This is a genomic window from Streptomyces paludis (assembly GCF_003344965.1).
Lineage (GTDB): Bacteria > Actinomycetota > Actinomycetes > Streptomycetales > Streptomycetaceae > Streptomyces > Streptomyces paludis.
On sequence record NZ_CP031194.1, the window covers coordinates 6,022,995 to 6,484,367 of the forward strand.

General features: G+C 70.9%; 395 protein-coding genes, 12 pseudogenes and 3 riboswitches (1 of these 410 cut by a window edge). Of the genes and pseudogenes, 213 read left to right on the top strand and 194 right to left on the bottom strand.

Annotated features, from left to right (window positions below):
• Positions 1–239: 239 nt before the first annotated feature.
• The 6 genes from miaA (at position 240) to hflX (ending at position 8,252) form a co-directional block, all read left to right on the top strand.
• Positions 240–1,178, top strand: a complete 939-nt coding sequence (gene miaA, locus DVK44_RS26630) for a tRNA (adenosine(37)-N6)-dimethylallyltransferase MiaA (RefSeq protein ID WP_114662656.1) — start codon at positions 240–242, stop codon at positions 1,176–1,178.
• Between the two features lie 125 nt (positions 1,179–1,303).
• The gene (locus tag DVK44_RS26635; protein ID WP_114662658.1) at positions 1,304–1,741 is read left to right on the top strand and encodes a hypothetical protein; all 438 of its coding nucleotides are present in this window, start codon (positions 1,304–1,306) and stop codon (positions 1,739–1,741) included.
• Between the two features lie 82 nt (positions 1,742–1,823).
• Positions 1,824–2,720, top strand: coding sequence for a diaminopimelate epimerase (gene dapF, locus DVK44_RS26640; RefSeq protein WP_114662660.1), 897 nt, complete (start codon positions 1,824–1,826; stop codon positions 2,718–2,720).
• Positions 2,721–2,860: 140 nt separating this feature from the next.
• The gene (locus DVK44_RS26645) at positions 2,861–4,936 is read left to right on the top strand and encodes a RelA/SpoT family protein (protein WP_114662662.1); all 2,076 of its coding nucleotides are present in this window, start codon (positions 2,861–2,863) and stop codon (positions 4,934–4,936) included.
• Positions 4,937–5,112: 176 nt separating this feature from the next.
• Positions 5,113–6,570: a M1 family metallopeptidase gene (locus DVK44_RS26650; RefSeq protein ID WP_114662664.1), complete on the top strand. Its 1,458-nt coding sequence runs from the start codon at positions 5,113–5,115 to the stop codon at positions 6,568–6,570.
• A 191-nt stretch (positions 6,571–6,761) separates the two neighbouring features.
• On the top strand, positions 6,762–8,252 hold the full coding sequence (gene hflX, locus DVK44_RS26655) for a GTPase HflX (protein WP_114662666.1): 1,491 nt from the start codon (positions 6,762–6,764) through the stop codon (positions 8,250–8,252).
• 165 nt (positions 8,253–8,417) lie between these two features.
• Here the strand turns inward: hflX and DVK44_RS26660 are convergent, their stop codons facing one another.
• A complete protein-coding gene (locus DVK44_RS26660) occupies positions 8,418–9,641 on the bottom strand; it encodes a trypsin-like serine peptidase (protein ID WP_114662668.1) in 1,224 nt (407 codons plus the stop codon).
• Between the two features lie 296 nt (positions 9,642–9,937).
• On the opposite strand from DVK44_RS26660, the gene DVK44_RS26665 reads away from it, so the two are divergent.
• From DVK44_RS26665 to DVK44_RS26685, 5 genes are all read left to right on the top strand, one after another.
• Positions 9,938–11,302 (top strand): diaminobutyrate--2-oxoglutarate transaminase family protein, encoded by a 1,365-nt coding sequence (locus DVK44_RS26665; protein WP_114662670.1) that lies wholly within the window; start codon positions 9,938–9,940, stop codon positions 11,300–11,302.
• Between the two features lie 29 nt (positions 11,303–11,331).
• Positions 11,332–13,194 carry an IucA/IucC family protein gene (locus DVK44_RS26670; protein WP_181957536.1) on the top strand — a complete coding sequence of 621 codons (1,863 nt, stop codon included), beginning with the start codon at positions 11,332–11,334 and terminating at the stop codon, positions 13,192–13,194.
• Between the two features lie 41 nt (positions 13,195–13,235).
• On the top strand, positions 13,236–13,997 hold the full coding sequence (locus DVK44_RS26675; RefSeq protein WP_114662672.1) for a GNAT family N-acetyltransferase: 762 nt from the start codon (positions 13,236–13,238) through the stop codon (positions 13,995–13,997).
• A gap of 104 nt (positions 13,998–14,101) precedes the next feature.
• Complete coding sequence (locus DVK44_RS26680; RefSeq protein WP_408055361.1) at positions 14,102–15,964, top strand: IucA/IucC family protein; 1,863 nt, start codon at positions 14,102–14,104, stop codon at positions 15,962–15,964.
• 38 nt (positions 15,965–16,002) lie between these two features.
• Complete coding sequence (locus tag DVK44_RS26685; RefSeq protein WP_114662676.1) at positions 16,003–17,973, top strand: ATP-dependent DNA helicase; 1,971 nt, start codon at positions 16,003–16,005, stop codon at positions 17,971–17,973.
• A 95-nt stretch (positions 17,974–18,068) separates the two neighbouring features.
• Here the strand turns inward: DVK44_RS26685 and lexA are convergent, their stop codons facing one another.
• Positions 18,069–18,854 (bottom strand): transcriptional repressor LexA, encoded by a 786-nt coding sequence (gene lexA, locus DVK44_RS26690; protein WP_114662677.1) that lies wholly within the window; start codon positions 18,852–18,854, stop codon positions 18,069–18,071.
• Between the two features lie 523 nt (positions 18,855–19,377).
• On the opposite strand from lexA, the gene nrdR reads away from it, so the two are divergent.
• On the top strand, positions 19,378–19,887 hold the full coding sequence (gene nrdR / locus DVK44_RS26695) for a transcriptional regulator NrdR (RefSeq protein ID WP_114662679.1): 510 nt from the start codon (positions 19,378–19,380) through the stop codon (positions 19,885–19,887).
• A 146-nt stretch (positions 19,888–20,033) separates the two neighbouring features.
• Positions 20,034–22,916, top strand: coding sequence for a vitamin B12-dependent ribonucleotide reductase (locus DVK44_RS26700; protein WP_114662681.1), 2,883 nt, complete (start codon positions 20,034–20,036; stop codon positions 22,914–22,916).
• Between the two features lie 130 nt (positions 22,917–23,046).
• Here DVK44_RS26700 and DVK44_RS26705 read toward each other — a convergent pair whose 3' ends face one another.
• A complete protein-coding gene (locus tag DVK44_RS26705; RefSeq protein WP_114662691.1) occupies positions 23,047–23,568 on the bottom strand; it encodes a TerD family protein in 522 nt (173 codons plus the stop codon).
• Between the two features lie 207 nt (positions 23,569–23,775).
• Here DVK44_RS26705 and DVK44_RS26710 point away from each other — a divergent pair, with 207 nt between their 5' ends.
• From DVK44_RS26710 to DVK44_RS26730, 5 genes are all read left to right on the top strand, one after another.
• Positions 23,776–24,381, top strand: coding sequence for a YdbC family protein (locus DVK44_RS26710; RefSeq protein ID WP_114665454.1), 606 nt, complete (start codon positions 23,776–23,778; stop codon positions 24,379–24,381).
• 107 nt (positions 24,382–24,488) lie between these two features.
• Positions 24,489–25,148, top strand: coding sequence for a histidine phosphatase family protein (locus DVK44_RS26715; RefSeq protein WP_114662693.1), 660 nt, complete (start codon positions 24,489–24,491; stop codon positions 25,146–25,148).
• Between the two features lie 71 nt (positions 25,149–25,219).
• Positions 25,220–26,146 (top strand): ADP-ribosylglycohydrolase family protein, encoded by a 927-nt coding sequence (locus DVK44_RS26720; RefSeq protein ID WP_114662695.1) that lies wholly within the window; start codon positions 25,220–25,222, stop codon positions 26,144–26,146.
• Between the two features lie 158 nt (positions 26,147–26,304).
• Positions 26,305–27,015 (top strand): ribonuclease HII, encoded by a 711-nt coding sequence (locus DVK44_RS26725; protein ID WP_114662697.1) that lies wholly within the window; start codon positions 26,305–26,307, stop codon positions 27,013–27,015.
• A 140-nt stretch (positions 27,016–27,155) separates the two neighbouring features.
• Complete coding sequence (locus DVK44_RS26730; protein WP_114662699.1) at positions 27,156–27,800, top strand: hypothetical protein; 645 nt, start codon at positions 27,156–27,158, stop codon at positions 27,798–27,800.
• Between the two features lie 102 nt (positions 27,801–27,902).
• On the opposite strand, the gene DVK44_RS26735 is transcribed toward DVK44_RS26730, so the two are convergent.
• Complete coding sequence (locus tag DVK44_RS26735) at positions 27,903–28,532, bottom strand: hypothetical protein (protein ID WP_114662701.1); 630 nt, start codon at positions 28,530–28,532, stop codon at positions 27,903–27,905.
• Positions 28,533–28,748: 216 nt separating this feature from the next.
• Positions 28,749–30,920: a RecQ family ATP-dependent DNA helicase gene (locus DVK44_RS26740; protein WP_114662703.1), complete on the bottom strand. Its 2,172-nt coding sequence runs from the start codon at positions 30,918–30,920 to the stop codon at positions 28,749–28,751.
• A gap of 111 nt (positions 30,921–31,031) precedes the next feature.
• Between DVK44_RS26740 and DVK44_RS26745 the strand changes: the two genes are divergently transcribed.
• The 6 genes from DVK44_RS26745 (at position 31,032) to DVK44_RS26770 (ending at position 39,193) form a co-directional block, all read left to right on the top strand.
• On the top strand, positions 31,032–32,363 hold the full coding sequence (locus DVK44_RS26745; protein ID WP_114662705.1) for a DUF4192 domain-containing protein: 1,332 nt from the start codon (positions 31,032–31,034) through the stop codon (positions 32,361–32,363).
• 189 nt (positions 32,364–32,552) lie between these two features.
• Positions 32,553–33,317, top strand: coding sequence for an NUDIX hydrolase (locus tag DVK44_RS26750; RefSeq protein WP_114662706.1), 765 nt, complete (start codon positions 32,553–32,555; stop codon positions 33,315–33,317).
• A 170-nt stretch (positions 33,318–33,487) separates the two neighbouring features.
• The gene (locus tag DVK44_RS26755) at positions 33,488–35,251 is read left to right on the top strand and encodes an ATP-binding cassette domain-containing protein (RefSeq protein WP_114662708.1); all 1,764 of its coding nucleotides are present in this window, start codon (positions 33,488–33,490) and stop codon (positions 35,249–35,251) included.
• 160 nt (positions 35,252–35,411) lie between these two features.
• Positions 35,412–36,299, top strand: a complete 888-nt coding sequence (locus tag DVK44_RS26760) for a FadR/GntR family transcriptional regulator (RefSeq protein WP_181957537.1) — start codon at positions 35,412–35,414, stop codon at positions 36,297–36,299.
• A gap of 347 nt (positions 36,300–36,646) precedes the next feature.
• On the top strand, positions 36,647–38,188 hold the full coding sequence (locus tag DVK44_RS26765) for an RNA polymerase sigma factor (RefSeq protein WP_114665455.1): 1,542 nt from the start codon (positions 36,647–36,649) through the stop codon (positions 38,186–38,188).
• A 156-nt stretch (positions 38,189–38,344) separates the two neighbouring features.
• Positions 38,345–39,193: a S1 family serine peptidase gene (locus DVK44_RS26770; RefSeq protein ID WP_114662712.1), complete on the top strand. Its 849-nt coding sequence runs from the start codon at positions 38,345–38,347 to the stop codon at positions 39,191–39,193.
• 150 nt (positions 39,194–39,343) lie between these two features.
• Here the strand turns inward: DVK44_RS26770 and DVK44_RS26775 are convergent, their stop codons facing one another.
• Entirely contained in the window at positions 39,344–39,574 is a 231-nt protein-coding gene (locus tag DVK44_RS26775) for a DUF7455 domain-containing protein (RefSeq protein WP_114662714.1), read from the bottom strand.
• Positions 39,575–40,037: 463 nt separating this feature from the next.
• Between DVK44_RS26775 and DVK44_RS26780 the strand changes: the two genes are divergently transcribed.
• From DVK44_RS26780 to DVK44_RS26805, 6 genes are all read left to right on the top strand, one after another.
• The gene (locus DVK44_RS26780; RefSeq protein ID WP_114662716.1) at positions 40,038–42,164 is read left to right on the top strand and encodes a DNA gyrase/topoisomerase IV subunit B; all 2,127 of its coding nucleotides are present in this window, start codon (positions 40,038–40,040) and stop codon (positions 42,162–42,164) included.
• Between the two features lie 139 nt (positions 42,165–42,303).
• Positions 42,304–42,831, top strand: coding sequence for a DUF1453 family protein (locus DVK44_RS26785; RefSeq protein ID WP_114662718.1), 528 nt, complete (start codon positions 42,304–42,306; stop codon positions 42,829–42,831).
• Positions 42,828–44,030 (top strand): sensor histidine kinase, encoded by a 1,203-nt coding sequence (locus DVK44_RS26790; protein ID WP_114662720.1) that lies wholly within the window; start codon positions 42,828–42,830, stop codon positions 44,028–44,030. Before DVK44_RS26785 ends, DVK44_RS26790 begins: the two co-directional genes overlap by 4 nt.
• On the top strand, positions 44,027–44,695 hold the full coding sequence (locus tag DVK44_RS26795) for a response regulator (protein ID WP_114662722.1): 669 nt from the start codon (positions 44,027–44,029) through the stop codon (positions 44,693–44,695). The genes DVK44_RS26790 and DVK44_RS26795 overlap by 4 nt, the downstream gene beginning before the upstream one ends.
• A 97-nt stretch (positions 44,696–44,792) precedes the next feature.
• The gene (locus tag DVK44_RS26800; RefSeq protein ID WP_114662724.1) at positions 44,793–45,371 is read left to right on the top strand and encodes a DUF485 domain-containing protein; all 579 of its coding nucleotides are present in this window, start codon (positions 44,793–44,795) and stop codon (positions 45,369–45,371) included.
• Positions 45,368–46,960, top strand: coding sequence for a solute symporter family protein (locus tag DVK44_RS26805; protein ID WP_114662726.1), 1,593 nt, complete (start codon positions 45,368–45,370; stop codon positions 46,958–46,960). Before DVK44_RS26800 ends, DVK44_RS26805 begins: the two co-directional genes overlap by 4 nt.
• 30 nt (positions 46,961–46,990) lie before the next feature.
• Here the strand turns inward: DVK44_RS26805 and DVK44_RS26810 are convergent, their stop codons facing one another.
• The 3 genes from DVK44_RS26810 to DVK44_RS26820 form a co-directional block, all read right to left on the bottom strand.
• On the bottom strand, positions 46,991–47,668 hold the full coding sequence (locus DVK44_RS26810) for a response regulator (protein WP_114662728.1): 678 nt from the start codon (positions 47,666–47,668) through the stop codon (positions 46,991–46,993).
• Positions 47,665–49,311 (bottom strand): ATP-binding protein, encoded by a 1,647-nt coding sequence (locus tag DVK44_RS26815; protein ID WP_228447682.1) that lies wholly within the window; start codon positions 49,309–49,311, stop codon positions 47,665–47,667. The genes DVK44_RS26810 and DVK44_RS26815 overlap by 4 nt, the downstream gene beginning before the upstream one ends.
• Positions 49,312–49,514: 203 nt before the next feature.
• Positions 49,515–50,777: a citrate synthase gene (locus DVK44_RS26820; protein WP_114665456.1), complete on the bottom strand. Its 1,263-nt coding sequence runs from the start codon at positions 50,775–50,777 to the stop codon at positions 49,515–49,517.
• A gap of 86 nt (positions 50,778–50,863) precedes the next feature.
• Between DVK44_RS26820 and DVK44_RS26825 the strand changes: the two genes are divergently transcribed.
• Complete coding sequence (locus tag DVK44_RS26825) at positions 50,864–52,060, top strand: citrate synthase/methylcitrate synthase (protein ID WP_114662732.1); 1,197 nt, start codon at positions 50,864–50,866, stop codon at positions 52,058–52,060.
• A 44-nt stretch (positions 52,061–52,104) separates the two neighbouring features.
• Positions 52,105–53,262: a CobW family GTP-binding protein gene (locus tag DVK44_RS26830; protein ID WP_114662734.1), complete on the top strand. Its 1,158-nt coding sequence runs from the start codon at positions 52,105–52,107 to the stop codon at positions 53,260–53,262.
• Positions 53,263–53,339: 77 nt separating this feature from the next.
• Here DVK44_RS26830 and DVK44_RS26835 read toward each other — a convergent pair whose 3' ends face one another.
• Positions 53,340–55,790 (bottom strand): DNA gyrase/topoisomerase IV subunit A, encoded by a 2,451-nt coding sequence (locus tag DVK44_RS26835; protein ID WP_114662736.1) that lies wholly within the window; start codon positions 55,788–55,790, stop codon positions 53,340–53,342.
• A gap of 214 nt (positions 55,791–56,004) precedes the next feature.
• Here DVK44_RS26835 and DVK44_RS26840 point away from each other — a divergent pair, with 214 nt between their 5' ends.
• The 4 genes from DVK44_RS26840 (at position 56,005) to DVK44_RS26855 (ending at position 60,870) form a co-directional block, all read left to right on the top strand.
• Positions 56,005–57,384 (top strand): M16 family metallopeptidase, encoded by a 1,380-nt coding sequence (locus DVK44_RS26840; protein WP_114662738.1) that lies wholly within the window; start codon positions 56,005–56,007, stop codon positions 57,382–57,384.
• A 17-nt stretch (positions 57,385–57,401) separates the two neighbouring features.
• The gene (locus DVK44_RS26845; RefSeq protein WP_114665457.1) at positions 57,402–58,784 is read left to right on the top strand and encodes a M16 family metallopeptidase; all 1,383 of its coding nucleotides are present in this window, start codon (positions 57,402–57,404) and stop codon (positions 58,782–58,784) included.
• A gap of 197 nt (positions 58,785–58,981) precedes the next feature.
• Positions 58,982–59,154, top strand: a riboswitch (cyclic di-AMP (ydaO/yuaA leader).
• A gap of 13 nt (positions 59,155–59,167) precedes the next feature.
• Positions 59,168–59,953 (top strand): M23 family metallopeptidase, encoded by a 786-nt coding sequence (locus DVK44_RS26850; RefSeq protein WP_114662740.1) that lies wholly within the window; start codon positions 59,168–59,170, stop codon positions 59,951–59,953.
• A gap of 227 nt (positions 59,954–60,180) precedes the next feature.
• Positions 60,181–60,870: a GntR family transcriptional regulator gene (locus DVK44_RS26855; protein WP_114662742.1), complete on the top strand. Its 690-nt coding sequence runs from the start codon at positions 60,181–60,183 to the stop codon at positions 60,868–60,870.
• Positions 60,871–61,034: 164 nt separating this feature from the next.
• Here the strand turns inward: DVK44_RS26855 and DVK44_RS26860 are convergent, their stop codons facing one another.
• Together DVK44_RS26860 and DVK44_RS26865 are read right to left on the bottom strand one after the other, a co-directional pair.
• Complete coding sequence (locus DVK44_RS26860) at positions 61,035–62,255, bottom strand: S8 family peptidase (protein ID WP_114662744.1); 1,221 nt, start codon at positions 62,253–62,255, stop codon at positions 61,035–61,037.
• A gap of 357 nt (positions 62,256–62,612) precedes the next feature.
• Positions 62,613–62,894, bottom strand: a complete 282-nt coding sequence (locus tag DVK44_RS26865) for an HPr family phosphocarrier protein (protein ID WP_114665458.1) — start codon at positions 62,892–62,894, stop codon at positions 62,613–62,615.
• 114 nt (positions 62,895–63,008) lie between these two features.
• Between DVK44_RS26865 and DVK44_RS26870 the strand changes: the two genes are divergently transcribed.
• The 4 genes from DVK44_RS26870 to DVK44_RS26885 all read left to right on the top strand — a co-directional run bounded on the left by DVK44_RS26870 (position 63,009) and on the right by DVK44_RS26885 (position 68,597).
• Positions 63,009–65,978 carry a bifunctional acetate--CoA ligase family protein/GNAT family N-acetyltransferase gene (locus DVK44_RS26870; RefSeq protein WP_114662746.1) on the top strand — a complete coding sequence of 990 codons (2,970 nt, stop codon included), beginning with the start codon at positions 63,009–63,011 and terminating at the stop codon, positions 65,976–65,978.
• 120 nt (positions 65,979–66,098) lie between these two features.
• Positions 66,099–66,695: a DUF5998 family protein gene (locus tag DVK44_RS26875; protein ID WP_114621663.1), complete on the top strand. Its 597-nt coding sequence runs from the start codon at positions 66,099–66,101 to the stop codon at positions 66,693–66,695.
• Positions 66,695–67,891, top strand: a complete 1,197-nt coding sequence (locus tag DVK44_RS26880) for an alkaline phosphatase family protein (RefSeq protein WP_114662748.1) — start codon at positions 66,695–66,697, stop codon at positions 67,889–67,891. The genes DVK44_RS26875 and DVK44_RS26880 overlap by 1 nt, the downstream gene beginning before the upstream one ends.
• Before the next feature lie 55 nt (positions 67,892–67,946).
• Positions 67,947–68,597, top strand: coding sequence for a thymidine kinase (locus DVK44_RS26885; protein WP_114662750.1), 651 nt, complete (start codon positions 67,947–67,949; stop codon positions 68,595–68,597).
• A 57-nt stretch (positions 68,598–68,654) separates the two neighbouring features.
• Here DVK44_RS26885 and DVK44_RS26890 read toward each other — a convergent pair whose 3' ends face one another.
• Positions 68,655–69,434, bottom strand: coding sequence for a VOC family protein (locus DVK44_RS26890; protein ID WP_114662752.1), 780 nt, complete (start codon positions 69,432–69,434; stop codon positions 68,655–68,657).
• A 259-nt stretch (positions 69,435–69,693) separates the two neighbouring features.
• Between DVK44_RS26890 and DVK44_RS26895 the strand changes: the two genes are divergently transcribed.
• Positions 69,694–70,527: a sulfurtransferase gene (locus tag DVK44_RS26895; RefSeq protein ID WP_114662754.1), complete on the top strand. Its 834-nt coding sequence runs from the start codon at positions 69,694–69,696 to the stop codon at positions 70,525–70,527.
• A gap of 203 nt (positions 70,528–70,730) precedes the next feature.
• On the opposite strand, the gene sepH is transcribed toward DVK44_RS26895, so the two are convergent.
• Entirely contained in the window at positions 70,731–71,801 is a 1,071-nt protein-coding gene (gene sepH, locus DVK44_RS26900) for a septation protein SepH (RefSeq protein WP_181957538.1), read from the bottom strand.
• A gap of 452 nt (positions 71,802–72,253) precedes the next feature.
• Here sepH and DVK44_RS26905 point away from each other — a divergent pair, with 452 nt between their 5' ends.
• Positions 72,254–73,045: a hypothetical protein gene (locus DVK44_RS26905; RefSeq protein ID WP_228447381.1), complete on the top strand. Its 792-nt coding sequence runs from the start codon at positions 72,254–72,256 to the stop codon at positions 73,043–73,045.
• A gap of 13 nt (positions 73,046–73,058) precedes the next feature.
• Here DVK44_RS26905 and DVK44_RS26910 read toward each other — a convergent pair whose 3' ends face one another.
• Together DVK44_RS26910 and DVK44_RS26915 are read right to left on the bottom strand one after the other, a co-directional pair.
• Positions 73,059–74,384 carry a D-arabinono-1,4-lactone oxidase gene (locus DVK44_RS26910; protein WP_114662758.1) on the bottom strand — a complete coding sequence of 442 codons (1,326 nt, stop codon included), beginning with the start codon at positions 74,382–74,384 and terminating at the stop codon, positions 73,059–73,061.
• Positions 74,338–75,591: an MFS transporter gene (locus tag DVK44_RS26915; RefSeq protein WP_114662760.1), complete on the bottom strand. Its 1,254-nt coding sequence runs from the start codon at positions 75,589–75,591 to the stop codon at positions 74,338–74,340. Before DVK44_RS26915 ends, DVK44_RS26910 begins: the two co-directional genes overlap by 47 nt.
• Positions 75,592–75,738: 147 nt before the next feature.
• Here DVK44_RS26915 and DVK44_RS26920 point away from each other — a divergent pair, with 147 nt between their 5' ends.
• Positions 75,739–76,866, top strand: a complete 1,128-nt coding sequence (locus tag DVK44_RS26920) for a ferrochelatase (protein WP_114662762.1) — start codon at positions 75,739–75,741, stop codon at positions 76,864–76,866.
• Positions 76,867–76,877: 11 nt separating this feature from the next.
• Positions 76,878–77,681, top strand: coding sequence for an inositol monophosphatase family protein (locus DVK44_RS26925; protein WP_114662764.1), 804 nt, complete (start codon positions 76,878–76,880; stop codon positions 77,679–77,681).
• 162 nt (positions 77,682–77,843) lie between these two features.
• On the opposite strand, the gene DVK44_RS36820 is transcribed toward DVK44_RS26925, so the two are convergent.
• Complete coding sequence (locus DVK44_RS36820) at positions 77,844–78,020, bottom strand: hypothetical protein (protein WP_181957539.1); 177 nt, start codon at positions 78,018–78,020, stop codon at positions 77,844–77,846.
• 333 nt (positions 78,021–78,353) lie between these two features.
• Between DVK44_RS36820 and DVK44_RS26930 the strand changes: the two genes are divergently transcribed.
• From DVK44_RS26930 to DVK44_RS26945, 4 genes are all read left to right on the top strand, one after another.
• Positions 78,354–79,007 (top strand): response regulator transcription factor, encoded by a 654-nt coding sequence (locus DVK44_RS26930; protein ID WP_114662766.1) that lies wholly within the window; start codon positions 78,354–78,356, stop codon positions 79,005–79,007.
• 5 nt (positions 79,008–79,012) lie between these two features.
• Positions 79,013–80,245 (top strand): sensor histidine kinase, encoded by a 1,233-nt coding sequence (locus tag DVK44_RS26935; protein WP_114665459.1) that lies wholly within the window; start codon positions 79,013–79,015, stop codon positions 80,243–80,245.
• A gap of 406 nt (positions 80,246–80,651) precedes the next feature.
• On the top strand, positions 80,652–80,948 hold the full coding sequence (locus tag DVK44_RS26940; RefSeq protein ID WP_114662768.1) for a DUF4193 domain-containing protein: 297 nt from the start codon (positions 80,652–80,654) through the stop codon (positions 80,946–80,948).
• Positions 80,949–80,961: 13 nt separating this feature from the next.
• Positions 80,962–81,888, top strand: a complete 927-nt coding sequence (locus DVK44_RS26945; RefSeq protein WP_114662770.1) for a hypothetical protein — start codon at positions 80,962–80,964, stop codon at positions 81,886–81,888.
• 19 nt (positions 81,889–81,907) lie between these two features.
• Here the strand turns inward: DVK44_RS26945 and DVK44_RS26950 are convergent, their stop codons facing one another.
• The gene (locus DVK44_RS26950) at positions 81,908–82,402 is read right to left on the bottom strand and encodes a DUF3093 domain-containing protein (protein ID WP_114662772.1); all 495 of its coding nucleotides are present in this window, start codon (positions 82,400–82,402) and stop codon (positions 81,908–81,910) included.
• 287 nt (positions 82,403–82,689) lie between these two features.
• On the opposite strand from DVK44_RS26950, the gene DVK44_RS26955 reads away from it, so the two are divergent.
• The 11 genes from DVK44_RS26955 (at position 82,690) to DVK44_RS27005 (ending at position 94,204) form a co-directional block, all read left to right on the top strand.
• Positions 82,690–83,253 (top strand): PaaI family thioesterase, encoded by a 564-nt coding sequence (locus DVK44_RS26955; protein ID WP_114665460.1) that lies wholly within the window; start codon positions 82,690–82,692, stop codon positions 83,251–83,253.
• Complete coding sequence (gene dut, locus DVK44_RS26960; RefSeq protein ID WP_114662774.1) at positions 83,250–83,777, top strand: dUTP diphosphatase; 528 nt, start codon at positions 83,250–83,252, stop codon at positions 83,775–83,777. Before DVK44_RS26955 ends, dut begins: the two co-directional genes overlap by 4 nt.
• A gap of 1 nt (position 83,778) precedes the next feature.
• Positions 83,779–84,561 carry a DUF3710 domain-containing protein gene (locus tag DVK44_RS26965; protein WP_114662776.1) on the top strand — a complete coding sequence of 261 codons (783 nt, stop codon included), beginning with the start codon at positions 83,779–83,781 and terminating at the stop codon, positions 84,559–84,561.
• A 312-nt stretch (positions 84,562–84,873) separates the two neighbouring features.
• Positions 84,874–84,963, top strand: coding sequence for a K(+)-transporting ATPase subunit F (gene kdpF / locus DVK44_RS26970; protein WP_037727062.1), 90 nt, complete (start codon positions 84,874–84,876; stop codon positions 84,961–84,963).
• 1 nt (position 84,964) lies between these two features.
• The gene (gene kdpA, locus DVK44_RS26975) at positions 84,965–86,629 is read left to right on the top strand and encodes a potassium-transporting ATPase subunit KdpA (RefSeq protein ID WP_114662778.1); all 1,665 of its coding nucleotides are present in this window, start codon (positions 84,965–84,967) and stop codon (positions 86,627–86,629) included.
• Complete coding sequence (kdpB, locus tag DVK44_RS26980) at positions 86,626–88,725, top strand: potassium-transporting ATPase subunit KdpB (RefSeq protein ID WP_114662780.1); 2,100 nt, start codon at positions 86,626–86,628, stop codon at positions 88,723–88,725. The genes kdpA and kdpB overlap by 4 nt, the downstream gene beginning before the upstream one ends.
• A 41-nt stretch (positions 88,726–88,766) precedes the next feature.
• Positions 88,767–89,435 carry a K(+)-transporting ATPase subunit C gene (kdpC, locus tag DVK44_RS26985; protein ID WP_114662782.1) on the top strand — a complete coding sequence of 223 codons (669 nt, stop codon included), beginning with the start codon at positions 88,767–88,769 and terminating at the stop codon, positions 89,433–89,435.
• 171 nt (positions 89,436–89,606) lie between these two features.
• Positions 89,607–92,168 carry a sensor histidine kinase gene (locus DVK44_RS26990; RefSeq protein WP_114662784.1) on the top strand — a complete coding sequence of 854 codons (2,562 nt, stop codon included), beginning with the start codon at positions 89,607–89,609 and terminating at the stop codon, positions 92,166–92,168.
• A 25-nt stretch (positions 92,169–92,193) separates the two neighbouring features.
• Positions 92,194–92,883 (top strand): response regulator, encoded by a 690-nt coding sequence (locus tag DVK44_RS26995; RefSeq protein WP_114662786.1) that lies wholly within the window; start codon positions 92,194–92,196, stop codon positions 92,881–92,883.
• 130 nt (positions 92,884–93,013) lie between these two features.
• The gene (locus DVK44_RS27000) at positions 93,014–93,364 is read left to right on the top strand and encodes an OB-fold nucleic acid binding domain-containing protein (protein WP_329821516.1); all 351 of its coding nucleotides are present in this window, start codon (positions 93,014–93,016) and stop codon (positions 93,362–93,364) included.
• Positions 93,365–93,367: 3 nt separating this feature from the next.
• On the top strand, positions 93,368–94,204 hold the full coding sequence (locus tag DVK44_RS27005; RefSeq protein ID WP_408055362.1) for a DUF3159 domain-containing protein: 837 nt from the start codon (positions 93,368–93,370) through the stop codon (positions 94,202–94,204).
• Positions 94,205–94,335: 131 nt separating this feature from the next.
• On the opposite strand, the gene DVK44_RS27010 is transcribed toward DVK44_RS27005, so the two are convergent.
• Complete coding sequence (locus DVK44_RS27010; RefSeq protein WP_114662792.1) at positions 94,336–95,010, bottom strand: potassium channel family protein; 675 nt, start codon at positions 95,008–95,010, stop codon at positions 94,336–94,338.
• Complete coding sequence (locus DVK44_RS27015; RefSeq protein ID WP_114662794.1) at positions 95,010–95,678, bottom strand: potassium channel family protein; 669 nt, start codon at positions 95,676–95,678, stop codon at positions 95,010–95,012. The genes DVK44_RS27010 and DVK44_RS27015 overlap by 1 nt, the downstream gene beginning before the upstream one ends.
• 213 nt (positions 95,679–95,891) lie before the next feature.
• On the opposite strand from DVK44_RS27015, the gene DVK44_RS27020 reads away from it, so the two are divergent.
• Positions 95,892–98,024, top strand: coding sequence for an APC family permease (locus DVK44_RS27020; protein ID WP_114662796.1), 2,133 nt, complete (start codon positions 95,892–95,894; stop codon positions 98,022–98,024).
• Positions 98,025–98,187: 163 nt separating this feature from the next.
• A complete protein-coding gene (locus tag DVK44_RS27025) occupies positions 98,188–99,522 on the top strand; it encodes a class I SAM-dependent RNA methyltransferase (RefSeq protein WP_114662798.1) in 1,335 nt (444 codons plus the stop codon).
• Between the two features lie 937 nt (positions 99,523–100,459).
• Here the strand turns inward: DVK44_RS27025 and DVK44_RS27030 are convergent.
• Positions 100,460–105,883 carry a sacsin N-terminal ATP-binding-like domain-containing protein gene (locus tag DVK44_RS27030; protein ID WP_114662800.1) on the bottom strand — a complete coding sequence of 1,808 codons (5,424 nt, stop codon included), beginning with the start codon at positions 105,881–105,883 and terminating at the stop codon, positions 100,460–100,462.
• Between the two features lie 23 nt (positions 105,884–105,906).
• Between DVK44_RS27030 and DVK44_RS37335 the strand changes: the two genes are divergently transcribed.
• The 7 genes from DVK44_RS37335 to DVK44_RS36515 all read left to right on the top strand — a co-directional run bounded on the left by DVK44_RS37335 (position 105,907) and on the right by DVK44_RS36515 (position 111,826).
• Complete coding sequence (locus tag DVK44_RS37335; RefSeq protein WP_228447382.1) at positions 105,907–106,167, top strand: hypothetical protein; 261 nt, start codon at positions 105,907–105,909, stop codon at positions 106,165–106,167.
• 204 nt (positions 106,168–106,371) lie between these two features.
• Positions 106,372–106,713 (top strand): tyrosine-type recombinase/integrase, encoded by a 342-nt coding sequence (locus DVK44_RS37340; RefSeq protein ID WP_456243365.1) that lies wholly within the window; start codon positions 106,372–106,374, stop codon positions 106,711–106,713.
• A gap of 65 nt (positions 106,714–106,778) precedes the next feature.
• On the top strand, positions 106,779–107,882 hold the full coding sequence (locus DVK44_RS27040) for a tyrosine-type recombinase/integrase (RefSeq protein WP_114662801.1): 1,104 nt from the start codon (positions 106,779–106,781) through the stop codon (positions 107,880–107,882).
• Between the two features lie 14 nt (positions 107,883–107,896).
• Entirely contained in the window at positions 107,897–108,244 is a 348-nt protein-coding gene (locus DVK44_RS27045; protein ID WP_114662803.1) for a helix-turn-helix domain-containing protein, read from the top strand.
• Positions 108,241–110,655, top strand: a complete 2,415-nt coding sequence (locus DVK44_RS27050) for a site-specific integrase (RefSeq protein ID WP_114662805.1) — start codon at positions 108,241–108,243, stop codon at positions 110,653–110,655. The genes DVK44_RS27045 and DVK44_RS27050 overlap by 4 nt, the downstream gene beginning before the upstream one ends.
• The gene (locus DVK44_RS27055) at positions 110,652–111,305 is read left to right on the top strand and encodes a hypothetical protein (RefSeq protein WP_114662807.1); all 654 of its coding nucleotides are present in this window, start codon (positions 110,652–110,654) and stop codon (positions 111,303–111,305) included. The genes DVK44_RS27050 and DVK44_RS27055 overlap by 4 nt, the downstream gene beginning before the upstream one ends.
• On the top strand, positions 111,293–111,826 hold the full coding sequence (locus DVK44_RS36515) for a hypothetical protein (protein WP_162794056.1): 534 nt from the start codon (positions 111,293–111,295) through the stop codon (positions 111,824–111,826). Before DVK44_RS27055 ends, DVK44_RS36515 begins: the two co-directional genes overlap by 13 nt.
• Positions 111,827–111,977: 151 nt before the next feature.
• Here the strand turns inward: DVK44_RS36515 and DVK44_RS27070 are convergent, their stop codons facing one another.
• Positions 111,978–112,601: an NAD(P)-dependent oxidoreductase gene (locus DVK44_RS27070; protein ID WP_114662813.1), complete on the bottom strand. Its 624-nt coding sequence runs from the start codon at positions 112,599–112,601 to the stop codon at positions 111,978–111,980.
• Positions 112,602–112,702: 101 nt separating this feature from the next.
• On the opposite strand from DVK44_RS27070, the gene DVK44_RS27075 reads away from it, so the two are divergent.
• The 5 genes from DVK44_RS27075 to DVK44_RS27105 all read left to right on the top strand — a co-directional run bounded on the left by DVK44_RS27075 (position 112,703) and on the right by DVK44_RS27105 (position 117,099).
• Positions 112,703–113,089: a winged helix-turn-helix transcriptional regulator gene (locus DVK44_RS27075; protein WP_114662815.1), complete on the top strand. Its 387-nt coding sequence runs from the start codon at positions 112,703–112,705 to the stop codon at positions 113,087–113,089.
• Between the two features lie 149 nt (positions 113,090–113,238).
• A complete protein-coding gene (locus tag DVK44_RS27080; RefSeq protein ID WP_114662817.1) occupies positions 113,239–113,460 on the top strand; it encodes a hypothetical protein in 222 nt (73 codons plus the stop codon).
• A 72-nt stretch (positions 113,461–113,532) separates the two neighbouring features.
• Positions 113,533–114,372: a BRCT domain-containing protein gene (locus DVK44_RS27085; protein ID WP_228447383.1), complete on the top strand. Its 840-nt coding sequence runs from the start codon at positions 113,533–113,535 to the stop codon at positions 114,370–114,372.
• A gap of 183 nt (positions 114,373–114,555) precedes the next feature.
• Entirely contained in the window at positions 114,556–115,161 is a 606-nt protein-coding gene (locus DVK44_RS27090) for a hypothetical protein (protein WP_114662819.1), read from the top strand.
• Between the two features lie 654 nt (positions 115,162–115,815).
• Positions 115,816–117,099, top strand: a complete 1,284-nt coding sequence (locus tag DVK44_RS27105) for an IS701 family transposase (RefSeq protein ID WP_456243361.1) — start codon at positions 115,816–115,818, stop codon at positions 117,097–117,099.
• Between the two features lie 54 nt (positions 117,100–117,153).
• Here DVK44_RS27105 and DVK44_RS27110 read toward each other — a convergent pair.
• The 7 genes and pseudogenes from DVK44_RS27110 to DVK44_RS27145 form a co-directional block, all read right to left on the bottom strand.
• Positions 117,154–117,534, bottom strand: a pseudogene (locus DVK44_RS27110) (transposase); the annotation flags it as partial.
• Positions 117,535–117,720: 186 nt separating this feature from the next.
• Entirely contained in the window at positions 117,721–117,969 is a 249-nt protein-coding gene (locus DVK44_RS27115; RefSeq protein ID WP_162794058.1) for an integrase core domain-containing protein, read from the bottom strand.
• 68 nt (positions 117,970–118,037) lie between these two features.
• On the bottom strand, positions 118,038–118,424 hold the full coding sequence (locus tag DVK44_RS27120; protein ID WP_114662823.1) for a transposase: 387 nt from the start codon (positions 118,422–118,424) through the stop codon (positions 118,038–118,040).
• A gap of 477 nt (positions 118,425–118,901) precedes the next feature.
• Entirely contained in the window at positions 118,902–120,377 is a 1,476-nt protein-coding gene (locus DVK44_RS27130) for a tetratricopeptide repeat protein (RefSeq protein ID WP_162794060.1), read from the bottom strand.
• Positions 120,374–121,330 carry a hypothetical protein gene (locus DVK44_RS36825; protein WP_181957542.1) on the bottom strand — a complete coding sequence of 319 codons (957 nt, stop codon included), beginning with the start codon at positions 121,328–121,330 and terminating at the stop codon, positions 120,374–120,376. The genes DVK44_RS27130 and DVK44_RS36825 overlap by 4 nt, the downstream gene beginning before the upstream one ends.
• A gap of 235 nt (positions 121,331–121,565) precedes the next feature.
• Positions 121,566–123,191 carry an outer membrane protein assembly factor BamB family protein gene (locus DVK44_RS27140; protein ID WP_114662827.1) on the bottom strand — a complete coding sequence of 542 codons (1,626 nt, stop codon included), beginning with the start codon at positions 123,189–123,191 and terminating at the stop codon, positions 121,566–121,568.
• Positions 123,192–123,673: 482 nt separating this feature from the next.
• A pseudogene (locus DVK44_RS27145) lies at positions 123,674–124,189 on the bottom strand (transposase family protein); the annotation flags it as partial.
• A gap of 382 nt (positions 124,190–124,571) precedes the next feature.
• Between DVK44_RS27145 and DVK44_RS27150 the strand changes: the two are divergent.
• Complete coding sequence (locus DVK44_RS27150) at positions 124,572–125,462, top strand: DUF5655 domain-containing protein (RefSeq protein ID WP_114662829.1); 891 nt, start codon at positions 124,572–124,574, stop codon at positions 125,460–125,462.
• Positions 125,463–125,640: 178 nt separating this feature from the next.
• On the opposite strand, the gene DVK44_RS27155 is transcribed toward DVK44_RS27150, so the two are convergent.
• The 28 genes from DVK44_RS27155 to DVK44_RS27290 form a co-directional block, all read right to left on the bottom strand.
• Positions 125,641–127,008: a DUF317 domain-containing protein gene (locus DVK44_RS27155; RefSeq protein WP_114662831.1), complete on the bottom strand. Its 1,368-nt coding sequence runs from the start codon at positions 127,006–127,008 to the stop codon at positions 125,641–125,643.
• Positions 127,009–127,072: 64 nt separating this feature from the next.
• Positions 127,073–128,191, bottom strand: coding sequence for a DnaB-like helicase N-terminal domain-containing protein (locus DVK44_RS27160; RefSeq protein ID WP_114662833.1), 1,119 nt, complete (start codon positions 128,189–128,191; stop codon positions 127,073–127,075).
• Complete coding sequence (locus tag DVK44_RS27165) at positions 128,191–129,462, bottom strand: DNA cytosine methyltransferase (RefSeq protein ID WP_114662835.1); 1,272 nt, start codon at positions 129,460–129,462, stop codon at positions 128,191–128,193. The genes DVK44_RS27160 and DVK44_RS27165 overlap by 1 nt, the downstream gene beginning before the upstream one ends.
• Entirely contained in the window at positions 129,459–130,322 is an 864-nt protein-coding gene (locus tag DVK44_RS27170) for an adenine nucleotide alpha hydrolase family protein (RefSeq protein ID WP_181957543.1), read from the bottom strand. Before DVK44_RS27170 ends, DVK44_RS27165 begins: the two co-directional genes overlap by 4 nt.
• A gap of 575 nt (positions 130,323–130,897) precedes the next feature.
• Positions 130,898–131,437, bottom strand: coding sequence for a hypothetical protein (locus DVK44_RS27175; protein WP_162794062.1), 540 nt, complete (start codon positions 131,435–131,437; stop codon positions 130,898–130,900).
• A 794-nt stretch (positions 131,438–132,231) separates the two neighbouring features.
• The gene (locus tag DVK44_RS27180) at positions 132,232–133,038 is read right to left on the bottom strand and encodes a hypothetical protein (protein WP_228447385.1); all 807 of its coding nucleotides are present in this window, start codon (positions 133,036–133,038) and stop codon (positions 132,232–132,234) included.
• Between the two features lie 106 nt (positions 133,039–133,144).
• Complete coding sequence (locus DVK44_RS27185) at positions 133,145–134,941, bottom strand: type IV secretory system conjugative DNA transfer family protein (RefSeq protein WP_114662839.1); 1,797 nt, start codon at positions 134,939–134,941, stop codon at positions 133,145–133,147.
• Positions 134,942–134,983: 42 nt separating this feature from the next.
• Positions 134,984–135,739 carry a DUF317 domain-containing protein gene (locus DVK44_RS27190; RefSeq protein WP_331461637.1) on the bottom strand — a complete coding sequence of 252 codons (756 nt, stop codon included), beginning with the start codon at positions 135,737–135,739 and terminating at the stop codon, positions 134,984–134,986.
• A 5-nt stretch (positions 135,740–135,744) separates the two neighbouring features.
• On the bottom strand, positions 135,745–136,296 hold the full coding sequence (locus DVK44_RS27195; RefSeq protein ID WP_114662841.1) for a hypothetical protein: 552 nt from the start codon (positions 136,294–136,296) through the stop codon (positions 135,745–135,747).
• An 85-nt stretch (positions 136,297–136,381) separates the two neighbouring features.
• On the bottom strand, positions 136,382–137,209 hold the full coding sequence (locus tag DVK44_RS27200; protein WP_114662843.1) for a DUF317 domain-containing protein: 828 nt from the start codon (positions 137,207–137,209) through the stop codon (positions 136,382–136,384).
• Entirely contained in the window at positions 137,206–137,613 is a 408-nt protein-coding gene (locus tag DVK44_RS27205; RefSeq protein ID WP_228447386.1) for a hypothetical protein, read from the bottom strand. Before DVK44_RS27205 ends, DVK44_RS27200 begins: the two co-directional genes overlap by 4 nt.
• On the bottom strand, positions 137,610–137,963 hold the full coding sequence (locus tag DVK44_RS27210; protein ID WP_114662847.1) for a hypothetical protein: 354 nt from the start codon (positions 137,961–137,963) through the stop codon (positions 137,610–137,612). Before DVK44_RS27210 ends, DVK44_RS27205 begins: the two co-directional genes overlap by 4 nt.
• 236 nt (positions 137,964–138,199) lie before the next feature.
• Entirely contained in the window at positions 138,200–138,433 is a 234-nt protein-coding gene (locus DVK44_RS27215; RefSeq protein WP_228447387.1) for a hypothetical protein, read from the bottom strand.
• Positions 138,424–138,771, bottom strand: coding sequence for a hypothetical protein (locus DVK44_RS27220; RefSeq protein ID WP_114662849.1), 348 nt, complete (start codon positions 138,769–138,771; stop codon positions 138,424–138,426). Before DVK44_RS27220 ends, DVK44_RS27215 begins: the two co-directional genes overlap by 10 nt.
• 26 nt (positions 138,772–138,797) lie before the next feature.
• Positions 138,798–139,592, bottom strand: coding sequence for a DUF317 domain-containing protein (locus DVK44_RS27225; RefSeq protein ID WP_114665467.1), 795 nt, complete (start codon positions 139,590–139,592; stop codon positions 138,798–138,800).
• Complete coding sequence (locus DVK44_RS27230; protein ID WP_114662851.1) at positions 139,589–139,972, bottom strand: hypothetical protein; 384 nt, start codon at positions 139,970–139,972, stop codon at positions 139,589–139,591. Before DVK44_RS27230 ends, DVK44_RS27225 begins: the two co-directional genes overlap by 4 nt.
• A 22-nt stretch (positions 139,973–139,994) precedes the next feature.
• Positions 139,995–140,129 carry a hypothetical protein gene (locus tag DVK44_RS37725; protein WP_269439630.1) on the bottom strand — a complete coding sequence of 45 codons (135 nt, stop codon included), beginning with the start codon at positions 140,127–140,129 and terminating at the stop codon, positions 139,995–139,997.
• A gap of 119 nt (positions 140,130–140,248) precedes the next feature.
• On the bottom strand, positions 140,249–140,656 hold the full coding sequence (locus DVK44_RS27235; protein ID WP_114662853.1) for a hypothetical protein: 408 nt from the start codon (positions 140,654–140,656) through the stop codon (positions 140,249–140,251).
• Between the two features lie 15 nt (positions 140,657–140,671).
• Positions 140,672–141,067: a hypothetical protein gene (locus DVK44_RS27240; RefSeq protein ID WP_228447388.1), complete on the bottom strand. Its 396-nt coding sequence runs from the start codon at positions 141,065–141,067 to the stop codon at positions 140,672–140,674.
• Positions 141,068–141,144: 77 nt separating this feature from the next.
• A complete protein-coding gene (locus DVK44_RS27245; RefSeq protein ID WP_114662855.1) occupies positions 141,145–141,903 on the bottom strand; it encodes a hypothetical protein in 759 nt (252 codons plus the stop codon).
• A 289-nt stretch (positions 141,904–142,192) separates the two neighbouring features.
• Complete coding sequence (locus tag DVK44_RS27255) at positions 142,193–142,618, bottom strand: hypothetical protein (RefSeq protein ID WP_114662856.1); 426 nt, start codon at positions 142,616–142,618, stop codon at positions 142,193–142,195.
• Between the two features lie 99 nt (positions 142,619–142,717).
• Positions 142,718–143,167: a hypothetical protein gene (locus DVK44_RS27260; RefSeq protein ID WP_228447389.1), complete on the bottom strand. Its 450-nt coding sequence runs from the start codon at positions 143,165–143,167 to the stop codon at positions 142,718–142,720.
• A gap of 249 nt (positions 143,168–143,416) precedes the next feature.
• A complete protein-coding gene (locus DVK44_RS27265; RefSeq protein WP_114662860.1) occupies positions 143,417–145,213 on the bottom strand; it encodes a hypothetical protein in 1,797 nt (598 codons plus the stop codon).
• Positions 145,210–146,352, bottom strand: a complete 1,143-nt coding sequence (locus DVK44_RS27270; protein WP_162794284.1) for an AAA family ATPase — start codon at positions 146,350–146,352, stop codon at positions 145,210–145,212. The genes DVK44_RS27265 and DVK44_RS27270 overlap by 4 nt, the downstream gene beginning before the upstream one ends.
• Before the next feature lie 193 nt (positions 146,353–146,545).
• Positions 146,546–146,770, bottom strand: coding sequence for a hypothetical protein (locus tag DVK44_RS27275; RefSeq protein WP_114662864.1), 225 nt, complete (start codon positions 146,768–146,770; stop codon positions 146,546–146,548).
• Between the two features lie 272 nt (positions 146,771–147,042).
• Complete coding sequence (locus tag DVK44_RS27280) at positions 147,043–148,230, bottom strand: hypothetical protein (RefSeq protein ID WP_114662866.1); 1,188 nt, start codon at positions 148,228–148,230, stop codon at positions 147,043–147,045.
• Positions 148,227–148,688 (bottom strand): hypothetical protein, encoded by a 462-nt coding sequence (locus tag DVK44_RS27285; protein ID WP_114662867.1) that lies wholly within the window; start codon positions 148,686–148,688, stop codon positions 148,227–148,229. Before DVK44_RS27285 ends, DVK44_RS27280 begins: the two co-directional genes overlap by 4 nt.
• 167 nt (positions 148,689–148,855) lie before the next feature.
• The gene (locus DVK44_RS27290) at positions 148,856–149,791 is read right to left on the bottom strand and encodes a hypothetical protein (protein ID WP_114662869.1); all 936 of its coding nucleotides are present in this window, start codon (positions 149,789–149,791) and stop codon (positions 148,856–148,858) included.
• 121 nt (positions 149,792–149,912) lie between these two features.
• On the opposite strand from DVK44_RS27290, the gene DVK44_RS27295 reads away from it, so the two are divergent.
• The 3 genes from DVK44_RS27295 (at position 149,913) to DVK44_RS27305 (ending at position 151,550) form a co-directional block, all read left to right on the top strand.
• Positions 149,913–150,125: a hypothetical protein gene (locus tag DVK44_RS27295; RefSeq protein ID WP_114662871.1), complete on the top strand. Its 213-nt coding sequence runs from the start codon at positions 149,913–149,915 to the stop codon at positions 150,123–150,125.
• A gap of 851 nt (positions 150,126–150,976) precedes the next feature.
• Positions 150,977–151,213, top strand: a complete 237-nt coding sequence (locus tag DVK44_RS36520; RefSeq protein WP_162794064.1) for a hypothetical protein — start codon at positions 150,977–150,979, stop codon at positions 151,211–151,213.
• 10 nt (positions 151,214–151,223) lie between these two features.
• Positions 151,224–151,550, top strand: a complete 327-nt coding sequence (locus DVK44_RS27305; protein ID WP_114662873.1) for a hypothetical protein — start codon at positions 151,224–151,226, stop codon at positions 151,548–151,550.
• A gap of 71 nt (positions 151,551–151,621) precedes the next feature.
• Here the strand turns inward: DVK44_RS27305 and DVK44_RS27310 are convergent, their stop codons facing one another.
• The 7 genes from DVK44_RS27310 to DVK44_RS27340 form a co-directional block, all read right to left on the bottom strand.
• On the bottom strand, positions 151,622–153,136 hold the full coding sequence (locus tag DVK44_RS27310) for a VirB4 family type IV secretion system protein (protein ID WP_114662875.1): 1,515 nt from the start codon (positions 153,134–153,136) through the stop codon (positions 151,622–151,624).
• A gap of 28 nt (positions 153,137–153,164) precedes the next feature.
• Complete coding sequence (locus DVK44_RS27315) at positions 153,165–153,626, bottom strand: DUF6238 family protein (protein ID WP_114662877.1); 462 nt, start codon at positions 153,624–153,626, stop codon at positions 153,165–153,167.
• Positions 153,627–153,734: 108 nt separating this feature from the next.
• Positions 153,735–155,207 (bottom strand): SCO6880 family protein, encoded by a 1,473-nt coding sequence (locus DVK44_RS27320; RefSeq protein ID WP_162794066.1) that lies wholly within the window; start codon positions 155,205–155,207, stop codon positions 153,735–153,737.
• A gap of 82 nt (positions 155,208–155,289) precedes the next feature.
• On the bottom strand, positions 155,290–156,678 hold the full coding sequence (locus DVK44_RS27325; protein ID WP_114662879.1) for an SCO6881 family protein: 1,389 nt from the start codon (positions 156,676–156,678) through the stop codon (positions 155,290–155,292).
• A 32-nt stretch (positions 156,679–156,710) separates the two neighbouring features.
• Entirely contained in the window at positions 156,711–157,403 is a 693-nt protein-coding gene (locus DVK44_RS27330; RefSeq protein ID WP_114662881.1) for a hypothetical protein, read from the bottom strand.
• Entirely contained in the window at positions 157,403–157,717 is a 315-nt protein-coding gene (locus tag DVK44_RS27335; protein WP_114662886.1) for a DUF6112 family protein, read from the bottom strand. Before DVK44_RS27335 ends, DVK44_RS27330 begins: the two co-directional genes overlap by 1 nt.
• A gap of 297 nt (positions 157,718–158,014) precedes the next feature.
• Positions 158,015–159,133 carry a C40 family peptidase gene (locus DVK44_RS27340; RefSeq protein ID WP_114662888.1) on the bottom strand — a complete coding sequence of 373 codons (1,119 nt, stop codon included), beginning with the start codon at positions 159,131–159,133 and terminating at the stop codon, positions 158,015–158,017.
• A gap of 511 nt (positions 159,134–159,644) precedes the next feature.
• Here DVK44_RS27340 and DVK44_RS27345 point away from each other — a divergent pair.
• The 16 genes and pseudogenes from DVK44_RS27345 to DVK44_RS27420 all read left to right on the top strand — a co-directional run bounded on the left by DVK44_RS27345 (position 159,645) and on the right by DVK44_RS27420 (position 171,790).
• Positions 159,645–160,400 carry a DNA-methyltransferase gene (locus DVK44_RS27345; RefSeq protein WP_114662890.1) on the top strand — a complete coding sequence of 252 codons (756 nt, stop codon included), beginning with the start codon at positions 159,645–159,647 and terminating at the stop codon, positions 160,398–160,400.
• Between the two features lie 240 nt (positions 160,401–160,640).
• A complete protein-coding gene (locus DVK44_RS27350) occupies positions 160,641–161,192 on the top strand; it encodes a DUF4913 domain-containing protein (protein ID WP_162794289.1) in 552 nt (183 codons plus the stop codon).
• A complete protein-coding gene (locus tag DVK44_RS27355; protein WP_114662894.1) occupies positions 161,189–161,674 on the top strand; it encodes a hypothetical protein in 486 nt (161 codons plus the stop codon). Before DVK44_RS27350 ends, DVK44_RS27355 begins: the two co-directional genes overlap by 4 nt.
• A gap of 77 nt (positions 161,675–161,751) precedes the next feature.
• Entirely contained in the window at positions 161,752–162,501 is a 750-nt protein-coding gene (locus DVK44_RS27360; RefSeq protein WP_114665469.1) for a hypothetical protein, read from the top strand.
• A gap of 180 nt (positions 162,502–162,681) precedes the next feature.
• Complete coding sequence (locus tag DVK44_RS27365) at positions 162,682–162,975, top strand: SH3 domain-containing protein (protein ID WP_114665470.1); 294 nt, start codon at positions 162,682–162,684, stop codon at positions 162,973–162,975.
• A 97-nt stretch (positions 162,976–163,072) separates the two neighbouring features.
• The gene (locus DVK44_RS27370) at positions 163,073–163,561 is read left to right on the top strand and encodes a hypothetical protein (RefSeq protein WP_114662896.1); all 489 of its coding nucleotides are present in this window, start codon (positions 163,073–163,075) and stop codon (positions 163,559–163,561) included.
• Positions 163,558–164,004: a hypothetical protein gene (locus DVK44_RS27375; RefSeq protein WP_114662898.1), complete on the top strand. Its 447-nt coding sequence runs from the start codon at positions 163,558–163,560 to the stop codon at positions 164,002–164,004. The genes DVK44_RS27370 and DVK44_RS27375 overlap by 4 nt, the downstream gene beginning before the upstream one ends.
• Before the next feature lie 10 nt (positions 164,005–164,014).
• The gene (locus DVK44_RS27380; RefSeq protein ID WP_162794068.1) at positions 164,015–164,428 is read left to right on the top strand and encodes a hypothetical protein; all 414 of its coding nucleotides are present in this window, start codon (positions 164,015–164,017) and stop codon (positions 164,426–164,428) included.
• A gap of 41 nt (positions 164,429–164,469) precedes the next feature.
• Positions 164,470–165,312, top strand: coding sequence for a winged helix-turn-helix transcriptional regulator (locus DVK44_RS27385; RefSeq protein ID WP_114662903.1), 843 nt, complete (start codon positions 164,470–164,472; stop codon positions 165,310–165,312).
• Positions 165,309–165,821, top strand: coding sequence for a regulator (locus tag DVK44_RS27390; protein WP_114662904.1), 513 nt, complete (start codon positions 165,309–165,311; stop codon positions 165,819–165,821). Before DVK44_RS27385 ends, DVK44_RS27390 begins: the two co-directional genes overlap by 4 nt.
• A gap of 44 nt (positions 165,822–165,865) precedes the next feature.
• Positions 165,866–167,053 carry an MFS transporter gene (locus tag DVK44_RS27395; protein ID WP_408055363.1) on the top strand — a complete coding sequence of 396 codons (1,188 nt, stop codon included), beginning with the start codon at positions 165,866–165,868 and terminating at the stop codon, positions 167,051–167,053.
• A gap of 203 nt (positions 167,054–167,256) precedes the next feature.
• The gene (locus DVK44_RS27400) at positions 167,257–168,486 is read left to right on the top strand and encodes an ATP-grasp domain-containing protein (RefSeq protein ID WP_228447390.1); all 1,230 of its coding nucleotides are present in this window, start codon (positions 167,257–167,259) and stop codon (positions 168,484–168,486) included.
• Complete coding sequence (locus tag DVK44_RS27405; protein WP_114662907.1) at positions 168,483–169,355, top strand: DUF317 domain-containing protein; 873 nt, start codon at positions 168,483–168,485, stop codon at positions 169,353–169,355. The genes DVK44_RS27400 and DVK44_RS27405 overlap by 4 nt, the downstream gene beginning before the upstream one ends.
• Before the next feature lie 29 nt (positions 169,356–169,384).
• A pseudogene (locus DVK44_RS27410) lies at positions 169,385–169,869 on the top strand (hypothetical protein).
• 117 nt (positions 169,870–169,986) lie between these two features.
• Positions 169,987–170,733 carry a DUF317 domain-containing protein gene (locus DVK44_RS27415; protein ID WP_228447684.1) on the top strand — a complete coding sequence of 249 codons (747 nt, stop codon included), beginning with the start codon at positions 169,987–169,989 and terminating at the stop codon, positions 170,731–170,733.
• A gap of 34 nt (positions 170,734–170,767) precedes the next feature.
• A pseudogene (locus DVK44_RS27420) lies at positions 170,768–171,790 on the top strand (SpaA isopeptide-forming pilin-related protein).
• 420 nt (positions 171,791–172,210) lie between these two features.
• On the opposite strand, the gene DVK44_RS27425 reads toward DVK44_RS27420, so the two are convergent.
• The gene (locus tag DVK44_RS27425) at positions 172,211–173,605 is read right to left on the bottom strand and encodes an FAD-dependent oxidoreductase (protein ID WP_114662909.1); all 1,395 of its coding nucleotides are present in this window, start codon (positions 173,603–173,605) and stop codon (positions 172,211–172,213) included.
• A 163-nt stretch (positions 173,606–173,768) separates the two neighbouring features.
• The gene (gene arsB / locus DVK44_RS27430) at positions 173,769–174,884 is read right to left on the bottom strand and encodes an ACR3 family arsenite efflux transporter (protein WP_114665472.1); all 1,116 of its coding nucleotides are present in this window, start codon (positions 174,882–174,884) and stop codon (positions 173,769–173,771) included.
• Positions 174,885–174,982: 98 nt separating this feature from the next.
• Here arsB and DVK44_RS27435 point away from each other — a divergent pair, with 98 nt between their 5' ends.
• Together DVK44_RS27435 and DVK44_RS37355 are read left to right on the top strand one after the other, a co-directional pair.
• Positions 174,983–175,393, top strand: a complete 411-nt coding sequence (locus DVK44_RS27435; protein WP_408055364.1) for an arsenate reductase ArsC — start codon at positions 174,983–174,985, stop codon at positions 175,391–175,393.
• Positions 175,394–175,605: 212 nt separating this feature from the next.
• Complete coding sequence (locus DVK44_RS37355; RefSeq protein ID WP_228447724.1) at positions 175,606–176,082, top strand: transposase family protein; 477 nt, start codon at positions 175,606–175,608, stop codon at positions 176,080–176,082.
• On the opposite strand, the pseudogene DVK44_RS27445 reads toward DVK44_RS37355, so the two are convergent.
• Positions 175,996–176,284 (bottom strand): annotated as a pseudogene (locus DVK44_RS27445) (GNAT family N-acetyltransferase); the annotation flags it as partial. The gene DVK44_RS37355 and the pseudogene DVK44_RS27445 overlap by 87 nt on opposite strands.
• Before the next feature lie 286 nt (positions 176,285–176,570).
• Between DVK44_RS27445 and DVK44_RS27450 the strand changes: the two are divergent.
• The 3 genes from DVK44_RS27450 to DVK44_RS27460 are packed head-to-tail and all read left to right on the top strand — an operon-like array spanning position 176,571 to position 179,905.
• Entirely contained in the window at positions 176,571–177,413 is an 843-nt protein-coding gene (locus DVK44_RS27450; protein WP_228447391.1) for a phosphate ABC transporter substrate-binding protein, read from the top strand.
• Positions 177,414–177,416: 3 nt separating this feature from the next.
• On the top strand, positions 177,417–179,228 hold the full coding sequence (pstC, locus tag DVK44_RS27455; protein WP_114662913.1) for a phosphate ABC transporter permease subunit PstC: 1,812 nt from the start codon (positions 177,417–177,419) through the stop codon (positions 179,226–179,228).
• On the top strand, positions 179,216–179,905 hold the full coding sequence (locus tag DVK44_RS27460) for a phosphate ABC transporter ATP-binding protein (protein WP_162794070.1): 690 nt from the start codon (positions 179,216–179,218) through the stop codon (positions 179,903–179,905). Before pstC ends, DVK44_RS27460 begins: the two co-directional genes overlap by 13 nt.
• 59 nt (positions 179,906–179,964) lie before the next feature.
• Here DVK44_RS27460 and DVK44_RS27465 read toward each other — a convergent pair whose 3' ends face one another.
• The 4 genes from DVK44_RS27465 to DVK44_RS27480 all read right to left on the bottom strand — a co-directional run bounded on the left by DVK44_RS27465 (position 179,965) and on the right by DVK44_RS27480 (position 183,583).
• Positions 179,965–180,276, bottom strand: coding sequence for an ArsR/SmtB family transcription factor (locus DVK44_RS27465; protein WP_114662914.1), 312 nt, complete (start codon positions 180,274–180,276; stop codon positions 179,965–179,967).
• Between the two features lie 41 nt (positions 180,277–180,317).
• Positions 180,318–182,033, bottom strand: a complete 1,716-nt coding sequence (locus DVK44_RS27470) for a copper resistance CopC/CopD family protein (protein WP_162794072.1) — start codon at positions 182,031–182,033, stop codon at positions 180,318–180,320.
• A gap of 13 nt (positions 182,034–182,046) precedes the next feature.
• Positions 182,047–182,775, bottom strand: a complete 729-nt coding sequence (locus tag DVK44_RS27475) for a YcnI family copper-binding membrane protein (protein WP_114662919.1) — start codon at positions 182,773–182,775, stop codon at positions 182,047–182,049.
• A 115-nt stretch (positions 182,776–182,890) separates the two neighbouring features.
• On the bottom strand, positions 182,891–183,583 hold the full coding sequence (locus tag DVK44_RS27480; protein ID WP_114662923.1) for a hypothetical protein: 693 nt from the start codon (positions 183,581–183,583) through the stop codon (positions 182,891–182,893).
• A 179-nt stretch (positions 183,584–183,762) separates the two neighbouring features.
• On the opposite strand from DVK44_RS27480, the gene DVK44_RS27485 reads away from it, so the two are divergent.
• Together DVK44_RS27485 and DVK44_RS27490 are read left to right on the top strand one after the other, a co-directional pair.
• Positions 183,763–186,276, top strand: a complete 2,514-nt coding sequence (locus DVK44_RS27485) for a molybdopterin-containing oxidoreductase family protein (protein ID WP_114662926.1) — start codon at positions 183,763–183,765, stop codon at positions 186,274–186,276.
• Positions 186,277–186,537: 261 nt separating this feature from the next.
• Complete coding sequence (locus DVK44_RS27490; RefSeq protein WP_228447392.1) at positions 186,538–186,819, top strand: ArsR/SmtB family transcription factor; 282 nt, start codon at positions 186,538–186,540, stop codon at positions 186,817–186,819.
• Between the two features lie 18 nt (positions 186,820–186,837).
• On the opposite strand, the gene DVK44_RS27495 is transcribed toward DVK44_RS27490, so the two are convergent.
• Positions 186,838–187,917, bottom strand: a complete 1,080-nt coding sequence (locus DVK44_RS27495; RefSeq protein WP_114662928.1) for a helix-turn-helix transcriptional regulator — start codon at positions 187,915–187,917, stop codon at positions 186,838–186,840.
• Between the two features lie 214 nt (positions 187,918–188,131).
• Here DVK44_RS27495 and aroA point away from each other — a divergent pair, with 214 nt between their 5' ends.
• The 18 genes from aroA (at position 188,132) to DVK44_RS27585 (ending at position 208,071) form a co-directional block, all read left to right on the top strand.
• Positions 188,132–189,457, top strand: a complete 1,326-nt coding sequence (aroA, locus tag DVK44_RS27500; protein ID WP_114662931.1) for a 3-phosphoshikimate 1-carboxyvinyltransferase — start codon at positions 188,132–188,134, stop codon at positions 189,455–189,457.
• Positions 189,454–190,971 carry a 2,3-bisphosphoglycerate-independent phosphoglycerate mutase gene (gpmI, locus tag DVK44_RS27505; RefSeq protein WP_114662934.1) on the top strand — a complete coding sequence of 506 codons (1,518 nt, stop codon included), beginning with the start codon at positions 189,454–189,456 and terminating at the stop codon, positions 190,969–190,971. Before aroA ends, gpmI begins: the two co-directional genes overlap by 4 nt.
• Before the next feature lie 66 nt (positions 190,972–191,037).
• Positions 191,038–191,754, top strand: coding sequence for a CTP synthase C-terminal region-related (seleno)protein (locus DVK44_RS27510; protein ID WP_114662937.1), 717 nt, complete (start codon positions 191,038–191,040; stop codon positions 191,752–191,754).
• 90 nt (positions 191,755–191,844) lie between these two features.
• Positions 191,845–192,051 (top strand): hypothetical protein, encoded by a 207-nt coding sequence (locus DVK44_RS27515; RefSeq protein WP_114662939.1) that lies wholly within the window; start codon positions 191,845–191,847, stop codon positions 192,049–192,051.
• 16 nt (positions 192,052–192,067) lie between these two features.
• Complete coding sequence (locus tag DVK44_RS27520) at positions 192,068–193,294, top strand: M28 family metallopeptidase (protein WP_228447393.1); 1,227 nt, start codon at positions 192,068–192,070, stop codon at positions 193,292–193,294.
• A gap of 35 nt (positions 193,295–193,329) precedes the next feature.
• Positions 193,330–193,683: a carboxymuconolactone decarboxylase family protein gene (locus DVK44_RS27525; protein WP_114662943.1), complete on the top strand. Its 354-nt coding sequence runs from the start codon at positions 193,330–193,332 to the stop codon at positions 193,681–193,683.
• Between the two features lie 51 nt (positions 193,684–193,734).
• Positions 193,735–195,012, top strand: a complete 1,278-nt coding sequence (locus DVK44_RS27530; RefSeq protein ID WP_114662945.1) for an ATP-grasp domain-containing protein — start codon at positions 193,735–193,737, stop codon at positions 195,010–195,012.
• 10 nt (positions 195,013–195,022) lie between these two features.
• Positions 195,023–196,150: a GNAT family N-acetyltransferase gene (locus tag DVK44_RS27535; RefSeq protein ID WP_114662947.1), complete on the top strand. Its 1,128-nt coding sequence runs from the start codon at positions 195,023–195,025 to the stop codon at positions 196,148–196,150.
• Positions 196,150–197,319, top strand: a complete 1,170-nt coding sequence (locus tag DVK44_RS27540; protein ID WP_228447394.1) for an ATP-grasp domain-containing protein — start codon at positions 196,150–196,152, stop codon at positions 197,317–197,319. The genes DVK44_RS27535 and DVK44_RS27540 overlap by 1 nt, the downstream gene beginning before the upstream one ends.
• An 11-nt stretch (positions 197,320–197,330) precedes the next feature.
• Entirely contained in the window at positions 197,331–198,578 is a 1,248-nt protein-coding gene (locus DVK44_RS27545; protein WP_114662951.1) for an ATP-grasp domain-containing protein, read from the top strand.
• A 285-nt stretch (positions 198,579–198,863) separates the two neighbouring features.
• Positions 198,864–200,555: an ABC transporter ATP-binding protein gene (locus DVK44_RS27550; RefSeq protein WP_114662953.1), complete on the top strand. Its 1,692-nt coding sequence runs from the start codon at positions 198,864–198,866 to the stop codon at positions 200,553–200,555.
• Positions 200,552–202,471 carry an ABC transporter ATP-binding protein gene (locus tag DVK44_RS27555; protein WP_114662955.1) on the top strand — a complete coding sequence of 640 codons (1,920 nt, stop codon included), beginning with the start codon at positions 200,552–200,554 and terminating at the stop codon, positions 202,469–202,471. The genes DVK44_RS27550 and DVK44_RS27555 overlap by 4 nt, the downstream gene beginning before the upstream one ends.
• The gene (locus DVK44_RS27560) at positions 202,464–202,700 is read left to right on the top strand and encodes a hypothetical protein (RefSeq protein ID WP_228447395.1); all 237 of its coding nucleotides are present in this window, start codon (positions 202,464–202,466) and stop codon (positions 202,698–202,700) included. The genes DVK44_RS27555 and DVK44_RS27560 overlap by 8 nt, the downstream gene beginning before the upstream one ends.
• 32 nt (positions 202,701–202,732) lie before the next feature.
• Positions 202,733–203,260, top strand: a complete 528-nt coding sequence (locus DVK44_RS27565; protein WP_114662957.1) for a FixH family protein — start codon at positions 202,733–202,735, stop codon at positions 203,258–203,260.
• Positions 203,261–203,263: 3 nt separating this feature from the next.
• Positions 203,264–204,460, top strand: a complete 1,197-nt coding sequence (locus tag DVK44_RS27570; protein ID WP_114662959.1) for a pyridoxal phosphate-dependent aminotransferase — start codon at positions 203,264–203,266, stop codon at positions 204,458–204,460.
• Positions 204,453–204,674, top strand: coding sequence for a heavy-metal-associated domain-containing protein (locus DVK44_RS27575; protein ID WP_114662961.1), 222 nt, complete (start codon positions 204,453–204,455; stop codon positions 204,672–204,674). Before DVK44_RS27570 ends, DVK44_RS27575 begins: the two co-directional genes overlap by 8 nt.
• Before the next feature lie 125 nt (positions 204,675–204,799).
• Positions 204,800–207,139 carry a heavy metal translocating P-type ATPase gene (locus DVK44_RS27580; RefSeq protein WP_114662963.1) on the top strand — a complete coding sequence of 780 codons (2,340 nt, stop codon included), beginning with the start codon at positions 204,800–204,802 and terminating at the stop codon, positions 207,137–207,139.
• Positions 207,136–208,071 (top strand): GNAT family N-acetyltransferase, encoded by a 936-nt coding sequence (locus tag DVK44_RS27585; protein WP_114662964.1) that lies wholly within the window; start codon positions 207,136–207,138, stop codon positions 208,069–208,071. The genes DVK44_RS27580 and DVK44_RS27585 overlap by 4 nt, the downstream gene beginning before the upstream one ends.
• Positions 208,072–208,150: 79 nt before the next feature.
• Here DVK44_RS27585 and DVK44_RS27590 read toward each other — a convergent pair whose 3' ends face one another.
• On the bottom strand, positions 208,151–208,528 hold the full coding sequence (locus DVK44_RS27590; RefSeq protein WP_114662966.1) for an ArsR/SmtB family transcription factor: 378 nt from the start codon (positions 208,526–208,528) through the stop codon (positions 208,151–208,153).
• Between the two features lie 324 nt (positions 208,529–208,852).
• Between DVK44_RS27590 and DVK44_RS27595 the strand changes: the two genes are divergently transcribed.
• From DVK44_RS27595 to DVK44_RS27605, 3 genes are all read left to right on the top strand, one after another.
• Entirely contained in the window at positions 208,853–209,206 is a 354-nt protein-coding gene (locus DVK44_RS27595) for a DUF317 domain-containing protein (protein ID WP_114662968.1), read from the top strand.
• Positions 209,207–209,305: 99 nt separating this feature from the next.
• Positions 209,306–209,596: a hypothetical protein gene (locus tag DVK44_RS27600; RefSeq protein WP_114662969.1), complete on the top strand. Its 291-nt coding sequence runs from the start codon at positions 209,306–209,308 to the stop codon at positions 209,594–209,596.
• 15 nt (positions 209,597–209,611) lie between these two features.
• The gene (locus tag DVK44_RS27605) at positions 209,612–210,424 is read left to right on the top strand and encodes a DUF317 domain-containing protein (protein ID WP_114662979.1); all 813 of its coding nucleotides are present in this window, start codon (positions 209,612–209,614) and stop codon (positions 210,422–210,424) included.
• Positions 210,425–210,665: 241 nt separating this feature from the next.
• Here DVK44_RS27605 and DVK44_RS27610 read toward each other — a convergent pair whose 3' ends face one another.
• From DVK44_RS27610 to DVK44_RS27650, 9 genes are all read right to left on the bottom strand, one after another.
• A complete protein-coding gene (locus DVK44_RS27610; protein ID WP_114662980.1) occupies positions 210,666–211,340 on the bottom strand; it encodes a hypothetical protein in 675 nt (224 codons plus the stop codon).
• A 79-nt stretch (positions 211,341–211,419) separates the two neighbouring features.
• On the bottom strand, positions 211,420–211,863 hold the full coding sequence (locus tag DVK44_RS27615; RefSeq protein WP_114662982.1) for a hypothetical protein: 444 nt from the start codon (positions 211,861–211,863) through the stop codon (positions 211,420–211,422).
• A 121-nt stretch (positions 211,864–211,984) separates the two neighbouring features.
• Positions 211,985–213,727 (bottom strand): relaxase/mobilization nuclease domain-containing protein, encoded by a 1,743-nt coding sequence (locus tag DVK44_RS27620; RefSeq protein ID WP_114662984.1) that lies wholly within the window; start codon positions 213,725–213,727, stop codon positions 211,985–211,987.
• A complete protein-coding gene (locus DVK44_RS37360; RefSeq protein ID WP_228447396.1) occupies positions 213,724–214,350 on the bottom strand; it encodes a hypothetical protein in 627 nt (208 codons plus the stop codon). The genes DVK44_RS27620 and DVK44_RS37360 overlap by 4 nt, the downstream gene beginning before the upstream one ends.
• A 240-nt stretch (positions 214,351–214,590) precedes the next feature.
• Entirely contained in the window at positions 214,591–214,782 is a 192-nt protein-coding gene (locus tag DVK44_RS27630; RefSeq protein ID WP_114662986.1) for a hypothetical protein, read from the bottom strand.
• Positions 214,782–216,353 carry a hypothetical protein gene (locus tag DVK44_RS27635; RefSeq protein ID WP_114662988.1) on the bottom strand — a complete coding sequence of 524 codons (1,572 nt, stop codon included), beginning with the start codon at positions 216,351–216,353 and terminating at the stop codon, positions 214,782–214,784. Before DVK44_RS27635 ends, DVK44_RS27630 begins: the two co-directional genes overlap by 1 nt.
• Positions 216,350–216,991 (bottom strand): WhiB family transcriptional regulator, encoded by a 642-nt coding sequence (locus DVK44_RS27640; protein WP_114662990.1) that lies wholly within the window; start codon positions 216,989–216,991, stop codon positions 216,350–216,352. The genes DVK44_RS27635 and DVK44_RS27640 overlap by 4 nt, the downstream gene beginning before the upstream one ends.
• 157 nt (positions 216,992–217,148) lie before the next feature.
• A complete protein-coding gene (locus DVK44_RS27645) occupies positions 217,149–217,877 on the bottom strand; it encodes a zinc finger domain-containing protein (RefSeq protein WP_114662991.1) in 729 nt (242 codons plus the stop codon).
• A 2-nt stretch (positions 217,878–217,879) separates the two neighbouring features.
• Positions 217,880–218,764 carry a helix-turn-helix domain-containing protein gene (locus tag DVK44_RS27650; protein ID WP_114662992.1) on the bottom strand — a complete coding sequence of 295 codons (885 nt, stop codon included), beginning with the start codon at positions 218,762–218,764 and terminating at the stop codon, positions 217,880–217,882.
• Positions 218,765–220,416: 1,652 nt separating this feature from the next.
• Between DVK44_RS27650 and DVK44_RS27655 the strand changes: the two genes are divergently transcribed.
• Positions 220,417–221,796 (top strand): helix-turn-helix transcriptional regulator, encoded by a 1,380-nt coding sequence (locus tag DVK44_RS27655; RefSeq protein ID WP_114662993.1) that lies wholly within the window; start codon positions 220,417–220,419, stop codon positions 221,794–221,796.
• Positions 221,797–221,914: 118 nt separating this feature from the next.
• Positions 221,915–222,325, top strand: a complete 411-nt coding sequence (locus DVK44_RS27660) for an acyl-CoA thioesterase (RefSeq protein WP_114662994.1) — start codon at positions 221,915–221,917, stop codon at positions 222,323–222,325.
• Positions 222,326–222,594: 269 nt separating this feature from the next.
• Here DVK44_RS27660 and DVK44_RS27665 read toward each other — a convergent pair whose 3' ends face one another.
• Complete coding sequence (locus DVK44_RS27665) at positions 222,595–223,347, bottom strand: SDR family NAD(P)-dependent oxidoreductase (protein ID WP_114662996.1); 753 nt, start codon at positions 223,345–223,347, stop codon at positions 222,595–222,597.
• 122 nt (positions 223,348–223,469) lie between these two features.
• Here DVK44_RS27665 and DVK44_RS27670 point away from each other — a divergent pair, with 122 nt between their 5' ends.
• Together DVK44_RS27670 and DVK44_RS27675 are read left to right on the top strand one after the other, a co-directional pair.
• Positions 223,470–224,423, top strand: coding sequence for an AraC family transcriptional regulator (locus tag DVK44_RS27670; protein WP_114662998.1), 954 nt, complete (start codon positions 223,470–223,472; stop codon positions 224,421–224,423).
• A 304-nt stretch (positions 224,424–224,727) separates the two neighbouring features.
• Positions 224,728–225,288, top strand: a complete 561-nt coding sequence (locus tag DVK44_RS27675) for an NUDIX hydrolase (RefSeq protein WP_114663000.1) — start codon at positions 224,728–224,730, stop codon at positions 225,286–225,288.
• A gap of 89 nt (positions 225,289–225,377) precedes the next feature.
• Here the strand turns inward: DVK44_RS27675 and DVK44_RS27680 are convergent, their stop codons facing one another.
• The 13 genes and pseudogenes from DVK44_RS27680 to DVK44_RS27740 all read right to left on the bottom strand — a co-directional run bounded on the left by DVK44_RS27680 (position 225,378) and on the right by DVK44_RS27740 (position 235,746).
• Entirely contained in the window at positions 225,378–226,214 is an 837-nt protein-coding gene (locus DVK44_RS27680) for a class I SAM-dependent methyltransferase (RefSeq protein ID WP_114665478.1), read from the bottom strand.
• Between the two features lie 140 nt (positions 226,215–226,354).
• Positions 226,355–226,996: pseudogene (locus DVK44_RS27685) on the bottom strand (mycothiol-dependent nitroreductase Rv2466c family protein); the annotation flags it as partial.
• A 57-nt stretch (positions 226,997–227,053) separates the two neighbouring features.
• Positions 227,054–227,716, bottom strand: a complete 663-nt coding sequence (locus DVK44_RS27690) for a 3'-5' exonuclease (protein ID WP_114663002.1) — start codon at positions 227,714–227,716, stop codon at positions 227,054–227,056.
• 96 nt (positions 227,717–227,812) lie between these two features.
• Positions 227,813–228,778: a phosphoribosylaminoimidazolesuccinocarboxamide synthase gene (locus tag DVK44_RS27695; protein ID WP_114665479.1), complete on the bottom strand. Its 966-nt coding sequence runs from the start codon at positions 228,776–228,778 to the stop codon at positions 227,813–227,815.
• A 30-nt stretch (positions 228,779–228,808) separates the two neighbouring features.
• Positions 228,809–229,606, bottom strand: a complete 798-nt coding sequence (locus tag DVK44_RS27700) for an HAD family hydrolase (RefSeq protein WP_228447397.1) — start codon at positions 229,604–229,606, stop codon at positions 228,809–228,811.
• Complete coding sequence (locus tag DVK44_RS27705) at positions 229,603–230,358, bottom strand: nucleoside/nucleotide kinase family protein (RefSeq protein ID WP_228447398.1); 756 nt, start codon at positions 230,356–230,358, stop codon at positions 229,603–229,605. The genes DVK44_RS27700 and DVK44_RS27705 overlap by 4 nt, the downstream gene beginning before the upstream one ends.
• Before the next feature lie 80 nt (positions 230,359–230,438).
• The gene (locus tag DVK44_RS27710; protein WP_114663006.1) at positions 230,439–231,545 is read right to left on the bottom strand and encodes a DegT/DnrJ/EryC1/StrS family aminotransferase; all 1,107 of its coding nucleotides are present in this window, start codon (positions 231,543–231,545) and stop codon (positions 230,439–230,441) included.
• A complete protein-coding gene (locus DVK44_RS27715) occupies positions 231,542–232,579 on the bottom strand; it encodes a radical SAM protein (protein ID WP_114663008.1) in 1,038 nt (345 codons plus the stop codon). Before DVK44_RS27715 ends, DVK44_RS27710 begins: the two co-directional genes overlap by 4 nt.
• Entirely contained in the window at positions 232,569–233,348 is a 780-nt protein-coding gene (locus DVK44_RS27720) for a thymidylate kinase (protein WP_228447399.1), read from the bottom strand. Before DVK44_RS27720 ends, DVK44_RS27715 begins: the two co-directional genes overlap by 11 nt.
• Positions 233,338–233,865 (bottom strand): phosphoribosyltransferase, encoded by a 528-nt coding sequence (locus DVK44_RS27725; protein ID WP_114663010.1) that lies wholly within the window; start codon positions 233,863–233,865, stop codon positions 233,338–233,340. The genes DVK44_RS27720 and DVK44_RS27725 overlap by 11 nt, the downstream gene beginning before the upstream one ends.
• Before the next feature lie 50 nt (positions 233,866–233,915).
• On the bottom strand, positions 233,916–234,542 hold the full coding sequence (gene folE, locus DVK44_RS27730) for a GTP cyclohydrolase I (RefSeq protein ID WP_114663012.1): 627 nt from the start codon (positions 234,540–234,542) through the stop codon (positions 233,916–233,918).
• A gap of 50 nt (positions 234,543–234,592) precedes the next feature.
• Positions 234,593–235,339 (bottom strand): 7-carboxy-7-deazaguanine synthase QueE, encoded by a 747-nt coding sequence (locus DVK44_RS27735; RefSeq protein ID WP_114663014.1) that lies wholly within the window; start codon positions 235,337–235,339, stop codon positions 234,593–234,595.
• Positions 235,336–235,746 carry a 6-pyruvoyl trahydropterin synthase family protein gene (locus DVK44_RS27740; protein ID WP_114663016.1) on the bottom strand — a complete coding sequence of 137 codons (411 nt, stop codon included), beginning with the start codon at positions 235,744–235,746 and terminating at the stop codon, positions 235,336–235,338. The genes DVK44_RS27735 and DVK44_RS27740 overlap by 4 nt, the downstream gene beginning before the upstream one ends.
• Positions 235,747–235,962: 216 nt before the next feature.
• On the opposite strand from DVK44_RS27740, the gene DVK44_RS27745 reads away from it, so the two are divergent.
• Positions 235,963–237,363 carry a tetratricopeptide repeat protein gene (locus DVK44_RS27745; protein WP_228447400.1) on the top strand — a complete coding sequence of 467 codons (1,401 nt, stop codon included), beginning with the start codon at positions 235,963–235,965 and terminating at the stop codon, positions 237,361–237,363.
• Between the two features lie 196 nt (positions 237,364–237,559).
• Here the strand turns inward: DVK44_RS27745 and DVK44_RS27750 are convergent, their stop codons facing one another.
• From DVK44_RS27750 to DVK44_RS27800, 11 genes and pseudogenes are all read right to left on the bottom strand, one after another.
• Complete coding sequence (locus DVK44_RS27750) at positions 237,560–238,189, bottom strand: helix-turn-helix transcriptional regulator (protein WP_114663018.1); 630 nt, start codon at positions 238,187–238,189, stop codon at positions 237,560–237,562.
• Positions 238,190–238,209: 20 nt separating this feature from the next.
• Positions 238,210–239,445, bottom strand: coding sequence for a DUF6624 domain-containing protein (locus DVK44_RS37835; protein WP_331461638.1), 1,236 nt, complete (start codon positions 239,443–239,445; stop codon positions 238,210–238,212).
• Positions 239,442–239,966: a LuxR C-terminal-related transcriptional regulator gene (locus tag DVK44_RS37365; protein ID WP_228447686.1), complete on the bottom strand. Its 525-nt coding sequence runs from the start codon at positions 239,964–239,966 to the stop codon at positions 239,442–239,444. The genes DVK44_RS37835 and DVK44_RS37365 overlap by 4 nt, the downstream gene beginning before the upstream one ends.
• Positions 239,952–241,184, bottom strand: a pseudogene (locus DVK44_RS27765) (cytochrome P450 family protein); the annotation flags it as partial. The gene DVK44_RS37365 and the pseudogene DVK44_RS27765, both read right to left, overlap by 15 nt.
• Positions 241,185–241,195: 11 nt before the next feature.
• Complete coding sequence (locus DVK44_RS27770; protein ID WP_114663022.1) at positions 241,196–242,410, bottom strand: cytochrome P450; 1,215 nt, start codon at positions 242,408–242,410, stop codon at positions 241,196–241,198.
• The gene (locus DVK44_RS27775) at positions 242,407–243,027 is read right to left on the bottom strand and encodes a GTP-binding protein (RefSeq protein WP_162794077.1); all 621 of its coding nucleotides are present in this window, start codon (positions 243,025–243,027) and stop codon (positions 242,407–242,409) included. Before DVK44_RS27775 ends, DVK44_RS27770 begins: the two co-directional genes overlap by 4 nt.
• Complete coding sequence (locus DVK44_RS27780; RefSeq protein ID WP_181957546.1) at positions 243,005–243,358, bottom strand: DUF742 domain-containing protein; 354 nt, start codon at positions 243,356–243,358, stop codon at positions 243,005–243,007. Before DVK44_RS27780 ends, DVK44_RS27775 begins: the two co-directional genes overlap by 23 nt.
• Positions 243,355–243,783: a roadblock/LC7 domain-containing protein gene (locus tag DVK44_RS27785; protein WP_114663024.1), complete on the bottom strand. Its 429-nt coding sequence runs from the start codon at positions 243,781–243,783 to the stop codon at positions 243,355–243,357. The genes DVK44_RS27780 and DVK44_RS27785 overlap by 4 nt, the downstream gene beginning before the upstream one ends.
• 2 nt (positions 243,784–243,785) lie before the next feature.
• Complete coding sequence (locus tag DVK44_RS27790; protein ID WP_228447401.1) at positions 243,786–245,126, bottom strand: ATP-binding protein; 1,341 nt, start codon at positions 245,124–245,126, stop codon at positions 243,786–243,788.
• Entirely contained in the window at positions 245,123–247,027 is a 1,905-nt protein-coding gene (locus DVK44_RS27795; protein ID WP_114663026.1) for a glycoside hydrolase family 15 protein, read from the bottom strand. The genes DVK44_RS27790 and DVK44_RS27795 overlap by 4 nt, the downstream gene beginning before the upstream one ends.
• An 87-nt stretch (positions 247,028–247,114) precedes the next feature.
• A complete protein-coding gene (locus tag DVK44_RS27800; RefSeq protein WP_228447402.1) occupies positions 247,115–247,702 on the bottom strand; it encodes a DUF6624 domain-containing protein in 588 nt (195 codons plus the stop codon).
• A 350-nt stretch (positions 247,703–248,052) separates the two neighbouring features.
• On the opposite strand from DVK44_RS27800, the gene DVK44_RS37985 reads away from it, so the two are divergent.
• Positions 248,053–249,546: a helix-turn-helix transcriptional regulator gene (locus tag DVK44_RS37985; RefSeq protein WP_114663028.1), complete on the top strand. Its 1,494-nt coding sequence runs from the start codon at positions 248,053–248,055 to the stop codon at positions 249,544–249,546.
• On the top strand, positions 249,543–250,247 hold the full coding sequence (locus tag DVK44_RS27810; protein ID WP_114663030.1) for an HAD family hydrolase: 705 nt from the start codon (positions 249,543–249,545) through the stop codon (positions 250,245–250,247). Before DVK44_RS37985 ends, DVK44_RS27810 begins: the two co-directional genes overlap by 4 nt.
• Positions 250,248–250,279: 32 nt before the next feature.
• Here the strand turns inward: DVK44_RS27810 and DVK44_RS37380 are convergent.
• Positions 250,280–250,660 (bottom strand): annotated as a pseudogene (locus DVK44_RS37380) (tyrosine-type recombinase/integrase); the annotation flags it as partial.
• 137 nt (positions 250,661–250,797) lie between these two features.
• A pseudogene (locus DVK44_RS27820) lies at positions 250,798–251,139 on the bottom strand (transposase); the annotation flags it as partial.
• Between the two features lies 1 nt (position 251,140).
• Between DVK44_RS27820 and DVK44_RS27825 the strand changes: the two are divergent.
• Positions 251,141–251,533: pseudogene (locus DVK44_RS27825) on the top strand (transcriptional regulator); the annotation flags it as partial.
• 56 nt (positions 251,534–251,589) lie between these two features.
• Here the strand turns inward: DVK44_RS27825 and cutA are convergent.
• Positions 251,590–251,916, bottom strand: a complete 327-nt coding sequence (cutA, locus tag DVK44_RS27830; RefSeq protein ID WP_114663032.1) for a divalent-cation tolerance protein CutA — start codon at positions 251,914–251,916, stop codon at positions 251,590–251,592.
• Between the two features lie 1,014 nt (positions 251,917–252,930).
• On the opposite strand from cutA, the gene DVK44_RS27835 reads away from it, so the two are divergent.
• From DVK44_RS27835 to DVK44_RS27860, 6 genes are all read left to right on the top strand, one after another.
• On the top strand, positions 252,931–253,137 hold the full coding sequence (locus tag DVK44_RS27835) for a helix-turn-helix domain-containing protein (protein ID WP_114663034.1): 207 nt from the start codon (positions 252,931–252,933) through the stop codon (positions 253,135–253,137).
• A gap of 67 nt (positions 253,138–253,204) precedes the next feature.
• Positions 253,205–254,293: a tyrosine-type recombinase/integrase gene (locus tag DVK44_RS27840; RefSeq protein WP_114663036.1), complete on the top strand. Its 1,089-nt coding sequence runs from the start codon at positions 253,205–253,207 to the stop codon at positions 254,291–254,293.
• Between the two features lie 509 nt (positions 254,294–254,802).
• Positions 254,803–256,638: a hypothetical protein gene (locus tag DVK44_RS27845; protein ID WP_114663038.1), complete on the top strand. Its 1,836-nt coding sequence runs from the start codon at positions 254,803–254,805 to the stop codon at positions 256,636–256,638.
• A 1,401-nt stretch (positions 256,639–258,039) separates the two neighbouring features.
• Positions 258,040–261,738 carry an AAA domain-containing protein gene (locus DVK44_RS27850; protein WP_114663040.1) on the top strand — a complete coding sequence of 1,233 codons (3,699 nt, stop codon included), beginning with the start codon at positions 258,040–258,042 and terminating at the stop codon, positions 261,736–261,738.
• Positions 261,735–265,028, top strand: coding sequence for a phospholipase D-like domain-containing protein (locus DVK44_RS27855; RefSeq protein ID WP_114663042.1), 3,294 nt, complete (start codon positions 261,735–261,737; stop codon positions 265,026–265,028). Before DVK44_RS27850 ends, DVK44_RS27855 begins: the two co-directional genes overlap by 4 nt.
• Positions 265,025–267,502, top strand: coding sequence for a sensor histidine kinase (locus tag DVK44_RS27860; protein ID WP_114663044.1), 2,478 nt, complete (start codon positions 265,025–265,027; stop codon positions 267,500–267,502). Before DVK44_RS27855 ends, DVK44_RS27860 begins: the two co-directional genes overlap by 4 nt.
• A 12-nt stretch (positions 267,503–267,514) precedes the next feature.
• Here DVK44_RS27860 and DVK44_RS27865 read toward each other — a convergent pair whose 3' ends face one another.
• Positions 267,515–268,678 (bottom strand): hypothetical protein, encoded by a 1,164-nt coding sequence (locus tag DVK44_RS27865; protein WP_162794079.1) that lies wholly within the window; start codon positions 268,676–268,678, stop codon positions 267,515–267,517.
• 228 nt (positions 268,679–268,906) lie between these two features.
• Here DVK44_RS27865 and DVK44_RS27870 point away from each other — a divergent pair, with 228 nt between their 5' ends.
• Positions 268,907–270,175, top strand: coding sequence for a S1 RNA-binding domain-containing protein (locus tag DVK44_RS27870; protein WP_162794081.1), 1,269 nt, complete (start codon positions 268,907–268,909; stop codon positions 270,173–270,175).
• A gap of 192 nt (positions 270,176–270,367) precedes the next feature.
• Here the strand turns inward: DVK44_RS27870 and DVK44_RS27875 are convergent.
• The 3 genes and pseudogenes from DVK44_RS27875 to DVK44_RS27885 form a co-directional block, all read right to left on the bottom strand.
• Positions 270,368–270,983, bottom strand: a pseudogene (locus DVK44_RS27875) (nucleotidyl transferase AbiEii/AbiGii toxin family protein).
• Complete coding sequence (locus DVK44_RS27880) at positions 270,922–271,905, bottom strand: IS481 family transposase (protein WP_114663057.1); 984 nt, start codon at positions 271,903–271,905, stop codon at positions 270,922–270,924. Before DVK44_RS27880 ends, DVK44_RS27875 begins: the two are co-directional and overlap by 62 nt.
• A 243-nt stretch (positions 271,906–272,148) precedes the next feature.
• A complete protein-coding gene (locus tag DVK44_RS27885) occupies positions 272,149–272,781 on the bottom strand; it encodes an MBL fold metallo-hydrolase (RefSeq protein ID WP_114660505.1) in 633 nt (210 codons plus the stop codon).
• Positions 272,782–272,986: 205 nt separating this feature from the next.
• Here DVK44_RS27885 and DVK44_RS27890 point away from each other — a divergent pair, with 205 nt between their 5' ends.
• Positions 272,987–273,376: a winged helix-turn-helix transcriptional regulator gene (locus DVK44_RS27890; RefSeq protein WP_114660504.1), complete on the top strand. Its 390-nt coding sequence runs from the start codon at positions 272,987–272,989 to the stop codon at positions 273,374–273,376.
• Between the two features lie 126 nt (positions 273,377–273,502).
• On the opposite strand, the gene DVK44_RS27895 is transcribed toward DVK44_RS27890, so the two are convergent.
• From DVK44_RS27895 to tdh, 4 genes are all read right to left on the bottom strand, one after another.
• Complete coding sequence (locus tag DVK44_RS27895) at positions 273,503–273,895, bottom strand: hypothetical protein (RefSeq protein ID WP_114663059.1); 393 nt, start codon at positions 273,893–273,895, stop codon at positions 273,503–273,505.
• Between the two features lie 351 nt (positions 273,896–274,246).
• The gene (locus tag DVK44_RS27900) at positions 274,247–275,161 is read right to left on the bottom strand and encodes a LysR family transcriptional regulator (protein ID WP_114663061.1); all 915 of its coding nucleotides are present in this window, start codon (positions 275,159–275,161) and stop codon (positions 274,247–274,249) included.
• Between the two features lie 38 nt (positions 275,162–275,199).
• Entirely contained in the window at positions 275,200–276,396 is a 1,197-nt protein-coding gene (locus DVK44_RS27905) for a glycine C-acetyltransferase (protein ID WP_114663062.1), read from the bottom strand.
• 73 nt (positions 276,397–276,469) lie between these two features.
• On the bottom strand, positions 276,470–277,498 hold the full coding sequence (tdh, locus tag DVK44_RS27910) for an L-threonine 3-dehydrogenase (protein ID WP_114665488.1): 1,029 nt from the start codon (positions 277,496–277,498) through the stop codon (positions 276,470–276,472).
• A 480-nt stretch (positions 277,499–277,978) separates the two neighbouring features.
• On the opposite strand from tdh, the gene DVK44_RS27915 reads away from it, so the two are divergent.
• A complete protein-coding gene (locus DVK44_RS27915) occupies positions 277,979–278,869 on the top strand; it encodes an SDR family NAD(P)-dependent oxidoreductase (RefSeq protein ID WP_162794083.1) in 891 nt (296 codons plus the stop codon).
• Here the strand turns inward: DVK44_RS27915 and DVK44_RS27920 are convergent.
• Positions 278,836–279,981: an alpha/beta hydrolase gene (locus tag DVK44_RS27920; RefSeq protein WP_114663066.1), complete on the bottom strand. Its 1,146-nt coding sequence runs from the start codon at positions 279,979–279,981 to the stop codon at positions 278,836–278,838. The genes DVK44_RS27915 and DVK44_RS27920 overlap by 34 nt on opposite strands.
• 404 nt (positions 279,982–280,385) lie before the next feature.
• On the opposite strand from DVK44_RS27920, the gene DVK44_RS27925 reads away from it, so the two are divergent.
• From DVK44_RS27925 to DVK44_RS27940, 4 genes are all read left to right on the top strand, one after another.
• Positions 280,386–280,790 (top strand): hypothetical protein, encoded by a 405-nt coding sequence (locus DVK44_RS27925; RefSeq protein ID WP_228447403.1) that lies wholly within the window; start codon positions 280,386–280,388, stop codon positions 280,788–280,790.
• An 8-nt stretch (positions 280,791–280,798) separates the two neighbouring features.
• Positions 280,799–281,965, top strand: a complete 1,167-nt coding sequence (locus DVK44_RS27930) for a sensor histidine kinase (protein ID WP_228447404.1) — start codon at positions 280,799–280,801, stop codon at positions 281,963–281,965.
• On the top strand, positions 281,962–282,627 hold the full coding sequence (locus DVK44_RS27935) for a response regulator (protein WP_114663068.1): 666 nt from the start codon (positions 281,962–281,964) through the stop codon (positions 282,625–282,627). Before DVK44_RS27930 ends, DVK44_RS27935 begins: the two co-directional genes overlap by 4 nt.
• A 106-nt stretch (positions 282,628–282,733) precedes the next feature.
• A complete protein-coding gene (locus DVK44_RS27940; protein WP_114663070.1) occupies positions 282,734–283,384 on the top strand; it encodes a DUF2306 domain-containing protein in 651 nt (216 codons plus the stop codon).
• Between the two features lie 24 nt (positions 283,385–283,408).
• On the opposite strand, the gene DVK44_RS27945 is transcribed toward DVK44_RS27940, so the two are convergent.
• The 3 genes from DVK44_RS27945 to speB are packed head-to-tail and all read right to left on the bottom strand — an operon-like array spanning position 283,409 to position 286,372.
• Positions 283,409–283,867 carry a nuclear transport factor 2 family protein gene (locus DVK44_RS27945; RefSeq protein ID WP_228447405.1) on the bottom strand — a complete coding sequence of 153 codons (459 nt, stop codon included), beginning with the start codon at positions 283,865–283,867 and terminating at the stop codon, positions 283,409–283,411.
• Positions 283,864–285,390, bottom strand: coding sequence for a purine-cytosine permease family protein (locus DVK44_RS27950; protein WP_114663072.1), 1,527 nt, complete (start codon positions 285,388–285,390; stop codon positions 283,864–283,866). Before DVK44_RS27950 ends, DVK44_RS27945 begins: the two co-directional genes overlap by 4 nt.
• 34 nt (positions 285,391–285,424) lie before the next feature.
• A complete protein-coding gene (gene speB, locus DVK44_RS27955) occupies positions 285,425–286,372 on the bottom strand; it encodes an agmatinase (RefSeq protein ID WP_114663074.1) in 948 nt (315 codons plus the stop codon).
• Positions 286,373–286,508: 136 nt separating this feature from the next.
• On the opposite strand from speB, the gene DVK44_RS27960 reads away from it, so the two are divergent.
• On the top strand, positions 286,509–287,981 hold the full coding sequence (locus DVK44_RS27960; protein ID WP_114663075.1) for a PucR family transcriptional regulator: 1,473 nt from the start codon (positions 286,509–286,511) through the stop codon (positions 287,979–287,981).
• A gap of 40 nt (positions 287,982–288,021) precedes the next feature.
• Here DVK44_RS27960 and DVK44_RS27965 read toward each other — a convergent pair whose 3' ends face one another.
• The 5 genes from DVK44_RS27965 to DVK44_RS27985 are packed head-to-tail and all read right to left on the bottom strand — an operon-like array spanning position 288,022 to position 292,732.
• Positions 288,022–289,338: an NtaA/DmoA family FMN-dependent monooxygenase gene (locus tag DVK44_RS27965; RefSeq protein ID WP_114663076.1), complete on the bottom strand. Its 1,317-nt coding sequence runs from the start codon at positions 289,336–289,338 to the stop codon at positions 288,022–288,024.
• Positions 289,335–290,012: an amino acid ABC transporter permease gene (locus tag DVK44_RS27970; RefSeq protein ID WP_114663077.1), complete on the bottom strand. Its 678-nt coding sequence runs from the start codon at positions 290,010–290,012 to the stop codon at positions 289,335–289,337. Before DVK44_RS27970 ends, DVK44_RS27965 begins: the two co-directional genes overlap by 4 nt.
• A complete protein-coding gene (locus tag DVK44_RS27975; protein WP_114663078.1) occupies positions 290,009–290,647 on the bottom strand; it encodes an amino acid ABC transporter permease in 639 nt (212 codons plus the stop codon). The genes DVK44_RS27970 and DVK44_RS27975 overlap by 4 nt, the downstream gene beginning before the upstream one ends.
• A gap of 2 nt (positions 290,648–290,649) precedes the next feature.
• Positions 290,650–291,474, bottom strand: coding sequence for an amino acid ABC transporter ATP-binding protein (locus tag DVK44_RS27980; RefSeq protein ID WP_114663079.1), 825 nt, complete (start codon positions 291,472–291,474; stop codon positions 290,650–290,652).
• Position 291,475: 1 nt separating this feature from the next.
• Complete coding sequence (locus tag DVK44_RS27985; RefSeq protein ID WP_228447406.1) at positions 291,476–292,732, bottom strand: M20 family metallo-hydrolase; 1,257 nt, start codon at positions 292,730–292,732, stop codon at positions 291,476–291,478.
• A 241-nt stretch (positions 292,733–292,973) separates the two neighbouring features.
• Between DVK44_RS27985 and DVK44_RS27990 the strand changes: the two genes are divergently transcribed.
• Positions 292,974–293,789, top strand: coding sequence for an ABC transporter substrate-binding protein (locus DVK44_RS27990; protein ID WP_162794085.1), 816 nt, complete (start codon positions 292,974–292,976; stop codon positions 293,787–293,789).
• Positions 293,786–294,577: a maleate cis-trans isomerase family protein gene (locus DVK44_RS27995; RefSeq protein ID WP_114663081.1), complete on the top strand. Its 792-nt coding sequence runs from the start codon at positions 293,786–293,788 to the stop codon at positions 294,575–294,577. Before DVK44_RS27990 ends, DVK44_RS27995 begins: the two co-directional genes overlap by 4 nt.
• Before the next feature lie 44 nt (positions 294,578–294,621).
• On the opposite strand, the gene DVK44_RS28000 is transcribed toward DVK44_RS27995, so the two are convergent.
• From DVK44_RS28000 to metE, 3 genes are all read right to left on the bottom strand, one after another.
• Positions 294,622–295,785: a PucR family transcriptional regulator gene (locus DVK44_RS28000; RefSeq protein ID WP_114663082.1), complete on the bottom strand. Its 1,164-nt coding sequence runs from the start codon at positions 295,783–295,785 to the stop codon at positions 294,622–294,624.
• Positions 295,786–295,903: 118 nt separating this feature from the next.
• On the bottom strand, positions 295,904–296,020 hold the full coding sequence (locus DVK44_RS37990) for a putative leader peptide (protein WP_408055365.1): 117 nt from the start codon (positions 296,018–296,020) through the stop codon (positions 295,904–295,906).
• Between the two features lie 76 nt (positions 296,021–296,096).
• A complete protein-coding gene (gene metE / locus DVK44_RS28005; protein WP_114663083.1) occupies positions 296,097–298,412 on the bottom strand; it encodes a 5-methyltetrahydropteroyltriglutamate--homocysteine S-methyltransferase in 2,316 nt (771 codons plus the stop codon).
• A gap of 166 nt (positions 298,413–298,578) precedes the next feature.
• Positions 298,579–298,803: riboswitch (cobalamin riboswitch) on the bottom strand.
• Between the two features lie 497 nt (positions 298,804–299,300).
• Here metE and DVK44_RS28010 point away from each other — a divergent pair.
• On the top strand, positions 299,301–300,839 hold the full coding sequence (locus DVK44_RS28010; RefSeq protein ID WP_114663084.1) for an MFS transporter: 1,539 nt from the start codon (positions 299,301–299,303) through the stop codon (positions 300,837–300,839).
• 95 nt (positions 300,840–300,934) lie between these two features.
• Here DVK44_RS28010 and DVK44_RS28015 read toward each other — a convergent pair whose 3' ends face one another.
• Complete coding sequence (locus DVK44_RS28015) at positions 300,935–302,293, bottom strand: aminotransferase class I/II-fold pyridoxal phosphate-dependent enzyme (protein WP_114663085.1); 1,359 nt, start codon at positions 302,291–302,293, stop codon at positions 300,935–300,937.
• 93 nt (positions 302,294–302,386) lie between these two features.
• Entirely contained in the window at positions 302,387–302,758 is a 372-nt protein-coding gene (locus tag DVK44_RS28020) for a hypothetical protein (protein WP_114663086.1), read from the bottom strand.
• A 177-nt stretch (positions 302,759–302,935) separates the two neighbouring features.
• Between DVK44_RS28020 and DVK44_RS28025 the strand changes: the two genes are divergently transcribed.
• Positions 302,936–303,280 (top strand): ArsR/SmtB family transcription factor, encoded by a 345-nt coding sequence (locus DVK44_RS28025; protein ID WP_114665493.1) that lies wholly within the window; start codon positions 302,936–302,938, stop codon positions 303,278–303,280.
• Between the two features lie 99 nt (positions 303,281–303,379).
• Here the strand turns inward: DVK44_RS28025 and DVK44_RS28030 are convergent, their stop codons facing one another.
• Positions 303,380–303,802: an ArsR/SmtB family transcription factor gene (locus tag DVK44_RS28030; RefSeq protein ID WP_114663087.1), complete on the bottom strand. Its 423-nt coding sequence runs from the start codon at positions 303,800–303,802 to the stop codon at positions 303,380–303,382.
• Between the two features lie 338 nt (positions 303,803–304,140).
• Between DVK44_RS28030 and DVK44_RS37385 the strand changes: the two genes are divergently transcribed.
• Both DVK44_RS37385 and DVK44_RS28040 read left to right on the top strand, forming a co-directional pair.
• Positions 304,141–304,518, top strand: a complete 378-nt coding sequence (locus DVK44_RS37385) for a hypothetical protein (protein ID WP_228447407.1) — start codon at positions 304,141–304,143, stop codon at positions 304,516–304,518.
• Positions 304,519–305,037: 519 nt separating this feature from the next.
• Positions 305,038–305,198: riboswitch (cyclic di-AMP (ydaO/yuaA leader) on the top strand.
• A gap of 4 nt (positions 305,199–305,202) precedes the next feature.
• Positions 305,203–305,997 (top strand): transglycosylase SLT domain-containing protein, encoded by a 795-nt coding sequence (locus DVK44_RS28040; RefSeq protein ID WP_114663088.1) that lies wholly within the window; start codon positions 305,203–305,205, stop codon positions 305,995–305,997.
• A 78-nt stretch (positions 305,998–306,075) separates the two neighbouring features.
• Here the strand turns inward: DVK44_RS28040 and DVK44_RS28045 are convergent, their stop codons facing one another.
• The 9 genes from DVK44_RS28045 to iolC form a co-directional block, all read right to left on the bottom strand.
• Positions 306,076–307,773 carry a cytochrome c biogenesis protein DipZ gene (locus DVK44_RS28045; RefSeq protein ID WP_114663089.1) on the bottom strand — a complete coding sequence of 566 codons (1,698 nt, stop codon included), beginning with the start codon at positions 307,771–307,773 and terminating at the stop codon, positions 306,076–306,078.
• A 247-nt stretch (positions 307,774–308,020) separates the two neighbouring features.
• Positions 308,021–308,887 (bottom strand): sugar phosphate isomerase/epimerase family protein, encoded by an 867-nt coding sequence (locus DVK44_RS28050; RefSeq protein WP_114663090.1) that lies wholly within the window; start codon positions 308,885–308,887, stop codon positions 308,021–308,023.
• Entirely contained in the window at positions 308,884–309,906 is a 1,023-nt protein-coding gene (locus DVK44_RS28055) for a Gfo/Idh/MocA family protein (RefSeq protein ID WP_114663091.1), read from the bottom strand. Before DVK44_RS28055 ends, DVK44_RS28050 begins: the two co-directional genes overlap by 4 nt.
• Positions 309,907–309,931: 25 nt before the next feature.
• On the bottom strand, positions 309,932–310,918 hold the full coding sequence (locus DVK44_RS28060; RefSeq protein ID WP_114663093.1) for a TIM barrel protein: 987 nt from the start codon (positions 310,916–310,918) through the stop codon (positions 309,932–309,934).
• 72 nt (positions 310,919–310,990) lie between these two features.
• Positions 310,991–312,487: a CoA-acylating methylmalonate-semialdehyde dehydrogenase gene (locus DVK44_RS28065; protein WP_114663094.1), complete on the bottom strand. Its 1,497-nt coding sequence runs from the start codon at positions 312,485–312,487 to the stop codon at positions 310,991–310,993.
• A 69-nt stretch (positions 312,488–312,556) separates the two neighbouring features.
• Positions 312,557–314,434, bottom strand: coding sequence for a 3D-(3,5/4)-trihydroxycyclohexane-1,2-dione acylhydrolase (decyclizing) (gene iolD / locus DVK44_RS28070; RefSeq protein WP_114663096.1), 1,878 nt, complete (start codon positions 314,432–314,434; stop codon positions 312,557–312,559).
• Complete coding sequence (gene iolB / locus DVK44_RS28075) at positions 314,434–315,384, bottom strand: 5-deoxy-glucuronate isomerase (RefSeq protein WP_408055366.1); 951 nt, start codon at positions 315,382–315,384, stop codon at positions 314,434–314,436. The genes iolD and iolB overlap by 1 nt, the downstream gene beginning before the upstream one ends.
• 14 nt (positions 315,385–315,398) lie before the next feature.
• Positions 315,399–316,268 carry a Cgl0159 family (beta/alpha)8-fold protein gene (locus tag DVK44_RS28080; RefSeq protein WP_114663100.1) on the bottom strand — a complete coding sequence of 290 codons (870 nt, stop codon included), beginning with the start codon at positions 316,266–316,268 and terminating at the stop codon, positions 315,399–315,401.
• Entirely contained in the window at positions 316,261–317,229 is a 969-nt protein-coding gene (iolC, locus tag DVK44_RS28085) for a 5-dehydro-2-deoxygluconokinase (RefSeq protein ID WP_114663102.1), read from the bottom strand. The genes DVK44_RS28080 and iolC overlap by 8 nt, the downstream gene beginning before the upstream one ends.
• 189 nt (positions 317,230–317,418) lie before the next feature.
• On the opposite strand from iolC, the gene DVK44_RS28090 reads away from it, so the two are divergent.
• The gene (locus tag DVK44_RS28090; RefSeq protein WP_114665494.1) at positions 317,419–318,408 is read left to right on the top strand and encodes a LacI family DNA-binding transcriptional regulator; all 990 of its coding nucleotides are present in this window, start codon (positions 317,419–317,421) and stop codon (positions 318,406–318,408) included.
• On the opposite strand, the gene DVK44_RS28095 is transcribed toward DVK44_RS28090, so the two are convergent.
• A complete protein-coding gene (locus DVK44_RS28095) occupies positions 318,405–319,094 on the bottom strand; it encodes a ScbR family autoregulator-binding transcription factor (protein ID WP_228447408.1) in 690 nt (229 codons plus the stop codon). The genes DVK44_RS28090 and DVK44_RS28095 overlap by 4 nt on opposite strands.
• A gap of 104 nt (positions 319,095–319,198) precedes the next feature.
• On the opposite strand from DVK44_RS28095, the gene DVK44_RS28100 reads away from it, so the two are divergent.
• The 4 genes from DVK44_RS28100 (at position 319,199) to DVK44_RS28115 (ending at position 322,883) form a co-directional block, all read left to right on the top strand.
• Positions 319,199–320,212: a ScbA/BarX family gamma-butyrolactone biosynthesis protein gene (locus DVK44_RS28100; protein WP_114663104.1), complete on the top strand. Its 1,014-nt coding sequence runs from the start codon at positions 319,199–319,201 to the stop codon at positions 320,210–320,212.
• A gap of 183 nt (positions 320,213–320,395) precedes the next feature.
• Positions 320,396–321,121, top strand: coding sequence for an HAD family hydrolase (locus tag DVK44_RS28105; RefSeq protein ID WP_114663106.1), 726 nt, complete (start codon positions 320,396–320,398; stop codon positions 321,119–321,121).
• Between the two features lie 40 nt (positions 321,122–321,161).
• Positions 321,162–321,590: a hypothetical protein gene (locus DVK44_RS28110; protein WP_114663108.1), complete on the top strand. Its 429-nt coding sequence runs from the start codon at positions 321,162–321,164 to the stop codon at positions 321,588–321,590.
• Positions 321,591–321,704: 114 nt separating this feature from the next.
• The gene (locus DVK44_RS28115) at positions 321,705–322,883 is read left to right on the top strand and encodes a DUF5954 family protein (RefSeq protein ID WP_114663109.1); all 1,179 of its coding nucleotides are present in this window, start codon (positions 321,705–321,707) and stop codon (positions 322,881–322,883) included.
• A gap of 19 nt (positions 322,884–322,902) precedes the next feature.
• Here DVK44_RS28115 and DVK44_RS28120 read toward each other — a convergent pair whose 3' ends face one another.
• The 5 genes from DVK44_RS28120 to DVK44_RS28140 form a co-directional block, all read right to left on the bottom strand.
• Positions 322,903–323,766 (bottom strand): endo alpha-1,4 polygalactosaminidase, encoded by an 864-nt coding sequence (locus tag DVK44_RS28120; RefSeq protein WP_228447409.1) that lies wholly within the window; start codon positions 323,764–323,766, stop codon positions 322,903–322,905.
• 91 nt (positions 323,767–323,857) lie between these two features.
• Positions 323,858–324,838 carry a carbohydrate ABC transporter permease gene (locus DVK44_RS28125; RefSeq protein WP_114663111.1) on the bottom strand — a complete coding sequence of 327 codons (981 nt, stop codon included), beginning with the start codon at positions 324,836–324,838 and terminating at the stop codon, positions 323,858–323,860.
• Entirely contained in the window at positions 324,835–325,986 is a 1,152-nt protein-coding gene (locus DVK44_RS28130; protein WP_114663113.1) for a carbohydrate ABC transporter permease, read from the bottom strand. Before DVK44_RS28130 ends, DVK44_RS28125 begins: the two co-directional genes overlap by 4 nt.
• A 5-nt stretch (positions 325,987–325,991) precedes the next feature.
• On the bottom strand, positions 325,992–327,236 hold the full coding sequence (locus DVK44_RS28135) for a sugar ABC transporter substrate-binding protein (protein ID WP_114665497.1): 1,245 nt from the start codon (positions 327,234–327,236) through the stop codon (positions 325,992–325,994).
• Between the two features lie 142 nt (positions 327,237–327,378).
• A complete protein-coding gene (locus tag DVK44_RS28140; RefSeq protein ID WP_114663115.1) occupies positions 327,379–328,431 on the bottom strand; it encodes a LacI family DNA-binding transcriptional regulator in 1,053 nt (350 codons plus the stop codon).
• A 212-nt stretch (positions 328,432–328,643) separates the two neighbouring features.
• On the opposite strand from DVK44_RS28140, the gene DVK44_RS28145 reads away from it, so the two are divergent.
• The 9 genes from DVK44_RS28145 to argF all read left to right on the top strand — a co-directional run bounded on the left by DVK44_RS28145 (position 328,644) and on the right by argF (position 340,283).
• On the top strand, positions 328,644–330,770 hold the full coding sequence (locus DVK44_RS28145; RefSeq protein WP_114663117.1) for an amylo-alpha-1,6-glucosidase: 2,127 nt from the start codon (positions 328,644–328,646) through the stop codon (positions 330,768–330,770).
• Between the two features lie 120 nt (positions 330,771–330,890).
• On the top strand, positions 330,891–331,286 hold the full coding sequence (locus tag DVK44_RS28150; protein WP_114663119.1) for a cell division protein SepF: 396 nt from the start codon (positions 330,891–330,893) through the stop codon (positions 331,284–331,286).
• Positions 331,287–331,358: 72 nt separating this feature from the next.
• Complete coding sequence (locus tag DVK44_RS28155; RefSeq protein WP_114663121.1) at positions 331,359–331,742, top strand: nucleotide pyrophosphohydrolase; 384 nt, start codon at positions 331,359–331,361, stop codon at positions 331,740–331,742.
• Positions 331,743–331,869: 127 nt separating this feature from the next.
• A complete protein-coding gene (locus tag DVK44_RS28160) occupies positions 331,870–332,385 on the top strand; it encodes a DUF6099 family protein (protein ID WP_114663123.1) in 516 nt (171 codons plus the stop codon).
• 98 nt (positions 332,386–332,483) lie between these two features.
• Positions 332,484–333,407: an LLM class F420-dependent oxidoreductase gene (locus tag DVK44_RS28165; protein ID WP_114663125.1), complete on the top strand. Its 924-nt coding sequence runs from the start codon at positions 332,484–332,486 to the stop codon at positions 333,405–333,407.
• 194 nt (positions 333,408–333,601) lie between these two features.
• On the top strand, positions 333,602–335,239 hold the full coding sequence (locus tag DVK44_RS28170) for a 3' terminal RNA ribose 2'-O-methyltransferase Hen1 (protein ID WP_114663127.1): 1,638 nt from the start codon (positions 333,602–333,604) through the stop codon (positions 335,237–335,239).
• Positions 335,236–337,806: a polynucleotide kinase-phosphatase gene (locus DVK44_RS28175; protein ID WP_114663129.1), complete on the top strand. Its 2,571-nt coding sequence runs from the start codon at positions 335,236–335,238 to the stop codon at positions 337,804–337,806. Before DVK44_RS28170 ends, DVK44_RS28175 begins: the two co-directional genes overlap by 4 nt.
• 81 nt (positions 337,807–337,887) lie before the next feature.
• On the top strand, positions 337,888–339,132 hold the full coding sequence (locus DVK44_RS28180) for an arginine deiminase (RefSeq protein WP_114663131.1): 1,245 nt from the start codon (positions 337,888–337,890) through the stop codon (positions 339,130–339,132).
• A 137-nt stretch (positions 339,133–339,269) separates the two neighbouring features.
• Positions 339,270–340,283 (top strand): ornithine carbamoyltransferase, encoded by a 1,014-nt coding sequence (gene argF, locus DVK44_RS28185; RefSeq protein WP_114663133.1) that lies wholly within the window; start codon positions 339,270–339,272, stop codon positions 340,281–340,283.
• Between the two features lie 31 nt (positions 340,284–340,314).
• On the opposite strand, the gene DVK44_RS28190 is transcribed toward argF, so the two are convergent.
• The 3 genes from DVK44_RS28190 to DVK44_RS28200 all read right to left on the bottom strand — a co-directional run bounded on the left by DVK44_RS28190 (position 340,315) and on the right by DVK44_RS28200 (position 344,434).
• Positions 340,315–340,725: an ATP-binding protein gene (locus DVK44_RS28190; protein ID WP_114663135.1), complete on the bottom strand. Its 411-nt coding sequence runs from the start codon at positions 340,723–340,725 to the stop codon at positions 340,315–340,317.
• 249 nt (positions 340,726–340,974) lie between these two features.
• Positions 340,975–342,642 (bottom strand): hypothetical protein, encoded by a 1,668-nt coding sequence (locus tag DVK44_RS36525; RefSeq protein ID WP_162794086.1) that lies wholly within the window; start codon positions 342,640–342,642, stop codon positions 340,975–340,977.
• Positions 342,643–342,814: 172 nt separating this feature from the next.
• Positions 342,815–344,434: a hypothetical protein gene (locus DVK44_RS28200; RefSeq protein ID WP_114663137.1), complete on the bottom strand. Its 1,620-nt coding sequence runs from the start codon at positions 344,432–344,434 to the stop codon at positions 342,815–342,817.
• Between the two features lie 465 nt (positions 344,435–344,899).
• On the opposite strand from DVK44_RS28200, the gene DVK44_RS28205 reads away from it, so the two are divergent.
• A complete protein-coding gene (locus DVK44_RS28205; RefSeq protein WP_114665498.1) occupies positions 344,900–348,241 on the top strand; it encodes a S8 family peptidase in 3,342 nt (1,113 codons plus the stop codon).
• A 139-nt stretch (positions 348,242–348,380) separates the two neighbouring features.
• On the opposite strand, the gene DVK44_RS28210 is transcribed toward DVK44_RS28205, so the two are convergent.
• Positions 348,381–349,256: a helix-turn-helix domain-containing protein gene (locus DVK44_RS28210; RefSeq protein WP_114663139.1), complete on the bottom strand. Its 876-nt coding sequence runs from the start codon at positions 349,254–349,256 to the stop codon at positions 348,381–348,383.
• 220 nt (positions 349,257–349,476) lie between these two features.
• Between DVK44_RS28210 and DVK44_RS28215 the strand changes: the two genes are divergently transcribed.
• Positions 349,477–350,514 carry an alcohol dehydrogenase catalytic domain-containing protein gene (locus DVK44_RS28215; protein WP_114663140.1) on the top strand — a complete coding sequence of 346 codons (1,038 nt, stop codon included), beginning with the start codon at positions 349,477–349,479 and terminating at the stop codon, positions 350,512–350,514.
• A gap of 76 nt (positions 350,515–350,590) precedes the next feature.
• On the opposite strand, the gene DVK44_RS28220 is transcribed toward DVK44_RS28215, so the two are convergent.
• Positions 350,591–351,514 (bottom strand): LLM class F420-dependent oxidoreductase, encoded by a 924-nt coding sequence (locus tag DVK44_RS28220; protein ID WP_114663142.1) that lies wholly within the window; start codon positions 351,512–351,514, stop codon positions 350,591–350,593.
• 161 nt (positions 351,515–351,675) lie between these two features.
• Positions 351,676–352,176, bottom strand: coding sequence for a MarR family winged helix-turn-helix transcriptional regulator (locus tag DVK44_RS28225; RefSeq protein WP_228447410.1), 501 nt, complete (start codon positions 352,174–352,176; stop codon positions 351,676–351,678).
• Between the two features lie 157 nt (positions 352,177–352,333).
• Between DVK44_RS28225 and DVK44_RS28230 the strand changes: the two genes are divergently transcribed.
• Positions 352,334–353,800, top strand: a complete 1,467-nt coding sequence (locus DVK44_RS28230; protein WP_114665500.1) for an MFS transporter — start codon at positions 352,334–352,336, stop codon at positions 353,798–353,800.
• Here the strand turns inward: DVK44_RS28230 and DVK44_RS28235 are convergent.
• The 4 genes from DVK44_RS28235 to DVK44_RS28250 all read right to left on the bottom strand — a co-directional run bounded on the left by DVK44_RS28235 (position 353,795) and on the right by DVK44_RS28250 (position 358,126).
• Positions 353,795–354,304, bottom strand: a complete 510-nt coding sequence (locus DVK44_RS28235) for a flavin reductase family protein (protein ID WP_114663144.1) — start codon at positions 354,302–354,304, stop codon at positions 353,795–353,797. The two genes, DVK44_RS28230 and DVK44_RS28235, sit on opposite strands and share 6 nt — an antisense overlap.
• Positions 354,305–354,371: 67 nt before the next feature.
• Positions 354,372–355,403 carry an aldo/keto reductase gene (locus DVK44_RS28240; RefSeq protein ID WP_114663146.1) on the bottom strand — a complete coding sequence of 344 codons (1,032 nt, stop codon included), beginning with the start codon at positions 355,401–355,403 and terminating at the stop codon, positions 354,372–354,374.
• A gap of 411 nt (positions 355,404–355,814) precedes the next feature.
• The gene (locus DVK44_RS28245) at positions 355,815–356,891 is read right to left on the bottom strand and encodes an LLM class flavin-dependent oxidoreductase (RefSeq protein ID WP_114665501.1); all 1,077 of its coding nucleotides are present in this window, start codon (positions 356,889–356,891) and stop codon (positions 355,815–355,817) included.
• Between the two features lie 77 nt (positions 356,892–356,968).
• Positions 356,969–358,126 carry an acyl-CoA dehydrogenase family protein gene (locus DVK44_RS28250; RefSeq protein ID WP_114663148.1) on the bottom strand — a complete coding sequence of 386 codons (1,158 nt, stop codon included), beginning with the start codon at positions 358,124–358,126 and terminating at the stop codon, positions 356,969–356,971.
• Positions 358,127–358,802: 676 nt separating this feature from the next.
• On the opposite strand from DVK44_RS28250, the gene DVK44_RS28255 reads away from it, so the two are divergent.
• The 11 genes from DVK44_RS28255 to DVK44_RS28305 all read left to right on the top strand — a co-directional run bounded on the left by DVK44_RS28255 (position 358,803) and on the right by DVK44_RS28305 (position 371,838).
• Complete coding sequence (locus DVK44_RS28255; protein ID WP_114663149.1) at positions 358,803–360,062, top strand: LLM class flavin-dependent oxidoreductase; 1,260 nt, start codon at positions 358,803–358,805, stop codon at positions 360,060–360,062.
• 61 nt (positions 360,063–360,123) lie between these two features.
• Entirely contained in the window at positions 360,124–361,056 is a 933-nt protein-coding gene (locus tag DVK44_RS28260) for an LLM class flavin-dependent oxidoreductase (protein WP_114663162.1), read from the top strand.
• Complete coding sequence (locus DVK44_RS28265; RefSeq protein WP_114663172.1) at positions 361,053–362,342, top strand: acyl-CoA dehydrogenase family protein; 1,290 nt, start codon at positions 361,053–361,055, stop codon at positions 362,340–362,342. The genes DVK44_RS28260 and DVK44_RS28265 overlap by 4 nt, the downstream gene beginning before the upstream one ends.
• Before the next feature lie 94 nt (positions 362,343–362,436).
• Positions 362,437–363,474 (top strand): aldo/keto reductase, encoded by a 1,038-nt coding sequence (locus DVK44_RS28270; RefSeq protein WP_114663174.1) that lies wholly within the window; start codon positions 362,437–362,439, stop codon positions 363,472–363,474.
• Positions 363,475–363,538: 64 nt separating this feature from the next.
• Positions 363,539–364,630 (top strand): LLM class flavin-dependent oxidoreductase, encoded by a 1,092-nt coding sequence (locus tag DVK44_RS28275; protein WP_228447411.1) that lies wholly within the window; start codon positions 363,539–363,541, stop codon positions 364,628–364,630.
• Positions 364,627–365,970 carry an NtaA/DmoA family FMN-dependent monooxygenase gene (locus tag DVK44_RS28280; protein WP_114663179.1) on the top strand — a complete coding sequence of 448 codons (1,344 nt, stop codon included), beginning with the start codon at positions 364,627–364,629 and terminating at the stop codon, positions 365,968–365,970. Before DVK44_RS28275 ends, DVK44_RS28280 begins: the two co-directional genes overlap by 4 nt.
• Before the next feature lie 65 nt (positions 365,971–366,035).
• Positions 366,036–367,751: an ABC transporter substrate-binding protein gene (locus DVK44_RS28285; protein ID WP_114663182.1), complete on the top strand. Its 1,716-nt coding sequence runs from the start codon at positions 366,036–366,038 to the stop codon at positions 367,749–367,751.
• A gap of 70 nt (positions 367,752–367,821) precedes the next feature.
• Complete coding sequence (locus DVK44_RS28290) at positions 367,822–368,781, top strand: ABC transporter permease (protein WP_114663185.1); 960 nt, start codon at positions 367,822–367,824, stop codon at positions 368,779–368,781.
• A gap of 11 nt (positions 368,782–368,792) precedes the next feature.
• Positions 368,793–369,695, top strand: coding sequence for an ABC transporter permease (locus DVK44_RS28295; RefSeq protein ID WP_114663188.1), 903 nt, complete (start codon positions 368,793–368,795; stop codon positions 369,693–369,695).
• Entirely contained in the window at positions 369,692–371,365 is a 1,674-nt protein-coding gene (locus DVK44_RS28300; protein WP_114663191.1) for a dipeptide ABC transporter ATP-binding protein, read from the top strand. The genes DVK44_RS28295 and DVK44_RS28300 overlap by 4 nt, the downstream gene beginning before the upstream one ends.
• A gap of 131 nt (positions 371,366–371,496) precedes the next feature.
• The gene (locus DVK44_RS28305) at positions 371,497–371,838 is read left to right on the top strand and encodes a response regulator transcription factor (RefSeq protein ID WP_181957547.1); all 342 of its coding nucleotides are present in this window, start codon (positions 371,497–371,499) and stop codon (positions 371,836–371,838) included.
• A gap of 59 nt (positions 371,839–371,897) precedes the next feature.
• On the opposite strand, the gene DVK44_RS28310 is transcribed toward DVK44_RS28305, so the two are convergent.
• On the bottom strand, positions 371,898–373,427 hold the full coding sequence (locus DVK44_RS28310) for a helix-turn-helix domain-containing protein (protein ID WP_114663194.1): 1,530 nt from the start codon (positions 373,425–373,427) through the stop codon (positions 371,898–371,900).
• A 454-nt stretch (positions 373,428–373,881) separates the two neighbouring features.
• Here DVK44_RS28310 and acnA point away from each other — a divergent pair, with 454 nt between their 5' ends.
• Positions 373,882–376,596: an aconitate hydratase AcnA gene (gene acnA / locus DVK44_RS28315; RefSeq protein WP_114663197.1), complete on the top strand. Its 2,715-nt coding sequence runs from the start codon at positions 373,882–373,884 to the stop codon at positions 376,594–376,596.
• A gap of 86 nt (positions 376,597–376,682) precedes the next feature.
• Here the strand turns inward: acnA and DVK44_RS28320 are convergent, their stop codons facing one another.
• Both DVK44_RS28320 and DVK44_RS28325 read right to left on the bottom strand, forming a co-directional pair.
• The gene (locus DVK44_RS28320; protein WP_114663200.1) at positions 376,683–377,600 is read right to left on the bottom strand and encodes an SAM-dependent methyltransferase; all 918 of its coding nucleotides are present in this window, start codon (positions 377,598–377,600) and stop codon (positions 376,683–376,685) included.
• Between the two features lie 156 nt (positions 377,601–377,756).
• Positions 377,757–381,626, bottom strand: coding sequence for a GH92 family glycosyl hydrolase (locus DVK44_RS28325; RefSeq protein WP_114663203.1), 3,870 nt, complete (start codon positions 381,624–381,626; stop codon positions 377,757–377,759).
• Between the two features lie 458 nt (positions 381,627–382,084).
• Here DVK44_RS28325 and ngcE point away from each other — a divergent pair, with 458 nt between their 5' ends.
• The 9 genes from ngcE to DVK44_RS28375 all read left to right on the top strand — a co-directional run bounded on the left by ngcE (position 382,085) and on the right by DVK44_RS28375 (position 394,465).
• Positions 382,085–383,533 (top strand): N-acetylglucosamine/diacetylchitobiose ABC transporter substrate-binding protein, encoded by a 1,449-nt coding sequence (ngcE, locus tag DVK44_RS28335; protein WP_114663209.1) that lies wholly within the window; start codon positions 382,085–382,087, stop codon positions 383,531–383,533.
• 154 nt (positions 383,534–383,687) lie between these two features.
• Positions 383,688–384,611, top strand: a complete 924-nt coding sequence (locus tag DVK44_RS28340; RefSeq protein WP_114663210.1) for a carbohydrate ABC transporter permease — start codon at positions 383,688–383,690, stop codon at positions 384,609–384,611.
• Complete coding sequence (locus tag DVK44_RS28345; protein ID WP_114663212.1) at positions 384,611–385,558, top strand: carbohydrate ABC transporter permease; 948 nt, start codon at positions 384,611–384,613, stop codon at positions 385,556–385,558. The genes DVK44_RS28340 and DVK44_RS28345 overlap by 1 nt, the downstream gene beginning before the upstream one ends.
• A gap of 226 nt (positions 385,559–385,784) precedes the next feature.
• A complete protein-coding gene (locus tag DVK44_RS28350; RefSeq protein ID WP_114663214.1) occupies positions 385,785–386,984 on the top strand; it encodes an ROK family transcriptional regulator in 1,200 nt (399 codons plus the stop codon).
• Between the two features lie 133 nt (positions 386,985–387,117).
• Positions 387,118–388,230, top strand: a complete 1,113-nt coding sequence (locus tag DVK44_RS28355) for an ABC transporter substrate-binding protein (protein WP_181957677.1) — start codon at positions 387,118–387,120, stop codon at positions 388,228–388,230.
• A 244-nt stretch (positions 388,231–388,474) separates the two neighbouring features.
• On the top strand, positions 388,475–389,263 hold the full coding sequence (locus DVK44_RS28360) for an ATP-binding cassette domain-containing protein (RefSeq protein WP_114663216.1): 789 nt from the start codon (positions 388,475–388,477) through the stop codon (positions 389,261–389,263).
• On the top strand, positions 389,260–390,597 hold the full coding sequence (locus tag DVK44_RS28365; RefSeq protein ID WP_114663218.1) for a sugar ABC transporter permease: 1,338 nt from the start codon (positions 389,260–389,262) through the stop codon (positions 390,595–390,597). Before DVK44_RS28360 ends, DVK44_RS28365 begins: the two co-directional genes overlap by 4 nt.
• Positions 390,598–390,906: 309 nt before the next feature.
• Positions 390,907–392,814 carry a 1-deoxy-D-xylulose-5-phosphate synthase gene (gene dxs, locus DVK44_RS28370; RefSeq protein ID WP_114663227.1) on the top strand — a complete coding sequence of 636 codons (1,908 nt, stop codon included), beginning with the start codon at positions 390,907–390,909 and terminating at the stop codon, positions 392,812–392,814.
• Positions 392,815–392,968: 154 nt separating this feature from the next.
• Complete coding sequence (locus tag DVK44_RS28375; protein WP_114663229.1) at positions 392,969–394,465, top strand: amino acid permease; 1,497 nt, start codon at positions 392,969–392,971, stop codon at positions 394,463–394,465.
• 36 nt (positions 394,466–394,501) lie between these two features.
• Here DVK44_RS28375 and DVK44_RS28380 read toward each other — a convergent pair whose 3' ends face one another.
• Positions 394,502–394,879, bottom strand: a complete 378-nt coding sequence (locus tag DVK44_RS28380) for an NTP pyrophosphohydrolase (RefSeq protein WP_181957678.1) — start codon at positions 394,877–394,879, stop codon at positions 394,502–394,504.
• 94 nt (positions 394,880–394,973) lie between these two features.
• On the opposite strand from DVK44_RS28380, the gene DVK44_RS28385 reads away from it, so the two are divergent.
• Positions 394,974–396,029, top strand: a complete 1,056-nt coding sequence (locus DVK44_RS28385) for a hypothetical protein (protein ID WP_114663231.1) — start codon at positions 394,974–394,976, stop codon at positions 396,027–396,029.
• 114 nt (positions 396,030–396,143) lie between these two features.
• On the opposite strand, the gene DVK44_RS28390 is transcribed toward DVK44_RS28385, so the two are convergent.
• The 5 genes from DVK44_RS28390 to DVK44_RS28410 all read right to left on the bottom strand — a co-directional run bounded on the left by DVK44_RS28390 (position 396,144) and on the right by DVK44_RS28410 (position 402,679).
• Complete coding sequence (locus DVK44_RS28390; RefSeq protein WP_114663233.1) at positions 396,144–398,270, bottom strand: 3-hydroxyacyl-CoA dehydrogenase NAD-binding domain-containing protein; 2,127 nt, start codon at positions 398,268–398,270, stop codon at positions 396,144–396,146.
• On the bottom strand, positions 398,267–399,487 hold the full coding sequence (locus DVK44_RS28395; protein ID WP_114663235.1) for a thiolase family protein: 1,221 nt from the start codon (positions 399,485–399,487) through the stop codon (positions 398,267–398,269). Before DVK44_RS28395 ends, DVK44_RS28390 begins: the two co-directional genes overlap by 4 nt.
• Before the next feature lie 185 nt (positions 399,488–399,672).
• Positions 399,673–400,968, bottom strand: coding sequence for a ribonuclease D (locus DVK44_RS28400; protein WP_114663237.1), 1,296 nt, complete (start codon positions 400,966–400,968; stop codon positions 399,673–399,675).
• 76 nt (positions 400,969–401,044) lie between these two features.
• A complete protein-coding gene (locus DVK44_RS28405) occupies positions 401,045–401,704 on the bottom strand; it encodes a helix-turn-helix transcriptional regulator (protein WP_030350743.1) in 660 nt (219 codons plus the stop codon).
• A gap of 258 nt (positions 401,705–401,962) precedes the next feature.
• The gene (locus DVK44_RS28410) at positions 401,963–402,679 is read right to left on the bottom strand and encodes a DUF3000 domain-containing protein (protein WP_114663246.1); all 717 of its coding nucleotides are present in this window, start codon (positions 402,677–402,679) and stop codon (positions 401,963–401,965) included.
• A 91-nt stretch (positions 402,680–402,770) separates the two neighbouring features.
• On the opposite strand from DVK44_RS28410, the gene hemE reads away from it, so the two are divergent.
• Positions 402,771–403,835: a uroporphyrinogen decarboxylase gene (gene hemE, locus DVK44_RS28415; RefSeq protein ID WP_114663248.1), complete on the top strand. Its 1,065-nt coding sequence runs from the start codon at positions 402,771–402,773 to the stop codon at positions 403,833–403,835.
• Positions 403,836–403,857: 22 nt separating this feature from the next.
• On the opposite strand, the gene DVK44_RS28420 is transcribed toward hemE, so the two are convergent.
• Together DVK44_RS28420 and DVK44_RS28425 are read right to left on the bottom strand one after the other, a co-directional pair.
• On the bottom strand, positions 403,858–405,237 hold the full coding sequence (locus tag DVK44_RS28420; protein ID WP_114663250.1) for an FAD-dependent oxidoreductase: 1,380 nt from the start codon (positions 405,235–405,237) through the stop codon (positions 403,858–403,860).
• Between the two features lie 76 nt (positions 405,238–405,313).
• The gene (locus DVK44_RS28425) at positions 405,314–406,279 is read right to left on the bottom strand and encodes a DUF4349 domain-containing protein (protein WP_114663252.1); all 966 of its coding nucleotides are present in this window, start codon (positions 406,277–406,279) and stop codon (positions 405,314–405,316) included.
• A 145-nt stretch (positions 406,280–406,424) separates the two neighbouring features.
• On the opposite strand from DVK44_RS28425, the gene hemG reads away from it, so the two are divergent.
• The 3 genes from hemG to DVK44_RS28440 all read left to right on the top strand — a co-directional run bounded on the left by hemG (position 406,425) and on the right by DVK44_RS28440 (position 410,505).
• Positions 406,425–407,882: a protoporphyrinogen oxidase gene (gene hemG, locus DVK44_RS28430; protein WP_114663254.1), complete on the top strand. Its 1,458-nt coding sequence runs from the start codon at positions 406,425–406,427 to the stop codon at positions 407,880–407,882.
• A gap of 4 nt (positions 407,883–407,886) precedes the next feature.
• Positions 407,887–408,603, top strand: coding sequence for a hydrogen peroxide-dependent heme synthase (hemQ, locus tag DVK44_RS28435; protein ID WP_114663255.1), 717 nt, complete (start codon positions 407,887–407,889; stop codon positions 408,601–408,603).
• Between the two features lie 369 nt (positions 408,604–408,972).
• Positions 408,973–410,505 (top strand): glycosyltransferase family 39 protein, encoded by a 1,533-nt coding sequence (locus DVK44_RS28440; protein WP_114663266.1) that lies wholly within the window; start codon positions 408,973–408,975, stop codon positions 410,503–410,505.
• Here the strand turns inward: DVK44_RS28440 and aztD are convergent.
• From aztD to aztB, 4 genes and pseudogenes are all read right to left on the bottom strand, one after another.
• Positions 410,489–411,706: a zinc metallochaperone AztD gene (aztD, locus tag DVK44_RS28445; RefSeq protein ID WP_114665504.1), complete on the bottom strand. Its 1,218-nt coding sequence runs from the start codon at positions 411,704–411,706 to the stop codon at positions 410,489–410,491. The genes DVK44_RS28440 and aztD overlap by 17 nt on opposite strands.
• An 89-nt stretch (positions 411,707–411,795) precedes the next feature.
• Positions 411,796–412,782, bottom strand: a complete 987-nt coding sequence (gene aztC, locus DVK44_RS28450; RefSeq protein WP_114663268.1) for a zinc ABC transporter substrate-binding protein AztC — start codon at positions 412,780–412,782, stop codon at positions 411,796–411,798.
• Positions 412,779–414,017 (bottom strand): annotated as a pseudogene (locus tag DVK44_RS28455) (hypothetical protein). Before DVK44_RS28455 ends, aztC begins: the two are co-directional and overlap by 4 nt.
• On the bottom strand, positions 414,014–414,916 hold the full coding sequence (aztB, locus tag DVK44_RS28460; protein WP_114663270.1) for a zinc ABC transporter permease AztB: 903 nt from the start codon (positions 414,914–414,916) through the stop codon (positions 414,014–414,016). The pseudogene DVK44_RS28455 and the gene aztB overlap by 4 nt, the downstream one beginning before the upstream one ends.
• A gap of 15 nt (positions 414,917–414,931) precedes the next feature.
• Here aztB and aztA point away from each other — a divergent pair, with 15 nt between their 5' ends.
• Positions 414,932–415,678 (top strand): zinc ABC transporter ATP-binding protein AztA, encoded by a 747-nt coding sequence (gene aztA, locus DVK44_RS28465; RefSeq protein WP_114663272.1) that lies wholly within the window; start codon positions 414,932–414,934, stop codon positions 415,676–415,678.
• A 15-nt stretch (positions 415,679–415,693) separates the two neighbouring features.
• On the opposite strand, the gene DVK44_RS28470 is transcribed toward aztA, so the two are convergent.
• The 4 genes from DVK44_RS28470 to DVK44_RS28485 form a co-directional block, all read right to left on the bottom strand.
• Entirely contained in the window at positions 415,694–417,358 is a 1,665-nt protein-coding gene (locus DVK44_RS28470) for an alpha/beta hydrolase (RefSeq protein ID WP_114663274.1), read from the bottom strand.
• Between the two features lie 191 nt (positions 417,359–417,549).
• Positions 417,550–418,512 carry a TIGR04222 domain-containing membrane protein gene (locus tag DVK44_RS28475; RefSeq protein WP_114663276.1) on the bottom strand — a complete coding sequence of 321 codons (963 nt, stop codon included), beginning with the start codon at positions 418,510–418,512 and terminating at the stop codon, positions 417,550–417,552.
• 7 nt (positions 418,513–418,519) lie between these two features.
• On the bottom strand, positions 418,520–419,869 hold the full coding sequence (locus tag DVK44_RS28480; protein WP_114663278.1) for a DUF692 domain-containing protein: 1,350 nt from the start codon (positions 419,867–419,869) through the stop codon (positions 418,520–418,522).
• Between the two features lie 186 nt (positions 419,870–420,055).
• The gene (locus tag DVK44_RS28485; RefSeq protein ID WP_114663280.1) at positions 420,056–420,850 is read right to left on the bottom strand and encodes a DUF4142 domain-containing protein; all 795 of its coding nucleotides are present in this window, start codon (positions 420,848–420,850) and stop codon (positions 420,056–420,058) included.
• 373 nt (positions 420,851–421,223) lie between these two features.
• On the opposite strand from DVK44_RS28485, the gene DVK44_RS28490 reads away from it, so the two are divergent.
• The 3 genes from DVK44_RS28490 (at position 421,224) to DVK44_RS28500 (ending at position 424,080) form a co-directional block, all read left to right on the top strand.
• The gene (locus DVK44_RS28490; RefSeq protein ID WP_114663281.1) at positions 421,224–421,580 is read left to right on the top strand and encodes an ArsR/SmtB family transcription factor; all 357 of its coding nucleotides are present in this window, start codon (positions 421,224–421,226) and stop codon (positions 421,578–421,580) included.
• Positions 421,577–421,837 (top strand): hypothetical protein, encoded by a 261-nt coding sequence (locus tag DVK44_RS28495; RefSeq protein WP_114663283.1) that lies wholly within the window; start codon positions 421,577–421,579, stop codon positions 421,835–421,837. The genes DVK44_RS28490 and DVK44_RS28495 overlap by 4 nt, the downstream gene beginning before the upstream one ends.
• A 122-nt stretch (positions 421,838–421,959) precedes the next feature.
• Positions 421,960–424,080 carry an MMPL family transporter gene (locus DVK44_RS28500; protein ID WP_114663285.1) on the top strand — a complete coding sequence of 707 codons (2,121 nt, stop codon included), beginning with the start codon at positions 421,960–421,962 and terminating at the stop codon, positions 424,078–424,080.
• Between the two features lie 119 nt (positions 424,081–424,199).
• On the opposite strand, the gene DVK44_RS28505 is transcribed toward DVK44_RS28500, so the two are convergent.
• The gene (locus DVK44_RS28505; protein WP_114663287.1) at positions 424,200–425,678 is read right to left on the bottom strand and encodes an MFS transporter; all 1,479 of its coding nucleotides are present in this window, start codon (positions 425,676–425,678) and stop codon (positions 424,200–424,202) included.
• A 118-nt stretch (positions 425,679–425,796) separates the two neighbouring features.
• On the opposite strand from DVK44_RS28505, the gene DVK44_RS28510 reads away from it, so the two are divergent.
• Complete coding sequence (locus DVK44_RS28510) at positions 425,797–426,336, top strand: MarR family winged helix-turn-helix transcriptional regulator (protein WP_114663296.1); 540 nt, start codon at positions 425,797–425,799, stop codon at positions 426,334–426,336.
• Between the two features lie 39 nt (positions 426,337–426,375).
• Here DVK44_RS28510 and DVK44_RS28515 read toward each other — a convergent pair whose 3' ends face one another.
• Positions 426,376–427,161 carry an aminoacyl-tRNA hydrolase gene (locus DVK44_RS28515; protein ID WP_114663298.1) on the bottom strand — a complete coding sequence of 262 codons (786 nt, stop codon included), beginning with the start codon at positions 427,159–427,161 and terminating at the stop codon, positions 426,376–426,378.
• A 67-nt stretch (positions 427,162–427,228) separates the two neighbouring features.
• Here DVK44_RS28515 and DVK44_RS28520 point away from each other — a divergent pair, with 67 nt between their 5' ends.
• The 3 genes from DVK44_RS28520 to DVK44_RS36830 are packed head-to-tail and all read left to right on the top strand — an operon-like array spanning position 427,229 to position 429,086.
• The gene (locus tag DVK44_RS28520) at positions 427,229–428,215 is read left to right on the top strand and encodes an ATP-binding cassette domain-containing protein (protein ID WP_114663300.1); all 987 of its coding nucleotides are present in this window, start codon (positions 427,229–427,231) and stop codon (positions 428,213–428,215) included.
• Positions 428,216–428,229: 14 nt separating this feature from the next.
• Complete coding sequence (locus DVK44_RS28525; protein ID WP_114665505.1) at positions 428,230–428,898, top strand: ABC transporter; 669 nt, start codon at positions 428,230–428,232, stop codon at positions 428,896–428,898.
• Positions 428,899–428,933: 35 nt separating this feature from the next.
• Positions 428,934–429,086 carry a hypothetical protein gene (locus tag DVK44_RS36830; RefSeq protein WP_181957549.1) on the top strand — a complete coding sequence of 51 codons (153 nt, stop codon included), beginning with the start codon at positions 428,934–428,936 and terminating at the stop codon, positions 429,084–429,086.
• Positions 429,087–429,111: 25 nt separating this feature from the next.
• On the opposite strand, the gene DVK44_RS28535 is transcribed toward DVK44_RS36830, so the two are convergent.
• The gene (locus tag DVK44_RS28535) at positions 429,112–429,984 is read right to left on the bottom strand and encodes a polysaccharide deacetylase family protein (protein WP_114663304.1); all 873 of its coding nucleotides are present in this window, start codon (positions 429,982–429,984) and stop codon (positions 429,112–429,114) included.
• Between the two features lie 77 nt (positions 429,985–430,061).
• Positions 430,062–430,904: a PPK2 family polyphosphate kinase gene (locus DVK44_RS28540; protein ID WP_228447688.1), complete on the bottom strand. Its 843-nt coding sequence runs from the start codon at positions 430,902–430,904 to the stop codon at positions 430,062–430,064.
• A gap of 133 nt (positions 430,905–431,037) precedes the next feature.
• Between DVK44_RS28540 and DVK44_RS28545 the strand changes: the two genes are divergently transcribed.
• Positions 431,038–431,259, top strand: a complete 222-nt coding sequence (locus DVK44_RS28545) for a hypothetical protein (protein WP_114663308.1) — start codon at positions 431,038–431,040, stop codon at positions 431,257–431,259.
• Here DVK44_RS28545 and DVK44_RS28550 read toward each other — a convergent pair.
• From DVK44_RS28550 to zapE, 3 genes are all read right to left on the bottom strand, one after another.
• Complete coding sequence (locus DVK44_RS28550; RefSeq protein ID WP_114663310.1) at positions 431,214–432,581, bottom strand: alkaline phosphatase PhoX; 1,368 nt, start codon at positions 432,579–432,581, stop codon at positions 431,214–431,216. The genes DVK44_RS28545 and DVK44_RS28550 overlap by 46 nt on opposite strands.
• A 250-nt stretch (positions 432,582–432,831) precedes the next feature.
• Positions 432,832–433,257 (bottom strand): OsmC family protein, encoded by a 426-nt coding sequence (locus tag DVK44_RS28555; protein WP_114663311.1) that lies wholly within the window; start codon positions 433,255–433,257, stop codon positions 432,832–432,834.
• A gap of 145 nt (positions 433,258–433,402) precedes the next feature.
• Positions 433,403–434,506, bottom strand: a complete 1,104-nt coding sequence (zapE, locus tag DVK44_RS28560) for a cell division protein ZapE (RefSeq protein WP_181957550.1) — start codon at positions 434,504–434,506, stop codon at positions 433,403–433,405.
• A gap of 37 nt (positions 434,507–434,543) precedes the next feature.
• Between zapE and DVK44_RS28565 the strand changes: the two genes are divergently transcribed.
• The 4 genes from DVK44_RS28565 to msrB all read left to right on the top strand — a co-directional run bounded on the left by DVK44_RS28565 (position 434,544) and on the right by msrB (position 437,967).
• The gene (locus tag DVK44_RS28565) at positions 434,544–435,431 is read left to right on the top strand and encodes a pyrimidine reductase family protein (protein WP_114663315.1); all 888 of its coding nucleotides are present in this window, start codon (positions 434,544–434,546) and stop codon (positions 435,429–435,431) included.
• 130 nt (positions 435,432–435,561) lie between these two features.
• Entirely contained in the window at positions 435,562–436,032 is a 471-nt protein-coding gene (locus DVK44_RS28570) for an indole-3-glycerol phosphate synthase (protein ID WP_114663317.1), read from the top strand.
• A gap of 58 nt (positions 436,033–436,090) precedes the next feature.
• Positions 436,091–437,494, top strand: coding sequence for a UDP-N-acetylmuramate--L-alanine ligase (gene murC / locus DVK44_RS28575; protein WP_114663319.1), 1,404 nt, complete (start codon positions 436,091–436,093; stop codon positions 437,492–437,494).
• A gap of 65 nt (positions 437,495–437,559) precedes the next feature.
• Positions 437,560–437,967, top strand: coding sequence for a peptide-methionine (R)-S-oxide reductase MsrB (msrB, locus tag DVK44_RS28580; protein WP_114663321.1), 408 nt, complete (start codon positions 437,560–437,562; stop codon positions 437,965–437,967).
• A 115-nt stretch (positions 437,968–438,082) separates the two neighbouring features.
• Here msrB and DVK44_RS28585 read toward each other — a convergent pair whose 3' ends face one another.
• Both DVK44_RS28585 and DVK44_RS28590 read right to left on the bottom strand, forming a co-directional pair.
• Positions 438,083–440,683 (bottom strand): GTPase-associated protein 1-related protein, encoded by a 2,601-nt coding sequence (locus DVK44_RS28585; protein ID WP_114663323.1) that lies wholly within the window; start codon positions 440,681–440,683, stop codon positions 438,083–438,085.
• Between the two features lie 124 nt (positions 440,684–440,807).
• Positions 440,808–441,239 (bottom strand): VOC family protein, encoded by a 432-nt coding sequence (locus DVK44_RS28590; protein WP_114663325.1) that lies wholly within the window; start codon positions 441,237–441,239, stop codon positions 440,808–440,810.
• Positions 441,240–441,317: 78 nt separating this feature from the next.
• Between DVK44_RS28590 and DVK44_RS28595 the strand changes: the two genes are divergently transcribed.
• On the top strand, positions 441,318–441,998 hold the full coding sequence (locus DVK44_RS28595; RefSeq protein WP_114665506.1) for a nucleoside/nucleotide kinase family protein: 681 nt from the start codon (positions 441,318–441,320) through the stop codon (positions 441,996–441,998).
• Positions 441,999–442,096: 98 nt separating this feature from the next.
• Complete coding sequence (locus DVK44_RS28600) at positions 442,097–443,047, top strand: hypothetical protein (RefSeq protein ID WP_114663327.1); 951 nt, start codon at positions 442,097–442,099, stop codon at positions 443,045–443,047.
• Positions 443,048–443,705: 658 nt separating this feature from the next.
• On the opposite strand, the gene DVK44_RS28605 is transcribed toward DVK44_RS28600, so the two are convergent.
• Positions 443,706–444,722 carry an aldo/keto reductase gene (locus DVK44_RS28605; RefSeq protein WP_114663329.1) on the bottom strand — a complete coding sequence of 339 codons (1,017 nt, stop codon included), beginning with the start codon at positions 444,720–444,722 and terminating at the stop codon, positions 443,706–443,708.
• Positions 444,723–444,797: 75 nt separating this feature from the next.
• Entirely contained in the window at positions 444,798–446,615 is a 1,818-nt protein-coding gene (gene treZ, locus DVK44_RS28610; protein ID WP_114663331.1) for a malto-oligosyltrehalose trehalohydrolase, read from the bottom strand.
• A gap of 149 nt (positions 446,616–446,764) precedes the next feature.
• Here treZ and DVK44_RS28615 point away from each other — a divergent pair, with 149 nt between their 5' ends.
• Entirely contained in the window at positions 446,765–447,313 is a 549-nt protein-coding gene (locus tag DVK44_RS28615; protein WP_114663333.1) for a DUF1707 and FHA domain-containing protein, read from the top strand.
• A gap of 146 nt (positions 447,314–447,459) precedes the next feature.
• Here DVK44_RS28615 and DVK44_RS28620 read toward each other — a convergent pair whose 3' ends face one another.
• The 4 genes from DVK44_RS28620 to glgX all read right to left on the bottom strand — a co-directional run bounded on the left by DVK44_RS28620 (position 447,460) and on the right by glgX (position 454,234).
• A complete protein-coding gene (locus tag DVK44_RS28620; RefSeq protein WP_114665507.1) occupies positions 447,460–448,527 on the bottom strand; it encodes a lytic polysaccharide monooxygenase in 1,068 nt (355 codons plus the stop codon).
• A 265-nt stretch (positions 448,528–448,792) separates the two neighbouring features.
• Complete coding sequence (gene treY, locus DVK44_RS28625) at positions 448,793–451,150, bottom strand: malto-oligosyltrehalose synthase (protein ID WP_114663335.1); 2,358 nt, start codon at positions 451,148–451,150, stop codon at positions 448,793–448,795.
• Positions 451,151–451,221: 71 nt separating this feature from the next.
• Positions 451,222–452,022: a GNAT family N-acetyltransferase gene (locus tag DVK44_RS28630; protein ID WP_114663337.1), complete on the bottom strand. Its 801-nt coding sequence runs from the start codon at positions 452,020–452,022 to the stop codon at positions 451,222–451,224.
• Positions 452,023–452,104: 82 nt separating this feature from the next.
• On the bottom strand, positions 452,105–454,234 hold the full coding sequence (gene glgX, locus DVK44_RS28635) for a glycogen debranching protein GlgX (protein WP_114663339.1): 2,130 nt from the start codon (positions 454,232–454,234) through the stop codon (positions 452,105–452,107).
• 398 nt (positions 454,235–454,632) lie between these two features.
• Between glgX and DVK44_RS28640 the strand changes: the two genes are divergently transcribed.
• The gene (locus DVK44_RS28640; RefSeq protein ID WP_114663340.1) at positions 454,633–455,865 is read left to right on the top strand and encodes an SAV2148 family HEPN domain-containing protein; all 1,233 of its coding nucleotides are present in this window, start codon (positions 454,633–454,635) and stop codon (positions 455,863–455,865) included.
• A 101-nt stretch (positions 455,866–455,966) separates the two neighbouring features.
• Positions 455,967–456,701 (top strand): 3'-5' exonuclease, encoded by a 735-nt coding sequence (locus DVK44_RS28645; RefSeq protein ID WP_114663342.1) that lies wholly within the window; start codon positions 455,967–455,969, stop codon positions 456,699–456,701.
• A 73-nt stretch (positions 456,702–456,774) separates the two neighbouring features.
• Here the strand turns inward: DVK44_RS28645 and DVK44_RS28650 are convergent, their stop codons facing one another.
• On the bottom strand, positions 456,775–457,644 hold the full coding sequence (locus tag DVK44_RS28650; RefSeq protein WP_114663344.1) for a phosphotransferase enzyme family protein: 870 nt from the start codon (positions 457,642–457,644) through the stop codon (positions 456,775–456,777).
• A 124-nt stretch (positions 457,645–457,768) separates the two neighbouring features.
• Between DVK44_RS28650 and DVK44_RS28655 the strand changes: the two genes are divergently transcribed.
• Together DVK44_RS28655 and DVK44_RS28660 are read left to right on the top strand one after the other, a co-directional pair.
• Positions 457,769–458,995, top strand: coding sequence for a macrolide family glycosyltransferase (locus tag DVK44_RS28655; RefSeq protein WP_114663345.1), 1,227 nt, complete (start codon positions 457,769–457,771; stop codon positions 458,993–458,995).
• Entirely contained in the window at positions 458,992–459,576 is a 585-nt protein-coding gene (locus DVK44_RS28660; protein WP_114663347.1) for a DUF1697 domain-containing protein, read from the top strand. The genes DVK44_RS28655 and DVK44_RS28660 overlap by 4 nt, the downstream gene beginning before the upstream one ends.
• Before the next feature lie 56 nt (positions 459,577–459,632).
• Here the strand turns inward: DVK44_RS28660 and DVK44_RS28665 are convergent, their stop codons facing one another.
• Positions 459,633–460,442 (bottom strand): ABC transporter ATP-binding protein, encoded by an 810-nt coding sequence (locus tag DVK44_RS28665; RefSeq protein WP_114663349.1) that lies wholly within the window; start codon positions 460,440–460,442, stop codon positions 459,633–459,635.
• A 215-nt stretch (positions 460,443–460,657) separates the two neighbouring features.
• On the opposite strand from DVK44_RS28665, the gene DVK44_RS28670 reads away from it, so the two are divergent.
• Positions 460,658–461,373 carry the 5' portion of a ketopantoate reductase family protein gene (locus DVK44_RS28670; protein WP_114663351.1) on the top strand. It continues 283 nt past the right edge of the window, so the window shows 716 of its 999 coding nt (coding positions 1–716); the start codon lies at positions 460,658–460,660; the stop codon falls past the right edge of the window.

The window sequence follows — 461,373 nt, forward strand, 5'->3', positions numbered from 1 at the left end:
TTCCCTCGGAGGAAAACAACAGCCTACGTGTGGGTGAAGTCCGACAAAACACCCATATGTACTTCTGAGCGTACTCGCGGGACGGAAAGAGCGCGCTGTCACCGGCCGGCTGTCACCCTCCCGGCCTCCCGGAGCCTCGTCACCGGCGACGACCGCGACGTGCGCCCGGCGCGCATCCGACGCGCGCCCGGCGCGCGAAACGATGAGGCAGGAGGCCGCGAGTTTGCGAGACTGTGGCAGTGAGAAGCGCAGCTACCCCACCGCGGGTCATCGCCGTCGTCGGGCCCACCGCGGCCGGCAAATCAGATCTGGGCGTTCACCTCGCCCGGCAACTCGGCGGTGAGGTCGTTAATGCCGACTCCATGCAGCTCTACCGGGGGATGGATATCGGGACCGCCAAGTTGACGACCGAGGAGCGGGCCGGGGTGCCCCACCACCTCCTGGACATCTGGGAGGTCACCGAGGCCGCCAGCGTCGCGGAGTACCAGAAACGGGCACGCGCCGAGATCGACCGGCTGCTCGCCGAGGGCCGTACCCCCGTCCTGGTGGGCGGGTCCGGGCTGTACGTACGCGGCGCCATCGACGCGCTCGACTTCCCCGGCACCGACCCCGAGGTGCGCGCCCGGCTGGAGGCGGAGCTGACCCTGCGCGGCTCCGGCGCCCTGCACGCCCGGCTGTCCGCGGCGGACCCCCCGGCGGGCCGCGCGATCCTCCCCAGCAACGGCCGCCGGATCGTCCGCGCGCTGGAGGTGATCGAGATCACCGGCAAGCCCTTCACCGCCAATCTCCCCGGCCACGACGCGGTGTACGACACGGTGCAGATCGGTGTCGATGTCGCGCGCCCCGAACTGGACGAGCGGATCGCCCGCCGGGTCGACCGGATGTGGGACGAGGGACTGGTCGACGAAGTGCGCGCCCTGGAGGCGCGCGGGCTGCGTGAGGGCCGTACCGCCGCCCGCGCCCTCGGCTACCAGCAGGTACTGGCGGCGCTCGCCGGGGAGTGCACCGACGAGGAGGCGCGCGCCGAGACCGTACGTGCCACCAAACGCTTCGCGCGCCGTCAGGATTCATGGTTTCGCCGGGACTCGCGGGTGCACTGGCTGGGTGGCGGAACCGAGCACCGGGAGGAACTCCCGGAGCGGGCGCTGGCGTTGGTCGAACGAGCGGTTACAGCCTGATCACGTGATGGCATCGGGACGCTCAGGGCGTCCTTGCGGCGCTCCGCGGCGTGCCATCATCGAGCATCGGTCGACCATCGGGCATCGATCGAGCACTGGAGTCCGACTTGGGAGGGCGCGTGGCGATGGAGGCCGGCCCTCGTGACAGAGAACCGACGGCACCGGGGACACCGGAAGCACCACCGGGGCTGAGCCCTGACGGGCCGGAAGAAGAGACCGTGACCCCCGAGGTCGAGGTCGAACTCCGGCCGCAGCGCCGGATGCGGATCTGGCAGCTCGCCCCGATCGTGGCACTGGCCGCCATGGGTTCGCTGATGTTCGCCTTCCCCCTCGCCTTCGGCACCGGGGACGGCGGCGCGGTCGTCGCCATGCTGGGGCTGCTCATCAGCTGCTGCGCGGCCGGCTGGGGCATGACGGCCGCCCGCCGGGTCGGCCACACCTGGCCGGGACTGCCGTCCCGGTCCTCCGGCGAGCGCCCCGACTGGCGCGTCATCGCGCTGTACGTGACCGTCGCCGCGGCCTTGGTGGCCCTCGCGGTCTGGCGCGTCGCCCGGCTGCGCTGAGAGACCGGACGGGGCCGCTTCGCCCGGGCGCGCGCGGCGCCGCCCGGCGCCCGTACGGGCACTGTCGGTGGGTGCTCGTACGATGGTTCCCGTGAGCACCTCGCAGACCGCGCCGATCGCCTTCCTCAAGGGTCACGGGACCGAGAACGACTTCGTGATCGTCCCCGACCCGGACAACGACCTCGACCTGCCCCCGCGCGCCGTGGCCGCCCTCTGCGACCGCAGGGCCGGTATCGGCGGTGACGGGCTGCTGCACGTCGTCCGCTCGGCGGCCCACCCCGAGGCACGCGCCGTGGCCGGCGAGGCGGAGTGGTTCATGGACTACCGGAACGCGGACGGCTCGGTCGCCGAGATGTGCGGCAACGGCGTCCGGGTCTTCGCCCGGTACCTCCGGCGGGCCGGCCATGTGACGGCGGGCGACCTCGCCGTCGCGACCCGCGGCGGGGTGAAGCGGGTGCACATCCCCAAGGACGAGGACGGCGACATCACCGTCCACATGGGGCGCGCGGCGCTCCCCGACACAGAGGTGACCGTCTCCGTCGGCGACCGCTCCTGGCCCGCCCGCAACGTCAACATGGGCAATCCGCACGCGGTCGCGTTCGTCGCGGACCTGGCGGACGCCGGAGACCTGCGCACCGAGCCGGCCGTCACCCCCGCCGCCGTCTACCCCCACGGGGTGAACGCCGAATTCGTCGTGGACCGGGGCCCGCGCCATGTCGCCATGCGGGTCCACGAGCGCGGCTCGGGCGAGACCCGCTCCTGCGGTACGGGCGCCTGCGCCGTCGCCGTGGCCGCCGCCCGCAGGGACGGCACCGACCCCGCGGTGACCGGATCCCCCGTCACCTACACCGTCGACCTCCCCGGCGGACGGCTCGTCATCACCGAACACCCGGACGGTTCCGTCGAGATGACCGGCCCGGCCATCATCGTCGCCGAAGGACACTTCGACCCGGCCCGGCTCGAAACGGCCTTCGCATAGCGCCTCGCTCGAATGGGTGATCCGTTTCACGCCGGGCGAGAGCGGTACGTCCGGGCGCGGCGGGGTCGATAGCATCAAGCACCGGCCCGGAGGGCGTTCCCGCTCATCCACCGCCGGTCGATGCTGCCGGAGGCGCCCCCATGAGTGCAGAGGCCACCACCCCTGGTGCCCACAGCCGTCGACGCGGCCTTCCCAGGATCGACCTCCGCAGACTGGGCCGGGCCGCACTGCTCGGCCCGCCCTCCCGGGACCGGCTGCCGGACGCCATGGGCCATGTCGCCGACGCCCACCGCGCGCACCACCCGGACGCCGACCTCACCGTGCTGCGCCGGGCGTACGTCCTCGCGGAGGCGTCGCACCGGGGGCAGTTCCGCAAGAGCGGCGAGCCGTACATCACGCACCCGCTCGCCGTGACCCTGATCCTCGCCGAACTGGGCGCCGAGACCACGACCCTGACGGCCTCTCTCCTCCACGACACCGTGGAGGACACGGAGGTGACGCTCGACCAGGTCCGGACGGAGTTCGGCGCCGAGGTCTGCTATCTGGTCGACGGTGTGACCAAACTGGAGAAGGTCGACTACGGCGCCGCGGCCGAGCCCGAGACCTTCCGGAAGATGCTCGTCGCCACCGGCAACGATGTCCGGGTCATGTCCATCAAACTCGCGGACCGGCTGCACAACATGCGCACCCTCGGTGTGATGCGTCCCGAGAAACAGGTCCGCATCGCCAAGGTCACCCGCGATGTCCTGATCCCGCTCGCCGAACGCCTCGGCGTCCAGGCGCTCAAGACCGAGCTGGAGGATCTCGTCTTCGCGATCCTCCACCCCGAGGAGTACGCGCACACCCGCGCCCTCATCGCGGACAACGCCACCGCCGGAGACGCCCTCGCGGCCATCTCCGAGGACGTCAGGCGCGTGCTGCGCGAGGCGGGCATCGCGGCGGAAGTACTGGTCCGGCCGCGGCACTTCGTCTCCGTGCACCGGTCAGGACGCAAACGCGGCGAACTGCGCGGCACCGACTTCGGCCGGCTGCTGGTGCTCGTCGCGGAGGACGCCGACTGCTACGCCGTCCTCGGTGAGCTGCACACCTGCTTCACCCCGGTGATCTCCGAGTTCAAGGACTTCATCGCCGCGCCCAAGTTCAACCTGTACCAGTCGCTGCACACGGCTGTCGCGGGCCCCGACGGCGCCGTCGCCGAAGTCCTCATCCGTACGCACCAGATGCACAAGGTCGCCGAGGCCGGTGTGGTGGCGCTCGGCAATCCGTACGCCTCCGCCGACGGCGCCGAGCCGCAGGACGGCGAACGCGCGGACCCCACCCGGCCGGGATGGCTCTCCCGCCTCCTGGAGTGGCAGCAGTCCGCCACCGACCCCGACACCTTCTGGACCACACTGCGGGCGGATCTGGCCCAGGACACCGAGATCACCGTCTTCCGCGCCGAGGGCGGCATGCTCGGGCTGCCCGTCGGAGCCAGCTGCGTGGACGCCGCGTACGCGCAGCACGGCGAGACCGCGCACGGCTGTGTCGGCGCGCGCGTCAACGGCCGGCTGGCGCCCCTGAGCACCGTCCTGCGGGACGGCGACACCGTCCAGCTCCTGCTGGACCGGGACACCGCCTCGGGGCCCTCGCCCGAGTGGCTCGACCACGCCCGTACCCCCGCCGCGCGGATCGCGATCACCGGCTGGCTCGCCGCGCACCCGGCGAGCGAGGGCCTGCCCGCCGCCGCGCCCCGTACGCCCGTCCCGGTCAGCGCCGACCGGCGGGCCGGCGCCAACGCGGTGGTGGACCTGCCGGGGGCGACCGTACGGCTGGCCGGGTGCTGTACCCCCGTACCGCCCGACGCGGTCACCGGCTTCTCCGTACGCGGCGGGGTGGTCACCGTCCACCGGCGCGAGTGCCGCGCCGTGGCGCGGATGCGCGCCCTCGACCGCACCCCGCTCGCGGTGAGCTGGGGCGACGAGCCGGAGTGCCGGGTCACGCTGTACGCCGAGTCCTTCGGCCGGCCCCGGCTGCTCGCCGACCTCACCGAGGCCATCGCGACGGCGGGCGCCGCCATCGTCGCGGCCACCGTGGAGCCGCCCAGCGAGCAGCGCGTACGGCACACGTACACGCTCGAACTCCCCGACGCGGCCGGGCTGCCCGGCCTGATGCGGGCGATGCGCGATGTGCCGGGTGTGTACGACGTGAGCCGCGCCCAGCATCCGGCGACCGCCTGAGCGGGCGGGGCGGGACTGGGCCGGGCCGGTGCGCGGTGCCGCTGGGGCGCCGGTGGCGTTCGTCAACCGCGCGCACCCCGGCATCCGGCGGCGGGCACGGCGCTGACCTGCCCCTTTCGGGTGTGCGCGGCGCGCGCCGTCGCGATGTGCCCGGCGGGCGCTGGTAGCGATGGCACATGCTGCTCACCTCCCGCCGGCCGCGTGCCGTCCTGCTGGCCGTCGCCTCGGCCACTCTGGTCGCCGCGACCCTGCCTCCGCCCGGGCCGCTCGGCATCGGCGATCCGCTCTTCCCCTACCTGGGCAACCCCGGCTACGACGTCCTCACGTACGACCTCGACTTCACCTACGGCGGCGACAACACCAAGCCGCTGGACGCCATCACCAAGATCGACGCCCGGGCCACCGAGCGCCTGGACCGGATCAATCTCGACTTCACCCACGGGGAGGTCCGCTCGGTCGAGGTCAACGGCTCAGCGGCGGAGTTCGTCACGGCCGAGGAGGACCTCGTGGTCACTCCGGCGAGGCCCGTCGGCACCGGCGCGCGGATCCGGATCACCGTCCACCACACCAGCGACCCGAGCGGCCCGGGCGGGGGCTGGCTGCGGACCGCCGACGGACTGGCGATGGCCAATCAGGCGGACGCCGCCCACCGGGTCTTCCCGGGCAACGACCACCCCGCCGACAAGGCGTACTTCACCTTCCGCGTCACCGCCCCGGCCGGACTCACCGTCGTCGCCAACGGTCTTCCCGAAGGGAAGACGCGGAAGGGCGCGAACACCACCTGGGTCTACCGCACCAGCCACCCCATGGCCACGGAGCTGGCCCAGGTCTCCATCGGCGACTCGGCCGTGATCCACCGCGAAGGACCGGACGGACTGCCCGTACGGGACGTGGTGCCGGCGGCCGACCGCGAGCTGCTGGAGCCCTGGCTGCGCAAGACCCCGGACCAGCTGCGCTGGATGGAGCGGCAGGTGGGCCCGTACCCCTTCGAGACCTACGGCGTGCTGATCGCCGGCGCCGACACCGGGTTCGAGCTGGAGACCCAGACGCTCTCGCTCTTCGAACGCGCCCTGTTCACCCGCCCCGAGTACCCGGAGTGGTACGTCGACGCGGTCATGGTCCACGAGCTGGCCCACCAGTGGTTCGGCAACAGCGTCTCGCCGCACCGGTGGTCCGATCTCTGGCTCAACGAGGGCCACGCCACCTGGTACGAGGCGCGGTACGCGGCGGAGCACGCCGGAAAGCCGCTGGCCGACCGGATGCGCAGCGCCTACACCCGCTCCGACGGATGGCGCGCGGCCGGCGGGCCCCCGGCGGCCCCCGAGCCGCCGACCGCGGGCCGGCAGATCAGCCTCTTCCGGCCGGTGGTGTACGACGGCAGCGCCCTGATCCTCTACGCCCTGCGGCAGGAGATCGGCGACGCCGCCTTCCAGCGGCTGGAGCGCGACTGGGTCCGGGACCACCGGGACGCCACGGCGACCACGGCGGACTTTGTCGCGCTGGCCTCCGAGGCCGCCGGACGCGATCTCCGGGACTTCCTCGGGCCGTGGCTGTACGGGAAGAAGACCCCGCCGATGCCCGGCCACCCGGACTGGCGCAGCACGCCGCCCGCCGAGCGGACGGTCGCGCGGTGACGGGAACGGGTCGCGTGGTGTGCGGGCGTGCGGTGACGGGTACGCCGCCTGTTCTCAGGGGGAAACCCGGGTGACGGCGGAGCCGGAATCGTGCCACCATCGACGAGTCGGCGAGGCGGCCGGGAATCATTCCCGATCGTCACGCGTTGTGACGGGTGTACCGGACTTCTCTCTTTCGACGTAAGGATCCAATGACCTCCTCTTCATCCCCTTCCCAGGCCGCGCAGAACCCCGCGGACGCTCGCACGGACAGCCTTCGGGCCGATGCCCTGATGGAAGAGGACGTCGCCTGGAGCCACGAGATCGACGGAGAGCGGGACGGCGATCAGCTCGACCGCTCCGACCGTGCCGCACTGCGCCGCGTGGCGGGCCTCTCCACCGAGCTGGAGGACGTCACCGAGGTCGAGTACCGGCAGCTCCGTCTGGAGCGCGTGGTCCTCGTCGGCGTCTGGACCTCCGGGACCGTGCAGGACGCGGAGAACTCCCTCGCCGAGCTGGCGGCGCTCGCCGAGACCGCGGGCGCCATGGTGCTCGACGGAGTCGTGCAGCGGCGCGACAAGCCCGACCCGGCCACCTACATCGGCTCCGGCAAGGCGCAGGAGCTGGCGGAGCTGGTGCTGGAGAGCGGCGCGGACACGGTGGTCTGCGACGGCGAGCTGAGCCCCGGCCAGCTGATCCACCTTGAGGACGTCGTCAAGGTCAAGGTGGTCGACCGTACGGCCCTGATCCTCGACATCTTCGCCCAGCACGCCAAGTCCCGTGAGGGCAAGGCGCAGGTCGCGCTGGCCCAGATGCAGTACATGCTGCCGAGGCTGCGCGGCTGGGGCCAGTCGCTCTCCCGGCAGATGGGTGGCGGCGGCGGTGGCGGTATGGCCACCCGCGGCCCCGGTGAGACCAAGATCGAGACGGACCGGCGACGGATCCGCGAGAAGATGGCGAAGATGCGCCGGGAGATCGCGGAGATGAAGACCGGCCGCGAGATCAAGCGGCAGGAGCGCCGGCGCAACAAGGTGCCGTCGGTCGCGATCGCCGGATACACCAACGCGGGCAAGTCATCCCTGCTCAACCGGCTGACCGGCGCGGGCGTCCTGGTGGAGAACGCGCTGTTCGCCACCCTCGACCCGACCGTGCGTCGGGCCGAGACCCCCAGCGGCCGGATCTACACCCTGGCGGACACGGTCGGCTTTGTCCGTCATCTGCCGCACCACCTGGTCGAGGCGTTCCGCTCCACGATGGAGGAGGTCGGTGACTCCGATCTCATCGTGCATGTGGTGGACGGCTCGCACCCCGTGCCGGAGGAGCAGCTGGCCGCCGTGCGCGAGGTGATCCGCGAGGTGGGCGCGGTCGACGTGCGCGAGATCGTGGTCATCAACAAGGCGGACGCCGCCGATCCGCTGGTCCTCCAGCGGCTGCTGCGCGCGGAGCGGTACGCGATCGCGGTCTCGGCGCGTACGGGCCAGGGCATCGCCGAGCTGCTCGCGCTGATCGACGAGGAGCTGCCGCGCCCCGAGGTCGAGGTCGAGGTGCTCCTGCCGTACACGCACGGCGGGCTGGTCTCGCGGGTGCACGCCGAGGGCGAGGTGCTCTCGGAGGACCACACCCCGGAGGGCACGGTGCTCAAGGCGCGGGTCCACGAGGAGCTGGCCGCCGCGCTGGCCCCGTATGTGCCGGTGGCCGGCTGACACCGGTCGCGCTCCAGCGGTTCGTTCGCGTCCCGGTAGGTTCGCGCGTACGGAACGGAAGAACGGCGAAGGCCCGCCCCCCCCTCGCGAGGGGGGGGCGGGCCTTCGCCGTGCCGGTCTCCGGTCTCCGCCACGCCGCCCGTGCGGGACGGCGTGGCGTGCGTGTCACTGGTTAGCGAACTTCTTGCTGACTCCGTCGTACACGCCCTTGGCCACATCCCCGAGGCGCGGTCCGGCCAGCCAGCCCGCGGTGACCGGGCCGATCGAGGTGTTGGAGATCAGCGCGGGCTTGCCGTCCTGGCCGGCCGCCACCCAGCCGCCGCCCGACGCGCCGCCGGTCATCGTGCAGCCGATGCGGTACATCGTCGGGTCGTCGGCGTTCAGCGAGAAACGGCCCGGCCTGTCCTCGCAGCGGAAGAGCTTCTGGCCGTCGTACGGGGCGGCCGCCGGATAGCCGGTCGCCGTCAGGCTCGTGATGTTCGCCGTGGCCGGTGCGTTGAAGTCGACCGGCAGGGCCGAACCGACCGTCTCCTCCAGCGACTTGCCCGTACCGCCCTTCTCCGGGGTGACATGGATCACCGCGAAGTCGTACGGCGCGCCCTGACCGCCCGTCGCGGCGCCCTCGGCGATCCACTGCGCGGAGGTCTGCGCCCAGTCGGCCCACCACACGCCCTCCGGAGCGATCTGCTCCTTACTGGCCTTGTCGAGATCCGCCGTCGCCAGGGCATTGTCGTTGTAGGCGGGGACGAAGGCCAGATTGCGGTACCAGCCGCCGCTCTTGCCCGCGTGGACGCAGTGGCCCGCGGTCCACACCATGTTGGACTTGCCGGGGTGGGCCGGGTCCTGCACGACCGTCGCCGAGCAGACCATCGAGCCGTCGGGGCCGTCGAAGAACAGCTTGCCGGACTCGGGCGCGTTCCGCGCGTACGTCGCGGTCACCGCCTGCGCGGTGACGGCCTTCGGCTCCGGGTCCGTGACACCCTCGTCACCCGAGATGTCCTGCTCGTTCACCGGGTTCTCCGGCGGCTTCTCCGCCTCCCGCATCCGGTCCGGGTCCCAGAGGTCCTCGATGATGGGATTGACGTAATCCCTGGCCTCCCGCAGCCACTTGTCCTTGTCCCAGTTCTTCCACTCGCCGCCCCGCCACTTGTCCATGTCGATCCCATGGTCCTTGAGCCGGTCCTTGAGATCGTCGGGAATGGTGATCACGCCGGCGCTGCTGGAGGGGGACGCAGCCGCCGCGTCGGCGTCGGAATCGTCGCCGGCCCCGCAGCCCGTCGCCGTGAGCACGAGGGCCGCGGCTATCGAGACGCCGGCCAGAACGGGGGAGGTTCTGGGCCGCGCGCTCCTCTCGCGGCGTGCGGCGCGGGTCGGACGTATGGGTCGCATCGGCGTAATCCCCCTGGGACTTCGGAACATTTCGGAACAACGGGACTGTGGGCGCACCGGGCCGTGGTGCCGGCGCCGACGCGCGGTCCCCCACTATGCCGGTGCCGAGGGGGACGGCGCACGCCAGGGCCGCGGTTCCGCGCCACAAGGAACCGCGGCTGGGCCGTGATCCCGCGCCCGCGCCGTCGTTGGGTAAAGGGAGGGGACGACGGGCGGCGGGCCGCCCGTCGAACATCCGGTGAGCGGGCGCCGTACTGACAGGCGACCGAACCGTGACAACGGGAGGACCGACAGCCGTGGCCGTGACCGAACCACCTCCGGCAGCGCCGACCGTCGCCCATGAGGGAATCCTCCGGCGCCAGTCCCTGCGCGAATCGGCCGCCCGCACCTATGCGAGAGCGCTGCCCATCGTGCCGGTCCGGGCGCGGGGGCTGACGATCGAGGGCGCCGACGGCAGACGCTATCTGGACTGCCTCTCGGGCGCGGGCACCCTGGCGCTTGGACACAACCACCCGGTGGTGCTGGAGGCGATCAGAAAAGTCCTCGACTCGGGCGCCCCGCTCCACGACCTCGACCTGGCCACCCCCGTCAAGGACGCCTTCACCACCGAGCTGTTCGCCACACTGCCACCGCGCTTCGCCCGCGACGCCCGCGTGCGGTTCTGCGGACCGGCGGGCACCGACGCGGTCGAGGCCGCCCTCGAACTCGTCCGCACCGCCACCGGCCGCGACGGACTCCTCTCCTTCACCGGCGCCCATCACGGCACGACCGCGGGGGCGCTCGCCGTCCCGGGCGGCGCCGAGGACGCACGGGTGATCCGGCTCCCGTACCCGTACGACTACCGCTGCCCCTTCGGCACCGGCGGGGAGCGCGGCGCCGAACTCGCCGCCCGCTGGACCGAGGACCTGCTCGACGACCCCGGGAGCGGACTGCCAGCCCCCGGCGGGATGATCCTCGAACCGGTGCAGGGCGAGGGCGGGGTGATCCCCGCCCCCGACGCCTGGCTGCGCAGGATGCGCGAGATCACGGCGGCCCGGTCCATCCCGCTCATCGCCGACGAGGTACAGACGGGGGTCGGTCGCACCGGCACCTTCTGGGCCGTGGAGCACAGCGGGATCACCCCCGATGTCATGGTGATGTCCAAGGCGATCGGCGGCTCCCTTCCGCTGGCCGTGATCGTGTACCGCGCGGACCTCGACACCGGGCGGCCCGGCGCCCGCACGGGCACCTTCCGGGGCAACCAGCTCGCCATGGCCGCCGGCGCGGCCACCCTCGCCCACGTACGGGAGAACCGGCTCGCCGACCGTGCCGCCATCCTCGGCGCCCGCATGCTCGGCCAACTGCGGGGCCTCGCCGCCGACCACCCCTGTGTCGGAGACGTACGAGGTCGTGGTCTGATGATCGGTGTGGAACTCGTCGCCCCGGCGGCAGGTGACCCTGCCCCGCCGGACCCCGCGCTCGCGGCAGCTGTCCAGCAGGAGTGTCTGAGCCGTGGGCTCATCGTCGAACTCGGCGGGCCCCAGGCGGCCGTGGTCCGGCTGCTTCCCCCTCTCACTCTCACCGACGAACAGGCCGTCGCCGTACTCGACCGGTTCGCCGACGCCCTGTCCGCCGCCGAGCGCACCGCGCTCCGCCGGAATTACTCCGGCCTGTCCTCCTGACCCCGGACACCCTCACAAGGAAGCCCTCCGTGAATTCCACTCCCTCACCTGATGTGCCCGAGACCGACGTCCGTGCCACCGCCGAGGAGGCGACGGTGCCACGGCAAGCGGCGGGCGGCGGCCCAGGCGAACTCCCCGCCCCCGCGGCCGACATGGACAGCGCGTCCGCCGCGGCCGACCCACTCGACCACCCCGAGCCGCAGCAGGCGGCCGACGCCGCGGCCGTCGAGAACCTGCTGCGCTGCTGGGTCCGTGAGAACAACCTGCCGCGCCCGCCGGGCGAGGTGCTGAGAATCCCGCTCGACGCCAGTGGCACCGCGCTCCTGGCCCCCGTCCGCTACTGGTCGGCGACGGGCTGGCACCGCTTCGGCATGCCGCACCTGGAAGGCGCCCCACAGGACGCCCCGGCCGCCGAGGCCGTCACGGTAGCGGCCCTCCTCGGCCGGGAATCCGGCCGCCACCAGGGCGCCGACCTGGTCGGCCGGGTCGCCAACTCGCTCTCCCAAACCGCCGACTTCATCACCGACCGCCGGGCCGCCCCGGCCGCCGACGACAACGCGGACCTTTTTCTCACCGCCGAGCAGTCACTCCTCCTGGGGCATCCCCTCCATCCCACTCCCAAGAGCCGCGAGGGACTCTCCGAAGCCGAAGCCCACCGCTACTCGCCCGAGTCGCGCGGCTCGTTCCCGCTGCACTGGATGGCCGTCGACCGCTCCGTGCTCGCCACCGACTCCGCCTGGACCGAGCAGGGCCGCGTCCTGCCCGCCGAACAGCTCACGGCCCGGTTCCTCGGCGACCACCCCCTTCCCGGGAACACCGTCGCGCTGCCCCTCCACCCCTGGCAGGCACGCGAACTGAGACACCGTCCGGCCGTCACCCAACTCCTCGACGCCGGCCTCCTGCACGACCTGGGCCCGCACGGAGCCCCCTGGCACCCCACCTCCTCCATCCGGACGGTGCACCGGTCCGGTGTGCCCGCCATGCTCAAGCTCTCCCTGGGCGTACGCATCACCAACTCCCGCCGCGAGAACCTCCGTAAGGAACTCCACCGGGGCGTCGAGGTCCACCGGCTGCTGCGCGCCGGACTCGCCAAGGAGTGGCAGGCCGCCCACCCCGGCTTCGACATCGTCCGCGACCCCGCCTGGATCGCCGTCGACACCCCGGACGGCGAACCGGTGACCGGACTCGACGTGATGCTCCGTCACAACCCGTTCGGCCCCGGTGACGACGCCGTCTGTGTCGCCGGACTGACCGCGCCGCGGCCCTATCCCGGCCGGACCGGCATGTACACCCGGCTGGCGGCGACCGTCTCCGCACTCGCCGCCCGCACCGGCCGGTCCGTGCCCGCCGTGGCCGCGGAGTGGTTCCTGCGCTATCTCGACCAGGTCGTCCGCCCGGTGCTCTGGCTCGACGGCACGGCCGGGATCGCCCTGGAGGCCCACCAGCAGAACACCCTGGTGATCCTGGACGAGGCGGGCTGGCCCGTCGGCGGCCGCTACCGCGACAACCAGGGCTACTACTTCCGTGAATCCCACCGCCCTTCGCTGGAACGCCGGCTCCCCGGCATCGGATCGGTCAGCGACACCTTCGTCTCGGACAAGGTCACCGACGAACGCTTCGCCTACTACCTCGGCATCAACAACGTCCTCGGTCTGATCGGCGCCTTCGGCGCGCAGGGGCTCGCCGACGAACGCGTACTCATCGCGGCCTTCCGGCAGTTCCTCTCCGGCGCGACAGGACTCGGCTCCCCGCTGCCGGCCCAGCTCCTGGAGAGCCCCACCCTGCGCTGCAAGGCCAATCTGCTGACCCGGCTGCACGGCCTCGACGAACTCGTCGGCCCCGTGGACACCCAGTCCGTCTACGTCACCATCACCAACCCCCTTCGCGAGTGAACGCGTCCGACCGACCGAACCGCCGAGAGGAGAGCGCCGTCATGGCCGCCGCCGACGTGAGCCCCGGCTCCGGGACCGGCTTCGGAACCCGCCCCGGAACCGGATCCGTCCCGCCCGTCGGCGGCGGCGCCGAGGACACCCTCGACCTACGGCTGTCCGGAGAACTCCTCGCCCTGTTCGGAGAGAGCGATCCCATGACCGCGACCCGGCCCGCCGACGACACGTCGGCCGGCGATCTGCTGGACACCCCCGCGGACTGGGGGCCGGCCACCACCGCGGCCGGTGTGTTCCACCTCGTACCCGTACGGCTTCCACGGGACCTGGAGCTGATCAGCCGCTGGATGAACGACCCGGCGGTGGCCGCCTTCTGGGAACTGGCCGGACCCGAAGGCGTCACGGAAGCCCATCTGCGCACCCAGCTCGACGGCGACGGACGCAGCGTCCCCTTCCTCGGCGTCCTGGACGGAGTCCCGATGAGCTACTGGGAGCTGTACCGCGCCGACCTCGACCCGCTCGCCCGCCACTACCCCGCCCGCCCCCACGACACCGGGATCCATCTGCTGCTCGGCGGCGTCGCCGACCGTGGCCGTGGCGTGGGAACCGCCCTCCTCAGAGCGGTCGGTGATCTGGTCCTCGACCACCGTCCCCGCTGCGCGCGGGTCATCGCCGAACCCGATCTGCGCAACACCCCCTCCGTCTCGGCCTTTCTCAGCGCCGGCTTCCGCTTCTCCGCCGAGATCGATCTTCCGGACAAGCGAGCCGCCCTCATGGTCCGCGACCGCGCCTTCCGTGAACTGATGTGACCATCGGCTGTCCCCCTTTCCCGCCCTTCCCCGTGCCATCCGTCCTGCCCACCGCGCGTTCTACACTCACCCGCCACCCATCGGTTTCCACCCGAGGAGTCCCCGTGTCAACGTCCCCTGCCACTCATGACTCCGCCGGTCCCGCCGGCCACATATCCACCGCCCGCCCCGCGGACCCGTCGGTACTGTTCTCCCCACCCGAGCTGAACGCCCAAGCCTGGAGCCGGGCAAGTCGGCTACTTCTCGCCAAAATGATTGGGGAGTTCGCATATGAGGAAGTAGTCGAGCCGGCCGCGCTCCCCGGGGCCCCCGAGGGCGGCTACTTCCTCGCGCTCGACGCCGGCGAGACGCTCACCTTCCGCGCCGTACGGGGCTCCTACGGCAGCTGGCGCGTCGACCCCGATTCGATGGAGTGCCAGGGCCGGCCCTTCACGGACCCCCTGCGCTTCCTCCTGATGGCCCGCGGACTGCTCGCGCTCGACGGCGGAACCCTCGGCCATCTCGTACGGGAACTCACCACCACGCTCGCGGCCGACGCCAAGCTCGCCCACACGGCCCTCACCGCGGCGGCCCTCGCGGACCTCGACTACGCGGAACTCGAAGGACACCAGACCGGCCACCCCTGGATCGTCCTGAACAAGGGCAGGGTCGGCTTCGCCGCCACCGACACGGACCGCTGGGCTCCCGAGGCCCGTACCCCGGCCACCCTCCCGTGGATCGCGGCCAGCACCTCGCTCGCCACCTACCGGGGCGTCGCCGCGCTCGACACCCCCGAACTGCTCTACGCCCTCGAACTCGACGATCCCGTGCGCGAGCGCTTCGACGCCGTACTCCGCGACAGGGGCCTCGACCCCGCCGGCTATCTCTATCTCCCCGTACACCCCTGGCAGTGGGACGAGGTCCTGGTCCAGCTCTACGCCCCGGCGATAGCCGAGGGAGCGATCGTCCCGCTCCCGACCGACGGCGACACCCGGCTGCCCCAGCAGTCGATCCGTACCTTCCTGAACATCCAGCGGCCCGACCGGCACACGGTCAAACTGCCGCTGTCGATCCTCAACACGCTCGTCTGGCGCGGACTGCCGACCGAGCGCACCCTGGCCGCCCCCGCCGTCACCGCGTGGATGCACGGGATCCGCGATGCCGACCCCTTCCTCCGCGACGAATGCGGGGTGATCCTGCTGGGCGAAGTCGCCTCCGTGACCGTCGAGCATCCTCTCTACGATCAACTCCCGGAAGTCCCGTACCAGTACAAGGAACTGCTCGGAGCCATCTGGCGCGAGCCCCTCCAGACCCGGCTGGCACCCGGCGAACGCGCCCGCACCCTCGCCTCCCTCATCCATACGGATCCGCACGGACGGGCGTTCACCGCCGAACTGGCCGAGCGCTCCGGGCTCCCCGCCGCTGAGTGGCTCCAGCGGCTCTTCGCGGCGCTCCTGCCGCCCCTCCTGCACTTCCTCTACCGGTACGGGACGGTCTTCTCCCCGCACGGCGAGAACGCCATCGTGGTCTTCGACTCCCAGGACGTACCGGTACGGCTGGCGATCAAGGACTTCGTCGACGATGTGAACATCAGTGCGCGGCCCCTGCCGGAGCACGACAGCATGCCCGCCGATGTGCGGGACATCCTCCTCACCGAGGAGCCCGTGTTCCTCACACAATTCATCCATTCAGGGCTCTTCGTCGGTGTCTTCCGCTATCTGGGGCCGCTGTGCCAGGAGCAGCTGGGCGTTCCGGAGGACGACTTCTGGTCGCTCGTCCGGGCGGAGATCGTGCGCTACCACGCCCGGTTCCCGGAGCTGAAGGAGCGCTTCGAGACATTCGACCTGCTCACGCCCCGTATCGCCCGCCTCTGCCTGAACCGGAACCGGCTGCATCTCGACGGCTACCGGGACCGCTCGGAGCGCCCGCACGCCGCCGTGCACGGCACCGTCCCGAACCCGCTCGCCGTCCGGCGCCCGGGCGAGTGACCTCCGTTGTCAGTGCCGCCCCGTAGGGTGGTCGGGCTATGACGAAGCCAACACTCAACGAGCTACTCCACGCCGCCGTCACCTCGGTCGGCGGCGTGGAACGGCCAGGCCAGGTCACCATGGCCGAGGCCGTCGCCGAAGCCATCGACGCCCCGTCCCATCTGCTCGTCCAGGCGGGCACCGGCACCGGGAAGTCCCTGGGCTATCTGGTGCCCGCCCTGGCCCACGGCGAGCGGGTCGTGGTGGCCACGGCGACCCTCGCGCTCCAGCGCCAGCTGGTGGAGCGCGACCTGCCGCGTACGGTCGACGCGCTCCACCCGCTGCTGCGCCGGCGGCCCGATTTCGCCATGCTCAAGGGGCGGTCGAACTATCTCTGTCTGCACCGGTTGCGCGAAGGGGTGCCGCAGGACGAGGAGGAGGGGCTCTTCGACCAGTTCGAGGCGGCGGCGCCCTCCAGCAGACTGGGCCAGGACCTGCTGCGGATGCGGGACTGGGCGGACGAGACGGAGACGGGCGACCGGGACGACCTGACGCCCGGGGTCTCGGACCGTGCCTGGTCCCAGGTGTCCGTGTCGTCCCGGGAGTGCCTGGGCGCGACGAAGTGCGCGTACGGTGCCGAGTGCTTCGCCGAGATGGCGCGCGAGCGGGCGAAGCTCGCGGAGGTCGTGGTCACCAACCACGCGCTCCTCGCGATCGACGCGATCGAGGGCGCTCCGGTCCTGCCGCAACACGAGGTGCTGATTGTCGACGAGGCCCATGAGCTGGTCTCGCGGGTCACCGGCGTCGCGACGGGAGAGCTGAGCCCCGGGCAGGTGCAGCGCGCCGTGCGCCGCTCGGCGAAGCTGATCGACGAGAAGACGGCCGACGCGCTCCAGACGGCCGCCGAGTCGTTCGAGCGCGTCATGGAGCTGGCCCTGCCGGGACGGCTCGAGGAGATTCCCGAAGATCTCGGCTACGCGCTGATGGCCCTGCGTGACGCGGCGCGTACGGTGATCTCGGCGCTCGGCTCGACGCGGGACAAGTCCGTGCAGGACGAGGACGTCGTCCGCAAGCAGGCGCTCGCCTCGGTGGAGTCCATCCACGGAGTCGCGGAGCGCATCGCCAACGGCTCCGAGTGGGATGTCGTCTGGTACGAGCGGCACGACCGGTTCGGCGCCTCGCTGCGGGTGGCGCCGCTCTCCGTGTCGGGGCTTCTGCGGGAGAAGCTGTTCACGGACCGCTCCGTCGTCCTGACCTCGGCCACCCTGAAGCTCGGCGGTGACTTCAACGGGGTGGGTGCCTCTCTCGGTCTGGCGCCGGAGGGCACCGTGGGGGAGGACATCCCGCAGTGGAAGGGCATCGACGTCGGCTCCCCCTTCGACTACCGCAAGCAGGGGATTCTCTATGTCGCCCGCCATCTGGCCACGCCGGGCCGGGAGGGCTCGCGCGGCGACATGATGGATGAGCTGGCGGAGCTGGTGGAGGCGGCCGGAGGGCGTACGCTCGGGCTCTTCTCCTCCATGCGGGCCGCACAGGCCGCGGCGGAGGAGCTGCGCGGGCGGCTCGAATCCCCGATTCTGCTCCAGGGCGAGGAGACGCTCGGTGAACTGATCAAGGCGTTCGCCGCGGACCCCAAGACCTGTCTCTTCGGCACGCTGTCGCTGTGGCAGGGCGTCGATGTGCCGGGGCCGAGTTCTCAGCTGGTCGTGATGGACCGGATTCCATTTCCGCGCCCCGACGATCCGCTGATGAGCGCACGCCAGAAGGCGGTGGAGGAGGCGGGCGGCAATGGATTCATGTCGGTGGCCGCGACGCATGCCGCGCTGCTGATGGCGCAGGGCGCCGGACGGCTGGTCCGGGCGAGCGGGGACCGGGGGGTGGTGGCCGTGCTCGATCCGCGGCTGGCCAATGCGCGGTACGGCAGCTTCCTGCGCGCCTCACTGCCGGATTTCTGGTATACGACGGACCGCAATACCGTACGGCGGTCCCTTGCCGCGATCGATGCGACGGCGGTGGCCGAGGGACGGTAGGCGAAAGGGCCGGGCGCCCGGCCCTGCGCGCGGAGTTGCGGTACACGAGCGTCCTGCGTGTACCGCAACTGGGAACGGAGTGTGGACGAGCGGGGTCAGACCCGCCGGAGGACGGCCACCACCTTGCCGAGGATGGTCGCGTCATCGCCGGGAATCGGCTGGTACGACGCGTTGTGCGGGAGGAGCCAGACATGGCCCTCCTCGCGCCGGAAGCGCTTGACGGTCGCCTCCCCGTCCAGCATGGCGGCGACGATGTCACCGTTCTCCGCGACGGGCTGGCGGCGGACCGTCACCCAGTCGCCGTCACAGATCGCCGCCTCGATCATGGAGTCGCCCACGACCTTCAGGACGAACAGCTCTCCGTCGCCCACCAGTTGGCGGGGGAGCGGGAACACATCCTCGACGGACTCTTCCGCGAGGATCGGCCCTCCGGCGGCGATCCGGCCGACGAGCGGGACATACGACGCGGCCGGCTTGCCGGTCGTGTCCGTCTGCTGGGTGCTCGGCTGGTCCGAGCCCCGGACCTCGTACGCCCTCGGGCGGTGCGGGTCGCGGCGCAGGAAGCCCTTGCGCTCCAGGGCCATCAGCTGGTGGGCCACGGACGAGGTGCTGGAGAGGCCCACGGCCTGGCCGATCTCCCGCATCGAGGGCGGGTAGCCGCGCCGTTGTACGGAATCGCGGATGACCTCGATGACCCTCCGCTGCCGGTCCGTGAGACCGGAGCTGTCCGCCCTGATCCCTGGAGGCCGGCCGGGCAGCGAGCGGGTGGGCTTGGAGCCCTCCGGATTCATGATTGCGTCATTCATGGCATGCACCGGCTCGAATCGGCTCTGGGAGCGGTCCTGGGCAGTGATGGTGGCACTGTCTGCGGTGGTGGTCACGTCGGCCCCTCTCGAAATGTTCTCCCTAGCTGGACAACGGTAGTAGCTTTCGAAAGGTTGCGCCAAACACACGTTCGAGTGAAAAATCGAAGACTGCCTACTTTGAGTATCCGACTGGGTGTATAGGACGCTCATTCGGTGGTTCCGCAGGGCCTTCGCCCGGTGTTTCCGCGGGCTTTCGCCGCCACGCCGCCGGCCACGCGGTGTGACGGTGGGGCGGTGTGTTCGACGAGCGGGCCCAGTCTTCCACCGGGTGGCCCGGCAGCGGCGGCGCCGCGCCCTTCCCGTACTCTCGGGGCCGGTCGCCGAAGCGTCCGGCCGCTGCCCCGACACGCGACACGCGCTGGGTCCTGGTTTGCGGTGAAACCCCAGATCTAGTGGTTGGATTGTCGCAACCACCCAGAGGTTGTGGTCCCCGTGCGAGGACGGGCGGGACATCGCCTATGCTGGGGAACGCTTCGAGGGGCTCTTTCCGGGCCCTGACGGGTCTATTTCGCCGCGCTGTGAAGAAGGGTTGGTAATCGTGCACTGTCCCTTCTGCAGGCACCCCGACAGTCGTGTGGTCGACAGCCGCACCACCGACGACGGGACGTCCATCCGGCGCCGCCGTCAGTGCCCCGACTGCTCCCGTCGTTTCACGACGGTCGAGACCGCCTCACTCATGGTGATCAAGCGCAGCGGTGTGACCGAGCCCTTCAGCCGCACCAAGGTCATCTCCGGCGTGCGCAAGGCGTGCCAGGGGCGGCCGGTCACCGAGGACGCCCTCGCCAAGCTCGGCCAGCGGGTCGAGGAGGCGGTGCGCGCCACCGGGAGCGCCGAGCTGACCACCCACGACGTGGGGCTGGCCATACTCGGCCCGTTGCAGGAGCTGGACCTCGTCGCGTACCTGCGCTTCGCGTCCGTGTACCGGGCGTTCAACTCGCTCGAAGACTTCGAGGCCGCCATCGCCGAACTGCGCGAGCGGCCCCATTCCGAGGAATGCGGCGTCGACGGGGCCAGCGAGGTCCCCGTACCCGCCACCGCCGCGGACTGACCGGCCGGCTCGATCCTGGCCGCTCCGCGGTGACGACAGACCTGTCCCGGGTGTGCTCCCTGCATGCCCGAGGCACCAGACAACAGCCCGTGCCACGGGAAGAACATGGCACTTCAGGGCGTTTTTGTACGTACATGGGAGGCGGCATGACAGAGACGGCGAGCGGCCCGGCACGAGGTACCCGCGCCAAGGGGACCAAGAGCGCCAAGGGGTTGCGCATCGAGCGGATCCACACGACCCCCGGCGTGCATCCGTACGACGAGGTCGTCTGGGAACGCCGTGACGTCGTCATGACCAATTGGCGCGACGGCTCGGTCAATTTCGAGCAGCGTGGCGTCGAGTTCCCCGACTTCTGGTCGCTGAACGCGGTCAACATCGTCACCAGCAAGTATTTCCGCGGGGCCGTCGGCACCCCGCAGCGCGAGACCGGGCTGAAGCAGCTGATCGACCGGATCGTGAAGACGTACCGCAAGGCCGGTGAGGACCACCAGTACTTCACCTCGCCCGCCGACGCCGAGATCTTCGAGCACGAGCTGGCCTACGCCCTCCTGCACCAGATCTTCAGCTTCAACTCGCCGGTCTGGTTCAACGTCGGCACGCCCCAGCCGCAGCAGGTCTCGGCGTGCTTCATCCTGTCGGTCGACGACTCCATGGACTCGATCCTCGACTGGTACAAGGAAGAGGGGATGATCTTCAAGGGGGGCTCGGGCGCCGGTCTGAACCTCTCCCGGATCCGCTCCTCCAAGGAGCTGCTCTCCTCCGGAGGCAACGCCTCGGGCCCCGTCTCCTTCATGCGCGGCGCCGACGCCTCCGCCGGAACCATCAAGTCGGGCGGCGCCACGCGCCGGGCGGCCAAGATGGTCATCCTCGACGTCGACCACCCCGACATCGAGGACTTCATCGAGACCAAGGTGAAGGAGGAGGAGAAGATCCGCGCCCTGCGCGACGCGGGCTTCGACATGGACCTGGGCGGCGACGACATCACGTCCGTCCAGTACCAGAACGCCAACAACTCGGTCCGGGTGAACGACGAGTTCATGAAGGCCGTCGAGGCCGGCGGCAAGTTCGGGCTCCGGGCCCGGATGACCGGCGACGTCATCGAAGAGGTCGAGGCGAAGACCCTCTTCCGCAAGATGGCCGAGGCCGCCTGGGCCTGCGCCGACCCGGGTATCCAGTACGACGACACGATCAACCGCTGGCACACCTGCCCCGAGTCCGGCCGGATCAACGGCTCGAACCCGTGCAGCGAGTACATGCACCTGGACAACACCTCGTGCAACCTTGCCTCGCTGAACCTGATGAAGTTCCTCAAGGACGACGGCAAGGGCAACCAGTCCTTCGAGTCCGAGCGCTTCGCCAAGGTCGTCGAGCTGGTCATCACCGCGATGGACATCTCCATCTGCTTCGCGGACTTCCCGACGCAGAAGATCGGCGAGAACACCCGCGCCTTCCGCCAGCTCGGCATCGGCTACGCCAACCTCGGCGCCCTGCTGATGGCCACGGGCCACGCGTACGACTCCGAGGGCGGCCGCGCGCTGGCCGGCGCCATCACCTCGCTGATGACGGGCACCTCCTACCGGCGCTCCGCCGAGCTGGCCGCGGTCGTCGGCGCGTACGACGGCTACGCCCGCAACGCCGAGCCGCACAAGCGCGTCATGAAGCAGCACTCCGACGCCAACGCCGCGGCCGTCCACGTGGACGACCTCGACGGTCCGGTCTGGGCCGCCGCCACCGAGGCATGGCAGGACGTGCTGCGCCTCGGCGAGAAGAACGGCTTCCGCAACGCCCAGGCGTCGGTCATCGCCCCGACCGGCACCATCGGTCTCGCGATGTCCTGCGACACCACCGGTCTTGAGCCCGACCTCGCGCTGGTCAAGTTCAAGAAGCTGGTCGGCGGCGGTTCGATGCAGATCGTCAACGGCACCGTTCCGCAGGCGCTGCGCCGCCTCGGCTACCAGCCCGAGCAGATCGAGGCGATCGTCGCCCACATCGCCGAGAACGGTGTGGTCGTCGACGCGCCCGGTCTGAAGACCGAGCACTACGAGGTCTTCGACTGCGCGATGGGCGAGCGCTCCATCTCCGCCATGGGACATGTCCGCATGATGGCGGCCATCCAGCCGTGGATCAGCGGCGCGCTCTCCAAGACGGTGAACCTCCCGGAGACCGCCACCGTCGAGGACGTCGAAGAGGTCTACTTCGAGGCGTGGAAGATGGGCGTCAAGGCGCTCGCGATCTACCGCGACAACTGCAAGGTCGGCCAGCCCCTCTCCGCCAAGAAGAAGGAGGAGGAGAAGGTCACCGAGAAGGCCGAGGACACCATCCGCCAGGCGGTGGAGAAGGTCATCGAGTACCGCCCGGTCCGCAAGCGTCTGCCCAAGGGCCGGCCCGGTCTCACCACCTCCTTCACGGTCGGTGGCGCCGAGGGGTACATGACAGCCAATTCCTACCCCGACGACGGTCTCGGTGAGGTCTTCCTCAAGATGTCCAAGCAGGGTTCGACCCTCGCCGGGATGATGGACGCCTTCTCGATCGCCGTCTCGGTCGGTCTTCAGTACGGCGTTCCGCTGGAGACGTACGTCTCGAAGTTCACGAACATGCGCTTCGAGCCGGCCGGTATGACGGACGACCCGGACGTACGGATGGCGCAGTCGATCGTTGACTACATCTTCCGCCGTCTCGCACTGGACTTCCTGCCCTTCGAGACCCGCTCGGCCCTCGGTATCCACTCGGCCGAGGAGCGGCAGCGCCACCTGGACACCGGTTCGTACGAGCCGTCCCTGGACGAGGGCGGGCTCGACTCGGGAAGCCTGACCCTGGCCCAGCCGGTCGCGCAGGCACCGGAGCCGGCGGCGCCCAAGGCGGCGGCCGTGCCGGCGCCGAAGGTGGCGCACACCTCGGCCGAACTGGTCGAGATGCAGCTGGGCATCAGCGCCGACGCGCCGCTCTGCTTCTCCTGCGGCACCAAGATGCAGCGGGCGGGATCCTGCTACATCTGCGAGGGCTGTGGCTCCACCAGCGGGTGCAGCTGATCCGATGATCCGTACGCGGCCTGTTCGGCCGCGTACGGGGACGCGCTGAGAGGGGCGGTGGGCCGGTCGGTCCGCCGCCCCTCCGGTGTCCGTACGGGCGCCGGGCCGGTACGCCGGGGTGGTGGCGGGGTCAGGCGCCCATGCGCGCGCCGAAGGACTGCGGGTCGGTGTCGGTGAAGCCACGGACGGACGGGCGGAAGCGCCAGGAGCCCGAGGGTTCGCGGGTGAACTCGGCGACCGTGGCGGCGGTGGCGTCGGCGAGTCCCGTTAAGTCGTGCTCGGCCAGCTCCGTGTATCCCTCCATGATCCGGACCGCGGGGTTGGCGATCTCGCCGAACGTCCGGTGGCCGTCGTGCTGCTGAATGGCCACGCCGACCACCACGCGGACATAGCCGGCGCCCAGCCGGTCCAGCTCCAGCGTCATCTCCTCGTCGTCGCCGAAGCCCTGGCCGGTGCGGCTCTGCCGGTCCAGGGTGATCGTCCCGTCGGGGGAGCGGCTGGCGAAGTGGACCAGATAGGCGGGCACCGTGGGGGCGTCGGACGTGAAGGTCGCCGCCACGATGTCGAGATCGTGCGGAGGACCGCCCCTGGGGCTCGGGTCCCATTTGAGCGCGACCTCGACCTTGGACACTCCCCTGTTGAGACTGCTCACCAGTCTTCCCCCTCCGTCGGACCGTCGGACCCAAGGCTAGACCGGGGGTACGACAACGCGTGGGGCGATCTGTCCAGTTGACGCCAGCTTGGCCGGTACTCGCCGCGCGCGGGCGGCGTACGCCGCGTACGGCCGCTCCGTATCGCATCGGTATCGCCTCCCCCGGGAGAGTGACGGGTGCCACGTCCCGCGCCGTACGATGGCGCCGTGCTGGTCAAGTGGATTCGCTGCACCGTGGTCGACCGTCGAGGTTTTGAACGCGGACAGCGGAAATGGGCGGGGTTGCTCGGTGAGCCGGGGTTCCGGGGACAGAGCGGGGGATGGAGCAGGGCGAGGCCGGGCGTGGTCCATGTGTTCGCGTTCTGGGAGAGCCGCGCCTTCTACGACTCGTTCATGGCGCGCTCGCACGACCGGCTGGCCGCCTCACAGGTCGGGACGTTCAAGGACAGCCAGGTCAAGCTCTTCGACTACCGCTTCGATGTGAAGACGGGTTTCGAGCCGCGGTTCACCGACGCGGATGTGGTCCGGGTCGCGCACTGCAAGGTCCACGAGGACCGGGTGGAGCACTTCGCGCTGATGCAGGAGAAGGTCTGGAACCCCGCGATGGCCGGATCGCCCGGCATGGTGCGCGGAGTGTTCGGTGAGGCGCCCGGCCATGAGTTCATCGTGCTCTCGATGTGGCAGTCGGCCGCGGAACACGGAAAGTACCGGGCCGAGCGCGTCGAGCGGCTGACCCTGCGCGCGCAGACGGCCTCGGACGTGGCGGCGCTGGCGGGGGACGTCGTCGACCTCGAAGCCTCCTGGACGGTGTGACCGTACGGTTTCCGGCCATGTCCGTCTGTCCCGTTGCTGCGCCGAATGGCCGGTAAATAGCGGTAGCCGGTCGTACGATCGGATCCGGCCCGATCTAGGGTCGGGGCATGGCCCGACCGCGACGCATCGTCCTTGTCCGGCACGGCGAGTCGGAGGGCAACGCGGACGACACCGTGTACGAGAGGGAGCCGGACCATGCCCTGGCGCTCACCGGAACCGGCCGCAGACAGGCCGAGGAGACCGGGGCGCGGCTGCGTGAGCTGTTCGGCGGGGAGCGGATCAACGTCTTCGTCTCCCCGTACCGCCGAACCCATCAGACGCTGCACGCGTTCGGCCTCGACCCGGGACAGGTGCGGATACGGGAGGAGCCCCGGCTGCGCGAGCAGGACTGGGGGAACTGGCAGGACCGGGACGATGTCCGCCTCCAGAAGGCGTACCGGGACGCGTACGGGCACTTCTTCTACCGCTTCGCGCAGGGCGAGTCCGGCGCGGATGTGTACGACCGCGTCAGCGCGTTCCTGGAATCGCTTCACCGCAGTTTCGACGCGCCGGACTCGCCGGAGAACGTACTGCTGGTGACCCACGGGCTGACCATGCGGCTGTTCTGCATGCGCTGGTTCCACTGGTCGGTGGCCGAATTCGAGTCACTGTCGAACCCGGGCAACGCGGAGACCAGGATCCTGCTGCGGGGAGCGGACGGCAGCTACACCCTGGACCGGCCTTTCGAGCGCTGGCGCCTCCCCGAGCCGTACGGCCGTACCGGATGACGCCGTACGGGACAGAGCCGCACCGCACAGAGCCGCGCCGATGGGGCCGCACCGGATAGAATGAGTGTGCGATGACCGTTGATTCCGTGCCCGGCCGGAGCCCCGGCCCGCGCTTCGAGCGCGCTCTCGCCAGCCTGCGGGGGCTGGCCGTGGGAGACGCCCTGGGCTCCCAGTTCTTCGTACCGTCCAACTATCCACTGCTGAAGCGGCGCGAGCTGCCGCCGGGCGACTGGCAGTGGACCGATGACACCGAGATGGGCGCGTCGGTCCTGGCGGTGCTGGCCGCGCACGGCCGTATCGATCAGGACGCGCTCGCGCACTCGTTCGCCGTGCGCCATGATTTCGACCGGGGATACGGTCCGGCCGTCAATCGGATGCTCCGGCTCATCCGGGAGGGGGGCGACTGGCGTGAACTCGCCGCCGGCCTCTTCGGCGGACAGGGCTCCTGGGGCAACGGCGCCGCGATGCGGATCGCGCCGCTCGGCGCCTGGTACGCGGACGACCCGGAACAGGCCACGCACCAGGCCGAGATCTCCGCGTACACCACCCACCAGCACCGCGAGGCCGTGGCCGGCGCGATGGCGGTCGCCGCCGCCGCTGCCCTGGCGGCCTCCCCGGCGGGGCCGCCCTCGCCCGGGGCGCTGCTCGACGGGGTCGTCGCGCTGGTGCCGCGCAGCGCGGTCGGCGCGGGGCTGCGCCGGGCCCGCGACATGCTGGACTACGCGGACGCCGGCACGGTCGCCGCGGTCCTCGGCAACGGCCGGCGCACCAGCGCCCACGACACCGTCCCCTTCGCCCTGTGGTCGGCCGCCCGCGCGCTCGACGACTACGAGCGGGGCTTCTGGACCACCGCCCAGGCGGGCGGGGACACCGACACGACCTGCGCGATCGCCGGGGGAGTGATCGCCGCGGGGCGCGCGGGGGCGCCGCCGGAGCACTGGTGGGCGCGAACGGAAGCGCTGCCCGCGTGGCTGCCCTCCGCGGCCTCCGACCGCTGAGCCGGATCCGGCCACCGCGGACAGGCCCGGGGGCACGGCCAGTTGGGCCCGGAGCGCCGCTCGCGGGCCGCCTGCGGCGCCCCCGGTCCCGCTCCGCGCGGGCCGGACGGTACCCGGTCTGTCGCAGCCGGTCCGGGCGGCGTAACCTGACTAGTGCCATGCCGTACGAAGCACCCACGCACACCGTCGAGCGCTCGCTGCGCGCCACCACCGACGCCAGGATCATCGCGGGCGTCGACGAGGTCGGACGCGGCGCGTGGGCCGGACCCGTCACGGTGTGCGCGGCCGTCACGGGACTGCGCAGACCGCCCGCCGGTCTCACCGACTCCAAGCTGATCAGCCCCAAACGCCGTACGGAGCTGGCCGGCGAGCTGGAGTCGTGGGTCACCTCGTACGCCCTCGGGGACTCCTCCCCGGAGGAGATCGACGCCCTCGGGATGACCGCGGCGCTCAGGCTCGCCGCCGTACGCGCCCTGGAGGCGCTGCCGGTACGGCCCGACGCGGTGATCCTCGACGGCAAGCACGACTATCTCGGAGGACCCTGGAAGGTGCGTACGGTCATCAAGGGCGACCAGTCCTGCGTCTCGGTGGCGGCCGCCTCGGTGCTCGCCAAGGTGCGCAGGGACGCCATGATGGCCGAACTGGGCGCGGAGTCCGAGCAGTACGCGCCCTTCGCCTTCGACGCCAACGCCGGCTACCCCTCGCCCGTGCACAGGGCGGCGCTGGAGGAGCGGGGTCCGACGGCGCACCACCGGCTCTCGTGGTCCTATCTCGACGCGCTGCCCCGATGGCGGCACCTCAAGAAGGTCCGGGTCTCCCCGGAGGCCGCAGCCATGGAAAGCGGGGGCCAACTCGGCTTCGACTTCTGAACGTCCGGCGCTCCGGGCCGCACCGCGGTCCGGAATGTTCGGTGCTCTTCTCACCCATGTGCCCTTCCGGCAGTGGGTATGGGTACGAATGTGCCCACCCGCCGATGCGTTTAGCACCGGTGTTTGATAGACATCCAGTCATGCCTCTCATCCCTCAGGAGCCTCAGATTCACGAGAGAGCCCAGGGTCCCAGCGCCGCGCCGGCCACCGGCCGTACCGCGCCGACCCCTCGTCCCGTACCCGGTCCGCGTCCCGTTCCCGGGCCGCGCTCCGCCGCGACGCCGCGTCCCGGACGTCCGGGTCCCCGTCCCGCGAGGCCCGCGCCGCCGGCGCAGCGCTCGCAGCCCGCCGGCCAGCCCGAGGCGCCCGGCACTTCCACCCCCAACTCCCCTTCCGTACCCCGGATCCAGCTCGTTCCGGCGCCGGTCGCGGGCGCGCTCGACGCCGCGGAAGAGGCGGTCGACCTGCTGCTCGACTCCGGTCGCGCGCCGGGCGACATCCTCGTGCTCACCACCGGCGAACAGCACCCGTGGGCCACCCACGAGCTGTCCTTCGGCGAAGCCGCGTACTGGGCCCAGCACGACGCGCGCGAAGACGTGTTCTTCGCCGACGCCGCCGCTGTCACCCGGGCGCGCCCCCGGCCCGTCGTGGTCGTCGTGGCGAACGGCGGTGGCGACGAGGCCGTCGCCCGGGTGCTGCCCCTGGCCCGGGAGCGGGCCGCCGCCCTGCTGATCGTGTGCGGCGACTCCGCGAAGATCAACCCCCTGCTCGGCGCGGGCGTCTGAGCCGTACGACATCGGGTGCGCCTCCGGTCGGGCGGAAGCGCACGTCGTACGGCCCGGTCGTGACCCGGCTGCCCGCTCCGGGGGCGGCCGGGCCGCCGTGCGTCAGCGTGCGGCCGTACGCCGGAGCGCTTCCATGGCTCCACCGCCGCCGCGCGGTGGTGCGGACGCGGGCTCGGCGGCGGTCTCCGCGAGAGCGGCGGGCGGCGACTCGGAGCTGGGCCGACGGCCGCCCCGGCCCTCGCCCAGCACCTGCCAGCCGCCGCGCGTCAGCGTGATGTACGCCCCGCAGCGCAGCCCGTGCAGGGTGCAGGCGTCCCGCAGCCCCCAGAGCCACGCCCCGTCCTCCTCCGTCCAGCGCGCGTCGCCCTCGCGGCAGTAGAGCAGCACGGCGGTGCGGACCGGCGTGCGACGGCGCAGATCGTGCGGAATGACACGGCGCAGATGGGCCAGGAGCGCGTTCCGGAACTCCCAGCCGTCCACCGGGACGGCACGGGGCACGAACGACGCGCTGGCGGCGAGCCGTTCCTCATGGTCGAGCACGGCCACGACAGCGGTCCCCGGCAGGGGCCGGTGCCGGCTGTGCAGGCCGCTGACGACCTCGCGGGGATCCCCGAGCAGCGGAATTCCCGCCGCCGCCCACTCGGCGGGTTCGAGCATCCTGGCGAGGCGGCTGACGGAAACGGCCGGGTTGTTCATGGAACCGGCTGCGGACGGAGCGAATCCGAAGGTCACGTTCCTCCCTTCGCATACGCGCCCACACTGCGGGCAGGGGCGGGTGGGCACGCGCCGCGGCACAGCCCTGGCGGATCGCGAACGGGCCGTGCGGGGGCAGTTCCAATTCTCACCGGCGCGGGGGCGCGCGGCAACGAGCAATTGGCGCCGCCGACCGGAATGCGGAGAAATGACGGCCATATCCCTGCCGTGATCCACCGCGAGCGGCCTGTCCGGTCAGGTCTGAACGGCGAGGACCAGCGGGAACACCCCCTGCGCACCGGCCCGGAGCAGCAGCCGCGCGGCCACCGCGAGCGTCCAGCCGGTGTCCGAGAGATCGTCGACGAGCAGGACGGGGCCGCCGGCGGACACCAGGGCGGCGGCCAGCTCGGGCGGCACCGCCAGCGTTTGGTGCAGCGCCCGGACCCGCTGCGCGCTGTTCGTACGGGAGGCTGCACCGTCGGCCGCGTCCGGCGTGGACGTGACCGTCCCGAGCAGGGGCATCCGGCCGGCCTCCGCGATACGGCTGCCGAGCGATCCGACGAGTCGGGGCCTGCCGTGCGAGGCGACGGTCACCACCCCGACGGGCCGGGGCGGCGCGTCGGGCGCGCCGGAGGCCCAACCGCCCGGCCCCTTCGCCCAGTCGGCGAGCACGCTCACCACCGCGCCCACCACCTCGTCGGACACCGGGCCGTCCGGGGCCCGCGGCGCGAGCAGCGGACGGAGCCGGTTGCCCCAGCCGATGTCGGACAGCCGGCCCAGCGCGCGCCCCGCGAAGGACTGCTCGCCCGGTGGAATACGGCCCTTGAGGTCCACGCCGACCGCCGCCAGCCCGGTCGGCCACATCTTCCGGGGCTCCACCTCGACCCCCGGCCTGCCCAGCTCGCCGCGCGCCGCGTCCAGGGCCGCGCCGGTCACCTTGTCCTCGAACCGCGCCCCCGCGCAGTTGTCGCACCGCCCGCAGGCGGTGGCCTCCTCGTCGTCCAGCTGCCGGCGCAGGAACTCCATCCGGCAGCCGGTCCCCGACGCGTAGTCCCGCATGGCCTGCTGCTCGGCCCCGCGCTGCCGCGACACCCAGGCGTACCGCTCGGTGTCGTACACCCAGGGCTCTCCCGTCGCCGTCCAGCCGCCCTTCATCCGCCGCACCGCGCCGTCCACGTCCAGCACCTTGAGCATCGTCTCCAGCCGGGTGCGCCGCAGCTCCACCAGCGGCTCCAGCGCGGGCAGCGACAGCGGCCGGTCGGAGCGTCCCAGGACATCGAGGGTGCGGCGCACCAGCTCCTCCGGAGGGAAGGCGACCGAGGCGAAGTACTGCCAGATCGCCTCGTCCTCCTTGCCGGGCAGCAGCAGCACCTCGGCGTGCGCCACCCCGCGGCCGGCCCGGCCCACCTGCTGGTAGTAGGCGATGGGCGAGGACGGCGAGCCGAGATGGACCACGAATCCGAGGTCGGGCTTGTCGAAGCCCATGCCGAGCGCGGAAGTCGCGACCAGTGCCTTGACCCGGTTGGCCAGCAGATCCTCCTCCGCCTGCTGGCGCTCCGCGTTCTCCGTACGGCCCGTGTACGAGGCGACGGTGTGCCCGCACTGACGCAGGAACGCGGTGACCTCCTCGGCGGCCGCCACCGTGAGGGTGTAGATGATTCCCGACCCGGGCAGCTCGCTCAGATGGTCGGCCAGCCAGGCCAGCCGGTGCGCCGCGTCCGGCAGCCGGAGCACATGCAGACTGAGGCTCTCCCGGTCCAGCGGCCCGCGCAGCACCAGCGCGTCCGTCCCCGCGCCCGTCCCCAGCTGCTCGGCTACATCGGCCGTCACCCGGGAGTTCGCCGTGGCCGTCGTGGCGAGGACCGGCACTCCGGACGGCAGCTCCGCGAGCATGGTCCGCAGCCGCCGGTAGTCGGGCCGGAAATCGTGGCCCCAGTCGGAGATGCAGTGCGCCTCGTCCACCACCAGCAGACCGGTCGCCGCGGCGAGCCGGGGCAGCACCTGGTCGCGGAAGTCCGGATTGTTCAGCCGTTCGGGGCTGACCAGCAGAACATCGACCTCGCCGCCGGCCACCTCCGCCTGGATGGTGTCCCACTCCTCCGCGTTCGACGAATTGATCGTCCTGGCCCGGATCCCGGCCCGTGCGGCGGCCTCCACCTGATTGCGCATCAGCGCGAGCAGCGGGGAGACGATCACGGTCGGACCCGCGCCGGCCGCCCGCAGCAGGGATGTCGCGACGAAGTAGACCGCCGACTTCCCCCAGCCGGTGCGCTGGACGACCAGCGCCCGGCGCTTGTCGGCGACGAGCGCCTCGATGGCCCGCCACTGGTCCTCACGCAGCCGGGCGGTGCCGTCGGCACTCCCGACGAGGCGGGCGAGTACGGAGTCGGCCGAGGCCCGGAGAGCTGCGCGGTCTGGGTTGGTCATGCCCCCATGCAACCCGATGGCCCGGACAAACCGCGAATGCGTGCGACACCCTGTGGATAACTTTATCCACAGGGGTCGCGGGATACGGCCGTCCCGCGAGACCGTCGAGCCATGAACACGCACAAGCACCACGAACCGACCGGATCCGCCGACGAGCAGCGCATCACCCTGCGCAGCCCCTCCGAACTCGCGGACGCCCTGCCGTACGTGCTCGGCTTCCACCCCGACGACTCGGTCGTCATGGTCGCGCTCCACGGCGAGCGGGGACGCTTCGGCGGGCGGCTCAGGCTCGGCATCCCGCGCTCGCCGCAGGAGTGGCCGCCGGTGGCCGAGCAGCTCGCCGACTGCCTGATCGACGGCAGCGAGCGGCGCGGCTCCCGGCCCGACGGCGTGGTCGCCTTTCTCTGCCAGGACCCGGCGGAGGGGGAGACCGGCCGGCAGGTGATGGAGCGCCTCCGCCCTTTCGCGCAGCGGCTGCGGACCGCCTGCGGACGTCTCGACGTGCCCGTGCACGAGGTGCTCTGCATCTCCGGCGGGCGCTTCTGGTCCTACTGCTGCCCCGACACCCGCTGCTGCCCGCCCGAGGGCACCGGGCTGGCTCTGCCGGGCACCTCGGTGATGGCCGCGGCCGCCACCTACGCGGGGGTCCAGGTCCGGGGATCGCTGCGCGAGATGGAGGCCCGTCTGGAACCCTGGCGCACCCCGGCCGCCGAGGAACAGGAACGCGCGCTCGACGACGCGGGCACCGCGCTCGTCCCCAGGATCCTGACCGGCGGGAGCCGGGAGAAGGTCGGCGCGGAGACCCTGAAGCTGGCCCGGGACCTGAGGGACAGGCTGGCCCGGGCGGAGCGGCCCCGGGGCGCGGCGCCCGCCCGGCAGGACGCCGAGGACGACCGGCTGATCGGCAACGAGGAGGCGGCGGCCGTGATTCTCGGCCTCCAGGACCGGGAGACCCGGGACCGTGCCGCCGAGTGGATGGAAGGCGCGGAGGCCGCGCCCGCGCTGCGGCTCTGGCGCGCGCTCTCCCGGCGCTGCGTCGGCTCGTACGCCGAACACGCGGCGGCCCCGCTGGCCCTGGCGGGCTGGGTCGCCTGGTCCACCGGCGACGAGCCCGGCGCCCGGGTCGCCCTCGGGCTCGCCCTGCGGCTCGACCCGAAGTATGTCTTCGCCCAACTCCTGCACCAGGCGTGCAACGAGGGGCTGGACCCGGAGGCGCTGCGCCACTGTCTGCGGGAGGAACGCGTCAGCCGCGGGCCGGCCGGCACCCGCGGGCCCGGCGGGCGGGCCGGGCGGGCAGGACGCGTGGTGGGGCGTCCGGCCGCGGGGACGCGGCGGCCGAAGTCCCCGCGGGTCCTGCCGCGGACAGGACCCCGGGCCGGTGCGCGGACGGGCCGGGACCGCGCGGGACGGAGCGGACAGCGCGGAAGCAGGACCGGGCGATGACCGCCGGGGCGAGCGGGCGGGCCGCACCGGCGGACACCCCGGCGGCGCATCCGTACGGACCCGGGCGCGGTCCCGGGTCCGGGCCCGGGTGACGGGCCCCGGAGAGGCGGGTGTGCGGATGGCCGAGAAGCACCGGACGAGGTTGCGCGAAGGAGTGTTTATCGTCAGGGAGACGACTATGATCGGCGCATGCCCCCCTACGACCCGTCGGCCTTTCCTGCGTTCGCTGTCACCGTCGATCTGGTCGTGCTCACCGTGCGCCGCCACGCGCTCTGCGCGCTGGTCGTGCGGCGCGGAGAGCCGCCCTTCCAGGGCCGGTGGGCACTGCCCGGCGGATTCGTCCGGGGTGACGAGGACCTCGCCGCGGCGGCGGCGCGTGAGCTGTCCGAGGAGACCGGGCTCTGCGCGCACGACCCGGTGTCCCCGGCGCCGGGGAACGCGGCCCATCTCGAACAGCTCGCCACCTACGGGGACCCCGGGCGGGACCCCAGGATGCGGGTGGTCAGCGTCGCCCATCTGGCGCTGTCCCCCGACCTTCCGGCGCCCCGGGCCGGGGGAGACGCCAACAGCGCGCGCTGGGCCCCGGTCGACGCCCTGCTCGGCCAGGAGGGCGGGTTCGCCCGGGAGGACGAGCAGCCCGCACCGCTCGCCTTCGACCACGCGCGGATCCTGGCGGACGGAGTGGAGCGCGCCCGGTCCAAAATCGAATACTCCTCGCTGGCCACGGCGTTCTGCCCGTCCGAGTTCACCGTCGGCGAGCTGCGCCGGGTGTACGAGGCGGTGTGGGGGGTGGCGCTCGACCCCCGTAACTTCCACCGCAAGGTGACGGGCACACCGGGCTTCCTGGTCCCGTCGGGCGGCACCACCACCCGGCAGGGCGGCCGGCCCGCCCAGTTGTTCCGGGCCGGCGGGGCGACCGTGCTCAACCCGCCGATGCTGCGCCCCGAGGTCTGAGCCCCGAAGTCCCGGGGCCCGGCCGGGGCTTCGGGGTCCGGGGGCGCCGGATCGGGGCGCGGGCCGGACACCCGGCGCATGCCCTACGTCGCAAGTCGGACATATAGCGTTATCTTGCTGGGGTATCCGCTCCGCAGCCGAGCGGTCTCACCTCTTCCGCGAGAGAAGCGATGCTCCAGGCCATCGGACTGACCAGTGCCCCCCGTCGAGACCTCACCCCCGCCGTGGACGATCTGACCTTCGAGGCCCCGCCGGGCTCCGTCACCGCGCTGCTCGGTGCCCCCGGAGCCGGAAAGACCACGGCGCTCCGGCTGATGCTCGCACTCGAACCGGGGCGCGGCGTCACCTACTTCCGGGGCAGGCCGCTCCACCGCATCGGCCACCCGGCCCGGGAGATCGGGGTGCTCCTCGGCGATGTGCCGGGTCATCCCGCGCGTACCGCCAGGGGGCAGCTCAGGATGGTCTGCGCCGCCGCGGGCGTGCCCGCCTCGCGCGCCGACGAACTCCTCGACGTCGTCGGTCTCGGCGCGCTGCGCGACGAGCGTCTCGGCTCGCTCTCGCTCGGCATGGACCGCAGGCTCGGGCTCGCCTCCGCGCTGCTGGGCGACCCGCACACCCTGCTGCTGGACGCGCCCTCGGCGGGTCTCTCGCCCCGCGAGAACAGCTGGCTGCACGGACTGCTGCGCGCCCACGCGGGACACGGCGGCACCGTGCTCTACACCACCAGCGACCCCAAGGAGGCGGCCAGGACCGCCGACCGGGTCGTCACCGTCGACGGGGGCCGGCTCGTCGCCGACCAGGACGCGGCCTCCTTCGCCCGCACCCGGCTGCGGCCCCGGGTCGCCGTCACGACGCCGCACGCCGCACGCCTGGCGGACGCGCTCAACCGCGAGGCCCGCGCGGGCCGGCGCTCCGTCGAGGTGGTCGCGGAGGAGGGCGCGGGCAGTCTGCTCACCGTCTACGGCAGCAGCTGCCCGGAGGTCGGCGAGACCGCGTTCCGGCACGGCGTGCTGGTCCATCGGCTCGCCGACGAGATCGGCGACACCGGGCCCGTCGCCGCCCCTTCCGCCATGCCCGCACCCGCTGCCGCCGGTGCTCCCGCCGTCCCCCGTCCCGTCGGCGGCGGGACGGTTTCGCTGCCGCCCTTGTCCGCGCGTCCGGTCCGCAGCCCGCTCCGGCCGGTGCGCTACGAACTCCGCCGTATGTGCGGGGTGCGGTCCGCGCCGCTGATCGCCGCCGCCGTCCTCGTCGCGTCCGTCGCCCTAGCCGTACCCCTCGCCCGGACCGGAGGCACCCCGCTGCCCGGGCTGCTGGCGGCCTGGCCCGCGCTCCTGCCGCTGCCCCCCGCGGCCCTCGGCGCCGGACTGCTCGGCGCGCTCTCCTTCGGCGACGAGTACCGCTACCCGGCGCTCGCCGGGGCGCGCGGCACCGTGCCGCGTCGCCTCGGCCTGCTGGTCGCCAAGCTCGCCGTGACGGGGGTCGCGGCCCTGCTGCTCGCCGCCCTGTCGGTGGTGGCCGACGCCGGGGCGCTGCGGCTCGTGTACGGCGCCGCCGCCGTGCCCGTACCCGGCAACTGGCCCGTACTGAGCGCCGGTTGGGCCGGGCTGGCCGTCGGCTGCGCCTGGGCGGGGCTGCTGGGCGCCGGGATCTTCCGCGTCACCATCGCCGGAATGGCCGCCGTCGTCGCCGTACCGACCCTGGTCGGTCCCCTCGTACAGAAGGCGCTCACCGGACCGTCCGTGCGTTCGGTCGTCGGACTCCCGGGCAGGCTGCGGGAGCTGGCCTGGCCCGCGTGGCCGCACCGGATCGACCACTGGCTGACGGCCGCGGCCGGACTCGTCGCCCAGCCGGTCGCGGCGGCGCTCGCGCTGTCGCTGTCCGTCCTGCTCTGCGCGTATCTGCTCACCGGCCTTCGCCGGAGGGCCCGTTGGTGACCGCCGGGCGACCGGACGGTACGGAGGTGTCCGCAACTACCCCGATAACGCCCGCTTCTTTCCGATAAGGCGTCAATCGAGGGGTGGGTGCCGATCACCCTTTCGTGTGCTTTTCACCAAAGACCTCAAGGCTCGTGGAATCAGCGCCGACAAAGGATGCGTGAGTACCCTTGCGCACACCATGATGACCGCCGCCCGCTCCGTCGAGTCCGGCCTCGCCGACCCGGGCGGAATCGACCGCTACCCCTATGCGGAGGCGCCCGGCGCCGACCGCGTGCCCGCCCCTGTCTGGGACGGCGCCGACACCGATCTGGGCCGGGTGGGACGCCGTACGGCGAGCAGCCGCGGACGCGGGCTGCACGGCCAACTCGTCCAGCAGCTGGGGCAGATGATCGTCTCCGGCGACCTGGGCGCCGACCGGCCGCTCGTACCGGAGGAGATCGGACAGCGTTTCGAGGTCTCCCGCACGGTGGTGCGGGAGTCGCTGCGCGTCCTTGAGGCCAAGGGGCTCGTGAGCGCCAGGCCCAATGTCGGCACCCGGGTCCGGCCCGTCAGTGACTGGAATCTGCTCGACCCGGACATCATCGAATGGCGCGCCTTCGGACCGCAGCGCGACGACCAGCGCCGCGAGCTGAGCGAGCTGCGCTGGACGATCGAGCCCCTCGCCGCGCGGCTGGCGGCCGGCCACGGCAGGGCGGACGTCCAGCAGCGGCTCGTCGACATGGTCGGGATCATGGGGCACGCCCTCGCCCAGGGCGACGCGATCACCTTCTCGCGGGCGGACGCCGAATACCACTCCCTGCTGATCCAGCTCGCCGGCAACCGGATGCTCGAACACCTCTCGGGCATCGTCTCGGCCGCCCTTCAGGTCTCCGGCGGCCCGATCGCCGGATGCGACCGCCCGACCGAGGCGTCGCTCGGCCACCATGTGCGGATCTCGGACGCGCTGGGCGCGGGCGACGGGGCCGCCGCGGAGTCGGCCATGCGTCAGTTGCTGACCGTCCAGCCGGAAGTGGAGCGCGTCGTTCCGGCGCCGCGCGAGCACTGAGCGCCTCCGCCCCGGGCCGGGGCGGGGCGTACGGGGAGGTACGCATCGTGTGTCGCCGGATCCCGGGGGTCCGGCGATGCGATCGTGATGCCTTACATCCCGCTTCTGGTCGCTTGTCGCAAATGGGGTGTGACTCGGGCCACGCGGATTGGGCGTAACACTCCTGGAGACAGTGCGATGACCTAAGAGGTGACAGCCGAGGAAGGAATACGCCCGCCACATGTGGCGCTGTATTCAGCTCCGAGGTCCAGCCCGCGCCGTCGGCACATCCCCAGCCGACGGTCGTCGGCTCCGGCCCGATCATGGGCGGGGCCGGAAGCCGTTTCCATCGTTCCGAGAGGTTGTTCGTGTCGGCCAGCACATCCCGTACCCTCCCGCCGGAGATCGCCGAGTCCGTGTCTGTGATGGCGCTCATCGAGCGAGGAAAGGCTGATGGGCAGATCGCCGGCGATGACGTGCGTCGCGCCTTCGAGGCCGACCAGATTCCGCCAACCCAGTGGAAGAACGTTCTGCGCAGCCTCAACCAGATCCTCGAGGAAGAGGGTGTGACGCTGATGGTCAGTGCCGCGGAGTCGCCGAAGCGCACCCGCAAGAGCGTCGCAGCGAAGAGCCCGGTCAAGCGCACCGCCACCAAGACCGTCGCGGCCAAGACGACCACGACGAGGACCGTCGCGGCCGCCACCACCGCCTCGGCCGCCGAGACCGCGGAGGCCGGCGACGCCGCGCCCCCCGCCAAGAAGGCCGCCGCGAAGAAGACCGTGGCCAAGAAGGCGACGGTCAAGAAGACCGCGGCCAAGAAGACCACAGCGAAGAAGACCACCGGCAAGAAGGACGCCGACGAGGTCGACGGCGAAGAGCCGACCGAGGAGCTCCAGGCCGGCAAGGGCGAGGAGGAGGAGACCGAGGGCGAGAACAAGGGCTTCGTCCTCTCCGACGACGACGAGGACGACGCGCCCGCTCAGCAGGTCGCCGTCGCCGGTGCCACCGCCGACCCGGTCAAGGACTACCTCAAGCAGATCGGCAAGGTCCCGCTCCTCAACGCGGAGCAGGAGGTCGAGCTGGCCAAGCGCATCGAGGCCGGTCTCTTCGCCGAGGACAAGCTCGCCAACTCCGACAAGCTGGCCCCCAAGCTCAAACGCGAGCTGGAGATCATCGCCGAGGACGGCCGGCGCGCCAAGAACCACCTGCTGGAGGCCAACCTCCGGCTCGTGGTCTCGCTGGCCAAGCGCTACACGGGCCGCGGCATGCTCTTCCTGGACCTGATCCAGGAGGGCAACCTCGGTCTGATCCGCGCGGTCGAGAAGTTCGACTACACCAAGGGCTACAAGTTCTCCACGTACGCCACCTGGTGGATCCGGCAGGCGATCACCCGCGCCATGGCCGACCAGGCCCGCACCATCCGTATCCCGGTGCACATGGTCGAGGTCATCAACAAGCTCGCCCGTGTGCAGCGCCAGATGCTCCAGGACCTGGGCCGCGAGCCCACCCCGGAGGAGCTGGCCAAGGAACTCGACATGACCCCCGAGAAGGTCATCGAGGTCCAGAAGTACGGCCGCGAGCCGATCTCGCTGCACACTCCGCTCGGTGAGGACGGGGACAGCGAGTTCGGTGACCTCATCGAGGACTCCGAGGCGGTCGTCCCGGCCGACGCCGTGAGCTTCACGCTCCTCCAGGAGCAGCTGCACTCGGTGCTCGACACGCTGTCCGAGCGTGAGGCGGGCGTGGTCTCCATGCGCTTCGGTCTCACCGACGGCCAGCCCAAGACGCTGGACGAGATCGGCAAGGTCTACGGAGTGACGCGCGAGCGCATTCGTCAGATCGAGTCGAAGACCATGTCGAAGCTGCGCCACCCGTCGCGGTCCCAGGTGCTGCGCGACTACCTGGACTGATCACTCCTGGACTGATCGAGGGGGGCGCGCGAAGCGCTCGCCGAAGACCCGGACGCCTCCTGGCTCCGGGTCTTCGCGTTGCGCGCCGGGGTGCGGGACGCGACCGGTTGAATGACTCTGGGTAGGTCATTGCCCACCGGAGAGTCAGGAGCCCGAATGCGTCGTTCCCTTGCCCGAGTGCTGTCCGCGGGGGTGGTCATGGCCGCGGCGGGTGCCGCGCTGCCGCTCGCCACCGCCGGACCGGCTGCCGCCGATCGGGTGGTGATCGGCGGCCGGCCGGTGAAGGCGGCCGACAGCCCCTGGGTCGTGGCCGTGTCGAGCCGTGAGCGGTTCGGCACCTCGCGGGCGGGCCAGTTCTGCGGAGGCGTGGTGGTGGCGCCGACGAAAGTGCTCACCGCGGCCCACTGCATGGGCGTGGACGCCCTCGGGGTACGCCCGGAGGAGATGCGGGACCTGAGGGTCATCGCGGGCCGCGAGCGGCTGCGTGGCAGTGGCGGGCGGGAGGTGGCGGTCCGCTCCGTCTTCGTCGATCCGGCGTACGAGCCGGGGCGCGGCGGGCCGGATCTGGCGGTGCTCACCCTGGCCGGACCGCTGCCCGAGACATACGCGATCCAGCCCGCGGAGCCCGGTGATCCGGCCGCGGCGCCCGGCACGGCGGCGGCCGTCTACGGCTGGGGCGACACCTCGGGGGACGGCGACTATGCCACGGTGCTGCGCTCCGCGTCCGTCACGGTGCTGCCGGACGCGAACTGTGAGCGGGCGTATCCGGGCGGTGTCGGGGACCGCTATGAATCGGCCACCATGCTCTGCGCGGGCGATACGGCGGGCGGGCACGACGCGTGCCAGGGGGACAGCGGTGGGCCGCTGGTGGCCCAGGGGCGGCTCATCGGGCTGGTGTCCTGGGGGAGCGGCTGCGGGCGGGCCGACAGTCCGGGTGTCTACACCCGTGTGACCACGGGGGCGCGGCCGATCGCCGACGCGGTCGGGGCGCGCGTACCGAGGTGAGCGCGCCCGGAGCGTGGCTCCGGAGCGGGGCCGCTCCGGGTGCGGGCCGGGGCCCGCGATGACGAGAACGGGCGGCCACCCCGCGGTGCGGGGTTGGTCGCCCGTCGGTCGGTACAGGACCGGCCCTTGGCTCGTCGTGGATGCGAGGTGTCAGCGTTCCTCTTCACCGCCGCCGGCCGGTACGGCCGTCAGTCGGTCGGTCTCATCCTGTATTTCCGCGGCGATCTTCTTGAGTTCCGGCTCGAACTTGCGACCGTGGTGGGCGCAGAAGAGCAGTTCGCCACCGCTGGACAGGAGGACGCGCAGATATGCCTGGGCGCCGCACCGGTCGCAGCGGTCAGCCGCGGTCAGCGGGCTCGCGGGGGTCAGAACAGTAGTCACGTCGCCTCTTCTCTAGCTCGACGAGCTGTCGTACCAGGGTCAACATCCAACCAGGCCGAAAACGTTCCCGCTCGCGGCTTTTCCTCGAAACTTTCTTCCGTGGTGGCCGGGTGATGACGGTTGGCGGCGAATGGGCCGTATTGCTCCGCTGGGCTTCGCGCTACGGGTTTCGCATTTTGACGTCGCTTGCGTTGCTTGTTCGGGGGTGCCCTCGTCCGGCTGGCTTGCCGTTTGTTGATGAGGACGTGCCCGGAGCCTAAATGGTTCATGCCTGGAAGGGAACGTGATGTGTGCTTCACTCCAACGAAGGATCGAACACCTATGCGACGTTGGACTAGCATAAGAAGGCGACGAGGGTGGCGTGACAACGGCTCTACCAGGCATCTGTACCCTCTGACCGGTGACAGACGCCGGGCCTTTACCCCACGGGGCCACATCTCAAATTCAGCGAGGAGCGAACCGCGTGACCGCCGATACGTCCGTGCCGTCCACAGCGCTGCTGACAGCAGACCGTGACGGCTCCAACTACACCGCGCGGCACCTGCTCGTCCTTGAGGGGCTCGAAGCGGTCCGCAAGCGCCCCGGAATGTACATCGGCTCGACCGACAGTCGCGGCCTGATGCACTGCCTCTGGGAAATCATCGACAACTCCGTCGACGAGGCCCTGGGCGGCTACTGCGACCACATCGACGTCACCCTCCACGAGGACGGCTCCGTCGAGGTCAAGGACAACGGCCGGGGCATCCCCGTCGACGTCGAGCCCAAGACGGGTCTCTCCGGCGTCGAGGTCGTGATGACCAAGCTGCACGCCGGCGGAAAGTTCGGCGGCGGCTCGTACGCCGCGTCGGGCGGTCTGCACGGCGTGGGCGCCTCCGTGGTCAACGCGCTCTCCGCCCGGCTGGACGTCGAGGTGGACCGCAACAGCTCCACCCACGCCATCAGCTTCCGGCGCGGTGTGCCCGGAATGTTCACCGAGCAGGGCCCCGACAGCCCCTTCGACCCGGCGAACGGACTGCGCAAGGCCAAGCGCGTGCCCAAGACCCGCACCGGCACCCGGGTGCGCTACTGGGCCGACCGGCAGATCTTCCTCAAGGACGCCAGGCTCTCCCTGGAGACGCTCCACCAGCGCGCCCGCCAGACCGCCTTCCTGGTCCCCGGACTGACCATCGTCGTCAGGGACCAGCGCGCGGCCGGCGAGAACGAGAGCGGCGGCGCGGCCGAGGAGACCTTCCGCTTCGACGGCGGCATCAGCGAGTTCTGCGAGTACCTGGCGCAGGACAAGGCCGTCTGCGACGTGCTGCGGCTGACCGGCCAGGGCACCTTCAAGGAGACCGTGCCGGTCCTCGACGACCGGGGGCACATGACGCCCACCGAGGTCACCCGCGAGCTGGGCGTCGATGTCGCCCTGCGCTGGGGCACCGGGTACGAGACCGCGGTCAAGTCGTTCGTGAACATCATCGCCACCCCCAAGGGCGGCACCCATGTGAGCGGATTCGAGCGGTCCCTGACCAGAACGGTCAACGAGGTGCTGCGCTCGGCCAAGATGCTGCGCGTCGCCGAGGACGACATCGTCAAGGACGACGCCCTGGAAGGGCTCACCGCCGTGGTCACGGTACGGCTCGCCGAGCCGCAGTTCGAGGGCCAGACCAAGGAAGTCCTCGGCACGTCGGCGGCCAACCGGATCGTCTCCAACGTCATCGCCAAGGAACTCAAGGCGTTCCTGACCTCGACGAAGCGCGATGCCAAGGCGCAGGCCCGCGCCGTGCTGGAGAAGGCCGTCGCGGCCGCCCGTACCCGGATCGCGGCCCGCCAGCACAAGGACGCGCAGCGCAGGAAGACGGCGCTGGAGACCTCCTCGCTGCCCGCCAAGCTCGCCGACTGCCGCAGCGACGACGTGGAGCGCAGCGAACTGTTCATCGTGGAGGGCGACTCCGCGCTCGGCACGGCCAAGCTCGCCCGGAACAGCGAGTTCCAGGCCCTGCTGCCCATCCGCGGCAAGATCCTCAACGTCCAGAAGTCGTCCGTGACGGACATGCTCAAGAACGCCGAGTGCGGCGCGATCATCCAGGTCATAGGGGCCGGTTCCGGCCGGACGTTCGATCTCGACGCGGCCCGTTACGGCAAGATCGTGCTCCTGGTCGACGCCGATGTGGACGGCGCGCACATCCGCTGTCTGCTGCTGACGCTCTTCCAGCGCTACATGCGGCCCATGGTCGCGGCGGGCCGGGTCTTCGCGGCCGTACCGCCGCTGCACCGGATCGAGCTGGTGCAGCCCAAGAAGGGCCAGGACAAGTACGTGTACACGTACTCGGACAACGAGCTGCGCCAGACCCTGCTCCAGTTCCAGCGCAAGAACGTCCGCTTCAAGGACTCCATCCAGCGCTACAAGGGCCTGGGCGAGATGGACGCCGACCAGCTCGCGGAGACCACCATGGACCCGCGCTTCCGCACGCTGCGGCGGATCAACATCGGGGACCTGGAGTCGTCCGAGCAGGTCTTCGACCTGCTGATGGGCAACGAGGTGGCGCCGCGCAAGGAGTTCATCACCAGCTCGGCGGCGACGCTCGACCGCTCGCGCATCGACGCCTGAGACCGCTTCTTGCGACACGGCCTCCACCCATGGGTGGAGGCCGTTGTTCCACCCCCGGTCAACCCCCGCGCCGATGCTCTGACCTGGGTCTTCTCCGTAACGTCGAAGTCGTCGAACTTCTCGTTCCCGGAGGCTTCCCATGTCACTCGTCAACCTGCTGACGATCGTCGCCGTCGTCGCGTGGGTCGTGACCCGTCAGCTCAAGGCCCAGCAGATCACGGCCGACGGCCGGAAGTGGCTGGTGCTGCCCGTCGTCCTGGCGGTCTTCGCCCTGCGCGAGCCCCGGCTCCTCGACCCGCACCACCCGGCGCTCGCCGCGCTGCTGATCGGCGTCGAGCTGCTGGTGGGGGCGCTCATGGGGCTGGGCTGGGCCTGGACCAGCCGGGTCTGGGCGGGCCAGGACGGCACGACGGTGTGGTCCAAGGGCACGAAGGCGACCGCGGCGGTCTGGGGCGTGGGTATCGCGGTCCGGCTCGGGCTGCTGGGCGTCGGCGCGCTGCTCGGCGTCCACCAGGGCAGCGGGGCCCTGCTGCTCGCCTTCGCCGCCACCCTGCTGGTCCGCGGCGGTGTGCTGGTGTGGCGGGCGCGCGGCGTCCGGCTCCCGGCCGGCCCGCGCGCGTCGTACGGTGACCAGGTGGCCGCCTCGCCGTGGAAGGACCGTGTGTGACGCCCCAGCCCTGGACGAACTGGCCCTCGCGGGAGGCCCTCTTCCGCGTGGGTCTGACCGACGCCAGAAGGCGGCTGGGCCGTCTCGTACGGCTGCTGGTCTGCGGCGCGCTGCTGTGGTCGACTTTCAGCCAGCGGCATGTCTCCGGCTGGGGCGTCGTCGCCGCCGCGGCCGGGGTCCTCGCGGTCGGCGTCTGCGCCTGGGCGTTCTACCGCACCACGCTGAGCCACCGGCTGTGGGCCTCGGTGGCGCTGCTCGTCCTGCTGCTGGGCGCGGCCTTCGGGGCGGACCGGGCGGGGTTCGGGACCGCCGCCGTCGTGCTGTGGTGCGCTTGCACAGTCACCTGTATCCAGCGGCTGCCGCTGTTCGTCGCGCTGCCCACCGCGCTCATCGCGTTCGCCGGGTACACGGTCATGACCGGCGACGACCTGCTGTCCGCGCTGATCACCACGGCGGGGCTCTGCCTCGGCGGCTATGTCCTGCGGCTGGACGCCGACTCGCGCAGCACCGCCCACCGGCTGCTGGCGCAGGAGCGCGCCGCCCGCGCGGCCGAGACGCAGTCCGCCGCGCTCGCGGAGCGGGCCAGGATCGCCCGGGACATCCATGACGTGCTGGCCCACAGCCTCTCCGCGCAGCTCGTCCATCTGGAGGCGGCCCGGCTGCGGATCGAGCGGGAGCCGCACGGCCCGTTCCGCGACCAGATCCTGGAGCGGGTCGTCGCGGCGCGCTCCATGGCGCGCGAAGGGCTCGCCGAGACCCGCCAGGCGCTCTCCGCGCTGCGCGGCGAGATGGCGCCCCTTGAGGACTTCCTCCGCGAAGCGGCCGCCGTGGACGGCGCGGAGGTGGCGGTCGACGGGGTGCCGCGCCCGCTGCCCGCCGAGGTCTCGCAGACCGTGCGCCGGGTCGCGCAGGAGGCGCTCACCAACGTACGGAAGCACGCCCCCGGCGCCCGGGTGTGGATCCGGCTCGCGTACGGCGCGGACGAGGTCACCCTGGTCGTACGGGACTCCGGCGGCCGTGCGACCGGACCGGCCGGTCTGCCGGGCTCCGGCTCCGGGTACGGTCTGCTGGGAATGCGGGAGCGCGCCGAACTGCTCGGCGGCGCTCTGGAGGCGGGCCCGGCGACGGCAGGGGCCGGGGACGGTCCCGGGGGCTCCGGCGAGAAAGGTTTCAGCGTGCGGCTGCGAGTGCCCGTATGACGGCCCGGGTGGTCGTGGCCGACGACCAGGCGGTGGTGCGCGAGGGCATCGTGATGCTGCTCGGCCTGCTGCCGGGCATCGAGGTGGTCGGCGCGGCCGGGGACGGCGAGGAGGCCGTCGCGCTGGTGGCCGGACTCGCGCCCGATGTCGTCCTGATGGACCTGCGGATGCCCCGCTGCGACGGTGTGGAGGCCACCCGGCGGATCCGCCGTGACCATCCGGGCACCCAGGTCGTCGTGCTCACGACCTACGCCGATGACGACTCGCTCTTTGCCGCCCTCCAGGCCGGGGCGCGCGGCTATCTCACCAAGGACGCCCAGGGCGAGGAGATCGTCCGGGCCATCGAGGACGTGATGGCCGGTCAGGCGGGGCTCGCCCCCGCCGTCCAGCGCAGACTGCTGGAACGGGTCACCGCCCCGCCCGGCCGGACCGCCCCCGCCGAACTGCCCGACGGGCTCACCGCGCGGGAGGCCGAGGTGCTCTCCCTGGTCGCCGAGGGGCTCTCGAACAAGGAGATCGCACAGCAGCTGCACATCGGGGCGGCCACGGTGAAGACCCACATCAACAACCTCTTCGCCAAGACCGGGGTACGCGACCGCGCGCAGGCCGTCCGCTACGCCTATCAGCGCGGCCTGATCCCACCACCTGGGACATCTATCACCTGAAGAGGTGAAATCGGTGGCGAAGAGGAGCCAAGGCTCCACCCCCGCCGCTTTCCTTGCAACGCGGCCGGAACGGTTCGCTGACAAGGAGAGTTGACCGGTGGAGAAGCAGGAAGGGCGCGCCGCCTCAGCGGTGCGGCTCGACGACCCGTGGTATGACGCACTGGCCTCGGACTGGGGCGAACCGGACGGTACGGGCGGTACGGGCGGCGGTACGGGCGCGCCCCTGGCGGCCGGAGGCGCCGGTACGGGCACGGGCACCGGCACCGGCACCGGCGCCCCGAGCGCCTCGGACATCTACCGGGAGGTCCAGCGCAGCGCCGCCTTCCAGGAGGTACGCGGCCGGTACCGCAGGTTCGTCGTCCCCGCCTCGCTCGCCTTCCTCACCTGGTACCTCGCGTATGTCGTGGCCGCGACGACCGCGCCCGGGCTGATGGCGAGACCGGTGGCGGGCGCGGTGAACGTGGCGATGCTGGCCGGTCTCGGTCAGTTCCTCTCCACCTTTCTGCTGACCTGGGCCTACGTACGCCATGCCCGGCTGCACCGGGACCGCGCGGCGCTGGAACTGCGCTGGGCCGTGTTCGACCAGGAGCGCACAAATCAGGACCGTACGCAGCGGGAGCGCACGCACCAGGACCGTACGCACCACGACCGGACCTCTGGGGAGGCCGGCCGATGAGGGGCGACCACCAGACCCTGGCGCTGGTGCTCTTCAGCGCGTTCATCGCGGTCACCCTGGCCATCACCACCTGGGTGAGCCGCAACCGGCACGGCTCCGCCGAGGAGTTCTACGCCGGCGGCCGGCTGTTCTCGCCCATGGAGAACGGCTTCGCGATAGCCGGTGACTACATGTCCGCGGCCTCCTTCCTCGGCATCTCGGGCGTGATCGCCCTCTTCGGCTACGACGGCATGCTCTACTCCGTCGGATTCCTCGTCGCCTGGCTGGTCGTCCTGCTCCTCGTCGCCGAACTCGTCCGCAACTGCGGCCGTTTCACCCTCGCCGACGTGATCGCGGCCAGGATGCGCGAACGCCCCGTCCGGATCGCCGCCGGTACCTCCTCGGTCACCGTCTCCGTGCTCTATCTGGTGGCCCAGATGGTCGGCGCGGGCACGCTGGTGGCGCTGCTGCTCGGCTCCACGAGCGCGGCGGCCCGCGCCTGGACCGTGATCGGCGTGGGCGCGCTGATGGTCGTGTATGTCTCGTTCGGCGGAATGCGCGCCACGACCTGGATCCAGATCGTCAAGGCCGTCCTGCTGATGGCCGGGACGCTCACCCTGACCGCCATGGTCCTGATCCGGTTCCACGGCGACCTCAACGCGCTGCTCAACAGCGCCGTCGCGCACAGCGGCCACGGGCGGGAGTTCCTCGCGCCCGGGCTGAAGTACGGCGGCGGCTGGACCGCGCGCCTCGACTTCATCAGCCTCGGACTGGCCCTGGTCCTGGGCACGGCCGGACTGCCGCACATCCTCTCGCGCTTCTACACCGTGCCCACCGCGCGGGCCGCCCGCCGCTCGGTCGTCTGGTCCATCGGGCTCATCGGCGGCTTCTACCTGATGACGATCGTGCTCGGCTTCGGCGCGGCGGCGCTGGTGGGCTCCGACGCCGTACGCGCCTCCAACCCGGCCGGGAACACCGCCCTGCCGCTGCTCGCCCTCGAACTCGGCGGCGGCGCGGGCTCGACCGGCGGCACGGTGCTGTTCGCGGTGGTCGCGGCGATCGCCTTCGCCACCATCCTCGCCGTCGTCGCGGGCATCACGCTCGCCTCCTCGGCCTCCGTCGCCCACGATCTGTACGCCTCCCTGCGCCGCGCCGGCGGCCGGCCGCGCGGGGAGGTCGCCGTGGCGCGGGTGGCGGCGGCCGGGATCGGCGCGGTCGCCATCGGGCTGAGCCTGCTCGCCCAGGAGCTGAACGTCGCCTTCCTGGTGGGGCTCGCCTTCGCGGTCGCCGCCTCCGCGAACCTGCCCGTCCTGCTCTACTCACTGTTCTGGCGGAACTTCACCACGCGCGGCGCCGTCTGGTCCGTGTACGGCGGGCTGATCCCGGCCGTCCTGCTGGTGATCGTCTCGCCCGTGGTCTCCGGAAGCCCCGAGGCGCTCTTCCCCGGGCTCGACTTCCATGTCTTCCCGCTCCAGAACCCGGGGCTGGTCTCCGTCCCGCTGGGCTTCCTGGCGGGCTGGATCGGCACCGTCACCTCGGGGGAGCCGCCGGACGAGGCCAGGCACGCCGAGACCGAGGTCCGCTCGCTGACGGGCGCCGGGGCGGTCTGAGGCGCCGACGGACGCACCGTACGCGCGGATTCAGGCGCTCGCCGTCCACGCGTAGCGGTGCTCCGGGCGGCCCGTCCCGCCGTACCGGAGCGTGAGGCGCACCCGTCCCGACCGCTCCAGCAGTTTGAGATAGCGCTGTACGGTCTGCCGGCTCATCCCCGCGTGCTCCGCGATCTCCCGTGCCGAGAGCGGCCCGTCGGAGCCCTTCATCACCTGGCGGATCACCGCGGCGGTCGCGGCGGAGTGCCCCTTGGGCAGGGCGGGGGCGCTCGCGGCGGACAGCGCCCCGAACATCCGGTCCACCTCGGCCTGTTCGGTGTCGCCGCCGCGCTCCACGGTGCGCCGCAGCGCCGCGTACGCCTCCAGCTTGGCGCGGAAACCGGCGAAGTCGAACGGCTTGATCAGGTACTGGAGCGCGCCCTGGCGCATCGCCGCCTGGACGGTGGCGACATCGCGCGCCGCCGTCACCATGATCACATCGGTCTGATGGCCGAGCCGCCGCAGCTCCCGTACCACCGCGACCCCGTTCCCGTCGGGCAGCCGGTGGTCCAGGAGGACGAGATCGACGGAGTGCCCGGAGATCCGGGCGAGGGCCTCGGCCGCCGAGTGGGCCTGGGCGACCACCCGGAAGCCCGCCACCTTGGCCACATAGGCGGTGTGCACGCGCGCCACCCTGATGTCGTCGTCCACGACCAGTACGTCGATCACCGTGTCTCCCTCGCGGTGGCCGCCGGTTCCGGTGCCGGATCCGGTCGCTGTCCCGGTCCGCGCTCCGGTTCGGGACGCGGTGCCGGTTCCCGTTCGGCCGGGGTGTCCGGGCCGGTCAGCGCGTCCGGGAGGACGACGGTGAACCGCGCCCCGCCGTCCGCCGACTCCGCGGCCCGCGCGCTGCCGCCCTGCCGCTCGGCCAGTCTGCGCACCAGGGCGAGCCCCAGACCGCGCCGGCCGTGGGCCGGTGGCTCCTTGGTCGACCAGCCCTCCGAGAAGACCAGTTCCCGCCGGTCCGCCGGGACGCCTGGGCCGCTGTCGCAGACCACCAGCACGACCGTACGGCCTTCGGCGCGCAGCTCCACCTCGATCCGAGGGTCCGCCGAACCGGCCGCCGCGTCCAGGGCGTTGTCCACCAGATTGCCCACCACCGTGACCAGCCCCTGCGGATCCACCAGCCGGTCGGGCAGCAGCGTGTCCGGTGTCAGCCGCAGGGAGACCCCGCGCTCGGCGGCGACGGTGGCCTTCCCGACCAGCAGCGCGGCGGGCAGCGGATCGTGGATCCGCTCGGTGATCTGCTCCGCGGTGCTCCGGTGCACCCCGACGACCTCGGTGACGAACTCCGCGGCCTCCTCGTGCAGTTCCAGCTCCAGCAGCCCGAGCAGGGTGTGCATGTGGTTCGCGTGCTCGTGGTCCTGGGCCCGCAGGGCGTCGATCAGCCCGCGGGTCGCGTCCAGCTCCCGGCCCAGCCGCTCCAGCTCGGTGCGGTCGCGCAGGGTGATGACGGCGCCGCCGTCGTCGGTCGGCATCCGGTTGGCGACCAGGACCCGGCTGCCGCGTACGGCGAGCAGGTCGTCGCCGCGTACCCGCCCGGCGAGCACCTCGGTGGTACGGCCCGCGCCGAGCACCTCGTCGAGCGGCCGTCCGGCGGCATCGGGACCGAGCCCCAGCAGCCGCTGCGCCTCGTCGTTCATCAGCCGGATCCGGCCGCCGCCGTCCAGCGCGACCACGCCTTCGCGCAGGCTGTGCAGCATGGCCTCGCGCTCGGTGAGCAGCGCGGAGATGTCGGAGAACGCCAGGTCATGGGTCTGCCGCTGAAGGCGCCGGGAGATCAGATACGCGGCGAGGGCGCCGACGGCGAGCGCGCCGCCCGCGTACGCGAGCATCCCGGGGATGGCGGCCAGCAGCCGCTCGTGGACGCTGTCGTACGCGATACCGACCGAGACGGCGCCGACGATCGCGCCCGTACCGTCGCGCAGCGGGACCTTTCCGCGGGCGGAGCGGCCGAGGGTGCCGCTGTCCAGCTCCATCACATGGGCGCCGGCGAGCGCCTCGCTGGGGTCCGTGGAGACGACCCGGCCTATCTCGTGGCGGTCGGTGTGCGACCAGCGCACCCCGCGCCGGTCCATGACGACGACGTACTCGGCGCCGCTGGCCGTCCTGATCCGCTCGGCCTCGGCCTGTACGGGACCGTCCGCCGTCGGCCGGGAGGACAGGAGGTCGGCGGCGACCCGGGTGGACGCGGTCGTCTCGGCGATCGCCAGGGCGCGGCGCATGGCCTGGTCGTCCAGCTCGTTGCTGAGCGGCGCGAGGAAGAGTCCGGTGGCCAGGACGGTGACGCCCGCCGCGATGGCGATCTGCATCAGCAGCACCTGGGAGAAGACCCGGCGGGGCCGGCGGAACAGCCGCCCGCCGGCCGGTGGTCCGGCGCGCCCGGCCGGCTTTGTGGGGGGCCCGGCCGGGCCGGCCGCGGTGCTCGATCCGGCGTTCATGCGTACGAACGGTAGAGGGACCGCCGCCCATTTTCGAAATCTCCGGTCGGCCGGGGGCCGGGGCCGGCCGCCCGTCATGGCAGCTCCTGGGGCGGCCGGGGGCCGCTGTACTGCCCGGTCGGACGCATCCGCAGCGGCTTCTCGCCGTACTCCTCCAGCGCGTGCGCGATCCAGCCCGCCGAGCGGCCGACGGCGAAGACCGTCTCGCCCGCCTCCGGCGGCATCCCGGCGGTCACCGACAGCACCGCGAGCGCCAGATCGACGTTCGCGTGCAGCTTCACATGGCGGGCGGTGGTCTCCGCCACCTCGCGCGCGGCCGTCAGCACCGGCCCGGCGCCGGGCAGTTGGTCCAGTACGGCGAAGAGCGCCTCGGCGCGCGGGTCCGGGCCCGGGTAGAGCCGGTGCCCCAGCCCGGGCACCCGGCGGCCGGCGCGCAGATGGTCCGCCACCACGGCCGCCGCGCTGCCCCGCTCCAGCACCTCGGCGAGCATCCGGTGGGCCGGCCCGCTGGCCCCGCCGTGCAGCGGGCCGTCCAGCGCGCCGAGACCGGCCGAGACCACGGCGTACGGATGGGCGCGGGCCGAGGCGGCGACCCGTACGGCGAGGGTTGAGGCCGCCAGATCGTGGTCGATCAGCAGGGACAGCGCCATGTCCAGCGCGCGTACGCCCGACTCGCCGGGCTGCCGCGCCGACAGCCGGGACCACAGCCGCGCGGCCAGCCGGCCGTCCACCGGCTGGGGGCGGCCCGCCGCGGGGAGCGCGTCGACCAGGGTGGGGATGAGGGCGCGGGCGGTGGACAGCACGGCGTCCCGGGAGAGGTCGAAGCGCAGCGGATCGGCGACCGCCGCCGCGACCGCCGCCACCCGGAGCCGGTCCGTCGGGCCGCTGTGCGCGGGCAGCGCCGCGACCGCGTGCCGGGCGGCGGCGAGCGCCTCGGCGGGGGCGGTGAGCCGGATGCCCGGCTCCAGGGTGCCCGTCCAGAGCCAGTCGGCGATCTCCTCGTAGCGCAGGCGCCGGGCCAGCTCGGTCGCGTCCACACCCCGGTAGTAGTAGCGGCCGGCCTCGATCAGGGTGATGCCGGTCCTGATCCGCTGGAGGCCGTCGGCGCCCGCCGGGGACTCCCGGCCGCTCCTGCGGGCCAGGGCCTCGACCGCGGCGGCGTCGAAGGTGCTGCCGCGGCCGGCGGGGTCGCGGCGGGCGGTGAGCCGGCCCCGGCTGACGTACGCGTACACCGTCTCGGGCTTGACCCCGAGCCGCGCGGCGGCCTCCCGGGTGGTGAGCCGCGCCGGCTCGGCGGTCTGTTCCCCCGGGGGTCCTGCGACCGGTCCTTCGTCCATGGCCACACCGTACATGTATTGATTCAATCAATGTTGACAGTGATCCAGTCAAGGATGGACAGTCGAATCACGTCCAAGGAGGAAACATGCCGACCACGCCGACCACGCCGACTGTGCCGACCAACAAGGCCAACGGGACCGACGAGCCCCTCGCCGTGCCGCGCGGCCTCGCGGGCGTCGTCGTCACCGACACCGCGCTCGGCGACGTCCGGGGCCGCGAGGGCTTCTACCACTACCGCCAGTACTCCGCCGTGGAACTGGCGCGGACCCGCACCTTCGAGGACGTCTGGCATCTGATGTTCTACGGGGAGCTGCCGGACGCGGCCGGCCGGGCCGCCTTCACCGCGCGCACCGCCGCCCTGCGCCGGCTGCCCGAGGAGGTCGCCGCCGCGCTCCCCGTCATCGCCCGGGCATCGGCGCGATCCGGTCCGCTCGCCGGGCTGCGGACCGCGCTCTCCCTCTTCGGCGCCTCGGCCGGACTGCGTCCGCTGTACGACCTCGGCCCGGACGACCGCCTCGACGACGCGCTCGCCGCCTGCGCCGTCGTCCCCACGCTGCTGACCGCGCTCCACCGGCTGGGCCGGGGACTGGCGCCGGTCGAGCCGCGCGACGATCTGCCGTACGCGGCCAACTACCTCTACATGCTCACCGGCGAGGAGCCCGACCGGGCGCGGGCCCGGGCCGTCGAGCGCTATCTCGTCTCCACCGTCGACCACGGTTTCAACGCCTCCACCTTCACCGCCCGGGTGATCACCTCCACCGGGGCCGATCTGGCCGCCTGCCTGGTCGGCGCGGTCGGCGCGCTCTCGGGACCGCTGCACGGCGGGGCGCCGAGCCGGGCCCTCGACACCCTGGACGCCATCGGCACCGCCGACCGTATCGACCCCTGGATCCGGGAGCGCGTCCTCGCGGGCGACCGGATCATGGGCTTCGGACACCCCGTCTACCGCACCGAGGATCCCCGCTCCCGCATGCTGCGCGGGATCGCCGAGGAGTTCGGCGGACCGCTGACCGCCTTCGCCGTCCAGGTCGAGGCACGCGTTGAGGCGATACTCGCCGAACTGAAGCCCGGCCGCGAGCTGCACACCAACGTGGAGTTCTACGCCGGAGTGGTCATGGAGCTGTGCGGACTGCCCCGTGAGATGTTCACCCCGACCTTCGCCGCGGCCCGGGTGGTCGGCTGGAGCGCCAATATCCTGGAGCAGGCGGCGGATTCGAAGATCATCCGCCCGGCGGCCCGCTATGCCGGACCGCCCCCGCCGCAGCCGGTGCCGGCTGTCTGAGCGCGGGACACGGACGGCGTCGGCACGGCACGGAGGCGGCACTTGTGAGCGCGAAACGGATCCCGGTGGTGGTTCTGACGGGATTTCTGGGGTCGGGCAAGACCACCCTGCTCAACCATCTGCTGCGGCACCGGGCGGGCAACCGGATCGCCGTCGTCGTCAACGACTTCGGCGCCATCGAGATCGACGCCATGACGGTCGCGGGCCAGGTCGGCTCGACGGTCTCGCTCGGCAACGGCTGTCTGTGCTGCGCGGTCGACGCGAGCGAACTCGACGGCTATCTGGAGCGGCTCACCCGGCCGTCCGCCCGGATCGACATCATCGTGATCGAGGCCAGCGGACTGGCCGAGCCCCAGGAACTCGTCCGGATGATCCTCAACGGCGACAACCCGCACACCGTGTACGGCGGGCTGGTCGAGGTCGTCGACGCCGCCGAGTTCGAGGCCACCCGGGCGCGCCATCCGGAGCTGGACCGCCATCTGGCCCTCGCCGATCTCGTGGTCCTCAACAAGGCCGACCGGGTCGCGGACCCCGACCGCCGGCGGCTGCTGGCCACCGTCGCCGAGCTGAGCCCGGGGACGCCGGTGGTCTCCGCCTCGTACGGACGGGTCGACCCGGAGCTGCTCTTCGACCCGGCCGTCCGCCCGGACGAGGACGAGAAGGCGCGCCAGCTCTCCTTCGAGGACCTGGAGGAGCGGTACGGAGAGGAGGAGCACGGCGAGGGGGAGCACGGCGCGCACGACGGGCATCTCCACGCGGCCTACGAGACCGTCTCGTTCACCGCGGACACCCCGATGAGCCCGCGGCGGCTGATGGCGTTCCTCGACTCCCGGCCCGCCGGGCTCTACCGGATCAAGGGATTCGTCGGCTTCGGCGCCGCCGACCCGGCCCACCGCTACGCCGTGCACGCGGTCGGCCGCTCGCTGCGCTTCCACCCCGAGCCCTGGCCGCGCGGCGGGGCGCGGAGCACCCAGCTGGTGCTGATCGGCTCGGGCATCGACGGCGACGCCCTGCTCAAGGAGCTGGCGGACTGCCGGGAGACGGAGCCGGGGGAGGCCGCCCCGGACGACCGGAGCATGTGGGGCGTCCTGCGGTATGTACCCGGCGACGGCGACGCCGAGGGCGGCGGATCCGGCCTCGTAACGCAGACCGGGCCCGGACCCGAAGGCCCGGACCCGGATCCCGAGACGGACTGGCCGTGACGGGCTGGTGCGACGGACTGGCCGTGACGGGGGCTCCGCCGGCCACGCGGTGGCAGTGACCGGCGGAGCCCCGCAGGTCAGAGCGCCGGACCCGCCAGCACGTCGACCTCCGGCGCGAACGGGGTACCCGAGCCGTCCCGGCGCGGGTCGGGCTCCGGCAGCTCGACCGGAGCGCCGTTCTTCTGCGCGGCGCGTGCCGGACTCGCCCCCGCCCAGGCCAGGACCAGCATGTCCTCGCCCTTCAGGAAGCGCTGGCAGCGCACCCCGCCGGTCGCCCGGCCCTTGCGCGGATACTGGTCGAACGGGGTGAGCTTCGCCGTCCGTACGGAGTCGTCCAGCGTGCCGTGCGAGCCGGTGACCGTGAAGACCACCGCGTCCCGCGCCGGGTCCACGGCGGTGAAGGAGATCACCTCGGCCCCGTCGGTCAGCTTGATGCCCGCCATCCCGCCGGCCGGCCGGCCCTGCGGCCGTACCTGCGCGGCCTGGTAGCGCAGCAGCTGGGCGTCGGAGGTGATGAAGACCAGATCCTCCTCGCCCGTCCGCAGCTCGACGCCGCCGACGATCCGGTCGCCCTCCTTGAGGGAGATGACCTCCAGCTCGTCCTTGTTGGACGGATAGTCCGGCACCACCCGTTTGACGACACCCTGGAGTGTGCCCAGGGCGAGCCCGGGGGACGACTCGTCCAGGGTCGTCAGACAGATCACCCGCTCGTCGCCCTCCAGCGCGAGGAACTCCGTCACCGCGGCGCCGCCCGAGAGGTTGGGCGCCGCCACCGTGTCCGGCAGCTGCGGGAGGTCGATCACCGAGATCCGCAGCAGCCGGCCCGTCGAGGTGACCGCGCCGATGTCGCCGCGGGCCGTCGCGGGGACGACGGACACGATCACGTCGTGCTTCACCCGTCTGCCGTCCTCGCCCTCCAGCGCCTCGCCGTTGACCGTACGGGCCAGCAGACCCGTGGAGGACAGCAGCACCTGGCACGGGTCGTCCGCGACCTCCAGCGGCACCGCCGCCACGGCGGAACCGGCGGACTCCAGCAGCACCGTACGGCGCGGGGTGGAGAACTTCTTGGACACCGCGGCCAGTTCGGCGGAGACCAGCTTGCGCAGCTCGGCGTCCGACTCCAGGATCCCGGTCAGCTCGTCGATCTCGCCGTTGAGGCGGTCGCGCTCGCCCTCCAGCTCCATCCGGTCGAACCGGGTGAGCCGGCGCAGCGGGGTGTCCAGGATGTACTGCGTCTGGATGTCGCTCAGCGAGAAGTGCTCGATCAGCCGCTCCTTGGCCTGCGCCGAGTTGTCGCTCGACCTGATCAGCCGGATGACCTCGTCGATGTCGATGAGCGCGACGAGCAGCCCCTCGACCAGATGCAGCCGGTCCCGCCGCTTGGTCCTGCGGAACTCGCTGCGCCGGCGCACCACCTCGAAGCGGTGGTCGAGATAGACCTCCAGCAGCTCCTTGAGGCCCAGCGTCAGCGGCTGGCCGTCCACCAGCGCCACATTGTTGATGCCGAAGGTCTCCTCCATCGGCGTCAGCTTGTAGAGCTGCTCCAGCACGGCCTCGGGCACGAAGCCGTTCTTGATCTCGATGACCAGGCGCAGGCCGTGCGCGCGGTCGGTGAGGTCCTTGACGTCCGCGATGCCCTGGAGCTTCTTGGCGGAGACCAGGTCCTTGATCTTGGCGATCACCTTCTCCGGGCCGACCGTGAAGGGCAGCTCCGTGACGACCAGGCCCTTGCGGCGCGGGGAGACGTCCTCCACCGTCGCGGTGGCCCGGATCCGGAAGGTGCCCCGGCCCTTCTCGTACGCGTCCTTGATGCCGGTGAGCCCGACGATCCGGCCGCCGGTCGGCAGATCGGGCCCCGGCACGAAACGCATCAGCGTCTCCAGGTCGGAGCCCGGGTGCTTGATCAGATGGCGCGCGGCGGCCACGACCTCGCCGAGATTGTGCGGCGGCATGTTCGTGGCCATGCCCACGGCGATCCCGGAGGCGCCGTTGACGAGGAGGTTCGGATACGCGGCCGGAAGTGTGACCGGTTCCCGCTCCTGGCCGTCGTAATTCGGCTGGAAATCGACCGTGTCCTCGTCGATCGACTCCGTCATCAGTGACGTGGCGTCAGCCATCCGGCACTCGGTGTACCGCATGGCGGCCGGCGGGTCGTCATTGCCGAGCGAGCCGAAGTTGCCATGGCCGTCGACGAGCGGCAGCCGCATCGAGAACGGCTGTGCCATCCGGACCAGGGCGTCGTAGATCGACGCGTCCCCGTGCGGGTGAAGTTTGCCCATGACCTCACCGACGACGCGGGCGCACTTCACATAGCCGCGGTCGGGGCGCAGGCCCATCTCGTTCATCTGGTACACGATCCGGCGGTGCACCGGCTTCAAACCGTCCCGGGCGTCGGGCAGGGCCCGGGAGTAGATCACCGAGTAGGCGTATTCGAGGAAGGAGCCCTGCATTTCATCGACCACGTCGATGTCGAGAATCTTCTCCTCGAAGTCCTCCGGCGGCGGGGTCTTCGTGCTGCGGCGGGCCATCTCGGCTGCGGCTCCTTCACAGGTTCTGTACGGCAACTTCTGGAACTGACGCGGACCATTGTGGACCGCGCCACTGACAACGCCGACCTCGACCCGTCGTTGGGCGGGTGGCGGGCGCCCCGGCGGGGGAGCGTCGACCGGGGAACTTGGCCAGGTCTCCGCACGCTTGCATACAGTGGCAGGACTTCTCCGTATCGCGATCGAAGGGACGTACATGCCCATGGGTCACACGGCCACAGCGCAGGCCGGTTCCGGCGGCCTGACAGCTACTGAGCACCGCCTGGCCAACGGCCTGCGCGTGGTGCTCTCCGAGGACCACTTGACCCCGGTCGCCGCGGTCTGCCTCTGGTACGACGTCGGCTCGCGCCACGAGGTCAAGGGTCTTACGGGCCTCGCCCACCTCTTCGAGCACCTGATGTTCCAGGGTTCGAAGCAGGTGGCGGGGAATGGCCACTTCGAGCTGGTGCAGGGGGCCGGCGGCTCCCTGAACGGCACCACCAGCTTCGAGCGCACGAACTACTTCGAGACCATGCCCACCCACCAGCTGGAACTGGCGCTCTGGCTGGAAGCCGACCGGATGGGCTCGCTGCTCGCCGCGCTCGACGAAGAGTCCATGGAGAACCAGCGGGACGTCGTCAAGAACGAGCGCCGCCAGCGGTACGACAATGTGCCATACGGTACGGCCTTCGAACGGCTGACCGCACTCTCCTACCCCGAGGGCCATCCCTACCACCACACGCCGATCGGCTCCATGGCCGACCTGGACGCCGCGACACTGGAGGACGCCCGCGCGTTCTTCCGTACCAACTACGCGCCGAACAACGCCGTGCTCTCGGTCGTCGGCGACATCGACCCCGAGCAGACGCTCGCCTGGATCGAGAAGTACTTCGGGTCCATCCCGTCCCACGACGGCAAGCAGCCGCCGCGCGACGGCTCCCTGCCCGACACCATCGGCCGCGAGCTGCGCGAGGAGATCCGCGAGGAGGTCCCGGCGCGCGCGCTGATGGCCGCCTACCGGCTGCCGCACGACGGCACCCGCGAGTGCGACGCCGCCGATCTGGCGCTCACCGTGCTCGGCGGCGGCGAGTCCTCCCGGCTCCACAACCGGCTGGTACGGCGCGACCGCACCGCGGTCGCCGCCGGCTTCGGACTGCTGCGGCTGGCCGGCGCCCCCTCCCTCGGCTGGCTGGACGTGAAGACGTCCGGCGGCGTCGAAGTGCCCGCCATCGAGGCGGCGGTCGACGAGGAGCTGGCCCGGCTCGCCGCCGACGGCCCGACCGACGAGGAGATGGAGCGGGCCCAGGCCCAGCTGGAGCGCGAGTGGCTGGACCGGCTCGGTACGGTCTCGGGCCGCGCCGACGAACTGTGCCGCTTCGCCGTGCTCTTCGGCGACCCGCAGCTGGCCCTCTCCGCCGTCACGCGCGTCCTGGACATCACCGCCGAGGAGGTACGGGCGGTCGCCGCCGCGCGGCTGCGCCCCGACAACCGGGCGGTGCTGGTGTACGAGCCGCTCACGGCGGAGGACGCCGACACCACCGGGGACGCCGGGGACGAGCAGGCCGGGACCGACGAGCAGGAAGGGGCGGACCAGTGAGCGACGCCATTGTCACCATGGACTTCCATCCGCGGCCGACCGCCGGCGAGGCCCGGCCCTGGGCCTTCCCCGCCCCCGGGCGCGGCACCCTCGGCAACGGTCTGACCGTGCTGCGCTGCGACCGCCCCGGCCAGCAGGTGGTGGCCGTCGAGATCAACCTCGACGCCCCGCTCGACGCCGAGCCCGAAGGGCTCGACGGCGTCGCCACCATCATGGCGCGGGCGCTCTCCGAGGGCACCGACAAGCACTCCGCCGAGGAGTTCGCCGCCGAGCTGGAGCGCTGCGGCGCCACCCTCGACGCGTACGCCGACCACCCCGGCATCCGGGTCTCCCTGGAGGTCCCGGTCTCCCGGCTGCCCAAGGCGCTCGGCCTGCTCGCCGAGGCACTGCGCGCCCCCGCGTTCAGCGACAGCGAGATCGAACGGCTCGTCGGCAACCGGCTCGACGAGATCCCGCACGAGACCGCCAACCCGGGCCGCCGGGCCGCCAAGCAGCTCTCCAAGGAGCTGTTCCCGGCCACCCTGCGCATGTCCCGGCCGCGCCAGGGCACCGAGAAGACGGTGGAGCGCATCGACGCGGCCGGCGTCCGCGCCTTCTACGAGGCGCATGTACGCCCGGCCACGGCCACCGCCGTCATCGTCGGCGACCTCACCGGCGTCGACCTGGACGAGATCCTCGCCGACACCCTCGGCGCCTGGACCGGGAACACGGCCGCGCCCCGGCCCGTACCGCCCGTGACCGCGGACGACACGGGCCGCGTGGTCATCGTCGACCGGCCCGGCGCCGTCCAGACCCAGCTGCTGATCGGCCGTATCGGCGCCGACCGGCACGACCCGGTCTGGGCCGCGCAGGTGCTCGGCACGTACTGCCTGGGCGGCACGCTCACCTCCCGGCTGGACCGGGTGCTGCGCGAGGAGAAGGGCTACACCTACGGTGTACGGGCCTACGGCCAGGTGCTGCGCTCCTCGGCGCCCGACGCCCCGGGCGGCCCGGCCGGCGCCTCGATGCTCGCCATCAGCGGCTCCGTGGACACCGCCTCCACCGGCCCGGCGCTGGCCGACCTCTGGACGGTGCTGCGCACGCTCGCGGCCGAGGGGCTGACCGACGCCGAGCGCGATGTCGCCGTACAGAACCTGGTGGGCGTCGCCCCGCTGAAGTACGAGACGGCCGCCTCCGTCGCGGGCACCCTCGCCGACCAGGTCGAGCAGTTCCTGCCGGACGACTTCCAGGCGCGGCTGTACGCGCGGCTGGCCGAGACCGGCACCGTCGAGGCGACGGCCGCGGTCGTCAACGCCTTCCCGGTGGACCGGCTCGTGACCGTGCTGGTCGGGGACGCGGCGCAGATCAAGGAGCCCGTCGAGGCGCTCGGTATCGGCGAAGTGACCGTGGTCACCGGCTGATCCGGCCGTCCGTACAGGGCAGGGAACCCCGGCGACATCGGTCGCCGGGGTTCTCCGTTCTGTCCCTGTTTTCCGTGGAAACATGCCGTCTGCCCCTGTGGGGAACGCGACAAAACAGCCTGTCTGTTTGGCGCGGGAAAGCCCAGCGGCTTAGCGTCGGTCCGGCTGTTCGCCCGTTGCGCCGCACCCGTGGCATCGGACAGTCATCGCCGAGTCCCCGTCAGGCGCGAGCCCGAGGGAGCCGGGGACCCACAGTCCCTGGGGTGAATCGGACCGCCTTCACGCGCAGTCGCGCCGTGTGGAGGGGCCCGTAGGAGACCTTCCTGCTCCGAACCCGTCAGCTAACCCGGTAGGCGAGAAGGAAGGAAAGGACCCGTCACCCCATGGCGTTCACCCGTACCGCCGGGAAGCACCGCGCCCGGAGGCGCCCGACCCGCCGGGGCGCGAACGCCGCGGGCGTCGCGACCCTCACCGCGACCGGTGTCATCGGCACCCTCGCCGCCTCCCCGGCACTCGCCTCGGGCGCCGGTGCCGAGGCCGCCTCGCAGACCGGCTTCAACCGGGTCGCCGACCTCGGGGACGCCCTCGCCGCCGTGGTCGACGACCAGGCCCACGCCCAGCGTTACGCCGCCGACCGGGCGGCCAGGATCAAGGCCGAGGCCGTCGCGCGGGCGGAGGCCGAGCGGCTGGCCGAGGCCCGCGTCAAGGAGATACGCGCCACCCGGGAGCGCGCCGCGCGCGCCGCCGAGCGCACCCTCCTCAACACCTTCCAACTCCCCGTCGCGGGCTCGTACATCACCACCGGATACCGGGCCGGCGGCTCCCTCTGGTCCTCCGGCAGCCACTCGGGCGTCGACTTCCGCGCCGCGTCCGGCACCCCGGTGGTGGCCGTCGGCGCCGCGACCGTCGTCGAGGCGGGCTGGGGCGGCTCGTACGGCAACAACGTCGTGCTGCGGATGAGCGACGGCACGTACACCCAGTACGGCCACCTCTCCTCGATCGAGGTCTCGGTGGGCCAGAGCCTCGCCCCCGGGCAGCGCCTCGGCCTCTCCGGCGCCAGTGGCAACGCCACCGGACCGCATCTCCACTTCGAGGCGCGGACCGGTCCGGATTACGGCTCCGACATGGACCCCGTCGCGTACCTCCGCGCGCACGGCGTGAACGTCTGACGCGCCCCCTGCCGTACCCCTGACGCGCCCCGGGCCCACCCCCGCCGGCTCACGCTCCTCGCGCGCGCCCCCTCGCTCCGTAACCGCTCCGCCGTCCGACCTGCCCGTTGGCCAAAAGATATCCATGGATTTCGGGCACCCTTCGGAAATTCTCGTTGATTGCAATAGAGTCACGGAACAGGCGTCAATCGGCTGCGTTTCGCGCGGATTAAGGCGGAGGTTCGGACATGCGCATTCCCGCGCACTCGGTATGCACGGCGATTCGCGACGACATCGTCTCCGGTCTGTTCGAGCGGGGCGGCCGGCTCACCGAGGAACACCTGGCGCGGCGCTACGGCGTCTCCCGGGTCCCGGTGCGCGAGGCCCTGCGCACGCTGGAGTCGGAGGGCTTCGTCACCACGCGCCGCCATGTCGGCGCGTGTGTGGCCGAGCCCACGGAGCAGGAGGCGGCCGACCTGCTGGAGGTACGGCTGATGCTGGAGCCGCTCGGCGCAGCGCGGGCCGCCCAGCGCCGTACCGATGCCCATCTCAAGGTCCTCCGCGGCCTGGTCAGACTGGGTCAGGAGCGGGCCCGCCGGGGTCAGGGCGAGGATCTGCGCTCGCTCGGCGCGTGGTTCCACGAGACGCTCACCCAGGCGTCCGGAAGCCCGGCGCTCACCTCGCTGCTCACCCAGCTCCGGCACAAGATCGCCTGGATGTACGTGGTCGAGCAGCCCGCCAGCCCCGTGGAGTCCTGGGCCGAGCACGGCGCGATCGTGGACGCGGTGGCGCGCGGGGACGCGGAGCGGGCGCGGGCCCTGACGAGCCTGCACGCGGAGCGGACCGCGGCGGTGCACCGGCTGCGCCGGCCGGAGCGCGGCCGGGAAAAGGTGAGGGCTTCGCAACATGCCGTAAACATCGCGAGCGTCCGTAATTAACAATCGCGCCGTATACAAAGAGATGAATTGGGTGAGGGGTCTTTCTCTGCTGCTCGGGTGAATAAAAGAAGCCGTGGCCCACTGAATTCAGTGGACCACGGCTCTGTCGTGCGGTCGTGCCGGTCATTCGGTCACGCGGGTCGTGCGGTCATGCCGTCACGCTGTCAGGGAATGAGGCGCAGGAGCAGGTTGGGCGATCCGGTGCCGACGTTGGTGAGGACGTTGGGCGTGCCCCCGCTCACCAGCGCGCTGAGGACCGTCGCCGGGCTGGCGGTCGGGCGGCTGGAGAGGTAGACCGCCGCCGCGCCCGCGACGTGCGGTGCGGCCATGGACGTACCGGAGAGGGTGGCGGTGGCCGTGTCGCTGGTGTAGTAGCCCGCGATGATGGACGAGCCGGGCGCGAAGATGTTCACGGCCGGGCCGTAGTTGGAGTAGCTGGGCCTGGCGTCCGCGCTGGTGGTGGCGCCCACCGTGATCGCGGTGGCGACCCGTGCCGGGGAGCGGGTGGAGGCCAGGGTGGACTCGTTGCCCGCCGCCACCGCGTAGCTCACGCCGGAGGCGATGGAGGCGGCCACGGCGTTGTCGAGCGTGGTGCTGGCGCCGCCGCCGAGGGACATGTTGGCGACGGCCGGCTTGACGGCGTTGTTGGTGACCCAGTTGACGCCGGCGATGACCCCGGCGGTGGTGCCGCCGCCGGTGCTGTCGAGCACCTTGACCGCGACGACCCTGGCCGCCTTGGCCACACCGTAGGTGGAGCCGGCGACGGTGCTGGCGACGTGCGTGCCGTGGCCCTGGTCGTCGTTGGCGGCGCTGCCGCCGGTGAACGAGTTGTAGCCGTACGAGGCCCGGCCGCCGAACTGCGCGTGCGTGATGCGTACGCCGGTGTCGATGACGTACGCGGTCACCCCGGAGCCCGCCGAGTCCGGGTAGGTGAACGTGCCGTTCAGCGGGAGATTCGTCTGGTCGATCCGGTCCAGGCCCCAGGGGGCGTTGGTCTGGGTCGCGTCGATGCTGACCTTCTGGTCCTGCTCGACCAGCGCGACCGCCGGGTCGGCGGCCAGCCGCTTGGCCTGGGTCTCGGTGAGCTTGGCCGCGTAGCCGTTGAGCGCGCCGTCGAAGGTACGGGCGACCTTGCCGCCGTACTCGGAGACAAGGCCCTTGCCCGCCGCGGAGGACGCCGAGAAGCCGGCCGCCTTCTTGAGCGTGACGATGTAGCTGCCCTTGACCGCGGTGGGGGACCCGGCGTGAAGGATCTTTCCTTCGGCCGGTGCGGCGTGGGCGGGCAGTGCGGCACCGGTGCCGAGCAGCGCGGCGGTGGCGGTCGCGGCGATCAACGTCACGAATCTGCGCCGGGTGGAGCGGCTGGTGTCACGGATCACTGTCATCGCGAGGGGTTCCTCCTCGGTGAGGTGGCGCGCGGCAAGGTGGGGTGCGCGCCGATGGGGGGAAGTGCACGTGTTCGCACGGGTAACCGGAAGTGTCATGTCCACCTCCGGAACAGTTAAAGAATGCAGCAACTACCCGTGTAGAACAAGGGAGTTGGCGTCTTGTCATATCCCTGACATGAACAGGAAATGGAGACTCCGCATACCGGTGGTCACAGAAGGCGGGGAAAACCGCACGGGCCCCAGGCGTGTCCGGGCCCGCGGGGGCGGAACACGCCGGCGCAAAACACCGCTCCCGCACCGCCAGGACCGGCGGATACGGGAGCGGGTGGAGGGGAGTGGGGGTGGCCGGTCGGATCAGACCGTCTCGGGCAGCTCGTCCAGGCCCTCGGCGACCAGCTTCGCCAGCCGGTCCAGCGCCACATCGGCGCCCTCGGCGTCGGAGGCGAGCACGATCTCCTCGCCGCCCTGCGCGCCCAGACCGAGCACCGCGAGCATCGAGGCGGCGTTGACCGCGTTGCCGTCGGCCTTCGCGATCGTCACGGGAGCGCCGGCGGCCGTGACGGCGCGGACGAAGATGGAAGCGGGACGGGCGTGCAGGCCCTCGGCCCAGCCGACGTTGACGCGGCGCTCAGCCATGGTGTTGCCCTTCAAGTCAAAAAGTCCTAAAACCGGTGTCCGCTCCACACTCTCATGTGCGACGACGCCTCCTCCCGCCGACCCCGGGGCGCGCCCCCGCCGTAGGATCTGTTCATGGAGCCACCGGCCGACCACGCGTACCCCGCCCACTGGGAAGCGGACGTGGTGCTCCGCGACGGGGCCACCGCCCGCATCCGGCCCATCACCACCGCCGACGCGGAGCGGCTGGTCAGCTTCTACGGGCGGGTCTCCGACGAGTCGAAGTACTACCGCTTCTTCGCCCCCTACCCGCACCTCTCCGCCAAGGACGTGCACCGCTTCACCCACCACGACTACGTGGACCGGGTGGGGCTCGCGGTGACCGTGGGCGGCGAGTTCATCGCGACCGTACGGTACGACCGCATCGACGCCCGGGGGCTGCCCGCGTCCGCGCCCGCCGACGAGGCGGAGGTCGCCTTCCTCGTCCAGGACGCGCACCAGGGGCGCGGAGTCGCCTCCACCCTGCTGGAGCACCTCGCCGCGGTCGCCCGGGAGCGCGGGATCCGCCGTTTCGCGGCCGATGTGCTGCCCGCCAACAGCAAGATGATCAAGGTTTTCCGGGACGCCGGCTACACCCAGAAGCGGAGCTTCGAGGACGGCTCCGTACGGCTCAGCCTCGACCTCGAACCCACGGCCGAGTCGCTGGCCGTGCAGCGCGGGCGCGAGCAGCGCGCGGAGGCGCGGTCGGTGCAGCGGCTCCTCGCGCCGGGCTCCGTCGCCGTCGTCGGCACCGGCCGCGCGCCGGGCGGGGCGGGCCGTACGGTGCTGCGCGGGCTGACCGGCGCGGGCTTCACCGGCCGGGTGTACGCGGTCAACCGGGCGTTCGCCGAGGACCTGCGGGAGATCGACGGCGTCCCCGCCTTCCGCTCGGTCGCCGCGATCGGCGAACCCGTCGACCTCGCGGTCCTCGCCGTCCCCGCGGAGCGCGTCCCGGAGGCCGTCGACGACTGCGGACGCCAAGGCGTCCTGGGCGTGGTTGTCCTCTCCGCCGGCTACGCGGAGAGCGGCCCGGAGGGCAGGGCGCGCCAGCGCGAACTGGTCCGGCGGGCCCGCTCGTACGGGATGCGCATCATCGGCCCCAACGCGTTCGGGATCATGAACACGGCCGACACCGTCCGGCTCAACGCCTCCCTCGCGCCCGAGCTGCCCGGCCGCGGCCGGATCGGCCTGTTCGCGCAGTCCGGCGCGATCGGTATCGCCCTGCTGTCGGGGCTGCGCCGGCGCGGCGCGGGCCTGTCGTCCTTCGTCTCGGCGGGCAACCGCGCGGACGTCTCGGGCAACGACATCCTCCAGTACTGGTACGAGGACCCGGACACCGATGTCGTCCTGCTCTACCTCGAATCCATCGGCAACCCCCGCAAGTTCACCCGGCTGGCCCGGCGTACGGCGGCGGTCAAGCCGGTCGTGGCCGTCAAGGGCGCGCGCCACAGCGGCAGCGAGCCGCCGGGGCACGCGGTCCCGGCCACCCGGATCCCGGACGCCACGGTCTCGGCGCTGCTGCGCCAGGCCGGGGTGATCCGCGTCGACACGGTGACCGAGCTGGTCGACGCGGGGCTGCTGCTCGCCTCCCAGCCCCTCCCGGCGGGCCCGCGCGTCGCCATCCTCGGCAACTCGGAGTCGCTCGGCCTCCTCACGTACGACGCCTGCCTCACGGAGGGCCTGCGCCCCCTGCCACCCCGCGACCTCACCACCTCCGCGACCCCGGCCGACTTCGGCACGGCCCTGGCGACCTCGCTCGCGGACCCGTCGTGCGACGCGGTGATCGTGACGGCCATCCCGTACGTCGGAGGAGAGGACCCGACGCCGGCCGGGCCGGCCCCCGAGGCCGCGGGTCCGGGGGTATCGGCGCAAGCGCCCGGGCAGGGGCTCGGTGCCGCTCTTGCCGCCGCGCTCCGTGAGGCCGCTGCGTACGGGCCGGTGAAGCCGGTCGCGGTGGTTCATGTGGAGATCGACGGTCTGGCCGAAGCGCTCGCGGCGGTCGCGAACGGTCGCCGCCGTACGGGCACCCGGTCCGGCGACGGCGAAGGCGAAGGCGAAGGCGTCGGCGGCGCGTCCGGCGTCGGACCGGGCACCGCCGCCGGGACGACCGCCGGGCCGAGCGCGGACGCCGCCGGGGCAGCCGGCGGACCCGGGCGGCCGACGGCGGCGCCTTCCGCCGCTCACGCCGCCCACGCCATCCCCGCCTACCCCGCCGCCGAGCGGGCCGTCCGGGCGATGGCCGAGGCCGTCTCGTACGCGCAGTGGCGGCGGCAGGCGGCGGAGCCCGGGACCGTACCGGAGTTCCTCGACGACGCGATCGACGAGCACGCCGCCGCCGCGCTGATCGGCCGGCTGCTCGGCCGGGCGGCCGGTCCGCACGGGCTGACCCTCGCCCCGGCGGACGCGGGCGAACTGCTCGGCCACTACGGGATCTCCGTACGCCCCGTCCTGCCCGCGCCGACGGCCGACGAGGCCGCGGTGGCCGCCGCCCGGATCGGCTACCCCGTCGCGCTGAAGACGACCGCGCCGCATCTGCGGCACCGCGCCGACCTCGGCGGCGTCCGGCTGGACCTCGCCGACGAGGCGCAACTGCGCCTCGCGTACCGCGAGCTGACCGGCGCCCTCGGCGCCCCCGCCGAACTGCGGCCCGTCGTGCAGACGATGGCCCCGCGCGGCGTCGACACCGTCGTACGGGCCGCCATCGACCCGGCGGCCGGCGCCGTCCTGTCGTTCGGGCTGGCCGGGGCGCCGTCCGAGCTGCTCGGGGACCTGGCGCACCGGCTCGTCCCCGTCACCGACCGCGACGCGGCCGAGGCGATCCGGTCCATCAGGACGGCCCCGCTCCTCTTCGGCTGGCGCGGCTCCGCGCCGGTCGACACCCCCGCCCTGGAGGAGCTGCTGCTGCGGGTCTCCCGGCTGGTGGACGACCATCCCGAGGTCGTCTCCGTCACGCTGGAGCCCGTGGTCGTCGCCGTCTACGGGCTCTCGGTGCTCGGCGCGAGCGTCCGTCTCGCGCCGCCGCCCGCGCGCGACGACCTCGGTCCGCGCAGGCTGCCGAGCTACTGACGCCCGAAGGCGGCCCGTGCCCGGCCCGTGCCCTGGCCGTGCTTCAGCCCGCACCCCGCCCCGCACCCCGCCCCGCACGGGCGTGACCGGCAGCCATCCAGCCACCGTAGGATGGCTCCCATGGCGAAGACCGGTACGACGACCCAGGGGCTGCGCACGGCGATCGAGCGCAGCGGCTACTACCCGGCTCTCGTGGCCGAGGCGGTGGAGGCCGCTGTCGGCGGCGAGCCGATCACGTCGTACGTGGTGCACCAGGAGACCACCTTCGACGCCAACGAGGTACGCCGGCATGTCACCGTCCTCGTGCTGACGGCCCACCGCTTCATCGTCAGCCACACCGACGAGCAGGCCGCCGACTCCAGCTCCCCGACCCCCTACGCCACCACCTCCACCGAATCGGTCAAGATCGATCGGATCTCGTCGGTCGTGGTCAGCCGCGTGGTCGCCAACCCCGAGTCGTACAAGCCCGGCACCCTGCCGCGCGAGGTCGTGCTGACCATCGGGTGGGGCGCCGTCTCCCGGATCGATCTGGAGCCGGCCGCCTGCGGCGACCCCAACTGCGAGGCCGACCACGGCTACACCGGCAGCTCCACCGCCGACGATCTGAGCCTGCGGGTCAGCGAGGCCGGTGACGGCCCGGACACCGTCCGCCAGGCGCTCGCCTTCGCACAGGCGCTGTCCGAGGCCACCGCCGCCACCGCGGCGGCCGGCCGCTGATGGCCGCGCAGCCCCTCTGGCAGGACCCCGTCCCGCTCGACCTCACCACCGCCCCCCTCCCCGAGTACGGCAGCGGTTCGCTCGCCGATGTGCTGCCCACCCTCGCGGCCGGTCAGGGCGTACCGGATCTGACCGCGAGCATTACGGAACTAACGCCCGCCGACCGGAACTGCGTCTTTCTGATCGACGGTCTCGGCTGGGAGCAGATCAAGGCCCACCCGGCCGAGGCGCCGTATCTGACCTCGCTGCTCGGTACGTCGCGCGGCAACACCGGCCGTCCGCTCACCGCGGGCTTCCCCGCCACCACCGCGACCTCGCTCGCCTCGGTCGGTACGGGGCTGCCCCCGGCTCAGCATGGACTGCCCGGCTACACCGTCCGCGACCCCGCGACCGACGCGCTGATGAACCAGCTGCGCTGGCAGCCCTGGACCGACCCGCACATCTGGCAGCCGTATCCGACCGTCTTCCAGCTCGCCGAGGCGGCGGGCGTGCACACCGCCCAGGTGTCGGCGCCGGCCTTCCAGCACACCCCGCTCACCAAGATCGCGCTCAGCGGCGGCACCTTCTTCGGCCGGCTCTCCGGCGAGGAGCGGATGGACCTGGCCGCCGAGCAACTCGGCGCGGGGGACCGGGCGCTGGTCTACACGTACTACAGCGAGGTCGACGGCAAGGGCCACCGCTTCGGCGTCGACTCCGACGCCTGGCGCGGCCAGCTGATGTACGTCGACCGGCTCGTCCAGCGCCTCGCCGAGCAGCTGCCGCCGCGCAGCGCCCTCTACGTCACCGCCGACCACGGCATGATCGACATCCCCTTCGACGAGGAGTCGCGTATCGACTTCGACGAGGACTGGGAGCTGCGGGCCGGTGTCGCCCTGCTCGGCGGCGAGGGCCGGGCCCGGCACATCTACGCCGTACCCGGCGCCGCGAGCGACGTCCTCACCGTCTGGCGCGAGGTGCTCGGCGACCGGTTCTGGGTGGCGAGCCGCGACGAGGCGCTCGCCGCGGGCTGGTTCGGCCCGCCCGGCACGATGGACGAGCGGGTGTACGGGCGGATCGGGGACGTGGTCGCCGCGGCCCACGACGACGTGGTCGTCACCGCCTCCGTACGGGAGCCGCACGAGTCCGCGATGGTCGGGATGCACGGCTCGATGACCCCCGTCGAGCAGCTCGTTCCGCTGCTGGAAGTACGCTCGTAACCCGCCGCGTCCCTCCCGTTCGGCGATCACCCACCTGAAAGGCCCTCACTCCGTCATGCCAGAACTGGTGTTCTTCTCCGGAACCATGGACTGCGGAAAGAGCACCCTGGCGCTACAGATCGGGCACAACCGGTCGGCACGGGGGCTCCAGGGAGTGATCTTCACCCGGGACGACCGGGCGGGCGAGGGCAAGCTCTCCTCCCGGCTGGGGCTGGTCACGAACGCGGTCGAGGCGCACGAGGGCATGGACGTCTACGCCCATCTCGTGGGCGTCCTCTCCGAGGGAGGCAGGGTGGACTACGTCATCGTGGACGAGGCGCAGTTCCTGTCGCCCGACCAGATCGACCAGCTCGCCCGGGTCGTCGACGACCTGAACCTGGACGTGTTCGCCTTCGGCATCACGACCGACTTCCGTACGAAGCTGTTCCCCGGCTCCCAGCGGCTCATCGAACTGGCCGACCGGATAGAGACGCTCCAGGTCGAGGCGTTGTGCTGGTGCGGCGCGCGGGCCACGCACAACGCCCGTACGGTGGACGGCGTCATGGTCGTGGAGGGCTCCCAGGTCGTGGTGGGGGATGTGAACCAGTCGTCGGCCGAGGTGGGGTACGAGGTGCTGTGCCGGCGCCATCACCGGCGCGAGATGACGGCCGCGGCGGCGCGCGCCGCGGCCCTCTCCCCGGACGTCCTCCCGGTCTCGGCCGGCTGACCTGACCGGGGAGCCGGCCCCGGGCGCCGGGTCCGGTTCGGACCACCCGATTCGGGCTCAGACCACCGGGTCCGACTGGACGATCGTGAAGACCGCGCCCTCCGGGTCAGCGACCGTCGCGAGCCGGCCCGTCGCGCCCTCGCGCGGCCGGCGGATCACCTGCCCGCCCAGCTCCGTCACCAGCCGCGCCGCCGCGTCCGCGTCCGCCACCTCGAAGTGCGTCATCCAGTGCGCGCCGCGGTCCCGGTCGAGCGCCCGGCCCAGGCCGTGCAGCGAGGCGACGGGACGCCCCTCCAGCCGCAGCGTCAGAAAGTCGAAGTCGGCGGAGACCGTCGCCTCCACGTCGTAGCCGAAGAGCGCCTCGTAGAACTTGCCGACCGCGGAGGTCTCGCGGGTGATCAGCTCGTTCCAGACGGGTGTGCCGTGCGCGCCGGCCACCGCCGTCCCGGTGTGCGCGGCCGCCTGCCAGATCCCGAAGACCGCGCCCGCCGGGTCCGCGGCTATGGCCATCCGGCCCGCCTCGGCCGCGTCCAGCGGGCCGACTCCGACCGTACCGCCGCAGCTTCGGATCGTCTCCGCCGTCTTGTCGGCGTCGTCCGTCGCCAGATAGGTCATCCAGGCGATCGGGAGATGACGGTCGGGCGGCAGCTGGCCGATCCCGGCGATCTCCCGGCCGTCGAGCAGCCCGCGGACATACGGTCCGAGCTGCTGCGGCCCGGGTGTGAACTCCCAGCCGAACAGCGCGTGGTAGAACTCCTCGGTCGCGGTGAGGCCGTGCACCATCAGACTCACCCAGCAGGGTGTGCCGGGCGTACGCCGGATCGCAGCCTCGGTCATCGTCACTCTCTCCTCGGACCTTCGCAGCGGGCGGAAGTGGTCAGGAAACGCGCGGGAACGCTCGGAAACGCTCGGGAACGCGTGGGCGACGGTGGTGCGACGGTCGCGACAACGGTCCGTGACGCCCGAGCAGATGCTCGCACCCGCCGCCGTCCGGCGCTCCGGGGCCGCGCCGCTCTTGGCGGGATCTCGATCCGCTGTTTACCGTCCGTTTCTCCGCGGTCACCCGGGCAGCGGGCGGTACGAGAGGATGACGTCCATGACAGTCATCATCACCTCAGCCGAACTCTCCGGCGAGTCGGCCGGCCCCCGCCCGCCCGTACTCCTCGACGTCCGCTGGCGCCTGGGCGGTCCTTCGGGCCGGCCCGAGTATCTGGCGGGCCATCTGCCGGGCGCCGTCTACATCGACCTCGACACGGAGCTGGCGGGCCCGCCCGGCACCGGCGGCCGGCACCCGCTGCCCGAGGTGGCCGCCTTCGGCGCGGTGATGCGCCGGGCCGGGGTGTCCCGGGACACCCCGGTGGTCGTGTACGACGGCGGCCAGGGCTGGGCCGCGGCCCGCGCCTGGTGGCTGCTGCGCTGGACCGGCCACCCGGACGTCCGCGTCCTGGACGGCGGTCTCGCGGCCTGGACCGGTCCGCTCACCACCGAGGTACCGGCCCCGGCCGAGGGCGACTTCGCCCCGGCGCCCGGCGCGCTGCCCCTGCTCGACGCGGACGGCGCGGCGGCCCTGGCCCGGGACGGCCTGCTGCTGGACGCGCGCGCCGCCGAGCGCTACCGCGGCGACGTCGAACCGATCGACCGCGTCGGCGGCCACATCCCGGGCGCGGTGTCCGCGCCCACCACGGAGAACGTGGCCGAAAACTCCGTCTTCCTCCCCGCCGAGACGCTCGCCGCCCGCTTCAAGGCGCTGGGCGCCACCCCCGACACCCCCGGCGGCGTGGGCGTGTACTGCGGCTCCGGAGTCTCCGGGGCCCACGAGGTGCTCGCCCTGGAGATCGCGGGCATCCCGGCGGCGCTGTACGCGGGCTCCTGGTCCGAGTGGTCGGCGGACGAGTCCCGCCCGGTGGCCACCGGCCCCGACCCGCTCTGACCGCGCCGGAGCACGGGTAGCACAACAGGCCGAGGGGCCCGTACGCCGATGCGGTGAGTACGGGCCCCTCGGATTACGTACGTAAGTACGTGCTGATTCCGTGGAGATGGTGGGGACGCGCGGTGAGCGGACCGGCCTGGGGAGCGACAGGCGGACCGGGCGGGCCCGTCGGGCCGGCTGCCGGGCCGCCCGTCGGGCCTCCGTCAGTCCTGCTTCTTCCGGCGTGTGCCGAACACGATCTCGTCCCAGCTGGGCACCGCCGCCCGCCGTCCCGGCCGTACGCCGTCCGCTTCCGCCTGGCGGTCCGTCGTGCCGGTGAGCCGGTCGCGGTGACCGGCCACCGAACGCGGCATCAGCACGTCCGCGTACGCGGAACCGGCGCCCGCCGACGCGGCCGGGGCCACCGGCTCCTCGTCGATGTCCGGATCCTCGTCCTCCTCCACGTCCGCCGGCTCGGCCGACGGACGCTCGGGCACGACCATGTCGCCGCGGAAGCTCGGCACCGCCTCCAGCAGGCTGGTCAGCGAGTCCCGCTCGTTCGGCTCCTCGGGGTCGCCGGCCCCGGGCCGGTCCATCGGCCGGTCGAGGCCGCGGTCCATGCCCCGGTCGCGCGGCAGCCGCGCGATCCTCGGCACGAACGGGAAGCTCGGCTCCTTCGCGGTGACCGTGTCGTCCGTGTCGCCGATCAGCGCGCGCGCCTCGTCGTCGACGGCCTGCACGAGCCGCCGGGGCGGGTCGTACGTCCAGCTCGCCGAGTGCGGCTCACCCGCGACCAGATAGACGAGCAGCACCTCCCAGGTGCCGTCGTCGCGGCGCCAGGAGTCCCACTGGACGGTCTCCTTGTCGGCACCGCGCAGCGTCAGCCGCTCCTGCACGGCCTCGCCGAGCTGGGGTCCGGTGTTCTCGCCCGGCCGGCGCACGGCGGTCTTCCTGGCCCGCTCGGCCATGAAGGCGCGTTCGGCGAGGACCGGTCCCTCGAAGCGGCGGACCCGGTCCACCGGGATACCGGCGTGCTGGGCCACCTCCTCCGCCGAGGCACCGGCTCGTATCCGCGCCTGGATGTCGCGGGGCCTGAGGTGGCTCTCCACCTCGATCTCGATCTGACCGAGCCTGGCCCGGTCATTGCGCACGGCCGCGCGCAGCCGCTCGTCGATCGGAAGTGTGTATTCCGTGCTGTCGGCAGCCTTGAGCACCAGTCGTGTGCCGTCGTTCGAGACGGCCACGACACGCAGTTCGGGCATGGGAACCTCCCGGGTGGTGCCTGCCGACGTCACGTGCGTCGCTGCTTCCGCTAGTCGAGTGTGGCCTGCCCGGGTGCAGCCTGCCACAACCTTTCCTGCTGCCCGGCGTGTCGGGCATGTGCCCTGGAACGCCGATGACACGGTTACCTATTTGCGACGCAGGGTGACAATACCCGTCACTCTGTGCAGCAGGCGCCCGTGCGGTGCCGCGGCGCCGCCGGATCGAGTGCCACCTTCGGCCCCTTTCCGTTGTCCCGGACCCCCGTCAGGGAGTCCGGCCCCAGGGCTCGCCACAGTACTCCATTCGGGCCATGTGGGTGGACCGCCGCGCCGTCGAAGTTCTCCGCGGGCTGGGGAGTTGAACCGCGGGGACAAGTTCCGGCGGGTGTCCTGATTCACAGAATCCCCGAAAACGGAACTATCGGTTTCGCCCAGTTGTCTCTTCTTGGTGCACGGTGGGACAGATGGGCGAACAGGGACAGTGGATGGATCAGGAACAGACCGAGGAGAAGAAGCGGAAGATCGAGCTGAGCGTGCCCCAGGTCGCGGGGAGCGCGCTCGCCGCGGTCGCCGCGGCGGTGCTGGCCTCCCGGCTCGGCGTGTACGGCACGATCATCGGGGCCGGAGTGGTGAGCGTGGTCGCCACCTGCGGCGGATCGGTCTTCTCGCATCTGTTCCGGCGCACCGGTGAGCAGCTCAAGGTCGTCACGGAGCAGGCTGTACGGACCGGCGGGCGCCAGGTGCCCGTGGAGCCGGAGCCGGAGCGGGCGGACGGGTTCGGCCCGGCCACCACGCACCGCACGCGCGCCCGGGGCCGGCGGCGGCCGGTGATCGCGGCCGGCGTGGTCTTCCTGGTCGCGATGCTCGGGATCACCGGTTTCGAGCTGATCTCCGGTCAGAACCTGGACGGCGGTACGGGGACGACCGTCGGATACGCCGTCAGCGGCGGACACGGCCGCGCCACCCCGGCCACGACCCCCGCGACCTCCACGGTCCCCACGAGTCCCCAGAGCCCCTCGGCCCCCGCCTCGACGGACACCGGCACCGCCGGCACCGGGGACACCTCGGCCTCCCCGTCCACGTCGCCGTCCCCGTCCGCCACCGCGTCCGACTCCGCCGGCTCCTCCGACGGCTCCGGCTCGTCCGGTACGACACCGACGCCGGCCCCCTCCGGCAGCGCCGACCCGACCGGCACGGCCGGCTCAGGGGCCGGCGACACCGGCGGCGCCTCCGACGCGACCGGTGCTTCCGGCACCACGGGCACCACCGGCGGCTAGCCGGGCCGGGCCGTCAGTCCCCGAGCACGCGCCGCAGGTAGTCGTTGCCGAACAGCCGGTCCGGGTCCAGCCGGTCCCGCAGCGCCGTGAACTCACCGAAGCGCGGATACGCCTCGGCCAGATAGGCCGCGTCCCTGGTGTGGATCTTCCCCCAGTGCGGCCGGCCGCCGTGCGCGGTCATGATCCGCTCCACCGCCGTGAAGTACGAGCGGTGCGGCGTCCCCCGGTACAGATGCACCGCGATGTACGCGGTCTCCCGGCCCGAGGCGGTGGAGAGCGCGATGTCGTCGGCGGGGGCCGTACGGATCTCCGCCGGGAAGCTGATCTTCAGCGGGGAGCGCTCGACCATCGCCTTCACCTCGCGCAGCGCGCCGACCACGGCCTCCCGGGGCAGCGCGTACTCCATCTCCACGAACCGCACCCGGCGCGGCGAGGTGAAGACCTTGTGCGGGATGTCCGTGTACGTACGGGCCGAGAGCGCCCGGCTGGCGACCCTGGCCAGCGCCGGGATGGTCGCGGGCACCGCCCGGCCCAGCGAACAGGCCACCTGGAAGGCGCCGTTGGAGAGCAGCTCGTCCTCGATCCAGCCGCCGATCCGGCCGGGCGGCGCCGCGGGACCCGCGCTGCGGTTGTTGCGCTTGGTGTTGCAGTTGCCGGTGTGGGGGAACCAGTAGAACTCGAAGTGCTCGTTCTCGGCGACATGCTGGTCGAACTCGGCCATGACCCGGTCGAAGGCCATCGGTTCCTCGCGGGCGGTCAGCAGGAAGACCGGCTCCACCGCGAAGGTGATCGCGGTCACCACCCCGAGCGCGCCGAGCCCGATCCTGGCGGCGGCGAAGACATCCGGATTCTCCTCCGCCGAGCAGCGCAGCACCGAGCCGTCCGCCGTGACCAGCTCCAGGGCGCGGATCTGGGCGGCGATGGAGGCCGAGTCACGGCCCGTGCCGTGCGTGCCGGTGGAGGTCGCGCCCGCCACGGTCTGCTCAGTGATGTCGCCCATGTTGGTGAGCGAAAGACCCTCTCTGGCCAGCGCCGCGTTCAGCCGTTTGAGCGGGGTGCCGGCCGCCACCGTGACCGTGCCGGCGGCCCGGTCGATCCGCTCGATGCCGGTCAGCAGATCGGGCCGTATCAGCACCCCGTCGGTCGCGGCGGTCGAGGTGAAGGAGTGGCCCGTGCCGACCGCCTTCACCCGCAGCCCGTCCTCGGCCGCCGCGCGGACCGCCGCCGCCACCTCCGCCACGGAGGCGGGGGAGACCGTGCGCGCCGGTTCGGCGGTGACGGTCCCCGCCCAGTTACGCCACGTGTTCCTGGTCGTCGTGCCTGTCCGGATCCCGGTCATCCGCCCCGCGCCCTCCCCGAATCGGTACCGGCCCGCGCAGCCGGCGATACCCCAGGAACGCCACCACGGCCGCGACCGCACCCGCCGCGACGGGCACCGCGTACCCCGCCCGCGCCCCGGCCGCGTCCACCACCCAGCCGGCGGCCGACGAGCCGAGCGCCACGCCGACCGCGAGCCCGGTACTGGTCCAGGTCATGCCCTCGGTCAGCTTGGTGCGGGGTACGTGCGCTTCGACGAGGGCCATGGTGGTCACCATCGTGGGTGCGATGGCGAGGCCCGCGACAAAGAGCGCCACGGCCAAGAACGGCAGGTTCCCGGCCAGTTGGAGGGGGATCATACTCACGGACATCGCGCAGACACCCAGCAGCCACCGCAGGGCGGCCGGGCCGGCGGGACGCAGCAGGCCGAACACCGCGCCCGCCAGACAGGAACCGAGCGCGTAGACCGCCAGCACCAGGCTCGCCGCCGCCTTGTGGCCCCGCTCCTCGGCGAAGGCGACCGTCACCACTTCGACCGCGCCGAAGATCGCCCCGGTCGCCACGAACGTCACCACCAGCACCCGCAGCCCGGGGGAGCGCAGCGCGGAGTCGCCGGTGTGCCGCTCACGCGGCTCCGGTACGGGCTCGGTGGCCCGCTGCGCCGTCAGCCACCCGACCCCGGCCAGCAGGAACACGGCCGCCAGCAGCGGGCCCGCGGCCGGGAACCAGGCCGTCGACAGACCGATGGAGAGGATCGGGCCGACGATGAAGCACAGCTCGTCGACGATCGACTCCCAGGAGTACGCGGTGTGCAGCGCGCTCGGGGAGTCCCGGTGGATCGCCGCCCAGCGCGCCCGCACCATCGCGCCCACGCTCGGCATGCCGCCCGCGCCCGCCGCGAAGACGAAGAGCGTCCAGTCGGGCGCGCCGAGCTGGGCGCAGAGCAGCAGCCCCATGACGGACGCGACCGAGGCGAGCGTCGCCGGGCGCAGCACCCGGGCCTGGCCGTGCCGGTCGACGAGCCGGGAGATCTGCGGGCCGAGCACGGCGGCCGACAGCGCGAGCGCCGCGGTGACCGCCCCGGCGAGCCCGTACCGCCCGGTGAGCTGGGAGATCATCGTGACGACGCCGATGCCCACCATCGCCAGGGGCAGCCGGCCGAGCAGGCCGGCGGTGGTGAATCCCCGGGTGCCGGGGGTCGCGAAGAGCGCACGGTAGGAACTGGACAACGGACGCTCCGGTAAGGAATCAGCAGAATCGGGACAGCTTACGTTCGCGGTCAGGAGGGGCGAAAACCGTTTTCCGCCGCCCCCCGGAGGGGCCGCCGGCCGCGGGGCCGCCGTCCGGCGGATCGCGGCGGATGGCAGGATCGCCCCATGCCCGAACAGCTCGCCCATGCCCCCTACGACGCCCTGCTCCTGCTCTCCTTCGGGGGCCCCGAGGGACCGGACGACGTCGTCCCGTTCCTTCGGAACGTGACCCGGGGCCGCGGCATCCCCGAGGAGCGGCTCAAGGAAGTGGGGCAGCACTACTTCCTCTTCGGCGGGGTCAGCCCGATCAACGAGCAGAACCGCGCCCTGCTGGACGCGCTGCGCAAGGACCTCGCCGAGCACGGCGTGGAGCTGCCGGTCTACTGGGGCAACCGCAACTGGGCCCCGTATCTGACCGACACCCTGCGGGAGATGGCCGCGGACGGCCGGCGCCGGATCGCGGTCCTCGCGACCAGCGCCTACGCCTCGTACTCCGGCTGCCGCCAGTACCGGGAGGATCTCGCGGGCGCGCTCGCCGCCCTCGCCGAGGAGGGCGTCGAACCGCCCCGCGTCGACAAGCTGCGCCACTACTTCAACCACCCCGGCTTCATCGAGCCCATGGCCGAGGGCGTGCTCGCCTCGCTCGCCGAGCTGCCCGAGGACGTACGGGCCGGGGCGCACCTCGCCTTCACCACGCACTCCATCCCGGACGCGGCGGCCGACACCTCGGGCCCGGCCGGGGACCACGGCGACGGCGGCGCCTATGTGGCCCAGCACCTCGACGTGGCCCGGGTGATCGTGGACCGGGTCACCGCGGAGACCGGTGTCGAGCACCCCTGGCGCCTCGTCTACCAGTCGCGCAGCGGCGCCCCGCACATCCCCTGGCTGGAGCCGGACATCTGCGACCACCTGGAGGAGCTGCACGGCGCGGGCGTGCCCGCCGTCGTCATGGCCCCCATCGGCTTCGTCTCCGACCACATGGAGGTCCTGTACGACCTCGACACCGAGGCCACCGCCAAGGCCGCCGAGCTGGGGCTGCCCGTACGCCGCTCGGCGACGGTCGGGGCGGACCCGCGCTTCGCCGCGGCCGTACGCGATCTCCTCCTGGAGCGCGCGGCGGCCGAACGGGGCCGGCCGGTGGACCGCTGCGCCCTGGGCGCGCTCGGCCCGAGCCACGACCTCTGCCCGGCCGGCTGCTGCCCGGCCCGTGCCCCCAAGCCCGCCGCCGCGGGCGCGGACAGCCCGTACGCCTGAAGGAGCCCGCCGTGACCGACGAGACCCCGCCCGCCGAACTGCTCGCCCTCGCCCTGGAGGCGGCGCGCCGGGCCGGCGCCCTGCTGCGCGACGGCCGGCCCGAGGACCTCGCGGTGGCCGCCACGAAGTCCAGCCCGATCGACGTGGTCACCGAGATGGACATCGCCGCCGAGAAGCTGATCACCGGGTTTCTCGCCGAGCACCGGCCGGAGGACGGATTCCTCGGTGAGGAGGGCGCGGGCTCGGCGGGGACCAGCGGGGTCCGCTGGATCATCGACCCGCTGGACGGCACGGTCAACTACCTCTACGGGCTGCCCACCTGGGCCGTCTCCATCGCCGCCGAGCGCGACGGCGAGACCGTGGCCGGCGTCGTCGCGGCGCCGATGCGCGGCGAGACCTTCCGGGCGGTGCGCGGCGGGGGCGCCTTCCTCGGCGACCGCCGGATCACGGCCCGTCCGGCGGCCCCGCTGGAGCGCGCGCTGGTCTCCACCGGCTTCAACTACGTCACCTCCGTCCGCGGCCACCAGGCGGACATCGTCCAGCGGCTGATCCCGCGCCTCCGGGACATCCGGCGCGGCGGTTCCGCGGCCATCGACCTGTGCGATGTCGCGGCGGGCCGGCTGGACGGCTACTACGAGCGCGGGCTGCACCCCTGGGACCTCGCCGCGGGCGACCTCATCGCCCGTGAGGCGGGCGCGCTGACCGGCGGACGTCCAGGTGGTCCCCCGGGCTACGAACTCGCCGTAGCGGCCCCTCCAGGGGTCTTCGAGCCCCTTCAGGCGCTGCTGGAGGAGTACGGCGCCTGGCACGACTGACCGGTCACGCGGGAAGGCGCGCGGAATTTCAGACAAGGGAAAAGGGGCTCCGGTGCCGTCCCCTCGGCGCCGGGGCCCCTCTCCATGGGTTTTTCGGGCTGTTCAGGTTGCTCGTTCAGCGGGTGGTGCGGCTCTGTACGTGGACTGGCTGGGGCTGTCGGGTCAGGCGCCGTTGGCGGCGCCCACCTCCACACCGTGCTCGGCGGCGAGCCGACGCAGGTCCTCCAGCTCTTCCTGTTCGACATCCGCGAGGAAGTCGTCGCCCGTCTCGCGGGCATGGGTCAGATCGGTCTCCGTGGCCTTTATGCGCTGCAGAAGCCCGGCGGTGAACGCGTCCATTGCGCCCCCTCGTCGTGGGTCAGTGGCACGGGGCTGTGCCGACGGCGGGAAGATCACGGTCCCTCTGTCACTGGAAGACAGCTACCTGAGGGCAGATAAAGGTGTGGCATGCCACAAACAGGGCGTGATCTCGGGTGTGAAGTCGTCTTCCCCAGGGTCCGTCCCCGAGAAACCTCACGGCCTCGACGAAATCCCTCCCCCGCTCGATGTCGCAGGTCACCCGGCATGGTCTTACCGCCGGTTTATGGCCGACAAGGGCAGGATGGGCCCGCACAAACACAGCTACCGCCTGCCCTGATCACGGGTGACGGGCCCAGAGGAAGGAAGAACGACGTGCGCGTACTCGTCGTCGAGGACGAGCAGCTGCTCGCCGATGCGGTGGCCACCGGACTGCGCCGGGAGGCCATGGCCGTGGACGTCGTGTACGACGGAGGGGCCGCGCTGGAGCGCGTCGGGGTCAACGACTACGACGTGGTGGTGCTGGACCGTGACCTCCCGGTCGTCCACGGGGACGACGTCTGCCGGCGGATCGTCGAGCTGGGCATGGCCACCAGGGTCCTGATGCTCACCGCGTCCGGCGATGTCAGCGACCGGGTCGAGGGACTGGAGCTGGGCGCGGACGACTATCTGCCCAAGCCCTTCGCCTTCAGTGAGCTGACCGCCCGGGTCCGGGCGCTCGGCCGCCGTACGACGGTGCCGCTGCCGCCCGTCCTGGAGCGCTCGGGGATCAAGCTCGACCCCAACCGGCGCGAGGTGTTCCGGGACGGCAAGGAGATCCAGCTCGCGCCCAAGGAGTTCGCCGTCCTGGAGGTCCTGATGCGCAGCGAGGGCGCCGTCGTCTCGGCCGAACAGCTGCTGGAGAAGGCGTGGGACGAGAACACCGACCCGTTCACCAACGTGGTCCGGGTGACGGTCATGACGCTGCGCCGCAAGCTCGGTGAGCCGCCGGTCATCGTGACCGTACCCGGCTCCGGCTACCGGATCTGATGCCCGTGGCCACCATCCCGCCGCCCCCCGCCGCACCCCCGAAGCCCACCTGGGACCCCCGGCGCCCCGAGCAGAGCATGCCCTGGGTGCGGCCGACCATCCGGATACGGCTGACGCTGCTGTACGGCGGGATGTTCCTGATCGCAGGCATCCTGCTGCTCTCGATCATCTATCTGCTGGCCGCGCAGGCCCTGCACGTGGGCAGCGAGCTGCCGTTCAAGATCGTCAGCGGCAAGGTGAGCAGCGATGTCTGCAACTTCCCCGACTCGGCGCAGCCCGCGGACTTCAACATCGCGATGAACGCGTGCGTGAACCACCAGCGCCAGCAGGCGCTGGACGATCTGCTCAGCCGCTCGCTGCTGGCGCTCGTGGGGCTGAGCGTCATCGCGTTCGCCTTCGGCTACGCCATGGCGGGCCGGGTGCTCTCGCCGCTCGGCCGGATCACCCGTACGGCCCGCCGGGTGGTCGGCACCGACCTGGCGCGCCGGATCGAGCTGGACGGCCCGGACGACGAGCTGAAGGAGCTGGCGGACACCTTCGACGAGATGCTGGAGCGGCTGGAGCGGGCCTTCACCGCGCAGCAGCGGTTCGTGGCGAACGCCTCGCACGAGCTGCGCACCCCGCTGGCGATCAACCGCACCCTGCTGGAGGTCCATCTCTCCGACCCGGGGGCCCCGATGGAGCTTCAGCAGCTCGGCAAGACCCTGCTGGCCACCAACGAGCGCAGCGAGCAGCTGGTGGAAGGGCTGCTGCTGCTCGCCCGCAGCGACAACCAGCTCGTGGAGCGCAAACCGGTCGACCTCGCCGAGGTGGCCACGCGCGCGGTGGACCAGGCCCTCTCCGAGGCGGAGGCCAAGGGGGTGGAGATCCGCGGGGAGCGGGTGCCGGCGGTGGTCCAGGGCAACGGTGTCCTGCTGGAGCGGATCGCCCTGAACCTGGTCCAGAACGCCGTCCGGTACAACATCCCCGAAGGGGGATGGGTGGAGGTCGTCACCGAGTCCCCGCCGGGCCAGGCGGTCCTGGTGGTGTCGAACACGGGTCCCGTCGTTCCCGCGTACGAGATCGACAACCTCTTCGAGCCGTTCCGGCGGCTGCGTACGGAGCGGACGGGCAGCGACAAGGGGGTGGGCCTCGGCCTTTCGATCGCCCGCTCCGTGGCGCGCGCCCACGGTGGCCGGATCTTCGCGGAACCCAGGGAAGGCGGCGGGCTCATGATGCGGGTCACTCTCCCGGTCTGAGAGACTGCGTGGAGTGATGAAGGGCGCCGGATTACTTTGTTCGCTTTGCGCGGAATTGCAGGGACCGGTTCCCGGTGGAAACGTGTGTGATCGATCACAGAGGCGAATTCCCGCCTATCGACTCTGTGTTATCAAGCCTTCAACGGAAAGCCGGTAAAGTCCGGGTTTCCAGGGCGCGGGATCACGGGAAGTACACGGGGTGGCGGCCGTGAAGCGCGACCTGAGGACCGTGTACGGTCCCCTTCGCCACCCGCAAGCCGATCACTCCTCGTGAGACCGGTTGGGTGTCGATTGAGTAACAGACCTTGATGTGAGGCAAAATCTCCGCCTCAGGTCGGGCACAAGTCCGGCCTCTCACGCGTTACCTGCGCTGAGACACCACAGACACCCAGAGGGGGAGAGCGACATGGCAACGGATTACGACACCCCACGCAAGACCGACGACGACGTCGATTCGGACAGCCTTGAGGAACTGAAGGCCCGCCGGAACGACAAGTCGACTTCAGCGGTCGACGTCGACGAGTTCGAGCAGGCCGAGGGCCTGGAACTGCCCGGCGCGGATCTCTCCAACGAGGAGCTGTCCGTCCGGGTCCTGCCGCGGCAGGCCGACGAGTTCACCTGCATGAGCTGCTTCCTCGTGCACCACCGCTCCCAGCTGGCCAGGGAGAAGAACGGGCAGCCCATCTGCCGAGACTGCGACTGAGGTCGGGCCGGCCGTGGCAGGCGATACACCGTCCCGGAAACGGCGCTTCCGGCGCAAGACGTCACCGGAGGCGTATCAGGGCGGCACGGGTCCGGCGGAAGGCGTCCAGCCGCCCGCCGACGGCTCCGCCGCCCTGCTGCCCCAGCACGGCTCGGACGCGGACGAGGACGAGCGGGGCCTTCCGGCCTCGCTCGAAGCCGGCCAGGACGACCACGACGGCCCCGTGACCGGGGGCCGGCGCCTGGACAGCGTCCGACGGGGCGTGCGCAAGGGCGGTGAGGGCGCCAAGGCGGCCCTCGGCCTGATCGCCGACCGGATCATCGACCTCGCGCCGCGGATCCCGGTCCGCGATCTGGCCACCCTGCGCGCGCAGTTTCCGGGACTCGGCCCCGAGGAGCTGGCCGACAAGCTGGTCGCGGGCGCCGCGAACAGCAGCTCCACCGTCGGCGCGGGCATCGGCGCGGCCGCGATGATGCCCGTACCGCCCGCGATGCCCGCCGAGCTGGCGGCCGAGATCACCGCCGTCGCCGCCGTCGAGCTGAAGCTCATCGCCGAGCTGCACGAGGTCTACGGACTGCGGCCCCCCGGCACGCTCCGGGAGCGCAGCGTCGGCTATCTGATGTCCTGGACGCACGAGCGCGGCGTCGACATCACCAAACCCTCGACCTTCAACGGCGCGCTCAGCGGCCCCATGAAGCGCGAGCTGCGCCACCAGATCACCAAGCGCATGGTCCGCACCCTGCCGAACCTGGTCCCGTTCATGATCGGCGCGGCCGTCGGCGCGATGATGAACCGGCGGGACACCAAGAAGGTCGCCGAGCACGTCCGCAAGGACCTGCGCAAGCGCCAGGTCCCCTGGGACGCCCTGCCGGCCCTGCCGCCGCTGGAGCGGACCGGGGAGCTGCCTCCCGGACTGCCCAGGGAACTGGGCGGCGGCTGACCGGCGCCCCCTCCCCGCGTCAGGCGCCCGTGCCGGTACCGGAGCCCGTGCCGGACGAGCTGATCCGTACGGCGTTCAGCGCCGCCAGCAGCGCCCGCGGGTCACGCGTCGAGAGATAGAGATACGGAGTCGGGTCCTCCGGGTCCGTGACCACCACCCGCAGCGCCGTCGGCACATAGCTGCGCAGCAGCATGAAGGCGCGCGGATCGGCCTTGTGCAGCCGCCAGGCGATCGCCTCCTCGCCCTCCAGCACCTCGGCCTCCCCGAGCGCCGCCACCGGGATCCGGGCGTCGCCCGCGACCAGGGAGTCCGCCACCACCCGGATTCGCGCCGAACCGTACGAGCTGACCCCGGCGGCGGCCAGGGCGCCCGCCCCGATCAGCCCGCCGAGCAGCGGCAGCGGCCCCAGCGGCAGCAGCATCAGCCCCCCCGAGAGGGAGATCAGGGCGGCGATGCCCCACCAGGTGCGGGGCGCGGTCAGACGTTCGTCGTAGCGTGCGACGGAAGGCTCCATGGCGCCAAGCTTGGCATGGTGCGGTGGGCGGGCGACCGCGCGGGTAAGGTCTGCGCCTGTGAGTAAGAGGCCGCGCGAATAGGTGGGGTGGATGAAGGAGCGGGTGTGGGTGCGTGCAGGTGCAAGGCGGAGGATTGAGTCAACGCGGAGCGTTGGTGAGTGACGACAACGCAGCAGATGTGCGTGCCCACGCCCGCGACGCCGCCCCACCTATTCGCGCGGCCTCTCACGTGCCGTCCCCGGAGAGCGCCGCGGGGCCCGACCCCGAGCCTTCCGCCGCCGGGCCCCTGACACCGCCGCCCGGCGCCGTACCTCCCGTACGCCATCCCGAGGCGCCCGCGCCCGGTGAGCCGCTCGGCACGCACTACGAACACTGTTTCGGCTGCGGCGGGGCGCAGCCGCACGGGCTCCAGCTGTCGGCCCGCGCCGGCGCGGGGGTGACCATCACCGCCGAGTTCACCGTCCGGGAGGCCCACCAGGGCGCCCCCGGGCTGGCACACGGCGGGGTGCTGGCCACCGCGCTCGACGAGACGCTCGGCTCGCTGCACTGGCTGCTGCGGGTGATCGCCGTGACCGGACGGCTCCAGACCGAGTTCCTCCGGCCCGTCCCCGTCGGCACGCTGCTGTATCTGGAGGCCGAGGTCACCGCCGTGCACCGGCGCAAGATCTACTGCTCCGCCACCGGCCGGCTCGGCGGTCCCGACGGGCCCGTCGCCGTCCGCGCCGACGCCCTTTTCATCGAGGTCAAGGTCGATCACTTCATCGACAACGGCCGTCCCGAGGAGATCCGGGCGGCGATGGCCGACCCGGACCAGGTCAAGCGCGCCCGCGCGTTCGAGGTGAACCCATGACCGACGCCCCCCGCCGGAGCCCGCTCGACGTGCTGATCCGCCGGATCGACCCCGAGGCGCCCCTCCCGTCGTACGGGCATCCCGGCGACGCCGGAGCGGATCTGGTGACCACGGAGGCCGCCGAGCTGGCCCCGGGCGAGCGCGCCGTCCTGCCCACGGGGATCTCCATCGCGCTGCCCGACGGGTACGCGGCCTTCGTGCACCCGCGCTCCGGGCTCGCCGCCCGCTGCGGAGTCGCCCTCGTGAATGCCCCCGGGACCGTGGATGCCGGGTACCGTGGAGAGATCAAAGTGATCGTGGTCAATCTGGACCCCCGCGAGAGCGTGCGGTTCGAGCGGTACGACCGGATTGCCCAACTGGTCGTCCAGCAGGTCGAGAAGGTCCGCTTCCACGAGGTGGCGGAGCTTCCCGCCTCCGCGCGGGACCAGGGGGGCTTCGGGTCCACCGGCGGCCATGCCGCCGTGGGCGGGGTACAGGGTGGGAATCGATACGCTTCGGTCGTAACCGACCGGGAAGGACAGTGACGTGTTCGGACGTCGCAAGAAGAGTGGTTCCGCCGAGGACGCGGCGGACGCAACGGGCGAGACCGAGCAGGTCGACGCCGCTGCCGCCGATGACGGCGACGCCGGCGAGCCGGGGGACGCGCCCCGCCGGGCGAACCTTCCGCCGGCGCCGCGCCCCGACGGTCCCTGGGACATCTCCGAGGTCTCCAAGCCCGACGAGGGCCGCGTCGACCTCGGGGGCATCTTCGTCCCCGGCGTCGACGGCATGGAGCTGCGGGTGGAGGTCGCCGGTGACGCGATCGTCGCCGCGACGGTCGTCGTGCGCGACAGCGCCGTACAGCTCCAGGCGTTCGCCGCTCCCAAGCGCGAGGGCATCTGGGGCGAGGTCCGCGAGGAGATCGCCACCGGCATCACCCAGCAGGGCGGCATCATCGACGAGGTCGAGGGCCCGCTCGGCTGGGAGCTGCGCGCGCAGGTCCCCGTACAGCTGCCGGACGGCACCGGCGGCGTACAGCTGGTGCGCTTCATCGGGGTCGACGGACCGCGCTGGTTCCTGCGCGGGGTGATCTCCGGGCAGGGCGCGGTGCAGCCCGAGGCCGCCGGTCTGCTGGAGCAGATCTTCCGGGACACCGTGGTCGTGCGCGGGGAGGGCCCGATGGCGCCCCGTGACCCGATCGTCCTCAAGCTCCCGGACGACGCCCAGATGGTCGCCGAGGGCGTCCAGCAGGACGAGCAGGAGGGTTCCCGCTTCTCCGGCGGCATGGGCCAGCTCCAGCGCGGACCGGAGATCACCGAGGTGCGCTGACCGCGCCCGCGTATGTGTGCGAAGCCGGTGGGCGGCACTCCCCGTGAGGGGGGTGCCGCCCACCGGCTTTTCCCGTTTTTCCGCAGGTCACACCGGTCCTGGCGGCGGGCGTAGGAAATGCGTCAAGCGGATGCCCCGGAGAGTATGAGACCCGTCAAGGCCGCCGGAATCCACCCCATCACGGGCTTTTCTTGCCGAGGCAGGTCTTCCGCACTCATATCAGGAGCACCCGATGGCCGACGCGGCCTTCGTCGTCACCACACTCGCGGTCTTCGCGCTGGTGGCCCTCATCGCCAGGGGGGTGACGAAGCTGTGACCGCCGAGAACATCGTCGGCCTCGTCGTGGCCGTCGCCCTGCTGGGCTATCTCGTCCTCGCGCTCCTCTTCCCCGAGAGGTTCTGAGATGGGCCCCGTCCTCTCGGGCGTGCTCCAGCTGCTCGCGCTGACCGTCGCGCTGGGCCTGGCGTACCGTCCGCTCGGCGACCACCTGGCCGGTGTCTACGCCTCGCCCCGGCATCTCCGGGCGGAGAAGTGGATCTACCGGGCCATCGGCGCCCGCCCCGAGACCGAGATGCGCTGGCCCGCGTACCTCCGCGCGCTGCTCGGCTTCTCGCTGGTGAGCGTCCTCTTCCTGTACGCGCTCCAGCGGGCGCAGGGCGTGCTGCCCGGCTCGCTCGGCTTCGCCCCGATCCCGCCGGGCCAGGCGTTCAACACGGCCGCCTCCTTCGTCTCCAACACCAACTGGCAGTCGTACGCGGGCGAGCAGGCCATGGGGCCGCTCCTCCAGACCGGCGGGCTCGCCGTGCAGAACTTCCTCTCGGCCGCCGTCGGGATGGCCGTCGCCGTGGCCCTCGTACGGGGCTTCGCCCGGTCCCGTACCGGCGAACTGGGCAACTTCTGGGCGGATCTGGTGCGCGGCACGGTCCGGGTCCTGCTGCCGCTCTCCGTCGTCGGCGCGCTCGTCCTCGTCGCGTGCGGCGTCATCCAGAACTTCGCCGGCGTCCATGAGGTCGGGCAGTTCACGGGCGGCTTCCAGCAGTGGAGCGGCGGCGCCGTCGCCTCGCAGGAGGCCATCAAGGAGCTGGGCACCAACGGCGGCGGCTACTACAACGCCAACTCCGCCCACCCCTTCGAGAACCCCGGCCCGCTCTCGAACCTCTTCGAGGTCTTCCTCATCCTGCTCGTCCCGACCGCGCTGACCCGCACCTTCGGCAGGATGGTGGGCAGCGTCCGGCAGGGGTACGCGCTCCTCGCCGCGATGGCGGCCATCTGGCTCGGCTTCACCGCGCTGATGACGTGGGCGGAGTTCCACCACGGCGGTCCGGCGTTCGACGTCGCGGGCGGGGCCATGGAGGGCAAGGAGACCCGCTTCGGGATCGCCGGCTCGACGCTCTTCGACGCCGCCTCCACCCTGACCTCGACCGGCGCGGTCAACTCCGCGCTCTCCTCGTACACCGGGCTGGGCGGCGGGATCGCGCTGCTGGGCATCCAGCTCGGCGAGATCGCGCCCGGCGGGGTCGGCTCCGGGCTCTACGGCATGCTGATCATGGCGGTCGTCGCGGTCTTCCTCGCCGGGCTGATGGTCGGCCGTACACCCGAGTACCTGGGCAAGAAGATCGGCACCCGCGAGATCAAGCTCGCCGCGTGCTACCTGCTCGTCACCCCGGCGCTGGTGCTCGGCTTCACCGCCGTGGCCCTGGCACTGCCCACACCGGACCACTCCCTCGCCAACCCGGGGCCGCACGGTTTCACCGAGATCCTGTATGCGTACTCCTCGGGCGCCAACAACAACGGCTCCGCCTTCGCGGGCCTCGACGCGAACACCCCGTGGTTCAACACCACCCTCGGTCTGGTCATGCTGCTGGGCCGCTTCGTCCCCATGGTGTTCGTCCTCGCGCTGGCCGGCTCGCTGGCCGGGCAGCGGCCCGTACCGGAGAGCGCGGGGACGCTCCGTACCCACCAACCGCTCTTCGCCGGAGTGCTGATCGCGACCGTCCTGATCGTCTCCGGACTCACCTACTTCCCGGCCCTGGCGCTGGGCCCACTGGCCGAGGGGCTGGCGTCATGACGACACGGACCGGGAAATCCGGCGGAACTGCACGGACCGCGAAAGCCGGCGGACGGACCGGCGGGGGACTCTTCACCCCCGCGCAGCTGGTCGCGGCCCTCCCCGACGCCCTGCGGAAGCTCGACCCCCGGGTGATGATCAAGGCGCCCGTGATGTTCGTGGTCCTCGTCGGATCCGTCCTCAGCACGGTCTTCGCCGCACTCGATCCCGGCGACTGGTTCGGCTGGGCCGTCGCCGGATGGCTCTGGCTCACCACCGTCTTCGCCAACCTCGCCGAGGCGGTCGCCGAGGGCCGGGGCAAGGCGCAGGCCGACACCCTGCGCCGGACCAGGACCGGTACGGTCGCGCGCCGGATCACCGGCGGGACCGAGGAGCCGGTCCCCGGTACGGAGCTGCGCGTGGGCGACCTGGTCGTCTGCGAGGCGGGCGACATCATCCCCGGCGACGGAGATGTGGCCGAGGGCGTGGCCTCCGTCGACGAATCGGCCATCACCGGCGAATCGGCGCCCGTCGTCCGGGAGTCGGGCGGCGACCGCTCGGCCGTCACCGGCGGTACGAAGGTCCTCTCCGACCGGATCGTCGTCAGGATCACCACCCGCCCCGGCGAGACCTTCATCGACCGTATGATCGCGCTGGTCGAGGGCGCGGCCCGGCAGAAGACGCCCAACGAGATCGCGCTCAACATCCTGCTCGCGTCCCTCACCGTCATCTTCCTGCTCGCCGTGGTCACCCTCCAGCCGTTCGCCGGGTACGCGGGCCGCCCGCAGACGGTGATCGTGCTGATCGCCCTGCTGGTCTGTCTGATCCCGACCACCATCGGCGCCCTGCTCTCCGCGATCGGCATCGCCGGTATGGACCGGCTGGTCCAGCGCAATGTCCTCGCCATGTCGGGGCGCGCCGTCGAGGCCGCGGGCGATGTGTCGACCCTGCTGCTCGACAAGACCGGCACCATCACCCTCGGCAACCGGCAGGCCGCCGAGTTCCTCCCGGTCGGGGGCGTGACCGAGGCCGAACTGGCCGACGCGGCCCAGCTCTCCTCGCTCGCCGACGAGACCCCCGAGGGCCGCTCCGTCGTCGTCCTCGCCAAGGAGCGGTACGGACTGCGCGAGCGCCACCGGGGCGAGCTGGCCGCGGCCGACTGGGTCGCCTTCACCGCGCAGACCCGGATGTCGGGCGTCGACATCGCGGAGGAGGGCGCCCGCCGCCGGATCCGCAAGGGCGCGGCCGGTTCGGTCGCCGCCTGGGTGGCCGAGCGCGGCGGGGGGACCTCCCCGGACGCCGGCCGGCTCACCGACGCCATCGCGCAGGCGGGCGGCACCCCTCTGCTGGTCGCCGTCGAGGACGACCGGGGCGCCCGGGTGCTGGGCGTCGTCCACCTCAAGGACGTGGTCAAGGACGGTATGCGGGAGCGGTTCGACGAGCTGCGCCGGATGGGCATCAGGACCGTCATGATCACCGGCGACAACCCGCTGACCGCCAAGGCGATCGCGGAGGAGGCCGGTGTGGACGACTTCCTCGCCGAGGCCACCCCCGAGGACAAGATGGCCCTGATCAGGGGCGAACAGGCGGGCGGCAAGCTGGTCGCGATGACCGGCGACGGGACGAACGACGCCCCGGCGCTGGCCCAGGCGGACGTCGGGGTGGCCATGAACACCGGCACCTCGGCGGCCAAGGAGGCCGGGAACATGGTCGACCTGGACTCCGACCCGACCAAGCTCATCGAGATCGTCGGCATCGGCAAGCAACTGCTCATCACCAGGGGTGCGCTGACGACCTTCTCCGTCGCGAACGATGTCGCGAAGTACTTCGCGATCATCCCCGCCATGTTCGCCGTCGTGTACCCGGGTCTCGACCGGCTCAACATCATGCGGCTCTCCTCGCCGGAGTCCGCGATCCTCTCCGCGGTCGTCTTCAACGCGCTGATCATCGTGGCGCTCGTCCCCCTCGCCCTGCGCGGGGTGCGCTACCGGCCGATGAGCGCCGACCGGATGCTCCGGCGGAATCTCGGGGTGTACGGCCTCGGCGGTCTGATCGCCCCCTTCCTCGGCATCAAGCTCATCGATCTGCTCCTCTCCCTCATCCCCGGCATCGGGTGAACGGTGTGTCCGCTGTGTCTCCTCTGTCCTCCCTGTCCGCCATGAACCGCCCGGCGGGCAACACCGCCCGGATCCTCGGTGCCGCTCTGCGTGCCCTCCTCGTCCTCACCGTCCTGTGCGGGGTGCTCTATCCGCTGGCCGTCACCGGCCTGGCCCAGGGGCTCTTCCCCCATCGGGCGAACGGCTCCGAGGCCAGCGAGTCCGGCCGGGTCATCGGCTCGTCGCTCATCGGCCAGCGCTACGACCGGCCGTCCGAGCCGGGGCGCGCGGCGGAGCCCGATCTCGGCTGGTTCCAGCCGCGCCCCTCCGGCGGCCTCTCCGGCAACACCCTCAACACCCAGTACCGGCTGCTCGTCTCCGGGGCGACGAACCTCGCCGGGGACAACGCCAGGCTGATCGCGTCGGTGGAGGCGGCCAGGGCGGCCGTCGTCAGGGACAACTCCGTCCCGGGCCATCCGGTCAGGCCCCCCGATGTGCCCCCCGACGCGGTCACCTCCTCGGGCTCGGGGCTCGACCCGGACATCTCGCCCGCGTACGCCCGGCTCCAGGTCCGCCGGGTCGCGGAACGCCGTCACCTCCCCGTAGGGGAGGTGACGAAGCTGGTCGAGCGGCACACCCAGGGGCGGGTGCTCGGCTTCGTGGGGGAGCCGCGGGTCAATGTGCTCGCGCTCAACTCGGCGCTGCGCGAACTGGTGGGGCGCCGGCCCTAGGCCCGTACGAACGCACCTCTGCCGTCACGTACTGCCGTCATCGCGCCATCAGAATCCCGTCAAGACCGGGCCGGAAGTCCACCGGCGTCCCGTTTGTCGCCCTTCCCGGCTGTAGTTTCGGGACAAGTCGACGCGTCGGGCGCGGTGGCTCTTCTGGAAGACAATGGAGCCATGGGACGCGGCAAGCTTCGGATCTACCTGGGCGCGGCACCGGGCGTCGGCAAGACCTACGCCATGCTCTCGGAGGCGCACCGCCGCCTGGAGCGCGGCACGGACTGCGTCGTCGGCTTCGTCGAGCACCACGACCGGCCCCGTACGGAGACGATGCTGCACGGCCTGGAGCAGATCCCCCGGCGCGAGCTGGAGTACCGGGGGGCCCGCCTCACCGAGATGGACGTCGACGCCGTACTGGAACGCCGCCCCGCCGTCGCCCTGGTGGACGAGCTGGCCCACACCAACGTGCCGGGCTCCCGCAACGCCAAGCGCTGGCAGGACGTGGAGGAGCTGCTCAAGGCCGGTATCGAGGTCGTCTCCACCGTCAACATCCAGCACCTGGAGTCACTCGGCGATGTCGTCGAGTCGATAACGGGCGTACGGCAGCGGGAGACCGTCCCCGACGAGATGGTCCGGCGCGCCGACCAGATCGAGCTGGTCGACATGTCGCCCCAGGCGCTGCGCCGCCGGATGGCGCACGGCAACGTCTACAAGCCCGACAAGGTCGACGCCGCGCTCTCGCACTACTTCCGCCCCGGCAACCTGACCGCGCTGCGCGAGCTGGCGCTGCTCTGGGTCGCGGACCGGGTGGACGAGTACCTCCAGCAGTACCGCGGCGAGCACAACATCCGCACCACCTGGCAGGCCCGGGAGCGGATAGTCGTCGGCCTCACCGGCGGCCCCGAGGGGCGTACGCTCATCCGCCGCGCCGCCAGGATGGCCGCCAAGGGCTCCGGCAGCGAGATCCTCGCCGTCTACATAGCCAGGAGCGACGGTCTCACGGCCGCCTCGCCCAAGGAGATCGCGGTCCAGCGGAAGCTGGTCGAGGACCTGGGCGGCACCTTCCACCATGTCATCGGCGACGACATCCCGTCCGCGCTGCTGGAGTTCGCGCGCGGGGTCAACGCCACCCAGATCGTGCTGGGTTCCAGCCGGCGCAAGACCTGGCAGTACATCTTCGGCCCCGGCGTCGGCGTCACCGTCGCCCGAGAGTCGGGGCCCGACCTCGACGTCCACATCGTCACCCACGAGGAGGCCGCCAAGGGGCGCGGGCTGCCGGTGGCGCGCGGGGTCAGGCTGGGCCGCTCGCGGATCATCTCGGGGTGGCTGGCGGGGGTCGTCGCGCCCGTACTGCTGTCGCTGGTGCTGGCGGAGCTGCACAACACCCTGGGGCTGGCCAACGACGTCCTGCTCTTCCTCTTCCTGACCGTGCTCGCCGCGCTGCTCGGCGGGCTGCGGCCGGCGCTGGCCTCGGCCGCCGTCGGCTCGCTGCTGCTCAACTTCTACTTCACCCCGCCGACGCACACCCTGACCGTCCAGGACCCCAGGAACCTGGTCGCCATCGTCATCTTCTTCGCGGTGGCCGTCTCCGTGGCGTCCGTGGTCGATCTGGCGGCCCGCCGTACCCACCAGGCGTCCCGGCTGCGCGCCGAGTCCGAGATCCTCTCCTTCCTGGCGGGCAGCGTGCTGCGCGGCGAGACCGCGCTGGACGCGCTGCTGGAGCGGGTGCGGGAGACCTTCGCGATGGAGTCGGTGGCGCTGCTGGAGCGGGTGAGCGAGGTCGACCCGTGGACCTGCGCGGGCAGTGTCGGGCCGCAGCCCGTCGACCGGCCCGAGGCCGCCGACGTGGACATGCCGGTCGGGGACCACATGGCGCTGGCGCTCTCCGGCCGGGTGCTGCCCGCCGAGGACCGCCGGGTGCTCGCCGCCTTCGCCGCCCAGGCCGCCGTCGTCCTCGACCGGCAGCGGCTGGTCGGCGAGGCGGAGCAGGCCAGGGCGCTCGCCGAGGGCAACCGCATCCGTACCGCCCTGCTCGCGGCCGTCAGCCACGATCTGCGGACCCCGCTGGCCGGCATCAAGGCCGCGGTCACCTCGCTCCGCTCCGACGACGTCGAGTGGTCCGAGGAGGACCGGGCCGAGCTGCTCGAAGGCATCGAGCACGGCGCCGACCGCCTCGACCACCTGGTGGGCAATCTGCTCGACATGTCCCGGCTCCAGACCGGCACCGTCGCCCCGCTGATGCGCGAGATCGACCTCGACGAGGTGGTGCCGATGGCGCTCGGCGGCGTACCGGAGCAGAGCGTGGAGCTGGACATCCCCGAGTCGCTGCCCATGGTGGCGGTCGACCCGGGGCTGCTGGAGCGCGCGGTCGCCAACATCGTCGAGAACGCCGTCAAGTACAGCCCCGGCGGCCGGCCCGTCACCGTCGCCGCGAGCGCGCTCGGCGCCCGGGTGGAGGTACGGGTCGTGGACCGCGGCCCCGGCGTGCCCGACGAGGCCAAGGACCGGATCTTTGAACCGTTCCAGCGCCACGGAGACGCGCCGCGCGGCGCGGGCGTCGGCCTCGGGCTCGCGGTCGCGCGCGGCTTCGTGGACGCGATGGGCGGCACGCTCGCCGCCGAGGACACCCCCGGCGGCGGGCTGACCATGGTGCTCAACCTCCGGGCGGCCTCAGGACGCGCGCCGGCCGGTGCCGGGACAGGCCCCGGCCCCGAATCATCCGCCCGGGTCAGCCCATGACCGGGGCAGCAGAAAGGCGGACCCTATGACCCGGGTGCTCGTGGTCGACGACGAGCCACAGATCGTACGCGCCCTCGTGATCAACCTGCGGGCGCGGAAGTACGAGGTGGAGGCGGCCTCCGACGGGGCGAGCGCGCTGGAGCTGGCGGCCACCCGCCACCCCGATGTCGTCGTCCTCGACCTCGGCCTGCCGGACATGGACGGCGTCGAGGTCATCAAGGGCCTGCGCGGCTGGACCCGGGTCCCCATCCTGGTGCTCTCCGCCCGGCACACCTCGGACGAGAAGGTCGAGGCGCTGGACGCGGGCGCCGACGACTACGTCACCAAGCCGTTCGGCATGGACGAGCTGCTGGCCAGGCTGCGCGCGGCGGTCCGGCGGGCCGAGCCGGTCGGCGGGGACGGCGACGAGAGCGCGGCGCTGGTCGAGACCGAGGGGTTCACCGTCGATCTCGCCGCCAAGAAGGTCCACCGCGCGGGCCGGGACGTACGCCTCACCCCCACCGAGTGGCACCTGCTGGAGGTGCTCGTACGGAACACCGGGCGCCTGGTCAGTCAGAAACAGCTCCTCCAGGAGGTCTGGGGGCCCTCGTACGGCACCGAGACCAACTATCTGCGGGTCTACATGGCACAGCTCAGGCGGAAGCTGGAGACGGATCCCTCGCACCCCCGCCACTTCGTCACCGAACCGGGGATGGGATACCGCTTCGAGCGCTGACGCGGCCGTATCAGCGGTATGACCGGGCCGGGGGCGGACCGGCGGGCTCCGTACCCCGGTACGGGCGCCTCCGTACCCCGGTACGCTCATGGGTATGAGTGCTGAGAAGCCGACCGGCCGCCTCCGCCGGATGCTCGACCGGCTGTCCAGCTCCCAGGAGGATCTGGAGTCGGAGGAGCTGCGGGAGGACGCCCAGGCGTCGGGCTGCACCCGTATCTCGGAGTGCGACGACCGCCAGATAGTCCGGGTGGCTGGTACGTTGCGGACGGTCACCCTGCGTCCACGGGCCGGAGTGCCCGCGCTGGAGGCGGAGCTGTTCGACGGCACCGCGCCGCTGGACGTGGTGTGGCTGGGCCGGCGCTCCATCGTGGGCATAGAGCCGGGCCGCAAGCTGATCGCCTCCGGCCGGATCTCCCTGAGCCACGGCCGGCGGGTGCTGTTCAATCCCAAATACGAACTCCGACCGCTCGGACAGGAGTAGCCGGTGACGTCACCCGACGAGCCCGCCGCCTCAACAGATTCCACCGCCCCCCGTACCCCGGGCGCGCCGACCTCGGAGAGTGACGTGAAAGCCGTCACCGAGGCGGCGCTCTTCGAGGCGTTCGGCGGTGTGCGCGGCATGGTGGAGACAGTCCTGCCGGGGCTGCTCTTCGTCACGATCTTCACGGTCAACAAGGACCTGCACACCTCGGCGATCGCCGCCCTGGCCGTCTCGCTGCTGCTGGTCGTGGTGCGGCTGATCCGCCGCGACACCGTCAAGCACGCGTTCAGCGGGGTCTTCGGCGTCGCCTTCGGTGTCGTCTTCGCGATGATGACCGGCAACGCCAAGGACTTCTACCTCCCGGGCATGCTCTACACGCTGGGGCTGGCGCTCGCCTACATCATCACCACCCTGGCGGGCGTGCCGCTGATCGGGCTGATCCTCGGCCCGGTCTTCAAGGAGAACCTCTCCTGGCGCACCCGTAACCCGGGCCGCAAGAAGGCGTACGCCAAGGCCAGTTGGGCCTGGGGGCTGATCCTGCTCGCCAAGTGCGCGATCCTCTTCCCGCTGTACTGGTGGGCGGACACCGCGCAGTTCGGCTGGGTGCTGATCGCGCTGAAGATCCCACCCTTCCTGCTCGCGGTCTATCTGACCTGGGTCTTCCTGGCGAAGGCGCCCCCGCCGATCGATGTCTTCGCGGAGATGGAGGCGGAGGAGCGGGCCGAGGAGCAGGCCGAGAAGGACCGCCTGGCGGCGGCAGCCGCGACGGCCGGGACGGGGACGGATCCCGGCACCGGCACCGGCAACGGGACCGGGGAGCGCGCGCGGCACCGGCGTTAGGCCGCCGGCGTGTGACACGTACAGCACGGTACGTACAGAACGGGACAGCCCGTCCGGGAGGTGATCGCCTCCGCCGGACGGGCTGTCCCGTTCTCCCGTTCTGCGCGTACCCGGTTTCCGTACGTACCCGGTCAGGGGGTCTCGGGGTGCCGGACCGACAGCAGGTCCTCCAACTGCTCCTCGCGCGCCTGCGCCGCCACGAAGAGCAGCTCGTCGCCCGCCTCCAGGGTCTCCTCCGGATGCGGCGTCAGCACCCGCGTCCCCCGGATGATGGTGACCAGGGACGTGTCCTCCGGCCAGGACACATCACCGACCTGAGTACCGGTCACGGCCGACTCCGGAGGCAGCGTCAGCTCCACCAGGTTGGCGTCGCCGTGGCTGAAGCGCAGCAGCCGTACGAGATCACCGACGCTCACCGCCTCCTCGACCAGCGCCGACATCAGCCGCGGTGTGGAGACCGCGACATCGACGCCCCATGACTCGTTGAACAGCCACTCGTTCTTGGGGTTGTTGACCCGGGCGACCACGCGCGGCACGCCGTACTCCGTCTTCGCGAGCAGCGAGACGACCAGATTGACCTTGTCGTCGCCCGTCGCGGCGATCACGACATTGCAGCGCTGGAGCGCCGCCTCGTCCAGCGACGTGATCTCGCAGGCGTCGGCGAGCAGCCACTCCGCGAGCGGCACCCGCTCGACCGAGATGGCGCTCGGCGCCTTGTCGATCAAGAGGATCTCGTGCCCGTTCTCCAGCAGCTCACCCGCGATGGAACGGCCCACCGCGCCGGCTCCGGCAATCGCGACGCGCATCAGTTCCCGCCTCCGTCCGGGCCCTCGGCGAAGGCCGCCTCGACCTTCCCGATGTCGTCCGTACGCATCATCACGTGGACGAGATCGCCCTCCTGAAGGACCGTCTGGGAGGTCGGCAGCATCGCCTCGCCCAGCCGGGTGAGAAACGCGACACGGACGCCGGTCTCCTCCTGGAGCCTGCTGATCTTGTGGCCGATCCAGCTCTCCGACGTGTGCACCTCGGCGAGCTGCACCCCGCCGCTGGGGTCGCGCCACAGCGGCTCGGCGCCGGACGGCAGCAGCCGGCGCATCATCTGGTCGGCGGTCCAGCGGACCGTGGCCACGGTCGGGATGCCGAGGCGCTGATAGACCTCGGCGCGCTTCGGGTCGTAGATCCGCGCCGCGACGTTCTCTATGCCGAACATCTCGCGGGCCACCCTGGCGGCGATGATGTTCGAGTTGTCGCCGCTGCTCACCGCGGCGAACGCGCCGGCGTCCTCGATCCCCGCCTCGCGCAGGGTGTCCTGGTCGAAGCCGACCCCGCTGACCCGGCGACCGCCGAACCCCGAGCCGAGCCGGCGGAACGCGGTGGGGTCCTGGTCGATGACGGCGACGGTGTGTCCCTGTTGTTCCAGGTTCTGCGCGAGCGCGGCACCGACCCGGCCGCAGCCCATGATGACGATGTGCACGTCGCTACCCCGCAGTCCTGGTCGCCTCGATGACCTGCGAAAACACCCTGTTCACTCTTCTTTCTCGACCTGCCGGGTACCCAGCGGGATGCCACGTACGGCAGCCCTTCGGAACGAGCTTAAGCCGCGCCGCTCACGATGCCGTCATCCCCGTCCGCACGGGATGGGGTGGTGGGCGCACACGTGGTCGTTCGAACGCATACGATCCCTTCCGTGTCCAAACTGACCGACGTGCCCAAACGCATCCTGATCGGGCGGGCGCTGCGTAGCGACAGGCTCGGGGAGACCCTTCTTCCCAAACGCATCGCGCTGCCCGTCTTCGCCTCCGACCCGCTCTCCTCGGTGGCGTACGCGCCGGGCGAGGTCCTGCTCGTGCTCTCCATCGCGGGTGTGTCGGCGTACCACTTCAGCCCGTGGATCGCGCTGGCCGTCGTCGTCCTGATGTTCACCGTCGTCGCGTCGTACCGGCAGAACGTGCACGCCTATCCGAGCGGCGGCGGCGACTACGAGGTGGCGACCACCAACCTCGGGCCGAAGGCCGGGCTGACCGTCGCCAGCGCGCTGCTCGTCGACTACGTGCTGACCGTGGCCGTGTCGATCTCCTCCGGGGTGGAGAACCTCGGCTCGGCGATCCCGTTCGTCGTGGAGCACAAGGTCCTCGTCGCCATCGGGATCATCGTGCTGCTCACGCTGATGAATCTGCGCGGCGTACGGGAGTCGGGCAAGCTCTTCGCGATCCCCACGTATGTGTTCGTCGGCGGCGTCTTCGTCATGATCGCCTGGGGCGCCTTCCGCGGGCTGGTGCTCGGTGACTCCATGCGGGCCCCGACCGCCGACTACCAGATCAAGCCGGAGCACCAGGGGCTGGCCGGCTTCGCCCTCGTCTTCCTGCTGCTGCGGGCGTTCTCCTCCGGCTGCGCCGCGCTGACCGGGGTCGAGGCGATCAGCAACGGGGTGCCGGCCTTCCGCAAGCCCAAGAGCAAGAACGCGGCGTCGACGCTCGCGCTGATGGGCGTGCTCGCCGTCACCATGTTCTGCGGCATCATCGGGCTGGCCATGGCCACCGATGTGAAGATGGCCGAGAACCCGGGCACGGATCTGATCCACAACGGCGCGCCGGTCGGCGCGGACTATGTCCAGAACCCGGTGATCTCCCAGGTCGCCGCCGCAGTCTTCGGCAGCGGGACGTTCTTCTTCGTCCTTCTCGCCGCCGCCACCGCGCTCGTCCTCTTCCTGGCCGCGAACACCGCGTACAACGGCTTCCCGCTGCTCGGCTCGATCCTCGCGCAGGACCGCTATCTGCCGCGCCAGCTCCACACGCGCGGCGACCGGCTCGCCTTCTCCAACGGCATCGTCCTGCTCGCCGGGGCCGCCGCGCTGCTGGTCGGGGTGTACGGGGCGGACTCCACGCGGCTGATCCAGCTCTACATCGTCGGTGTCTTCGTCTCCTTCACGCTCAGCCAGACCGGCATGGTCCGGCACTGGAACCGCCATCTGCGGACCGAGCGCAACGCCGCCAAGCGCCGTCACATGGTGCGCTCCCGGGCGATCAACACCTTCGGCGCGTTCTTCACCGGGCTGGTGCTGATCGTCGTCCTCGCCACCAAGTTCACCCACGGCGCGTGGGTCGCGCTGCTCGGCATGGTGATCTTCTACGGCACGATGACCGCGATCCGCCGGCACTACGACCGGGTCGCCGCCGAGATCGCGGCGGCCGAGGGCCCCTCCGACGACGCGGTCCGGCCGTCCCGCGTGCACTCCATCGTCCTCGTCTCGAAGGTCCACAAGCCCACGCTGCGCGCGCTGGGTTACGCGAAACTCATGCGCTCGGACACCCTGGAGGCGCTCTCCATCAATGTGGACGCGGCGGAGACGAAGGCGCTCAAGGAGGAGTGGGAGCGGCGGGGCATCAATGTGCCGCTGAAGATCCTCGACTCGCCGTACCGCGAGATCACCCGACCGGTGATCGAGTACGTACGGGGGCTGCGCAGCGAGAATCCGCGCGACGCGATCAGCGTCTACATCCCGGAGTACGTGGTCGGCCGCTGGTACGAGCATCTGCTGCACAACCAGAGCGCCCTGCGGCTGAAGGGCCGGCTGCTCTTCACCCCGGGTGTCATGGTCACCTCCGTGCCGTACCAGCTGGAGTCGTCCGAGCTGGCGAAGCAGCGCGCGAAGCGGCGCTCGGTGTACCAGGCGCCGGGGGCGGTACGGCGCGGTCTGGTGGACGGCGGCCGTCCGGCGGGCGGCGGCCGTACGGGCGGTGGTGCGGGCGGCACGGCGGGCGGTGGCGCGGGCGGCACGGGCGGCACGGCGCGGCCCAAGAAGCCGGCCGACGGGGAGTGAGGGCACGCGTGGCGGGCGGGGCGCCGGCGCGCACGTAGACTGGTGGGCTGCTGCGGTCCGGCGGCGCGGTACGGGTCGCGGGCCACACTCCCCGCGAGAGCCCCGCCGCACCTCCGCACCGCTCTCGCCCCCGCCTTCCCTTGATTCTTGGAGCATCCCCCTCATGTCGACACCGACACCATCGCAGGCTTCGCTGATCGGGGAGGAGTACGAGGTCGAGGTGGGCCCCGTGGCACACGGCGGTCACTGCGTCGCCCGTACCGACGACGGCCGGGTGCTCTTCGTACGGCACGCGCTGCCCGGTGAGAAGGTCCTCGCCCGGGTGACGGAGGGCGAGGCGGACTCCCGCTACCTCCGCGCCGACGCGGTCAAGGTCATCGACGCGTCCAAGGACCGCGTCGAGGCGCCGTGCCCGTACGCGGGCCCCGGCCGGTGCGGCGGCTGCGACTGGCAGCACGCCAAGCCCGGCGCGCAGCGGCGCCTCAAGGGCGAGGTGATCACCGAACAGCTCCAGCGGCTCGCGGGTCTCACCCCGGAGGAGGCGGGCTGGGACGGTACGGTCATGCCCGCCCCCGGCGACAAGCTGCCCGCGGGCGAGGTGCCCGCGTGGCGCTCGCGCGTGCAGTACGCGGTCGACGAGAACGGCCGCGCCGGGCTGCGCAGGCACCGCTCGCACGAGGTCGAGCCGGTCGACCACTGCATGATCGCCGCGGAGGGCGTCAGCGAGCTGGGCATCGAGCGGCGCGAGTGGCCGCAGATCGCCTCCGTCGAGGCAATCGCGGCGTCGGGCTCGGGCGACCGGCAGGTCATCCTCACCCCGCGCGAGGGCGGCCGGCTGCCGCTGGTCGAACTGGACAAGCCGGTCTCCGTACTGCGCGTCGCGGAGCAGGACGGGGGAGTGCACCGGGTCCACGGCCGCGCCTTCGTCCGCGAGCGCGCCGACGGCCGTACGTACCGCGTCGGCATGGGCGGCTTCTGGCAGGTCCACCCGAGCGCGCCCCAGCTGCTGGTCGAGGCCGTCATGCAGGGCCTGATGCCGCGCAAGGGCGAGACCGCGCTCGACCTGTACTGCGGAGTCGGCCTCTTCGCGGGCGCGATCGCGGAGCGCGTCGGCGACACCGGCGCGGTGCTCGGCATCGAGTCCGGCAAGCGCGCCGTCGAGGACGCCCGCCACAACCTCCAGGCGCTGCCCCGGGTCCGTATCGAACAGGGCAAGGTCGACCAGGTCCTGCCGCGCACCCGCATCACCGAGACCGACCTGATCGTCCTCGACCCCCCGCGCGCCGGCGCCGGCAAGCAGACCGTCAAACACCTCACCACCCTGGGCGCCCGCCGCATCGCCTACGTCGCCTGCGACCCGGCGGCCCTCGCCCGCGACCTGGCCTACTTCCGCGAGGGCGGCTACAAGCCCCGCACCCTGCGGGCCTTCGACCTCTTCCCGATGACGCACCACGTGGAGTGCGTTGCCATCCTTGAACCGGTCGCAAAGGGCGCCTGACCTGCGGTTCCGTGCGTGCGCATTATGTGCGGTGTGGGCGTTACGGGCGATATCTTGACGCTGAAATGACGCTCGTGACGCTCATTTGACGCTCGTTCTGATGGGGCATCAGGTGAACTGTTGGGCAGGCCAGGCCCCGCCGGGTGGCGTATATCGATGGGGTGCCGAGGGTAGGCGGCGTTCTGCGCGGAGCTGCTGGTTCCTGATGATCACTTGTGCCGCAGCCTGGACGCCGGGGGATTGGCGGTCGGCTTATGTCTTGCGTGATCGAGGGTTGTTAGGGGGTCAGTCGGAGTGGCAGGGAAGCGCTTGTGGAGGTCTCCGGGGACGGCCTCTACCACCTGAGGGGTTGACGCCGGCTAAAGGGGGCGACCAGACGGCATCCGGCGGACATGCTGGGCGCAGGCGTAGCTCCGTGCCCTACGCCGAACGGCCGGTCGCTCGTGCGCGACGAGTCAAGGCGACCGAGTTGGTCGAACGGCATCTCATCGAGGGGCAGGTCCCTGTCGCCGATGACGACCAGCGCCCCGAGTGGCGGAAGGTCATCGACTATGCGAAGCGGCACGGACTAGAACCTCCCGGCAAACGCATCCAGAAGGTCCGCTTCCGGGCAAGTGGGTGGAAACTATACCTCGCAGAGGGATCGCACCCCAACTCGCGGAGCCGGAAGCCGGCGGGTGACGCCTCGGTGGTTCCGGTTCCCGCGCGGCTTACTTCTCCTCATTCGATCGTCGCCGCGCTCAGAGACATGGAGGAGCGGCTCGTGATGCCTAGGCCCGTGATCCGCCGATCGCTGATGATCACCGCACGCGTCGAGCTCCCCACCACCCGACCATGATCAACCATCCAGGCTCGACGTCTCACCGCCAACCGTGCACGAGCTCGTTGAACTTGACGTTCACCCCGACTCATCTCGCGCTGGAGTTGAGCGTCAAGGTCACAGCAAGTACGAGAAGCGCAGTGCCCCGCCCTCCTCGCGGTAGCGGCCCCGGCCGCGCTTTCCGTAGGGGTTGGGGATCATCTGGATGGCCATCTTGTGAGGGGTGAGGGCGTGGGTGACCACCAGGAGGCGCCAGCGGTCGTTGCCCGCGTGCTGGCGGGCCGCGCGGACCTCGCTTTCTCCCAGCTCGAAGCGGCCGCCTTCGCCCCCGGTCGCCTTCACCTCGTACAGGTAGGGCCGGCTGCCGGAGCCGACCCGGAAGTCGAAGCCGAGGCCGTCGTCGCCGGACGGGCCGGGGAAGGCTTTGCGGCGGTTGCCAGACACCCAGCTGGTCTCGTCCATGCGGTCCGGGTAGCACGCACACAGCCACTGGTACGCGTACCACTCGCCCACGTAGCCGATGGCCTCCCGCTGGGCCGTGGTCAGCCCGCTGTCCGTGCCGCCCCCGTACCGCCGCCCGCGCGTGTGACTGCTGGCCTGGGTGCGCCCGGTCTGGGGACGGGGGTCTGTGAAGCGGAGCGGCCCGGCGGCGGTGATGCCCGGCGCCGAGCCGCTCTGCAGTACCCGGTCGAGTTCGCGGGTGAGGGCGGTGAAGTCGCCTGAGTGCACGTCGAAGTCGCGGCCGCCAACGGAGATCGACCGCCGTTTGCGCTCCCGTTCGCGGCGCTCGTGTCCCGCCGCGTTGCGCACCCGGTCCAGGTCGCCCTCGGACAGCCCGTGCCGTTCGGGATCCGTCGCCATCGCCATCCCGTCGGGCCACTGGCCGAGGGCCGCAAGCCAGCCGACGACGTCGGTGGGGGACAGGGGTCGGAAGTCCAGCGCGCCCGCGGCTTCCAGCCGCGCGGTGACCTCCTCGGCGGGCTCGACTCCGGTCAGGGCCGTGGGCAACGGGTGTCCGGCAGCCCTGACCAGGACTGCGAGGTCGGCGGCCAGGCCGGTGATCGTACGGAGGTTCGCGCCGCGTACCTGGTCAGGGGCGGGCAGGCGGTCGCCCGACCGGGGCAACGGCACCGAGCGGCCCAGGCGCAGCGCCAGCTGCTCCTCCACGTGCGCCTCCAGGCTCCCCGTGTCGGCCATGTCCACGGTGTACGTCCATGCCTCCGGCGCGGTGATCCAGTCCAGGGCCCGGACCGAGGGCCAGTCGGGCATCGGACGGCGCGCGTCAAAGCCCTCCAGCACCGCCCAGCGCAGCCGGTTGACGAGCTCCTTCTTGCGCAGGTCCAGGTAGGTGCGGAGCGCCTCCTCGTGCTCGTCGGCGTGGCTGATCGGTTCCAGGGGCGGGTTCATCGCGCGCAGGGTGTCGTTCAGCTCGGCGAATCCGATGCCCAGGTCGCGCCGCAGTTCGTCCGTACCGCGGGCCGCGCGGGCCCTGGCGATGAACTCGGAGACGGGGACCGGGAGCTCGGCGGCGTACTCCTCGAGGTGAGCCTGGAACTCCCGGGTGTCGCCGGGCGGCGGCAGGAACAGAGAGTTCGCGGCCTCCGTGCCGAGCAGGTGGACGAGGAAAGGCCGGCAGCGCTCTAGGACCACGCCGATGGCCCCGTCGATCCGGCGACTCGTCTCCTCGACCTGGTGGACCGTGACTTCCAGGGCGTCGGCGAGCTCCTCCTGGCCCGGGTCGCGCAGGTCAGCGTGGCGGGAGGCGAGCTGGTGGGCGGCGAGGCGCAGCCGGTCGCCGAACTCGCGCCGTCCCAGCAGCTCGGCGAGCGCCACCACGATGCGGGTGGTCTCGGGCCAGCTCGGCTCGCCTGCCGGGGCGAGGACGAGCGGATGCTTCGGATCGGGCAGCGGCAGCACCCCGCCGAGGCGGCCCGGCAACGTCACGGGCCGGCCGTCGAGCTCGATGTCCCAGGAGCGGTAGCGGTGCAGACATACGCTCCGGACCAGGGACGTCAGCTCGCTCAGCTCGGCCTCGCTCGCCCGGGGGCCGCGCGCCAGGTGGTCGCAGAGGACGCCCACGGCCAGCGTGAGCCAGGGCAGCTGCTGGACCAGTGGCTCTCCCATGGCCGCGGGGTTAACCCGTGCGCCGTCCACGGTCACCGTGAACAGCAGGTCGTCGGTGTGCCGGACGGTGGCGGGGTGGTCGGCCGCCAGCAGCTCGGCGGCCTCCGCCGAGACACCGGGAAGGGTGAGCAGGGGGCGCGCCATCTCCCGTATAAGCAGGGCCGTCAGGCCGTCGCGTTCACCGCTGACGTAGAGCACGGTCCCGGCATCACCATCGCCATCGCTATCCCCGCCGTCCAGGGCGGACAGCGGAACGCTGATCAGCCTGTCCTCGGACTCAGCGAGCAGACTGGCGCCCGCGGGCAGTGCGGGACGGGCCCGCCGTACGAGGTGCCTCCACGCGCGTTCGTTGGCGCGCTGCGCGGCGGGCCGGTCCTCGGCCCCCAGCGCGCCCTCCGCCGCGAGCGGTCCCAGCGCGGCGATGAGACGTTCACTGTCCCGGGGGTCGTCCCAGGTCGGCAGCCGCATCTCCCGCAGACGGTCGCCTGCCTTGCCGCGCTCCAGGAGGTGGCGCAGCCGATGGTCGACGGTCGGCGCGTACGAGGGCTCCTCCTCCAGCCCGGGCGGGCAGTGCCAGGCGTCGGCCGGCCGGACGAACCGGGCGGCCCGGTCGCGGCCCCGCACTGGGAGCCACGGCTGCTCTCGGACGAAGGCGCCGAGCGGGGTCGTGACCCGTTCTGTGTCCGGGGAGTTCTGGCTGCCGGCACTGGTCCAGACACTGGCGAACCTCTCGTCGTTCCAGTTGGCCAGGCCGTGCAGGACAAGCCGTGCGTACGCCAGCCGGGCCTCCTGGCCGAGGCGTTCAACGACGTCCTGGCCGGGGAGCTGCCAGGCGGGGGTTCCCCGGTACGGTGTCCGGGGGTAGTAGACACCGGGCCAGTGGACGTACGGCTCCCACTGCTCCTGCACCTCGGCAGACACCTTCGCCATGCGGACCAGCTGCCGATCGCTGAGCTCCCGGCCTTGGTCCACCCGGCTCAAGGCGTCGGAGGAACTGACCGGGACCAGCCCGTCGGCCACCCCGGCCTCCCGCAGGAACGCCCGCCACTCCGCAGCGGTGGTCTCGTCGCCCCGCTTGTCGAACTCCTCGGGCCCGGCGAGGAGGCGGCCGGCGATCGCCTTAAGGCTCTTCGACACGTCCTGCCCGCCGGCGACCACCGCTGCCAGGTCCTCACCGACGGACGCGCGGCCCCAGCCTCGGCCGAAGACGGCGCCGCTCGCCCTGATCAGTCGGCCGTCCGCCGACGGTACGTACAGTCCAAGCGAGGAGATCTCCGTCCCGCCCAGCGAACGCCGCGGCTGCCACAGCCGGAAGACGAACCGCAGAGTCTGTAGCCGTAGCCGGAGATCGGTGCTCGCGCTGAGCGCCTGCCGTACGTGGTCCAGCAGGCCCCTCGTGTCGTACGGCCGGACGAGTCCCTCCTGCTCGAGGAAGGCGCGGGCGGCCCGCCCGCGCGTACGCTCGCCGCGGTCCTTCCAGACCAGCCCCGGGTGCAGGGAGAACAACCGCTTGCCGAGCAGGGCGGGGACGGACGGGGCCTCGCTCTGGTTCGCCTCCGTACGCACCGGCTGGAAGAACGCCTCGCGGCGGGCACCCTGACCGCTCGGCTTGCCCTGTGTACGGGTACTTGTGCCCGTACCCGCCCTGTCGAGGGGACGGTTGGTGTGCCGCCGTGTGCAGTCCTCCGCGAGCAGCAACTGCCTGCCGTGCAGGACGTGCCCGTCGTCCTCGAAGAGGGCGGCCAGGTCCTCGTACAGCGCGCTCCACTGCTCCGGGGACTCACCGGACCGGGGGAGAGGAAGGCCCCCGACGATCCGTTCCACGTACTCGGCGAGGAGCTCCGGGCCAGGCTCCCACGGGCACGCGAGGGCCTTGCACAGGGTGGCCAGCCGTTTCAGCCGGTCGCCGCCGATCTCGGGGTCCGCCACCACGACCCCGGCCTCGTACGCACGGTGTGCCGTGAGGACGGCCAGGTCGAGGTCCGGCCACAGGACCGCTCCCCGGGGCGGGGCCCAGCCCGCCTCCGGCGGGGCGCCGTCCGCGGCGAGAACGGGCACGAGCGGTACGTCGGCGAGTTCGCTACCGTGCACGCGCAGAGCGGCCGCGCGCAGCCGCCCCGCAGAGCCCTTCTCACTCTCCCAGCTCACCAGGTCCACGGCGAGCTGCCCCATCGACGGCTCGGGCACGGTACGCAGTACCGCGGCGGCCGCCAGACAGGTCTCGGCGACCGCGTCGAGCAGCAGCACGTTGAGGGGGTTGTCGGAGGGAAGCCCGGTGCGGTCGAACTTGGTGAAGAACGGGGCGTTCACGTGCCCCGGGAACGGCGCGGCCTGGTCCTCGCCCATCGGCAGGAAGGTGTAGATCTGCCCGCGTCGCGGTCGGCGCGGGGCGGGCAGCGGGAGCGCGACCTCGACGACGGCGGACCGCTTCCACTCCTGCCACGTGTCGTCGAGGAGCCCGGAACCCACGGCCTTGGCGAGCGTGCTGTTCAGCCGTTCCTTCTCCACGGTGCCCCGGGCTACGAGAAAGGTGCCGGACGGCCCCAGGTCCACGGTCGCGCAGGAGACGGGGAATCCGTGCCCGGCGCCGTCCTGCTCCACATCGAAGCGCTCCTCGGAGCGGGTCAGCTCGTACCGCTCGTGCGCCTCTTGGCGGTCGCCCGACTCGCCATCGGCAGCCCGCCGTTCCAGCGTCAGGCCAGCGAGCCGGTCGAGGAACAGCATCACGGGTACCTTCGCCCCGGCGAGCTCGCGCATCCGCAGCCGGACCTCGGCCCGGGCGGCCTTGCTCAGCAAGGGCAGCCGGACGATGGTTACGTACCCCTGAGCGGCGAGCTGCCGGCAGGTCGCGGGCACATCGTCCAGCGGCAGGGGCGCCTGGAGCGGCGGATACTTGGCGGCCACCTCGTGGGCGTTGTCCTCACCGGCGAGGAACTCCTCCACGTCGACCTTCTGCGCGAAGCGGAAGCAGTACCCGTCCAATTCCGGGCCGAGCGGGCTGTCGGGGTCTGCGCTGTAGATCTCGGGCGCGTCGCTGATCAGCAAGATGCTGCGGAACCCGACGCCCTTGTTCCCGATGCCCTCACCGACCTCCTTCGAGCTCTGCGCGAGCTCGCAGACCCGCTCGACGTTCCGCCAGGTGAAGGGCGTGCCGCCGTTGGCGACGTACAACGTCCCCCACTCGCCCTCCGCCTCGTCCAGCAGGACGTGGACCCGTCCGTCGCGGCGGTCCCTCGGATGCGCGTCGTAGCCGTTCTGCAGCAACTCGAAGAGCGAGCGGCCGGCGTACTCCCGCGCGCTCGTGTACGACACGGCGTTCACCTGCCGTGCCATGCGCAGGACTTGCTCCGACCGGGCCCCCTCCAGCACGGACCAGCCGTACTCCCGCAGCTGCTCGGCCCGGGCGTTCCTCGCCATGGTTCTCCCCTCACCTCAGCGTGATGAGGACGGTAACCCGCCGCACTGACATCGGGGGGCGCGAGGACCACCGTGTGGAGCGCTGCTCGGAGCTGAGCTTGACGTTTAGGTCCGCCGTCGAACGGGGCAGGATCTGGGCCGAGGACCCGAACACCGGAAAACGCCGCGATCTGGGACTCGAGGACGAGAGAGCCTTCTGGACCTGGGCCGTAGTCGAGGTCCTGCGGGCCACCGGCATCCGCATCGAGGAACTGCTGGAACTCAGCCACCACAGCCTGGTCTAATACCGGCTGCCCACCACCGGTGAACTTGTCCCCCTCCTTCAGATCGTCCCGTCCAAGACGGACACCGAGCGGCTGCTGCTGGTCAGCCCCGAGCTCGCCGACGTCCTCAGCGCGATCATCTGCCGAGCCCGGGAGGCCACCGGCGCCGTTCCCCTGGTCCGCTCCTACGACCGCCGCGAACGCGCGTGGCAGGAGCCGGCCCCGCTGTTATTCCAACGACGCATCCGGGGTGAGGACGGCGCGTTCACTGATGAAACCGTTCGCACCATGCTCGACGAGGCCCTCACCGACACGGGCCTGACCGACGTCACCGAGGCCCCGCTTCGCTACACACCGCACGACTTTCGCTGGCTGTTCATCACCGATGCGATCCTCAACGGGCTGCCGCCGCAGATTGCCCAGGTGATCGCTGGCCACCAGGACATCAACGTCACTCTCGGTTACAAAAACCCTCGGGAATTGCATCTGACGGGCGTGAAACCGCAGGTCGCGTGGTCACAGCGGGAAGCTGAAGGACTCCGGGGCCCCTACGAACTGGCGTCCTGAACAGGGGTGTTGCCGAGATGATCCCTTCTGATGCATGATCTGCTCTCCAGAAGGGATGGCCGGGAGTGGTGCATCAGCAGAAGGCGGCCCTGGCCGGGTCCGCCCGTATGGAGGTCGTCTCCGGCGTGGCCCAACTGCGCCCTGAGGACGCGATGTTCGACGCGATGCTGCGGGGCTGGCGGGCTCAGCAGAAATCGCGAGGGCTGAAGGACGAGACGATCGACCCGAGGGAACGGCTGATCCGCCGGTTCCTTGAGTTCGCGAACGAGTACCCGTGGCAGTGGACGCCGGCCCACCTGGACGAGTGGTCGGCAGCGCTGACGAGCGAGAAGCATCTGGCGCCGTCCACGATCCGCAGCTATCAGGGCACTGTCCGGCTGTTCACCGAGCTCCTCATCGACGCCCGGTACGGCTGGGCCCTGGCATGCGAAGAAGCCTTCGGCACCTATCCGGTGGCGATCTGTCACGAGTGGAATACCCTCCCTCACCTGCAGGATTACGAAGGCAACCCGGAGGCGAGGCCGTTCACCAGGGAAGAGCTGCAGCGTTTCCTCGACTATGCCGACGACCAGGTCGCACGCGCCGTGAAGTCGAAACGCAAGGGAGCCCTCGCCGCCTACCGGGACGCCACGCTGTTCAAGGTCATCTACGGGTGGGGGCTTCGGCGAACCGAGACGTCCAAGCTCGATGTGGTCGACTTCGGGCGGAACCCGCAGGCCCGGCAGTTCGGCCGGTACGGCACGCTCAACGTTCGTTACGGCAAGGCGAAGAAGGGCCAGCCGCCACGGCGCCGGAACGTGCTGTCGGTGATGGACTGGGCCGTCGAGGCGGTCGCCGACTACGTCGAGAATGTCCGCCCGCGCTTCGGGTTCCCCGATCAGCCTGCTCTGTGGATCACCGAGCGCGGGGGCCGCCTGCAGCCCGGATCGATCAACGACCGCTTCGAGGCATATCGGGATGCCCTGGGGCTGCACAAAGAGTTGACCCCGCACGGACTTCGCCATTCGTACGTCACGCATCTGACCGAGGACGGGGTGGACCGGCGGTTCATCCAGCAGCAGGTCGGCCACGAGTGCGACAGCTCCCTGGCTATCTACACGCACGTCAGCGACGACTTCATGAACACTGCCCTGAGCAAGGCCCTGGTCCCGGCGTTCGCCGGCGTCTGACGAGGAAGGACCCGATGATGGCCGCCAAGCTCGACTACCACTGGCACCTACGCAAGGTCATGGCGGACCGCGGGATGTTCTCCACCACCGACCTCCTACCGCCGCTGAAGGAACGCGGCATCACGCTGTCCACGAGCCAGGTCTACCGGCTCGTCGTCGAGCGACCGGAGCGACTCAGCCTGAAGATCCTCATGGCCCTGCTGGACATCCTGGACTGCACGATGGACGACCTCATCGAGCCGATCGCCACGGCCGGGGCGGCGAAGAAGCCCAAGAAGGCCGCCACGGGCGGGACCTCCGTCTCCGAAGGCGTCGGGGAACTACGGCCAAGGCGAGCCCGGATCAACGGAGTTGACCGATGACAGCGATCGCCGAGGAGGTCCTCGCCGATCCGGTCGGCCTGATCGTGCGCCTGGTCGGAAAGGTCGAGAAACACCTGGACGCCGACCGCATCCGCGGCATCGTCTGCACGCTCGTACGCACCCGAGCCGGCCGCCGCAACCTCGCCCAGGCCCTGCACGACAACCCCTCGCTGCTGCGGACCGGCAAGCCGCCCGCTCCGTTCCGCGTCGCCAGGCTGCTGATGGCCCTGCACGAAGCGGGCGCCCAGAACACTGCCCTGCCCCACTGCGGCGAGTGCGGACGCCCCCGCCCCTACGTCGGCAGCCGCTCGGGCGGACGATGGGGATGCTCACCCTGCTTCGACACACCCGCCGTCTGCGCGGGCTGCCACCAGCAGCGGCGAGTCGTCAGCCGCGACCGCCACGGTCAGCCCCGATGCGCCAAGTGCCCCGACACCGACGGTGATCCACTCAAGGAACTCACCCAGCTGATCACCGACCTCGACTCCGCACTCGACGCGGACACCATCCGGACCGCTCTCGAGCGGGCCACGAAGCGGCCCGCCGGGCAGCGACGACTGGCCTGGGCCGTGATCGAACGTCCAGAGCTGCTGACCAGCGCCGGGCACGAGGCCCCCACTCCGGCGGTGCTGCGGTTCATCGGCGAACTCGCCGTCGGCGGCGCCACGAAGGTCCTCAAACCCGCGTGTCCGCGCTGCCACGGAGTGAAGGCTCTGTCGAAACTCCTGGACGACCAGCGGATCTGCCGGGCCTGCTTCGCCAAGCACGCGGCCGTCCCCTGCGCACGCTGCGGCGCCGTCCGCGAACCCGCCACTCGCGATGCTGCCGGTCAGCCGCTGTGTCCCAACTGCCTGATCCGCGACCCCATCAACTTGGAAGTCTGCGTCGGCTGCGGTCGTCGCCAGCCGGTCGCGGTCCGGCTCGCCGACGGCGTCCGCTGCCCCAGCTGCCGGCCGAAGGAGATCAGGCAGTGCGGACACTGCGGCCGCACCGCCCCTTGCGAACTCTCCCGGGCCACCGGACAGCCCTGGTGCGACCGCTGCCAGCAGCGATGGGTGACCTGCAGCGGCTGTGGCACCGTCGCCCAGGCCCGCGGCGGCACCTGGGAAAAACCATCGTGCGCGCAGTGCACCAACCCCGACCCCGGCTTCTGGGGCCGCTGCCCCGTCTGCACCACCACCTGGCAGCTCAGCCCCCGTCCCTGCCAGCGATGCGCCCTCGACCGGAAGATCCGCGACCTCCTCGGCGACAGCACCGGGACCATCGGGCCCGAACTCGCACCCTTCCATGCGGCATTGACGAGCGCCGAACGTCCTGACGTCGCCTGGGCCTGGATCTCCCGCGAGAAGGCCCGGGACCTGCTGGAACGCATAGGGCGCGACGAACGCCCCGTCACCCACGAGGTCCTCGACAAACTCCCCGCGGGCAAGGTGCTGGCCCACCTTCGCAGCGTCCTCGTCGCCACGGGCACCCTGCCACCGCGCGACGAACGGCTCGTCGCCCTGGATACATGGATCACCGAAACGGTCCATGCTCACACGGACCTGGCAAAACGCCGGATTCTGCACGGCTACGCGGTCTGGCACCACTTGCGCCGGCTCCGCCGCCGCATCGGCGACCAGCACACCACCCAGCTCCAGGACATGAACGTGCGCTGCCACGTCACCGCGGCCGACAACTTCCTCACCTGGCTCGCCACCGAAGGACTCACCCTGGGCACCTGCACACAGGCCGACCTCGAACGCTGGATGACGGACCCCGCCTTCACCTACCGCGACGAGACCGGCCACTTCGTCCGCTGGTCCGTACAGCACCGCCATGCTCACACCCTGACCTACGGCACCGTCCGCTGGATCGGCCCACAGGGCACCATAGACAGCGAGACACGCTGGGCCGACGCACGCCGCCTCCTCAATGACGACACACTGCCCACCGCGGACCGCATCGCCGGACTACTACTGATCCTCTACGCACAGAAGATCGCCACCATCAGCCAGCTCACCGTCGACGACGTCGACATCACCGGCGAGACCGTTGCGATCTCCTTCGGAACCTCGCCCGTCATCCTCCCAACGCCACTGGCCGCCCTGGTCCGCGAGCTCGTCGCGACCCGACGCGGCAAGGCCAAGATCGGCAGCCCGGACAACGTCCCCTGGCTCTTCCCCGGCGGACAGCCCGGCCGTCCCCTCAGCGACAGCCAGATCGGCCTGCGACTACACAAGATCGGCATTCGGCCCCAACGGGACCGATCCACCGCCCTGTTCACCCTCGCCGCCGAACTCCCCGCCGCGATCCTCGCCCGGATGCTCGGCATCCACATCCAAGTCGCCGTCCAGTGGCAGAAGGCATCAGCCGGGGACTGGGCCGGATACGCCGCAGATGTCAGCCAACGTGTCTCGGAGAACCAATGAGACTGCCCGTCATCATCCACCACGCACGCCTCGGGGCAACGGAGTTCAAGGTCATCCGCCCTGCCCAGCCACTGCCCCACGCAGTACTCATCGATCACGACCGGCACCTGGACGCCTACCTTGATCAGGACGCCGCACGCCGGATTGGCGGCCTATGGCGACTCTCCGCCACGTCACCACGCGCGCTGATCCACCTGCCGATGCGCGGCAACCAGCCCCCCTCCCGCGAACTGCCGGAGGACGCGACGCGCCAGCTCGATCTCGTGCTGCTACATCACTCGCTGCAGTTCGCGCCGGCACGCTGGAAAGAGATCCGCAGCCGCCTCGGCCCAGGCCGTCCTCGGACCGTGACGCTGCCCGACTCAGGACTCGAAAGCGATGCCGTGGTCGACCACGAGGCACGGCACTACCAGGAGAACCGGGACCTGTTTCACCAGCACCTCCATGCCGAGACCCTGTTCATGACCGGCAGTGCCAAGGTGTTCAGGGAGACCGCCCGGCACTTCCTCGACGTCGCTCGCAACGGGCCCGGCTACGTCCCCATCCATCCGAACTACCCGTACTTCTGCACAGAGCTCCACTCCAACGACGGCATCCTCGGCGACGCGCGAGAGATCCACATCGAGTACTGCAACGAATGGACCTCATGATCCAACAGGCACAGGGGGAGGCATTCAGGCAGTTCCAATACCCGACTCCACCATTAGCGGTCTACCCTGCCGAGACGATCGAGGCCCACCGGGCGTTCATCGCCCGTCGGCGGGCCTCCCGTCCCGGCGAGGAGTACCGGATCCCGACAGAGGAGGAGTGGGACGCCTTCCTCGCCCACTTCGAGAAGCGGAAGGTGTCCATCGGCACCTGTGCACGCGCCTTCGGATCCCCCTGCATCCATGAGCACGCTTGTGTCAGATGCTCACTCCTCCGGCCGGATCCGGCCCAACAGGCACGGCTCGTCGACATCCGTGACAACCTGATCGCCCGCATCGCCGAGGCCGAACGCGAAGGCTGGCTCGGCGAGGTCGAGGGGCTCAAGGTCAGCCTCACCGGAGCTGAGGAGAAACTCGCCCAGCTTGACCGGCGCCCCTCCGGCCCCAGCGTCGTTGATCTTGGTCTTCCTGTGATCATCAACCCCAACTCCCCCCATCAGCCCTGTTCATCGGAAGCGGAATGACGCCCGCGTCGGAGCAAGTAGCTCGCCCGCCTTCTTGGGGATCTAAGCCCCACGGAATTCGACGCGCGAGTCGGCGACGTCGCTCAACCGCAAGCGTGATCGCTCGACTGGAGCGGCACCCCACGCCCCGGGCCGTCGTGGACTACGCGTGTCACGCCTCCCGCACGCTGACGGCGGCCCGGTGATGGCGGGGCGCCTCGATCTCGTCGACCAGTGCGATCGCCAGGTCCGCGTACGTGATCCGGCTGGCCGGGTCGCTGTGCTCGGCGATCCGGTAGCTGCCAGTGCGCGTGCCCTCATGGTCGAAGTCGCCCGCCGGGGCCACGTACGCCCAGTCCAGATCGCACCTCCGCAGCTCGTCGAGGCCCGCGGCGTGGCCGAGGGAGAAGGAGCGGTACTCGTTCGGGTAGCCGGGCTCGTCCATCAGGGGAGCGCCGGACGCACCAGGCATGACCGATGCGAGCCCGACCACCACGAGGCGGTGCACGCCCGCGTTGGCCAGGCCGGTGGCCAGGGCACGCGACGACGAGGTGAAGAACTCGTGTGGTGGCACGGACAGGTCCGCGGCGGCACTGATGGCAGCGCCATGCGCGGCAGCCGCATGCTCGATGCTCGCCGTGTCCGTGACGTCGCCCGCCTCGACCCGCACGTCGGTCAAGTCGCTGTGGCCCGCAGGGTCGCGCACCACGGCGGTGACCTGGTGTCCGCGACGGTGCGCCTCCGCGACGGCCTGCCTCCCGGCCCGGCCGCCGGCACCGAAGACCACAATGTTCACAACGTACCGCCTCTCACCAGTGCCGGAGCCCGTGCCCCGGCCAGTTCTCCGACGCTATCGAGAGCCCCGGTTACCACTGGGATACCGGCTAGGGTGAGACCATGAGGGAACCGCTGCCCGCCGACATGTTCGACGAACTGTGCCCGTCCTCGCTCAATCCGATCCGATTCGGCGACAAGTGGGCAGCGCTCATCATCCGCTGCCTCGAGCACGGGCCGCGCCGGTTCTCCGAGCTGCGCGTGCCGCTGAGCCGCGTCACCCCCAAGGTCCTGACCCAGTCGCTGCGGTCCCTCGAACGAGATGGTTTGGTCAGGCGCACCGTCTACGCCGAGGCCACCCCGCATGTTGAGTACGAACTGACGCCGCTGGGCCGCAGCATGCTCCAACCGATAGTGGTCGCTTGCGCCTGGACGGAGAAACACTGGGACGAACTGCTTGGTGCCCGGGAGTCGTACGACCAAGCCACCCGCCTTGACCACGCCGGATGACGAGGCGACCGGTGGTCCTGCGCTGCAAAAGGATCAGACTTCACGGACCGCGGCTTGCGGTTGCTCCCGCGAGTGCGATCGCTGAACAGGCCGAGCTGGATCCGCAATCTCAGACTGATTAGTTCAGAGAAGCCTGCGTCCGCTGCCCGATGCTCTGGCCTGACCCCGCCCAGCGTGACCGTCTCGTCGAGATCCGCGACAACCTCGTCGCCCGCACCGCCGAGGTCGAACGCGAAGGGTGGCTTGGCGAGATGGAAGGGCTGCAAGTCAGCCTCGCCGGAGCGAAGGAGAAGCTCACCCAACTCGAACGGCGGCCATCCCGCGTCGTCGTCGACCTCGGCATTCCCGTCAGCAGGACCCTATCCTCATGACGGCCGCCCGAGGCCCGCACACCTTGGTGCCGCCATGCGGCAAGATACGGCGAGGACATAGAGGGGGGTCTCATGGACGGCAAACTCTGCGATGGCTGGGTTCACTCGCTCAATGGTCAGACACTCTGTTTCACGGGCAAAGTGCTCATCGATGGCGAATGGACCGTCCGAAAGGACTGTGAGGAGATAGCCCAACAGCTCGGCGCAAGCTGGAAGTCGGACTTCTCTCGCAAGATCACAGTCTTCGTACATGGCGATCTCGCCAGCCAGGCTGTGACCGACCCGCACCGCGAGTACAGCAAGAAGCTCGTGCGCGCCGCATGGGAACGCGACCGCGGATACCACGTATGCGTCGTGGACGGGGATGGCTTCGCTGACCTGATCGACGGACATCCCGCGCGCTGCCGAGAGCTGCAACGGGCGCACGGCATCGACGACCACGTCCTTGTCCTTCCTCAGACTGGAGACGGGATCTTGGGCGGTCCGCTTCAGCAACACAGAGTCGGTCGCCACGAGCCTGGTGCACTGGCGCTCGACCTTGCACACCTCGACAAGGGCACGGAAGCACACGAGTCCACTATCGCGGCACTCATCGAGCACCTGGCACGCCAGCACGTCGAACTCCGCGGACACGCTCGCAATGCTCCCCGCTTCGACGCGGGCTGGTCACGCGGCGACGATGTCTTTATCGCCGAGGTCAAGAGTTTGACTGGCGCAAGCGAAGACCAGCAGATTCGACTAGGGATCGGACAGGTCCTCGACTATGCCCACCAACTTCAACTGGCGAGGACATGCGGTCGAGTGCGCCCCGTCCTGGTATTGGAGAAACAGCCGACCGACCCCAGGTGGACGTTACTCGCGGAGACCAGCGGGATTCTACTCACGTGGGCCCCCGACTTCGCTGGGTGCTGAAGTCCCGCACGACAAACCTGTCCGAGGTCACTTGCAGTGCCAAATCAGCTGCAACAGCAGGAGATCCGCGGCACGTGGACTTTGATCGTTCTCCTGTCGCATCAACCCCGCAAGCGGTACGTTCTATGTGCCCGAAGCACATCACCGGGCAATCTCGCCATACGCGGAGGTGGATTACAGATCATGAGACTCGTGGACGATCTCACTCTGGAGCGCGGCACCTCCCTGCAGGAGAAGCCGGGTACGACTTGCACTGGGGTCCCAGCGAAGGGCCCGGCCGTTGAGTGGGAACTACGCCTTCCCGGCCGCCCGTTGTTGACAGTGCACGACACCCGCTGGGACAACGGCGAACGAGATCTCGTGCTCTACCAGCCCACGGTCGTCCCCGAAATCCCCGCGGCGCTATCCAACCTGCACAACCGGCTGCGCGTCGGCATCGCTCGCGCGCCGGGAAATACAACCACCCTGCGCATCATGGCCTTCCCAGCCTGGGTGGACGGAGAACGCCCCAGGATCAAGAAGTCCCTCACCACAGCTCAGCTGGCAGCCAAGTACGGTCTCCAGCAGTTGCGTGACCTGACCGCGCGTCCGGGCGTTGCTCTGCACTCGGCGGGCGGCCGTGTCGACGTTCCAGGGTGCGACGTGGATGATCCGCAGGACGAGATACACATCCAGCACGCCTTGTCCTTCCCAGCCGAGGACGATGAGACACCCGTGATCGCCTTCACCCACCTACGCGTGGTGCCCGTTCTCCGCCATGTCGGCTGGCTTTCCATGGTCGCCGTGTAACACACGGCGCTGGACGTCAGGCGCGTACGTCGCCTGCCTGCGCAGCGACCATGAGACGCACAGCGCCTGACAATGAGGGGGTACCCGTGAGTGATCACCGACCGAGCCAGCGCGTCAGTCTGGAGAAAGCGATCCGCGCGCTTCGCGGCCTATGGGACACCCAGCGCGCGCATACCACACTGCGCGACGCCGGTCATGAGCCAGAGGAAAAGCACACGCGGCAGATTCTCCGCGATCTCGCGAGCAGCGGCCTACTGGTCAAGGTGCAGGACCGGCCGGTCCTATACCGCACAGAGCCTATGAACGAGTGAGGCAGGCCCTCACGCGGCACGGGGCCCGAAGGGCATGAGGTTGGTGCACTGGACCGTACCGCCCAGTTCAGAGAAGGTGTGATCAATCAGGGCCTGTACTACATGGCCTGGCTCACCGCGCACAGCAGCGCCTTCGACAGCCTGGCCCGCGACCGGCTCGGGGTACCAGCCGCGGCCCAGGTCCTGTGGAGCGCACCTAGTACTCCAGTCTGGTTTCGCGATCTTGTGGCGTACCCGGTTGGGAACAGGTACGGCCACCGCGTGATCATCGGTTGGTGTGTGGACAAACGAAGATCGTGCGGTGGCCGCGGGCCATAGCGTAGACCCTGCCCGCTGGCGGGAAATGTTCGACCGGGCCATGGCCCGGATCGCGGGCCGCTTTGGCCGAGTTGAGCCGAGGGCGAGTGCCCGCGCCTGTCTCCTCGGGCTGCTGTCGCAAGCAGAGCGGAAGAACTGCTGGCAGCTGGCCGAGCAAGCCGGACACATCCGGCCGGGGCCCATGCAACGGCTGTTGCGCTACGCCCGCTGGGACGCCGATGCCGTCCGCGACGATGTCCGCACTTACGCCGTCGATCACCTCGGCAGCAACGGCGGTGTGCTGATCGTGGACGGGACCGGCTTCGTGAAGAAGGGCCGGGCTTCGGCGGGCGTCCAGCGGCAGTACACCGGCACCGCCGGGCGCATCGAGAACTCCCAGGTCGGTGTCTTCCTCGCTTACGCCACCAGCAGGGGACGGGCATTGATCGACCGCCGGCTCTACCTGCCGGGGCAGTCCTGGTGCTCCGACCCCGAGCGCCGCCGGGCGGCCGGGATACCCGAGACGGTGCAGTTCGCGACCAAACCCCGCCCGGCCTGGGAGATGATCGCCGCCGCGCTGGACGCCGTCGTGCAGGCACCGTGGGTGACCGGTGACGAAGCCTACGGCCAGGACCCGCAGCTGCGCGCCGCCCTGGAGACACGCGGGACCGGCTACGTTCTCGCGGTCGCCTGCTCGACGCGGGTGCGGATCAACCAGGGCCGAACCCCCGTCCGCGCTGACACCGTCGCCGACCGACTGCCCGCCACCGCCTGGCAGCGGCACAGCGCAGGCCCTGGCGCGAAGGGCCCGCGCTACTACGACTGGGCCTGGATCCACATCGGCACCGACAACCACCGCCACCTGCTCGTCCGCCGCAACCGCACCAGCGGTGAACTGGCCTTCTACCTGTGCTGGTCACCCACCTCGGTCAGCCTTGCGGAACTCGTCCGCGTCGCTGGCGTCCGCTGGAGCGTCGAGGAGTGCTTCCAGGCCGCGAAGAGCCAGGTCGGACTCGACCACTACCAGGTCAGGCACTGGACCTCATGGCACCGGCACATCACACTCGCCATGCTCGCTCTGGTCTTCCTGGCCGCCGTCGCCGCCGACGCGGCACCGAAGCGGCCCACCCATCCGCACCGCCCAGCCCGCAGCAGCGAACCGATCCCCTTGACCGTCCCGGAGATCCGCCACCTGCTCACCACCGTCCTCGGCCCACCGGCCGTGACCGCAGCCAGGATGCTGCACTGGTCAATCTGGCGCAGACGCCACCAGGCAACAGCCCGGCTCAGCCACTACCGACGACGAGCCGCCGACGAGACCGGCGGATAGCTCACGAAACCGCACTGGAGTACTAGTATCCCGAGTCTCGGAAGCGCTGCATAACTAGGACTTGGGGCTCGGCAAGCGGTTGAGGTAGCCGGCGAGACGTTCGAAGATCTCGTCGGCGGACTTGGTCCAGGTGAACGGCTTGGGGTCTTCGTTCCAGTGGGCGATCCAGTCGCGGATGTCTTTCTCCAGCGCCTGGACGTTCTTGTGGACTCCGCGTCGTATCTGCTTGTCCGTCAGCAGGCCGAACCACCGCTCGACTTGGTTGAGCCAGGAGGAACTGGTGGGCGTGAAGTGCATGTGGAACCGCGGGTGCGCGAGCAGCCACTTCTGGATGACGGGGGTCTTGTGGGTGGCGTAGTTGTCACAGATCAGGTGGACGTCGAACTCGGCAGGCACTTCCTTGTCCAGCTTGGCGAGGAACTTCTTGAATGAGGTGATCCCCGTGGTGTGGACACACCTGACAATGGATCTTGTTGATCCTGGAAGGTGTAGATCTCTGTGGCACGGCCCTCGAAGTACAGTGCGGAGTTCCGGTCCGACGCGATCGCGTTGTGGCAGGCTTCGGCCGGAAGGCGGACGTGAAGTTCCCCCCCCCCCCCCCGCGAAGTGGACAGCGGGTGTTTACGCTGCCGGGACGAGGTTCTGCCTGAGCAAGGATCTCGTTTCGAGGGGAGTGACGTACCCGTAGTCGGGGTGCCGACGGAGCTGGCTGCGGTTGTACTCGACCTCGACGTAGCGGAAAACGTCGGCCCGGGCGGCCTCGCGGGTCTCCCGCATGATCGTCCCGATCTCCGCTTTCAGGATGGCGAACCAGCTTTCCGCGGCGGCATTATCGTAACAAGAGCCGACGCGCCCCATCGACTGCCTCATGCGCAACTTACTTATTTCGCTGCGGAATTCGTCACTCGTGTACTGATTCTCCTTGTCCGGCCCCTCGCCTACGGGGTCGCTTTGTCTCTTTGCCGCAGCCCCTTTTCCTCCCCCACGGCCTTCTCCAGATCCTCAAGGAGTTCCGGGTCGACCACCATGCCCGCCGCGTGGTGATGCGCGCGGGCGACGGTCGAGTCCACGCTGACCAGGCTGAGGTCGACGTCATCGCGGGCCGCCGCCTCGGCGATCATCGCGTCCATGAGGACCTGGAAGACCCCGTCACGCGCCCACATCCGGAACCGGTCGTAGATCGTCGACCAGGAGCCGTAGCTCTCCGGCACATCCCGCCAGGGACAGCCGGTACGGAACCGCCACATCACCGCGTTGAAGTAGCTGCGCAGGTCAGGGATCGGCCCAAACGCGCCCAGCGGCAGGTGCGGCTCGATCAATCCCACTCGGCATCAGTCAGATCACCACGAGTCACGCGACCGGTCTACCGCATCCAGCACCCTCCTGAAGCCGGAATGGCCGATCCCGTGATCTCAATCCAGAACACGCCCTAGCCCGGCCGGTCATCCGGTGGATTTCGACCTTGTGCCGCAGTTCCAGAAACATGAAGTACGTGCTCAGTGACTGTGACCGGCCCAGCCAGATGCCGCTGGGCGAGTGCCGCAGTACCTTCCCGAAAGAACGCTTCAGGAATCCCGAAGTCGCTTAGCCCGACAGAGCACACGAAGGAGAAAGAAGCCCCTGGCCACCAGCCCGGAGACTCGGTGTGGCTCAAGAGGACTCGCGGGATGTCGCACAGCCGTACCGCGACAGCAGCCCGATGGAAGAGCGAGAAACCACCGTGCCCCCTCCCACCGGTCTGCGGCGACCCCCTGGGTTGCCTTGCCCGTTCATCCGTGGCTGGCTGAGCGCTGAGCTCAGTGTCACGGGCCGGGCCGGGACGTGCGCGTGTGGCGGAACGCGGCTGACCGCCAAGCGGGGATCAGCTCATGAGACTCGCTCATGGGATCGGGGTGGTGCATCTCCCGATGGTGGACCTCGTCCTCCCGTTCCCCGTAGAGCATCGTGATGTTGACTCTGAGGTTCTCGTAGCCGGGGCGGAACGAGACTCCCGCGCTCGCGTGAAAGAGGTCAGAGTTGAAAATCACCGCACGGTTGGCCCGGTACGGAATGTTCATGGCGCGCGAGTGCTGTCGCTGGAGGAAGGGCTTGATGACGTCTGTGCGTCCGTTGTATGTGTCGAAGTCCCAGCTGAGCGGGGCATCGACGTCGTAGACCACCAGTCCGCCGGACTCAGGATCGAGATTGGCCTCGTCGGGAGTGATCCAGAAGTTGACGTTGACTGCCGCGAAGTCGGCATGGGTGGTCGCGTCCGCAGGCAGCTCGGGCCCGCACTTGAAACCCCACAGCTGCCGCAGCGGGTAGCGGTAGCCGATCATCCGCGGCAGCGCCTCCCGCAGCTCCTCGCCGATCTGCAGCAGTAGCGGGCAGTTGAACCCATCCTGGAAGAAGGCTCCAAGCCGGCCATGGGCGTACCGGCTGCCGGACCAGATCGTCGACTCCAGACAGAACTTCCGAAGCCCGTCCAATGCGGCCGGGGAGAGGAAGTTGTCGACGTAGACGACGCCGGGCGGTGTGTCCAGGTACATGCGCTCGACGGCATCCCGGTCCCACTTGTCTGAGAGTGCCCGCGTGACACGGGGAGTCTCGCGGGTGTGCAAAAGCCGGTTGTACGCGTGGCCGATGGCGCGGCTTTCGTTGCTGTCCAGCTCCTGCCGAGCTTCGGGGCCACGCGGCATCAGACGGTCGATCAAATCCTCGTACGCATCGATCACGGGTTCAATCTCTGTCCCCAGCACGCCCTGGCGCCGCAGGTACCTGAACTGATCGGCATCGTGGCGCAGTTTGGGAATACTGGGTGGGTACGACGGCGACGGGTCCACGTGCCCAGGCGGGTTGAGGCCCTCGCCCCAGCGAAGTCGTGCAGTCATCGCGGCGTACTGGCCCGCCAGCGTCAGGTCGCGCGCCTTGAGCGCATTGTTCACCAAGCCCTGGATCCAAGCGAGGCCGTCGTCGCCTTGGTTCAGCTCAGCTCTGAAGAGCGGCAACGCCTCTTCGTCACGGCCCAGTCGGAGCAGCAGCTTTGCCAGATTACGGCGGGCCAGGCGAAGCTCCTTGTCCCGGCTAAGGGCTTGGCGGTACAGGGACTCAGCGGACGTCAGGTCGCCGAGTCGCTGTCGTGTCCACCCCAAGTTGTTGTAAGCCATGGCGCACTCGGGATCGAGCGTGATCGCCTGGCTGAAGCATTGCTCGGCGTCGGTGAACTGCCCCGCTCGGGAAAGCCGATGACCAAATTCGAGCAGTCGTGAGGTACCGAGCGGCGTGGGCTTCACGTTCACTGGTGTCGTCCCAGGGCGCCGGCCTCTTGAAGGCTGGTGGCGTATTGCGCGATGGCGTCGAGGGTCACCATCACGTAGCTGGGACCGAACTGGCCGAACCGCTCGCCAGTGCCAGCGTGACCTGTGCCTGGATCGGTATGCGTAAAAGGACTCCGGGTAAACGGGTCTGTGCCCGTCCCAGTACCGGTTCCCGTTTGGGTGATGAACGTGCTCCAAGTGATAGCGGTCAGCGTGCCTGTGCCGGTTCCACCGTCTCCCGTCCCGGTTCCAGTACCCGTCCCGGTTCCACCGTCTCCCGTCCCGGTTCCAGTACCCGTCCCGGTTCCACCGTCTCCCGTCCCGGTTCCAGTACCCGTCCCGGTTCCACCGTCTCCCGTCCCGGTTCCAGTACCCGTCCCGGTTCCACCGTCTCCCGTCCCGGTTCCAGTACCCGTCCCGGTTCCACCGTCTCCCGTCCCGGTTCCAGTACCCGTCCCGGTTCCACCGTCTCCCGTCCCGGTTCCAGTACCCGTCCCGGTTCCACCGTCTCCCGTGCCAGCCGTGACGGTTCCCGTGCCGTCGCTCGTGCCGGTGAGCATGATGTCGCCCGCGCCGATGTCACCAAGTGCCCCGAGGTTGAAGATGAAGTGCATAAGGTCTTCATCGAGTACGGCGACACTTCGCTCCGGAGCCGAAGCCCGGACGAGTGCGAGCACCACGTCCTTCCCACCGTACTTGACGACTGCGTCCGAGAATTCCTTGACGAACTCCTCCCCTGATGGCACATCACCGCTCTGTCTCAGGGCATACCCGTGGAGCCACGACCGTAGATCGCGATTTGCGACCACCGAGTACAGCAACTGATTGCTGACCGACGCCTGCTCAGGTTCCACTCGTGTGCCGTAGACATATTCCGAGAGGACTTCCGTCGGCCCGGTGACGAACTGCTCCCGCAGCAGAAAGTCGGTCGACATTGCCCGGAACAGTGCATCGGCTCGGCGGACAGTACCCGCGCGCCGCAGGGTCTGGGATTCGCTCCCGGTCATCCGTATACCTCCAGAGACGTTAAGGCGTACGGTAACCGTTTGACGACTCTCTGTATGTACTCCGTTACGGGGATCCCGGTGCGAGAGACGGTCCCGCTGCCTCCGGCCGGCCAGGTGCTGGACGAACGTCAGTCAGCGGACTCTGACAGTTCTGGAACGCTGGTCATGGTTTCTGCGGACGCGGGTGGAGGGCGTACACGTGTCCGTCGGCCGAGGATACGATTACGCAGTCGCCGGTCAGAGCGGTCGCGCCCGACATGACCGCGCCGCCGGTGCGGAACAGGCCAATGGGGCGACCAGTTGGTGAGATGAACCGCACGGAACCGTCGCTGCAGCCCACCGCGATCGTCCCGTCCGCGAGCCGGCTGATCGCCCCGCGCGCCCACGGTCCGACGGGGGCCACCCAGGCCAGACGTCCGGATCGGCGCTCTACCGCGAAGAGGTGCCCGTCCCCGGCGACGTAGACGTTGCCGTCGGCGACCAGAGGCGCGGTGTAAAGGCACCGTCCGAGCCTGCGCCGCCATCGGATGGCGCCATCTGCCACGTCCAGGGTTGTGAGAACACCGTCGAAGTCGGCGCAGTAGCAGGTGCCCGTGTCGTCGACAACGAGGTCGGCCTTGACCGGCGCGTCGAGCGCCCGACGCCAGTAGGGCTGTTGCTCGTCGCCCATGGGGAAGGCAGTGACTGTCCCGGAATTGTCTGAGGCCAGGACGGCCTTGGTGGTGACCACCGCAGGCCGGGCGTGGGCGTACCCGGAGAGGGGCCGGCGCCACGACACGGTGCCGTCGGAGGAACATACGCGCAGCAGGGCACCCGCGTGGGGCATCTGTGTAACGGGGACGACGATGTGTCCGGTCCCGTCGTCCGCCAGGCCCGCGCCGATGCGCTCAGCGCACAGGGTCGCCCATCGTAGACGCCCGGTGCTGCGTTCGACGCAGCGCAGCACGCCGTCGTCGCTGCCGATGACGATGCCGTGCGGGGTGAACAGAGGTGTGCAGTGTGTGGGCGAAGGCGCGTCCGGGTCGCCGAGCGGCACCCGCCAGCGGAGGCATCCGGAGAGATCGACGGCGTGCAGCTGCCCCCGGTTCGATCCGAAGATGACGAGGTCCCCGTCACGCGCCGGGCGCGAGAACGGGACATCGTCGCCGCCGTTGACGCCCCCGAGCCGCCATCGCACCTGCGGGGCGGCGACCTCTTCCCCGCTCTCCGCGATCCCCAGCTCGCTGAGCGTGAACAGGTACCGCCGTGGCACGTCGTCGTGAGCACGATCGTCCCGGGCGATGCTGTCGAACCTGACCAGCGTGACGACGACGACGGGCCGCAGGCCATGCTGCGAGACGGTCTCGACGACCCAGCCCGCGGTGGCCCCGCTGCTTTCGAGGTCGTCCACGACGGCGACGGCGGATCCGGGAGGCGGCAGGGGACCTTCCAGCTGTCTGCGTCTGCCGTACGCCTTCGGGCGCTCACGCACGAGGATCCCGTCGAGGAGGTCCCCACGCCGTGTCGACTCCAGCACGAGCGCCCCCACCAACGGCGCTCCGGACATGCCTGTACCGACGACTGCCTGCGGGCGGAACGGGGCCAGTAGTTCGTACAGCAGTCGGCTCACGGCGGGCAGCAGATCGGCTGCCAAAGCGACCTCACGGCAGTCGAGGATCCAGCCGAAGAGCCGTCCGTCCGTCCGCCACCCCTCGCCGGGATGGAAAGCGCGGTTGATCAGGGCGGCACGGACCGCGCTCAGGTCCTGCTCGGCCTGGCGGAGGCGCGGCGCGGTGTTGTCCGTGCTCACTGGCGGTGTACCAGATGCTTGCGGAAGGCATGGGGCCACCACACCGGATCCTGCCCGGCTCCGTCCGGAACACCTGTGGTCAAGCCGACGGTCCGTGTAGCGAGTTGCGGGAAGTGCCGGTCGCCCTCCCGGGCACAGAACAGGAAGGTGATGTTGATCCGGCGGTTCGTGCCGCCGGAAGCGCAACCCGCCGGATCACATCCGTTTAGCAGAGGACTGCTTGACGCGAGGGTCAGGTCATGACGATGGCATCCCATGGCATTTTCCCCTCACGGATGTAACTCGTTTCCCTGGCGGAGAGGCCCGCCGGGCTCGCCAGAGGCATTGGGTGTGCGATGCGATGCGAGATGGCTCTCGTCCAGTAGAACTCTCGGAGGAGCCCGACGCATCTTGGCCGGTCGTAGCGCAGCCGGAGCAGGACTGCGGAGGGATCCACGTTGAGGGCTCCCGTCAGGCCACCAGGGCGTCCGCGTCCGTGAGCTGCGGTGCCGGCGTTTGAGTGCGAAGTCGTCGACGCCGAGTACGCGTGGGACGCGCAGCGGTGTCACCACCTGGCGCATGAGCATGCGCAGCGCGGTCGAGCGGGAGATCGCGCAGGCCAGAACGCGGCTGAGGCGGGCGCCCGCCCGGCCCGCTAACTCCTTGACCACGGAGTTCAGTTGGTTGGTCAGGCGGTTGGTGCGGCGCTGGTAGCGCTCCACGATGCCGGGAACCTGCTCGCGGAACGTCTGCCGCGGGCAGTCGAGAACCGGGCACACCAGGCGGCGGACCCGCACCGAGACGACGATCCGCCGTCCGTCCACCGGCACGTCCGCGAGCACCCGCCCATGAAATCCGTGCACCCGCGCTGTTCGAGTCCCGCACGCGGGGCACGGCACCGGATCGTCCCGGGTCCGCGCCGAAACCCGGATGACCTCGCCCTCGCCCGCCACCCCCTCGATGACCAGGGCCGACAACCCTGAAAACACCACCGCCACAAGCTCATTGACATCGCGCACACCATGCCAACGACAACCCTCACCCTTCGTTACCACCGATTACGGGCCAGAGCCTGATTCATGACACTCCCCACGGCCGCCGACACCGGGTTCCCCGCGCGGGGCGAAAGGGGTTTCTGAGCTGCGTGGTGCTGGGATAGAGCCCCTGTGCTGGGATGGTGCTGGCAGATCTGCCCCCTCGTCACCTGTCATCACCCATGCTCACCCCTACCGTGCTGGGATGCCGTTAACGCTTCCGTGCTGGTTCGCAGGCCGAACTCCGAAGAGGAGGAAGAGGGCGCCGCCGAGTGGCCTTCACATCATTTTCACGGCTCCGAAGGCCCAGGCGGAAACAAATCCGCACCTGCCCGGCGTTGTTGATCTCCGGATCGAGGAGGGGGAGGTGTCGGGTCTGAAGTTGTTCCATACGACGAAAAGCGGTGTGACCGAGGTTCTGCCGCGTCTTGCTGAGGTTGAGGCGGATGTGCAGGGCCTTGTTGAGGCGCACATGGAGACGCTGCTGGGCGTCCGATTTCTGGCGAGTGAGTACGGCACGGGGCCGGTGCATGGGGGCCGGATCGATTCGCTCGGACTGGACGAGAATGGATCGCCGGTCATCGTCGAGTACAAGCGTGGTGTTGACGCCGGGGTCATCAATCAGGGCCTGTTCTACCTGGCGTGGTTGATGGACCATCGCGCCGAGTTCGAGCACCTGGTCCGAGACCGGCTCGGGGTGACGGCCGTGTCTCAGGTCCTGTGGAGTGGCCCGCGTCTGATCTGCATCGCCGGCGACTTCACCCACTACGACGTGCATGCCGTGCGTGAGCACCGGCGGTCGATCGATCTGGTTCGCTACCGGCTCTTCGGCAGCGACCTGCTCGGTCTGGAGACTGTGGCCTCCGTGAGCGGTGGCACGCAGGTGGCCTGCCGGACGCGCCGCAAGGTGGTTGCCCCGGAGGCGGCCGACGTTCAGGTCGTGGCGATGATGGAGTTGGCGGGGGCGGTTGACGAGGTTTTGCTCGGGCTCGGGGATGGTGTGAACCGGGTGGAGCGCAAGACCTACCGGGCGTATCAGCGGTTGCGGAACTTCGCGTGTCTGTGTCCGCCTCAGCGGAGCAAGCTGCTGGTCTATCTGAAGGTTGACCCGAAGGACGTTGACCTTGTTCCGGGTTTCACCCGGGATGTGTCCGGTCTTGGGCACCACGGGACGGGGGATTTGGAGGTGCGGCTCCGTACGCCGAGGGATGTGGAGCGGGCGCGGGATTTGTTCCGGGCGAGCTACGCGGCGGCGTGATGGGATGCTGCTGCCCGCTTCCTGGCGGGGCGCGTTTCGTGGCGTAGGCGCGGTCGTGGGTGGGTGCCTTTCGTCGTGGGGGCGGTGGGCGGCGGTGGACTGTCCATGGTGCGCGGGATCGCCGGTTTGGCCAACCGGCGATCCCGCGCTGTGTTGCCCGGCTGGTGTGTGCCGGTGATCAGCGTGAACGGCTGGAGGCTGGGCTGGCTGCGACGGCCGGAGCGGCCGGCGTACTGGTAGCGCAACGGGACCTGTGCTCGCGGCCCGACTGTGCCTGGCGCGTGCCGGTCCCGTGGGCGAGGGTTTCGGAGAGGTCGGCCAGCAGTGAACTCGGGGTGTGCGGGGACGCGGTGATGGCCCAGGTGGGGCGGTCGATACCGGGTCCGGCCCACACGGTCCAGGTGGCCAGATTCTGATTCGGGTGCTGTGCGGTGAAGGCGTCGAACTGGACGCCTGAGTCTCCGTTGGGGGATGTCCAGCGGATCCATCGCCCGTTGACGGTGTGTTTCCATCCGGCGTCGGAGAGCGGCTGGGTGGCCGCGGTGACCATTTTCTCGTCCATCGGGGAGCCGGTGGCCGTGTCCCGGCCGTCGCTGTCGGCGAGGTGGGTCAGCAGCTGCTGCAGTATGGGGGCTGGGGTTGTGCCTGTCGCGGTGAGGACCCAGATGCGGTCGGAGACGGGTGTCTCGTAGGCGGCTACGGTCCACGCGGTGTCGTGGGCGGGGGTTTCGTGGACGCGTTCGATGCGCAGGGTCTGCGACTCGTGGATGGCGTGGGTTGTCTCGTCCGACCAGGTCCGCCATTTCTCGAACTCGCTGTGTGCGTCGAAGAAGGCGCTGAGAAGTGCGTCGTGGTCGCCGGCGTCGGCCAGGTGGACGGGGACTGTCTCCGGGTCCGCGCGGGAGTCTTCGGATAGGCCGGCGGTCACGTCGAAGACAGTGCGGGCTTCGATGGCGGCGCGTTCGGTGTCGGTCAGGGGCGCCGGGCCGGGGCGCATCTTGGCCGAGTGGACCTTCTCGAAGACGAGCAGGGCCCGCGCGGGCGAATCGAAGGTGCCGGCGACATGGCGCAGGTGGTCCTCGCCGTACAGGTGGACGGACTTGCCACCCGCGCCGAGGTAAGTGCCGACGGCGACGGTGGTGTGGCCGTCGTGGGCGTGGGCGTGGATGAGGAGCCGGCCGTGGCGGATGTCGTCGTGGATCTTCTGCGCCTGGTTGGAGACCTCGCGGATTTCGCTGCGGGTGCACCACGGCATCGGGTAGTTGGGCCAGGCCCATTCCTCGTCCATCGCTTTCCGGAGCCGAGGGGTGATCTCGACGATAATGCCTTCGGCGATCAGATGTTTGGCTGCGTCCTCGGCCCAGTAGGGCTCCTCGTGATCGATGCGGGCCAGGACCAGGACGTTGGTGGCGGTGACGGTCCAGTCGGCTGCTTCCAGAGCCGTGAGGGCGACGTGGGCGTGGGTGCCGGTCAGGACGGCGGTCACGGCGCTGGCATGGGTGGGGTGGGTGTGGAGGCGGACGTGGGCGTCGATGGCGGGAGTCATGTGGGGGTCTCGTCTCTTCTGCCTGTGGCCGGGCCTTCGGGCCCGGCCACCGAGGTACGCGGGGCTACCGGGTTGCTCGTGTGGACCGGGCGGTGTGCGCAGGCGTGGTGGTCGGTGGGCCGGCGCGGCTGGTGGGTGCCGGCCGTCGCCGCTGTGGCGGGGCGGTTTTGGTGGCGTGCTGCCAGCGGGTGCGGACGGCGCTGATGTCGGCGAGGGCGCGGCGGGCGCCGACGACGAGCTGGAACGGGGTGTTCGCCGGGTCGCCGGCATACGCCTCGATACGTCGGCCGGTGCGCTCGGCCGTGGTCAGGAGGGACCGCCGCAGGGCGCACTCGCCCCAGTGCTCGACGGAACCGGCCGGTTCGGCCAGCAGACGGAGGACTTCGCCCGGTTCGCTGCCGCCGTCCAGCACGCCGCGCTGCTGCGCCTCCCACAGGACGGTGACGGGGTCGATGGGTTCGCGGCGCCGGGCCAGGGCGGTCAGGCACTGCCACAGGCCGGCGTGCAGAGGCAGGGTGAGGTCGCCGGGGAGCAGCCACCGGACGGAATCGATGTCGGCGGGGTAGGCCGTAGCGGTGGCGAGCAGTAGCTGCTCCTCCTCGACGGCCTCCGTGTGGTCGGGCGCACCGGGCGGCGGCGGTGCCGTGGTACGGGGCAGCATGCCTGCGCGAGGCGGGAATCGGACCGCGATGTCGTCCACAACGGCGGCGAGTGCGTCGGTTTCGGCGAGCACCGTCTGTACGGGGTGCGGGAGGGAAGCATCGTGGACGGTCTGGACGAGGCGTCCGGTGGCCGTCAGGAGGCGGCGCCGGGCGTGTTCGGCTTCGACCATCCGGGCGTAGGCCGGTGCGTGGCTGGGCCAGGGGCAGACCTGGACGAGGGCATGCAGGTAGGAGGCGGTCAGGCCGCGCGCCTGCCTCCGTCCTGTGGCGAGGACGCGGTCGAGCCACTCGGTGTTCTTCGCGTGCTCGGCGGGGTCGGGCGGCGGCACGGTGCTGATCGCGGTGTACAGGGCGGTGTGGGTGGCGGTGGAGAAGGAGTCGGCGGTGATGCCGGTGATGTCGCTGAGGCGGTGCGGATTGAGGAGGAGGGCGCCGAGGAGGGCCTGTTCGAGGTGGAACACAGGCGGGGGCAGTGCGATGGCGTCGAGGTCGTTTTCGTCGGGTTCGGGGGAGTGGGGCATCAGGCGGCGAGGGTGAAGTCGTTGGGGTTGAGGGTGACGCCGAGGTGCGGGGCGAGGAGGTGGCCGGCGAGCAGCGGGGGTACGGCGTTGCCGATCTGGGAGAACTGCTGGCCTTTGTTTCCGGCCCAGGGGTAGTCGGCGGGGAAGGTCTGCAGGAGGCCGGCTTCGCGGGCGGTGATCCGGATCGGCTCCGGCGCCGGCGGAGTGCCGCTGCCGTCGGTCTGAGACGAGGTCGGGGTGGCGACCCAGGTGCATTCGTTCGCCCGGTGCCCGAAGAACAGCGTGCCTGCCGGCTCGGACAGCGGACGGACGGTGGCGTTCGCCTGGTTGTTGCTGCGCAAGGACCAGGACCAGCGATGGGCCTCGTCGGCGACAGCTGGGTCTGGAGCGTCGGCGGCCCGGGTCTCGCATGCGCCGTGCCGGGCCGTCCGCCCAGGGCCTTCGCGGGGGGACTGCCGGATTACTTCGTCAGCTCGGGGCGTCCAAGTGCCGCGCTCCCGGGCGTTGGCGAGTGCCCGGCGCGAGCCGGACGGGAACGGTTCGGGGCCGCCTCCCGGCCCGCCGCCGGCGCAGACGGTGGGGACGGGGCGGTCGGTGGCGCCCCAGCCCAGGGCCTGAGCCATGCTGACCCAGCGGGCGCGGCCCGGTCCGAACAGGGACTGCGGTTCGGCGACCCGGGCATGGGTCGGCGGGGGAGGTTCGGCGACCCGCACGCGGGAGGCGAGGAGGATCGCCCGCCTCCGCGTCTGGGGTATCCCGTAGTCGGCGGCCTGGATGATCCCGGTCCAGACGGAGAACCCCCAGCTCCGCAGGATGGCCGCGTACTGCCTCCACAGCGGCAGGACATCGGGGACTTCCTCCATCGCGATCCACTCCGGTTCGCCGACCGTGTTCAGGGCGTGGAGGTAGCGCATCGGCTCGGCGGCCAGCAGGGAGCGTCCGTCCCGGCACGCGGTGAGGAGTCCCGCGCGGGTGTCGCGTCCGGCGGCGAGGTCGGCGACCGCCTGGTGGACCAGCGGCTGGTCGACCAGCCCCAGGCGCTTGCCGGCCATCGACCACGCCTGGCACGGAGGACTCGCCAGCAGCCCCGTCGTACGGCCGAGCCACGGCCACGTCGGATACACCGCCACATCCGTCCGCACCGTCAACTGCCCGGCCCGTACGCGGGTTTGGCAGGCCCAGGCATCCCACTCCAGACCGACATCGCGGACCCCGAGCACGTTCAGAGCATGGCTCCAGCCGCCGGGACCGGCGAAGAGGTCGAGTATCACGTGGCCAGCCCGAAGCCGTCCCGCGTCAGCCCGTCCGCATTGCCGCGGCACGCCCAGGGAGAACAGCCGTCCGCGACGCCGTTTTCCAACTCATCGGCTTCGTCTGCCTCGGCGCGCAGTGCTGCGCGTTCTGAGGCGGTGACGTGGTCGATCGGCGCCTGGCTCAGCGGGACGCGGGAGCGGTGCAGGAATGCCTCGCCGAGCAGTCGGTTGCCTGCCGCGTTGGCGCGGGCGTTTCCCTGCCGGATGGCCGCGTCGAATTCGACGACGTCTGCCCACTCGGACGGGGACGTGTCTCTGATGTGTCGCCACTGGGCGTTTCCGTGGAACGGGCATCCCAGGCAGCTCGATTTCGGCGTATCGGCCAGCCCGAGCGAGGTCAGGTACCGAAGGCAGTCGGACCTGTTCCAGGACAGGTCCAGAAGAGGATGTCGGTTGCGCATATACATGACGTCGGCGTCCTTGGCGCGGTGGAATTCATCGGTGGAGATTCCCACCCACTGCTCGACGAACACTCCCTTGGGGATGCGCAAAGGGTGGGGGTAGCCGAGCAGCTCGCGAACCTTCTGTTTTATCGGCTTTATCTTGTATTCGCCGGTGCACTGACGTCGGGTCATGCCGGGTCGCCCGTCCTTGTTGAGGATATGGAGGGGCATGGATGCGAACCGGTGATCTGGGTTCAGAGCGTCGTCGCGAATGTTGCCGGAGGACACGCGCAGAACTGGAATTCCGGCGGGTTTGGCTATTTCCTCTTCCATGCGGTCAAGGTGCGCGTAGACCGCTTCGGGCTCCCATCCAGTGTCGGCGAAAATTGCGAAGTCGACCTTCGGCAAGACGCCTTCGGCTGACAGGGCGAGCAAGGTGCTGGATTGAACTCCCGCGCCAAGAGAAAGGGCACGGAATCGCGGCAGATCTGAAATGGTGTTTCCTGGAGGTCGGGAGATGGGGGTGGAACCCTCAATGCGGCTGACGCGTCAGCGGTTGACGGGGGATCAGCCACTGCGGAATATGGTGTGAGGGAGGACGAGGCTGCCGGCGGCCAGCACGCGGGTAAGCACTGAGGCGAGCGGCCGGGCCAGGCGCTTGGGGCCCGTGGCGGCTGACGGGGTTATGAGTAGGTCATGACGGTGGTGGGCCACAGGGCAGCGGCGTGCTCGATAGCGCGGAGGGCGCGGTCGAGGATGTCACCGGGGCGCAGGGGCGCGCTGGTAGGCAGCCTGGATGACGGGTCCGTGAGGGCGCGTCATGGTGGGTGCTGTCGCCCTCGAACAGAGGCGGGTACCTGCTCGCGCGTCTGGTCGAGGTGACGCGGCTCGGCGGTTGGCAGGTGCAGTCAGGCGGGGACGAACATGCCGAGCGTGCAACAGGATTGCGCGAGGGGTATGCCGGGGCGCCGGGGACCGGGGCGCTGTGGCTGGGCTGTTTCGCTGGGGGATCAGCGGTGGCGTCCGGTCGTTGGAGTCAGGGGTGGCGCGGGGGCGGCGGTGCTTGGGCCGTGATGGCGGTACGCGTTGGGCGCGGTATCCACTCCGGGCGGGTTGCTGAACGCGGAAGCTACGCGGTCGAGGGTCTGGGCGATCTGCTGGGCCTGACCGTGGGCGTCATGGAGTTGCTTGGCGATGTCGTCGGGGTACCGGTTCCATTGGGCTCGGTACTGGTAGCGCTGGATGATCTCGGCGGCATTACGCAGCTGTTCGGCGACCTGCCGCAGGAGTGCGGTCTGCTGCTCGGGGGCAGTCGCGGTGTGTGCGGTTTGCAAGAGCGCGTCCAGGGCGGCGGGCAGCGTCTTGTTGTCCGTGGGGAGGCCGTAGAGAGTGGCGTGCAGCGCTTGGGCGAACACCGTAACCGGCCCGCCCCGGCTGCGGGCGCGGTACTCGACTGGGGCTTGTCGGCGGGCGCCGAAGCTGACGGTCACGTCACGGGGAGCGGCACCGGGGTGGAGCTGATCGGCGAGGGCGCGGGCGAGAGTATGCACGGTCGGGGTGTCGGAGGGCGTGGTAACTCCCATTCGGACGGCGGTGATGATGTTTACGAGGGTGGTCAGCGGGTGCGGCGATGGTCGGACGGTGCGGGCGGTGAGCCGGTGGCGGTGGTTGAGGGGCGGCGGCGGCAGGTATGTCGATCGGTGGGGGATGCCGAGGCTGACGCGGGCGCCGAGACCGTGGGTGTATGTGCGCGTCTCGGCAGCCGTGACAACCGGCGGGTAGTCCGTGCTCGTCCAGCCCGTCCTGTGGACGGTAGGGCGAGGCCGTTGGCCGCGGGAATGAAGCTGTTCTGCTTCAGGAGGGAACGGGCGGCGGCGTTCTCGGCGGTCACGGCATTGGTGCCGTCACCGAACTGGAAGCGAAGGTCCGGGTCGGCCACTGGATGATCGGGGCTCCAGCGCGTCGTCCAGGAACGGCCGATGAGGTCGTGGGTGCGGGCGGACAAGCCCGCAGAAGGCGACTCCGGCGTGTTCGTGCGCGTCCTGCGCGGTGCCCGTTGGCAGCGCGTGGAGACTGCGACCGAGGTGTTTTCGGGCAGGGGAGCCGGCCTCGGTCAGTAGCCGGTCGGTGCTGCGGGTGCGGCGGTTGAGGACGACGGAGGTGTGACCGTCGTCGGTGGATCCGGAACACATCGGGGCTGTCCGGAAGAGCCACGGTGTCCAAGGATTTCGGTGGCGGCCGGCTGGGCGGGGTGTTGGCACGAGAGGCTTTCGGAGCCGTTAGTGGCAGGGTCGGCCGGGATCGCGTGTGTATTGGCGGGGCAGCGTGGGGAGGGAGATGTGGGTCAACGGGTCGCTGCGTGTGCCGTGGTCGGGCGGCTTGCGGGACGGGTGGTGGTGGATACAGAGGGCCGTGGCCGGCCGAAGGTGGCGGCCAGGCCGCGGCATCCGTCGGTGGTGAGGTGGACCCGCTCGTCCGCGAGCCAGAGTGGGCATGGCTCGCGGGTCACCAGGCCGCGGGACTCCAGGGAGCGGATTGTGCTGATGGAGACGCGGGTGTTGTCCCTGCGGACGAGCGGCTTGTCGTCGGTGACGGTCACCTCGCCCTGTGCGACGGAGCGCAGCACGGCGTTCTGAGCGGGGGACAGTGGGAGCGGCTGGGGCAATGGGTGCACGCCCCGGCGGCGTTCGGTGACGTACAACTCGGCGGTGGTCAGGGCGTCCTGGGCGCCCAGGACGGTCAGGTTTCGTACGAGGGTGACGCGGCTGTCGGCCTCGTCCAGGGCTTGCTGGTAGGTCAGGAGGGTCAGAAGCCGGCCCTCGTCCTGGACGGGGATTCCGGCGTGGGTGTCGTCGAGGAGATCCACGGCGCCCAGGAGAAGATCGGTCGCGTCGGCGGTCAGGTGGGCGAACTGTCGCACCCGCGCGTACACGGCGCGGATCGCTGGACTGTGGTATATCGGCTCGGCGTTGAGGAGATCCACGATGTGCAGCGCCGAATCGGCGAGGTGCTGGGCGAAGGCCGCCTGGTGGGTGAGGTCGGTCGCGGCGTTGGAGCCGGTTGGCCGGGTTCGGGTCAGGGCGTCGTTGTGCCGGGTGAAGTCGCAGGCCAGGAGCAGGAGGTGCTCGGCCGGCGCGGTCGGGCTGTTCATCGCGGGTGGAGGGTTCCCTTCAGCGGCGGGTGGTGGCGGCGCCGGGCGCGTACGAAGTCATTCGCCTCACGTGAGCGGACCGGCACCAAGTGCAGCCGGGCGCCGCTCACGCGGCCTTCCGGAAGTCGGTCCGCGTTGGCGTGTGCTTTGCGACGGCGCGGGCGGTGATCGCCTTTGACGCGCGGGCGGATGCTGCGGACAGTTCCTCCGCTCCGGGTTCCAGGTACCACGGTCGGAGGTCGAGCATGGCGGCTCTCATGCCGGTGGCGAAGCAGAGTGCGGTGCCCTTGGGGAGGGCGCGGATCGCGTCGGCGGGCAGGATCCGCTCCTGTCGCATGCTGACCGAGGTCGACTTGCCGGACTCCGAGTGTGACGTGGAGGTCGTCTCGACGTCGTGGTCGCCGATCAGACGGGACAGTTTGTCCGCGAAGTCGGGGTCGTCGATGCCGCTGCCGATCACCTTGACGGTCGATGCGGACCAGAGGGCGTCCATGCCCGCGTCCGACCAGACTTTCTGGCCCTGGCGGTAGGACTGCAGGATCGTGATCGGGATGATGCCTCGGCTGCCGAGGTGCGAGTACAGGTCCGGAAGGTCCGAGATTTTGCAGACGTTGGCGGCTTCGTCGAGGATCGCGAGCATCGGTGGGTCGAGGCGTCCGCCGGTGCGTTCGGCCTGCGCGGTCGCGGCTCGCATCACGGAGTCCGCGCACGCGGCGATCAGCGCCGAGGCGCCGCCTCCGCCGTCCTTGCTCAGGAGGAAGAGGGTGTCGGTGGAGGTGACGAACTCCGCCGGTTTGAACTCGCGTACGTCCTTCTGCGGGGTGACCCAGGCGGAGATTTCGGTGTTCAGCAGGGCGGCGGCGTACTGGCGGGCCGTCTCGTAGATGCCGTCCCTTGTTTCGGGCGGGCCTTCGACGGTGCCCTTGAGCTGGGCGGCGACGGCGGCGAAGCCGTGGTCGCGCAGGATGTCCAGCGGGGTGCGGTCGGCCGGGAAGGCCAGCCAGCTCATGACGTCGGTGATCGCGCGCTCGTCGAGGGCCGCGGCGAGGAACAGTTGCGACAGGATGTTGGATCCGGCTTTGGACCAGAAGTCGCCCTGCTGGGACGCGTCGACGCTCGCGGCGAGGAAGTGTCCGGCCAGTCTTCCGGCGCCGTCGAGGGTCTTGGCGTCGGCGAGAGGGTTCCACCACATTTCGCGGGCGGTGTGCGCGATCTGCTGCGGGTCCATCGACCACACCTGCCCTACCCGGGCGCGGGCGTCGTAGGTGGCGGTGAAGGCGTCACCGGCGGCCTTGTTCGAGGTCAGGAGGACCGGCCCGGGTGCGGCGAGGATCGAGGGGATCGCCAGCGACGTCGTTTTGCCGGAGCGTGGCGCCATGATCGCGACAGCCACGTCCTCGTAACCCATGCGGACTTCGTGCCTGGTGCCCTGCAGATTGCCGAGCAGGATGCCGGTGTCCTGGGCATCGATACGTTTGGCGTCCTTCAGGCTCGGGCGCAGCGAGCGGGCCTTCGCGGTGACGGCCTTGGACATCAGCGGCGCGATGTCCTTCGACTTGGCCATGCCGTCGATGCGTTTCCTGCGTCCGCCGCCGCCGTCCTTGTGCCGCTTGTACAGCGCGGCGCTGATGGCGGCGAGGGCGAGCAGTACGGCGGCCGGCAGGATGCGTGTGCCGAGCAGGCGGGACGTTTCGCCGAGGTGGGGCCACAGCTGATCGGGGTGGAGCAGGGCCTGTACGGGCTGGTAGGAGGTGCTGGTTCCGGCGTCGGTGGCCCAGGCGGTGAGGTTGCCGCCCAGCCAGGCCAAGTTGGCCAGGGGTACGGCGATGGCGAGGACGATGCCCAGGACGCGGAAGGCTATGTCGTAGCCGTCGCTGTTCGAGCTGGTGGAGGGCTGGGGCAAGGGCAGTTCCAGGTACGTCGGGGGGCCGTCCGGAGCGGCGGGTCAGCGGGGTCGGCGCGGTGTGGCCGCGTGGGGCGGGGGTACGGCAGCGGGTGGTGCGGGGTGTCGCGCGGCGAGGAGGGTGGTGCGTCGTTCCAGGGCGAAGGCGATGTGCGCGGCGGGCACGCGGTGGGTGCTCACACTCATGTGGTCACGGGCGAGGCCCGGGATCTTGCTCGGGTCGCGGGTGACGGGGGTCTGGTTGGCGAGGGAGCGTGTCACGGCCGTGACCAGGTGGGCCGGGGTACTGCCGGTGAAGTGGGCCCGCCAGATCGGCGGGTGTTCGGTCACGCCAATCTCGATGAGCCACAGGTCGCTGTCGGCGGTTCCGAGGCGCTCGACGCGTGCAGTGCCGTCGGGTGAGACGAGACCCTCGGTGTCGCGCGCGGTGTTCCATTCGGCTTTGTGCAGAGGGGCGTAGGGGTCGGCTGCCGGGGTGGCTGGTCCTGCGGGATCGGTGAGGGCATCGGTGAACGCGGCGATGATCTCGACGGGTGTACGGGCGCCGAAGGTGGCGGCCCAGCCGCGCTGGTCCGCGTCACGCGCGTGCAGGATGATCCACCACGGATCGTCCGGGTCAGGGGCGATGCGTAGCTGTGTCAGCTGGTCGGGGCTGGTGAGCAGGACACGGGGCATCAGCGGGTCGTGTCCGTAGCTCCAGCCGCAGGCGCGGTGGAGGGGGACGGTGATCCAGCCGGGGTCGCCGCCGCCGGCCAGGTGGCGCGGAGCGACAAACGCCTGCTCAACGGTTACGGGCACCTCCGTCACCACCGGGCCGAACAGGTGTGGAGGACGGCCTCGGGCACCGGAGTCACCGTGGCGGGGACAGAAGGACCGCTCCGGTGGTTCTGCGCCGACGTGTTGACCTCGATGAGCGCCTGGCCGTGGATGGCCCACCGGCCGAGGAAGCGCCGGCCTTCCGCACGGCTCTCGGCGAGCGGTCCGTCGTACGCCTCGGTCCCGGGCGCGGCGTCCTTCGGCTGCACGTCGCGCAGCGCCCGCCGTGCCTCGGCGCCCGCGTACAGCTCATCTGCGCTGGTCCGCGGCTCACGAGCCTGCCGGGCGAATCGCTGTGTCAGGTCCGAGGCAGGCGGGCGGACGAGCGGCTGCTCCGCGACGTTCAGCTCCGGGGTGGGTCGGCTCTGCCGACGACTGTAGGCGCCGTTGTCGAACGGTCGGAACGTCTCAGAGGCGCTGTGCTTATCGGAGTAGGCGGTCCAAGCGGTCAGAATCTGCTTGCTTTCCCGCAGATGGAGGGCGAGTTGGTTCAGGGACAGCCGGTGTATGTCGCCGGCGGGTGGGGTGGAAATGGGCAAAGGGGAAGACTCCGAAGTATTCGCGGGCCCGGTGTGTCAGCACGGGGTGGATATGGAGTGCCGGGCCGGGATTTGCCCGGCCTTGCTATCGGCTCCGTGCGGCGGTTCTGGGTGGGTCTGTGGCCGGGGCCGGAGCGCTGCGCGTGCCCGGTGTTGCGGAGCGGCGGGCTTTGCGGGCGGCGGCGTGTGCGCCCTTGAGGCGGGCTTCGTGGGTGTCGGCGAGTTCCTTGCCCTGGGGGCCGCGCTGCATCTGGGTGACGAGGTGCGCGTGCGGGACGTCGTACAGGGCGCGCTGGACGGGCTCCGGGCTGGCCAGGGCGGTGGTGAACGCCGCGATGAGGTGCGTGGGCATGCGGTCGTCGAGGTACGCATGCCAGATCAGGGCCCGTGTGGCTCCGTAGTCGTGCCTGGCTTCTGCGGTCCAGTAGAAGTGTTCTCCCGGCTCGATGCTCCGGCGGCGCAGACTCATGATGCCGTCGGGGTGGGTGGCACTCTCGTTGCCGCGTGCGTCGCGCTCGTAGGTCCAGCCCGCCGCGGTAAGGGGCGGCCATATCTCCGGAGTGGTCTCCGGCACGGGTGCGAGCAGGGCGTCGGTGAGGGCGGCGAGGATCTCCACGGGCGTGTGGGCACCGAACTCCGTGGACCAGCGCCGCTGTTCGTCATCGCTACGGATCCGCCACCATGCTTTGTAGGGCTCGGGTTCGGGTTCCAGGACCACGGTGTGGCGGTAGTCGGGGCTGGCCAGCACGACCTGGGGATAGTTCTGGTCGGAGTGGTTCTTCCAGCCGGCGGCCCGCAGCGTCTCGGTGATACGGCGGGGATCTCCTCGCCCGGCCAGGTGCCGGGGGCTGGTCTCGAACCAGATGGTGTGGTGCGGCTCGGCCGCGCGCGTGGAGATAAACGGGTGGATCACGACCTGACCGCCGAGCGGAACTCGGCCAGGTCCACGCAAGGGAAGGGGAGCCCGCCGAGGCGGTGAACATCCCAGTGCAAGGTGTGGCAGTCGGTGACTTCCGGGGCTGCGGCCCGGAGCCGGGCGATGATGTGGCGGATCTCGACGGGCCACGGAGTCAGAGCGTGCTCCTCGACGAGGTGTGCGGCGTTGCGCAGGATGGCGCCGAGCATCATGGGCAGGCCGTATTCCTCGTCCAGCACCTGGGCCAGGAGCGGCTGGGCGTTCCCCGCGACCGCCGGATCGCGCAGATAGCAGCCGAGCTGGTCGAGAATGTCCAGCGCCGTTCCGATCTCGTCGTGGCTCGGCGGCACAGCACGCGGTGGGGCCGGCGAGAGCCGGGGGGATTCCTTCGGGTGGCTCATCGTGCCGACGGCTCCTCGGCAGTCTGCGGGAAATGGCGACTCAGTCGCTGTACGTCCCAGTGCAGGATGTGCCAGTCCGTGGCCTCCTGAGCGGCTGTGCGCAGCCCGTCGATGATCTGGCGTACCTCGTCGTCCGCAGGATGGCCGGTCTGCTGGGAGATGAGGCGGGCCGCCTCGCGCAGGATGTCGCCGAGCAGGAGGGGAACCCCGGTGTCCTCATCGAGGAGCGGCGCGAGGAGCGGCAGCGCGTCGGCGAGAGGCGGGTTGGCGCGCAGATAGCGCTTGACCTGCTCCAGAGTGTCCGTGGCCCGGGCGACCTGGTACGGGCTGGGGGCGGTGGGGTTGGGCATCAACGTCCTTGTACGGAGAAAGGGAAGTGGTACGGGCGCCAAGGGTGCTCAGCGGCGCTTTCTTCGGTGCTTCGGCCCTGGGCGTGAGGGTTTGCCGATCGACATCGTTGGGGGTTTGGTGTGTTGGGCTTCTGCGCGGTGCTGCTCGTGACGTCGGCGAGGGCCTCGGCGGGTACGAGTTCGCCGAACTCGGCTTACCAGCCTCGCCCGTTGGCGGCGGGCTCGGCCCGCAGTCGCTACGACGCCGAGGTGCCGGACTGCGGGGCGGACTGGAGACGGTGGCGAAGGTCGGGGCTGCGCGTGACGATCTCGGCCAAAGGGTCGGAGACGTCGCTCCATCCGGCGGCGGTCAGGCCGTGGGTGACGTGGCGTGTGTCTCCGGGGCCGGCGAGGTGGCGGGGCTGGTGTCGAACGGTCTCCCCGGCGTGTTTGTCGGCGAAGGAGGCGGGCTGCCGTTCGCTCAGCGGCATCCCGGCTCGCTCGCGGCGGCGCTGCTGTACAGGTCGCGGAGGTCGTCCAGGATGTAGTGGAGCGTGTGCTGGTCGGTCTGCTCCCACGCGGCTGTGCGCAGCTCGGTGATCAGAGGCTTGGCCTGTGAGTTGCGCGGTGTGTCCGAGTGGTCCTGTACGGCGCGGGCGAGGGCGCGCAGGATGTCGGCGAGCTGGACGGGCAGGCCCGTGTACTCGTCGAGGAGGGGCTCGACGAGGGCCAGGGCTTCGACGGGGTCGGGGCTCTCACGGAGGTAGTGGGCGAGGTCCGACAGTGTTTCGGTCAGGGTGCGGATGGTGTCCGGGTGGGGTCCGGGCATCGGGCTCCTTTGGAACGGGGCGGCGGTCAGCGACGGGTCCGGGGGCCGCCGGCCGGGGTGTAGGGGCGGGCGCTGGTGCGCGGCCGGGCGCTGCTGCGGGCCCAGGTGGCGGTGCGGGCGGCTGTGATCCGGGCCTGCTGCCACGCACTGAGCTGGGAGGGATGGACGGAGACCGACCAGGTACGGATCTGGGCGCTCAGCGGTACGTATCCGCGCGGGCGCATCACGGGATCGGCGTCGGCGAGTTCCGTCGAGAAGGCTTGCATCAGGTACATCGGCGTGGTGGGAGTGAAGTTGGCCGTCCAGCCGTTTCCCTGCTCGTCCCGCGCTCCGGCCCACCACATCGCCGAGCCGTCGGCGCCCTGGTGGTACTGCATCCACGCGGTGCCGTCGGGGCTGGTGGCCATGTAGTGCTTGCCCTCGAAACGGGTGGGCCAGTTCTGCTCCTCGAACGGGGCCCAGACGCTGGGGGCGTGTGCGGAGCGGGGACGGGTGAGGGCATCGGTCAGACCGGCGACGATCTCCACAGGGGTCTGCCGGCCCAGATGCGCCGACCACTCGCCGTTGAGGCCGTCGGCTTTGCCGTGGATGGTCCACCCGCCGGGAAGGACATAGGGGTCGTAGGCGACGCGGACGGTGCGGTCCGGGCTCTCCATGAACAGGGGGCCGCCCGACGTGGACTTGTCCCGCCAGCCCGAGGCGCGCAGGAACTCCGAGATGTGCCGGACGTCGCCGCCGCCGGCCAGGGCACGGGGTTGGACGAGGTAGTGCTGCTCGGCCTGCTCGCCCGGGTCCCAGCCCTGCCACTGGGTCTTCTTCAGCGGTGCCGCCGGGTGACGAGTGGTGCGGGTGTCGGGGGTTTCGCCGCCGTGGTGGTGGGCTGAGTGCTGACGTGCACGAGGGTGTCCTTGTGTTCGTCCAGGTCGAGGCTGATGTCGTGCAGTGTGTTCGCGGCCCGGCCCAGAGCGAGCCACACCTCCGCGGGGAGAACTCCTCGCTCTGCCTGGTCCTTGGCGAACACGCTTCCGGTGGCGACGAGGTGGGTGACGCCGCCGAGGACTCCGGTGTCCGGGTCGAGAACGTGAGCGATGACCTGCGCCGCCTGGCGCGGGGGAAGCTGAGAGAGCTGGTCAGCGAGCTGGCCGAGCTGGCGAGTGATCTCGTCGGCCAGTCTCATTGGATAGAGGACGGGGTGGGACATGCTCCTCCGGGACGGTGGACGGTCAGTGGTGGTGGCGCTGCCCGGTGCGATGCGTTTCGGCGGAGACGGCCTCTGGGCGGGCGCCGGCCGGAGTGGAGGTGCGGTCGGGTCCGGTCGGGATACAGGCGCGCAGATAGCGGCGGAACAGGGCGGTCACGAGTCGGGGCTTGAGCCGGTTGCTGATCGGTGGGGGTGTGCGGGCTGCTATGGGTTTCTCCGGGGATCGGGCGTGTGCGGTGGGCGGCCCCGGCGTGGTGCCGGGGCCGCCCGGGCGCCTTACGGGGTGCGGCGGGCCGGTGCGGGACGTGAGGGGGAGCTGACCGGGGCCGGCTGCTGCGCGGCAGGGCGGGCCGCACGGGTGCGGATGTCCTGCACGGCCTGCCGGTAGGCGGCTTCGTCGAAGACATCGGGAGTGCAGTTGACCTCGTAACCGGCCAGGAGCAGGGCGGGGATGGCGCGGGTCACCAGGCGCTTCTGCTCATTGGCATCAAGATGCGCGGGCACGGTGTGCCAGACGTAGACCGGCCCGCCTGTGGCGTGTTCGTGGCGTTCCAGGCCGAGCTGCTCCAGCAGGACATGAAGCTCTGCGGGGGCGCCGGCCGGGGTGTCCGCGTGGATGGTGGTTGTCAGGGCCTTGACGTAGATCTCGACGTCCGTGCCGTAGTCGTCGTCCAAGTTGGCCATGTAGTTCTCTCCGGTTCAACGGTGCCGGGATACCGGGGGATGGACGCGGCCTGGTGGCGGTGCGGTGGCCGACCGCTGCGCAGGATGTGCAGCGTGGTCGCGGGCGTGGAGGATCACGCGGGCGGCCTCGCTCATGGATCTCGTGGTGTCCCCGAGCCGTGCGATCGGCTCGGATTCCTCGCCGAGCGCGGCCCCTTGTAGGTCACTGGAAGTGGTCCAGGCACGGACGACGGCTTCTCTGACGGGAGGCAGCAGCCCGTGGATGGCCGCGACCTCGGTCAGGACCTCGGCCACCGCACTGCTGGTTTCGGCTGCAGTGCCCTGCTCGGCGAGCCGGTCGAGGTAGCGCAGGGCCGCCTCACGTTGTCCGGCGTGGCAGCTGGAGGACTTCCGCCGCCTTCTCGATGCCACCGATGGCGACGATCAGAGCGGTGCGGGCGTCTTGGTGATGGTGACGTACTCCAGCACGTAGAAGTCGGGCTCCTGCTTCACCGGGACCTGGTGGCCACCGTACGGTTGCCGACCGCGACCGGTGGTATGGAAGCCGGGGCGGAGGTGGGCGCGGTCCGGCTTGCGGGGTGCTGGAGCGCCGTACCGATGCCGAGCGCGTCGAGTTGTGGGCCGATCTCGCGCAGGGCGCGGGCCTGGGCCTGGGTGTCGTTGCCGTTGAGGCGGTAAATGCCGCTCTGCGGATCCTGGACGAAGCCGTGGGCCACGAGGACAGCGCTCGCACGGTCGTCGGCGGGGGCGGCGGCGACGTAGCCGTCCTGCTGCCAGGTCAGGACGACCCGGTCCGGCTGGGAGGGCTGGATGCCGCCCAGAGCGTTGTGGCGGACCTGGGCGAGCGCGCTGTCGTAGCGGGCGAGCAGGTCGCCGGCGACCTGCTCGGCGCTCAGGAACGGATCGTCGGCCAGGGCGATGCCGTTGGGCTCAGGAACAGCGCGGTACGCCTCGTCGGGCAGGGCACGCGGGGCGACCGCGGCGATGAGGAAGCCGTCGCGTTCGTCTCGCCGGTCCAGAAGGACGAGCTGCGCGCCGTCCGGGCGGCTGAGGACGGCTGCCTGCTGGAGCGGGTGCTCGGCGAGGGAGGCGGCGACCAGGTCCAGATCCCAGATGCGGTCGGTGAGTTCGGCGAGATCGGCCTTGGCGTCGGCCGGTACGTGGGAGCTGGTCCAGGTGTCGGGGAGTTCACCGGCGAGGACGTCGGCGTAGGAGGCGAGGTGTTCGGAGGTGTTGTGGTCGTGCATGGTGTCCTTGGGCGGGGTAAGTATCGGTGGCGGAGTCCGGCGGCAGGTGACTGGCCGGACGGGCGGCGGTGGCGAGACGGCGATCGGCGTCGGTGAGGCCGCGGGGCCCGGTGATAGATCTCGTGGGCGTGGACGACGGCGACGAAGCCAGCGCGCTGGAGGACGCTGTGGGCCTCGGCATCACCGTCGCGGGCGAGGAGTTCGTCGGAATGCGGGCTGCGGGCAGATGTCCAGGAGACGGCCGGAACGGGGCAACGAGACGTCTACCTGCCGTGGAGGCGGAGGGGGATTACCGTCCGTTCCGGATATCGGCGATGTGCACGAGCTGGCCCAGGGCGGTGATGGTGTACCAGCCGCAGTCGATCAGTTCGTCGCGATCGGCGAACCGGGCAAGGAGGGCATCCTCCATGGCACGCAGGTGGATCAGGCATTCCAGGCAGCGGCGCGAGAGGTGTACGAGGTAGCGGGGATGGGCGGTGACGTAGGACTGGGCGCCGCCGGTCGCGTCACGCAGCCGCCAGCCGTCCTCGTCGGTCGCGGTGTGCCAGGACGGGGCGACGACGCGCATCGCGTCTCCCCACAGTTCCCCGTCGGCTACGCCCTTCAGGACGACGACGGTGTCACCGGCCTGGAAGTGGGAGTGTGTGATGTCCCGGTTGGGGGTGAGCGGGTCGGGTGTCGGCGCGAACGCCGCAGTGGGCGGGGGCTTGGACATGCGGTTCCTTCCACGCGAGGCTGGCGGGGTGGGAGGAACAATGGTCCGGAAGAACGCCGGTTTGGCTAACCGGCGTTTCGCGGCTATGTTCCGCCGCGATCAGCGGAACGGGTTCTCTGTCCCGCGGTCCGCCTCGGTGGCTGCGTCGAGGAGTTCGGGCACGTCGGTGCCCTCTGCATCGCGTTGGTCGATCCACCACCCCGCGCGGGTGATGTCGCGGGCCTTTTCCTCCAGCTCCGCCCAGTCCGCCTCGTCCCAGCTCCCCTCCAGGACGAGCGCGGTGTGCGCGGCGGTCATCAGCTGATGGCGGGAGCGTTCGCCCCAGTCCAGGGCCTTCTTCGGGCCCTCCAACCGCGGCATGTCGAACTGCTTCGCCCACGCGAGGACAGCCTCCCGCTCGGCGGCGCGCTTGGCCGCGAGCCACTCTTCCTTCGGCGCGGGGTCGGCGTCGCGTGCCGCCTTCCAGCAGTCGGTGCAGTCTTTCGTCGCGAGCCAGCGGGCGAACCCGGCCCGCTTGTCGGCCGGACGACCGGACAGGTCATGAACCACTTGGTGGGAGCATGCGTGTTCCACGGTCCACTGCGTACGGACTCCCGGGGAATTCCGTTTGATGGGCGTTGGGTTCGAGGTCGGGCTGCTGGTCTGGGGCTTCAAATAGCGTGCCTTTCGTTGGTGGTTGGGGTGGTGGCCTGCGTCGTTGCGGAGGGTGGTGCATTCAGATGCACGATTCGTGCGGCGGGTGGAGGTGGTCTGGAGTGCTTGGCGGTGGTCTCGGGGACTTCCGTCTTCTGTCTCGTCTCAGCGTGTCCTGCGGATGGCGTTTGTGGCCGCTGTGGCGATGGCGGCGGGAGCGCTGGAGGGCTGGGTCAGGTGCAGCATGGTGGTCCCTGGCAAGTGGTGGGATTTGGCGGTGAGGGTGAGCTGGAGTACGGCGCAGCCGGCGGTGGTGAGCTGCTTGACGCGGGTGACGGCTTGAGTGGTTTCGTCGGTGGTGTAGATGGCGTCGGTGACGATCACGAGGAGGCGGCCGGTGCCGGGGCGGCTGAGTTCGAGGCCGTGGTCGAGTGCGTCGATGGCATTGGCGAGGTTGTGACTGCTGCCGTTGGCGCTGAACGCTGTCACGCGCTGTGGTGCTCGGTGGGTGGGTCGGGTCAAGGCGGTCAGGTGTGTGTCGTAGGCGATGGTGGCGGTGAGGGAGTCGGGGTCGGTGAGGGCTGCTGCGCGGGCCACGATCCAGGCGGCGGAGGCGACGGGTGCGCAGGCGGCCCGCATGGAGCTGGAGACGTCGACGGCGATGCCCACGCGCAGCGGTGGGGTGGGGGTATTGCGGCGGCGGGTGTGGGTGAACGGTTCCGCGGTGGGGACTGACCCGGCGGCGCGCTGGGCGTCGCGGGCGAGGGCGGCGCGCATGTTGAGGCGGCCGGGTGGGGTGGGGCTGGTGGTTCGTTCCTCGGTCCGTTCGCGGTAGGCGGCGGCGCGCAGGGCGCGGCTCAGGCGCGCGGCGGCGCTCTGTTCGGCGGTGGTGGGTTTGCGGGTGCCGGTGACCGGGTTGCGGTAGGGGGCGGGTGTGCCGTCGGGGGTGACGGTGGTGTTACGGGTGTTGAAGACCGACTTGGCGGTGGCGGCGGCTTTGCGTCGCTGGCCGGCCCGCTGGGCGCGGTTCTGTGCCTGTGCCTTGGACTGCGCGGCGATGGCGTTGGTCGCTGCGGCCTGTGCTGCGAGGTCGGCGGTGTCGGTGGCGGCCGTGCTGTCCATGACGACATTCACGGCGCCGGACAGCAGATCGGTGAGGTTCTCCGGTACGGGCAGGGCGGGGGCCGCGGCGTCCAGAGCGTCGCACCATTGTTGAGCGTGCGCGAGCATGGACGTGGCGTCGTCGTCGGCGCACCGGTGGGATGCGGTCCAGATGCGGGTGAGGGTGGCCAGCAGGTCTGCGCCCAGCACCTTTTCGCACAGATCGGCGACGGCCCGGGTCTCGCCGGCGTCCAGGATGCCGACGTCACGGCGGCCGAGGACCAGGGCCGCCGCGGCGGCGGCGTGCTCGATGCCCTTCAGGGTGGGGTGGGCGATGTCGGGCATGACCAGGGTTCGGGCACTGGTACGCAGGTACGTGCGGTCCGTGGGCCGCCGGTTCAGGTGTGCGCCCTCGACACGACTCTCCTCCAGCAGGAGCGCGGCCTCGACGACACGGGGGTCCGCTCCGGCAGGCGCCGTCCAGACGGAGTGGGCCGCGTGCGCGGCCTCGTGGACGAACACTCCCCAGGCAGCGGGATACCGCTCCTCGTCGCCCACGACCCGCGGACGGATCTCGTGGGGCTGGAGCGGGGCGAACAGGCGGGCGTCGAATTCGACCTCGCCCAGCGTGGGGAAATAGGCGGCCGGTGCGCCGCTGCGTGTGCCGGGGCGGCAGGTGACGAGGAGGTCTGGGCGGCCGGAGAGGGCGACCAGCCGGTCGCCGAGTTCGGCTCCCACGCGCAGCCACAAGTGCGGGGAGGAACGGGGTTGCGCGGGCGGGGCGCCGTCGTCGTCCCAGCGCGCGAGGCCGTCGTCGTCCCGGGTGGTGGCGGGGGACTGGACGTGGTGGTGGGCGTTCATCGCGCGTAGCCCCGGTGTGCGGAGCCGGTGCTGCCCGGGGACTGCCGGACGGTCGAGGCGGGGAGCTGCTTGCCGAGGGTGAGGGGCGCGATCTTCTTGACGCCGGCAGCCTTGATGACGGCGGCGGCGACGGCGTCGCGATCCTCCACGGGAGCGATGCCGACGAGGTTCGCGAGCGCGGCGTTGGTGCCGAGGACGGCCTCGGTCTTCTGGTAGCTGAGCAGTTCCCGCAGTTGGGGGGCCCAGCCCAGCTCGCCGAGTTCGACCTGGTGGGCGAGGTGCCGGGCGACCCGGACCACCCGGGCATCGACCCTCAAAGCCAGGGCGAGGTCATAGTCCGTACCGACCTGGATCTGCACGCTGAACCGGGACGACAGCGCCTCCGTCAACACCGCCCCGTGAACGCCGGGATTGTGGCCCGCCACCACATAGAAGCCCGGCTCGGCCTTGACGGTCTCGCCCTTGTGTGCCTTGACCTGGATCTGCCTGCGCCCGTCCATCGCGGGATACAGCGCCGCCAACACCTTCGGCGAGATCAAGGTGGCATCGTCGATCAGCAGGGCACGGCCCTCGGTCATCGCGGTGACCAGCGGACCGCACTGGAAAACGTAACCTCCGCTGTCAGCCTGCGTGTACTCGCCGATCAAGTCGCCGACCGTGGTGTCGCCGTCACCGGCGACGGTCAGCAGGTCCCCGAACGCCGCCTCCACCAGCGACGTCTTGCCGGTGCCCGGAGGACCGTAGAGCAGCACCGGCACGTCGGCATCGCGCAGACGGTTCAACGCCTCGACGTCGGGCAGATCGGCCAGCTCCCGGGGATGGTAGAGCTGACCCCCCGCGCGGCGGATCGGGCCGGTCTGCCTCGGCGTGGCTGCGGCGGTAATGGTCGTGCGGGCCGTGGCCGCCTGGACGCGCGGAGCGTGGGTGCCCGGAGGGCTGATCACAGCGGTCCGCGCCGCTGCGGCGGTCTTCGCGTTCGCACGGAACTCCGGCTGTCCGCTTCCGCCTTGGTCGGCCTCGCCGCGCCGCACCAGAGTGAGGGCGGCGTTACGGACGGCGCCGTGGGAGTGGCCCAGCTGCCGGGCCATGCCCCCGATGGTGAGCGTATCCGCCGGCCGGTCGGCCAGCAGTCGGGCCACCTTGGCCCGTAGTTCGCCGCCCTTGGTGCGCGCTGGACTGGTAGACGTTCCGGGTGTGGTCACAACGAAGGTCCTTCAACAGGTGCAGGTGCGGGCGGGGTTGGTGATGCGTGGGAGAGGCTGGCCGCTCTCGGAGGGATCACGGACTGTGCCGGCATCGGCGACCGGGCCAACTGGTGCGTACCGTCGGCGCTCACCGGCCGACCGAGGGCTCGGTGGTCCAGGTGCAGGGGATGGCCGGCGACGAGCAGCTCGCTGGCTGCCGAGCAGGCCCGTGCCTCTGCTCCGTACCGGGTTCCGTCGCCCGGCAGGCGCAGACGGGCGTCTCTTCGAAGCCGTCCTGGAGCAGGATCCGCCGGGCGGCGGCGTTGTAGCCGGTGGTCGTGATCTCCCCGGTGATGGCGTGCCGGATCGTCATGAACGGCTCCGCTGGAGTTTCGGGCACGGCGGATTTCCTATCGGTGGTGGCGGGAAGTGGTGGGGTGTTGGGCGAAGGTGAGGAGGGCCCGGAGCTTTTAGCGCATCAACGGTGCGTGACTGGACCACGAACGATGGGCAATGACTGCCGACATGCTCCAGGGCGGGCCTCACCGCCCCGCAGCTACCTGACTCGCCTTTCCATACGTTCCGACAGCCGGGTGTTAAACAGCGGCGGCTTCGCTGCGCGCAGGGCTTCTTGGCGAACGACACTCAGCGATGACGGGCGGGTACGCCGGCGCGCGGCGGCGGCGCGGGTGGTGAGGTGTCCACGGCAGGGCGCGGGCGGACGTGCAGCTCGGGGGTGCGGTGCGGGGGCAGGACGGCGACCGTCGCGCCGAGGTCCTCGGCCGCCTCCTCGACTTCGCGGGTGAGGAACTCGATCTGCCGGCCCAGCACCGAGAGGCGGGCCGCGATCCGGCGCCCTTGCACGGTCTCCAGGGCATTGGCGAACTGGCTGCTCGTTTCCAGGAGTTCCTGGAGACGGACCATCGGACCCGCTCCGTATCCGCGCTGGGTGGCACTGAGGAGCGCGTTGGCCGCGTCACCCGCGTGCTGGGCCTCGACGACGTCCCGGACGAGTTCCTGCAGCGAGACCTCGGGGGCGGGCTCGGGCCGGTTGAACCCTGAGACATCGGCGCGCAGCACACCGGCCGGGACCGGGGTCGGCAGTGCCTGCCCGGCCTCGTATTCGTGGGCGTAGTGCCCGATCACCTGCCAGCCCGGCGCGTCCGTGTCGCCTCGCAGCGCGACCAGCATCGAGTCGTCTTCGACCAAGCGGGCCAGGGTGATCGGCCGTCCGTCGGCGGCATACCACGACTCGGTCAGCTCCAGCTCGCCGCGCTTCTGCGCGGCCTGGGCCAGCTCCGTCCACATCTGCTGTTCCTCTTCGGTCAGCGGGGCCTTGTGGTGCTGGCCGGCGCTCTGGTCGGCGAGGTTGCCGAAGATGAGGCTGCAATCAGCCCATGCGGTGACGTACGGCCACAGGGCGGCGTGCTGCGCGCGTTCGGCTGCGGAGCCGGGGACGGCCGGCCGGTCGAGGATCCGGCGGATTTCGGCGGCGGAGTCGCCCAGGGCGTCCAGCACAGCCCGCCACCCGTCCAAGTGCCGGGCAGGCGGCAGTTCGCCGAGCGCGCGACGGGCGGCACTGAGCAGCGCATCGGTGTGCGGGGCAAGGTAGGCGGCGTACGCCTTCACCGCTGCCTCGCCGCGGCGGGCTTGTGCGGCTGCCGCGGCGTCTGCGTGGACGGTGCGGCCGTAGCGGTCGCGTGTCATGTCGAGCGCGACTTCGGTCTCGCGGTCGATGACCGCCATCCGCAGTCGGAAGTCGCGGGCCCTGTTGGCGAGTTCGGAGGACACCGGCAGGAGGCCGTCGGAGGCCGGGTTACTGGCGGGCGTCACCGGGACTGCCCGCCGCCCGAGGCCGTCAGGTGGACGGTCGGTGCGTAGGCCGGCTTCGGCGGGATCGGCCGCGCGGCTGGCGCAGAGGCGGTAGGGGGTGTGATGCGACGCTGAGTCGTTCGGCCGGCGGCGGCCCGGGCGAGTCGGCTGCGGCGCTCCAGGAGTCCGTTGGGCCGGACCGGTCGGGGTGGGCCGGCGGAGACGGCAGGGTCGAGCCGGATGTCGGCCCGCACAGTGTAGCCGTGACGGCGCAGGTCGTGGACGGCCTGGCGGGTCCGGCGGGGGCCGTCTCGCTCGGGCTCGCTGAGACGGTACAGCCCGGGCTCTCCGGGGACGGGTTCGAACTGCTCACGTTCCAGGTACCAACGGGCCAGATGCGCGGGCATGGAGGAGGTGAAGGAGGCGACGAAGCCGTGGGTGTCGTGGTCGCCGAAGGCGAAGTGGGCGCCGGGTTGCAAGGGGGCGGGATTCTCCTCACATGGTCGGGGTGGAGCGGTCAGTGACCGCGGCGCGCGGGACGGGCCGCCGTGAGCGGCGGGAGGCCGCGGTGACGGGGCGGGCGGCGTGCTGCGCGAAGCCCGGATGGCGGGCGGGTGGGTGAGGACTTGATCGACGTGTGGCGGCGTCAGCGCGTGTGCCGCGGCTGTGCCGGCGAGGGGATCCGCGGGGGAAGGGACGGCGGACGGCCCTGGGTGGACGTGGTTCGCGGCGCGGGGGCGAGCGGGGTCAGCGCCCGCATCCGGTCCTCGACCACGTGCAGGACCTCACCGAGGTTGCGGATCTCGGCGGCGGCGTCGGCGAGGTCGTAGGACAGGTCGAAGCCGTCGTCCTCCTCGGCTTCCTTGGCCTTCTCCCCGGCCGCCTCGAAGAACTCGCCGAGCTGCGTCAGCAGGCCGTCGGTGGGCTCCAGGATCTGGTGCAGCAGGGCAGCGGCATCCCCATGTGACTCGGTTCCATTGATCCGCTCGGTCAGAGCGCGTAGAGCGTCGCCGTGGACGTAGGCGGGGGCGCCGTCGTTTGCTGTGTTGGAGACTTCAGGGGCCTCGGGCGGGTGGCGCGTCGGCGTAGCCGGAAGCGGATGCGGGGTCCTGGTGGACGAGACGGGATGCGGCAGCAGCAGCCCGAGCTGGGTGAGGTGGTGGTCGATCGCCTCGACCAGGGGCGAGGCGCTGCCGCCGTGGTGGGCTTCGGGCCGCTGAGCAGCAGCGGGGGCATCGGAAGGAGCTGAGTCGTAGAGAACCTCGAACAGCGACTGGTCGTCGGGGTGCTCATGAGTCACGATCCAGCCCTCGGGGTCGCCCGGCGGACGGTCGGAGGACGGCTCCTGCGGCGGGCTGATGATCAGGTAACTGTCGTCGGGGAGCGACACGCTCACGACGTAGGCGCTGAGGCCGAACCCAATGTCGCACTCCAGCCCGCGCTCTCGCAGTGGCGTGGTGATGTGCGCGTGGCGTCGCCACAACTCCTGCCACCACGGAGTGTCCACGTTGCGGTGATCAGGCAGCGGTGCGAGCGGAGCCGGCCGGGGGGTGCCTGGGGTGCTCTCCTCGTCAGCGGCCACGGCTCCTCCCACGGGTGGCCGGTGACCGACGCGGTGGCGATATCCGGGGAGCGGGGGCGGCTTCAAGGTTCGGCAACGGACGCGAGCCGAGTTCGCGCTCGTTGTCGGTGGATATGAGGTCGTGTTCCATCTGGGCTTCGTGCTCGGCGACCTGCGCCATGAGGTTCTCGTGCTCGGCCTGGTACTGCTGGTGTTCGGCCCAGTCGGCGTCGCTGAAATGGGTGGGGCGGTTCAGGGAACTCCTTGGGATGATGGTGTCGGTTCTTCGAGGCGGGTTAACGGTGGCGACCGCTTGGCCTGGGCGGCGGAAGTGCCGGGCTTTCTCGAGGTGTGAGCGTCGCAAGGAAGCGGTGGCAGTCGAGGTGGTCGTCCAGTTCCTCGGCCGCGTCGCGGAGGGATTCCGATGCGCGTCGCAGACAGGTGCTGGCTGTGGCGTGGTCGATGACCATGCTGTTCCTGTGGTGATGCCGGTCAGTTGCGTTGGTGGACCGGAGCAGAGCGAGAGTTTTTTCGCGGTCTCGGCGAGGTGCGGTGCTGCACGGTTCGACATAGTGGCCGTCGCGGTGAGGTGCGCGAGGACGGTACTGCCGACGCGGGTGCTGCTGTACGGGCTCCGGGCGAAATCAGCAGTCAGCCGGAGGACGCTGTGGGAGAGGTCCTGTGCTCCGTGAGCGTGCTGGAGCAGCGCGGTGCAGGAGGGCGCTGTCGGCACATGTCCGCTCTGGTCCAGCAGCTCCCACTGCTGAATGGAATTGACCAGTTTGGCTCTGTACCGCCGTGGTCTCGTTTGTGACGGTCGAGGCCACTTGGTTCGAAACCTGAGTGACGGGAGAACCTCTTAGAACAGAAGGAGTGAGTTTCCTTCGGGAAAACCTGGTGCGAGCAGGGGAATCAGCGTCCCCGTCCTGACGGTGGTGCAGGCGGGGTGATTTCTGTAGCTGGATGGAGGCGCCTGCCTACGGCGCGGGCGCCGTACCCCCGGTCTGGAAGTGCTTCACCCTGGGCTGTGAACTGCATGAGCACGAACTCGGTGTGGGTACCTCCGCCGGGGGTTGGGCGAGCAGATTCCCAGCGCTTGAAGACCCCCTCACGTTCCCGCAGTTGCCCATCAGGGGCGGTGAGCGTGGTGCATGCGATCGTCACCCACTCGCCTGTGTGAGGCTCCTCCTGTGGAGGATGTCCGCCGTGCCCGATGTGTGCGGCGATGTGTTTTTCGAAGGTGCCGATGTCCTCGGCGGTGAGGTTGCGGTGATCAATGTAAGAGAAAGTCATATCTGGCGTACCTGCTCTGTGGAAATTGTTCATGCGCTGGGTGGAAGTGCTCGTGAAGCCACAGGGGGGATTTGTTTACGAGAAACTGGTTTTCGTGAACAAATCCACAGTAGATTGACGTTGGCGGACAGATGGAGTGATACCTGGTGAGGGCGGGGCCATGACTGGCAGCACAAGACTCGAACGGCGCGTCCGGCGCGACTTTCCTGAACCCGGCTCGGCGCCGGAGATCTTGCGCATCCTCGATGCGCTCCCGGACGCTGCTGGCTATGCCAACGAGGAATTGCGCAGTGAGCGCATGCGTGCCGCGATCGTTCTGTTCGCCGGGGGCGACATCACGAAGTTTCGCCAGGCCGTCGAGCTGGCGAAGCTGGACTGGCGTGACCTGCTTGTCGCGGGAGAACTCGCCGACGCCGATTGGGCCATCCGTCTTGACGCTGAGCTTGGTCCCGAGGACCGCGGTCCCCGAACCCACGACTTCGCATAGAATCATCAACCCGCCTCAAAAGGGCGGAGCGGCAGCAACGGGGCTTCAGTTTTTGTGAACTTGGCGCTTTTTCAGTGCATGCGAGCATCGGTGTCGAAGAGTGCCAGCTCGTAGCCGTGCAGGAGGTGCTGCACGATGAAGCTTCGCCCCGCGACTTTCCAGAGACCCCTGCCGCGATTGAGGTGCGCGATGGCGTCCATCTCGACGGAGGTCAGGCCGAGCAGGGAAGCCGCGGCGCCGAGTTGGTCGGTCTCCTGGCGGTAGATGATGCGCGTGCTGCAGTCGGCGAGGAGTCCTTCCGCCAGGGCGCGCCCCTGTGATCCGGCGTCGCCGGCGGTGAGCAGGTCGGACAGCCGGTGGATCACCATGAGGTTGGCGATGCCGAGGCCCCGGCTGAGCTTCCACTGGGCCTGCATCCGCTGGAGCAGTCCGACGTGCCGCATCAGCCTCCATGCCTCGTCGTAGACGATCCAGCGCCGGCCGCCGTTCGGGTCGGAGAGGGCGGACTCCATCCAGGCGGAGGCGCAGGTCATCGCCAGGACGAGGGCGGTGTCGTCGCCGGAGCCGCCGAGGCGGGACAGGTCGATGGTGAGCATCGGTGCGGTCGGGGCGAATGCGACGGTGGAGGGGGCGTCGAACATGCCGGCCAAGTCGCCGTGGACGAGGCGGCGCATGGCGTGGGCCAGGTCGCGGGCGGCGTCGCCGAGTTGGCCCGACATCATCCCGGCGGCTTCGTCGAGAGAGCCGGGGTTGTTGAGGGTGGCGGCGACGTCGCCGAGGAGCGGGGTGCGGCCGGTGGCGGCGGCTCGGGTGACGACGGCGTCCAGGGCGACGTCCAGGGCGGTGTGTTCCATGGGCATCAGGTCCCGGCCCAGGACCGTACGGGCCAGCGAGCCGAGCAGGAGCAGGCGCCTTTTACGGATCTCGCCGACCCAGTCGGCCTCGGAGATGCTCTCGGGGCGCGGGGCCGCGTCCAGGGGGTTCAAACGTCCGGGCAGTCCGGGGCCGAGGGCGACACAGTGGCCGCCGAGGGCGTCCGCCACCGGCGTCCACTCGCCTTTCGGATCGCACGGCACGTAGACGCGGTAGCCGAAGGCCACCGACCGCAAGGCGAAGCTCTTGGCGAGCGCGCTCTTGCCCTGGCCGATCACCCCGGCGAGCAGGAGGTTCGGGTTGGTGAATCCCTCGACCTTGCCGTACAGAGCGAACGGATCGAAAACGAATGAGGCTTCTGCGTGGACGTCGCGCCCGATGTAGATGCCCTCAGCGCCGAGTCCGCCTTCGGCCAGGAACGGATACGCTCCGGCGGCCACGGCCGTCGTCATACGGTGTGCGGGCAGCTTCAGCCGGTTCCCACGCGCCGAAGTGGGCCCGGGGCGTCCACTTGGTGGGTAGAGCGGGGCGGGCATCTCGTGCTCGGTGGACGGGCTCTCGGGCTGGTGGGTGTCGGCTTCTGCGCGGGCCTTGGCGGCGGCCTCGGCGAGCTGGCGACGGGCGGCCTTGCGGCCGGCACGGTCGGTGCCGTGGGGGGTGAAGATCGGGCTGGCGGAGGCGCGGCGGGCACGCCGGGCGGGCCGGTGTGTCATCGGTGGCCCTCGATTCTGCGGGTGGTACTCATCGCACGCAGGCCGTGGTGCGCGGGCGAAGGTCGGTGGGGGTGGCCTTGCGCCGGACGACGTGGCCGGCGGCGAGGTGGCGCTGGCAGATCGTCAGCACGGGTGGCCCCTCGGGCAGCCGCTCCGGATGGCAGGTGCTCGTCTCAACTTCTGCTTCAGCGTGGGCGGGCAGCAGGTGGAAGGCGGAGTGGACCTCGCTGGTGGCTTGCCAGAGGAGTGTGTGCGCGGTGGAGAGGTGACGGCCGGCGGCGGGGTGCGGCGGACGGGTGTTTTCGGCGAGGCGGTCCAGGAGATGGAGCAGGGCGGCGAGGTGGGCGTGCAACACGTCAAGGTGCAGGCGGTCAGCCGGTCGGGGCGGGTTCGTGCCCGGCGGCGCAAGGGCCCGGGTGTGGTGGCGGACTCCGGCGCTCGCGGCGCGGAGGTAGGGGTGTGCGTCGCTGGGAGGCGTGCGGGAGGTCAAAGGCGGTGATCCTTCCTGCCGGGAGGCAGGGGCGGCGACGGGCGCGGTCCGTCGTGGATGAGCGAAGAGCAGCGGGTCAGGGTGTTGGCCGGTGAGGACGTACGGGGTTCACAGGGCGGTCCGGGCCAGGGGGAGCGAGCTGAGGGCGAAGGCGTCCGGCTGCTGGTAGTTGAGCCGCCGAAGGTCAACGCCCGCAGTGACGGCGTGGGTCTCGATCTGTGCGCAGGCGGCGTCCAGAAGTGCGTCGGTTTCGGCGGTGACAGTGACCAGGCCGGTCAGGGCCACGTCCGCGTGCCCGGCGATGAGCTGACGTTCACGTGTCTTGACGTCCGCGTACTCGACGGAGTCCTCCTCGCTGTCGACCTGCCCGCGGCGGGCGCGCTCGTTGGCGTCGGCGATGATCGCGGCCTTCTTCCGCTGGACATCGCGCAGCGCCGACTCGAGCCCCCGCGGCACGTAGATAAGGGAGAGGCTGCGACGCACGCCGGCCGTGAACATCATCCCGTGCAGGAACCCGGCCGAGGTTTCGGTGCGCGGCCAGTTCTCTACCCAGTACGTCGCATGCCGGGCGCTGTCGGTGGTGAGGCGGTCGTACTCCTCGAACTGGACGACGGGCCCGGCAGCAGCGGGGTCGGCCTCGGCGCGGCCGGTCTCGGACCACTGCTGGAGAGCGGCGAGTGCCCCCGGGTCGTAGGCGGTGCGGACAACGGCGGCGATCTCCCGAGCGGTCAGCCACCCGGTGACCTGGAGTCCGGCGTTGCGGGCGGCCTGGGCGATGGACGCGGTGGTCTGTTCCATGACGGTGAACGCCCCGGTCAGCCCTCCGCCGGCCTGGCCGATGAGGCGCTTGGCGGCCTTGAGGTCGAGGGAGATGGCGAGGTAGGTCTCGTGCGGTGCGGCTGCGGGTCCGGCGGAGGCGACCAGTTCGGAGTAGATCTCTCCGGCGACCGGCGTCTGGGGCTGCCCGTTCTGGGCCCAGTGGCGGGTAAGGGTGTCGCCGCTGTCGGGGACGGTGCGCTCCAGCACCTGCACGGTGGCGACGTGTCCGGTACGGGCGATGCCGGCCAGCGCCCGTCCCCAGCTGGACACGTTGTGATTCTGGGCGGCGGGGTCGAGGAGGGCGAAGGCACGGCTGGTGACGCGGGCGATGGCGGTCAGGGTCTGCCGGTGCGGATCGTGTACGGCCGCAGCCTGGTTGACGGAGTCGCCCGGGGTGACCACCTTGAGGGAGGCGGCGGCTCCGGGCAGGTGGAGGACGCCGTCCTGACGGGGCCGGGTGACGGGCCGGGCGAGCCAGAGCCTCTGGGCGGTGTGCCGGCGCTGTGCGTAGCGGGCGACGATCGGCGCCCAGTCGATCAGGGAGCGACCGTGCCGGCGGATCGCGACGAGCGTACCGGACACGGCCCAGAGCGGGGCCAGGGCAACAACGCCGAGCAGCCCGGCGGAGATCACTGTCATGAGCAGCAGCGCCAGCGTGCTGGAGACGAGGAGGAGTTGGGGGACGGAGAAGCCGAGGAGGATGCCGCGGCGGGACCGGTGCGGGAATTTCACCGTGACCGGGGCGACGGAGAGATCAGTCAAAGGGGCGGGTCCTGGAGACGCGGGTGGAACCCGGAGGCGGGACGCGGCGTGCGCATCCCGCCCCCGGGAGTCGGGCAGGGGATCAGAGGCCGGGCGCGGGCGGCGGCCCTGAGGCCGACCCACTCGACCCGGCGTTCTGCGAGCCGGAGAGCGGCGGTGCTCCCTGCGGCGGTGGGGACGAGACCGGCACGGTGGACTGCCATCCGCCGCCCTGGCCGGACGCGGCGCTCACGCCGGAACCACCCGGCCCTGGGCTACCGCCCACCTCACCGCCCGTGTCGCCGGACACGCTCGTCGGCGGGGTCTGGACGGCCTTCTCCAGAACGGACTTGACGGCGTTCCCCCCGGGCGAGACGCCGGTGCCGCCGCCCTGCGAGTCTTCCTTGCCGCCCGCGCCCGCGCCCGCGCCCCCGCCCGCGCCGGTCGGGTTGGCGGCGATGCTGCCGGGGAAGCCGCTTCCACCGGCGGGGCCTTGTGGGGCGGTGCCCGCCGCGGCTGCCGCGCCGCCGGTTCCGGCGGTGGCTGCCGCGGCTGCTCTGCGGGCGGCCTTCTCGGCGTGAGCCCTGGCGATCTGCGCTCCGGCACCGCCGGAGCGGTGGATGGACTCGCCGTCGGTGCCCTCGGCCGCCCAGTGCACGAACTTGAAGACCGCGTACGGGCACAGCAGCACCAGGACCATGATGACGATGCCGGACATGACATCGGCGAGGGCTCCGGTGCCGTCCGTGGCCTCGGTCTCGCCCATCGCGGCGATGCCGAGTACGAAGATCACGGTCATCAGCAGCTTGCTGACGACGAGGGTCGCGGTGGCTTCGATCCAGCCCTTGCGCCAGCGGCGAGCGACTTCCCAGCCGCCACCGGCTGAGGCGAAGATCGCCAGGGTGACCATGACCAGAATGCCTACTTTTCTGACCATCATGACGCACCAGTAGAGGAAGGCGCCGATGGCCGCGCCGAGACCGGCGACGACCGGGACGAGCCATCCCATCGCGGTCAGTGCGCCGATCTGGTTGACCTTCACGATGCGGCGTACGGCGGACTCGATGTTGAGGTTCGCGGTCTTGAAGAGCCCGTCGGAGATGGCGTCGACCACCTCGACGGCGACCGTCGTCAGGGCGATGGCGCAGAAAGCGAACAGGACACCGGACATGGTGCCGGTGAGTGCCTGTGTAAGGGCTTGTCCGTCGCGTCTGACGGCGGCTCGGACCAACTGCGCGCAGAACGTGGCGACGAGAATGACCAGGCCCAGCGGCAGTAGCATCTCGTAGTTGTCGCGGAACCACGTAGCGTTGAGGTCGACCTGGGTGGTGGTATTGACGGCCTTGGCTGCCAGGTCGGCGGCGGCTGCCGCCAGTTCACCTGCGGATTTCGCCATCCAGTCGCCGACGGCCTTGCCGGGGTTCGTGGCGAAGTCGACCGCGTCGCCGACGGAGCACAGCTTGTCTGCCAGGGGAAAATCACAGAAGCCCACGGAGTACTCCTCCTTTCGCGTTCAGGCGCGGGTCACTGGGTGACGCTCGGAGCGATGGCGGCCAGGGAACAGTCGTGGTTCGGGCGGCACTGCACGGCGAGGGTCTCGGCGCGCGCCTCGGCTCCCCCTCCGCCCTTCGTCCAGGCGATCTGCTGCTTGCCGTTGACGGTGACGACGTAGATGTATGCCTGGGTGATCGCGGACGGGTCGTCGGCGAGCGCCTGTTTGAACGCGGAGGGATAGTGGCCCTCGGTGACGCTGGCGGTGGCGTACTGGTCCTGGTCGGCCATCCGCGACCACAGCAGCGGATCGGGTACCTGGCCGGAGACCGAGGCCCAGTCGGAGTAGGCGGTCTCGCTGGTCATCCACGCCCGCATGCCGGCGAGTTGCTGGTCGCGGCCGGTGTCACGGGTGTCGTAGGACCACAGCATCTGGGCCGCGGCCTTGGCATAGGCGACCGGCTCGGCGATCTGCGGGGGCGCGGGCACCGCCCCGGATCCTGTGGCGGGTTTCGGGGCGGCCTCGGAGGAGGAAGGGCTGTCCGCCGGGGGCGCGGTGGCGACTTCAGGGCTTTGAGGGCTGTTCCCGTTACCGCTCAGCCAGGCGACGGTGGCGGCGATGGCGACCAGGACGGCGACGATCAGAGCGACGATCGCGATGCGCTTGTTGTTCGACCAGCCGACGGCGCAGAAGGGCAGTGGGAGGGAGGGGAGTCGTTTCCGCATCAATGGACCTGAGACCCGAGGGCCGAGAAGAACGCGACGATTCCGTTCGCGGCACCCAGCCCGAGGGCGGCGCCCGCGGCAACGACCGCGCCCTTCTTGCCGTTTGCTTCGGACTGGTGGCCGCCGCTGTGGTGGCCCCAGGCCCACACGCCGAGCGAGACCGCGAGGGCACCGACGACGGCGATGATCCCGAACAGGTTGATGCTGTTGACGACGTTCTTCAGTACGGCCAGGCCAGGCAGGCCCCCACCCTTGGGCGATATGCCTGGGTCGTAGGCGAGTTGGATGACGCGGTCAGCGAGAGGGACGGACATGAGTGTGACGGGCTCCTTGCATACGCGGGCCAGGCGAGGGCCCACAAAAGAGGGGGAGGTACAGGGGGAGGTGTGTTCGCGGCGCGGAAGTGGCCCGCTGCTGCGGGCTGCCCAGAGTGGTGCCCGGGGGAGCGATCAGCCGATTTGCCGACGTTGGTACGGAAGAGGAGACCTGCGGCAGAGATGCCGGCGTGTCCGCTTCTGACCAGGGGGAGCCCGCCTATCAGGGCAGGACTCCTGGCGATGCCGCGGCCGACCTCAGTCGGACAACGACGATGTGAATCGGAACCGGCACGGTCAGAGAACGCGGCGGGCAGCGAGGATCGTCCAGTCCTTGATCGGGGTGATCCGGACGGGTTTGGTGGTGCGGGGCGCCTCGATCACGAGGCCCTCCCCCATGTACATGCCGACGTGCTCGGGCCGGGCGGCGGTACCGCGGCTGAAGATCAGATCACCGGGCTTGAGTTGAGCGGGGGAGACGGCCTTGCCCTCGTTCACCTGCGTGTACGTGGTACGGGTGAGGGTGACGCCGGCGTGGGCGTACGCCTGCTGCATCAGCGAGCTGCAGTCGCAGCGGCCCATGGGGTCGGGGCCGTGCGCGTTCGTGCAGGAGCCGCCCCACTGGTAGAGCGTGCCGAGCTGGTGCATGGCCCACTCGATGGCCTTGCGCGCCTTAGGATCGGCGTTCTTGGGGATCGCGTAGCCCTTTGGGACGCTCCCCTCGGGGATGCGGCCGAAGCCGGAACCGTCCTGGCCCGGCGCGCAGCCGGTCGTACCGGTCGGCGGATTTTTGCCCTGGTCGGCGTCCTTGTCTCTGCCCGGGAAGGTCTTGGCGATGGCGCCCTGTAGCGCCGTTGCGAGGTTCTCCCACTGCGCGTACGCGTCCGGCAGGCCGGATTTCTGCACGGCTTGGGCGGCCTGGGTGACGGGCATCTGCTGCCAGCCGTTCACCTTGAGCAAGTGCTTGTAGAACTGCTCGGAGGCGTAGACGGGGTCACGGATCTGCTGGGCGCTGCCCCATCCCTGAGAGGGACGCTGCTGGAACAGGCCGAGGCTGTCCCTGTCGCCGTAGTTGAGATTGCGCAGCCGGCTCTCCTGTATTGCCGTGGCGAGCGCGATGATCTGACCCTTCGTGGGGACGTCGAGGGATAGGCCGGCGGCCACGATTGTCTGTGCGTTGGGGACCTGCTCGGCGGGCAGGTCCAGGCCCTCGACGTGGACGTCCCTGCCGGACGCCCCGTTGAGGATCTTGCTGACCTGCTCGGCGATTTCGTCGGTGTCGATGTCGTTCAGACAGTTGCTGAAGGAGCCGCCGCTCTGCACGGCGTCGGCGGCGGAGGCCAGCATCATGCCGGTGCCGGCGATCAGAATCGGGGAGAGAAAGACGACGCCGATACCGGCGGCGAGCGCCTTCAAGCGGAGCGGACCACTCGGCGGCCAGCGTTTCCGGGCATGGGTGGGTAGCGAGACATCATGAGCGTGTCCTTCGGGGTGCGGTGTCCGGCGTGCCGCGTGCGCGAGCGGATCGGAAGGGCGCGGCGGCCGGGGTGGGCGATCGGGGCGGACCGGTGCGGGCGAGTTGCCGCTCGCCCTGCGTGGCCCGACCGTGAGCTAGGTGCGCGGGGGCAGGGGATACCTCCGTGGGGCGAGGCGGGAAGTAGCCAGCGGCGGTGTGCGCCGGGCGGTTCAAAAACAGTAGGCGCGGATCGGCGGTTGACCAAAAAGTCGGCGTGAGGTAGCGGAATCCGGCACCCCGGGGGAGTGCTTCTTGGTCGTCGGCGGATTCGCCTCTACAGTTTTTGGGATTCCTCCTCGCGCTCCTTGATCTGTGGCCCTGGGCTTCTGCATGCCCACGTCCGGCCCGCGAGGACTTCTGCGCGAGGCGGCTGTTCCGCCCGTGTTCCCGCACCCGAATAGGGGTTCCTCTTTGCCTTTTTCCCTTCACCACGGCGACGCCCTCAGCGTTCTCGCCGGCCTTCCGGACGGCTGCGTCGACTCCGTCATCACCGACCCGCCATACAACTCGGGCGGTCGGACCGCGAAGGAGCGTACGACCCGCTCCGCGAAGCAGAAGTACACCTCTGCGGATTCCAAGAACGGCCTTGCCGACTTTACCGGCGAGAACATGGACCAGAGGTCCTATTCGTTCTGGCTGACGCAGATCATGACTGAGGCGCACCGTCTGACGAAGAGTGGCGGTACCGCGCTGCTGTTCACCGACTGGCGCCAGCTGCCCACCACAACGGATGCGATTCAGGCGGCCGGCTGGCTGTGGCGCGGTGTGCTGGCCTGGCACAAGCCGCAGGCCCGGCCGCAGAAGGGCCGGTTCACCCAGAACTGTGAGTTCATCGTCTGGGCCAGCAAGGGGGCGATCGACGGCTCCCGGAACCCGGTCTATCTGCCCGGACTTTACTCGGCCTCGCAGCCCTCGGGGGCGAAGCGCCAGCACATCACGCAGAAGCCCGTCGAGGTGATGCGCGAGCTGGTCAAGATCAGCCCCGATGGCGGCACGGTGCTCGACTTCTGTGCCGGTTCCGGCTCCACGGGCGTAGCCGCCCTGCTGGAAGGCCGGGGCTTCATCGGTGTGGAGAAGACCGAGCATTATGCGTCGATCGCCGCTGACCGGCTCACCGAAACGATCCGCGAGACCCTGACGCGAGACGACGTGATTCTCACCGCTTGAGCCGCTGGCGCACTGCCCGTCAAAGCGGACGGATCCCCAGTCGGCAATCCGGCGAAGTGACTTGTCGCTACCCGGCCGCTCCGCGCGCCGCCACTTTCGCCCTTCTCTGATTTCGTGTCTCGTAGGAGTCTCAGCTTTTCCATGCCCGAATACACAAAACCTTCTGACGATGGCAAGTTGGAGCCGGTACGTATTCCCGATCCACAGCTGGAGGGAATCGAGGCGAGCGTACGGCGGCTCATGGAGCAGTCGGCGCAACAGGCACAGCAACTGGACCACCTTGCGTCCTCCCCGGAGCCGAGCGGATCGCCGTTCGCCGCGTTCGGCATGCCGGGACTCGGCGGGCCGCCCGCCGCCGCTCCACCGGAACCCCGGCCGATCCTGGAACTCGAAGGGGAAGAAAGGGAGGACGAACTCGACGCCTTGGCGGACTGGATCGACGACTTCTTCCTCCCGGTGTACGGGGCGGAGGTCACCACCGCGGCGCCCTGGTGCCTGCGGTGGCAGGAGCACGACGATGTCGTGGCCTGGCTCCACGCCCTGTGGCTCGCGTACCAGCAGCACAAGGATCCCGAAGCTGGATTGAGTGGCCTGTTCGTGTGGCACCGGGACTTCCTCACCCACGCCGTTGCCGCGATCCGCGCACCGGGCGGGCCGCTGTCGGCCTGCATGACCTCTCCCGACCGGCCCGCACACCGTCTTCTGTCCGGTCCGCCGCCCTCCATCCGTACGGAGACGGCGGCCACGGCGGAAACCGCCGGGTCCGCCGGGCCTGACGAGCAGACGTCATGACCGCGGGAGGGGGACAGCCCGCCTTTGGCCTCAGCTTCGACCCCCGCGCCTTGACCGACCTCCTTGAGGCCCCCGGCGATATCCGCGACCTCACCCTCGCCTACCTGCAGGAAGTCGTGAACGCACAACGCTTCGGGCTACGCCTCGACGGTGACCTGGAGGGATTCCGAAAGCTCTTCGTGGATTCACGCAAGGACTGGCGCCTCGTCTACGGCGTCCGCCCGGCGCCCGCGGAGTCCGCGCACCAGAAGGAGATCCACGTCGTCGCGGTCCGGCCGCGTGCGGGCAACGACGTCTACGACGAGGTCGGCCGCCGCCTGGGCATGACCCGTCGGCCGCTGAGCGCCCGGACCCACGCGGCCCGGTCGCATTCCCCGCAGCTGGCTGTCCGCACTTCCGCGTCCCGGCCTGGTCCACCGTCCACGGCACTGCCGGCTCCACCCGGTCCCACGCAGACCTCCGTGCACCGTCCCACCCGCTGAACCATGGAGCGTCACTGATGCCCCCTCCGCGCCGGCACCGGTCCGGCGCGCGCTCTCCCGGCTCCACCGAAAGGATCTTGTTGCCTCCCACCGATCCGGCGCCGGCCCGGAAGTTTATCCCCCAAGTCAACTTCGAACTCGACGACTTCGATGCCAACGAGGAGAAGTGCCTCGACTTCTACCGCCAGGTCGCCGTCCGCGAGGACATGCTCGTCCCCCTCGCAGAACACCACACCCCCCACGGCGCGCACAGCTACTACGTCCTCTTCGACCGCACCGCCATCTACGGGCACCCGGGCATGCCGCAATACGTCGCCGTTCACCTGAAGCGGGACCGGGAAAAAGCGACGTTCGACTTCGAACAGGCCCTGCTGCCACTTCCCGCGATGGCGCAGTCCTGGCTCATCCACCGCGGCTGCCCACATGACGCCATCAGCCTCGACCCGGAGCTGGGGCCACCACCGGCGGACGAGGCCACGCGAGCGCTGGAGCGTCGCCTTGCGGGCGACGGCGACCACCACGCCATGGGCCGCTCCTACACCGCCGACGACCCGGACGACATGGTCACCGTGGTAGCCCTGCGCGCCTTGGACGAGGGAGCCCCCAGCCCGTTCCGCGTCCTGGTCGAGGAAGTCGACACCGACGCGTGGACACACACCCTGCGCGAGGGCGGCTTCGACACGGTGGACGAGGCCCTGCAGTGGTGCGACGACCGGCTTACCGGCCAGGCCGGTCCTCTCCCACCGGTCCGCCCGGCAGCAGCAGTCGGCCGCCCGACCAGTGTGGCGAAAGCCGCTGCTCCGCGCCCGGCCGGCCGTACGCGCTGAGCGCCAGGGCCGATGCGGGCTGTGGAACATAGCCGACGATCGCCGGTTGGCCAAACCGGCGATTCCCCGGACTCTTATACAGCCGCCGGGACAACTCCCGCGGCTCCATTCCACGCGATTTCCATGCCTCACGGAGGTTTCTTCCGCATGCGTTCCACCCGAATTGCCATCTCCGCGGTGATGCTCGGCGCGCTCGCGCTGCCGGTGCTGTCCGCCACCACCGCCGGCGCGGCCCCCGCGAGCAACTGCTCGTCCCTGCCGCCGCTGCCGTACGAGGTGCATGCCAAGGCCGTGACCATCCGGTCCAAGGCCAGTGTGAAGTCGACCGCGCTCGGCGTGCTCTACAGGAGCCACAAATTCAGCGTGGCCAAGAAGAGCGGCAACTGGCTCTACATCACGGACAAGTCGACCGGCGTCAAGGGCTGGGTGTCCGGCACGTACGTCTATCGCGACGTCCGTATGTGCCTGGACTGACAGGAATTCAGCAGATACCCGTTGTTCGGCTGAGCGGCCCGGTACGGCCCCTTGTATCTCCCCAGCAATCGGCCTTTCCAGAACAGGAGTTTCCCCTTTGTCCGACGGCATATCCGATGGCGCTGAGGATGTCGTGGGCGTGCTCACCGAACGGATCGAAGCGCGTTTCGCCATGGGCATGGAGCAGTTGAAGGCCGAGGTCGCCGCCGCGCCGACCGCGAATCCCGACGCGACCGACGTCGTCAAGTGGCACGGCCTCCTCGTCGAGGCCCAGTCCGTGCTCGACAGCGCGGAGGACGACCTCCTCGCCGCGCTGGAAACCCCGCCCGGCGAGGCCGACGACCCGACGGCCGGCCTCGCCCACCGCGTGAACACGGCCGTCACCGCACGCGACGGCCGGGCCCTGGTCGTGCGGTGGCTCCTCGACCCGGACGCTCCGGGCAAGAAGGACCTCGCTGCCGAGCGGCTCGCCCGCCTTCGGCCCCGAACCGGGCCTGCGGTACAGACCAGCGCTCCGCACCGTCCCGCCGGCACACCCGCGCCGACGCCGACGGCGGCGCGGCGGGCGAGAAGGGCCGCCCGATGAGCCGGACCAAAGCCAGCACCATGGACGTCGACCTGCAGAAGGTCTTCGGGAAACCGGTCCCCGAGCTGTACGAGGCGGCGGTAGGCCGTGACGCCTCGCCTGCCCTCATCCGTGCCCTGGAACTTCGCTCCTTCCTCGCCTTGACCGAAGAGCAGGTCGCCGACGTCCGCGACCGCGTGCACGCGGACATGGACCCGGACCGTGACATGGGCGAGCTGTCTGCGGACAAGCTCCGCTTCGACGCTCAGTGGCTGAAGGCGGCGCTCGACGCCCGCGACGGCTACCGCACAGCCCTCGGCCAACTGCTGCTCACCATGCCTCCACCCGACCAGCGGCAGGATCGCCCCCTTCGGCAGGGGCAGCTGAGAGTCACCGCAGCCCTGCCCCCGTCCCCCGCCCCGGTACCCCAGCGTGCCGGGGCGGCCCGGGCCCGCCGACCCTGAAAGCCCGCGCTTGCCTCACCCCACGTCCACCGAGATAGCCCGACAGATCGAGGACTTGTACGGCGCGCCGCTCGCCGACCTCGAAGTCCACGCCCAGGACCAGCCGCCCGGCATGCTTTCCGCCCTGCTCGGCATGCACGACGGCCTGGTCCTCGCCGAGCGCAGCATCGACTTCCACCGCGACCACCTCGCCCGGCTCATCCACCCCGAGCGGCAGATCGGCCGGCACGAGGTCTCCCACCTTCTCGACGGCTCCCGCCGGATCGCCGAAGCGGTCGCAGTCCGCGACACCCAGGCCAAATCGGCCTTGGCCGTTCTGCAGAGCCTTGCCCGCGTCCCCACCCCGGCGCCGTCCCCGCCGACTCCCTCGCCGCCCGTTCCCGCTCTGCCCCTTCCGGCGCAGAGCACGGCGCACAGCCGCTGACGCGCAGGCGATTTCCCTTACCCACCCAGGAGTTCCTCCCCTTGGCCATCACCGCTCTGCCCCCTGACACCGACGCCGACATCGCCCGGGTCACCGAGGCCCTCGCCATGATCACCCCGCGATGGAACGTGCGGATCCTGCTGGCACTCTCCGGCCCGCCCGTGCGATACAACGAGCTGGCGGCCAAGGTGTCCTGGCTGCAGAACGGCCAACTCCACCCCAAACTCAAGACACTGTGCGACACCGGCCTTGTCGAGCGCACCGAACACACCCCACGGCACGTGACCTACGGCCAAACCGGGCGTGGCGCCGCCCTGCTGCCGATCCTGCCGGTGATCGTCACCTGGGCCGAGGCACATCTGGAGAAGCCGGCCCGCCCGCTGCCCACGATCGAGCAGATCGAAGACACCCTCACTCTGCTCACCCGGCGGCACGCCGCCGCCATTCTGTGGGTGCTGAAGTCCCGCAAGGAGGCCGGCGGGAGGGCCCTGGCCCGGATCGTGATGCCCAGCAGCGACGGGACCAACGTCTACCCGCCGCTGCGGCAGCTCGTGACCGACGGACTGGTCGATACCGAGGGCACCGGCCGGCCCTACCGGCTGTCCGCGGCGGGCGAGGGCCTGGGACCCGTGCTCGGCGCCCTGTCCGCGTGGTCCGCCGGGCAGCCCCTCAACCAGGCGGCCCACCACCCGGTCTGGGGGCAACCGCCCGCAAAGCCCGAGCCGGGGCTGTGGGTCAGCAGCCAGTCCCGGCCCGCACCCGCAGCGGTCCCTCCAACGCGGCCCGGTGATTCCGTTCCGGCCTGGCACAACCGCGACCTCTTCTCCCACGCCACGCCCGCCCGCCCCAAGACGCCCGTCCCGGCCGGAGGCCCGCGCCGATGACCACCCGTTTCACCACGGCCGAAGTACGCAACGCGACCGAGCTGCTCGCGTCACGCTCCTTGATCCGCCTAATCACCGAGATCGACGACAACGGAGCGATACCGCCACAACGGCTGACCGCCACCTTTACCGACCTCTCCTCACACCAACTGCGCCGCGCCACCGAAACAGCCCGCACCCACGGCCTCGTACGGAACACACCCGGCACCGGCCTGGAACTCACCCACGCCGGATCGGAGCTGGCCGACCTGTACGACGCGACCGCCCGCTGGTCCCGACGCCACGCCTACCCGGCACCGGTCTGCGAGTTCAGCAACCGCGTCCGCCACGTCCTCGGGCTGCTGACACCCTCGCTCGCGGCGGAGAGCACCGACATCCCCGCACGGCTGTCCACCACGCGCCTATCCAGCGTCGAGGCCGAGGCAGATCTGGCCCATCCCCGTGCCCTCCTGCTCCACTGGCTGGCCGGGAATCCGCAGCTCGTATCCGAGCCCGTCCCGGGCACGTGAGCATCGCGGTTGCTCCCCGGCACGCACGTCATACCGCCGGGCTGATGGGCAGCATCTACCTGCCGCGCACGGCGGACGCCCTCGCGTTCGCGATGTCCACCTACGGCATCCCGCTGCTGGTCCTGGCCACCACCCACTCCGCTGCGCTTACGGGCACCGCGTTCGTCCTGGAGTGGGTACCGAGACTGGCGGCGTTCGGGTGGGCCGGATCGCTCGTCGACCGGCGAGGGGCGGCCATCGTCTTCCATCTCGCCTCACTGGGACGCGCGCTGGCCCTCGCCGCCGGCGCTGTCCTTCTCCACCTCCACCCATCCGGCACCGTGGCGAGCGTGACCGTCATGACGCTCGCGGCGGCCACCGGAGTGCTCACCGAGTTCAGTTACGTCGCGGCCGAGACCGCGGGCGCCGCCGCCGGCCGCCGGGCAGGCGTACGGGCTCACTGCGTCCAGGCCGCCCTGCTCGGCATCGACCAGACCGCGAGGCTGGCCGGCCCCGCGCTCACCGGACTGCTCCTGCTCGCCGGGCCACCGCCGACACTCGCCGTAACCACCCTGCTCTCCCTGCTCGCCGCGCTGCTCGCTCTGCGCACCCCACCCTCGCCCGTCGTCCCGGCCCGCGCACCCAAAGAGAGGCCCGGCGCAGGGCTCCTCACCGGGTGGCGCAGCATCCGCTCCCTTCCCGCGCTCGGCTGGCTCATCACCGGGCTGGCCCTCTCCAACCTCGCCACCGGGCTGCTCCAAGCAGCCGGCCCGGTGATCGTCGTCCAGCACTTCGGACAGTCCACCACCGCTGTCGGCCTGGTCTGGTCCGCAGCCGCCGGAGCGACACTCCTCAGTGCCACGCTCTGCCGGTTCGCCCTTGACCACCTGGGCCTGTGGCCGGTCGGCGCCACCTGCGCGGCCCTCGCCTCGCTCGCCTGTTTCGCCGTCGCCCAAGCCCCCGACTACCTGCCCTACCTCGTTCTGGTCGCCATCCTCATGGCGGCCGACGGCGGCATGACCGTCGTCCTGCGCACCCTGCGCTCCCGCCTAATCCCCCAGGAGAAATTCGGCACCACCCTGTCGACGACCATCCTCATCCTCCTGCTGCCCTTCCCCGTCGCCGGCGTGCTCACCGCACTCACCCCGCCCGACGCGCTGAGCCACGTCATCACCGCCTGCGCCGCCCTGCAGGCCCTCGGCCTGCTCTACGCCTTCACCCGCCTGCGCACCGATCCCACCCTGCGCACCTGACTCCGGCGCGCACCCCGCCGCCGTCCCCGGTCCGAACTATGCGCGCGGTCGCACCATCACTGTTGGCGGAGCAATTCCACGCCTTCGACGGGCACAACCCGCACGCCTACCGCGCGCTGGAACGCCTCGCTGCCCGACCCCGAGCCGCCTGAGACACCCTGCCGACCTCGTCCTGCCGTCCACAGATACGGAGTTCCCCCTTCTTGTCCGCCCGTCCTCTCATAGCCGTCGTTTCCCCCGGCGACGAGATCTATCGCGGCTACTGCCTTGAGCAGGTGGCCGCCACGTACGACATCGTCCTGCTGACCGACGTCGAGCCGTCGTGGGAGACGCCGTTCATCGTCGACCACGCCGTCGTCGACCTGACCGACCCCGTAGCTCTGCTCGCCGGCGGCCGGGCCCTGGCCGAGCGCCACGACCTCGCCGGTGTGGTCACATGGGACGAGTGGCACCTCGTCCCCACCGCCCTCCTTGCCCACGCGCTCGGTCTGGCCTCCCCGTCCGTCGAAGCGATACGGGCCTGCCGCAACAAGTCCGTCGCGCGTACCCTCTTCGCCCGCCACGGCGTACCGTCGGCCGCCTCAATGAAGGCGCGGACCCTGCTGGAGGCCGGCCTTGCGACGATGACGCTGGGCTACCCCGCCGTCATCAAGCCCGCCGCCTTCGCCGGCAGCATCGGCGTGATCCGCGTCGACCAGCCCGAAGAACTGCCCACCGCGTTCGCGTTCGCCTCGGCCGGCGCGCACCGCAGCCGCGAGGACACCAGCGTCCTGGTCGAGGAATACCTCGACGGACCGGAAGTCTCCGTCGAGTGCGTCACCCACCACGGCGCGACCACCGCCGTCGCCGTGACCCGCAAGCACCTGGGCCGCGCACCGTACTTCGACGAGACCGGACACACCGTCGATGCCACCGACCCGCTCCTGGCCCAGATCGCTCCGGCAGCCACTGCTGCGGTCAAGGCCCTGGGAATCACCGACGGCGTGCAGCACGTCGAACTGCGCCTCGTCGGTGGCAGGCCCCGGCTGATCGAGGTCAACGCACGCATCGGCGGCGACATGATCGGCCACCTCGTACGCCTCGCCACCGGCATCGACCTGCCGAAGGCCGCCGCCGACCTCGCCTGCGGCCGAGCACCCGACCTCGCCCCGACCCGCAGCGGGGCCGCCGGCATCCGCATGCTCTACCCGGACGCCTCCGGCACCCTCACCGCACGGCACGTCAACCAGCCGTTCGCCGCCCACACCCCCTGGCTGCGGCAGGTTCAGTGGATCCGAGAGATCGGCGACCGGCTCCTCCTGCCCCCCGAAGGCGATCTGTTCACCGCCCGCGTCGGCTTCTGCATCGTCACCGGCCGCGACACCGCCGAGGTCGACGAACGTCTCAACACGGCCGCCGACGAAATCACCGTGACCACCCAGGCAGCCCGATGAACGCCCAGCCCGACCCCCGCCACGACATCGACGGAGACGTCCACGTTTCCCCGAGCTACCTCGCCTCCACCACCGGGACCGGCGACCCCGCCCTTGCCCCACTCCTCGCCCTCGGCTGGAACCTTCAGTGCGACGAGGACCCCAACGTATACGTGAGCGCTCCCGACCGGCGCGTACGCCTGGGCTACCTGCCCGAAGGCGAAGACGACGGGCTCTGGCGCATCAACGCCTACACGGACTCATTCGGCCCGCCGGCATGGGGAGTCTGTTTCAACGCCCGCGTCCCCAGCGAGTTCGTGACCGCGTTCACCACCGCCCTCGCCGCAGCGTACGAGCAGGGGCCTGATGTCTATCTCGCCAGGCCAGTCCCAGGGCAGGGCGAGCGCGACCCGTTCCTCCCCCTCGTGCCTCTCCTGAAGCAGGGGTGGGAATTCGACCGCCCGCGCCGGGGCGTCTTCGCGGCCCAGGCACCGGACGGGCTCGCCGGCTTGGAGTTCGCCACCGGGGACCTCGATCCGGCAGCCGAGCTGACGACGCGTGACGCCCGCTGGCAGCTATGGGCGGGCAAGTCCGTCGACCGGCCCGTCTGGTACGCCACCGCCAGCACCGGCACCCCCATCGCCCTGCTCACGGCCGTCACCCAGCGCGTTGCTGATCCGGCTCCACTGCCCCGGTGGCGACAGGACACCGTCAGCTACATCAAGGGCATGGCCCAGCTCACCCCGATCCCTCCGCCAAGCCCGCCGACCCCCACCCCGCTCGACGTGCAGCGGGCCGTCGCGTCCCGCCGCCCGGCCGGGCTCCCCGCTGTCAGCGTCCCGCGCTGGAGCACCACCAGCCGACCGGCCCTGCCCAGCCCACGCCGGTAGGACCAGCCCGACCTCGACCGGAGAGTCTCTTGTCCCTGCGGGCCGCCGAGTTCTTCACCGAAATGTGCCTCCCCTTCCACGCTCACACCGTCGTGGGCAACACCTACTTCGCCGTCCCCCTGGCGAACCGCTGCGGCTCCGGATCGATCTCACCGGCACCATCCACGCCGACACCTACGGAGGGCTGCGGGTGGCGGCCGTTCACCCAGAACGCGGCGAGATCGACGCGGTGGCGCTCGGCTTCGTGGATCACGGAACTTTCCACCGCCGCGACGAAGCTGCCAACACCCGTCCGAACACGAAGCAGTACGGCACCTTCAGCAATCACCACCGTCCCGGCCGAACCCCGTGGGACGGAGCCGTCACCACCGGACTGCGCGACGCCATCGAGCAGTACACCGCCGTCTGGTTCCCCGGAGCCTGGGCCCAGGCCGCGCCCAGGCGTACGGCCGGCCGCACCCCGCGAAGCACTCCCGCCCCGCCAGCCACCCCCGCCGGAGCCCGCACCCGCTGAGCCCTCGTACCGATCCCCGCGCACCGCAGTTCCGCGCAACCTTCCCGGCAGGAGTCCCTCCTCACATTGCCCGACCCGCGCCCCGACCCCTTCAAGGACCTCGACCCTGCCCAGACCGTGAAGGTCCTCCCACGTCACCTCGCCGGCCCCGGCCACACGGACCCTCAGACGATCTGGCCTTTCCCGTTCGACCAGGACTGGACGCTGCACCAGCCTGGCGAAGGAGCCGCCTACGCCACCAGCCCATGCCTTCGGCTGTGGACCCGCTTCCTCCCAAACAGCGGCACACGAGGCAAGGGGATGTGGACCATCGGCGCGAACCGCGCCCCGTTCGGCGAGACAGCCTGGCGAATCACCTTCGACGCCACAACGCCCGCCGAACTCCTGCACGACGTCCACACCGAGTTGCTCGACCTTTACCTCGAAGACCGCCACAGCGACCGGGACCACCTCTTCGAGGACGCAACAGCCCCGCACGAGGTGTACACGCCGCTCCTCGCCCGCGGCTGGAGCCACAGCATCAAAACCGACGGCACGCTGACCTTCCACGCACCGGAGGGCGAGGGCACCGTACGACACCGGTACGCCACCACCGGTTCCGACGGTCCGACCTGGCGGGCCTGGGCCGGCGACTCGCGCGAGCCGCTGTGGCAGGCCCGCTTCTCCTCCGGCGTACCCACCACACTCGCAGCGGCCCTCACCGCCTCGCTGGTCTCGAACGAGCCGCTGCACCGCGCCGTCGAGGACATCCCCTTCCTTACTCGCCACCACCTCTACGTCGCACCCGCTGCGGCCAAGCAGCCGCTTACCAATTCGGCGCCTGCTCTGCCGCCCGCGACGCGCGCCGTCGGCCGCACTCGCTGACCTTCTCCCTTCTGATCAAGGAATCCTCTCTCTCGTGCACGCACGTCTCGTCCGATCCGTCGCCATCGCCGTCGCGGCGGCCGGCCCCCTCACCTGGGCGCCGGCCGCGAGCGCCCAGACCCCCGAACCGACACCCTCCGCCGCCCCGGCCGAGACACCAGCCCCGGACACGGGCAGCGTCGAGATCACCACGAAGGACACCGCCGGGGACGTCCTCCCCGGCGCCACGTTCCTGCTGCTCGACTCCGCTGGCCAAGAAGCCGGACGAGGGAAGACCGACGCACAGGGGAAGCTGAGCTTTGCCGACCTCGCCCCCGGGGTCTACCGGCTCAAGGAGACGGCCTCCGGCAGCCCGCTCCACGAAGTCGCCGCCGACTAGGACGTCATCGTCACCCCGGGCGCGACCACGCGACTGACCATCACCGACCCGTTCAAGGTTGCCAAGGTCCTCCTGCAGGCCAAAGACGACAAGAACGGGAAGCTCCTGCCCGGCGCGACCGTGAACTTCGGGACCGGCACCACAACGCTCCTCACCCTGACCACCGGAACCAACGGCACGGCCTCCGGGGAACTGTCGGTGTCGAGCCGGAAGACGCAGTTCTGGGCCAAGGAGATCAAGGCCCCCGCCGGCTACGACCTCTACAAGCCGACCAAGACGTTCACCGCAAACCCCGGCGCCCCGGTCACCGTGACCGTCACCAACGCCAAGACCGCCACCGCCCCGAAGCCCGACTCCTCGGACGCGCCGACGTATAGGCCAAGCCGTAACCCGTCCACCCCCGCGGATAAGCCGGGCAGCGGCACAGGAGGGGCCAAGCCCTCACCACAGGGCACAACCGACACGCCGACTGCCGACTCGCCCTCCGCCGCCGCGACCCCGGTCCGCGCCGTCACACCGACGGCCCCCGCAGGCTCCCTCGCCCACACCGGAGCCGACGCCACACCGTGGCTGATCGGCGGCGCCGTAGCGTTGATCGCCGCAGGCGGAGGCGCATTCGCCCTTGCGCGCCGCACCCGCCCGGACAAGGCCACCGACGACGGCAACACCGGGAACTGACCTCACCTGCCTGACGGCGCAAGCCCCTGGAGTTCACAGGACTCCAGGGGCTTCGTCGTAAGCGAATTCGGTATGGGCGAGTGTCCTGGTGTAGCGATGGTCTTACTCAATAGGCCCGAAAGATCGTGGCCAGAAGCTGCTCTGCCCGCGCCCTGACCTGCCGTTCAGGGTGCGACAACGCTACTGCGGATAGCACGTGCCGTCCGGGTATCCGTCCGGGTATCGGTCGGCCTTCCCGATATGGGGATGCTCGGCTCGTGCTGGTGGGGCCAACGGTGCGCGTGCCGGACCGAGGCGCGTGACGGCTGAGCGCGGTGATGCGGGGCAGTGCTGGTGGCGGTGGGTGAGCGGCCCGGCGCGGAACTGCACTTGAGGGGGCGGGTGGTGCTGCAAATGGGGGGCTGACGCCGATTGGGAACGTCAGTTACTGACCGTCGTGGCTTCGGCGGAGTTCGTGACGAGGCCCGGTGCTGTCGTGCTGAGCTGTACCACTTCCGGTTGCGACGCGGTGCAGCAGCTTCCGGTGTCGGCCGGGGCCGCGCCGAGGTCATCGAAGAGTCCGGCCCCGCCGCAGACTCCGGTCTCGGGGAGCGTGAGTTCCACGCGGTCGGCGGCTTCGACGTCGCCCGCCAAGGCCGCGACGACGGAGCGGACCTGCTCGTAGCCGGTCATGGCGAGGAAGGTCGGTGCGCGGCCGTAGGACTTCATGCCGACGAGATAGATCCCGGGCTCCGGGTGGGAGAGTTCGCGGTGGCCGTGCGGATAGACGGTTCCGCAGGAGTGTTGGTTGGGGTCGATCAGCGGGGCCAGGGCGGCCGGGGCCTGGATCCGCTCGTCCAGGCTGAGGCGGAGTTCGTCGAGGAAGGCGAGGTCGGGGCGGAAGCCGGTCAGCACGATGACCTCGTCGACCGGGTCCAGACGGCGACCGTCCTCGCCGACGAGCACGACGCCGCCTTCGGGAGTGCGCTCGATCGCCTCCGTACGGAACCCGGTGACCGCCTCCGCGTGCCCCCTGTCGACGGCGGCCTTCGCAGCCAGCCCCAGCGCACCGCGCTCGGGGAGCTGGTCCGCCTCCCCGCCTCCGAAGGTGGAGCCCGAGATGGTCCGGCGCAGGATCCATACGCTCTTCGTGCCCGCGCCGTCGCCGGATCCGGCCAGCCGGGCCAGCTGGGCGAGTGCGGTGAAGGCGGAGGCCCCGGAGCCGATGACGGCGGTGCGACGGCCCGCGTACCGGGCGCGGACGGCCGGGGAGCCGAGGTCGGGTACGCGGTAGGCGATTCGGTCGGCGGCGGCCTTCTCACCGAGCGCCGGCAGACCGGAGGCACCGGCCGGGCTCGGCGTACCCCAGGTGCCGGAGGCATCGATGACGGCGCGCGCCGTCACCCGGTCCTCGCGGCCGTCGGCGTGGGTGAAGTGCACGACGAACGGCTGCCGGTCCCGGTCGGCGTCCACGATCCGGTCGCGCCCGGCGCGCGAGACGCCGGTGACCCGGGTGCCGAGGTGGACCCGGTCGCCCAGTACGTCGGCCAAGGGCTTGAGGTACTGCTCGGCCCAGTCCCCGCCCGAGGGGTACGCCGTCGGGTCGGGCCGGGTCCAGCCGGTGGGGGCCAGGAGCTTCTCGGCGGCCGGGTCCAGGATCTCTCCCCAGGGCGAGAACAGGCGTACGTGCGCCCATTCCCGTACGGTGCTGCCAGCGGCGGATCCGGCTTCCAGGACGAGGGGGACGAGGCCACGCTCGACGAGGTGGGCCGCTGCGGCGAGACCGGTCGGGCCTGCCCCGATCACGACGACCGGAAGATGCGCGGTGGTGGTCATGGCGTGATGCCCTCCGTGGAAAGGCGGCAGATCCGGCCGCTGGTTCGATGTTTCTCTATGTTTGCAGCCTGCCACTTGTTTAGGGGGTGGTCAACATAGATGGATGTCGAATTAATGGTCGAAGGGCACCTGCTCCCCACGGATCAGGTGCCCTGGGGGTGCGTCAGCCGGGTGCGGCCGGTGTCGGGTTGGGCGTCGGCGCGAAGGTGGTGCGCAGCCTGAGGGCGACGTGGACCAGGCAGATCAGTACGGGCACTTCGATGAGCGGGCCGATGACTCCGGAGAGCGCTTGCCCGGAGGTGACGCCGAACGTCGCGATCGCCACGGCGATGGCCAGCTCGAAGTTGTTGCCGGCGGCGGTGAATGCGAGCGTGGTGGTGCGGTCGTACGGGAGGCCGAGGCCCTTGCCGAGGAAGAAGCTCCCGAAGAACATGAGGGCGAAGTAGAGCAGGAGCGGCAGGGCGATCCGTGCGACGGCGAGCGGCTCCGAGGTGATCGTCCTTCCCTGGAGCGCGAAGAGGACGACGATCGTGAACAGCAGTCCGTACAGCGCCCACGGCCCGATCCGGGGCAGGAGCTTCGTCTCGTAGTCCGCTCGGCCCATCTTCCGCTCGCCGATGAAACGGGTGAGGAACCCCGCCAGTAGGGGGATGCCGAGGAACACGAGCACGTTCAGCGCGACATGCCCGACGGGCACGTCCAGGCCCTGGCCGTCGCCGAGGTTCAGCCACCGGGGCAGTAGGTCCAGGTAGAGCCAGCCGAGCAGGCCGAACGCCAGTACCTGGAAGAGGGAGTTGAGGGCGACAAGTACGGCCGCCGCCTCGCGGTCGCCGCAGGCCAGGTCGTTCCAGATCATCACCATGGCGATGCAGCGGGCCAGGCCGACGATGATCAGGCCGGTGCGGTATTCCGGCAGGTCCGGCAGGAAGAACCACGCGAGGGCGAACATCAACGCCGGGCCCGCGACCCAGTTGGCGACCAGTGAGGAGATCAGCAGGCGGCGGTCGCCGGTCACCTGGTCGAGCCGGTCGTAGCGGACCTTCGCCAGGACCGGATACATCATGACCAGCAGACCGAGCGCGATGGGCAGGGAGATGCCGCCGATCTCGGTCTTCGCGAGCGCGTCGTCCATGCCGGGGACGAGTCGCCCCAGGCCCAGGCCGACGGCCATCGCGATGAGGATCCACGCCGCGAGGTAGCGGTCGAGGGTGGAGAGCTTCCGGGCCACCGGCCCGGCCCCGGAGGGGGTGGCGCTTGCATCAGGATCGACTGAGGTCAGCATGTGCTGATATTCTCACATCATCTTCTGCTGACACCAGTGAAGAGTGAACTGTCGCGGGCCGGTGGGCCGCGGCTCTGCAAGAGAGAATGATGATCGTGGCCGAGGTCTCCGGTAAGCCGTCCGTCCTGTTCGTCTGCGTCCACAACGCGGGCCGCTCCCAGATGGCCGCCGCCTGGCTGGCGCACCTGGCCGAGGGTCGGGTCGAGGTCCGCTCGGCGGGCTCGGACCCCGGCGCTGCCGTGAATCCCGCCGCCGTCGAGGTGATGGCCGAGGTCGGCATCGACATCTCCGCCGAGAGCCCAAAGGCCCTCACGGCTGACGCGGTCCGTGAGGCCGACGTCTGCATCACGATGGGGTGCGGTGACGCCTGCCCCGTCTTCCCTGGCAAGCGCTATCTCGACTGGAAGGTCGCCGACCCGTCCGGCCTGGGCCCGGAGGCCGTGCGCGCGGTCCGTGACGAGATCAGGGCCCTGGTCGAAGGTTTGCTGGAGGAGATCGCGCCGTAGGTGCGCCTTGCCGGTTTTAAGGGTGAACCTCAAGCGAATGAAATGTGAACAGCGTTACACCAACGAGTAGTTGATGATCGGCATTGCCTAGAAGGTCAAGTTGGGGGCGATGATCGACCTGGTGACCAGGTCGTTGGCGCTGTGGTGCTGCGGCCGTCGACGAAGGTGGCCGAGGCCTCCTCTCTCCTGGCCCGGAGCGTCACCCTGAGGCGATGCGTCCTGGCTGGTCGCATGCCCTTCGGGTGTCGAGATCGGTGATGCCGCACCGGCGGCTGTTGGCTTTGGATGAGCGACTGGAACATGCGACTGCGCGGCCGGTGATCGTGCCGGACGCGATTGTCTGCGACCATGACAAGGTCTTCATCTCGAACAACTTCCGTGCCTTGTGCCGCTATTTGGACATGAGTCTCCAGCCGACGTGCAAGGCGTCGCCTTTCGAGAAGGGTGGGATCGAGAAAGCGCCGGGTTCGGTGGCGGCGCTGTTCGCGCACGCCGAACGAGAAGTACGTGATGCTGCTGGAGTCGTGCGGCTATGGATTACGTCGAGTTGCTGCCCGCTCTGGCAGGCGATCAACTCCTACGGCATCCGGATCAGCCACCGCACCTACGACGGCAGGGGGCTGACCCCCGTTGCGCCGATCGAGCGTGATCGTGCCGATCATCGCTCCGTTGGGATTAATCACAAATAGGCCAGGTTGCCGACCGGGCAGTTCAGGCACCGAGCGTTCAAGCTCGTCACGGGAGCCGGCGGCCACCGAGATAGGTGCGCACCTCCGGCGAGGCGAACAGTTCGATGAACGTCGCACGATCCCGAACCTCAGACTCGCGGAGCACCAGCCGTTCGGTCCTGGTCGGGGCAGGTGGCCAGGCGACGGGCGCTAACTCAGTCATGGTGGGAAACCTGTTGCACGCAGATGAGCATGATCCGAAAGAGAAGGCCCAGGCCAGAGATCTGCTCAAGGCCCTGCCATTCAACATGGTCGCCGCAGGTCGGCGCCCGCCTGCCGACTGCTTCATTGTCTAAGGACAGCACACCTGCTTAGACTCCCCTCAAATCAGAGGCGCTCCTGGGGGGAACCGCATGTCGCGTGCAGCGCAGTTGTGTTCGGTCGTTGAGGGTCAAGGCAAGGCGGCGCGGGGGAGGTTAGCCCCGCCGCGGCGGGGTCTCGGGTATCTCGTGTCGGGAGCGCTGCTGGCCGGTCTGGCGACGGCGTGCGCCGACGGTCAGTCGAGTGCCGCTGGAGGCGGGCTCAGGGCGAGCGGCTCGACGACCGTCGCCCCAGTCGCCGCCGATGCCGCGGAGGCGCTCAAAGCGCAGGGGATGAACATCACCATCGCGACCCAGGGGGGATCCGCCGGCGGCATCTCCCAGCTCGCGGCAGGGCAGATCGACATCGCGCTCAGCTCGAAGCCGATCGCCGACGCGGACCGTACGGCCCACCCCAAGGTCGACTTCGTCGCCACGCAGATCGGTTCGGACGCCGTCGGGGTAATCGTGACGCAGCCGGTCGCCGACGCCGGCGTCAAGAACCTCACGGTCGATCAGGTCCGGGACCTCTTCGAGGGCAAGATCACCAACTGGTCCCAGCTCGGCGGTCCGAAGCTTGGCGTCTTCGTCTACGACAAGGAGCCCGGACGCGGTACGCGCGAGGTGCTCGACAAGTACATCTACGGGGACGAGAAGGCGCCGCCGCCGCCGGACACGGACAACTTCGCGATTGTCGGCGGCAATCTGGAGACCCGCAACAAGCTGGAGTCCACCCCCGGGGCGGTCGGTCCGCTCTCCACGGGGTTCGTCGAAGGGCGGGAGAAGCTCGCGGTGGTGACGCTGGACGGCATCGCCGCCAGCCCCGAGAACATCGCCTCCGGCAAGTACCCGATGAACAGGCCGCTTTACCTGATCACGAACGGCGAACCCACCGGAGACGCAAAGAAGTTCATCGACTACCTGCTCTCCGACAAGGGGCAGGTCCTGCTGGAGCCGCACGGATACCTGTCGCTCGAGCAGATCGGAAAGTGATCGGTGACGCTCACGCAGGAGAAGCGGCCGGCGGTCGAACCCGACGCCGATCCGCGTCCACGTCGATCGGTCTGGGTGTGGGGGTGGCTCTTCACGGGAGCCTTCTCCGTCCTGGCCGTACTGCTGGCGCTCCTCGGTTACCTCGGTGAAGGGGTCGCGGGGGGTCACGTCGACTGGGTCGAGCTGCTGACCGAGTCCTCGTGGAACCCCGCCGGCTCGGTTTTCGGCGGCCTGGCGATGATCTACGGATCGGCCGTCGTCTGTGTCATCGCGCTTGTCCTCGCCGTCCCCGTCGGGTGGGGAGCGGCCGTCGCGCTCTCGGAATACCTGCCCGGGAGGGCGGCCCGCGCTCTGCGCATGAGCGTGGAGCTGCTGGCCGCCGTGCCCTCGATCGTCTACGGGCTGATCGGCATTCTCCTCGTCCGGCCTTTCGTCGGGGCCATCGCGGACGTGCCGGGTGGGGACAGTCTCCTCGCCGCCGGGATCGTTCTGGCTGTCATGATCATGCCTACGATCGTGGCGGTGAGCGTGGACTCGCTGGCCGCGGTCCCCGACCGGGACCGGGAAGCGGCCTTCTCGCTGGGGCTGACCCGCCGCGAGGTCATCCGCTCGGTCGTCCTGCCGAAGGCGCGGCCCGGCATGCGGGCGGCCGTCCTGCTCGGCCTCGCCCGGGCACTGGGCGAGGCGATCGCCGTCTTCCTGGTGGTGGGAAGGGCCGATGGACGGCTCCCCGGTACGTTCGACCAGCTGCTCAACTCGCTGGTGCGCCCAGGCCAGACGCTGACCACCAAGCTGGCCGGCCCGGAGCCCGTGCTGGCCGGCACCTCGGGGACCTACTTCGCCTCGCTGTGCGGCCTCGGGCTCGTCCTGCTGACCCTGGTGGCCGTGGCGACCGTGTGGGGGAACCGCGGAGCGTCCCGGACGGCCGGCGCAGGGCGGTTCCGCGGGCGGCAGTCGGCCGGACTCGGCCGCGTCCAGCTCGACCGGTTCGTCGCCGCCGTACGGCTGACCGCGCTGGCGCTCCCCGGACTCCTCCTGCTGGGCATGCTCGTCGTGCTGGCGACGCGCGGCAGCGCCGCCTTCCAGCCTTCGTTCTGGTTCACCTCCGCCACCGGCGCGGCCGGAGGCGGTGTGCGCGACCAGATCCTCGGCACGCTCCTGTTGGTCGTCACCTGCGGACTCATCGCTCTCCCTCTCGGATTCGGTGCCGGAATCCTGCTCGGAGTCCACGCCTCCGCCCGTACCGTACGGGTGCTGCAGACCCTGACGGTCGTCGTGGGAGGGACGCCGACCATCCTCCTGGGTCTGGCCGGATTCGTGATCTTCTGCAGCGCGATGGGGTGGGGACGGTCCTGGCTGGCCGGCGCCATCGTGCTGGTTCCGGTGGTCGTGCCGATGGTGGCGCTGCCCACCTGCGCCCGGGTCAGGAGCCTGTCGCCGGAGATGACCGAGAGCGCGCTTGCCCTCGGACTCACGCGGGCCCAGTTCATCCGGTCTGTCGTGGTCCCGTACGCCTGGCCCGCCACGCTCACCGGACTCCTGCTGGGGCTGGCGCGCGCGGCGGGGGAGACAGCGCCGTTGCTCTTCACCGCCACGGTCTTCTTCGGTGCGCCCGCGTTCCCCGGCGGCATCGTGGAATCGCCGGTCCAGGCTCTCCCCACGCACATCTTCACCCTGTCCCAGGACTCCGGCGATCCCCAGGCCGTCGCGCAGGCGTGGGGGAGCGCCATGGTCCTGGTGCTGATCACGGCCGTACTGCTGAGCCTGGCGGTCGCGCTGCGCAACCGTTTCGAAGGAGAGCGATGGACCACGTAATCACCGTGCGGGACCTCCGGGTACGGGACCGGGCCAAGACCCTGGTCGGACCGGTTTCCTTCGAGGTGGCACATGGCTCGACCACCGGCCTGTGCGGACCGTCCGGCGCCGGCAAGTCCACGGTGCTGCGCGCCCTGGTCGACCTTCTTCCGGCCGGGCTCGCCCGGGACGGGCAGGTGGAAGTGGCCGGGCGCCCGGTCATGCCCCGTAAGGGCGACGCGGACCTGCGGGCGAAGGTGGTCCTGGTGCCGCAGACACCGATCGTCTTCGGCGGCAGCATCCTCGACAACGCGCTGTTCGGCCTGCGCCACGTCATGCGGGCACCCCGCGAGGCCCTGCGCGCTCGTGCGGAGCAGGCGCTGAAGGAGTCGGGCCTGTGGAGGGAGGTCCGCGACCGGCTGGACTCTCCCGCCCAGACGCTCTCCGCCGGGCAGCGCCAACGGCTCTGCCTGGCACGGGCGCTGGCCCTGGAGCCGACCGCGCTCCTGCTCGATGAGCCCACGAGCGCCCTGGATGAGCGGAGCCGGGACACGGTGGAGGAGTCGGTGGCCGCGCTGCGCGGGCGCCGCACCGTGCTGCTCGTCTCGCACGACCCGGCGCAGGTCGACCGGCTCTGCGACCGTACGGTACGGCTCGAACTTCCCGGCGCCGATGCCTTGGTCGCTCTGCCCTCCTGACCGCTCCGGCTCCCTGTCCCGTGTGGCGTGTCGACCGCCGCACGGGACAGGGAGCCGCCTCAGCAGGGTCGTGTACGGCCGGAGGCCGCGGTCTCTTCGGCCAGGGAGGACAGCCGGGCCAGCTCACCGGCCGTCCCGGACAAGGCCTCCGGCCTGAGGCGGTAGTACGTCCACCTCCCGCAGGGCTCCGTCTCCACGACTCCTGCCTCCCGAAGCACCTTCAGATGATTGGAGAGATTCGTTTGCCGGGCGCCGGTCTCCTCCACCAGGTGGGTCGTGCACAGGGCTTCCTGGGCGAGCAGGGTGACGATCCGCAGCCGCAGGGGATCCGCGAGTGCCCGCAAGATGTCATTGTCCACTGACGTCACCATGTACTGATGTTCTCATGCCGGGCCGCGCCCGGTCCACTGGTTCACGGGATCTCGAACGACTCCTTCACAGTGGCCTGATCGAACTCCGAGGTCCGTACGGTCAGGGAGAGATCCCAGACGCCCGCCACCAGCAGCTGGAACCCGGAGACGGTCCAATGCCCCTCGGAGACTCGCTCGACCGGGACGGTCAGAGGCCCGATCGATCCCGTACGGGAGGTCAGCGAGGCCTGGACCGCGGGTGCGTCCAGGAGATCTCCGTCCGGTCCGGTCGACGTCACATGTATGGCGTTTGGGCCGCGGCGGCCCGGATCGACCACGATGTCGGCGGAGCCCCGGCCCTCGGGCCCTCCCGTGTCGAATTCCGGCCGGAGGGAGACCGCGGCGGGTGCTCCCGTGCTTGCGCCCGCGGCCGGATCCTGCGCCCGTGCCGGCTGGGTGGAGACCAGGACCGTGGTGGCCGCGATCACGCACAACCCGACGACCGCCTCGGCGCCCACCCAGCGGCGCAGGGCCCGCAACGCCGCGCGGTCCCCGCGGCCCCGCGTCCAGGCGAGCCGCCTCGTCCAGCGGCGCGACATCAGCGCCAGGCCGAGCAGGAGCCCGACACCCGCCGCCTTGAGCAGGAGCAGTTGGCCGAAACGGGTGTCCACGAGAGCGGAGGGCGTGCCGACCTGACGCCAGGACTGGTACAGGCCGGTCACCGCGAGTACACACACATTGATGAAAGCGACCCGGGAGAACCGGACGATGGCCTCGGGCGGGACGCCGTCGCCCGCGAGGGCCAGCGCCCGGGCCAGGACGAGCAGCCCGCCCACCCAGGCCCCGGCGGCGAGGAGATGGATGGCGTCGACAGGCATCGAGAGGTACGGCAGTGGCCCGGTCGACGCGTGCTCGGCGCTGGCCCAGGTCCAGGCCAGAGCCATCCCGGCGACGGCCGCTCCGGCGAGCACACCCTTGAGGGGCGGCTGCCGGCCGTGGAACGCCCGCCTCACCCGGTTCCGGTACCGCCACAGCACGGCGCAGCAGGCCAGCAGGGCCAGTCTCATGACCAGGAGCGCGCCGGGTTTCGACGTTACGGTCCCGGCCAGCCGTGACATGTCGACGACGTCCGCCAGGCGCCCCGACCCGACGTACGCGCCGCGCAGCAGGAGAAGGGCGAGTGTGCATGCGCAGAGCAGGGCCCAAGCGGCTGCCGTCGACCGCCGGACCGTGGGAAGGGACTCGCCGCGTGGCTTGCACAGCAGGAGCAGCAGGGCGCCACCAGTCATGATCATCATGCCGGTGTATGCACCGAACCGCGCGGCTGTGTACGAGTGACCGACCCACCCGGCGTCCGGGTCACGCACGGTCGGCATGGCTGGTGCGGCCGACGGCTCGCCCACGGAGAAGGTGAACGCCCCTGCTACGGGGTGGCTGTCGGCGGACTCGACCTGATAGGTCACGGTGTACGTGCCCCGGGCCTCGGGGCCGGAGAGCCCGACGGCGTAGGTGCCGCCGCCCTTCGCGGTGGGCCGGCCGTAGTCCACCCGGCGGCCCGACGGGTCGAGCACCCTGATGCCGTCCCCGGAGGCCGACACGGACTCGCTGAAGACCAGCTCCACATGGGAGGGAGGCTCGGCGACCACCGCTCCCCGGGCCGGTGCGGTATCGGTGAGCACGGCGTGCGCGGCGGCCGGAACCGAGCCTCCGAGCAGCAGGCCGACGCCCGCGACGAGGGCAAGGGCCCACAGACGGAGACGGGGAGCGGTGATCGTCATGAGGTGCCGCCTGTCAGGCGCCGGTGCGCCGGCGGCTGGTGAACAGGGCCGCGGCGATGCCGAGGGCCCCGAGGAGCAGACCGGTGATTCCGAGCCAACGGGCCGTGGTGTCGGTGCCGGCCGCATCGGCCTTCTTCGTGCCCGAGTTCTGAGCCGCTGCCGTCGGCGCGGCCTCGCGTGAGGGCTCGGCCGCGCCATGGTCGTCATCCGCCGCCGACAACGCCAGTACGGGGGCGGGGTGTTCGGCCTCCTGGCCCTCCTCGGGCACGTCGATCCAACGTACGACCTCCTTATTGCTGTAGGTCTGCACCGACTTGAGGACGAGCTGATCGGCGTCTTCGGGGAGTCGTCCCACGGAGAGCGGGAACTTCTGGAAGTACCCGGGCTCGATGCCCTTGCCGGTGGCCGTCCAGGACACCTTGGACACGGCTTCGGTGATCTTCCTTCCGTGGACCGCCAGTGGCTTGTCGAGCGGCGACTTTGTGACCTCGATCTCCCAGCCGGGAACGGGCTGGGGCATGACGGACGACAGCGGGTGCTCGGTGGGCAGGGACATCTCGACCTTCACGGTCGAGGCGTCGTCCCGCTCATTGGGGACCTTCACGTTCACCGTGGCGTAGCCGCCCTTGGCGGCCGTGCCTTCGGGCTGTACGGACACATGGGCGAAGGCGGGTGCGGTGACGGTCATGAGGCCGATGGCCGTGGTGGCGACGAGGGTGCACAGGCGTGCGGAAGTACGCATGGTCGGATCGCTCCGGGGTGAGGTGCGCGCGCCGGTCCCCGCAGCGGCGGGGCGGCGGGCAGGACAGGGGGAGGTGGCGCTGTCCCGTACCGGGCACGGCGGTGTGAAGGGCCGGTCAACCGGGTGCGGGGAGTCCGCCGGGAGGGCCGCGCCGCGTCACCTCATGAGCCGTCATGGCGACGCGGCCGAGGGCCCGGGTGCGTCGGCGGGGGAGCGGGAAGGCGTGTTCCGGCCCCTGGGGCAGCGAGCACTGCCCCAGACAGGGGCGGCGGCGCAGGGCCAGTACCGCTCGGCGCAGCGCCCCGATCACCAGTGACCGCCGGTGCGCGGAGAGCTGTTCCGCGGCGAGCTCGCCCCGGTGCAGCAGCCAGGCGAGCGCCGCCGCCGCGAGGAGATGGCCGCACAGCATGGGTAGCGTCGACAGGGGCATCGCGGTCGGGTGGGGCGCCGCCGCGTGGCCGTGGGTCGCGTCCGCCAGGGCGTGGGCCGCCGGTGCCGTGAGCGCGGCGAACAGCAGGTGCAGTACGGCCTGGAGGAGGGCCAGCGCCGTCGTGCCCAGCGCCACGGACGGCCGGCGCCCCGTCAGCGGGTGGACGACGGCCAGCGCCACCGCACCCCCGACCGCCAGCACGGTGAGAGGGAGGGCGGTGCCGGTAGCCAGGGCGTGCGCGCAACCGGCCGTCAGGGCACCGGTGGTGGCGAGTCCGAGAGCACGGGCCGAGCGTCGGCGGCGCGAGGTGCCGCGCCCGGACGGACCCGGCCGGGCGGAGGTGCCGACAGGGGGCCCGGCGCAGACGCACTGGCCCATGTCCACCTCCTTGTTCGCGTGCGCACAACCGACGTAGGGCGTCGGGGCATGGAGACGGGGGCGTCACGCGTCCCTGGATCGTCACGCCACTGTAACCACTTGATTAGATGAATATCTAGACAGTGTCGGTTCGTCGCCCCTAGGCTCTCGACGCCTCACACACCTCAGGGGGAGCGGACGTGACGAACAGCAACACCCCAGTCAGCAGGCGAAAGTTAGTTCAAGGCGCCGCGCTCACCAGTGCGGCGCTGATGGTGGGCACGTCGCCGGCCGACGCGGCGGGTGAGTCCACGGCCACCGCGCCCGCCCCCACGGCCGATGGGGCGGAGTCGCTGAACTTCACCGAGGGTTCGGCGGCCATGGAACCCGACCGGACCGTGACCAGCGCCTGCCAGTTCTGCAACGCGAACTGCTCGCTCTTGGTCGACGTGCGGGCCGACCGCGTCATCGCCGTACGGAGCGGCGCCGACGACCCCGTACAGAACGGCAACATCTGTGTGAAGGCCCCGATGATGGCGGAGTTGGTGCACAACCCGCTGCGCCTGACCCATCCGCTGATCCGCACCGGCGGCCGCAAGGGCTCCAAGGACTCCACCTTCCGCCGAGCCACCTGGGACGAGGCGCTCGACGTCATCGCCCGGCAGCTCCTCGCCCTTCGAGACAAGGGCGAGGCCGCGTCCGTCGCCAACCGCACCACTGGTCGGCTGCCCCGTGGCACCGGCTCCCTCGTGGCCCGGCTCTTCGCCCTGCTGGGCAGCCCGAACAACACGGACGTCGGGCCCGTGTGCAACGACGCCGGGGGAAACGCCCTCAGGGCGACCTTCGGCCTGGGCAACTTCACCAACGGTTACGGAACCGACGGCGCCACCGGGAAGGACGACCTGGGCTCGGCCGACTACTACCTCTTCCTCGGCACCAACCAGGCCGAGACCCACCCCGTCACCTTCGACTACCTGCTGCGCGGCCGCGCGCGGACGGGCGCCCGTCTGGTAGTGGTCGACCCCCGGCGGACCGCGACCGCCGCGGTCGCCGATGACTGGATCGCGCCCAAACCCCACACCGATCTCGCGCTCGCCCTGGGGATCCTCCACCACATCCTCGACCAAGGCCTCCACGATCGGGAGTTCGTCACACGGTGGGTACTCGGATTCGACGAACTCAAGGCGCACATGGCGGCGTCCGGCTATACCCCGGAGTGGGCAGCCGCCGTCACCGATGTCCCCGCCGCGACCATCCGCCGTACCGCCCGCGACTACGCCCGCGCCCGATCCGCGGCGCTCTTCTGCAACGCCGGGATCTCCCACCAGCTCGGGGCCTTCGACACCTATCGCGTCCTCACCTTCCTGGCGGCCGTGACCGGGAACATCGGCAAGCTCGGCGCCGGCTGCAACTTCATGCACAACACCTGGCCCGGAGACCTCCACCTGCCGGCGCTGACCGTACGGACCCCCGACCCCGGCCAGGCCCTCCCTGTCGGCCCGGACTACTTCGCCCAGTCCGTACTGACCGGCCGGCCCTACCGTCTGAAGGCCCTCATCACCCAGGGCAACCCGCTCATCTCCTCCGCCAACACGGAGAAGGTCCAGGAGGCCTACCGGCGGCTCGACTTCTACGTCTACACCGGCCTGTTCATGGAGGAGGCCGCGTACTACGCGGACGTCGTCCTGCCCGTCAGCTCCCCGCTGGAGTACGACGGGGTCTACATGCGGCGCGACGACCGGGCGATCCGCTGGCAGCACGCCGCCGTACCACGTTGCGGCGAGTCCAGGCCGGACTGGGAGATCTGGATCGACCTCGCCCACGCCCTGGGCCGCAACGACCGGCGCAAAGGTTCGGCGTACTGGACCGACGCGTTCCCGCGCGCCTGGAAGGACTACTCCGTCCTGTGGGCCGAGTTCGTCCGGAACACCCCGGGGATGGGCGGGATGACGGAGCGGCGCATGCGCGGGCGGACCGAACCGCTGCGCTGGCCCTGTCCCACACCGAGCCACCCCGGCGTCAGCGCTCTCTACCAGGACCATCCCTCCTGGTACGCGGCGGCGGTGTCGCTCGGCGGCGCGCCGGGGCGGAGGTTCCTCACCCCCAGCGGCAAGATCGAGATCTTCACGTCGGCGCTCGACCAGAGCCTCGCCGTGGCCGGCCACCGGGCCCTTCCCGACTTCTACACCCACCCCGAGGTGACGGGCGCGCACCCGACGATCGCGTACGAGAAGCGGTTCGTCACCAGTCCGGTCAACCCGCAGGCCCTCACCCACCCGGTGAGGCTGGGGGTGCGGGGCGACGGCGCGGTGCACCGCGCCTATCCGCTGATGGGGATGACGGGCCGCCCCGGGGTGGCCCACTTCGCCACGGTCACCCACTGGACGCCCACCGGCGCACGGCTCAACGGGATCCGCTTCCTGCAGATCCACCCGGCCACCGCCCGGCGGCTGGGCATCGACGACCGGGACGAGGTCGTCGTGGAGAGCCCGCGCGGCCGGGTCACGGCCACCGCGCTGTACTGGCCGGGCATCCGCGAGGACACCGTGTTCATCCCGAACACCTTCGGCCCCGCCCAGCATCTCGCCGAGGAGCTCGGCGGCACCCGGTACGAAGCCGTGAACGCCCTCGTCGATGACCAGTACTACGACAACCTCTCCGGCCAGCAGGCCTACAAGTGCTTCGCCTGCCGGGTCACCAAGCGACCCTCCTGAACTCCGCGACCAGCCCGGTGGGCCCCTGTGCACGCATCCACCCCACCGGGCATCCCCGGCCCCGCCTCCACCTACCCGCTCTGCCGGAGGCGGGGCTCCCTCCGCCAGCGCACCGGCTGCGGACCGCCGCTCCGCAAGCTCCTTGCAGAATAATTAGACCGCTGTGAAACTGGAGGCGTGTCAAGCCCGGACGTAGTTTCCCCAGAGCCCTGCTGCCCGCCCGTCACCGCCGCTTCGCTGGACGCCGAGCGGGCCTCCGACATGGCCAAGATGTTCAAGGCGCTGGGCGACTCGATCAGGCTGCGGCTGTTCTCCATGATCGCTTCCGCCGCCGGGGAGGAGGCCTGCGTCTGTGATCTGACCGGCTCCTTCGATCTCTCCGCGCCGACGATCTCGTACCACCTCAAGATCCTGCGGGAGGCCGGGCTCGTCACCTCCGAGCGCCGCGGCACCTGGGTCTACTACCGCGCCCGGCGCGACCGGCTGAGCCTGCTGTCCGGCCTTCTCGCGGTGGAGCCGGTTCCCGAGACCTGCGGCGTCTGAGCCCGCGCTGCCCGGCCCTCAGAGGGGCGAGACTGCGCGCAGTGCCCCCGGTGCCGGGGCGGCCGTCGCTGACGGCTCGGGCTGCTGGGACGGGAGGACCCGGTCGCCGGTGCAGGCGCACGGCTGCAGCCAGCCGCGGTCGACGGCGTTGGCCCCCGCCTCGAACCTGCTGCGAGCGTCCAGGCGTTCCATCAGGTCCGCGATCATGCGGCGGGCGGTGCGCAGACCCACGCCGAGCTTCTTGCGTACGGCGTCGTCGGTCAGCCCCTGGCTCATCAGACGGAGAATCTCCTTCTCCATGGGGGTGGGCTGGTCCTGTGCACCGCGGCTCTGTGAGTCCAGCGGCCGCATGGTCTCGCAGAGCCGCTCGAAGAGCGCCACCAGGCCCGCTAGGAACCCCGCCCCGCTCACCTGGACGGCTCCCGCCGCAGGATTCCGGGGGTCTATCGGTACAAGAGCGGTGGCGCGGTCGTAGACGACAAGCCACATCGGCAGGGTTGGTACCGTTCCCACCCGTCCGCCGTCCCGCGCCAGCCAGCGGGCGTAGCCGAGGGCTGCGCGATCGTTGTAGACGCTCTCCAGATGGATGTTCCAGACGGAGAGACCGCGCTCCAGCATGTGTTGGTCGAGCGGGCGCCGGGCGAGCAGTGCTTCCTCCCCGACGGTCTCCGCGGGCAGCAGGGACATGCACCCGGCCGTCGCCCGGCCGGCCAGGCGCTCCATCCGGGCCAGCACCGCGGCCTGCGACTCCAGCCGCTCCCAGCCGGAGTGCGACGTCGAGGGCTGGGCGACCTCGTACTCCTCGGCCAGCCGGTCGGCCGCCTCCTTGATGTCGGCGAACTCCTGCTGCTTGCTCATGATTTCGGCCTGCCGCTGCTGGAGCACGGTCCGCAGGGCCAGAGAGGGTTTCGCCGGGACCAGGGTTCCCGAGAGAGGGCGGAGCAGGGAGAGTCCCAGCAGCCGGTCCACACTGCGCTGGACGGCGTCGCGAGGCGCGTCCAGCCCGCCCAGCACATCCTCGGAGGTGCAGCCCGGACGGCCGAGCGCGAAGCGGTAGACCGCGTGTGTGAGTTCGTCGAGTCCCAGCGGTTGCGACATCCGTCCCCCGAGATGTGCTGCTGTTTCGAACGTCTTGAAGTTAGCACGTACAGAAGTGAGTTGGGCGATCGAAATCGGTCGACGGCCGGTGCTCGACAGGTAGTTGCCGGGCAGCTTGCTGCCTCCCCGGGAACTTTCTCCGCCGTGGCACAACCCCTCATGCTCTACCCGATTGCTACTGGCAATTCGATGTCAACGACCCTGGGGAGACGCGTTGAGTCCTGTCGAGACCGATCCGAGACTGAAGGCCGAGAGCGTCACGATCAGGCCGCTGAGCACCTTCCGGGAAACCGTTCAGGTCCTCGGCTCCAAGAGCTACTCCAACCGCTACCTCGCCCTGGCCGCGCTCTCCGGCGAGCCGACCGTCATCGAGGGCGCCCTCGTCTGCGACGACACCACGTACCTCGCCGACGCGCTGACCCGGTTCGGCCACGTCGACGTCGACGTCGACGCGGCCGGGGAGCGCATCACCGTCACACCGACCGGCCGTCCCATGCGCGCCCCCGAGGAGGACGTGTACGTCGGCGCGGCCGGCACCCCGATCCGGATCCTCATCGCGATGGCCGGGCACGCCGAGGGCGCCACCGTCCTCACCGGAACCGCCCGGATGCAGGAGCGGCCGATGGGCTCCCTGCTCGACGCGCTGCCGGGCCTCGGAGTCCTGGCGGAAGCCTTACGGGGCAACGGCAGCCCGCCCGTCCGGGTCACCGGACCGAGCTTCCGGGGCGGCTCGACGCGCATCAGCGGGGCCGTCAGCTCGCAGTTCACCTCCAGCCTGCTGATCAACGCCACGCGCGCCGAGCAGGACACCGAGATCCACATCGTCGACGAGTTGGTCTCCAAGCCGTACGTCGACATGACGGTGGCCGCCCTCGCGGAGATGGGTGTGAAGGTCGAGCGGGACGGCTACAGACGGTTCGCCGTCGCCGCGGGCCAGAAGTTGCGCGGCGGTACGGTCCGGGTGGAGCCCGATGCCTCCGGCATGTCCTACTTCCTCGCCGCCGCCGCGGTCCTCGGCGGCACCGTCACCATTCCCGGCATCGGCGCGGGATCGCACCAGGGGGACGTCGGTCTGGTCGCCGCCCTGACCCGGATGGGATGCACGGCGGACGTCACCGACGACTCCATCACCCTGACCGGAGGTGACCTGCGCGGGATCGACATCGACATGGAGACGATGCCGGACGTGGTGCCGACACTCGCCGTCGTCGCGGCCTTCGCCGAAGGCACCACCCACATCAGCAACATTGCCAGCCTGCGGATCAAGGAGTGCGACCGGATCACCGCCGTCGCCACCGAGCTGCGGAAGATGGGCGTCGCCGTCGAGGAGCACGCCGACGCGCTGACCATCACCGGCGGTACGCCCCACGACGCCGTCATCGACACCTACGACGACCACCGGATCGCCATGTGCTTCGCCGTCGCAGGGCTCCGTACGCCAGGGGTAGTGATCAAGGACCCGGGATGTGTCGCGAAGTCCTTCCCGACCTTCTGGAAGAAGCTGGACACCCTCGCCGGCCCGACCACCAGCACCCTGTGAGCGCCGTACGACCGGGCATCCTGCTGGTCCTGGACGGATGGGGGCACGCGGAGCCCGGCGAGGGCAACGCTCTCGCCGCGGCCGACACCCCCTGCCTCGACCGGCTGCTCGCCACTCCGGCCGCCGTCCTCGCGGAGGCGTCGGGGAGCGCCGTCGGCCTGCTGCCCGGCACGGTCGGCAACTCCGAGATCGGCCACATCGTCATCGGGGCGGGACGGCCCGTTCCCTACGACAGCGTGCTGGTGGAGGAGCGGATCAACGACGGCACTCTGCGGTCGCACGAGACCCTGGGCGCCGCGCTCACGGGCCTCGCGGCCACCGGCGGTTCGCTCCATCTGATCGGTCTGGCCTCCGACGGCATGATCCACGCCAACGTGCACCACCTGCGTGAACTCCTGCGCATCGCCGCCCTGTTCGCCGTTCCCGAAGTGCGGATCCACGCGATCACCGACGGCCGGGACGTGGCGGACGGCACCGCCGCCCACCACCTCGCCACCGTCGAGGGATACGCCGCCGAAGCAGGCGTCGGGAGCATTGCCACGGTCATCGGCCGCGGATATGCCCTGGACAAGAGCGGTGATCTCGAGCTGACCGAACGGGCCGCCCGCGCCATCACCGACGGCGCGGGCCACCCGGTCGGCAAGCCGGAGGAGGCCCTCGCGACGAGCGGACGCGGGGACGAGTGGGTGGAGCCCGGCGTCGTCACCGGCGGTGACGGGCAGCCGCTCGGCCCGGTCCGGGACGGTGACGTCGTCCTCTTCACCAACTTCCGCAGCGACCGCATCCAGCAGCTCGCCGACCGTCTGTACGGCGAACTCGCGGGCCGGGGCGTCACCTTCCTCAGCCTGGCCCAGTACGACACCGAAGCGCCCATCCCCGCCCTGGTCCACCGGGCCGATGCCGGGGGAGGGCTGGCCGACCGGCTCGCGGAGTGCGGGGTGCGGTCGGTGCGCATCGCGGAGGCCGAGAAGTTCGAGCACGTGACGTACTACCTCAACGGCCGGAAGGCGGACCCGGCGCCGCTGGAGGAACACATCAGGATCTCCGCCGACGCGCCGCCGGACTACCGGACCGCGCCGGAGATGAGCATCGGCCGGGTCACCGAGGCCGTCGGTTCGGCCGCCCGGCGCGATGACGTACCACTGGTGGTGGCCAATTTGGCCAACATCGACGTGGTCGGCCACACCGGGGACCACGCGGCCACCGTCAGGGCCGCCGAACACACCGACCGTGCCGTGGAAGCCCTGTGCCGGGTCGCGGGCGAGACGGGGCGCTGGGTGCTCCTGGTCGGTGACCACGGCAATGCGGAGAAGATGCTCACCGACGCGGGCGAGGGCCGTCGGCCCTACGGCGGTCACACCACCAACCCCGTACCCGCCGTGCTGGTCCCGGCACAGGGCCGGCAGGCCGTGCGCCCCACGGGGACTGCCACGCTCGCCGACATCGCCCCCAGTGTGCTGTCGCTCCTCGGGCTCGGCCCGGCGCCTGCCATGACCGGGCGTGCGTTGTGGTGACGGTACGTCCGTAGCGCGGCGAGCCCCACCCGTACACGCCTGTTCCGCAATCAAGGAGGCACATTGATGACCACCCGGCCGAGACTCGCCCTCGTCGGCGACCGCAGCGACCGCGTACCCTCCCACACCAAGTTCGACGAACTGGTTCCGCACTTCGGTGTGGAGGCCGACTGGCTGCCCAGCGCCACGGTGACCGACGCCATCGGGGAGTACGACGGAATCTGGGTGGTGCCAGGCTCCCCCTATGTGAGCCAGGCCGGCGCCCTGCTGGCCATCCGCACGGCCCGTACGGAAGGCATCCCCTATCTGGGCACGTGCGGCGGTTTCCAGCACGCGCTCATCGAGTACAGCCGTAACGTCCTGGGCATCGAGGACGCGGAGGACGTGCAGTACGACGCGGAGGCCGCCACCCCGCTCATCGTCCCCTTGGCCTGCTCCCTCGTGGGGGAGACCGCGCCCCTCCACTTCGCCGCCGGCAGCCGGCTGGCCTCCGTCTATCCGGGGCGCGAGTCGGCGGTGGAGACCTACCACTGCAAGTACGGCCTCAACCCGGTCTACGAGGACGCGTTGCGGTCCGGTCCGCTCCGGATCAGCGGCTGGGATGCGGAGAAGGCGCCGAGGGCCGTCGAACTGCCCGACCACCCCTTCTTCATCGGCAGCCTCTTCCAGCCCGAGCTGTCGTCCACGCCGACCGACATCCACCCGCTCATCAGGGCATTCCTGGCGGCCGTTGGCGTGCGCGCCGGAGTGCGGGAGCGCGGTCCGGTGGCAGTGGAGGAGTGAGGCCGGTCGCCACCATTGACATGACGATCACACTGATTCGATACTTGTTTAAGTAAGCGGTAATCGAATCAATGATCGGAGGGCAGGGACATGAGCAGCGATCCGTCCGACGCAGCTGAGCAGGGACCCGTCGGAGGCTTCATCACGGAACCGCTCGTGGCCGCGGCGGCCACCACCGGTGGCTGCTGCGGCGAGCCCAGGAGCGCACCGGAACCCGCCCGCAGCAGCTGCTGCGGCGAACCCGCCGCCGAGGAAGCCCCCCGGAGCTGCTGCGGTGAGCCGGCGGCGGCGGGCTGAGGAAGGCACTCTCCCGATGACCGAGACGGCATACGGCCAAGGGCCCGCCCCGGCACCCGGGCCGGCGGACCCCTTCGACATCCGGCGCGCTCTCGCCACGCTGCGCGCTCTGTGCGTCCCGGAGATGGAGGGGCGCGCGCCGGGCAGCGCCGGCCACGACCGTGCGACACGCTTTCTGGTCTCGGAGCTGACGGGGGCCGGTCTCTCACCCGTCCTGGAGCACTTCGCCATCCGCGGGGTCCTGCGGCTGACGGCACCGCCGTACTGCGGGGTGGAGGGGCCGGAGCTTGCTAGGGATCTTGTCCACCGCGCCGAGTTCGCCGAGCACCCCCGCTCCGCCCCGATGCCGGCACCGGTCTCGGCGCCCGCTTCGGAGGACGCCCTACCCGGCTGTTGGGCCGTGGTGCGTGGCTCCTCCCAGGGCACCGCCTTCGCGGAACTGGCCGCATCGTTCGCGGCACGCGGTGTGGTGGGGATCCTCGTGGCCCAGCACGCCGACGCGTCCGGCTATCTGACCAAGCGGGTTCAGGGGCCAACGCCCGTACGGCTGCCGGTCGTCGCCTTCCTGCCGGAGCTGCTCGACGCAGTGACCGGCGGGACCGTCACCGCCCACGTCCCGCTGGAGCGGGTGCCCGCCGTTGGCGCCAACATCGTCGCCACGCTTCCCGGCCGTGCTCCAGACGCCCGCCCGATCCTTCTGACTGCGCACTACGACGGGGTCGGGTCCGATCCCGGACGGCACTTCCCGTGCGCCGGGGACAACGCCAGCGGCACCGCCGTGCTCTGCGAGACGGCCCGCGTCCTGAGCCGGGCCGAACCACTGGACCGCCCCGTCACCTTCGCCCTCTTGGACGGCGAGGAAATGGGCACCCTTGGGTCGGGGCATCACGCCCGGCAACTGCGTGAGCGGAAGCTGCGGCCGGACGTGCTCAACATCGACATGGCCGGCAAGTTCAATGGCAAGGTCGCCGTCGAACTCGGCCCGGCCGATCCCATGCCCGGGGATCTCATCGCGGCTCTCGACGCGTCCGGCCGCCGGCTGGGCATCCCCCTCTACGCCGCACCCGTGGCATCCGACAACCGGCGCTACGCGGCCGCTGGCTTCCCCTCGGCCGGTGTCGGGCTGGGAGCGGCGCATTACCACTCACCCCTCGACAGCCCGGAACGGATCGAGGCCGACGCCCTGCACAAGGCCGGACAGCTCACGCTCGCCACGGTCCGTCATCTCGCCGCCCCCGGCTGAATCACCCTTCCACCCCTTGGACCACAGGAGCCTCCATGGCGAACACGCCCCAGCAGTCCGTGTCCACCCAGCTCATCCAGCTCGCCCCGAGCGTCGGTGAGCAGCACGCGGCCTTCTCCAAGAGCTACCAGGACTTCTTCGGCGCGGTCTTCGACCACGACGCCCTCGAACCGAAGACCCGGGCCGCCGTCGCTCTCTGCGCCGCCCTCATGCAGGACCGTGAGGAGACGGTCCGCTCCTTCCTCGCCGCCGCCAAGAAGCTCGGCCTCAAGAACGAAGAGATAGGCCAGATCGCCGGGATTGTCGAGGCGATGAAGCTCGACGAACTCCAGCGCCCCGCCGTGCAGGCGGTCGCGGCGGCCGCTAAGAAGGCCAACACCTGCTGCTGAGCACCACCGCCCCGCCCATCCGCCCGTCCACCTCGACGAAGGACATCGGCAGTGCCTGAACCATCCACCCCCGCGACCGGCTCCGTCGTGATGCTCGGTGGCCGCAGCGAGCGCGAGTTCGGCGTCGTCAGGGAACTCGGACACCGGGTCGTCCTCCTGGACGAACGGATTCCGTGGCACTGCATGCCCTGGGTCGACGCCCACGTGGACATCGGCCTCGACGACTGGGACGCGGTGGCGGACGCGATCCGCGAGGAACTCGGCGGCGAGCGGCCCGCCGCGGTGCTCACCCACACCGAACCGCGTCTGCCGCTGATGGCGTACCTCGGCCGGTTGCTGACCCCGCACTCGGCCGGGCCCGACGAGGAGGCGGTGGCGAACTGCCGGGACAAGCTCCGTACGCGCACGGTGCTCGAAGCCGCCGGCCTGCCCGTACCGCGCTTCGCGCTTGCCACCACCGAGCACGAGGCCGTGGCGATGGCCTCCCGCATCGGCTACCCGGTCGTGGTCAAACCCCGTGACGGGGCCGGTGCGTTCGGCGTCCGGTGCTGCACCGGCGAGGCGGAGGTGCGGGAAGCCTTCGGCGCGCTGGGCGGGTTTGTCCCCGACGGGCTGCCGGGGGCGCTGATCGAGGAGTACGTCGACGGCCCCGAGTTCGCCGTCCAGACCCTCACCCGAGGCGGAACGACCGAGGTCCTCAGCGTCTTCCGGCAGCGGACGACCCCGCCGCCCGTCTTCGTGGAGCTGGGGTACGAGTATCCGTGCGGGCTGGACGCGGCCCGTCGCGAGGATCTCGACGGACTCCTGCGGAATACGCTCGACGCGCTCGGTCTGCGGGACTGGATCAGCCACACGCAGGTACGGCTCGGCGCCGAAGGGTTCCGCGTCATCGAGGTGAACGCCCGCAGACCCGGCGGACGCCTGGTGGAGATGACCACAGCCGTCAGCGGTGTCGACATGGTGGAGGCGGTCACCCGCCAGGTGCTGTGCCTGGAACAGCCACCGCCCGGCCCAACGGTACCCTTCGCCCGCTACACGAGCATCGTCTTCGACGAGCCGGGGACGCTCCTCTACGACGCTTTCGTTCCGGACGGCGAGGGGCCCGGCAGCCCCGTCGTCGAGCTGGAGGTCGCCCCGGGCGAGACCGTACGGTCCAAGGAGGACCCGCAGGGCGGGGTCTACGGCCGCATCGTCGTGTACGGGGAGAGCACCGACGAACTCGACCGGGCCGAGCAGCAGGTCCGGCGGGCCCTGGACCTCCAGGTGGTGTTCGGCGACGGCCTCGAACCGGCCGCGACGGACAGCCGTGAGTTCAAGTCGTGCTGCTGAGGTGGCGCCGATGACCCTCACCGACCCGGTTGGCCACCTGACCGCAGAGCACCGGATCGAGACCCTGTCCACGATCCACGACGTCGACGCCGAGGTGTGGAACCGGCTCGTCGGCCTGGCCTCCGGAAGTGTCTTCCACAGCTGGCAGTGGCTTGCTGCCTTCGAGGACGCCCCGCCCGGAGCGTTCGAACCCCGCCACCTTGCCGCCTACCGAGGCAACGAACTCGTCGGGATCTGCCCCGCCTACCTGGTGCACGACTGCCCCCGCCTCTCGTACCTCCTGGAGGTGGGCGAATTCGCGCCCACCGGCCCCGTGCTGCTGGCGCACAGCCTCGCCGCACTGGACGGCGGCCCGCTGGCCGTGCCGGGCCACGACCGCGCCGTGGACGCTCTGCTCGGAGCGCTCGGGGAGGCCGCACGTTCGGCCGGAGCCCGCGTCTGGGGTGTGGCCAACGCCCCGGCGGACCGGCTCAGCGGACGGCTGATGCGGCAGGGATACGCCACGGCACACATCACCACCTCGTACCGTTGTGCCACCGATGTGCCGTCGGTCAAGGAGTACTGGGCGTTCGCCGAGGGGCACCGTCGTCGGAAGCTCGCCCGGGAGCGGCGCATCGCGGGGCGTGACCACACGGTGCTCGACGGGTCGGCCGACACGGACACCCTGGTCCGCCTAGTCCACTCCCTCCTCCAGGACCGGAACACCCCCACCGAGGTGCTGCCTGAGCCGTTCCTTCGGGCGATGCGGACCAGGCTGGCGCCCTTCGAACGCTCCATCACCGCCGCCGACCGCGCCGGGGAGACCATCGGTGCCTTCGCCGGCTGGCAGTTCGGCCCGGTCTGGTCAATGTGGCTGGCGGGCCTGGACACCGCGCGGCTGCCGTCCTTCGTCCCCTACCGTGCGATGGCCGGCCGCCTCGTCGAGAGCGCGGTCACTACGGACGTCGCCACCATCGACCTCGGCCGCTCCAACGGCATGGAGAAGCGCAAGCTCGGCGCCCACCCCGTCCCGCTCCACCTGGCGTTGAAAGTCCTCGACCGAGGGGAGCAGGCCGCGCTGCACGCGTCCTGCCTCCGGTTGGAACAGCGCTGCCAGGGCCCCGAGGAACAGCTCGACATGACCAGGCGGTGCTGCTGATGAACCCTGACACCCGGCCCAGCGTGGCCTGCCTCTCGGGACGCCGTGTCGTGGACGTCCTGGGCTCCATTGGCGCCCACACGGTGCTGCTCGACGACCCCACGCCGCTGGAGCTGGCCGCCCGGGCCGACGTGCCCCTCGACCTCGACCTCGGGGACTGGGGAGCGGTGGAGAGCGCCCTGCGTGCCCAGCATGCCGACCGGCCGCTCGAAGGGGTCTTCACCGTCTACGACGCGCATCTGCCGCTGGCCTCCTTCGCGGCCGCCCGGATCGGGGTACGCGGTCTCGGTCTCCCGGCGGCCCTGGCCTGCCACGACAAGGCGCGCCTGAGGATGATGCTGGCCGCCGACGGCTTACGGACACCCGTGTCGCTGCCGGTCGCCGATCCGGCCGATGCCCGTGCCGCGGCCCGTCGGCTCGGCCTGCCCGTCGTGGTCCGGAGGACGGTCGGCCGGGGCCGGCTCCGCTGCCGCGATCTGGACGAGGTCAAGCGGGCATCGGAACGTCTTGGTCCTGCCGCGCTCCTGGTCGAGAGGTTCACCGGCGGGCCCGAGTACGCCGTGCAGAGCCTCACCGTCGACGGGGTCACCGAGGTCGTGAGCGTGCTGGCTCAACACACCGGCCCGGGCCCGGCGCAGGTCGAGACCGGCTACGACTATCCCAGCGGCCTCAACCCGGCCCGGGAGGCGGAGCTGAAGGAGTTCTGCGTACGGGCCCTGGCCGTACTCGGCTTCGATCACGGCGTCTCCCACAGCCAGGTGAGGCTGACGGACGACGGGCCCGAACTCGTCGACGTGGCCGCCCGGCCGCCCGGCGGGCAGCTCTGCGCCGCCGTCGAGCGGGTGAGCGGGATCGATCTCACGCGCGCTGCCGCGGAGATCGCACTCGGGCGCCCGGTGACCCGCAGGCCGCCCACCGCGAGCCATGTGCTGTACCGGTGCGTCGACTTCGACGGACCGGGCCGGATCGGCTACGACCCCCGGAGGCTAGCCGCCCCCGGCGTCTGGCTCGACGTCGAACCCGGCGACCACGTCCGCGCCGTCGACGACCTCGAAGGCGGTACCTACGGCCGCATCGTGGTGTATGGCGACAACCCGGCGGAGCTGGACTCCACGTACCACTCCCTCTACGAATCGCTCCGACTTCGCGTCGAGCCAGACACCCAGTAGGTGATGGACCCTTGTCCACGCGCATTCTCGTGCTCGGCGGACGGCGTACCGTCCAGCAGCTCCAGGAGGAGACCGACTACGACGTCGTCTTCGCCGAGGAGAACATGACGCTTGAACAGGTCATGCTCGCCGACTACCCCCTGGATGTCGACTTCGGCGACTGGGCCTCGGTCGTCGGCCAGGTGGCCGGGGTCCATGCCCAGCAGCCCATCCACGCCGTCGTCACCGGCGTCGAGCGGCTCGTCCCCCTGGCCGGCCGGCTGCGGAAGGAACTGGCGCTCGCCCACGGCATCACCGAGCAGTCCGCCCGGGACTGCATCGACAAGGCGGCCACCCACCGGCTGCTCGAAGGCGCCGGGGTCCCGGTGCCGCGCACCCGGGTCGTGAGCGGCGCCCAGGAAGGCGGCGAGGCTGCCGAGGAGCTGGGCCTGCCCGTCGTGGTCAAGCCGCGCGACGCGTCGAGCGCCGCCGGGCTCGCGTACTGCGCCACTCGCGCCGAGGCCGAGGAGGCCGTTGCCGGCATCCTGGCGGGCGGCCGGGAGAGCGCCCTGCTGGAGGAGTACGTCCAGGGGCCGGAGTTCGGCGTCTTCGCCGCCCGTACCGCCGGGGTCACCCGGGTCCTCTGGGTCGTTGAGGGCGAGGTGGGGCCGCCGCCGACCTTCGTCAAGGTGGGTGGCCACTTCCCGGCCAGGCTCGGGAAGGAGGACCGGGAGGAGCTGGACCGACTGGTGGACCGGGCTCTGGCCGCCGTCGGCCTGGACGACTGGGTCGCGGCGCTGCAGTTCACTCTCACCGCCGACGGCTGGCGGGCAGGCGAGATCAACCCCCGTGTCCCCGGGGGTCAGGCCGTCGAGATGATCAGGTCCACCACGGGCTGGGAACCCAGTCTCGTAGCCACCGAAGCCGCTCTCGGCCGGTACGGGGAGCCCAGGCCCGCCGATGCCATCTGCGGCCTGTACCGCAGCATCGTCTTCGAGGCCGCGGGACGGATCGACTACGACGCCTCGGCCGTCGGCTCGTTCCAGGGGCTGGAATCCCCCCACCCGCCCTTCGTCGAGTTCGACGTCGCACCGGGCGAGTCCGTGCTGCCGGTCGCCCACCCGCGCGGCGGCGCCTTCGGTCGGATCGTGCTGGCCGGCGAGAGCCCCGAGCAACTGGCGAGGGACCTGGAGCGGGTCACGGCCCAGCTGGCTCTCCGGCTGCTGGACGAGCAGGTCGCCGAAGCCTCCGTCGACCGTGCACACACCAGCTGCTGCTGACAACTCCCCACGTTTGCGCACTACTTGACGCTCCCCCGTCACCGTGATTCGATACTTTTGAAAGTATCGAATCAATGGGAAGGGAGAAGCCATGGCCGACGACATGATCGGTTCCGGCTGCTGCGAGACCAGCGGCAACGAGGACGTCGCGGAAGACGGCACCGAGTGCGGCTGCGCCTGCGCCTGCTGCGACTAGTCCAGCGGCATGACGGCGGGCCGCACCCTCCGGGGTGTGGCCCGCTCGGATCCCACCCACCCGACCAACCACCAAGAGGGGGCTCGACGTTGAACGACTCGCTACGCGCGCTGCGCTTCATCTATGGCTACCCGCTGCGCTATCGCCGCGAGATGACCATCGCCACCGTGGTCATGTTCCTCGGTCTCCTCAGCAACATCGCCGTACCGCTCCTGACCCGGTACGCCATCGACGTCGGAGTCCTCGGCGGAGCGACGGAGACCCTGCTCTACACCTCCTTCGGCGTCCTGCTCGCGGGCGCCGTGACCACGGCCCTGCTCCACCTCGGCAAGCGCATCCGCTTCTCCGTGGCCAGCCGAGCCGTCAACGACCTGCGGGAGGATCTCTTCCGTAAGCTCATCCACCTCGGCCCCGCCGACATCGCGGAAGCCTCCGGCGGCCGGGCGCTCACCCGGCTGGTCTCCGACGCCGTCTCCGTACGCGGCCTCACCAACGGCGGCCTGCTGGAACTGCTCAACCAGATCCTCGTCACGCTCGCGATGTTGATCACCGCGATCATCATCGACGCCCGCACGACCTTGCTGGCCGTCATCCCCATGGTCTTCGTCATCATCGGGAACTTCACCGTCCAGCTCCGGCTGCAGAAGGCTTTCGCCGAACTCAAGGGTCAGTTCACCAAGTTGCTCAGCGGTGTGGGGGAGTCCCTCGCCAACATCAGCGTCGTGAAGTCCTACGGCCGCGAGTCGGACGCCTCCAGCCGTCTGGACAAGGTCAACCAGGCGCATGCGCGCCGCGACGGCCAGATGAAGCGCACCTACAGCCGGTGGGAGGCGACCCTCAACGTCATCGGCGGTCTGCCCACCCCAATCGCCCTTTGGGCCGGCGGACAGGGCGTGCTCAACGGCACCAGCACCGTCGGCGACCTCGTCGCGGTCGTCGCGCTGGTCATGATGTTCCAGATGAGCATCCACATGCTCGCCATGCACACCAATGGAGCGTTCCGGAGCGTCGTGACCGCGCAGCGCCTCCTGCGCATCATGGACGCCCCCTCCGTACTCACCGCCCATGACGGCCGCACTGGCATCCCGTCGATCGGGACCGTCGAAGCCCGCGGTGTCACCGTCGACCTCGCCGGCCGCCGCGTCCTCGACGGGGTCGACCTGCACATTGAGCCGGGCGCCGTCGTCGCCCTGACCGGACCGACCGGCAGCGGCAAGTCCACCTTCCTGCACGTGCTGGCCCGGCTCCGCGACCCGGACGGTGGCTCCGTCACGTACGACGGTGTCGACGCCAGGGAGTACGCTCCCGAGAGCCTGCGCCAGCACATCGTGTGCCTACCGCAGCGGCAGTGGGTCTTCGAAGGGACGCTCGCCGAGAACGTGCGCTTCGCCCGACCCGAGGCCACCGACGAGCAGGTCGCGCAGGCCGCCACGGCGGCCGGCCTCTCCCACATCCCCCTTGACCGCCGCTTCGGCGCCAGCACCCTGGACCTGTCGGCCGGGGAGCGCCAGCGCATCGGTCTGGCCAGGGCCCTCCTGGTCAACCCGGACATCCTGCTGCTGGACAACCCGACGGCGAACCTGGACGCGGAGACCGAGGCCGCCCTGCTGGAGACCGTCCTGAGGGTACGCAACGGACGCACCCTGATCATCGCCTCCCAGCAGCCCGCGGTCGCCCGCTACGCCGACCGGACCATCGGCCTCGCCCTCCCGGAAACCCCGGCGAAGGCCCTCGCACCACTCGCCGGGGCAGCCGCTCCCGAGGGAGGAAAGGCGTCATGACCGTCACCTCGCACGAGTCACCTCTGGAGGGCCGGGAAGCGCGGAAGGCACTGGTGAAGGCGGCCCGCAGATTCCTGCCCTACCTGCGGCCCCACTGGTTCTGGCTCAGCGTCGCCACGCTGATGGCCATTCTGAATTCCATCGCCACCATCGCCGTCATGTACACGGTGATGGCGGGCATCGGTCAGATCGTCATCGGCGACATGAGTGCCGTGCAGTCCACGGCGATCAACCTCGTCGTGCTGACCGTCGCCGAGAACATCATCCGCATCATCTACAACTCGGCGATGATCCGGACCAACGAGGACCTCTCCGTCACTATCCGCAACGACCTGGTCGTCCGCCTGCACAACGTGCAGCTCTCGCGCCACGTCTCCCAGGCCAGCGGCGAGTGGGTCACCCGGGTGCTCTTCGAGGCGAACCGGTTCCGCGGATTTCTCACCAAGTCCCTGATGGAGGTGGCCAACAGCGTCATCTGGTTCCTCGCGTTCGCCATCTTTCTCCTCGCGCTCAGCCCCCTCGTGGCGCTGCCCACGCTGGTCACCATCCCGCTGATGGTCTGGATCGCGGTGGTGTGGACCAGAAAGCTGCGGCCGGACACCCGGAAACAGCGCGAGGGCTGGGACCGGATGGTCGGCTACCTCGACCAGCGCGTCGACGGGCTCGCGGACATCCGCGCCTTCGGCCAGGAGGACGCCGTACTCACCGATCTGCGTGCCCGCTCCGAGGAATACAGCACGGTCCACAACCGCCTCTCGCGCAAACGGCTCTGGCTCACCTCCCACCTGGGGTTCAGCGTCTTCCTTGCCCTCGGCCTGCTGATCTTCTTCGGCGGCCTTCAGATCATCAACGGCCATCAGCTCGGCTCGGGCTTCTTCTTCGACATGGCAGCGGGGATGATGCCGATGACCTGGATGCTCATGGGCACCGACACGATGATGGCGTCCATGGGCATGGCGTCCGGAACGGCCCTGGCCGCCGGCACCCTCGCCGCCTTCGCCCTCTTCGTCAAACGCATGCTCAACCCGGTCAGGGACCTGGCCCACCTGCTCGGGCAGTCGTCCGACATCGCCACCTCGGCACGCCGCATCCTGGACGTGCTCGACCTGGAGGAGGAGCGGAGCGGTACGGGCACCCTGCCGCCCGTCGAAGGAGCCGTGGCCTTCGACGACGTCACCTTCGCGTACGACGGTGGCCCCGATGTCCTCCATGGCATCACGCTGAAGGCGGAGCCCGGACAGCACATCGGCATCGTCGGAACCAGCGGCGCGGGTAAGAGCACCCTGATGCAGCTGCTGGTGCGGCTCTACACGCCGACCGGCGGGACGGTCACCATCGACGGGCACGACCTGACGGATATCAGCAGCGCCTCGGTCCGCTCCCAGGTTCTCCTCGTTACCCAGGAGGCACAGCTCTTCGACGGCACGGTCACCGAGAACATCCTCTTCGGCCGGCCCGATGCCACGGACGAGGAAGTCGTCGAAGCGGCGAAGAGCCTCGGCGCACATGAGGCCATCATGGGCCTGCGCAACGGGTACGGGACCAGGGTTGGCGAGCGCGGCTCCCGGCTCTCCGTCGGTGAACGCCAGCTGATCGCCCTGGCCCGGGCGATGCTCGCCGACCCCCGCGTCATAGTCCTAGACGAAGCCGTCTCCAGCGTCGACCCGGAACGGCAGCGACTCGTCCTCTCCGCCATCCGCCGCCTGCTGGATTGCCGTACGGCCGTCGTCGTCGCCCACTGGCTTCCGCTGGTGGAGGACCTGGACCAGGTCTTCGTGATCGAGGACGGACGGATCGTCGAATCGGGCCGCCCCGTCGAACTCTTCACCGCCGGCGGGCGGCTCACCGAACTGTGCGACGCCCAGGAGGGCCGCACCCCCAGGAACACCCCAGGAAAGGACAACGCCCATGTCTGAGACCAGCCTCGGCAACATGTTCTGGAACGCCGCCCAGCAGCCCCCGGCCGCCACCGCGGAGGAGCCGAAGAAGGCCTCCTCGTGCTGCGGGCCGAAGCCGGAGGCGAAGGCCCCGGCCGAGCAGGCCGCAGCGCCGGAGAAGGCCTCGTCCTGCTGCGGCCCCAAGCCCGCTGCCGCCGCGGAGCCCGAGGGCACCCCGGCGCCCAAGAAGTCGTCCTGCTGCGGCTGACCATCCCGCACCGAGCGTCCTGAGGAGGACACATGACCCGGCGCACGGCCCCCTTCCGGCTCGACGGAAGGGCCACGACGGCGGCGTGCCCGACCGGGCTCCGCACCATCCGGAGGGCCGGGTGCCGGGCAGCCGCGGCCGTGTTCCTGGCCGCCGCCCTGACCGGCTGCACCGCCGCCGCGAACTCTGGTGCGAACGGCGGTTCCTCCCCGGCGAGCGACCTGGACGCGGACTGCCGCGCCACCAAGTCCGACACTGGTCTGGAGGTCACCCTCACCGTGAGCCCCTGCCCGCCCACGGGCGGGGGCGTGGCCGGCACGGCCGGGGTGGAGGTGAAGGACGCCGACGGCAAGGCCGTCTCCGGCGCCAAGGTCGAGATCAACCCCGAAATGCCCAACATGAAGATGAAGGGCGGCAACCAGACGGCACGTCCCGAGGGCGACGGCTACGAGGCCAAGCTCGTCCTGGGCATGCCGGGCGACTGGCGGATCACCGTCACTGTCGTCCCCGCCTCCGGGGAGAAGTCCACCACCGCTTTCAACCTGACGGCGAAGGGCTGACCCGTGCTCAGCAGCCGCGCCCGCTTGCTGCCCGCCTCCAGCACCGCTGCCCTGGACGCCGAGATCAAGGCCCGGATCTCCGCCGGTGCGGACATCATCAACCTCACAGGAGGCGAACTCGACTTCCCCACTCCCGACCAGGCGGCCGACGGGGCCCGGCGCGCCATCACCGAGGGCCGGACCCGCTACACCCCGGTCGCCGGCATCGGGCCGCTGAGAGAGGCCATCGCCCGGCGCCTCACCGAGCACTGGGACTGCCGCTACGACGCGACGCAGGTCGTGACCACGAATGGCGCCAAGCAGGCACTCGCCCAGGTGTTCACCGTCCTGTGCGAACCCGGCGACGAGGTGATCCTCCCGGCTCCGTACTGGGTCAGCTTCCCGCATATGATCCGCCTCGCGGGCGCGGTGCCGGTGACGGTGCCCACCTCGGCCACCGGCTTCAAGCTCACCCCCGAAGCGCTGCTGACCCACCTGACCCCGCGCTCCCGGGTCCTCCTGCTCAACAGCCCCTCCAACCCTACGGGCGTGGTGTACGAGCGCTCCGAACTCCTCGCCCTGGCGCGGGTGGCTGTGGAACACGGGCTGGCCATCGTGACCGACGAGATCTACGGCGACCTCGTCCATGACGGTGCGTCCTTCACCAGCGTCGCCTCACTGGGGCCCGACATCGCCGAACGGACCGTCACGGTCGGCGGCTTCTCGAAGACGTACGCCATGACGGGCTGGCGCATAGGCTTCGCGGCAGCTCCCTTGCCGGTCGCCGCTGCCCTCACCGCCGTACAGGGACACACAAGCTCGGCCCCCTCCTCGATCTCGCAGTACGCCGCGCTCGCCGCCCTGACCGACGGAACCGAGGCGGAACTGGAGCGCAGGGCAGCCAAGCTGAGCAGACGCCGCACGCTCATGCGGGACGGCATCCGCGCGCTGCCGCCGCTCCTGCTGACAGCGCCACCGCAGGGCGGCTTCTTCGCCTTCGTGGACATTGGCGCGCTGTGCACACAGCCGGGCGAGGACGCCGGGACTTTCGCGCGCGACCTGCTGGAGCACGCCGGAGTCGCCGTCATGCCCGGCAACGGCTTCGCGGCCCCGGACCACGTGCGGCTGTCCTACGGCGTCGGCACCGAGGACATCATCCGCGCCCTCGACCGCATAGGCATCTACCTCAAGACCACAGGAACGGGAGCACACCGTGGATAAGGCCACTGTCTTCGAAGTACGCGGGATGACTTGCGGGGGATGCGCCAAGCGCATCCGTACGGCTATTGAGACGGACCTCGGGGAGGACACGGCCGTGGCCGTCGACCACAGGACCGGCCGGGTGACCGTCACCTCGCCGCGCGACATCACCCCCGAGGCCGTCCGGTCGGCCGTCGAGCGCACCGGCTACGAGTTCGCGGGGACGGCGGTGTGACCCCCTCCCTCCGGCTCGCGCTGTACGCCGTGGTCCTTGTCGGATGTTTCGGCCTGGCCTGGCTGCTCGGCAGAGCCCTGCCACCCCTCTGACCTGCCAGCCCCCACCGAATGGAGACTCCCCTCATGGCCAGCACTGCCACGACGGCACCAGCCGTGGTCACGCTCGACATCGGCGGGATGACCTGCGGAGCGTGCTCCGCCCGGATCGAGCGCAAGCTGAACCGGCTCGACGGCGTGACGGCCGAGGTCAACTTCGCCCTGGAACGGGCCCATGTGAGCTTCGACGACCGCCACACCGTCGACGGACTGATCGATACGGTCACGAAGATGGGGTACACCGCCACCCTGCCCCCATCGCCCGCGGCGGCCGTCCCGGCGCCGGACCCCGGTGGGACGGCCGGCGCCGCCGCCGACCGCGAACTGGCGGCCATGCGGCTGCGCATCCTGGTCTGCGCCGCCCTCACTGTGCCGGTCATGATCATGGCCATGGTCATGCCCCTGCAGTTCGACCACTGGCAGTGGCTCTCGCTCACCCTCGCGGCACCCGTCGCCGTCTGGGGAGCCTGGCCGTTCCACACCGCCGCCTGGAAGAACCTGCGTCAGGCTTCCGGGACCATGGACTCGCTGGTCTCCATCGGCGTCCTCGCCTCCTTCGGATGGTCGCTGTACGCGCTGTTCTTCGGCTGGGCCGGTGTGACCGGCATGCGGATGCCGTTCCTCATGGTCCCGACACCGGGACAGGGGTCGCACCACATCTATCTGGAGGTCTCCACCTCCCTGACCCTCTTTGTCCTGGTGGGCCGGTACGCGGAGCACCGGGCCAAGAGGCGCGCGGGAAGCGCCGTGCGGGCCCTGCTCGAACTCGGCGCCAAGGACGCCACGGTCCTGCGGGCCGGCCAGGAACTGGCCGTCCCCGTCGGGGAGCTGCGCGTCGGTGATCTCTTCGTGATCCGGCCGGGAGAGAAGATCGCCACCGACGGCGTGGTCGTCGAAGGCGCGTCCGCCGTGGATGTCTCCATGCTGACCGGCGAGAGCGTGCCGCAGGAGGTCTCCGAGGGCGACGCCGTCACCGGAGCCACCGTAAACACCAGCGGGCGCCTAGTGGTCCGCGCCGAGCGGGTAGGGGCCGACACCCAGCTCGCCCACATCAGCCGGCTCGTCTCCGAGGCGCAGGCGGGCAAGGCCCCGGTCCAGCGGCTGGCCGACCGGATCGCCGCCGTGTTCGTCCCCGCCGTCATCGGCATCGCGGTGGCCGTCGCCGGATTCTGGATCGGCAACGGAGGAGGCGCGGCGGCCGCGCTCACCGCCTCGGTCGCCGTGCTGGTGGTGGCCTGCCCCTGCTCCCTCGGACTCGCCACCCCCACGGCCCTGCTCGTGGGCACTGGACGCGGCGCACAACTGGGCATCGTCATCCGGGGACCGCACATCCTCGAATCGACCCGGCGTATCGACACCGTCGTCCTGGACAAGACCGGTACCGTGACGACCGGCCGGATGCGGCTCGTCGCCATGGAGTACGGGGAGGGCACAGACCGCGACGAACTGCTGACCCTCGCGGCCGCGCTGGAGCACGCTTCCGAACACCCCATCGCGACGGCCGTGACCGCGGCGGCCGCCAAGGTGGCACCTGTGCTGCCCAAGGTTGACGCATTCCGTGCCAGCGCCGGATTCGGCGTTGAGGGCCGGGTGGGGGAGCGCGGGGTCGTGGTCGGCCGGCCCAGCTGGGTCGGCGGTCGGATGGAGTTGCCGGACGGTCTGCGGAAGGGCCTGGAGGGCCTGGAGAACAGCGGCCGGACCGCGGTCGCGGTCGGCTGGGACGGAGAGGTGCGCGGACTGCTGTTTGTCGCGGACGAGGCCAAGCCCACCAGCCGCCGAGCGATCGACGAGATGCGCTGGCTGGGACTGACGCCCGTACTGCTCACCGGCGACACGGCCGGGGCGGCCCGGCGCATCGCCGACGACATGGGAATCACCGACGTCTACGCCGAGGTCCTTCCCCAGGACAAGGCCGCTGTCGTCCGCAGACTCCAGGAAGAGGGGCGCACCGTCGCAATGGTCGGAGACGGTATCAACGACGCCGCCGCCCTGGCCCAGGCCGATCTGGGCATCGCCATCGGCGGGGGGACCGACGCGGCCATCGAGGCGAGCGACATCACCCTGGTCCGCGGCGACCTGCGCGACGCCGCTGACGCCGTACGCCTTTCCCGGCGGACCCTCGGGACGATCAAGGGCAACCTGTTCTGGGCGTTCATCTACAACCTCGCCGGTATTCCGCTCGCAGCGTCGGGCGTGCTCAACCCGATGATCGCGGCGGCGGCCATGGTGCTGTCCAGCATTTTCGTGGTGACCAACAGCCTGCGGCTGCGTCGCTTCACGTCCTCCTCGGCGGCGGACGGCGGCCGTGGTGCGGAGGGGCGGGCCGGCACGCCGGCCTCCCCCAAGGACCTGGCGAGCGTCTCGTGATCGTCCGCTCCCTGGGGCTGCCGATGGCTCTCGTCGACGTGGACCAGGCACTGAGCGGACGCTGGCGGGTTCACGAACACGAGGTCGACATCGTAAGGGTGCAGGATCCGCCGTACGCGGCATGGCCACGGCTGAGGGAAGCGGGATTCCACCCCAAACCCCAGGTGATCATGTGGCGGGCAGAGGTGCGGGACTCCGAGGACACCTACCTCGTCACCCTCTCGGGCAAGGACCGCTACGACATCCGTTCCGCCTACCGGCGGGCGGCCGAGGCGGACTTGCTGATCGGTACGGAGCCGCTGACATCCGCGCTGATGGAGGAGTTCATCGAGCTGTACGAGAAGCAGATCGCCGGGATGCGGCACGGCTGGCCGGTCGCGGTCCAGCAACAAGCCGACATCCTCGACCGGGCCGACTCCTTCCGCGCGATCACCGTCCGGAGCGGAACGGCCCTGGTGGGAGCCTGCCTAAACGAGGATCTTCCGGACCGCGGCGAGATGCGGGCGCGCTTCTCGGCGGTGACGCAGGGACAGCGGAACGGCAGCCTCTCCCGGGTGCTCTACTGGGAGACGATGCGTCAGGCCAGGGTGCGGGGTAGGCGCTGGGCGACGCTCGGCCGGGACGTCAACCTCTACGGCCACCTCGGCAACGCGGGCCTGTTCAGCTTCAAGTCGAGGCTCGGCTTCACGGCTGTGCCCGGTCAGTCGGTCGAGCCGGGAAGCGGATCCCACCAGGCCGACCGCGTGGTCGGCTTCACCGCCCTGTCCGATCCCGTGCTGCTGCTCTCCTACGCGGCGATGGAGGGGGAGGAGGCTGCCGTCACGGCTCCCCTGTCGGGACACCTGTTCAGTAGAGGCGAAGTGGACCTCCGCCCGTTTCGCGGTGCCGGACTGTCGGCCCTGACACTGCACCGGGTCCCCCCGCGCGTCTGAGCCGGGCGCGGCGCCCGAGCGGTGGAGAGGAGGCCGGGCTGGACGCGTACTGCGTAGGCGGAGCAGGGCAGAGGTGACGTCAGGCCCGTCCGGAGGCGACCGAGAGCATGCGCTCCATCGCCGCGAGCGTTACCGGGTCAACCCGGTAATAGATCCAGGTACCGCGGCGTTCCGAGATCAGCAGCCCTGCCTCACGGAGCTTCCTGAGATGATGCGAGACCGTCGGCTGGGACACCCCCACGTCCGATATGTCACACACGCAGGCTTCGCCCTCCCTGTGCGACGCGACGGCCGACAGCAGGCGAAGGCGTATTGGGTCGCCGAGAGCTTTGAAGAGCTGGGCGGCTACGTCGGCCTCCTCGCTGTTCAAGGGGCGCTCGGAGAGCGGAGGGCAGCACAGTTCTGCCCCGTGGCCGTTGGCAGGTTTGGCCGTGGGCGGCGCCTTCATCCTGGTCATAACCCTATGTTGACATATTTCGAATCAGCTTGGCAGGGTGCACGCGGGCTTGAGTAAGCCGCTTCGAGCAGTGCGGATACTTGCTGAGGTGATGGCTGGCTGAAGCGGTCCCGCTTCGGGGTCCACGGGCGGCTGAGCGGTTGGCGGGGCATGGCTTCGGTCCTGTGCCGAAGAGTGTGCTGGAAGCTGTAGTTGGCGGTGACTTGGAACAGCAGTTCGCCGGGGGCAGACAGGAAAGACGGCGGGAAGACTGGCCAGCGCGGGCGAGGGCATGTCAACGTAGACGACCTTGCAAGAAACACCAGGTCAGAGAGGTGATCGCCTGTGAACGTAGCTCCCGCCGGCCCTGGATTCTCCACCACCATCGAAGCCCTGCGGCTGCGCGAGTGGCAGCTCGGACCCGGGCAGCCCAAGCTTGTGACTGACCAGTTCTCCGCGGATGACTTCCATCTGATCGTGGACGACCGCGCGGACGTCCATGTCAGTTCGAAGGACGGCCGCTTCTACCTCGGTTGGTTTCCGAGTGGCCGTCCCGGTACCGACGGCGAGGGATGGACGATCGCCGTCACCGGCACGGCCAAGGTGCCCGGCTACCGTCTGTCCTTTGACACCGAGACGCCGGCCGACATCGTCGCCGCCGCCGTGGCACGCGTGCTGGAGACCTCACGTGCCCTATGACCTTGCCGAATCCCACCAGTAGCGCCCGCCCGGAGGAGGTCGGCCGACTGCTGGCCCGTTCCATCGCTCCCGTTTCCCCGTACCCCCAGGAGGCTGTACGTGACGTCCCCGGAGATGACCGTCGGAGATCTTCTCGACCTGCTGTCCGGCTGCGACCGGAGTGCTCCGGTCCGCCAGGCCATCAACCCTTTTTTCCCGATGGCACACCGCTTGGCGCAGGTCGTGCAGTCAGTGGATGAGACCGGTCGGACCGTTGTCTACCTCGCAGAAGGGCGTGACGAGGACGCACAGCTCGGCCATCTGCCGCCGGAGGTCGCCGTCGACCTGACGTGGCAGGGCCCCGTCCAGGCACCCCCGCGCCGCCCCCGCCGCCGTGCCGGTGGCGTTTAGACCCGCACCGACTCCATGGAGGCGCCCCTGTATCCCGACTTCCCGTTCGACCCGTCCACCCCGCGTGGCGGCCAGCCCGCGTTCTGGGTCGGTCCCCGGTATCTGGCCGGTGATGATGAGCGCCTCTACGACGCCGTCGCCGACACGCTTGCCGGCCTGGGCTGGACGAGCCTGACGATCGTCCGTGGCCGGCACGTGCAGGACGAGGCGCCGGAGGACCGCCAGGTCCTGCGGAGCACCGTCCTGCACATCAGTCCCGACACGCTGCGCTGGGCCCAGTGGAGTCTGGCGGACGAACCGTTCCACCTGGGAAAGCTGCCGATCGCCTGGCAGATCTCCGCCCGCGCCGAGACGAGCAGCCCGCTCGCTCAATGGTCGGCCTACTTCACCCGCGACGTCCCCGGCGAGGCGGTGGCCGACTTCCTGGTCGCGCTCGACGCCCGCGATCAGGGAGCCGTGCCGCTCGCCGGATCCGAGCTGGTTCTCGACGCTGTTGCCGCACACGGATGGTTCCGCGACATTGACCGGCCTCAGGCAGCAACGGACCCGACGTTCACCTCGCACATCAGCCTCGGCGAGGTGCCGCCCCTCATCCAGGACACCGACCCGCGCGTCCTGGCGGCCGCTGAGGAGAGACCGGACGGATGGCAGGCGTGGGCCGAGCCCGCGCAGGGCGCACCGTGCCTGTGGGCGGCCTCCTTCGCCGCCAGCGTCCCGCACGATCTCGTTGCCGTCTTCGCCGCCTCTCTCAGCTCGACCGCACCGGTCCTGCGCCGGGTGCTGCCCGAGGCCACCCAGGAGCGCCTCCTGCGCGCGCCCGCCGTCTGACTTCCCACGTACCACTCCCGACGAACGCGGCCCGGCCCCCTCCCCAGTAGGAGGTGGCCGGGCCGTCTTGATTTCCGGGCCAGGCCCTCGTCAAAGCCACGGCTCCGGGCCTCACAGCCACAACCGGAACGTGTTCTACGTACGGTCCGGATATGTCCGAGCCTCGGCTCAGCACGTCGGCCAGGAACGTACTGCCCCCGGCCCACGGTGGTCGGAGGCGGCAGCAGGGCGGATGGGCAGGTCAGCTCGTTGCCGTGGCCTTGTCGAGGGCCGCGGCGAGGTGGCGGTCGACGAGGGCCGGGGAACCGGAGACGATCAGAAGCAGATTGCCGTCGCGTATCGCAGTCTGCTTGACCACGGTGCTCCGTCCTCCGGCCGAGAACGTCAGGAACTGGCTCCACCGCTCGTCACCGAGGTCGTGGGGAGTGGGCAGCTTCTGTGAGGCTATGCCGACGGAGGCGCCGCCCGCGACAACCTGATAAGTCGGGCAGCCGGTCATGGCGTCGAAGATCCGGCTGATGCCGCCGGACAGTTTCTTCGCACTGTCGCTGTACAACTCCTCGGAGATCTCCGAGGAGCCGCCGCCGTACGTGAAGGTCACCTTCGCCATGTGCGGAAAGGTGAGCGTGCCGCCGGTGGCCGTGCCGCCACCGAGCTTGCTCAGGGCCGGGCAGCCGATGACGGTGACGTCGTCGTGCTGGGTGGGGCGCTCCGGCTTGCGCAGGTAGCCGCCGCCGAGGTCGCTCTCGTCGAGCAGGCGGGGCTCCAGCGCAGCCGACGAGAGCGCGGCCGGCTTCCCGGTTCGGGCGGAGGGGGCGGTCTGGTACTTGACCCCGGTGGTGTCGGTGGAGCAGGAAGGCAGGGCAAGGAGAACGGCGGCGACGCCGAGGGCGGTGGTGGAGACGCGAACGCGCATGACGGAACTGACCCCTTGGTACTGGGTGACGGGTGGTCAGTGCGGGCCCGAGGGCCCGATGGGGTCGTAGGAGTGAGGGTCAGCGTCCGAGGTGGCGCAGGCAGTCCTCGAACGTGGCGTGCGTCGCGTCGGTCGGCCCGGAGTTCCGGTTGTACCAGGCGGCGTCGAGGCGGGTCTCCTGCTGCTCGTGGCCGGCCCGGCACCGCAGCCAGATCTGGCCGCGAGTAGAGAGGACGAGCCAGTCCCGGTACGCGCCGCACACCGCGCAGGCCGCCATCTCGCCGTCGAGGATGAGGGGCTGCTTCCACACCATCATCCTGCCGTCGACCTGGTCGTGGCTCGGCACGCGCAGCTCCGGCGGAAGGAAGTCGTCCACCACGCCCATCGACTCGGCGGGGTCCGGCTCAACCGCCGGTACTCCGAAGCCTGGTGGGACCTGGCCCTGTAGCCGCGCCGCCAGCTCGGCGAACTGCCTCTGAGCTTCGCTCGGCCCCTTGGCCCGGCGGCGTATCCGGTGAAACACCCTGGCGTTCTCCTCTGGCTACGTCGTCTCGTACTGCTCGTATCACGATCGTGCTCTACGCTCCCGGTGGTTTCCATTCACAAAGTCCACAGTCACGGTGGCGTGCCGGCATGCGGCAGGCTCACCGGGTCCTACGCGATTGCTCCTCGCCGTTGCGCCGCTTGCCGGGCGCGGAGGGCCTGGTCGTCGTTCTGCGTGGTGCGGTCCGGTTCTTTGAGGTGTTGGGCTCGGTTACGTTGGAGGCGTGGGCGGGCAAGTTGGCTGTCCGCCGTATCCGCCACACGAGTACGTCGCTGACGGAGCCCGCGGTGTCGAGTTCGCGGCGCTGCGCGGCGTCGGACAAGAGGGCAGCGGGGTCGTGGCCGGCGGCTTCGGCCTCCGCGATGGTCGCGGCCAAGGCATACCAGCCTGGCTCAGCGAGGATCTGTCCGGCCAGCTCCGGTAGCGCTTCGTGCAGCAGTGTGGTCTGCCGCTGGAGTATTGGCCGGCTCAGACGCCGGCCTTGTTGGTAGAGCACGCCGAGGGGCTGGGCGGCGGCTTTTTGGTAGGCGGTGCGCAGGTGCTCGGCGGCCCGGGTGGCGGCTTCGGCCTGCTGGGCGTGGCCCTTTCTGTTGTGCCAGTGCGCGGCGGCGGTGATGAGGAAGAACAGCATGTCGATCGCCATCGCGGTGGTGGCGCCGTCCTGCCCGCGGCCGAGGGCGGGGCCGCCGTGGACCAGGTCGCGGGCGGCCTGCCGTAGTGCTCGGTCGTGGCCGCGTACGGCGCGGACGTGGGAGCGCGAGGCCCGCTCGAAGGCTGTTGCGGCGTCGCGCAGTTCGCGGCGTGTGTGGGCGGCGGACGTCTTCGCGAGGGCATCCAGGATTTCGCCGGTCGCAGCGATATGGGCGGCGACGTCCGCGTCCCGGCCGTGCTCGACGACGAGCACGGCCTGCCACACGGCCGATGCCGTTGCGAGGCGGGCGGCGGCCGGACCTCCTGGGCCCGTACGGACTGTTTCGTGTTGCTGGGGAGCCGGGTTGTCCTGGGCATCGGCGGACCAGCGCTCCCGGATACGGGGGAGCGAGAGGTCGGGGGCGAGGCGCGCGCCGGGGTAGAACACCGGCTCGCCGTCCTTGTTCAGGTCGTCGGGCAGGGCGACCTTGTATCCGAGGAGGTCGCCGGAGGGCGCGGCACGCTTGCGGATCAGGAGGCCGGCGGCGGCGAGCCGGCCGAAGAACTCCTCATCGCTCATTGCGCCGGTCACCGCGCGCCGTACGGTTTCACGCAGTTCTTCGCGGGCGGTGCGCTCGCGGCCCTGCCGTTCGGCCTTGTGGCGTTCGGCGCTGGTGGGCCGCTGCGCGGCGGTGCCGTCGCCGGGCGCGACCTCATGGAGGCCGAGTTCCCTCTCGATGAGCCGGGCTTCCGCCTGGGCCCGGGCGCCGGAGCGGAAGTCGTCGGGGCGGTGGCCGTCCTCGGTCACGAGGGTGGCGACGATGTGGATGTGGTCGTCGGCGTGACGTACGGCGGCCCAGCGGCAGCCGGGCTGTCCGTCGCCGGGGTCGATGCCGGTGGCGGCGACGATACGGCGGGCGATGTCGGCCCACTCCTCGTCGGACAGGATCCGGTCGCCCGGGTCGGCGCGTACGGAGGTGTGCCATACGTGCTTGGCCGGGCGGGCGTGCTTGTCGAGGGCCATCACGGGTTGGTCCAAGAGCTGCTGGAGGTCGGCGAGGGTGACGTTCGGGTCGCGGCCGGGGTCGGGGGACATACCGTCGAAGGAGGCGACGAGATGGGGGTCGGTGTGTTCCTCGTACCTGCCCGGACCGTAGAGGTAGGCGAGGAGTCCGATGGTCCGGGAGCCCGACTCATTGACACTGGGCATCATGATCCGCGGTGCTCGATCAGCTGGGCGGCGGCTTGGTGCGCTGTGTCGGCGGCACGCCGTACGGCGGCGATGGCGGCTTTGAGCTGGGGAGCGTCCGCACCGGAGTTGAGCGCTTTGACTGCCTGGTTGAGGTTGCTGCCGGCCCAGCCGAGTCGGCGTCGGCTGTCGAACAGGGCCGTGATCACTTCACGTTCGTCGGCGATCTCGGCGCTGGTGCGGTCGAGGTCGCGGGCGGCGACGAGTGCGGAGCGGGCGAGGAACCCAGCGACGGACAGATTGCATCGGGCGGCGGCGGACTTGATCAGGGCGTACTCGTCTTCGTTGAAACGCGTGGCGGGCTGGCGCAGGCGCTTCTTCTCGGGCGGTTGACGCGGGCGCTGGCGGGCGCGAGGCGCGCGCTGTCGGCGTACGCGCGCTTCGGTCGGCTTCTCCTCCTGTCCAGGCTTCGATCCGCCCTCGGTCGAAGCCAGAAGGACCTGCGCCCCCCGGTGCAGGTCCTCGCCCGCCCCCTCGGGGGCGGGTTCGGCGGAAGCTATGCTTCCGCCCCAACTTGCTCGCCCCGAGAGCGAGTTGGTGTCGGGTTCAGGTGCGGGGGTCGTGCCGTTCTCGGGTGCGTTCTTCATCGGAATTCGGGCCTTGTGGAGCAGATGCGGTGCTGGATGGTCGCGGCCAGCGAGAGGACGTCGGCGTGCAGAAATCGCCGACGGACCAGAACATCCGCCCAGGCACCGGCCTCGGCGACGGCGGGCTCGGATGAATGAGGGGAACGCGGAATCACGGCGTACCTCCTAGCGGGGTGGTGGCCCGGCACGGAGCCGGATCACCTTTTGCGGACCGGGGAGTTGAGCTGGGGTATTGCCAGTTCAGCCGCACTCGGGGCAGCGTCCGGCGTGGCTGTTCAGCGCCCGGGCCATCCGCTGCTTCGTCGAGACAGCCTGCTTTGCACTGGATTTCGCCGCCGGCCTGCCCTCGTGCCGCTTGGAGTGGGCGAGCATGAAGCCGATTTCCCGCTCGTACTCCGCGCGGATGGTGTTGAACTGGTGGCAGGTCTTCATCAGGCGGTGTTCCTTGTCTTCGTGGTGTCGTTGTTCCGCAGCTGCGCCAGGACCAGGCTCAGCCGGTCGTTCCGGCCGCCTTTCAGGCCCTCGCGGCGGAGGATCTCCCGCAGCTGGACTCGGGTGACGGACTCGTTGCCGTCCCGTGCGAGCAGGGCGGGGACGTGGGGGCGGATTTGCTGGACGAGCTGGTCCGTCGACTGCTCCAGCTCGCGCGGCGGGCGCTGTGTCTGCGGGGTGCGGGACCGGCTGCGGTTCGCCTTGTTCTTCGTCTTGGCCTTCGCGGTCGTCTTCCGCCGGAGAGGGACTGTGTGTCCCCGGTCCCCGGTGGGTTCGGTCCCCGATTCGGTGGGGGTCGGTCCCCGGTTCCCGGTGGGTTCGGTCCCCGAATCGGCAGCGGTCGGTCCCCGGTGCGAATCAGGGCGCTGAGCGGATACTTCTTGGGCGGGAAGGCCGGTCCCCACCCTTTCGGCGTCGCTCGCCGAGGCGCTCACATCGGCGGGACCGGTCCCCGGGACCGCGTCCGTTCCCGGGACGGCGGCGCTCGCGTCGTCGCCTTCGGTCCCAGCGCTTGAAGGCTCCTTCGAGTCCGGGATTTCAGGGCTCGGTCCCCTGGGGGTGCTCGGTCCCCGGTCCCCGTCCGGCGCGTCGGGACCGGCTACGGGGACCGACGTTTTCGAGGTCGGCGGCGAGGGGACCGTGGCTGCCGTTGTGGTGCTTTGCGCCGGGGACCAGGGGGAGGGCAGCGGGACCGTGGCGAGCGTGAGGGCGTGCCGGCGGGCGGCGAGCTGGTCGAGTAGCTGTGCGCGCTGGACGAGGTCGGTGCCGACGCAGGCCCTGCCGACCGCCTTTGACAGGCGCCGGGTGAGCCGTCGGCTGCTCCGGTTGCGCTGCTGCTCGGGTGTGCGCTCGGCGAGGCGAGCAGCCAGGTTGACCGCGCGGGTGGTGGCCCGGTCCCGGGTGATCTGCGCGGCGTCGCGGTCTCGCGAGGCGATGCCGAGACGGGACAGGAGCCGCTCGCGAGCCTCCCGGCCCATGACGGCGAGCAGCCCGTTCGAGGCGGCGCCCGGGACGTGCAGGCGCAGTTCTATGCCCATGGCAAGGTGCCACAGCATCGCTGCCATGACCGGGCCGACGAAGGCGCGGACCGTGCCGCCGACAGGGCCGCTCTCTGCGTAGGCCGGGATCACCTGCACTCCGGTGATTACCCAGACCAGAGTGCCCGGCAGGCCGGGAGCGCCCTGAGTGGCCAGGTTCTGCCGGGCCATCAGCGCGGTCGCGAAGAGCGCCAACTCGGCTGCCGCGAACATGCCGACCCGCTCGACGGTGCCGGCTATGTCGAGGTAGTCGGCCGCGAAGCGCCACGAAGTGTCCGCGCTGTAGGCGGTGCAGCCCAGGGCGGCCACGGCGGCGACCTTCACCGCAGGGCCGCCGAGACGTTTCTGCTGGCGCGTGCCCGAGCGCCGCATGGTCCAGACGGCCAGGAGGACCATGAGGGCGGTGGGCACCCCGGCGGCGAGCAGGAGAGAGAGGTCCGGAGCGGCGCCGAGCGACAGGGCGGGGTGGGTCATGCGGCCTTTCCGAGAGGGGCGTGCGCCGGGGACGATGCTGCCGGGTGGGTGGGCGGCTGCTGGGTGCCGGGCGTGGCGGGGGTGGGGCTGCCTGTTGCCGGGGTGGGCTTCTTCCGCTTCTTCTTGGGGCGTGGTACGCCGTAGGTGCGGTCGCGGTCGAAGACTTTGTTCGCGGTCTGCCGGAGGAGGTCACGGGCGTGCTTGTGGCTGATCTGGAGGGCGGCGGCGAGTCGGCCGGGCCGCCAGCCGCGCACGTAGGCGTGGTCGATGACGACCTGCCGCTCGGTCTCGGTCAGGTGGACGTCGCGTCCCTGGAAGAAGGCCGTTACGCGCCGGTAGTCGAGGCGCTGGGCCAGTCCGTTGTGCAAGGGGCGCCGCTCGGCTTCGGTGAGGCCGCCCCAGATGCCCTCCTTGAGGACGTTCTCCAGGGCGAAGTCGAGGCAGTCGCGGCGTACAGGGCACCAGCCGCACAGTTCCTTCGCCTCGGCGATGGCTTCGTGGTCCCGGGGGAGCGGGAAGAACACCGCGTCGGCGTCCTCGACATCCATGCCGTGGCACGTTCCGCGGGTATGCCAGCTGGTGTCGCCGATGCCGCGCAGGCCGGTGGACGGCGCGTCATGGGTGGTGATGTGGCGCAAGGCGATCTCCGATGTGCTGCCGCGCCGGCCGGAGTGGTGCTCGGTGGGGGCGGCGTCGGGTGCCGGCTGCGGCGCGAGGGCGCGCGCCGCAGCCGGGGCGGGACGGTGATGTGGGGTAGCGGTGCACCGAACCGGATACACGCGCTGGATACGCCGGTCAGGCCACGGCGGTCTGCTGGGCCTGCTCGGTCTGCTGACCCTGCTGGGCCGCGGCGAGATCGAGGCGGCCTGGGTGCGGCGTGGCGCGCGGGGTGGTTCCGCGTGCTCCGTCGTCGGGTCCGATCCGGCGGCGACGACACGGCTCGCCGGGCTGGGCCAGGCACCACTCGCACCGGACGCTCAGAGCGTCGGGCAGCCCCTGCGCGAGGGCGGCCTCGCGAGCGGCTCGGGCCGGCCGATAGGGGGCGAGGGAGGCGCGGGCGGCGGGCGGTATGCAGGAGCCGATCTCCCGCAGTCGCGCCTTCAGCTTCGGGTCGACACCGTCGCGACCGGTGGTGATCGCCCGGGCCTGCTCGGGCTGTGCGGTGCCGGCGGCGACGGCCCGACGGGTACTGACCAGCGCGGCGGTCCAGGCGACCTGGTCGTCCGGGTCGACAGGGGGTGTGGGGTCGGAGTGCCGGGCCAGCCGGTCGCGCCGGTAGCTCACCCAGGGACGGACGACGTCCGCGGGCAGGATCTGGTAGGGCGAGGTGCGGATGTGCCGGCGGGCGACAACGCGGGCGTCCCAGCCGTGCGTGGTGGCCATCGGCACGTCGTCGTCCTCGTTGCTGAGCAGCTCGTGCCACTGGGCGAGCTGGTCGCGGGCCTCGCCCGGGTCGGTGCGGATGGTGCGGGGATCCAGTCGGCCGATGTAGGCCAGCAGGGCGGCGGTTTCGCGGCGGTCCACGGTCAGTCCTCCGTTCCGGTCGGCTCGTCGAGCGCGGCGAGGAGCGCGGCGGTGTGGGCCTCGGCCCGTGTCATGCCCCCTGGCGCAGCCGGGCCCTTGCCGGGCACGGCGTAGAGGTTCGGGCGGCCGGGGGCGTGCTCTCGGGCGACCCACGAGCGCCAGTCGGCAGCCCAGGCATCCGCCGGCCGTGGCTTGAAGTCGGCCCGGTGGGCACGCCACTTCGCGTCGGCCGCCTGGAGGCCCTGCTCGCCGAGGCGGTCGAGGTGTCCCTGCTGGCGGGCCCAGGTGTGGGTGGCGTCATCGAGCTGCCACTCGGCAGCCGGGAGGACGACACCACCACTGCTGTACCTACGGTTCAATTCCGGTTCACTACGGTTCTGTGTGCCGGTTTCCGACACATCGCTGTGCCGGAAACCGGTACGCCGAGGTGCCGGTTTCCGCCGGGACCTGCCGGATTCCGGTACTGCCGGTTTCCGGACCCTCACAGAAGATTGCGGCACCTCACGGGGGCGGATTCCGTACCGCCGCAGGGCCGATACCCGAAGCATCGGAGCGCCGCCGGTTACCTCCTGCGATGCCGGGTTGGCGTGTTCCTCCTGCGCGATTTCTGCCGCTGCCTGGGCTGCGAGAGGGAGGCGGTAGACCGCGCTGCGCTGCGGGCCGGTGAGGTCGTCGAGGCGCTCCAACTCACCGGCGTGGACGAGTCGGTCGATAGCTTCGCGAACCGTCGAGACAGAAGCACGCGTGCGCGTGGCCAGACTTGAGAGCGACGCCCAGGAGACACACTGCTCGTCGGCTACCCGGTCGGCGATCGAGAGCAGGACCAGACGCGCGGTCCCACGACTGGAACTGTGCTCCCATACCCACTCGCGCGCCTCGCCGCTCATCGGCCGCTCCCTACGAGCGAGCGGGGCCGACGGTTCGCCGGTGCCGGAATGGTGTGTTCCGGCTCGGGGCACTGAAGCACCGAGGCGGAGGCGGCTGCCGCGCAGGCCAGGAGAATGGGCCTTTTGCGCAGAGCAGGAGGCATGCAAGAATCCCCTTTGCAGTGTTGCCACGCTGGTGCGCCCCTGGAAGGACTCAGCGTGGTGATGGTGGGCAATCCCCGCCCTTGCCGGGGCGGGCTGCCGTTTAGCGTTCGGCGTCCGGGAGTTACCGCTCTCGGGCGCCGTCGCGCTGTTTACGGGACCTACTCGGTCCGGTCCGTGCTCGTCGGCTCCTTACGTCCGTTTCCCCGGGCAGGCTGCCCGGGGACGACGAACATACGCAGGGACCCGTGTCAAGATCCAGACTTGGTTCTTAAACTCTGTACTGGTTGCAGAGAGTCATCTTGGGATCTGCCGCCGGAACCGCCCACGGGGCTCCCTCGCTCATTGGCCCACTGAGCTTTATGCATCCGGGAGTTGCGGTCCCCATGCGCGCCGACGCTGTTTCTGACGGCCTGTGCGGCCCTGCTGGATTGCGTGCTCCGCATTTCGCCCCGTACTCCGAAGGGAGCTGTTATGCGTACCGGCTCGCGCTCTGCACGTAGCGCCCAGGCCGGACTCTGTGGCCGCACAAAGGTGGAAGCAATGCTCGCTGCTTCCGGGACCTTTGGCCCTTTGTGCCAGGCGGTCGACATGCAAGACTCTCCTTGTAAGGCGCTGGTGCCGGTGAGTTCCTTCGTGAAGGGTCCGGCATGGTGATGAGTGAATCCCCGGTCCTTGCGTGGGACGGAGTGTCATTTCGGTTTGGGCGCCTGGGAGTTGTGCCTCGCAGGGTGCAGTCGCTACTTCCGGACCAACCTCGCCCGGCTGCGTTCTGTGCGTTTTCTTTATGACTCTCCTGTCGTCGTCAGTGCCGAGCGTGCTGCCTGGCGAGGACGACGAACATGGACGCGAGTCTGCGCCAAGGCCCAGACTCGGCTAAAGAACTTTCTACGACGCGCAGCAGACGCGACGACATCGCCGGCCGAGGGGCGAGGCTGCTGGCCGGGACGAGGACGCCAGGCGGATCGCGCCGGTCGCACCAGTAATGATCTTCACCTCTGCCTCCTCGTGTTCTCATACGTCGAATGCGCTGGTCAGCAAGTTTATGCGAAGGGTTCGACCCCTCGTCAACGGTGGGCAAATGGGAATCGACGCGCGTAGATCGCTGGCTCGGGAGTCGTTGAGGGGTACCTGACGTGCAGTAAGTCGCCTGCCGGGAAAGAGGAATTGAACGCTTCGGTAGCCGATAGTTGGATCCATCGATCCCCGTCCTGGCTGGGTGGGTTGATCGGAAACGAAAAGCGGCAAAGATTTGCCGCTTCCTCTCGGTGATCATGACCTGATGGCGGAGATGTCTGATTCGTTGGTGAACGTCTTCAAGGTCAGGGCGGGCGCTCGTTCAATTCTCAACAATGAGCTTTAGGGGAATGTGCCTCAGGTCACGCTTGTTCAAGATCGATAAAATCTTGCGTATGGTCTTAGCGGGGAGATGGGGGTGGGGGCAGCGATTGCGCTGACCCTCCTTTTTCATGCCCGAAACAGGCTTCTCCGCAGAGGAGAGGGAGGATCTCATGGCCGTTAAGCAACCGGACCCCGACGGTAACAGCAGAGCGGAAGTGGATATCTCCGCCGAGACGTCCACGGGCCGGGTCGCCGGCCAGTTCATGGGCTTCGGTGCGATGCTCAAACGCTGGCGGAAGTCCGCAGGCGTCACGCAGCCGCCCGCTGCCCGTGCCCTGGGTATCAGTGTGCGCACCTACCGTCATATCGAAAGTGGCGCGACTCCGCGCTTCTCACAGAAGCAGTGCGATGCCCTGGCCGCGCTGCTGAAACTGGACTCGGACGAACGCCACGCGCTGCTGCTTTACAACGTGGGTACGTACCTCCGGGCCGCGCCGACGGAGGGGCAGCCCGAAGTGGGCCCCGCGTTGCGTCTGCTCATCGACCGGCAGATGCCCAGCCCCACGTATCTCTCGGACCGAAACTGGAACATCCTCGCCTACAACCAGGCCATGGCCGAGATTTGGCCCTGGGCGACGGAGCCCCGGGCCAATCTGATCCGCTGGGCCCTCACCACAGCCGAAGGCCGCGCTACCTACCACGACTGGCACAAGCACGCCACGGTCTTCGTACGGATGCTGAGGTTTGCGCAGACCACCCACGGCGAGGACGTCGACCTCCAGGAGCTGATCGAGGACGTCAAGAAGAACCCGGATGTCCGGCACATCTGGGAGTCGGACGCCGACCTCGTCGAGCACCGCGACGGACACGTGTTCCTCGCCACCGTGCCGACGCTGGACTGGCGGACGATCGAGATCGTCAGCCATGTCGCCTACCCCGCGATCATGCCCGACTGCCGCTTCGTCGTCATGACCTGGGTAGAAGCCGAAGGCGATACTCAACGCGACGCACTGGGCGGCCCTCGGGACGCCTGGGCGGACGAAACGCACAACGGGGAACGCCGGCGGGACCTGGCTCAGGAGAGGCTCGCCGAAGGCGACCGGCTCCGGGACCAAGATGTCCGCACGGCGCGCCTGGCCGCGAGCAGCGCGCATCAAGCCGCGGCTCTGGCCGGCGACGACGGCATCCCCCTGCCTGCCCTCAGCCGCCTCGTGGGACCCGACGCCCAGCTGACGCTCTCGCCATCCAGACGCAACGTCGTCTGGGCCGTAAAGGAGCTATCAGGCCGCTGGGGCGTTACACGGGTCTCCCCGGCCACAGTGATAGCCCGCATCCAGCGACAGCCCCTGACGGACGAGCACCTCACCGAGATGAAGCAACTGGTGCGCTACGGACTACCGGCCGAACCCGAGGCCGCCCTCTCGCGCATCGAGCAACTCCTCAGCGAACACGACGCGGAGCAGCACGTGCTTCGCGAAATCTACAAGGAGTTGTACGGGCCCGACTACGCCCGGCCGGCATCGCGCGGAGACGACCCCCGAGAGGTCTAAACCGGCCGTCCGTGGGACCGCCCCGCTCAATGGCGTACGCCGACCAGCGCGAGCAGGCGCGGAAGCGATCGTGTCGTCACATCTCAGCTTCAGCCCATCCCGAGGAAAGAACGAACTCGTGCACAGGTACACCTATCCCTGCCCACTGCGCTGGGCCGACGCCGATGCATACGGGCACGTCAACAACGCGATGTTCCTTCGGTACATGGAGGAAGCGCGGACACGAATGTTCCAGGAGGTGGTGGGGGCCACACACGAAGACGGCCGCCGCCAGAACGCGTTCGTTGTCGGCCGCTCCGTCATCGACTTCCGCGCCCCGCTGTACTACCGCGACGCGCCGGTCGACGTGCACATCCGGGTCGCCAAGAGCAGCGCCGCGAGCTTCGAACTCGCCTACGAGATCAGCGACAACAATCTGCTGTACGCCGAGGCGACGACCACGATCGTCGCCTACAACCTGGATATCGGACGCCCTCGACGCCTCTCCGGACCCGAACGAGACTTCCTCGCCCGCTACAACAAACCCTGATCGAGGCTGGATCGCTCCGGTGAACCGTCCGCTCAACGAGTTGATGAAGAAGGCCGACCGCACACAGGGTCCTGCCGCCTGATCGCCCATTGCTCGTCCGTCAGAGACCCGAGGGCAGATGTGCCTGAACCGATCCTGCCCGGCATGAACTCCTTCGCGGCCGGGCCGGAAGGTGACTTCGGCGCGGTGCCCGCCGGACTGTGGCCTCTACTGGTCACGTCGCCGATCTTCGGGCCGGCTTTGTGAGTGCCACGCCGGGCAACGCCCTGTCAGATCTGGTTCTGCCCGCCGTCGACGTAGATGTTCGCGCCAACGACGTAGCTGCTCTGGTCGGAAGCGAGGAACGCCACCACTGCGGCGACCTCCTCAGGACGCCCTATGCGGCCCTTGGCCACGGTCGCTGCGACATTCTCCTTGACAGCGGACAGGGTCTCCTCGCCGCCGAAAATGTTGGCGAGTCCGGGAGTTTCCACCCCGCCCGGCGACACCGCGTTGACCCTGATGCCCCGGCCTTTGAGTTCGTTGGACCATGTCCGCGCGAATGACCGGACGGCGGCCTTGGACGCCGCGTACGCACCGAACGCCTCCATGCCGTTGTCGGCGGCTGTGGAGGAGGTCAGGATGACCGAGGCGCCGTCATTGAGCAGCGGGAGCGCCTTCTGTACGGTGAACACAGTGCCCCGGACGTTGACTCCGAAGGTCTGGTCGAAGTGGTCTTCGGTGGTCTGCTCCAGCGTGACGAACGTACCGACCGCCGCGTTCGCGACGAGCACGTCCAGTCCCTGTCCCCGGGCCCGGACCGCGTCGTAGAGCCGGTCCAGGTCGGCTGCCTCGGAGATGTCGCCGGCCACCGCGGTGGCCCTGGATGCTCCGATGGTCTCGATGGCGGCGTCCAACTCGGTCTTGCGCCGGCCTGTGATGAACACGTGCGCGCCCTCGTCTGCCAGACGTGCGGCGGTGGCCAGACCGATTCCGGTGCTGCCGCCGGTGACCACAGCCGTCCTGCCCTCAAGCTGTCCCATGCGAGTGTCTCCATATCCCTCTGTGTTGACCTGCTTCGACAGCCATACTTCAGGAACATTCCGGTACGGTGCATCATGTGTAGTCCTTGTTTCTTTACGTATCGTCCATAAGGGAGGTGGGTGTGCTCGGCTCCAGCGATCCGATCGCCGACGCCATCGGTCTTCTGCGCCCTCGCACCGTGATCGACCCCGGTCTCCATGCGGCAGGGCCGTGGGCGCTGCGCTTCGATCAGTCCTCGCATGTCAAGCTTGGTGTCGTCGCGCGCGGCGCATGCTGGCTGACCCTTGACGGGCACAAGCCCGTACTGCTGGAAGAGGGCGACTTCTACCTGCTGGGCAACCCCCCGCCTTACGTCCTGGCCAGCACACTCACCGCACCATCGCGCCCCGCGAAGCCGGTGTGGGAGAGCGCCAAGGACGGTGTCGTACGCATCGGCCCAGAGGCCGAGGAAGACACGTACCTCTGCGGCGGGCACTTCTCGTTCGAGGACACGAACACCCCAGTCCTGGCCCAAGTCCTACCGCTGCTCGTGCTTGTCCGTGCCGCAGATCCCCGCGGCAAGCTCCTGGCACATCTCAGCGAGCTCCTGGTCTCCGAGGCCAGGACCGCCGCCGCCGGCAGCTCTCTTGTCCTGAACCACCTCGCACAGGTCCTGTTCGTCCACATGCTGCGCGCCCACGCCGAACAGGCCGATCAGCCCACCGGCTGGCTGGGAGCGCTCAACGACGACGGTATCGGTGCAGCCCTTCGCGCCATGCACACCGACGCGGCACACCCCTGGACACTCAAAGAGCTTGCCGGCATCAGCCACATGTCACGTTCCGCGTTCGCCTCATCCTTCAAGGGCCGGGTCGGAGCCACCCCGCTGGACTATCTGATCCAGTGGAGAATGAGTCTCGCCCGCGACGCCCTGAGCCACGGCACGCGAACGATCTCCGAACTCGCGTTCATGATCGGCTACAAATCCGAGAGCGCGTTCAGCACCGCATTCCGCCGCGTGGTCGGCTCCTCGCCCAGACAATTCCGCGAGACATCAACCCGCGCGGCCAACGGCCGTCCGGATCAGGGCCGCTGACCCGTACCGCGACAAGTGCCCGTTCCCGGAGCCAGGATTCAGATATCGGCGTGGCAACGTCCCTGCACCGACCCGTGCCGTACACGGAAGCGGCTCAAGAGGCAGTTGGCCGAATCGCTGAGGTTGCCAAGTGCCGTACGCAAACAGGCGCGTTGGCGCGTATCAGGCCGGGCGGACTTGTAGAGTGCGGGGCTTCCGGTATGCCACGACCCTTGTGGAGCTGACTGTGTACGTGTTCGGTGGTCGCCTTCGGGCGGCTGGTCTCGGCGGAATCCCTCTTCGGGCCGAAGGAGGGCGATGACCTGTGGCGATTACTGATGCCGATATCGCGGGAGTGCTTGCCGCCTACCTTGAGCGCTACCCGCAGGAGGCCGGGCAGCTGGCCGAGCCGCTGCGGCTCTTGGCCGAAGGACAGGGGTTCGCCTCGCGGCGGACCTTCCCGATGCATGTCACCGCCGGCGCGCTGCTGGTCCGGGAAGGCGCCGAGATCCTTCTGATCGAGCACCTCGCGTACGGGATCACTTTGCAGCCGGGCGGTCATCTTGAGCCGAGCGATATGACGCTGGTCGGCGCGGCCTTGCGGGAGCTGTCCGAGGAGACCGGCATCGATCCCGAGCAGGTCGTCCCCGTCTCGATGGACCCTGCCTATGTCGAGTTCGGCCAGGTGCCGGCCAGGCCCGCGAAGGACGAGCCGGACCACTACCACCTGGACATCGGCTATGTCTTCGCGACGGTCGATGCCGAGGTCGGACGTATCCAGGAGTCCGAGGTGACGGGCGCCGCCTGGTATCCGCTGGACTTGGCAGAGCGCCTCGTCGGGCCCCGGATCGCGCGGGCGGTTACCGCATCGACCGGGATCGGGTAACCCTTCCGCCACCGGATGCCCTGGCCTCTGACGGCTCACGCGCAGGGAACGTTCCCTCGTAGTAGGCACTGGGGTACGGGAGTTCGGTGTCACGCTGCCTCCTCCGGAAGCTTGGCGACGATCACGAGCCAGCTCGTCACCGTGGCATCGTCCGGTCTGGTCCGGGTGGATGCCTCCGCGAGGATCGCCATTTTCTGCTCGTAGGAGAGGGCGCCCTCGGGGTGGGCGAAGACCGGGATGGACAGCCAGGCCGCCCTCTCGGCGGTGGTGGTGCGCTGACCGGTGACCTCCGCGGCGACGACGTCCAGCCCGGCATCGGCCAGAAGCCGGGTGATGGCGGGGAGCGGCAGCTTCGGAGGGATGGCGGCCGTCGGCGGGGCAATGCCGTAGTCGCGGGTGGCGATCTGCTGGATCAGGGTGGTGAGGGAAGGCCCGGTCGGCGGGACCGGTGCGTCGGGGTGGGTGACGCCGGCGAACGCGCCCCCGATGTTGAAGACGAACCGGCCTCCGGGCCGCAGAACACGGCGCACCGCGGTGACCACGGCGGCGACGTTGGTCTTCCACAGGGCCGAGTTGCACACGACGGCATCGACGCTGTGTGCCGGGACGTGACCGGCCAGGTTTTCGGCGGGTGCGTTGACCCAGGTCAGCCGGGAGTCGGTCAGGAGGTGGCGGCCGATGCGCTGCATGGCGGCGGAGCTGTCGAGGGAGACGATGGTGGCGTCGGGCGGTGCCAGGGCGAGGATGGCCTCGGCCGTCGTACCGGTGCCGCCGCACAGGTCGACGATCACACGGCTGTTGGTGAGCCCGGCACGTGCGGCAAGGTCGCGGCTGGAGGCGCTGTACATGGGGTAGGCGCGGGTGAAAGCGGCATAGGTCTCGGCGGTGGAGTCGTCGTCCCAGCCGGTGAGGGCGTCGTACTCCAACGGGTCTACCTCGTTCTCGTGGCCGGGGTACCGCACGTGGCGGTGGGGGAGGGGATCCGGATCTCCGCTCGGGCCGGACCGGCCGTACGGACGCGGGTGTTCTGCGCGCTCTTCGAGCCGGTCGGGTTGCGGCGGGTTGAGTCGAAGGACGGCTTGGCGTCGCGGCTCCGCTTGAGTTCGAAGAAGCCGTCCGTCGCCGCGACCATCAGCAGGCCGTCCCAGAGCTGTCTGGCGGCTTCGCCCCGGGGGGCCGGGGTGATGACGGGGCCGAACAGGGTTGTGCCGGCGATCCGCAGGACGGGGGCTCCGACGTCGAGCCCGACCTCGTCGAACGCCTCGTGGTGCGAGTCCTTGATGAGCGGGTCGAACTCCGTGGTGGTGGCTGCCGAGGCGAGTGACAGTGGCAGTTCGGCTTCCGTCAGGGCTTCGGTGATCACGGAGGGATCTTCGCGGCGCCGCTGGTTGTGCAGCCGGGTGCCGATGGCCGTGTAGAGCGGCCCCAGGGCTCCACGGCCGCTGTGCTCGGCGGCTGCGGCGCAGACGCGCACCGATCCCCAGGCCGTCGCCATCAGCTGCCGGTAGTCCTCGCTGAGGCCCTTGCCCTCGCGCTGGTCGAGGTTCAGGTAGGCGAGCGACATGATTCGCCAGTCGGCGCGCACCGGCCGGACCTGCTCGACCTCCAGGAGCCAGCGGGAGGTGATCCAGGCCCAGGGGCACCGCGGATCGAACCAGAACGGGACCTCGTGGATCTCGCTGTGGCGGGTTTCTTTCTTGATCGTCATGATGTGTACCGTCCAATCTCCGAGTGGTACCGCATGGCTTGTCGTCCGGCGGACGGGCTAGATGTCGAACAGCCCGCCCTGGACGGGGACGTTGCTCCTGGCGGTGCGCCCGGCGACCTTTACCAGGGCGGCGAGGTCGGTGAGCTGTGAGGTGTCGTCCGCAGCGTCAAGGAGGTGGAGGAACACTTTCGCGGTGACGTCGACGTCGGCGTAGGCCCGGTGGCGGGCGGCCGGCCGGGGGATGGTGAAGTGCGCCAGGAGGGTGTCGAGCTTGTAGTTGGCCAGGCCGGGGAACAGGTGCTTGGCGAGGGGAATGGTGTCGAGGAAGTTGACACGGGCCAGGGTCGGGCAGTGTGCGCGGGCGTTGTGGATGACGTTGGCCTCGGTGGCGGCGTGCTGCGCGACCAGCAGGTACTGGCTGTCAGGGGTGAATCGCCGGTCCAGGGCTCCCATGACGTGAGCAACGTCCGGGGCGCCTGCCAGTTCTGCCGCTGTCAGGCCGGTCTGGGCCGTGTCGGCCGGTGTCACAGGGGCGAACGCGGGCGGCCGGATGAGGGAGGTGCTCCTCCCCGCCTCCGTCCATGCCCCGTCCTGGCAGCGAAGGGCGAGAGCGGCGACTTCGATGGGCTGCGCCGGGTGGCCCGTCGGCGTTGTGGTCTCGAAGTCGACGACCACGAATGTCGTTGCCCGGAAGTCGGGGTCGTCGGTCAAGCTGCCCATGCGTCCGCCGTTCACGTCGGTTGGGTGGCATCGTTGGCGCGTGCCCTGCTCGTCGAGGAGAGTGCGTGCCGGCGCCTGCTCGGGGTGGGTTCCTGGTCAGTGCCCGAGGACTCGGGCCACGGCCGCCGTGGCGGCTTGCAGATTCGGTGCGTTCCACCGGCGCTCGCCGGTCCAGGTTTCGCTCAGGGACTGGTAGAGGTCCGACATCACTGGCAGGAAGTCGCCTGGCAGGGGCGTTGGCGTGGGCCACCGGTGCCGGGGGACGCCCTCGGCGATCAGCTGGTTGACGGGGACTGCGTGCCCGTTGTCCACGTACCAGTTCCGCAGGACCTGCTTGCCGCAGTGCACGCCGTCGTACAGCAGGCGGCTCTCGTCGGGCGTGCCGGGGCTGTCGGCGAGCATGAGACCACCATCGCCCGCCACCACGAATTCGAGTTTGCCGTCGCAGTGCCGCAGGCCCACCGTGCGCGCGTGTTCGGTCAGTACGCGGTTGACCGTGGCGGTGGTGTCGAGCAGGTCGTGGAACTGGTCGTCGTCGAGGCCCGTGAGCCGTTGGGCTTCCGCCGTGTCGATGTACTGGTTGACGTTGTCCAGCATGGTCGCGAACTCTACGAGCGGCTTCTTCAGCTCTTCCCCGACTGCGGGGAGGGAGCTGAGTCCGGCCTGGGCCGGGGTGAGGGTGCCGGTGGCGAGCCGGCGGTGGACGGAGCTGCCCTGCGGGAGTTCGGTGCGGACAAGGACCTGCACGGGGATCAGGGTGTTGCGGGCGCCGGGGGGCAAGGGCAGGGTGTCCGGGGCGGGAAGGTGTGCGAGATCGAACTCTATGCGGTGGGGGGCGATGAACCGGCGGAAGTGGGTCCGTACGCCGGCTGCCTCCAGCAGGGCGAAGTTGAAGGCGGCCATGCGGGAGATGGCTTCGCCCTTGCCGGGGATCAGGTCCGGCATCCGGCCGTAGTGGAACACCGTGTAGGCGTCGGTGTATTCGAAGATGCCGACGCCCGTACGGGTTTCCGTGGCCGGGGTGGTGATCTTCAGGTTCTTGGTCGAGTGGAGGACGGGCATCATGCTCCTCTGCGCGGCGGCGGGGGGCCGTCACCGGTCGGAATCGGCGGTGAGTGGCGCGGGGACGGATGTGGGGCTGGGGCAGGCGGCCGTCTCGCGGTCGGCGGCCTGCCCGCGCGCGCAGCCGCGCGGCAACGGTGCTCCGGATCCTGAAGGCAGGCCCGCGGTGTCCTCGGTGCCTTCGCCGATGGGGGCCAGGTGGCTGTCGATGACTCTGAGTACGTGCATGTCGGCCGCGAGCGCGGAGGCGATACCGTCCGGGGCGTCCTCCACGGCGAGGCAGCGCTCCGGCGGGACGCCGATGCGGCGGGCAGCCTCCAGGAACACGTCGGGGGCGGGCTTGCCGCGCGCCGTGTCCTCCCGGGTGACAACAGCTGCGAACTCGTGGCTCAGGCCCAGGGCTTCTATCCCGGGATGGACGAGAATGCGGCTGGCCGCGGACGCCACGACGCAGGGCAGTCCGGCGCGGCGCGCCGCGCGCAGGAGCGTCACGCTGCATGCGATGGGGGAGATGGTGTGCAGGTGGGCCAGGAGGTGGGCGCGGCTGCGGCGGATGATCTCGTCGTGGGGCAGCTGCCGTGCGCCGGGCAGCGCGGCGAGCAGGTCGTGGATGGACAGGCCGAAGTTCCGGCGGTACCAGTCCGCGTCCAGGTCGAGCCCGTACGGCTGGAGCGCCGCGCGCAGCGACTGTTCCTGATGGGCCGTCGTGTCGGCGAGGGTTCCGTCGAAATCGAAGATCACAGCCAGGATGCCGTCGGGGACGTCTGGCGAGCAGCTTTCGTCGAGGGCGGGGATCGGGCTGCCCGGTGGGAGGGCCGTCTCGCTCACGCCGGCACCTCTTCCGCGCGGTGTCCGCAGCACATGCACGGCGCGCCCTCGCCCATCCACGGTTCGCGCAGGCAGTCCAGGCCGGGTCCGGCGCTGCCGATCCAGTCCCGGATCTGCGCGGCGGCCTCGTACTCGTCGGTGATACGCCGGTCTACGACGCGGTAGCGGGCCGGATCGGTGGCGGCGACCCGTTCGAACAGCGCGCACGCCTTGCGCATGAACGTCGCCTGCTCGGTGGTGAAGACCCGCCGGTCGCGGCGCTGCGCGCGTACCAGGGCCTGGTCGGCGTCGTCGGTGACGAGGATCGTGAGGTCGGGCAGCGGCCGGTAGGAAGACGCGAGGTCGAGCAGGGCCAGGGCGGTCTCAAGAGCCCGGTCCGGGTGGTCGGGGTGCAGCAGCAGCGCCTGGCACACCGCCGTGGTGTCAACGCTGCGACCTTCGACGACTGTGCGTCCGCGGGCCAGGTCGGGGAGCAGAGTGTCGAGGTCGTGGCGCTTGATGGCCATCAGGAGGAGTGCCTCGGCCATGGGGGTGCCCCCGCGGAGGAACGGGTCGCCGGTGCTGGCCTCGCGCAGCGCCTGGAGCAGGGCTTCGCCCAGTCCGGGGCGTCCGTTGGCCCGCTGGGAGAACTCGTCCAGCATCAGCGGCTTCTCGTCGAGGGCTTCGACGGCGCGGTTGGTCAAGTAGGTTTTGCCGACGCCGTTGAGGCCCTCGGCGGAGATCAGCGGGCCGCGGGTACACGTGTGGCTCAACGGTGTGATCGTCACGTGGCGTGCTCCTTTCGGAGACGAGGACAGGGCGCCGGAACGGCTGTTCCGGAGGTGTGCGGCGGTCACGGTGCCCACGCGGCGGTGGCGCGGGCGATGACGTCGGCGTAGTGGTCGAGGGTTGCCTGGGTGTCGCGTTCGGTCAGGACGACGGCGAGCGTGCGGTCGAGGATCTCGGCCGTGCCGCGGCACGGCTGCTCCGGCCTGGGGAATGGGGATCGGGTGTCGCAGGGCACGAGCCGGAAGCTGCCGGTGGAGTTCGGCACTCCCTGCTGCGCGAGATGTTCGGCGAACGCCCGGGGGCCGGACAGCTTGATGCGGAGCAGTGGGGAGAAGCCGTTCCACTCCTCACCGGCGGAGGGAGTAAGAGCACTCAGTCCGGGGACCTGCTCCAGGGCGGTCAGGAGGTATTGGGTCTGGGCGCGGCGCAGTTCGATCAGGTCAGGGAGTCGGCGGAGGTTGGCCAGGGCGAGAGCGGCCAAGGGGGCGGCGAGGCGGGAGTTGGTGGCCAGGCGGCTGAAGGGGGCTTCGCCGGGCGGGGCGGGCTGCCAGTGGCTCCGGAAGGCGCGCGCGTGCGCGGCGACCACTCCACTGTCCGTGGTGAGGAACCCGCCTTCGCCGCTCCACAGGATCTTGCCGTCCTTCATACTGAAGCAGCCGGCCGTGCCGACCATGCCGGCCGACTGTTCGTTCCGCGCCGTGCCGACGGCTTGGGCCGCGTCCTCGACGACGGCGAGTCCGTGCTCGGACGCGAACGCTGCCAGGGAGCCCGGGTCTCCCATCCGGCCCCACAGGTGGACCGGGATGATCGCACGCGTCCGCGCGGTGACCTTACGGGCCGCATCCTTGTAGTCCAGGTCCAAGGTGGCCGGGTCGCTGTCGACGAAAACCGGCGTTGCCCCGAGCGCGCGAAGAGGTGCCACGGTCATGATCACGGTCAGCGCCGGGACGAGGACCTCGTCCCCCGGTCCGATCCCGCAGGCGGACAACGCGGCGTGCAGGGCAGCGGTGCCCGAGGACACGGCGACCGCGTGAGCGATGCCGAGCCTGCGCGCGGCTTCTTCCTCGAACATCCGCAGATGGCCGGAGCCCGCAAGGTCGGGCATGGCCGACAGACAGGCGGCCACCTCCCGCAGCAGCGGCGCCGTGTCGGGGGGCGGGGGAAGGCTCATCGGCCGGCCTCCTTGTTGAGCAGGCGCGGCATGTCCAGGACCAGCGGCCACATGTTCACGCAGTCCCGGCTGAAGTGAGAGCAGTCCGTACACACGGGACGCCCGTCGAACAACGTCCGGGCATCTGCCCCGGCGATCGTCCGCCGCCGCTCGGCGGGGGTCGCGGCGATCCGGCGATCGGACGGGCAGTCCCACAGCGAGCCGTCCGGCTGGACGAAGAACAGCTGCGCCCCGCCGAAGCACTCCCGCACGCGACCGCCGGCCTGGGTGGAGATCGCGGAGACGAAGCGCAGCATGGAGCCGGGCGAGGGAACCGCCAGGCCCGCCGGGTCAGCTAGCAGGCGGGCCAGTTCCTGGGCCACGGTCACCGTGTCCTCGGGGGTGTGCGCGAGCTCGTCGAACAGCTTGTGGTCGGGTGCCAGGGAGATCGGCTGCGGCACGAAGTAGTCCACGCCGAGTTCTGCGCCCAGCCGCGCCACCTCCGTGATCTCCTGCGGCGCCGGCTTCATCACCACGCTGTAGATCCCGACCCGCGGCACCGGTCCGGTGCCGCGGGCCCTCAGCAGTGCCTGGATGCCGGCCACGACGTCGGCGTGGCCGAACTTCCCGGAGCGGGACGGCCGCAGGCGGTCGTTGGAGGCCGGGTCCACGCTGTCCAGGGACACCGACACCCCGTCGACCTGAAACTCGATGAGACGTTCGGCGATGCCCGGGCGGGTGAGGGGGATTCCGTTCGTGGCGATGACCACCTCGCATCCCGCGTTCTTGATGATCTCGATCAGGTCCAAGGCGGCGGGCCAGTCCAGAGGCTCGCCGCCCGCGATGACGACCCGCTCGACGGGGGAGCCCTCCAGTGTCCGCGCGAACGCGGTGATCGCCTCCCGGCTCAAGTCATTGCGGGAGATGTGCGACAGGATGCCGAACTGGTTGGGCGGGCTGACCTTGTGCTCCTCCACGGTGCCGAAGTAGCAGTACAGGCAGGCCACGGCACAGCGGGAGCGCAATCCCCACAGGAGTGTGATGTCACGACGCATGGACGGCCTCCCGCCGCTGGATCAGGTCCTCCACGGCACCCCGGAGTGCCTTCGCGCTCTCGGCCCGGCTGTAGCCGCTCACGTCCAGGACGGTGAACCGCTCCGGGTGGGTGAGGGCGATATCGCGGTAGAGGACCTCGGCCTGTTCGATCACCACGAGATCCCGGTTGGCGAGCACCCGGCCGGTCCGGGCGGCGAACCGGCTGGTGGCGACCTCCCGGTCGCCGGTCAGCAGGACCGTCGCATCGGGGGTGGGACGCCACGGAGCCATCGTCGCGAGGATGCGCTCCGCCAGCGCCATAGGCTGCAGGCCCGGGTGCTGGGCGGCCAGGATCACCGCCTGGTAGATGGCGGTGCTGTCGACCCCACGGTCTTCGAGAATCACCTCGACACCGGTCAAGTCGCCCTTGCTCAGGCGCTCGTACTCGCGGACCTTCAGAGCGAGGAAGGCCAGGGTCTCGACGACGGGATGCCCCGCCCGCAGAAAGACGTCCCCCGTCGAGGCGAGAGCGGTGATCACCTGGCCGGGCAGCGTGTCACCGTCCTTGTCCGTCAATTCGCTCAGCCGCATGCACCGCGGGCCCAGCTCGGCCGCGACCGTACGGATCGCCTCGCTCTTCCCCACCCCGTTGAGGCCCTCGACGCTCACCCACAGTGGCCGCACACGACAGATAGCGGCACGGGGACCGGGCACGATGGGGGCCATCATGCCCTCCGTCTCGCTCCGATCCATGGCGTGCCCGGCGCGGGACTCCACTTCAGCGCTCATGATGCGCCTCCCAGGGGAAGACGACCCAGGTGTCCGTCAGTGAGGCGATGTAGTCGATGTGGTGGTGGGGGGCGGGTTCTTGTGTCCAGTTGGTCCGGTTCACGGCGAGGACCGCAGTGCGCACCCGGGCGGGGCCGAGGTCGCGGATCATCCGGGTCGTGAGGTCGAGGGTCACGCCGCTGCCGGCGATGTCGTCGACGAGCAGCACGTCCAGGCCGGTGAGGTCGCCGAGCGACGCGGGGTTCCGGGCGGTGGGAAGCGTGCTCTTGGCGGCGTTGATGCCGTCGCTGGTGGTACGGGTGACCTCGACGGTCCGCACGTCGCGGATCGCGAGCCGGTGGGCGAGCCACACGGCCGGGATCATGCCGCCGCGGACGATGCCCACCACCACCTGCGGCGTCCCTGCGGCCGTCACCTGGTGCGCGAGGGCCCCCGTCGCGGCGGCGAGGTCGTCCCACGTCACATACGTGGGGCCGGGCCGGTCAGCACGTATCGACGGAGTCGACGACGGTGCCATCTGCTCTACCTCCTTCTCGGTCAACTCGCCCGCCGGGACCTGGGAGAGCGTCACTGGGCGGCGGCGAGGGTGAGGAACTGCTGGAAGAGCACGGGGTCGGTTTCGAACCGGCCGCCGGCCTGCAGCGTGGTGGTGCGGGCAGCATCCATCCGCACGCCCCGCATGCTCATGCACAGGTGCGTACCGCGTACGCGGACGGCGACGTCCTCGCGCCCGATCACGTCGGTGAGGTGTGCGAACACCTGGCGGGTGAAGCGTTCCTGGACCTGGAGCCGGCCGGCGACGTGCTGCGCGATCCGGCCGAACTTCGACAGGCCCACCACCTCGCCGTCCGCTATGTATCCGGCGGTGACCTGCAAACTCATGGGCAGCATGTGGTGCTCACACAGTGACCAGACGTTCATGCCGCTCACGATGACCAGCTGACCGTTCAGCTGGGACTCGGTGAAGCAGGTGGTGGTCGCGGCACTGTCGGGGGACAGGAAGTCGTTCCACCAGGCCGCGACGCGGCCCGGGGTACCGAGCAGTCCGTCCCGGGTGGGGTCCTCGCCCAGCTCGACCAGGAGCTGAGTGATCAGGCCGGCGATCCGATCGGTGTCGATGTTCGGCGTGGGCCGGGCGGGTGTGGGTACGGCGGTGCTCAGGGCCGCCTCAGGGCCGGTGACGGAGGTCGTCATGAACTTCTCTCGCTTCCAGGGACTGGGGAACGGAGGGGCAGGGCGGGATATCAGCGGCCTCGTGCGTCGGCGAAGGCGAGCACGTGGAGCCGGGTGGTGAAGTGCCAGTGCCGTGCCGAGACGGCGTCCGCGAGGACCCGGGTCGCTGCGGTGATTGCTTCTGCGGTGGTGCCCTCGGGCATCACCCACACCGGCGCGAGGCGGTGGGCGTTGGCGAGCTCGGCGATGTGATCGAGGTCGGCCACCGAGGACGCGACGAACTTGAACGCCGCCCGCCCGGACGCTGCGAACGCCTCCAGCGCGGCGGGCACCACGCTCTTTGCCTCGTCCATGCCGAAGCTGGTGATCTTGGGCGACACGTTGAAGAGGACTCCATCGACCGCCAGCTCGGGCATGGGCGCGAGGGTGCCGTTCGTCTCGAACTCCACCCGCTTCCCGGCGGCCAGCAGTCCACGGACGAGCGGTACCAGGCGCGTCTGCTGGAGCAGCGGCTCCCCTCCGGTGATGACGACCAGCTCGACCGGCGAGGACGTGGCCCAGGCCAAGAGGTCCACTACCGTCCGCTTCGTCGACTCCTTGCGCGGGTCGAACCGGGACCAGTCCCAGGTGTACTTCGTATCGCACTTGGTGCAGGTGAGATTGCACCGGGACAAGCGGATGAACAGGGCCGGGTGCCCGCAACTCGGGCCCTCTCCCTGGAAGGTCGGCACTTCGACGCCGAAGCATTCCGCGACGATCAGCCGTAACGCGGCGTCCCCTGCCGCCAGGTCGATGTCGACCGGCTCGGAGGTAGTCACCGCTCCTCCACATCGAAGCGGGCCCAGCTGCTCGCCGTCTCGCGGACGAGGACAGCGACCAGACGGCCGGGGATTTCGGGCTCAAGGTTCTGGATGAACCAGCCGGCCAGGAACTGGGCCAGGCGCTCCGAAGTCGGCTCGAAGGGAAGGGTCTCGTGCAGGTTGCGGTGGTCCAGCTCGACGGCCAGGAACTCCTTGAACGGGGCGAGCGCGCCGAAGTCCGTGACGAAGCCGGGCTCCTCCAGGACCGGAGCGGTCAGGACGACCTCGACCTCGTAGCTGTGGCCGTGCTGTCGGGCACACTTGTGCCCGGGCGCCAGCCCGGCAAGCCGGTGGCCCGCCTCGAATCCGAACTTCTTGCTGATGGTGAAGGCACCGGGCGGCAGCTGAACGGAGCTGAGATCCATGATCTTCCTTCGTGAGTCGGGGACGAGGCGGCGATCAGCGGGAAGTTCAGCGCGCGGTAGACGCTGCCCCTCACGATGGATGTGCGACTGACCAACCGTCATTGCCGCTTTTTCGTAGGAACATTGACGGGTCTGCGCAATGCCCGTCCGGTGTCCACATGGACTGTGGCGGGCCAGGGACGTGGCGGAGGGGTGGAGGGCCGGGCAGTGGGCGGAGTGACCCGAGGTCGTCGTGCGGAGATCCAGCGGGAGGCGTCCCGGATCCGCGCTCAGTGCCAGCGTGACGGGCACACCCAGGAACGGATCGTCACCACCCTCCGGACGGCGCTGCCGGAGCTGACGGCGCTGGAGGCATGGCGCCTCGCGCTGGGGTGGTCGCGGCCCCAGGCGATCCGTGAGGTCGCCGCCGTCTACCGGACCGACGGGCTGCTGCCGGCGGGGCTGACGCCGGCCATGCTGTGCCGGTACGAGCACGGACAGGAGGAGCCCGGCGACGAGTACCGGTTGATGATCTCCCGTGCGTACGGGGCTCGCCCTGACCAGCTTGCCCTGGAGACACGCTGTCTGTGGTGCAGCACCTGCGCATCCCCGCCGCCGCTCCACTACGGTCAGCACCAGCGCGAGGAGACGATCACCGACCGAAAGGCCCCCATGACGACCGCCAGCGGGCTGCCCGCCATCCGCGAATCCGTGCAGTGGGCCGTCCTGGACGCGCCAGAAGGCTCCCCTGCCGTCGTCACCCTGGCGGAGGCGGCCGTCGAGCACTACGCCCTCAACTACAGCAAGCACCCGCCGGCGGTCCTGCTCGAAGAGGTCCGGGGAACCCGCAACCTGCTGTCGACCGCGGTGGCAGCGGCAGACCGCGAGACCGCTCAGGGCCTTCGGCGGCAGGTCGGATGGCTGTCCGCGCTTCTCGGTAACCTCGCCTACCACCTGGACGACCGCGCGGGAGCCCGTACCCATCTCACCTTGGCGGGCGCCCTCGGCGAATCCACCCAGGAGCCGGCGCTGACGGCTTGGACCAGCGGGGCGTTGGCCATGGTCGCCACCGCCCGCAAGGACTGGAACCATGCCCGCAGGCACGCCGAATACGGTCTTCAGCACGCCCCCGAGGGCCTGCGCCGCGCGCAGCTCCTGGGCTGGGCCCTGCTGCCCACGCTCGCTGCCCTCAAACGCGCCCCGGAAGCCGACGACGTCGTCAGCGAAAGCGACGAGATCATGCGCTCCGCCACGGAGATGCCCGGCCGCTTCGGCTACGACCGTGCCGAACACCGCCTTCACGTCGCCGAGGCCCACCTGACCCTGGAGCGCTACGACCGGGCCGCCGACGTGGCCCACGAGTCCCTCGCGGCAGCACCTGCCCACACCCCCGGCTGGGTCGCAGCCACCCTCGTCCTCGCACTCGCCGAAGCCCGCGACGCCCCCGATCAGGCAGCTGGCCGCGCACTGGAGGTACTTGACCTCATTCCGCCCGCGCGGCTGCGGGCCACCGCCCGCACCCGTCTCACCCGTCTTGGGTGTCTCCTCACCACGACGACGGCCGGACCGGGAGCCGAACTGGCCGAGCGCCTGCGCGCCCTTCCGGCACCGATTCGTACCGACGGGACGGCCGCTTAGCCGCGCAGCGCGGAGGACATCCCGCACCGACAGCGCCGGACGCACCGAACGGCTACTCACGGGAGCTGTCTCCTTTCACGCCAGGTACGGACAAGATGTGGGGCATTGCCCAGAGCGGCTCGGCATTCCGGCTTGCTCCGGTATGACCCAAGGTGTTCGTCAGTGCTGTGGTTTGTCGCTTGCGTGGTGCCCGGGGTCAGATCAGCCCGTGCCGTAGTGCGTACGCGACCGCGTGGGACCGGTTTCGCAGCTGGAGCCTGGTCATGACGTCATGAAGGACGTTCTTTATCGTGCGTTCGGAGTACGCGAGTCGCGTGGCGATCGCCGAGGTGTCGTATCCCTCGGCGACAAGTCGCAGGACTTCCTTCTCCCTTGAGGAGAGGCCGGCGAAGTACAGGCCGCGCGGACCGAGGACTCGGCCCTGCAACCGTCCCACCTGGTCCAGGAGCCGGCCGAGAAGATCGGCGGGCACATATCCCTCGCCTTTTGCCACGGAGACGATGACCCGCGCCAGATGGTCCGGGGTCGCCTCCGAGCGTCGTACGACTCCGGCCACGCCGCACTCCGCCGCGCTGACCAGCTTCTGTTCGTCGATCTCGGTGGCCACCAGCACTCCGCGCGCGGTACCGCCGCGCTGAATGGCGCGCAGCGTGCGCAGTGCTTCCTCGTCGATCACATCCACCACCACGACGACCACCTGCGGGGTGAGTTCCTCGTCGTCGGAGGCAAGCAGGCTCACCTCCGGGCTGGTGCGCAATTGGCTGCTGACTCCCGCCTGGGAAACCGGATCCCGAGCGCGTACTCCCACCGACGTACGGCTTTCCATCCCGTTGTGGGGGGAGAGGCTCATGCTGCGTCGGCCAGGGCGGTGAGGATGATTGTGTCGGTTGTCGAGTCGGTGTGTTCCGGTGTGTCAGCGAGGCGGCGTCGGAGGGCGTGCAGCGCGGTGGCGGCAGGTGGGAGGCCCACGCGCGTCCGTCGGGTGTCGAGGTCGGCCGGTTCGCGTATGGGGTGCGGCTCCAGATGGTCGGCTGCGATGCGGTATTGCGTGCCGAATTCCTGGGGGTGGCCGTTGTTGACGAGGGCGCGGTCGTGGAGGTGTGCCCACTGCGTGGTGGGGGCGTCATCGTTTTTGACGGCTCGGTGGAGGAGCCGGGCGGCCAGGTGCTGGAAGTTCGGGTCGTGGTCGGCGCGCAGGGCGAGTTGCCACGCGGCTCGGCTCGCGTCGGGGCCGACGAGGTGGTGGCCGGGCCATCCGTGGTCGGCGAGGATGCGCCGCAGGACGGCCGCGTTGGCGTGGTCGGCGTGCCGGCGCTGGCCGAGGTGGATGGCGTCGAGCTGGTCGCGGACGAGCCGGGACCAGCGCTCGGTCGACTGCTCGGCGCGGGTCACGAGTTCCCGGGCGAGGTCCGGGTGCAGGGGCGGGGTGGTGGTCATGGCGCGCTCCGGTAGCGGTTCGGCGGGGCGTGGTTCTGGGGAGACGGTGCAGCGGATGAGGGAGGTGAGCCGGGGGCGCGGCTCGGCCCGGAGTTCGAGCCGGATTGTCGGCTCTCCATCCGTTCCGGGGCCGGTTCCGCAGGATTCCCAGCCCATGTCGCGAAGAGCGTCGAGGTCACGCCGGTGGGCGGGGGCTTCGGCGCGGATGCGTGAGAGTTCGAGGCGGGCGGCGTAGTCGGAGGCCCACAGTGTGATCAGGCGCATGATGCTGTCCCATCGGTCCGGGGCGGTGTGGACGTGGTGGAGGAACAAGCTGGGTCCGGCTCCGGCGATGCCCCGGTGTGCGAGGTTCGGCTTCTGATCGGGGATCAGGCAGCCGAGCAGGACACCGTCGTCCTCGAACAACCCCACGGGCGCGCTCCCCTCGTCACGGAAGAGCCCCGGGATGTCTCTCTGGGAGAGAAGAGGGAGACGCTGGTGCGTGACCAGGCCGAGGCTGTCCCCGACGACGAGGGCGTCGGCTTCCGCGCGTTCGGCGGCGGTGCGCAGGGGACGCATCTCGTACGGCGACCGGATCCGTGCGCTGTTTGCGGGCGGTATCCGGAGGTGTGGTTCGTGCGGGTGCGGGGGACTGGCGGTGCTCATCGGTTTGCTCCGGCCGAGGGTGCCTTGTTGTGGCTGGTGCCGAGCAGGTTCCAGGCGTGGGCGAGCACGATGAGCTGGGTGGTGTCGGAGGCTCGGGTCCTGGTGAGCAGCGCGTCGACTTGCGTGCTGACGTCGGCGGGGGCGATGCGGGCGGCTCGGGCGATGTCGTGGGGATCGGTGTGTTCGGCGACCGCCCGCAGCAGCAGCTGCTCCGCCGGGGAGAGGTCGGGAGTCGGCTTGGTGGTGGTGGGCGGGGTGATCTGGCCCGTGGTGAGGAGGGTGTGTACGAGGACGTGGAGTGCGCAGCGAGGTGGGGTCTGGAGTTTTCTGCGCAGCGTGCGCATGTAGCTCCTGACGGTGTGCGGGGAGAGGTGTGCCGCGGTGGCGATGTCGCGGGGTGCGAGGCCGAGCGCGAGGTGTTCGGCGACGCGCTGTTCGGCCGGGGTGAGTGTGATGGTGGCGGCGCCGGCCGCACGGGTCTTCGCGGTCGGGTTGGAGGTCTGGTTTGTGGCGGGTCGCAGGTGGACGGGGAGGGTCTGGTGTCCGTTGCTGATCAGGGAGGGCAGTGGCTTGAGTTTCTCGGCGGGTACGGCGAGTTGGAGTTCGGGGAAGCGGTCGAAGAGGAGTTGGAGGGTGGTGGCGATTTCGAGGCGGGCGAGTGGGGCGCCGAGGCAGAAGTGCACGCCGTGTCCGAAGGCGAGGTGTTCTTTGGTGGGCCGGGTGATGTCGAAGCGGTCGGCGTTCTCGCCGTGCCAGTGGGGGTGTTGGTTGGCGGCGGCGTAGGAGGCGAGGATCGCCTCGCCGCGGAGGATGGTCTGGCCGTCGGGGAGGGGGATGTCGGTGAGGGCGTAGCGCAGGGGGAGGTGTTTGATGGCGGGTTCGTGCCGGAGTGTTTCCTCGACGACGTCGTTCCAGTCGGCGCGGCCGGCGCGGAGGTGGGCGAGCTGTTCGGGGTCGGCCAGCAGGGCGGTGGTGGCGTGGTCGATTCCGTTGACGGTGGTCTCGTACCCCGCGCTGATCATCAGCAGCAGCGTGTCGCGCAGCTCATCATCGGTGAAACCGCTGCCGTCCCCCTCGGCTTCGTCGTCGCGGGCAGTGATGAGGAAGGACGTCATGTCGTCGCCGGACGCGGTGCGTTTGGCGGCGATCAGCTGGTCGAGGAGGTTGTAGAGGGCGGCGGTGTTGGTGGCGGCCTGGTCGCGGGTGAGGGTGGTGTCGAAGACTCCGTCGACCACGGCACGGAAGCTGTCGCGCTGGTCGTCGGGGACGCCGACGAGCCGGCCGATGACCGCGATCGGCAGCGGGTAGGCGAGGTGCTCGCGCAGGTCGATGCTCTCCCCGGCCGGACGGGTGTCGAGGTCGTCGAGGAGGGCGGTGACGATCGCTTCGACGGCGGACTGCATCGCCTGGACGCGGCGGGCGCTGAACGCCGGGGCGACCATGCGGCGCAGCCGTCGGTGGTCTCCGCCGTGGGCGGTGAACATGTTGTTGACCGCGATCCACAGGGCGAGCGGCCAGGTGGGGACGGTGTCGGCGAAGGCCGGCCAGTGGGCGCGGCCGTCCTTGGACACCTGCGGGCTGGTGAGGAGCTGCTTGAGGAGGGCGGGGTCGGAGACGGACCAGGCGGTGACGCCGAGGATGTCGACCCGGGTGGCCGGACCGCGTGAGCGCAGAGCCTGGTGCTCGGCGTGGTGGTTCGCACCGGTGGGGTCCAGGACGAGTATCGGCTGCTCGGACACGAGGGGCTCCTTCAACGGGTGGCGGGCATGACGACGGGGAGGGACTCCAGGGCGCGGTGGAACGGGCCCGGGCGCCAGCGCAGTTCGCCTGCGGGGACGGCGAGGTCCATCTGCGGGAAGGCGTCCAGCAGGTGACTGATGGCGGTCTCGGCGATCAGGTAGGCGTGGGAACGCGCCGGACAGGTGTGCGGGCCGGCGCTCCAGGCCAGGTGGGCGCGGTTGCCCGCGATGGCGCCCGGCGGCAGTCCGCGGGTGAGTTCGGGGTCGTTGTTGCAGGCGGCCATGGAGATCACGACCGGCTGGTGGGCGGGGAGCAGGGTCCCGTCGACATCGGCCGGGTAGGGCGGGTAGGTGATGCAGTAGTTCGCCAGCGGCGGGTCCCTGTACAGGACGGTGTCGAGAGCGTCACGGACGAGGAACTGGGCGGCGTGGAGGGCGGCGGAGAAGTTCTCGTCGGTGAGGATCTTCCGGCAGGTGTTGACGATGAGGTTGGTCAGCGGCTCGATACCCGCGCCGTAGAGGGTGACGAGCTGGTGGGCCATCTCCTGGTCGTCGAGGTGTGCGGGGTGGGCCATCATGCGGGAGGTGATGTCGTCGGCCGGCTGGTGGCGGCGCAGTGTGACGAGGTCGGCAACAGCCTGTCCGAGGACCTGGTTTCCACGGTCCGCGTCGGCAGTGTTGAAGATGGCGGCCATGCCCTCCGCGATGCGGGCGCCGATCTCGTCGGGGCAGCCCAGCAGGGTGCTCAGGACCCGGAAGGCGATCGGGAACGCGTACTGGGAGACGAGGTCCGCGCGCCCGGCTGTCCGGAAGGTGGCGATGGCGGAGTCGGCGACGTTCTCGACGAGGGCCCGCAGTTCGTGCTGGTCGACCGCGTCGATACTGGCGGTGTTGGCGGAACGGTAGCGGTAGTGCTCGCCGCCGCTGCTGCGCAGGGCGTTGGGCCGCCACTCCATCATCGGCCGTACCGGGCAGGATCCGGGGACCTGCTGCTGCCATACGCGGGGGTCGGCGGGGAAGCGCAGCGGGTCGTTGAGGATACGGCGGGCCTGGAGGTAGCCGATCACCAGCGTCGCGGGGATGCCAGGGGACAGTTCGACGGGCACCAGGGCGCCGTGGGTCCGTCGCATCCGCTCGTAGGCGGCGTGCGGGTCGGCGGCGAACTCCGGTACGTGCAGAGGGATCCGGTCCGTCCCGGTGGGGGGTTCGGTGCTGGTGGTGTTCATCGCGGGGGCTCCTGGGGTGCGGCTGTGCGGTGCGCGAGGAGGTGTTCCATGAGCGTGATGAGGGCGTACAGGCAGGAGGTGCGGTCGCGGGCGTCGCAGGTGGTCAGTGGCGTACCGGGATCCAGGGCGAGGGCCTGGCGGAGTTCGGCCTCCGCGTAGACCGGGGCGCCGGGGAAGGTGTTGATCGCGACGGCGTAAGGGGTTGCGCGTGTGTCGAGCAGGCTGAGGGCGCCGTGGCAGGCGTCGAGGTTGCGGGTGTCGGCGAGGATCAGACAGCCCAGGGCGCCTTCGGCGAGGTCCTCCCAGAGCGGCTGGAACCGGAGTTGTCCCGGCAGTCCGAACAGGTAGAGGACGAGTTGTCCGCCTGCCATGTGGAGGCGGCCGAAGTCCATGCCCACGGTCGTCGTGGTCTTTCCCGGGGTTCCGCTCAGGTCGTCCACTGCCGCGCTGTCCACGGTGAGGGGTTCCTCCATGCGCAGCGGGGTCACCTCGGACACGCTGCCGATGAGGGTCGTCTTGCCCACGCCGAAGCCGCCGGCGACCACGATCTTGGCGGACTCGGTCACCGTGGCGGGCACGTAGGCGACGGGCCGGTCAGACCAGTTCTCGTAAGCCATCGAGGACCCTTCGCATGAGATCGGTTTCGGGCCGGCCCAGGGCGGCGGCGACCGGGCTGGTCAGGTGGCCGGTGTCGACCAGGAAGGACACGAGGATCCGCACCGTGGAGGGCGGCATCCGCAGCGCGGCGGCGATGTCCGCGACCGCGAGCCCACCACGCCCAACAGCGAACAAACCCATCACCAGGCGGGCATCGGACCCCAGATCGGCTACCGGGCCGGCCGCGGCGATCACCACACTCTCCAACCGCACATCGCGGCGCGGCCGGACCCGCCCGCCCGTACGGACGTAGGGCCTGACGATGTCCGGGTCATGCCGCGGCCCGCTCATACCACCGGGCCACCGTCCACGTCCGCCTCCGGCACCCCGCGCTCCTCGGTGCCCAGGCGCTCACCGACCTGCACGGCCAGCTGCGCCATGTGCTGACTGATCAGACCGATGTCCGCGTGCGGCCCGGTGGTGCACACCGACAGCATCGTGTGCCGGCCGGCCGCGGTCGTCAGACCGATCCTCTCGACGGACTCGATCATCTGCTGACGCACACCGCCACCGCCGGTGAACTCGTCCCACGCCCGGCCCGAAGCCCGCAACGAAGCGGTCAGCGCGGCGAACTTCTCCCCGTCCTCCTGGCTGAGGGTTTTGGTACGGGCCCGGAGCAGGCCGTCGCTGCTCATCAGCACGGCATACCGGACGCCCTCGACCGTGCCGAGCTGCTCGTCCAGCAGCCAGCCCAGGGTGTTACTGGTCGTATCCATCGTCAACGTCCTTCGGTCTCGGGAGAGTTGCTCGGCATCCCGCGGCCCCGGCGAGAGCCCTCCAGCCAGGCCACCGACACCTCCGGCCGCCCCGGACCCACCGACGGGGCAACAGAAACTCCAGGCGATGCAGCGGCGGGCTTCGCGGGGCGCTGGCGGACGGTGAGTCCGTTCGCGGTGGTGGAGGACACCACCGGCTCCGGCTCCGGAGTCGGTTGTTGGCGCGTCGGCGGGGTCGGTACGGGCGGTGGCGGCGGGGTGGTGAGCAGGTTCTGGGGGAGCACGAGGAAGGCCCGGGTGCCGCCATAGACGTTCGGGGCCGTCACCTCGACGCGGTATCCGTATCCGGCGGCGAGTATGGCGGCCACGCGTAGTCCGGTCTGGGGGTAGGCGCCCAGAGCGGTGATGTCGTCGCGTTCCGCGCTCGCCATCACCCTGCGCGCCCAGCTCAGCCGCTCGTCCTCCATCCGCAGCCCCGCATCGTCCACGACCAGGAACACCGCGCCGTTGCTGTGCTCCAGCGACACATGGACGCGGGCATTGGGAGGCGAGTACCGCAAGGCGTTGTCCAGCAGAATCGCCAGCGTATGGACCACCGCCTCCACCGCACGGCTCTCCACCGCGAGAGAGTCCATCTCCGGGTGCAGCACCCGCTGATAGCCCTCGACACGCCCCATGGCAGAGCGGACAACATCGGTGAGCACGGTCACCGGATGGCGCCGCGACAGCTTCTCCCCGGCCAGAACGGCATAACCGGAGGCGGTCAGCAGCATCTGCTGCGCCAGGTGATCGATCTCGACCAGCGTCTCGTACGCCTCGTCGGACACATGCCGGCGCACCCCGGCACTGATCTGCGTACTCAGCTTCGACGCCCGCTGCACCGTACTGGAAGCGAAAGCACGCACCGCCGCCCGCGCCACATCCCCCGACTCCCTCCGCACCAGAGCCACCCGCTGATCAGCATCCCGCCGCGCCTGGGCAAGCTGCTCCTCAGCCGCCTTCTGGGCCTGCTGCCCGGATACGGCGATGACCGAGGCGACTTGACCGGCGAGGGCACCGATGGCGCCGGCAATCGGAGTGCCTGCCAGCTGCGACGGCGCCGCGAGATCGGGACGGTACGACCGTCCGGTCCGCGCCTTCACCGCCGCGGCCGGGACCACGGTGTCCGCCACATACCCGACGAACCCCTCGACCGCCCCCAACTGCCACGCCAGTCTCTCCGCCCGCTCCTGGGACAGCGCGGCTTTGCGCTCCGCGCGACGCGAGGTATGCCGGAAGTACGCCGCCAGCACCGCACCGGCCACGGCCATCAAGATGGCGAGAGTGAGTGTCAGCGTGATCATCGGGTCCTCGCGAGCGTCGTGGCGGCCCTGGAGGCGTCAGCGTTGACACGACGGTCGAAGGAATGGCGCGGAGCCACCAGGACGTCGGCTCCAGGCGAGGGCGATGGGGCGAGCCGCTCCAGCAGCAAGGCGCTCTCGATCAGACCCATATGGCTGAACGCCTGCGGGAAATTCCCGAGCTGCCGCCCGGCCACCGGGTCGTACTCCTCGGCCAGCAGCCCGAGACCACTGCGCAGCGCCAGGAGGCGGTCGAACAGCTCTCGGGCTTCGCCGGTGCGGCCGGTGAGCGCGAGGGCATCGACCATCCAGAACGAGCAGAGCAGGAAGGCCCCTTCATCCCCGGCGAGCCCGTCCACACCGGCACGGCCACCGGCGGTCTGATAGCGCCGGACGAGCCCGTCCGGGGTGGACAGCTCCCGGCGAACCGCCTCCACGGTGCCGATGACCCGCGGGTCGTCCGGCGGGAGGAACCCGGACCGGGGGATCAGCAGCAGGGCCGCGTCCAGTTCCGCGGAACCGTAGGACTGGGTGAAGGTGTTGCGCACCGGGTCGAAACCCTCGGTACAGACCTCGTGGTGAATGGCCTCACGAAGTTCGACCAACGCGAACAGATCAACGTCCAGTGCACCGGCCTCGGCCAGACGGATCGTCCGGTCGACCGCCACCCACGCCATCACCTTCGAGTGCACGAAGTGCCGGCGCGGCCCCCGGACTTCCCAGATCCCCTCGTCCGGCTCCTGCCACCGTTCCGCCAAGTGCCCCACGAGCCGCTGGTGCAGCGCGGCCGTGTCCCCGCAGGGGGCCACACCGCGCTCGTGCGCGAGGCAGAGGGTCTCGACCACCTCGCCGTACACGTCGAGCTGAAGCTGGTCCGCGGCATCGTTGCCGACCCGGACCGGAGCCGAGCCCTCGTACCCGGGAAGCCACGGCAGCACCCGCTCCCGCAGATCACGTTCCCCGGCAACCCCGTACATGACCTGCAGGTTCTCCGGGTCACCGGCCACCGCCCGCAGCAGCCACCGCCGCCACGCCTCCGCCTCTTGGCGGTAACCGGTGCCCAGCAGTGCGGCCAGGGTGGTGGAGGCGTCGCGCAGCCAGGTGTAGCGGTAGTCCCAGTTCCGAGCGCCGCCGATCTCCTCGGGCAGCGACGTGGTCGGCGCCGCCACGATCCCGCCGCTCGGCGCGTACGTCATCGCCTTCAACGTGACCAGAGACCGTACAACCGCCTCCCGGTCGGGCCCGGTGTAAGTGCACTGCGCCGTCCAGCCCTGCCAGAACGCGAGCGTCGAGGCCAGAGCGGCATCAGGGTCCGGGATCTCCGGCGCAGTCGCGTGGGACGGGCCCCAGCTCAGCGTGAACGCGACCCTCTCACCGGCGGCCACGGTGAACGTGCTGACGATGCAGCCGTCCTTCTCGGCCTTCGCCACCGAGGAGTCGAGCCACAGCGCATCCGAGCCGGCCTCGGCGACCATCCGCCCGCCATCCTCATGAATCCACGGACTGACACGGCCGTAACCCGGACGCGGACGCAACGCCGAAACCATCGGCACACCGCCGGTCAGCCCCTCGACCATCCGGATGAGCTGCGGCGCGCCGTCGCGGGGCGGCATGAAGTCGACCACCTGGACGCTACCGAAGGGCGTGTTCCATTCGGATTCGAGGACGAGCGAGTCGCCACGATAGGCGCGCCTGGCGGCAACGGCCGGGACAGGTCCGCGGGCGGGGGCCGGGCTGATCTGCCAGGCGCCGTGCTTCGGGGTGCCGAGCAGGGCGGCGAAGACGGCCGCCGAGTCGAAGCGGGGCAGACACAGCCAGTCGATCGAGCCATCGTCACAGACATGCGCGCTGGTCTGCATGTCCCCGATAAGGCCGTACTGCTCGATACGCGGAAGGCGCTTCATCGTTTCAGATCTCCGTGGATCGCCCGGAAGACGGGCGGAGCGGGTGAGAATGGCAGGAGGGCGGTTGGAAGAAGTGCGGGAGCAGCGCTATCGCGGACGCTTCATAACGCCGAGGACTTGGTTGAGCGCCGTATCGAGGGGCGGCAACCCCACAGCCGCGCGGCGTTCGTCGACGGTGTCGGCGTCCTCGACCGGGTATGGGCGCAGGAGACGCGGGTCGATCTGTGTGCCGTAGGTCTGCCGGCGTCCCTGCTGGACGGCGCACGCGTCGTCCACGTAAGCCAGATGGATCGCGGGGGTGCTCTTCTCCGCGACGGCCTCGGCGATGAGCGGCCGGCACGAAAGAAGGAGCCCCGGGTCCTGGGCATGAAGGAGGATCTGCAGCGCCGCGATCGACGCGTTCTCCCCGACTACCGAGGAAGTCGGCCAGCCGGACACCTCCACCACTGAGCGCAGCACACGACCATGGTCGGCCCGGCACAAGGCCACAGCCCGGCGCCGGGCAGCCGCCGCCGGCAAAGCGCATGCTGCCCGGGTGAGGCGCTCGTCCTCCCCGGCCAGCGCGAGAAGCCGCGCCGGGAGATCCGGCAGCGCTCCCATTTCCGACGGAGCAGCACTGAGATCCGCAGACGGCACGGTGGGGCCGGCCAGAACCTCCTCGATGGACCGGAACATGGGAATCGCCTCCTCGGCGCGTTTGGTTCGATCGGGACATGGGGAACCGGCCGACGCGAAATTCGCCGGACCCGCGGCAGCCAGCAGACAGCACGCAACCGCGCCGCGGCTCGTCCTCGTGCTCCGAGGGCGACGTGGTGGCGTCCGGCGTACGCGATCACAGAGCCTCCCCGGGCGTTGCGTTGCGTGAGTTCATCGACACCCTGCGGAGCCGCTAGGTGTGGGACAAGAGTGTGGGGGCGCTGAATCTCGACAGGCATCGCTGGAGCGATATCGCTACAGCGATACCACCTTTGCCTCTAGCCTTTGTGGACGCTTAGTTGGTCTTGAGACAGTGCGGCGGGTGCCCGATGAGGACGTCAAACCGTGTATGCAGCGAGTGTGGAAATCCGCTGAGCCAGTACAACCCCGACCGAATGTGCGCGCCATGCTCCCGCAAAGACGCCGCACCAAGCATCCCTGAAACGGCGTGGCGGCACGAACAGGTTCATCGGGCCCTGGCTGGTTGGGAGTTCGGTGAGCTTCTGCGACTCCTGCGCCGGCGCTCCGGCCTCTCACAAATGGCCGTCAGGTCCCTGACCGGTCTTACCCAGTCGTACATTTCCGACCTGGAGAACGGCCGTAAGCAGTTGGGAAGCCGCGATGTCATCGTCGACTTCCTCAACGGCCTCGGGATGCCCGCAGACATGCGCCCCCTGCTCTTGACGCCCTTCGGAGGAGCAGCGCCACAGGCAGCCACAGACGCTCTGGACCCCGCTCTGCCGTGGACGGCGGATCGTATGGTGACGTCACTTGAAGTTGCTGCCGGAGGTGTCATGAAGCGCCGCAGTGTTCTGGCCGCCCTGGGCGGAGCAGGACTCACGCAATATGTTCTGCAGTCCGCCGTCGCGCCTGCGGAGGCGATGGCCGCAATGTCACCTCACGGTGTACGGGTGATCGCGCCGCTCATCGACTCCCTGCAGAGCACGACGGACGTGCTGCGCCTGATGGACGCCAGCAGCGGCAGCGGCACCCTGGTGGACACGGCGAGAGAACACCTCAAGGCGCTGCTCCGGCTCATGAAGCACGGCACCTACGACGAACAGACGGGCCGGCGGCTTGCGGCCGTGACAGCGGACACCGCGATCCAGACCGGATGGTTCACCTTCGACGGTGGAGCACACACAGAGGCTCAGCAGTTGTTTCTCGGTGCCCTGCGCGCGGCTCATGCCTCCGGCGACTCCCGTCTCCGCGCCGGAGCCCTCTCCTACCTCGCCATCCACGGCTACTCCGTAGCAGACCCCCGCAGCGCTGTCACCGCCGCGCGCACCGCACGGCAAAGCATCGCCGACCAGGACTCACCGGCTCTCCACGCGATGCTCCTCACCCGCCAAGCCCGCGGTCACGCCCGCCTCCGCGAAGAACGCCACGCCCTCGCCGCCCTCGCGGAAGCCGAGGAGCAGCACGCACGCGGACCGGGCGAGGACGATCCCCATTGGCTGTACTGGATCAACAAGGGCGAAATCCTCGGACAGACCGGCAGTTGCTACCTCGACCTCGGCCGACCCGCCGAAGCCGCCGCGTCCTTCGCCGCCGCCCGCAACGTACTGAGCCGGGACGAGACCCGAACACACGCACAGTTCCTGACCCGCGCCGCAACTGCCCAGATGAGAGCGGGCGACGCCGACGCCGGCTGCGCCACCGCCCAGGAAGTCCTCACCCTCGCCAACGGCGTCCACTCCGCCCGCCTGGACGAACACCTCCACTCCATGCTCCAGGAAGCCCGCCACTTCGACACCGCTGCTCCGGCCCGGGCACTCCTGGAACGCGGCCAGGCCGTCATGAAGGGACGCAGCGCCACATGATCCTCGTTCTGTGGGACATCGACCGGACGCTCCTGTATGTCGGCGACATCGACCGCCTCGTCTACCGCGAAGTCTTCGAATCAGTCGTCGGACGGGAACCGGAAGTTCTACCGCGAAAGGGGACGGGCATCACCATGCCCTTGGCGGTACGTGAACTCCTCCTCGCCAACAGTGTGCCGCCGGACCAGGTCGACGAGTTCACCGACCGCATCGTTGATCTGCTGCCCAAGCGTCTCGGCGATCACCGCGACAGGCTTCGTACCGAGGGGCGTCTGATGCCTGGAGCGGTCGCAGCGCTCACGGCCGTGCAGCGATCCCCGCAGCTTGTCCCCTCTGTCGTTACCGGAAATCTTCAAGAGAGCGCCCGGATCAAGCTGGAAGCACTCGGTCTGGTCACCTACGTTGATATCGAAGTCGGCGGCTACGCGTCCGACAACCCGCATCGGCCGGCGCTGGTCAGCACTGCGCAGCGGCGAGCTGGGCGAAAGTGCAAGCACGAGTTCAACCGGGGGAACACCGTCATCATCGGTGACTCGCTGCAAGATGTCCGAACAGGGGTCGAAGGGGGTGCCCACATCATTGCCGTGGCCTCCGGTACAACCTCGGCCGAACACCTCGCCGAAGCAGGCGCCGACCACGTCATCGCGGACCTCACTGACGTGGACCTACTTCTCAGGCTCATTGCCAAAGTGAAGGCTTGAGCAGCCGGCGAGAGGTAGCAGCAGTCTCTGGCTCAAGCGATCAGGTCCATGTCCAGCACCTTTGCTGCCTGCGTGAGAGTCCCGGGCGTGAGGTGCCGATAGATCTTGAACGTGACGTCGATGCTTCTGTGTCCCATCCATTCGGCTACGTCCGTGATGGGGATGCCGTGGCCGAGGCAGTTTGAAGCGAAGAAGTGGCGGAGGCTGTAGATGACAACCTCTTCAGGGATGGCGAGTTGCTCTGCCTTCTTAAGTCGCTGCCACTGGTTTTGCAGAAGATACGGCGGGAACGGACGAGTTGTTTCCTTGGGGTTTCGCAAGAGGTAGCCATCGGTGGTGCCGTGATTTTCAGCGTAGCGCTCGATAGTTTCCTTTACGCGTAGAGGAAGTGGGACATCACGGTACTCGCCGCGCTTTCGGTGTTTGAGTGGACCGTACGTTTTGGTGGTCTGGTTGACCTATTCCGTGATGCGGCAGGCGTCGTCCGCTACGATGTTCTGGATATTAACCGCGGCGGCCTCGGTCATGTCCCGTCGAGTGGTGTAGCCGATCAAGTGGCGGTCGTGTTGGTGGTGTTGGGTAGTGCGGGGGCGCTTTCTGGGCGCTCGGTGGGGTAGAGCTGGTCCATGCTTCCTTCGGGGAGGTAGCGGCGGGGGAAGGCGATCCATTCGTCGTGCATTTCGAAGAGGACGGCGGTGATCAGTCGCAGCAGTGCGTCGTCGTTGGGGAAGACCTGGACGACGTCGATCCGGCGCTTGATTTCCCTGTTGATCCGTTCCAGGGGGTTGGTCGACTGGATCTTCTTCCAGTGTCGTTCGGGGAAGTCGGCGAAGGCGGTCAGGTCGTCCTTGGCGTCGAGGAGCATCCGTTTGACCTTGGGGAACTGCTGGCCGGCGCTGGACCGAGCGCGCTTCGCCTACGACTTCGCGGACCACACCAGTGAGCAGGCATGGGTCCGGTTCGTGACCCCCTACCGGATGGACTCGTTGGCACTCTCCGTATACGGGCAGTTGCGGCGCCCGGAACTCACTTCCACAGCCGACACCGCAGTCGTCCGCCTCGGAGACGAACTGCCGGACGGGGGCGTAGTGGTCCTCGGCGATCTGGCCTCGGCCCTACTGCGAGGAGGCGACATAGACCAAGGCGTCTACGTGGCACGCCAATTCGCCGCGGCGGCACAGGCCAAAGCCAACACGATGGGCAAGGAACGAGCAACGACTATCGCAGCTGCGCTTCCCGACAGCGAGCTGGACCTTGCCGTCCACTTGCGGCGGCTCGCATCCTGAGCCCGTCGCACGGTACACGGGCAAGCTCAGGACGCCGTCGTACGGCCCGTCGTTCCTCAGCCCTGCGCCGTCTCATCAGCAACCCAGGACAGGTACGCCTCTGAACCACCGCTCACTGGCAGTGTGATCCACTGGGGGACGTCGTACGGGTGCTTCTCGTGCAGCCACGCCTCCAGCGCCGGGAGGCGGTCCGTCGTAGTCATATAGGAGATCCGCCACTCCTGCGCCGTCTCGACCTTCCCCTTCCACCAGTAGAAGGCGATGATCGGCGCGTCGATATGAACGCCCGCTGCCAGCTTGCTCTCGACCGCCCCCCGGGCCAACGCCTTCGCCTGATCCTCATCAGCGCTGGTTGTCTGCGCGATCACAATCTCGTGGGTCATGCAACTACCTCTCCAGCTCGGGTACCGCGACCCTACCCAGTGTCCAGTGCATGGCGACGAGCGGCATTATCGGTGAGGATAGGTGGGGCTCACCCACCCGGATTGCTCAGGCGATAACCCATCGTCCGGGTGGTTCGTTGGTTTGGGGCCAAGGCGAAGATCCTCTCATCGACGAGGCCGGGGAAAGGCTTTGTGATGCAGGTATCGGCGCACGCCTCACGCATTAAAGAGTTCGTGGTGGGAGGGTTCCAGGCGGCTGCTGGTATGCATTCGCCCACAGCAGACAGGAAATAGCTGTAAAAGACTGGATAGCTACGCCAGGGCTATGTCAACGTACAACGTTCCGGAAAATATCCTGGTCAGATAGTGAAATTGCGCGGGTATGGCAAAGGGAGAGGCTGGTTCGCGGTCTCTCATCACACCGGACTGGCTTGGCTGGGCATCTATGAAGGAGGTCCCTCTGTCGAGTTCCGCCATTCGCTCCGTTCCCCCTTCCCTCTTCGCGCTCGGCGCGCTGCATACCTGGTCTGGTCAGGCGACGGTCGGCGATGGTGTTGTGGCCAGCAGGCTGTGCGTATGCCTCTATGCTGCTGGCCCGCTCGGCGAGGATCTCCTCCAGCGCGGTTACACGCCGCGATAGGGCTGTACTTGCATGCGTGGCAGCACACCCCGGAGCGATAACGCTCCACATCGCGCGCTATTGGAACTCCTGAGCATGTTGCGGCGTCAATCTCGATCGCCCCGCAGGCGACGGCCTGCTGGCGCTTGTCACGGACGGCGTGATCCCGGCCCTGCGCTCATGTGGCGCGCAACATAGCCGACGATCGCCGGTTAGCCAAACCGGCGATCGTGGCGACCATTGAGGAGTTCGCACTTCAGCTGCGCTTGGCGGTGGAGCTGAAGCGAACGCAGTCGGTCGCACCGTTCTGCTCATGCACTGCGAGGCGCTCAACGACACAGAGATCTGCTCGCTCAGGGGCAGACCCATGTCTCCCCATTCTCAAGGACCCTTTCATGTCTGCACGTTTGCTCTCCATTCCCGCAGTTGCCGCCGCTTTGGACGTCAACCGGCGCACCGTTTACCGCTTCATCGCCGCTGGCGAGCTCCCGGTCGTCGACCTGCGTACTGGAGTGGGCCGCTCCCGCGTCCGTGTTCCCGCTGCTGGGCTGGAGGAGTTCATCACCGGTAGGTCGGTCACAGTGTCGCGGCCACGCTGCTGAACTCCCGTCGTCGGCTCAGTTTTCCTCGCGTTCGAATAAAAGGAGTAGTACCGCGTATCTGCGCAAGTTGAAGTCCGGTAAGTGGCAGGCGACCGTACGCAACCGGGCCGGAGACCGGTTCAGCGAGTCGTTCCCTCTCAAAGCCCAGGCGCGGGCCTGGGGCATCGAGCAGGAGACGCAGTTCGCCCGCAGGGGCCTGCGCGATCCGCGGGCCGGTGAAGCGTCGTTCCGCGAATGGCACGACCGCTGGTGGGACGCTCGTGTGGTCGAGCCCCACACTTTGCGGGGTGACGCGTCCAGCATCAAGAACCACATCTTGCCTCACTGGGCGGACTGGGAGATGCGGGCCATCACCCGTATGGACGTTCAGAGCTGGATCCGTGTCCTGATCGAGAACGGCGCCGGTACTTCCGCGATCAAGCGGGCCTACAACCTGACGTCCTCCATCATGCGCGCGGCCGTCGATGATGACGTAATCGCGGTGAGCCCCTGCCGCAACATCGACCTGCCGGCCATCGCAGTCAAGCCGCCGCAGTGGTTCACGCTCGACCAAGCCCAAAGCATTCTTGACGAACTCCCGGCCGCCTGGCGCACCATGTGCCTGCTCGGCCTCTACACCGGGCTCCGGTGGGGAGAACTATCCGGCCTGCACCGACACCGCGTCGACCAGCGCCGCTCACGCCTGTTCGTCGTAGAGGTCAACACCAAGAGCGGAATCAAGGAGTACCCCAAAAGCTCCAAGAGCCGCCGGGAGGTCCCGCTCCCACCCCACGTCCTGGAGGCCCTCGAACGCCACATTCACCGGCTGGAGCGGGACGCCGTCGTGTTCACCACCATCACCAAGGGCAGGGTCGGCCGCCGCCTTGATGACGGTAACTGGCGTCGGCAGACCTGGTGGCCAGCTATCGAGGGCGCACACTACTTCGACGACGATGGCGAACAGCAGCTCGTCCCGCACTACCCGCCGCACTCCATGCGCCACACCTGCGCCTCGTGGCTCGTCCAGAAGGGAGTCTCGCTCTACGAGGTCCAACACCTCCTCGGACACGAGAGCTTCCAGACAACCCAGCGCTACGCCCACCTCCAGCCGGACGCCCACAAAGCCGTCCTCGGAGCATGGAAACGCATGGAAACCCCGCTTACTATTGCCCCATGAACGTTCCTTTGCCCCGTCCTTAACGGACGGGGCAAAGACGTCTCGGGCTGAGCAACCCGAAAGCCTGCGTATCAGCTCCGGGCGGGCCGCCCGGTGGCCGCTTCCTCGCTATCGCTGGGCACTCCCTCATCGCCACGGTCCGTGTCGGTGCCGAGCCCAACAACGGCCAGGTTGTGGCGAGAGGAAGACGCGGCCCGATGCCGGGGCCCAGAGTGGTGCAGCGACGGGCAAGTCGACGAACTCGCCGAGGCGGCGCCATCGGGCCCTGCTTCGTCTGAACCAGCCACCCGTGCGGGTGATGTGTGCGCGTGGCTGCTCGCGACTGGGCGTACGTGAGCTATGGTTTGCCGTGCCTGGCCTCTGACGCGGCCAGTTCTGGATGCTGACCCGACCTTCAAGCATCGACAGAGATCCCACGTCCGCCGTTCAGATCCTGTTCGTCGCGTTCTGTATCCGGGTTGAAATGCGGCTTCGCCGCCAAGGTCGGGGGCGGCTCGGAGGACCGCATCATGTTCGACATCGATCAGATCAGCAACGCGGCCGCGGAGTTCACCGGCGAGTCCCTGGAGGATGCGCGTCGACGGCTGGGCAACCGCAGCCGGTACGACCACTTGATCCCGGACGCCGGCTGGTCGGGCCAGGCGCTGCTGGAGTCCACACTGCTGTCCGCACTGGGAGCGACGACCGGCGGCGAGCGTCCGTTCGGGATCCGTGAAGCCAAGATCACTGACCACGGCCTGGACCTGCGTGTCGAGCGGGCAGAAGACGTGCGGGCTCTGCTCGATCTTCTGCCGCTGCGTACGAAGCGGGGGCCGTGGCAGGGCGTGCGCGAACTGACCGCTCAGCCGGTGCGCACCCGACTGCGGTTCGGGTTCCGCGAGTGGGTGTACAACGCGGAAGGGTACGGTCGTAGCCCGGCACCCGTGGTGCGAGTCGCCGGGCCGCACGGAGTGGACCTGGAGGTTCTGCTCGCCGCCCACAGGAAGCAGACCGAGTCGTCGGGACACACCGTGCGCTGGGATCCGCAGGACACCGAACCCCGGCCCAAGCGACAGGAACCAGTCGCACGAAGCCTAGTGCGGCAACTCGGGGCGTCCTCCGCCATCGGGAGCCGCCTGCTCCGGCGTCCGCGCCTGTGGGACTGCCTAGCCGGCTATGCCGGGGTACATCTGAGCACCCACATCACTGACTACGGACTCGACTGGACCCTTGAACGCCGGGTCGCCGGGCCGCACTTCGACCACGAACGCCTTCTGGCCGTACTTACCGACCCGGTGGTCGGCTACGGCCTCGCGGCGCTCGACCACCTATGCAGCACCGAGGAGTGCACGATCCGAGCGGTCCACCCGGGCCGCTGGAACAGCCGGGGTGTGCTCACCGTGCGCAGCCGCCAAGCGCCGATCACTGCGGAGCCGCCGCGCCCCACCCTGCCGCTCACGATGCTGGGTGAACGCCGCCGCATCAGCCGCCCACGTGCACAGCAGCAGTCCGGGCCGGTCGAGACCGACCGCTCCGGTGCGGTCCTGCAGTTGTTGGGCGACGGCGGCCGGGACCAGCTCGTGTGGGTAGCTGAACGGATCGCGGCGGCCTGGGCGGCCGAGGGCCTGGTTACCGCCGTGGTAGCAGCTCGGGCCCACGAAGGGTTCGGCTTGCGGGATCGGAGTCGGCCGGACTGGGCTACCGCGTCAAGCCCTGCGTCGGAGGCCGGGTGGCAGAGGCTGCGCGTTGTTTCCCCGCCCGGGCAACTGTGGCTGCGGGAGCCTGCACGGTCGGCTGGACCGGTCGCCTCCACCGTGGCGGAAGCCCGTCGCTTTGCCGACCGGGTCCTGCTGGTCTCCCGGGACTCGGACTATTTCCTGGAGGAAGCGGAGTACACCCAGCTCGCCGATGTCCGCCTCCTGGTACGAGAAGCCAGCCGGTACCAGCGGCATCTCGCTCTTCCTCCTTCCTCACTCGGGGCCGCCGGTGCCGTGGCGCTTACCCCGGCCGAGTCCGCCATCGCCTGGCGCCAGAAGAACTGGTCATACGAGACAGCGCATCTCCCCGTGACCGGTCTGCTACTCCTGCCCCGGGCAGATGAGGACGAGGCTCTTGACGAGTTCGATCACGCGGTGGAGGAGCAACTCGCCCGCTACGGCACCCCGGTCCTTGGACGGTTCCCGGATCATGGCTCGATCGTCCGCGGCAGGAGTCACAGCATGCACCCTCCGACTGTCCTGGATCCGGAATCGGCTCCGTCAGCGCACGCCCGCATGGTGAAAGCCGCTGCCGATCTCGCGCGACGCCTATGGCCCGAACTGCTCGCTGGCACCAGGACGACGCCGCCGGACAAGGGGCACCGGTGACACCGACGCCGTAAGCCCCAGAAGCTGCAATCAGGTGAATCCTGTCCTGTAGGCGCCGCTTGGGACACCTGCCGCACGTTGGCACGCACAGCTACATGGAGAGGAGTGTGCTGTGCCGACGTGGCAGGACGAGCTAGTCACCTGCTGCCTGACCTGCGGTGGGGCCACTCCAGAGGACCAGCCTCAGTCCTACAGGGATTCCTCGGAACCGCCCTCGCTCGATCCAGCGATCTTGCCGCCGATGAATGCCACGCCCAACCCGAGGGCGGCTACACCGGCGGCTGCCACCAGCCTCATCCCCGCCCCCAGGAACTGCTTGCTCTCGCTGTCCTTCGCGCCTACCCGCTGTACGTTTCGGTCGAGGCGGTCATGGAGGGCCTCCCTTTGCGCCCAGCGGAGGTCGTCCCGACCGAAGTCGGCCCGCAGATCTCAATCCCGGCGCACGAGGCATGGTCTCGGTCCGTACGAAGCCATGCGCGAGGCTCCTCGTAGTCGAGAATGATCTAGGCAGCGCCCGTTGGACGGGCAGCTTCCCCATGCCCGTCTACGGGACTGTGGCGCCTCGCACCCCGTCGCACGGATGGTCTTGAGCAGGACGACGCTAGCGTTGTCAGGGGAGACGCCCCACAGCATGTTCGAGTCCAAGATGATCAAAGTAGGTGGCTCCGTCCCTGGGCGACATGCAACAGGCGGGATGAGCTTCCCAGGCCCGATCGGCCTCGTCAGCGGGTCCGATCACACTGCCCCTGTGACGCCGGGACTCTCGTACGTACTGGGCGCACCGACGTGACTCCACCGGCGTGAGACTCAGTACCGGAGGCGCTGCCTACTACGGGTAGCCATGACGCGCCAGAGTTCCGGTGACCGATGTAGGGCCGTGACGCTCATTTGACGCTCTGGGCGCCCTGAGGCTCTCATATGGGACCCAAAAGCATCGCTGACCTGCTGCTTTCCTGCCTGCGTCCAGGCCGACATCTTTCCGATGACGTCGCACGTGGAGTGCGTGGCGATTCTTGAGCCCGCAGCAAAGGGTCTTTGACCTGCTGATTTTCTGATTCGCCAGGTTGCGGGCGGGTCGTGCCGACATGGTTCCGTAGGTCCACCGCGTGGAGCATGCTGCAGGTTCCCGCCACGTGTCTCACGTGCGGTTTCGCAGCGGGGGCGTGGTCGAGAACGCTCTGCCTCAACTCCGTGAGGGACGGGTTCGGGAAATGTCTTGACGCTCGTTCGACGCCGCTTCTGACGGCGTGTTAGGTGGTCGTCCTGGATCAGATAGCGCGGGTCAATCGAATTATTGGGCTTAACCCGTCGAGCAGCGCTATCCGAAACAGGGCACACGGGGCAGCTCGTCCGTCATACTGAACTCGCGCACGGACGGGGACCTTGGGGGGGCGAGTCACTGTGGCGGCGATCGACGACGCGAAACGGCTGATCCGGCACTTCTGCTGCGACGAACGAACTGCCCGCTACGGCCCGTACGAGACCGTCCTCCCCGACGGCGACCCCGAAGTCCGTGAAGTGCTGCCCGGTCAGCTCTACGCCTGCCAGCTCCTGGAGGGCGATGCCCTGACCGCCCGGATCGTCGACGTCTCCGTCCACCTCGGACTGTCCGACCTCGGGGGTCTGATGTGGGATCAGGAGGTCAGGGCGCTGTCCCGGCTCTCCGGGCTCGCCCACCCCGCCCTCCCCGAACTGCTCGGCGGCGGCTATCAGGAACGGGAGGCAGTCGAGGCGGCGGGCGCGCGTGTCGACGGCGCCGCGTTCGTCGCGGCCGAGGGCTCCGACTACACCCTGGCTGTGTACGGTACCGCCGCCTACCGGCAGGACCGCGTAGAGGCGCTGCGTCAGTTCGAGCACCTCGCCGATGGACTCGCCGTCCTCCATGACCTCGGGCTCGCCCATCGCAACCTGTCACCGCACAGCGTCGATGTCGTCGACGCTTACCGGGGCACCCCGCGGCTCAGACTCGCCCGGTTCGAGATGAGTGCCTTCATCTCCAGCCTGCTCGGCGGCGGCCCCACCCTCGACTCGCAGACCGCGCCCGGCACTCTGCGCCATCTTTTCCTCGGTGGCGGCCCGGCCATCCTGGCCTATATGCCACCCGAGAGATGGCAGTTTCTGCTGCCTCTCGACGAACGGACGGCGACGGCCCATGAGAACGCCACGGCCGACGTATACAGCCTCGCCGTGATGGCCTGGGAATGGTTCGTGGGGCCGCTGCCCACGGACCTCGTCCCCAGTCGGCTGCCCGAGACCCAGGAGGAGTACCGCGAAACCCACGACCTGCTCGATCGTCTCGGCGACCATCTTCGGGCCGGTCTGCGCACCGCCGACATACCCGCAGAACTCGGCGGCCTGCTGCGGCGCATGCTTGGCCCCGCCCACGAGGACCGTCCCACCTCGACCGAGGTCGTCAACGAGCTGAGCGACACCCACGACAGCAACGTCGTCGGACTCGGCGGTGTCACCAGCGACCTGCCCTACCTGCTGGCGTTCATGCCCGACAAGAGCGACGAGACGCTCGGCCGCTGGGAGTGGCTGACCTTCGACGCGGATACCGACGACGGCATCCGCGAAACCGCCGAACTCCTGCGCGCCGACCTGAAGAAGGCCACTGTCCTGTACTCGGAGGACGGGGCCGACCCGTTCGTCGGCGGCGGGTCCACCGAGGCCAAACGTCTCGCCACGGTTGTCCTCGTAGGCGAACGCGCCCTGTGGTTCGGACAGTTCTTGCGCCCACCTAACACCGGGTACGGACTCGGCGAACCCATGCCCGAGGTCCTCGTCATCAAGTACGTCGCGCAGCGCGACGTACACGCCGTGAACGACCGCCTCAAGAGCCTGGAGAACGCCTCCCGTTCCCGGTCCCTGCCCGAGGTCCAGCCCATCGACTACCGGATGCCGCTGATCCGGCTCAACGCGCTGCGCCGCGACCGCCCGTCCTGGCAGACTCTCGTCGACTCCATCAGGCCGGTCGGCTCCAAGTCCGAGGCACAGCTCGACTACCAGCGGGCCATCGACTGGCTCCTGGAGTATCAGGGCGTCGAACTCCAGGCCCGCCGCTACCCCTTCCGTACCGATCCCGCCGCCGAGCACGGACGCGCCGAGGAGATCCTCGTCCACTGGGACCGGGACCGGGACCGGGACCGCATCTACCGGCGTGCGCTGCTCGCCAAGTACGCCGGGTACACCGATCTCCGCCCGCCCTTCGGGGACTTCTTCGGGCGGCTGGAGAACGAGGAGAGCGGCAGCTCCGAGGTCGAGGTGTACGACAGCGACAGTGATCGCAAGCCCGGCAGCGTCCAGGGTGTCCTGGCGAATGTGGTGCGACGGGAGGGCCAGGACCGGGTCGTCCTGCGTCGCAAACCGGGACAACTCAGGCTGCCCTCCCGGGGCTGGATGCGCCCCGCCGACGACGTCGGCACCGAGGCGGTCCTCAGCCGTCAGGTCGACGCCCGGTTCGAACTGTTCGCGCTCGCCCCCCTGACCTCCCGGCTGCGCAACCCCACCGCGATAAAGACCCTCCCTAACCGCTGGAAGGACGCCGGAGAGGGACTCCTCGAAGGCGGCCGGGAAGCGGTCCGGGACATCCTCACCCACCAGCCGTTCTTCGCCCTCCAGGGGCCGCCCGGTACCGGCAAGACCACCGTCACCTCCCGAGCGGTCGCCGCCTACCTCAAACAGGAACCAACCCACCGCATCCTGGTTTCCGCCCAGTCCAACTTCACCCTCGACAACCTCGCCGCGCGCATCCTCAAGGACATCGGGGCCCGCGACGACGACGGACCGACCGACCGACTCTCCGATGTACCCATCGCCCTACGCATGGTCTCCCGGCGCAACACCCCCGACGAGGCCGTCCGCCCATGGCTCCGCGACGAACTCGTGGTGCGGCGCTCCCGGCAGATGCGCCGACGTGTCCAGGGCCTGCTCGACAGCGGTATCGACGGCACCGTACGGCCCGTTCTCCAAAGCTGGTACGACCTCCTCGACCAGCGCGACGGGCACTCCATCCTTCCCGAGCTGGGCGACCGGCTCCAGCGCGGCGCCAACATCGTCTTCGCGACCTGCGCCACGGCCACCCCCCGCAACATCGGCACCGCGGGCGGCGCCTCAGCGTTCGACTGGGTGATCGTGGAAGAAGCCGCCAAGGCATGGCCGACGGAACTCGCCATCCCGCTGGTGCGCGGCATCCGCTGGACCCTGATCGGCGATCACTTCCAGCTGCCCGCCCATCGCCGCGACGAAGTGGTGCGTTTCCTCGACTCCTGCGTCGGCGACCCCAACACCGGCATTGCTGTCGCCGGCGACCAACGGCAGAAGTACGTCGAGGCGTTCGACCTGTTCCGCAATCTCTTCGTGCAACGGTCCGGTGGCCTCAGAGAGCGGCCCGTGGCGATGCTCTCCACCCAGTTCCGGATGCGTGAACCCATCGCCCAGGTCGTCAGCCGCGTCTTTTACCCCCGGGCCCTCGAACCCGGCGAGACCGCCCCCGAGGACGGGCTGAAGCCCGGCGGCCTCGCCACTCACCACGACGAGGAACCCTCCCCGCTGCGCGCTCCCCACTGGCTCAGGGAACGTTCCCTGGTATGGGTCGACACCGCCCGGCTCCCCGGCTGCGTCGAAGAACCCCACTGGCGCAACGAGGGCGAGGCGGCAGTCGTCCGGGCGGTCGTCCGCTCCCTGGACCCCGAACCGGTCCCCGGCCGACACGGGTACAGCACCGAACCCCTCGCCGTGCTCACCCCCTACCGGCTCCAGGCCGAGGAACTCCGCCGTGACGTCGGCCTCGCCAAGTACGTGCAGACCGTGCACGCCTTTCAGGGCCGCGAGGCCGACATCGTCGTCGTGTCCCTCGTCCGTAACCGCGTCCGCGGCCAGGGCAGCGCCGCCGAGAGCTACGGACACCTGGCCCGCCGCGACCTCATCAACGTCCTGTTCTCCCGGGCCAGACGCCTGCTCGTCGTCGTCGGCGACTACGGGCACTTCTCGCGCTTCCACGACGACAACGACCCGTTCTGGGCCGAGGTCTGCCAGGCTGTCGACCACTACGGGCACGTTTATGACGCCGCCACCGTCCTGCCCGAGGTGGCCAGTTGAACACCGTCACCACCGTCTACGTGCCCTGCGACGTGGTCCGCGTCCACGTCCGCATGGACTACGGCGACACCCTGTCGCCCATCGAGGAACTTGTCCTGCGCGCGATCCACGCCGGTCTCGACGACGTACCGCAGCTGGTCGAACACCTCCACCTCGGCAGCCGTCTCATCCGTGACCTCGTCTATGACCTATGGCGGCAGGGCCACCTCACCGCGAACACCGTCGAGAGGACCGTCGCCGTGTCCCGGCTCGTCGCGGAGTGCCTGCGGGACGAGGATCTCAAGCGGCTGCGCGGCGCCGAGAGCGCACAGGAGACCCGCGACCTGATGATCGAGAAGCTGGCGATGCGGGTGCTGCCGGCCTCCGGCTGGTCCAAGCCGCCCAACTCCCGTTTCACCATGCCGCTCGAAGGGATCCGCGTCAGCCTCGCCGAGGCACCCGAGGCCCACATCCTCCAGGCGCTGCGCGAGTCACTGCGCAGAGACGAACAACGCCACCAGGCCCTGGCCGACGGCACCCGCACATCGGCCGTCGGACCCCGCGCCAAGCAGGTCCACTCGTACCGGATACCGCCACCCGGACTGCGTACTTCCACCGGACAGCGGTGGATCGACCTCATAGTGACCTCCCACTGGGACGACGACCACGAACGGCTCACCGTCACCGTCGTCGACGAGCGCATGCCCGCGGAACTACGCGAAGGCGCCTCGCAGCGCCTCACCCAGCTCGCCGTCGAGTACCCGCGTGCCTCCGTCTTCGTGGAATTGCGACGGCAGGCTCAGACCATCCTCGCCGAGCCCCCTTCGGCACCGAAGGCCCTTGACCGGCTGGCCCGCCGCGTTGCCCAGGCACCCGGCATCCCCGCCGGGCAGCGCCGCGCCTGGCACCATGAACTCGCCGACGATGCACGACAGTTGGACGGACTGCTGCGGGCCCGCGTCGAGCGGGAGATCGAGGTGCGGATCGTCGACGGTGCGGACCAGGCTCGCACCCTGAACGCACTCATCACGGATGCACAGCAACAGCTCGTCGTCGTCAGTCCCTGGATCCGCTATCGCGCTCTCGGCAGTCATCTCGACGCCCTCACCGCAGCCGTCCAGCGCGGCGTGACCCTCGTCCTCGTCTGGGGGCCGGGCTCCGACAGCGAGTACGAGGACACCTTCGACGAGCAGACCCGCAATGCCCTGGAGGACCTCGCCCGAGGCTCCGGCGGCCGGATCCTGCGCCGTGTCGTCCTGCCCCGCACCAGCAGTCGCACCCACGCCAAACTCGTGGTCGCTGACCACCGCACCGCCTTCGTCACCAGTCGCAACCCCTTGTCCTCCGACGGCTCCCGGGGTGAACTCGGCGTCGAACTCACCGCCCGCGACGGCACAGGCGAGACCGTCGTGCGCGAACTCCTCGACTGGGTACGCACCGCCGTCCCTTCCTACGAGCACAGCCAGACCGTCCGCACCCGCCCCGTCTCCGGTACCCCGTCGCCCACCACGGCCGAAGTGAACGAACCGCCGTCCCCGGCGATCGGGCCACCGGAGGAGGACTCCGCCTCCGATACGGCCGTACGGCTGTGGGCAGGCGACTGGCAGGACCACGTCTCCCGCTGCCGGGACTTCCTCGGCAAACGCGTCCTGCCCTCGGTACGCCCGGTCACCGACAGCGCCCACCGCACTCTGCTGCGCACCGCCCTCACGCAGTCCCGGCATCAGCTCGTCATTGCCTCCGGAGGACTGTCCGACGAGGCCGTCGACCAGGCGTTCCTGACCGACCTGCGCGCCTGCCTGGAACGGGGCGTACGGGTGACGCTCGTCCACCCCGGACCGCCGGACGCCGGCCAGGCCAAGAACCGCTGGCAGATCGCCCGCGCCACACTCGCCGCACTGCGCGAGGAATTCCCGGACCTGCTCACCCTGAACGGTGACGGCGCCAACCACGCCAAGGCCATCGTCTGGGACGACGAAGCCGTCGTCGGAAGCTTCAACTACCTCTCGTTCGAGGGCCGTTACGGGCGCCGACGTTTGTCGTCCGAGCTGAGCGTGCGACTGACCGGCCAGGAGGTGGCCGATGCCGTCGCCGAGGCCCTGGGCGCCACACTCGTGGCCCGGCCGGAACCGGAGGCCGAACCGCTGCTCGTCCTGCCCGGACCGGGCTTCCGCAGTGCCAGGCTGCTGCTGGAGCAGCGCCGCGACGACGGCTCGCCCGACGCCGAGGGCGTCCGGCGGGTCCTCGCCGACGCCGCCGACCCGTGGGAGGTCCTGGACGGCCTCGGCGAGGACGGCCCCACCGACCTGCTGCGGATCGCCGCCGCCCGCTGCCTCACCACACCCGGCACCGCCACCGGCCCGGGCACCGACACCGCCCGGCGGTCCCACTGGACCGAATGGCTGGTACGGGACCGCTGGCAGGACCACGATTTCGTCCAGGCCGCCATCCTGCGCCACACCCTGCCCGACCCGGACCTGCGGCCACGCCCGGGCCTGGCCCTCCTCGCCGCCGCCCGGGGCACCCCACGGCTCACGGACGCGATCGAGAACCTCGTACTGTCCGACATGACTCCCGCGGAGGTCCAGCCGACCCTGCTCGCCGCAGTCGGCGCGGTGCTGCTCCAGGGCAGTCAGAGTGCCGCCGACGCTTTGAGCGCGTTCCTCGCCGACACCGTGGAGGGCGTCTGGCTCGAACTGGCGGAGCGCACCGGCCGGTACTGGACCGACAGCTACGTACCCGTACCGATGGACCTGGTCCGCAGCGACCTGCGCAGCACCGGCAAGGACCGGGCGCGCGCACAGGCGTGGGAGGTGTTGGAGCGACTCCTCGACCACGCCCGCGCCTCCGCTTTCGACAACACCGTCAGCAACCGCACCCACCGCGCCCTTTTCGACCGGGAAGCGGGAGAGTTCGCCGTGCTGGCCGACATCGTCGCTGAGCGTGCCCCGGGCCGGCTCACAGCCTGGCGGTCCGCACCGGCCGTGCAGGACCTGACCCGGCTCATCGAACGGGTCGGCGCCGAGGTCTCCCCGGGACACCCGCCGATGCACGGCGATCATCTCAAGCGATATCTGAAGCGCCTGGAACCGGTCCTCGACCAGGCGGCGACCGTCGCGCCCCTGTCGGACTCCGCCGGACACGAGGAAGGGGAAGGGCAGTTGGCGGCTGCGCGAGAACTCGGCGACTGGCTGGCCGCCCGATGGCGCGCCTTGTCGGAGGCGACGGCCGCGCTGACCGGACCCGAGGGACGGCTGGCGGACGCCTTCCTCGCGGACCTGGAAGAACTGGCCCGCTGGAGGGCGACATGACCGAGCCACTGCTGTCAGTCCTCGCGGAGTGGCCTGGACGCTGGCGCCACCCCGGTCTCGCCGATGCTCTCTCCGGCGGACGGAGCGGCACCCTCGACCAGGCCGCCGCGCACGTGCTGGCGGGTCTCGCCGACCCGCTGACCACGACCGAGAGTGTCGAAAGGCTCCTGAGGCAGGGGCACTTCGAGCTGGTGGACGAGTTCCTCGCCGAGTGCGCGGCCGACGGGCCGACGCTTCAGGACACCGACCCGGTGGACGCCGCCTGGATCAGGGACGTGCTGGCCGCGGCCCGGCTCGACGCCCTCGCCAAGGCCGAACGCGACCTCGCTCTCCTCGGCGAGCGGGCGATCCGCGCCGGACTCGACCCGGCCTCCCCGCCCGACGGCTTCTTTGACGCGGTGAACCTGCGCACCTCCAGGGCGAGCGAACTGCTCGACGGGGAACGGGAGACGAGGATCCTCCCGGCGGAGCGGAGTGTGCGTGAGCGGCTCGAACGGCGGCTGGCCGAACTTCCCGAAGACCGGGTCGACCGCAAGGCCGTGGAGGACTGCCTGAGCGCGGGCGAGTTCCCCGCGGCCCGGCTTCTGCTGGAGTCCACGCACTCCGAGCAGGAGAACGGCGGCCCGGCAGCGGTGCCGCGCCCGCCCCTGTGGGATCCCGCGCTCGGCAGTCGGCTGGACGAAATCCTTCCGCATTACCTGGAGGGAGCGTTTGCGGACCACCGGTTGCGACGCTTCACCGACGTCGGTGAAACGGGTCGCGAAGCCGTCCTGGCGCTGAACGACCTCGTCGCCCGACCAGAGCCGGCGACCGCCGGGGCGTTCGCGCGCGCCCTCGGCCACCTGCTCGGTGAGGATGTACGGTTCCCCGTCGTCGAAGAGGCCGGAGGGTTCCGTACGGCGTTCGTCGGGTTGAACGACGCCCGGCTGCCCCGCACCTCCCTCCACCGGGACACCGGCGCCGTCCTGTGGATCGCCGACGAACACACCCCGCCCCCGGACGACCTGCTCCGGCCCCTCGTCTGGTTCCGCACCACCGGTACGCAGCGCGAGCCCACCGGACGCCCCGACGGCGTCGCCGTCCTCACCGCGACGGACCTGCTGCGCCTGTTCGCCCAGCCCGCGCCTGGCACGCCCGCGGGCCCGGCCACCCGCCGCGTGAACTTGCTGCGGGTGCTCGTCCCCCAGCTCGGCATCGAGGGGATCTCCGATCCCGACACGGGCGTCGCGCTCGGCCGGGGCGTGCCCCCGCGCGAGGGACTCGCCTGGCTGTTGGACCTGCTCGCCGTGTCGGCGGAGGCCGTAGTCATGGACACCCTGCACTACGAGACCGGAGCCCACCCGGTGATCCTGCCCCGGTTCCTGGGCGACCTGCTCTCCAGGCTGCCATCCTCGCGCACCCTGACCCTCGGTGCGCTGGCCGCCGTCCGCAACCCTCGCACTCGCGACGACCTGCGCGCCGTGCTGACTGGGCCGCTGCGTCTGAACGAGGGTGCCGTCCTCGGTATGGCGTACGCGCTGCACCAGCACGTACCGTTCCGGGCCGCCGACCTGGCGGCGGACATGACGTTCTTCGACGTGCCCGTGGAGTTCGACACGGAGACGGTGCGCCTGCTCGATGTGGAGGCCGCCCTCTCGCAACTCACCTCACACGGACTGCTCACCGCCCAAGGTGACACCTGGGTGACGCTCCGCTCGGGTCTGGGACGGCTGCTCGCCGAGGAGGCCGAGAAACTGGCGGGAAGTTCCCTGCGGGCGTTGCTGGAGCGTGTGGAACAGGCCGACGCGCACGCCCGGGTCGCGCTCACCGACCAGGCGATAACAGCGATCGGACACCGCAACGACAACCGGGTGGCCAGCATCCTGGACGATCTCTCCCGGCTGGAGGGTTCTCTGCCGCCCGAGGCCCGTGGCGTCCTGGACCGGCTCCGGGACCGGGCGAGCCAGTTCCGGGGTGAGCACTACCAGGACGCGGTGGCCGGTTTCCTGCGGCCGGCAGAACGCGCGGACCTGGTGCAGGCGGTTCAGGAGGTGACGACGGCCGTCCAGCACGAGTACGGCGTGCAGATCGACGTGTGGACGTCGGCGCCGGAACCTCTGCACGTCCACGCGGTGAAGGTGTATGTCAAGATCGCGGTGGAGAACTTGCTGATGAATGCGGCGCAGGCGCTGGGCACGGTGGACGACGACGAGGAGCGGCGGATCGTCGTGCGGCTGAGGACTGCCGACCGGGGACCCGAGGGCGGGGAGCCCGCCCCGTGGTGCAACGTCGAAGTGGAGGACAGCGGGCCCGGCCTGACCGAGGAGGAGCGTGCGGCGCTGCGCGTGGGCCGCACCTTTTCCCGCAACGGCAGTGGGGGATCGGGGCTGGCACTGGCGCGCAAGCTGGTGCAGGAATGCCGGGGCACCATCGAGATCCTGGAACGTTCACCCCTGGGTGGCGCCCATCTCAAGGTGTGGCTGCCGCGCGTCTGACGGTCTGGCGCGTCACGCGGGCCAGGTGTCACGGAAGTCCCGGACCGCGCGGCGGGCCTCGGGCAGGGTGCCGATCTCCATCTGGCGTGCGGCCACGGCTGCCTCCACCTCGCACTGCCTGAGCCGCGTGTGGTTGTGCTCGGGGGAGGGGTAGCTCAGCCGCTTGCGGGCGTGAAACAGCGCGGTCTCCAGCGTGGAGCCCAGCCGGGCCCGTACGTGTACGTCCTCGTCGGAGGTGAGCTGCGTGGCGGCCTCACGGAGGGCCCGGGCGTTGAAGGTCCCGTAACCCTTGTAGACGATCTGCAGCAACCGGTACCGCTTCTGCTGGATGGTGCTCTCCTGGCGGAGGTTCCCCGCCGGCGGGGCCATCGTCATCACGGAGGCCGGGATCTCGGTGTTGAGGCGCAGCCAGTCGGCGATCTGGTAGCCGTCGTGATCGCGGAAGGAGTCCGTGAGATGCAGGTCGATGAGTGCGCCGTGCACGGACAAGATGTCGTCCCTACGGTCCCTGAGCTGCCGCTCCCAGTCCGCGAGGTCCGTGACCCGTACGCACTCGTAGGCATCGAGGATGTCGACGATCTGGTCCATGTTCTGGTCCTCGACGACGAGGAGACGCTTGCGATCCAGCCGGGCCAGATCGGCCTGCAGCAGAGCGCTCGCCCGGTCGTCGGGAAACAGGTCCAGGAACTCGCCCAGTTCGGGCAGGGATTCCCAGTCCGCTGCCCGCACATGTTTCAGCAGGGTACTCCGTCCCTTGATGTGCCGGTTCCACAACAGGCGGTCCACCTGGGGGTGATGCAGCAGCGGATCGCCTGTCCAGTGGGCCATGAGCGCCGCCAGCCGGCTCACGTCAGGCGTGGCCGCCAGATCCCGCAGATCGCGCAGGAAGTCCTCCGCGTCGACCCGCACCCGCTCGAAGTCCAGCACGTACGGGTCGGTCGCGGAACGGCCCCGCTCCGGGATCGGCAGCCCGAGCCTGCGCAACTCGGTGACGTGCTGTTCAAGGGCGTTGGCCGATCTGATGCCCCGTCGGCGGCCGTCCGTACTGAGCACCGACTGCAGCAGCCGGTCGGGGCCCAGCCCCCGCTGGCCCGCTGTCGCGAGACAGACGAGAACAGCGCATCTCAGGCCCCTGGGCGGCGGATCGAGCAGCACCCCATCTCGCCACACCGTCAACGGACCCAGTACCTGGATTCTCCAGATCTCCCCCGAAAGCCCCATGAACCTACCGTAGCCGCCGACGGCCTGACGCTGAGTGTTTTCGCCGCAACCTTCCTGGGGGCCCAGAAAACTCAGCGGGCCGACCACGCCGATCCGCCTTCTGATCGGACACCTTGGTGCCAAGGGTTCCGGCGCACCATGACGCTGTGGACCGAAGACCGATCAGAACCCGAGGTGTTCACCATGCACGAGGTACGACTCACCCGTGACGAGCAGCCCATCGAAGGCAACGTGATGGTCGTCGCCCCCTTCGGCAAGAAGGCTCTGCCGGACGGCACCACCTTCGACTTCGACTGGCTGTACACCGACGTCATCAGCCCCACCGTGATCGAGGCCGGGATGACCCCGGTCCGAGGCGACTCGGTGTACGGCCCGGCATCCGTGCTGAACGTCGTCTGGCGGGCCATCCAGCAGGCGGAACTGGTCGTCGTCGACTTCTCCTGCCGCGCCCCGAACGTGGCTATGGAGTACATGGCGGCCAAGCTCATCGGCAAGCGCATGATCTACCTCGCCCAGTCCCCGGACGACATCCCGAGCGACGTCCGCGGACTGCGCTACATCCCGTACAGCGCCCTGTACGCCGACATGTCCCACATGTGCGGTGAACTGCGGTTGCAGTTGGAGGCGGTACGGCAGGAGCCCGTGCAGGAGATGGCCCTCATCCCCATGGCGACCAAGGGCACCGTCCCGGCCCGTGCGCGGGTGGTCTCCGTCAGCCGTGAGTTCGCGGTGGTCCGGGCCGACGACGGCACCCACGGCGTCCTCGGCCAGGAGGACGTCGACTGGTCGCGGATCGTCGCCGACATGACCCGCCTGTACGCGGTCGGTGACGTCCTCGACGGCGCCTTCGAGCTCCAGCCCACCGGCGGTGCCAAGTACACGCTCATCGCGGGTCGTCCCAACCCGTGGCAGGCCCTCGCCGCGAGCCACCCCGCCGGGCACCGCTTCACGGCCGACGTGCACAGCGTGCGCGACGCCGGTGTCTTCGTCCGCGTCACAGGCGACATCAATGGCCTGGTGCCCCGCAGCACCCTCCCCGAGGGAGTCGAGGTCCGCCCGAGGAGCGAGGCGGACGTCAGTGTCGTCGACGTCGACGTGCGGCGGCGGCGCGTCACCCTGAAGCTGCACGAGCGGCTCCCGGCGCCCACCCCGATCCGGCAGAACGCCTACCCGTCCGTGCTCCGGGCCGGGGACCGTCTTGAGGGCCGGGTGCACAAGGCGCTGCCCGAGGACGAGGGCGGCTACATCCTGCTCAAGGTCGAGGGCCGCAGCCGGCCCGTGCTACTGCACTGCTCGGCGATGAGCGAGGAACTCCGCCACGACCTCAACGCGGGCGAGGTCGAGCGGGACGAGATCATCGACGTGGAGGTCGTCTCGGTCGACTCGTCCCGGGACAAGGTCCTGGTGCGGGACCTGCCGGAGGAGGTAGAGGACGTCGGGACCGCGGCCTGACCGCCCGAATCTGCGAACCGCCGTCGCCGTGTCCCCGGGCCTGTCCCGGGGGCGCGACGACGGCGGACGTCGTTCATCAAGGAACTGCCCTTGGACTGCCTGACGTGAGACGGCAGACACAGCGGCAGTGCGAGGGGAATGACATCGGCCCTTGCTCTGATCGCTTTCAGATGCGATCTCATCCGGACGTGATCAGTCGATGTCCGGATCATCGGCCTCTTCGAGGAGACGGGTCGCGAGGTCGTCGGCCCACTCCACGGCCCAGGAGCGGAGAGCGGTAATGGCGGCGTCATCGAGCCCATAGGCGGCGAAGGCTTCGTCGTCGGTCCACTCGGCGCCCGTGAGGTTCGCCTGCAGATCCTCGCGCTCGAAGCGGGCCGCGGGCGTGGCGGCGGCCGAACTCTTCGAGCTCGGCATTGGTCCAGCGGCGGGAGGCTGCGAACACGTCGATCAGGTCGCGGGGCGCTCCGCGGTCGGCGAGGGCGCGGACCTTGGTCCCGATCACGTCCTCCTCCGAGAGGACGGGGCCGTACGGGCTCTGGGTGACCGGCCGCCAGAAGATCTCCTTGAGGATGTCGACTTCGCAGTCCTGCCCGGTGGCCGGGTCGGTCACGGTGAAGCGGGCGGACAGTGGGGCGGTCTCCAGCGCGTGCACCTTCCAGCCGCGGGCTTCCAGGCTGGCGCGGAGCGTGGCGGCGATGTCGGCCATGGGCGCCGGGTTCTCGGTAGCGACGTCGAGGTCCTGGCTAGGTGTATTGACCCGCAGGGTTGTTGACGCGACTGATTGGCGGTTGACCACCGAGTGCAGTGTGGCACCGGTGGTAGTTGTAGGTGTGGAGGAAGTCCGCAAGGGCCTCGGTGCGCTCGGTGTTGCTGGAGTAAGGACGCACGTACGCCCACTCGTCAAGCAGGGTGCGATTCAGGCGCTCGACCTTGCCGTTCGTCTGCGGGCGATAGGGACGCGTGCGTTTATGGATGATGTTGGCGGCGCTGAGGGTCTGGGCGAACAGGCGGGATCTGTAGCAGGAGCCGTTGTCCGTGAGGACGCGCTCGACGGTGATGCCGTGCTCGGCGAAGAAGGTGTTGGCGCGCTCCCAGAAAGCGGCGGCGGTCTCCTTGCGTTCGTTGGCCAGAACCTCGCTGTACGCAAGTCGGGAGTGATCGTCGATGGCTGTATGCACGAAGCTGTAGCCGATCACTGGGCTGCCGCCCCTGCGCGCGTCGGTGGTGGCCTGCCGGTTGCCGTTTGCCTGCTGCCGGGGCATGATCCGATGCCCTCCGCCGTCGGGTATGTTGCCGAGTTTCTTGATGTCGACGTGGACCAGCTCGCCAGGGCGTGAGCGTTCGTAACGGCGGATGATCTGCCCGGTGGGCCGGTCCATCCAGCGCAGGCGGTTCATTTGGTGCCGGGTCAGGACGCGGTGGACGGTGGAGGCAGGCATGCCCAGGATGGGACCGATCCTGGCGGGGCCGAGTTTCCGTTCGCGCCGCAGCTGGCAGATTTGGGCTTCGACGTCGGCAGGGGTTCGGTGCGGCGTCGTCCGGGGTCGGCTGGAGCGGTCGTAGAGTCCGGCGTCGCCTTCGTCGCGCCAGCGCCGTACCCACTTGTGGGCGGTGGCGCGGGAGATGCCCATCTCTTCGGCGACGTGGGCGACGGGTCGGCCGGCCCGAACCCGGTCGATCAGGAGCCGTCTGCCGTGGACGGTCAGCCGGGCATGGGGATGAGACACGAGGACCTTCGCGGTGATGCGGGGCGGGTGCGGACACCGGCGGCCGCCACCTGATCCAGGGGCGGCCGCCGTGCATGGGTTCAGCACGCTGTCTGGAGGAAGGCGCGCACGTCGGCAACGAGTTCGGCGGGTTCCTGGAGGGGGACACCGAATGTTGAACGTGTGCCAAGTTGGAGTGACGCACCAGAGTCTGATCCGGGTGCGGCGTGGAGTGCGGCCGCATCCGGGCAGCGTCATCGCGGGTCAGGCGTTGATGTCCTCGCCGATCGCAAGGTGGGCGGTCTCGGGCTTGGTCAGGGTCTCAATGACCTTTCCGAAAATCATGTCTCCGGCGGGGCCCAGGAGGCCGTTGTGGACGTCGATGGTGCGGGTCGGGTTGACCTCGCGGATGTAGTCCACGACCTCCTCGGACTTGCTCCACGGGGCGACAATCGGGAACAGCAGTGTCTCGACGGCGCGGTCAGGCACGGTGAGTGCATCGCCGGGGTGGAAGATCGCGTCGTCGATGAGGAAGCCGACGTTCTGGCTCTTGGGCAGGTCGCGGTGGATGGCGCCGTGGTACTCGCCGTACACCTTGACGTCGAAGCCAGCTGCGATGAAGGCGTCGCCGTTGCCGACTGTGTGGACGCGGCCGGGGAACGCCGCCGAGAGGGCCTCGGTGACCGTGGCCTGGCTCCACAGTTCGAGGGCGGGGTTGGACTCCATGAGGGAGCGCACCAGGTCGGCATTGAAGTGGTCGGGGTGTTCGTGCGTGACCAGCAGGGCATTGGCGCCGGCCGCCTCCTCCGGCTTGCCGAACAGACCCGGGTCCATCACCAGGGCGCGGCCGCCCTTCTCCAGGCGGACGGAGGAGTGGGTGTTCTTGGTCAGCTTCATGGTTCGGCTGTCCTTACTTTCCGGGCGGCGCAGGCATGCGCCGACACGTGGTCTTCAGGGTCGCAATGGCCAGCACGCGCCGCATGTCCGGTCGCGCCGTTGCGACTCGTTCATGCACCGCTTGGGCCCTTGTATCCGGATCAACGCCCCGCGAACAGGTCACATTCCACTCGGGTGGTACCCACTTTTAGGTAAGATTTGGAAGATGAGCGATCCTATGAACACTCCGGGCGAGCTTCCCGTCACCTTCCGGCGCGACTGTGCAACGCGGACCGTCCTCGATCACGTCACCAGCCGATGGGGGGTACTGATTCTGCTTGGGCTGTACCGCTCGACCCTGCGCTGGGGCGAACTGCGCACCGCCGTGGACGGCATCAGCGAGAAGATGCTCAACCAGAACCTGCGCACCTTCCAGGACGATGGCTTCGTCACCCGCACCTCGCATCCCGAGGTACCGCCGCGCGTCGAATACTCCCTCACTCCACTCGGGCGCGACCTCGTCGAGCACCTGCTGCCGCTCACCGGCTGGATCGCCGCCAACGCGGACTCCATCGTCGGCAGCCCGTCACCGACCGTCAACAACGCTCGTGGTTAATACAGCTAGGGCGGTTCACGAGGCGGTGCGCCCGCACAGCGTATCCACCGGTGAGAACCAGTGGATACGGGGAACCGAGTGCGATCACATCCGCAAGGAGCCGCGTGTGCAGCTCCTGCATGTCCGTCACGCGGCTGCTCGGTGGCGGGACGCGAGCCGGGGGAAGGAGTCCTCCCATACGGCGCGCACGGTGCGACCGACGAGGGTGCGCAGCACCGGCCACAGCTGGAGGAGCAGGTCCCGGTTGAGGTAGCGGGGCAGGTCATCACGCAGGCCCTCGTGCAGGACGGCGCGGTACAGGCCCATGCGCTGGCGAGGCTTGCCCAGGTCGTATGAGGTCATCCCGGACCAGGCCATGCGCAGCGGCAGATCCACGACACCGTGGGTCGGCCCGCGCAGCTCGTCTAGCGACTCCGGCAGACGGCGGCGGAACTTCTCCCGGTACAGCGTGAGGTCCTCGGAGTCCGCGTCCGAGACGTCCCTCGGGGTGGGTGCGGGGTGCTGTGGGCTGGAGGGCATCACTCCATTATTGCGGCCCGCAGACGTTGCGAGGGTCATGATGTGCGAGCTGGCGTCCGGAGCGGGTGGGGGCGGATCCCCGGATGAGCTGGTTGCCACAGTCTGCTCGGCCCTGAGCAGGACGGACTCTCGGCCTTGACGCTCGATTGACGCTCTGGGCGTCTGTACGAAGGACGATGAGCCGAGAAATCGGCTCTGACCAGGGCTTTTTTGGGATCCGTTCAGGCCGACATCTTTCCGATGACCCACCACGTGGAGTGTGTCGCGATCCTGGAGCCGGTCGCGAAGGGCGTCTGACCCGCGGTTTCGCGGGTGTGCGTGAGGTACGGGGCGGGGTGTTGAGCCCCCGTCCTACTCCGCCATCAGATCCCGGGGGGCCGCCCGGCTCAAGGCGTCCAGGACCGGACGGAAGAGCGGGTGGTTCTCCGCGCCGCGGCGTACGGCGGCGAAGACGCGGCGGGTCGGGGCGGTGCCGTCGACCGGGCGGACTACCACGCCCGTGAGGTCGATGCCGTGCAGGGCGGAGCGGGGGACGAGGGCGACGCCCGCGTTGGCCGCGGCGAGGGCTACGGCGGCGCGGAAGTCGTCGGAGGAGTGTTCGAAGCGGGGCTGGAATCCGGCGTTCTCGCAGGCCAGAACGACCACGTCGTGGCAGGGGTTGCCGGGGTACGGGCCGACCCAGGGGTCCTTGGCCAGTTCGGCGAGCGGGACCGCGCCGGCGCCGGTCAGACGGTGGGCGACGGGGACGACGGCGTCGAACGGCTCGGCGTACAGCGAGACGCGGGTCAGACGCGGGTCGTCCACCGGGGCGCCGCGGTACTCGACGGCGACGGCGACGTCGACCTGCCGGTCCAGCACCATGGGCAGACTGGCGTCGCCCTCGGCGTCCTGGACCCGGACGCGTATGCCGGGGGCGGACGAGGCGAGGCGCACGATCGCCGGCGCCACGACCTGGGCGATGCCGGTCGCGAAGGAGGCGACCGTGACCGTGCCGGCCGAGCCGGAGCTGTAGGCGGCCAGCTCCGCCTCGGCCCGGTCGAGCTGGGCCAGGACCGCGTGGGTGTGGGTGAGCAGGATCTCCCCGGCCTGGGTGAGCCGTATGCCCTTGGCACCGCGCTCGACCAGCCGGTGCCCCGTCTCCTGTTCCAGCGCTGTCAGCTGCTGCGAGACCGCCGAGGGGGTGAGGTACAGCGCGGCGGCGGCCGCCGTCATCGTGCGGTGGTCGGCCACCGCGCGGAGGATATGCAGTCTTCGCGCCTGGATCACAGAGAACAGCCTCGCACTTTCACAACCCCATACGGGCCCTAGGCCACGGACAGCTCTGCCCGCGCCGCCACGAAGGCGTCCACCGCGCGGTGCACATCGGCGGTGGAGTGCGCGGCGGACAGCTGGACCCGGATGCGCGCCTGCCCCTGCGGTACGACCGGGTACGAGAAGCCGATCACGTAGACGCCCCGCTCCAGCAGCAGTTCCGCCAGCCGCCCGGCGACCGTCGCGTCGCCGATCATCACCGGCGCGATGGCGTGGTCGCCGCTGAGGATCTCGAAGCCCTCCTCGGCCATCCGGCGACGGAACAGCGCGGTGTTCTCGCGCAGCCGTTCCCGCAGGTCGTCGGCCGACTCCAGCAGGTCGAGCACCTTCAGCGAGGCCGCGGCGATCACCGGGGCGAGCGTGTTCGAGAAGAGGTACGGGCGGGAGCGCTGGCGCAGGAGCGCGACGATCTCGGCGCGGGCGGCCACATAGCCGCCGGAGGCGCCGCCGAGGGCCTTGCCGAGGGTGCCGGTGATGATGTCGACGCGGTCCATGACACCGTGCAGTTCCGGGGTGCCGCGGCCACCGGGGCCGACGAAGCCGACGGCGTGCGAGTCGTCGACCATGACCATCGCGTCGTAGCGGTCGGCGAGGTCGCAGATCTCCGCCAGCGGTGCCACGTAGCCGTCCATGGAGAACACACCGTCGGTGACGATCAGCCTGCGTCGGGCGTCGGCCGCGTCCTTCAACTGCCGTTCCAGATCGGCCAGATCGCGGTTGGCGTAGCGGAAGCGGCGGGCCTTGGAGAGCCGGATGCCGTCGATGATCGAGGCGTGGTTGAGGGCGTCGGAGATCACCGCGTCCTCGGGGCCGAGCAGGGTCTCGAAGACACCGCCGTTGGCGTCGAAGCAGGAGGAGTAGAGGATCGTGTCCTCCTGGCCGAGGAAGGAGGACAGCCGTGCCTCCAGCTCCTTGTGGACCTCCTGCGTGCCGCAGATGAAGCGGACGGAGGCCATGCCGTAGCCCCACCGGTCGAGGGCCGCGTGGCCGGCGGCGATGACCTCGGGGTGGTCGGCGAGGCCGAGGTAGTTGTTGGCGCAGAAGTTGAGCACCTCGCCGGGACGGCCGCCCGAGGTGACGTTCACGGTCGCGGACTGGGGGGTGCCGATGACGCGTTCGGGCTTGTGCAGGCCGGCGGCGCGGATCTCGTCGAGAGTGGCGCGCAGATCGTCGCGCACGGATGCGAACATGGGGAAGCTCCTCGATTTCCTTCGCTGAATGGGGAGTTACGCGGTCCAAGGGAGTTGCGCGGTCCAAGGGGGGTTACGCGGTCCAGTCGAGAATGACCTTTCCGCCACGGCCACTGTCCGCGTCGGCGAACGCCGCCTCGAAGTCGCGGTAGCCGTACCGGCCGGTGATCACCGGCGAGAGGTCGAGACCGCCCTCCAGCAGCACCGACATCGCGTACCAGGTCTCGAACATCTCCCGGCCGTAGATGCCCTTGATGGTGATCATCGAGGTGACGATACGGGCCCAGTCGACCGCGAACTCCTGCGCGGGCAGGCCGAGCATGGCGATCCGGCCCCCGTGCGTCATGTTGGCGATCATGTCGCGCAGGGCGGCGGGGCTGCCGGACATCTCCAGGCCGATGTCGAAGCCCTCGCGCAGGCCGAGAGTGCGCTGACCCTCGGCTATCGAGGACTCCGCGACGTTCACGGCGAGGCCGGCACCGATCTTGCGGGCGAGGTCGAGGCGCTCCTCGCTCACGTCGGTGATCACGACGTTACGGGCGCCGGCGTGCCGGGCGACGGCGGCGGCCATCAGGCCGATCGGTCCGGCGCCGGTGATCAGCACGTCCTCGCCGACCAGCGGGAAGGACAGCGCGGTGTGCACGGCGTTCCCGAACGGGTCGAAGATCGCGGCCACATCGAGATCCACCGGCACCCGGTGCACCCACACGTTGGACGCGGGCAGCACGACGTACTCGGCGAAGGCGCCGTCGCGGCCGACACCGAGCCCGACCGTGGCCCGGCACAGGTGCCGCCGGCCGGCGAGACAGTTGCGGCACTTGCCGCACACCAGATGCCCCTCGCCGCTGACCCGGTCGCCCACCTCGACATCGGCGACGTCGCGGCCGGTCTCCACGACCTCGCCGACGAACTCGTGCCCCACGATCAGCGGCGCGCGGATCGCCTGCTGGGCCCAGCCGTCCCAGGCCCTGATGTGCAGATCGGTACCGCAGATGCCGGTGCGCAGCACCTTGATCAATACGTCACCCGGCCCGACGGCGGGCTCCGGGACGTCCGCGAGGGACAGTCCGGGCTCAGCCTTCTCCTTGATCAGCGCCTTCACGGCCATGGCTCCTGGGGGTCCGGGTCCCGGAAGCGGACCTCCGGAGAAGTCCGCGCCGGTGAGGGGGGTGGAATCCCTCAGAAATCTTCCCTACGACGGCCCTCGCGTCCATCGAGGATTTCTTAAGCGCCACCGCAGTCTTCCTTAAGGCGCATTCTGGAAAAATCACCAAGGGGGTGTGGATTTCCTGAACGCTCATTCTGTGCGGGGTTCTCCTGAACAATCCACGCCCATCGGCGGGCCGCGGCCCCCGAACGCGCTCAACAGGTCGGGCAACCACGACGCCCCGCGTCAGAGCCCGTACCCTCGTGGACCCCAACACGCGGGCGCGCCGCAACAGTTGCACGCTCAGGCAAGGACAAAATTCCGGCAGTAGAAAATCAGTGTGCACCGAAAGTGGGAACCAGACTCGTGGATTCACATCGTGGAACGGACGGCGGAACGACCGGAGGGGTGGACCTGACCGGCAAAGTGAGTCTGGTGACCGGTGCCGGCGGCGGCATGGGCCGTGTGATCGCGACCGAACTGGCCCGGATGGGCTCCACGGTGGTGATCGTGACCCGTGGCGAGACCGGCGGTGAGCGGCTCCGGCAGCAGATCGCGGCAGAGATCGGCGCCGACCGGGTCGAGGTACTCGCGGGCGACCTGGCCGTGCAGGGCGAACTGCGGCGTATAGCTGAGCAGTTCACCGCTCGCCATCAGAGTCTGCACGTGCTGGTCAACAACGCCGGCGCACACTACCGGCAGTGGTCGGTCAATGCCGACGGCATCGAGATGCATGTGTCGGTGAACCACCTCGCCGGATTCGGCTTGACCGGGCTGCTGCTCGGCCCATTGCGGGCGGGCGCACCGTCCCGTGTGGTCAACGTTGTGTCGGAGGCCATGTCCGACGCGCGTGTCAGCAAGATCAGCCGCCGCCCCCGCCCGGTCACACTGAACGCCGACGAGATCGACGACCTGCGCAGACTGAACGGCAAGGCGGGGTTCGCCCCCTTCGAAGCCTATGCACGGGCGAAGCTGCTCACGACGATGAGCGGTTACTACCTGGCCGAGCAGTTGTCCGGGAGCGGGGTCACGGTGAACGCCGTACACCCCGGAATAGTCGCCACCAGTATCGTCGACGACATCGCCGCGCCCGTGATGAAGCCCTTCCTCGGGCTGATCAAGCGATCCCTGCTCACCCCCGAGCAGGGTGCCGCCGCGACACTGCGCCTGGCGACCGCCCCGGAAATGGCCGGTGTCACCGGTCGCTACTTCGTGGGCGACAGCGAGCAGCGTTCCCCCGAGGTGTCCTACGACCGCGCCCTCCAGCAGCGGATCTGGGCCGCGAGTCAGGCTCACTTCCCCGGACTTGAGCCGTTGACGAGCTGATCCGGGTGACCGCCGGGCACCTGCCCCGGTAGCGAGGGGTACGAGGCCGGCAGCGGGTGTGCGGTGGACCCCGATGTGTCCTTACCGGCATGAGTGTCCAGGACGCGGCTCAGCCACTGGGTTCGGGTGTGGCGGGCTTCGCGGGAGAGGACCGCGGTGGGGGCTACCGAGTCGAAGCCGTGGAAGGCGCCGGGCCAGACATGGAGTTCGGCGTGACCGCCGTCGCGCCAAATCCCCTGTGCGTAGGCGATGTTCTCGTCCCGGAAGGTCTCCGCGGAGCCGACATCGAGGTAGGTGGGCGGCAGCCCGCTCAGGTCGGTGGCACGGGCGGGCGCGGCGTAGGGCGGCAGGTCCGGCGCTCCGTAACGGTCGCCCAGGTACGCCTGCCAGGCGACCGCCGTCGAGGACCTGTCCCACAGGCCGGCGCCGGTCATCTGGAGGGCGGAGGGGGTACGGAGGCGATCGTCGAGCATGGGGCACAGCAGGAGTTGCCCGATGGGGGTCGGCCCGTCGCCCCGGTCCCGGTTGAGCAGGGTCAGGGCCGCGGCGAGTCCGCCGCCGGCGCTCTTGCCTCCGACGACGACGCGCTCGCTGTCGATCCCGAGTCCGTCCGCGTGGGCGGCGGTCCACACCAGTCCCGTGTGGCAGTCCTCCAGCGGTCCCGGATAACGCGTCTCCGGCGCCAGCCGGTACTCCACGGACAGGACGGCCAGATTCAGGGGAGCGGACCAGTCACGGAGGATCCTCGGGAGGACGGACCGGGCGTTGCCCATGATCATTCCGCCACCGTGCAGGTAGTACAGCACCGGCAGCGGACCGGTGGCGGCGGCGGGCCGCGCGTATACGAGGGTGACGTCCGGGCCGCCCGCCGCGCCGGGCACGCTGAGTTCCTCGACGGCGAAGCGTCCGTCGGCGCGCAGCTCGGTGAGCGTGGGCAGGGGCCGGCTCGCGGCGTCCCGGCGCCGGTGAGCGGCGAGATTCTCCGAAGTGAGCCGCTCTTTCGACCGGTCGCCCAAGGCCGCCAGGGCGGCGCCCAGTTCCGGGTCGAACGGAGGGCGCACCCTCGCGGCGACCGCTGAGGAGGCCGAAGGGCCCCGGCGCCCGGTCGTCATGCCGCGCCGCTCCGGCGCGCGGGAACACAGCCCTGGTCCGCCCCGAGCCACCGCCCTCCGGCGGGCACCGTTGCGGTGTCAGGGAGCAGAGCCGTCGCGATCATGCCCCAGCACATCATGTACGCGCCGATCACGGCCAATGAATTCTGCGGTCTCTGGCCACCCGTACCCGAAGGCTTGCGCCCGCCGAGTGGCAGCCGCCGCTGGCGCAGGGCGTGGGCGGCTCAGGGTGCCCTCGGCGTCGACGGGCAGCGCGGCCCGTCGCGCCGGGGCGGGGCTCCCCTACGCGGATTTGCGTAGGGCCGGGCCGTTCCCGGGCTGACGCCGATTTCGGGCGGGCGGCGGATAGTCGGGCGGGGGGTCGGGACGTACGGGCAGGGCAGTGGGACGGAAGGAAGACGACGGTGAAGAAGACGACCGTGAATGTGATCGTGGCGAGGATGGCGGCGGCGCCGAGGGGGACCAGGTTGTCGCTGTGGGGCTTGGCGGTGGGTGTCCTGGGGCTGGTGGTCCAGTGGATCGCGGATCCCGGCAAGTTTTACCCGTTCCCCCCGGGGATCGTTGTCATCGCGGTGTGCGGTGTTTTGGTGTTGTGTACGGTACGGCGCTGGTGGGCGCCGGTGTTCTCGGTGCTGATCGCGTTGTGGATCGTCCTTGGCGGGTGGGCGGCCGGCCAGCTGGTCCCGAACCTGGTTTCGGGTGATATGGGCACTGTCGCCGGTACGGTGGTGATGTCGCTCGGGCTGATGTTCGCCGCGGTCACGGGGACCGTGGCGATGGCCGGGGTGCGGCATGCGCGTGCCAGGTGAGGAAGGCGATGGACGACCGCGGGCCCCGGCAGTTCCGGCAGCAGTCCCGGCAGGTGTGGCAGCTCCGGCAGTTCTGGCAGTTCCGGTACGGGATGGACCTGGCGTGGGCCGTGCTGGCGGCGGCGGTGCTTGTCACCGCCACCGTCGCTCTGGTCGGGGCGCACCGCGACCAGGGGGCTGACCTGGACTTCTGGGGGATCGTGCTGGTCGCGGCGGCGGCGCTGGTGACGGTGGGGCTGCGCCGGGCGCCGGTCTGGGCCCTGGCCGGGGCCATGCTGGCGGTCAGCGCGTACCTGCTCGCCGGCTACCCGCCCGGCCCGGTGCTGTTGTGCATGGTGGCCGCCATGTTCGAGGTGGCCAGACGGCGGCCACCGCGGTTCTCGGCCGGTGTCTGCGCGATCGCGGCGCTGACGGCTTCGGCGACGGTGCTGCTGCGGTCGATGCCGGGGCTGCGGGAGCCGGCCGTATTCGCCCTGGGGTGGACGGCGTGGGTGGTGCTGCCCTGGTCGCTGGGAGCGCTGGTGCATGTCACGGCGGCGGCCAGGGAGCGGGCCGGGCGGGATCTCGCGGCCCGGGCCGCCACCGCCGAACGGCTGCGGCTGGCCGGTGAGGTGCACGATGCGGCCGGACACGGATTCGCGCTGATCGCGATGCACGCCGGGATCGCGCTGCTGGTGCTCGACGAGCGTCCCGACCAGGCGCGCGCGTCGCTGGAGGCGATCAAGACCACCAGCGGCGCGTCCCTGGCCGATCTGCGCCGTATGCTCGACGCCTTCCATCCGCAGGACGGGGAGGCGGGGCCGACCGGTCTCGGTGTCCTCGTCGACGAGGTCCGCGCGGCCGGACTGCCGGTGGAGCTGACGATGACCGAGGTGACCCTGACCGACGAGGCATGGGCGGTGGCGTACCGGGTGGTGCAGGAATCGCTGACGAACGTACTGCGGCACGCCGGACCGACCGTCGCGGACGTCCGGGTGGTGCCCGCCGGCGGTGAGGTGCTCGTACAGGTCGGAGACCGGGGGCACGGAGCCGCCGACGGTGCCGCGACGGGCGGCCGGGGGCTGGTGGGGCTGCGCGGCAGAGTCGAGGCCGTCGGCGGCCGGTTCGCCGCCGGACCGCGGACCGGCGGCGGTTTCCAGGTCGCCGCGCGGCTGCCGGCGGGGGGTGCCCGGTGATCCGGGTGGTGCTGGCCGACGACGAGGACCTCGTACGGATGGGCCTGCGGATGCTGATCGACCGGGAGGACGACCTGGCCGTGGTGGGCGAGGCCGCCTCCGGGCACGAGGCGCTGCGGGTGGCGCGCCGGGAGCGGCCGGACGTACTGCTGCTGGATATCCGGATGCCCGGTATGGACGGGCTGGCCACGCTGCGGGCGATGGCGGCCGAGCCGGATCTCGCGGGTGTCCGGGTGATCGTGGTGACCACCTTCGAGATCGACAGATACGTCTTCGAGGCGTTGCAGGCGGGCGCCGCCGGATTCCTGCTCAAGGACACCGCCTCGGCGGATCTGGTCCGGGCGGTACGGGTGGTGGCGGTCGGCGAGGCGCTGCTGTCGCCTTCGGTGACACGGCGGGTGGTCTCGGTGTTCAGCCAGCCCGGCGGAGCCGTCACCGGCATGGACACGCTGACCGACCGGGAGCGGGAGATCGTGGCCTGGGTCACCACCGGCCGGACCAATGAGGAGATCGCCCGCGAACTCTCGCTGAGCCCGGCGACCGTACGCACCCACGCCGGCCGGGCGATGGTGAAACTGAACGCCCGCACCCGCGCTCAGCTCGTCGTCTTCGGCGTCCGCGCCGGTCTCACCGTGGACCGCCGGCGACCCGGCCCGGCGTAACGGCGCGTACGTACCGTCCGGTCCCCGGCACGGTACGCGGATCCGCGTACACGTCGGCCGTCACCGGGCGGATGTGGGGACCCGGCGGCGCCGGAGAACCTGAGGCATGCGCAAATCAACGCCCTGGCTACTCCTCGCCGTCGCCGTCGTCTTCAGCCTGGTGGTCGCGTACCCGTACCTGGGTCTGGACGTCCACCGGAGCCGTATCGAAGTGAGCGGCGGCCTGCACTACGGCGTGCTCGTCACCCATATCCTCACCGCCGCGGTCGCCTTGATCCTCGGCCTCCTCCAGGCCGTACCGAAGGTGCGCGCCCGCAGACGGATCCACCGCACCGTCGGCCGCTGCTACCTCGCCGCCGGAGTCCTGCCCGCCGGCCTCACCGCGATCCCGGTCGCGCTGTGGTCCGGCCGCCTCCTGACGCAGATCGGCCTCACCACCGCGGCCGTCCTGTGGCTGCTCACCGGCGCTCTCGCGTACCGGGCCGCCCGACGGCGGGACATCACCGCCCATCGCGACTGGATGACGCGCAACTACGCACTGACCCTCCTCGCCGTCACCGCACGCCTCCTGGTGCCGCTGCTCCTGCTGGCACAGATCCCGTTGGGCACGGTCACCCCGGGCGAGCTAGGCCAGAAAGCGGCCTCAATGATCCCGGTCGGCCAGACCCTGGCCTGGATCGTCAACCTGGCCATCGCCGAGACCCTCATCAGACGCCGCCACCGCCGCTCCGCACCGTCCGGTCACCCGCGGACGTAGACCGCCGGGCGCGCCCGTCCGCGGTCAGACGGCCGTGGACAGGTGCTCGTGCACGGCGAGCCAAGGGCCGTTCGGGGTGCGGCGGGTGAAGATGATGGTTTCTCGTTCGGTGAGGGTTTCCTCGCCTGTGTGGGTGGTGATGCGGGTGGTGACGTGGTGGCTGAAGACGGCGGTGTCGCCGAGGGGCTGGATGAGTTGTTCGGTGGAGGCGCAGTCCAGTACGCGGAAGCCGTCCTCCGTCACCCAGCGCTGCCACAGCTCCCGGTACTCCGTTACGGAGGTGAGGCGGCGCGTGGTGGTGGGGAAGAGGAAGGTCGCGTCGGGGGCGAAGGCGGCGAAGTAGTCGTCCAGGCGGCCCTCGGCGAAGGCGGACACCAGGGCGGCGGCCGCCGCGCGTACCGACTCCTCGGCGGGCCGGTGCTCTGTCGTGGTGCTGTTCATCGTGGGTTCCCTCGGGGTGGTGCTGGTGTCGGTGCCGGTCATTCGGCGACGATCGGGGCGGTCGGGGTGTCCTTGGCCGGGACGAGGCGGGGGCCGGCCGGGCCGAAGACGGCGCGGGGTTCGGGGAAGAGGAACAGCAGCGCGGTGTACAGCACCGCGGCGACGGCGAGGGTGGCGACCAGGCTCAGGTCGATGCCGCCCGCGATGTCGCGCCAGGGTCCGGCGATCAGCGGGGTGTTGGCCATCAGCAGGCCTACGGCGGTGGCGGGGACCCAGGCGGCCATACCGCGCCAGTTCACCCCGTTGGTGAACCAGTACGCGCCGCCCTTCTGGCCCCGGTTGAACACCTGGATGTCGTCGGTGAGGTAGAAGCCCCGGCGGACGAAGTAGCCGATCATCATCACGGCCATCCAGGGCGTGGTGCAGAGCACGATCAGGACCGCGAAGGCGTTGATGCTGGAGACCACGTCGAGGACGAAGTTCCCGACGAAGATGAAGGCGACCGACAGCGAGCCGATCAGCGCGGTCGCCCGGGCCCGGCTCAGACGCGGGAAGATCGACGAGAAGTCCAGGCCGGTGCCGTAGAGCGCGGTCGTGCCGGTGGACAGACCGCCGATCAGCGCGATCGCGATGAGCGGCAGGGCGTACCAGAGCGGCGAGATGGCGGCGAGCCCGGCCACGTAGTTGTTCGGGTCCGCGACCAGGGTGGCGGTGGCGACGCCGAAGAGGAACGGCAGCAGGCTGGCGACCTGGGCGAGGAACGGCGCGGCCATCAGCCGGGAGGAGGGGTAGCGGTCGGGGATGTAGCGGGACCAGTCCCCGAGGAAGGCCCCGAACGAGACGGGGTTGGCCAGCGCGGTGAGTACGGCGAGCATCCAGGTGGGCCAGAAGCCGCCGAGCGCGTAGTCCCCGCTGCCGGCGAAGGATGCGTGGAAGGAGCCGCCGAAGGCGAAGATGCCCAGCAGCATGATCGCGCTGCCGGCGACGACCGCGATCTTGTTGATCAGCAGCATGAACTCGTAGCCGTAGATACACACCACCAGGACGGCGACGGCGATCACACCGTACGCCGCCGCGCGCAGTGTGTCCCCGCCGTCCACACCGAACAGCCGGCCGGCGGCGCCCACGATCGCGTCCCCGCTGACCCACACGGAGATGGAGAAGAACGCAATCGCGGTCAGCAGCGACAGGAACGACCCGACACACCGCCCGACCACACCGAAGTGTGCCCCGGAGGACACCGCGTTGTTGGTCCGGTTACGGGGACCGAACAGCGACATCGGCATCAGGATCAGCGCGCCGGCGACCACCCCCACGACCACGGCCGAGGCCGCCGCCCAGAAACCGAGGCCGTACGCGATCGGCAGGGTGCCCAGGATGATCGTCGCGAAGGTGTTGGTCCCGCCGAAGACCAGCCGGAACAGATCCAGCGGCCGGGAGGTCTGCTCCTCGGGCGGGATGGGGGCGACGCCGTACGGCTCCACCTTGGTGACCTTGGCGTGGGGAACCTCGGGGGACGCCTGGGGAGTGGCGCCGCTCTCGGCGGGTGCGGAGGTCTGGGACATGGGAACTCCTGGGGACACGGGGCGGTGGCGGAGGTCAGGGCCTTTGGGTGAGGGCGAGCAGGCTGATCAGGTCGTACGCGACATGGGAGGCGGCGACGGAGGTGATCTCGGCGTGGTCGTAGGCGGGGGCGACCTCGACCACATCGGCGCCGACCAGCCGGGTGCCGGCCAGCCCGCGCAGGATCTCCAGCAGCTCCCGGCTGGTCAGACCGCCGGCCTCGGGCGTTCCGGTGCCGGGGGCGTGCGCCGGGTCGAGCACGTCGATGTCGATGGAGACGTAGAACGGGCGGTCGCCGACGCGCTGCCGCAGCGCGTCCACGGTCTCGTCCACCCCGCGCCGCATGACATCGGACGAGGTGATGATGCCGAAGCCGAGGCGCCGGTCCTCCTCCAGGTCCTTCTTGCCGTAGAGGGGGCCCCGGGTGCCGACATGGCTGAGCGCCTCGGTGTCGACGATGCCTTCCTCGACCGCGCGGCGGAACGGGGTGCCGTGGGTGTACTCGGCGCCGAAGTAGGTGTCCCAGGTGTCCAGATGGGCATCGAAGTGCAGGACCGCGATCGGGCCGTGCTCCCGGGACAGGGCGCGCAGCAGCGGCAGCGCGATGGTGTGGTCGCCGCCGATGGTGACCGGCCTGGCACCGGTCGCGATCAGCTCGCCGGCGGCGTGCTCGATCGTCTCGACGGCCTCGTTGATGTCGAAGGGGTTGCAGGCGATGTCACCGGCGTCGGCCACCTGTGTCTCCGCGAACGGCGAGACGTCCAGCCCGGGGTGGTACGGCCGCAGCAGCCGGCTGGCCTCCCGTACCGCCGACGGGCCGAACCGGGCCCCCGGCCGGTAGGACACCCCGCTGTCGAAGGGCACCCCGACCACCGCGATGTCACACTGCTCCACCTCGTCCAGCCGCGGCAGCCGCGCGAAGGTGGCCGGGCCCGCGAACCGGGGGATCCGGGAGGAGTCGACGGGGCCTCGGGGTGTGGTCATGCGGGGGTGGTCCTCTCGGCTCGGGGCGGGCGCCGCGGGGCGCCGGACCCGGCCCAGTCTGTGGCGACGAGGACAAGGACAGCAATTGTCTCTTTCCCGAACGGATAGGGTGTTTCTTGTGGACAGGAACAAGCCGATGGCCGAAACAGGGGCCCATTCGGTGGCCGGGAACGAGCTGACCGTGGAGGATCTGCTGTCGTTCCCCGCCCTCCAGCTCCGGCTGCTGGCCGGTGAGGGCGGGCTGCGGCGGGCGGTCTCCTGGGCGCATGTGAGCGAGCTGGACGACCCCACGCCCTGGCTCCTCGGCGCGGAGATGATCATGACGACCGGGCTCGCAGTCCCCCGTACGGCCGCCCGCCAGCGGGCCTATCTGGAACGGCTCGACGACGCCGGGGTCTGCGCGCTCGCGCTCTCCGCCCAGCTGCGGGTGCCACCGCTGCACAAGGCGTTCTTCGCGGCGGCCGAGGAGCGGAACATGCCCGTCCTGGAGATCCCGCTGGCCGTGCCGTTCGTCGCCGTCGCCCAGGAGGTCGCCGCCGCCGTACAGGAGGACTCCCGGCAGCGGCTCGGCGCCCAGCTCCAGGTCTTCGGCGCCCTGCGCTGGCTCGCCTCCGAGAACCTGGACACCGCCACCCTCTTCCGGCGCCTGGAGCGGCTGTCCGGCTACGACGTCTACCTCTGCACCCCGCAGGGCCGCCCGCTGCTCCCGGGTGTCCCCGCCCCCGACCCCGGGGTGATCCCGGCCTCGGCGGACGCGCCGCCCACCATCCCCGGCGGGTTCGTCCTGCCCGTGCTCGCGCCGGGCGGACCCGCCGGATTCCTGATCGCGTTCGCGCGCGAGGGCGCCCGGCCGGCCGGGCTCGCCGTCGTCCAGCACATCGCCACCGTGGCCGCGCTCCAGCTCGCCATCGTCCGGACCGAACGCGAGACCCTGCGCCGCGAGGGCGCGGAGACCCTGGCCGAGCTGCTCCAGGACGTCGTGGACCCGGCGGTCGCGCGCCGCCGTCTCCAGCGGCACTCCATCGAGGGGCCGACGGCCCTGCTGGTCGTACGGGGGGTCAGCGAGGACGCCCTGCTGCGCAGCCTGGACGGACAGCCCTATCTGCTGCTCGGCCGGGGCGAGGACCGCTATGTCCTCGGCTCACCGGAGCTTCAGGGAGCCATCGCCGCCATGCCCGGCGTCGCGGCCGGCATGAGCCGCCCCGTCCCGCCCGGCGAACCCCTGCGGGTCGCCCAGCGCGAAGCGCTCTGGGCGGCGTCCAACGCCGCCGAGTCCGGCCGTCCGCTCGTCGTGTACGGGGACGACGGCACCGGCCGCTGGCTCCCCGACGACCCCGCGGTGCTCGCGGCCCTCGTCGAGCACGTACTCGGCGAGGTGATCCGCTACGACGCCGCGCACAACTCCCAGATGCTGCCGTCGGTCCGCACCTGGATGGAACGGGACCGCCGCGGCGACGACGCGGCGGCGGCCCTCCACATCCACCCCAACACCCTCGCGTACCGGCTGCGCCGCTTCGCCGAGATCACCGGCCGCGACCTCTCCTCCACGGCGGCCTTCGCCGAGGTCTGGCTCGCGCTCCGGGCCGCCGCACAGCTCGGGAGCGGCTGAGTGGGCTGCGGGCGGCTGAGCGGTCCAGGCTCTGAGTGGGTCAGAACTCGCGCAGTGTGTCGCGCAGATGGCGGCGGGTGCGGGGGGTGTCAGCCGTACGGAGCAGGCCGCGGCGGCGCAGTTCCGGTACGAGGCCGTCCGTGACCTCGATGACGTACTTGCGGCTGATCCGCATGTTCGGCGCGTGGAAGAGGAAGCCGTCCCCGCCCACCGCCTCCGCGATCTCCTCCAGCCGGTCGGCGACCGTCGCGGGCGAGCCCACCAGATCCCCCTTGCGCCGCCCGGCATCGCCGGTGATCAGCTCCCGCAGCGTACGGTCCCGGCCGCCCTTCAGCATCGCGCGCAGGGTGCCCTGTTCGCCGTGGGTGGCCAGGTCGGCCGGGAGCGGCTGGTCCAGGTCGAACCGGGAGAAGTCGATGTCCGTCACATCGGAGATCGCCACGAGGCTGCGCTCGATGAACAGCGGGTCGTTGACGCGGGCCTCGACCCGCTGCCAGGCGTGCTCGTCGGTGTCGCCCAGGACCGGGGCGACCAGGAAGAGGACCTTCACGTCGTCCGGGTCACGGCCGTTCTCGGCGGCCCGGCGGCGGATGTCGTCCCGGTACGCGCGCATGTCCTCCACCGTCGACGCGGGCGCCACCACCGTATCGGCGTACTTGGCGCCCAGCGCGCGGCCCTTGGGTGAGCCCCCGGCCTGCGCGAGGACGGGGAAGTGCTGGGGCGACGGGACGGTGTTGAGCGGCCCCCGGGAGCGGTAGAAGCGGCCCTCGAAGTCGATGTCGTGAACCTTGGTGTGGTCGATGTACGTACGGGTCGCGCGGTCGCGGACCACCGCGTCCGGCTCCCACGACCCCCACAGCCGGCGCACCAGATCCACGTACTCGTCGGCCTTCTCGTACCGCAGGTCGTGCTCGGGGATCGCGTCGTGGCCGAAGTTCTGCGCGGCCCGGTCCTCGGCGGAGGTCACGATGTTCCAGCCGACCCGGCCCCCGGTGAGATGGTCCAGCGTCGACACCAGCCGCGCCAGCAGGAAGGGCGGGTAGAAGGTCGAGGAGAGCGTCACGATGAAGCCGAGGTGCTCGGTGGCCTGCGCCAGCAGCGGTACGAGCGGCGCCGGGTCGAGCTTGGGCGAGTGCTGCGCGTGCCGCAGCTCCGCCTCGAAGCTCCCGCCGTAGGCGTCGGCGACCATCAGCTTGTCCTCCAGGAGGACATAGTCGAAGCCGGCCCGGTCCAGCTGCCGGGCGATGTCCACGAACACCTCGCCCGACCAGTCCCGGCCGCCGTCGGACCACTGCTCGTCCCAGCCGTCCACCGTGTAGTTGAGGAACCAGCCCAGATGGAATCTGCGGTCGGTCATGCGGGGAGTCCTTTCGTACGGGGTGCGGCGGCCGGGGCTCCGGACCGTCTCTCCAGGGCGGCGACCAGACGGATCACCGGAAGCGTCACCAGCGCGTAGAAGATCCCGGCGATCGTCAGGACCTCGACGTAGAGGAAGGTGGCGGAGCCGATCGCGTACGCCCGGCCGGTGAGTTCCGGGACGGATACGGCGAAGGCAAGGGAGGTCGCCTGGAACATCTGGACCGCGAGCCCGAGCAGCGGGGGCAGGGCCACCCGCAGCGCCTGCGGCAGCACCACGTACCGCAGGGTGTCGGTCCGGGACAGGGCCAGCGCGAGGGCGGCCTCGCGCTGGCCCTCGGCCACCGACTGGAGGGCGGCCCGGATGATCTCGCTGGAGTACGCGGCGACGCTGAACCCGATGGCGAGCCAGACGGTGGGGACGGCGTCGAGGCGGATGCCCGCGCCCGGCAGGCCGTAGTAGAGGAACTGGAGCGCCACCACGACGGGGATGCCCCGGCCCGCCTCCACGACCGCGATCGCGGGCCAGGACACGGCCCGTCTGCGGGACGAGGAGAGCAGCGCCAGCAGCAGGCCCGCGGGCAGCCCCCAGGCGAGGCTGACCCCGGTGAGACCCAGGGTCACCTTCAGCCCGTCGAACAGCTCGGGGAGCCGGCCGGTCAGCTCGGCGGTCATCGCGCCACCTTCTTCCGCAGCCGGTGGTCCAGGTACCGGGAGAGCAGGGCGACAGGCACGCTGATCACGATGTACAGGGCCACGGCCACCCCGTACGCGGGCAGCCCCTGGCCGGTGGAGCGCGCCTGCTCGACGGTGCGGAAGGCGACCTCCGTCACCCCGATCACACTGGGGATGGAGGAGTCCTTGAGCAGGGTCAGGGCGAAGGTGGTGGCGGTGGGCAGGGCGATCCGGGCCGCCTGGGGCGCGATGACGGTGGCGAACGCCGCCGCCCGGGGCAGCGCCAGCGCGCGCGACGCCTCCCACTGCCCCCGGTCGACGGCGGCGACGGCGCCGCGGTAGGTCTCGGCGAGGTACGCGGCGGAGACACCGCCGAGGGTCAGCACGGCGGCCTGGACCGCGTCCAGCCGGAAGGCGCCGACCGACAGGCCGAAGTAGAGCAGGAACAGCCAGACCAGGATGGGGATCCCGCGGACCACGTCCACGACGAGGCGGACGGGGATCCGCGCCGCGCGGTGGCGCGCCCGCAGCCCCGCGGCGAGCGGCAGGGCCAGCAGCGCGCCCAGGGTGAAGGAGGCGGCCGTGATCCCCAGGGTCAGCGGGACGCCCCGGACGATCGCGGTGAACAGGTCCACGCTCAGCGCCCCCTGACGGAGGCGAGGAAGCGGCGGGCCCGGGGGTGGGCCGGGTCGTGGAGGACCGCGCGGGGTGTGCCCGCCTCGACGATGCCGCCGTCGGCCATGACCACGACCTGCTCGGAGACCTCCTCCGCGAAGCGCGTCTCATGGGTGACCACGATCATCGTGCGGCCCTCGGCGGCCAGCGAGCGCATCACCGCCAGCACATCGAGGGCCAGTTCCGGGTCGAGCGCCGAGGTGGGCTCGTCGAACAGCAGCACCTCGGGGTCGAGCGCGAGCGCGCGGGCGATGGCCACGCGCTGCTGCTGGCCGCCGGAGAGGGTGTGCGGATGGGCGTCCGCCCTCTCCAGCAGGCCCACCCGGTCGAGGAGTTCGCGGGAGCGCTGGACGGCCTCGGCGCGGGGGCGCTTCAGCGCGCGCTGCTGGGCGAGGGTGATGTTGCGCTCGGCGGTCAGGTGCGGGAAGAGGTTGAAGGACTGGAAGACCATGCCGACGGTACGGTTCAGCGCCGTACGCCGTGCCCGGTCGAGCGGCCCGTCGGCCGGGTAGCGGACACCGCCCACCGTGACCGTGCCGGCGTCGGGTGTCTCCAGCCGGTTCACACAGCGCAGCAGGGTGCTCTTGCCGCCGCCGCTGGGGCCGATGACGGCGGTGACGGTGCCGGCCCGGACGTCGAGGTCGATGCCTTCGAAGACCCGCTGTCCGTGGAAGGACTTGGCGAGGCCCCGCAACGAGACGAAGGCGGCGTCGGCGGGAGTGGGGTGGTGGTCGGTGTTCGTCCGGTCGGTGGGCGGGGCTGTGCCGCCGGTGGGTGTTGTTGTCATGTCAGTCGCTCTCCCGCGCCGCGTCCAGCGCGGTGTGCAGCAGCACGTTCGCGCCGTTGACCGCCCAGTCCTGCCGGATGTTCTCGCTCTCGTGGTGGCTGACTCCGCCCACACAGGGGATGAAGATCATCGCGGTCGGCGCGATCCGGGAGAGATGGACGGAGTCGTGGCCCGCCCCCGAGACCAGGTCCCGCCGGCTCAGCCCGAGCCGGTCGGCCACCCTCCGGACGGCGGCGGCCGTCCCGGCGTCGAAGACGGTCGGGGGCTGGGACAGCACCGGCTCGACGGTGATGGCGGTGCCCGACGCGCGGGCGATCTCCGCGGTCCGCTCCTCGATGGCCCGCTCGGCGCGGTCCAGGACCGCGTCCTCGGGATGCCGTACGTCCAGCGCGAGGCGCACCGAACCGGGAATGGAGTTACGGGAGTTGGGCGAGACCACGATCTCGCCGGTGGTGGCCCGCAGCTCCGGCGAGAGCGCGTCGGCGAGTTCGCTGACGCTCCGCACGACGGCCCCGGCGGCGACGAGCGCGTCGCGCCGGGCGGACATCGGCGTCGTACCGCTGTGCCCGCCCGCGCCGCGGACGCTCACGTCGTACCAGCGGATGCCGTACACGCCGGTGACGACACCGATGTCGACGCCCTCGTCCTCCAGCACCGGGCCCTGCTCGATATGGACCTCAAGGGCCCGGTGGAGACGGCGCGGCACACCGTCCGGGGTTCCCGCGTAGCCGATCCGGGCGAGTTCGCCGCCCAGGGTGGCGCCCGCGTGGTCGGTACGGGCCAGGGCGCCCGCCAGATCGTGGGCGCCGGTGTAGACGGCGGAGCCGAGCATGCTCGGGCTGAAGCGGGAGCCCTCCTCGTTGGTCCAGTCGGCGAGCACGAGGGGGCGGCGGGTACGGACACCGGCGTCGTCGAGCGTACGGAGCACCTCCAGCCCGGCCAGTACGCCGTACGTACCGTCGTACCGACCGCCGAGCGGCTGGGAGTCGAGGTGCGAGCCCATCAGGACGGGGGCCGCGCCCGGCTCGGTGCCGGGCCGGGTGACGAAGATGTTCCCGACCGGGTCGACGGCGACCGCCCAGCCGCGCTCCTGCGCCGCCCGCACCAGATGGTCGCGGGCCGCGCGGTCATGGTCGCCCAGGGCCAGCCGGTCGAGTCCGCCACCGGCGGTGGCACCGAACGCGGACACCTCGCGCAGAGAATTCCAGAGGCGTACGGAATCGACGCCGAGTGTCGTCTCGCTTGTTATGTCGGTCACAATCCGTATCTCTCTCCGGAGCTTCCTGCCATTCGGTACCCGGCACACAGTACGGGCCGTTCCGGAGGTATTCCATGGACATTTGTTGAAAGAATGTTTCTTGGGCAATTGTCTATTTACGGCCGGTCGTGCTCCGGGTCATGCTGCTGGTACCCCCGGCGGACCCGTCCGCTGTCCGAGCCCCTGAAGAGAGCCCGCCATGAGAGTTCCCGCCAAAAGATCCAGCACATCATTCAGAGCCGTGGCCGCACTGGCCGGAACGCTGCTTCTGGCGACCCTCACCGCCTGCGGCGGCTCGTCGGACAAGGACTCCGGGAGCGGCGGCTCCGATGTCCCGTTCAGCACCATCAGCGCAGGTGAACTCACCGTTGGAGTACCGACGTTCCCGCCGTTCTCCAGTCTGGAGAACGGCCGGATCGTGGGCCCGGACGGCGATGTCGTGTACAAGATCGCCGAGAAGTACGGGCTGAAGGTCGTGGCCAAGCCCTATGAGTTCTCCGCGCTCATTCCCGCGGTCCGGCAGAAGCGTATCGACATCGCCATCGGCTCCATATTCCGCACCAAGGAACGCGCCAAGGTGATCGATTTCACGGATCCCATCTACATCGAGCCGGGCTCCATCATCTCGAAGTCGGGAATATCGACGGTCGACGAACTCAAGGGAAAGAAGGTCGGCACCGTCCAGGGATACAACTGGGTGGAGGACATCGACAAGGTCCTGAACGGAAAACTCAAGCAGTATCCGTCGTCGGTGGAGCTGAAGCAGGATCTGGAGGCTGGCCGTATCGAGGCGGGGCTCGACAGTTACGGGACCTCGCTCCACCTCTACAAGGGCACCGGCTTCACCGTGAAGACCCTGGAGCCGGATCCCCAGGTGGCCGCCGCGACCACCCCCGGACAGGTCGCGTTCGTCCTGCCGAAGAACGACAAGGACCTCAAGGACGGGCTCGACGCGGTCATCGCCACCCTCCACGAGGACGGCGGTATCGCCGCCGCGCTGAAGAAGGCCGGGCTCGACCCCGACAAGGCGGAGACCGGGAAGCCGTCGTACCTGTGAGCGCCGGCCGTACGGCGGACGGCCGGGAAGACGCGGGCCGGGAAGGCGCGGGCCGGCAGGGCACCGGTCGAGAGGGCACCGGCCGGGAGGGCACGCGGCATGTGTTCTCCCGGCCCGCCCCGCCGGAGGCGCCGCGGGTCGCGGTGCTGATCCCCGCGACCGACACCGCGGTCGAACGCGAACTGCCCGGCCTCCTGGGCGGCCGGGCCGGGCTCCACGTCGCCCGGATGCGGCTGCCCTCGGTGACCCTCGACGGGCTGCTCGCGCTGGAGGAGGACGCCGTACGGCAGGCGGAGGCGCTGGCCCCGATCCGGCCCGCGCTCACGGTGTTCGCCTGCACCAGCGGCAGCTTCGTCCGGGGCCGCGTGTACGAGGACCGGCTGACGGACCGGCTGGCGGCCGCGACCGGCGCCCCGGTGGTCACCGCCGCCCGCGCGATGGTGACGGCGCTGCGGGCCGAGGGCGGCCGGGTCCGGCTGCGGGCGTCGTACACCGAGGACATCGTGGCGGCGGAGCGGCGCTATCTGGAGTCCTTCGGGCTGACGGTCACCGACGCCCGGGGGCTCGGTATCACCGAGGACGAGGAGACGGCACGGGTCGGCGCCGGTGAGCTGATCCGCTTCGCACGCGACGCGCCGCCCGGGGACGACGCGACGGTGACCATGCTGAGCTGCACCAACCTCCGGACCGCCGAAGTCCTGGCCGAACTCCGGCAGGGCATCGGCCTTCCCGTCGTGAGCAGCAACCTGGCGCTGGCCGCCGCCGTCCGGGAGGCGCTCGGACCGTGAACCGGCCGCGGCCGCGGCCCCGGCCCCGGCCCGGAGCCGCCGGGTCACAGCTCTCCCCGGAGCGCCGCGAGGGTGAGCCCGAAGTGCAGCCGCAGCCGGGCCACCCCGTCGTGGAGCGACAGACCGGTCAGCTCCGCCGCCTGGTCCAGCCGGTAGTACAGCGTGCCCCGGTGGACGTTGAGCGACTCCGTCGCCTGCTTGTGGTTGCCGCCGGAGTCCAGGAACACCTTGAGGGTGAGCGCCAGCGTCCGTCCCCGGGGGCTCTCCAGCAGCGCGCGTACGTCGCCGGGCACGGCGAGCGCGCGTCCGCCGAGCGACCGCCGCAGCTCACCGAGGAGTTCGTAGGCGGGGACGTCCTCGGCGTAGTGGACGGCGGGTCCTTCGGCGCGGTGCTCGAAGGCCATGAGGATGTCGCGCAGCGCGTCGACCGAGGGCCGGTCGGGGCCGCCGGGCGCGAAGCGGGGCGAGACGGCGAAGCGCGGGACGAGGTACGGGGGCAGCGCGCCGGCCCGCAGCCCGTCCCGGGCCCTGGCCAGCACCCCGTCCAGCCGGGGCCGGGCCACCGCGTCGGCCGGGCCCGCGAGGGTCAGCACCACATCCCCGTCGTCCAGGGTGCCGTGGGCCACGGCGAGATCGCCCGCGGCCCGGCGCAGCTCCCCGGCGAGCGCGTCGCCGAGCCCGGTCCGCGCGCCGCCGGCCGGGTCGATGACGCCGTCCGGTACGGCCCGTACCACCAGCACCCGGTGCGCGGGATGCGCCCCGGCCACCCGCGGTATGCCGCCGTCGTCGGACCGGTCGCGCGCCTGCTGGGTGTGGGCGGCGGCCGGATCCGCGAGCAGGTCCCCGACGCTGCGGCCGAAGGAGCGCAGCCGGTCGCCGGTGAGCGAGGCGTCGGGGTCGATCACCCAGACATGACCGACCAGCGTGCTGCCCCGGTCCCGGACCGGCACGTAGACCCGGCCCAGTTCGAGACCGGGGAAGGGCTCGATCCGCTGCGGGTGGTGGGCGTCGTTGATGCGCTTCTCCGTCAGCAGGCGCGTACGCACACTGGGCTCGGCCGGGCGGCCGAGGAGGAGCCGCATACGGCTGCCGTCGATGAGGCCGTGGTGCGGGGTGGAGGCGATCGGGATCATCCGGGCGTCGTCCAGCGCCACGGGGCGCTGGATCAGCCCGGCGAGGGTGCCGAGGGTATGCGTGAGATCAGCCATGTGCCTGTGGGTTCGGGGTTCATGTGCGGGGACACGGAACACGGGGGGACCGGTCCGTGGGTGTGCCGGATACGGCGAAACACCGAGATACCGCTACGGCGAAACGCCGGTACGGCCATCAACACATGGCGGAGGAGACACGCAGCAGGTCGACGTGGCGTCGGCCGAAGAACCCCTGGAACATGCCAGCACGATACATACCCGCCGCCCGGCGCGCACCCGCCCGTCCCACCATCCGGTCAGCGGGACAGGTGGGCGGGACGGGCGGGACCGGCGGATCAGGCCCGGCGGGTCGGATCAGGCGGGTCGGATCAGGCGGGGAGTTCCCCGCGGACGGTACGGGCCGCCGCGACCAGGTTCTCCAGGGAGGCCCGGGTCTCGGGCCAGCCGCGGGTCTTCAGTCCGCAGTCGGGGTTGACCCAGAGGCGCTCGGCGGGAATGGCCCGGAGGCCGGTGCGGAGCAGTTCGGCGGCCTCCTCGGCGCTCGGCACGCGCGGGGAGTGGATGTCGTACACCCCGGGTCCGGCCTCGCGCGGATAGCCGTGGGCGGCGAGTTCACGGGCGACCTGCATATGTGAGCGGGCCGCCTCCAGGCTGATGACATCGGCGTCGAGATCGTCGATGGCCTGGACGATGTCACCGAACTCGGCGTAGCACATATGCGTATGGATCTGGGTGTCCGGGCGTACGCCCCCGGTGGTGAGCCGGAACGACTCGGTCGCCCAGGCCAGATACGCGGCGCGGTCGGCGGCGCGCAGCGGGAGCGTCTCGCGCAGGGCCGGTTCGTCCACCTGGATCACCGAAGTCCCGGACGCCTCAAGGTCGTTCACCTCGTCGCGCAGGGCGAGGGCGACCTGCCGCGCGGTGTCGCCGAGCGGCTGGTCGTCGCGGACGAAGGACCAGGCGAGCATGGTGACGGGCCCGGTGAGCATGCCCTTGACCGGGCGGTCGGTGAGCGACTGCGCGTAGGACGTCCAGCGCACCGTCATCGGCTCGGGGCGTGAGATGTCCCCGGCGAGCACCGGCGGCCGGACATAGCGGGTGCCGTACGACTGGACCCAGCCGCTGCGCGTGGCGACATAGCCGGTGAGCTGTTCGGCGAAGTACTGGACCATGTCGTTGCGTTCGGGTTCGCCGTGCACCAGGACATCGAGACCGGCCTTCTCCTGGAAGGAGACGACCTCCCCGATCTCGGCCCGGATGCGCTCCTCGTACCCGTCCGCGCCGATCCGTCCCGTGCGCAGGTCGGCGCGGGCCGCGCGCAACTCGTCGGTCTGCGGGAACGAACCGATGGTCGTCGTCGGCAGCAGCGGCAGCCCGAGCCGGGCGCGCTGGGCACCGGCGCGTTCGGCGTACGGCAGGGAGCGGTGGCCGTCGGCGTCGGTGACGGCGGCGGCCCTGGCCCGTACCGCCGGGTCACGGGTGATCGCCGAGACCGTACGGGAGGCGAGGGCGGCCCGGTTGGCGGCGATCTCCTCCGCGATGGCGCCGGTGCCCCGGGCCAGCCCCTGCGCCAGGGTCACGATCTCGGCGGTCTTCTGCCGGGCGAAGGCGAGCCAGCGCAGGATCTCCGGCTCGATGTCCCGCTCGGCCGCGGCGTCGAGCGGCACATGCAGCAGGGAGCAGGAGGCGGCTACATCGACCTGGCCGGCCAGGCCGAGAAGGGTGGCGAGGGTGGCCAGCGACTTCTCGAAGTCGTTGATCCAGATGTTGCGCCCGTTGACGACGCCCGCGACGAGCCGCTTGCCGGGCAGCCCGCCGACGGCGGCGAGATCCTCCAGATTGGCCGCCGCCGCGTCGGTGAAGTCGAGCGCCAGCCCCTCGACCGGCGCCTTGGCCAGCACGGGCAGCGCCTCGCCCAGCCGGTCGAAGTACGAGGCGACCAGCAGCTTCGGCCGGTCGGTCCGGCCGCCGAGGTCACGGTACGCACGGGCGGCGGCGTTCAGTTCGGCGGGCGTCCGGTCCTCGGCCAGCGCGGGCTCGTCGAGCTGTGTCCACTCGGCACCGGCGGCGCGCAGATCGGCGAGCACCTCGGCGTAGACGGGCAGCAGCCGGTCCAGCAGCGTCAGCGGTTCGAAACCGGCCGCCACCCCGGGCGCGGGCTTGGCCAGCAGCAGATACGTGACGGGGCCGACCAGGACCGGGCGGGCGCTCAGCCCGAGCGCGAGGGCCTCCTTCAACTGGGCGACCTGCTGGGCGGAGTCGGCGGTGAAGACGGTGTCGGGGCCGAGTTCGGGGACCAGATAGTGGTAGTTGGTGTCGAACCACTTGGTCATCTCCAGCGGCGCCACGTCCTGGGTGCCGCGGGCCATCGCGAAGTAGCCGTCGAGCGCGTCGGCGGCGACGGCCGCGCGGTGCCGCGCCGGGACGGCGCCGACCATGACGCTGGTGTCCAGGACATGGTCGTAGTACGAGAAGTCACCGGTCGGCACCTCGTGCACACCGGCGTCCGCCAACTGCCCCCAGTTGGACCGGCGCAGACCGGCCGCCGTCTCCCGGAGGGCTGCCGCGGTGACACGGCCCTTCCAGTACCCCTCGACGGCCTTCTTCAGTTCCCGGTGCTGTCCCTGGCGGGGGTAGCCGTACACGGTGGCCCGTGCTGCCGCGGCCGCGGACTTCGCTGTCACGGAAATCTCCTTCGCGAGATGACTCCTGAACATCCCGGCGACAGGACGCGAGCGCGAAGGGGTGACGGACCGGACGGACCGGTGCCGCGCCCGCCGGGGCGCGCTCGTCCGCCTGGTATGCACGCCGACCCGCCCACGAGGTCACCGGGAAATCCGTACGCGATCGGTCGCGTACGGGCAACGGGCAGGTCTTCGGACTCGCGGGCAGTTCTGCCGAGGCAGATTCCAGATTCCTACTGGCCGTCGCTTCCCGGATCCTGACCGGATCCAGTGCTTGATGACGGCGGTCGTTCCCACTCACCGCTGCGGGGCAGTCCCGGATTTCCACCGGGTTCCCTCTTACGACGCGTCTGCCTGGCGGACAGGGCGAACCAGCTGCACCCGACAGGGTAGAGCGTGGCCGGGGCGCCGGCCGCCACCGCCCGCATTCCGGGACGTGACGTGGGACACGGGAGGCGCGGCGCCCGCTTTTTCGTCCCCTCTCCACTCTCCCCTCCTCCCCTCTCCCGGGATTCTCCGCAATTCTGGTACTCCGGCGTGTGCCCACACTTTTCGGAAAAGCGCAAATGAGTTCCACGGATGCTCCCGCCCTTTTCTGTGCCCACACCTTCGGGTGTTCCGTCAAGCGCGAGAACCATCACATTACGAGATCCTCCGGAGGGGCCGTAACCGCAGGCCACAGGGTGTTAGGGTTCGTATTCGTCCCGAGCGCAAGTTGTATGCCGTATCGGCCATCCTTCCCTCGGATTGCATCACGCGCACCCCACTCCACCGGAGACACCGGGAGTGGTGCACTCTTCCCTTTTTCCCGGAGCGGGAATTGACTCGCCGAGTCCGTTTCCAGTTCCGGGAGAATGTTTCCGTCCCCATTCCTTGGAGCTTCTTTCCATGTCTGCGCACTCCACGACCGCCGCTTCCGCCGCACCGCCGGGCACGTCAGGGGCCGCCGGGGCCCCGTCCGGCGGGCGGCATCTCGGGCTGGCCCTGTTCGTGATCGCCGCGGCCCAGCTGATGGTGGTCCTCGACGCCACCATCACCAATATCGCCCTGCCCAGCATGCAGACCGACCTCGGCGTGTCGGACGCGAATCTGGCCTGGATCGTCAACTCGTACGCGCTGGCGTTCGGCGGGCTGCTGCTGCTCGGCGGGCGGGCCGGTGACCTGTACGGACGGCGGCGCGTGTTCCGGGCGGGGATCGCGGTCTTCACCCTCGCCTCACTGCTGGGCGGGCTGGCGCCGAACGAGGAGCTGCTGATCGGCGCCCGGATCCTCCAGGGCGTCGGCGCGGCGCTCGCCGCCCCCAGCGCCCTGGCGCTGATCACCACGACCTTCCCGGTCGGCAAGGCGCGCAACACGGCGATGGGCGTCTACGCGGCCATGGGCGGGGTCGGCGCCACGGTCGGGCTGCTGATGGGCGGGGTGCTCACCGACGTACTCGACTGGCGCTGGGTCTTCTTCGTCAACATCCCGATCGGCCTGGCCGTCCTCGCCGGCACCCGCTACCTCGTCGAGGCCGAGCGCGACTCCGGCCGGCTCGACGTGCCCGGCGCCATCACCGGCACCGGCGGTCTGATCTCACTCGTGTACGGCATCACCCGCGGCGGCGAGCACGGCTGGACCAACGGCCTGACCCTCGTCTCCTTCACCGCCGCCCTCGCGCTGCTGACCGCCTTCCTCGTCCTCCAGGCCCGCACCGCGCACCCGATGATGCCGCTGCGCCTGTTCAGGGACCGCAACCGGTGGGGCAGCTACGCGACGATGCTGTTCATCGGCTCGGGCATGTTCGCCACGTTCTACTTCCTGACGCTCTACATGCAGCTGATCCTCGGCTACAGCCCGGTCAGGACCGGCTTCGCGTATCTGCCCTTCAGCTTCGGGATGGCCGCCGCGGCCGGCATCAGCTCCAAGCTCGTGGCGCGGTACGCCCCCCGGCTGATCGCCGGGCCGGGCCTGGTGGTGGCCGCCGCGGGCATGCTCTGGTTCGCCACGCTGGAGCCGGGCTCGTCGTACGCGGGGCATCTGATGCCCGCCATGTTCGTCACCGCGCTCGGTCTGGGCATGGGCTTCGTGCCGATGACGCTCGGCGCCGTGAGCGGGGTCGCGCACGAGGACACCGGGATCGCCTCGGCGCTGCTGAACACCGCGCAGCAGATCGGCGGCGCGCTCGGGCTCGCCGTCCTGTCGACGCTCTCCACCACGGCGGCGAACGACAAGCTGCCCGAGGCGGCCTCCGCCCTCTACCGGGGCCTGGCTTCCCAGGACTTCGCCCTCGTGGCGCGGGCGGGCGAGGCGGTGACCCACGGCTACACCGTGGCGTTCGCCGCCGCGGCCTGCATGTTCCTTGCCGGTCTGGCCGTCACCGCCTTCGCCGTCAACGCCGGGCGGCAGGAGTCCGGCGAGGACGCGGCGCCGGTGCACATGGGCTGACGGGGCCCGCGCGGCGGCGGGCCGGTCCGTCAGCCCGCCGCAGCCGGAAGGCGGTACGTCACCAGGTCGCCGTCGGAAGGCCCGTCACCCGACTGTCAGCTCGTCGTCGCCGCGGGGGACACACCCTCCGCGGCGGCGGCCCGCCGCTCGTACCCCACCAGCCGGACGCAGACCGTGAGCCCCTCGATCGCCCGCTCCAGCTCCGCGAGCCCCGGGTAGCTGGGCGCGATACGGATCACCGCGTCGCGCGGGTCGTCGCCGTACGGGTGCGTGGCGCCGGCCGGGGTCAGAACGATGCCCGCCTCGGCGGCCCGGCGTACGACCTCCTTGGCGCCGCCGTCCGTCAGCTGGAGGGTGACGAAGTACCCGCCCTTCGGCGCGGTCCAGGTCGCGAGCCCGGTGCCGCCGAGACCGGCCTCCAGGAGCCGCGCCACCGCGTCGAACTTGGGCCGCAGCACAGCGCGTTGGCGCGCCATGTGGGTCCGTACCCCGTCGGCGTCCCGCAGGAACAGCGCGTGCCGCAGCTGGTTGACCTTGTCGGGGCCGATCGACCGCTTGGCGTTGTTGGCGAGCAGCCACCGTACGTTCGCGGGCGACGAGCCGAAGAAGGCGACGCCCGAGCCCGCCGCGGTGATCTTCGAGGTCGAGCCGAACACGAACGCCCGGTCCGGGTTCCCGGCCGTGGCGCAGGCGGCGAGCAGATCGGCGATGCCGACCGGCTCGTCCGTGAGGTCGTGGGCGGCGTACGCGTTGTCCCAGAAGATCCGGAAGTCCGGCGCGGCCGTGCTCATCGCGGCCAGCCGCGCCACCGTCGCGTCGCTGTAGCTGACACCGTCCGGGTTGCTGTACTTCGGCACGCACCAGATGCCCTTGACCGCCGGGTCCGCCGCGACGAGCCGCTCCACGGCGTCCATGTCCGGGCCCTCGTCGGTCATCGGCACGGGGATCATGTCGATCCCGAACCGCTCGCAGAGCGCGAAGTGCCGGTCGTATCCGGGCACCGGACAGAGGAACGCGATCCGCTCCTGGTCCACCCAGCGGGACTCGGCGCCCGGGAGCACGCTCAGCAGGGCGTGCACCAGGCTGTCGTGCATCAGCTCAAGGCTGGAGTTCCCGGCCGCGAGGAGCTGTCCGGCCGGTACCTGGAGCACCTCGGCGAAGATCTCCCGCAGCTCGGGCAGCCCTTGCAGGCCACCGTAGTTGCGTACGTCCGTGCCGTCGGCGGCGGTGTGGCGCGCGCCCGGCAGGCTGAGCAGCTCCCCGGAGAGATCGAGCTGCGCCGGGGCCGGCTTGCCGCGGGTCAGGTCCAGCGCGAGTCCGCGCGCGGCGAGGTCCCGGTACTCCTGACGGGCCCGGTCGAGGAGCCGCGGCAGGGCGGTGGCGGTGTTGTCGTCCGCCGGGTCCGGGTGGTCCGCCGTCTCGCTCGGGGCGTCGGGGCTCAGCTCGGTGGTCATGGTCGTTCCTCTCGCGGATGCCGCGCCGATGGTGGCACCCGCCGAGAATACAAACCGGCGGGGCGCTCCGGCGCGGATATCCCGAGCGGCCGGTCAGATCTCGATGTCGTTCTCGATGCGCTTCAGCTGGTGGCGGGCCATGGCCAGGTTCGCGCGCTTCCGGTCCAGGACCAGATAGAGGAAGAGCCCCTTGGTGGTCGGCCCGGACAGCGGGCGCAGTACGTGGTACTGCGTGCGGAGGGTGATGAGGATGTCCTCGATGGTGTCCTCTATGCCGAGCGTCTCCAGCGCGCGGACCTTGGCGCGTACGACATCGGTGTTTCCGGCGGCGGCGACACCGAGGTCCAGGTCCCTTCCGCCGCCGAGCACGCCCAGGGCCATCCCGCTGGTGTAGTCGACGAGAGCGGTGCCGACCGCGCCCTCGATCATCATCGCGTCCTTCAGTGCCACGTCCGTGCTTGCCATGGACTCCCACCCTCTTGTCTCGCTTGTTGTCTGCCTCGTTGTCTGCCCGATCACCTTAGAGGATGACAACATACTGATCTGCCGAATTGAAGACTTCTTCAAGCCGTCCGGGTCCTTTAGGGTGCACCAAGGGATGCGCGTAAGCGATTCGGGTGGGGTGGGCGAGAGGTGAACGCGATGCCGGTGCCGCTGTACCAGGCGAAGGCGGAGTTCTTCCGGATGCTCGGCCACCCGGTCCGGATCCGGGTGCTGGAGCTGCTTCAGGACGGTCCCATGCCCGTACGGGAGCTGCTCGCGGCCATCGAGATCGAGCCGTCGAGCCTCTCGCAGCAGCTGGCGGTGCTGCGCAGGTCGGGCATCGTGACCGCGACCCGGGAGGGCGCGACGGTGGTGTACGAGCTGGCCGGCGGGGATGTGGCGGAGCTGATGCGGGCGGCGCGGCGGATCCTGACCGTCATGCTGGCGGGCCGGCAGGATCTGCTGGCCGAGCTGCATGACACGGGGGTCGGCGCGGCGCCGTAGGCGGACCGCCGCCGGGCGGCCGCGTACGTACGCGTACGGCCTTCAGCGCGTACGGCGTACGGGGGACGGCGTATCCGCTGAAGCCCGTACGTCCGGCTGCTACGCGGGACCGCGACGGCGGGGCGTGGTGTCCGGGGCGGTTGCCTCCGGGGTGGTGGCCTCCGGGGCCTCCGCGGCCCCGGTGGTCCCTGTGGCATCCGTGGCCCGCAGGTCCGCCAGCAGTTCGGCCTGGCCGGCCAGCACCCCGGACAGGATCGTGCGCGCGACCCTCAGCAGCTCCGCGACCCGGGGGCTGGCCAGCGAGTAGTGGACGACGGAGCCCTCGCGGCGGGTGACCACCAGATTCGCCCGGCGCAGCACGGCCAGCTGCTGCGACAGATGGGCGGGCTCGACGCCCACCTCGGGCAGCATCTCGGCGACCGAGCGCTCGCGCTCGCTCAGCAGCTCCAGCACCCGGATCCGTACCGGATGTCCGAGCGTCTTGAAGAACTCCGCCTTCAGCTGGTAGAGCGGCGCGCTCACCGGACCGCCTCCGCACCGCGCCGGCGCTCGGACACCGGGGGGCGGCGTCGCTTCCACCCAAGACTCACTGCCATGGGGTCATCCTTGCCGTATCCCGCTCATTCGGTGGCTCTACGAAGCCACAACATTGCCATACGTGCCGGTCCGGGGCGGGCGGTACGGGATCATGGTGCCAGGTTCCGGCCGCCCCGCCCTGTCGCCCGCGCCGCCGCCCGTACCCCTGTCCGCGCTCCTGTCCGTGCTCCCGTCCGCTCTTCCGTCCGACCGGGGAACGGCCTTTTCCCGGCCGCCGGTTGGGGATTTCGGGCCTGGCCGACGGTCGGTTTATGATCTTGGCCATGACTTCGCAAACCCCCGAGAAGAGCCCGTCCCGCAAGCAGAAGCTCCAGGAGAAGCAGCGGCGCCAGCTGGCCGTCGTCGACACGATCGACAAGGCCGAGGCCAAGCTGCGGAAGGCCAAGGTGGAGCTGGCCGAGGCCGTGGCGGAGGCGGTCGACGTCTTCGGGGGCGAGCAGAACGCCTCCGACGAACTCGGACTGCCGCTGGAGACGATCCGCGGACACCTCGACCTCATCGAGGGCGACGGCGCCGCCGAGGAGACCGCGGACTCCCCGGAGGCCGCCGCCGTGACCCCGGCGAAGGCCAAGGCGGCGTCCAAGGCGGAGGCGAAGCCCGAGTCGGAGCCCGAGCTGGAGCCGGAGCCCGCGCTCGTCTAGTCGCGGTATTCGAAGGTACGGGAGCGGGGCCGCGGGTCGGCCCCGCTCCCGTTCGCGTTTCCCCGGCAAGGCCGGATGGCCGTGCGCGTCCGGTTGCTTGACGATTCATCGGGACGCGATCGCCGGGTATTCCGGCGCGATGCCCGGCCGTAACCGCACGCGACCGGAAGGGGTGTTGGTGAATTCTTCCGTGAATTGCGCGTCCGGTGCGTTTTTGATGCGGGGTCAGGCGCTCCGATCCGCCGGTTGGGGACCTCGTCACCCGGGTTGTATGGGTAATAATTGGGCATCTTGTCCTTTATGCTCGGCCTACCGGGGTGACGTGTGTCACGGTCGCGGGGTGGGTGTGGTGGCCATGGCGCCGCGTATTTCTTACGCCTGGCGGGAATTAGGGAATTCGATCTTTCCGGGCCGCAATCGCGGTGGGGGAAGGAATCGGATTCCGGACTTGTTCGGTTCCGCTCTTCTCGCTTAAGTTCACGTCACTCCGGGTGGAACGCCGAATCCTGCCGCTGCCCGGAATCCCACCAACCCACTCATGTACGGCAGGAGCGGGGGACCCAGGTAAGCCGCCGGACCGCACCGCGGACCGGCTTGGGGTGAAGTCTCGTGTACGCCGCGTGACCGGGCATCTCCTGCCCGAACCCGACAGCTCACCTCGCAGGCGATGGAGAGGAACGCGTCATGTTCGCAAAGGCTGTCGCCAGGGCGAAGCACAAGGCGAAGCACCGCCGCCCGAGAACGAACCCGCTGGCCCGCGGCGCCGTCGCCGTCAGCGCGGGGGGTGCCGTACTGGCCCTGCCGCTGCTCGCCGCCACCACCGCCCAGGCCGCGCCCGTCACCGCCCCGGCGGCCTCGGTGCCGCAGGCCCCCGACGCCGCGGTGAAGTCCGTCCCCACCACGTACTCCGTGGTCCTGGGTGACTCGCTTTCCAAGATCGCGAAGGCGCACTCCGTCAGCGGCGGCTGGAAGAAGCTGTACGCGGACAACCGCCGGGCCATCGGCGCCAACCCGTCCCACATCCGCCCCGGCCTCACCCTGAAGCTCGGCACGGCGGCCAAGGGCACGGTCAAGACCGCGCCGAAGACGGCCACGAAGACCGCGACGAAGACGGCCGCCAAGACCGTCACCGCCGCTCCGGCCGCCGTCAAGACGTACAGCAACAACCTGGACGGCTGGATCCGGGAGTCCCTGGACATCATGGCCGCGCACGGGATCCCGGGCAGCTACAACGGCATCCACCGCAACATCATGCGGGAGTCCTCGGGCAACCCGCTGGCCATCAACCTCTGGGACATCAACGCCCAGAACGGCATCCCGTCGAAGGGCCTCCTCCAGGTCATCGACCCCACGTTCAAGGCGTACCACGTGCCCGGCACGTCCCTGAACAGCTACGACCCGGTCGCCAACATCACCGCCGCGTGCAACTACGCCGCCGCCCGGTACGGCTCGATCGACAACGTCAACGGCCCCTACTGACGGCCGGCCCAGAAACAGTCGCCGCCCGAGGGCGGACGGGAAGCACCCCGTCCGCCCTCGGGCCGTCCGCGTCCGCGTCTACCCGAAGGTGAACGAGTACGCCTCGATGCCCTCGGCGGGCCGGATCTCCAGCCGGGCCCGCTGCGCCGTGTCCCCGTCGACGAGGGAGTAGAGGGTCGGGGTGCCGTCCACGCGCAGGGTCTTGACCGTACGGCCGTCGACGAGGACCTCGACCGGCCCGCTGCCCGCGAGGACGACATTGACGTTCCTGGCGTGGTAGTTCAGCGCGAGCGCGGCGTCCGGACCGGCCGTGAAGTGTTCGTACCCGGCGGTCCAGGTGCCGTCCAGGGCGATGCCGTCGGCGGGAACGGCGGCCGGGAAGCGGTAGACCGCCGGCTTGTCGTCCACCAGGGGATCGCCCACGTAGCCGCGGACGCGGAGATTGCTGAGATACGTCTCCGGGGTCCGGTCGCGGGTCAGCCTGTTGTCGGCTCCGTCGGTCTTCGCGGGCAGCCGGACGGTGGGGTCGGCCTGCCGGAGCAGCTCCCTGATGAGGTCCTCCGTCTGCCCGTACTTGCCCTCGCCGAACGCGAAGTGGCGCACCGTGCCTTCGGCGTCGACGAGGTACTTGGCGGGCCAGAAGCGGTTGCGGTAGTTGTTCCAGGTGGACAGCTTGTTGTCGAGCGCGACGGGGTAGTCCACACCGAGCTTCCTCGCCTGGTCGGCGACGTTGCCCGCGTTCTTCTCGAAGGCGAACTCGGGTGAGTGCACCCCGATCACCTGGAGTCCGGCGTCCCGGTAGGTCCGCTCCCACGCCTCCACATGCGGCAGGGAGCGCTGGCAGTTGATGCAGGAGTAGGTCCAGAAGTCGATCAGGACCACCTTTCCGCGCAGCGAGGCCAGATCGACCGGCTTCCCGCCGGGAGTGTTGAGCCACTTCGCGATGCCGTCGATGGCGGGCGCCCTGCCGCACGAGCGCAGCTCGTTCACCCCGTCCTCGCAGCGGGACAGCTCCTTGTTGGAGTTGTCGTACAGCCCCGAGAGCTGCTGGCGGGCCGTGTCGCTGTCCTCGATCGTGCGCTGCGCGGCGGACGTGTAATCGGGCAGCGCGCGCTGGATGGCGTCGGTCACGTTGAAGGCGAGCGCGCAGGCGAGGGCGATCATCAGGGCCCCGGCGGCGATCCGTAGCCCCCGGGCCCTGGTACGGAAGGCGGCCACGCGTTCGGCGACCCGCCGGCCGGCCAGTGCGAAGACCAGCAGCGGGACCGCGGTGCCGACGGCGAACGACACGGTGAGCGCCACGATGTCGGAGTTGATCTCGCCCCGGGCACCGGCCACCGTGATGGCCGCGAGCACCGGCCCCGCGCAGGGGACGTACAGCAGCCCGAGGCCGAGCCCGAGGACCAGCGCGCTGCCTTCCTTGTTGACCTGGCGCTGGGGGATCCGGGCGAACGGCTTCTCCAGCAGGCTTTCGACACGGGGGAAGATCAGGCCGAGCCCGATCAGCACGAGCAGCGTGAGTCCGGCGTAGCGCAGGATGTCCTGGGGCAGCCCGAGGGCGGAGATCAGGGTCACCCCGAGCAGGGTGAAGAAGCTGAAGCTGATGACGAGGCCCGCCACCACCGCGTAGGGGCGCAGGTTCCGGGCCGTACCCGCCGCGGGCCTGCCGGTGCCCGGTCCGCCCGCGAGGAACACGACCGGCAGGACCGGCAGGATGCAGGGCGAGACCGCGGTGATCAGCCCGCCCAGCAGTCCGATCAGGATCAAGGTGAACATGGACCGTGCCTTCCGTCCGGAAGGCCGGCTGCCCGGCCCCCTCACCCCACCATTCGGAGAGGCCGGCCTCGCGGATTGGAGCCGGATCACGCCAACAGGCTGGCATGAGCGAGGAAGAGCATTGAAAATGCCCGCAGACGCGAGGTGTGCGATGGGTCGGAAATGATCACGTACGGCGCGCGGGAGGACGCCGTCGTCCGCAACGCCCGCTGAGACAGGGCAGCGCCCCCCGCCCGCCGTCCGCCGCCTACCGGGCCAGCTCCTTCGTCACCCGGTCCAGCATGAACGCCGACGACTCCCTCGCCCGCTCCTCCCAGGCGAAGACACACACCGTCGCCACCCCGTCGAAGTTCATGTCGCGCAGGGTGGAGAAGAAGGTGTTCCAGTCCACCTCGCCCTGGCCGATGTCCAGGTGCTGATGGATCCGGGCGGCGGTGCCGGGCGGGTTGAGGATGTAGCGCAGCCCGGAGGAGCCCTTGTGGTTGAAGGTGTCCGCGATATGCAGGTGCTGGAGCTTGTCGCCCGCGTACCGCAGCATCTTCCCGATGTCCGCGCCCGGGTCCGACCCGGAGAGATGGAAGCTGTGCGGCGCGCAGTAGAGGTAGTTCACATACGGCTTGTTGATGGCGCGGACGAGATCGACCGCCGGGTCGTTCTCCTCGCAGAAGTCGTCCGGGTGGGCCTCCAGATTGAGCGCGATGCCCTCCCGCTCGAACGCCGGCAGCAGTTCCTCCAGCGACCGCCAGAACGCGGCCTCGCTCGCCGCCGCGGCCTCCGGACGCCCGTTGAACTCCGAGTTCATCAGCGGACAGCCGAGCTGCGCGGTGATCTCGATCATCCGCTTCCAGTAGCGGACGGCGGCCTGCCGCTCGGTCTCGTCCGGGCTGGACCACTTGTAGAGCGGCAGCACACTCGCCAGCCGCACCCCCGTCTCGTCCAGCGCCGACTTCAGCTCGGCCACCCGCTCGTCGTCGGCGCGCGGATGCAGGAAGAAGGGCATGAAGTCGTCGCGCGGGGACAGCTCGATGTACTCGTAACCCAGGTCGGCGACCGTCCGCACCATCTCCCGGATGGGCAGGGCGCGCAGCATGTACGGGTCAATGGCGATCTTCATCGGCCGGCTCCTCCGTAGAAGGCGGGCCGGGTGGCCAGCGCGTCGATCCGTACCGTCTCGCCGGAGTGCAGCGATGTGACGAGCGCGTCCGTGATGACGGTCGCGGCGTAGCCGTCCCAGGACGAGGGCCCGGTGGGCTCCGTACCGGCCGCTACGGAGGCCGCCCACTCGCGGAACTCGGTGTCGAAGGCGTTCTCGAAGCGGCCCTGCCAGTCCTGGAGGACCGCGGTGGAGTTCCGGCCCGCGCCGCGCACCGACACCGCCGCCGGGTCGGGCAGCCGGACGAGGCCCTCCTCGCCGACGGTCTCGCACTGGATGTCGTATCCGTAGCGGCAGTTGACGAAGACCTCCAGATCGATCCGGACGCCCTCGGCGGTCTCGAAGAGCATGATCTGCGGATCCTGGAGATGCTCCCGCGCGTTACGGGTCCGGCGCGGACGCAGCACCTGTACGGAGCGGATCTCGTCGTCGAGCAGCCAGCGCAGCACATCGATCTCGTGGACGGCCGTGTCCTGGCAGGCCATCTCGGAGGTGTAGGAGTCGGGAACGCTCGCGTTGCGGTGGGCGCAGTGCACGATCAGCGGCGCGCCGATCGCACCCGACTCGATGACCCGCTTCATCTCCCGGTAGCCGGCGTCGTAGCGGCGCATGAAACCGACCTGCACCAGCCGGGTGCCATGGGCGGTCTCCGCCTCGATGATCTTGAGGCAGTCCTCGGCCGTCGTGGCCAGCGGCTTCTCGCAGAAGACCGGCTTGCCGGCGGCGACGGCGGCGAGGACGTGCTCGGCGTGGGTGGGGCCCCAGGAGGTGATGACGACGGCGTCGACATCGGCCGCGTCGACGACCTCGCCGCCGCTGGGCAGCGCGCGGGCGCCGACCGAGGCGGCGACCTCCTCGGCGCGGGCCGTGTCGATGTCGAACACCGCGGTGACCCGGGTACCGGTGATCACATGGGTCAGCCGGCGGATGTGCTCCTGGCCGATCATGCCGGTGCCGATGACTCCAATGCGGACAGTCATGAGGGGATCTCCCTTTCGGAGAGGCTCAGTTGGAGGAGAGGGCCGGATTGCCGGAAGGGAGGGCCGGGCCGCCGGAGCGGGGGCGCCGGGTCCCGGTGAGGCCGCTCTCGCCCAGGACCTGGCGCGTCCGTACGGCGATCGGCAGCGGCACCTCGGGCGCGCACGGGTAGAGGTCCTGCTCGACGATCACGAACAGCTCGGCGTCCAGCCCGGCGAGCGCCTCGATCACCCCGGCCGGGTCGGGCACCCCGGCGGGCGGCTCCACACAGACCCCGCGCTTGACGGCCTCGCCGAAGGAGAGCTTCTCCTCGGTCACCTGGGCCAGCACGGCCGGGTCCATCTGCTTGATGTGCACATAGCCGACGCGCTCGCCGAAGCGCCGGATCAGATCGAGGTTGTCGCCGCCGCCGTACGCCACATGGCCGGTGTCCAGGCAGAGGTTCGCGTAGCGCGGGTCCGACTCGTTGAGGAAGCGCTCGATCTCGGGCTGGGTCTGGATATGGGTGTCGGCGTGCGGGTGCAGCACGAGGCGTACGTCGTACTCCTCCAGCAGCAGCTTGCCCAGCCGGTCGGCGGCCCGGCCGAAGCCGGCCCACTGCGGCGCGGTCAGCTCCGGGCTCTCGGTGAACGCGCCGGTCTTCTCGTCCCGGTACATCGGCGGGATGAAGACGAGATGGTGCGCTCCGGCCGCGGCGGTGAGCCGCGCGACCGGCAGCACCTCGGCGAGCATCTCGTCCCATGCCTCGGGCCGGTGCAGCGCGCCGAAGACGGTGCCGCCGGAGACCTTGAGGCCGCGGGCGGACAGCTCCTCGGCGAGGCGCTCGGGCTCGGTGGGCAGATATCCGTACGGGCCCAGCTCCAGCCACTCGTAACCGGCCTGGACCAGTTCGTCGAGGAAGCGGGTGTACGGGACCTGGTGCTCGTCCTCGGCGAACCAGACGCCCCACGAGTCGGGGGCGGAACCGAGGCAGAGATTGCCCGCGGTGGTCCGAGGAGAAGAGGATGACGTCATTGTCATGGCTGCGGCTCTCTGGGCGGAGGAGGGTGAAGCGGGGGACGGGCGGGGACGGTACGAGGGACAGGGTCAGTTGCTGGTGGGGAAGCTGAAGCCCGCCCCGGCGTCCTGCGCGCGCTGCGGCCAGCGGGTCGTGACCACCTTCACGCGGGTGTAGAAGCGCACACCCTCGGGGCCGTGGATGGGGCTGTCGCCGATGAGGGAGTCCTTCCAGCCGCCGAAGGAGTAGTACGACATCGGGACCGGGACCGGCACATTGACGCCGATCATGCCGACCTTCACCTTGCGCTGGAAGTGGCGCGCGGTGCCCCCGTCCGAGGTGAAGACGGCGGTGCCGTTCCCGTACGGGTTGGCGTTGATCAGCGCGATCGCCTCGTCGACGGTGTCGACACGCACCACGGCGAGCACCGGGCCGAAGATCTCCTCGCGGTACGCGTCCATCTCGGCGGTGACCCGGTCGAGGAGGGACGGGCCGACGAAGAAGCCGTTCTCGTGGCCCTCGACCTTGAGCCCGCGCCCGTCCACCACCACGGTGGCACCCTGCGCGGCGCCGGAGGCGACGGCGCCGGTGACACGGTCGCGGGCGGCGGCGGTGACCAGCGGCCCCATGTCGGTGGCCGGGTCGGAGCCCGGGCCCACGGTGATCTCGCGGGCCTTGCGCTCCAGGATCTCCACCAGCGGATCGGCGGCCGAGCCGACCGCGACGGCGACCGAGATCGCCATGCAGCGCTCACCGGCCGAGCCGTAGGCGGCGGCGATCAGGTGCTTGGCCGCGAAGTCGAGATCGGCGTCCGGCATGACAACCCCGTGGTTCTTGGCGCCGCCGAGCGCCTGGACGCGCTTGCCGCTCGCCGTACCGCGCTCGTGCACGTACCGGGCGATGGGCGTGGAGCCGACGAAGGAGACGGCGGAGATGCCCGGGTGGTCGAGGATCGCGTCGACGGCGGCCTTGTCGCCGTGCACGACGTTGAACACCCCGGCGGGCAGCCCGGCCTCGGCGTACAGCCCCGCGACGTAGTTGGCGGCCGACGGGTCGCGCTCGCTGGGCTTGAGGACGAAGGTGTTGCCGGTGGCGATGGCGATGGGGTGCATCCACAGCGGCACCATCGCGGGGAAGTTGAACGGGGTGATGCCCGCGACCACGCCCAGCGGCTGACGGAAGTTGTGCACATCCACATCGGTGGACACCTGGTCGGAGAACGACCCCTTCAGGATGTCGCCCAGACCGCAGGCGTACTCCACGACCTCCCGGCCGCGCGCGATCTCGCCGCGCGCGTCGTCGACGGTCTTGCCGTGCTCGGCGGAGATGATCCGGGCGAGCTTCTCCTCGTCGCGCACCAGCAGCTCACGGAAGGCGAACAGCACCCGGATCCGCTGGGCGAGCGAGGTCTCGCCCCAGGTCTCGAAGGCGGCCGAGGCGGCGGCGACCGCCGCGTCCACGTCGGACGGCTCGGCCAGCCGCACCTCCTTGCCGGACACCCCGGTGGCCGGGTCGAAGACGGGGGCGGTACGGGTCGAGTCGCCGGCCGTGGCCGCGCCGTTGATCCAGTGGTCTATGACAGTCATGGCGGGATTCCTCAGGGGGGATCGGTGCTCAGGGGGCCCGGAACGGCCAGGAGGCTCGGGGCTCGGGGATCAGAGGTAGTGGCGCTGGGAGCGCTTGGCGGCGCGGTACGTCTCGTACGCCTCGCGCGTCGAGTCGAGCGCCGAGACCTCGCTGACCGGGACGTCCCACCAGGCGCTGCCCGGCGGGTTCGGCCCGTACAGGTCCGTCTCGACATGCACGACGGTCGTACGGTCGGACGCCCGCGCCTTGGCCAGCGCGTCGCCGAACTCCTCGACGGTGGACGCCCGCAGGACATCCGCGCCGAGCGAGGCGGCGTTGGCGGCCAGGTCGACCGGCAGGACCTCGCCGTCGAGCTGGCCCGACGCGGGGTCGCGGTAGCGGTAACGGGTGCCGAACCGCTGCGAGCCGAGCGACTCCGACAGCGCGCCGATCGACGCGAAGCCGTGGTTCTGGACGAGGACGATGATGACCTTGATCCCCTCGGAGACCATGGTCACGATCTCCTGGGACATCATCAGATACGAGCCGTCGCCCACCAGTACGACGACCTCGCGGCTCGGATCGGCCATCTTCACCCCGAGGCCGGCGGCCACCTCGTACCCCATGCAGGAGTACGCGTACTCCACGTGGTACGCCTTCGGATCGCGCGAGCGCCACAGCATCTGGAGGTCGCCCGGCAGCGAGCCCGCCGCGTTGATGACCACATCGCGGTCGTCGAGCCCGGCCCGCAGCGCGCCGAGGATCTCGGTCTGCGCGGGCAGCGGCCCGTGACCGGCGGTGAAGCACGCGTCGGCGGTGCGCCGCCACTCGGCCGCCAGCTCCAGCACCCGCTGCCGGTAGGCGTCGTCCGTCTTCCAGCCGTCCAGCTCCCGCTCCAGACCGGCGAGGCCGAGCCGGGCGTCCGCGACCAGCGGCTCGGCGGAGTGCTTCACCGCGTCCAGCCGGGCCACGTTCAGATTGACGAAGCGGACGTCCGGGTTGGCGAAGACGGTGTGGCTCGCGGTGGTGAAGTCGCTGTAGCGCGTGCCGATCCCGATCACCACATCGGCCTCGGCGGCCAGCGCGTTGGCCGCCGTCGTCCCCGTCGAGCCGACCCCGCCGACCGCCGACGGGTGGTCCCAGGGCAGCGCGCCCTTGCCCGCGTGGGTGTCGGCGACCGGGATGCCCGTCGCCTCGGCGAACGACCGCAGCTGGTTCTCGGCGCCCGAGTACACCACCCCGCCGCCCGCCACGATCAGCGGCTTCCGCGCGGTGCGCAGCAGCTCGGCGGCGCGCTCCAGCGCGGCCGGCTCCGGCACCGGGCGGCCGATGTGCCACACCCGGCGGCGGAAGAACGCCACCGGCCAGTCGTACGCCTCCGCCTGTACGTCCTGCGGCAGACAGAGCGTCACCGCGCCGGTCTCCACCGGGTCGGTCAGCACCCGCAGCGCGGCCAGCGCCGCCGGGATGAGCTGCTCGGGCCGGGAGATCCGGTCGAAGTACTTCGACACCGGACGGAACGCGTCGTTGACGGAGACATCCCCGCCGCGTGTGTCCTCCAGCTGCTGGAGCACGGGGTCGGCGGCGCGGGTGGCGAACATGTCGCTCGGCAGCAGCAGGACCGGCAGCCGGTTGGTGGTCGCCAGCGCCGCGCCCGTGATCATGTTCGTCGAGCCGGGGCCGGTGGACGCCGTGCACGCGTGCGCGGCCAGCCGGTCCCGGGTCTTGGCGAAGGCCACGGCCGCGTGCACCATGCCCTGCTCGTTGCGGCCCAGGTAGTACGGGAGATCCGCCTCGCCGGTCCGGGCCGCCTGGAGCAGCGCCTGACCGATGCCGGCCACATTGCCGTGCCCGAAGATGCCCCAGACACCGGGGATGAACCGCTGCTCCTGGCCGTCGCGCTCGCTGTACTGGTTCGCGAGGAACCGGACGAGCGCCTGCGCGGTGGTGAGCCGTACCGTCTCCATCACACGTCCTTCGGGTTCTGCCGGGGGGCCTTCGGGGCGGATCCGGTGCCGAACGGCAGCCTGGGGTCCGTCTCCTGGTCCTCCCAGGTGGCGCGGACCCAGCCGTGCGCCGGGTCGTCGCAGATCAGCCAGGCGCGGTCCTGACCGGGACCGGCCATCACATTGAGGTAGTAGAGGTCGTAGCCGGGGGCCGCGACGGACGGGCCGTGCCAGCCGTGCGGGATGAGCACACTGTCGCCGGTGCGCACCTCGGCCAGGACGTCGAGGGGGCGGTCCGCGGTCCCGTACACCCGCTGGTACCCGAAGCCGGGACCCGCCGGTCCGGCGGCCACCTCGAAGTAGTAGATCTCCTCCAGCTCGCTCTCGCCCTCGCGTGCCTCGTCGTGCTTGTGGGGCGGGTACGAGGACCAGTTGCCACCGGGGGTGAGCACCTCGCAGACCAGCAGCTGGTCGGCGTCGAAGGTGTGCGGGAGGCAGTAGTTGTTGACCTGGCGGGAGCAGTTCCCGGCGCCGCGCAGCTCGGCCGGGACGCCGTCGGCCGGACCGTAACGGGCGGTCAGCCGCCGCTCGCAGCGGGCCGAGGGGAGGGCGAAGCGCCCGCCGCGCTCGCTGCGGATCACGGCCTCGGCGTCCCGGGGGACATACGCGAAGTCGGTGACCGCGTCGAAGACCCCGTCCCGGCCGGCCAGCAGGAACGTCGTACCGTCGACCGTGACCGTGCAGGAGCCGCTGAGCGGCAGCACCAGATACTCGCTGTCGCCGGTGGTGAGGGTGAGCGGCTCGCCCGGCGCCAGTTCGGCGACGCGCAGCCCGGAGAAGCCCCAGCGCGCGGAGTCGGGGGTGATGACGGTGGTGTACGGGCCGTCGGTGGTGGAGCCGGCCGGCAGATGCAGGCCGTCGTTGTCCTTGGTCACAGCGGTCCCAGGAGTCGCAGCGGTTGCAGGGGTCACAGCTGAATCCTTTGTCACAGCAGGCTCACCGCCCGGTCCACGGCCCCGGCGACATCGCCGTCCGCGGGGTAGAGAAGGGAACGGCCGACGATCAGGCCCTGGACGGTGGGCAGCGCGAGCGCCTTGTGCCAGGCGTTGAACGCGGCCTCGGCGTCCTTGACATCGCCGCCGAGGAGCAGCGCGGGCAGGGTGGACGAGGCGAGGACGCGCTCCATCTCGTCCACGACGGGCAGCTTGAGCCAGGTATAGGCGCTGCGCCGGCCCAGGCCCGAGGCGATGGTGATCGACTTGATGACGGCATCGGGGGAGAGGTCGTTGCGGATCCGGCCGTTCTCCCAGTACGAGAGGAACGGCTCGACCATGGCGATCAGCTCGCGGTCGTTCAGCTCGTCCACGGCCCGGGCGGTCTGCTCCAGTACGGAGGGGGTGGCCGGGTCGTCGAGGCAGATACGGGTGAGGGTCTTGCCGCCGTCGAAGCCCATGGCGGCGATCGCCTCGGCGTCGTAGCCGGTGAAGCGGTCGTCGATCTCGAAGGAGGAGCCGGCGAGCCCGCCGCGGTTCATCGAGCCGAAGACGCTCTTGCCGTCGAGGACGCCGAGCAGCAGCAGATCCTCCAGGATGTCGGCGGTGGCGAGCACCCCGGTCACCCCCGGGCGCTCCAGCGCGACACACATCCGGTCGAGGAGCGCGTGGCGGTCGGCCATGGCGGAGGGGTCGCCGCCGACGGCGTTCGCGCCCCGGGCGGGATGGTCGGCGGCGATGATCATGGCGCGGCCGTGGGCGCCGAGCGGTGACGCGGCTCTGGTCCGCCGGGCGGCGGCCTGCGCGATGGCGCCGGGGTTGTGGACCCGGGCCTCCACGATCCGCTGGACCTTGTCAGACACCCGTCGACTCCTTGATCTTCGCTTCGACCCGTGCCGCGTCGGGCATGGCGTCCGAGCAGGCCAGCTCGCCCGCGACCAGGGCGCCGGCCGCGTTGGCGAAGCGCATCGTCCGCTCCAGGTCCCAGCCGGCGAGCAGCCCGTGGCACAGGGCGCCGCCGAAGGCGTCCCCGGCGCCGAGCCCGTTGACGACCTCCACCGGCACCGGCGGCACCTCGACCGCGCTGCCCGTACGGTCCATGGCGAGCACGCCCTTCGGACCCTGCTTGACCACGGCGATCTCGACGCCGAGGCCGATCAGGGCGCGGGCGGCGGCGTACGGCTCGGTCTCGCCGGTCGCCACCTCGCACTCCTCCCGGTTGCCGACCGCGACCGTGGCGTGCGCGAGGGCCTGCTGGTAGAGGGCGCGCGCCTCCGTATTGCCGGCCGCCTCGGCGCCCTCCCAGAACATCGGGCGCCAGTCCAGGTCGAAGACCGTGAGGCCGGCCTTGGCCCGGTGCGCCAGCGCCGCGAGGGTCGCCGACCGGCTGGGCTCCACGCACAGCCCCGTACCGGACATCCAGAAGATCCGGGCCGACGCGATGGCGTCGAGGTCCAGTTCGTCCGGGCGGATATCGAGGTCGGGGGCCTTGGGCAGCCGGTAGAAGTAGAGCGGGAAGTCGTCCGGCGGGAAGATCTCGCAGAACGTCACGGGGGTCGGCGCGATGTCCGACGTACCGACGTGCGCGTTGTCGACGCCGTAGCCGGTGAGGGCCTGGCGGACGAACTGCCCGAAGGGATCGGCGCCGGTCTTCGTGATCACCGCGGCGCTTCTGCCGTACCGCGCGGCGGCGACCGCGACATTCGTCGGGCTGCCGCCCAGATACTTGCCGAACGTGGTGACATCGGCCAGGCCGACACCCGACTGCAACGGGTAGATGTCGACGCCGCTCCGTCCCATGGTCAGGACGTCCAGGACTGCCATGCGTGGAGACCTCCAACAACTGACACGCTCTACACGCTCTACTAGCGCGCTCTAGTTGCGAGTACGATCGTCCACGTCCATATGTCCTGTCAATGCTTGGCGAGGGGGAGTCTTCCGCTAGGTTCGGGGGCCGGAAGCGGCGAGGGGGATGGGATGGGAGAGCTGACGCCGGGCGGGCGGCGCCCCACCATGCAGGATGTCGCCCAGCGGGTCGGGGTGTCCCGCGCACTGGTGTCCCTGGTGTTCCGGAACCAGCCCGGCGCCGGTGAGGAGACCCGGCTGCGGGTGCTGCGCGCGGCCGACGAGCTGGGGTACCGGCCCGACAGCGCGGCGCGGCTGCTCGCCCGGGGCCGGAGCCGCACCATCGGTGTGATGCTGACGCTCCATCAGCCCTTCGAGGCCGATATCGTGGAGGGCGTCTACCCGGAGGCCGAACGCCTGGGCTACGACGTGCTGTTGTCGGCCAGCGCACCCGGCCGGGACGAACGCAAGGCCGTCGAGGCGCTGTTGAGCCACCGCTGCGAGGCGCTGATCCTGCTGGGGTCGCGGGCGAGCATCGGCCGCCTCGACGAACTGGGCCGCCGGGGCGCGGTCGTGGTCGTCGGCCGGACCGCGCGCGGCGCCCATGTGGACAGTGTGCACACCGCCGAGAGCAAGGGTGTGGGCCAGGTCGTCAGCCATCTGGTGGCGCTGGGCCACCGCGATATCGCGCATGTCGACGGCGGCCGGGAGACGGGCGCGGCGGAGCGCCGGCGGGCCTATCGCGCGGCCATGCGACGGCACCGGCTGGCCGAGTGGATACGGGTGCTGCCGGGCGCGTACGACGAGGCGTCGGGCAGTGCGGCCGGCCGGCTGCTGCTGGCCGGGGAGCGGCTGCCCACGGCGGTGTTCGCGGGCAACGACCGCTCCGCGATGGGTCTGATGCACACACTGGCCCGCGCCGGTGTGGAGGTGCCCGGCGATGTGTCGGTGGTGGGGTACGACGACAACCATCTCTCCCACCTCTCCCACATCGACCTCTCCACGGTCCGCCAGGACGCCGTACGCCTGGCGGAGCACGCGGTGCGGTTCGTGGTCGAGCGCCTGGACGATGCCGCGCTGGCCCCCCGCGAGGCGGTCCTCGACCCCCGGCTCGTGGTGCGGGGGACGAGTTCGCCCCCCGCACTGAACAGGATTTAGACGCTGACGGCCGGCCGTGCGCGGTCCCCCCGGCGCTGGTCCTGGTCCGCGAGATAGGTGTGGACGCGGGCGAGCAGGGCCTCGGGCTCGGGATCCGGCTGGAGCGCGCTGAGATGGAGCAGCCACAGGTCGTGGAGCCCCTCCTCGATATGGCTGCGGCCCTCCAGCGCGTCGGAGACGGTGTGCAGACCGAAGAACGCGCACACCAGTCCGTACGCCGCCACCTCCGGGGGTACGGCCGCGGCGAGCCGGCCCTCGCGGCGGGCCTCCCGGAGCAGTTCGGTGACGGTTTCCAGCCAGCCCACGAAGGGGCGCGGCAGGCTGACGTCGATGGCCGCGCGCTCCGCCCAGAGCCGGGCCCCGGCGCGGATGACGACATCGTCGCGGAAAGCCCGGGCGACATCGAAACTCAGTGCGACCGTTTTCTCCAGCGCCGGAAGGTCGGCCGATCCGTACCGGCCGATCAGCGCCGGCCAGGTCGCGAAATGCTCCTGGACAATGGCCAGCGCGAGATTCTCCTTGCTGGCGAAGTGGAAGTAGATGGCACCGCTGGTGCGTCCCGAACGCGTGCTGATATCGCTGATGCTGGTGCCGGCATAGCCTCGTTCGTCGAACAGGCGTGCTGCCGACTCCAGGAGAAACCTCCGTGTTGTTTTCGCCCGCGCTTGCGCCGCCCGAACCTGCACGTGTACCCCGGATTGCCGTTCCGTTAAATGACAGCACGCAATGTAGCGCCTTTGGCGGAACGGGCTGGGGTGCGGGGTCCGCGGAATTACGGTGTTCTTGTCGCATGAATGCATCAGTGGAGGGCGCACCGCTCGTGGAAGGCGCCCCCGTCGCGGGCGCCCCGGCCCCGGCCGTCCGCCCGGCGGCCCGCCCGCTGTCCTGGTCGCGCACCGTCGCCCGCGAGATGGTCCACCGGGACTCGGTGGCGGAGGTGCTTCTCACCGAGGTGCGCCGGGCCGCCGGCGGCGGGTTCGAGGCCGCGGCGAGCTGGCCCCGGTCCCATCCGACCTTCCCGCGCGGCGGCACCGGTCTGCACAGCCCGCTGATGATCGTCGAGACACTGCGCCAGCTCGGTATCTACGTGCCCCTGCGGTACTTCGGCGTCGCGCCGTCGGCCCGGCTGATCATCACCGATCTCCACTTCGAGACCGACCCGGCCGCCGAGCCGCGGGCGCGCTCCGGGGCCAGCCGGGTCAGCTGCCGGGTGCGGGTCGGCGGGCTGCGGCACGGGCCGGACGGCGAGGTCACCGGCCTGCGGCTCGATGTGTCCTACCGTGCCGACGGGCTGCTCTTCGCGCGCTCCGGCGGCGGCGCCCGCTTTCTGACCCCCGAGCAGTACGACGCGGTACGGGCCGACGCGGTACGGGCACCGTCGGCGGCCCGGACCGACACCGTCCTACGGGCCGACATGCTCCGGGCCCCCGCGGCCGTACCTCCCGACGCGGCGGTACGCCCCGACGCGCGGCTGATCGGGGTGGCCGGCCCGCACGACACCATGATCGCGGCCGTCGGCACCACCCTCCTGGTGGAACCCGCCGACCTGAGCCACCCCTACTTCTTCGACCACCCCACCGATCACCTCCCCGGCATGATCGTTCTGGAGGCGGCCCGGCAGGCGGCGGCCGTGGAGAGCGGTGGACGGCTGCTGCGGCCTACCGCCGGTCGGCTGAAGACCGCGCGTTTCATCGAATACGCGCCCCCCGCGCGCGTTCTGTGCGTGCCGCACCACGCGACCTGCGTCTTCCGCTTTCTCCAGGGCGGTGAACAGAAGGCATTCGGTGTCCTGCGCTACCAATAAACACATAGGGACACTAATTGCGGTCGCTTGACTGCTCCGAGTGACGCTCCCTAGCGTAGCGATCGTTATGTTCTGCGGCGGCGGCCCGAAACGGCATTCCGTGAAGGCATGTTGTGAAGGCATGTGACCGCCCGGAACCAGCGCTGCCGCGAACAGGGCATTTCCCGAACGGAAAAAAATCGGATGACAGCTCAACGCATCCTTTCCTGGACCCCCGCCGCCATCGTCTTCGACTGCGACGGCACTCTCATGGACACCGAATGCCACTGGCAGGACGCCCGCATTCACGCGCTGCGGGAGTACGGATTCACCCCCATGCCCGGCTTCGCCGAACGGGCCAAGGGGCTGCACTACACGGAATGCGGCCTCCTCATGGCCGAGGAGGCCGGCCGGCCCGAACTCGGCGACGAGCTGACCGGCCGGCTTCTCGCGCACTTCCGCGCACTCGTCGACGACAACCCCCTGACCATGCCCGGCGCCCCCGAACTCGTCGCGGACGCGGCCACGTTCGCGCCGCTCGCGGTCGCCAGCAACTGCCCGCGCGAGGTCGTCGAATCCTGCCTCGGCACCGCCGGGCTGCTCCAGTACTTCGCCCATATCGTGGTGCCGGACCACGAGACCAGACCCAAGCCCTACCCCGACGTCTATCTCGCCGCCGCCCGGCTCTGCGGCGCGGCCCCCGCCGACACCCTCGCGGTCGAGGACTCCCATGTCGGGATCCAGGCCGCCGAACGGGCCGGGATGCGCATCCTGGGCGTCGGCCCCTGGCCCGGTGACCGTACGGTCGAGCTGGTCGATCTCTGGGTCCGCTCGCTGGACGAGCCCGAGGTGCGCGGCTGGGCCGGCGGTCACGTACCGACCCAGTTCTCTCCCGCCCACGCGCCCTCGCGGGAAATCGGCCTACCATGAACGACGAGGACATATCCACCGCGCAGGGAGATGGCCACGGATGGACGAGGACCGCGCCGGCCGTCTTGTCGCCGCACTGCGCGCCCGGGGTGTGCCGGCCCACTTGGCCCACCTCGGTGTCTACCGGTGCGGGGTGCAGATCGTGCTCCCCGGCGGCGGTGAGGCCGTCTGGGACTACGACCCCGGGATGGGGCTGCGCGCCGAGGTGGTGGAGGACGGCGTCCTGGTCGGATTCGTCCCGCAGGTGAGCGGCTCGGCGGACTTCACCGAGGAGCGGCTCGTCGCCGTCATCGCCGCCACCCGTTACGACCGCGAGGCGCTGAGCACCCCGGTGGACAGCGGCACCGAACCGGACGGCACGGGCGGCGACGGTACGGGCCTGCCGTACCGGGACACCGGCCCCGCCTTCCTCTCCCGGGCGCGCCGCCGCCGGCTCCGGCTGCCGAGGTGGCCCCGCCGGCCGTGGTGACCCGGCCGCATCGGCTCCGTACATAGGTACGGGTACGGTCCTCCGTCACGCGGTCGGCTGCTGTTTCCGCCGATTCGCCCCGGGCGCCCGGTCCGAGTGGGCATGCTGAGGGACATGGCTGAGCATGGTGAGAACGTGCCCGCGTACCGCACGATCCGGGTGGCGGGCCCGGAAGGACCGGTCGAGGCGGTGGCGGACGCGGCGGCGTGGCAGGCACGTATGGCGTATCCGGACATCCTCTCGGCCGGCGGCCCGCTCTTCGGCGTGGTGCGCGAGCGCGAGGAGGGCGGCTGGGAGCTGATCACACCGTTCTCCGGCACGGCTCCGCAGGACGCCCGGGACAGCATGGGCTCCCAGTTCCGGATGCTGGCGAAGCGGTGCGAGGAGGACGGTGACACCGACGCGCTCCAGGAGTGTCTGCGCGCGGCCGAGCGCACGGAGTGGGAGACCGACGACGAGGTGACCCTGCTCGGCACGCGCTACCGGGTCGCCCGCGCGGAGTGTTTTCTGCGCTCGGGCCCGGACGGACCGGAGCCGCCGCGCCCCACCGACCCCGACCCGATGGAACCGGGCGAGTCGCACCGGGCCCCGGACCCCTCGACCGGCTTCGTCTTCGATCCGGTCATCGCCACCGGTATGTCCGCGGGCATCCTCAAGGCCGAACTCCTCTCGCTCGTACCGAAGCCGGGCACCGTGCCCGGCGCCATGCGCGAGGACGCGCTGACCGCCGCGCTGACCCACCCCGGCGGAGTACTGCTGCCCGCCGCCTTCATGACCGCGGAGAAGATCCACGGCCACTGGCGGCCCAGCTCCGTCCCCCACCACACCACACCGCAGAGCGCGCGCGACACCCTCGCCATGGCGCTGCGTGTGAAGATCCCCTGGAAGCGCGGGCTCGGGCCGCGCGAGCGCGCCCCGTACTCCGCCACCGCGGACCGGCTCGACGCCGAGCGCTGCGACGAACTGACCGTCGAGGGAAGTCACTTCAGGGTCGTACGGGTCGAACGCCTGGTCCGTATCGGCCCCGAGGGCCCGGAGGGACCCCGGCCCGCCGACCTCGACCCGCAGCCGCCGGTGATGGTCCAGCACCAACAGGACGTCGCGAGCGGCCTGATCCCGGCGGACGGCACACCGGACGGCGAGGACGCCGGCCCCGTCGAACTCGACCCCAGCACCCAGCGGCTGGCCGCGCTCGTCGGCGAGGAGGAGGCCCGCCGCAAGCGGCTGCGGACGGAGGGGCCACCGGCGGGCCGGTCGCCCGAGTCCGGCGAGTCCGGCGCTGACGGTTCCTGATGGGGCGTCAGATCCGCTGTCAGCAGCGCTCGTTGACATGGCCCGGCTCGCCCGCCGGTACGAGGTCACGGTCGCGCAGGACGACCATCAGCCGCTTGCCCCAGTCCCGGCACGCCACGGTGAGATCCTTCCGGCGGTACTCGATCACCAGCACCTTGTCGTCGTACGCGTCCGCGTAGGCCCCGCACTCCTGGTAGCGGGCACACTCCTCGGCGATGGCGAAGTCGAACCCCAGCTCCGTCCGCAGCTTCGCCATCTCCGCGGCGTTCTTCTGGCCGATGGCCAGTCCCGCCCGGTGCGCGCGCGCCGACAGCAGCTTGGCGAAGGCGGCGGCCTGCGCGCGGTCCAGCAGCCCGTCCGAGCGCAGATACGAGTCCAGATTGTCGGCGTCGATCCCCGCGAACCCGTCCTTCGCGCAGCCGTCGAACCAGCCGCCGACGATCCCTGCCAGCCGTTCGCGCCGGTCGGCGGTGGAGATGTCCAGCAGCGGTTCCTGCCAGTCCTCGTCGATGACGAGATCACCGTCCGCGCTGCGGAGCAGCAGATCCGGGTGCTTCTTCTCCCACCAGTCGATGGCGTCGGGCTGCGCCTGATAGGCGTTGACGTAACAGATGTTGTACGCGCCGGACGCCGGGTCGGGGTCCGCCGTACGGTCCCGGACCACGGTGCGCACCCCCTCGGGCGGGTCGTACGGGCCGCCCAGCTGATAGTCGAACGGCTGCTCAGGCAGCTGCCGCACGGGGCCGGCCGTGCTCTTCCCGGGTGTGGGCTTCGAGGCGGCGGGCTCGTCCGCGGTGTCCGCGGAGGTACAGCCGGACAGCGCGAGCGCGAGGGTGAGCAGCAGGGGTGCCACCGCGGTGCGGGTGGCGGGGAGGAACGGCACAGGGGCGCCTTGACGTCGGAGGGGCGGCGGACACGTCAAGTTTCCCATCGTGTCCACCGCCCCCACACGCGCGGTCACTCCCGCGCCCCGGTCACTCCTTGACGGCCCCCGAGTTGGCGCCGTTCACGAAGTAGCGCTGGAAGCAGAAGAACAGCGCCGCGACCGGCAGTGTCGACAGCAGCGCCGCGGCCAGCTTCAGCGGATACTGCGTCCCGCCGCCCAGACCGCCCGAGACGAACCGGGCCAGGCCCGTGGTCAGCGTCTCGTACTGGCCGGACTGGGTGGCCACCAGGAAGTGCGTGAACTCGTTCCACGAGCCCTGGAACGACAGGATCGTCAGGGTGATCAGCGCGGGCCGCGCCATCGGCAGCACCACCGACCAGAACACCCGGAACACCCCCGCCCCGTCGACCCGCGCCGCCTCCTCCACCTCGCGCGGCACCGACTCGAAGAACTGCTTCATGATGAAGATGCCCGCCGCGTCCACCAGCAGCGGCACGATCATCGCGGTGTACGTGTCGAAGATGCCGAAGGTGTTCAGCACCAGGAACTTCGGGATCAGCAGCGCCACCCCCGGCACCGCCATCACCGCGAGCACGAAGCCGAACAGCAGCGAACGGCCCCGGAAGCGCAGCCGCGCCAGCGCGTACCCCGCCATCGAGTCGAACAGCACCCGCCCGGCCGTCACCAGCACCGCCACCAGCGCCGAGTTGGAGAGCCAGCGCAGGAACGGCACCCCCTGCGCCGACTCGCTCAGCCCGAACAGCCGCTGGTAGGCGGCCGTCGTCGGGGTCGTGGGCAGCAGCGCCAGCGGATGCGCCGCCGCGTCCGGGTCCGTCTTGAACCCCGTCACCAACTGGAGCGCGAAGGGCAGCAGATAGAGCAGCCCGACCCCCACCACCAGGCCGTAGCCCAGCACCCGCGCCGGGACCGGGAAGCGGGTCAGGACGGGCCGGGACCCGGCGCGCGCCGCGGCGCGCCGGCGGGCCCGCTCGGCCCGCCGGTCCGTGTCCGTAACCCTGCCCGTGCTCCGGTCCGTGCTCCGGTCCGTATCCGTACCGGTGGCGGTCATCGCTTCCTCCCGGAGCGCTCGCCGCGTTCCCGCAGCGCCCAGCGCTGGAACACGGTCAGACAGAGGATCAGGGCGAGCAGGATGAACGCGATCGCCGCGCCCTGGCCGAAGTCCGCGTTGTCGAAGCCCGAGGAGTACGACAGGAACGCGGGCGTCAGCGTGGTGTTGCCCGGGGCGCCCTGGCCCATCACGTACACCTGGTCGAAGACCTGCCAGGTGGAGATCAGCCCCAGGGTGAGCACGAGGAACAGCACGGGACGCAGCGCGGGCAGTGTCACGTACCGCAGCAGCTGGCGGCGGTTGACGCCCTCCAGGGCCGCCGCCTCCTCCAGCTCGCGCGGGATGTCCTGGAGCGCCGCGAGGAAGATCAGCATGAAGGTGCCGGACGTGGTCCAGACCGCCAGCAGGATGATCGTGCACATCGCGACCGAGGGGCCCGACAGCCACTCGAACCACGACAGTCCCATGAACGAGTGGTCCGCCAGGACGCCCGTCGGTTTCTCGGGGTCGACGACACCGAGATCGCCCAGGACCATCGAGAGCACACCGCGCGGGTCGGCGAACCAGTTCGGCCCCTTGATCCCGATCCAGGACAACAGGGAGTTGACCGCCCCGCTGCCCTGGAAGAGGAAGAGGAACACCGTCGAGACGGCGATGGAGCTGGTGACCGACGGGAAGAAGAACGTCGTCCGGAGGGCTCCCCGGGCGCGCAGGATCTTCTGGTTGACGATCAGCGCCAGACTCAGCGCCACGATCGTCTGGAGCGGCACGGTGAGCAGCACGTAGTACGCGTTGTTCCGCAGCGATGTCGCGAAGAGTGTGCGGTCGAGCCCGTCCTCGGTGAGCAGCGCCCGGTAGTTGTCCAGACCCACGAAGTCGGCCTGGCCGCTGAACGGATTGGACTGCCCGTCCCAGTGCAGCAGGCTGACCCAGAGCGCCATCAGGATGGGCAGCACCAGGAACAGACCGAGGACGATCACCATGGGGCTGACGAAGAGCCAGCCCCAGAAGCCTTCCCCACGACGGCCCGTGCGCGGGGCACGGTCACGGGCCGTCGGGGGCGTACCGGCCGCGCCGGGCGAGTCAGGTTCGCCCGGTGCGCCGGTCGTGCGGGGCGCGCTGCGAGCGCGCGTGGTGGAGAGCGCCATCGGGCTCAGTTGCCCTTCGCGATCGCCTGTTCACCGTTGCGCTGGAGGTCGCCGAGGATCTTCTTCGGGTCGGCGGTGCGCAGCGACTGGAGGTCGGTGTTGAACTGGCTGAGCACCTTGTCGAAGCCGGCGATCGTCACCGGGCCCTGCGCGTAGGCGCTGCCGTCGACCCAGGCCTTGGCGGCCGGGTGCTTCTCCGCGTACGTCTTCAGCGCGTCGGCGCGCGACGGCATGACACCGAACGCGTCGGCGAAGGCGTTCTGCTGCTTCGCGGAGGTGAGGTACTTCACCAGGTCGACCCCGGCCGCGCGGTGCTTGCTGTCCTTGGCGACGCCCCAGCAGTTGCTGTACGCGAGCGTGCCCTGGCCTGCCGGGCCCGCGGGCAGCGGCGCGATGGCGTACTTGACGTCCGGGTAGTCGAGCTTCATGCCGCCGTCGAGCCAGTTGCCCTCGATGGTCATCGCGGCCTTGCCCTTGCCGAGCGCCTCGCCGCCCCAGCTGGTGTCGACCTGCTTGGCGAACTTCATCGAGCCGGACTTCAGCAGCGACTGGACGAAGGTGAGCCCTTCGACGTTGGCCGCGCTGTCGGCGGTCATCTTCCGCTGGTCCGTGTCCGTGATCCAGCCGCCCGCCTCCTTCATGAAGACCCCGAGCCGCTGGTACTCGTCGCTGGTGACCAGACCGGTGACCCCGCCGCCGGTGAGCTTCGTGGCGACCGACTTCAGCTCGGCCCAGGTCTTCGGGTAGTCCTTCTCCGTCAGCCCGGCCTTCTTCCACAGGCCGGTGTTGATGGCGAGACCGAGGGTGGAGGTGTCCTTGGGCAGACACACCAGCTTGCCGTCGTACGAGAACGAGGCGCGCAGCTGCTCGGAGAAGACGTCCTTGTCGGCTATCTCGTCGCCGTACGGGTACAGCGAGCCGCCCTTGGCGTAGTTCGCGAACTGGTCGGAGTTGACGTAGAAGACATCCGGCGGCTTGTGGCCCGCGAAGGACTGCGCGAGCTGCTGGTTCATGTCCTTGGCGACCTCGACGGTCACCGAGTTGCCGGACTTCTCGGCGTACGCGGCGGCCGCCGCCTTGACCGCCTGGGTCTCGGCGTCCCCCGAGGTGGCGATCAGGACCGTCAGCTTCTGTTGGGCGGCCTTGTCCTGGACCGCGCCGTCGCCGCTGTCGAAGTTGGACGAGCAGCCGGTGGCGGTCAGCAGCGCCGCGCAGGTGGCGAGGGCGGCGACGGCCGTGCGGGTGACCATGAGTTCCTCCATGAAAGATAAGACGTGCGGCTCAGTCGCCCGGAGAAGGGGCGCTGTGAAGCGGTGTGGTGTTCCGGCGGTGTGATCCGGTGGTGTGAAGCGGTGTGGTGTGGTGTGGTGTGTGGTGTGGTCCGGCGCCGGGTCAGCCGCCCGGCGGGGGCGGCGCGCTGTCGCGTACGACGAGCGACGGCGCGAGCAGGACGCGCCCGGGCTCGGCGTCCGGCCGGGCCATCCGGGCCAGCAGCAGCCGTACGCACTCGCGGCCCACCGCCTCCAGCGGCTGGGCCACGGTGGACAGACCGGGGGAGAGCAGCGCGGCGGTGGGCGAGTCGTCGAAGCCGATGACGGCGACATCCGCGCCGGGCCGGGCGCCGCGGTCGCGCAGCGCCTGGTAACAGCCCATCGCGAGCGCGTCGCTGGCGGCGACCACCGCCGTCGCGCCCGCGTCGAGAAGCGGACCGGCGGCCTCGCGCGCCGCGGCGATGTCGTCGACGCTCTCGGCGCGCCGGCCGCGTACCGGCAGGGTGTGCCGGCGCATCGCGCGCTGCCAGCCCGCCGCGCGGTCGTCGCCGACGCCGGAGCCGCGCGGCCAGCCGAGGAAGGCGATCCGGCGGTGGCCGAGACCCACCAGATGCTCCACCGCCGCGTCCGTGCCCGAGGCGCCGTCCACATCGGCCCAGTCGCCGATCTGCCGGCCCGACCACATCCGGCCGAAGCCCACGAACGGCACACCGCGCTTGGCCAGCCACGCCTGGCGCGGGTCGCCCCGGTCCGTACCGCTCAGCACGAAACCGTCGACGCTGTGCAGATCAAGCAGTTCCTCGTGGCCGTCGAGACTGGCGCGGCCCGGCGGCGAGGCGAACAGCAGGATCCGGTAACCGGCCTCGTCGGCCGCCTCGGACAGCGCGTGCAGGAAGCGGTCCATGACCGGCGCGGAGAGGCCCGGCGCGGTGGGGCGTATCCCGTACCCGATGAGTTTGCTGGAGCGGGTGCGCAGCGTCTGGGCCGCGCGGTGCGGCCGGTAGCCCATCTCCTCGACGGCCCGGCTGACGCGCTCCAGCGTCTCGGGGCGCAGCAGCCCCGGCGAGTTCAGCGCGTTGGAGACGGTCTGCGGGGAGACCCCGGCCCGGCGCGCCACCATGGCCAGGGTCACGGGACCGGCCTTTGCCGCGGGGGTGTGGGCGGGGCGGGACATGACTCTCTCCGGACGTTTGGGTGAGACGACGAGCAGGCGACAGGCAGGCGCCGAGCACGCGACCGGTTCAGGTGACGTGTTCAGGCGATGAGTTTATTGGAGCGTTCCAATGCCATTGTCAACGGGCTGAAGTCGTCGTTAGGGTTCTTGGAACGCTCCAATGACTGAGAGGTTCTGCTCTGTTGTCCACTACTGTCAAGACCCAAGACGTGATGAACTCCGTCGCGGCGGCCGCGGCCCCCTCGGCCGAGGGTCTCCAGCCGTTCCTGCACGACGCGTGCGTCACCCTGCACGCGCCGAGCTTCGCGATATCGCGGCCGGACGGGCAGATCGGCGCGCTCGACGGCGGCGCCGACGGCTTCTTCCACGGGGACACCAGAGCGCTGAACCGGCTGACCGTCGCCGTCGACGGCATCGCGGTCGCGCCCGCCCGCGGCGGTACGGTCGGCGCCGACCGGGCCGCCTTCCGCGCCGTCCTGCGGGGCCTCGGCGAGGTGACGGCCGACCCGGCGGTCACCCTGCGCCGGCGGCGCCTGATCACCTCCGGGCAGCTGGAGGAGACCCTCGACATCACCAACGCGGGCAGCCGGCACGTGGCGTTCCGGCTGATCGTCACCGCCGCCACCGACCTCGCCCCGATGGAGCGCGTCAAGCAGGGCGACACACCGGGCACCCTCCCGGCGACCGCCAACGGCGCGGGCGACGGCTTCGCCTGGACCGGCGACGCCTTCTCCGTCGGGCTGGCCGCCGCGCCGGCCCCGGCCGCCCTCGACCCGGAGTCCGGGCGTCTCGCGTACGACATCGAGCTGGCGCCCGGCGCGGAGTGGACCGCCGTCCTGCGCGTCACCGCCGCCCACGCGGACGGCGACCAGTTCCCGGCGCCCCCGGCGGACAGCGTGCCGTGGCGCACCCCGGTGCTGCGCAGCGCCGACCGGCGCTTCGACCAGTGGCTGGCCCAGTCGGCCGCCGACCTGGACCGGCTGCGGCTGACCGACCCGGCCACACCGGCGCAGTCGGGCCCGGCCGACCAGTTCCTGGCCGCCGGCGCGCCCTGGTTCCTCACCCTCTTCGGCCGCGACTCGCTCTGGGCGGCCAGGATGCTGCTGCCCCTCGGCACGGAGCTGGCCGCCGGGACGCTGCGTACGCTCGCCCGCCGCCAGGGCACCGGGACGGACCCGGCCACCGAGGAGCAGCCCGGCAAGATCCTGCACGAAGTGCGCCGGGCCGCCCAGGACTTCGACGAGAACTTCTCCCTGCCGCCCTGCTACTACGGCACGGTCGACGCCACCCCGCTCTGGATCACCCTGCTGCACGACTCCTGGCGCTGGGGCCTCGCCCCCGAGCAGGTCGAACAGCTCCTGCCGCACGCCGAATCGGCGCTGGAGTGGATGCGCGTCCAGACCGAGTCCGACCCCGACGGCTTCCTCAAGTACGTCGACCACACCGGGCGCGGCCTCGCCAACCAGGGCTGGAAGGACTCCGGCGACTCCATCCGGCACCGCGACGGACGGCTCGCCGCCGCCCCGATCGCGCTCTGCGAGGTCCAGGCGTACGCGTACGAGGCGGCCCGCGGCGGCGCCGCCCTGCTCCGGGCCTTCGGGCGGCCCGGCGCGGACCGCTGGGAGGAGTGGGCCGAGCGGCTCGGCGACCGGTTCCGCGACCGGTTCTGGGTGGCGGACGAGCGCGGCGCGTATCCGGCCGTCGCCCTCGACCGGGAGGGGCGGCCGGTCGACTCGGTCACCTCGGGCTTCGGCCATCTGCTCGGCACGGGGCTGCTGAACCACGAGGAGAGCGCCCTGCTGGCCGCCCGGCTCAGCGCGCCCGACCTCGACTCGGGCCATGGCCTGCGCACCCTGAGCACCGACTCCGCCGGCTTCAACCCGTACGGCTATCACATCGGTTCGATCTGGCCGCACGACACCGCGATCGCGGTCCACGGGCTGGCCCGGGCGGGCTTCGCGGAGGCCGCCGCCGGTCTCGCGGGAGGTCTGCTGACCGCCTCGGCGGGCTTCGACGCGCGGCTGCCCGAGCTGTTCGCGGGGCACGGCGCGGCGACCGACGCGGTGCCCTCGCCGTATCCGGCGTCCTGCCGGCCGCAGGCGTGGGCGGCGGCCTCGTCCGTCGTGGTGCTCCAGTCGGTGCTGGGGCTCTCCGCCGATGTGCCCGGCGGTACGCTGACGGTCGCCCCCGCGTTCGCGGAGGCGTACCGGCCGCTGAAGGTGACCGGGCTCGATGTCGCGGGCGGCCGTCTGGACATCTCCGTGGACGCCGACGGCACGGCGCGTATCGACGCGCCGGCGGGGCTGGAGGTGCGGCGGGAGCACCCTGCCGCCCGCTGACGCGCGGCGGACCGCTCCGCCGGAGCCGTGCCACGACCGGGCCGTGTCGCTGATGGGCCGAACGGGTGAGTAACGGGAAGATGGTCGGATGCAGACACAGTGTGCGGGCGGGGTGGTCCGGTGAGCAGGTACGACAGGTACGACGCCACCGACGAGCAGTGGGAGGGGCTGGCCCAGGTCGTCCCGCTGCGGGGCCGTGACGAGTGGCCCTCGCGGGTCGACCACCGGACCGTCCCGCGCGAGTACGAGGCGGAGGCGGAGCACCGCCGGTTCATCGTGCTGCGGGTACAGGTGTTCGGGGACGCGCGCGAGGTCGCCGACCATCTGCTGGCCAGGGTCCCGGTGCTGCTGGATCTGACGAGCGCCGAGCCGGATGTCGCGAAGCGGATCCTCGACTTCAGCAGCGGGGTCGTCTTCGGGCTCGGCAGCGCGATGCACCGGGTCGACAAGAACGTCTTCCTGCTGGCCCCGGTCGGCACCGAGGTGGAGGGCGTCCCGGCGGACACACTGCCCTGAGCCGGGCGCGGCTCCCGTGTTTTGTCTTGTGCGCGCGGGGGCCGCCGGCGCGGCGGTGGTAGACCTGGCTCCGTGACAGACAACAACGATGTGGCGGAACTGCGGCGCCGGCTCACCGAGTTCGCGGCGGCGCGGGACTGGGAGCAGTTCCACACCCCCAAGAATCTGGCGGCGGCGCTGAGCGTCGAGGCGTCCGAACTGCTGGAGATCTTCCAGTGGCTGACCCCGGAGCAGTCGGCGCGGGTGATGGCCGACCCGGAGTCGGCGCACCGGGTGGCCGACGAGGTCGCGGACGTCCTGGCGTATCTGCTCCAGTTCTGCGCGGTGCTGGACATCGATCCGCTCGCGGCGCTCGCCGCGAAGCTGGAGCGGAATGAGGTGCGCTTTCCGCCGAAGGGACGGCGGGAGCCGCGGGACGGGGATGGAGACGGCGGTGATCGTCACTCTGCGGAGTGAGTGAGTTATGCACAACGAGCCTGCTGTCCACAGATTTCCGCAATGCTCTGGCCTTTCCGTCGTCGACCCCTCACTCTGGGTAGTGGAGTGAGGGGTGCGGGATGTCTGTACGGAACGGGGGCGGTCGATGAATGCGGAACGGCTCATCGGGGTGAGCCGCCATGCTCTGGCGGGGAGCGCGCAGGCGCTGGAGGTCCTCGTGGAGGCGGCGCAGGCGCAGGCGCTCGCCCAGGTGATCGGGCATCACCTCGCGCTGAGCGGGCCACAGGAGCTGAGAAGCGGGGCCCGCGAGCTGTCCGAGGCGGGCGGGCGCGGCTGCGGGCTGCCGGACCAGCCGGGACTGGCCGAAGGGGGGATACGGGCGCGCCGGCTCTCGGGCGTGCCGGACGCGCGGGCGGCGCTGGCCGGACTCGCCGCGCTGCTGGGCGAGGTGGGGATCGCGCTGGTCGCGGTGGCGTCCGACACGGAGGAGGAATCGCTGTACTGGCAGTGCATCGAGGCGATCGACGCGGCGGACGAGACCGGTGACCGGGTGGCCGGACTGCTGCACCGGCTGCTGGCACCGGACCGCGACCGGGCGCGGGAGCGGCTGCGGGCGGGGGAGTGGGGCGAAGCCGTCGACTCACCGGTACGCCCGCCCTGAGACCGCCGCCCCGATACCCGCCGCCCTGAGACCGGCAGGGCCGAATCGCCGCCGGGGGGCGACCGGGACGGCGCCGGGCGAAGGTGCAGGATGGAGGCATGGATCTGCGAATCTTCACCGAGCCCCAGCAAGGGGCGAGCTACGACACCCTGCTGACCGTGGCCAAGGCCACCGAGGATCTCGGCTTCGACGCCTTCTTCCGCTCCGACCACTACGTGAAGATGGGGGACGTCGACGGACTCCCCGGGCCGACGGACGCCTGGATCACCCTGGCCGGTCTCGCCCGCGAGACCAAGCGCATCCGCCTCGGCACCCTGATGACCGCCGGCACCTTCCGGCTGCCGGGGGTGCTCGCCATCCAGGTCGCGCAGGTGGACCAGATGTCCGGCGGCCGGATCGAGCTGGGCCTGGGCGCGGGCTGGTTCGAGGAGGAGCACAAGGCGTACGGGATCCCGTTCCCGAAGGAGAAGTTCGCCCGGCTGGAGGAGCAGCTGGCCATCGTGACCGGGCTGTGGGCGACGGAGGTGGGCAAGACCTTCAGCCATGACGGCACGTACTACCAGCTGACCGACTCACCGGCGCTGCCCAAGCCGGCGCAGGCCAAGGTGCCGGTGCTGATCGGCGGCCACGGGGCGACGCGCACCCCGCGGCTCACCGCCCAGTACGCGGACGAGTTCAATATGCCATTTGCCTCGGTCGAGGACACCGAGCGGCAGTTCGGCCGGGTCCGGGCCGCCGCCGAGGCGGCCGGGCGCGCGGCGGACGACCTCGTGTACTCGAACGCGCTGATCGTGTGCGTGGGCAAGGACGACGCCGAGGTGGCCCGCCGGGCGGCCTCGATCGGGCGGGAGGTGGCGGAGCTGAAGGAGAACGGACTCGCGGGCTCGCCCGCCGAGGTAGTCGACAAGATCGGCCGCTATGCCGCGGTCGGCGCGTCGCGGATCTACCTCCAGGTGATGGATCTGGACGATCTCGACCACCTGGAGCTGATCTCCGCGCAGGTCCAGTCCCAGCTGGGCTGACCCGGGACGCTCTCCCGAGGTCCGGCGGGCCGCGGACCTCGGGGGCCGGGGCCGAGGGGGCTCGCGGGCGCCGGGGGCTCGCGGACCTCGGGTGACGGGTGGCGGGGGGACCGGCGTGACGGGCGTGCGGCGGACCGGATCAACGTCGGTAAAACCCTTCGTCGTGGCGGGTTCGGGCGGACATACTCGGTCGGGTGTTCCTCACCATCACGACCACCGGCACCCCGGAACGTCCCGCGACCGACCTCGGATTCCTGCTGCACAAGCATCCCGATCGCGCGCAGACGTTCTCCACCTCGTACGGCACCGCCCATGTGCTGTACCCCGAGGCGACCACCGAGCGCTGCACGGCCGCGCTGCTGCTGGAGATCGATCCGGTGGCGCTGGTACGGCGGAGCAAGGGGAAGGGCCGGGGCGGTTCGCCCGACGCGGCGCTCGCGCAGTATGTCAACGACCGCCCCTACGCGGCCTCCTCGCTGCTGGCCGTCGCGCTGAGCACGGTCTTCCGGAGCGCGCTGCGCGGGGACTGCCGGGCGCTGCCCGAGCGTGCCGAGAGCCCGCTGCCGCTGCGGATCGAGGTGCCCGCCGTGCCCGCGCGCGGCGGTCCCGACCTGGTGCGGGCGCTCTTCGGGCCGCTCGGCTGGGCGACCGTGGACGCGGCTCCGGTGGCGCTGGACGAGCGGTTCCCGCAGTGGGGCGACTCCCGCTATGTACAGCTCGTCCTGGAGGGCGAGCTGAAGCTGGCCGACGCGCTGCGTCAGCTCTATGTCCTGCTTCCGGTGCTCGACGACGCCAAGCACTACTGGGTGGCGCCCGACGAGGTGGACAAGCTGCTCCGGGCGGGCGAGGGCTGGCTGGCCGAGCACCCCGAGCGGCAGCTGATCGCCGGCCGCTATCTGGCCCGCCGCCGGAGCCTGACCAGGGAGGCCGCGGAGCGGCTGGCGCTGATCCGGCTCGCCGAGGCCGACGACATCGAGGTCGAGGCGCTCGACAACGCCGTCGAGGACCCGCCGGCCGAGGACAGCGCGGGCCAGGACAGCGCGGCCGAGGACACCAGCGGCGGGGAGGCCGCGGTGGAGCGGGCCGTACCGGAGCCGAAGGAGCCGTCGCTCGCCGACCAGCGGCGCGCGGCCGTTCTCACGGCCCTGCGCGACTCCGGCGCGAGCACGGTGCTCGACCTCGGCTGCGGACAGGGCCAGTTGGTACAGGCGCTCCTCAAGGAGCCGCGCATCACCCATGTCCTGGGGCTGGACGTGTCCACCCGCGCCCTGACCGTCGCCGCCCGCCGGCTCAAGCTCGACCGCATGGGGGAGCGCCAGGCCGGGCGGGTCACCCTCACCCAGGGCTCCCTGACCTACACCGACAAGCGGCTCAAGGGATATGACGCCGCCGTGCTGAGCGAGGTCGTCGAACACCTCGACCTGCCGAGGCTGCCCGCCCTGGAGCACGCGGTGTTCGGCTCGGCGCGGCCCGGGACCGTTGTCGTGACGACACCCAACGTCGAGTACAACGTGCGCTGGGCGACACTGCCCGCCGGGCATGTGCGCCACAGCGACCACCGCTTCGAGTGGACCCGCGCCGAGTTCCGCGCCTGGGCCGACGCGGTGGGCGCGCGGCACGGCTACGACGTGGCGTACCGTCCCGTCGGCCCCGACGACCCCGAGGTGGGCCCGCCCACCCAGCTGGCCGTCTTCCGGCTCCGCCCGTCCGGGGCCGAGTCCGTACCCGTACCCGTACCCGAGTCCGTACCCGTACCCGTGTCCGTACCCGTACCTGAGTCCGTATCCGCGCCCGTGTCCGTGCCGGCTCCGAAGGAGGAGAGGACCGCATGACCGACTCCCAGCACACCGCCGGTACCACCGACGCGGCGGTCGCCCGGCGCACCCTCGCCGTCCCCGACCTCTGCCTCGTCGTGCTGATCGGTGCCACCGGCTCCGGCAAGTCCACCTTCGCCCGACGCCACTTCGCGCCCACCGAGGTCATCTCCTCGGACTTCTGCCGGGGTCTGGTCGCCGACGACGAGAACGACCAGAGCGCCAGCCGCGACGCGTTCGACGTGCTTCACCACATCGCCGGCAAGCGGCTCGCGGCCGGCCGGATCACGGTCGTCGACGCCACCAGCGTGCAGCAGGAGAGCCGCCGCCAGCTCGTCCAGCTGGCCAGGGAGCACGACGTCCTGCCCATCGCCGTCGTGCTCGACCTCCCCGAGGAGGTCTGCGCCGCCCGGAACGCCGCCCGCCCCGAGCGGGCCGGTATGCCCCGCCATGTGATCAAGCGGCACCGGGCCGAACTGCGCCGCTCCCTGCGCGGACTGGAGCGCGAGGGCTTCCGCAAGGTGCACATCCTGCGCGGCGAGGCCGAGGTCGAGCGCGCCGAAATCGTACGCGAACGCCGCTTCAACGACCTCAGACACCTCACCGGCCCCTTCGACATCATCGGCGACATCCACGGCTGCCGTTCCGAACTGGACACCCTGCTCAGCACACTCGGCTACCGCGACGGCCGCCACCCCGAGGGCCGTACGGCCGTCTTCGTCGGCGACCTGGTCGACCGCGGCCCCGACAGCCCCGGAGTGCTGCGCCGGGTCATGGACATGGTCGCCTCGGGCGACGCCCTGTGCGTCCCCGGCAACCACGAGAACAAGCTCGGACGCTGGCTCAAGGGCGGCAAGGTCCAGCTCACCCACGGACTCGCCGAGACCGTCGAGCAGCTCGGGAAGGAGGACGACGCGTTCCGGGCCCGGGTACAGGAGTTCATCCGCGGCCTGGTCAGCCACTACGTCCTGGACGACGGCCGGCTCGTCGTCTGCCACGCCGGGCTGCCCGAGAAGTACCACGGCCGCACCTCGGGCCGGGTCCGCTCGCACGCGCTGTACGGCGACACCACCGGGGAGACCGACGAGTTCGGCCTGCCCGTGCGCTACCCGTGGGCCGAGGACTACCGGGGCCGCGCCGTGGTCGTCTACGGCCACACGCCCGTCCCCGAGACCTCCTGGATCAACAACACCATCTGCCTCGACACCGGCGTCGTCTTCGGCGGCAAGCTGACCGCGCTGCGCTGGCCCGAGCGCGAGCTGGTCGACGTACCGGCCGAGCGGGTCTGGTACGAGCCGGTCAAGCCGCTGGCCACCGAGGCGCCCGGGGGCCGGGAGGGCCGCCCGCTCGACCTCGCCGACGTCCAGGGCAAGCGCGTGGTGGAGACCCGCCACCTGGGCCGGCTCGCCGTGCGCGAGGAGAACGCGGCGGCGGCCCTGGAGGTCATGAGCCGCTTCGCGATCGACCCGCGCCTGCTCGCCCATCTGCCGCCCACTATGGCGCCGACCGCCGTCTCCGCCGAGGACGGCTTTCTGGAGCACCCGGCCGAGGCGTTCGCGCAGTACCGGGCCGACGGGATCGGCCGGGTCGTGTGCGAGGAGAAGCACATGGGCTCCCGCGCCATCGCCCTGGTCTGCCGCGACGCGGCGGCGGCCGAGGCCCGCTTCGGCGTACGGGGACCGACCGGCGCGCTGCACACCCGTACCGGCAGGCCCTTCTTCGACGACACCGCCGTCACCGAGGAGATCCTCGGCCGGCTGCGCACCGCCGTCACCGCCGCCGGACTCTGGGCCGAACTCGGCACGGACTGGCTGCTCCTGGACGCCGAGCTGATGCCCTGGTCGCTGAAGGCCACCGGCCTGCTGCGCACCCAGTACGCGGCGGTGGGCGCCGCCGCCTCGGCCGCCTTCCCCGCCGTGACCCGCGCTCTCGAAGCGGCCGTGGCCCGGGGCGTCGACACCGCCGGGCTGCTGGCCGCGCAGCGCGAACGGGCCGCCGACGCGGCGGCGTTCACCGAGGCGTACCGGCGCTACTGCTGGCCCACGGACGGGCTGGCCGGGGTGCGGCTCGCCCCGTTCCAGCTCCTCGCCGTCCAGGGGCGCAGCCTCGCCGGCGTACCGCACGACGAACAACTGGCCTGGCTGGACCGGCTGGTGGAGCACGACCCGACCGGACTTCTCCAGGTCACCCGGCGGCTGGTCGTCGACACCGGCGACGAGGACTCCGTACGCGCCGGCACCGACTGGTGGCGGGAGATGACGGAGCGCGGCGGCGAGGGCATGGTCGTCAAGCCGCTCCAGCCGCTGGCGAAGGACGGCAAGGGCCGGCTCGTCCAGCCCGGTATCAAGGTCCGCGGCCGGGAGTATCTGCGGATCGTCTACGGACCCGACTACACCCGCCCGGAGAACCTCCAGCGGCTGCGCGGCCGGTTCCTCGGCCACAAGCGGTCGCTGGCGCTGCGGGAGTACGCCCTCGGTCTGGAGGCCCTCGACCGGCTCGCGGACGGCGAGCCGCTGTGGCGGGTGCACGAGGCGGTCTTCGCCGTACTGGCCCTGGAGTCGGAGCCGGTCGACCCCCGGCTCTGAGACGCGCGTGTCCCCCGGGGCGGTGGCGCACCGCCCCGGGGGACGGTGGTGCGCGCGGGGCGAGCGCGTCACGATGGGGGCATGGGATTCCAGGTGAACTCGGAGACCGGGCGGCTGCGCCGCGTCGTACTGCACCGACCCGGTCTGGAGATGAAGCGGCTCACACCGGACAACAAGGACGCGCTGCTCTTCGACGACGTGCTCTGGGTGCGGCGCGCCCAGGAGGAGCACGACGCCTTCGCCGCGGTCCTGCGGGAGCGCGGCGTTCAGGTCCATCTCTTCGGCGAGCTGCTCCGGGAGTCGCTGGAGGTGCCGGTGGCGCGCTCGCTCGTCCTGGACCGGGTCTTCGACGAGAAGGAGTACGGTCCACTCGCCACGGGACATCTCCGGGAGATCTTCGACGGGCTGCCGACGGACGAGCTGGTCGAAGCGCTGGTCGGCGGGATGACCAAGCGGGATTTCCTGGAGCGGCACGCCGAGCCGGTCTCGGTCCGTTTCCATGTGATGGATCTCGACGACTTCCTGCTCGACCCGCTGCCCAACCATCTCTTCACCCGGGACACCTCCGCCTGGATCTATGACGGGGTGTCCATCAACGCCATGCGCTGGCCGGCGCGGCAGCGCGAGACGGTGCACTTCGAGGCCGTCTACAAGCACCATCCGCTCTTCGCCGGCCCGGGGGCGCCGGCCGGGGCGTTCCACCACTGGTCGGAGGGGCAGGACGACTATCCCTCCACCATCGAGGGCGGGGACGTCCTGGTCATCGGCCGCGGCGCGGTGCTGATCGGGATGAGCGAGCGGACCACCCCGCAGGCCGTCGAGATGCTGGCGCGCGGGCTCTTCGCGACCGGGTCCGCCCAGACGATCGTGGCGCTCGACATGCCCAAGCGGCGGGCGTTCATGCATCTCGACACGGTGATGACCATGGTCGACGGGGAGACCTTCACCCAGTACGAGGGCCTCGGCATGCTCCGCTCGTACACCATCGAACCGGGCGGCGACGGGCAGGAGCTGAAGGTCACCGACCATCCGCCGGAGCATATGCACCGGGCCATCGCGGCGGCGCTCGGGCTGGCCCGTGTCCGGGTGCTGACCGCCACCCAGGACATCCACTCGGCGGCGCGCGAGCAGTGGGACGACGGCTGCAATGTGCTCGCCGTCGAGCCGGGGGTGGTCGTCGCGTACGAGCGGAACGTCACCACCAACACGCATCTGCGGGAGCAGGGCATCGAGGTGATCGAGATCCCGGGCGGCGAGCTGGGGCGGGGGCGGGGCGGGCCGCGCTGTATGAGCTGCCCGGTGGAGCGGGACGCCGTACCGCGCTGACGTGTGCGGCGGTGGCTCCGAGGCGCCGACCTGTGCGGCGGGGGCTCCGGGGCGCGCTGTATAGCAATACGGGGCATCGTATATAGTTACGGCTCCATTGTTTTCCCGTCACCCTCACGCGCTCCAGGAGCAGCCCCATGGCGATACACCTCGAAGGCCGCTCGTTCCTCAAGGAGCTGGACTTCACCGCCGAGGAGTTCCGCGGTCTGATCGCGCTCGCCGCCGAGCTGAAGGCCGCCAAGAAGGCGGGCACCGAGGTCCAGCGGCTGCGCGGCCGGAACATCGCCCTCATCTTCGAGAAGTCCTCGACCCGGACGCGCTGTGCCTTCGAGGTGGCGGCGGCCGACCAGGGCGCGTCCACGACGTATCTCGACCCGGCCGGTTCGCACATCGGGAAGAAGGAGTCGGTCCGGGACACCGCCCGGGTCCTCGGCCGGATGTTCGACGGTATCGAGTTCCGGGGGGACGCCCAGGCGACCGCCGAGGGGCTGGCCGCGCATGCCGGGGTCCCCGTCTTCAACGGCCTCACGGACGACTGGCACCCCACCCAGATGCTCGCCGACGTGCTCACCATGACCGAGCACACCGACAAGCCCCTGACCGAGGTCGTGTTCGCCTATCTGGGTGATGCCCGCTTCAACATGGGCAACTCGTACCTGGTCACGGGCGCCCTGCTGGGGATGGATGTACGGATCGTCGCGCCGCGCGCCTACTGGCCGAGCGAGGAGATCCGGGGTCTGGCGGAGAAGGCGGCACAGGCCAGCGGCGCCAGGATCACCCTCACCGAGGATGTCGCGGCGGGCGTCGCGGGCGCGGATTTCGTCGCCACCGACGTGTGGGTGTCGATGGGGGAGCCCGCCGAGGTCTGGGCCGAGCGGATCGAGGTGCTCGGTCCGTACGCCGTGACGATGGACGTCCTGCGCGCGACCGGCAACCCCGGCGTGAAGTTCCTGCACTGCCTGCCGGCCTTCCACGACCTGGGCACCGCCGTCGGCCGGGAGATCCACGCGCGGTACGGGCTGACGGAGCTGGAGGTCACCGACGAGGTCTTCGAGTCGGCGCACTCGGTCGTCTTCGACGAGGCGGAGAACCGGCTGCACACGATCAAGGCCGTGCTCGTCGCGACGCTCGCGGCGGCTCCCGGCGCGTAAGGCCCGGCGCGTAAGGCCCGCCGCGTAAGGCTCAGCAGGCGGGCAGGGTGAACCAGACCGCCTTGCCCTGATCCGTGGCGCGATGGCCGCAGGCCGAGCTGAGCGTGCTGATCAGCAGCAGCCCGCGGCCGTCCTCCTGCCAGGGGTCGGGCATGTCGCCCGGGTCCGTGAGATTGCCCGGCGGCGCCGGGTCCCGGTCGTGCACCTCGACCTGGCAGCCGGTCGGGAGCAGCTCCACGACCAGCTCGATGGGGTGGTCGTCACGGGTGTGCTGGATGGCGTTGGCGACCAGCTCCGCGGTCAGCAGTTCCGCGGTGTCGCTGTGGGTCGTCTCCTCCAGATGCGCGAGCGCCGTGCGGACCAGGGCACGCGCGAGCGGCACGGCTTCCGCGCTGTGCGGCAGCGTGACGCGCCAGGGAGAGGCGTCTGCGGCTTCGGTCATGGGCGGCGGGTCCGATCGGGGACGGAGCTGTCTTCGGGGGCGGGTAAGTCCTATTACGTTCAACTTTACGGAGCGTAAAAGGCTGGGCAAGAGGCGGGGTCCCACCCCGGGCAGGACCTTGGACCCTGTTCCACGGGACCTTGGTCCCGCTGAACAGGGCTGTTCCGCCTCCGGAACCCGCCGGACCGCCCCACCCCGCACGGAGAGGCGTGCCGCACGCGCGGCACGCCTCTCGCCACGACAGGCGCCCTAGATGGGTGTGGTCTGGGTGCAGTTCTTCCATTCGACCCAGGGGCGTCCGCCGCCCTTCTGCGGAGCGGTGGCGTAGGTGGGGTCACCGGTGATCCGGCTGTTCTTCTCCTCGTGGGTGACATCCAGGCCGAAGAGCTTGAAGCCCAGGGTGACCTGTCCCGCCGACACACCGAAGCCGATGCCGAGCGAGGCGTTCCACCAGTCGGTGTTGGCGTTGTAGTCGAGCCGGGAGAGCTTGGCCTTGTCGTGGAGGAGTGTTTCGAGCGGCCCGGCGTCGTTGCCGAGGGGTTTGGCGGCGTCGGAGGGGCTGGGCAGGGCGTCGCTGGCGGGGAAGTCGCCTCGGCCGCGCAGCCAGTCCTCGACGAGGATGCTGTCGTCGTCGTTGTCGAGGGTGAGTTCGGCGGACTCGGTGTGGATCCGCGACTGGATGTTGCCACCGCCGCCACCGACGTCGATGGTCACCGGGAGCGGACCGGCGTTGGCTCCGGCGCCGACCTTGACGCCCACGCCCTCGCCGGCCTCCTCGCTGGTGGTGATGACCAGCTTCTGCGGGCGGTGCGGGTCGCCGTTCTTCTCCTCCTCGTCGTAGGCGGCGGCGTCGTACGTGACGGCGACCTGCTGCATCTTGCTGCCCTTGCCCTGAAGGCCCTGGCCGCCGTTGCCGGTGACGGAGAAGGTGTAGACGAAGGTGATCTTGCCCGCGTCGGGGCCGGTCTTGGTCCGCATGACCACGACGTCCTCGGTCATCGACGCGGAGAAGAGATCGGTGGAGATGGAGCCGAGATCCTTCTTGTCGTCGCCCTTGCCCTTGGTGAAGGACTTGCCGAAGCTCACCCCGCCGGCCAGCTCGGTGGTCGCCTTGGTGATGTCGATGTCCGGGGCCTTCTCCGGATCGAGGTCGGGCCTCTTCTTGTTGGCGGAGTGGTTGCACAGCATCCCCAGCTCCGCGCCCCACGCGCGCGCGGGCGCGGCCTGGCACTTCGACGCCGCCTTGAGGTATTCGGTGAACTGCTTGGCGTCCTTGAGGTTGGCTTCCAGATCGGCCTGCGGGTCGTCGCTCTTGTGACCGGAGAACAGCCACTGGCCGCCGCTGCCACTGCCCTTGGAGTAGCTGCCGCTGAGGGAGGCGCTGCCGCCCCAGTCCTTCAGGCCCGGGATGCCCGCCGAGATACTCGCCGTGACACCGACACTGGAGTCGACGACCCGCTCCACGGTGACGGTGCCGTCGGACCACTGGCTGACCTTGACCTGCTCGGATCCGCTGATCTTGATGAAGATGATCTGGACCGTGTAGGTGTCCTTGGTCTGGTCCTCGCCCAGCAGGCACTTCGCCGGCTCGAAGGGGTCGTTCTCCGGGACGACCGGCGGTTCGCCGTCATCGCCCCCGCCGTCCCCGCCGTCACCGTCACCGTCCCCGTCGTCCGCCAGGTCCCCGGTGGAGCACGCCTCCGCGCCGCTCAGCGGATGAAGGATCCGGCAGACCGCCGCCTTGAGGCCGGTCGCCGTGTCCTGCGGTACGGAGAGCACCACGATCGCGGCGGCGATCATGGCCACCACGAGGATCATGGCCACGTACTCCGTACCGGCCACACCCCTGTCCCTGGCCCGGCCGGCGGATGTGTTGCCATGGGCATGCCAGGCCCGGAGGTCCTTGGCTCCCTTCATGCGCACTCCTCGATTCCCGCAGTCGCCAACTCCCCCGAGTCCGCGCCAGCTTAGGTATTGGGCCCAGGCCCAACGGCAGGGCCCGCAGGCCCACTTGTGGGCCCAGGTCACCGGGGGTCCGGCGCCCGGTCCGCCCGTATCGGACCGGCATCGGACCGGCACCGGACCGGGATCAGACCGGTACGGGGGTGGTCCGGGTGCAGTTCTTCCATTCGACCCAGGGGCGTCCGCCGCCCTTCTGCGGGGCGGTGGCGTAGGTCGGGTCGCCGGTGATGGTCTGTTCCTTGTGCTCATGGGTGATGTCGATGCCGAAGAGCTTGAAGCCGAGCGTGACCTGTCCCGCCGACACACCGAAGCCGATCCCGAGGGAGGCGTTCCACCAGTCGGTGTTGGCCTCGTAGTCGAGCCGCGAGAGCTTGGCCCTGTCGTGCAGCAGCCGTTCGACGGGCCCGGCGTCGTCGTTCAGCGGCCGCGCCGCGTCGGAGGGGCTGGGCAGGGCGTCGGTGGCCGGGAAGTCGCCTCGGCCGCGCAGCCAGTCCTCGACGAGGGTGCTGTCGTCGTCGTTGTCGAGGGTGAGTTCGGCGGACTCGGTGTGGATCCGCGACTGGATGGTGCCACCGCCGCCACCGACATCGATCGTGACGGGGAGGCTGCCGGCGGGCACACTGCCGCCGACCTTGACGCCCGCGCCCTCGCCGGCCTCTTCGCTGGTGGTGATGACCAGCTTCTGCGGGCGGTGCGGGTCGCTGTTCTTCTCCTCCTCGTCGTACGCGGCGGCGTCGTACGTGACGGCGACCTGCTGCATCTTGCTGCCCTTGCCCTGAAGGCCCTGGCCGCCGTTGCCGGTGACGGAGAAGGTGTAGACGAAGGTGATCTGCCCGGCGCTCGGGCCGGTCCTGGTGCGCAGCACGACGACCTCCTCGGCCATCGAGGCGTTGAACAGCTCGGTGGACAGGGAGCCGAGCTTCTCGCCGTCCTTGCCCTTGGTGAAGGACTTGCCGAGGCTGAGGCCGCCGGACAGCTCGGTGGTCGACTTGGTGATGTCGACGTCCGGCATCCGCGACGGATCGGTGTTCTGGAGCTTGCTCCTGGCCTGGTCGATGCAGGACGCCTGGCCGATGGGGGAGACGCCCCGGCCGGCGATGGCCCGGCATCCCTCCATCTGCCTCAGCGCCGTGGCGAACGCCTTGGCGTCCTCCAGGTTGGCCTCCAGATCGGCCTGCGGGTCGTCGCTCTTGTGGCCGGCGAACAGCCACTGCCCGCCCTGGCCCTTGCCGCTCATGTAACTCGCGCTGAGGGAGGCGCTGCCGCCCCAGTCCTTGAGCCCCGGGATACCGGCGGAGACGGAGGCGGTGGCGCCGACTCCGGAGTCGGTCACCCGCTCCAGCGTGACGGTTCCGTCCGACCACTGCTGGATCTTGACCGTCTCGGCGTTGCTGATCTTGATGAAGAGGATCTGGATGACGACGGTGTCCTTGGTCTGGTCCTCGGACAGCAGGCATTTGGCGGGCTCGAAGGGGTCGTTCGCCGGGACGACCGGCGGACCGTCATCACCGTCGCCCTCATCACCGCCGTCGCCGGAATCCTCGCCGTTCTCGCCCTCGTCCCTCTCGTCCCCGTCGTCCGCCAGGTCCCCGGTGGAGCACGCCTCCGCGCCGCTCAGCGGGTGAAGCACCCGGCAGACCGCCGTCTTGAGGCCGGTCGCCGTGTCCTGCGGCACCGACAGCACCACGATCGCCGCGGAGATCATGGCGACAATCAGGATCATCGCGACGTACTCGGTACCGGCCACCCCTCGGTCTCCGGACCGTCGGGCGGTTATGGTGTTCCGGGCATGCCAAAGGGGAAGATCTCCGCTTTCCCGCATCCGTGCTCCTCGTTGCCTTGACCCGCGCGTTCCGCTTCCGTAGCCGGGCGCAAGGAGCGTAGGAGCGGGGCGGGTTCGCGGGCAGGGCCCCCGGGCCCATCCATGGGCCCAGGCATGGCTGTACCGAGAAATTCGATCGCTGTACGAATGAACCCGTTGGCGTTGATCGACGTCTTCCGGGCCGAAGTGATTGCTGAAGATCGAGTTCCGCCCCAACCGCGCCCGCTGAGGCGTGAGTTGCGAGGCGAGTGGATCTTGGTGGGGGTCGTTTCTCCGCTTGTGTCAGGTACGTGCATACTCAGGTTGCATGCGCTTCGGGGCTTTGTTCGATTAAGCGCCTCAAGAGTTGGGGGAGATTTGCGTACGTACAAGAAGAGAGCCGGGGCCGTCATGGTGGCCGCTGTGCTCACGGCCGGGCTGACGTCCGGTGCCACCATCGGTACGGCTTCGGCCGCCGGCGCCGGCGAGTCGGGGGCCGCCGCGCAGGCGTTCGCCGCGAAGGCGCGCCAGGCTCAAGCGAGGGGGCAGGCCGGCGCGTCCGTCGTCACCCTCATCACCGGTGACCGCGTCCACGTCGACGGCCAGGGCCGGGTGACCCGCGTACAGCCCGCGAAGGGCCGCGAGGACGTCCGGATGAAGGTCAACCGGGTCAACGACCAGGTGTACGTGCTGCCGGCCGACGCCGCGGAGCTGGTCTCCCAGGGCACCCTGGACCGGCGGCTGTTCAATGTCACGGGCCTGCTGAAGGCGCAGTACGACGACGCGCACCGGGCCACGCTCCCGCTGATCGTGTCGTACGCGAAGAACGCGAACCAGAAGGCGGCGGCGAAGGCCGCCATCGCGGACGCGGATGTCTCCGTCCGCCGTACGCTGCCCGCTGTCAGCGGCGAGGCGCTCACCGCGCCGAAGGACGAGACCGCCGACGTCTGGGAGGCGCTCACCGCCGAGGGCGACCCGGGGAGCGAGGCCCGCGAGACCGCTCCCGGGATCGAGCGCGTCTGGCTGGACGGCAAGCGGCAGGCCCTGCTCGACAAGAGCGTGCCGCAGATCGGCGCGCCGACGGCGTGGGGGGCCGGGTACGACGGCACGGGCGTGAAGATCGCCGTCCTCGACACCGGGGTCGACCAGACGCACCCCGATCTCAAGGGTGTCGAGATCGCGCAGAAGGACTTCTCGGATTCGGGCAACACCACCGACCACTTCGGTCATGGCACGCATGTCGCCTCGATCGCGGCGGGGTCCGGCGCGAAGTCGGGCGGTAAGTACAAGGGTGTCGCGCCCGGCGCGAAGATCATCGACGCCAAGGTCCTCGACGACGACGGGTTCGGCGAGGACTCCGGGATCATCGCGGGCATGCAGTGGGCCGTGGACCAGGGCGCGAAGATAGCCAACCTGAGCCTCGGCGGCGAGGACACCGTCGAGGCCGACCCGCTGGAGAAGGCGGTCGACAAGCTCTCCGCCGAGAAGGGCGTGCTCTTCGTCATCGCCGCCGGCAACGAGGGTCCGAGCGCGCAGACGGTCGGTTCGCCCGGCAGCGCCGCCTCGGCGCTCACCGTGGGCGCGGTCGACAGCAAGAACAGGATCGCCGACTTCTCCAGCGTGGGCCCGACGGCCGACGGTTCGCTGAAGCCGGACATCACCGCGCCGGGCGTGGACATCGTCGCCGCGAAGGCCGCCAAGGGCTTCATCGGTGACCCGGCCGCCGACGGCTACGTGGCGCTGTCCGGTACGTCGATGGCGACGCCGCATGTCGCGGGCGCCGCCGCCCTCCTCGCCCAGCAGCACCCGGACTGGACGGGGGCGCGCATCAAGCAGGCGCTGACCGCCTCTGCCAAGCCGACCGCCGGGCTCACCCCGTACCAGCAGGGCACCGGCCGCGCCGACCTGACGAAGGCGATCGCCCAGACCGTCGTCAGCGAGCAGACCTCGCTCAACTTCGGCACCCAGTCGTGGCCGCACACGAACGACAAGCCGGTCACCAAGACGGTCACGTACGCCAACACCGGTACGCAGGACATCACCCTCGATCTGTCGCTGGAGACGGTCGGCCCCAAGGGCAAGGCGGCTCCGGCCGGCTTCTTCTCCCTCGGCGCCCAGCAGGTCACCGTCCCCGCCGGCGGCACCGCGAGTGTCGGCCTCACGTCGAACACCAGCGTGGGCAGCCAGGACGGTGCCTTCGGCGGCTCGGTCGTCGCGAAGGCCACCGAGGGCGGCCAGAGCGTCCGTACGAGCTTCGGCGCCATCCGCGAGGTCGAGTCGTACGACATCACCGTCAAGTTCATCGACGCCAAGGGCAAGCCTTCCAAGTCGAGCGCCTCGGTCTACGGCCACAGCACCGACTTCTGGCAGGGCGTGGAGGCCAAGAAGAGCGACGGCGTCGCCAAGATCCGGCTCCCCAAGGGCTCGTACCTCCTTGAGGGCGAGGTGGCGACCGGCAGCGGCAAGTCCGCGGAATACGCCTGGCTGGTCCAGCCGAAGCTGGCGGTCACCAAGAACTCCACGGTCACCTTCGACGCCCGCAAGGCCAAGCCGATCAGCATCACGGCGCCGGACTCCGCCAAGCTCCTCACCACGTTCGTGAACTTCAACCTGGATTCGGCGAACGGCGGCTACGCCAGCACCTGGATGCTGGGCTCCTTCAAGGGCTTCCGCGTGGGCCAGGTCGGCCCGTCGGTCTCGTCGAAGCTGTTCAGCTCGCAGACGGGCGGCACCTGGCAGAAGGGCGGCGCGAACTACAACCTGCTCTACAACCGCGGCGGTTCCTTCTACACCGGCTTCACCCACAAGACCGCCAAGAGCGAACTGGCCACGGTGAACACCAAGGTCGGCGCCAGCGTCAAGAAGCGCAAGGGCTACACCAGCCCGATCTGGATCGGGCCCTCCGGGACGTTCGGGCTCGGCTCGGCCGTCACCCCGCTCGCCCTGCCCGGCACGGTGAAGAACTACGTCACCACGCCCAAGGGCTTCACCTGGGCGTTCGGCGCCGGTCAGCTCAACAGCCGGGGCTCGAACATCGACGCGTACCAGATAGCCGCGAAGGGCAAGAGCTACGCGGCGAAGAAGACGTACACGGAGACCTTCAACGTCGGTGTGTTCGCCCCGAAGGTCGGCGGCGAGAGCGGTGTGCAGCGGTACGCCAACGAAATGCTCGCCTGCATAGCCGAGTTCTCCGACGGCGCCGGTCACCTCGGCTTCTCGAAGGCGTCCAAGCAGCAGTCGGTGCTCTCCGTCAATGGCAAGAAGCTCGTCAACGAGAAGACCGACCTCTGCCTGTACACCGACGGGCTGCCCGCCAAGTCGGCCAAGTTCACGGTGAGTACGGACGCGACCCGCGCCACCTCCGTCGCGGGCGTCAGCACCCGCCTCAAGGCGGCCTGGACGTTCACCTCGAAGGCCCCCGCGGCCGACAAGGTCGTGAACCTGCCGGTCTCGACGGTCGGTTTCGCCCCGAAGCTCACCCTGGCGAGCACCGCGCCGGCGGGCAAGAAGTTCACGGTCCCGCTGACCATCTCGGGCCCGGCGGCGAAGAACTTCAAGTCGCTGGCCGTGCAGGTCTCGTACGACGGCGGCAAGAAGTGGTCCAAGGCCCCCGTCACCACGAAGAGCGGTAAGCGGAGCCTCGCCCTGACCCACCCGAAGAAGGCGAAGTCCGTCTCCTTCAAGGCGAAGCTCACGGACAAGAGCGGCAACACGTACGACGTCACCGTGGTGAAGGCGTACCTGCTCAAGTAGCCGGTACGGACACGGAGACGGGTACGGAAACCACCGCCCACCGCGCGCCCGGGGACACACGCACCGCGTCCCCGGGCGCGCGGCCGTACGGACCCATGACCGGCCCGGCTGCCCGGCTCCCGGCTGCCCGGCCAACCGGCTACCGGGCTCCGTCCGGAGCGGACTTCGACACCGCGTGATCCGCCGCCCACGACGCGAGGACGCGCAGCCCGTCGTGGGTCGCGGTGCCCACCCCGGCGGTCCAGATGATGAGCTGCTGATCGGGGTCGGTGCTCGCGGTGAGGGTGTCCCAGTCGAGGCTGAGATCGCCCGCCACGGGATGGCACAGCGCCTTGGTCCCCACACTCAGGGCCGTCACATGGTGGGCGGCCCACCACTGGCGGAAGTGTGGATCCCGTACCGACAGCTCGCCCACCAGAGCCGCCAGCCGCGGGTCGTCCGGATACTTCGCCGCCTCCATGCGCAGCTGCGCGACGCAGGTGCGGGCGACGGTCTCCCAGTCGCGGTACAGCGTCCGCATGGCGGGATCGGTGAAGAGCAGCCGGACGTAGTTGCGCTGCTTCTCCGGGATCCCGGAGAAATCGGTGATCAGCGCGGCGGCGAGCGCGTTCCACGCCAGAATGTCCTTCCGGCGCCCCACCACCATCGCCGGAGTCGCGGTGAGGTCGTCCAGGAGCCGCTGCAAGGGCGGCTGCACCCGCTGCCGGGCGGTCCGCCGGGGCCGTGTCCGGTCCTTGCCGGCCAGCCCGAAGAGATAGGCGTGCTGGTCGTCGTCCAGATGGAGCACCCGGGCGAGGGCGGTCAGCACGGGCGCGGACGCCTGGATCCGTCCCTGTTCCAGACGGGTGTAGTAGTCGGTGCTGATCGAGGCCAGCTGGGCCACTTCCTCCCGGCGCAGCCCAGGCACCCGGCGCGGGGCGCCGCTGTCGGGCAGCCCCACGGCCCGGGGGCTCAGCTCGGCCCGGCGGGCCCTGAGGAATTCCCCCAGCTCATCGCGGTGTGCGTCGCGGGTCATGGGACCCAGTCTGGCACCGAGTGCCCGCTGTGTGAGGGGGCGGGTTTCCTCCCAGGATGTTTCTATCCCAGGAGGGAACTCTCCTCTTTCCGGTCGCGACCGGGAGTGCCAGGCTCGGTGCCGCGGCCCGCGGAAACCCCGCCGGGAACCCGCCGGAATCCCACCGGCGGCCCCGGCGGAACTCCGTACGCCCCCACCCTCGTCCCACGAAAGGTGTCGCATGCGCGCCACATTCATGTACGGTCCCGGCGATGTGCGCGTGGAGAACGCGCCCGACCCGGTCCTCCAGCAGCCCACCGACGCGATCGTGCGCATCGTGCGCGCCTGTGTCTGCGGCAGCGACCTGCACCCGTACCACAACATCCCGGTCTCCGAGCAGGGGACGCCGATGGGCCACGAGTTCCTCGGGGTGGTGGAGGAGCTGGGCGCGGAGGTCTCCGGGCTCCGCCGCGGCGATCTCGTCGTGGCGCCCTTCGCCTACTCCGACAACACCTGTGTGTTCTGCCGCGAGGGCTTCCAGACCTCCTGCCGCCACGGCGGGTTCTGGGGCAACGGCGGTGTCGGCGGCGGCCAGGCCGAGGCGGTCCGGGTGCCGCAGGCCCAGGGCACCCTGGTCAAGCTGCCCGTCGCCGAGGACTCCGCGCTGCTGCCGTCGCTGCTCACCCTGTCCGATGTGTACGGCACGGGCTACCACGCCGCCAAGATGGCCCGGGTGAACCCGCGGACCACCGTCACCGTGATCGGTGACGGCGCGGTCGGCCTGCTGGCGGTGCTCTCCGCCAGACAGCTCGGCGCCGAACGGATCATCCTCATGGGCCGGCACAAGGACCGTACCGACCTCGGCCGTGACTTCGGCGCCACCGATGTCGTCGCCGAGCGCGGCGAGGAGGGCATCGCGAAGGTCCGCGACCTGACGGACGGCGACGGCACCCACACCGTGCTGGAGGCCGTCGGCTATATGAGCGCCTACGAGATGGCGGTCGGTGTGGTGCGCCCCGGCGGTGTCATCAGCCGGGTCGGTGTCCCGCAGTACGAGGAGGCGCCGATCGGCTTCGGCAGCCTGTTCGGCCCCAACATCACCCTGACCGGCGGCCCCGCCCCGGTGCGCGCGTACATCGACGAACTCATGCCGGACATCCTGTCGGGCAAGGTCGAACCGGGCCGCGTCTTCGACCGTACGGTCGCGCTGGCCGACGTCCCCGACGGCTACCGCGCGATGGACGAGCGCACGGCCCTGAAGGTCCTCGTACGCCCCTGACCTCCGGCGCCCCTCGCGTCCGTACGGGCTCGTGCGGACGCGAGGGGCGCCCCGGTCCGGCGAGGACCGGGGCCGCTCAGCCGGCCAGTTCGCCGAGAAGCTCCCAGGTGCGGAGCCTGTCGGCGTCCCCGGCGATCTCCGTGCCCGAGAACACCACCTCCGTCGCCCCCGCGTCCCGGTAGCGCCGTACCTCGGCGGCGATCGTCTCCTCGTCGCCGATCACCGCCACATCGGCGGCCCGCTGCCCGCCGGAGAGCGCGATGACCCGTGCGTAGGACGGGATCTGCTCGTAGAACGCCAGCTGTTCGGCGGCCTTCTCGCGTACGGCGTCGGCATCGTCGGTGACCACACCGTGCACCAGCGCGACGATCCGGGGCGCGGGCCGCCCGGCGGCCTCCGCCGCCGCGACGAGGGCCGGGACGATGTGCTCACCCAGGGCGCGGGGCCCGGCCAGATAGGGCAGGATGCCGTCCGCCAACTCCCCGCTGACCCGCAGTGCCTGGGGCCCCATCGCCGCGACGAGCAGCGGCACACCGGCCTCCGCGCCCGGCACACGTGCGGGGACGGGGGTGGTGGCCGTGAGCAGCTCACCGTGGAAGTCGGCGTTGCCGGTCTCGGTCAACTCGCGCAGAGCGGTGAGGAATTCACGCAGCCGGGCGATGGGCCGCTCGAAGGGGATACCGAACCCGCCCTCGGTCAGGAGCTTGGTGCCGAGCGCCAGTCCGAGGTGGTAGCGGCCGTGCGTCGCCGCCTGGGCCGTCTGCGCCTGGCTGGAGACCAGCAGCGGATGGCGGCCGAACACGGGAATCGCGGACGTCCCCACCTGTAGTCCGGGCACCTCCCGCCCGACGATCGCCGCGAGCTGGGGCGAGTCCGCACCGAAGGTCTGCCCGAACCAGGCCGACCGCAGCCCGGCGGCGGCGGCCTCGCGGGCGAGCCGTACGGTGGCGTCGACCTGGTTGCCGGCATCGGCCGCGTTGAGCGTTACTCCTGTAGTCATGTCAGTGAAAACCCGGGGCGTCGACCACGCATTCCGGGTGTGGTGTGACAGCACCATGAAACCCGTGTGGACGCGCGCGCGAGGAGCCGGGCGCGGGGCGAGGGCGCGGCCGACGGCTTCCTGGGCGTGTTCCGCGAGGAAGTACACCGGCCGGGCCGGTGTCAGTCTCCTGTGGACGCGCCCCGGTCGCCGGTGTCGAGGACCTTGCGCAGCAGGGTGGTCAGGGTGGTGCGCTCGGCGGGGGACAGCTCGTGCAGGAGCGCTTCCTGCGCGCGCTCGGCCAGGGCGAGCAGCCGATGCTGCAACTCCTCACCCTCGGGGGTGAGTTCGACGAGCTGGCGCCGGCGGTCGGCGGGGTCGCGGGTGCGCCGGGACAGGCCGCGCTCCTCCAGGGTGTCCAGGTAGCCGACCAAGTGGCTGCGGTTCAGGCCGAGTCGGTCGGCGAGCACATGCTGGGGGAGCGGGCCGAAGTCGGCGAGCGCGGTGAGCGTGGCGAAGTGGGGGAGTCTCAGGCCGTGGTCCGCGACCGCGGCGATCAGGATGTCGTGGCCGAGCCGGGCGACATGGCTGATCAGGTAGGTGGGCAGCGCGAGCAGGCTCGGCGGGCGGGTGGTGCTGTCCATCGGTGGCGTCCGCGGTTTACGGTCCGAGGCGTCGTTCATGGGGAGCAGCATATCCATGGAAAGGCGCTGGACGTAATCATGTCTCGATGTAATCATTACGACCCGACATCGATGAGTCCCCGTGCTCGATGCCGGCGAGTGGCGCTGTCCCGCGCCGTCCACCTCCGCCTCCGAAGAGATCTCAGAGGTTCTCCTCATGACCGACCCGACGACCGATCCGGCGACTGATCAGACGACCGATCCGACGACCGCACCGGCTCCGCCACGGGCCGCGGAAGGACCACCGCGCGTCGCGGCTCCGTTCGCCGCCCTGCTGATCGCCGTACTCTCCTTCTCCCTGATGCAGACGATGGTGGTGCCGGCACTCCCGGATCTGCGGCGGGAGTTCGGCGTGAGCACCACCACGGTGTCCTGGGTGCTCAGCGCCTTTCTCCTCACCGCCTCGGTGGCCACCGCGCTGCTGGGCCGGCTCGGCGACATGTTCGGCAAACGACGTGTGCTCATCGCGAGCCTGACCGTGTTCGCCGCCGGCACACTGCTGGCGGCCCTGTCCGACACCATCGGACTGCTCATCGCCGCCCGTGCCGTGCAAGGAGTCGGCTCGGCCGCGTTCCCGCTCGCGTTCGGCATCGTCCGCGACCAGTTCCCGCGCGAGCGTGTCCCCGTGGCCATCGGACTCATCAGCTCGACCTTCGGGATCGGCTTCGGCGTCGGGCTCGTCCTTCCCGGCCCGATCGTCGACGCCCTCGGCTGGCACTGGATCTTCTGGCTCGGCCTGGCCGTGATCGTCCCGGGCATCGTCGCCGTCGTCGCCTTTGTCGAGGAGCCGCCCGTACGCTCCCCGGGCAGGATCGACTGGGCCGGTGTCGTCCTGCTCAGCGCGGGCATCGTCGCCCTGCTGCTCGCCCTCGGCCAGGGCAAGTCCTGGGGCTGGGGATCCGCCCGGGTCGTCGGTCTGTTCGTGGCGGCGGTGGTGTTCCTCGCCGTCCTCGTCCTGGTGGAACGGCGTCTGTCCGCACCGCTCATCGATATCGAACTGCTGCGCCGCCCGGCGGTCGCGGCGTCCCATGTCACCGCGCTCATCATCGGCTTCGGTATGTACGGCGCGTTCACCCTCGTACCGCTGCTGGCGCAGACACCCCCGGAGGCCGGTTACGGGTTCGGTGCCTCGGTGACCGGGGCCGGGCTCTTCATGGTGCCCATGGCGGCCACCATGCTCGTCGCCAGTCCGCTCGCGGGCCGGATCGGAGCCGCCGTCGGTTTCAAGCTGCCTCTGGTCCTCGCCTGCCTGATCGGTGTGGCCGGCTTCAGTGTGTACGCCGGAGCCCACGACACCGCGTGGGCGCTGTACGCGGGGTCGGGCATTCTCGGGATCGGCGTGGGCTTCGCCTTCGCGGCGCTCGCCAACCTCGTCGTCGCCGCCGTCGCCCCCCGGCAGACCGGCGAGGCGACCGGCATCAACACGATCATGCGCACCATCGGCGGCTCACTGGGCGCCCAGGTGTCCGCGTCGCTGGTGGCCTCCCGTACCCTCGCCGACGGTGTTCCGGCGGAGTCCGGCTACACCACCGCCTTCGTGATGTCCGCGATCGCCCTGGGCGTGGCCGCGTTGGCCGCGCTCGCCGGGCCCGGCGGGATCCGCATGAGAGGCCCCAGGTCATGACACCGGGTGGAAGGTGCCGAAACCGCCGTTGTGGTGGACGAGGGGCGTACCGGTGGCCGGGCCGCCCGCGTCGCGTACGCGACCGACGACCAGGAGGTGGTCGCCCACGGTCCGGAGCTGGACGGGCTCCGCGGTGAGCCAGGCGGGGACGCCGGTGAGCAGGGGGACACCGCCTGCCGCCGGGGTCCAGTCGACACCGGCGAAGCGGTCGGTCCCGCTGCGGGCGAAGCCGCGGGCCAGGTGCTCCTGGTCGGCGCCGAGCAGATGGACGGCGAACACCTCGGCGGCGCGGACGGCGGGTGCCGCCGAGGCCCCGGCGGACAAGTAGAAGGAGACGAGGGCGGGTTCGAGGGAGACGGAGGTGAAGGAGGTCGCGGTGAATCCCGCGGGGCCCGGTACGGTCACCACCGTCACCCCGGAGGCATGACGGCGCAGGGTGCGGCGCAGCAGCTCCGCGGGCGGTGCGGTGTCGGTGGGGGCGAGATCAGGGGCGGTGGTGGTCATGGTGGATGACACTCCTTCCGGTGCAGATGCAGGTACGGATGCGGGTACGGGCGGCGGCGGGCGCCCGCTATGAACGGCGGCGGAGGGCGGGGTCCGCGACGGCCGGCGGGACGGTGCCGGTGTCCCTGAGGTGGAAGACGCTCCCCGGCGGCACGATCGCGTCGATCCGGTCGAGAACGTCGGCGGTGAGCCGTACGTCCAGGGCCCCGAGATAAGCGTCGAGATGTGCGCGGGTACGCGGACCGATGATGACCGAGGAGACCGCGGGGTGGTTCAGGGCGAATGCCACCGACAGCTGGACCAGTGTCAGTCCGGCCTCCTCGGCGAGCGTCGCCAGGGCCTCGGCCGCGGCGAGCTTGCCGGCGTTCCCGGGCGCCGTGATGTCGTAGCGTCCGGGGATCAGGTTCTCGCGGTGCGACGTCGGCTGCGGCGCGCCCTTCCGGTACGAGCCCGAGAGCCAGCCGGCGGCCAACGGCCCGTAGGCCAGCACCCCGAGGCCGTACTTCGCGGCCAGCGGAAGCACCTCGCGCTCATTGGACCTGACCAGCGGCGAGTACGGGATCTGCTCGGAGACCGGCCGCCGCAGCCCCCGGCGCTCGGCGGTCCACTGCCCCTCCACGATCTGCGCGGGGGAGTGGACCGAGGTGCCGAAGTAGCGGATCTTGCCCTGGTGGACGAGGTCGTCGAGGGCGCCGAGGGTTTCGTCGAAGTCGGTGGTGGGGTCGGGGCGGTGGGCCTGGTAGAGGTCGATGTGGTCGGTGCCCAGTCGGCGGAGGCTGTTGTCGACGGCTCGGTGGATCCAGTGGCGCGAGTTGCCCTGGTGGCGGGGGTTGTCGCCGATCTGGCCATGGAATTTGGTGGCGAGGAAGACATCGTCGCGGCGACCATCCGCGAGCGCTTTGCCGACGATCTCCTCGCTCTCGCCCTGGGAGTAGGCGTCGGCGGTGTCGATCACATCGATGCCGGCGTCCAGCGCACGGTGGATGATCTTGATGCTGTCTTCGTGATCGGGGTTGCCCCGCGCACCGAAGTTCATGGCGCCGAGGGTCAGTGGACTGACCTTGACACCGGTACGGCCGAGGGTCCTGTGTGCGGACATGGCTGGTGCTCTCTCTCGTGGACAGGGCAGGACTGAGCCGACGGAAGGCGTTGTGTTCAGTGGTTGTTGTGTGGACCGAGCGCGTTGTGTTCTTCGACCGGTACGCCGGAAGGGCACGTCAGCAGATCGCGGCCCGACGAGGATCGGGCACGCGGAAATCCGGAGAATCGGGAGGAGGGAGGGGGAGGGGGAGGGAAGGGCCGGACGCTCAGCGGCTGCGGCAGGGGTGACAACACCGGCGGACGCCGCGGTCGTTCCGCCGGTGACGGGCGGAACCGGCGGCGCCTTCAGCGGCCCGGGAGGGGGCGGACGGTGTTTCGATCACACCACAACCCTGACAGACACACCGGATGAAAGCCAGAGAGGAGGACATCACGCAACATGAAGTTCTTGTTCGCGCGGCCGGTGTGTTCACCCGCGCGGCGCGCGCAGCCTGGGGAGCAGCTGGTCGCCGACCCGGCCGATCTCCTGCTTGTAGGGGGTGTCGGAGAGCACGAAGTGGGTGATGCCGAGCTTGCGGTAGTTGTCCAGCGCCGTGGCGACATCGTCGGGGGAGCCGACCAGCCAGGTGGTCGCGGCCCCGCCGCCGCCGAATCTGCCCGGGGTGGTGTACAGGCAGGTGTCGAGCACCTCGCCGCGCCGGGCGAGGTCCAGCAGCCGCTGCTGTCCGACCGCCGTTCTGCGGTTGCCTGTCCAGTTGGTCTCGCCCGCGCCGTCCGCCATCCTCGCGACCTTCGCCTCGGCGTCCCGCCACGCCTCCTCGGTGGTGTCACGTACCACCGTCGTGATCCGCAGCCCGAACTCCAGCGGCTCGTGCCGGCGTTCCACTTGCTCGCTCAGCGTCTTCAGCCGGTCGATGCGCTGGGCGAGGCCGTCGAGCGGTTCACCCCAGAACAGTTGGACATCGGCCTCGGCCGCCGACACCCGCTCGGCGGCGTCGGACGCGCCGCCGAAGTAGAGCGTCGGATGCGTCCTCCCGCCGGCAGCGGTGTACGGGCCCGGCGCGACCGTGGATCCGGTGACCTGGAAGTGCTCGCCGCGGAAGGTGACGTTCTCCTCGGTCCACAGGCGCCGCACCAGATGGAGGAACTCCCGCGTACGGGCGTACCGCGCCGCGGGGTCGACGTTGCCGTCACCGTACGCCTCCGGGTTGTCCAGCCCGCTGACGATGTTGACGAGGACGCGTCCACGGCTGAGCTGGTCGAGTGTCGCCGCCGCGCTGGCGAAGTTCGCGGGCCGCCAGTAGCCGGGGCGGATCGCGATCAGGGGCTTGAACGTCGTGGTCCTGGCGGCCAGGGCCGTGGCGACGGTGAAGGTGTCCGGACGTCCCCAGCCGGTGCCGAGGAGCGCGCCGTCCCAGCCGTGCTCCTCGGCCGTACGGGCGAGGTCGGTGGAGTATTCGATGGAGCCCCAGCCGGATGTGGTGGGGTCACCCCGGTGGCCCGGTTCGACGGTGTTGGGGATGTACCAGAGGAATTCCGGACTCATCATGCATCCGATCGCTGTGTACGGTGCCGACGCGATACGGGAGACGGCACCGGGACGGGTGGGGAAACGTTGAGGTGTCAGAGCGCGGACGGACCGGGCACGCCGGGGACCTGCGCCGCGGCGCTCGCGAGCTGGGCCGACCGCACCTCGGCGGTCTGGCCCTGGACCTGGACGAACAGCGCCGAACGGGCGTGCAGCTGCGCGGTGTTGTCGGCGGTGAGGCCGCGGCCGGAACGCGCGACGAGAAGGGCCCGGCTCAGCGCCGACACCGTCTCCCCGGCGGCGACCTTGACCGCGAGCCGCTCCCGGAGACGGTGCCGGTGATCACCGGCACCCAGCGCCTCGTCGGCCAGCGCGTACGCCCGCTCGCGCAGTTCGGCCACGCGCGGTGCCCACCGCTCGACGAGGACGTCGGTCCCGCTCTCCTCCCGAAGCTCGTCGAGCACGCGCCGGGCCAGTCCGAAGACATGGGGGCGGGCGTCGCTCGCCTGTGAGCGGTCCGCCGCGCGGTACTCCGCCAAGGGCTGGACGGTCAGTACGTACGCGTCGGGCACCTCGACGTCATCGAGCAGGACGCGCCGCGTACGGCTCCCGGCGACGGCCGCGAGATCGAGGGCACTGGCCTTCAGCCGGTCGCCGACCGGGACCAGGGCGACAACGACACGCTCGGACGCGGCCTCCACCGCGGCGAGGACGAGGACCGAGTTGAGCCCCCAGCCGCTGACCCAGGAGAGGGTGCCGCCGAACCGCCATCCGTCGCCGGAGCGCGTGGCGGCGATACAGCGGCCGGGGAACCGCCGTACGTCGCTGAGGCCGGCGCCGACCAGCACCTCGCCGCGCAGCACCCGGTCCGCCCAGGGATGGCGCGCGCCCTCCGCGTGGAGCCTCGCGACGCGTTCGACGGTCGGCGCGTGCTGTGCCCACACCAGCCAGGTGTTGAAGCACGCGTGCGCGAGCAGCTCGTGCAGCCGGCGGTCGGCGGCACGGCCGAGCGCGGCCCCGCCGAACTCCGGCGGCGCGAGGTGGTTGAGCGCTCCCAGCGACCCCAGCGCCGTGATGGTCCCGGCGGTCACTCCATGGCGGTCGGTCTCGACCGCCCGGGGAAGCAGCACTTCCCGGCTGAACCGCTCCACCCTCGCGACGAGCGGATCGTGCTGATCATGGCGATCGTGCTGATCGTGGTGATCGTGGTGATGGGAGGAAACGGGGACATGGTGATCCGCGGAGCGGGTCATGGGAGGTCCTTGCGGTACGGAAGGGAGCGGCGCGGAACAGGGCGGCGGATCAGGCGGATCAACACTGCGCGCTGGACACGCGAAGGAGGTCGACGCAGCGCTCACTCGTCAGGAGCAGGACCTCACACATGCGATCGAGTCTGTGTGTGACCGTGCGGAATGTCAATGAAGCCTCACCCGCTCCGGGCGCCCGGCACGGTGGTGTGTTGTGAACGGAAGATGACCGCGGAGCGGCGATATTCCACTGGTCAAGACATGGTTGACAAGAAAAGCCGGCCCACCACAGACTCTGTCGGCATGACCCCGGAACCCCTGCTGACCAGTGAGCGCTGTGTCGACCTGCTCAGGGTCTCCAGCGCACGGTGTAGCTGACCTCGGTCGCCCGATCCCGCGCGTGCCCTGCTGACACCGCCGGTCGGTAACGCCTCTTTTATCCCGTTGCACTCCTCGTCGCACGGCAGAGCCGAAGCGCCCCACGCCGCTCCCTCACCCACACCTGTGGTGTGGACGAGCTGTTGTGCGCCCGCTCGTCGCGCCCCTGTCCGCCGGGCGTGACACGGCACCGGCCGGCCCGGTCCTCTCCGCGACTTCGTCGTCGACGGTGTCACCCCCGATTCTTCGTACGACCACGGCCGCCCGTTCCCGGGCGGGGCAGTAACCAGGAGGGGCAGTAACAGTGACTCGCCACTTGCGTATCAACGTCAATATCCTCAACGCCGGTGTTTTCGGCGGCTCGTGGCGCTACCCCGGAACGGACGGGCTGGCGAGCTACACGATCGAGCACTACACCGCGATCGCGAAGAAGGCGGAGGCGGCCAAGCTTGACGCGGTGTTCCTCGCCGACGGCCCGGTCATCGAGCCACTCGTACGCCACCGGCCCGGCAACAGCCTGGAGCCGACCACCGTACTGGCGCGGATCGCCGCTCAGACCGAACGCATCGGGCTGATCGGGACCCTGTCGTCGAGCTACAACGACCCGGCCGAACTCGCGCGTCGCGTGGGCGACTTGGACTTCATCAGCGGTGGCCGGATCGGCTGGAACGTCGTCACCACCGCCGGAGCCGCCGCCGCGCGCAACTTCGGCCGGACGGGCGAACCCGAACACGCCCTGCGCTACCGCAGGGCGGCGGACTTCACCCGGCGGGTCGTCGCCCAGTGGGCGGAGCGCCGCACCTTCGCCTCCCCGCAGGGACGCCCCGTTGTGGTCCAGGCCGGTGGCTCCAGCGACGGCCGCCGCCTGGCCTCCCAGGTCGGTGAGGTGATCTTCTCCGCGGACCAGGACATCGACCGCGCCCGGGCGTTCCGCGACGAAATCCGCGCGGGCGCGGTGGAGTTCGGGCGCCGCCCCGACGATGTCGTCGTCCTGCCCGGTCTGTCGACCGTGCTCGGCAGTACGGAGGAAGAGGCCCGCCGGCGGCGCGAGACGCTGGACGAGATCCTCCCCGACGCGTACGCGCGCCAACGCCTCGCGGGCCAGCTCGGCATCTCGCTGGAGGGACTGCCGTACGACGAGCCCCTCCCACGCGGCCTGCTGGTCGAGCCGGACGACGCCGGTGGCTCGCAGACCTTCTACCGGATCGTCAAAGCCATCATCGACAGGGAGAACCCGCCCCTCGGCGCGCTCCTGCGCAGGCTGAGCGGCGGTGGCGGCCACCGGATCGTCGTCGGCACCCCCGAGCAGGTCGCCGACGACATCCAGCGCTGGTTCCAGGAGGGCGCGGCCGACGGCTTCAACGTCATGCCGGACGTACTGCCCTCGGGCTTCGACGACTTCGCCGATCAGCTGATCCCCGAACTCCAGCGCCGCGGCCTGTTCCGCCGTGAGTACGACGACACCACGCTCCGGGGCCACCTGGGCCTCGACGTGCCGGACCGCCCGCGTGACCGGCCGCGTGAGCCCGCCCTGTCCCACGACGTACTCGAAGCCGCCCGCTAGCCCGTCAGCCCATCGCCACACCAGCACGTCAGTACACCAGCTCAGGAGGAACGAACACCCCATGACCACAGCCATCGTCCTCGACCTCACGGTCGGGGTCTCCCTCTCCGTCCCCGAAGCGGCGGAGATCGCCGCGGTCGCCCGTGACACCGGGGTGAGCGCGGTGCGGCTGCTCGACGGCGCCCCGGACGACGTACTCGACACCACACCGGTCGCCGCCTATCTCGCCGCCCGCTTCCCCGAGCTGGGCTGGATCGTCGACAGCCCGACCACCCACAACGCCCCCTACAACCTCGCCCGCCGTGTGCTGTCGCTGGACCGCGCCACCGCGGGCCGTACGGGACTGGCCCTCCGCGCGGGGGACGGCGACGAGGTCAGCGAGGCCGCGGCGCCCGACGCCACGGCCGGTGAGCGGCACCGGCGATGGGCCGAATACGCGGATGTCCTCACCCGGCTGTGGGAGAGCTTCCCCGCGACGGCGCTCCTCGGTGACCAGGCCGCCGGTGTCTTCGCGCAGGACACACTCATCAAGCCGATCGACCACGAGGGCCGCTTCTACCGGGTGGCCGGTCCGCTCGACGGACCGTCGTCGCCGCAGGGCCGGCCGGTGCTTGTCGCCGACGCCCGCGACGATCTGGACTGGAACGATGTCGTCGCGGTCGCGGACGCCGTCGTGGTCCCCCGGGACCGTACCCCGGAGGCCGCCGCGCGGCTGGCCGAGGCGCTCGAACGGGCCGGCCGGCCGCGTCGGGAGGTCGCGCTGCTCAGACGGGTGGAACTGCCGGCGGACGACACGGACGCGGCGGCGACCGCCGCCGAACTGGCCGACTGGACCGCCCGGCACGCCTTCGACGGGCTGGAGTTGGCGCCGACGGGCGACCCCGGCCGGATCCCCGCCCTGCTGCGCGCCCTCGTACCGCGGCTGAACCCTTCCGCCGGACCTACCCTGCGCGCGGCCCTGGGCCTGCCCGAGCTGATCGGAGCCGGATCATGACCGAGACACTCCACACTTCCCAACATGCCGCCGACCACACGCCCGACCACACCGCCGACCGCACCACCGACCGCACCACCGCCATTGCCGCCGACCGGGCGACCGCGCCCACGGTCGCCGGTATCCGTACGGCGATCGCCCCCGTCCTCGCCGAACTGGCGGCCACCGCCCGCCGCCGCGAGGGCACCCGGGACTACCCGTTCGAGCAGGTACGCGCCCTCGCCGACGCCCGGCTGGTCTCCCTCGGCATCCCCGCCGAGGACGGCGGCGCGGGCGGCACACTCCGTGAGGTGGTCGAGGTAATCATCGACCTCGCCCGAGCCGACTCCAATGTCGCACAGGCGCTACGGGCAAGCTTTCTGACGGCCAATCAGGTCACCACGCGCCGTGATCTGCCCCACCGCCAACGCTCGGTCGAACGGCTGCTGCGCGGGGACCTCTTCGCCGGCACCGGCAACGAACGGACCGGTGGCGCGAGCGGCTCCGTCAGCACCACCGTCCGCCGGGACGGCAACGGCACCGGCCATGTGCTCAACGGTACGAAGTACTACAGCACGGGCGGCCTCTACGCCGACTGGTTCGGCGGCACCGCGGTCGACGAGAACGGTGACACCGTCCACTTCACCGTTCCCACCGGCCGGGAGGGCGTCGAGCTGGTCGACGACTTCGACGCCGTTGGCCAGCGCCTCACGGCCAGCGGAAGCACCCGGCTGACCGATGTACGCGTCACCGACGACGAACTCACACGCACCGACCGGGCCACCCTGCCCAATCCCTGGCTGGGCACGTTCGCCCAGATCTATCTGGCCTCGATCCAGGCGGGCATTGCCGCCGCCGCGCTCGACGACGCGATCTGGTTCGGCCGGGAGAAGGCCCGTCCGATCAAACACAGCACGGCGGACAGGAGCACCGACGACCCCTATGTCCGGCAGGCCGTCGGCCGGATCGCGGCCCGCGCGCACGCCGCCCGCTCCTCCGTCGTCGTCGCCGCCGAGACACTGCACCGGCTCCGCCACACACCCGCCCACGAGGTACGGGCGGCGGGCGCCGACGCCGCCGTCACGGTCGCCCAGGCGCAGTACGTCGCCATCGAGTCGGCGTTCGAAGCGGCCGAGCTGCTCTTCGACGTGGGCGGAGGCTCCGCCACCAGCCGTGAGTACGCCTTCGACCGGCACTGGCGCAATGCCCGGACCGTCGCCAACCACAACCCCCGGGACTGGAAGGCCGCCGTGGTCGGCGCCTACCACCTCACCGGTGAGGAACCGCCGATCACCGGGCTGTTCTGACGAGCGACGCGCGCCACGCCCAGCGGCCCGCGACCACCCCTTCCGCCTCATCCGCCTTTCCGCCCATTCCCCTCACTCCGAACGGACTTGACCCATGCCGGCCCATGGCCCCACCGAGACCACCTACCGTGCCGCGGACGACCGCTACGAGAAGCTGGAGTACCGCCGTACCGGGAGTTCGGGCCTCGATCTGCCCGCCTTCTCCTTCGGCCTCTGGCAGAAGTTCGGCACCGACTACCCGTACGAGACACAGCGCGAGATCGTGCTGCACGCCTTCGACCTCGGGATCACCCACTTCGACAACGCCAACCGCTACGGCCCGCCGCACCGCGCCGCCGAGAAGTTCTTCGGCCGGGTGCTGAGCAGGGATCTCGCGCCGCACCGCGACGAGCTGATCCTGTCGACCAAGGCGGGCAACCCGATCGGCCCGAGCCCGTATCTCAAGGGCGGCTCCCGCAAGTCGCTGCTGACCTCGCTCGACCACAGCCTGCGGGACCTCGGCACCGACTACGTCGATATCTTCTACAGCCACAGTCCCGACCCCGCCACCCCGCTGGAGGAGACCGTCGGCGCACTGGTCAGCGCGGTCGGCTCGGGCAAGGCGCTGTACGCCGGACTCTCCAACTACAGCCCCGAACGCGCCCATGAGGCGGCCGAGTTGCTCCGCGCCGCAGGCGTCCCGCTGCTGGTCCACCAGCCGAGGTACTCGATCTTCGACCGGCGGCCCGAGACCGGCGGGCTGCTCAAGCTCGCCGCAGAGGACGGCTTCGGCCTCGTCGTCTACAGCCCGCTCGCCCAGGGACTGCTGACCGACAAGTACCTCGACGGCGCGATCCCCCAGGGGGCCCGGGCCCACAACAGCGCCTTCCTCTCACCCGACGCGATCGACGACGGCTACCGCGAGCGGGCGAAGGCGCTCAACGAGATCGCCCGGGGGCGCGGACAGTCCCTGGCGCAGCTCGCGTTGCAGTGGGTGCTGCGGCAGCCCCAGGTGACCAGCGCGATCATCGGCGCGAGTTCCACATGGCAGCTGGACCACAACGTCACCGCACTGGACTTCCCGCCCCTGACCGAGGAGGAGCTGGCGCTCATCGATCGGTACGACGGCAGCGGGGCCGGCGCCGATGCCTGAGACGGCAACGGGACCGGCGCCCATCGCTGAGACGGCAGCGGGACCGGCGCCCACCGTTGAGACGGTGGCCGCGATCGGCGCCGGAGTGCCCGACGGCCGGCCCTTCCGGCTGGGCTTCCTGCTCCACCTGGACTCCGATCTCGCCCCCGCCGTGGCGTACCGCCAGGCCATCGACCTGTTCGTGGCCGCCGAGCGGCTGGGCTACGACTCGGGCTGGGTGATCCACCGCCACTTCCGCCAGGGCAACGAGCATGTCTCCTCACCGCTCGTCCTGCTCGCCGCGATCGCCGAGCACACCACCCGGATCCGGCTCGGCACCGGTGTGTTCGTCCTGCCGCTCGCGGACCCGCTGGCCGTCGCCGAGGACGCGGCCGTACTGGACGGACTCAGCGGCGGGCGGCTCGAACTCGGCGTCGGATCGGGGCCGTTCCCGACGGCCTGGGAGGCGTTCGGCCGCAGTGTGGAGGATCGGCACCGGCTGTTCGACGAGAGTGTGACAAGGCTGCACGAGATCCTCGAAGGCCGCCCGGTCAACAGCGCCGGTGAGGTGCTTCACCCCCCGGGCGCGGAGGTACGGCGACGGCTGTGGCAGGCGACCACCGGCGACCCGGCCCGGGCCGTCGGCGCGGCCGTCGCCGCCGCCCGCGCCGGTGACGGGCTCCAGCTCTCCCGGGCCGGCGACTGGGCCGGCCGGCAGAGCGCGCGCCGGCAGGCCGACATCGTCGCCGCGTACCACGACGCCGCCACCGGCGCCGGGCACGAGCCGCGCGTCCAGATCTCGCGCGCGGTCTATCCCCACCCCGACCGGGCCGAGGCGGTCCGCGCCGTCACCCCCGGTGTGCGCCGCTGGCAGTCGTGGGCCGCGAAGGACCGCGACGCGGGCGGGCTGGACGTCCGGGAGTACCTGGAGCGGGACAGGTCACTGCTCGGACCCCCCGAGGCACTCGCCGAATCCCTCGCCGCCGACCCGGCCCTCGCCCAAGTCACCGACCTGCTCGTCAGCTTCGTCCCCGGCGTACCCGACTTCGAGGAACACCTGCGTCTGCTCACCGCCACGGCCCGGGATCTCGCGCCGCTGCTCGGGTGGTGTCCGCTCCAGGACAGCCGAACACACTCCCGCGCACACCGACCTTCCCAAGGGATCCCACCGCCATGACGGGCTTTCACCTCCACCTCTCCCTGCTGACTCCCGGCCACTTCCGCCAGGCGTGGCGGCTGCCCCACGCCGATCCGCGGGCCCATCTGGACGTCGGCCACTTCGCGCGGCTCGCGAAGGCCGCCGAGGACGCCAGGATCGACGCGGTCTTCCTCGGTGACGGTCCCGCGCTGGGCGCCGGTATCGCGTACGGCCCGGACACCGGGCTGGACCCGCTGATCCTGCTGGCCCATCTCTCCGGCACCACGGACCGGCTCGGGTTCGTCATCACCAGCTCGACGACGTACAACTCGCCCTACAACCTGGCGCGCCGGTTCAACGCGCTGGACCATGTGAGCAGGGGCCGGGCCGCCGTCAACATCGTCACCACGGGAACGACGGCCGCCGCCGCCAACTTCGGTCTGGACGAGCATCCGGACAAGGAGACGCGCTACCGCCGGGCCCACGAGTTCCTCGATGTGGTGACCCGGCTGTGGGACGCGTGGGAGCCGGACGCCCTCGTCGGGGACCGGGAGAGCGGCAGATACGCCGACCCGGAGCTGATCCACGACATCGACCACCACGGCGAGTTCTTCTCCGTACGCGGCCCCCTGCCCGTACCCGCGGGTCCGCAGGGCCGCCCCGTGATCGTCCAGGCCGGCGGCTCGGCGGGCGGGCTGGCACTCGCGGGCGAGTTCGCGGATGTCGTCTTCACCGTGGCCCAGACCCGGCCGAAGGCGGTGGCGTTCCGCGAGGACATCCGCCGGCGCGCCGAGGCCGCCGGACGCCACGCGGACGATGTCAAGGTCTCGCTCGGTGTGGTCGTCCTGGTGGCCGGTACGGAGGAGGAGGCCCGGCGGCGGGAGCGGGAGCTGTACGGCACCCTCCCCGTGGAGCGGCTCGCCGCGGCCGTCACCGCCGGTCTCGGTCTGCCGGCCGGCGCGTTCGGGCCCGACGACCCCATCAGCCTCGCTGATCTGCCCGGAGAGACCGGGGAGGGCGCGTTCTCGGCCGGCTTCGCGGAGTCGACGCGCGCGCTGATCGCGGAGCGCCCCCGTACACCCCGGGAACTCGTCCAGCGCTCCGCGGGCGGAGCCGGTCACCGGCTTCTGGTCGGTTCCGCCGTACAGATCGCCGACGACCTGGAGGACTGGTTCCGGGCCGGCGCGGCGGACGGCTTCACCGTCATGCCCGCCGACATCGCGGTCGACTTCGAGAACTTCACCCGGCTGGTGGTGCCGATCCTCCAGGAACGCGGACTGTTCCAGCGGGAGTACGGCGCCCCCACACTCCGCGAACGTCTCGGGCTCCGCTGGCCGCGCCGGGCCCGCCCCGCCGAGCGGTCCCCTCAGCCGCGGTGAGCGGCGCCGCCGGCCGTCACCCCCGTACACCCCCAGCAGCCAAACCCTCACCCCAAGGAGAAGCGATGTCCGACCTTCGCACCACCATCGAACAGGCAGAGCCCAGACGCGGAAGGTGGCCCTGGATCGCGGGCGGCGTCGCCGTCCTCCTCATCGCCGCGAGCGGCTTCGCCCTCACCCGGGGGGACGACTCCGCCGACCGCGCCGCCGGTGACGGCTCCCCCGTACGCGGTGGCACACTGCGCTTCGCGCTGATCGACTACCAGCGCAGCCCGGATCCCCAATGGGGCACCAACTACGCGGAGTCGCTCATCGGTGACAACATCACCGACCGGCTGACATGGCAGGACCCCGACACCGGCGAGATCACACCGTGGCTGGCGACGTCGTGGGAGTACAACAAGGACCTGACCGAGTTCACGTTCCATCTGCGCACGGACGTCACCTTCAGCGACGGCACCCCGTTCAACTCCGCCGCGGTCAAGGCCAATCTCGACCAGTACGTACGCGGCGACGAGAAGCTCGGCATCCTTCCCAACGGCGCGACTCTGCTTCCCGGTTACGTCGAGACGCGGACCCCGGACGACCACACGGCCGTCATCCGCTTCGAGAAGCCGCTCGCGAGCTTCCTCCAGGCGTCGTCCTTCACCGCCAACGCCGGGCCCGGATTCCTGTCGCTGTCGACACTGAAGCTGAGCGCGAAGGAGCGGACGGACGCCACAAAGGTGATCGGCACCGGACCGTTCGTCTACGAGTCGTGGAAACCCCAGGTCAGCACCGTCCTCGTCAAGCGCAAGGGCTACACGTGGTCCCCGCCCGCGCTGAAGCACAAGGGCGAGGCGTATCTCAACAAGATCGTCTTCAATACGATCCCGGAGGCCAGCGTCCGCACCGGCTCCCTGGAGTCCGGCGCGCTCGACGCCACGCTCGACGTGGGCACCACGGACGAGAAGGCGCTCTCCGGTCAGGGATTCAAGATCATCCACAGGGCCGTGTCCGGCACCGCCATCCTCTTCAACTTCAACTCCCAGCTCTTCCCCACCAATGACATCGCGGTCCGCAGGGCGATCCAGCTCGGCTGGGACCGGGAGGCGCTCAAGAAGACGGTCCTCACCGACTCCTACTCGGTGGGCACCTCGGTCCTGGAACCGTCGGTCCAGGGATACGAGGACTACAGCGGCTCGGTCCTCACGTACGACCCGGAGAAGGCCGAGCGGCTCCTTGAGGAGGCCGGCTGGAAGAAGGGCCCGGACGGAATCCGCGTCAAGGGCGGCAAGAAGCTCGTGGTCAAACTGCTCGGCATCAACAACCTCGTGGTGAACAAGCCGGCGTACGAGTCGGTCCAGCAGGACCTGAAGAAGATCGGCGTCGACCTGGAACTCACCGTCGTCCCGATCCCGGACTACGCGGCCAACCTGGCCAAGGCGAAGACCGGCTGGAACGTCACCGCGGCCAACCGTTCGCGCAACGATCCGGCGGTCCTCAACCTCCAGTACAGCCCACTGCTCGGCAACGCCTCCTTCCTCACCGAGGACTCGGCCGGCATCGACGTCAACGAGGTGACAAAGACCCTGGGCAAGCTGGAACTCACCCTGGAACCGGCCGCGCGCAAGCGGTACGCCAAGGCGGCGCAGGACCTGCTGGTCGAGAAGTACGCGCTGGTGAACCCGGTGTACAACCCCGCGCAGGTGATCGCCCAGGCGGACCACGTCCACGGGATCATCTTCGACGCCCAGTCCCGCAACCACTTCGTGGACACCTGGAAGAGCGACGGGAAGTGACGGTCCGGGGGCCCGCCGCGCCCGCCGCGGCGGCTCCCCCGCCCACCGTCCCCCTCATGGAAGGAACGTCGTGCCGCGCTATCTCGCGCTGAAGGTCGGACGGGCCCTGTTCGTGGTCTGGGCCGCGTTCACCCTGACCTTCGTCCTCCTCTTCGTCCTGCCCGCCAACCCGGTGGATCTGCTCTTCGACCCCGCCGAACTCAACACCATCACACCGGAGGTCCGCGAGAAGGTGGCGGAGGGCTACGGCTTCGACAAGCCGGTGCTCCTCCAGTACCTCACCCGGCTGGGACACGCGCTGACCGGCGACTTCGGCAACTCGGTCCAGTCGGGCCGCTCGGTCACCGCCACCATCCTCGACGTACTGCCGAGCACCCTCGTCCTCGCGTGCGGCGCCCTCGTCCTGGCCCTGCTCCTCTCCTTCGTGATCGCGCTCGTCGCGACCGCGACCCGCCGGACATGGCTGCGCGACCTCGTCGAGGCACTGCCCTCGGGCGCGGTCTCGGTGCCGGTGTTCCTCTCCGGGATCCTGGTGCTCCAGATCTTCTCGTTCCGGCTGGGCTGGTTCCCCGCCTTCGGCGACAGCGGCGCGAAGAGCCTCGTCCTGCCCGTGATCACCCTGGCCGTCCCGGTGGCGGGCCCCATCGCACAGCTCCTCGTCCGCAGCTTCGCCACCGAGTTCGGCTCCGGTTACGTCACCACCAGCTGGGCCAAGGGGGCCACCCGCGGCGGCATCATCGTCCGTGACGTCTTCCGCAACGCCGGTCTCCCGGCGCTCACCATCGCCGGCATCACGTTCGGCAATCTGATCGCCGGGTCGGTCATCACCGAGACCGTCTTCGCCCGCCAGGGCATCGGCCGGATGACCCAGGCCGCGATCAACACCCTGGACGTCCCGCTGGTGCAGGGCATCGTGGTGCTCGTGGCGGCCAGCTTCGCGCTGATCAACCTGATCGTCGACCTGATCTACCCCCTGCTGGATCCGCGGCTGCGGGCCACGCTCGCCGTCGGCACCCCCCAGGCGGCCTGAGGAGAAACGTGATGACCGCCCCACTCGACCTACTCGCCGCGCCCGCCGCGCCCGCCAGGACCGCCCTGCCCGGCCGCCCCGGCCGCGCCCGCCCGCTCGCCGGACGCCTCGGCTCACTCGCCCGGCAGCCGGTCCTCGTCCTGTCGTGGATCATCGTGCTGCTCGTGATCGGCTGGGCCGTCGCCCCCGGCCTGTTCACCTCGTACAGCCCCTATGAGGGCGACTCCGCCGCGAGCTTCGCACCGCCGGGCGCGGAGCACTGGTTCGGTACGGACCGGCTCGGCCGGGACCTGTACGCGCGCAGTGTGTACGGCGCGCACACGACCCTGACCGCGACACTGCTGGCCGTTCTCATCGCCTTCGGCATCGGTACGGCCGTCGGACTGGTCGCCGGCTTCAGCGGGGGGACCACCGACACCGTCATCATGCGGCTGGTCGATGTGTTCCTGGCGATCCCCAGCCTGCTGCTCGCGATGGTGGTGGTCTCCGTCCTCGGCTACTCCACGCAGAACATCGCGCTGGCCGTCGGCATCTCCTCGATCGCGTCGTTCGCGCGGGTGATGCGGGCCCAGGTGCTCGCCGTCGTGACCCAGGACTATGTCAGGGCGGCCTACGGCCTCGGCGGCGGCCGGCTCGGTGTGATGCTCCGGCATGTCGTACCCAACTCGCTCAACTCCGTGGTCGCGCTGGCGGCGCTCGAAGTCGGTTCGGCCGTGCTCGCCGTCGCCTCGCTCGGCTTCCTCGGGTACGGGGCACCGCCGCCGCAGCCCGAGTGGGGCCTGCTGGTGGCCGAGGGCCGTGACTACGTCGCGGTGTACCCCTGGGCCTCGATCATGCCGGGCCTGGCGCTCGCGCTGGTCGTGATCGCCACCCACCGCATCAGCACCTCGTACCGGAAGGACCACCGGCCATGACGGACACTCCCGAGGAGCGGCCGGACCCACTGCTGCGGATCACCGGCCTCACGGTCGGCTACCGGACGGGCCGCCGCCGCTGGACCCCGGCCGTCCGGGGAGCCGAACTCCACGTGGACCCGGGCGAGTTCGTCTCGCTGGTGGGGGAGTCCGGCTCGGGCAAGACCACCCTGGTGCAGGGAGCGCTCGGCCTGCTGCCGGCCGCCGCGCGGATCCAGGCCGGCTCGATCGCCTACTCCGGTGTCGATGTCACCGGCTGGAACGACCGGCGCATGGCGCTCGTACGGGGCAACTACGTGGGCTTCGTCCCGCAGGACCCCAACACCTCGCTCAACCCGGTGAAGCGGATCGGCCAGCAGGTGATCGAGGCCGTCCGGTTCAACGAACCCGAACCCCGGGACGCGGCACACCACAGGGAGGCCGCGCTGGAGAGCCTGCGCGCGGCGGGTCTCCAGGACGCCGGCCGGGTCTTCCACCAGTACCCCCACGAGCTGAGCGGCGGTATGAAGCAGCGCGCGCTCATCGCGATCGCGCTGGCGGGCAAACCGAAGATCATCGTGGCCGACGAGCCCACCAGCGCGCTCGACGTCACCGTCCAGAAAGTGATCCTCGACCACCTGGCGGGTCTCCGTGCCGAACTCGGCATCGGCCTTCTCCTGGTCACCCACGACCTGGGCGTGGCACTGGACCGTTCGGACCGGATCCTGGTCATGCAAGGCGGGCGGATCGTGGAGGAGGGCCCGGTCCGCCGGATCCTGGAACACACCACACACGACTACACCCGCCGGCTGCTCGACGCGGCCCCCACCCGCCACACCGGCCGGCTGGAACCCACCTCCGGCCCCCGGACGGTCCCCACCGCGACACCGCCGGTGCTGCGGGCACAGGCCCTCACCAAGACCTACCGGCTGCGCGGCGGCCGGGGCCCCAACCGGGAACTGCGCGCGCTGGACGGCGCCGATCTCGTCGTACGCAAGGGCACCACGCACGCGATCGTCGGAGAGTCCGGCGCGGGCAAATCGACCCTGGCGAGCATCCTGGTCCGCTTCGCCTCCGCCGACAGCGGCACCGTACACATCGGCGACCGGGAGCTGACCGGCCTCGGCCGCCGTCAACTGCGCGACATCCGCCGGGACCTGCAATTCGTCTTCCAGAACCCGTTCACCTCGCTCGACCCGCGCTTCACGGTCGGCAGGCTCATCGCGGAGCCCCTGCGGGCCTTCGACCTGGCGCCCGGCAGACAGGAACGCACGGCGCGGGTGGTCGAGTTGCTCAAGGCGGTGGCACTGGACGAGAGCCATCTCCACCGGCTCCCCGGCGAACTCTCCGGCGGCCAGCGGCAGCGGGTCGCCATCGCCCGGGCCCTCGCCCTCAACCCCGAGATCCTCGTCCTCGACGAGGCGGTCAGCGCGCTCGACGTCTCCGTCCAGGCACAGATCCTGCAACTACTGGTCGATCTCCAGGCCGAATTCGGCCTCAGCTACGTCTTCGTGACCCACGATCTCGGCGTCGTACGCCTGATCGCCGACGACGTGACGGTGATGAGGCGCGGCACCGTGGTCGAGCACGGCCCGGCCGAACAGGTGCTCAACTCCCCGCGGCACCCGTACACCCGCGAACTGCTGGAGGCCGTCCCGGGAACCCGGCCCACCGCCGCCGTCGCCAACTGAGGGGAGGCGGCGGGGCGGAGCCCGGGGCCGGGGGTCCACCAGTCGGTGAACCCCAGGTTCAACCGGTCGCCGCTGTCGGCGCCCCACCCCCGGCGAACAGCATGGACGGCATGAGGAATCTTCCCGTACGCATGGCTCGTTGGAGCGCCGGCCACCCCTGGCAGGGGATAGTCGGCTGGTTCGTGTTCGTCGTCCTGTGCCTCGGGCCCACGATAGAGATCGTCGGCGAGGCGAGCGACGGCCGCCAGGGCGTCGCCCTCGTCGAGCGGCTCGCCCCCGATGTGGCCCTCCTCGACCTGCGCATGCCGGTGCTCGACGGCGTGGCCGCCGCCACTGAGATCGGCCGCCGCCTGATCATCGGCGAAGCCACAGTGAAGACACACCTCCTGCGGGTCTTCGCGAAACTCGACGTCAACGACCGCACCCGAGCCGTAGTAGCAGCCCTCGACCGCGGCCTCCTCCCCCGCCCCTGACCTCCGCCCCAAGACCCCGCCGCTCTCCGCGAAGAGCGGCGGGGCCCCGGGGACGTGTCCTAGATGTCCCGGAAGATCTCGATCTGCGCGCCCACCGAGTTCAGGCGTTCCGCCAGGTCCTCGTACCCCCGGTTGATGACATAGACGTTGCGCAGGACCGACGTCCCCTCCGCCGCCATCATTGCCAGCAGGACGACCACCGCCGGCCGTAGCGCCGGTGGGCACATCATTTCGGCGGCGCGCCAGCGGGTGGGGCCCTCTACCAGGACGCGGTGCGGGTCGAGGAGCTGGAGCCGGCCGCCGAGGCGGTTGAGGTCGGTGAGGTAGATGGCGCGGTTGTCGTAGACCCAGTCGTGGATCAGGGTCTGGCCCTGCGCCACCGCCGCGATCGCCGCGAAGAACGGCACGTTGTCGATGTTCAGGCCGGGGAACGGCATCGGGTGGATCTTGTCGATCGGCGCCTCCAGTTTGGAGGGGCGTACGGTCAGATCGACCAGCCGTGTACGGCCGTTGTCGGCGGCGTACTCGGACGTACGGTCGTGGTCGAGGCCCATCTCCTCCAGTACCGCCAGCTCGATCTCCAGGAACTCGATCGGCACCCGGCGGATCGTGAGCTGGGACTCGGTGACCACCGCGGCGGCGATCAGGCTCATCGCCTCGACCGGGTCCTCGGAGGGGGAGTAGTCCACATCGACATCGATGGACGGCACACCGTGCACGGTCAGGGTGGTCGTACCCACGCCGTCGACCCGTACCCCCAGGGCTTCGAGGAAGAAGCAGAGGTCCTGGACCATGTAGTTGGACGAGGCGTTGCGGATGACGGTCACCCCGTCGTGCCGGGCGGCGGCCAGCAGCGCGTTCTCGGTGACGGTGTCCCCGCGCTCGGTCAGCACGATGGGGCGGTCCGGCGCGACCGACCGGTCGACCTGCGCGTGGTAGAGGCCCTCGGTCGCCGCGATGTCCAGACCGAAGCGGCGCAGCGCGATCATGTGCGGCTCGATGGTGCGTGTGCCGAGGTCGCAACCGCCCGCGTACGGCAGCCGGAAGGAGTCCATCCGGTGCAGCAGCGGGCCGAGGAACATGATGATGGAGCGGGTACGGCGGGCGGCCTCCGCGTCGATCGCCGCCATGTCCAGCTCGGCGGGCGGCACGATCTCCAGGTCCATCCCGTCGTTGATCCAGCGGGTACGGACCCCGATGGAGCCGAGCACCTCCAGGAGCCGGAAGACCTCCTCGATGCGCGCGACCCGGCGCAGGACCGTACGGCCCTTGTTGAGCAACGAGCCGCACAGCAGCGCCACACAGGCGTTCTTGCTCGTCTTGACGTCGATGGACCCGGAGAGCCGGCGTCCGCCGACGACCCGCAGATGCATGGGCCCGGCATAGCCGAGCGACACGATCTCACTGTCGAGCGCCTCACCGATGCGCGCGATCATCTCAAGGCTGATGTTCTGGTTGCCGCGCTCGATGCGGTTCACGGCGCTCTGGCTGGTGGCCAGCGCGTCGGCGAGTTGGCTCTGCGTCCAGCCCCGATGCTGGCGGGCGTCGCGAATGAGCTTGCCGATGCGTGCGAGGTAGTCGTCTTCCATGGCGTCAGATTATCTCATTCATGAGATAAGAGGCTTGCGGGGGTGGGCTATCGGCGTGTCGCGCCACCCCGGCCCGAACCCACCCCGATCGTCGGGGCGTGCCGCCGATCCGGCAACCGGGGTGCCGCCATGCGGGTGGGGGTGCGGGAGGGAGGGGGGTGGGATTGCGGAATCCGGGCGGCGGTGGCTGACGTGGCGTCGGGGTCCGCGGGGGTGTGTGCCGAGGCGCGCGCGGGAGCGCGTCCGCACCGCCCCTCGGTCCGGCGCGCCGAACCCGGGCATGACCGAGCAGCGGTCATGTACTAGAGTTATCTCGACATCGAGATATCTGCCGAAGGCGTACCGCAGCCGCCAGTCGGTAAGGGTTACCTAACTAAGCCTTACCTTAGCGGATCGGCGAGGAGCCGGGGCGGCAGCATGACGGTAGTACCGCACATTGATGAAGGAGACTGTCGTGTCGGCGAACAGCTTCGACGCCCGCACCACGCTGCGCGTGGGCGACGAGTCGTACGAGATCTTCAAGCTGGACAAGGTCGAGGGCTCCGCGCGCCTCCCTTACAGCCTGAAGGTGCTGCTGGAGAACCTGCTCCGCACCGAGGACGGCGCGAACATCACCGCCGACCACATCCGCTCCATCGGCTCCTGGGACTCCCAGGCCCAGCCGAGCCAGGAGATCCAGTTCACCCCGGCCCGCGTGATCATGCAGGACTTCACCGGCGTGCCCTGCGTCGTGGACCTGGCGACCATGCGTGAGGCCGTGAAGGAGCTGGGCGGTGACCCGGCGAAGATCAACCCGCTCGCCCCGGCCGAGCTGGTCATCGACCACTCCGTGATCGCCGACAAGTTCGGCACGAACGAGGCGTTCGCCCAGAACGTCGAGCTGGAGTACGGCCGCAACCGCGAGCGCTACCAGTTCCTGCGCTGGGGCCAGACCGCGTTCGACGAGTTCAAGGTCGTCCCGCCGGGCACCGGCATCGTCCACCAGGTCAACATCGAGCACCTGGCCCGTACGGTCATGGTCCGCGGCGGCCAGGCGTACCCCGACACCCTCGTCGGCACCGACTCCCACACCACCATGGTCAACGGCCTCGGTGTGCTGGGCTGGGGCGTCGGCGGCATCGAGGCCGAGGCCGCGATGCTCGGCCAGCCGGTCTCCATGCTCATCCCGCGCGTCGTCGGCTTCAAGCTGACCGGCGAGCTGCCGGCCGGCACCACCGCCACCGACCTGGTCCTCACGATCACGGAGATGCTCCGCAAACACGGCGTCGTCGGCAAGTTCGTCGAGTTCTACGGTGAGGGCGTCGCCGCGACCTCCCTCGCCAACCGCGCCACCATCGGCAACATGTCGCCGGAGTTCGGCTCCACCGCCGCGATCTTCCCGATCGACGACGAGACGCTCAAGTACCTCCGGCTGACCGGCCGCGACGAGCAGCAGGTCGCCCTGGTCGAGGCGTACGCCAAGGAGCAGGGCCTCTGGCTCGACCCGGCCGCCGAGCCCGACTTCTCGGAGAAGCTGGAGCTGGACCTCGCCACGGTCGTCCCCTCCATCGCCGGCCCGAAGCGCCCCCAGGACCGTATCGTCCTGGCCGAGGCCCAGTCGAAGTTCGCCGAGGACGTACGGAACTACGTCTCCGACGACGAGGAGGCGGGCAAGGAGTCCTTCCCGGCCTCCGACGCCCCCGCCGCCGCCAACGGTGTGCCGACCCGCCCGACCACCGTCACGGCCCCCGACGGCTCGACGTACGAGATCGACCACGGCGCCGTCACCGTCGCCGCGATCACCTCCTGCACCAACACCTCGAACCCGTACGTCATGGTCGCCGCCGCGCTCGTGGCCAAGAAGGCGGTCGAGAAGGGCCTGTCCAGCAAGCCGTGGGTCAAGACCACGCTCGCCCCGGGCTCGAAGGTCGTCACCGACTACTTCGACAAGGCGGGCCTCACCCCGTACCTCGACAAGGTCGGCTTCAACCTCGTCGGCTACGGCTGCACCACCTGCATCGGCAACTCGGGCCCGCTGCCCGAGGAGGTCTCCAAGGCGGTCAACGAGCACGACCTCGCCGTCGTCTCGGTCCTCTCCGGCAACCGCAACTTCGAGGGCCGGATCAACCCCGACGTCAAGATGAACTACCTGGCCTCCCCGCCGCTGGTCGTCGCGTACGCCCTCGCCGGCTCGATGAAGGTCGACATCACCAAGGACGCCCTGGGTATCGACCAGGACGGCAAGCCGGTCTACCTCCAGGACATCTGGCCCACCGAGGCCGAGGTCAACGACGTCGTGGCCAACGCCATCGGCGAGGACATGTTCAACAAGTCCTACGCCGATGTCTTCGCCGGCGACGCCCAGTGGCAGGCGCTGCCGATCCCCACCGGCAACACCTTCGAGTGGGACCCGCAGTCCACCTACGTCCGCAAGCCCCCGTACTTCGAGGGCATGACGATGGAGACCACCCCGGTCGAGGACATCGCCGGCGCCCGCGTGCTGGCGAAGCTGGGCGACTCGGTCACCACCGACCACATCTCCCCGGCCAGCTCCATCAAGGCCGACACCCCGGCCGGCCAGTACCTCACCGAACACGGCGTCGAGCGGCGCGACTTCAACAGCTACGGCTCCCGCCGCGGCAACCACGAGGTCATGATCCGCGGCACCTTCGCCAACATCCGTCTGCGCAACCAGATCGCGCCGGGCACCGAGGGCGGCTACACCCGCGACTTCACCGTCGAGGGCGCGCCCGTCGCCTTCATCTACGACGCCTCGCGCCACTACATCGAGCAGGGCATCCCGCTGGTCGTCCTGGCCGGCAAGGAGTACGGCTCGGGCTCGTCCCGCGACTGGGCCGCCAAGGGCACCGCGCTCCTGGGCGTCAAGGCCGTCATCGCCGAGTCGTACGAGCGCATCCACCGCTCGAACCTCATCGGCATGGGCGTCCTCCCGCTCCAGTACCCGGAAGGCGCCTCCGCCGAGGCCCTCGGTCTCACCGGTGAGGAGTCCTTCACCTTCACCGGCGTCACCGAACTCAACAACGGCACCACCCCCCGCACGGTCAAGGTCACGACCGACACCGGCGTCGAGTTCGACGCGGTCGTCCGTATCGACACCCCGGGCGAGGCGGACTACTACCGCAACGGCGGCATCATGCAGTACGTGCTGCGCAACCTGATCCGCAAGTAGTCGCTACGCGTTCCCACGCCGAGGGCGGTGTCCCGTACGTACGTGTACGGGGCACCGCCCTCGGCCCGTCCCGCGGCCTGTGCCGCCTACGGCTTGCGGGCCAGGGCCGCGTACACGTTGATGTCCGCGTCCGTGACATCCCGGATGTCGGCGTACTTGGTCCGCTCGATGGCGTCCAGCCCCGCGAGGTATCCCGCGTCCGGGGTCTCCGGGACGGTCGCCACGTTGTCGGGGCGCCAGTGGTGGGCCGGGACGATGCCGGGCTCGGCGAGTTCCAGGCCGCTGTCGGTGAAGAACTTCAGCACACGCTCGCGGGAGCGCAGTACGAAGGTGAAGCCGCGCTCGTGGTACGTCCGGGCGACCTTGCCGATCTGGACCGGGTTGAGGTCCTCGGTCAGATGGCTCAGGGCGACATAACTGCCGGAGGGCAGGGCGTCCACCAGCCGTCCGACGATGTCGTACGCCTTGTCGTCCTCGACGAAGTGCAGGATCGCCACGAGCACCAGGGCCACCGGGCGGCTGAGGTCCAGCGTCTTCGCCGCGTCGCGCAGGATGGCCGCCGGGTCGTGGAGATCCGCGTCGATGTAGTCGGTCGCGCCGTCCGGGCCGCTGGTCAGCAGGGCGCGCGCGTGCGCCAGGACCACCGGGTCGTTGTCGACGTACACGATCCGGGACTCGGGCGCGATGTGCTGGGCTATCTGATGCACGTTCTGCTCGGTCGGCAGTCCCGTGCCGATGTCCAGGAACTGGCGGATACCCGACTCCGCCGCCAGCGAGCCCACGGCCCGCCGCAGGAAGTCGCGGTTGTGCCGGACATCGAGATAGCCGCGGGGGTTGGCCGCCAGAGCGGCGGCCGCCGCCTCGCGGTCCACCGGGTAGTGGTTCTTCCCGTTGAGGAAGACGTCGTAGACCCGCGCCGGGTGGGCCCTGGAGGTGTCGATCTTCCTTCTGGGCCCGTCCGGGGCCGGCGCGCCGGGATCCTGGCTGGGGACATCGCCACTCATAAGACCGTCCTTGGAAACAGAAGTTGCACACGGCGAAGGCTGTATATCGAGCACAACATAGCCCCCGCGCAAGGGCCTTGACGGCCGGGCCCACGTATTCCGGCCGGGTGCGGGGAGGCTGCTCACAAGCGGCCTCCCCGCACCCGGCCCGTACCGCTAACGCAGCAGCTCCACCTCCGCCAGCGTCGCCGGCGCGTCGCTCACCAGGCGGTAGCGCGCGTACGTTCCCGGATCCCGCACGGTGAAGACCCGCGTCTGGCGGTCCCAGGAGAAGGACTCACCGGCCCGGGTGTCCAGGACCCGCCAGGCCGTGCCGTCCGCCGATCCCTCCAGCCGCCAGCCCGTGGGCGCGGCCGTCGCCGTCGCCGACGTCAGCGTGTACTGGACGGCCCGTACCGGCGAGGCGACCGGCAGCTCCACCGACTCGACCGTCGCCGACGTCGCCGCCGAGTCGTCGAAGAGCGCGCCCGGCCCGCGCAGCGCGTCCGTACGCGGCGAGGGCACCTTGTCGTCCCGGGTGAGGGAGGTCGGCGCCGCGTTCGCGCCCGTGCCCCAGGACGAGGGGCGCGGGCCCATCGCGAACTCCAGTGTGCCGCCGCGCGCCACCAGGTCGTGGGGGAGCGCGGTGGAGTGCCAGGGCTTCCCGTTCACCTTCAGGCCCTGGACGTAGATGTTCCGGTCGCTGTTCTTGGGCGCCTTGACCACCAAGGTCCGGCCGTTGTCCATCCGTACGGTCGCCTTCGTGAAGAGCGGCGAGCCGATCGCGTACTCACCGCCGCCCATCACCAGCGGGTAGAAGCCGAGCGCGGAGAAGATGTACCAGCCGGACATCTCGCCGTTGTCCTCGTCGCCCGGGTAGCCCTGGCCGATCTCGCTGCCGGTGTAGAGACGGCTCAGCACCTCCCGTACCTTCTCCTGCGTCTTCCACGGCTGCCCGGCCGCGTCGTACAGATAGGGGATGTGGTGGGACGGCTGGTTGGAGTGGCCGTACATGCCCATCCGGACATCGCGGGCCTCCGTCATCTCGTGGATGACCGAGCCGTACGAGCCCTTGAACTCGGCCGTGGCCGTCTCGGGCGTCGAGAAGAACGTGTCCAGCTTCTGGGCCAGACCCGCGCGCCCGCCGTACAGATTGGCCAGGCCCCGGGTGTCCGCCACGGCGGTGAACGCGTAGTTCCAGCCATTGGTCTCGGTGAAGTCATAGCCCCACACCCGCGGGTCGAACTTCTCCGACGGGACCCGCCAGTCGCCCTTCGTGTCACGGCCCTGGAAGAAACCGGCCTTCTCGTCGAAGAGGGAGACGTAGTACTGGGCGCGGTTGCGGAAGTACGCGGACTCCTCCTCGTACCGCGCCTTCTGCCGCTTGTCGGTGGTCTTCTTGGCGAGCGCCGCGCCCATCCGGGCCAGGCCATAGTCGTTGAGGTAGCCCTCCAGCGACCAGGACAGCCCCTCGTGGGTGGAGGTCGAGGCGTATCCGGTGAAGGTCGAGGTCTCCATCCCCTTGCGGCCGACGCCCGAGCGCGGGGCGACCACCGTCGCGTTCTTGACGCCCGCCTCGTACGCGGCCTTCGCGTCGAAGCCGACCCCCTTGAGATACGCGTCGGCGAACGCGACGTCCGCGCTGGTGCCGGTCATCAGATCGGCGTAGCCGGGGGAGGACCAGCGCGCGGTCCAGCCGCCGTCCTTGTACTGCTGGACGAAGCCGTCCACCAGCTTGCCGGCCTTCTTGGGAGTGAGCAGGGAGTACGCGGGCCATGTGGTCCGGTAGGTGTCCCAGAAGCCGTTGTTGACGTAGACCTCGCCGTCCACGATCTTGGCGCCCGTCCGCGTCGGGGTGTCCTGGCCGGTCGCCGGGGAGAACGGGCTGGCGTACTGGTACTTCGGGTCGGCAGCCGTACCGGTGTTCTCCGAACCGGAGTTGGGGTAGAGGTAGAGCCGGTAGAGGTTGGAGTAGAGCGTGGTCAGCCGGTCGCGGTCCGCGCCCTCGACCCGCACCCGGCCCAGGATGTCGTCCCAGGCGCGCTGCGCGCGGTCCCTGACCTGCTCGAAGCGGATGCCCGCTGGCGCCTCGGCGGCGAGGTTGCGCTCCGCCTGTTCGAGGCTGATCAGCGAGGTCGCCAGCCGTACCGTGACCGTACGGTCGGCGCCCGCGTCGAGCCGCAGATAGCCCGTGACATTGCTGCCGCCGCCCCCGGTGAGCCGGCCGCTCGCGGTGACCGGCGCGTCGACGACGCCGTACACGAAGAGACGGGTCGCGCCGGCCGACAGACCGCTCTTCACGTCCGAGAAGCCGCTGAAGGAGCGGGTCGCCGGATCGAGGGTCAGCCCGCCCGCGTTGGAGACGTTGTCAAGGATCAGGTTGGCGTTGTCATCCGGATAGGTGATGCGCACCATCGCCGCGTGGTCCGTGGGGGCCAGCTCGGTCCGCAGACCGTTCTCGAAGGTGACGCCGTAGTAGTGCGGCTTTGCGGTCTCGTTCTCGTGCCGGAAGGGCAGCGCCCGTGCCGTACGGGACGCGTCGGGCGGGCCGGCGGCGGTCGAGGGCATCAGCTGGAAGGTGCCCCGGTCGCCCATCCAGGGGCTCGGCTCGTGGCTGGCGCCGAACGCCTGGAGGGTGGGCAGGTTGTCGGCGTTGTTGGCGCGGCTGTACTCGTACAGCCAGCTGGTGGAACCGGCGTTGGTCAGCGGTGTCCAGAAGTTGAAGCCATGGGGCACGGCGGTGGCCGGAAAGTTGTTGCCGCGCGAGAAGGAGCCGCTGGAGTTGGTGCCGCGGGTGGTGGACACATAGTCCGACACCCGGGCGAGGGGCTTCTCGGCGGGCTGGGGCCGCAGGCTGATGTCGTCGATCCAGCCCTGGAACGAGGCGGGTCCCCGCCGGGAGTCGTAGCCGACCAGGATCCGCGCCACGGTCTTCCCGGCCGCGACCGCGCCGATCCGGGCGTCGACCTGGTTCCACTGGTTCACATAGAGCCGTTTGGCATCGCCCTGGCCCTGTGGGGTCAGCGCCCCGCCGTGCGCGTCGGTCGCCCCCAGTTCACTCAGATAGGTGCCGTCGGTGAACGCGAGGTCGACGGCGACATTCGTGGCCGCGTAACTGAGGTCCGGGGTGGGGGCGGCCGGCAGGGAGGGGAAGATCCGGTACGAGAGCGCGGTGTCGCGGCGCACCGGCAGCGTCACCTCGAAGATCTTGTTGTACGCGTACGCCCGCCCGGCCGGCCCGTGGCTGCCCGCGTACATCAGCGCGCGCTTCCCGGTGAAGCCCATGCCGGCCTTGGCGGTGGGGGAGGAGCCGGGGCCGCGGTCGGTGAGGGTGCGCATGTCCCGGGGCGCCGGGGTGCCCGTACTCCCGTCGGAGAACTGCACATCGGCGAGCTGGGTCGCGCCGGAGGCACCGTTGTTCGCGGTGATGTCCAGCCGGTAGTGGCGGTACGGTGCCACGCGCGCGGCGGCCACGTCGAAGGAGCGGGTCAGGAAGCGCTGCCCGAAGGTCTCGCCCTTCCGGGTGTCCAGATCCCGCCACTCCTTGCCGTCCGTCGAGCCCTGGAGCGTCCAGTCCCGGGGGTCGCGCTCCGGGAAGTCGTTGGCCGAGGTCAGCGCGTAGGTGGTGACCTCGGCCGGGGCGTCGAGATCGAACTCCACCCAGGCGGCAGGCTGGAACGCGAGCCATTTGGTGGCAGGCTGAATATCGATCAGGTTTTCCTTGATCTCGCCCGCGCCCGCGTTCTCGCCGCTGGCCCGGAGTTCCACCACGCGCTCCGTGATATTGCCCGGAATTCCGCCGCTCGCGCCACCCTCGACACCCGATGCCCGCTTCTCGCCGCCGGGCCCGACTTCCGTGGTGTTGCGCCAGTCCGGCTGGGATTCGTCCGCCTCGAAGGATGACGTGAATTCGGTGGACACCGAAGGGGATTGCGCGGTCCGCGCCAGCGCGGCGGACGGTGGTGCCGTCATGGCGGTCAGCGCGGCGACCACCGCGAGGGCGGTCATATACCGATGTCCGCGTCGGGGTCCGATTCTCTCTGGCATGAGGGGATTTCCTCCTGCGTGCTCAGTTGGACAACGTTGTCAAACGAGAGGCGCAGGGTCCAGTAGGGGCCAAGTGGCGTGAGGTGTCAAGGGTGTTGACGGGGTGGCTCCTACGGAATGAGCCAACGGCGAAAAAAGGCTGGCCGGCGCCCCGGTAATGCCCCGTTCATGACCCGATGACCAGTCAGACGAAATGGTCAACAGCCCGGTTCGGATTTCCACGAGGTCTCAACTAGGGAAAGACTGCCGACCAAACCCGCTTTCGATCTTGCTCCGGCGGAGGGAAGTGGACTATACCTGTCGCGTCCGCCCCGGGCGGTTTCGAAGCGGCCCGATCGAGCACGGCAACCCGCACGACCAGCTTCATTCGACCGCGGTGGCGGGACCCCTCTCCTTCGAGCGAGAAGAGCGGGTAACCGGCACACCGCCTGAGTCCTGGAGAAGGCGAGGACTTGAGCATGGGATCCACCTCCGCTCAGCACAACGGGGGCCTCGGCAGGCGCGATGTCATCAAGCGCGCCGCCGCGATCGGGCTGATCACCGTCCCGACGATGAGTTTTCTGGCCTCGTGCGCCAGCAGCGACAGCGGCAGCGGCGGCCCCAAGGCCGAGAAGGGCACCGCCTCGGCCAAGAACCCGCTCGGCGTGAACGAGACCGCGCCGCTCGACTTCGTCCTGTTCGACGGCGGGTTCGGCACCGAGTACGCCACGGACGCCGTCAAGCGGTACGAGACCGCGTTCCCCAAGGCCAAGGTGGATTTCCGCGCCACCCAGAAGATCCGCACCGAACTCCAGCCCAGCTTCAACGGCGGCACCCCGCCCGACCTCATCGACAACTCCGGCGCCGAACAGATGGACATGGGCGTCCTCGTCGGCAAGAAGCAGCTCACCGACCTCACCCCGCTCCTCGACGCGCCGTCCGTCGACGATCCGGCCAAGAAGGTCCGTGACACGCTGCGCCCCGGCGTCCTGGAGATGGGCCAGTTCGACGGCGACCCCGTCTGGGTCCTGTACTACGCGTACACGGTGTACGGCGTCTGGTACTCGCAGACCGCGCTGGACCGGCTCGACGCGGAGTACCCCGAGGACTGGGACGCCATGCTGGCCCTCTGCGCGAAGGCCAAGAAGAAGGACATCGCGGGCTGGACGTACGCGGGCAAGTACCCGTACTACCTCCCCTTCTCGCTGTACCCGTTCATCGGCAAGATCGGTGGCCGCGAGGTGCTCGACGCCATCGACAACCTGGAGCCGAACGCCTGGAAGCACCCGGCGGTCAAGGCCGCCTTCGAGGCGTACTACGAGCTGTACAAGAAGGGCTACGTCCTCAAGGGCACCCCCGGACTCGACCACATCCAGTCGCAGACCGCGTGGACCGAGGGCAAGGCGCTCTTCCTCCCCAACGGCTCCTGGGTGGAGAACGAGGCGGCGAAGACCACCCCGGCGGACTTCCAGATGAAGGTGGCGGCGCCGTCCTCCCTCGACAGCTCGGACAAGCTGCCGTTCGGCACGATCTGGGCCTCCGGCGGCGAGCCGTTCATCGTGCCGGCCAAGGCCAAGAACCCGGTCGGCGCCATGGAGCAGCTGCGCGTCATGCTCAGCGAGGAGTCGTCGAAGAACTTCACCACGAAGGTGAAGTCCCTGACCTCCCTCAACGGCGGTACGGACGGCCTCGCCCTGTCCACCGCGCTCCAGGCGGGCGTCGACGCGCTCGCCAAGGCGGGTGACAACGTACTCAACCCGCGGATGCAGGACTGGTACGCGGAACTCCAGAAGCAGAAGATCGGCACGGGCGCGCTCGGCGAGCTGATGGCCGGACGCATGACGCCCGCCGAGGCCATGAAGAAGTGTCAGGAGTTCGCCGACGAGGCGGCCAAGGACGACTCGCTCACGCACTACAAGCACCGGTAGCGGCGCGGAAGAGACCGGCGGAGAGCGGAAAGAGGACAGGAAGAGGAGGACGGCCGGAGGCCCCACCGCGGGGCCTCCGGTCCCGGCCCGGCCTCCGGGCCGGCCCCCACAGCAGTACGGCGGCGCGCCGCCGGAGATTCGGGGTCGGGAGAACATGCAGCACGGCAAGTACGGGTTCATCGTGGGATTTCTGGTCTGCCCACTGGCCATTTACACGCTCTTCGTCGTGTGGCCGTTCCTCCAGTCCATCTACTACTCGTTCACCGACTGGACCGGCCTCAGCCCCGAGTTCTCGGTGGTCGGCCTCGGGAACTACGCCAAGATGCTGCGCGACGACAGCTTCTGGAACGCGCTGCGGCACAGCGCCCTCTTCATGCTCCTGCTGCCCGTGGTGGTCCTCGGTCTCGCGCTGTTCTTCGCGTTCATGCTGAACGTCGGCGGGCGCGGCCGGCGGGGCGCGGCCGTCACGGGGGTCACCGGCTCCGGTGTCTACAAGATCGTGTACTTCTTCCCCCAGGTGCTCTCGATCGCGATCGTCGCGCTGCTCTTCCAGTTCGCGTACAACCCGAACAGCGGCGCCCTCAACTCCGCGCTCAGCGCCGTCGGCCTCGGCAGTGTGCAGCCCGACTGGCTGGGCGATCCGAATCTCGCGCTGTGGTGCGTGATGGCCGTCCTCGTCTGGTCCAACGTGGGCTTCTACGTGGTCCTCTTCTCGGCGGGCATGGCCTCCATCCCGAAGGACTTCTACGAGGCGGCGCTGCTCGACGGCGCGAACCGTATGACGACGTTCTTCCGGATCACCCTGCCGCTGCTCTGGGACACCGTGCAGTCCGGGTGGGTCTACATGGGCATCCTCGCCCTGGGCGCGGAGTCCTTCGCGGTCGTCCAGATCATGACCGTGGGGCCGGGCGGGCCCGCGGACTCCACCAATGTCCTGACCCTGCTCGTCTACCAGAAGGCGTTCGTCGGTGGCCAGGCCGGCTACGCGACCACGATCGGTGTCGCCCTGCTCCTCATCACCCTGGCCTTCGCCGCCGTCGTGATGCGGCTCGGGCGGCGTGAGCGGCTGGAGTACTGATGACGACCACCGACACCCCCCAGCCGGCCGGCCCCCCTCCCGCGGACGCGCCGCCCACCGGTCTCCCCGCCACCGGGCCCGCCGCCCCGGGCGCGCCCGCGCGGCCGGCCGGGGAGTCCCTGACCGGCGGCGTGCTCAACGTCTTCTCGCACGGCGTGCTGGTGATCTGGGCGTTCCTGGTCGCGATGCCGCTGCTCTGGGCGGTCATGACGTCCTTCAAGGACGACCGGTCGATCTTCGTCTCGCCCTGGTCGCTGCCGGACAGGCTCCACTTCGAGAACTGGTCGCGCGCCTGGACCCAGGCACACATGGGGGAGTACTTCCTCAACACCCTGCTGGTGGTGGGCGGTTCGCTGATCGGGACGCTGCTGTTCGGTTCGATGGCGGCCTATGTGCTGGCCCGCTTCGAATTCCCCGGCAACCGCTTCCTCTACTACCTGTTCGTCGGCGGGATGAGCTTCCCGGTCATTCTCGCGCTGGTCCCGCTGTTCTTCGTCATGAACAACATGGGCCTTCTGAACACCCTCCACGGTCTGATCCTCGTCTACATCGCCTATTCGCTGCCCTTCACGGTCTTCTTCCTCACCTCGTTCTTCCGGACACTGCCGACCTCCATCGCGGAAGCCGCGCTCATCGACGGCGCCTCGCACACCCGGACCTTCTTCCAGGTGATGCTCCCGATGGCCCGGCCGGGGCTGATCAGCGTGGGTATCTTCAACTTCCTCGGGCAGTGGAATCAGTACCTGCTGCCGACCGTCCTCAATACGGAACAGGACAACAAAGTGCTCTCCCAGGGACTGGTGCAGCTCGCCGTCAGCCAGGGGTACAAGGGCGACTGGTCCGGGCTCTTCGCCGGGCTCGTCATGGCGATGCTGCCGGTGCTCGGCGCGTACATCGTCTTCCAGCGCCAGGTCGTGTCCGGTCTGACGGCGGGAGCGCTCAAGTAGCGGCCCCCCGAGCGATCGCACAGCGATCTGTCACGTTACGTACCCTCCGCGTACCTGGCTGTGAACAGTGCCCGCCGCCCGCCGCCGACGGTCAAGGTCTTGACGGAACGCGGCCCTGAGGCTGAGCTTAGGGTTCACAAGTTGGAGATACGTCGGGGTCTCATCGTCGCGGCCCCGGCCGGGGACGGCCGTCGCGCCGTCCGTCAAGGGCGGGAGTGGATGAGTCGTGGAGACTCCAGGGTCGCAGTCCTCGCTGCACCGGGCCAACCTCGAACGGGTCGTACGCGCCGTACGTATGGCCGGTTCGCTCACCCAGGCGGAGATCGCCAGGTCCACCGGGCTCTCGGCGGCCACGGTCTCCAATATCGTCCGGGAGCTGAAGGACGGCGGTACGGTCCAGGTCACCCCCACCTCGGCCGGCGGCCGCCGGGCCCGCAGCGTCTCGCTGAGCGGGGACGCGGGCATTGTCGTCGGAGTGGATTTCGGCCATACGCATCTGCGGGTGGCGATCGGGAACCTCGCCCACCAGGTCCTCGCCGAGGAGTCCGAACCCCTCGATGTGGACGCCTCGTCCGCCCAGGGCTTCGGCCGGGCCGAGGAACTGGTCGAGCGGCTGATCGTGACCACCGGCGTCAGCCGTCAGAAGGTGATCGGTGTCGGACTCGGCGTCCCGGGCCCGATCGACGTCGAATCGGGCACGCTCGGCTCCACCTCGATCCTGCCGGGCTGGTCCGGGATCAACCCCGGCGACGAGCTGGCCGGGCGCCTCGGCGTACCGGTGTACGTGGACAACGACGCCAACCTCGGCGCGCTCGGCGAGATGGTCTGGGGAAGCGGCCGGGGGGTCAAGGACCTCGCCTACATCAAGGTCGGCAGCGGGGTCGGCGCCGGACTGGTCATAGCCGGCCAGATCTACCGGGGACCCGGCGGCACGGCCGGCGAGATCGGGCACATCACGCTCGACGAGTCGGGCCCGGTCTGCCGCTGCGGCAACCGGGGCTGCCTGGAGACCTTCGCCGCGACCCGCTACGTACTGCCGCTGCTCCGCTCCAACCACGGCGCGGACCTCACCATGGAACGGGTCGTCCAGCTCGCCCGCGAGGGCGATCCCGGCTGCCGCCGCGTCATCGCGGACGTGGGCCGCCATGTCGGCAGCGGCGTGGCGAATCTCTGCAATCTGCTCAACCCCAGCCGGGTGGTGCTCGGCGGCGATCTCGCCGAGGCGGGGGAGCTGGTCCTCGCGCCGATCCGGGAGTCCGTCTCCCGGTACGCCATCCCGAGCGCCGCCCGTCAGCTCTCGGTGCTCCCCGGGGCGCTCGGCGGCCGGGCCGAGGTGCTGGGGGCGCTCGCCCTCGTACTGAGTGAAATGGGCGATTCGACCTTGCTGGAAAGTACCGTTCCCGTAGAACTGCCCGCCTTCACTTAGATAACGAATGGCACCGTTGTCATCTTGTTAAGGATTAACTCCTTGACGCCGCTGTTACTGGCGAGTTGACTTCCTGCCACCTCGGCCGCAATGACGCGGCCTCGTCAGGGAGGTTTTTGAAGTGAACGCAATGATGCGTCGCACTGTCGTGGCCGCCGCCGCCACCGCCATGGCCGTTTCTCTCGCCGCCTGCGGCAGCGCCAAGGAATCCGGCGACAAGGCCACCGATACGTCCTCGAAGCCCGCGGCGGACAAGGGCCCCATCACGGTCGGCCTGCTGCTCCCGGAGAACGAGACGGCCCGGTACGAGAAGTTCGACAAGCCCCTGATCGAGAAGAAAGTCAGCGAACTGACCGGCGGCACCGGAAAGGTCGTTTACAACAACGCCAAGCAGAACGCCACGACGCAGGCCCAGCAGGTCGAAACCATGATCACCAACAAGGTGAGCGTGCTGATGATCGACGCGGTCGACTCCAAGGCGATCAAGGGCTCGGTCCAGAAGGCCAAGGACGCCGGCATACCGGTCGTCGCCTACGACCGGCTCGCCGAGGGGCCGATCGACGCGTACACCTCCTTCGACAACGAAGAGGTCGGCCGGGTCCAGGGGCAGGCGCTCCTCGACCAGCTGGGCGACAAGGCCAAGTCCGGCGACATCGTCATGATGAACGGCGCGGTCACCGACCCGAACGCCGCTCTCTTCAAGAAGGGCGCGCACTCCGTGCTCGACGGCAAGGTGACCGTCGGCAAGGAGTACGACACCAAGGAGTGGAAGCCGGAGAACGCCAACGCCAACATGGAAGGCGCCATCTCCGCCCTCGGCAAGAAGAAGATCATCGGCGTCTACTCCGCCAACGACGGCATGGCCGGCGGTATCATCACCGCCCTCAAGAGCGCCGGCTTCTCCCCCCTCCCGCCGGTCACCGGCCAGGACGCCGAACTCGCCGGGGTCCAGCGCATCGTCGCCGGCGAGCAGTTCATGAGCGTCTACAAGCCCTACCCGCGCGAGGCCGAGATCGGCGCCGAGATGGCCATCGCCCTCGCCAAGGGCGAGAAGCTCGACTCCATCACCAGCGGCACCACCGTCGACAGCCCGTCCAACCAGGGCATCCCGTCCGTGCTCGTCCCGGTCGTCTCGCTGACCAAGGACAACATCAACGACACGGTCCTCAAGGACAACATCTACACCCTCTCCGAGATCTGCACCGCCAAGTACAAGGCCGGCTGCGACGCGATCGGTCTGAAGTAACCCCGACCGGGCCGTTACGGCCGGCGGACCCTCCGCGCCGCCCGGACTCCCCGTACCGCGGGGACTCCCCGGACCACGCGGACTCCGTCAGGACCACCCGGTGGCCCGCCCCGGTGAAGCCTGTCCGGCACCCCGCCCGTCAACGCCCCGCAGCTGGGGCGGGGTGCCGGACAGAACCCCCCCTCTGCTCGACCTCCGCGCCGCTGACCGGCGCGGCATCCCCGCCGGTCAGGCGGCGAAGGAGATGGTTCACGTGACCGCTACGCCCGTGCTGGCGTTGCGAGGGGTCTCCAAGCGATTCGGTGCCGTCCAGGCGCTCACCGATGTGGAGCTTGAGGTCCATCCCGGCGAGGTGGTCGCCCTGGTGGGCGACAACGGAGCCGGTAAATCCACCCTGGTGAAGACCATCGCCGGGGTGCACCCCATCGACGACGGAGTCATCGAGTGGGAAGGCAGGCCCGTCTCGATCGGCCGCCCCCACGACGCCCAGGACCTGGGCATCGCGACCGTCTACCAGGACCTCGCGCTCTGCGACAACCTCGATGTCGTCGGAAACCTCTATCTCGGCCGCGAGCTGCGCGCCTGGGGCGTCCTCAACGAGGTGGAGATGGAGCGCCGTTCACGCGAGCTGCTCACCACCCTGTCGATCCGGATCCCCAGCGTCCGTATCCCGATCGCCTCGCTCTCCGGCGGCCAGCGCCAGACCGTGGCCATCGCCCGGTCCATGCTCGGCGACCCCAAGCTCGTCATCCTCGACGAGCCGACGGCGGCCCTCGGGGTCGAGCAGACCGCCCAGGTGCTCGACCTGGTCGAGCGGCTGCGGGAGCGCGGTCTCGCCGTCCTCCTCATCAGCCACAACATGGCCGACGTCAAGGCCGTCGCCGACAAGGTGGCGGTGCTCAGACTCGGCAGCAACAACGGTGTGTTCGAGGTCGCGCACACCACGCAGGAAGAGATCATCGCCGCCATCACCGGGGCCACGGAGAACGCCGTGACCCGCCGCGCGTCGCGCACTGTGGAGGTTCAGAAGTGAGTACGGACAACCCCTCCACGCCGCTCGGCAAGGACGCCGGCACCGCGCCCGCGACGACAGCCGACGCCGCGCCCGGCGCGCCCGCGGCGGCCGAGCCCGCCGCGGCCGGCTCCGTCACCGTGGTCGACCCCCGGCTCCTCGTGCGCGAACAGGGCCTCGCCGGCTATGTGACCGAGTTCGGGCGCAAGATACGCGGTGGTGACCTCGGCTCCCTGCCGGTCGTCGTCGGTCTGATCATCATCTGGGCGATCTTCCAGAGCCTCAACTCGAACTTCCTCACCGCGCACAACCTCTCCGACATCTCCGTGGCCATGGTCGGTACGGGCATGATCGCGGTCGGTATCGTCTTCGTCCTGCTGCTCGGCGAGATCGATCTCTCGGTCGGCTCGGTCAGCGGCGTGTCCGGCGCCATCGTCGCCGTGCTGAGCGTCACCCACGGTGTGAACGAGTGGCTGGCCCTGCTCGTCGCCATCCTCAGCGGTACGGTCATCGGCGCGGTCCACGGCTTCTTCTTCGCCAAGGTCGGCGCGCCCGCCTTCGCCGTCACCCTGGCCGGACTGCTGTTCTGGTCCGGCTTCATGCTCCGGATCCTCGGCGACAACGGCACGATCAACCTGGACTCCGACGGCGTGGTCGCCCATCTGACCAGCTACTACTTCACCGATGTGGCCGCCGCCTACGGGCTCGCCGCCGTCGCGGTCGCGGCGTACTTCCTCACCTCGTTCCTGGAGAACCGGCGCCGCGAGGCGGTCGGTGTGCCGTCCACCCCGCTCAACGAGATCGTGCTGCGCACGGCCCTGCTCGCGGTGGTCGCCTTCGCCGTCGCGGTCCTCTACAACCAGTACAAGGGCCTGCCGCTGGCGGTCGTGATCTTCCTCGCGATGCTGGTGATCACCGACTTCGTCCTGCGCCGCACCTCGTACGGGCGCAAGGTCTTCGCGCTCGGCGGCAGCGTCGAGGCGTCCCGCCGGGCCGGTATCAACGTCACCATGATCCGTATCTCGGTCTTCGCGATCGCCGGTACGTTCGCGGCCGTCGGCGGTCTCTTCATCGCCTCCAAGATCGCCTCCGCCAACCAGAGCGCCGGCGGCGGCGACCTGCTGATGAACGCCATCGCGGCGGCCGTCATCGGCGGTACGAGCCTCTTCGGCGGCCGGGGCCGCACCTGGAGCGCGCTCCTCGGTGTGCTGGTGATCGTCTCGATCCAGTACGGGCTCGCCCTCCAGGGCATCGCCTCGGCGGTCCAGTTCATGATCACCGGCGCGGTGCTGCTGGCCACCGTCGTCATCGACGCCGTGACCCGCAAGACCCAGAAGACCGCCGGCCGCGCCTGACCCACCGCACACCCCCGGCGCACGCCCCGGCGAAGGCTCCGGCAAGGCCCCGGAAACGCGGAAAAAACCCTGCCCGGCACCCCCTCATCGGGGTGTCGGGCACCGTCACGCCCCGGCGTCCGCCAATATGACGTACATACCGCCGTTCGGGTGACTCACTACGTACAGCCCGCCGACCACCCGCACGAGTGGAACATTAGACTCTGCGGATCGGCAGGCTCGACCATTCCACAGCAGCAAGGAGGCACAGTGACGCAGGTGCCGCGCGAAGCGCGTCGGGCAGGGGCGGCGACGGGCGAAGAGGGCGAGTTGCTCCCCCTGATCAAGGGACCGCGCGATCTGGACCGGCTCGGACCGGAGCAGCTGGAGCAGCTGGCCGGGGAGATCCGGTCCTTTCTTGTGACGGAGGTCTCCAAGACCGGTGGCCACCTCGGCCCCAACCTCGGTGTCGTCGAGCTGACCATCGCCCTGCACCGTGTCTTCGAGTCCCCGAAGGACAAGGTCCTCTGGGACACGGGCCATCAGTCCTATGTGCACAAACTGCTCACCGGCCGTCAGGACTTCTCCCGGCTCAAGAGCAGGGGCGGCCTCTCCGGCTACCCGTCCCGTGCCGAGTCCGCGCACGACATCATCGAGAACTCCCACGCCTCGACGGTGCTCGGCTGGGCCGACGGCCTCGCCAAGGCCAACGAGGTCCGCGGCAAGGACGACCACGTCGTCGCCGTGATCGGGGACGGCGCGCTCACCGGCGGCATGGCCTGGGAGGCGCTCAACAACATCGCCGACGCCAAGGACCGCCCCCTCGTCATCGTCGTCAACGACAACGAGCGCTCCTACGCGCCCACCATCGGCGGCCTCGCGAACCACCTCGCCACCCTGCGCACCACCGACGGGTACGAACGCTTCCTGGCCCGCGGCAAGGACATCCTGGGCCGCACCCCCGTCGTCGGCAAGCCCCTCTACGAGACCCTGCACGGCGCCAAGAAGGGCCTCAAGGACTTCATCGCCCCGCAGGGCATGTTCGAGGACCTCGGCCTCAAGTACGTCGGCCCGATCGACGGCCACGACCTCGAAGCCCTGGAGTCCGCGCTGCTGCGCGCCAAGGGCTTCGGCGGCCCGGTCATCGTCCACTGCATCACGGAGAAGGGCCGCGGCTACCAGCCGGCCCTCCAGGACGACGCCGACCGCTTCCACGCCGTCGGCAAGATCCACCCCGACACCGGACTGCCGATCGCCTCCTCCGGCGTCGACTGGACCTCCGTCTTCGGCGAGGAGATGGTCAAGCTCGGCAAGGAGCGCGCCGACATCGTCGCCATCACCGCGGCCATGCTCCAGCCCGTCGGACTCGACAGGTTCGCCAAGGCGTTCCCCGACCGGGTCTACGACGTCGGGATCGCCGAGCAGCACGGCGCGGTCTCCGCCGCCGGTCTCGCCACCGGCGGAGTGCACCCCGTCTTCGCCGTCTACGCGACCTTCCTCAACCGGGCCTTCGACCAGGTCCTGATGGATGTCGCCCTGCACCGCTGCGGGGTGACCTTCGTCCTCGACCGGGCCGGTATCACCGGCACCGACGGCGCCTCCCACAACGGCATGTGGGACATGTCGATCCTCCAGTGCGTCCCCGGACTGCGGATCGCCGCACCCCGCGACGCCGACCAGGTCCGCGCCCAGCTGCGCGAGGCCGTCGCCGTCGAGGACGCCCCGACCGTGGTCCGCTTCTCCAAGGGCGCGGTCGGCCCCGCCGTACCCGCCGTCGCCCGGATCGGCGGCATGGACGTGCTGCGCAGGGCCGACGAGGGTACGGCGGACGTCCTGCTGGTCTCCGTCGGCGCGCTCGCCCCGATGTGCCTCGACATCGCCGACCTGCTCGGCAAACAGGGCATCACCACCACCGTCGTCGACCCCCGCTGGGTCAAACCCGTCGACGAGGCCCTCGCCCCGCTCGCCGAGCAGCACCGCGTCGTCGTCACCGTCGAGGACAACAGCCGTGCCGGCGGGGTCGGTTCCGCCGTCTCCCAGGCGCTGCGCGACGCCGGCGTCGACGTACCCCTGCGCGACTTCGGTATCCCGTCGCGCTTCCTCGACCACGCCTCGCGGGCCGAGGTCCTGACCGAGATCGGGCTGACCGCGCCGGACATCGCCCGCCAGGTCACCGGCCTGGTCGCGAAGCTGGACGGCCGGCTGGCGCACTCGCCCACCGAGGCCGCCCGGGACTGACCGGAGAGCCCGCCAGAACCGCCGAAGGGCCGTTCGGTCCGCCCTGTACGGGTGGTCCGAACGGCCCATCCGTGTGAAATACGGCGCCACCGCCGACGCGGGGCCGCACGCCTCCCGATCATGGCCGGATGAACGCGCACACGGAGGTAGGCCGTTGAGTACGCAGCAGGCCCCGGGACCGGCCGGAAACGGCGTCTTCCGCACCAAGAACATCGAGCAGTCGATCCGTGACACGGAGGATCCCGAGCACGCCCTCAGAAAGTCCCTCTCCGCCCTCGACCTGACGGTCTTCGGCGTCGGCGTGATCATCGGCACCGGCATCTTCGTCCTGACCGGCGTCGTCGCCCGGCAGACCGCGGGCCCGGCCACCGCCCTCGCCTTCGTCGTCGCCGGTGTCGTGTGCGCGCTGGCCGCCCTCTGCTACGCCGAGTTCGCCTCGACGGTGCCGGTCGCCGGCTCCGCCTACACCTTCTCGTACGCCTCGCTCGGCGAGCTGCCCGCCTGGATCATCGGCTGGGACCTCGTCCTGGAACTGGCGCTCGGCTGCGCGGTGGTGGCGGTCGGCTGGTCCGGCTATGTGCGCTCCCTCATGGGCAACGCGGGGATCAGCATGCCCGACGGACTCGACGGCACCCACGACGGGCACTTCGGCTTCGACCTGCTCGCCTTCCTCCTCGTCCTCGTCCTCACCGCGATCCTCGTCGTCGGGATGAAGCTCTCCTCCCGGATCACCTCGGTCATCGTGGGCATCAAGCTCACCGTCGTCCTGCTGGTCGTCATCGTCGGCGCGTTCTTCATCAAGAGCGCCAACTACCACCCGTTCGTCCCGCCGTCCGAGCCACGCACCGGCGAGAGCGGACTGAGCGCGCCGATCATCCAGCTCATGGCCGGATTCACCCCCAGCGACTTCGGTGTCATGGGCATCTTCACCGCCGCCGCCGTGGTCTTCTTCGCCTTCATCGGCTTCGACATCGTCGCGACCGCCGCCGAGGAGACCGTCCACCCGCAGCGCGACGTGCCGCGCGGCATCCTCGGCTCCCTCCTCATCTGCACCGTGCTCTACGTCGCCGTCTCCCTCGTCGTCACCGGGATGCAGCACTACACCGAACTGACGGTCGACGCCCCCCTCGCCGACGCGTTCAAAGCGGTCGGCCACCCCTTCTGGGCCGGACTGATCAGCTTCGGCGCCGCCGTCGGACTCACCTCGGTCTGCATGATCCTGCTGCTCGGCCAGACCCGGGTCTTCTTCGCGATGAGCCGTGACGGACTGCTGCCGAGGACCTTCTCCCGGGTCCACCCGAAGTTCGGCACGCCCTACCGCTCGACGCTTCTCCTCGGGCTGGTCGTGGCCGTCGTCGCGGGCTTCACCTCCATCGAGGAACTCGCCGAACTCGTCAACATCGGCACGCTGTTCGCGTTCGTCGTGGTCGCCCTCGGCGTCATCATCCTCCGCAGGACCCGCCCCGACCTGCCGCGCGCCTTCCGCACCCCGCTCGTGCCGTACGTACCGGCCGCGTCCGTCCTCGCGTCCGTGTGGCTGATGCTCAACCTGCCCGCCGAGACCTGGCTGCGCTTCGGCGTCTGGATGGTCCTCGGCTTCGTCGTCTACTTCGTCTACGGCCGCTCCCACAGCCGCCTGGGCCGGTCCTGAGGAGCGGTCGGGCGGCGCCCTGAGAGGCGGGGCGCCCTAAGAGGCGGGGCGTACGGTCCGGGGCCCGACGCACCGCGCGCCGTACGCCGCCACCCGCCCCCGCAGCTCCCGGTCGGCCGTGACGACCACACAGGGCGCCCCGTCGGCCGCCGCCCGCGCGGCCAGCTCCGCGATCAGATCGTCGCCGCCGCCCGGCGCCGCCTCCACCCGTACCCCCGCCACCGGCGCCACACCCCGCGCCGCGCCCTCCACCACGAGCACCACCTCGACGGGCCCCGGACACCCCGGCAACCCCTCCTCGGCATACGGTACGAGGCCGTCCCGCAGCCGCTCGGTGGCCCTGCGACGGTCCCGCCACCAGCCGTCCGGGACGGACCCCACCACATTCGCCGCGTCGACGATCACTTGCGTCAGCACACCGGGCAGCCTGCCACAGTGAACCGCGCCGAAGGCCCCGCGTACTATCGTGGCTGGGTTTTCGGCGGATCGGAAAGGCGGCCGGCAGGCCATGACAACGCTCCCCGCGACCACCGGCTGGCTCCTGCGCGGCAAGGACGGCAGGCTCACGGCGTACGCGCCGACAGCCGGCGGTGTGCTGCGCTGGACCGAACAACGGGTGGGCGGCCCGGACTGGACGGGCCCCGAACTCCTCGCGGCCGAGGGGCTGCTGCCCCATGTCGCCATCGCCCGCAGCGAGGCGGGCTTCGTCCATCTGCTCGCGGTACGCAAGCGCCCGCGCGCCGGCGGGCCCGACGACACCGATCTCGTGCACGCCGTCCAGTTCCAGACCGGCCGGCCGCTGCGGGACTGGTTCTCGCTCGGCAATCCGCACGGCAAGGACATGGAGAAGGGCGCCGCCATCGGACTGCCGTCCCTCATCGTGGACGACACCGACTCCCTCCAGCTCTTCGTGCGGAACGCGAACGGCGGACTCTCCGTCAAACGACAGACCGTCAGCGGCCGTTGGAAGGCATGGGGCGGCGCCAACCCCAAGGGGAAGCCGCTCACCGGCGAGACCGCCGCCTCCCTCACCGACGACGGGCTGGTCGATCTGCTCGTCCCCGCGGACGGCTCCCTCGTCCGCTGGTTCCGCGGCAAGTCCGACTCCGGACTGGTGCGTTCCGACGACGAACCGGCGGTCCGCGTCGAATCCGGCACCCTCATCGCGGAGCGCACCGGCCCCGGCCGGCTCACCCACTTCTGGCGCGACGCCGACGACGGCGGGGTCCGCGCCTGGCGGCCCGGCAAGGAGCCCGTCCCGCTCGGCGGCCGGGGCGTCGGCCCGCCGGCCGCGCTCCGTACCTCCGTCGACGGCCACGACTGCGTGATCCTGGCGCAGTGCGGCACCGACGGCCGTACCGGAATCGCCGCCTACCCGACGGAGGACGAGGCTGCCGGCCTCAACTGGACCCGTATCGGGGACCGTTGCGTGGGCGCGCCCGCCCTCGCCCTGGACGGCACCGGCCGGGTGGTGCTGGCGGCGATGGGCGAGGACGGCGCGCTGCGGGTGGCCCGCCAGAAGGCGGAGCCGGGCCTCGCGCTGGAGGCATGGACCCGCATCTGAGAACGGGCCCAAGGGAACGGACCTGACCACGGGAACGGACCTACGGGAACGGGCCGTACGGGGGGATTCCCCGCACGGCCCGCCCCGGTCGGTCCATCCGGCCCGAGCCCGCGCCTACTCCGGCACGCTGGCCACACCCGCCGCCAGGAACCGCTTCCCGTTCACCCGCTCCGAGACCCCCGCCCGGTCCAGGTACGGCGTGATGCCGCCCAGGTGGAAGGGCCAGCCCGCCCCCGTCAGCAGGCACAGGTCGATGTCCTGCGCCTCCGCGACAACGCCCTCGTCGAGCATCAGCCCGATCTCCCGCGCCACCGCGTCCAGCACCCGGTCCCGGGTCTGCTCCTCGGTCAGTACGGTGTCGCCCTGCTTCAGCAGCGCGGCGACCTCCGGGTCCAGCTCCGGCTTTCCGGAGTCGTACACGTAGAACCCCCGCTTGCCGGCCGCGACGACCGCCGCCAGATTCTCCGAGACGGTGAACCGCTCGGGGAACGCGCCGTGCAGCGTCTGCGACACATGCAGCCCGATCGCCGGACCGACCAGCTCCAGCAGCACCAGCGGCGACATCGGCAGCCCCAGCGGCTCCACCGCGCGCTCCGCGACCTCGACCGGGGTGCCCTCGTCGATGACGTTCTGGATCTCGCCCATGAAGCGGGTCAGGATGCGGTTGACGACGAACGCCGGGGCGTCCTTCACCAGCACGGCCGACTTCTTGAGCTTCTTCGCCACACCGAACGCGGTCGCCAGCGACGCGTCGTCGGTCCGCTCGCCGCGCACGATCTCCAGCAGCGGCAGGATCGCGACCGGGTTGAAGAAGTGGAAGCCGACGACCCGCTCGGGGTTCTTCAGCTTCGACGCCATCTCGGAGACCGACAGCGACGAGGTGTTGGTGGCGAGGATCGCGTGCGCCGGAGCGACCGCCTCCACCTCGGCGAACACCTTCTGCTTGACGCCCATCTCCTCGAAGACGGCCTCGATGACGAAGTCCGCGTCCGCGAAGCCCTCGGCCTTGTCCAGCACCCCGGTCACCAGCGCCTTGAGGCGGTTGGCCTTGTCCTGGTTGATACGGGACTTCAGCAGCAGCTTGTCGATCTCGGCGTGGACATAGCCCACCCCCTTGTCGATCCGCTCCTGGTCGATGTCCGTCAGCACGACCGGCACCTCAAGACGGCGGACGAACAGCAGCGCCAGCTGCGAGGCCATCAGCCCCGCGCCGACGACCCCCACCTTGCTGACGGGCCGGGCCAGCGCCTTGTCCGGAGCCCCGGCCGGCCGCTTGGCACGCCGCTGCACCAGATTGAACGCGTAGATGCCGGACCGCAGTTCGCCGCCCATGATCAGATCGGCCAGCGCCGTGTCCTCGGCGTCGAACCCGGCCTGGAGATCGCCGTCCTTGGCCGCCTCGATGATCTCCAGCGCGCGGTACGCGGCCGGCGCGGCGCCGTGCACCTTGGAGTCCGCGAAGGCCCGGCCCCGGGCCACGGCCTGGTCCCACGCCTCGCCCCGGTCGACCTCGGGCCGCTCCACGGTGATCTCGCCCGTCAGCACGCCCGCCGTCCAGACCAGCGAGCGCTCCAGGAAGTCCGCGCCCTCGAACAGCGCGTCGGCGATGCCCAGTTCACGCACCTGGGCGCCCTTGAGCTGACGGTTCTGGCTGAGCGAGTTCTCGATGACCACCGAGACCGCCCGGTCCGCGCCGATCAGATTCGGCAGCAGGGTGCAGCCGCCCCAGCCCGGCACGAGCCCGAGGAAGACCTCGGGCAGCGAGAACGCCGCCGCCGCGGCCGACACCGTACGGTACGAGCAGTGCAGCCCGATCTCGACACCGCCGCCCATCGCGGCGCCGTTGTAGTACGCGAACGTCGGCACCGCCAGCGCCGCCAGCCGCTTGAACACCTCGTGGCCGCCCCGGCCGATGGCCAGCGCGTCCTCGTGGCGCTTCAGCAGCTCCACACCCTTGAGGTCGGCGCCCACGGCGAAGATGAACGGCTTGCCCGTCACCCCCGCGCCGACGATCGAGCCCTCCGCGGCCTCCGCCTCGACCTGGTCGATCGCCGCGTCCAGATTCGCCAGCGACTGCGGGCCGAACGTCGTCGGCTTGGTGTGGTCGAGACCGTTGTCCAGTGTGATCAGCGCGAACCGCCCGGCACCGCCCGGCAGTTCGAGATGGCGCACATGCGCCTGTGTGACCACTTCACCGGGGAACAGCTCGGCCGCGCCCCTCAGGAGTTCCGCTGTGCTCACTTGTCGCCTCCGTCGAAGTGCGGGTTCTCCCAGATGACCGTCGCGCCCATGCCGAAGCCCACGCACATGGTGGTCACTCCGTAGCGCACCTGCGGCTGCTCCTCGAACTGCCGCGCCAGCTGCGTCATCAGCCGTACGCCCGAGGAGGCCAGCGGGTGGCCGAACGCGATGGCGCCGCCGTACTGGTTGACGCGCGCGTCGTCGTCGGCGATCCCGTAGTGGTCCAGGAAGGCCAGCACCTGGACCGCGAACGCCTCGTTGATCTCGAAGAGCCCGATGTCCCCGATCGAGAGCCCCGCCTTGGCGAGCGCCTTCTCGGTCGCCGGGATCGGCCCGTACCCCATCACCTCGGGCTCCACGCCCGCGAAGGCGTACGAGACGAGCCGCATCCGCACCGGCAGGCCCTGCTCGCGCGCGAAGTCCTCGGCGGCGATCAGCGAGGCGGTCGCGCCGTCGTTGAGCCCCGCCGCGTTGCCCGCGGTGACCCGGCCGTGCGGCCGGAACGGGGTCTTGAGGCCGGCCAGCATCTCCCGTGTCGTACCGGGCCGCATCGGCTCGTCGGCGGTGACCAGCCCCCAGCCGGTCTCTCCCACGTCGGCGTTGGTCCGGCGGACCGAGATCGGCACCAGATCCTGCTGGATCCTCCCGTTCGCGTACGCCTTCGCCGCCTTCTCCTGCGAACGCACCGCGTACTCGTCCGCGCGGGCCTTCGTCAGGTGGGGGAACCGGTCGTGCAGATTCTCCGCCGTCATGCCCATGAACAGCGCGGCCTCGTCGACCAGCTTCTCCGACACGAAGCGCGGGTTCGGGTCGACGCCCTCGCCCATCGGGTGCCGGCCCATGTGCTCGACGCCCCCGGCGACCACCACGTCGTACGCGCCGAAGGCGATCGAGCCCGCGGTCGTGGTGACGGCGGTCAGCGCGCCGGCGCACATGCGGTCGATCGAGTACCCGGGCACGGACTGCGGCAGCCCCGCGAGAATCCCCGCGGTCCGCCCGAGCGTCAGCCCCTGGTCACCGATCTGCGTGGTCGCCGCGATGGCGACCTCGTCGATCCGCGCGGGATCGAGGTCCGGGTTGCGGCGCAGCAGCTCCCGGATCGCCTTCACGACGAGGTCGTCGGCCCGGGTCTCGTGATAGACGCCCTTCGGGCCCGCCTTGCCGAACGGGGTGCGGACGCCGTCGACAAAGACGACATCCCTGACGGTACGAGGCACGATGGCTCTCCTCCAGGGTGCGGGGTGGCACGCTTCCGCCCCCCATGCTACTTGCGAGTAACCAGCCTGCCCACCCCTGGTGGAGAGCGATACCTCTCACGGGGCGGCAGGGGGCCGCGCGGAGGGCGGGCAGGGGCGCCGATCAGGGGCGCCCCGCCACCGCCACCGCCACCGGGTGGATCCGCTCAGCCGGCGGGCGCCACCGCGCGGGCCAGCAGGGGCGCCACCTGCTCCACCTGCCAGGGCCGGGCCCCGTACCCCGTCAGCGCCTCGGCCACCGCCTCCACCGAGCGCTCGCGCGGCGGCTCCCAGCACACCCGCCGCACCGTGTCCGGTGTGATCAGATTCTCCTGCGGCATGTTCAGCCGTTCCGCCAGCGCCGAGACGGCCGTCCGCGCCGCCGACAGCCGGGCCGCGGCCTCCGGGTCCTTGTCGGCCCAGGAGCGCGGCGGCGGCGGACCGGCCACGGTCTGGCCGGGCTGGGGCAGCTCGCCGTCGGGCAGGCCCTTCGCCCGGTCGACCGCCGCCTGCCACTGTTCGAGCTGGCGTCTGCCCATCCGGCCGAACCCGGGCAGCCCGACGAGCCCCTGGGCGTCGCCGGGCATGGCGAGGGACGCCTCGATGATCGCGGTGTCGCTGAGCACCTTGCCGGGGGAGACGTCGCGCCGCTGCGCGACCCGGTCGCGGGTGGTCCACAGCTCGCGTACGGCGGCCATCTGACGGCGGCGGCGCACCTTGTGCATCCCGGAGGTACGGCGCCAGGGGTCCTTGCGCGGGGGCGCCGGCGGGGCGGCGGCGATGGCGTCGAACTCCTGGTGGGCCCAGTCGAGCTTGCCCTGCCGGTCCAGCTCCTTCTCCAGCGCGTCCCGCAGGTCGATCAGCAGCTCGACGTCGAGCGCGGCGTACCGCAGCCAGGGCTCGGGGAGCGGCCGGGTCGACCAGTCGACGGCGGAGTGCCCCTTCTCCAGGGCGTACCCGAGGACGTTCTCGACCATGGCGCCGAGGCCGACCCGGGGGAAGCCCGCGAGCCGGCCGGCCAGCTCGGTGTCGAACAGCCGGGTCGGTGTCATGCCTATTTCGCGCAGACACGGAAGGTCCTGGGTGGCGGCGTGCAGGATCCACTCGGCGTCGGCGAGCACCTCGCCGAGCGCGGAGAGGTCGGGGCAGCCGACCGGGTCGATCAGCGCGCTGCCCGCGCCCTCGCGGCGCAGCTGGACGAGGTAGGCGCGCTGGCCGTACCGGTAGCCGGACGCGCGCTCGGCGTCGACGGCGACGGGTCCGGTGCCGGCGGCGAAGGCCGCGATCACCTCGGCGAGGGCCTCCTCGGTGGCCACCACGGGCGGAATGCCCTCGCGGGGCTCCAGCAAGGGGATCGGCGCCGATTCGACGTCGGCCGGGGGCTGCGACAACAGCGGCTGGTGCCGCGGGCCCCCGGTAGCTCGCAGTGCTGGCTCTGCTGCGGTGTCTTGGGCGTCGGTCACCGGTCAAGGGTATCCGTGAACGGACGGCGCCCGTCGACGGAACGTTCCGTCGACGGGCGGTGGGGGCGAGAAGTGGTCAGTGGATGATTCCGGTACGGAGGGCCACGGCGACCATTCCGGCCCGGTCGCCGGTGCCGAGCTTGCGCGCGATCCGGGCGAGGTGGCTCTTCACGGTGAGGGCGGACAGGCCCATCGACACGCCGATGGCCTTGTTGGACTGGCCCTCGGCGACGAGCCGGAGCACCTCGACCTCGCGGCCGGACAGCTCGCGGTAGCCGCCGGGGTGGCTCGGGGCGCCGGGCGGGCGGCGGTGCATCCGCTGTCCGGCGCCGATGGGGGCGGCGCCGGGGCGGCCCGGGTGGCCGATGTTGGTACGGGTTCCGGTGACGACATAGCCCTTGACGCCGCCCGCGAGGGCGTTGCGCACCGCGCCGATGTCATCGGCGGCGGAGAGGGCGAGGCCGTTGGGCCAGCCCGCCGCGCGGGTCTCGGACAGCAGGGTCAGCCCGGAACCGTCGGGCAGATGGACGTCGGCAACGCAGATGTCGCGCGGGTTGCCGACGCGGGGGCGGGCCTCCGCGATGGACGACGCCTCGATGACGTCCCGTACTCCGAGGGCCCACAGGTGGCGGGTGACGGTGGAGCGGACGCGGGGGTCGGCCACGACGACCATGGCCGTCGGCTTGTTCGGGCGGTAGGCGACCAGGCTTGCGGGCTGCTCAAGGAGAACGGACACCAGGCCTCCTGGGGAAGGTGCGGGTCGGAGCCGGCCGGGGATGGGGCTGAGGACCGGGGCGAACCGTGCGGGAAGGGTCAATGACCTCTTCGGCAGCAATCCCGCTCGCCTTTAGAGAATGATCACGAATTAGTGAGTAACAATTCGGGCAATTCGGATACGTGATCGATCATCCTACGAGTGGTCCCCCGGACGGGCCCCGTACGGACCCCCGTCCGGGCCCGGCCGAAAGCGCCCCCGCGCACGCCCCGGGCCACCTCACGGCGCCTGTGGCCCCCGCCGCTGCGGCAGCGACACCACACCCGCGCCCGCCCCGGTCTCGCCGGGCCCCGGCACCGCCCCCGGGGAGAGCGGCGGCAGCCCCGCGACCTGACAGAGCAGATCGCACCAGGCCGCCAGATGCGCCGCCGTGTCCGGCACCCCGCCGCGGCCCTCGCGCGGGGTCCACGACGCCCGGATCTCGATCTGGGTCACCGGCCCGCGCTCCGCGAGACCGCCGAAGTAGTGCGACCCGGCCCGTGTCACGGTCCCGCTCGCCTCCCCGTACGACAGCCCGCGCGCCTCCAGTGCGCCCGTCAGCCAGGACCAGCACACCTCCGGCAGCAGCGGATCGGCGGCCATCTCCGGCTCCAGCTCCGCCCGGACGAGCGTCACCAGCCGGAAGGCGCCCTGCCAGGCGTCATGGCCCGACGGGTCGTGCAGCAGGATGAGCCGGCCGTCCGCGAGATCGTCCTCCCCGTCCACCACCGCCGCCTCCACCGCGTACGCGTACGGTGCGAGCCGCTTCGGCGGCGGGGTCGGGTCCAGCTCGATCCCCGGCCGCGGCCGGGCCGCCCGCAGTGCGTCGACCGCCGCGCGGAACGCGGCCGGAACGGCCGGTGCGACCGGTGCGGAATCGCTCTCCATGCCGCCCTTGCCGCCTGTTCCCTCGGTGCCGTTGGAATGATCGGAAAACTGTCCCTGAGCCGCAGCCATGCGGGGAAGAGTAGGCGGAACCCGCGTCCCGTGCGGGGAGGGACACCCGGCCCGGGGCCGCGGCTTCCCCGTACATGCGAAGATTCTGGTCGTGAGCGCCAACGACCGCCCTTCGGGCCAGCAGACGAAGACGTACGAATCGGCCTTTATGAAGGCATGCAGGCGCGAGCCCGTGCCACACACGCCGGTCTGGTTCATGCGGCAGGCGGGGCGCTCACTGCCGGAGTATCTGAAGGTCCGTGAGGGAATTCCGATGCTGGAGTCCTGCATGCGGCCCGAGCTGGTGGCGGAGATCACCCTCCAGCCGGTACGCCGTCACAAGGTCGACGCGGCCATCTACTTCAGCGACATCGTCGTCCCCCTCAAGGCCATCGGCCTCGATCTCGACATCAAGCCGGGCGTCGGCCCCGTCGTCGCCGAACCGATCCGCACCCGCGCCGACCTCGCCCGGCTGCGCGACCTCACCCCCGACGACGTCTGGTACGTCACCGAGGCCATGGGCCTGCTCACCGCCGAGCTGGGCGAGACCCCGCTCATCGGCTTCGCCGGCGCGCCCTTCACCCTCGCCAGCTATCTCGTGGAGGGCGGCCCGTCCCGCAACCACGAGCACACCAAAGCGATGATGTACGGCGACCCCCAGCTCTGGGCCGATCTGCTCGACCGGCTCGCGGACATCACCGCCGCCTTCCTCAAGGTCCAGATCGAGGCGGGCGCGAGCGCCGTCCAGCTCTTCGACTCCTGGGTGGGCGCGCTGGCCCCCGCCGACTACCGGCGCTCCGTCCAGCCCGCCTCCGCCAAGGTCTTCGACGCCGTCGCCCCCTACGGAGTCCCGCGCATCCACTTCGGCGTGGGCACCGGCGAACTCCTCGGCGCGATGGGCGAGGCCGGCGCGGATGTCGTCGGCGTCGACTGGCGCGTCCCGCTCGACGAGGCCGCCCGCCGGGTCGGCCCCGGCAAGGCGCTCCAGGGCAATCTGGACCCGGCCGTGCTGTTCGCCCCCACCGCCGCGGTGGAGACCAAGACCCGCGAGGTGCTGGACGCGGCGGCCGGTCTTGAGGGGCATATCTTCAACCTCGGCCACGGCGTCCTGCCGACCATGGACCCGGACGCGCTCTCCCGGCTGGTCGCGTACGTCCACAGCGAGACGGCCCGCTGAGGACCCTCCGTACGGACGACGACTACATACCGGCGGCGCGCACCGCGGCCACCGCCTTGCGCGCCGCCACCAGCACCGGGTCCCAGACCGGCGAGAACGGCGGCGCGTAACCGAGGTCCAGGGTGGTCATCCGCTCCACGGTCATCCCGGCCGTGAGCGCCACCGCCGCGATGTCCACCCGCTTCGCGCTGCCCTCGCGCCCCACGATCTGGACGCCCAGCAGCCGGCCCGTCCGGCGCTCCGCGAGCATCTTGACCGTCATCGGGGCCGCGCCCGGGTAGTAACCGGCGCTGTTGGTGGACTCGACGGTGGCGCTCACATACCGCAGCCCGGCCCGGTCGGCGTCCTTCTCGCGCAGGCCGGTCCGGGCGATCTCCAGCGCGCAGACCTTGCTCACGGCCGTCCCCACCACCCCGGGGAACGTGGCGTAACCGCCGCCCGCGTTCGCGCCGATGATCTGGCCGTGCTTGTTCGCGTGGGTGCCGAGCGCGATATGGCGGTGCGCGCCCGAGACCAGGTCGAGCACCTCCACACAGTCGCCGCCCGCCCAGATGTTCCCGTGCCCGCGCACCCGCATCGACAGATCGGTGAGCAGCCCGCCGTACGCCCCGAGCGGCAGCCCCGCCGCGCCCGCCAGCGTGGTCTCCGGCTCCACACCGATGCCCAGCACGACGACATCGGCCGGATACTCGGCGTCCTCGGTGACCACGGCCCGCACCCGGCCGTCCGCGCCGGTCCGGATCGCGGTGACCGCCGCGCCGCCCACCGTGGTGATCCCCATCGCGTCCATCGCCGTGTGCACGAGCCGCCCCATGTCCGGGTCGAGCGTCGCCATCGGCTGCTCCCCCCGGTGCACGACCGTCACCTCGTACCCCCGCTTGAGCAGCGCCTCCGCCATCTCGACACCGATATAGCCCGCGCCGACGACGACCGCGCGCCCGCCCTCCGTACCGTCCAGGGTGTCCAGCAGCGCCTGGCCGTCGTCCAGGGTCTGCACCCCGTGCACACCCCGCGCGCCGATACCGGGCAGCGCGGGCCGCACCGGCCGCGCGCCCGTCGCCACGACCAGCTTGTCGAAGCCGGTCCAGCTCTCCGCACCGGTGGCCAGGTCACGGGCCCGCACCCGCTGCCCGGGAACATCGATCTCCACGGCCTCGGTACGCATCCGCAGATCAATGGCTCGTTCTCGATGCTCCTCGGGCGTCCGCGCGATCAGCGCGGCGCGCTCCGGGACGTCCCCGCCCACCCAGTACGGGATGCCGCAGGCCGAGTACGAGGTGAAGTGGCCGCGCTCGAAGGCGACGATCTCCAGCTCCGCCGGCCCCCGCTCCCTGCGGGCCTGCGACGCGGCGGACATACCCGCCGCGTCGCCGCCGATGACCACCATGCGCTCCGCCGCCATCGCGTGCACCTCTCTCCGTCGCCGGGATCCTTCCGTCGTCAGGATCCCGGAGGCACGCTACGCCGGTACGCAGGGATCAGTCCCGCTCGCCCCGCTGCTCGTCGGCCCCCTGCTCCTCCGGGGCCCCGGCCGCCGCCCCGGCCGGGCGGCGGTCCCGTACCCACCGGCCCCTGACCAGCCGCCACAGCACGTACAGCGCGCCGAACACGGCCGCGAACGGGAGCACCGCGCCCAGCACCACCGAGATCAGGCGCACGGTCGTGACCAGCGCGTCCCAGCCGCCTCCGAGCGCGTCCAGGAACCCCGGTTCGCTGTCCTTCTTCTTCTCCTCCGCCACCTTCGCCGGAGCCTCGCTGAGGTCCAGGGTGATGGTCGCCAGCGAGGCACGGTCCTTCAGGGACGCCTGCCGCGCCAGGAGCGACTCCAGCTCCGCCTGACGGGTGCTCAGCTCGCCCTCCAGCTGGACCACGTCGCTGATCTTGACGGCCTGGTCCATCAGCTCGCGCACCCGTGCCACGCTCGCCCGCTGCGAGGCGATCCGGCTGTTGACGTCGACCACCTGGTCCGTGACGTCCTTGGCGTTCGTGCTGCGCGACAACAGCTTGCCGGTGCCCGCGAGTTCGCGCAGGACCGCGTCGTACGACTCCTGCGGGACGCGCAGCACGACCGTCGAGTGCACCCCGTCGTCCGCCCCGCCGCTCTCGGTGACTTCGCTCTGCACGAGACCGCCCGCGGTCCCGGCCGCCGCCCGCGCCACCTCCACCGCCTTCTCGGCGTTCTTGACCCGCACGGACAGCCGGGCGGTACGGATCACCTGCGTCCCGGCCGGGTTCGTGGTGTCCGCGGCCTTGCCCTTGCCGCCCGGCGCGCCCGCGCCCACCTGGTCGGCGGCGCCCTGTCCGGTGCCGCCCTTCGCGTCGGCCGGCTGGCCGGCGTCCTGCGCGAGCGATTTGTCGCTGGAGCTGGAGTCGATCCCGCTGCATCCGGTGAGGACGAGCGAGAGGGTGAGTAGTGCTGCCGCGATCATCGGCGTCCTGCGCATGACCGGCCCCCTGAGGTGATTGTCGTGATGCCGGTTCGACGTACGGGGCGGGTGCGCGGGTTGCCCATCCGAGGTTCCGAAGCGGTCACGGTCGGGACTCGGTACGGGATGCGGGGGCGGACCCGCCGTTTGAGAGAGTGGGCGCATGGAGTCGTCGCGCGCACCACACCGGGACCCGGCCGCACCCGCCGCCCGCCATGTCGTCGTCATCGGGGGCGGTATCGCCGGTCTGGCCGCCGCGCACCGGCTGCTGGGCGCCGGGGTACGGGTGACCCTCCTGGAGGCCACCGCCCGGCTCGGCGGAAAGCTGTGGGCCGGCGAGATCGAGGGCGCCCCCGTCGACCTCGGCGCCGAGTCGATGCTCGCCCGCCGGCCCGAGGGAGTCGCCCTGGCCGAGGCCGTCGGGCTCGGCCCCCGGCTCCAGCCGCCCACCGCCACCACCGCCTCCGTATGGACCCGCGGGCGGCTGCGGCCGATGCCCCGGGGCCATGTCATGGGCGTGCCCGGCGACCCCGCCGCGCTCGCCGGACTGCTCTCCGAGGAGGGCCTCGCCCGGCTGGCCGAGGAGCCCGGACTGCCACCCACCGAGATCGGCGACGACATCGCCGTCGGCGCGTACGTGGCGGAGCGGCTCGGCCGCGAGGTCGTCGACCGGCTGGTCGAGCCGCTGCTCGGCGGGGTCTACGCGGGCGACGCGTACCGCATCTCCATGAAGGCGGCCGTCCCGCAGCTCTTCGGAGCCGCCCGCACCCACGGCTCACTGCTGGCGGCCGTCCGCGGCCTCCAGAGCGGCCAGGACCCCCTGGCCGCCGCGCGGCCGGTCTTCGCCGGCGTCGAGGGCGGGGTGGGCCGGCTCGCCGACGCCGTCGCCGACGCCGTACGGGCGGCCGGCGGCGAAATCGTCCTGGAGACCCCCGTCCTCGGCCTGGCCCGCCGCGCCGACGGCTGGCACATCCGCACCACCGGACGCCCGCTGACCGCCGACGGGGTGATCATGGCGGCCCCCGCCTGGGCCGCCTCCGTACTCCTCGCCGACGAGTCCCCGGCCGCCGCCGCCGGGCTCGCCACCGTCGAGTACGCCTCGATGGCCCTGGTCACCATGGCGTTCCGGCGCGCGGACGCGGACCCCGTACTGCCCGACGGCAGCGGCTTCCTCGTCCCGCCCGTCGACGGCCGCACCATCAAGGCGTCGACCTTCTCCACCCGCAAGTGGGGCTGGACCGCCGACGCCGCGCCCGGCCTGTTCCTCCTGCGCACCTCCATCGGCCGCTACGGCGAGGAGGAGCAGCTCCAGCGCGAGGACGCCGAACTCGTCGATGTCTCCCTGCGCGACCTCGGCGCGGCCACCGGACTCACCGCGCGGCCGGTGGCCACCGAGGTGACCCGCTGGACGGACGGGCTGCCCCAGTACCCCGTCGGCCATCTGGACCGGGTCGCGCGGATCCGCGAGGCGGTGGCGAAACTCCCGGGCCTGCGGGTCTGCGGCGCGGCGTACGACGGCGTCGGCATCCCGGCCTGTGTCGCGAGCGCGCAACGGGCCGCGGACGAGATCATCGCCACGTCCACCCCGGCGCGGGGCACCGCCCGGGGCGCGGGAGAATAGCCGTATGACTGCTGCTCCAGAGAAGATCCCGAACGCGGGCAAGAAGGCCAGGGACCTCAACGAGGTCATCCGCTACACGCTGTGGTCCGTCTTCCGGCTCCGGGACGCGCTGCCCGAGGACCGCACCGGTTACGCGGACGAGGTCCAGGAGCTGTTCGACCAGCTCGGCGCCAAGGACATCACCGTACGCGGCACGTACGACGTGTCCGGGCTGCGCGCGGACGCCGACGTCATGATCTGGTGGCACGCCGAGACCGCGGACGAACTCCAGGACGCGTACAACCGCTTCCGCCGCACCCGCCTGGGCCGCGCCCTGGAGCCGGTCTGGTCGAACATGGCGCTGCACCGCCCCGCCGAGTTCAACAAGTCGCACGTGCCGGCCTTCCTGGCCGACGAGACACCCCGCGACTACGTCAGCGTCTATCCGTTCGTCCGCAGTTACGACTGGTACCTGCTGCCGGACGAGGAGCGGCGCCAGATGCTCGCGGACCACGGCAAGATGGCGCGCGGTTACCCGGACGTGCGTGCCAACACTGTGGCATCCTTCTCGCTCGGCGACTACGAGTGGATCCTCGCCTTCGAGGCCGACGAGCTGTACCGGATCGTCGACCTGATGCGTCATCTGCGCGGCTCCCAGGCGCGCCTGTACGTACGGGAAGAGGTGCCGTTCTACACCGGCCGCCGCAAGTCGGTGGCGGATCTGGTGGCCGGGCTCGCATAGGGCCCGCACTTGACGTGGCCGGGTCCGCCCGCTCAGCGGCGGACGCGGCCATTCCACCCGGAAGATCAGACGACGGGCGGCAGTTCCCTGCTGCGCGCCCGCCCGTCCAGCGACACCGGGTTCGGCTTCGGGTTCCCATCGGCCGCTGACCGCGCGCGGCCGATGGAACCCGGGTCGGTGCTCCCCGAGAGCATGCGCAGAGCACCCTCAGGAATAAATATGGACATGACACCCGCCCTCCCCGGTTAGTGTGGGCGCCGGGCCTCCCGGCACCGCGAGCCGCTCAACAGCCGTTCCGGGAGCGCTCGTTCATGTCCGCGGGCCGGTCGCCTCGGCCCGCGTCGCCGATCCGAGGGTCTGAACCGGTTCATGATCTCCCATATAGCCCCGCTCCGGGCAGCGCTGCTCCGGAGCCGACTGCCCGTCTGGCCGATCCCGGTGCTGTGGACCCTGGCGCTCGGCCTGTGGGGACTGTCCCGGGAGCGGAGCCTGTGGCGTGACGAGGCCGCGACCTGGCAGGTGGCACTGCGCTCCACCGCCGACATCCGGCGCATGCTGGAGCAGGTCGATGTGGTGCACGGGCTCTACTACCTGCTGATACGGGGGCTCTTCGCCTCCTTCGGGCCCAGCACCACGACGCTGCGGCTGCCCTCCGTACTGGCGATGGCGGTGGCCGCGGCCTGTGTGGCGGTCATCGGCCACCGGCTGGCCGGGTTCTGGGCGGGGCTGGGCGGCGGGATGGCGTTCGGGCTGCTGCCGGCCGTGCAGTTCTACCTCCAGGAGGGCCGCCCGTACGCGCTGGTGGCGGCCTGCGCGGGCATCGCGACCCTGCTGCTGGTGAGGGCGCTGGAGGGGCGCGGCGGGGCGGCGCTCTGGGGCGCGTACGGCGCGGTGATCCTGCTGTCCGGACTGCTGAACTGGCTGTCCCTGATGATCCTGCCCGCCCATCTGGTGACCCTGGTCTGGGCGCGGGCCGGGCGCCGTACGGGCACGCGCTGGGCGGTGGCCGCGACGGTGGCGGTGGCCGGGGTGCTGCCGCTGATCCTCTTCAGCCGGAGCCAGTCCGAGCAGGTGTCCTGGATACCGCCGCTGACCTGGCACATGATGATCGGCCCCGCGGTCCTGCTGGCGATCGGCTGCCTCGGCGCCCTGCTGGACCGGCCCCGCCCGGGCCGGCCACCGGCGGCGGCCGTCGGACTGCCGCTGCTGGCGGTGCCGCAGCTCGGACTGGCCGGACTCTCGCTGGCGCACCCGCTGTTCGTGGACCGCTATGTGGTGTTCAGCCTGCTGGGTCTGGCCCTGCTGATCGGTGTGGGACTCGGCGCGGCGGTACGGGCGGCCGGGCCGCGCTTCCCGCGCGCGTCGGTCTGGATCCTTCCCGGGGCGGTCGCCGTGGTGGCGGCGGCCCTGCTGCCGCATTCGCTGGCCAAGCGGTCCCCGGCGAGCCGGGTGGACGACGTCCTCGCGGTGGCGGCCGACGTACGGCGGCTGAAGGGATCCGGGGGAGCGGTGGTGTTCGTACCGGCCGCGCGGCGCGACACCCGGTCGGTCTCTCCCGGGGCGTTCGCCGGGCTGCGGGACATCGCCCTGACGCGGAGCCCGGTGGAGTCCGGGACGCTGAAGGGCGTCGAGGCGGGCCCGGCCGGGATCCGGGACGCGATGCTGGCCCAGCGGCGGATCCTGCTGGTCACGGACGCCCGGGAGGTGGCGAAGCCGCTGTCGGGGGCGCGCGACCGGACGAAGATCTCCGTACTGCGCGAGCACTTCACGGTGGTGGCGGACGAACAGGTCCGCGGGCGCCGGGTGACGGTGTACGAGCGGCGCACCCCGCCGCCGCACCGGGAAGCGGCGGCGGGGGCGGGGCAGCGGGGGGTACGGGCCGGGGTCAGTGCCCGGCGATGACGCCCGACAGCTCGTTGGTGCTCTTCGGCAGGGTGACGGAGGTGATTTTCTTCCCCGTCTCCAGGTCCAGGGCGTGCAGGGCCTTCTTGCCGGGCTCGGAGATGTAGGCGGTGGTGCCGCGGACGAAGAGGGTGGGCCGGGGCTGCTGCCAGTCCAGCGGCTCCTGCCACTCGCCCACGACGGGGATCTTCTTCTCGGTCTTTCCGGTGTTCTGGTCGATGACGTGGAGAGCGCCGTCGGTGCCGAGGACCAGCGCCTCGCCGTGCGGGCCGCGGGCGAGCGAGCGGAAGGAGTAGCTGGTGCCCAGGTCCACCAGGCGCAGCTTCTTCTTCGCGGTGTCGATGAGGGAGATACGGGTCGGGCGCTCCAACTCGGCCTCGGGGTCGGTCTTGTAGTCGCCCAGCAGGACCGGTGAGAGGTCGCTGCCGGCCTGGTTGCCGATACGGCCGTAGTCGTCGGGGGCGTCGATCTTGGTGAACGCGCCGTTCTGGTAGATCAGGATGCCGTCCTGGCAGCCGACGGCGACCGCCTCGTTCTTGGCGGCGGCCTCACCGTGCACGCCGGGGCAGTTCTCGTAGCGCGCGATCTCCTTGTCGTTCTTGTCCAGCACCAGCGCGCCGGTGCGCTTCTCCTCGGTGCCCAGGGTGCTGAGCAGTTCGCCGTTGGCCAGTTCGATGGCGACGCCGTGGTGTGCCTCGGCCGAGGTGTAGGTGCGGCCTTCCGGCTTCTCGCCGCCGCTCAGCGCGGCCGGGTCGAAGACGTTGACCTCTCCGGTGCCGTCGGTGAAGAGCGCGGTCCGGCCCGCGTGACGTACGACATGGCCGGGCTTGGCGCCCTTGTACTCGATACCGGTGAGGGCCTGGGCGGTGGCGTTCAGGACGCGGAAGCCGGTGTCCGTGGAGACGATGACATGGTCCTTGTCACCGGCGGCGTTGACCCGGTTGAAGCCGGGAAGTGCGAGGGTCCCGGCCGTTTCGAGGCTCTCGCCGTCCAGGATGTACAGGCCGCCGTCGAAGGTGACGACCAGCGGGTCCTTGACCGCCGCGGCGGGTGTCGCGGTCGCGGTGGCATCGGCCTTGGCGCCGGAGGCGGAGGAGGCCGCGGAGGAGGAGTCCTCTCCTCCGCAGGCGGTCAGTACGGTGGACACCGCCAGGGCGAGTGCCGTGCCCGTGACGGCTCTGCGGCGTATCGACGTGTTCATGGGTGCGTTCATTGGTGTGTTTCCTTTCCGCGCCGCTCGGTGGCGGCATGGGGGTGTGTGATGTGCGGGGAAAGCAGGAGACAGGTCGGTCAGTCGCCGGTGAGGCCGCCCGTCATGGCGGTGGTGTTGGCGCGCATCATCCGCAGGTACGTGTCCGCGCCCCCGCCCTCGGCGGTCAGCGACTCCGAGTGGAGCGCGACGACCCGGACCCGGCCGCCCAGCTCCGTACGCAGCACCTCGGCGAGCCGCCTGGGCTGGGAGGAGTCCGCGAAGACGGTGCGTACGCCCGCCTGTTCCATCGCCTCGGTGAGTGAGCGGAGGTCCGAGGAGCTGGGGGAGGCCAGTGTGGTGCCGCTGGGGATGACCGCGCCGATCACCCGGAGGCCGAAGCGTTCTGCGAGATAGCCGAAGACATGGTGGTTGGTGACCAGGGCCCGCCGGTCCTCGGGAACGCGGCCGAAGGATTTCTCCATCCAGGCGGTGAGGTCCGTGAGTTCACCGGTGTAGCGGGCGGCGTTGGCGCGTATCGCGTCGGCGTCCACGCCGTCGACATGCTCGATGACCTGGTCGGCTATCAGGCCGACGGCCTTGCGCACCCGGTCCGGGTCGGTCCAGAAGTGCGGGTCGGGCTGTCCTGCCTCTCCGCCGGGGCCGCCGTCGTCGGCCGTGCGGAAGGTGAGCGGGTCGGCCGCCTCACCGGCCGCGAAGGTGGCGACACCGGACGCGCGGGCGGCGGCCACATGCCGCAGGACGTTCTCCTCCAGCCCCAGGCCGTTGTGGACGACCAGACCGGCCCGCTCCAACTGGGCGGCCTGCACCGCCGAGAGGCCGAAGGAGTGCGGATCGGCGTTGGGCTTCATCAGCACCGTGACCTCCGCCTGGTCGCCGACGATCTCCCGGGTGATGTCGCCGAGGATGTTGGTCGTCACGACGATGTCGGACCGGCCGTGCTCGGTGGCGCAGGCGGTGGCGGTGGCGGCCGTGACAAGGGTGAGCAGGGCGAGCAGTACGGGAAACGGGCCGCGCACCCGCGCCGGGCCCGCTGCCGCGCGCCGTCTCGCCCCGGTCCGGCTCATCGGCCGGTCTCCGCCATGAGGACCGGCTTGACGGCCAGGTCGAAGGAGCGCGCGATGCGCAGACCGTCGTTGTAGTCGATTTCGAACACCTTCTTGCCCTCGGGGTCGTTGACATAGGCGCGGCCGCGGTCCACCTCGATGACGGGAGCGCCGCCGTCGGCCCCGGCCCGGACCTCCCCGGTCAGCAGCGGCTCCGTCCGCGCGGTCCGCTCCCCGGTGGCGATGTCGTAGCCGTACAGCGAGCCGTCGGTCTCCAGCACGAGCAGCGGGGAGCCTTCTCCGGCGGTGTTGGCCGCGACGACCGGACCGGTCTCCACCCGGGTCCAGCGCCGCTCGGCGGCGTCGAGGACCCAGACGGCGCTGTCTCCGGCCGGGGCGGTGAGGGTGTCGCTGCCGGGGCGCCGGTGGAAGGCGGTGGCCCGTTCCCCCGCCGGTACGTCCTGTCCGTAGGGGATCTTCTCGGCGGTGAACGCGCCGTCGCGCGCCCGGACGAGCAGCGCGCCGTCGGCGCAGCCGAGGACCACGCCGCGCCGGGTGACGGCGTCTCCCCGCGGCGCCTCGCACTCCGCGTCCGGGGAGGCGACGCGCTTTCCCGCGCGGTCGAGGACGACGAGTGCGGGGGCGCCGCCCTCGTCCACAAAGGCGAGCAGATGCTCCGCGTACGGCACGACGGCGCCGGTGTAGGTGCCCGGCAGCGTCCGTGGGGGCGTGACCGTGCCCTTCTCCAGTGCGGTGCGGTCGTGGAGGGCGGCGCGCCCGCTCCCGTCGGTCACCGCGGTCACGGCGATATCGGCGCGGACCAGCGCCCGGCCGTCCACGGGGAGCGGGCCCACGTCCCGTATCGCCGCGCTGTAGTAGTGGACATGGTCGCCGTGGTCGACCATCCACGCGCCGCTGTCGAGCACATGGGTGCCGCCGGGCGCGTGGAGCTAGCCGAACCTGCCGTCCGTCGTCAGCCGTACGGCGCCCTTCACCGGCGCTGTCCGGTGCGTCGTGCCGGTGATGAGGTCGAGGACCGCGCTGTCTCCGCTGCCGGGGTCGTTGAGGAGGAGCCGGGACCGCTGCTCGGCGGACTCCTGGGCTCCCTCGACATAACCGTGCGCAGCGGCGGAGGAGGATCCGGGCGAGCCCGCCGCGGAGCCGTCGCCCTGGTCCGCGGAGCAGCCCGTGGCGAGCAGCGCGGCGAGGACCAGGGCGGCCGACACCTGCGAAGTAACGTTTCTGCGGAGGGTCATGACGTATGCCTCGGGCTTCCTTCGGCCGGCGCGGGTACGGCCGGTACGGCTGGTACGGAGGGACGCGCGGGGGCATGGCCCGCCCGGCGCCGGAGCAGCCCGGACAGCGCGTGGGAGAGGAAGAACAGGCTCACCGCGAGGGCGGCGACGGTCGCCCCGGCGGCGGTGCTCAGATGCCAGGACAGCAGCAGGCCGCCGAATGTGGCCGCCGCGCCGATCAGGGCGGCGAGCACCATGACCCCGCGCACACTCCGCACCCAGGGCAGCGCTGCGGCCGGTGGCGCGATGAGCAGCCCGAGGACGAGCAGCGTGCCCACGATGTGGAACGAGGCGACGATCGCCAGCCCGAGCAGTCCGAGCAGCACCGCGTGGGCCAGCCGGGGCCGCAGCCCCAGGGTCCGGGCCTTGCGCGGGTCGAACGCCAGGGCCAGGAAGGCGCGGTGCCCGAGGACCGACACGGCCAGCGCCGCGCACAGCGCCACCGCGAGCACGGTCAGGTCCCGCTGGGTGACGGCGAGGACATCACCGAAGAGAAAGCCGGTCAGGTCGACCGCGAAGGACTGCGACCGCGACACGATGATCACTCCGAGCGAGAGCATGCCGACGAACAGCAGCCCGATGCCGGTGTCCTGGGAGAGCCGCGCCGTCCGGCCGAGCGCGGTGACTCCGGCGGTCATGACGGCGGCGCTGGCCACCGCGCCCACCATGAGGTTCCCGCCCAGCAGCGCGGCGAGCGCGACACCCGGCAGCAGCCCGTGGGACATGGCGTCGCCGAGGAAGGCCATCCCTCGCAGCACCACCCAGGTGCCCGCCGGAGCGCAGATCGCGGACACGAGCATCCCGCCCCACAGAGCCCGCTGCACGAAGGTCACTTCGAACGGGGTCGTCAACCATTCCATGACCGAGACACTACAATGAAAATCATGTTCAAAAAACCTCGGTCCTCGCCCGCCCCCGCCCCGGACCGGACCGCGCGCATCCACTTCTCCGGTCTGTGCGCCGGCTATCCGGGCCGTCCCGTGCTGAGCGAAGTCGGCGCGCGGATACCGAAGTCGGCCACGACGGCGCTCGTCGGGCCGAACGGCAGCGGCAAGTCCACCCTGCTCGGGGTGCTCGCCGGGGTGATCCCCCCGACAGCCGGCCATCTCCAGCACCACGGCGGCCGGCCACCCGCGTTCGTACCGCAGCGCGGAGCCGTCGGCGACACCCTGCCGCTCACCGTGCGGCAGACCGTGGAGATGGGACGCTGGGGCGAGCGCGGGCCGTGGCGCCGGCTGACCCGCCGGGACCACGCGACCGTGGACGCGGCGCTCGACCGGCTCGCCATCGGTGACCTCGCCCCACGCCAGCTGGGCGAGCTGTCGGGCGGCCAGCGCCAACGCGCCCTCATCGCCCAGGGGTTGGCGCAGGAGTCGGACCTGCTGCTCCTCGACGAGCCGACCACGGGCCTGGATCCCGAGGCGAGGGAGCGGATCGGGGCGCTGCTGACGGCGCTCGTCGCCGAGGGGGTGACGGTCGTGCAGGCCACCCACGACCTGGAGGCCGCGCGCGCCGCGGACGCGTGCCTCCTGCTCCAGGACGGCCGCCTCGCCGGACGGGGGCGTCCGGACGAGGTCCTCACCACGGCGGCCCTGGCCCGCGTGTGGCAGTCGCCGCGCTGAGCGCCGGCCCCGGGGTCAGCGGCGCGAGGCCGCGGCGAGCCTCCGGTGCGGGTCGAGAAGCCTGTTCGCCGGTTCCAGCGAGATCGGGTTCGGCTCGGCGCGGGCCGCGCAGTCGGCGCGTCGTACCGGAGCCCGTCCGCTCAGCAGATAGTCCTCCAGATAGCGGTCGACACAGGTGTTGCCGCCGCCCGCGACCCCGTGCGTGCCCGCGTTCCGCTCGGTCACCAGCACCGCCCCCGGCAGCCGCCGCTGCAACTCCAGCGCGCCCGCGTACGGGGTCGCCGCGTCCCGTTCGGCGGCCAGGATCAGCGTCGGGGGCAGTTCGCCCGGCCGGGTGCCGACATCGAGCGGGGTCTGCCGGGGCGCCGGCCAGTAGGCGCACGGCAGATTCATGAAGGCGTTGTCCCACGTCTCGAAGGGCGCGGTACGGGCCAGTTCGGTGTTGTCGTGGTCCCAGACGCTCCAGTCCGTCGGCCACGGCGCGTCATTGCACTCGACGGCCGTGTAGACCGCGTTGCCGTTCTCGCTGTCGGCGGCGGCCTCGGGGTGTGCGGTGGCCTGCTCGATCAGCGGCTTGGGGTTGCCCTTGACGTACTCGGAGAGCGCCGTGGCGCGCAGGGCCCAGTAGTCGTCGTAGTAACCGGCCGACAGCATCGCGCCCTGGAGCTGACCGGGCCCGACCGTGCCGCCGGCCGGCTCACGGGTGACCCCGGCGCGCACCTTCTCGTAGCTCTTCCGCACCTCTTCGATGTCGGTGCCCAGGTGGTACGCCTTGTCGTGTCTGGCGACCCAGGCCAGGAAGTCCGTCCAGCGCCGCTCGAACGCGGCCGACTGGTCGAGGTTGTTGCGGTACCAGATCCGCTCCGGATCCGGGTTGACCGCCGAGTCGAAGACCATCCGGCGGACATGGGACGGGAAGAGCGTCGCGTACAGCGCGCCGAAGTACGTGCCGTACGACGCGCCCATGAACGTCAGCTTCGGCTCGCCGAGAGCGGCGCGCAGCACATCGAGATCCCGGGCGTTGTTCAGCGAGGTGAGGTGCGCCAGCTTGTCCCCGCCGCGGTCGGCGCAGCTCCGCGCGTACGCCTGGGCCTCCGCGATCCGCTCGCGCTTGTACGACTCGGAGGGGTGGACGGGGGACGGGGTGGGGCCCTTCAGGGAGTCCGCCGGGTCCGTGCAGGACAGCGGCGCCGAACGGCCCACCCCCCGGGGCGCGTAGCCGACGATGTCGTACGCGGCGGCGATCCGCTTCCACTCGGGCAGTGCGGCGGCCATCGGGAAGTACATGCTGGAGGCGCCCGGGCCACCGGGGTTGAAGACCAGCGCGCCCTGCCGCCGGTCCGCCGGCCCGCTCGCCGCGGCACGGCTGACGGTCAGGGAGATCGTCCGGCCGTCGGGCGCCGCGTAGTCGAGGGGGACCTCTACCGTGCCGCAGGCGATGGGGGCGGGCAGCGACTCGGCCTCCGGACAGGCGCCGAACGCGATCCCGGCCGCGGCGGCCCGCTCGGCCGCGCGCGCCACCCCCCGGGTCTCGGCGGCCCGGGCCCGCGCGGCGGCGACCGGGTCCGTACCGGACCCGGACCCGGCCGCGACCGCGCCGTTCGCGGGGGCGGCGACGAGCGCCGACAGGACCAGGGAGCCGAGGGCGGTCAGCGTCCCGCACTTCACTACTGCTCTCATCGCGTTCCCTCCGTGCGTGCGGCTGTGGGATCAACCGCCGGACCGAGAGAACGCGGCGCCGCCCGGACGACGCAAGGACCACCGGACGGTGTCGGCACCAATGACCCCGATGCGCCCCGCGTCCACGCCCCACGCGCCGGGACAGGGCGGGTGACGGACCGGCAGGAGGGGTGACGGACCGCCGGAACGCGTCAGGAACCACCGCCTCCGCCACAGGAACCGCCGCCTCCACCGCCTCCGCCGCCGCAGGAGCTGCTCCCGCCCCCTCCGCAGGAGGCGGCCCCGGCGCAGCTGTGTCCGAAGTGCGAGTCGGAGCTGCCGCCCGACGAGGCACCGGCGGTGGAGCCGAAGGCCGGCACCCGGCCGCCGGCCCGCAGATACCGGCGCAGCACCGGGTCGGGCACGCCGCCCACCCCGTACACCGCCACCATCTCGCTCACGCTCGCGCCCGGCCGCCGTGCCGTGTCCCGGAAGGCGCGCAGCGCCCGCCGTCCGGCCCGGGTGCGCGGCCAGGTCGCCAGCGCCGCCGACAGGAAGCCGAGGGCCATGCCCGCGAACAGCGTGGGCAGCAGGGTGAAGGAGGGCGCGAACGGCGGGAACGCGTCGTCGGAGGTGGACTCCATGAACGCCGAGGTGGAGTTGACCTCGCTGATGACGCTCACGATGAAGACCGCCGGCAGCCCGACGAAGCAGACGATGCCGTGGACGATGCCCCACATCCGCCAGGCCCGGGTACGCGCCGGAGGCACCAGCAGCCCCCGGCGGACGAGCGTCTCGCCCAGCTCCCGTACGGCGGCGGAGGCGGCCACCGACTGCCGCAGCCGCAGCACCCAGCCGCTCCGGGCCGTCGCCAACTCCTGGAGCACCGACTGCTCCACGGGGTTGTGGGCCACCGGCACCCGTACGGCGACGATGCCGGGGCCGCCGACGACCAGCCGGCTGTCGCCCTGCATCGTGGCGATCGCGGTCTCCGCGACCCGGCGCGGCCCGCCGCCGAGGTAGGCGGCCTCCAGATCGGTCGGCCGCGTGAGGGGTATCGCGTCCATGGGCGGCGCGGCGGGGTCGCCGCGGCGCACCACGAGAACGCTGATGAGGAGGGTGAGGGACGACAGGGCTATGAGCACATGGAGCGTCAGTACGACGGCGTTGTTCATGGCAGGTTCACTTTCCCGCGAGTGCGGCTCGGGCCACGCGGACCAGACGGGTCGCGCGGCGCGGCGGACGCGCTCCGGCGCGCTCCTGCCACCACAGCGACAGACGGCGCCGGGCCGGCCGGCTCTCGGGCCGCCCGGCGATCAGCAGATGTTCGGCGAAGTCGAGCGCGTCCCGACGGTAGCCCGCGCGCATGGGCCGGCTCGCGGCGTACCCGAGGAACTCGGGGCGGTAGCCGTCGCCGAGGATCTCCGGCAGCTCGGGGGCGACCTTGGCGACGACCCCCGCGCGCTTGACGGAGAGGGCCCGGCTCTGGACCCGCAGCCGCCGGCGGTCGAACCCCTCGGGGACGGGCGTACCGGCGACGAGGGCGGAGAGCAGGGACGTCTGCGCGAGGGCGAGCCGCTGGCGGGCGTCGTCGGTGCCGGTGCCGGTGCCGCTGCCGGTGCCGATGTCCATGGCGCCGGCCGCCGTACGCGGAGCACGTACCGTACGGGGCGCGTACCGCCCGGCCGCCGCGTCGAGTGTCTCCCGGATCGCCGTCAGCTCCCCAGCCAGCTCCGGCGCCGGAGGGAAGTCGTCGTCGCGCTCCAGCAGCACGCCCGGCGGGTCGACCCGCCGCCGAAGCTCCGTCAGCACGTCGAGCACGGGCCGGGTGACCGGATGGGCGTGGGTGTCGTGCCAGACGCCGTCGCGCTCGATGCCGCCCGCGACATGCACGTACGCGATCGCCTCGACCGGCAGTTCGGCCAGGGCGGTGGCCGGGTCCTCGCCGCGGTTGACGTGGTTGGTGTGCAGATTGGCGACGTCGATCAGCAGCCGGACCCCGGTGCGCTCGACCAGCTCCGCCAGGAACTGGCCCTCGGTCAGCTCCTCGCCCGGCCAGGCGATCAGCGCGGCGATGTTCTCCACGGCCAGCGGCACGGGCAGCGCGTCCTGGGCGATCCGTACGTTCTCGCAGAGCACGCGCAGCGCGTCCCAGGTGCGCGGCACCGGCAGCAGATGGCCCGCTTCGAGCACGGGCGACGCCGTACGCGGCCCGCCCGCCCTGACATACGCGATGTGCTCGGTGACCAGCGGCGAGCCGAGCGCCCCGGCCCGCTCCGCGAGGTCCGCGAGCCGCCGCGGGTCCGGCCGCTCCGCGCCGCCGAGCCCGAGCGAGACACCGTGCGGGACGACGGTGACACCGCGCTCGCGCAGCCGTACGAGTGAGTCCGGCAGATGGCCGGGACAGAGGTTCTCCGCGACGGCCTCGACCCAGTCGACGCCGGGCAGCGCCTCCACCGCGTCGGCGATCTCGGGGCGCCACCCGATGCCGACGCCCAGCCGTGGCGTACTTCCCTGTGATGTGCCGTTCATAGCGTCCCCCTCGCCCTTCGTGTGCAGTGGCTATCGCCCGCACGGGCGCCGCCGAATCCAGCAAGGGAGACGTTCAGAGGTTGATTTGAGGTTCCTGGCACAGTCGGCCCGGATACCGCACGTAAACGGCGGATCCCTCCCCCGATGAGACAGGGGAGGGATCCGCCGTGGGGACGCCGTGGGACATCAGGAGGGGGCGGGCGCCACCGGCTCCTCCGGGTCGGGCCGGTTGGTGTTGATCGCGGTCGGCGCACCCGGCTGGGTGGACGGCTCCGAGGTGACCGTCACACCGGCGGACGGCTCGACCGGCACCGGGGCCGGGGGCAGGTTGCCGTTCGGCGGCGGCGGGCCGACCGGGCTGGCGGTCAGATTGCCGGCGGCCTCGTTGGCGAGGGCGTCGAAGTCGACCTTGCCGGTGGCCTCCAGCATCGTGATGTGGTCGAGCACGGTGATGTTCGCGTCACTCGCCAGCTGCCGGACCAGCTCGTTCCTGGTGGTGTGACGCACCAGCGCGATGGCGGAGAAGACCTTGCCGTGCGCGTTGCGCAGCAGCTGGGCGAACTTCCGCTCGTACTCTTCGCCCTGGGCCTCCGACAGCTCTCTCAGCCAGCCCTGCTGATCCTCGTTCGGCTGGTTCGGCAGCTCGACCCCGAGCTTCGCCGCCACGGACACGACCCGCTTGTCCAGGTCGGTGTGGCCGACGACCAGGTGGTCACCGCACTCCTTGATGGCCTGGCTGGGCGCCCGGTCGATGGCCTGCTGCCCGGCCGGCAGCTCCCAGAGCCCGGCCAGCCGTACCTTCACGATGAGATCGCGGTCCATGGCCGTCAGCGGTCCCCACTGGGTGGAGACGGTGGACGCCGCGATGTTGGCCTGTCCCGTTCCGGAACGGTCGGCGTACGACCACACGGGGAAGGCAAGTGCCGCCACGGTCGCGACCAATGCCGCGATGATGAGCGCCGAACCGTTGATGCGTCGCAATGTGCTGCCTCCCGAACCGAATGTGTGACACCGCTGACCCGACCGCCGGCCAACCGGCCGTTCAACCTACCTGGCGGTACCGGAAGATACGCACGCCGGGGCTTGAGCGTTCAACCACGCGGCGACGGATACTCACGCTCGCTGTCGCGGACCCGCTTTGGGGCGATCTGACGTTCCGTTCACCGTGCAACGGGTTCCCGGGCCGAGCCACCGAGCCTCATCCCGGGCGCGGCCGGCCCGGCCCATGCCCCGTACCCCGTACTCCCAGGTCAGGGAGAACCCTTAGATATCCCTGACACCTGTCAGGATTCTTTGACGCATACCTGCGGCCGGTGCCAGCATGCACTGGTCGAAGACAGAAGGAGCCTGGGAAATGGACGGCGCTCAGGGTCCGGGCGGTGACGAACTGCTGAAGGTCCTGGCGGCTTTGGGCAACCCGCACCGCATGCGGATCGTGGCAGCCCTGGCGGGGGGCCGCAACTACGTGAGCCGGCTCGCCCGGGAGCTGGGGATGGGCCGCCCGCTGCTGCACATGCACCTGCAACGCCTGGAGGGGGCCGGGCTGGTGGTCGGATCGCTGGAGCTGTCCGAGGGCGGCAAGGCGATGAAGTACTTCGAGCTGGCCCCGTTCGCGTACACGCTGACCCCGAGCACCGTCGCCGAGGCCGCCGCGACGCTCACGACCCGGCAGGAGCAGGAGAAGGAACCCATGAAGGAGAACGTGACGTGAACGATGACCCCTGGAATGCGGCAGCTCTCGGCACGGCCGGGTTCTTTCTCTTCCTGGCGGTGCTGGCCTGGCAGGCCGCCCTCACCTGGCGGGCCCGCATCGTGTCCGCCCGCGAAGCGCAGTACCAGCAGCTCGCGGCCAAGTACGCGCAGCTCCTGGAGGACACCGTCCACACCGGCCGGCGCACCGCCGAGGACCTGGCCCGGACGAGGGCCTCGGTCGCCTCGATGGAGAAGATGATGCGCGAGATCGACTGACGGGCGCCGCGCGCCGGCCCGTACATGCCTGCGGCCGGGAGTTGGAGCTCCCGGCCGCGGTTGAGAAGCAGTTCCGCGAACCCATCGCAAAAACCTCACTTCCCACCCGAAGGAGATCACCCATGCCCGCTTGGATCAAGCGGCTGGCCACCGTACCCGGGGGCCGACGAACCAAATGGCTGGTCCTGGCCGCCTGGCTCATCCTGGCCGTCGGCCTCGGCCCGCTGGCCGGGAAGCTCGGCGACGTCGAGGACACCAGCCCCAACGCGTTCCTGCCCCGCGGGGCGGAGTCGGCGCGGGTCAACACGGAGCTGGAGAAGTTCCGCACCGACGCGCTGACCCCGGCCGTCATCGTCTACACCACCAGCGCCGACCGCCTCACCCCCGCCGACCGGGCCAAGGCCACGGCGGACCGGGCCGCCTTCGCGAAACTCGCCGCCCCCGGCGAACAGGTCGCCCCGCCCCTCGCGTCGCAGGACGGGCGGGCCCTGATGACGGTGGTCCCCCTCGACCTGAACGACGAACTGACCGCGAGGATCGACCGGATCCGTGACACCGTTGCCGCCAACGCCCCACCGGGCCTGGACACCAAGGTCGGCGGACCGGCCGGCTCCCTCGTCGACCAGATCGCCGTCTTCGACTCCCTGGACTCCACCCTCCTCATCGCGACCGCGATCGTCGTCACCGTCCTGCTGCTCATCACCTACCGCAGCCCCGTCCTCTGGGTCTTCCCCCTCATCTCGGTCGGTTTCGCGGCCATCCTCACCCAGGCCGGCACCTACCTCCTGGCCCGGTACGGGCACCTCCCCGTCGACCCGCAGAGCGCCGGGATCCTGATGGTCCTGGTCTTCGGCGTCGGCACGGACTACGCGCTCCTGCTCATCGCCCGCTACCGCGAGGAACTCCACCGCCACCAGGACACACACGAGGCGATGAAGATCGCGCTGCGCCGCTCCGGGCCGGCGATCGTGGCCTCCGCCGGCACCATCGCGATCGGACTGGCCTGTCTGGCCCTCGCGGACATCAGCTCCTCCCGCTCCATGGGGCTGGTCGGCGCGGTCGGCGTCATCGCCGGCTACCTGGCCATGATCACGATCCTGCCCGCGCTCCTGGTCATCGCCGGCCGCTGGGTGTTCTGGCCCTTCGTGCCCCGCTACGGCACCCTCGTCCACCAGGGCCCCACCGTCTGGGAGCGCATCGGTACGACGGTCGCGCGGTGGCCGCGCCGGTCCTGGCTGATGTCGGTGGGCGTCACCGCCGTTCTCGCGCTGAGCGCGCTGGGCATCGACATGGGCCTGAATCAGTCCGAGCTGTTCCAGACCAAGCCCGACTCCGTCATCGCGCAGGACAAGATCGCCGGACACTTCCCGTCCGGGGCCTCCGCCCCCGCCACGGTCATCACCCGCACCGACCGCCTCCCCCAGGTCGAGGAAGCCGCCCGCACCACACCCGGCGTCGCGCAGGTCCAGGAAGGCGAGCGCACTCCTGACGGGAAGCTCTCCAGCGTCAGTGTGATCCTCAAGGACGCCCCGGACAGCCCCGCCGCCTACAGGACCATCACCGGCCTGCGCGAGAGCGTCGGGTCTGTCGAAGGCGCGGACGCGCTGGTGGGGGGTACGAGTGCGCAGGTCCTGGACACCCAGCGGGCGGCGGACCGTGACCTGAGGACCGTGATCCCGGTCGTGCTGATCGTGGTGCTGCTCCTGCTGGTCTGGCTGCTGCGCGCACTGGTCGGCCCGGTCCTGCTCCTGGCGACGGTGGTGCTCTCCTACTTCGCCGCGCTGGGTGCCTCGAACCTGCTCTTCGAGCACGTCCTGGGCTTTGCCGGTGTCGACTGGTCCATCCCGCTGCTCGGCTTCGTGTTCCTCGTCGCACTCGGGATCGACTACAACATCTTCCTCATCCACCGCGTGAAGGAGGAGACCGCGATCCACGGCCACAGGAAGGGGATCATCGTCGGGCTGGCGTCCACCGGCGGCGTCATCACCAGCGCGGGTATCGTCCTGGCCGCCACTTTCGCCGTGTTCGTCGGCCTGCCCCTGGTCACCCTGGCGCAGATGGGCGTGATCGTCGGCCTCGGTGTCCTCCTGGACACCTTCCTGGTCCGCACCGTCCTGGTCCCGGCCCTCGCCCTCGACCTGGGCCGATGGTTCTGGTGGCCCGGCAGCCTCTTCCGCACCCGCCCCGAACTCCCTGCCCCGCAGGGCCAGGAGATGGCCGAGCCGCAGTACCAGCGGCGCTAGCCGGTACACAGGCCAGGCGGTTTGCCCGGACAGGTGGCGAAGGTGGTGGCCGCGCGGAAACGCGCGGCCACCACCTTTCGCATGGGCCCGGCCGCTGATCGGTCCCGTCGTACGGGGTGTCAGCGGACGGGCTGGAGTGCGGGGGTCTCGCCGTCGGGGATCCCGTGCCGGACCTTGCCGCTGGGGGGCAGCAGGATTCCCAGGAGGCCGGAGAGGGCGAAGCCGATGACGGCGACCATGGAGCCGGCGAGCAGGGCGGTCTTGAAGGCGCCCGGGTCGAAGTGGGTGCCGGCGGTGTGGAAGAAGACCACACCGGTGAGGGCGACGCCGAGGGCGGAGCCGGACTGCTGGAAGGTGTTGTAGACGCCGGAGGCGGCACCGGCGTCGCGGACGTCGACGGTGGCCACGGCCAGGTCGACCAGCGGGACGACCTGAAGGCCCAGTCCGAGACCGGCCACAGCCATGGGCCACAGCAGGTCCCAGCCGGAGAGGCCGGCGCCCCGGACGTCGATGATGTGGCGCGACCAGAGCATCGCGCCGGCCAGGAGGATGCCTCCGGTGATGACCATGGGCTTGCCGGCCCTGGCGGCCAGCGGTACGGCGGCGCCGCTGCCGATGAAGGCGCCGAGGCTGAAGGGCAGCAGGACCAGGCCCGAACCGATGGCGCTGAAGTGGAGGCCGGACTGTAGATAAAGGGCCAGGATCATGAAGAATCCGGCCAGGCTCGCGGAGAAGAAGAACTGGGCGAGGCTGCCCGCGGTGAAGCCGCGGCTCTTGAACAGGGACATCGGCACCAGCGGGGATCCGTCACGGGCCTGCCTGCGCCTCTGGTGGAAGGCGAAGACGCCGAGGACGACGGGGCTCGTGGCGAGCATCAGCCAAATCCACCCGGGCCAGCCCAGCGCACGGCCCTCGACCAGCGGGTAGACCAGCAGGACCAGGCCGGTGGTGATCAGGACCAGGCCGGGGATGTCCAGGCGCAGCGGCCGGGCCGAGCGGGTGTTGGGGACCCACTTCAGGGCCGCGAGGGTCAGGGCGATGCCGATGGGGATGTTGATGGCGAAGATGGAGCGCCAGCTCCAGCCGAAGAGGTCGGCGCTGACGAGCCAGCCGCCGAGGAGGGGGCCGAGGACGGCGGCGAGACCGGCGACGGCGCCGATGACGCCGAAGACACCGGCGCGTTCCCTGGGCTTGTAGAGGGCTTGGACCGAGGCCATGACCTGGGGGACCATCAGGGCCGCGAAGCCGCCCTGGACGATGCGCGCGGCCACGAGGATGTCGCCGTTGCCGGCCAGCGCGGCGGCCAGCGAGGCCGCGGTGAAGCCGGCGACTCCGGTCAGGAAGAGTGTTCTGCGGCCGAAGATGTCGCCCAGGCGCCCGCCCGTGATCAGTACGACCGCGAACGCCAGGGTGTAGCCGCCGACGATCCACTCCAGGTGCGAGGCGTCGGTATGCAGGTGCCGCTGGATGGAGGGCAGGGCGACGTTGACGGCGGTGGCGTCGATCAGGTCCATGAAGTTGGCGAAGATCAGGACGAGCATCGCCAGGCTTCGGAACTTCGGGGCACTGTCTGGTCCGTGCGGGGAGACGCCGCTCATGGGGAAGCACCTTTCAGCATGATGGGAGAGGGTGTTGTCGGCTCGTGAGCACGAGCCCGCCGTCCAGTACCTTGGATGTCAAGGTACTTTCCTTCCACCGTGCAGGGAGATTCCTCGAATGTCAAGCGAACCTGAGTCGGTCGGGGAACGCCTCGGTGCCACGGTGCAGAGCTACCAGGCCGCCGTCGACGACTACGACCGCGAGCTGGCCCACCGGCTCGGCGTCAACGAGACAGATCTGCGCTGCCTGGAGATCCTGCTCTCCCAGGAGGAATTCGCCCCCAGCGCGCTGAGTACGCGCATGGGTCTGACCACCGGGAGCGTCACCACGATGCTCGACCGTCTGGAGAAGCTCGGCTACATCACCCGCACCCCCCACCCCACCGACCGGCGCCGCAGCCTGGTCCGGGTCACCCCCGAGGCGACCCGCCTCGCCCGCCGCCTCACCGCACCCTTCATCGGTGACGCCGCCGAGAAGGTCGCCGCCCGCTTCACCCCCGAACAGATCGAGACGGTGATCGACTTCCTCGCCTTCACCCGCGACATCCAGAACGAACACACCCAGCTGCTGCGCGACGTCCCCGAACCCGCCCACCGCCGCTCAGGAGGCCGGCAGGCCCCCGGACCCCGCACCGGCGCGAGGACCCGCACGCGCTGAGCACCCCGGCTCGGCGAGCGGGCCGGGCGGCCTGAGCGTTCAGCCGCGCAGCGACGGATGCTCGCCGATCACCGTCGCGGAGCCCGGGGCGATCTCCGTGAAGCCCGCGTCGCGGACCAACGGCAGTCCGGCGGTGGCGAGTTGGCGCCAGCGGTCCGGGGTGGCCGTGCGGACGGCGAGCCGGAAACCGGAGGCGTGCCATGCCTTGCGGTCCGTGTCCGACAGTTCCCACCAGACGAGTTGGGCGCCGTGGCCGGCCTGGGCCATGGCCTTGCCCGCCGACATGTCGAGGCCTGGGCTCAGCCACAGGACCGGCAGGGTGGGGTCCTCGGGGGCGGGCGGGGGAGCGGGGTCGGCCAGATCGGTGCCGGAGACCTGGAGTTTGGCCAGCTCCTTGGGCCAGCCGTCGAGCGGGACCGGCGGGAAGACCCGTACTTCCGCGACGGACGACGCCTCCGCGTCGGCGCCGGTGTCCGCGCCCGTGCCCGTCACCGTGAGGCCCGGGAGGGTGGTGGCGCGCCGCCACTCGGCGCCGCGGGCGCGCCGTACCACCTTGCGGATCCGGGCGTCCTGCCAGTCGCGCATCGCGCGGGCCCACTCGCCCTCGTGCTCGCCCTCGCCGAGCGACCGTTCGTCGGAGAGCATCGTGAGCACCGCGCGGGCGGCCGTCTCCAGGGCGTCGGTGCGGGTGGGCGGGGCCGCCTTCTCGATCCGTACCACCAGGGGCAGTACGTACTGCGGTGCCTCGTCGCGGGTGGTCCGGTCGGCGTGGAAGGGGCTGTCCGGGGGGCCGGCCTGGGGACTGTCCGGGGTGCTCTCGTTCACCCGCCCAGTCTGCCAGCCCGGCCGTACGGGTTCGGCCGGGCGCCGGTCATCTGGTATTACGTTGGCGATGAACTTCGAGGGAGTGGGCCGCCGTTACGGTCTCCGGGGACCGTGGGTGCTGCGCGGGGTGGATCTCGCGCTGCCCGCCGGCGCGCTGGTCCGGGTCGAGGGAGGTAACGGAAGCGGGAAGTCGACCCTGCTGCGGCTGGTCGCGGGGGTCGACACACCGAGCGAGGGGCGGGTGACCGGCCGCCGCCGTACCGCGTACGTGCCCGAGCGCTTCGCGGTGGCGCTGCCCCTCACGGCCGCCGGCTACCTGGTCCATCTCGGCCGGATCCACGGGCTGCCGAGCGCCCTGGCGGCGGCGCGCGCCGTCGAGTGGCTCGACCGGTTCGGCGCCGGTGAACACGCCCGTACCACGCTCTCCGAACTCTCCAAGGGCACCAGCCAGAAGGTCGCCGTCGCCCAGGCGCTGCTCGCCGAGCCCGAGCTGCTCGTCCTCGACGAGGCGTGGACCGGGCTCGACGTACCGGCCCGGGCGGAGCTGGACCGCGCCGTCGCCGAACGGGTCGCCGAGGGCGGCACCGTCGTCTACGTCGACCACGATCCGCGCCGGCTGGCGGGCGCCGCCGACGCGGTGTACGCCGTGACCGACGGCACGCTCGTACGCCGTACGGACGACGAGGTCCGGGCCGCGGCGGCCGGTGCGGGCGCGGGTGCGGGTGCGGGTCCCGGTGACAGCGACCGCGACGGGGACGGTGACGGCGGGGGAGACCCCGCGGCGCTGGTGCGGATCGTCGTGTCGGGGCCGTCCGGCGCCGCGCCACCGGACGGGCTGCCCGGCGCCCCGCGCTGCGAGCCGGGCCCCGACGGCTCCGTGCTCCTCACGGCGCCCGCGATCCACTCCGACGCCCTGCTGCGCGCGCTGCTGGCGGCGCGGCCGGCCTGGCACATCAGGGAGGTGCGGGAGGCCGGCCTCGCCGAGGACGACACTCCTGCCCGGGACACCGCGTCCGCCTCTTCCGGCACGACGACCGAGGGCTTCCCCCGATGACCGAGATAGCCGCGATGACCGCGCTGGTGCGCTACCAGACCGCTCTGCTCCTGCGCTCGCAGCGCTGGCTGCCGCCGTTCCTGCTCTACGGGATCTTCCTGATCGTCGGGGTGCAGGCGGGCCAGCCGGTCCTGGACTCGCTGGGTTACGCGGCGGCGGCGCTGCTGCCCGTCACCGTATGGCTGGTGCGGATCTCCGTACGGCAGGAACCGGCCGCGTCCCGCGCGGTCGCCGCCGCCGTGACCGGCGCCCGCCGGGTCCATCTCGCGGCGCTGCTCGCGGCGGTGGCCGTCGCGGCGGCGACGGGGCTGGCCGGCACGCTGGTGGTCACGCTGGTCAGCAAGCACAGCAGCGGGGACCGCACGGTCGATGTGCCGGTACTGCCGGCGGGCGTGGCCGGGCTGCTGGCCGCCGCCGTCTGTCTGCTGGTCGGCGTCGCGGCCGGCGCGCTGTGCAGCCGGCCGGTACTGCGCGGCCGGGGCTGGTCGATCGCGGCCGGTGTGCTGGCGTCGCTGGCGGCCCTGGTGGCCCCCGGGTCCCCGGCGAAGTACGCGATCGTCGGGCTGGTGAGCGGCTCGCGCTCGGGCGCCATCCACACGCCGCTGCTGCCGCTGGCCGCCGCCGCGCTGGTGGCGGCCGTGGCGGCGGCGGTGGCGTGCGCGCTGGTCACCGTACGGGAGTGACCGGCGCCGGCCGGGGCGGCGTTACGCTCGACGGCATGGACGAGAGCCGTGGCGAGAACGTGCCGGTCGCGTACGCCGAGTGTGTGCTGTGCCGGGAGCCGACCGAGTATCCGGCGTCGGTCAGGGGCGCGACGCTCTGCCCGGTCTGCGCGTGGCAGGAGGCCCAGCGGTCGGCGTGCTCGGGGTGAGTGTCGCCCAGCCGTGCGGGTCAGGTCAGGGCTTCATCAGCTCGGAGACCTTGACGAAGCGGTATCCCCGCTTCCGCAGCTCGGGGACGATCTGCCGTACCGCGTCCTCCGTCACGGGCGCCGCGCTGCGCGTGCAGTGCATCACCACCAGCGAGCCGGGCCGCACCCCCGCCAGCACCTGCGCCGCGACGGCGTCCGCGTCCGTCGCGAAGGCGTCGCCGCTGACCACGTCCCACTGCACCGCCGTGACCCCGGCCGGGGCGAGGGCGCGGCGCGCGGTGTCGTCGTAACAGCCGCCGGGGAAGCGGAAGTACGGCACGACATTGCGCGCCCCGGCCGTCTTGAACGCGGCGAAGGCGCGCCGTACGTCGTCCGCCATCCGTTCCTTGCCGACGACCGGGAGCCCGTAGCAGTCGGCGGTGAACGCGTAGTGGCTGTAGGAGTGGTTGGCGATCTCGAAGAGCGGGTCCGTGCCGATCGCCTTGGCCTGTGTCGGGTACTCCTCGGCCCACCGGCCGGTCATGAAGACCGTCGAGGGCACGTCGAGCCGGCGCAGCAGGGCGATCAGCGACGGATTGTCGAAGCGCTCGCCCTCCGCCGCCCGGGGCCCCTGATCGGCCGTCATGTCCGCGTCGAAGGTGAGCGCCACGGTCTTCCCGGCCGCCTTCGCGCCGCGTACGAAGACGGGGGTCAGCCCGTCGGCGCCGGGGGCCAGGGTCGGCGGCCCCTTCACCGCCGGGGAGCCGGAGGCGGGGGTGGAGCCGGCGGGCGCGGGCGAGGCGGACGCGCTCGTGGGGGCGGAGGCGGCGGACGCCGGGGCCGGGCGGCCGTCACCGCAGCCGGCGAGGGCGGCGCCGAGTAGGGCGACGGCGGTGCATACGCGTACATATCTGGTCACGCACGGAAAATATATGATGATCAGTGCGTAGGGGGTACGCGGCGCTCCCGCAACCCGAAGATGACGCTTATGCGCGCTTACGCGCCTTCCAGCAGCCTCCGCCGGCACTTCTCGACATCGAATCCCCCTGGAGGATACGCCGGGGCCAGCGCCTCCAGATGCTCCAGCAGCAGGGTGCCGATCGCCCAGTTCCGGTACCACTTGCGGTCCGCCGGGACCAGATACCAGGGCGCCGCCTCCGTGGAACAGCGCCGCAGCGCCAGCTCGTACGCCGCCCGGTAGTCGGGCCACAGCGCGCGCTCCTCCAGATCACCGGTGTTGAACTTCCAGTGCTTGTCCGGGTTGTCGAGACGGGCCAGCAGCCGGTCGCGCTGCTCGTCGTGCCCGAGGTGGAGGAAGACCTTCACGAGGGTCACCCCGTCGTCGGCCAGCTCCTGCTCGAAGCGGTTGATCTGCTCGTAGCGGTGGCCCAGTTCCCGGTGGCCGGCCAGCTCGTGGACACGGGCGATGAGTACGTCCTCGTAGTGCGACCGGTCGAAGATCCCGATCTCGCCGGGCTCCGGCAGCGCGCGCCGGATCCGCCAGAGGAAGGGGTGCTTCCGCTCCTCCGCCGTCGGTGTCTTGAAGGCCCTGATCCGGCAGCCGGCCGGGTTGAACAGCCTGATCACATGCTTGACCGTGCCGCCCTTGCCGCTGGTGTCCATGCCCTGGAGCACCAGCAGCACCCGCCGCCGGTCGCCCGCCGTGCTCGCCGCGTACAGCCGCTCCTGGAGCCCGGCGAGCCGCTCCGCCGACGCGGCCACCGCCGCCAGCGCCGCCGCCTTGTCGCGCGGGTCGCCGGGGCGGCCGGGGGTGGCCCGGGTGTCGTACGAGGTGAGGTCGATCCGTACGCCCCGGGGAACGCGCAGCAGCTCGCGCAGGCCGGCCGGCGGCTTCCCGGGCTTCTCGCTCTTCGGGGCCGCCGCCGTCGCCGGCTTCGTGGCGTACGTACCGTACGCGCCGCCCTTCACGGCTTTCCCGGACCTACCGGCCTTCCCGGGCTTTCCGGGCCTTGTGGCCCTCCCCGCTTTCGCGGCCTTCCCGTTCTTCGGCTTCTTGGTCTTCGTGTCCGTCCTGGCCACCGCGCACCCCTTCCGGTCGCTTCCTTCGAGGGTGCGCCGGATCGGCCGGGACGGCGACCGCTGGCGGGAGCCCGTCCGCCCCGCCGCCGTCCCGGCCGCGCCCCGGCGTCAGCGCCAGGGGCCGGTCACGGCGAAGGTGGTGCCCGGCGTGTAGCAGTTCACGTACATCGTGGAGCTGTCCGGCGAGAAGGTGACCCCGGCGAACTCGCCCCACTCGGGGTCCTCGGCGGAGCCCACGTTCTGTGCGTTGCGCGCCATCGGGTACACCTCGCCGCGCCGGGTCACGCCGTACACGTGCTGCGCGCCACCGCCGTCCTCGCAGACCATCAGGCCGCCGCTGGGGGCGAGACAGATGTTGTCCGGGGACTCGCCGGGCAGATCGATGTCCGTGCCGGGGCCGAAGACGATCACCAGCGTGAGCCGGCGCCGCCCCGGCTCGTACTTCCACACCTGGCCGAAGTGGTCCGCCGCCGAGCCCGCCGAGCGGTGCGCGAAGCTGGAGACGAAGTAGACATGGCCCTCGCCCCAGTAGCAGCCTTCGAGCTTCTGGGCGTGGGTGATACCGCCGGGGCCGAAGTCCTGGTAGCGGATGGGCGTCTGGGCGGCCAGCGGATCGGGGACGGGCACCCACTCCACGCGGTCGAAGACGGCGCCGGGCTCCTGGACGGTCGACAGGTCCGGCACCCCCGGCACCCGCATGGCCTCCAGCGCGCCGCCCGCCCGCAGCGAGCCCACGCCGCCGCGCGGCTTCTCCGGCAGGAAGCGGTAGAAGAGCCCGAACGGGTGGTCGAACGCGTCCTCGGTCTCGTACACGATGCCGGTGCCCGGATCGATCGCGACCGCCTCGTGCTGGAAGCGGCCCATGGCGGTCAGCGGGACGGCCCCGGTGCGGTGCGGGTCGGCGCCGTCGACCTCGAAGACAAAGCCGTGGTCCTTGGTGTAGCCGTTGGTGCCGGCCCGGTCCTCGGTCTCCTCGCAGGTCAGCCAGGTGCCCCAGGGGGTCGGCCCGCCCGCGCAGTTGACGGCGGTGCCGGCGATGGCGACGCGCTCGCCGAGGACGTTGTTCCGCCCGTCGAGTTCGAGCGCCGTACAGCCGCCCTTGCCCGTCGGGTCGTAGGTGAGACCCTCGACGGCCGGGACGGCGATCGGGGCGCCCCGGCGGTTCTCGTGGTTGCGGACGAGATGGATCCGGCCCCGGCGCCCGGCGAAGGCGGCCATCCCGTCGTGGTTGCTGGGCACCCGGCCCTCGCCGGAGCGGAGCTGGTCGCCCTCCCGGGACAGGACCTGGTAGCGGAACCCCCGGGGCAGGTCGAGCAGCCCGTCCGGGTCGGGGACCAGCGGCCCGTAGCCGCTGTGGCCGAGCCGCTGGGCGGCGTCGGCGGAGCCGGTGAACAGTTCGGAGACGGCTCCGGTGAAGGTGATGCCCAGCGCGGTCGCACCGGTGCGGGCGAGGATCTGACGGCGTGTCGAGGTCATGAGGCAACTCCCTGCTGGCGGACAGAGACCTGACCCGTAGGTATCCCACATGTCCCCCCGGCCCACGGGTGTCCGGGGACGGGCGAACGGGTTGAACCGTGCGGGGTTCCGTGCGGGGGTTCCGTGCGGGTCGTCGCTCCAGAGCCTCATGTGCCGCGTGGGGCGCCTGCAACGGGCGGTCGGCGGGAGCTGGCTGATTCCGGCGCCCGCGCGTACGGGCCGGGCGCCGGGTGCCGGTCGGGTACGGCGATCAGGTGAGCGACGCGCTCAGCGTGATCGTCGTACCCGCGAGCGCCTGGCTGACCGGGCAGTTCGCCTTGGCGTCCTGGGCCGCCTTCTCGAAGCCGGCCGCGTCGAGGCCCGGCACCTCGCCCGCCACCGTCAGATGGATGCCCGTGATGCCGGTGCCCGGCTGGAAGGTGACCTCGGCCCGGGTGGTCAGCCGGACCGGCGGGGTGCCGCCGGTGGCCAGGCCGTTCGAGAGCGCCATCGAGAAGCAGCTGGAGTGCGCGGCGGCGATCAGCTCCTCCGGGCTGGTCTTCCCGTTCGCCTTGTCGGCGCGGGAGGGCCAGGAGACCGCCTGGTCCGGGATGCCGGAGGAGTCGAAGGAGACGGTGCCGGTGCCCTTGAGGAGGTCGCCCTCCCAGACGGTGTGTGCCTGACGCGTGGTGGCCATGGTGGAACCCTTCCGTTCGCTGTCCGGTCCTGTGCGGGATGTGCGGGTTGCGCGGTCCTGCGCGGGCTGTGCGGTCCTGCGCGGGCTGTGCGGTCCGACGGGCAGTGCGGTCCGTACGGCCGCCCGTCCGGCTCTCCGGTGAAACCTACTGCGCGACCAGTCCCTTCGCGTCCCGCGCGAGCGCGGTCAGCCGGGAGATCGCCCGGAAGTACTTCTTCCGGTAGCCGCCGTTCAGCATCTCCTCGCTGAACAGCCGGTCGAACGGCAGTCCCGAGGCCAGTACGGGCACCTCCCGGTCGTAGAGCCGGTCCGCGAGCACGACGAGCCGCAGCGCCGTCGACTGGTCGGGCACCGCCGTGACATCCGTGAGGCAGACGGCCCGCACCCCGTCCGTCAGCGCGCCGTAGCGGCTCGGATGGACGGACGCCAGATGGCCGAGGAGCCCGGGGAAGTCGTCGAGGCTGGCGCCTTCGGTGGCGTACGCGGCCTTGGTCACCTGTTCGTCGGAGTACGGCGCGGGCGCCTCGGGCAGTCCCCGGTGCCGGTAGTCCTCGCCGTCGATGCGCAGCGGCCGGAAGCGCGCAGAGAGCCCCTGGATCTCCCGCAGGAAGTCGGCGGCGGCGAACCGGCCCTCGCCGAGCTTGCCCGGCAGGGTGTTCGAGGTGGCGGCCAGCGCCACGCCCTTGTCGACCAGCCGGCTGAGCAGACTGGAGACCAGGACGGTGTCGCCCGGATCGTCCAGCTCGAATTCGTCGATGCAGAGCAGCCGGTGGCCGCCGAGCGTCTCCACGGTCTGCTGGAAGCCCAGCGCGCCGACCAGGTTCGTCAGCTCCACAAACGTGCCAAAAGCTTTCTTCTCCGGTGCGGCCGGAGTCGCGTGCCAGAGGGACGCCAGCAGGTGCGTCTTGCCGACCCCGTATCCGCCGTCCAGGTAGACCCCGCGCGGGCCGGCCGGCGGCTGCGGCTTCCGGGTGAACCAGCGCCGCTTGCCGCCGGGCCCGGACCCCTCCGCGAGATGCGCGCCGCCGAGCCCCGCCGCGAAGGCGCTCAGCACCGTGACGGCGCCGGACTGGCTGGGCTGGTTCGGGTCGGGCACGTACGTGTCGAACCGTACGGAATCGAAGCGCGGCGGCGGCACCATCTCGGCCACCAGCCGGTCGGCCGGGACCTGTGGCGCGCGTGCGCACAGGGAGAGCGGGGCCGCTGCGGTTATCGGGGAGCTGCCGGGGGCGGCGGGGAAGGACGACACAGTTAATAACTCTATGCGCCGTGCCAGACTGCTTCGCATGCGCCGCCTGTTCCCTGTGACCGATCAGACACCCTCCGCCGCCGACCGCGAATGGACGTTCGACGAACTGGCCGACGCGTACGCCTATCCGGAGGCCGCCTATCCGGAGGCCGACGCGGACGCCTCCGTGGACGCCTCTGCGGAGGACCGGAACGGCGGGGTGTGGCTGCGCGCCAACATGGTCTCCACGCTGGACGGCGCGGCGGCGCACGACGGCCGCTCGCAGTTGCTCTCCTCGCCCGCCGACATGCGGGTCTTCGGCACCCTGCGGGCGCTCGCCGATGCCGTGGTGGTGGGCGCGGAAACGGTTCGGCTGGAGGGGTACCGGCCGGCCCGCGCCCGGGACGCCTTCGCCGCGCGCCGGGCGGCGGCCGGCCAGGGGCCCGCACCGGCGATCGCCGTGATCAGCGCGGGCCTCGGCCTCGACTTCACCGCCCCGCTGTTCACCGAACCCCTCGTCCCCACGCTCGTCCTGACCGGTGACGCCGCGCCCGCCGAGCGGATCCGCGCGGCCCGGGACGCGGGCGCGGAGGTGGTGATCGCCGGGGAGGGGGCCGGGGTGGATCCCGTACGGGCCCTGCGTGCCCTGGCTGAGCGCGGACTCGTCCGGCTGCTCACCGAGGGCGGGCCCCGGCTGCTGGGCCAGTTCGTGGCCGCCGGGGCGCTGGACGAGCTGTGTCTGACGGTGTCTCCGACCCTCACGGCGGGCTCCGCGCAGCGTGTCGCGGGCGGTCCTGCCGTCGCCGTGCCCGAGCGGTTCGTCCTGGCGTCGCTCCTGGAGCAGGACGGATTCCTCTTCACCCGGTACCACCGGGGTCCCGGCGCCCCTCGTGCCGTCCGCGCCGACGGCGGTACGGGCGGCACCGGCGGCACGGACGGCGTCTGACAATCGGCGGAATTCACCGTTCCGGTTAGCCTCCGGTGGGCAGACTTACCTTGAGAGACCCCGTGCGGGCACGGGGAAGGATGGTTTCCGCAGCGGGCCGTACGGTCCTGCGAGAGGAAAGGCGCCAGTCGTGTTCACAAGCGTATTGATGATCGAGAAGCCGCTGTCTCCGGAGGACGTCGAGTTCGTCACCACCCTCCACGGCGACGAGACGGTCTCCTTCGTCGTCCTCATGCAGCCCCGCGGCGACCAGGCCGATCTGCTGCTGCGCGCCATCGACGACGTCGCGCTCGGCGAGCTGCGGGACGCGGCCAGGGAGGGTGAGGAACCGGAGGGCGGCCGGGCCAGACAGCCCGCCGAACTCGCCCTCGCGCACTCCCTGGCGGAGCTGCGCGCGCAGGGGTCGCGGGCCGACGGCGAGGTCGTGGAGGAGCACCCGCTCGACCGGCTCAAGGAGGTCGTGGCCGAGTCGTCGGCCGATGAGGTGATCGTGCTCACCGAGCCGCACTACGTGGAGGAGTTCTTCCACCGCGACTGGGCCTCACGGGCGCGGCACAAGGTCGGCGTACCGGTGCTCAAACTCTTCGCGCACAGCGAATAGGCTGGGGCGACGCGCCAAAACCTGACGCGCGTCGGCTCGCACTCTGGGAGAGACACGTATGGCATCCGGTACCGGTATCCCCGTCGCCATGGAACGGCCGCACTTCATCGGCATCGGCGGCGCCGGCATGTCGGGTATCGCCAAGATCCTCGCCCAGCGCGGCGCGAAGGTCGCGGGCAGCGACGCCAAGGAGTCGGAGACCGCCGAGGCGCTGCGGGCGCTGGGGGCCACCGTGCACATCGGCCACGCCGCCGGGCATCTCGCGGACGACGCGTCCTGTGTGGTCGTCTCCAGCGCCATCCGCGCCGACAACCCGGAGCTGGCCCGCGCCGCCGAGCTGTCCGTGCCCGTCGTCCACCGCTCCGACGCGCTGGCCTCGCTGATGGACGGCGCGCGCGCGATCGCCGTCGCCGGCACCCACGGCAAGACGACCACCACCTCCATGCTGGCCGTCGCGCTCACCGAGCTGAACCTCGACCCGTCGTACGCCATCGGCGGCGACCTCGCGGGCCCCGGCACGAACGCGCGCCACGGCGACGGGAACATCTTCGTCGCGGAGGCGGACGAGAGCGACCGCAGCTTCCAGAAGTACGACCCCGAGGTCGCGATCGTCCTCAACGTCGAGCTGGACCACCACGCCAACTACGCCTCGATGGAAGAGATCCACGAGTCCTTCGAGACCTTCACCGGCAAGATCGTCCCCGGCGGCACCCTGGTCGTCTGCGCCGACCAGAGCGGCGCCGCCGAGCTGACCGCGCGGGTCGCGGGCCGCGCGGACCTCACGGTCGTCACCTACGGCGAGAGCGAGGGCGCGGACGTCCGCGTCCACAAGATCACCGCGCGCGGTCTGACCAGCGAGGTCACCGTCGTCCTCGACGGCCGCTTCCTCACCTTCACCGTCTCCGTGCCCGGCCGGCACTACGCCCTCAACGCCGTCGCCGCGCTCGCCGCCGGGGTCGCCCTCGGTATCCCGGCGCACAATCTGGCCTCGGCGCTCGGCAAGTACACCGGCGTCAAGCGCCGCCTCCAGCTCAAGGGCGAGGCCGCGGGCGTCCAGGTCATCGACTCGTACGCGCACCACCCGACCGAGATGGCCGCCGACCTGGAGGCGATGCGCGCCGCCGCGCCGGTCGGCTCCCGGCTGCTGGTGGTCTTCCAGCCGCATCTGTTCTCCCGTACGCAGGAGCTGGCCACCGAGATGGGCGGGGCGCTCGCCCTCGCCGACGCCTCGGTGGTCCTGGACATCTACCCGGCCCGCGAGGACCCGGTCCCGGGGGTCACCAGCGCGCTGATCGTCGACGCGGCCGAGGCCGCCGGCGCCGCGGTCACGGCCGTCCACGACAAGGACGCGATCCCGGAGACCGTAGCGGGAATGGCGAAGCCCGGCGATCTCGTTCTCACCATGGGCGCGGGCGATGTCACGGACCTCGGTCCGCTGATCCTGGCGCGTCTGGCCGACTGAGACCGGCCGTGCCGGTCGGCCGAGCCCGGCCGGCCGAGCCGGGCGGACTGTAGGGAGAGAGCGAAATGCCGTACGAGATCGACAAGCCGGACGAGCAGTGGCGCGCGGAGCTGACTCCCGCGGAGTACCGGGTGCTCCGCGAGGCCGGCACCGAGCCCGCCTTCGTCGGTGAGTACACGGACACGAAGACGACCGGCGTCTACTCCTGCCGCGCGTGCGGCGCCGACCTCTTCCGCTCCGACACCAAGTTCGAGTCGCACTGCGGCTGGCCGTCCTTCTACGACCCGAAGGACACGGACGCGGTCGAGCTGATCGAGGACACCTCCCACGGCATGCGCCGGACCGAGGTCCGCTGCGCCCGCTGCGGCTCGCATCTGGGCCATGTCTTCGAGGGCGAGGGGTACGCGACCCCCACCGACCAGCGGTACTGCATCAACAGCATCTCGCTGCGGCTGGCGGCGGACGAGGGCTGACGCCGGGACCGACCGGCTGGACCGACGGGCTGGACCGACAGACGGGCGGACCCCCGGGCGCTGAGGTGCCCGGGGGTCCGTTTTTTTGCGCCGCTTCCGGTTCCGTTTCCATGGGTCAGGGGCGGTCCCTGGTCCCGGGCCGCTTGCCTCTCCCGAGACCGAGCCGCCCGAGCGCGCCGGGCCGGCTCCACGTACGGAACTCCGCCACCCTGGCATCGCCCGCACCCCGGGCGCGCAGACACTCCGCGACGGACTCGGCGTCCGCGGCCGGCAGCGCGCGCACCACGGGCCGGAGCACCTTGTCGAGCAGGGCCGTACGCGTCTCGTCCCAGGCCCGGTTCGCGCCGGGGAGCGCGGACCACGCGGTGAAACAGTCCGCCGCGTACGCGGGCGTCGTGCGCAGCCGGTCCCGTACCCGCTCCTCGCGGGCGGCCCGGTCGTACGCGGCGAGCAACTCGGCGTCGCCGGAGTGGACCAGGGCGTACAGCTCGCCCTCCGGCCTTGCCTCGGAGAGCAGTTGCCGGGCGAGGATCCCGAACACCGTATCCAGCAGGCCCGGTTGTACGGGCTCGGCGCCGGCGCGCAGCGACAGGGCGCGCGCGGTCCAGTCGGCCGCGGGCGGTCCGTCCGCCAGTTCCCCGGCGAACGCGAGGAGTTGGAGGGTACGGCGTACCGGGGGAGTCACCTCCCGCGGGAATGAGCGCAGCAGATCGTGGGCGAGACCGGGAGCGTCGGAGTGCCGGCCGGCCTGACCGGTCTCCGGTCCGTCGAGGGCGGCCCGTACCAGTACGGTCCAGGTGCCCGCCGCGCGGTGCGCGTCCGAGCCGGTCGCGGCGAGCAACTGCCGTGCCTCGCCCGGCGTCGGGACGCCCTCGGGCCATACCAGCCGGACGGCGGTCCGCAGGACGAGCGGATCGGCGAACGGCGAGACACCGGCGGCGCGCAGCAGTGCGGTGAGTGCGGCGACGCGATCGCCGCTGTCCGCTCCTTGCGCGCTGTCCGCCGGGCGGTGCTGCCGCGCGCACATCCGCAGCTGCGGCAGGGTCTGAACTCCCGCCAGGGAAAGGGGGATCCGGCCGAGCAGGGCCACGGCGGCCGGGGGATCGCCGGCGGCGAGGCCGTCGAGCGCGCCGAGCAGCGCGGCCCGCAGATCGAAGTGCTCCTCCAGCGCGGTCCGTACGGCGGGGGTGTACGCGGCCTCCGGGGCGGTGAGCAGCGCGCGGGCCAGCCGGTGGGCGAGACCGGGGAGCAGATCCGCGCAGTCCACGCCCAACGGCTCGGCGACACAGAGCAGTTCCACCGCGCGGGAGGTGTCCGGGGCGCCGTTCGCCGGTTCGCCGTTTGTCGGGTCGCCGTCCGTGGGGTGGCCGTTCGTTGGGTGGCTCGCGATACCGGCTCGTAGCTCGGCGCTCAGCTCGGTGGCCAGGCGCCGCTTGACATCGTCGGGGAACAACGCGGCCCGCAGCACGGCCGGTTCGACCCCGGAGCCGCCCGGCGACCGTACCGCCTCGGTCACGACGAGCGCCCCGAGCAGCGCGGTCGTGCCGGCCGGTGCGCGGCCGTCGAGCGCGGTGAACAGACTGGTCAGGGCGGCGAGTTCGGCGGGGGTGCGGTCGTCCTCGGCGGGCGCGCGCAGCGCCTCGACGAGCCGGTGCGGCCACCGCGCGTCCAGGGTGGCCGCGTGGTCGCGCGCCCAAAGCGCCGCCACCGTACGCCCGTTCGTCTCCAGCGCGATCCCCGCGCACAGCGCGACCACGGCGAGCGGCCCCGGCGCGAACGGGCCGTCCGACAGGGAGTTCGATACGGAGCCCGACAAGGCGTGCGCCTCGGCGAACGCCTCGGGAGCGCCGCCCCGCCAGATCCGCGCGGCGGTCTCCGCCCAGACGTCGTACGGCTCCTCGGGTGCCGATCCGGCGGCTTGCGCCGTCCGGGGGCCCGCGCAGTCGATGATCCGGTGGCGCGGATCGCGCCGGTCCAACTCCCGCGCGTCGTCCGGCAGGACACCGATGATCTGCTGCGGCGCGAGGTGGGGCCGCCGGGCGTACGTGGTGAAGGTCAGCCGGTGGGCGCTCTCGGGCGGCAGTACGGTGGCGGCCAGCGCGATCCACCGCGCGACCTCCGTACCGCCGCTCTCGACAAGCACGATCCGCGGCGCCGCCGCGCGCTCGCTCGACTCGCGCACCGCGGCGAGGAACTCCACGAGCCACGGCGCGCGGGCGGCGGCGAACGGGACGAGGGCGCGCCGGTCGACGCTCCCCGTCCCCGGCAGCCCCTCCAGCGGCGCGGGGACTCCGCCCTCGGGCGGCCCGGCCGCCCATCTCGGGGAGTCCCAGGCGCTGATGGGCAGCGCCCCGCCGGGCAGGGCTGCGCCCGCGGGCAGCCGTACGGCATGGGCGTGGAAGTCGCCGCCGCGCACCCCATGTGCCCCGGCCGCCTCACGCGCCCCGTGCGCCTCGCGGCCCTCGCCCGTGCCGTGCCGTCCGGCGCCCGCGTACACCGACCTGGCAAGCAGCCGGCCGCCGTCGGCGAGCGCGCTGAGGCTCAGCGCCTTGTAGAACGGATTGGGCCGGTGCGCGCGCGGCGGCTCGTACCCGAAGATCCTCCCGATCTCTTCGAGCGGTGGCGCGGGGGTGCCGGGAGTCACCGCCGCCAGCCGCAGACCGGACCCGTCCGGCCCCGGCGGGGCCGAGGTGTAGTGCAACTGCGCCAGGCTCATGCGCCGGCTCCCTTGACGCTCGTCGTCTCACCGAACCACCGGGCGTACGGGGACGGTTCGGGGCGACCGTACCGGCGGGAGCGGCCCCGCACCACTCGGTCCGGGAGAGCCGGGCCCGGCCGGGTCAGCCGTCGGCGGGCTGGAGCAGATCCCAGCGGTTGCCGTAGAGGTCCTCGAAGACGGCGACCGAGCCGTACGGCTCGTGGCGGGGCTCCTCCAGGAAGCGCACACCGGCGGCGAGCATCCGGGCATGGTCGCGGGCGAAGTCGTCGGTGTGGAGGAAGAAGCCGACCCGGCCGCCCGTCTGCGCGCCGACGCTCGCACGCTGGGCGTCGTCCTTGGCGCGGGCGAGGAGCAGCCCGGTGGAGGCGGGGGCGGCGGCGGGAGCGTGTGCGGCGGCGGCCGGCGCGGCGGGACGCGGGCGGACCACGACCCAGCGGGAGCCGTCGCCCCGGTCGGTGTCCTCGGCCAGCTCGAATCCGAGGGCGTCCGTATAGAAGGCGATGGCTTCGTCGTAGTCGTTCACGACGAGGGTGATCAGGGCGAGAGATGACATGGTGAGTAAGTTATACGTATGACCCCAGGGCGGCAAGAATGGAACAATGCCCCCATGGACGCGGAGCTGAAGCGGGACATGCGGCAGGACGCAGGGACGGGCGTGGGGACGGACTCGGCGGCGACGGACGCGGCGGGGATGGACGAGCTGACCGAGCGGGCCCGCCGGCTCGCCGTTCCCGGCCGGCGGCGGGTCCTCGGGATCGCCGGGGCGCCCGGCGCGGGGAAGTCCACCCTGGCCGAGCGGCTGGTCGAGCGCCTCGGCGGGCTCGCCGTACTCGTCCCCATGGACGGCTTCCACCTGGCCCAGGCCGAGCTGACCCGGCTCGGCCGCGCCGGCCGCAAGGGCGCCCCCGACACCTTCGACGCGGCGGGGTACGCGGCGCTGCTCGCCCGGCTGCGCGGCGCGGACGCGGACGCGGGGAGCGTCGTGTACGCGCCCGCCTTCGACCGCGCGCTGGAGGAGCCGGTGGCGGGCAGCATCGCCGTGGATCCCGGCGTCCCCCTCGTCATCACGGAGGGCAACTACCTGCTGCACGACGACGCCGCCTGGGCCCCCGTCCGCGCGCTGCTGGACGAGGTCTGGTTCCTGGAGATCGACCCGGCGGTCCGGGTGCGCCGGCTGGTGGACCGCCATGTCCGCTTCGGCAAGGAGCGGACCTTCGCCGAACGCTGGGTCATGGAGTCCGACGAGGCCAACGCGCTGCTGGTGGCGCGGGGCAAGGAGCGCGCCGACCTTGTTGTCGGTGGCGGGCACTGATGCCGTGACCGGCGAGGCTTGTCAGTGGTGGGCACTAGCATCGGATACGGACGGCGTCAGCCGTCCGTCCGGGACGGATATGGGTGGAGGCGGATGGCGTGGGGCTGTTCCGACGGGGGCCGAAGCGTGACAGCCGTGACACGCCCCGGGACCCCGCGTTCTCCTTCTTCTCGGTCGACGAGGCCGCGCTCTTCCGGGGCCAGGTCCGGGAGGCGTTCGCGGAGCAGGGCCTGGAGGTCACGCTCTACGCGGACATGGTGACCGACAGCGCCGGCCGCCAGTTCGGTCTGGGCAATCTCGCGGCGGTCTGCCACAACGACGATCGTGGCCCCCGTGTCTGGGGCGATCTCGCCCGCCGGCACGCCGGGATGGTGCTGCGCACGATGGACGGCCCGTCCGCGCTGGAGACCCTGCCGCCCGAGCGGATCCGCGCCCAGCTCTACCCCCGGGTGATCAGCGAGGACAGCCTCGACCCACAGGCGTTCGGCTACGCGCGCTCGGTCGCCCCCGGGCTGTACGAGGTGCTCGCCCTCGACCTTCCCGAGAGCGTCATGATGCTCACCGACGAGGCGCTGGAGCCGCTCGGCGAGATCCGGCAGCTGCGGGACCGCGCGCTGAACAACCTGCGCGGGCTGCCGGTCGAGGGCCGCGAGACGGTCAAGGAGGCCGGCGGCACACGCTTCGAGGTGATCGTCGGGGACTCCTTCTACACGGCGAGCCGGGTGCTGGCCCTGGAGTCGGTCGTCCGCCATGTGACGGGCGAGTGGATCCCGCCGGACGGCGCGCTGGTCGCGATGCCCTTCCGGCACCAGCTCGCCTTCCACGTCATCCGGGACGCCACGGTCATCCCGTCGCTCGGCTCGATGGCCGCGTTCGCCGCGTCCGGCTTCGAGGACACACCGGGCGCGATCAGCCCGTACGTCTACTGGTGGCGCGGCGGCACGCTCACCCAGCTCAGCGCCAAGGACGGCGACGAGCTGCGGATCACCGTCGGCGAGGACTTCCACGAGCTGCTGGAGCGGCTGACCGCGCGGGACCGCCCGGAGTAGACGGCGGGGCGCGACCGGGGGCCGGTCCGGCCCCGTGGGCCCGGCACGTCCCGTGCCGCGAGGGTGGCGGCGCCGGACTCCCGGACCGCGTCCACGTGCCGCAGAACGTTCCGCGCTCCTCGCGCCCCAGGCCGTTGTGGAAGGCCGGGGCGACCCGCACCGCCGAGAGGCCGAAGGTGTGCGGCGACCGTCGCCTCTCGTGCGCGCCCCGCCGGGCTGGTCAGTGCACCGGGCCGGACGGGCCCCGAGTGCCCGCCCCGTCCGGTGTCGCCCGTACCGGCCGGCTCGCACCGCCGAGAGGCCGAAGGAGTGCGGCGCCCGCCGCTTCTCCCGCCCGCCCCCGCCAGGCCGGTCAGCGGACCGGGCGAAACGGGCCCGTGCGCCTGCCCGTACCGGTCGGCCCGCACCGCCGAGAGGCCGAAGGAGTGCGGCGACCGTCGCCTCTCGGGCCCGCCGGGCGGCGCCCCCGCCTCCCGCGCCCCGCCGCCTCGCGCCCGCCCCGCCGGGCCGGTCAGTGGACCGGGCGGAACGGGCCCCCGTGTGCCCGCCCCGTCCAGTGCTGGCCGGTGCCGCCGGTGTCGCCTGTACCGGCCGTCGTCGCGACGAGGGGATCGGCCTCGTGTGCACGGGCGGACCGCGCGCCGGGCTTCGTAATGGATCAGTCGTTCCACTCCACCCGCTCGCGGAAGTGGTGGAGCAAGCCGTACGGGTACGGCAGGGGGCGGGCGCTCGCTGTGTCGAGTCGCGCGGACTGGGCCGGGGTCAGGGACCAGCCGGTCGCGCCCAGATTGTCCGTCAGCTGGTCGAGCGTGCGCGCTCCGATGATCGGCGCGGTGACGCCCGGCCGTTCCAGCAGCCAGCGCAGGGCGACCTGGGCCGGGGTGCGGCCCGTCTCCTCCGCGAGGGCCAGGACGGTGTCGACCACCCGCCAGGTCTCCTCGTTGTCCCGTTCCCGCCACACCTCGCGGCCCTGCTCCCGCTGGGCCCGGGCGCCCCGGCTGCCGGCCGGGGGCTCGGTCATGCCGCGCCGGTACGTGCCGGACAGCCAGCCGGCCTGGAGCGGGCTCCACGGGATGATGCCGAGGCCCTCCGTCACGCTCAGCGGGGCCAGCTCCCACTCGACCTCGCGGGCGAGCAGGTTGTACAGCGGCTGGAGGCAGACGTACGGTTCCCAGCCGTGCGCGCGCGCCACGTCCAGCGAGCGCTGGAGCTGGGAGGCGGACAGGTTGCTGGCGCCCAGATAGCGGACCTTCCCCGAGGTCACGAGCGTGTCGAGGGTGGAGAGGGTCTCCTCTACCGGTGTGTGCGGGTCCCAGACATGCGTCTGGTAGAGGTCGATATGGTCCGTGCCCAGCCGGCGCAGGCTCGCCTCCACCGCCGAGATGATGTGCTTGCGGTTCAGCCCGCCCGAGTTCGACGCCGGGCCCATCGTGGCCCACACCTTCGTGGCGATCACCAGCCCGTCCCGGTCGCGCCCCTTCAGCCAGCCGCCGAGCACCTCCTCCGCGACACCGTGCCCGTACAGATCGGCCGTGTCGATGAAGGTGCCGCCCGCCTCGGTGAAGGCGTCGAGGATACGGTGCGCCTCGGCCTCGTCGTCCTTCGTGAAGGTCATCGTGCCCAGACACAGCTCGCTGACGCGGAGTCCCGTCCTGCCCAGATATCTCTGTTCCATGGCGAGGACGCTAGATGTTGAAGTGCACCCGAAGGCAAGGGAGTTGGGCCGGGCAGAGGCGCGTCATTTCCGGTCTCAGGCGTCCGCCAGCACCGCGCACGACTCCGCCGCCAGCCGCAGCACCCCGTCCCCGGCCGGCTCCGGCATACGGTCCCACGAGGCCAGTACGCGGAACCCGCCGCCGCCGTCGAGGGGGATCTCCACCGGCTCCCCCGACAGATTCACCGCCACCCGCAGCTCGCCCCTGCGGTACGTCAGCCAGCGCGCCGCCCCGTCGTACGCCACCCGTACCGCCGCCAGGTCCGGATCGGACAGGTCCGGCTGGCCGTGCCGGAGCGCGATCAGCTCGCCGTACCAGGCCAGCAGCCGTGCGTGCGGTTCCGTCACCCGCTCCGAGCGGTCCAGGCAGGAGCGGTCCCGGGTCGCCGGGTCCTGCGGGTCGGGGATGGACTCGGCCGCCCAGCCGTGCGCCGCGAACTCCCGCCGCCGGCCCTTGCTGATGGCCTCGGCCAGCACCGGATCGGGGTGGTCGGTGAAGAACTGCCAGGGGGTGGACGCGCCCCACTCCTCGCCCATGAAGAGCATCGGCGTGTGCGGCCCGGTCAGGACGAGCGTGGCGGCGCAGGCCAGCAGTCCGGGGGAGAGCGTGGCGGAGAGCCGGTCGCCCAGGGCGCGGTTGCCGATCTGGTCATGGGTCTGCGCGTAGCCGAGGAACCGGTGCGCGGGGGTGTCCGTACGGTCGACGGGCCGGCCGTGCGAGCGGCCCCGGAAGCTCGAATACGTACCGTCGTGGAAGAAGACACGGGTGAGTGTCTTGGCGAGCGCGGCGAGCGGATCGCGCGCGAAGTCGGCGTAGTAGCCCTGGGATTCACCGGTGAGCGCGGTGTGCAGGGCATGGTGGAAGTCGTCGTTCCACTGCGCGTGCAGCCCGAGCCCGCCGCGTGCGCGCGGGGTGGTCGTACGGGGGTCGTTGAGGTCGGACTCGGCGATCAGGAAGAGCGGGCGGCGCACGGCGCCGGAGAGTTCGTCGACCGCCGTGGACAGCTCCTCCAGGAACGTCAGCGCGCGGTCGTCCGCGAGCGCGTGCACGGCGTCCAGCCGCAGCCCGTCGAGCCGGAAGTCCCGCAGCCAGGCCAGCGCGCTGCCCAGCAGATACGCCCGCACCTCGTCCGAGCCGGGCGCGTCGAGATTGACGGCGGCGCCCCACGGTGTGTGGTGCGTATCGGTGAAGTACGGTCCGAAGCGCGGCAGATGGTTGCCGGCGGGCCCGAGGTGGTTGTGGACCACGTCGAGCACGACGCCCAGCCCGAGCGCGTGCGCCGCGTCGACGAAGCGCTTCAGACCCGCCGGGCCGCCGTACGGTTCGTGCACCGCCCAGAGCGATACGCCCTCGTACCCCCACCCGTGGGTCCCGGGGAAGGGACACACCGGCATCAGCTCGACATGGGTGATGCCCAGCTCGGCCAGCGGGGCGAGCCGGGCCGCCGCCGCGTCGAACGTGCCCTCGCGGGTGAACGTCCCGATGTGCAGCTCGTAGAGGACCGCGCCGGGCAGCCCCCGGCCCGGCCACGGGACGCGCCACTCGTACGCGTCCTGGTCGACGACGGCGCTGAGGCCGTCCGGGCCGTCCGGCTGGCGCCGGGAGCGCGGATCGGGGAGTACGGGCCCGCCGTCCAGCGCGAAGCCGTAGCGCGTGCTGTCGGCGGCGGCGCCGGGCGCCTCGGCCGTCCACCAGCCGGGACGCCCGGGGTCGGGGCGCATGGGCAGACCGGCGGGGGAGGTGTCGGCGGGGTCGGGGCCGGGTGGTGTGTCCGTGTCCGCGCCCGCGCCCGTGTCCGCGAACTTCAGCACGACCCCGTCCCGCGCCTGTGGTGCCCACACCTCGAACTGCACGGGCGGTTCCCCTCTGTCTGCTGTCCGGTGTCTCCCCTGTCTCCCCATGGTGGCAAGAGTGGCGGCGCGGGGCGCGGCGATCGCGGCGAATCGGGTGGAACGGGGGATCGTCTGGACACCTCGCGCCCGTCCGACGGACAATCACCAGCGTGACGTCCTCCCCCGAGTTCCACACGTACCCCGAGCGGCTCTCCGACGCCGAGCGGGACCGTGTGCTCGCGGTGCTCAGGGAGGGCGCGGCCCAGGGGAAGCTGTCCCACGACACCTTTCTGCGCCGGATGGATCTCGCGCTGGCCGCCCGCCGGGTCGAGGAGCTGAAGCCGCTCACCGCCGATCTCGACACCGAATCCCCTTGGTCCCGGCTGCTGTTCGGCACGGTGGGCCGGGTGTCGGCCTTCACCCAGCGGCTGCGCAGGACCTGGCAGGCGGAGAAGCTGCCGAAGCTGCTGCTGCCCCAGGCCGGCCCGTACCCACTGCGCATCGGCCGCGATCCGCTGAACGGACTGCGCCTCAGCCATGACACGGTCTCCCGGCTGCACGCCGAACTGACCCTGCGGGACGGGCTGTGGATCCTCCGCGACCTCGGCTCGACCAACGGCACCACCGTCAACGGGCGCCGGGTGACGACGACGGCCGTGGTGCGGGACGGGGACATGGTCGGCTTCGGGGAGATGACGTTCCGGCTCGCCTCGGACTGACCCGGACGCGTCTCGGACTGACCCGGAGTCGCCCGCGCTGACCCGGGCGCCCCCCGGACCGCCCCGGGCTCGCTCCGGGGGGCCCGGCCCGCCGTCACAGGGTGGGGGTGGAGACGACGGGCCGGGGGTCCCAGGGGCGTACGGGGTCAGTGGACCGTGCAGACCGGGACCGAGGCGTCCAGTGCGCCGCCGCTCCCGACGTAACTGAACGTCGCCGAGGCGCCTGGCGCCAGCTTGCCGTTCCAGTCGGCGTTATGGACCATGACCTGCTGTCCGCCGTAGGTGGCGCTGCCGTTCCAGAGGCTCTCCACCTTCTGGCCCGACGGCAGGGTGAACTCGACCATCCAGCCGAGGATCGTGTTCGGGCCGGTGTTCTTCACGGTGACATCGGCCTGGTAGCCGCCCGACCACGAGTTCGTGGCCTTGCGGGTGGAAGTGCAGGTCGCCGTCGGGTCGGTCGGCGGGTCGGTCGGGGTGGTGCCGGGCTCGCCCACGCCGGTCACCTCACCCTTGCCACCGTCGAAGACCACGTCCGAGCAGCTGTAGAACGTCTCGTTGCTGTCCGAGCGCTGCCACACCATGTAGATGATGTGCCGGCCGCTCTTGCCGCTCGGCAGATTGCCCTTCCACTTGTACGCGCCCTCGACCGTACCCACCTGGCCCGTGACGGCCGGGTGGTCGACGGTCAGGAACGGGCTGGACTCCAGCATGTCCCAGGTGAACGTCTTCGTGGGGTCGAAGCCGTCCTTGGTCACGTACACGTAGAACCAGCCCGGGTGCGCGGCCCAGGCGTTGTAGGAGAAGTCGAGCGACGCGCCCGAGGTGAGGTGGGTCAGCGGCCAGTCGTTACGGGCCGCGTTGTAGCCGCTGAACGTGGTGTTGCCACCGCTGCACTGCTGGCCGTCGGGGATGAAGCCCTTGGTCCGGCCGGCACCGTCGGAGCGCAGGACGGAGAACCAGTTGTAGAGCGGGGTGGTGCCGCTCTCCGCCACGGCGGCCTTACAGGCGGGGTTGATGGGTTTGATCTCACCGGTGCTGGTGAGGCCGTCGCGCCAGCACATGAACGTGCGGCTGGCGGGCTGCATCGGGGTGCCGTGGGCGTCCGAGGAGCCGCTGCTGGTCACGACCAGCGCGAGGGCGGGGAGGACGGCGAGCAGAACGAGGAGTACGACTCTGCGGGGATGGTTCGACAGCCACAGTGGGGGGCGTTTCATCGCGCGAGTCCCTTCGGCGAGTTGGACGCGGGTGGTGGTGCCGTTCGTGGTGTGCCGGGAGCCGGCGGGGCGACCGCCGTGAGCACGGACCGCCGTGATCACGAATTGAAGTGATCATGAATTGGAGTGATCATGACAATCGCTGGGGATGGGAGCGCTCCCATTTCGGAACGTAGCGCGGCTCCGGCACTCTGTAAACGCCTGGCGCACCGGTTTTTCCAGGCGGGCCCGCACCGCCGCCCTTCCGGCACGGGCCGGCCGTCCCTCAGACCGCCGACAGCAGCGCCACCGGCAGCCCCGCCAGCAGCTCGCCCAGCCGCACCGTCCCCGACACCTCGCTCCCCGTCAGCACATCCCGCCACCGCCCCGCCGGCAGCTCCAGCTCCGTGGCCCCCCAGCCGCCGGCCCGCTCCAGACCGTACGGAAGCCGTGTCACCACCGTCACCACCTTGCCGGTCCGCGCGAACGCCAGGCAGTGCGCCGCCGCCGGACCCGTCGCCGGCAGCGGGGTGTACGTCCCCGACTCGCCGAACACCCCGGGCCGCTCCCGGCGCAGCCGCAGCGCCGCCGTCGTCACCACCGTCCGGTCGTCCGGCGGGCCCGTCCGGAACGGCCGCCGGTTGTCCGGGTCCACCAGCGCCACGTACTCGCGCTCCGTGCCCTGGTAGAGATCGGGCACGCCCGGCATCGTCAGCTGCACCAGCGCCGCGCCGAGCGCCCCGGCCCGTACGTACGGCGCGAGCGCCCGGTTGAACTCGGCGACCGTCCGCCGTGCCTGCCCGGCCGGACCGGCCTCGACGAAGTCCGTCACCGCCCGCTCGTACAGCGGATCCGGCTCCGTCCAGCTGGTGTGCAGACCGGCCTCCCGTACGGACTTGAGCAGCGCGGGCACCATCCGCGCGCCCTCCGGGAGGCTGCCGTCCGACGCCGGGGTGAAGCCCACCGCCGTCTGCCACGCCTGCCACGCCACCTGCGGATCCGGCGCGGGCGCCCCCGTCGCGGCCGTCACCTCCGCGACCTGGTCCAGCAGTTCGTCCCACCGCTCCGGGCACTGGGACAGCACGGCGATCCCGGCCCGCACGTCCGCGCTGCGCTTGGTGTCGTGCGTGGTCAGCACCGTCCCGGTGGCCGGCCAGTCGCGCGCCAGCCGCAGGCAGTACGCGTGGAAGCGCTCCGGCGACACGGCGGGCTCCCCGGGATCGCCGCCCACCTCGTTCGCGGAGAGCAGCGGCACATAGCGGTAGAACGCCGTGTCCTCCACCGACTTGGCCCGCAGCGCGGACGCGGTCTGGGCGAAGCGCGCGCAGAACGCGGCCCGGTCGGGGCCCGGGCCGAGCCGGCCGAGGGCCAGCTCCCGCACCACGTCCACGGCCGTCGCCTCCCGCTCCACCGTGAACACCGCCTTCGCCTGCCGGACCGCCTCCTCCGGCACCGCCGCCTCCGCCGCCTCCGGGCAGGGGCCGCCCGCCGTCACGTACGGCCGGTAGACCGGCACCCGGACGAGCAGCTCCCGGACCGCCGTCCGCAGCGCCCACGGCGCGTGGTCGCGCAGCGCCGGGTCCGCCGCGCAGACCCGCTCCGCCGTCCGGACGAGCGCGTCGGTCTCGGCGGCCAGCTCGTGGAAGAGCACCTTGTACGCGGCCCGCCGCACGGTCCCCGGCCAGTAGCCGCCCCGGTCCCCGACGGGCGCCGCGATCTCGCGGTAGCGCCGCTCCAGCGCCGCCGCGCCCGCCGGGTCGGTGAAGACCCCGTCGATATGGCGCAGCGCGTCGTACCCGGTGGTCCCGGCGACCGGCCAGCCGGCCGGGAGCACCTCGTCGGCGGTGAGGATCTTCTCCACCACCGTCCAGCAGCCGCCGGTCGCCTCGTTCAGCCGGCGCAGATACGCCTCCGGGTCGGCGAGCCCGTCCGGGTGGTCGACGCGCAGCCCCTCGACCACCCCGTCCCGTACCAGCTCCAGGATCTTGGCGTGGGTCGCGTCGAACACCTCCGGGTCCTCGACGCGCAGCCCGATCAGCTCGGAGACGGTGAAGAACCGGCGGTAGTTCAGCTCCGTACGGGCCAGGCGCCACCACGCGAGCCGGTAGTGCTGGGCGTCCAGCAGCGCGGGCAGCGGGAGACGCTCCGTCCCGGGCGCCAGCGGGAAACGCAGCTCCGCGCCGTGGCACAGCTCGCCGTCCTCGACCCGCAGGGCGCCCAGCTCGTCCCCGACCGGGCCGGGCAGCACCGGCAGCAGCACCTTGCCGCCGCCCGCCGCCCAGTCGATGTCGAACCAGCGCGCGTACGGCGAGTCCGGGCCGTCCCGCAGCACCTCCCGCAGCGCCGTGTTGTGGCGGGGCGAGGCGGCCATGTGGTTGGGCACGATGTCGAGCACGATCCCCAGCCCGTACTCCCGCGCCCGCGCCGCCAGCTTCCGCAGCCCCTCCTCGCCGCCCAGCTCGGCCCGTACGGCACTGTGGTCGGTCACGTCGTAGCCGTGTGCCGAGCCGGGCACGGCCTCCAGGACCGGCGACAGATGGAGATGGGAGACCCCGAGCGCGGCGAGATACGGCACGACCCGCGCGGCCGCCGGGAACGGGAAGTCCGGCTGGAGCTGGAGCCGGTAGGTAGCGGTGGGCGTCATACGGACGTAAGTACCCCGGAAACCGGGTGATGCGCCATACGGGACAGCCGGTTGCTCATGCCTTGTCCGCATTACGGCGTGTACATGTACGGCGTGGTCGTGCCGAGCGACACGAATCCGAGGCGCCGCAGGACCGGCCGGCTGGTGTCCATCGCGTCGGCCTGGAGCCAGCGGTAGCCGCGCGCGGCGGCGATCCGGGCGCGGTAGGCGATCTGCGCCCGGTAGAGGCCCCGGCCGCGCCACTCCGGTACGGTGCCGCCGCCCCACAGCCCGGCGAACTCCACGCCCGGCGGCAGCTCCATCCGGGACGCGCTGACCGGGGTGACGCCCGCCATCACGACGACGGCGACGAGCGTGTCCGGGGCCTCGGCCAGCCGGGTCCGCAGCCGCTCGCGCAGCCGGGTGGCGTCGTCGCCGAACGCCCGCGCGTGCACGTCGGCCAGCAGGTCCACGCCCGCCGCGTCGGTCACGGGCAGCAGCCGTACGCCGTCCGGCAGTACGGCGCCGCCGCTCGTCGAGCCGCTCATCGAGGCGCTCACGGACGCGCTCTCCGCGACCATCACCTCCTCGGCGGGGCCCGGCACGAACCCGGCGGCCAGCAGGCGCCGCCCCAGGTCGGCGGGGCGGTCGTGCGCGTACAGCTTCCACTCGGCCTCAAGGCCGCGCGCGGCGAAGTACGCGGCCTGCTCGGCGACGGCCCGGTCGGCCGTGGCGCCGGTCAGGTCCGACCAGAGGACGCCGTTCCAGTCGTGCGCGCCGCCCACCTGCCGGACGACGTCCCCGGCCCGCTCCACGCGGACACCGGGGCCGTCGGGGAGCGCCCGCTCGCGCAGCTGGCGGTCGAAGGCGGCGCGTACCGCTTCCTGATCCATCCGGCCACTGGATCACCGGCCCGGGCGCGCGGCAACCGGATTTCCGTGCGGGGCGCTCCGGGCGAGGCGCTTCCGGCGCTCCCTACGCCGGCCGCATCAGGACCGTCATGCTCCGTCCGATCATCCTGATCCGCGCGCCCCCGTCGACCTTCTCCCCCTGCCCCGGAACCACCCCCTCCGGCCGCGCCGTGTCCACCACGAGCTGCCACCGCTCCCCGTGGTTGACCGGCACCACGAACTCCAGCTCCTCCGCGCTCGCGTTGAACATCAGCAGGAACGAGTCGTCCGAGATCGTCTCGCCGCGCGGCCCCGGCTCCGAGATCGCGTGCCCGTTGAGGAAGACCGACATGGCCTTGGCGTGCGCCGCCTGCCAGTCCTGCTGGGTCATCTCCTCGCCCTCCGGCGTGAACCACGAGATGTCCGACAGCTCGTCGTGCGTCCCCTCCATCGGGCGCCCGTGGAAGAACCGCCGGCGCCGGAAGACCGGATGGTCGCGCCGCAGCCACACCATCGTCCGGGTGAAGCGCAGCAGCGAGGAGTCACCCTCCGCGCCCTTCCCGGCCTTCTCCGGCCAGCGGACCCACGAGACCTCGTTGTCCTGGCAGTACGCGTTGTTGTTGCCGCCCTGCGTCCGGGCGAACTCGTCGCCGTGGCTGAGCATCGGCACGCCCTGGGAGAGCATCAGCGTCGCGACGAAGTTCCGCATCTGCCGCTCGCGCAGCTCCGCGATCCCCGGATCGTCGCTCTCGCCCTCGGCGCCGCAGTTCCACGACCGGTTGTGGCTCTCACCGTCCCGGTTGCCCTCGCCGTTCGCCTCGTTGTGCTTCTCGTTGTACGAGACGAGGTCGTTGAGGGTGAAGCCGTCGTGGCACGTGGTGAAGTTGATGGAGGCCAGCGGCCGGCGCCCGTCGTCCTGGTACAGATCGGAGGAGCCGGTCAGCCGGGACGCGAACTCGGCGAGCGTGCGGGGCTCGCCGCGCCACAGGTCCCGTACCGTATCGCGGTACTTGCCGTTCCACTCGGTCCACAGCGGCGGGAAGTTCCCCACCTGATAGCCGCCCTCGCCGACATCCCAGGGCTCGGCGATCAGCTTCACCTGGCTGACCACCGGGTCCTGCTGGACGAGGTCGAAGAACGACGACAGCCGGTCCACCTCGTGGAACTGGCGGGCCAGCGTCGCCGCGAGATCGAAGCGGAAGCCGTCGACATGCATCTCGGTCACCCAGTACCGCAGCGAGTCCATGATCAGCTGGAGTACGTGGGGGCTGCGCATCAGCAGCGAGTTCCCGGTGCCCGTGGTGTCCGTGTAGTAGCGCTGGTTCTCGCCGAGCCGGTAGTACTGCGCGTTGTCCAGGCCCCGGAAGGAGAGCGTCGGCCCCAGATGGTTGCCCTCGGCCGTGTGGTTGTAGACCACGTCGAGGATGACCTCGATCCCGGCGCGGTGCAGCGCCCGTACGGCCTGCTTGAACTCCAGCACCTGCTCGCCCCGGTCGCCCCAGGACGCGTAGGCGTTGTGCGGGGCGAAGAAGCCGATGGTGTTGTAGCCCCAGTAATTGGCGAGCCCGGCGTCCACCAGCCGGTGGTCGTTGACGAACTGGTGCACCGGCATCAGCTCCAGCGCGGTCACCCCCAGCTCCGTCAGATGCTCGATGACCGCCGGATGGGCCAGCCCCGCGTAGGTGCCGCGCAGCTCCTCGGGCAGCTCCGGGTGGAGCATGGTCAGGCCCTTCACATGGGCCTCGTAGAGGACGGTGCGGTGGTAGTCCGTACGGGGGAGCCGGTCGTCGCCCCAGTCGAAGTACGGGTTCACCACGACGGAGGACATCGTGTGCGGCGCCGAGTCCATGTCGTTGCGCGACTCCGGCCGGCCGAAGTGGTAGCCGTACACCGACTCGCCCCACTCGACGCTGCCGCTGATCGCACGCGCGTACGGATCGAGAAGCAGCTTGGCGGAGTTGCAGCGGTGGCCGCGCTCCGGCTCGTAGGGGCCGTGGGCCCGGAAGCCGTAGCGCTGTCCCGGCATGATGCCGGGCAGATAGGCGTGGCGTACGAAGGCGTCGGTCTCGCGCAGTTCCACCGCCGTTTCTGAACCGTCGTCGTGCAGCAGGCACAACTCGATCCGGTGGGCGGCCTCCGAGTAGACCGCGAAGTTGGTGCCGGCGCCGTCGTAGGTGGCGCCGAGGGGATACGCCTGTCCCGGCCAGACCTGCATAGATAGGACTCTTCCACTTCTGATCCGGGTGCTGCGGGCTTCTTGCGCCAGATCTTCCCCGAAATCGGCGCCGCCACCTAGGACCCGGAGGTGTTCTCGGCGCTTCTTGCCCTGTGTCAACGCCGGGGGTCAACCCGGTGCCGCGTGCCGTCGTGCGGGTGACGCAGCGGCTCCGGAGGCCGGCTCAGCCGTCCCGTCCGCGTTACGCCGTCCCTTCCGCCCCGTCGCGGACCGGGCGCAATCGCCATGAATCATCTCACCGCATCCCAAGTCGGAACTTCAAACATGCCCATGAACACCGGAGTTGGGAAAGGAGCCTGTGCATCCTGCTGCACCGTCTCCGCTCGGCGGAGTACCCTTCCTTGATCGTTGAATAGGGAGAGAAGGCGGGTGCGCGGGTGAGCGGGGGAGGGCTGGAGCTGCCGCCCGGTGACGCAGGTCACGCGGGGGAATCCGGCGACATACCACCCGGAGCGGTCTCCCTCGCGCGGCCGATGGAGATCGGCGCGGAGCTGGACTGGGGCGCGGACGCCTGGAGCGAGGTCCGTACGCGCGCCCAGCGTGCCGGGCGGGCCTATATCTGGCTGAATCTGGTGGAGCAGCGCCTGCGCGCCGTCGTCGCCGCCGTCCTGCGGCCCATCTACGACCCCGTGCACGGCGAGGAGTGGGTGGTCGCCGCCGCAGGCCCCGCCGGGCAGGAGTGGGTGCAGCGCGCCGTCGCCGTACGGGAGGTGTCGCGGCGCAAGGGCTATCTCCTCGACCCCGCCGACGACAATGTGCTCAGCTTCCTGACCCTCCCGCAGCTGCGGGAGCTGATGATCCAGCACTGGCCCTGCTTCCAGCCCTATTTCGACGACCGCCGCGATGTGGAGCTGGCCCTCGACGAGCTGGAGGTCACCCGGAACGTCGTCTCGCGCAACCGGGCGCTCAACGAGACGGTCCTCGCCCAGGCCGAACGGGCCTCCGCCCGGCTGCTGGAGATCCTCGGCGCCGGCGGCGGCACCCCGTCGTCCGGGCGGCTGCGGGTCGACGCGGTCGAGGACCTGGTGGGCGACCGGTACGGCGATGTCGTCTCCGTCCACTCCGACCGGGTCCGGCTCCAGCGGCAGATCCCGGCGGAGGACCTCTTCGGCGGCGCCCGGCGTGTCGACGCCATCGGTATCGGGCTCAACCTCCTCGTCCAGAACTTCTCCGGGCGCCGGCTGATCCGGCTCGCCGAGTCCGGCTGCCGGATACGGCTCCTTTTCCTCAACCCGGCGAGCAGCGCCGTCCGGCGCCGCGAACGCGAACTGGGGCTGCGCAAGAGCGAGCTGAGCCGCTCGGTGGAGATGAACATCCTCCATATGCGGCGGGTACGGTCCAAGCTGCGCGACCCGGGCGCCTTCGAGATCCATGTCTTCGACGAGACACCGCGCTTCACCGCGTATCTGGTCGACGGCGACGGCCCCGACGGGCTGGCCGTCGTCCAGTCCTATCTGCGCCGGGCGCGCGGGATGGAGGCACCGGTGCTCGTGCTGCGCGGCGGCGGGCGTGAGGTGGTGCGTACGGGGCAGGACACCGAACACGGACTCTTCCAGACCTACCGCGAGGAGTTCGAGTCGGTCTGGACGGACTCCCGCCCGGTCTCCTGAGGCGGGGTGCCGGGGCTGGGCCGGGGGCGTTGTCAGTGGCGCGTGGCAGGGTGAAAGTCCAACGGGGGAAGCGCCACCGCGGTGATGAGGGAGGGGCCACGATGTCTTGGCATGGAGAAACGCTGGTCGGATTCGATCTGGAGACGACGGGTACGGAGCCGCTGGAGGCCCGGATCGTGACGGCCGCGGTCGTCGAGGTCAGGGGCGGTGAGGTGATCCGGCAGCGGGGCTGGCTCGCCGACCCGGGCATCCGCATCCCCGCGCAGGCGTCCGCCGTCCACGGCATCAGCAGCGAACGGGCCGCCGCCGAGGGCCGCCCGGCCGCCGAGGTCGCGGGCGAGATCGGCGCGCTGCTCGGCGACTACTGGGCCCGCGGCGTGCCCGTCGTGGCGTACAACGCCAGCTTTGACCTGACGCTGCTCACGGCCGAGCTGCGCCGGCACGGACTGCCGCCGCTCCAGCCGGTCGGGCCGGTCATCGACCCGTACACGATCGACCGCGCCGTCGACCGCTACCGGCGCGGCAAGCGCACGCTGGAGGCCGTCTGCGGGGAGTACGGAGTGGTGCTCGACGCGGCGCACGAGGCGGGCGCCGACGCGCTGGCGGCCGTCCGGGTGGCGATCGCGATAGCCGAGCGGCACCCGTCGGTCGCCGCACTGGACCCGGCGGGGCTGCACGAGCGGCAGATCACCTGGTACGCGCGATGGGCGGCCGACTTCCAGGACTTCCTGCGCCGGAAGGGCGACGCGGACGCGGTGATCGACACGGTCTGGCCGGTACGGGAGCCGGCACCGGCCGCCGCGCCGGCCGCGCCGACGGTGACCTCGGCGTCCTGAGCGGGCGGCGCGGCGCCGTCCCGTTCCGTCATGTCCCGCCCGTTCGTGGCCCGTTGGTCCGGGTCCTGTTCTCTCAGAACGGGTACCAGCGCACCTCGGGATCGTCCTGGCGCAGCGAGGCGACCCTCCGGCGGAACTCGTCGAGCGCCTTGGGGTTGGCGGGGGCGTGCTGCGCCACCCAGGCACAGCTGGCGGTCTCCCGCGCTCCGCGCAGCACCGGACAGCCGGACCACTCGCGCACGTCCCAGCCGTAGGTCTCCGTGAAGGTGTCGTACGCCTCGGCGGAGAGCCCGTACCGGTCCCGGGACAGGGCCATGACCACCAGATCGTGTTCCCGGAAGTCGGCGGAGAAGGTCTCCAGATCGACCAGGACCGGTCCGTCGGGGCCGACATGGACATTGCGCGGCAGCGCGTCGCCATGGATCGGCCCGGTCGGCAGCTGCGGTACGAGCGTGGCCGCCGCCTCCGCGAAGCCGTCCCGGCGGCCGCGCAGATAGTCGGCGTCGGCCGGGTCGATCGCGTCACCCGCGATCCGCAGCCAGCGCTCGACACCGCCGAGCAGCTCCCGGCGGGGCAGCGCGAGGGCGGCGGGCGCGGGCAGCGCGTGGACCAGCCGCAGCAGGGACGCCAGATCGGCCGGCCCGGCCGGACGTACGGCGGCGGGCAGCCGGTGCCAGAGCGTCAGCGGATGGCCGTCCACCGACCGCGCCGCCGGCTCCGCCGCCCGTACGGCCGGAATGCCCGACGCGGCGAGCCAGGACGCGAGGGACACCTCCCGCCGTGCCCGGTCGAACAGCTCGGGGTGGTCGGCGGCGTTCCGGCCGATCTTCACGACCAGCCCGTCGTCCGTCGCGAAGACCGCGTTCTCGCCGAGCGCCAGCAGTTCCGCGTCGCGCGGCAGTCCGGCCAGGGCGAGCAGCTCACGCGCCCGCGTCTCGATCATCGTTGGCTCACTTACTTCCGTGGTCGGTCGCTTTCGGCTGGTCAGAGTCTCGCATCCGGCCACCCCGGCACCGTACGGCGGATATTGCATAGACGAGACGTATCGTCTCGTCTATGGTGGATGCATGACCGCATCAGAGCGTGCCCATATCGCCATGTTCTGCATCGCCGCCCATGGCCATGTGAACCCGAGCCTCGACATCATCCGCGAGCTGGTCGCCCGGGGACACCGGGTCAGCTACGCGATTCCCGCGATCTTCGCCGAGAAGATCGCGGCGACCGGCGCCGAGCCGGTCGTGTACACCTCGGTGCTGCCGACCCCGGACGACGACCCCTCGGCCTGGGGCACGGAACTGGTCGACAATCTGGAACCGTTCCTGACCGACGCCGTGCAGGCGCTGCCGCAGCTGGCCGACGCGTTCGAGGACGACCGGCCCGATCTGGTCCTCGGGGACACCACCTCGTTCCCGGCGCCCGTCCTCGCCCGCCGCTGGGGCGTTCCCTTCCTCCAGTTCTCCACCCATATGGTCGCCTGGGAGGGGTACGAGAAGGAGGTCGGTGAGCCCATGCTCGCAGCGCTGGACGCGACCGAGCGCGGCCGGGCGTACCGGGCGCGGTTCGCGGGCTGGCTCCGGGAGAACGGGATGGACCGCACGGAGCGGGACTTCCTGACCGGCCGCCGCCACGAGCGCACCCTCGCCCTGATCCCCCGGGCGCTCCAGCACCGCGCCGACCTGGTCGACGAGTCCGCCGTCACCTTCGTCGGCTCCTGCCGGCCCGCGCCCGCGGACCAGGAGGAGTGGCACCGGCCCGCCGGCGCGGAGAAGGTGCTGCTGGTCTCGCTCGGCTCGGCGTTCACCAAGCAGCCGGCGTTCTACCGCGCGTGCGTCGAGGCGTTCGGCGGCTTGCCCGGGTGGCATGTCGTCCTCCAGATCGGCAAGAACGTCGAGGAGAGCGAGCTGGGCCCCGTTCCGGCGAACATCGAGGTGTCCCCCTGGGTGCCCCAGCTCTCCGTACTCCGGCAGGCCGACGCCTTCATCACCCACGCGGGCGCCGGCGGCAGTCAGGAGGGGCTCGCGACGGCCACCCCGATGGTCGCCGTACCGCAGGCCGCCGACCAGTTCGGCAACGCGGACACGCTCGTCTCGCTCGGCGTCGCCCGCCGGATCGACATGGCGGACGCCACCCCCGAGGCGCTGCGGGCCGCGGTCCTCGCGCTGGCCGCCGACCCCTCGGTGGCGGAGCGGCTCGGGGCCATCCGGCGGGAGATGGCGGCGGAGGGCGGCACACGCGGGGCCGCCGACCTGATCGAGGAGGCGCTGTCAGTGGGGGCTCCTATCGTGGCCCCATGAGCACGACGACCACACCGAGCACACCGGCCGCCGCCACGAGGTCCTACGCCGCGTTGCTGCGCGGCATCAATGTGAGCGGCCACAAGCGGGTCCCGATGGCCGAGCTGCGGGACCTGCTCACCGGACTGGGCCACGGCGGCGTCCGTACGTATCTCCAGAGCGGCAACGCCGTCTTCACCAGCGCGGCCACGGACGAGCGGGCCCTCGCGACCGCGCTGGAGCGGGCCGTCGAGGAGCGTTTCGGGTTCCCCGTCGACTGTCTGGTGCGCGACGCCGCGTATCTGCGGGCGGTGGCCGACGCGTGCCCGTTCCCCGCCGACCGGCTGGAGGGCAGACAGCTCCACTGCACCTTTTTCTCCGAGCCGGTCGCCCCGGACCGGCTCGCGTCGGTCGACCCGGCCGCCTATCTGCCCGAGGAGTTCCGGCTCGGCGACCGGGCGCTGTATCTGTACGCGCCCAACGGCCTCGGCCGCTCCAAGCTGGCGGAGGCGCTGGCCCGGCCGGCCCTCCTCCGGGGCACCACGGCCACCAGCCGCAACTGGAACACCGTCCGCGAACTGGTCGGACTGACCGGCGGCTGAGCATCGGAGAGAGCAAGCCCGCCCCCGAGGACAACGGCCGCGACGGCAGCCCGCGTTCAGCCGGCCGCGCGCGGTACGGGGACGGCGCGCCCGGCGCGGGCCGTCCATCTGCCCTCCGTACGGGAGATCCGTACCGGATGCCCGAAGCACTCGCTGACCCGCTCCGTGGTGAGCACGTCGTCCGCGGGGCCCGCGCCCACACAGCGGCCGGCGCGCAGCAGCATCGCGTGGGTGGTCGACGCGGGCAGCTCCTCCAGATGGTGCGTGACCAGCACGGTCGCCAGCTCCGGGTGCTCCAGCCGCAGCGCGTCCAGCGCGGTGAGCAGCTGCTCGCGGGCGGCGAGATCGAGCCCGGTGGCCGGCTCGTCGAGCAGCAGCAGCCGCGGCCGGGGCATCAGGGCGCGCGCGATCAGCGTACGGCCGCGCTCGCCCTGCGAGAGCGTCGGCCAGCGCGCCTCCTCCTTGCCCGCCATCCCCAGCATCTCCAGCAGCTCCCCGGCCCGCGCGCGCTCCCGCGCCGACGGCGACCAGCGCGGCACCGGCTCCACGGAGTTCGTCAGCCCGGTCAGCACCACCTCGCGGACCCGCAGCGGCGACCGCAGCGGATGCCGGGGATTGACATGGCCGAGCAGCGCGCGCAGCTCCCGCAGATCGATCCGGCCGAGCGCCTCACCCAGGATCTCCACCGTGCCCCGGGTGGGATGCGTGACCGCGCCCACCATCCCCAGCAGAGTGCTCTTGCCCGCGCCGTTGGCACCGAGCAGCGCCCAGTGCTCCCCGGCACACACGGTCAGGGAGACCGCGTCCAGCAGCAGTTTTCCGTCACGGACGACATCGACGTCCTTCGCGTGCACGACAGTGGTCATGCGGGCGTACTCCTCACTTCGCGTCCATCGCTGTCACAGCCTGGCCGGACACGGCCCGGCGGAACCGGTGCCGCGGGTGAGGGCACGTACGGGGAGAGCGGCCGGTCCTGGTGTCTCCGGACCGGGCCCGCCAATTCTACGGGCACGGACTACGCTCGCTCTCCGATGCCGGAGACGGAGTACCGGACCCGGTACCCGGGGGGAACGGAGTCACGATGCGCTACATCATCATCGGAGCCGGCGCGGTCGGCGGTGCCATCGGCGGCCGGCTCGCGGAGGCCGGGCAGGAGGTGGTGCTCGTCGCGCGCGGCGCGCACCACGCGGCGCTGCGCGAGCGCGGGCTGACGTTCACCACGCCCGAGGGCACCCGGACGCACCGGCTGCCGGTGGCCGACCGGCCCGAGGCGCTCGATCTGCGGAGCGACGACGTCCTGGTGCTCGCCGTGAAGACACAGGACAGCGTGGCGGCGCTGGACGCCTGGTCCGTACGGCCGGTCGAAGGCGCGGGTACGGGCACCGCCGGGGAGCTGCTGCCGCTGGTCTGCGCGCAGAACGGGGTCGAGAGCGAGCGCCTCGCCCTGCGCCGCTTCCGGCGGGTGTACGGCATGTGCGTCTGGCTGCCCGCGACCCATGTCGAGCCCGGCGCGGTCATCGCGCCGTGCGCCCCGTACACCGGCATGCTGCACCTCGGCCGCTATCCGGAGGGCACCGACGCGACCGCGCACGCCATCGCGGCGGACCTGGAGAAGGGCCGGCTCCTCGCCCCCGTCGTGCCGGACGTCATGCGCTGGAAGTACGCCAAACTCCTGGGCAACCTCGTCAACGCGGTGGAGGCCCTCACCGGCGCGGCCGGTGACGAGGCCGCGGATCTCGTCGGGCGCGCGCGGGCCGAGGGGCGCGCCGTACTCGCCGCCGCGGGCATCCCGTACAC

Bases quoted from the DNA above. Each gene is read 5' to 3' on its own strand.
- DVK44_RS27950 (WP_114663072.1), bottom strand. From the start codon at position 285,390: ATGTCCCAGACCTCCGCACCCGCCGAGAGCGGCGCCACTCCCCAGGCG.
- DVK44_RS26805 (WP_114662726.1), top strand. From the start codon at position 45,368: ATGAGGGGCGACCACCAGACCCTGGCGCTGGTGCTCTTCAGCGCGTTC.
- DVK44_RS27845 (WP_114663038.1), top strand. From the start codon at position 254,803: ATGTTCGACATCGATCAGATCAGCAACGCGGCCGCGGAGTTCACCGGC.
- DVK44_RS27425 (WP_114662909.1), bottom strand. From the start codon at position 173,605: ATGACCACCACCGCGCATCTTCCGGTCGTCGTGATCGGGGCAGGCCCG.
- DVK44_RS27725 (WP_114663010.1), bottom strand. From the start codon at position 233,865: ATGGCACCGTCGTCGACTCCGTCGATACGTGCTGACCGGCCCGGCCCC.
- DVK44_RS37335 (WP_228447382.1), top strand. From the start codon at position 105,907: ATGAGGACGGTAACCCGCCGCACTGACATCGGGGGGCGCGAGGACCAC.
- DVK44_RS37990 (WP_408055365.1), bottom strand. From the start codon at position 296,020: ATGGTGGGACGGGCGGGTGCGCGCCGGGCGGCGGGTATGTATCGTGCT.
- DVK44_RS28300 (WP_114663191.1), top strand. From the start codon at position 369,692: ATGACGGACACTCCCGAGGAGCGGCCGGACCCACTGCTGCGGATCACC.
- DVK44_RS28060 (WP_114663093.1), bottom strand. From the start codon at position 310,918: ATGACGTCATCCTCTTCTCCTCGGACCACCGCGGGCAATCTCTGCCTC.
- DVK44_RS27080 (WP_114662817.1), top strand. From the start codon at position 113,239: ATGCTCTGGCCTGACCCCGCCCAGCGTGACCGTCTCGTCGAGATCCGC.
- DVK44_RS28550 (WP_114663310.1), bottom strand. From the start codon at position 432,581: ATGACCTCGACACGCCGTCAGATCCTCGCCCGCACCGGTGCGACCGCG.
- DVK44_RS27465 (WP_114662914.1), bottom strand. From the start codon at position 180,276: ATGGTGACGTCAGTGGACAATGACATCTTGCGGGCACTCGCGGATCCC.
- DVK44_RS27495 (WP_114662928.1), bottom strand. From the start codon at position 187,917: ATGTCGCAACCGCTGGGACTCGACGAACTCACACACGCGGTCTACCGC.
- treY (WP_114663335.1), bottom strand. From the start codon at position 451,150: ATGACGCCCACCGCTACCTACCGGCTCCAGCTCCAGCCGGACTTCCCG.
- DVK44_RS28665 (WP_114663349.1), bottom strand. From the start codon at position 460,442: ATGACCACTGTCGTGCACGCGAAGGACGTCGATGTCGTCCGTGACGGA.
- DVK44_RS28110 (WP_114663108.1), top strand. From the start codon at position 321,162: ATGGACGAGGACCGCGCCGGCCGTCTTGTCGCCGCACTGCGCGCCCGG.
- DVK44_RS28235 (WP_114663144.1), bottom strand. From the start codon at position 354,304: ATGACCACCACCGCCCCTGATCTCGCCCCCACCGACACCGCACCGCCC.
- DVK44_RS28130 (WP_114663113.1), bottom strand. From the start codon at position 325,986: ATGGCGCTCTCCACCACGCGCGCTCGCAGCGCGCCCCGCACGACCGGC.
- DVK44_RS28160 (WP_114663123.1), top strand. From the start codon at position 331,870: ATGAATGCGGAACGGCTCATCGGGGTGAGCCGCCATGCTCTGGCGGGG.
- DVK44_RS26785 (WP_114662718.1), top strand. From the start codon at position 42,304: ATGTCACTCGTCAACCTGCTGACGATCGTCGCCGTCGTCGCGTGGGTC.
- DVK44_RS28100 (WP_114663104.1), top strand. From the start codon at position 319,199: ATGAATGCATCAGTGGAGGGCGCACCGCTCGTGGAAGGCGCCCCCGTC.
- DVK44_RS28240 (WP_114663146.1), bottom strand. From the start codon at position 355,403: ATGTCCGCACACAGGACCCTCGGCCGTACCGGTGTCAAGGTCAGTCCA.
- DVK44_RS26870 (WP_114662746.1), top strand. From the start codon at position 63,009: ATGGAGCCACCGGCCGACCACGCGTACCCCGCCCACTGGGAAGCGGAC.
- DVK44_RS28270 (WP_114663174.1), top strand. From the start codon at position 362,437: ATGCCGGCCCATGGCCCCACCGAGACCACCTACCGTGCCGCGGACGAC.
- DVK44_RS27355 (WP_114662894.1), top strand. From the start codon at position 161,189: ATGACCGCGGGAGGGGGACAGCCCGCCTTTGGCCTCAGCTTCGACCCC.
- DVK44_RS28480 (WP_114663278.1), bottom strand. From the start codon at position 419,869: ATGAACGGCACATCACAGGGAAGTACGCCACGGCTGGGCGTCGGCATC.
- DVK44_RS28250 (WP_114663148.1), bottom strand. From the start codon at position 358,126: ATGACCCGCTCCGCGGATCACCATGTCCCCGTTTCCTCCCATCACCAC.
- DVK44_RS36830 (WP_181957549.1), top strand. From the start codon at position 428,934: ATGGACGAGAGCCGTGGCGAGAACGTGCCGGTCGCGTACGCCGAGTGT.
- DVK44_RS27710 (WP_114663006.1), bottom strand. From the start codon at position 231,545: ATGAGCCTTCCCCCGCCCCCCGACACGGCGCCGCTGCTGCGGGAGGTG.
- DVK44_RS28225 (WP_228447410.1), bottom strand. From the start codon at position 352,176: ATGAACGACGCCTCGGACCGTAAACCGCGGACGCCACCGATGGACAGC.
- DVK44_RS27885 (WP_114660505.1), bottom strand. From the start codon at position 272,781: ATGAAGCTGACCAAGAACACCCACTCCTCCGTCCGCCTGGAGAAGGGC.
- DVK44_RS27265 (WP_114662860.1), bottom strand. From the start codon at position 145,213: ATGAACGCCCACCACCACGTCCAGTCCCCCGCCACCACCCGGGACGAC.
- DVK44_RS27630 (WP_114662986.1), bottom strand. From the start codon at position 214,782: ATGAAGACCTGCCACCAGTTCAACACCATCCGCGCGGAGTACGAGCGG.
- DVK44_RS27075 (WP_114662815.1), top strand. From the start codon at position 112,703: ATGAGGGAACCGCTGCCCGCCGACATGTTCGACGAACTGTGCCCGTCC.
- DVK44_RS26770 (WP_114662712.1), top strand. From the start codon at position 38,345: ATGCGTCGTTCCCTTGCCCGAGTGCTGTCCGCGGGGGTGGTCATGGCC.
- DVK44_RS27800 (WP_228447402.1), bottom strand. From the start codon at position 247,702: ATGTTCCGGTCCATCGAGGAGGTTCTGGCCGGCCCCACCGTGCCGTCT.
- DVK44_RS28595 (WP_114665506.1), top strand. From the start codon at position 441,318: ATGCGGCAGGACGCAGGGACGGGCGTGGGGACGGACTCGGCGGCGACG.
- DVK44_RS26815 (WP_228447682.1), bottom strand. From the start codon at position 49,311: ATGCAGATCGCCATCGCGGCGGGCGTCACCGTCCTGGCCACCGGACTC.
- DVK44_RS27310 (WP_114662875.1), bottom strand. From the start codon at position 153,136: ATGACACACCGGCCCGCCCGGCGTGCCCGCCGCGCCTCCGCCAGCCCG.
- aztD (WP_114665504.1), bottom strand. From the start codon at position 411,706: ATGAACACGTCGATACGCCGCAGAGCCGTCACGGGCACGGCACTCGCC.
- DVK44_RS28105 (WP_114663106.1), top strand. From the start codon at position 320,396: ATGACAGCTCAACGCATCCTTTCCTGGACCCCCGCCGCCATCGTCTTC.
- DVK44_RS27690 (WP_114663002.1), bottom strand. From the start codon at position 227,716: ATGGGCAGCTTGACCGACGACCCCGACTTCCGGGCAACGACATTCGTG.
- DVK44_RS26825 (WP_114662732.1), top strand. From the start codon at position 50,864: ATGCCGACCACGCCGACCACGCCGACTGTGCCGACCAACAAGGCCAAC.
- msrB (WP_114663321.1), top strand. From the start codon at position 437,560: ATGCCGTACGAGATCGACAAGCCGGACGAGCAGTGGCGCGCGGAGCTG.
- DVK44_RS27590 (WP_114662966.1), bottom strand. From the start codon at position 208,528: ATGACCAGGATGAAGGCGCCGCCCACGGCCAAACCTGCCAACGGCCAC.
- DVK44_RS26715 (WP_114662693.1), top strand. From the start codon at position 24,489: ATGGCCCGACCGCGACGCATCGTCCTTGTCCGGCACGGCGAGTCGGAG.
- DVK44_RS28510 (WP_114663296.1), top strand. From the start codon at position 425,797: ATGTCAAGCGAACCTGAGTCGGTCGGGGAACGCCTCGGTGCCACGGTG.
- DVK44_RS36525 (WP_162794086.1), bottom strand. From the start codon at position 342,642: ATGAAGGGAGCCAAGGACCTCCGGGCCTGGCATGCCCATGGCAACACA.
- DVK44_RS27220 (WP_114662849.1), bottom strand. From the start codon at position 138,771: ATGCCCGGACCCCACCCGGACACCATCCGCACCCTGACCGAAACACTG.
- DVK44_RS28440 (WP_114663266.1), top strand. From the start codon at position 408,973: ATGATCTCCCATATAGCCCCGCTCCGGGCAGCGCTGCTCCGGAGCCGA.
- DVK44_RS27365 (WP_114665470.1), top strand. From the start codon at position 162,682: ATGCTCGGCGCGCTCGCGCTGCCGGTGCTGTCCGCCACCACCGCCGGC.
- DVK44_RS28280 (WP_114663179.1), top strand. From the start codon at position 364,627: ATGACGGGCTTTCACCTCCACCTCTCCCTGCTGACTCCCGGCCACTTC.
- DVK44_RS27610 (WP_114662980.1), bottom strand. From the start codon at position 211,340: ATGCGCGTTCGCGTCTCCACCACCGCCCTCGGCGTCGCCGCCGTTCTC.
- murC (WP_114663319.1), top strand. From the start codon at position 436,091: ATGGCATCCGGTACCGGTATCCCCGTCGCCATGGAACGGCCGCACTTC.
- DVK44_RS26635 (WP_114662658.1), top strand. From the start codon at position 1,304: ATGGAGGCCGGCCCTCGTGACAGAGAACCGACGGCACCGGGGACACCG.
- DVK44_RS27275 (WP_114662864.1), bottom strand. From the start codon at position 146,770: ATGACGATCCGGCACGCCATCACCGGGGAGATCACGACCACCGGCTAC.
- DVK44_RS27520 (WP_228447393.1), top strand. From the start codon at position 192,068: ATGACCGAGACGGCATACGGCCAAGGGCCCGCCCCGGCACCCGGGCCG.
- DVK44_RS26875 (WP_114621663.1), top strand. From the start codon at position 66,099: ATGGCGAAGACCGGTACGACGACCCAGGGGCTGCGCACGGCGATCGAG.
- DVK44_RS37385 (WP_228447407.1), top strand. From the start codon at position 304,141: ATGACTTCGCAAACCCCCGAGAAGAGCCCGTCCCGCAAGCAGAAGCTC.
- DVK44_RS28420 (WP_114663250.1), bottom strand. From the start codon at position 405,237: ATGGCGGCGGAGCGCATGGTGGTCATCGGCGGCGACGCGGCGGGTATG.
- kdpC (WP_114662782.1), top strand. From the start codon at position 88,767: ATGAACCGCCCGGCGGGCAACACCGCCCGGATCCTCGGTGCCGCTCTG.
- DVK44_RS27510 (WP_114662937.1), top strand. From the start codon at position 191,038: ATGACCACCCGGCCGAGACTCGCCCTCGTCGGCGACCGCAGCGACCGC.
- DVK44_RS28020 (WP_114663086.1), bottom strand. From the start codon at position 302,758: ATGGCAAGCACGGACGTGGCACTGAAGGACGCGATGATGATCGAGGGC.
- DVK44_RS27160 (WP_114662833.1), bottom strand. From the start codon at position 128,191: ATGCCCCACTCCCCCGAACCCGACGAAAACGACCTCGACGCCATCGCA.
- DVK44_RS28310 (WP_114663194.1), bottom strand. From the start codon at position 373,427: ATGGAAGACGACTACCTCGCACGCATCGGCAAGCTCATTCGCGACGCC.
- DVK44_RS27475 (WP_114662919.1), bottom strand. From the start codon at position 182,775: ATGCGTACTTCCGCACGCCTGTGCACCCTCGTCGCCACCACGGCCATC.
- DVK44_RS27395 (WP_408055363.1), top strand. From the start codon at position 165,866: ATGGGCAGCATCTACCTGCCGCGCACGGCGGACGCCCTCGCGTTCGCG.
- DVK44_RS27535 (WP_114662947.1), top strand. From the start codon at position 195,023: ATGACCCTCACCGACCCGGTTGGCCACCTGACCGCAGAGCACCGGATC.
- DVK44_RS26940 (WP_114662768.1), top strand. From the start codon at position 80,652: ATGGCAACGGATTACGACACCCCACGCAAGACCGACGACGACGTCGAT.
- DVK44_RS27920 (WP_114663066.1), bottom strand. From the start codon at position 279,981: ATGACGACCGGGCGCCGGGGCCCTTCGGCCTCCTCAGCGGTCGCCGCG.
- DVK44_RS27860 (WP_114663044.1), top strand. From the start codon at position 265,025: ATGACCGAGCCACTGCTGTCAGTCCTCGCGGAGTGGCCTGGACGCTGG.
- DVK44_RS28205 (WP_114665498.1), top strand. From the start codon at position 344,900: ATGGTGGCCGCTGTGCTCACGGCCGGGCTGACGTCCGGTGCCACCATC.
- DVK44_RS26675 (WP_114662672.1), top strand. From the start codon at position 13,236: ATGGCCGCCGCCGACGTGAGCCCCGGCTCCGGGACCGGCTTCGGAACC.
- DVK44_RS28215 (WP_114663140.1), top strand. From the start codon at position 349,477: ATGCGCGCCACATTCATGTACGGTCCCGGCGATGTGCGCGTGGAGAAC.
- DVK44_RS27205 (WP_228447386.1), bottom strand. From the start codon at position 137,613: ATGAGCCACCCGAAGGAATCCCCCCGGCTCTCGCCGGCCCCACCGCGT.
- DVK44_RS28645 (WP_114663342.1), top strand. From the start codon at position 455,967: ATGTCTTGGCATGGAGAAACGCTGGTCGGATTCGATCTGGAGACGACG.
- DVK44_RS27255 (WP_114662856.1), bottom strand. From the start codon at position 142,618: ATGTCCAAGCCCCCGCCCACTGCGGCGTTCGCGCCGACACCCGACCCG.
- DVK44_RS26895 (WP_114662754.1), top strand. From the start codon at position 69,694: ATGACAGTCATCATCACCTCAGCCGAACTCTCCGGCGAGTCGGCCGGC.
- DVK44_RS26885 (WP_114662750.1), top strand. From the start codon at position 67,947: ATGCCAGAACTGGTGTTCTTCTCCGGAACCATGGACTGCGGAAAGAGC.
- DVK44_RS26860 (WP_114662744.1), bottom strand. From the start codon at position 62,255: ATGACAGTGATCCGTGACACCAGCCGCTCCACCCGGCGCAGATTCGTG.
- DVK44_RS27810 (WP_114663030.1), top strand. From the start codon at position 249,543: ATGATCCTCGTTCTGTGGGACATCGACCGGACGCTCCTGTATGTCGGC.
- DVK44_RS27770 (WP_114663022.1), bottom strand. From the start codon at position 242,410: ATGAACACCACCAGCACCGAACCCCCCACCGGGACGGACCGGATCCCT.
- DVK44_RS27515 (WP_114662939.1), top strand. From the start codon at position 191,845: ATGAGCAGCGATCCGTCCGACGCAGCTGAGCAGGGACCCGTCGGAGGC.
- DVK44_RS28285 (WP_114663182.1), top strand. From the start codon at position 366,036: ATGTCCGACCTTCGCACCACCATCGAACAGGCAGAGCCCAGACGCGGA.
- DVK44_RS37985 (WP_114663028.1), top strand. From the start codon at position 248,053: ATGAGGACGTCAAACCGTGTATGCAGCGAGTGTGGAAATCCGCTGAGC.
- cutA (WP_114663032.1), bottom strand. From the start codon at position 251,916: ATGACCCACGAGATTGTGATCGCGCAGACAACCAGCGCTGATGAGGAT.
- DVK44_RS27970 (WP_114663077.1), bottom strand. From the start codon at position 290,012: ATGACCGCCGAGCTGACCGGCCGGCTCCCCGAGCTGTTCGACGGGCTG.
- DVK44_RS28505 (WP_114663287.1), bottom strand. From the start codon at position 425,678: ATGAGCGGCGTCTCCCCGCACGGACCAGACAGTGCCCCGAAGTTCCGA.
- DVK44_RS26725 (WP_114662697.1), top strand. From the start codon at position 26,305: ATGCCGTACGAAGCACCCACGCACACCGTCGAGCGCTCGCTGCGCGCC.
- DVK44_RS27305 (WP_114662873.1), top strand. From the start codon at position 151,224: ATGACTGGCAGCACAAGACTCGAACGGCGCGTCCGGCGCGACTTTCCT.
- DVK44_RS27090 (WP_114662819.1), top strand. From the start codon at position 114,556: ATGAGACTCGTGGACGATCTCACTCTGGAGCGCGGCACCTCCCTGCAG.
- DVK44_RS27930 (WP_228447404.1), top strand. From the start codon at position 280,799: ATGGACGACCGCGGGCCCCGGCAGTTCCGGCAGCAGTCCCGGCAGGTG.
- folE (WP_114663012.1), bottom strand. From the start codon at position 234,542: ATGACGACCTCCGTCACCGGCCCTGAGGCGGCCCTGAGCACCGCCGTA.
- DVK44_RS27215 (WP_228447387.1), bottom strand. From the start codon at position 138,433: ATGCCGCTGAGCGAACGGCAGCCCGCCTCCTTCGCCGACAAACACGCC.
- aztB (WP_114663270.1), bottom strand. From the start codon at position 414,916: ATGGAATGGTTGACGACCCCGTTCGAAGTGACCTTCGTGCAGCGGGCT.
- DVK44_RS28065 (WP_114663094.1), bottom strand. From the start codon at position 312,487: ATGACTGTCATAGACCACTGGATCAACGGCGCGGCCACGGCCGGCGAC.
- DVK44_RS26920 (WP_114662762.1), top strand. From the start codon at position 75,739: ATGCCCGAACAGCTCGCCCATGCCCCCTACGACGCCCTGCTCCTGCTC.
- DVK44_RS28520 (WP_114663300.1), top strand. From the start codon at position 427,229: ATGAACTTCGAGGGAGTGGGCCGCCGTTACGGTCTCCGGGGACCGTGG.
- DVK44_RS28410 (WP_114663246.1), bottom strand. From the start codon at position 402,679: ATGGCTGCGGCTCAGGGACAGTTTTCCGATCATTCCAACGGCACCGAG.
- glgX (WP_114663339.1), bottom strand. From the start codon at position 454,234: ATGCAGGTCTGGCCGGGACAGGCGTATCCCCTCGGCGCCACCTACGAC.
- DVK44_RS28180 (WP_114663131.1), top strand. From the start codon at position 337,888: ATGGGATTCCAGGTGAACTCGGAGACCGGGCGGCTGCGCCGCGTCGTA.
- DVK44_RS26845 (WP_114665457.1), top strand. From the start codon at position 57,402: ATGGACTTCCATCCGCGGCCGACCGCCGGCGAGGCCCGGCCCTGGGCC.
- DVK44_RS27525 (WP_114662943.1), top strand. From the start codon at position 193,330: ATGGCGAACACGCCCCAGCAGTCCGTGTCCACCCAGCTCATCCAGCTC.
- DVK44_RS26850 (WP_114662740.1), top strand. From the start codon at position 59,168: ATGGCGTTCACCCGTACCGCCGGGAAGCACCGCGCCCGGAGGCGCCCG.
- DVK44_RS28140 (WP_114663115.1), bottom strand. From the start codon at position 328,431: ATGTCCCGCCCCGCCCACACCCCCGCGGCAAAGGCCGGTCCCGTGACC.
- DVK44_RS27795 (WP_114663026.1), bottom strand. From the start codon at position 247,027: ATGAAGCGCCTTCCGCGTATCGAGCAGTACGGCCTTATCGGGGACATG.
- DVK44_RS27775 (WP_162794077.1), bottom strand. From the start codon at position 243,027: ATGGCTTACGAGAACTGGTCTGACCGGCCCGTCGCCTACGTGCCCGCC.
- DVK44_RS27480 (WP_114662923.1), bottom strand. From the start codon at position 183,583: ATGGGCCAGTGCGTCTGCGCCGGGCCCCCTGTCGGCACCTCCGCCCGG.
- DVK44_RS28045 (WP_114663089.1), bottom strand. From the start codon at position 307,773: ATGTTCACCTTGATCCTGATCGGACTGCTGGGCGGGCTGATCACCGCG.
- DVK44_RS28525 (WP_114665505.1), top strand. From the start codon at position 428,230: ATGACCGCGCTGGTGCGCTACCAGACCGCTCTGCTCCTGCGCTCGCAG.
- DVK44_RS28010 (WP_114663084.1), top strand. From the start codon at position 299,301: ATGTCTGCGCACTCCACGACCGCCGCTTCCGCCGCACCGCCGGGCACG.
- DVK44_RS26995 (WP_114662786.1), top strand. From the start codon at position 92,194: ATGACCCGGGTGCTCGTGGTCGACGACGAGCCACAGATCGTACGCGCC.
- DVK44_RS27650 (WP_114662992.1), bottom strand. From the start codon at position 218,764: ATGAGCGGCGAGGCGCGCGAGTGGGTATGGGAGCACAGTTCCAGTCGT.
- DVK44_RS26880 (WP_114662748.1), top strand. From the start codon at position 66,695: ATGGCCGCGCAGCCCCTCTGGCAGGACCCCGTCCCGCTCGACCTCACC.
- DVK44_RS27235 (WP_114662853.1), bottom strand. From the start codon at position 140,656: ATGGCCAACTTGGACGACGACTACGGCACGGACGTCGAGATCTACGTC.
- DVK44_RS27025 (WP_114662798.1), top strand. From the start codon at position 98,188: ATGTCGACACCGACACCATCGCAGGCTTCGCTGATCGGGGAGGAGTAC.
- DVK44_RS27750 (WP_114663018.1), bottom strand. From the start codon at position 238,189: ATGGAAAGCCGTACGTCGGTGGGAGTACGCGCTCGGGATCCGGTTTCC.
- DVK44_RS27230 (WP_114662851.1), bottom strand. From the start codon at position 139,972: ATGTCCCACCCCGTCCTCTATCCAATGAGACTGGCCGACGAGATCACT.
- DVK44_RS26685 (WP_114662676.1), top strand. From the start codon at position 16,003: ATGACGAAGCCAACACTCAACGAGCTACTCCACGCCGCCGTCACCTCG.
- DVK44_RS28650 (WP_114663344.1), bottom strand. From the start codon at position 457,644: ATGATCGAGACGCGGGCGCGTGAGCTGCTCGCCCTGGCCGGACTGCCG.
- DVK44_RS26645 (WP_114662662.1), top strand. From the start codon at position 2,861: ATGAGTGCAGAGGCCACCACCCCTGGTGCCCACAGCCGTCGACGCGGC.
- DVK44_RS27460 (WP_162794070.1), top strand. From the start codon at position 179,216: ATGGACCACGTAATCACCGTGCGGGACCTCCGGGTACGGGACCGGGCC.
- DVK44_RS28115 (WP_114663109.1), top strand. From the start codon at position 321,705: ATGGCTGAGCATGGTGAGAACGTGCCCGCGTACCGCACGATCCGGGTG.
- DVK44_RS27740 (WP_114663016.1), bottom strand. From the start codon at position 235,746: ATGGATCTCAGCTCCGTTCAGCTGCCGCCCGGTGCCTTCACCATCAGC.
- DVK44_RS27665 (WP_114662996.1), bottom strand. From the start codon at position 223,347: ATGGGACAGCTTGAGGGCAGGACGGCTGTGGTCACCGGCGGCAGCACC.
- DVK44_RS27010 (WP_114662792.1), bottom strand. From the start codon at position 95,010: ATGCGCGTCGCGATTGCCGGAGCCGGCGCGGTGGGCCGTTCCATCGCG.
- hemQ (WP_114663255.1), top strand. From the start codon at position 407,887: ATGACTGCTGCTCCAGAGAAGATCCCGAACGCGGGCAAGAAGGCCAGG.
- DVK44_RS26750 (WP_114662706.1), top strand. From the start codon at position 32,553: ATGCCCCCCTACGACCCGTCGGCCTTTCCTGCGTTCGCTGTCACCGTC.
- DVK44_RS28655 (WP_114663345.1), top strand. From the start codon at position 457,769: ATGACCGCATCAGAGCGTGCCCATATCGCCATGTTCTGCATCGCCGCC.
- DVK44_RS27470 (WP_162794072.1), bottom strand. From the start codon at position 182,033: ATGACGATCACCGCTCCCCGTCTCCGTCTGTGGGCCCTTGCCCTCGTC.
- DVK44_RS27335 (WP_114662886.1), bottom strand. From the start codon at position 157,717: ATGTCCGTCCCTCTCGCTGACCGCGTCATCCAACTCGCCTACGACCCA.
- DVK44_RS37360 (WP_228447396.1), bottom strand. From the start codon at position 214,350: ATGAAGAACGCACCCGAGAACGGCACGACCCCCGCACCTGAACCCGAC.
- DVK44_RS27155 (WP_114662831.1), bottom strand. From the start codon at position 127,008: ATGACTCCCGCCATCGACGCCCACGTCCGCCTCCACACCCACCCCACC.
- DVK44_RS28245 (WP_114665501.1), bottom strand. From the start codon at position 356,891: ATGAGTCCGGAATTCCTCTGGTACATCCCCAACACCGTCGAACCGGGC.
- DVK44_RS28165 (WP_114663125.1), top strand. From the start codon at position 332,484: ATGGATCTGCGAATCTTCACCGAGCCCCAGCAAGGGGCGAGCTACGAC.
- kdpB (WP_114662780.1), top strand. From the start codon at position 86,626: ATGACGACACGGACCGGGAAATCCGGCGGAACTGCACGGACCGCGAAA.
- aztC (WP_114663268.1), bottom strand. From the start codon at position 412,782: ATGAGCCGGACCGGGGCGAGACGGCGCGCGGCAGCGGGCCCGGCGCGG.
- kdpA (WP_114662778.1), top strand. From the start codon at position 84,965: ATGGGCCCCGTCCTCTCGGGCGTGCTCCAGCTGCTCGCGCTGACCGTC.
- DVK44_RS26910 (WP_114662758.1), bottom strand. From the start codon at position 74,384: ATGACCGGGATCCGGACAGGCACGACGACCAGGAACACGTGGCGTAAC.
- DVK44_RS26820 (WP_114665456.1), bottom strand. From the start codon at position 50,777: ATGGACGAAGGACCGGTCGCAGGACCCCCGGGGGAACAGACCGCCGAG.
- DVK44_RS27980 (WP_114663079.1), bottom strand. From the start codon at position 291,474: ATGACAACAACACCCACCGGCGGCACAGCCCCGCCCACCGACCGGACG.
- DVK44_RS28305 (WP_181957547.1), top strand. From the start codon at position 371,497: ATGGCTCGTTGGAGCGCCGGCCACCCCTGGCAGGGGATAGTCGGCTGG.
- DVK44_RS28325 (WP_114663203.1), bottom strand. From the start codon at position 381,626: ATGCCAGAGAGAATCGGACCCCGACGCGGACATCGGTATATGACCGCC.
- DVK44_RS27330 (WP_114662881.1), bottom strand. From the start codon at position 157,403: ATGCGGAAACGACTCCCCTCCCTCCCACTGCCCTTCTGCGCCGTCGGC.
- DVK44_RS28210 (WP_114663139.1), bottom strand. From the start codon at position 349,256: ATGACCCGCGACGCACACCGCGATGAGCTGGGGGAATTCCTCAGGGCC.
- DVK44_RS28000 (WP_114663082.1), bottom strand. From the start codon at position 295,785: ATGGCTGATCTCACGCATACCCTCGGCACCCTCGCCGGGCTGATCCAG.
- DVK44_RS27655 (WP_114662993.1), top strand. From the start codon at position 220,417: ATGGCCGTTAAGCAACCGGACCCCGACGGTAACAGCAGAGCGGAAGTG.
- DVK44_RS27490 (WP_228447392.1), top strand. From the start codon at position 186,538: ATGGCCAAGATGTTCAAGGCGCTGGGCGACTCGATCAGGCTGCGGCTG.
- DVK44_RS28145 (WP_114663117.1), top strand. From the start codon at position 328,644: ATGAACTCCGTCGCGGCGGCCGCGGCCCCCTCGGCCGAGGGTCTCCAG.
- DVK44_RS26720 (WP_114662695.1), top strand. From the start codon at position 25,220: ATGACCGTTGATTCCGTGCCCGGCCGGAGCCCCGGCCCGCGCTTCGAG.
- DVK44_RS36515 (WP_162794056.1), top strand. From the start codon at position 111,293: ATGGACCTCATGATCCAACAGGCACAGGGGGAGGCATTCAGGCAGTTC.
- speB (WP_114663074.1), bottom strand. From the start codon at position 286,372: ATGACCACACCCCGAGGCCCCGTCGACTCCTCCCGGATCCCCCGGTTC.
- DVK44_RS27210 (WP_114662847.1), bottom strand. From the start codon at position 137,963: ATGCCCAACCCCACCGCCCCCAGCCCGTACCAGGTCGCCCGGGCCACG.
- DVK44_RS27695 (WP_114665479.1), bottom strand. From the start codon at position 228,778: ATGCCCGTCCTCCACTCGACCAAGAACCTGAAGATCACCACCCCGGCC.
- DVK44_RS28385 (WP_114663231.1), top strand. From the start codon at position 394,974: ATGACAACGCTCCCCGCGACCACCGGCTGGCTCCTGCGCGGCAAGGAC.
- DVK44_RS26650 (WP_114662664.1), top strand. From the start codon at position 5,113: ATGCTGCTCACCTCCCGCCGGCCGCGTGCCGTCCTGCTGGCCGTCGCC.
- DVK44_RS36820 (WP_181957539.1), bottom strand. From the start codon at position 78,020: ATGGACGCGTTCACCGCCGGGCTTCTGCAGCGCATAAAGGCCACGGAG.
- DVK44_RS28175 (WP_114663129.1), top strand. From the start codon at position 335,236: ATGACCGACTCCCAGCACACCGCCGGTACCACCGACGCGGCGGTCGCC.
- DVK44_RS27565 (WP_114662957.1), top strand. From the start codon at position 202,733: ATGACCCGGCGCACGGCCCCCTTCCGGCTCGACGGAAGGGCCACGACG.
- hflX (WP_114662666.1), top strand. From the start codon at position 6,762: ATGACCTCCTCTTCATCCCCTTCCCAGGCCGCGCAGAACCCCGCGGAC.
- DVK44_RS27605 (WP_114662979.1), top strand. From the start codon at position 209,612: ATGGAGGCGCCCCTGTATCCCGACTTCCCGTTCGACCCGTCCACCCCG.
- DVK44_RS27870 (WP_162794081.1), top strand. From the start codon at position 268,907: ATGCACGAGGTACGACTCACCCGTGACGAGCAGCCCATCGAAGGCAAC.
- DVK44_RS27245 (WP_114662855.1), bottom strand. From the start codon at position 141,903: ATGCACGACCACAACACCTCCGAACACCTCGCCTCCTACGCCGACGTC.
- DVK44_RS28320 (WP_114663200.1), bottom strand. From the start codon at position 377,600: ATGAGTGGCGATGTCCCCAGCCAGGATCCCGGCGCGCCGGCCCCGGAC.
- DVK44_RS27000 (WP_329821516.1), top strand. From the start codon at position 93,014: ATGCTCGACCGGCTGTCCAGCTCCCAGGAGGATCTGGAGTCGGAGGAG.
- DVK44_RS27180 (WP_228447385.1), bottom strand. From the start codon at position 133,038: ATGAACAGCCCGACCGCGCCGGCCGAGCACCTCCTGCTCCTGGCCTGC.
- DVK44_RS37355 (WP_228447724.1), top strand. From the start codon at position 175,606: ATGCGTCCTGGCTGGTCGCATGCCCTTCGGGTGTCGAGATCGGTGATG.
- DVK44_RS26890 (WP_114662752.1), bottom strand. From the start codon at position 69,434: ATGACCGAGGCTGCGATCCGGCGTACGCCCGGCACACCCTGCTGGGTG.
- DVK44_RS26660 (WP_114662668.1), bottom strand. From the start codon at position 9,641: ATGCGACCCATACGTCCGACCCGCGCCGCACGCCGCGAGAGGAGCGCG.
- DVK44_RS26905 (WP_228447381.1), top strand. From the start codon at position 72,254: ATGGATCAGGAACAGACCGAGGAGAAGAAGCGGAAGATCGAGCTGAGC.
- DVK44_RS28590 (WP_114663325.1), bottom strand. From the start codon at position 441,239: ATGTCATCTCTCGCCCTGATCACCCTCGTCGTGAACGACTACGACGAA.
- DVK44_RS27045 (WP_114662803.1), top strand. From the start codon at position 107,897: ATGATGGCCGCCAAGCTCGACTACCACTGGCACCTACGCAAGGTCATG.
- DVK44_RS28265 (WP_114663172.1), top strand. From the start codon at position 361,053: ATGACCGAGACACTCCACACTTCCCAACATGCCGCCGACCACACGCCC.
- DVK44_RS28050 (WP_114663090.1), bottom strand. From the start codon at position 308,887: ATGAAGATCGCCATTGACCCGTACATGCTGCGCGCCCTGCCCATCCGG.
- DVK44_RS28025 (WP_114665493.1), top strand. From the start codon at position 302,936: ATGCCGGTGCCGCTGTACCAGGCGAAGGCGGAGTTCTTCCGGATGCTC.
- DVK44_RS26855 (WP_114662742.1), top strand. From the start codon at position 60,181: ATGCGCATTCCCGCGCACTCGGTATGCACGGCGATTCGCGACGACATC.
- DVK44_RS28125 (WP_114663111.1), bottom strand. From the start codon at position 324,838: ATGACCGCCACCGGTACGGATACGGACCGGAGCACGGACCGGAGCACG.
- DVK44_RS27555 (WP_114662955.1), top strand. From the start codon at position 200,552: ATGACCGTCACCTCGCACGAGTCACCTCTGGAGGGCCGGGAAGCGCGG.
- DVK44_RS37835 (WP_331461638.1), bottom strand. From the start codon at position 239,445: ATGAGCACCGCCAGTCCCCCGCACCCGCACGAACCACACCTCCGGATA.
- dut (WP_114662774.1), top strand. From the start codon at position 83,250: ATGACCGACGCCCCCCGCCGGAGCCCGCTCGACGTGCTGATCCGCCGG.
- DVK44_RS28425 (WP_114663252.1), bottom strand. From the start codon at position 406,279: ATGCGCAGGACGCCGATGATCGCGGCAGCACTACTCACCCTCTCGCTC.
- DVK44_RS27620 (WP_114662984.1), bottom strand. From the start codon at position 213,727: ATGATGCCCAGTGTCAATGAGTCGGGCTCCCGGACCATCGGACTCCTC.
- DVK44_RS27940 (WP_114663070.1), top strand. From the start codon at position 282,734: ATGCGCAAATCAACGCCCTGGCTACTCCTCGCCGTCGCCGTCGTCTTC.
- DVK44_RS28355 (WP_181957677.1), top strand. From the start codon at position 387,118: ATGCGTCGCACTGTCGTGGCCGCCGCCGCCACCGCCATGGCCGTTTCT.
- DVK44_RS27905 (WP_114663062.1), bottom strand. From the start codon at position 276,396: ATGTTCGCATCCGTGCGCGACGATCTGCGCGCCACTCTCGACGAGATC.
- DVK44_RS27350 (WP_162794289.1), top strand. From the start codon at position 160,641: ATGGAGCAGTCGGCGCAACAGGCACAGCAACTGGACCACCTTGCGTCC.
- DVK44_RS28190 (WP_114663135.1), bottom strand. From the start codon at position 340,725: ATGACCGAAGCCGCAGACGCCTCTCCCTGGCGCGTCACGCTGCCGCAC.
- DVK44_RS27375 (WP_114662898.1), top strand. From the start codon at position 163,558: ATGAGCCGGACCAAAGCCAGCACCATGGACGTCGACCTGCAGAAGGTC.
- DVK44_RS27055 (WP_114662807.1), top strand. From the start codon at position 110,652: ATGAGACTGCCCGTCATCATCCACCACGCACGCCTCGGGGCAACGGAG.
- iolC (WP_114663102.1), bottom strand. From the start codon at position 317,229: ATGGCAGTCCTGGACGTCCTGACCATGGGACGGAGCGGCGTCGACATC.
- DVK44_RS28220 (WP_114663142.1), bottom strand. From the start codon at position 351,514: ATGACTACAGGAGTAACGCTCAACGCGGCCGATGCCGGCAACCAGGTC.
- DVK44_RS28500 (WP_114663285.1), top strand. From the start codon at position 421,960: ATGCCCGCTTGGATCAAGCGGCTGGCCACCGTACCCGGGGGCCGACGA.
- DVK44_RS26840 (WP_114662738.1), top strand. From the start codon at position 56,005: ATGCCCATGGGTCACACGGCCACAGCGCAGGCCGGTTCCGGCGGCCTG.
- DVK44_RS26795 (WP_114662722.1), top strand. From the start codon at position 44,027: ATGACGGCCCGGGTGGTCGTGGCCGACGACCAGGCGGTGGTGCGCGAG.
- DVK44_RS28015 (WP_114663085.1), bottom strand. From the start codon at position 302,293: ATGACCACCGAGCTGAGCCCCGACGCCCCGAGCGAGACGGCGGACCAC.
- DVK44_RS26950 (WP_114662772.1), bottom strand. From the start codon at position 82,402: ATGGAGCCTTCCGTCGCACGCTACGACGAACGTCTGACCGCGCCCCGC.
- hemG (WP_114663254.1), top strand. From the start codon at position 406,425: ATGGAGTCGTCGCGCGCACCACACCGGGACCCGGCCGCACCCGCCGCC.
- DVK44_RS27780 (WP_181957546.1), bottom strand. From the start codon at position 243,358: ATGAGCGGGCCGCGGCATGACCCGGACATCGTCAGGCCCTACGTCCGT.
- DVK44_RS36825 (WP_181957542.1), bottom strand. From the start codon at position 121,330: ATGTCGACCGACTTTCTGCTGCGGGAGCAGTTCGTCACCGGGCCGACG.
- DVK44_RS28660 (WP_114663347.1), top strand. From the start codon at position 458,992: ATGAGCACGACGACCACACCGAGCACACCGGCCGCCGCCACGAGGTCC.
- DVK44_RS26835 (WP_114662736.1), bottom strand. From the start codon at position 55,790: ATGGCCCGCCGCAGCACGAAGACCCCGCCGCCGGAGGACTTCGAGGAG.
- DVK44_RS28090 (WP_114665494.1), top strand. From the start codon at position 317,419: ATGCAGGATGTCGCCCAGCGGGTCGGGGTGTCCCGCGCACTGGTGTCC.
- DVK44_RS27945 (WP_228447405.1), bottom strand. From the start codon at position 283,867: ATGACCGGCACCGACACCAGCACCACCCCGAGGGAACCCACGATGAAC.
- DVK44_RS27790 (WP_228447401.1), bottom strand. From the start codon at position 245,126: ATGATCACGCTGACACTCACTCTCGCCATCTTGATGGCCGTGGCCGGT.
- DVK44_RS27030 (WP_114662800.1), bottom strand. From the start codon at position 105,883: ATGGCGAGGAACGCCCGGGCCGAGCAGCTGCGGGAGTACGGCTGGTCC.
- argF (WP_114663133.1), top strand. From the start codon at position 339,270: ATGGCGATACACCTCGAAGGCCGCTCGTTCCTCAAGGAGCTGGACTTC.
- DVK44_RS26755 (WP_114662708.1), top strand. From the start codon at position 33,488: ATGCTCCAGGCCATCGGACTGACCAGTGCCCCCCGTCGAGACCTCACC.
- DVK44_RS28630 (WP_114663337.1), bottom strand. From the start codon at position 452,022: ATGGATCAGGAAGCGGTACGCGCCGCCTTCGACCGCCAGCTGCGCGAG.
- DVK44_RS28360 (WP_114663216.1), top strand. From the start codon at position 388,475: ATGGTTCACGTGACCGCTACGCCCGTGCTGGCGTTGCGAGGGGTCTCC.
- DVK44_RS28565 (WP_114663315.1), top strand. From the start codon at position 434,544: ATGCGCCGCCTGTTCCCTGTGACCGATCAGACACCCTCCGCCGCCGAC.
- DVK44_RS28040 (WP_114663088.1), top strand. From the start codon at position 305,203: ATGTTCGCAAAGGCTGTCGCCAGGGCGAAGCACAAGGCGAAGCACCGC.
- DVK44_RS28230 (WP_114665500.1), top strand. From the start codon at position 352,334: ATGACCGACCCGACGACCGATCCGGCGACTGATCAGACGACCGATCCG.
- DVK44_RS28555 (WP_114663311.1), bottom strand. From the start codon at position 433,257: ATGGCCACCACGCGTCAGGCACACACCGTCTGGGAGGGCGACCTCCTC.
- DVK44_RS27115 (WP_162794058.1), bottom strand. From the start codon at position 117,969: ATGAGGCAGTCGATGGGGCGCGTCGGCTCTTGTTACGATAATGCCGCC.
- DVK44_RS26740 (WP_114662703.1), bottom strand. From the start codon at position 30,920: ATGACCAACCCAGACCGCGCAGCTCTCCGGGCCTCGGCCGACTCCGTA.
- DVK44_RS27715 (WP_114663008.1), bottom strand. From the start codon at position 232,579: ATGCGTCGTGACATCACACTCCTGTGGGGATTGCGCTCCCGCTGTGCC.
- DVK44_RS27890 (WP_114660504.1), top strand. From the start codon at position 272,987: ATGAGCGATCCTATGAACACTCCGGGCGAGCTTCCCGTCACCTTCCGG.
- DVK44_RS27835 (WP_114663034.1), top strand. From the start codon at position 252,931: ATGTCTGCACGTTTGCTCTCCATTCCCGCAGTTGCCGCCGCTTTGGAC.
- DVK44_RS27635 (WP_114662988.1), bottom strand. From the start codon at position 216,353: ATGACCCACCCCGCCCTGTCGCTCGGCGCCGCTCCGGACCTCTCTCTC.
- aztA (WP_114663272.1), top strand. From the start codon at position 414,932: ATGAAAATCATGTTCAAAAAACCTCGGTCCTCGCCCGCCCCCGCCCCG.
- DVK44_RS26700 (WP_114662681.1), top strand. From the start codon at position 20,034: ATGACAGAGACGGCGAGCGGCCCGGCACGAGGTACCCGCGCCAAGGGG.
- DVK44_RS28295 (WP_114663188.1), top strand. From the start codon at position 368,793: ATGACCGCCCCACTCGACCTACTCGCCGCGCCCGCCGCGCCCGCCAGG.
- ngcE (WP_114663209.1), top strand. From the start codon at position 382,085: ATGGGATCCACCTCCGCTCAGCACAACGGGGGCCTCGGCAGGCGCGAT.
- DVK44_RS28340 (WP_114663210.1), top strand. From the start codon at position 383,688: ATGCAGCACGGCAAGTACGGGTTCATCGTGGGATTTCTGGTCTGCCCA.
- DVK44_RS27050 (WP_114662805.1), top strand. From the start codon at position 108,241: ATGACAGCGATCGCCGAGGAGGTCCTCGCCGATCCGGTCGGCCTGATC.
- DVK44_RS28055 (WP_114663091.1), bottom strand. From the start codon at position 309,906: ATGACTGTCCGCATTGGAGTCATCGGCACCGGCATGATCGGCCAGGAG.
- DVK44_RS27560 (WP_228447395.1), top strand. From the start codon at position 202,464: ATGTCTGAGACCAGCCTCGGCAACATGTTCTGGAACGCCGCCCAGCAG.
- DVK44_RS27895 (WP_114663059.1), bottom strand. From the start codon at position 273,895: ATGCCCTCCAGCCCACAGCACCCCGCACCCACCCCGAGGGACGTCTCG.
- DVK44_RS27540 (WP_228447394.1), top strand. From the start codon at position 196,150: ATGAACCCTGACACCCGGCCCAGCGTGGCCTGCCTCTCGGGACGCCGT.
- DVK44_RS28605 (WP_114663329.1), bottom strand. From the start codon at position 444,722: ATGGAACAGAGATATCTGGGCAGGACGGGACTCCGCGTCAGCGAGCTG.
- iolD (WP_114663096.1), bottom strand. From the start codon at position 314,434: ATGGAGACGGTACGGCTCACCACCGCGCAGGCGCTCGTCCGGTTCCTC.
- DVK44_RS27965 (WP_114663076.1), bottom strand. From the start codon at position 289,338: ATGACCGACCGCAGATTCCATCTGGGCTGGTTCCTCAACTACACGGTG.
- DVK44_RS26990 (WP_114662784.1), top strand. From the start codon at position 89,607: ATGGGACGCGGCAAGCTTCGGATCTACCTGGGCGCGGCACCGGGCGTC.
- DVK44_RS26730 (WP_114662699.1), top strand. From the start codon at position 27,156: ATGCCTCTCATCCCTCAGGAGCCTCAGATTCACGAGAGAGCCCAGGGT.
- dapF (WP_114662660.1), top strand. From the start codon at position 1,824: ATGGTTCCCGTGAGCACCTCGCAGACCGCGCCGATCGCCTTCCTCAAG.
- DVK44_RS28585 (WP_114663323.1), bottom strand. From the start codon at position 440,683: ATGAGCCTGGCGCAGTTGCACTACACCTCGGCCCCGCCGGGGCCGGAC.
- DVK44_RS26865 (WP_114665458.1), bottom strand. From the start codon at position 62,894: ATGGCTGAGCGCCGCGTCAACGTCGGCTGGGCCGAGGGCCTGCACGCC.
- DVK44_RS28475 (WP_114663276.1), bottom strand. From the start codon at position 418,512: ATGAACAACGCCGTCGTACTGACGCTCCATGTGCTCATAGCCCTGTCG.
- DVK44_RS27085 (WP_228447383.1), top strand. From the start codon at position 113,533: ATGGACGGCAAACTCTGCGATGGCTGGGTTCACTCGCTCAATGGTCAG.
- DVK44_RS27785 (WP_114663024.1), bottom strand. From the start codon at position 243,783: ATGGATACGACCAGTAACACCCTGGGCTGGCTGCTGGACGAGCAGCTC.
- DVK44_RS26745 (WP_114662705.1), top strand. From the start codon at position 31,032: ATGAACACGCACAAGCACCACGAACCGACCGGATCCGCCGACGAGCAG.
- DVK44_RS28345 (WP_114663212.1), top strand. From the start codon at position 384,611: ATGACGACCACCGACACCCCCCAGCCGGCCGGCCCCCCTCCCGCGGAC.
- DVK44_RS28490 (WP_114663281.1), top strand. From the start codon at position 421,224: ATGGACGGCGCTCAGGGTCCGGGCGGTGACGAACTGCTGAAGGTCCTG.
- DVK44_RS27390 (WP_114662904.1), top strand. From the start codon at position 165,309: ATGACCACCCGTTTCACCACGGCCGAAGTACGCAACGCGACCGAGCTG.
- DVK44_RS27580 (WP_114662963.1), top strand. From the start codon at position 204,800: ATGGCCAGCACTGCCACGACGGCACCAGCCGTGGTCACGCTCGACATC.
- DVK44_RS28135 (WP_114665497.1), bottom strand. From the start codon at position 327,236: ATGGTCACCCGCACGGCCGTCGCCGCCCTCGCCACCTGCGCGGCGCTG.
- DVK44_RS27720 (WP_228447399.1), bottom strand. From the start codon at position 233,348: ATGAGCGCTGAAGTGGAGTCCCGCGCCGGGCACGCCATGGATCGGAGC.
- DVK44_RS28620 (WP_114665507.1), bottom strand. From the start codon at position 448,527: ATGAAACGCCCCCCACTGTGGCTGTCGAACCATCCCCGCAGAGTCGTA.
- DVK44_RS28470 (WP_114663274.1), bottom strand. From the start codon at position 417,358: ATGAGAGCAGTAGTGAAGTGCGGGACGCTGACCGCCCTCGGCTCCCTG.
- DVK44_RS28260 (WP_114663162.1), top strand. From the start codon at position 360,124: ATGACCACAGCCATCGTCCTCGACCTCACGGTCGGGGTCTCCCTCTCC.
- DVK44_RS27105 (WP_456243361.1), top strand. From the start codon at position 115,816: ATGTTCGACCGGGCCATGGCCCGGATCGCGGGCCGCTTTGGCCGAGTT.
- DVK44_RS27960 (WP_114663075.1), top strand. From the start codon at position 286,509: ATGGCCGAAACAGGGGCCCATTCGGTGGCCGGGAACGAGCTGACCGTG.
- DVK44_RS27405 (WP_114662907.1), top strand. From the start codon at position 168,483: ATGAACGCCCAGCCCGACCCCCGCCACGACATCGACGGAGACGTCCAC.